The organism is Streptomyces scabiei 87.22 (assembly GCF_000091305.1).
In the GTDB taxonomy this organism is placed as follows: Bacteria; Actinomycetota; Actinomycetes; order Streptomycetales; family Streptomycetaceae; genus Streptomyces; species Streptomyces scabiei.
In genome coordinates this window covers 9,508,296-9,960,807 of sequence record NC_013929.1, presented here as the reverse complement: position 1 = coordinate 9,960,807, position 452,512 = coordinate 9,508,296, and the positions used below count along the sequence as shown (strand labels likewise).

The 452,512-nt window shown below is 72.1% G+C and carries 407 protein-coding genes and 3 pseudogenes (2 of these 410 only partly in view); 195 read left to right on the top strand and 215 right to left on the bottom strand.

Annotation, left to right across the window (positions count from 1 at the left end):
• The 6 genes from SCAB_RS42705 to SCAB_RS42680 form a co-directional block, all read left to right on the top strand.
• Positions 1-796: the 3' portion of a GMC family oxidoreductase gene (locus tag SCAB_RS42705; RefSeq protein WP_037729009.1), read on the top strand. 827 nt of this gene lie to the left of the window's left edge; 796 of the gene's 1,623 nt are visible here — the last part of the coding sequence; the start codon falls outside the window, past its left edge; the stop codon is at positions 794-796.
• Positions 793-1,287 (top strand): hypothetical protein, encoded by a 495-nt coding sequence (locus SCAB_RS42700; protein ID WP_037729007.1) that lies wholly within the window; start codon positions 793-795, stop codon positions 1,285-1,287. Before SCAB_RS42705 ends, SCAB_RS42700 begins: the two co-directional genes overlap by 4 nt.
• Positions 1,288-1,391: 104 nt before the next feature.
• Positions 1,392-2,426: a proline racemase family protein gene (locus tag SCAB_RS42695; protein WP_013006297.1), complete on the top strand. Its 1,035-nt coding sequence runs from the start codon at positions 1,392-1,394 to the stop codon at positions 2,424-2,426.
• Positions 2,427-2,452: 26 nt separating this feature from the next.
• Entirely contained in the window at positions 2,453-4,282 is a 1,830-nt protein-coding gene (locus SCAB_RS42690) for a putative nucleotidyltransferase substrate binding domain-containing protein (protein WP_013006296.1), read from the top strand.
• Positions 4,283-4,370: 88 nt separating this feature from the next.
• Positions 4,371-5,402, top strand: a complete 1,032-nt coding sequence (locus tag SCAB_RS42685) for a LacI family DNA-binding transcriptional regulator (RefSeq protein ID WP_013006295.1) — start codon at positions 4,371-4,373, stop codon at positions 5,400-5,402.
• Positions 5,403-5,485: 83 nt separating this feature from the next.
• Positions 5,486-5,866 carry a hypothetical protein gene (locus SCAB_RS42680; RefSeq protein WP_013006294.1) on the top strand — a complete coding sequence of 127 codons (381 nt, stop codon included), beginning with the start codon at positions 5,486-5,488 and terminating at the stop codon, positions 5,864-5,866.
• Positions 5,867-5,903: 37 nt separating this feature from the next.
• Here the strand turns inward: SCAB_RS42680 and SCAB_RS47605 are convergent, their stop codons facing one another.
• Positions 5,904-6,299: a hypothetical protein gene (locus tag SCAB_RS47605; protein ID WP_013006293.1), complete on the bottom strand. Its 396-nt coding sequence runs from the start codon at positions 6,297-6,299 to the stop codon at positions 5,904-5,906.
• A 189-nt stretch (positions 6,300-6,488) separates the two neighbouring features.
• Here SCAB_RS47605 and SCAB_RS42670 point away from each other — a divergent pair, with 189 nt between their 5' ends.
• The 4 genes from SCAB_RS42670 to SCAB_RS42655 all read left to right on the top strand — a co-directional run bounded on the left by SCAB_RS42670 (position 6,489) and on the right by SCAB_RS42655 (position 9,826).
• The gene (locus tag SCAB_RS42670; protein ID WP_231885202.1) at positions 6,489-6,914 is read left to right on the top strand and encodes a PepSY domain-containing protein; all 426 of its coding nucleotides are present in this window, start codon (positions 6,489-6,491) and stop codon (positions 6,912-6,914) included.
• Between the two features lie 197 nt (positions 6,915-7,111).
• Positions 7,112-7,891 carry a response regulator transcription factor gene (locus SCAB_RS42665; protein WP_041670219.1) on the top strand — a complete coding sequence of 260 codons (780 nt, stop codon included), beginning with the start codon at positions 7,112-7,114 and terminating at the stop codon, positions 7,889-7,891.
• Positions 7,888-9,387, top strand: coding sequence for a sensor histidine kinase (locus SCAB_RS42660; protein WP_013006290.1), 1,500 nt, complete (start codon positions 7,888-7,890; stop codon positions 9,385-9,387). The genes SCAB_RS42665 and SCAB_RS42660 overlap by 4 nt, the downstream gene beginning before the upstream one ends.
• A 103-nt stretch (positions 9,388-9,490) precedes the next feature.
• A complete protein-coding gene (locus tag SCAB_RS42655) occupies positions 9,491-9,826 on the top strand; it encodes a YnfA family protein (protein WP_013006289.1) in 336 nt (111 codons plus the stop codon).
• Between the two features lie 80 nt (positions 9,827-9,906).
• Here the strand turns inward: SCAB_RS42655 and SCAB_RS42650 are convergent, their stop codons facing one another.
• Complete coding sequence (locus tag SCAB_RS42650; RefSeq protein ID WP_013006288.1) at positions 9,907-10,704, bottom strand: FadR/GntR family transcriptional regulator; 798 nt, start codon at positions 10,702-10,704, stop codon at positions 9,907-9,909.
• 378 nt (positions 10,705-11,082) lie between these two features.
• Between SCAB_RS42650 and SCAB_RS42645 the strand changes: the two genes are divergently transcribed.
• The 11 genes from SCAB_RS42645 (at position 11,083) to SCAB_RS42595 (ending at position 25,917) form a co-directional block, all read left to right on the top strand.
• Positions 11,083-12,447, top strand: coding sequence for an ABC transporter substrate-binding protein (locus SCAB_RS42645; protein ID WP_037728998.1), 1,365 nt, complete (start codon positions 11,083-11,085; stop codon positions 12,445-12,447).
• A complete protein-coding gene (locus SCAB_RS42640; protein ID WP_013006286.1) occupies positions 12,444-13,358 on the top strand; it encodes a carbohydrate ABC transporter permease in 915 nt (304 codons plus the stop codon). Before SCAB_RS42645 ends, SCAB_RS42640 begins: the two co-directional genes overlap by 4 nt.
• 52 nt (positions 13,359-13,410) lie before the next feature.
• Positions 13,411-14,319 (top strand): carbohydrate ABC transporter permease, encoded by a 909-nt coding sequence (locus tag SCAB_RS42635; protein ID WP_231885201.1) that lies wholly within the window; start codon positions 13,411-13,413, stop codon positions 14,317-14,319.
• 74 nt (positions 14,320-14,393) lie between these two features.
• A complete protein-coding gene (locus SCAB_RS42630) occupies positions 14,394-16,391 on the top strand; it encodes a hypothetical protein (protein WP_013006284.1) in 1,998 nt (665 codons plus the stop codon).
• Positions 16,388-16,735, top strand: a complete 348-nt coding sequence (locus tag SCAB_RS42625; RefSeq protein WP_013006283.1) for an L-rhamnose mutarotase — start codon at positions 16,388-16,390, stop codon at positions 16,733-16,735. Before SCAB_RS42630 ends, SCAB_RS42625 begins: the two co-directional genes overlap by 4 nt.
• Before the next feature lie 46 nt (positions 16,736-16,781).
• Positions 16,782-17,678 carry an amidohydrolase family protein gene (locus SCAB_RS42620; protein WP_041670218.1) on the top strand — a complete coding sequence of 299 codons (897 nt, stop codon included), beginning with the start codon at positions 16,782-16,784 and terminating at the stop codon, positions 17,676-17,678.
• Positions 17,675-18,748: a zinc-dependent alcohol dehydrogenase gene (locus tag SCAB_RS42615; RefSeq protein WP_013006281.1), complete on the top strand. Its 1,074-nt coding sequence runs from the start codon at positions 17,675-17,677 to the stop codon at positions 18,746-18,748. Before SCAB_RS42620 ends, SCAB_RS42615 begins: the two co-directional genes overlap by 4 nt.
• On the top strand, positions 18,745-19,506 hold the full coding sequence (locus SCAB_RS42610; RefSeq protein ID WP_013006280.1) for an SDR family oxidoreductase: 762 nt from the start codon (positions 18,745-18,747) through the stop codon (positions 19,504-19,506). Before SCAB_RS42615 ends, SCAB_RS42610 begins: the two co-directional genes overlap by 4 nt.
• Positions 19,503-20,528, top strand: coding sequence for an aldo/keto reductase (locus tag SCAB_RS42605; RefSeq protein ID WP_013006279.1), 1,026 nt, complete (start codon positions 19,503-19,505; stop codon positions 20,526-20,528). The genes SCAB_RS42610 and SCAB_RS42605 overlap by 4 nt, the downstream gene beginning before the upstream one ends.
• A gap of 344 nt (positions 20,529-20,872) precedes the next feature.
• Positions 20,873-23,935 (top strand): RICIN domain-containing protein, encoded by a 3,063-nt coding sequence (locus SCAB_RS42600; RefSeq protein WP_231885200.1) that lies wholly within the window; start codon positions 20,873-20,875, stop codon positions 23,933-23,935.
• Between the two features lie 287 nt (positions 23,936-24,222).
• A complete protein-coding gene (locus SCAB_RS42595) occupies positions 24,223-25,917 on the top strand; it encodes a TROVE domain-containing protein (protein ID WP_013006277.1) in 1,695 nt (564 codons plus the stop codon).
• A gap of 77 nt (positions 25,918-25,994) precedes the next feature.
• Here SCAB_RS42595 and SCAB_RS42590 read toward each other — a convergent pair whose 3' ends face one another.
• The 4 genes from SCAB_RS42590 to hisD form a co-directional block, all read right to left on the bottom strand.
• Positions 25,995-27,782, bottom strand: coding sequence for a thiamine pyrophosphate-binding protein (locus tag SCAB_RS42590; RefSeq protein WP_013006276.1), 1,788 nt, complete (start codon positions 27,780-27,782; stop codon positions 25,995-25,997).
• A 36-nt stretch (positions 27,783-27,818) separates the two neighbouring features.
• Positions 27,819-28,487: a ThuA domain-containing protein gene (locus SCAB_RS42585; RefSeq protein ID WP_013006275.1), complete on the bottom strand. Its 669-nt coding sequence runs from the start codon at positions 28,485-28,487 to the stop codon at positions 27,819-27,821.
• Positions 28,484-30,094 (bottom strand): APC family permease, encoded by a 1,611-nt coding sequence (locus SCAB_RS42580; RefSeq protein ID WP_041670217.1) that lies wholly within the window; start codon positions 30,092-30,094, stop codon positions 28,484-28,486. The genes SCAB_RS42585 and SCAB_RS42580 overlap by 4 nt, the downstream gene beginning before the upstream one ends.
• A 95-nt stretch (positions 30,095-30,189) precedes the next feature.
• Positions 30,190-31,515 carry a histidinol dehydrogenase gene (hisD, locus tag SCAB_RS42575; RefSeq protein ID WP_013006273.1) on the bottom strand — a complete coding sequence of 442 codons (1,326 nt, stop codon included), beginning with the start codon at positions 31,513-31,515 and terminating at the stop codon, positions 30,190-30,192.
• 127 nt (positions 31,516-31,642) lie between these two features.
• Here hisD and SCAB_RS42570 point away from each other — a divergent pair, with 127 nt between their 5' ends.
• Entirely contained in the window at positions 31,643-33,250 is a 1,608-nt protein-coding gene (locus tag SCAB_RS42570; protein WP_013006272.1) for a PucR family transcriptional regulator, read from the top strand.
• An 83-nt stretch (positions 33,251-33,333) separates the two neighbouring features.
• Here the strand turns inward: SCAB_RS42570 and SCAB_RS42565 are convergent, their stop codons facing one another.
• A complete protein-coding gene (locus SCAB_RS42565) occupies positions 33,334-34,917 on the bottom strand; it encodes a GMC oxidoreductase (protein ID WP_013006271.1) in 1,584 nt (527 codons plus the stop codon).
• A gap of 369 nt (positions 34,918-35,286) precedes the next feature.
• Between SCAB_RS42565 and SCAB_RS42560 the strand changes: the two genes are divergently transcribed.
• A complete protein-coding gene (locus SCAB_RS42560; RefSeq protein ID WP_013006270.1) occupies positions 35,287-36,867 on the top strand; it encodes a GMC family oxidoreductase in 1,581 nt (526 codons plus the stop codon).
• Positions 36,868-36,950: 83 nt separating this feature from the next.
• On the opposite strand, the gene SCAB_RS42555 is transcribed toward SCAB_RS42560, so the two are convergent.
• On the bottom strand, positions 36,951-37,712 hold the full coding sequence (locus SCAB_RS42555) for a DeoR/GlpR family DNA-binding transcription regulator (RefSeq protein ID WP_041670216.1): 762 nt from the start codon (positions 37,710-37,712) through the stop codon (positions 36,951-36,953).
• A gap of 81 nt (positions 37,713-37,793) precedes the next feature.
• Between SCAB_RS42555 and SCAB_RS42550 the strand changes: the two genes are divergently transcribed.
• The 3 genes from SCAB_RS42550 to SCAB_RS42540 all read left to right on the top strand — a co-directional run bounded on the left by SCAB_RS42550 (position 37,794) and on the right by SCAB_RS42540 (position 40,797).
• Positions 37,794-39,041, top strand: a complete 1,248-nt coding sequence (locus SCAB_RS42550; protein ID WP_041670215.1) for an MFS transporter — start codon at positions 37,794-37,796, stop codon at positions 39,039-39,041.
• A 105-nt stretch (positions 39,042-39,146) separates the two neighbouring features.
• The gene (locus SCAB_RS42545; protein WP_013006267.1) at positions 39,147-40,136 is read left to right on the top strand and encodes an LLM class flavin-dependent oxidoreductase; all 990 of its coding nucleotides are present in this window, start codon (positions 39,147-39,149) and stop codon (positions 40,134-40,136) included.
• Between the two features lie 37 nt (positions 40,137-40,173).
• Complete coding sequence (locus SCAB_RS42540) at positions 40,174-40,797, top strand: HAD family hydrolase (protein ID WP_013006266.1); 624 nt, start codon at positions 40,174-40,176, stop codon at positions 40,795-40,797.
• A gap of 42 nt (positions 40,798-40,839) precedes the next feature.
• Here the strand turns inward: SCAB_RS42540 and SCAB_RS42535 are convergent, their stop codons facing one another.
• Positions 40,840-41,736, bottom strand: coding sequence for a LysR family transcriptional regulator (locus SCAB_RS42535; protein ID WP_013006265.1), 897 nt, complete (start codon positions 41,734-41,736; stop codon positions 40,840-40,842).
• 284 nt (positions 41,737-42,020) lie between these two features.
• Here SCAB_RS42535 and SCAB_RS42530 point away from each other — a divergent pair, with 284 nt between their 5' ends.
• The 5 genes from SCAB_RS42530 to SCAB_RS42510 all read left to right on the top strand — a co-directional run bounded on the left by SCAB_RS42530 (position 42,021) and on the right by SCAB_RS42510 (position 47,878).
• Positions 42,021-43,241, top strand: coding sequence for an FAD-dependent oxidoreductase (locus tag SCAB_RS42530; RefSeq protein ID WP_013006264.1), 1,221 nt, complete (start codon positions 42,021-42,023; stop codon positions 43,239-43,241).
• A gap of 112 nt (positions 43,242-43,353) precedes the next feature.
• Positions 43,354-44,676 carry an MFS transporter gene (locus SCAB_RS42525; protein WP_013006263.1) on the top strand — a complete coding sequence of 441 codons (1,323 nt, stop codon included), beginning with the start codon at positions 43,354-43,356 and terminating at the stop codon, positions 44,674-44,676.
• Positions 44,677-44,784: 108 nt separating this feature from the next.
• Positions 44,785-45,696 carry a fumarylacetoacetate hydrolase family protein gene (locus tag SCAB_RS42520; protein ID WP_013006262.1) on the top strand — a complete coding sequence of 304 codons (912 nt, stop codon included), beginning with the start codon at positions 44,785-44,787 and terminating at the stop codon, positions 45,694-45,696.
• The gene (locus tag SCAB_RS42515) at positions 45,693-46,601 is read left to right on the top strand and encodes an alpha/beta hydrolase (RefSeq protein WP_013006261.1); all 909 of its coding nucleotides are present in this window, start codon (positions 45,693-45,695) and stop codon (positions 46,599-46,601) included. The genes SCAB_RS42520 and SCAB_RS42515 overlap by 4 nt, the downstream gene beginning before the upstream one ends.
• Positions 46,598-47,878 carry an amidohydrolase family protein gene (locus SCAB_RS42510; RefSeq protein ID WP_013006260.1) on the top strand — a complete coding sequence of 427 codons (1,281 nt, stop codon included), beginning with the start codon at positions 46,598-46,600 and terminating at the stop codon, positions 47,876-47,878. Before SCAB_RS42515 ends, SCAB_RS42510 begins: the two co-directional genes overlap by 4 nt.
• Positions 47,879-48,126: 248 nt before the next feature.
• Here the strand turns inward: SCAB_RS42510 and SCAB_RS42505 are convergent, their stop codons facing one another.
• Complete coding sequence (locus SCAB_RS42505) at positions 48,127-49,164, bottom strand: LacI family DNA-binding transcriptional regulator (RefSeq protein ID WP_037728962.1); 1,038 nt, start codon at positions 49,162-49,164, stop codon at positions 48,127-48,129.
• Between the two features lie 522 nt (positions 49,165-49,686).
• Between SCAB_RS42505 and SCAB_RS42500 the strand changes: the two genes are divergently transcribed.
• The 5 genes from SCAB_RS42500 to SCAB_RS42480 all read left to right on the top strand — a co-directional run bounded on the left by SCAB_RS42500 (position 49,687) and on the right by SCAB_RS42480 (position 56,184).
• Positions 49,687-50,583 (top strand): aminoglycoside phosphotransferase family protein, encoded by an 897-nt coding sequence (locus tag SCAB_RS42500; RefSeq protein ID WP_013006258.1) that lies wholly within the window; start codon positions 49,687-49,689, stop codon positions 50,581-50,583.
• Positions 50,584-50,655: 72 nt separating this feature from the next.
• Positions 50,656-52,206 carry a fused MFS/spermidine synthase gene (locus SCAB_RS42495; protein ID WP_049875822.1) on the top strand — a complete coding sequence of 517 codons (1,551 nt, stop codon included), beginning with the start codon at positions 50,656-50,658 and terminating at the stop codon, positions 52,204-52,206.
• 238 nt (positions 52,207-52,444) lie between these two features.
• Positions 52,445-53,728, top strand: coding sequence for a 4-hydroxybenzoate 3-monooxygenase (locus SCAB_RS42490; protein ID WP_013006256.1), 1,284 nt, complete (start codon positions 52,445-52,447; stop codon positions 53,726-53,728).
• Positions 53,729-53,828: 100 nt separating this feature from the next.
• Positions 53,829-55,532, top strand: coding sequence for a methyltransferase (locus tag SCAB_RS42485; RefSeq protein ID WP_013006255.1), 1,704 nt, complete (start codon positions 53,829-53,831; stop codon positions 55,530-55,532).
• Between the two features lie 235 nt (positions 55,533-55,767).
• Entirely contained in the window at positions 55,768-56,184 is a 417-nt protein-coding gene (locus tag SCAB_RS42480; protein ID WP_037728955.1) for a hypothetical protein, read from the top strand.
• Positions 56,185-56,240: 56 nt separating this feature from the next.
• Here SCAB_RS42480 and SCAB_RS42475 read toward each other — a convergent pair whose 3' ends face one another.
• From SCAB_RS42475 to SCAB_RS42440, 9 genes are all read right to left on the bottom strand, one after another.
• Entirely contained in the window at positions 56,241-57,482 is a 1,242-nt protein-coding gene (locus SCAB_RS42475) for an acyltransferase family protein (RefSeq protein ID WP_013006253.1), read from the bottom strand.
• Positions 57,469-58,662, bottom strand: a complete 1,194-nt coding sequence (locus tag SCAB_RS42470) for an alpha/beta hydrolase (protein WP_041670212.1) — start codon at positions 58,660-58,662, stop codon at positions 57,469-57,471. Before SCAB_RS42470 ends, SCAB_RS42475 begins: the two co-directional genes overlap by 14 nt.
• 130 nt (positions 58,663-58,792) lie before the next feature.
• Positions 58,793-59,584 (bottom strand): class I SAM-dependent methyltransferase, encoded by a 792-nt coding sequence (locus SCAB_RS42465; protein ID WP_013006251.1) that lies wholly within the window; start codon positions 59,582-59,584, stop codon positions 58,793-58,795.
• A gap of 125 nt (positions 59,585-59,709) precedes the next feature.
• Positions 59,710-60,405, bottom strand: coding sequence for a response regulator (locus SCAB_RS42460; RefSeq protein WP_013006250.1), 696 nt, complete (start codon positions 60,403-60,405; stop codon positions 59,710-59,712).
• A gap of 40 nt (positions 60,406-60,445) precedes the next feature.
• Positions 60,446-60,571, bottom strand: coding sequence for a hypothetical protein (locus SCAB_RS49155; RefSeq protein WP_013006249.1), 126 nt, complete (start codon positions 60,569-60,571; stop codon positions 60,446-60,448).
• Between the two features lie 442 nt (positions 60,572-61,013).
• Positions 61,014-61,601 carry a 3'-5' exonuclease gene (locus SCAB_RS42455; RefSeq protein WP_013006248.1) on the bottom strand — a complete coding sequence of 196 codons (588 nt, stop codon included), beginning with the start codon at positions 61,599-61,601 and terminating at the stop codon, positions 61,014-61,016.
• Positions 61,602-61,868: 267 nt separating this feature from the next.
• On the bottom strand, positions 61,869-62,270 hold the full coding sequence (locus tag SCAB_RS42450) for a hypothetical protein (protein WP_231885199.1): 402 nt from the start codon (positions 62,268-62,270) through the stop codon (positions 61,869-61,871).
• 239 nt (positions 62,271-62,509) lie between these two features.
• On the bottom strand, positions 62,510-63,628 hold the full coding sequence (locus SCAB_RS42445; RefSeq protein ID WP_013006246.1) for a TolB-like translocation protein: 1,119 nt from the start codon (positions 63,626-63,628) through the stop codon (positions 62,510-62,512).
• A gap of 133 nt (positions 63,629-63,761) precedes the next feature.
• On the bottom strand, positions 63,762-64,904 hold the full coding sequence (locus SCAB_RS42440) for an FAD-dependent oxidoreductase (protein WP_013006245.1): 1,143 nt from the start codon (positions 64,902-64,904) through the stop codon (positions 63,762-63,764).
• Between the two features lie 53 nt (positions 64,905-64,957).
• Here SCAB_RS42440 and SCAB_RS42435 point away from each other — a divergent pair, with 53 nt between their 5' ends.
• On the top strand, positions 64,958-65,650 hold the full coding sequence (locus SCAB_RS42435; protein ID WP_041670211.1) for a TetR/AcrR family transcriptional regulator: 693 nt from the start codon (positions 64,958-64,960) through the stop codon (positions 65,648-65,650).
• A 100-nt stretch (positions 65,651-65,750) separates the two neighbouring features.
• On the opposite strand, the gene SCAB_RS42430 is transcribed toward SCAB_RS42435, so the two are convergent.
• The 9 genes from SCAB_RS42430 to SCAB_RS42395 form a co-directional block, all read right to left on the bottom strand.
• Positions 65,751-66,815 carry an aldehyde dehydrogenase family protein gene (locus tag SCAB_RS42430; RefSeq protein ID WP_267892940.1) on the bottom strand — a complete coding sequence of 355 codons (1,065 nt, stop codon included), beginning with the start codon at positions 66,813-66,815 and terminating at the stop codon, positions 65,751-65,753.
• Complete coding sequence (locus SCAB_RS49150; protein WP_013006242.1) at positions 66,764-67,138, bottom strand: aldehyde dehydrogenase family protein; 375 nt, start codon at positions 67,136-67,138, stop codon at positions 66,764-66,766. Before SCAB_RS49150 ends, SCAB_RS42430 begins: the two co-directional genes overlap by 52 nt.
• Entirely contained in the window at positions 67,135-67,569 is a 435-nt protein-coding gene (locus tag SCAB_RS42425; RefSeq protein ID WP_013006241.1) for a cupin domain-containing protein, read from the bottom strand. Before SCAB_RS42425 ends, SCAB_RS49150 begins: the two co-directional genes overlap by 4 nt.
• Positions 67,570-67,613: 44 nt before the next feature.
• On the bottom strand, positions 67,614-67,916 hold the full coding sequence (locus SCAB_RS42420; RefSeq protein ID WP_013006240.1) for a putative quinol monooxygenase: 303 nt from the start codon (positions 67,914-67,916) through the stop codon (positions 67,614-67,616).
• Positions 67,913-68,983: an Ldh family oxidoreductase gene (locus SCAB_RS42415; protein ID WP_013006239.1), complete on the bottom strand. Its 1,071-nt coding sequence runs from the start codon at positions 68,981-68,983 to the stop codon at positions 67,913-67,915. Before SCAB_RS42415 ends, SCAB_RS42420 begins: the two co-directional genes overlap by 4 nt.
• A gap of 109 nt (positions 68,984-69,092) precedes the next feature.
• Entirely contained in the window at positions 69,093-69,821 is a 729-nt protein-coding gene (locus tag SCAB_RS42410; RefSeq protein WP_013006238.1) for a GntR family transcriptional regulator, read from the bottom strand.
• 75 nt (positions 69,822-69,896) lie between these two features.
• Complete coding sequence (locus SCAB_RS42405; RefSeq protein ID WP_013006237.1) at positions 69,897-70,520, bottom strand: hypothetical protein; 624 nt, start codon at positions 70,518-70,520, stop codon at positions 69,897-69,899.
• A gap of 205 nt (positions 70,521-70,725) precedes the next feature.
• Positions 70,726-71,352, bottom strand: a complete 627-nt coding sequence (locus SCAB_RS42400; RefSeq protein ID WP_037728944.1) for a TetR family transcriptional regulator — start codon at positions 71,350-71,352, stop codon at positions 70,726-70,728.
• A gap of 104 nt (positions 71,353-71,456) precedes the next feature.
• Positions 71,457-72,281 carry an SDR family oxidoreductase gene (locus SCAB_RS42395; RefSeq protein ID WP_197696217.1) on the bottom strand — a complete coding sequence of 275 codons (825 nt, stop codon included), beginning with the start codon at positions 72,279-72,281 and terminating at the stop codon, positions 71,457-71,459.
• Between the two features lie 140 nt (positions 72,282-72,421).
• Here SCAB_RS42395 and SCAB_RS42390 point away from each other — a divergent pair, with 140 nt between their 5' ends.
• Entirely contained in the window at positions 72,422-73,309 is an 888-nt protein-coding gene (locus SCAB_RS42390) for a helix-turn-helix domain-containing protein (protein WP_013006234.1), read from the top strand.
• A 344-nt stretch (positions 73,310-73,653) separates the two neighbouring features.
• Here the strand turns inward: SCAB_RS42390 and SCAB_RS42385 are convergent, their stop codons facing one another.
• The 4 genes from SCAB_RS42385 to SCAB_RS42370 form a co-directional block, all read right to left on the bottom strand.
• A complete protein-coding gene (locus SCAB_RS42385; protein WP_041670210.1) occupies positions 73,654-75,867 on the bottom strand; it encodes a xanthine dehydrogenase family protein molybdopterin-binding subunit in 2,214 nt (737 codons plus the stop codon).
• A complete protein-coding gene (locus SCAB_RS42380) occupies positions 75,864-76,844 on the bottom strand; it encodes an FAD binding domain-containing protein (protein ID WP_013006232.1) in 981 nt (326 codons plus the stop codon). The genes SCAB_RS42385 and SCAB_RS42380 overlap by 4 nt, the downstream gene beginning before the upstream one ends.
• Positions 76,845-76,850: 6 nt before the next feature.
• Positions 76,851-77,504, bottom strand: coding sequence for a (2Fe-2S)-binding protein (locus SCAB_RS42375; protein ID WP_041670209.1), 654 nt, complete (start codon positions 77,502-77,504; stop codon positions 76,851-76,853).
• Between the two features lie 61 nt (positions 77,505-77,565).
• Positions 77,566-78,174, bottom strand: a complete 609-nt coding sequence (locus tag SCAB_RS42370; protein ID WP_013006230.1) for a flavodoxin family protein — start codon at positions 78,172-78,174, stop codon at positions 77,566-77,568.
• 437 nt (positions 78,175-78,611) lie between these two features.
• Between SCAB_RS42370 and SCAB_RS42365 the strand changes: the two genes are divergently transcribed.
• On the top strand, positions 78,612-79,163 hold the full coding sequence (locus SCAB_RS42365) for a snapalysin family zinc-dependent metalloprotease (protein ID WP_041670208.1): 552 nt from the start codon (positions 78,612-78,614) through the stop codon (positions 79,161-79,163).
• 64 nt (positions 79,164-79,227) lie between these two features.
• Here the strand turns inward: SCAB_RS42365 and SCAB_RS42360 are convergent.
• Positions 79,228-79,956, bottom strand: a pseudogene (locus tag SCAB_RS42360) (alpha/beta fold hydrolase); the annotation flags it as partial.
• A 163-nt stretch (positions 79,957-80,119) separates the two neighbouring features.
• On the opposite strand from SCAB_RS42360, the gene SCAB_RS42355 reads away from it, so the two are divergent.
• From SCAB_RS42355 to SCAB_RS42330, 6 genes are all read left to right on the top strand, one after another.
• Positions 80,120-80,653: a VOC family protein gene (locus tag SCAB_RS42355; protein WP_013006228.1), complete on the top strand. Its 534-nt coding sequence runs from the start codon at positions 80,120-80,122 to the stop codon at positions 80,651-80,653.
• A 273-nt stretch (positions 80,654-80,926) separates the two neighbouring features.
• Positions 80,927-83,122 carry an MMPL family transporter gene (locus SCAB_RS42350; protein ID WP_013006227.1) on the top strand — a complete coding sequence of 732 codons (2,196 nt, stop codon included), beginning with the start codon at positions 80,927-80,929 and terminating at the stop codon, positions 83,120-83,122.
• Between the two features lie 90 nt (positions 83,123-83,212).
• A complete protein-coding gene (locus SCAB_RS42345) occupies positions 83,213-84,391 on the top strand; it encodes a sensor histidine kinase (RefSeq protein ID WP_013006226.1) in 1,179 nt (392 codons plus the stop codon).
• Positions 84,392-84,413: 22 nt separating this feature from the next.
• Positions 84,414-85,100 (top strand): response regulator, encoded by a 687-nt coding sequence (locus SCAB_RS42340; protein WP_013006225.1) that lies wholly within the window; start codon positions 84,414-84,416, stop codon positions 85,098-85,100.
• A 220-nt stretch (positions 85,101-85,320) separates the two neighbouring features.
• Positions 85,321-86,517, top strand: a complete 1,197-nt coding sequence (locus SCAB_RS42335; RefSeq protein ID WP_013006224.1) for a sensor histidine kinase — start codon at positions 85,321-85,323, stop codon at positions 86,515-86,517.
• Entirely contained in the window at positions 86,514-87,173 is a 660-nt protein-coding gene (locus SCAB_RS42330; RefSeq protein WP_013006223.1) for a response regulator, read from the top strand. Before SCAB_RS42335 ends, SCAB_RS42330 begins: the two co-directional genes overlap by 4 nt.
• Before the next feature lie 26 nt (positions 87,174-87,199).
• Here the strand turns inward: SCAB_RS42330 and SCAB_RS48080 are convergent, their stop codons facing one another.
• The 10 genes from SCAB_RS48080 to SCAB_RS42275 form a co-directional block, all read right to left on the bottom strand.
• Positions 87,200-88,633 carry a polysaccharide deacetylase family protein gene (locus SCAB_RS48080; protein WP_013006222.1) on the bottom strand — a complete coding sequence of 478 codons (1,434 nt, stop codon included), beginning with the start codon at positions 88,631-88,633 and terminating at the stop codon, positions 87,200-87,202.
• Between the two features lie 175 nt (positions 88,634-88,808).
• Complete coding sequence (locus tag SCAB_RS42320) at positions 88,809-92,564, bottom strand: nSTAND1 domain-containing NTPase (RefSeq protein WP_013006221.1); 3,756 nt, start codon at positions 92,562-92,564, stop codon at positions 88,809-88,811.
• Between the two features lie 109 nt (positions 92,565-92,673).
• Positions 92,674-94,365 (bottom strand): rhamnogalacturonan lyase B N-terminal domain-containing protein, encoded by a 1,692-nt coding sequence (locus SCAB_RS42315; RefSeq protein ID WP_041670207.1) that lies wholly within the window; start codon positions 94,363-94,365, stop codon positions 92,674-92,676.
• A 377-nt stretch (positions 94,366-94,742) separates the two neighbouring features.
• The gene (locus tag SCAB_RS42310; RefSeq protein ID WP_013006218.1) at positions 94,743-95,111 is read right to left on the bottom strand and encodes a hypothetical protein; all 369 of its coding nucleotides are present in this window, start codon (positions 95,109-95,111) and stop codon (positions 94,743-94,745) included.
• 181 nt (positions 95,112-95,292) lie between these two features.
• The gene (locus SCAB_RS42305; RefSeq protein WP_013006217.1) at positions 95,293-95,685 is read right to left on the bottom strand and encodes a VOC family protein; all 393 of its coding nucleotides are present in this window, start codon (positions 95,683-95,685) and stop codon (positions 95,293-95,295) included.
• A 172-nt stretch (positions 95,686-95,857) separates the two neighbouring features.
• Positions 95,858-97,288 carry a Re/Si-specific NAD(P)(+) transhydrogenase subunit beta gene (gene pntB, locus SCAB_RS42300; protein WP_013006216.1) on the bottom strand — a complete coding sequence of 477 codons (1,431 nt, stop codon included), beginning with the start codon at positions 97,286-97,288 and terminating at the stop codon, positions 95,858-95,860.
• Between the two features lie 6 nt (positions 97,289-97,294).
• A complete protein-coding gene (locus SCAB_RS42295; RefSeq protein ID WP_013006215.1) occupies positions 97,295-98,857 on the bottom strand; it encodes a Re/Si-specific NAD(P)(+) transhydrogenase subunit alpha in 1,563 nt (520 codons plus the stop codon).
• A 222-nt stretch (positions 98,858-99,079) separates the two neighbouring features.
• Complete coding sequence (locus SCAB_RS42290; RefSeq protein WP_158512278.1) at positions 99,080-101,203, bottom strand: M48 family metalloprotease; 2,124 nt, start codon at positions 101,201-101,203, stop codon at positions 99,080-99,082.
• Positions 101,196-101,663, bottom strand: coding sequence for a hypothetical protein (locus SCAB_RS47185; RefSeq protein WP_148274252.1), 468 nt, complete (start codon positions 101,661-101,663; stop codon positions 101,196-101,198). The genes SCAB_RS42290 and SCAB_RS47185 overlap by 8 nt, the downstream gene beginning before the upstream one ends.
• Before the next feature lie 356 nt (positions 101,664-102,019).
• Positions 102,020-103,732 carry an IlvD/Edd family dehydratase gene (locus SCAB_RS42275; protein WP_013006211.1) on the bottom strand — a complete coding sequence of 571 codons (1,713 nt, stop codon included), beginning with the start codon at positions 103,730-103,732 and terminating at the stop codon, positions 102,020-102,022.
• 50 nt (positions 103,733-103,782) lie between these two features.
• Between SCAB_RS42275 and SCAB_RS42270 the strand changes: the two genes are divergently transcribed.
• From SCAB_RS42270 to SCAB_RS42255, 4 genes are all read left to right on the top strand, one after another.
• Complete coding sequence (locus tag SCAB_RS42270) at positions 103,783-104,643, top strand: IclR family transcriptional regulator (RefSeq protein ID WP_013006210.1); 861 nt, start codon at positions 103,783-103,785, stop codon at positions 104,641-104,643.
• A gap of 71 nt (positions 104,644-104,714) precedes the next feature.
• Positions 104,715-105,575: a fumarylacetoacetate hydrolase family protein gene (locus SCAB_RS42265; protein WP_013006209.1), complete on the top strand. Its 861-nt coding sequence runs from the start codon at positions 104,715-104,717 to the stop codon at positions 105,573-105,575.
• A complete protein-coding gene (locus SCAB_RS42260) occupies positions 105,572-106,621 on the top strand; it encodes a zinc-dependent alcohol dehydrogenase (protein ID WP_013006208.1) in 1,050 nt (349 codons plus the stop codon). Before SCAB_RS42265 ends, SCAB_RS42260 begins: the two co-directional genes overlap by 4 nt.
• The gene (locus tag SCAB_RS42255) at positions 106,618-107,187 is read left to right on the top strand and encodes a GNAT family N-acetyltransferase (RefSeq protein WP_013006207.1); all 570 of its coding nucleotides are present in this window, start codon (positions 106,618-106,620) and stop codon (positions 107,185-107,187) included. The genes SCAB_RS42260 and SCAB_RS42255 overlap by 4 nt, the downstream gene beginning before the upstream one ends.
• Positions 107,188-107,218: 31 nt before the next feature.
• Here SCAB_RS42255 and SCAB_RS42250 read toward each other — a convergent pair whose 3' ends face one another.
• Positions 107,219-107,815 (bottom strand): TetR/AcrR family transcriptional regulator, encoded by a 597-nt coding sequence (locus SCAB_RS42250; RefSeq protein WP_037728923.1) that lies wholly within the window; start codon positions 107,813-107,815, stop codon positions 107,219-107,221.
• Between the two features lie 75 nt (positions 107,816-107,890).
• Between SCAB_RS42250 and SCAB_RS42245 the strand changes: the two genes are divergently transcribed.
• Entirely contained in the window at positions 107,891-108,412 is a 522-nt protein-coding gene (locus SCAB_RS42245) for a GNAT family N-acetyltransferase (RefSeq protein WP_037728921.1), read from the top strand.
• A gap of 65 nt (positions 108,413-108,477) precedes the next feature.
• On the opposite strand, the gene SCAB_RS42240 is transcribed toward SCAB_RS42245, so the two are convergent.
• Positions 108,478-108,732: a hypothetical protein gene (locus SCAB_RS42240; protein WP_013006204.1), complete on the bottom strand. Its 255-nt coding sequence runs from the start codon at positions 108,730-108,732 to the stop codon at positions 108,478-108,480.
• Between the two features lie 154 nt (positions 108,733-108,886).
• Positions 108,887-111,652, bottom strand: a complete 2,766-nt coding sequence (locus SCAB_RS42235; protein ID WP_231885198.1) for an alpha/beta hydrolase — start codon at positions 111,650-111,652, stop codon at positions 108,887-108,889.
• A 383-nt stretch (positions 111,653-112,035) separates the two neighbouring features.
• Here SCAB_RS42235 and SCAB_RS42230 point away from each other — a divergent pair, with 383 nt between their 5' ends.
• A complete protein-coding gene (locus tag SCAB_RS42230) occupies positions 112,036-114,312 on the top strand; it encodes a serine/threonine-protein kinase (RefSeq protein ID WP_041670205.1) in 2,277 nt (758 codons plus the stop codon).
• Between the two features lie 23 nt (positions 114,313-114,335).
• On the opposite strand, the gene SCAB_RS42225 is transcribed toward SCAB_RS42230, so the two are convergent.
• Positions 114,336-115,490, bottom strand: a complete 1,155-nt coding sequence (locus tag SCAB_RS42225) for a hypothetical protein (protein WP_013006201.1) — start codon at positions 115,488-115,490, stop codon at positions 114,336-114,338.
• A gap of 38 nt (positions 115,491-115,528) precedes the next feature.
• Complete coding sequence (locus tag SCAB_RS42220; RefSeq protein ID WP_231885197.1) at positions 115,529-116,341, bottom strand: class I SAM-dependent methyltransferase; 813 nt, start codon at positions 116,339-116,341, stop codon at positions 115,529-115,531.
• Positions 116,342-116,486: 145 nt separating this feature from the next.
• Between SCAB_RS42220 and SCAB_RS42215 the strand changes: the two genes are divergently transcribed.
• From SCAB_RS42215 to SCAB_RS42185, 7 genes are all read left to right on the top strand, one after another.
• Positions 116,487-118,637, top strand: coding sequence for a xanthine dehydrogenase family protein molybdopterin-binding subunit (locus SCAB_RS42215; RefSeq protein ID WP_162471723.1), 2,151 nt, complete (start codon positions 116,487-116,489; stop codon positions 118,635-118,637).
• A 22-nt stretch (positions 118,638-118,659) separates the two neighbouring features.
• Positions 118,660-119,115, top strand: a complete 456-nt coding sequence (locus tag SCAB_RS42210) for a (2Fe-2S)-binding protein (protein ID WP_013006198.1) — start codon at positions 118,660-118,662, stop codon at positions 119,113-119,115.
• Positions 119,116-119,371: 256 nt separating this feature from the next.
• Positions 119,372-120,205 (top strand): PIG-L family deacetylase, encoded by an 834-nt coding sequence (locus SCAB_RS42205; protein WP_013006197.1) that lies wholly within the window; start codon positions 119,372-119,374, stop codon positions 120,203-120,205.
• A 113-nt stretch (positions 120,206-120,318) separates the two neighbouring features.
• Positions 120,319-120,819 carry a GNAT family N-acetyltransferase gene (locus SCAB_RS42200; protein WP_013006196.1) on the top strand — a complete coding sequence of 167 codons (501 nt, stop codon included), beginning with the start codon at positions 120,319-120,321 and terminating at the stop codon, positions 120,817-120,819.
• 203 nt (positions 120,820-121,022) lie between these two features.
• On the top strand, positions 121,023-121,814 hold the full coding sequence (locus SCAB_RS42195; protein WP_013006195.1) for a GNAT family N-acetyltransferase: 792 nt from the start codon (positions 121,023-121,025) through the stop codon (positions 121,812-121,814).
• Positions 121,811-122,035: a translation initiation factor IF-1 gene (gene infA / locus SCAB_RS42190; protein ID WP_013006194.1), complete on the top strand. Its 225-nt coding sequence runs from the start codon at positions 121,811-121,813 to the stop codon at positions 122,033-122,035. The genes SCAB_RS42195 and infA overlap by 4 nt, the downstream gene beginning before the upstream one ends.
• 334 nt (positions 122,036-122,369) lie before the next feature.
• The gene (locus SCAB_RS42185; RefSeq protein ID WP_158512277.1) at positions 122,370-123,227 is read left to right on the top strand and encodes a ribosome-inactivating family protein; all 858 of its coding nucleotides are present in this window, start codon (positions 122,370-122,372) and stop codon (positions 123,225-123,227) included.
• Between the two features lie 49 nt (positions 123,228-123,276).
• Here the strand turns inward: SCAB_RS42185 and SCAB_RS42180 are convergent, their stop codons facing one another.
• Positions 123,277-124,275 (bottom strand): endonuclease/exonuclease/phosphatase family protein, encoded by a 999-nt coding sequence (locus SCAB_RS42180; RefSeq protein WP_013006192.1) that lies wholly within the window; start codon positions 124,273-124,275, stop codon positions 123,277-123,279.
• Positions 124,276-124,787: 512 nt separating this feature from the next.
• Between SCAB_RS42180 and SCAB_RS42175 the strand changes: the two genes are divergently transcribed.
• Positions 124,788-125,246, top strand: a complete 459-nt coding sequence (locus tag SCAB_RS42175) for a hypothetical protein (RefSeq protein ID WP_013006191.1) — start codon at positions 124,788-124,790, stop codon at positions 125,244-125,246.
• Positions 125,247-125,297: 51 nt separating this feature from the next.
• Here SCAB_RS42175 and SCAB_RS42170 read toward each other — a convergent pair whose 3' ends face one another.
• The 3 genes from SCAB_RS42170 to SCAB_RS42160 form a co-directional block, all read right to left on the bottom strand.
• On the bottom strand, positions 125,298-127,313 hold the full coding sequence (locus SCAB_RS42170) for an FtsX-like permease family protein (protein ID WP_013006190.1): 2,016 nt from the start codon (positions 127,311-127,313) through the stop codon (positions 125,298-125,300).
• A gap of 19 nt (positions 127,314-127,332) precedes the next feature.
• Positions 127,333-128,016, bottom strand: coding sequence for an ABC transporter ATP-binding protein (locus SCAB_RS42165; RefSeq protein ID WP_013006189.1), 684 nt, complete (start codon positions 128,014-128,016; stop codon positions 127,333-127,335).
• Between the two features lie 383 nt (positions 128,017-128,399).
• Positions 128,400-128,849 carry a VOC family protein gene (locus SCAB_RS42160; RefSeq protein WP_308061322.1) on the bottom strand — a complete coding sequence of 150 codons (450 nt, stop codon included), beginning with the start codon at positions 128,847-128,849 and terminating at the stop codon, positions 128,400-128,402.
• A 401-nt stretch (positions 128,850-129,250) separates the two neighbouring features.
• On the opposite strand from SCAB_RS42160, the gene SCAB_RS42150 reads away from it, so the two are divergent.
• Both SCAB_RS42150 and SCAB_RS42145 read left to right on the top strand, forming a co-directional pair.
• Positions 129,251-129,916, top strand: a complete 666-nt coding sequence (locus SCAB_RS42150; RefSeq protein WP_013006187.1) for a response regulator — start codon at positions 129,251-129,253, stop codon at positions 129,914-129,916.
• On the top strand, positions 129,913-131,040 hold the full coding sequence (locus tag SCAB_RS42145) for a sensor histidine kinase (RefSeq protein ID WP_041670202.1): 1,128 nt from the start codon (positions 129,913-129,915) through the stop codon (positions 131,038-131,040). The genes SCAB_RS42150 and SCAB_RS42145 overlap by 4 nt, the downstream gene beginning before the upstream one ends.
• Positions 131,041-131,119: 79 nt before the next feature.
• Here the strand turns inward: SCAB_RS42145 and SCAB_RS42140 are convergent, their stop codons facing one another.
• The 3 genes from SCAB_RS42140 to SCAB_RS42130 form a co-directional block, all read right to left on the bottom strand.
• Positions 131,120-131,689: a hypothetical protein gene (locus SCAB_RS42140; protein WP_013006185.1), complete on the bottom strand. Its 570-nt coding sequence runs from the start codon at positions 131,687-131,689 to the stop codon at positions 131,120-131,122.
• Positions 131,690-132,154: 465 nt separating this feature from the next.
• Positions 132,155-133,027, bottom strand: a complete 873-nt coding sequence (locus SCAB_RS42135; protein ID WP_041670201.1) for a class I SAM-dependent methyltransferase — start codon at positions 133,025-133,027, stop codon at positions 132,155-132,157.
• Between the two features lie 252 nt (positions 133,028-133,279).
• Entirely contained in the window at positions 133,280-133,672 is a 393-nt protein-coding gene (locus SCAB_RS42130; protein WP_013006183.1) for a nuclear transport factor 2 family protein, read from the bottom strand.
• Positions 133,673-133,843: 171 nt separating this feature from the next.
• Here SCAB_RS42130 and SCAB_RS42125 point away from each other — a divergent pair, with 171 nt between their 5' ends.
• Positions 133,844-134,419 (top strand): PadR family transcriptional regulator, encoded by a 576-nt coding sequence (locus SCAB_RS42125; RefSeq protein ID WP_013006182.1) that lies wholly within the window; start codon positions 133,844-133,846, stop codon positions 134,417-134,419.
• An 82-nt stretch (positions 134,420-134,501) separates the two neighbouring features.
• On the opposite strand, the gene SCAB_RS42120 is transcribed toward SCAB_RS42125, so the two are convergent.
• From SCAB_RS42120 to SCAB_RS42090, 7 genes are all read right to left on the bottom strand, one after another.
• A complete protein-coding gene (locus SCAB_RS42120) occupies positions 134,502-135,062 on the bottom strand; it encodes a DUF4291 domain-containing protein (protein WP_013006181.1) in 561 nt (186 codons plus the stop codon).
• A gap of 106 nt (positions 135,063-135,168) precedes the next feature.
• Positions 135,169-137,085: a hypothetical protein gene (locus SCAB_RS42115; RefSeq protein ID WP_013006180.1), complete on the bottom strand. Its 1,917-nt coding sequence runs from the start codon at positions 137,083-137,085 to the stop codon at positions 135,169-135,171.
• 129 nt (positions 137,086-137,214) lie between these two features.
• Positions 137,215-138,159: a 5'-nucleotidase gene (locus tag SCAB_RS42110; protein WP_013006179.1), complete on the bottom strand. Its 945-nt coding sequence runs from the start codon at positions 138,157-138,159 to the stop codon at positions 137,215-137,217.
• Between the two features lie 198 nt (positions 138,160-138,357).
• Positions 138,358-139,551, bottom strand: a complete 1,194-nt coding sequence (locus SCAB_RS42105) for a non-reducing end alpha-L-arabinofuranosidase family hydrolase (protein ID WP_013006178.1) — start codon at positions 139,549-139,551, stop codon at positions 138,358-138,360.
• A 428-nt stretch (positions 139,552-139,979) separates the two neighbouring features.
• Positions 139,980-140,450 carry a hypothetical protein gene (locus SCAB_RS42100; protein WP_041670200.1) on the bottom strand — a complete coding sequence of 157 codons (471 nt, stop codon included), beginning with the start codon at positions 140,448-140,450 and terminating at the stop codon, positions 139,980-139,982.
• 467 nt (positions 140,451-140,917) lie between these two features.
• Positions 140,918-141,493 (bottom strand): DUF4232 domain-containing protein, encoded by a 576-nt coding sequence (locus tag SCAB_RS42095; protein ID WP_013006175.1) that lies wholly within the window; start codon positions 141,491-141,493, stop codon positions 140,918-140,920.
• A 397-nt stretch (positions 141,494-141,890) separates the two neighbouring features.
• Positions 141,891-142,700: an IclR family transcriptional regulator domain-containing protein gene (locus SCAB_RS42090; protein WP_013006174.1), complete on the bottom strand. Its 810-nt coding sequence runs from the start codon at positions 142,698-142,700 to the stop codon at positions 141,891-141,893.
• A 242-nt stretch (positions 142,701-142,942) separates the two neighbouring features.
• On the opposite strand from SCAB_RS42090, the pseudogene SCAB_RS45755 reads away from it, so the two are divergent.
• A pseudogene (locus SCAB_RS45755) lies at positions 142,943-143,098 on the top strand (lyase family protein); the annotation flags it as partial.
• A 5-nt stretch (positions 143,099-143,103) separates the two neighbouring features.
• Here SCAB_RS45755 and SCAB_RS42085 read toward each other — a convergent pair.
• From SCAB_RS42085 to SCAB_RS42070, 4 genes are all read right to left on the bottom strand, one after another.
• Entirely contained in the window at positions 143,104-143,547 is a 444-nt protein-coding gene (locus tag SCAB_RS42085) for an Lrp/AsnC family transcriptional regulator (RefSeq protein WP_013006173.1), read from the bottom strand.
• 81 nt (positions 143,548-143,628) lie between these two features.
• The gene (locus tag SCAB_RS42080) at positions 143,629-144,399 is read right to left on the bottom strand and encodes a cyclase family protein (protein WP_013006172.1); all 771 of its coding nucleotides are present in this window, start codon (positions 144,397-144,399) and stop codon (positions 143,629-143,631) included.
• A 127-nt stretch (positions 144,400-144,526) separates the two neighbouring features.
• Complete coding sequence (locus tag SCAB_RS42075) at positions 144,527-145,990, bottom strand: amino acid permease (RefSeq protein ID WP_013006171.1); 1,464 nt, start codon at positions 145,988-145,990, stop codon at positions 144,527-144,529.
• 152 nt (positions 145,991-146,142) lie between these two features.
• Complete coding sequence (locus SCAB_RS42070; protein WP_231885193.1) at positions 146,143-146,685, bottom strand: hypothetical protein; 543 nt, start codon at positions 146,683-146,685, stop codon at positions 146,143-146,145.
• A 198-nt stretch (positions 146,686-146,883) separates the two neighbouring features.
• Between SCAB_RS42070 and SCAB_RS42065 the strand changes: the two genes are divergently transcribed.
• The 3 genes from SCAB_RS42065 (at position 146,884) to SCAB_RS42055 (ending at position 149,968) form a co-directional block, all read left to right on the top strand.
• A complete protein-coding gene (locus tag SCAB_RS42065) occupies positions 146,884-147,636 on the top strand; it encodes an IclR family transcriptional regulator (RefSeq protein ID WP_231885191.1) in 753 nt (250 codons plus the stop codon).
• A gap of 197 nt (positions 147,637-147,833) precedes the next feature.
• The gene (locus tag SCAB_RS42060) at positions 147,834-149,333 is read left to right on the top strand and encodes a helix-turn-helix domain-containing protein (RefSeq protein WP_049875820.1); all 1,500 of its coding nucleotides are present in this window, start codon (positions 147,834-147,836) and stop codon (positions 149,331-149,333) included.
• Positions 149,334-149,683: 350 nt separating this feature from the next.
• Positions 149,684-149,968, top strand: a complete 285-nt coding sequence (locus SCAB_RS42055; protein ID WP_013006167.1) for a GlsB/YeaQ/YmgE family stress response membrane protein — start codon at positions 149,684-149,686, stop codon at positions 149,966-149,968.
• A 262-nt stretch (positions 149,969-150,230) separates the two neighbouring features.
• Here the strand turns inward: SCAB_RS42055 and SCAB_RS42050 are convergent, their stop codons facing one another.
• The 3 genes from SCAB_RS42050 to SCAB_RS42040 all read right to left on the bottom strand — a co-directional run bounded on the left by SCAB_RS42050 (position 150,231) and on the right by SCAB_RS42040 (position 153,705).
• Complete coding sequence (locus SCAB_RS42050) at positions 150,231-151,745, bottom strand: carboxylesterase/lipase family protein (protein WP_013006166.1); 1,515 nt, start codon at positions 151,743-151,745, stop codon at positions 150,231-150,233.
• Positions 151,746-152,099: 354 nt separating this feature from the next.
• The gene (locus SCAB_RS42045; protein WP_013006165.1) at positions 152,100-152,978 is read right to left on the bottom strand and encodes an alpha/beta fold hydrolase; all 879 of its coding nucleotides are present in this window, start codon (positions 152,976-152,978) and stop codon (positions 152,100-152,102) included.
• A 25-nt stretch (positions 152,979-153,003) separates the two neighbouring features.
• The gene (locus tag SCAB_RS42040) at positions 153,004-153,705 is read right to left on the bottom strand and encodes an SDR family oxidoreductase (RefSeq protein WP_013006164.1); all 702 of its coding nucleotides are present in this window, start codon (positions 153,703-153,705) and stop codon (positions 153,004-153,006) included.
• Between the two features lie 222 nt (positions 153,706-153,927).
• Between SCAB_RS42040 and SCAB_RS42035 the strand changes: the two genes are divergently transcribed.
• The 3 genes from SCAB_RS42035 to SCAB_RS42025 all read left to right on the top strand — a co-directional run bounded on the left by SCAB_RS42035 (position 153,928) and on the right by SCAB_RS42025 (position 157,619).
• Positions 153,928-154,482 (top strand): hypothetical protein, encoded by a 555-nt coding sequence (locus tag SCAB_RS42035; RefSeq protein ID WP_013006163.1) that lies wholly within the window; start codon positions 153,928-153,930, stop codon positions 154,480-154,482.
• Between the two features lie 185 nt (positions 154,483-154,667).
• Positions 154,668-155,708 (top strand): vWA domain-containing protein, encoded by a 1,041-nt coding sequence (locus SCAB_RS42030; protein ID WP_013006162.1) that lies wholly within the window; start codon positions 154,668-154,670, stop codon positions 155,706-155,708.
• Between the two features lie 270 nt (positions 155,709-155,978).
• Positions 155,979-157,619, top strand: coding sequence for a M4 family metallopeptidase (locus tag SCAB_RS42025; RefSeq protein WP_013006161.1), 1,641 nt, complete (start codon positions 155,979-155,981; stop codon positions 157,617-157,619).
• 181 nt (positions 157,620-157,800) lie between these two features.
• Here the strand turns inward: SCAB_RS42025 and SCAB_RS42020 are convergent, their stop codons facing one another.
• A complete protein-coding gene (locus SCAB_RS42020; RefSeq protein ID WP_013006160.1) occupies positions 157,801-158,235 on the bottom strand; it encodes a RidA family protein in 435 nt (144 codons plus the stop codon).
• Positions 158,236-158,369: 134 nt separating this feature from the next.
• Between SCAB_RS42020 and SCAB_RS42015 the strand changes: the two genes are divergently transcribed.
• The 7 genes from SCAB_RS42015 to SCAB_RS41985 all read left to right on the top strand — a co-directional run bounded on the left by SCAB_RS42015 (position 158,370) and on the right by SCAB_RS41985 (position 166,181).
• Complete coding sequence (locus SCAB_RS42015; protein ID WP_013006159.1) at positions 158,370-159,185, top strand: fumarylacetoacetate hydrolase family protein; 816 nt, start codon at positions 158,370-158,372, stop codon at positions 159,183-159,185.
• Positions 159,186-159,367: 182 nt separating this feature from the next.
• On the top strand, positions 159,368-159,853 hold the full coding sequence (locus SCAB_RS42010) for a cupin (RefSeq protein ID WP_013006158.1): 486 nt from the start codon (positions 159,368-159,370) through the stop codon (positions 159,851-159,853).
• Entirely contained in the window at positions 159,853-160,812 is a 960-nt protein-coding gene (locus SCAB_RS42005; RefSeq protein WP_013006157.1) for an acyl-CoA thioesterase, read from the top strand. The genes SCAB_RS42010 and SCAB_RS42005 overlap by 1 nt, the downstream gene beginning before the upstream one ends.
• On the top strand, positions 160,809-162,443 hold the full coding sequence (locus SCAB_RS42000) for an AMP-binding protein (protein ID WP_013006156.1): 1,635 nt from the start codon (positions 160,809-160,811) through the stop codon (positions 162,441-162,443). The genes SCAB_RS42005 and SCAB_RS42000 overlap by 4 nt, the downstream gene beginning before the upstream one ends.
• Positions 162,440-164,815, top strand: coding sequence for a bifunctional salicylyl-CoA 5-hydroxylase/oxidoreductase (locus SCAB_RS41995; protein WP_013006155.1), 2,376 nt, complete (start codon positions 162,440-162,442; stop codon positions 164,813-164,815). Before SCAB_RS42000 ends, SCAB_RS41995 begins: the two co-directional genes overlap by 4 nt.
• A complete protein-coding gene (locus SCAB_RS41990) occupies positions 164,812-165,285 on the top strand; it encodes an acyl-CoA thioesterase (protein ID WP_013006154.1) in 474 nt (157 codons plus the stop codon). The genes SCAB_RS41995 and SCAB_RS41990 overlap by 4 nt, the downstream gene beginning before the upstream one ends.
• On the top strand, positions 165,282-166,181 hold the full coding sequence (locus SCAB_RS41985) for a PaaX family transcriptional regulator (protein ID WP_231885190.1): 900 nt from the start codon (positions 165,282-165,284) through the stop codon (positions 166,179-166,181). The genes SCAB_RS41990 and SCAB_RS41985 overlap by 4 nt, the downstream gene beginning before the upstream one ends.
• An 11-nt stretch (positions 166,182-166,192) precedes the next feature.
• On the opposite strand, the gene SCAB_RS41980 is transcribed toward SCAB_RS41985, so the two are convergent.
• From SCAB_RS41980 to pdhA, 7 genes are all read right to left on the bottom strand, one after another.
• Positions 166,193-167,677 (bottom strand): FAD-dependent monooxygenase, encoded by a 1,485-nt coding sequence (locus SCAB_RS41980; RefSeq protein WP_013006152.1) that lies wholly within the window; start codon positions 167,675-167,677, stop codon positions 166,193-166,195.
• A gap of 200 nt (positions 167,678-167,877) precedes the next feature.
• Complete coding sequence (locus tag SCAB_RS41975) at positions 167,878-168,720, bottom strand: 3-hydroxyacyl-CoA dehydrogenase family protein (RefSeq protein ID WP_013006151.1); 843 nt, start codon at positions 168,718-168,720, stop codon at positions 167,878-167,880.
• Positions 168,717-169,484, bottom strand: a complete 768-nt coding sequence (locus SCAB_RS41970; protein WP_013006150.1) for an enoyl-CoA hydratase/isomerase family protein — start codon at positions 169,482-169,484, stop codon at positions 168,717-168,719. The genes SCAB_RS41975 and SCAB_RS41970 overlap by 4 nt, the downstream gene beginning before the upstream one ends.
• On the bottom strand, positions 169,481-170,662 hold the full coding sequence (locus SCAB_RS41965) for a thiolase family protein (protein ID WP_013006149.1): 1,182 nt from the start codon (positions 170,660-170,662) through the stop codon (positions 169,481-169,483). The genes SCAB_RS41970 and SCAB_RS41965 overlap by 4 nt, the downstream gene beginning before the upstream one ends.
• A gap of 61 nt (positions 170,663-170,723) precedes the next feature.
• Positions 170,724-172,364: a dihydrolipoamide acetyltransferase family protein gene (locus SCAB_RS41960; RefSeq protein ID WP_013006148.1), complete on the bottom strand. Its 1,641-nt coding sequence runs from the start codon at positions 172,362-172,364 to the stop codon at positions 170,724-170,726.
• A complete protein-coding gene (locus SCAB_RS41955) occupies positions 172,361-173,380 on the bottom strand; it encodes an alpha-ketoacid dehydrogenase subunit beta (protein WP_013006147.1) in 1,020 nt (339 codons plus the stop codon). Before SCAB_RS41955 ends, SCAB_RS41960 begins: the two co-directional genes overlap by 4 nt.
• A 6-nt stretch (positions 173,381-173,386) precedes the next feature.
• Positions 173,387-174,541, bottom strand: a complete 1,155-nt coding sequence (gene pdhA, locus SCAB_RS41950; protein ID WP_013006146.1) for a pyruvate dehydrogenase (acetyl-transferring) E1 component subunit alpha — start codon at positions 174,539-174,541, stop codon at positions 173,387-173,389.
• 120 nt (positions 174,542-174,661) lie between these two features.
• Between pdhA and SCAB_RS41945 the strand changes: the two genes are divergently transcribed.
• Positions 174,662-175,168 (top strand): Lrp/AsnC family transcriptional regulator, encoded by a 507-nt coding sequence (locus SCAB_RS41945; RefSeq protein ID WP_013006145.1) that lies wholly within the window; start codon positions 174,662-174,664, stop codon positions 175,166-175,168.
• A gap of 9 nt (positions 175,169-175,177) precedes the next feature.
• Here the strand turns inward: SCAB_RS41945 and SCAB_RS41940 are convergent, their stop codons facing one another.
• From SCAB_RS41940 to SCAB_RS41925, 4 genes are all read right to left on the bottom strand, one after another.
• Positions 175,178-176,839 (bottom strand): aldehyde dehydrogenase family protein, encoded by a 1,662-nt coding sequence (locus SCAB_RS41940; RefSeq protein ID WP_013006144.1) that lies wholly within the window; start codon positions 176,837-176,839, stop codon positions 175,178-175,180.
• Positions 176,827-177,873, bottom strand: coding sequence for a histidinol-phosphate transaminase (locus SCAB_RS41935; RefSeq protein ID WP_013006143.1), 1,047 nt, complete (start codon positions 177,871-177,873; stop codon positions 176,827-176,829). The genes SCAB_RS41940 and SCAB_RS41935 overlap by 13 nt, the downstream gene beginning before the upstream one ends.
• Before the next feature lie 400 nt (positions 177,874-178,273).
• Positions 178,274-178,693, bottom strand: coding sequence for an ANTAR domain-containing protein (locus SCAB_RS41930; RefSeq protein WP_013006142.1), 420 nt, complete (start codon positions 178,691-178,693; stop codon positions 178,274-178,276).
• Between the two features lie 305 nt (positions 178,694-178,998).
• Entirely contained in the window at positions 178,999-179,553 is a 555-nt protein-coding gene (locus tag SCAB_RS41925; RefSeq protein ID WP_013006141.1) for a hypothetical protein, read from the bottom strand.
• A gap of 235 nt (positions 179,554-179,788) precedes the next feature.
• On the opposite strand from SCAB_RS41925, the gene SCAB_RS41920 reads away from it, so the two are divergent.
• Positions 179,789-180,847: an AraC family transcriptional regulator gene (locus SCAB_RS41920; protein ID WP_013006140.1), complete on the top strand. Its 1,059-nt coding sequence runs from the start codon at positions 179,789-179,791 to the stop codon at positions 180,845-180,847.
• A 12-nt stretch (positions 180,848-180,859) separates the two neighbouring features.
• On the opposite strand, the gene SCAB_RS41915 is transcribed toward SCAB_RS41920, so the two are convergent.
• From SCAB_RS41915 to SCAB_RS41905, 3 genes are read right to left on the bottom strand one after another with little or no spacing between them, the layout of a single operon-like run.
• Positions 180,860-182,290, bottom strand: a complete 1,431-nt coding sequence (locus SCAB_RS41915) for an aldehyde dehydrogenase family protein (protein WP_013006139.1) — start codon at positions 182,288-182,290, stop codon at positions 180,860-180,862.
• Entirely contained in the window at positions 182,287-183,165 is an 879-nt protein-coding gene (locus SCAB_RS41910; RefSeq protein WP_013006138.1) for an SDR family NAD(P)-dependent oxidoreductase, read from the bottom strand. The genes SCAB_RS41915 and SCAB_RS41910 overlap by 4 nt, the downstream gene beginning before the upstream one ends.
• Entirely contained in the window at positions 183,162-184,508 is a 1,347-nt protein-coding gene (locus SCAB_RS41905; protein WP_173402952.1) for a flavin-containing monooxygenase, read from the bottom strand. Before SCAB_RS41905 ends, SCAB_RS41910 begins: the two co-directional genes overlap by 4 nt.
• A gap of 243 nt (positions 184,509-184,751) precedes the next feature.
• Here SCAB_RS41905 and SCAB_RS41900 point away from each other — a divergent pair, with 243 nt between their 5' ends.
• Positions 184,752-186,437 (top strand): ribonuclease J, encoded by a 1,686-nt coding sequence (locus SCAB_RS41900; RefSeq protein ID WP_013006136.1) that lies wholly within the window; start codon positions 184,752-184,754, stop codon positions 186,435-186,437.
• A 112-nt stretch (positions 186,438-186,549) separates the two neighbouring features.
• Here SCAB_RS41900 and SCAB_RS41895 read toward each other — a convergent pair whose 3' ends face one another.
• The 6 genes from SCAB_RS41895 to SCAB_RS41870 all read right to left on the bottom strand — a co-directional run bounded on the left by SCAB_RS41895 (position 186,550) and on the right by SCAB_RS41870 (position 191,397).
• Positions 186,550-186,753, bottom strand: coding sequence for a cold-shock protein (locus tag SCAB_RS41895; protein ID WP_030242128.1), 204 nt, complete (start codon positions 186,751-186,753; stop codon positions 186,550-186,552).
• A gap of 1,065 nt (positions 186,754-187,818) precedes the next feature.
• On the bottom strand, positions 187,819-188,130 hold the full coding sequence (locus SCAB_RS41890; RefSeq protein WP_013006134.1) for an SCO5918 family protein: 312 nt from the start codon (positions 188,128-188,130) through the stop codon (positions 187,819-187,821).
• Between the two features lie 49 nt (positions 188,131-188,179).
• Positions 188,180-188,569, bottom strand: a complete 390-nt coding sequence (locus SCAB_RS41885) for a CBS domain-containing protein (protein WP_013006133.1) — start codon at positions 188,567-188,569, stop codon at positions 188,180-188,182.
• Positions 188,570-188,630: 61 nt separating this feature from the next.
• The gene (locus SCAB_RS41880) at positions 188,631-190,124 is read right to left on the bottom strand and encodes a DEAD/DEAH box helicase (RefSeq protein ID WP_013006132.1); all 1,494 of its coding nucleotides are present in this window, start codon (positions 190,122-190,124) and stop codon (positions 188,631-188,633) included.
• Positions 190,125-190,385: 261 nt separating this feature from the next.
• The gene (locus tag SCAB_RS41875; RefSeq protein ID WP_037728877.1) at positions 190,386-190,589 is read right to left on the bottom strand and encodes a cold-shock protein; all 204 of its coding nucleotides are present in this window, start codon (positions 190,587-190,589) and stop codon (positions 190,386-190,388) included.
• Between the two features lie 328 nt (positions 190,590-190,917).
• Positions 190,918-191,397: an Lrp/AsnC family transcriptional regulator gene (locus SCAB_RS41870; protein ID WP_197696216.1), complete on the bottom strand. Its 480-nt coding sequence runs from the start codon at positions 191,395-191,397 to the stop codon at positions 190,918-190,920.
• Between the two features lie 101 nt (positions 191,398-191,498).
• On the opposite strand from SCAB_RS41870, the gene SCAB_RS41865 reads away from it, so the two are divergent.
• A complete protein-coding gene (locus tag SCAB_RS41865) occupies positions 191,499-192,890 on the top strand; it encodes a pyridoxal phosphate-dependent decarboxylase family protein (RefSeq protein WP_013006129.1) in 1,392 nt (463 codons plus the stop codon).
• Here SCAB_RS41865 and SCAB_RS41860 read toward each other — a convergent pair.
• The 6 genes from SCAB_RS41860 to SCAB_RS41835 all read right to left on the bottom strand — a co-directional run bounded on the left by SCAB_RS41860 (position 192,887) and on the right by SCAB_RS41835 (position 198,171).
• On the bottom strand, positions 192,887-193,780 hold the full coding sequence (locus tag SCAB_RS41860) for an SMP-30/gluconolactonase/LRE family protein (RefSeq protein WP_013006128.1): 894 nt from the start codon (positions 193,778-193,780) through the stop codon (positions 192,887-192,889). The two genes, SCAB_RS41865 and SCAB_RS41860, sit on opposite strands and share 4 nt — an antisense overlap.
• Before the next feature lie 14 nt (positions 193,781-193,794).
• Positions 193,795-194,769 carry a sugar kinase gene (locus SCAB_RS41855; RefSeq protein WP_013006127.1) on the bottom strand — a complete coding sequence of 325 codons (975 nt, stop codon included), beginning with the start codon at positions 194,767-194,769 and terminating at the stop codon, positions 193,795-193,797.
• The gene (locus SCAB_RS41850; RefSeq protein ID WP_013006126.1) at positions 194,766-195,386 is read right to left on the bottom strand and encodes a bifunctional 4-hydroxy-2-oxoglutarate aldolase/2-dehydro-3-deoxy-phosphogluconate aldolase; all 621 of its coding nucleotides are present in this window, start codon (positions 195,384-195,386) and stop codon (positions 194,766-194,768) included. Before SCAB_RS41850 ends, SCAB_RS41855 begins: the two co-directional genes overlap by 4 nt.
• A 46-nt stretch (positions 195,387-195,432) precedes the next feature.
• Complete coding sequence (gene dgoD / locus SCAB_RS41845; RefSeq protein ID WP_013006125.1) at positions 195,433-196,578, bottom strand: galactonate dehydratase; 1,146 nt, start codon at positions 196,576-196,578, stop codon at positions 195,433-195,435.
• Positions 196,575-197,324, bottom strand: a complete 750-nt coding sequence (locus SCAB_RS41840) for a FadR/GntR family transcriptional regulator (protein ID WP_013006124.1) — start codon at positions 197,322-197,324, stop codon at positions 196,575-196,577. Before SCAB_RS41840 ends, dgoD begins: the two co-directional genes overlap by 4 nt.
• 85 nt (positions 197,325-197,409) lie before the next feature.
• Positions 197,410-198,171, bottom strand: a complete 762-nt coding sequence (locus SCAB_RS41835) for an SDR family NAD(P)-dependent oxidoreductase (protein ID WP_061335687.1) — start codon at positions 198,169-198,171, stop codon at positions 197,410-197,412.
• Between the two features lie 147 nt (positions 198,172-198,318).
• Here SCAB_RS41835 and SCAB_RS41830 point away from each other — a divergent pair, with 147 nt between their 5' ends.
• From SCAB_RS41830 to SCAB_RS41820, 3 genes are all read left to right on the top strand, one after another.
• Positions 198,319-199,668 carry an ABC transporter substrate-binding protein gene (locus SCAB_RS41830; RefSeq protein ID WP_041670198.1) on the top strand — a complete coding sequence of 450 codons (1,350 nt, stop codon included), beginning with the start codon at positions 198,319-198,321 and terminating at the stop codon, positions 199,666-199,668.
• Positions 199,669-199,732: 64 nt separating this feature from the next.
• Positions 199,733-200,638, top strand: a complete 906-nt coding sequence (locus tag SCAB_RS41825; RefSeq protein ID WP_013006121.1) for a carbohydrate ABC transporter permease — start codon at positions 199,733-199,735, stop codon at positions 200,636-200,638.
• A complete protein-coding gene (locus SCAB_RS41820) occupies positions 200,635-201,564 on the top strand; it encodes a carbohydrate ABC transporter permease (RefSeq protein ID WP_013006120.1) in 930 nt (309 codons plus the stop codon). The genes SCAB_RS41825 and SCAB_RS41820 overlap by 4 nt, the downstream gene beginning before the upstream one ends.
• Before the next feature lie 98 nt (positions 201,565-201,662).
• Here SCAB_RS41820 and SCAB_RS41815 read toward each other — a convergent pair whose 3' ends face one another.
• Entirely contained in the window at positions 201,663-203,711 is a 2,049-nt protein-coding gene (locus tag SCAB_RS41815; RefSeq protein WP_013006119.1) for a glycoside hydrolase family 2 protein, read from the bottom strand.
• A gap of 76 nt (positions 203,712-203,787) precedes the next feature.
• Here SCAB_RS41815 and SCAB_RS41810 point away from each other — a divergent pair, with 76 nt between their 5' ends.
• The 4 genes from SCAB_RS41810 to SCAB_RS45750 all read left to right on the top strand — a co-directional run bounded on the left by SCAB_RS41810 (position 203,788) and on the right by SCAB_RS45750 (position 206,181).
• Positions 203,788-205,050, top strand: coding sequence for a cellulase-like family protein (locus SCAB_RS41810; RefSeq protein WP_013006118.1), 1,263 nt, complete (start codon positions 203,788-203,790; stop codon positions 205,048-205,050).
• 94 nt (positions 205,051-205,144) lie between these two features.
• On the top strand, positions 205,145-205,636 hold the full coding sequence (locus tag SCAB_RS41805) for a DUF2975 domain-containing protein (protein WP_037728872.1): 492 nt from the start codon (positions 205,145-205,147) through the stop codon (positions 205,634-205,636).
• The gene (locus tag SCAB_RS41800) at positions 205,636-205,857 is read left to right on the top strand and encodes a helix-turn-helix domain-containing protein (protein ID WP_013006116.1); all 222 of its coding nucleotides are present in this window, start codon (positions 205,636-205,638) and stop codon (positions 205,855-205,857) included. The genes SCAB_RS41805 and SCAB_RS41800 overlap by 1 nt, the downstream gene beginning before the upstream one ends.
• A 150-nt stretch (positions 205,858-206,007) precedes the next feature.
• Positions 206,008-206,181, top strand: a complete 174-nt coding sequence (locus SCAB_RS45750; RefSeq protein ID WP_013006115.1) for a CsbD family protein — start codon at positions 206,008-206,010, stop codon at positions 206,179-206,181.
• 58 nt (positions 206,182-206,239) lie between these two features.
• On the opposite strand, the gene SCAB_RS41795 is transcribed toward SCAB_RS45750, so the two are convergent.
• Positions 206,240-206,617 (bottom strand): hypothetical protein, encoded by a 378-nt coding sequence (locus SCAB_RS41795; protein ID WP_013006114.1) that lies wholly within the window; start codon positions 206,615-206,617, stop codon positions 206,240-206,242.
• Positions 206,617-206,856, bottom strand: a complete 240-nt coding sequence (locus SCAB_RS41790; RefSeq protein ID WP_013006113.1) for a hypothetical protein — start codon at positions 206,854-206,856, stop codon at positions 206,617-206,619. Before SCAB_RS41790 ends, SCAB_RS41795 begins: the two co-directional genes overlap by 1 nt.
• Positions 206,857-207,080: 224 nt before the next feature.
• Between SCAB_RS41790 and SCAB_RS41785 the strand changes: the two genes are divergently transcribed.
• From SCAB_RS41785 to SCAB_RS41775, 3 genes are all read left to right on the top strand, one after another.
• On the top strand, positions 207,081-207,527 hold the full coding sequence (locus tag SCAB_RS41785) for a hypothetical protein (protein ID WP_041670196.1): 447 nt from the start codon (positions 207,081-207,083) through the stop codon (positions 207,525-207,527).
• A gap of 34 nt (positions 207,528-207,561) precedes the next feature.
• Positions 207,562-208,125, top strand: a complete 564-nt coding sequence (locus SCAB_RS41780) for a hypothetical protein (protein ID WP_013006111.1) — start codon at positions 207,562-207,564, stop codon at positions 208,123-208,125.
• A gap of 100 nt (positions 208,126-208,225) precedes the next feature.
• Complete coding sequence (locus SCAB_RS41775) at positions 208,226-208,453, top strand: hypothetical protein (RefSeq protein WP_013006110.1); 228 nt, start codon at positions 208,226-208,228, stop codon at positions 208,451-208,453.
• A gap of 60 nt (positions 208,454-208,513) precedes the next feature.
• Here SCAB_RS41775 and SCAB_RS41770 read toward each other — a convergent pair whose 3' ends face one another.
• Together SCAB_RS41770 and SCAB_RS41765 are read right to left on the bottom strand one after the other, a co-directional pair.
• Positions 208,514-209,209, bottom strand: coding sequence for a 2-phosphosulfolactate phosphatase (locus tag SCAB_RS41770; protein WP_013006109.1), 696 nt, complete (start codon positions 209,207-209,209; stop codon positions 208,514-208,516).
• Positions 209,210-209,334: 125 nt separating this feature from the next.
• The gene (locus SCAB_RS41765; RefSeq protein ID WP_037729286.1) at positions 209,335-209,775 is read right to left on the bottom strand and encodes a MarR family winged helix-turn-helix transcriptional regulator; all 441 of its coding nucleotides are present in this window, start codon (positions 209,773-209,775) and stop codon (positions 209,335-209,337) included.
• 103 nt (positions 209,776-209,878) lie between these two features.
• Between SCAB_RS41765 and SCAB_RS41760 the strand changes: the two genes are divergently transcribed.
• On the top strand, positions 209,879-210,532 hold the full coding sequence (locus SCAB_RS41760) for a maleylpyruvate isomerase family mycothiol-dependent enzyme (protein WP_013006107.1): 654 nt from the start codon (positions 209,879-209,881) through the stop codon (positions 210,530-210,532).
• A gap of 88 nt (positions 210,533-210,620) precedes the next feature.
• Here SCAB_RS41760 and SCAB_RS41755 read toward each other — a convergent pair whose 3' ends face one another.
• The 7 genes from SCAB_RS41755 to SCAB_RS41725 all read right to left on the bottom strand — a co-directional run bounded on the left by SCAB_RS41755 (position 210,621) and on the right by SCAB_RS41725 (position 216,227).
• Positions 210,621-210,920, bottom strand: a complete 300-nt coding sequence (locus tag SCAB_RS41755; protein WP_013006106.1) for a hypothetical protein — start codon at positions 210,918-210,920, stop codon at positions 210,621-210,623.
• Positions 210,921-211,084: 164 nt separating this feature from the next.
• Entirely contained in the window at positions 211,085-211,255 is a 171-nt protein-coding gene (locus tag SCAB_RS47915; RefSeq protein ID WP_013006105.1) for a hypothetical protein, read from the bottom strand.
• A gap of 137 nt (positions 211,256-211,392) precedes the next feature.
• Positions 211,393-212,220, bottom strand: coding sequence for an aminoglycoside phosphotransferase family protein (locus tag SCAB_RS41750; RefSeq protein ID WP_013006104.1), 828 nt, complete (start codon positions 212,218-212,220; stop codon positions 211,393-211,395).
• Between the two features lie 66 nt (positions 212,221-212,286).
• Positions 212,287-213,161 (bottom strand): IS5 family transposase gene (locus SCAB_RS45745; protein WP_231884914.1). Its coding sequence is split into 2 segments (ribosomal slippage): positions 212,287-212,769 and positions 212,772-213,161, totalling 873 coding nucleotides; the frame shifts between segments, so codons are not numbered across the junction.
• 209 nt (positions 213,162-213,370) lie between these two features.
• On the bottom strand, positions 213,371-213,598 hold the full coding sequence (locus tag SCAB_RS41735) for a hypothetical protein (protein ID WP_013006103.1): 228 nt from the start codon (positions 213,596-213,598) through the stop codon (positions 213,371-213,373).
• A 46-nt stretch (positions 213,599-213,644) separates the two neighbouring features.
• Positions 213,645-214,664: a trypsin-like serine peptidase gene (locus SCAB_RS41730; RefSeq protein ID WP_037728861.1), complete on the bottom strand. Its 1,020-nt coding sequence runs from the start codon at positions 214,662-214,664 to the stop codon at positions 213,645-213,647.
• Between the two features lie 693 nt (positions 214,665-215,357).
• On the bottom strand, positions 215,358-216,227 hold the full coding sequence (locus SCAB_RS41725) for an endonuclease/exonuclease/phosphatase family protein (protein ID WP_013006101.1): 870 nt from the start codon (positions 216,225-216,227) through the stop codon (positions 215,358-215,360).
• Positions 216,228-216,348: 121 nt separating this feature from the next.
• Here SCAB_RS41725 and SCAB_RS41720 point away from each other — a divergent pair, with 121 nt between their 5' ends.
• The gene (locus SCAB_RS41720; protein ID WP_013006100.1) at positions 216,349-216,636 is read left to right on the top strand and encodes a DUF6959 family protein; all 288 of its coding nucleotides are present in this window, start codon (positions 216,349-216,351) and stop codon (positions 216,634-216,636) included.
• A gap of 24 nt (positions 216,637-216,660) precedes the next feature.
• Here SCAB_RS41720 and SCAB_RS41715 read toward each other — a convergent pair whose 3' ends face one another.
• On the bottom strand, positions 216,661-217,287 hold the full coding sequence (locus tag SCAB_RS41715; RefSeq protein WP_013006099.1) for a class I SAM-dependent methyltransferase: 627 nt from the start codon (positions 217,285-217,287) through the stop codon (positions 216,661-216,663).
• A 441-nt stretch (positions 217,288-217,728) separates the two neighbouring features.
• On the opposite strand from SCAB_RS41715, the gene SCAB_RS41710 reads away from it, so the two are divergent.
• Together SCAB_RS41710 and SCAB_RS41705 are read left to right on the top strand one after the other, a co-directional pair.
• Positions 217,729-218,862 carry a hypothetical protein gene (locus SCAB_RS41710; protein ID WP_013006098.1) on the top strand — a complete coding sequence of 378 codons (1,134 nt, stop codon included), beginning with the start codon at positions 217,729-217,731 and terminating at the stop codon, positions 218,860-218,862.
• 101 nt (positions 218,863-218,963) lie between these two features.
• Positions 218,964-220,049, top strand: coding sequence for an IS630 family transposase (locus tag SCAB_RS41705; protein WP_041669729.1), 1,086 nt, complete (start codon positions 218,964-218,966; stop codon positions 220,047-220,049).
• Positions 220,050-220,131: 82 nt separating this feature from the next.
• On the opposite strand, the gene SCAB_RS41700 is transcribed toward SCAB_RS41705, so the two are convergent.
• Together SCAB_RS41700 and SCAB_RS41695 are read right to left on the bottom strand one after the other, a co-directional pair.
• Entirely contained in the window at positions 220,132-220,995 is an 864-nt protein-coding gene (locus SCAB_RS41700) for an LLM class flavin-dependent oxidoreductase (RefSeq protein WP_013006097.1), read from the bottom strand.
• Positions 220,996-221,145: 150 nt separating this feature from the next.
• Positions 221,146-221,637, bottom strand: a complete 492-nt coding sequence (locus tag SCAB_RS41695; protein ID WP_013006096.1) for a MarR family winged helix-turn-helix transcriptional regulator — start codon at positions 221,635-221,637, stop codon at positions 221,146-221,148.
• A 191-nt stretch (positions 221,638-221,828) separates the two neighbouring features.
• Here SCAB_RS41695 and SCAB_RS41690 point away from each other — a divergent pair, with 191 nt between their 5' ends.
• Positions 221,829-223,196: a pyridoxal phosphate-dependent decarboxylase family protein gene (locus SCAB_RS41690; RefSeq protein WP_013006094.1), complete on the top strand. Its 1,368-nt coding sequence runs from the start codon at positions 221,829-221,831 to the stop codon at positions 223,194-223,196.
• A gap of 98 nt (positions 223,197-223,294) precedes the next feature.
• Here the strand turns inward: SCAB_RS41690 and SCAB_RS41685 are convergent, their stop codons facing one another.
• Positions 223,295-223,939, bottom strand: coding sequence for a hypothetical protein (locus SCAB_RS41685; RefSeq protein WP_013006093.1), 645 nt, complete (start codon positions 223,937-223,939; stop codon positions 223,295-223,297).
• A 187-nt stretch (positions 223,940-224,126) separates the two neighbouring features.
• Here SCAB_RS41685 and SCAB_RS41680 point away from each other — a divergent pair, with 187 nt between their 5' ends.
• Entirely contained in the window at positions 224,127-224,936 is an 810-nt protein-coding gene (locus tag SCAB_RS41680; protein ID WP_013006091.1) for a restriction endonuclease, read from the top strand.
• A gap of 11 nt (positions 224,937-224,947) precedes the next feature.
• Here SCAB_RS41680 and SCAB_RS41675 read toward each other — a convergent pair whose 3' ends face one another.
• Genes SCAB_RS41675 through SCAB_RS41665 form a run of 3 tightly spaced genes read right to left on the bottom strand, consistent with a single transcriptional unit; the run spans position 224,948 to position 226,596 of the window.
• Positions 224,948-225,376 carry a VOC family protein gene (locus tag SCAB_RS41675; protein WP_013006090.1) on the bottom strand — a complete coding sequence of 143 codons (429 nt, stop codon included), beginning with the start codon at positions 225,374-225,376 and terminating at the stop codon, positions 224,948-224,950.
• Between the two features lie 51 nt (positions 225,377-225,427).
• A complete protein-coding gene (locus SCAB_RS41670) occupies positions 225,428-226,357 on the bottom strand; it encodes a sensor histidine kinase (protein WP_013006089.1) in 930 nt (309 codons plus the stop codon).
• A complete protein-coding gene (locus SCAB_RS41665; RefSeq protein WP_308054677.1) occupies positions 226,354-226,596 on the bottom strand; it encodes a hypothetical protein in 243 nt (80 codons plus the stop codon). The genes SCAB_RS41670 and SCAB_RS41665 overlap by 4 nt, the downstream gene beginning before the upstream one ends.
• A gap of 311 nt (positions 226,597-226,907) precedes the next feature.
• Between SCAB_RS41665 and SCAB_RS41660 the strand changes: the two genes are divergently transcribed.
• Positions 226,908-227,759, top strand: coding sequence for an RNA polymerase sigma factor SigF (locus SCAB_RS41660; RefSeq protein ID WP_013006087.1), 852 nt, complete (start codon positions 226,908-226,910; stop codon positions 227,757-227,759).
• Positions 227,760-227,803: 44 nt separating this feature from the next.
• On the opposite strand, the gene SCAB_RS41655 is transcribed toward SCAB_RS41660, so the two are convergent.
• The 3 genes from SCAB_RS41655 to SCAB_RS41645 all read right to left on the bottom strand — a co-directional run bounded on the left by SCAB_RS41655 (position 227,804) and on the right by SCAB_RS41645 (position 235,277).
• Positions 227,804-228,208 carry an ATP-binding protein gene (locus SCAB_RS41655; protein ID WP_013006086.1) on the bottom strand — a complete coding sequence of 135 codons (405 nt, stop codon included), beginning with the start codon at positions 228,206-228,208 and terminating at the stop codon, positions 227,804-227,806.
• Positions 228,209-228,382: 174 nt separating this feature from the next.
• Complete coding sequence (locus SCAB_RS41650) at positions 228,383-230,932, bottom strand: SpoIIE family protein phosphatase (RefSeq protein WP_013006085.1); 2,550 nt, start codon at positions 230,930-230,932, stop codon at positions 228,383-228,385.
• Between the two features lie 76 nt (positions 230,933-231,008).
• Complete coding sequence (locus SCAB_RS41645) at positions 231,009-235,277, bottom strand: HAMP domain-containing protein (RefSeq protein ID WP_037728847.1); 4,269 nt, start codon at positions 235,275-235,277, stop codon at positions 231,009-231,011.
• Positions 235,278-235,733: 456 nt separating this feature from the next.
• Between SCAB_RS41645 and SCAB_RS41640 the strand changes: the two genes are divergently transcribed.
• From SCAB_RS41640 to SCAB_RS41630, 3 genes are all read left to right on the top strand, one after another.
• Positions 235,734-236,141 carry a YciI family protein gene (locus SCAB_RS41640; protein ID WP_013006083.1) on the top strand — a complete coding sequence of 136 codons (408 nt, stop codon included), beginning with the start codon at positions 235,734-235,736 and terminating at the stop codon, positions 236,139-236,141.
• 8 nt (positions 236,142-236,149) lie between these two features.
• Positions 236,150-237,295: an RNA polymerase sigma factor gene (locus tag SCAB_RS41635; RefSeq protein WP_037728846.1), complete on the top strand. Its 1,146-nt coding sequence runs from the start codon at positions 236,150-236,152 to the stop codon at positions 237,293-237,295.
• 239 nt (positions 237,296-237,534) lie between these two features.
• Positions 237,535-237,822: a hypothetical protein gene (locus SCAB_RS41630; RefSeq protein WP_013006081.1), complete on the top strand. Its 288-nt coding sequence runs from the start codon at positions 237,535-237,537 to the stop codon at positions 237,820-237,822.
• Positions 237,823-237,881: 59 nt separating this feature from the next.
• Here SCAB_RS41630 and hypE read toward each other — a convergent pair whose 3' ends face one another.
• The 19 genes from hypE to SCAB_RS41540 form a co-directional block, all read right to left on the bottom strand.
• Entirely contained in the window at positions 237,882-238,964 is a 1,083-nt protein-coding gene (gene hypE / locus SCAB_RS41625; RefSeq protein WP_013006080.1) for a hydrogenase expression/formation protein HypE, read from the bottom strand.
• Positions 238,957-240,087, bottom strand: a complete 1,131-nt coding sequence (hypD, locus tag SCAB_RS41620; protein ID WP_013006079.1) for a hydrogenase formation protein HypD — start codon at positions 240,085-240,087, stop codon at positions 238,957-238,959. Before hypD ends, hypE begins: the two co-directional genes overlap by 8 nt.
• Complete coding sequence (locus tag SCAB_RS41615) at positions 240,084-240,389, bottom strand: HypC/HybG/HupF family hydrogenase formation chaperone (RefSeq protein ID WP_078580274.1); 306 nt, start codon at positions 240,387-240,389, stop codon at positions 240,084-240,086. The genes hypD and SCAB_RS41615 overlap by 4 nt, the downstream gene beginning before the upstream one ends.
• A 31-nt stretch (positions 240,390-240,420) precedes the next feature.
• The gene (hypF, locus tag SCAB_RS41610; protein ID WP_013006077.1) at positions 240,421-242,814 is read right to left on the bottom strand and encodes a carbamoyltransferase HypF; all 2,394 of its coding nucleotides are present in this window, start codon (positions 242,812-242,814) and stop codon (positions 240,421-240,423) included.
• On the bottom strand, positions 242,811-243,602 hold the full coding sequence (hypB, locus tag SCAB_RS41605; protein WP_013006076.1) for a hydrogenase nickel incorporation protein HypB: 792 nt from the start codon (positions 243,600-243,602) through the stop codon (positions 242,811-242,813). Before hypB ends, hypF begins: the two co-directional genes overlap by 4 nt.
• Before the next feature lie 3 nt (positions 243,603-243,605).
• On the bottom strand, positions 243,606-244,004 hold the full coding sequence (locus tag SCAB_RS41600) for a hydrogenase maturation nickel metallochaperone HypA/HybF (protein WP_013006075.1): 399 nt from the start codon (positions 244,002-244,004) through the stop codon (positions 243,606-243,608).
• 147 nt (positions 244,005-244,151) lie between these two features.
• Positions 244,152-244,256 (bottom strand): DUF6893 family small protein, encoded by a 105-nt coding sequence (locus tag SCAB_RS49505; protein ID WP_020114735.1) that lies wholly within the window; start codon positions 244,254-244,256, stop codon positions 244,152-244,154.
• An 11-nt stretch (positions 244,257-244,267) separates the two neighbouring features.
• Positions 244,268-244,813, bottom strand: a complete 546-nt coding sequence (locus SCAB_RS41595; RefSeq protein WP_013006074.1) for a hydrogenase maturation protease — start codon at positions 244,811-244,813, stop codon at positions 244,268-244,270.
• The gene (locus SCAB_RS41590; RefSeq protein ID WP_013006073.1) at positions 244,810-246,240 is read right to left on the bottom strand and encodes a hypothetical protein; all 1,431 of its coding nucleotides are present in this window, start codon (positions 246,238-246,240) and stop codon (positions 244,810-244,812) included. The genes SCAB_RS41595 and SCAB_RS41590 overlap by 4 nt, the downstream gene beginning before the upstream one ends.
• Entirely contained in the window at positions 246,237-246,926 is a 690-nt protein-coding gene (locus tag SCAB_RS41585; RefSeq protein WP_013006072.1) for a DUF6084 family protein, read from the bottom strand. The genes SCAB_RS41590 and SCAB_RS41585 overlap by 4 nt, the downstream gene beginning before the upstream one ends.
• Positions 246,923-247,594, bottom strand: coding sequence for a DUF5947 family protein (locus SCAB_RS41580; RefSeq protein WP_013006071.1), 672 nt, complete (start codon positions 247,592-247,594; stop codon positions 246,923-246,925). Before SCAB_RS41580 ends, SCAB_RS41585 begins: the two co-directional genes overlap by 4 nt.
• Positions 247,591-248,124, bottom strand: a complete 534-nt coding sequence (locus SCAB_RS41575; RefSeq protein ID WP_013006070.1) for a hypothetical protein — start codon at positions 248,122-248,124, stop codon at positions 247,591-247,593. The genes SCAB_RS41580 and SCAB_RS41575 overlap by 4 nt, the downstream gene beginning before the upstream one ends.
• On the bottom strand, positions 248,121-249,905 hold the full coding sequence (locus tag SCAB_RS41570) for a nickel-dependent hydrogenase large subunit (RefSeq protein WP_013006069.1): 1,785 nt from the start codon (positions 249,903-249,905) through the stop codon (positions 248,121-248,123). Before SCAB_RS41570 ends, SCAB_RS41575 begins: the two co-directional genes overlap by 4 nt.
• An 83-nt stretch (positions 249,906-249,988) precedes the next feature.
• Complete coding sequence (locus SCAB_RS41565) at positions 249,989-251,077, bottom strand: NADH-quinone oxidoreductase subunit B family protein (protein ID WP_013006068.1); 1,089 nt, start codon at positions 251,075-251,077, stop codon at positions 249,989-249,991.
• 312 nt (positions 251,078-251,389) lie between these two features.
• Positions 251,390-253,114: a hydrogenase maturation protein gene (locus SCAB_RS41560; protein WP_013006067.1), complete on the bottom strand. Its 1,725-nt coding sequence runs from the start codon at positions 253,112-253,114 to the stop codon at positions 251,390-251,392.
• Between the two features lie 195 nt (positions 253,115-253,309).
• Positions 253,310-253,567: a hypothetical protein gene (locus SCAB_RS41555; RefSeq protein ID WP_041671240.1), complete on the bottom strand. Its 258-nt coding sequence runs from the start codon at positions 253,565-253,567 to the stop codon at positions 253,310-253,312.
• Entirely contained in the window at positions 253,554-253,868 is a 315-nt protein-coding gene (locus tag SCAB_RS41550) for a DUF6400 family protein (RefSeq protein WP_013006065.1), read from the bottom strand. Before SCAB_RS41550 ends, SCAB_RS41555 begins: the two co-directional genes overlap by 14 nt.
• 53 nt (positions 253,869-253,921) lie before the next feature.
• Complete coding sequence (locus SCAB_RS41545; RefSeq protein WP_041670195.1) at positions 253,922-254,539, bottom strand: TOPRIM nucleotidyl transferase/hydrolase domain-containing protein; 618 nt, start codon at positions 254,537-254,539, stop codon at positions 253,922-253,924.
• A gap of 226 nt (positions 254,540-254,765) precedes the next feature.
• A complete protein-coding gene (locus SCAB_RS41540; protein WP_037728840.1) occupies positions 254,766-255,215 on the bottom strand; it encodes a hypothetical protein in 450 nt (149 codons plus the stop codon).
• 187 nt (positions 255,216-255,402) lie between these two features.
• On the opposite strand from SCAB_RS41540, the gene SCAB_RS41535 reads away from it, so the two are divergent.
• The 9 genes from SCAB_RS41535 (at position 255,403) to SCAB_RS41495 (ending at position 265,136) form a co-directional block, all read left to right on the top strand.
• A complete protein-coding gene (locus SCAB_RS41535) occupies positions 255,403-256,608 on the top strand; it encodes an MFS transporter (protein WP_013006062.1) in 1,206 nt (401 codons plus the stop codon).
• Between the two features lie 266 nt (positions 256,609-256,874).
• On the top strand, positions 256,875-257,390 hold the full coding sequence (locus tag SCAB_RS41530) for a toxin-antitoxin system HicB family antitoxin (protein WP_013006061.1): 516 nt from the start codon (positions 256,875-256,877) through the stop codon (positions 257,388-257,390).
• 94 nt (positions 257,391-257,484) lie between these two features.
• Complete coding sequence (locus SCAB_RS41525) at positions 257,485-258,339, top strand: DUF4097 family beta strand repeat-containing protein (RefSeq protein WP_013006060.1); 855 nt, start codon at positions 257,485-257,487, stop codon at positions 258,337-258,339.
• A gap of 81 nt (positions 258,340-258,420) precedes the next feature.
• Complete coding sequence (locus SCAB_RS41520) at positions 258,421-259,419, top strand: daunorubicin resistance protein DrrA family ABC transporter ATP-binding protein (protein WP_013006059.1); 999 nt, start codon at positions 258,421-258,423, stop codon at positions 259,417-259,419.
• The gene (locus SCAB_RS41515) at positions 259,416-260,201 is read left to right on the top strand and encodes an ABC transporter permease (RefSeq protein ID WP_013006058.1); all 786 of its coding nucleotides are present in this window, start codon (positions 259,416-259,418) and stop codon (positions 260,199-260,201) included. Before SCAB_RS41520 ends, SCAB_RS41515 begins: the two co-directional genes overlap by 4 nt.
• A 196-nt stretch (positions 260,202-260,397) precedes the next feature.
• Positions 260,398-261,261, top strand: coding sequence for a class I SAM-dependent methyltransferase (locus SCAB_RS41510; RefSeq protein WP_013006057.1), 864 nt, complete (start codon positions 260,398-260,400; stop codon positions 261,259-261,261).
• Positions 261,262-261,763: 502 nt separating this feature from the next.
• Positions 261,764-263,125 (top strand): bifunctional o-acetylhomoserine/o-acetylserine sulfhydrylase, encoded by a 1,362-nt coding sequence (locus SCAB_RS41505; RefSeq protein ID WP_078580273.1) that lies wholly within the window; start codon positions 261,764-261,766, stop codon positions 263,123-263,125.
• A 5-nt stretch (positions 263,126-263,130) separates the two neighbouring features.
• Positions 263,131-264,315, top strand: a complete 1,185-nt coding sequence (gene metX / locus SCAB_RS41500; RefSeq protein WP_078580272.1) for a homoserine O-acetyltransferase MetX — start codon at positions 263,131-263,133, stop codon at positions 264,313-264,315.
• A complete protein-coding gene (locus tag SCAB_RS41495) occupies positions 264,312-265,136 on the top strand; it encodes a DUF1684 domain-containing protein (RefSeq protein ID WP_013006054.1) in 825 nt (274 codons plus the stop codon). Before metX ends, SCAB_RS41495 begins: the two co-directional genes overlap by 4 nt.
• Positions 265,137-265,176: 40 nt before the next feature.
• Here SCAB_RS41495 and SCAB_RS41490 read toward each other — a convergent pair whose 3' ends face one another.
• Positions 265,177-265,848, bottom strand: coding sequence for a hypothetical protein (locus tag SCAB_RS41490; protein ID WP_013006053.1), 672 nt, complete (start codon positions 265,846-265,848; stop codon positions 265,177-265,179).
• Positions 265,849-266,080: 232 nt separating this feature from the next.
• Here SCAB_RS41490 and SCAB_RS41485 point away from each other — a divergent pair, with 232 nt between their 5' ends.
• Positions 266,081-266,875 (top strand): hypothetical protein, encoded by a 795-nt coding sequence (locus SCAB_RS41485; RefSeq protein ID WP_013006052.1) that lies wholly within the window; start codon positions 266,081-266,083, stop codon positions 266,873-266,875.
• Positions 266,876-266,889: 14 nt separating this feature from the next.
• On the opposite strand, the gene SCAB_RS41480 is transcribed toward SCAB_RS41485, so the two are convergent.
• The 7 genes and pseudogenes from SCAB_RS41480 to SCAB_RS41455 form a co-directional block, all read right to left on the bottom strand.
• On the bottom strand, positions 266,890-267,294 hold the full coding sequence (locus tag SCAB_RS41480) for a GntR family transcriptional regulator (RefSeq protein WP_231885313.1): 405 nt from the start codon (positions 267,292-267,294) through the stop codon (positions 266,890-266,892).
• Between the two features lie 103 nt (positions 267,295-267,397).
• Positions 267,398-267,445, bottom strand: a pseudogene (locus SCAB_RS48880) (hypothetical protein); the annotation flags it as partial.
• A 70-nt stretch (positions 267,446-267,515) separates the two neighbouring features.
• Positions 267,516-270,581 (bottom strand): alpha-L-rhamnosidase, encoded by a 3,066-nt coding sequence (locus SCAB_RS41475; protein ID WP_013006050.1) that lies wholly within the window; start codon positions 270,579-270,581, stop codon positions 267,516-267,518.
• Positions 270,582-270,610: 29 nt separating this feature from the next.
• Positions 270,611-273,748 (bottom strand): alpha-L-rhamnosidase, encoded by a 3,138-nt coding sequence (locus SCAB_RS41470; RefSeq protein WP_013006049.1) that lies wholly within the window; start codon positions 273,746-273,748, stop codon positions 270,611-270,613.
• Positions 273,749-273,851: 103 nt separating this feature from the next.
• Complete coding sequence (locus SCAB_RS41465) at positions 273,852-275,132, bottom strand: ABC transporter substrate-binding protein (RefSeq protein ID WP_013006048.1); 1,281 nt, start codon at positions 275,130-275,132, stop codon at positions 273,852-273,854.
• A 55-nt stretch (positions 275,133-275,187) separates the two neighbouring features.
• Positions 275,188-276,009 carry a carbohydrate ABC transporter permease gene (locus SCAB_RS41460; RefSeq protein ID WP_013006047.1) on the bottom strand — a complete coding sequence of 274 codons (822 nt, stop codon included), beginning with the start codon at positions 276,007-276,009 and terminating at the stop codon, positions 275,188-275,190.
• Positions 276,006-276,953, bottom strand: coding sequence for a carbohydrate ABC transporter permease (locus tag SCAB_RS41455; protein ID WP_013006046.1), 948 nt, complete (start codon positions 276,951-276,953; stop codon positions 276,006-276,008). The genes SCAB_RS41460 and SCAB_RS41455 overlap by 4 nt, the downstream gene beginning before the upstream one ends.
• A gap of 343 nt (positions 276,954-277,296) precedes the next feature.
• On the opposite strand from SCAB_RS41455, the gene SCAB_RS41450 reads away from it, so the two are divergent.
• The 6 genes from SCAB_RS41450 (at position 277,297) to SCAB_RS41425 (ending at position 282,438) form a co-directional block, all read left to right on the top strand.
• On the top strand, positions 277,297-278,340 hold the full coding sequence (locus tag SCAB_RS41450) for a LacI family DNA-binding transcriptional regulator (protein ID WP_013006045.1): 1,044 nt from the start codon (positions 277,297-277,299) through the stop codon (positions 278,338-278,340).
• Positions 278,341-278,513: 173 nt separating this feature from the next.
• Positions 278,514-279,665, top strand: a complete 1,152-nt coding sequence (locus SCAB_RS41445) for an ABC transporter substrate-binding protein (RefSeq protein WP_013006044.1) — start codon at positions 278,514-278,516, stop codon at positions 279,663-279,665.
• A 162-nt stretch (positions 279,666-279,827) separates the two neighbouring features.
• Positions 279,828-280,322, top strand: coding sequence for a MarR family winged helix-turn-helix transcriptional regulator (locus SCAB_RS41440; RefSeq protein ID WP_013006043.1), 495 nt, complete (start codon positions 279,828-279,830; stop codon positions 280,320-280,322).
• 233 nt (positions 280,323-280,555) lie between these two features.
• The gene (locus tag SCAB_RS41435) at positions 280,556-281,182 is read left to right on the top strand and encodes a DsbA family protein (RefSeq protein WP_037728825.1); all 627 of its coding nucleotides are present in this window, start codon (positions 280,556-280,558) and stop codon (positions 281,180-281,182) included.
• Positions 281,183-281,218: 36 nt separating this feature from the next.
• Positions 281,219-282,025 carry an MBL fold metallo-hydrolase gene (locus tag SCAB_RS41430; RefSeq protein WP_013006041.1) on the top strand — a complete coding sequence of 269 codons (807 nt, stop codon included), beginning with the start codon at positions 281,219-281,221 and terminating at the stop codon, positions 282,023-282,025.
• Positions 282,026-282,027: 2 nt separating this feature from the next.
• Positions 282,028-282,438 (top strand): nuclear transport factor 2 family protein, encoded by a 411-nt coding sequence (locus SCAB_RS41425; RefSeq protein WP_173402951.1) that lies wholly within the window; start codon positions 282,028-282,030, stop codon positions 282,436-282,438.
• Between the two features lie 124 nt (positions 282,439-282,562).
• Here SCAB_RS41425 and SCAB_RS41420 read toward each other — a convergent pair whose 3' ends face one another.
• Both SCAB_RS41420 and SCAB_RS41415 read right to left on the bottom strand, forming a co-directional pair.
• Positions 282,563-283,531 carry an alpha/beta hydrolase gene (locus SCAB_RS41420; RefSeq protein WP_013006039.1) on the bottom strand — a complete coding sequence of 323 codons (969 nt, stop codon included), beginning with the start codon at positions 283,529-283,531 and terminating at the stop codon, positions 282,563-282,565.
• Positions 283,532-284,026: 495 nt separating this feature from the next.
• Positions 284,027-285,037 (bottom strand): LacI family DNA-binding transcriptional regulator, encoded by a 1,011-nt coding sequence (locus tag SCAB_RS41415; protein ID WP_013006038.1) that lies wholly within the window; start codon positions 285,035-285,037, stop codon positions 284,027-284,029.
• A gap of 212 nt (positions 285,038-285,249) precedes the next feature.
• Here SCAB_RS41415 and SCAB_RS41410 point away from each other — a divergent pair, with 212 nt between their 5' ends.
• Genes SCAB_RS41410 through SCAB_RS41400 form a run of 3 tightly spaced genes read left to right on the top strand, consistent with a single transcriptional unit; the run spans position 285,250 to position 290,026 of the window.
• Positions 285,250-286,614, top strand: a complete 1,365-nt coding sequence (locus SCAB_RS41410; RefSeq protein WP_013006037.1) for an MFS transporter — start codon at positions 285,250-285,252, stop codon at positions 286,612-286,614.
• Entirely contained in the window at positions 286,611-287,387 is a 777-nt protein-coding gene (locus SCAB_RS41405) for an alpha/beta hydrolase (protein WP_013006036.1), read from the top strand. The genes SCAB_RS41410 and SCAB_RS41405 overlap by 4 nt, the downstream gene beginning before the upstream one ends.
• Entirely contained in the window at positions 287,384-290,026 is a 2,643-nt protein-coding gene (locus tag SCAB_RS41400; protein ID WP_013006035.1) for an alpha-L-rhamnosidase, read from the top strand. Before SCAB_RS41405 ends, SCAB_RS41400 begins: the two co-directional genes overlap by 4 nt.
• On the opposite strand, the gene SCAB_RS41395 is transcribed toward SCAB_RS41400, so the two are convergent.
• Both SCAB_RS41395 and SCAB_RS41390 read right to left on the bottom strand, forming a co-directional pair.
• Positions 290,013-291,092, bottom strand: coding sequence for an alpha/beta hydrolase fold domain-containing protein (locus SCAB_RS41395; RefSeq protein ID WP_013006034.1), 1,080 nt, complete (start codon positions 291,090-291,092; stop codon positions 290,013-290,015). The genes SCAB_RS41400 and SCAB_RS41395 overlap by 14 nt on opposite strands.
• Positions 291,093-291,369: 277 nt before the next feature.
• Complete coding sequence (locus SCAB_RS41390) at positions 291,370-292,374, bottom strand: LacI family DNA-binding transcriptional regulator (protein WP_037728820.1); 1,005 nt, start codon at positions 292,372-292,374, stop codon at positions 291,370-291,372.
• Between the two features lie 380 nt (positions 292,375-292,754).
• Between SCAB_RS41390 and SCAB_RS41385 the strand changes: the two genes are divergently transcribed.
• Genes SCAB_RS41385 through SCAB_RS41370 form a run of 4 tightly spaced genes read left to right on the top strand, consistent with a single transcriptional unit; the run spans position 292,755 to position 297,843 of the window.
• Positions 292,755-294,314 carry an ABC transporter substrate-binding protein gene (locus SCAB_RS41385; protein WP_013006032.1) on the top strand — a complete coding sequence of 520 codons (1,560 nt, stop codon included), beginning with the start codon at positions 292,755-292,757 and terminating at the stop codon, positions 294,312-294,314.
• A 9-nt stretch (positions 294,315-294,323) separates the two neighbouring features.
• Entirely contained in the window at positions 294,324-295,265 is a 942-nt protein-coding gene (locus SCAB_RS41380) for an ABC transporter permease (RefSeq protein ID WP_013006031.1), read from the top strand.
• Entirely contained in the window at positions 295,262-297,010 is a 1,749-nt protein-coding gene (locus SCAB_RS41375; RefSeq protein WP_041670194.1) for a dipeptide/oligopeptide/nickel ABC transporter permease/ATP-binding protein, read from the top strand. Before SCAB_RS41380 ends, SCAB_RS41375 begins: the two co-directional genes overlap by 4 nt.
• Positions 297,007-297,843 carry an ABC transporter ATP-binding protein gene (locus SCAB_RS41370; protein WP_013006029.1) on the top strand — a complete coding sequence of 279 codons (837 nt, stop codon included), beginning with the start codon at positions 297,007-297,009 and terminating at the stop codon, positions 297,841-297,843. The genes SCAB_RS41375 and SCAB_RS41370 overlap by 4 nt, the downstream gene beginning before the upstream one ends.
• A 22-nt stretch (positions 297,844-297,865) precedes the next feature.
• Here the strand turns inward: SCAB_RS41370 and SCAB_RS41365 are convergent, their stop codons facing one another.
• Complete coding sequence (locus SCAB_RS41365; RefSeq protein ID WP_231885187.1) at positions 297,866-299,383, bottom strand: glycoside hydrolase family 43 protein; 1,518 nt, start codon at positions 299,381-299,383, stop codon at positions 297,866-297,868.
• Between the two features lie 104 nt (positions 299,384-299,487).
• Positions 299,488-300,573 carry a LacI family DNA-binding transcriptional regulator gene (locus SCAB_RS41360; RefSeq protein WP_013006027.1) on the bottom strand — a complete coding sequence of 362 codons (1,086 nt, stop codon included), beginning with the start codon at positions 300,571-300,573 and terminating at the stop codon, positions 299,488-299,490.
• Between the two features lie 204 nt (positions 300,574-300,777).
• Here SCAB_RS41360 and SCAB_RS41355 point away from each other — a divergent pair, with 204 nt between their 5' ends.
• Complete coding sequence (locus SCAB_RS41355) at positions 300,778-302,520, top strand: cellulase family glycosylhydrolase (RefSeq protein ID WP_049875817.1); 1,743 nt, start codon at positions 300,778-300,780, stop codon at positions 302,518-302,520.
• A gap of 77 nt (positions 302,521-302,597) precedes the next feature.
• On the opposite strand, the gene SCAB_RS41350 is transcribed toward SCAB_RS41355, so the two are convergent.
• The 3 genes from SCAB_RS41350 to SCAB_RS41340 all read right to left on the bottom strand — a co-directional run bounded on the left by SCAB_RS41350 (position 302,598) and on the right by SCAB_RS41340 (position 304,319).
• Positions 302,598-302,990 (bottom strand): VOC family protein, encoded by a 393-nt coding sequence (locus SCAB_RS41350; protein ID WP_013006025.1) that lies wholly within the window; start codon positions 302,988-302,990, stop codon positions 302,598-302,600.
• Complete coding sequence (locus SCAB_RS41345) at positions 302,987-303,289, bottom strand: ArsR/SmtB family transcription factor (protein WP_013006024.1); 303 nt, start codon at positions 303,287-303,289, stop codon at positions 302,987-302,989. The genes SCAB_RS41350 and SCAB_RS41345 overlap by 4 nt, the downstream gene beginning before the upstream one ends.
• Positions 303,290-303,413: 124 nt before the next feature.
• Positions 303,414-304,319, bottom strand: a complete 906-nt coding sequence (locus tag SCAB_RS41340) for an amidohydrolase family protein (RefSeq protein WP_037729267.1) — start codon at positions 304,317-304,319, stop codon at positions 303,414-303,416.
• A 183-nt stretch (positions 304,320-304,502) separates the two neighbouring features.
• Here SCAB_RS41340 and SCAB_RS41335 point away from each other — a divergent pair, with 183 nt between their 5' ends.
• From SCAB_RS41335 to SCAB_RS41310, 6 genes are all read left to right on the top strand, one after another.
• A complete protein-coding gene (locus tag SCAB_RS41335; RefSeq protein ID WP_013006022.1) occupies positions 304,503-305,906 on the top strand; it encodes an eCIS core domain-containing protein in 1,404 nt (467 codons plus the stop codon).
• A 151-nt stretch (positions 305,907-306,057) separates the two neighbouring features.
• Positions 306,058-306,591 carry an SRPBCC family protein gene (locus tag SCAB_RS41330; RefSeq protein WP_013006021.1) on the top strand — a complete coding sequence of 178 codons (534 nt, stop codon included), beginning with the start codon at positions 306,058-306,060 and terminating at the stop codon, positions 306,589-306,591.
• Positions 306,584-308,227: a phytoene desaturase family protein gene (locus SCAB_RS41325; RefSeq protein ID WP_037728816.1), complete on the top strand. Its 1,644-nt coding sequence runs from the start codon at positions 306,584-306,586 to the stop codon at positions 308,225-308,227. Before SCAB_RS41330 ends, SCAB_RS41325 begins: the two co-directional genes overlap by 8 nt.
• On the top strand, positions 308,224-309,090 hold the full coding sequence (locus SCAB_RS41320; RefSeq protein WP_013006019.1) for an SDR family oxidoreductase: 867 nt from the start codon (positions 308,224-308,226) through the stop codon (positions 309,088-309,090). Before SCAB_RS41325 ends, SCAB_RS41320 begins: the two co-directional genes overlap by 4 nt.
• 81 nt (positions 309,091-309,171) lie before the next feature.
• Positions 309,172-309,852 carry a nucleoside deaminase gene (locus tag SCAB_RS41315; RefSeq protein WP_013006018.1) on the top strand — a complete coding sequence of 227 codons (681 nt, stop codon included), beginning with the start codon at positions 309,172-309,174 and terminating at the stop codon, positions 309,850-309,852.
• On the top strand, positions 309,842-310,816 hold the full coding sequence (locus SCAB_RS41310; protein ID WP_041670193.1) for a hypothetical protein: 975 nt from the start codon (positions 309,842-309,844) through the stop codon (positions 310,814-310,816). The genes SCAB_RS41315 and SCAB_RS41310 overlap by 11 nt, the downstream gene beginning before the upstream one ends.
• A gap of 67 nt (positions 310,817-310,883) precedes the next feature.
• On the opposite strand, the gene SCAB_RS41305 is transcribed toward SCAB_RS41310, so the two are convergent.
• Positions 310,884-311,732: an NAD(P)H-binding protein gene (locus tag SCAB_RS41305; protein WP_013006016.1), complete on the bottom strand. Its 849-nt coding sequence runs from the start codon at positions 311,730-311,732 to the stop codon at positions 310,884-310,886.
• A 153-nt stretch (positions 311,733-311,885) separates the two neighbouring features.
• Between SCAB_RS41305 and SCAB_RS41300 the strand changes: the two genes are divergently transcribed.
• The 4 genes from SCAB_RS41300 to SCAB_RS41285 all read left to right on the top strand — a co-directional run bounded on the left by SCAB_RS41300 (position 311,886) and on the right by SCAB_RS41285 (position 315,281).
• Entirely contained in the window at positions 311,886-312,326 is a 441-nt protein-coding gene (locus tag SCAB_RS41300) for an RrF2 family transcriptional regulator (RefSeq protein ID WP_037728811.1), read from the top strand.
• A gap of 153 nt (positions 312,327-312,479) precedes the next feature.
• Positions 312,480-313,685 carry a globin domain-containing protein gene (locus SCAB_RS41295; RefSeq protein WP_037728810.1) on the top strand — a complete coding sequence of 402 codons (1,206 nt, stop codon included), beginning with the start codon at positions 312,480-312,482 and terminating at the stop codon, positions 313,683-313,685.
• An 8-nt stretch (positions 313,686-313,693) separates the two neighbouring features.
• Positions 313,694-314,179: a group III truncated hemoglobin gene (locus SCAB_RS41290; RefSeq protein ID WP_013006013.1), complete on the top strand. Its 486-nt coding sequence runs from the start codon at positions 313,694-313,696 to the stop codon at positions 314,177-314,179.
• A 199-nt stretch (positions 314,180-314,378) separates the two neighbouring features.
• Positions 314,379-315,281 (top strand): UTP--glucose-1-phosphate uridylyltransferase, encoded by a 903-nt coding sequence (locus tag SCAB_RS41285; RefSeq protein WP_037729265.1) that lies wholly within the window; start codon positions 314,379-314,381, stop codon positions 315,279-315,281.
• Between the two features lie 58 nt (positions 315,282-315,339).
• On the opposite strand, the gene SCAB_RS41280 is transcribed toward SCAB_RS41285, so the two are convergent.
• Positions 315,340-316,155, bottom strand: a complete 816-nt coding sequence (locus SCAB_RS41280; protein WP_013006011.1) for a hypothetical protein — start codon at positions 316,153-316,155, stop codon at positions 315,340-315,342.
• A gap of 192 nt (positions 316,156-316,347) precedes the next feature.
• Between SCAB_RS41280 and SCAB_RS41275 the strand changes: the two genes are divergently transcribed.
• Entirely contained in the window at positions 316,348-317,385 is a 1,038-nt protein-coding gene (locus tag SCAB_RS41275) for a glycoside hydrolase family 5 protein (RefSeq protein WP_013006010.1), read from the top strand.
• Between the two features lie 224 nt (positions 317,386-317,609).
• Here SCAB_RS41275 and SCAB_RS41270 read toward each other — a convergent pair whose 3' ends face one another.
• The gene (locus SCAB_RS41270; RefSeq protein WP_231885186.1) at positions 317,610-319,208 is read right to left on the bottom strand and encodes an AMP-binding protein; all 1,599 of its coding nucleotides are present in this window, start codon (positions 319,206-319,208) and stop codon (positions 317,610-317,612) included.
• Positions 319,209-319,702: 494 nt separating this feature from the next.
• Between SCAB_RS41270 and SCAB_RS41265 the strand changes: the two genes are divergently transcribed.
• Positions 319,703-320,959 (top strand): LmeA family phospholipid-binding protein, encoded by a 1,257-nt coding sequence (locus SCAB_RS41265; protein ID WP_041670192.1) that lies wholly within the window; start codon positions 319,703-319,705, stop codon positions 320,957-320,959.
• A gap of 135 nt (positions 320,960-321,094) precedes the next feature.
• Entirely contained in the window at positions 321,095-322,135 is a 1,041-nt protein-coding gene (locus SCAB_RS41260) for a glycoside hydrolase family 5 protein (protein WP_013006007.1), read from the top strand.
• Between the two features lie 75 nt (positions 322,136-322,210).
• Here SCAB_RS41260 and SCAB_RS41255 read toward each other — a convergent pair whose 3' ends face one another.
• Positions 322,211-323,077, bottom strand: a complete 867-nt coding sequence (locus tag SCAB_RS41255) for a LuxR C-terminal-related transcriptional regulator (RefSeq protein ID WP_013006006.1) — start codon at positions 323,075-323,077, stop codon at positions 322,211-322,213.
• 451 nt (positions 323,078-323,528) lie between these two features.
• Here SCAB_RS41255 and SCAB_RS41250 point away from each other — a divergent pair, with 451 nt between their 5' ends.
• Positions 323,529-324,398, top strand: coding sequence for a helix-turn-helix transcriptional regulator (locus tag SCAB_RS41250; protein WP_013006005.1), 870 nt, complete (start codon positions 323,529-323,531; stop codon positions 324,396-324,398).
• A gap of 90 nt (positions 324,399-324,488) precedes the next feature.
• Here the strand turns inward: SCAB_RS41250 and SCAB_RS41245 are convergent, their stop codons facing one another.
• The 3 genes from SCAB_RS41245 to SCAB_RS41235 form a co-directional block, all read right to left on the bottom strand.
• On the bottom strand, positions 324,489-325,532 hold the full coding sequence (locus tag SCAB_RS41245; RefSeq protein ID WP_013006004.1) for a 2OG-Fe(II) oxygenase family protein: 1,044 nt from the start codon (positions 325,530-325,532) through the stop codon (positions 324,489-324,491).
• Between the two features lie 77 nt (positions 325,533-325,609).
• The gene (locus tag SCAB_RS41240) at positions 325,610-326,269 is read right to left on the bottom strand and encodes a response regulator transcription factor (RefSeq protein ID WP_013006003.1); all 660 of its coding nucleotides are present in this window, start codon (positions 326,267-326,269) and stop codon (positions 325,610-325,612) included.
• Complete coding sequence (locus SCAB_RS41235) at positions 326,266-327,363, bottom strand: HAMP domain-containing sensor histidine kinase (protein ID WP_013006002.1); 1,098 nt, start codon at positions 327,361-327,363, stop codon at positions 326,266-326,268. The genes SCAB_RS41240 and SCAB_RS41235 overlap by 4 nt, the downstream gene beginning before the upstream one ends.
• A gap of 342 nt (positions 327,364-327,705) precedes the next feature.
• Between SCAB_RS41235 and SCAB_RS41230 the strand changes: the two genes are divergently transcribed.
• The gene (locus SCAB_RS41230) at positions 327,706-328,176 is read left to right on the top strand and encodes a cation:proton antiporter regulatory subunit (protein ID WP_013006001.1); all 471 of its coding nucleotides are present in this window, start codon (positions 327,706-327,708) and stop codon (positions 328,174-328,176) included.
• Positions 328,177-328,183: 7 nt separating this feature from the next.
• Positions 328,184-329,545, top strand: a complete 1,362-nt coding sequence (locus SCAB_RS41225; RefSeq protein WP_013006000.1) for a cation:proton antiporter — start codon at positions 328,184-328,186, stop codon at positions 329,543-329,545.
• Positions 329,546-329,551: 6 nt separating this feature from the next.
• Here SCAB_RS41225 and SCAB_RS41220 read toward each other — a convergent pair whose 3' ends face one another.
• Both SCAB_RS41220 and SCAB_RS41215 read right to left on the bottom strand, forming a co-directional pair.
• Complete coding sequence (locus SCAB_RS41220) at positions 329,552-330,007, bottom strand: SRPBCC family protein (protein ID WP_013005999.1); 456 nt, start codon at positions 330,005-330,007, stop codon at positions 329,552-329,554.
• A gap of 9 nt (positions 330,008-330,016) precedes the next feature.
• Entirely contained in the window at positions 330,017-331,003 is a 987-nt protein-coding gene (locus SCAB_RS41215) for a helix-turn-helix transcriptional regulator (RefSeq protein WP_037728808.1), read from the bottom strand.
• A 168-nt stretch (positions 331,004-331,171) separates the two neighbouring features.
• Between SCAB_RS41215 and SCAB_RS41210 the strand changes: the two genes are divergently transcribed.
• From SCAB_RS41210 to SCAB_RS41165, 10 genes are all read left to right on the top strand, one after another.
• Positions 331,172-332,212, top strand: a complete 1,041-nt coding sequence (locus SCAB_RS41210) for a squalene/phytoene synthase family protein (RefSeq protein WP_013005997.1) — start codon at positions 331,172-331,174, stop codon at positions 332,210-332,212.
• Positions 332,213-332,274: 62 nt separating this feature from the next.
• The gene (locus SCAB_RS41205) at positions 332,275-333,204 is read left to right on the top strand and encodes an ATP-binding cassette domain-containing protein (RefSeq protein ID WP_013005996.1); all 930 of its coding nucleotides are present in this window, start codon (positions 332,275-332,277) and stop codon (positions 333,202-333,204) included.
• On the top strand, positions 333,204-334,034 hold the full coding sequence (locus SCAB_RS41200; protein ID WP_013005995.1) for an ABC transporter permease: 831 nt from the start codon (positions 333,204-333,206) through the stop codon (positions 334,032-334,034). Before SCAB_RS41205 ends, SCAB_RS41200 begins: the two co-directional genes overlap by 1 nt.
• Positions 334,035-334,108: 74 nt before the next feature.
• Positions 334,109-335,491, top strand: coding sequence for a sensor histidine kinase (locus tag SCAB_RS41195; RefSeq protein WP_013005994.1), 1,383 nt, complete (start codon positions 334,109-334,111; stop codon positions 335,489-335,491).
• Positions 335,488-336,156 (top strand): response regulator, encoded by a 669-nt coding sequence (locus SCAB_RS41190; protein WP_013005993.1) that lies wholly within the window; start codon positions 335,488-335,490, stop codon positions 336,154-336,156. Before SCAB_RS41195 ends, SCAB_RS41190 begins: the two co-directional genes overlap by 4 nt.
• A gap of 31 nt (positions 336,157-336,187) precedes the next feature.
• Positions 336,188-336,748 carry a GNAT family N-acetyltransferase gene (locus SCAB_RS41185; protein WP_013005992.1) on the top strand — a complete coding sequence of 187 codons (561 nt, stop codon included), beginning with the start codon at positions 336,188-336,190 and terminating at the stop codon, positions 336,746-336,748.
• 190 nt (positions 336,749-336,938) lie between these two features.
• Positions 336,939-338,408, top strand: coding sequence for a type III PLP-dependent enzyme domain-containing protein (locus SCAB_RS41180; RefSeq protein WP_013005991.1), 1,470 nt, complete (start codon positions 336,939-336,941; stop codon positions 338,406-338,408).
• A complete protein-coding gene (locus SCAB_RS41175; RefSeq protein ID WP_013005990.1) occupies positions 338,405-339,724 on the top strand; it encodes a pyridoxal-phosphate dependent enzyme in 1,320 nt (439 codons plus the stop codon). Before SCAB_RS41180 ends, SCAB_RS41175 begins: the two co-directional genes overlap by 4 nt.
• 1 nt (position 339,725) lies before the next feature.
• Entirely contained in the window at positions 339,726-340,934 is a 1,209-nt protein-coding gene (locus SCAB_RS41170) for an aminotransferase class V-fold PLP-dependent enzyme (RefSeq protein ID WP_013005989.1), read from the top strand.
• A gap of 45 nt (positions 340,935-340,979) precedes the next feature.
• The gene (locus SCAB_RS41165) at positions 340,980-341,735 is read left to right on the top strand and encodes a class I SAM-dependent methyltransferase (RefSeq protein WP_013005988.1); all 756 of its coding nucleotides are present in this window, start codon (positions 340,980-340,982) and stop codon (positions 341,733-341,735) included.
• 16 nt (positions 341,736-341,751) lie between these two features.
• On the opposite strand, the gene SCAB_RS41160 is transcribed toward SCAB_RS41165, so the two are convergent.
• From SCAB_RS41160 to SCAB_RS41150, 3 genes are all read right to left on the bottom strand, one after another.
• Positions 341,752-342,402 (bottom strand): GNAT family N-acetyltransferase, encoded by a 651-nt coding sequence (locus SCAB_RS41160; RefSeq protein ID WP_013005987.1) that lies wholly within the window; start codon positions 342,400-342,402, stop codon positions 341,752-341,754.
• Positions 342,403-342,511: 109 nt separating this feature from the next.
• Positions 342,512-343,939, bottom strand: a complete 1,428-nt coding sequence (gene rox, locus SCAB_RS41155; RefSeq protein ID WP_013005986.1) for a rifampin monooxygenase — start codon at positions 343,937-343,939, stop codon at positions 342,512-342,514.
• Between the two features lie 327 nt (positions 343,940-344,266).
• Positions 344,267-344,449: a hypothetical protein gene (locus SCAB_RS41150; protein WP_013005985.1), complete on the bottom strand. Its 183-nt coding sequence runs from the start codon at positions 344,447-344,449 to the stop codon at positions 344,267-344,269.
• A 90-nt stretch (positions 344,450-344,539) separates the two neighbouring features.
• On the opposite strand from SCAB_RS41150, the gene SCAB_RS41145 reads away from it, so the two are divergent.
• From SCAB_RS41145 to SCAB_RS41135, 3 genes are all read left to right on the top strand, one after another.
• Positions 344,540-345,628: a glutamate--cysteine ligase 2 gene (locus tag SCAB_RS41145; RefSeq protein WP_041670191.1), complete on the top strand. Its 1,089-nt coding sequence runs from the start codon at positions 344,540-344,542 to the stop codon at positions 345,626-345,628.
• A gap of 164 nt (positions 345,629-345,792) precedes the next feature.
• Complete coding sequence (locus tag SCAB_RS41140) at positions 345,793-347,517, top strand: SpoIIE family protein phosphatase (RefSeq protein ID WP_013005983.1); 1,725 nt, start codon at positions 345,793-345,795, stop codon at positions 347,515-347,517.
• Positions 347,518-347,681: 164 nt separating this feature from the next.
• Entirely contained in the window at positions 347,682-348,116 is a 435-nt protein-coding gene (locus SCAB_RS41135; RefSeq protein WP_013005982.1) for an ATP-binding protein, read from the top strand.
• 42 nt (positions 348,117-348,158) lie between these two features.
• Here SCAB_RS41135 and SCAB_RS41130 read toward each other — a convergent pair whose 3' ends face one another.
• The 3 genes from SCAB_RS41130 to SCAB_RS41120 form a co-directional block, all read right to left on the bottom strand.
• Entirely contained in the window at positions 348,159-348,626 is a 468-nt protein-coding gene (locus SCAB_RS41130; protein WP_013005981.1) for an ATP-binding protein, read from the bottom strand.
• A gap of 39 nt (positions 348,627-348,665) precedes the next feature.
• Entirely contained in the window at positions 348,666-348,968 is a 303-nt protein-coding gene (locus SCAB_RS41125) for a DUF5133 domain-containing protein (protein ID WP_013005980.1), read from the bottom strand.
• Positions 348,969-349,029: 61 nt separating this feature from the next.
• Entirely contained in the window at positions 349,030-349,872 is an 843-nt protein-coding gene (locus tag SCAB_RS41120; protein ID WP_013005979.1) for a SigB/SigF/SigG family RNA polymerase sigma factor, read from the bottom strand.
• Between the two features lie 385 nt (positions 349,873-350,257).
• On the opposite strand from SCAB_RS41120, the gene SCAB_RS41115 reads away from it, so the two are divergent.
• Both SCAB_RS41115 and SCAB_RS41110 read left to right on the top strand, forming a co-directional pair.
• Positions 350,258-351,085, top strand: coding sequence for an RNA polymerase sigma factor SigF (locus SCAB_RS41115; RefSeq protein ID WP_013005978.1), 828 nt, complete (start codon positions 350,258-350,260; stop codon positions 351,083-351,085).
• 116 nt (positions 351,086-351,201) lie between these two features.
• Positions 351,202-351,606: an STAS domain-containing protein gene (locus SCAB_RS41110; RefSeq protein ID WP_013005977.1), complete on the top strand. Its 405-nt coding sequence runs from the start codon at positions 351,202-351,204 to the stop codon at positions 351,604-351,606.
• Between the two features lie 183 nt (positions 351,607-351,789).
• Here the strand turns inward: SCAB_RS41110 and SCAB_RS41105 are convergent, their stop codons facing one another.
• The gene (locus tag SCAB_RS41105; protein ID WP_013005976.1) at positions 351,790-352,263 is read right to left on the bottom strand and encodes a MarR family winged helix-turn-helix transcriptional regulator; all 474 of its coding nucleotides are present in this window, start codon (positions 352,261-352,263) and stop codon (positions 351,790-351,792) included.
• Positions 352,264-352,326: 63 nt separating this feature from the next.
• On the opposite strand from SCAB_RS41105, the gene SCAB_RS41100 reads away from it, so the two are divergent.
• Genes SCAB_RS41100 through SCAB_RS41075 form a run of 6 tightly spaced genes read left to right on the top strand, consistent with a single transcriptional unit; the run spans position 352,327 to position 358,162 of the window.
• A complete protein-coding gene (locus tag SCAB_RS41100) occupies positions 352,327-353,514 on the top strand; it encodes a PP2C family protein-serine/threonine phosphatase (protein ID WP_013005975.1) in 1,188 nt (395 codons plus the stop codon).
• 59 nt (positions 353,515-353,573) lie between these two features.
• Entirely contained in the window at positions 353,574-354,473 is a 900-nt protein-coding gene (locus tag SCAB_RS41095) for an STAS domain-containing protein (RefSeq protein WP_013005974.1), read from the top strand.
• Positions 354,470-354,910: an STAS domain-containing protein gene (locus SCAB_RS41090; protein WP_013005973.1), complete on the top strand. Its 441-nt coding sequence runs from the start codon at positions 354,470-354,472 to the stop codon at positions 354,908-354,910. Before SCAB_RS41095 ends, SCAB_RS41090 begins: the two co-directional genes overlap by 4 nt.
• Positions 354,910-355,350, top strand: coding sequence for an anti-sigma regulatory factor (locus SCAB_RS41085; RefSeq protein ID WP_013005972.1), 441 nt, complete (start codon positions 354,910-354,912; stop codon positions 355,348-355,350). Before SCAB_RS41090 ends, SCAB_RS41085 begins: the two co-directional genes overlap by 1 nt.
• The gene (locus tag SCAB_RS41080) at positions 355,350-356,420 is read left to right on the top strand and encodes a SpoIIE family protein phosphatase (protein WP_037728801.1); all 1,071 of its coding nucleotides are present in this window, start codon (positions 355,350-355,352) and stop codon (positions 356,418-356,420) included. The genes SCAB_RS41085 and SCAB_RS41080 overlap by 1 nt, the downstream gene beginning before the upstream one ends.
• On the top strand, positions 356,417-358,162 hold the full coding sequence (locus SCAB_RS41075) for a PP2C family protein-serine/threonine phosphatase (protein ID WP_013005970.1): 1,746 nt from the start codon (positions 356,417-356,419) through the stop codon (positions 358,160-358,162). The genes SCAB_RS41080 and SCAB_RS41075 overlap by 4 nt, the downstream gene beginning before the upstream one ends.
• Here SCAB_RS41075 and SCAB_RS41070 read toward each other — a convergent pair.
• The 5 genes from SCAB_RS41070 to SCAB_RS41050 all read right to left on the bottom strand — a co-directional run bounded on the left by SCAB_RS41070 (position 358,155) and on the right by SCAB_RS41050 (position 361,360).
• Positions 358,155-358,580 carry a MarR family winged helix-turn-helix transcriptional regulator gene (locus SCAB_RS41070; RefSeq protein WP_013005969.1) on the bottom strand — a complete coding sequence of 142 codons (426 nt, stop codon included), beginning with the start codon at positions 358,578-358,580 and terminating at the stop codon, positions 358,155-358,157. The two genes, SCAB_RS41075 and SCAB_RS41070, sit on opposite strands and share 8 nt — an antisense overlap.
• 89 nt (positions 358,581-358,669) lie before the next feature.
• On the bottom strand, positions 358,670-359,479 hold the full coding sequence (locus SCAB_RS41065) for an SAM-dependent methyltransferase (RefSeq protein ID WP_013005968.1): 810 nt from the start codon (positions 359,477-359,479) through the stop codon (positions 358,670-358,672).
• Between the two features lie 35 nt (positions 359,480-359,514).
• Positions 359,515-360,009 carry a hypothetical protein gene (locus SCAB_RS41060; protein WP_013005967.1) on the bottom strand — a complete coding sequence of 165 codons (495 nt, stop codon included), beginning with the start codon at positions 360,007-360,009 and terminating at the stop codon, positions 359,515-359,517.
• A gap of 275 nt (positions 360,010-360,284) precedes the next feature.
• Positions 360,285-360,536, bottom strand: coding sequence for a DUF397 domain-containing protein (locus tag SCAB_RS41055; protein WP_037728796.1), 252 nt, complete (start codon positions 360,534-360,536; stop codon positions 360,285-360,287).
• A 2-nt stretch (positions 360,537-360,538) separates the two neighbouring features.
• On the bottom strand, positions 360,539-361,360 hold the full coding sequence (locus SCAB_RS41050; RefSeq protein WP_013005965.1) for a helix-turn-helix domain-containing protein: 822 nt from the start codon (positions 361,358-361,360) through the stop codon (positions 360,539-360,541).
• Positions 361,361-361,664: 304 nt separating this feature from the next.
• Here SCAB_RS41050 and SCAB_RS41045 point away from each other — a divergent pair, with 304 nt between their 5' ends.
• Together SCAB_RS41045 and SCAB_RS41040 are read left to right on the top strand one after the other, a co-directional pair.
• Positions 361,665-363,086 (top strand): tetratricopeptide repeat protein, encoded by a 1,422-nt coding sequence (locus SCAB_RS41045; RefSeq protein ID WP_013005964.1) that lies wholly within the window; start codon positions 361,665-361,667, stop codon positions 363,084-363,086.
• Between the two features lie 313 nt (positions 363,087-363,399).
• Positions 363,400-363,966: a DUF6624 domain-containing protein gene (locus SCAB_RS41040; protein WP_106437474.1), complete on the top strand. Its 567-nt coding sequence runs from the start codon at positions 363,400-363,402 to the stop codon at positions 363,964-363,966.
• Positions 363,967-364,088: 122 nt separating this feature from the next.
• Here SCAB_RS41040 and mraY read toward each other — a convergent pair whose 3' ends face one another.
• Entirely contained in the window at positions 364,089-365,156 is a 1,068-nt protein-coding gene (gene mraY / locus SCAB_RS41035; protein ID WP_013005962.1) for a phospho-N-acetylmuramoyl-pentapeptide-transferase, read from the bottom strand.
• A 368-nt stretch (positions 365,157-365,524) separates the two neighbouring features.
• Between mraY and SCAB_RS41030 the strand changes: the two genes are divergently transcribed.
• A complete protein-coding gene (locus SCAB_RS41030) occupies positions 365,525-366,025 on the top strand; it encodes a hypothetical protein (RefSeq protein ID WP_041670190.1) in 501 nt (166 codons plus the stop codon).
• 48 nt (positions 366,026-366,073) lie between these two features.
• On the opposite strand, the gene SCAB_RS41025 is transcribed toward SCAB_RS41030, so the two are convergent.
• The 3 genes from SCAB_RS41025 to SCAB_RS41015 form a co-directional block, all read right to left on the bottom strand.
• A complete protein-coding gene (locus tag SCAB_RS41025; RefSeq protein WP_013005960.1) occupies positions 366,074-367,042 on the bottom strand; it encodes an aldo/keto reductase in 969 nt (322 codons plus the stop codon).
• 77 nt (positions 367,043-367,119) lie between these two features.
• Positions 367,120-368,427, bottom strand: coding sequence for an MFS transporter (locus tag SCAB_RS41020; protein ID WP_086022915.1), 1,308 nt, complete (start codon positions 368,425-368,427; stop codon positions 367,120-367,122).
• 164 nt (positions 368,428-368,591) lie between these two features.
• Complete coding sequence (locus tag SCAB_RS41015; protein WP_013005958.1) at positions 368,592-369,197, bottom strand: LysE/ArgO family amino acid transporter; 606 nt, start codon at positions 369,195-369,197, stop codon at positions 368,592-368,594.
• A 79-nt stretch (positions 369,198-369,276) separates the two neighbouring features.
• Here SCAB_RS41015 and SCAB_RS41010 point away from each other — a divergent pair, with 79 nt between their 5' ends.
• Positions 369,277-370,185: a LysR family transcriptional regulator ArgP gene (locus SCAB_RS41010; RefSeq protein ID WP_013005957.1), complete on the top strand. Its 909-nt coding sequence runs from the start codon at positions 369,277-369,279 to the stop codon at positions 370,183-370,185.
• A gap of 6 nt (positions 370,186-370,191) precedes the next feature.
• Here the strand turns inward: SCAB_RS41010 and SCAB_RS41005 are convergent, their stop codons facing one another.
• Positions 370,192-370,875, bottom strand: coding sequence for an NUDIX domain-containing protein (locus SCAB_RS41005; protein ID WP_013005956.1), 684 nt, complete (start codon positions 370,873-370,875; stop codon positions 370,192-370,194).
• A 103-nt stretch (positions 370,876-370,978) separates the two neighbouring features.
• Between SCAB_RS41005 and SCAB_RS41000 the strand changes: the two genes are divergently transcribed.
• Both SCAB_RS41000 and SCAB_RS40995 read left to right on the top strand, forming a co-directional pair.
• Entirely contained in the window at positions 370,979-371,656 is a 678-nt protein-coding gene (locus SCAB_RS41000; RefSeq protein WP_013005955.1) for an AIM24 family protein, read from the top strand.
• 97 nt (positions 371,657-371,753) lie between these two features.
• Positions 371,754-372,380 carry an alpha-ketoglutarate-dependent dioxygenase AlkB gene (locus SCAB_RS40995; RefSeq protein ID WP_013005954.1) on the top strand — a complete coding sequence of 209 codons (627 nt, stop codon included), beginning with the start codon at positions 371,754-371,756 and terminating at the stop codon, positions 372,378-372,380.
• A gap of 32 nt (positions 372,381-372,412) precedes the next feature.
• Here the strand turns inward: SCAB_RS40995 and SCAB_RS40990 are convergent, their stop codons facing one another.
• The gene (locus SCAB_RS40990) at positions 372,413-373,630 is read right to left on the bottom strand and encodes an FAD-dependent monooxygenase (protein ID WP_013005953.1); all 1,218 of its coding nucleotides are present in this window, start codon (positions 373,628-373,630) and stop codon (positions 372,413-372,415) included.
• A 337-nt stretch (positions 373,631-373,967) separates the two neighbouring features.
• Between SCAB_RS40990 and melC1 the strand changes: the two genes are divergently transcribed.
• The 3 genes from melC1 to SCAB_RS40975 all read left to right on the top strand — a co-directional run bounded on the left by melC1 (position 373,968) and on the right by SCAB_RS40975 (position 375,756).
• Entirely contained in the window at positions 373,968-374,330 is a 363-nt protein-coding gene (gene melC1, locus SCAB_RS40985; protein WP_013005952.1) for an apotyrosinase chaperone MelC1, read from the top strand.
• Between the two features lie 53 nt (positions 374,331-374,383).
• Complete coding sequence (gene melC2, locus SCAB_RS40980; protein WP_013005951.1) at positions 374,384-375,208, top strand: tyrosinase MelC2; 825 nt, start codon at positions 374,384-374,386, stop codon at positions 375,206-375,208.
• 95 nt (positions 375,209-375,303) lie between these two features.
• Complete coding sequence (locus SCAB_RS40975) at positions 375,304-375,756, top strand: SRPBCC family protein (protein ID WP_013005950.1); 453 nt, start codon at positions 375,304-375,306, stop codon at positions 375,754-375,756.
• Positions 375,757-375,788: 32 nt separating this feature from the next.
• On the opposite strand, the gene SCAB_RS40970 is transcribed toward SCAB_RS40975, so the two are convergent.
• The gene (locus SCAB_RS40970; RefSeq protein ID WP_078580269.1) at positions 375,789-376,526 is read right to left on the bottom strand and encodes a ribonuclease H family protein; all 738 of its coding nucleotides are present in this window, start codon (positions 376,524-376,526) and stop codon (positions 375,789-375,791) included.
• A gap of 72 nt (positions 376,527-376,598) precedes the next feature.
• The gene (locus SCAB_RS40965; RefSeq protein ID WP_037728785.1) at positions 376,599-377,408 is read right to left on the bottom strand and encodes a VOC family protein; all 810 of its coding nucleotides are present in this window, start codon (positions 377,406-377,408) and stop codon (positions 376,599-376,601) included.
• Between the two features lie 196 nt (positions 377,409-377,604).
• Between SCAB_RS40965 and SCAB_RS40960 the strand changes: the two genes are divergently transcribed.
• The 3 genes from SCAB_RS40960 to SCAB_RS40950 all read left to right on the top strand — a co-directional run bounded on the left by SCAB_RS40960 (position 377,605) and on the right by SCAB_RS40950 (position 380,388).
• Positions 377,605-378,027, top strand: coding sequence for a DUF6153 family protein (locus SCAB_RS40960; protein ID WP_013005947.1), 423 nt, complete (start codon positions 377,605-377,607; stop codon positions 378,025-378,027).
• A 144-nt stretch (positions 378,028-378,171) separates the two neighbouring features.
• Positions 378,172-378,861: a DUF3105 domain-containing protein gene (locus SCAB_RS40955; protein WP_013005946.1), complete on the top strand. Its 690-nt coding sequence runs from the start codon at positions 378,172-378,174 to the stop codon at positions 378,859-378,861.
• 606 nt (positions 378,862-379,467) lie between these two features.
• Positions 379,468-380,388 (top strand): hypothetical protein, encoded by a 921-nt coding sequence (locus SCAB_RS40950; protein WP_013005945.1) that lies wholly within the window; start codon positions 379,468-379,470, stop codon positions 380,386-380,388.
• Between the two features lie 100 nt (positions 380,389-380,488).
• Here SCAB_RS40950 and SCAB_RS40945 read toward each other — a convergent pair whose 3' ends face one another.
• Positions 380,489-381,505, bottom strand: coding sequence for a TerC family protein (locus tag SCAB_RS40945; RefSeq protein ID WP_037728780.1), 1,017 nt, complete (start codon positions 381,503-381,505; stop codon positions 380,489-380,491).
• Between the two features lie 156 nt (positions 381,506-381,661).
• The gene (locus SCAB_RS40940; protein ID WP_013005943.1) at positions 381,662-382,141 is read right to left on the bottom strand and encodes a VOC family protein; all 480 of its coding nucleotides are present in this window, start codon (positions 382,139-382,141) and stop codon (positions 381,662-381,664) included.
• Between the two features lie 234 nt (positions 382,142-382,375).
• Between SCAB_RS40940 and SCAB_RS40935 the strand changes: the two genes are divergently transcribed.
• Together SCAB_RS40935 and SCAB_RS40930 are read left to right on the top strand one after the other, a co-directional pair.
• Positions 382,376-383,032: an ATP-dependent Clp protease proteolytic subunit gene (locus tag SCAB_RS40935; RefSeq protein ID WP_013005942.1), complete on the top strand. Its 657-nt coding sequence runs from the start codon at positions 382,376-382,378 to the stop codon at positions 383,030-383,032.
• Positions 383,032-383,634, top strand: coding sequence for a ClpP family protease (locus SCAB_RS40930; protein ID WP_037728779.1), 603 nt, complete (start codon positions 383,032-383,034; stop codon positions 383,632-383,634). Before SCAB_RS40935 ends, SCAB_RS40930 begins: the two co-directional genes overlap by 1 nt.
• 79 nt (positions 383,635-383,713) lie before the next feature.
• On the opposite strand, the gene SCAB_RS40925 is transcribed toward SCAB_RS40930, so the two are convergent.
• Positions 383,714-384,142: a helix-turn-helix domain-containing protein gene (locus SCAB_RS40925; RefSeq protein WP_037728777.1), complete on the bottom strand. Its 429-nt coding sequence runs from the start codon at positions 384,140-384,142 to the stop codon at positions 383,714-383,716.
• A 106-nt stretch (positions 384,143-384,248) separates the two neighbouring features.
• Positions 384,249-384,842 (bottom strand): DinB family protein, encoded by a 594-nt coding sequence (locus tag SCAB_RS40920; protein ID WP_037729256.1) that lies wholly within the window; start codon positions 384,840-384,842, stop codon positions 384,249-384,251.
• Positions 384,843-385,096: 254 nt separating this feature from the next.
• Here SCAB_RS40920 and SCAB_RS40915 point away from each other — a divergent pair, with 254 nt between their 5' ends.
• The gene (locus tag SCAB_RS40915; RefSeq protein ID WP_013005938.1) at positions 385,097-386,566 is read left to right on the top strand and encodes an FG-GAP-like repeat-containing protein; all 1,470 of its coding nucleotides are present in this window, start codon (positions 385,097-385,099) and stop codon (positions 386,564-386,566) included.
• A gap of 33 nt (positions 386,567-386,599) precedes the next feature.
• Here the strand turns inward: SCAB_RS40915 and SCAB_RS40910 are convergent, their stop codons facing one another.
• The gene (locus SCAB_RS40910; protein WP_013005937.1) at positions 386,600-387,919 is read right to left on the bottom strand and encodes a DUF6777 domain-containing protein; all 1,320 of its coding nucleotides are present in this window, start codon (positions 387,917-387,919) and stop codon (positions 386,600-386,602) included.
• Positions 387,920-388,108: 189 nt separating this feature from the next.
• On the opposite strand from SCAB_RS40910, the gene SCAB_RS40905 reads away from it, so the two are divergent.
• A complete protein-coding gene (locus SCAB_RS40905; RefSeq protein WP_013005936.1) occupies positions 388,109-389,395 on the top strand; it encodes a streptophobe family protein in 1,287 nt (428 codons plus the stop codon).
• 106 nt (positions 389,396-389,501) lie between these two features.
• On the opposite strand, the gene SCAB_RS40900 is transcribed toward SCAB_RS40905, so the two are convergent.
• Positions 389,502-390,854, bottom strand: a complete 1,353-nt coding sequence (locus SCAB_RS40900; RefSeq protein ID WP_049875816.1) for a lysine N(6)-hydroxylase/L-ornithine N(5)-oxygenase family protein — start codon at positions 390,852-390,854, stop codon at positions 389,502-389,504.
• 106 nt (positions 390,855-390,960) lie between these two features.
• On the opposite strand from SCAB_RS40900, the gene SCAB_RS40895 reads away from it, so the two are divergent.
• On the top strand, positions 390,961-391,908 hold the full coding sequence (locus SCAB_RS40895; RefSeq protein ID WP_013005934.1) for a methionyl-tRNA formyltransferase: 948 nt from the start codon (positions 390,961-390,963) through the stop codon (positions 391,906-391,908).
• A gap of 43 nt (positions 391,909-391,951) precedes the next feature.
• Here SCAB_RS40895 and SCAB_RS40890 read toward each other — a convergent pair whose 3' ends face one another.
• From SCAB_RS40890 to SCAB_RS40880, 3 genes are all read right to left on the bottom strand, one after another.
• Positions 391,952-392,866: an ABC transporter ATP-binding protein gene (locus SCAB_RS40890; RefSeq protein ID WP_013005933.1), complete on the bottom strand. Its 915-nt coding sequence runs from the start codon at positions 392,864-392,866 to the stop codon at positions 391,952-391,954.
• A gap of 4 nt (positions 392,867-392,870) precedes the next feature.
• Entirely contained in the window at positions 392,871-393,980 is a 1,110-nt protein-coding gene (locus tag SCAB_RS40885; RefSeq protein WP_013005932.1) for a FecCD family ABC transporter permease, read from the bottom strand.
• Positions 393,981-394,262: 282 nt separating this feature from the next.
• Complete coding sequence (locus SCAB_RS40880; RefSeq protein WP_013005931.1) at positions 394,263-395,303, bottom strand: FecCD family ABC transporter permease; 1,041 nt, start codon at positions 395,301-395,303, stop codon at positions 394,263-394,265.
• Between the two features lie 196 nt (positions 395,304-395,499).
• On the opposite strand from SCAB_RS40880, the gene SCAB_RS40875 reads away from it, so the two are divergent.
• Positions 395,500-414,558 carry a non-ribosomal peptide synthetase gene (locus tag SCAB_RS40875; protein ID WP_013005930.1) on the top strand — a complete coding sequence of 6,353 codons (19,059 nt, stop codon included), beginning with the start codon at positions 395,500-395,502 and terminating at the stop codon, positions 414,556-414,558.
• A 14-nt stretch (positions 414,559-414,572) separates the two neighbouring features.
• Positions 414,573-414,782: an MbtH family protein gene (locus SCAB_RS40870; RefSeq protein ID WP_013005929.1), complete on the top strand. Its 210-nt coding sequence runs from the start codon at positions 414,573-414,575 to the stop codon at positions 414,780-414,782.
• Positions 414,783-414,852: 70 nt separating this feature from the next.
• Here the strand turns inward: SCAB_RS40870 and SCAB_RS40865 are convergent, their stop codons facing one another.
• Genes SCAB_RS40865 through SCAB_RS40855 form a run of 3 tightly spaced genes read right to left on the bottom strand, consistent with a single transcriptional unit; the run spans position 414,853 to position 419,521 of the window.
• Positions 414,853-415,923, bottom strand: coding sequence for an iron-siderophore ABC transporter substrate-binding protein (locus SCAB_RS40865; protein ID WP_037728771.1), 1,071 nt, complete (start codon positions 415,921-415,923; stop codon positions 414,853-414,855).
• Positions 415,923-417,791 carry an ABC transporter ATP-binding protein gene (locus SCAB_RS40860; RefSeq protein ID WP_013005927.1) on the bottom strand — a complete coding sequence of 623 codons (1,869 nt, stop codon included), beginning with the start codon at positions 417,789-417,791 and terminating at the stop codon, positions 415,923-415,925. Before SCAB_RS40860 ends, SCAB_RS40865 begins: the two co-directional genes overlap by 1 nt.
• Positions 417,788-419,521 carry an ABC transporter ATP-binding protein gene (locus SCAB_RS40855; protein ID WP_013005926.1) on the bottom strand — a complete coding sequence of 578 codons (1,734 nt, stop codon included), beginning with the start codon at positions 419,519-419,521 and terminating at the stop codon, positions 417,788-417,790. Before SCAB_RS40855 ends, SCAB_RS40860 begins: the two co-directional genes overlap by 4 nt.
• A gap of 271 nt (positions 419,522-419,792) precedes the next feature.
• Here SCAB_RS40855 and SCAB_RS40850 point away from each other — a divergent pair, with 271 nt between their 5' ends.
• Positions 419,793-420,497 (top strand): hypothetical protein, encoded by a 705-nt coding sequence (locus SCAB_RS40850; protein WP_013005925.1) that lies wholly within the window; start codon positions 419,793-419,795, stop codon positions 420,495-420,497.
• Here the strand turns inward: SCAB_RS40850 and SCAB_RS40845 are convergent.
• Together SCAB_RS40845 and SCAB_RS40840 are read right to left on the bottom strand one after the other, a co-directional pair.
• Positions 420,479-420,970 (bottom strand): SRPBCC family protein, encoded by a 492-nt coding sequence (locus SCAB_RS40845; protein WP_013005924.1) that lies wholly within the window; start codon positions 420,968-420,970, stop codon positions 420,479-420,481. The genes SCAB_RS40850 and SCAB_RS40845 overlap by 19 nt on opposite strands.
• On the bottom strand, positions 420,967-421,359 hold the full coding sequence (locus tag SCAB_RS40840; protein WP_013005923.1) for a metalloregulator ArsR/SmtB family transcription factor: 393 nt from the start codon (positions 421,357-421,359) through the stop codon (positions 420,967-420,969). The genes SCAB_RS40845 and SCAB_RS40840 overlap by 4 nt, the downstream gene beginning before the upstream one ends.
• Before the next feature lie 67 nt (positions 421,360-421,426).
• On the opposite strand from SCAB_RS40840, the gene SCAB_RS40835 reads away from it, so the two are divergent.
• Entirely contained in the window at positions 421,427-421,891 is a 465-nt protein-coding gene (locus SCAB_RS40835) for an RpiB/LacA/LacB family sugar-phosphate isomerase (protein WP_013005922.1), read from the top strand.
• On the opposite strand, the gene SCAB_RS40830 is transcribed toward SCAB_RS40835, so the two are convergent.
• The 4 genes from SCAB_RS40830 to SCAB_RS40815 form a co-directional block, all read right to left on the bottom strand.
• A complete protein-coding gene (locus SCAB_RS40830; RefSeq protein ID WP_013005921.1) occupies positions 421,863-422,867 on the bottom strand; it encodes a serine/threonine-protein kinase in 1,005 nt (334 codons plus the stop codon). The genes SCAB_RS40835 and SCAB_RS40830 overlap by 29 nt on opposite strands.
• Entirely contained in the window at positions 422,860-423,543 is a 684-nt protein-coding gene (locus SCAB_RS40825) for a hypothetical protein (RefSeq protein WP_013005920.1), read from the bottom strand. Before SCAB_RS40825 ends, SCAB_RS40830 begins: the two co-directional genes overlap by 8 nt.
• A 5-nt stretch (positions 423,544-423,548) precedes the next feature.
• A complete protein-coding gene (locus SCAB_RS40820; RefSeq protein WP_013005919.1) occupies positions 423,549-425,876 on the bottom strand; it encodes an FHA domain-containing protein in 2,328 nt (775 codons plus the stop codon).
• 122 nt (positions 425,877-425,998) lie between these two features.
• Positions 425,999-426,409: a hypothetical protein gene (locus SCAB_RS40815; protein WP_013005918.1), complete on the bottom strand. Its 411-nt coding sequence runs from the start codon at positions 426,407-426,409 to the stop codon at positions 425,999-426,001.
• A 426-nt stretch (positions 426,410-426,835) separates the two neighbouring features.
• Between SCAB_RS40815 and SCAB_RS40810 the strand changes: the two genes are divergently transcribed.
• Positions 426,836-427,225 (top strand): nuclear transport factor 2 family protein, encoded by a 390-nt coding sequence (locus SCAB_RS40810; protein ID WP_037728764.1) that lies wholly within the window; start codon positions 426,836-426,838, stop codon positions 427,223-427,225.
• A 118-nt stretch (positions 427,226-427,343) separates the two neighbouring features.
• Positions 427,344-427,622, top strand: coding sequence for a DUF1905 domain-containing protein (locus SCAB_RS40805; RefSeq protein ID WP_013005916.1), 279 nt, complete (start codon positions 427,344-427,346; stop codon positions 427,620-427,622).
• 13 nt (positions 427,623-427,635) lie between these two features.
• On the opposite strand, the gene mgrA is transcribed toward SCAB_RS40805, so the two are convergent.
• On the bottom strand, positions 427,636-428,634 hold the full coding sequence (gene mgrA, locus SCAB_RS40800) for an L-glyceraldehyde 3-phosphate reductase (protein ID WP_013005915.1): 999 nt from the start codon (positions 428,632-428,634) through the stop codon (positions 427,636-427,638).
• Between the two features lie 125 nt (positions 428,635-428,759).
• On the opposite strand from mgrA, the gene SCAB_RS40795 reads away from it, so the two are divergent.
• Positions 428,760-429,665: a LysR family transcriptional regulator gene (locus tag SCAB_RS40795; protein ID WP_013005914.1), complete on the top strand. Its 906-nt coding sequence runs from the start codon at positions 428,760-428,762 to the stop codon at positions 429,663-429,665.
• On the opposite strand, the gene SCAB_RS40790 is transcribed toward SCAB_RS40795, so the two are convergent.
• Positions 429,655-431,256, bottom strand: a complete 1,602-nt coding sequence (locus SCAB_RS40790; RefSeq protein WP_013005913.1) for a transcriptional regulator — start codon at positions 431,254-431,256, stop codon at positions 429,655-429,657. The genes SCAB_RS40795 and SCAB_RS40790 overlap by 11 nt on opposite strands.
• 244 nt (positions 431,257-431,500) lie before the next feature.
• Between SCAB_RS40790 and SCAB_RS40785 the strand changes: the two genes are divergently transcribed.
• Together SCAB_RS40785 and SCAB_RS40780 are read left to right on the top strand one after the other, a co-directional pair.
• Positions 431,501-432,121 (top strand): hypothetical protein, encoded by a 621-nt coding sequence (locus tag SCAB_RS40785; protein WP_013005912.1) that lies wholly within the window; start codon positions 431,501-431,503, stop codon positions 432,119-432,121.
• A 119-nt stretch (positions 432,122-432,240) separates the two neighbouring features.
• Entirely contained in the window at positions 432,241-432,756 is a 516-nt protein-coding gene (locus SCAB_RS40780) for a mycothiol transferase (RefSeq protein ID WP_013005911.1), read from the top strand.
• 28 nt (positions 432,757-432,784) lie between these two features.
• Here SCAB_RS40780 and SCAB_RS40775 read toward each other — a convergent pair whose 3' ends face one another.
• The 3 genes from SCAB_RS40775 to SCAB_RS40765 form a co-directional block, all read right to left on the bottom strand.
• Positions 432,785-433,855, bottom strand: a complete 1,071-nt coding sequence (locus tag SCAB_RS40775) for an adenosine deaminase (protein ID WP_013005910.1) — start codon at positions 433,853-433,855, stop codon at positions 432,785-432,787.
• 98 nt (positions 433,856-433,953) lie between these two features.
• Positions 433,954-434,352 carry a VOC family protein gene (locus SCAB_RS40770; RefSeq protein ID WP_013005909.1) on the bottom strand — a complete coding sequence of 133 codons (399 nt, stop codon included), beginning with the start codon at positions 434,350-434,352 and terminating at the stop codon, positions 433,954-433,956.
• A 240-nt stretch (positions 434,353-434,592) separates the two neighbouring features.
• Entirely contained in the window at positions 434,593-435,867 is a 1,275-nt protein-coding gene (locus tag SCAB_RS40765) for a hypothetical protein (protein WP_013005908.1), read from the bottom strand.
• A gap of 370 nt (positions 435,868-436,237) precedes the next feature.
• On the opposite strand from SCAB_RS40765, the gene SCAB_RS40760 reads away from it, so the two are divergent.
• Positions 436,238-436,771, top strand: coding sequence for an allene oxide cyclase barrel-like domain-containing protein (locus tag SCAB_RS40760; RefSeq protein WP_013005907.1), 534 nt, complete (start codon positions 436,238-436,240; stop codon positions 436,769-436,771).
• A 104-nt stretch (positions 436,772-436,875) separates the two neighbouring features.
• Here the strand turns inward: SCAB_RS40760 and SCAB_RS40755 are convergent, their stop codons facing one another.
• Both SCAB_RS40755 and SCAB_RS40750 read right to left on the bottom strand, forming a co-directional pair.
• Positions 436,876-437,763, bottom strand: a complete 888-nt coding sequence (locus tag SCAB_RS40755; RefSeq protein ID WP_013005906.1) for a glycoside hydrolase family 19 protein — start codon at positions 437,761-437,763, stop codon at positions 436,876-436,878.
• A gap of 265 nt (positions 437,764-438,028) precedes the next feature.
• On the bottom strand, positions 438,029-438,532 hold the full coding sequence (locus SCAB_RS40750) for a MarR family winged helix-turn-helix transcriptional regulator (RefSeq protein ID WP_013005905.1): 504 nt from the start codon (positions 438,530-438,532) through the stop codon (positions 438,029-438,031).
• A 104-nt stretch (positions 438,533-438,636) separates the two neighbouring features.
• Between SCAB_RS40750 and SCAB_RS40745 the strand changes: the two genes are divergently transcribed.
• Together SCAB_RS40745 and SCAB_RS40740 are read left to right on the top strand one after the other, a co-directional pair.
• Entirely contained in the window at positions 438,637-439,680 is a 1,044-nt protein-coding gene (locus tag SCAB_RS40745) for an acyl-CoA dehydrogenase family protein (RefSeq protein ID WP_013005904.1), read from the top strand.
• Positions 439,681-439,736: 56 nt separating this feature from the next.
• Positions 439,737-440,237: a GNAT family N-acetyltransferase gene (locus tag SCAB_RS40740; RefSeq protein ID WP_013005903.1), complete on the top strand. Its 501-nt coding sequence runs from the start codon at positions 439,737-439,739 to the stop codon at positions 440,235-440,237.
• A gap of 10 nt (positions 440,238-440,247) precedes the next feature.
• Here the strand turns inward: SCAB_RS40740 and SCAB_RS40735 are convergent, their stop codons facing one another.
• From SCAB_RS40735 to SCAB_RS40720, 5 genes are all read right to left on the bottom strand, one after another.
• Complete coding sequence (locus tag SCAB_RS40735; RefSeq protein WP_013005902.1) at positions 440,248-441,399, bottom strand: LLM class flavin-dependent oxidoreductase; 1,152 nt, start codon at positions 441,397-441,399, stop codon at positions 440,248-440,250.
• An 80-nt stretch (positions 441,400-441,479) separates the two neighbouring features.
• Positions 441,480-442,034, bottom strand: a complete 555-nt coding sequence (gene ssuE / locus SCAB_RS40730) for an NADPH-dependent FMN reductase (RefSeq protein WP_013005901.1) — start codon at positions 442,032-442,034, stop codon at positions 441,480-441,482.
• 341 nt (positions 442,035-442,375) lie between these two features.
• Positions 442,376-442,453, bottom strand: a complete 78-nt coding sequence (locus SCAB_RS49500; RefSeq protein ID WP_352234107.1) for a putative leader peptide — start codon at positions 442,451-442,453, stop codon at positions 442,376-442,378.
• 272 nt (positions 442,454-442,725) lie between these two features.
• Positions 442,726-444,810 carry an MMPL family transporter gene (locus SCAB_RS40725; protein WP_013005900.1) on the bottom strand — a complete coding sequence of 695 codons (2,085 nt, stop codon included), beginning with the start codon at positions 444,808-444,810 and terminating at the stop codon, positions 442,726-442,728.
• A gap of 194 nt (positions 444,811-445,004) precedes the next feature.
• A complete protein-coding gene (locus SCAB_RS40720) occupies positions 445,005-445,511 on the bottom strand; it encodes a MarR family winged helix-turn-helix transcriptional regulator (protein ID WP_037728757.1) in 507 nt (168 codons plus the stop codon).
• Positions 445,512-445,636: 125 nt separating this feature from the next.
• Here SCAB_RS40720 and SCAB_RS40715 point away from each other — a divergent pair, with 125 nt between their 5' ends.
• Complete coding sequence (locus SCAB_RS40715) at positions 445,637-447,166, top strand: SDR family oxidoreductase (protein WP_037728755.1); 1,530 nt, start codon at positions 445,637-445,639, stop codon at positions 447,164-447,166.
• A gap of 139 nt (positions 447,167-447,305) precedes the next feature.
• Entirely contained in the window at positions 447,306-448,667 is a 1,362-nt protein-coding gene (locus SCAB_RS40710) for a cryptochrome/photolyase family protein (RefSeq protein WP_013005897.1), read from the top strand.
• Here the strand turns inward: SCAB_RS40710 and SCAB_RS40705 are convergent.
• Positions 448,601-449,671 carry a MerR family transcriptional regulator gene (locus SCAB_RS40705; RefSeq protein WP_041670186.1) on the bottom strand — a complete coding sequence of 357 codons (1,071 nt, stop codon included), beginning with the start codon at positions 449,669-449,671 and terminating at the stop codon, positions 448,601-448,603. The two genes, SCAB_RS40710 and SCAB_RS40705, sit on opposite strands and share 67 nt — an antisense overlap.
• A gap of 100 nt (positions 449,672-449,771) precedes the next feature.
• Between SCAB_RS40705 and SCAB_RS40700 the strand changes: the two genes are divergently transcribed.
• From SCAB_RS40700 to SCAB_RS40690, 3 genes are all read left to right on the top strand, one after another.
• Positions 449,772-450,383, top strand: coding sequence for an RNA polymerase sigma factor (locus tag SCAB_RS40700; protein WP_046774117.1), 612 nt, complete (start codon positions 449,772-449,774; stop codon positions 450,381-450,383).
• Between the two features lie 274 nt (positions 450,384-450,657).
• Positions 450,658-451,113 (top strand): SPW repeat protein, encoded by a 456-nt coding sequence (locus SCAB_RS40695; RefSeq protein WP_013005894.1) that lies wholly within the window; start codon positions 450,658-450,660, stop codon positions 451,111-451,113.
• Positions 451,114-451,574: 461 nt separating this feature from the next.
• On the top strand, positions 451,575-452,447 hold the full coding sequence (locus SCAB_RS40690; RefSeq protein WP_013005893.1) for a GNAT family N-acetyltransferase: 873 nt from the start codon (positions 451,575-451,577) through the stop codon (positions 452,445-452,447).
• 30 nt (positions 452,448-452,477) lie between these two features.
• Here the strand turns inward: SCAB_RS40690 and SCAB_RS40685 are convergent, their stop codons facing one another.
• On the bottom strand, positions 452,478-452,512 hold the final stretch of the coding sequence (locus tag SCAB_RS40685; protein ID WP_013005892.1) for a GNAT family N-acetyltransferase. 760 nt of this gene lie beyond the right edge of the window; the window shows 35 of its 795 coding nt (coding positions 761-795); the start codon falls outside the window, past its right edge; it ends in the stop codon at positions 452,478-452,480.

The window sequence follows — 452,512 nt, the reverse complement described above, 5'->3', positions numbered from 1 at the left end:
CAACGGCATCGGCACCCCGCGCCTGCTCCTGCTCTCCGCCTCCGCCCAGCACCCCGACGGCCTGGCCAACTCCTCCGGCCTCGTCGGCAAGAACCTGATGCTGCACCCCAACTGCTCCGTCACGGGCTTCTACGACGAGGACCTGGAGAGCTGGCGCGGACCCGCCGGGCAGCTCATCCACTCGATGGAGTTCTACGACACCAACCCCAAGCACGACTTCGTCCGGGGCAGCAAGATGCACGCGCTGCCCACCCCCGGGCCGCTCACCGCCCTGGAGACCCAACGCTCGCTGCCGTACGACGAGTTGTGGGGTCCGGCGATCCACCGCATGGCGCGCTCCCATGCCGGGGGCATCCTGTGGGCCGCCAACACCGAGGACCTGCCGGACGAGGCCAACCAGGTCACCCTCTCCCCCGACCGGACCGACGCGCACGGAATCCCCGCGCCGAAGATCAACTACCGGATCAGCGAGAACACCCGCAAGATCCTCAAGTTCTCGGTCGCCCGCATGGAGGAGGCCCACGCGGCGTCCGGGGCCGAGCGGACCTTCGCCGTCGAACTCTGGGTCGACCAGCCGGGGCACCTGCTCGGCACGGCGCGCATGGGCAACGACCCGGCCACCTCGGTCGTCGACTCCCACGGCCGCGCTCACGACGTACCGAACCTCTTCCTCGCGGACGGCAGCATCTTCGTCACGAGCGGCTCGGCGAACCCGACCTGCACGATCGCGGCACTCGCCCTCCGCGTGGCCGAGAACATCGCCGACACCGCCTCCGATCAGAAGGTGACGCTGTGACTCCTCCGACCTCCTCACCACAGCCCCCGCGCCTGTCCGTCCCGGCGAGGTTCCGGGCTCCACGGCCGGTCACGGACGTGGAGCTGGCCACCCTGCGCGCCGTGGCCGACGTACTGATCCCGGAGACCGACACCGACCCCGCCGCCACCCGGGCCGCGGAGTACGACGTCTGGCTGCACCGCGCCGTGGACGCCCGGGCGGACTCCTTCGACCTGCTCACGGGGACGGTCGCCGCGCTGGAGGGCCTGCCCCCGGCCCTCCTCGACGCCGCCCTGCGCCGCCTGCACGCCGAGGAACCGCCGGTGTTCGCCGTGCTGTCGGCCGTCGTCGCCGGCGCCTGGCTGATGGTCCCCGAGGTGAAGGCCGCCGTCGGCTATCCCGGCCAGAAGCGTGACGTGCCCCGTCTGGAGGAGGCCGTCGACCAGATCTCCGACGGCATCCTCGACCCGGTTCTCGAACGCGGCCACTTCTACACGCCGGCTCCCGGGTGACCCGCCCCTGGAGTCCCACCCGGTGGACCCCGTTCACCGTCCTCCACACCTCCCCGAACGCCAACGAAGCACGACGCGGCCACCGCGCCGCGTGAGGAGTCCCCATGCGCTGGAGCAAGGTCCTGAACGTGGTCGAATGCCACGCCGCCGGTGAGATCGGCAAGGTCGTCACAGGGGGCGTCGGCGACGTCCCGGGCGAGACCATGTTCGACAAGAAGCGCTACCTCGAGGAGCACCTCGACGACATCCGCAAACTGCTCCTCTTCGAACCCCGAGGCGGCGTCGTGCACAGCGCGAACATCGTGCTGCCGTCCAACCACCCCGAGGCCCAACTCGGTTATGTGATCGCCGAGTCCACCGAGTATCCGGCCATGTCGGGCAGCAACACCATCTGTACGGCGACCGTGCTGCTGGAGACCGGCATGCTCCCCATGCGGGAGCCGTACACCGACGTGGTCCTGGAGTCGCCGGCCGGTCTCATCCGGCTGCGCTGCGCGTGCAAGGACGGCAAGGTCACCGGCGTCCGCTTCACCAACCAGCCCGCCTTCGTGTACCACCTCGACGCGAAGGTGGAGGTGCCCGGCCTGGGCACCCTGACCGTCGACGTGGCCTGGGGCGGCATGGCCTACGTCATCGCCGACGCGCCGTCACTCGGCTTCGGGCTCACCCCGGACGAGGGCCGCGACCTCTGCGTCACCGGCCAGAAGATCAAGGAGGCAGCGGCCGAACAGCTCCCGGCCGTCCACCCCGAGCACCCGGAGTACGCCGGCATCACCCAGACCGAGTTCGCGGGACCCCTGCGCCATGAGGACGACGTCCTCACCTCACGCAACGCCGTGGTGGTCTCGCCGGGCCGCCTCGACCGATCCCCGTGCGGCACCGGGACCAGCGCACGGCTGGCCGTCATGCACCGGCGCGGCCAGATCAGGGCCGGGGAGACCTTCGTCCACGAGTCGGTCATCGGCACCCGCTTCTCCAGCAGGATCGAAGAACTCACCCGGGTCGGCGACGTCCCGGCGGTCGTCCCGAGCGTGACGGGACAGGCGTGGATCACCGAACTGTGCCAGGTCGGCTACGACCCGAGCGACCCGTTCCCCGCCGGCTACACCCTGTCCGACACCTGGCTCACCACCCTCTGACGCGCGCCCGATCCTGAGAGACCCCCATGCAGGAGTTCACCGATTTCCTCGGAGCCCAGGCCCCGTTCGACGATCTCGACGCCAAGGACCTGGCGGCACTCGCACGCAGCATCCAGGTCGAGTACTTCTCCGAGGGCACGATGATCGTGGCCGAGGGCGCCCCGGCGCTGGACCACGTCTACGTGGTGCGCAGCGGCGCGGTGGAGGTCCTCGACCGGGGCCGGACCGTCGACCTGCTCGGCACCGGCGACACCTTCGGTCACATCTCGGTGCTGACCGGACTGTCCCCGGCCCTGTCGGTCCGGGCCGCCGAGGACACGCTCTGCTACCGCATCCCCGACCCCAGGACCCTGGTCTCCCAGCCCGAACGACTGCGGTTCGCCCACTTCGGGACCATGATCTCCCGGCAACGGCTCACCCGCGACGGTCTGCTCGGCCAGAGCCGGGCACCGGTCAGCCAGTTCATGCGGCCCGTCGTCTGGTGCAGCCACAGCACACCGGTCCGGGACGTGGCCGTCGCCATCAGCGACGCCGACCAGTCCTGCGCCCTCGTACGGCTGCACGAGGGACTGGGCATCATCACCGACCAGGACTTCCGCAGGAAGGTGGCCACCGGGCTCCTCACGACCGGCGCACCCGCCCGTGAGCTCGCCACGCGTCCGGTGGTCATGGTGGACGCGCGGACCCCGCTCGCCACGGCCTTCGTCCAGATGGTGGAGTCCGGCGTCCACCATCTCGTCGTCACCGACGACAACGGGCGCCCCGCCGGCGTCGTCCGAGCCATCGACCTCGCGTCGGTGGAGGTTCGCGATCCGCTCGTCATCCGTTCGGCGATCGAGTCGGCGACGACCATCCCCGAACTCGCCGAGGCGTGTTCCCTCATCCCCGCCACCGCAGTCGAACTGCACGACAACAACGTCCCCGCCGCCCACATCGGCGCGCTCCTCGCCGCCGTCACCGACGCCGTACTGCACCGTCTGCTGGCCCTGACCGCCACCGACGCCTTTCCCGTCGCGGGTGGGACGTCCTGGCTGGTGCTGGGCTCCTCGGCCCGTCGCGAACCACTGCCGGGCTCGGACGTGGACACCGGTCTGATGTGGGACACCCTGCTCCTGCCCACCGAGGACCCGCCCTCGTCCGCCGCCATCCGCGCGCAGGCGGCCAAGGTCCTGGACGCGATGGAAGTCTGCGGACTGCGGCGGTGCCCGGACGGCGCGAACGCGGACAACCCGCTGTTCAGCCGGTCCCGCGCCTCCTGGACCAAGGCCGCGCAGGGATGGATCACCCATCCCACCCAGGAGGGCGCGCTCCTGCTCTCCTCCATGGTCGCCGACAGCCGGCCGATCACCGCCATCACGCTCGGCCGCAGCGTCACGGACACGATCCGCCGGACCACCCGCAGCACCGAGTTCCTCAGTGCCCTGCTGCGCTTCACCCTCGCCACAAAGCCTCCCACCGGGTTCGTGCGCGACTTCGTCGTCGAGTCCTCGGGGGAGCACCGCGGCGGACTCGACCTGAAGGCCGGCGGGCTTCGACCCGTCACGTCACTGGCCCGCTGGCTCGCCATGGTCAGCGGCGACGTCCACGGCACCACGCCCGACCGGCTGCGCCGCGGTGCCGCGAACGGCATGCTGACCGACGAAGAGGCCGAGACCCTGATCGGTGCGTTCACCGACATCTACGAGCTTGCCATCGAGCGAGAGGTCGCCGCCATCCGCGGCGGCGGCACCGCGTCGACCTGGATCGCTCCCAAGGAACTGGACACGCTCACCCGCCGCCATCTGCGGGAGTCCTTCCGGGTGATCGCCTCGGTGCAGAACCGCGTCGACGGCGAGTGGAAGTCCCGTCTGCGATGAGGGTCCGCCGTGACGGTGACCTCTCCCCCTGACCTACGTCATGCCCCCCACACCACGCACCCTTGGTCAACCCAGTACGGATCGGCTCGTGATCGAAGACCCGCAGACCCAGCCACTACGCAGGCCGACCCTGGAGTCGGTCGCCACACTCGCCGGAGTCGGCAGAGGAACGGCCTCGCGCGTGATCAACGGCTCCGGCAACGTCAGCCCGGCCGCCCGCACCGCCGTCATGGAGGCCGTCCGTGAGCTGGGCTACGTACCCAACCAGGCCGCCCGCGCCCTGGTCCGGCGGCGCACCGACACCTGTGCGTTCGTGGTGTCGTCGACGGAGGGCCTCCGGTCCTGGGAGGACCCGTTCTCCGCACTGCTGGTGCAAGGGGCCACGGCCGAACTGGCCGCAGGCGGGATCCAGCTGCTGTCGGCCGTCGCCCGGTCCGAGCGGGAGCACGCGCGACTCGGGACCTTTCTCACGGCGGGTCACATCGACGGTGTCCTCCTTGCCTCGCCGCGCGGTGACGACCCGCTGCCCGGTCGGCTGGAAGCGGTGGGCGTTCCCACCGTGGCGATCGCGGCGCCGGCCGACTCCGCAGCCCGGTACTCGGTGGGCTTCGACGACGAGGGCGGGGGCCGGTGCGCTGCCGAGCACCTGCTGCGGCGTGGCCGCAGAGACTTCGCCGTCATCACGGGACCCTTGGGTCTGCGGGCCGACACGGTCCGCCGAAGAGGCTTCGACGCCGTCCTGGCCGAAGCGGGCCATGCGCATGCCGAGATTGCCCACGGCGGCCTCACCCGGGACTCCGGAGCCGCCGCGATGCGGGAACTCCTGGCTCGCGGCGGGGACATCGACGCCGTGTTCGCCACCGGCGACGCGATCTCGGCCGGTGCGCTGGCTGCCCTGGGTGCCGCGGGACTCAAGGTTCCGGACGACGTCGCGCTCATCGGCTTCCGCGACCACGGGGAGAGCCCGGAGACCGAACCTCGACTCACCGCGGTCCATCGGCCCGTCGAGGACATGGGCCGCCGCGCCGCCCGCCTCCTGCTCGCCCAGCTCCACGGTGTCGCCGTTCCCGAGCGCAAGGTGACCCTGGGCGCGCACCTGGTCGTCCGTGACTCGACGTGAGGGCAGCACGGCCGGTGACAACCGTGGTCCCGGCCACCGGGGCAAGGCGACCCCGACGCCGTACCCGATGGCATGATCCCGGCATGACAGCAGCGCTACCACGGACGATCCGGGCCATCGACACCGAGCGGCTCCTGCTGCTGGAAGAGGAAGCGGCGCGGGCGGAGTTCAGCCAGCGACTGCCGGTCGACTGGCTGCGGGAACACACCGGGGCCGCGGCGGTGCACTACCTGTTCCCGATGATGGAGCATCGGCTCTCTCACCGGCCGGAGGTGTCACCGCAATGGAGGTGCCGGCTGTTGCTCACGGTCCGCACCGGCGAGGAGGTGTTGAGCCTGCTCGACGTGCTGCCCGCCACGTTCCACGCGCTGTCGGAGACCCTGGACGCGGCAGCGAAAACGGACATCGCCTCCCGCATGGAGACCGCTCCCGCCGTACGGGAATGGATCGAGCGGGTGCGGTGACCTTCCGAAGCTCACCCAGCCGGAAACCGACCTGTCGTCAGAGTTCGTAGGGGTGGAGCGCGACGTTGTTGCGGTCGATGAAGAGTTCGACCCAGGAACCGGCAACACCGTCGGGCAGCGGCTCGACGAGGTCCAACAACACCGTGGAGCCGTCCAGGTCCAGCAGAGCGGCACCGTCCTCCTTGAGCATCAACCGCCCTCGTAACACGACGCAGTGCCCGCCGGTCCGGAGCCCGGGACCGACACCGGCGGCCGGCTTGGCGTTCCGCCCCCAGACGATGTCCTCGTCGATGCTCCACTCGACGTGGTACGCGCCGGGTTCCGCTGCCCGGTCCCCACACCAGCGAACTCCGGTGTGCCCGAAACCGGTTCGGACCTGGGCCAGCAACGGCGTGCCCGGAAACGTCGCGACCTTCACCAGTTCGATCAGCATGCATCGATCATTCCGCATCACCGGCCCTTGAAGGTTGGTCGTTTCCTGTCGGTTTCCTGGCCGCTCTCTGGCCTCCTGCTTGCCTGCCTGTTCCTAGGGTCGTTGACGTCCCCGAATCGGCCGGGACCCGCGGTCTTCCGCCGCTGTCCTTGCCGTACGACGTCCCCGACTCCTCTGGAGAACCCCGTCATGAACGCTTCCCGGCGTGCCCTGGCCACCGCCGTTTCCGTCGCCGCCCTGATGGTGGGGCTGGTCGCCTGCGGCGGCTCGGACTCCGGCGATTCCGCCACGACCTCCAACAGCGCGGCCGCCGGCCAGGCCGGCAGCGACACCCAGGCCGCAGGGGGCGATGCGCAGGCCGAGCAGGAGGAGGGCGGGGACGAGGTCGAGACCCCTCTGTCCGGGGAGGCCAAGCAGAAGGCCGAGGCCGCGGCGCTGGCCGCCTTCCCCGGCACGGTGGTCAAGTCCGAGGAGGACGCCGAGAATCCGGGCCTGTACGCGGTGGAGATCAAGAAGGCCGACGGCAGCGAGGTGGAGGTCTACCTGGACCCGAAGACGTACGAGGTCGTCAAGACCAAGGACGAGGGCGCGGACGAGGACGGGGACGAGGGCTGACCCTGCCGGTGGGTCAGGGCCGGGCGCGCCGACGCGGTGACGCGGTGACGCGGTGACGCGGAAGTCTGCGGCGGACGGGTCCGGCCCGCCCGTCGTTGAGCGGGCCTCTCCCCGGACGCGTACCAAGGGCTGTCCGGAAGACGGGACGGGTTGGTGTGATCATGACTGCGGAGCGGTGGGGGTGTGAGCCGGACGCCATGCGGGTGCTGCTCATCGAAGACGACGAACGGATCGCCGGTCCGCTGGCCGAGGGCCTGGCCCGCTACGGGTACACCGTCGAGCGGGCACGCACCGGCTCGGCGGCGCTGGTCGCGGCCGAGCCGGAGATGGTGCTGCTCGACCTGGGCCTGCCGGACATGGACGGCATCGACGTGTGCCGGGCCCTGCGCCTGCGCTCGGACGTACCCATCATCATGATCACGGCCCGGGGCGAGGAGGTCGACCGGGTGCTGGGCCTGGAACTGGGCGCGGACGACTACATGGCCAAGCCGTTCGGCGTCCGCGAGCTGGTCGCCCGCATCCGGGCGGTCACCCGCCGGGCCCGCCCCCGGACCGCGACGGGTGCCGACGGTACCGGCGGGGCGGCCGAAGCGGGTCGGCCCGGTGAGCCGCCCGGTGGCACGGACTCCCGGCCCGCGGACGCACCGCAGGCGGTGGGGCCGCTGGTCATCGACCGCCGCACCCGCCAGGTCCACCTCCAGGAGGCTCCCATCGCCCTGGCACCGAAGGAATTCGACCTGCTGGCCCATCTCGCCCTGGACCCGGGGGCGGTCTGCTCACGCCAGCAGATCGTCGACCAGGTGTGGGACCCGCACTTCTTCGGCCCCACCAAGACGCTGGACGTGCATGTGGCCGCCCTGCGCCGGAAGCTGGGCGATCCTGCCTGGATCGAGACCGTGCGCCGGGTCGGCTTCCGCCTCCATGTCCCGGACGCCTCGACGCCGCCCGGCAGTGCGTGCCGGGAGGTCCTGACATGACCCGGCGCCTGCTGGCCGGATATCTCGGTCTGGTGCTGCTCGTCCTGCTGGGCCTGGAGATCCCCTTCGGCCTGCTGTTCGTACGCGCCGAGACGTCCCGCCTGTCCAACGGCATCGAGCGGGACGCGGGAATGCTCGCCGAACTCGCCGAGGAACGCATCGAGGAGAACGACACCGACGAACTGCCCGAGCTGGCCGCCGACTACGCGGAGCGGACCGGGGCCCGGGTGGTCATCGTGGACCGCACCGGCGCCGTCCTGACCGACTCCGCCTCCCTCACCCCCGTCGGCACCGATCTGTCCGCGCGGCCGGACATCGCCACCGCCCTGCGCAACCGGACCACCGTCGGCACCGCGCCCGACCCGGACAGTGGCACCGAGACCCGCTATGTCACCGTCCCCGGCGCCTCCGGTGAGACCATCCGCGGTGCCCTGCGGCTCAGTCACCCCACCGACGTCCTGGCCGGGCGGGTCCGCGACATCTGTCTCACGCTCGCCCTGACCGGCCTGGGCGTGCTGGCGGTCGCGACCCTGATCGCCCTGGCGCTGGCCCGCTGGATCATCCGGCCCGTCCACGCTCTCGAACGGGCCACCACCCAGCTCGCCGACGGCACGCTGACCGACCCGCCCGCAACCCACCTGGGCCCGCCCGAACTCCGCCGCCTGGCAGCCTCGTTCACCCACACGGCCACCCGTCTGCAGCATCTCCTGGCCTCCCAGCGCGCCTTCGCCGCAGAAGCCTCCCACCAGCTCAAGACACCCCTGACCGCTCTGCGGATCCGGCTGGAGAACTTCGAGCCCCACCTCGACCCCGCCGTCCACGACAGCCTGGACGAGGCCATCGACGAAACCGAACGACTCGCCCGCATGATCCAAGGTCTTCTCTCCCTCGCACGCCTGGAATCCACCGCCACCACCCCGGAGACCACCGACCTCGACGCCGTCATCGCCGACCGGGCCGCCACCTGGACCGCGTTCGCCGCCGAACACCGCGTCCACATCATCACCACCGGCCACCCGGCCGGCCACGTCTGGGCGATCCCCGGAGCACCCGAACAGATCATCGACAACCTGCTCGCCAACGCACTGCGCGTCTCGCCGCCCGGCACCACGATCACCCTGGCCACCCGCCCCGGGCCCGAGGGCGTCGAACTGCATGTCATCGACCAGGGGCCCGGCATGAGCGAGGCCGAACGCAGCCGCGCGTTCGACCGCTTCTGGCGTGCCTCCGACGCCCACCACGACGGCACCGGCCTCGGCCTGCCCATCGTCGAACAACTCACCCTGGCGAGCGGCGGCCGCATCACCCTGGAAGCGGCCCCGCGCGGGGGCCTCGACGCCGTCGTGCTGCTCCGCCCGGCGCGCACCACCCCACCCACGGAGCGCACCGCACGGGTCCCTCACCGCCGGGGCCCGCTCCCGACCGCTCCCGGCGACCCCCTCGGCGCTCGCACCCCGGTCGCCACGACCGCCGCGTCGCCGGCCCGTCACCGGTGAGGACGGGTGCGGCTGCACGGCGTGCGGCGCCCCGCTGAGCATCGGCGGCGTCCGGCGCCCCGCTGAAGATCGGCGGCGCGGGTCGCCGGTAGGGTCCCGCGGTATGACCGTCGCTCGCTCCTTCGCCCTGTTCGCCGTCGCCGCCCTCTTCGAGATCGGTGGCGCCTGGCTGGTGTGGCAGGGCATCCGCGAGCACAAGGGCTGGATCTGGATCGGCGCCGGCGTCATCGCCCTCGGCCTGTACGGGGTGGTGGCCACCTGGCAGACCGACGACAACTTCGGACGCGTCCTCGCCGCGTACGGCGGGGTCTTCGTAGCCGGGTCCCTCGCCTGGGGCATGATCGCCGACGGCTACCGCCCCGACCGGTACGACGTCATCGGGGCCCTGGTCTGCCTCGCGGGGATGGCCGTGATCATGTACGCGCCCCGCAGCCACTGAGCCCGGTCCGCTCTGCCGAGGGGTGACCTTTCGGGCTCAGCCGTGCGTGCGTCGGACGAGAGGCGCGGCTTCGCCACCGATCACCCGAACACGCGCCGCTGGATCTCCCGCCGGTAGTCCTCCAGCGTCCTGTCGAGGTGGGCGGCCGTGGCCCGGGCCGCCTCGTCGGGCAGGCCGTCACGAATCGCCCGGTAGATCGCCTCGTGCTCCTCGACGGCGGACCGCGTGTTCTCCCCGAAGGAGTCGTGGATCCCGATCGCGCTGGACTGCCGCTGCAGTCGCCGGGCATCGCGTACGGCGTTGACCAGGAAGGTGTTGTGCGAGGCAGCGGCCACTGCCGCGTGGAAGTCCTCGTCCGCCTTGTTGAAGACGTCGACCTGGCCGTCGAGGAACCCCTGTCGGCCTTCCTGCATGGCGAGTTCGATCGCACGCAGTTCGGCGGGCGTGGCGCGGGTGGCCGCGAGGCTGCTGGCGGACATCTCCTGGACCCTGCGGAATTCGAACAGCATCAGGACGTGGTCGAGGTCGACCGGCCGGAAGAAGCCGCCCCAGCGACTGGTGCTGAGCATGCCCTCGTCGTCCGCGACGAACAGTCCGCGGCCCTTGTGCGCCCGCACACGGCCCAGAGCCGAAAGGATCTTCACAGCCTCGCGGACGACGGCCCTGCTGGTCTCCAGCCGTTGGGCGAGATCGATCTCCGTGGGCATCCGGTCGCCCGGCACCAGCCGCTCCTCGGCGATGAACTCGAGGATGCGCTCGGCCACGACCTCGTAACCGGGACGGTAGTCACGCTGCCCGTCCGAGTCCTTCGCCGCGGCTGTCGGGGCGGGAGATGCCTGTACAGGCGGGGCCGCCGCGAGCGCGGGCGTGTCGTTCATCTGTCCAGCCTCCGGGAGTGACGGCGAGGAGTGCGGCTGACCGCTGTGGAGCCTCGCTCATCGTACACCAGAAGTTCGATGAGTCGTACTTATCAAGCCCAAGAGGCTCACGATGAGCCATCTATCGCGCCCTCAATGTCCCTATTTACAGGCATTCGTGAGGATTACCTTCACGATCACTGCTGCACATTCACCACAAGAATGCCGACTCAACCCCTTGACGCAGCCCTCGATAAGGCGGCTAATTTCTACCGCGACGGCAGCCGCACAGCCGTCCTCACCCATCCGACGCCGGACCGGGACTGCCCGGCGTCGCCCTCTCGCACGCGCCGCACTCCCGAGCGATTCGGGGCGCCAGCACACCCAGTGGAGTCGTTCATGACTGTCAACAAGCCTTCAGCCGACGGGGGAAGAGTGTTCGGCAAGAGAAGCTCGGCGCTGCTCGCCGGCTGCGCGGCCACCGTGGTGCTGACCGTGACCGCCTGTGGCGGCGGAGGCACCACCGGCACGACCGCCGAGGACGGCTTCAACCAGGCGCCCCAGAAGGACGGCGCGTTGACCGTCTGGGTGGACGCGACCCGCATGGACGCCGCGAAGCTGTACCAGAAGCTGCACCCCGAGGTGAAGCTCGACATCGTCAGCTATGACGGCAACGCCAACGGCTCGAACTACCTACAGACCAAGGTGCAGCTGTTCAACCGCACCGGCAAGGGCTGGCCCGACGTCGTCTTCAGCTCCCAGAACAACGAGGTGACGTGGGCCGTCGACGCGGGCTTCGCCGCGCCGCTCGACAAGGGGCTGATACCGCAGTCGACGCTGGGGCGGTTCGCCAAGGGTGCCAACGACGTCTGCACGGTGAAGGGCACCCTGTACTGCCTGCGCAACGACCTCTCCCAGGCGGTGCTCTGGTACAACGCGCCGCTGCTGAAGAAGTTCGGCTACGCCGTCCCCACGACCTGGGAGGAGTACCAGGAGATCGGCAAGAAGGTCGCCAAGGACCACCCGGGCTACCTGGTCGGCGACGCAGGGGACTCCTTCACCCCCGAGATCTACCTGTGGGCGAGCAAGTGCGGTGCGAACGACATCACGGGCCCCAAGTCCGTGTCGGTGAACACCACCAGTGAGAACTGCACCAAGATGGCGAAGCTCATGGACGTCCTGATCAGGAACAAGTCCATGTCCGTCACCGGGGTGTTCAGCACCGACTTCGCCAAGAACAAGGCCGACAAGGTCCTGCTGATGCCCGGCCCGGCCTGGTTCGGCGGCGCGGTGTTCAAGGACGGCCTGAAGACACCGGCGGGACAGATCGCGGCGGCGCCCATCCCCCAGTGGCAGGGTGACTCCTCGCCGTCCACGGGCAACGTCGGCGGCGGCACCTGGCTGCTGTCACAGCACTCCGCCCACATCAAGGCGGCCACCGACTTCCTGAAGTGGGTCACCACCGACAACGCCTACCAGGGCGAGAAGGCACCCGGCTTCCCGGCCTACGCGCCGGCGGCCGAGACCTGGCTCAAGGGCCAGGACTCCTCCGGGTACTACGCCACCGACCTCGGCGCCCTGGCGTCCGCCTCCTCCCAGGTGTGGCCGGGCTGGGGCTCGGGCCAGTTCAGCCAGGAGGCGATCTGGGCCGCCACGGTCAAGCCGGGCCTGACCCAGGGCAAGAGCATCGTCTCGATGTTGCCGGCCTGGCAGGACTCCATCGTCAAGTACGCCAAGTCCAACGGATACAAGGTCTCCGAGTGACCCTCACCCGCACCATAGCGGCCGGAGCCCGAGGGCGCCGGCGCGGCGCCCTCGGGCAGAGCCGGGCCGGCATGGCCTTCGTCGCCGCCTATGTGCTGCTGCTGATCGCCTTCGGCATCCTACCCACCGGGTACGCCGTCTACTTCGCGTTCACCGACGCCGGCGGGCGGTTCACCGGCTTCACCAACTTCCTCACCACGGCCCAGGACTTCCGCTTCGCCGACGCCGTCGGCCACGTCGCGGTGTACCTCGTCCTCTGGCTCGTCTCGCTGGTGGTGTTCGTGGTCGGCCTCGCACTGCTGCTGCACCGTATGGCCTCCGGCCCGGCCGGCCAGGCACTCCGGTTCCTCTACTACATCCCCGGAGCACTCGCCGGGGCCGCGAGCGTGCTGGTGTGGCTGTTCATGCTCGACCCGACGGTGAGTCCGGTCAGTTCACTGCTGGCCCTGCTGGGGTTCGACACCTTCGGCGAGGTCATCGCCCCCGGAAACCTGGCCCTGCTGTTCACTGTCATCGCGTTCTGGACCGGGGCGGGCGGCTGGATCGTCGTCATGTACGGCGCGCTCAACAACATCCCCAGGGACGTGATGGAAGCCGCGCACATCGACGGCGCCGGGGCCTGGCAGACCGCCTGGCACGTCCAGATCCCCATGCTCCGCAAGTGGATCGTGTACATGGTCATCCTGGCCTTCGCGGGCGGCGCACAGCTCTTCGTCGAGCCGCAGCTGCTCTCGCTCGCCAGCGTGGGCGTGGCCGGACGCGACTACTCGCTCAACCAGCTGACGTACGACTTCGCCTTCCAGATGAACAACGTCAACGGCGCCGCCGCGGTCTCGGTGGAGCTCCTGGTCGTCAGTGTGTCGGCCGCCGCCCTGTTCGTCGCACGGTCTGGATTCTTCGATGCCGACTGAGACCTTCACCGGCCCCGTCGCCCGACCCCGCACGGAACGGGAGCACAGCGCCATGAGCCCGACCCCACACCGTGCCACCGGGCAGCGGCGTCGGCCCGCACGCCACCTGCCGTCCCGGTTGCTGGCCGGCTCCGTCCTGGCCGTGTTCGTGGTGTTCTTCGTCCTGCCGGTGCTGTGGCTCGTCCTCGCGGCGACCAAGACCGACCAGCAACTGGTTCACGGTCACCCGCTCTCCGTCGGCTCCTGGCACACGCTCAAGGCCAACTGGGACGCGCTGACGGCCTTCCAGGACAACGCCGTTCTGCTCTGGCTGCGCAACTCCGCGCTCTACGCGGTGATCTCGCTGGTCATCACGCTCTGCGTGGCCGTCCCCGCGGGATACGCGCTGGCGATGACCGAGTTCCGGGGCAGGCGCACCCTGCTGCTCTCCACGCTCGTCGTGATGCTCATGCCGAACGCCACGCTGGTGGTCCCGCTGTTCCTGGAGATCAACGCGGTCGGTCTGATCGGCACGATGTGGTCGATCATCCTGCCGTACTCGTTCTACCCGTTCGGGGTGTACCTGACGTACATCTACTTCACGACCGCCGTACCGAAGGATCTGCTGGCGGCCGCGCGGATGGACGGCTGCTCGGAGTTCGAGGTCTTCCGCCTGGTGGCGTTGCCGCTGGCGACCCCGGTGATCGCGCTCGTCGGCTTCTTCAGCTTCGTCGCCAACTGGACCAACTACTTCCTGCCGTACGTGATGCTCCCCGCGAGCGACCAGATGCCCATCCAGGTGGGCGTCGGCAACCTCCTCAGCAGCGTTCCGTCGTTCAACCCGACCGTCGGCTCGCTCGCGATCGAGCGTCCGCAACTGGCGCTCGCGACGCTGGTGGCCATCACCCCCGTCCTGGTGGTCTTCCTGTTCGCGCAGCGCTTCCTGGTCAGCGGGATGCTCGCCGGCGCCACCAAGGAATGACGCCCTGCGCGGCAGCCGCCACCGACCCCCTCCCCGACAGCACACCGAGCCACCCCCGAACGGAGATCCCTCCCATGCCCTCCAGCTCCGCCGACCACACCGGTGAGGACGCCACGGCCTCCTCGCCCGGCATCCGGGCCGGGGTGCCGCTGCTCGAACCGCCCGGCTGGGCCGTGGCCCAGCGGGCCCTGTTCGACCTCCTCGACCATGCCTGGCGCCGCTTCGCCCGCGACTTCACCGGCCCGGACGGACGCCTGAACTACACCGGCGGGCTGACCACCCGCGACGGGGTGGACGACTTCTACGAGGTGTTCTTCAACTGGCCCCAGCTCTACCTCCTCGGCGGCGCCGACGACCTGCTCCCCGCCAGCGAGAAGCACTGGGAGGGCGTCACCCGTCAGCTCACCGAGATGGACATGGTCCGCGACGAGTACGAGCGCGGCTACGACTGGTTCCACCAGGGCGAGAGCCTGCTGCTGCTCTACTTCCTGTGCATGGCCGCCCCCGACCGCTGGAGCGAGCGCGCGCTGCGCTTCGCCGACCTGTACGTCGACCCGGCCAAGGGCAACTACGACCCCGAGCACCACGTCATCACCCGCCCCCACAACGGCAGCGACCCGGACCGCCGGGGCCTGTTCGACGGCGACGTCTACCCCTGGCTGGCGAAGGAGGCGGAGACGTACGGTTACCCGCTCGACTGGCTCCCCGAGGCTCAGGACGGCCCGTACCCGCTCTCCGCCGACCCGCGCCTCGGCGCGCAGATGCGCGACCGGATGGGTGTCGGCGACACCGCGGTCAACCTCGCCGCGGCCGGACTGGTCCTCAACGCCTGGATCCTGTCCGGCGAGGACCGCTATCGCGACTGGATCGTCGCGTACGTGGGCGCGTGGCGCGAGCGTACGCGGGCCAACGACGGTCTGATCCCGGACAACGCCGGCCCGGACGGGAGCGTCGGCAGCCTGCTGGAGGGACGCTGGTACGGCGGTCACTACGGCTGGTCCTGGCCGCACGGCTGGCACAGCGTGGGCCACGCGGCCTGTGTGGCGGCGCTGGCGGCGGCGACGGTCACCGGGGACGACGACTACCTCTCGATGGTCGCGACCTCGCTCGACACCCTCATCGGCCACGCCAAGGTGATGCCCCACACCGAGGCGGACTCCAGCCTGCCCTCCAAGTGGGCCGTCGAACTCGGCCCGGACATCCACACCCCCACCCCGCACCTGCCGTTCCGGCACAACGACTCGGGCTGGTTCGACTACAACCCGCTCACTCCGCCCGTACCGGTGGCCCTGTGGCACCACACGGCCTCCGTCACCGACCGGTCCCGGCTGGAGCGGCTGCGGGAGGCCGACGCCATCGACTGGCGTACCGTCAGGCCGTTCCGTGCCAAGGAGGAGTCCGGGCACGAGAAGGCGTGGTTCGCCTTCCTCGCCGGCGACGACCCCGGCTACCCGGAGCGGATCCTGGCCGCGGCCCAGGCCCAGGTCCGCCACCGCCTGCGGCGCGTCGACCGCTACCGGGACCTGGACGTGCCCGAGGCCGACATCCACGTGTGGCAGCTGTGCAACCCGGTGGCCACCGAAGCGCTCGTCCAGCTCACCTGGGGCGGCCCGCAGGTGCTGTACAACGGCGGTCTGCAACAGGCCCGGCTGCGCTACCACGACGCCGACGCCCGCCGCCCCGGCCTGCCGCCGGAGGTGGCGGCCCTCGTCACCTCCATCGACCCCGAGGCGACCACCGTCGAGCTGGTGAACCTCTCCCCCGGCACCGATCGCACGGTGATCGTCCAGGCGGGCGCCTTCGCCGAGCACGCCATCACCGCCGTCCGGTACACGACCTGCGAGGACGACGGCTGGATCGGGGACATGTACGACTACGGCCACACGGAGCCCGTGGTCGGTGAGGCCGAGCAGTCCTGCGACAGCAGTTTCCTGACCGTCGAGCTGCCCGCGTCGACCCGCATTCGGCTGACTCTGCGCCTCCGGCTGCGCGCCCGCACTCCCCGTTACGGCACACCGTTCGACACTCAGGGCCACACGTCCGGCCCGGACACCGAAGGGGAGACCTCATGAAGCGCATCGCCCAGACCATCCGGCTCCGGCCCGAGCGACGCGAGGAGTACCTCGCGCTGCACGCCGCCGTCTGGCCCGGAGTCGAAGCCTCCCTGCTCCGGGCGCACATCCGCAACTACAGCATCTTCCTCCACGGCGACGCGCTGTTCGCCTACTTCGAGTACCACGGCGAGGACTTCGACGCCGACATCGCCGAACTCGAAGCCGACCCCGAGACCCAGGAGTGGTGGAAGCTCACCGACCCCTGCCAGGAGCCCTGGCCCGACCGGGGCGACTCGCGCCAGTGGACGGAACTCACCGAGATCTGGCACCTCGGCGCACCCGACGACACCGACACACCCTGACACGGCCGCACCCGGACCGTCCCGACTTGGATCCCCAGTGACCTCAGTGACTCGCACGTCCGCACTCGTCGACGCCCACCACCTGTGGGACCTCGACCAGCGCCCACAGCCCTGGCTCGACGACCCCTCCGTGGCATCGATCCGCCGCACCTTCACCCCTGACGATCTGCGCTCCACCGCCACCCAGCCCGTCGCGGGCCGTCGGCTGCACAGCACGGTGGTCGTGCAGTGCGTGGCGGACGTCCCCGAGACCGAGGACCTGCTCGCCCTCGCGGCACGGGAACCGCTGATCGGGGCCGTGGTCGGCTGGGCGGACCTGACGTCCCCCGCGATCGGTGACGTGCTCGACCGGCTGCTCGCCGGGCCGGGCGGCACGTATCTGCGATCACTGCGCCACCTCGTCCAGAGCGAGACGGATCCCGGCTGGCTGCAGCGCCCCGAGGTCGAACGCGGTCTGGCGGCGGCCCGGGACCGCGGGTTGCGCTACGACGTACTCGTCCGTGACCACCAGCTCGACCAGGCGATCCGGCTGGCCGAACGCATCCCGGACCTGCCCCAGGTGCTCGATCACGCGGGCAAGCCGTCGATCGCCCGAGGTGAACTGGCCGACTGGGAACGGCAGATCCACCTGTTGGCCGCACACTCCCAGGTGGTCTGCAAGGTCTCGGGACTGATCACCGAGGCCGACCACGACACCTGGACCACCGCCGACATCCGCCCGGTCTGGGACGTCCTGCTCAGCGCGTTCGGCCCGGACCGGCTGATGTTCGGCTCGGACTGGCCGGTCGCCAACCTGGCCGGCGGCTGGAACCGCTGGGCCGCGACCGTCGACGAGCTGCTCACCGACTGCTCCGCGAACGACATCCAGGCGCTCCTCGCCGACACCGCGACCACCTTCTACGGCCTTGCCCACGACGCCGAAGGGACCCTGACCCCGCGATGACACTCGCCGTCCGATACACATCCGCCCGCACCCTGGACACCGCCCCCGTCCAGTGCGCGCCGCCCGGCCCCGGTGAGGTCGAAATCGCCCCCGCCTACGTCGGTATCTGCGGCACCGACCTGCACATCTTCCACGGCGACATGGACGCCCGGGTGTCCGCTCCGGCCGTCCTGGGACACGAGATGTCCGGCCGGATAGTCCGCGTCGGCGAGGGCGTCGAGGGCTGGGCGCCCGGGGACGCGGTCACCGTGATGCCACTGCGCTGGGACGGCACCTGCCCCGCCTGCCGTGCCGGCCACCAGCACATCTGCCACAACCTCGACTTCATCGGCATCGACTCCCCCGGCGCCATGCAGCAACGCTGGACCGTCCCCGCCACGACCCTGATCCGGCTCCCGGACGCGCTCGCCCTGGACCGGGCCGCGCTCGTCGAGCCCACCGCCGTCGCCGTCCACGACGTCGGCCGCGTCGGCGTGGCCGAGGGCGAGAAGGTCGTCGTGGTCGGCGGCGGCCCGGTCGGCATCCTCATCGCACTGGTCGCGCGGGCCGCGGGCGCCGAGGTGCGTGTGGTGGAACTGAGCGCGCACCGGCGGGCACTCGCCGAGGAGCTGGGCCTGATCACCTGGGACCCGGCCGTCGAGGACGTGCCCGCACGGATCGGTGAGTGGACCGGTGGTGCGGGGGCGGAGGTCGCCTTCGAGGTGTCCGGCGCCGCCGGCGGCGTCGACACCGCCGTCGACGTCCTCGGCGTGCGGGGCCGGCTGTGCCTGGTCGCCATCCACCCCCGGCCCCGCGAGATCAATCTGCACCGCTTCTTCTGGCGCGAACTCACCCTCGTGGGCGCCCGGCTCTACGACCGCGCCGACTTCGAGAAGGCAGTGGCACTGGTCGCCGCCGGCACCGTCCCCGCCGACCGGCTCATCAGCAAGGTCGTGCCCCTCACCCAGGCACCGGCCGCCTTCGAAGCCCTCGAAGCAGGCGGAGACGTGATGAAGATCCTCGTCGACTGCACCACCACCGACGCACCCACTCACCTCACCGACAACGCCGCCCGGGGGACTGCCATATGAACGCCTTCGACCTCACCGGAAAGCTCGCCGTCGTCACCGGCGCCCGCCGCGGCATCGGCCGGGCCATGGCCCGCGCCCTCGCCGAAGCCGGCGCCGACATCATCGGCGTCAGCGCCACCCTCGAAGAAACCGGCAGCGACATCGAAAAAGACGTCCACGCCACCGGCCGCACCTTCGAAGCCCTCCGCACCGACTTCGCCGACCCCGACGCCGTCCACTCCCTCGCCACCGACCTCGCCGGACGCGAGCGGCCCGTCGACATCCTCGTCAACAACGCCGGCACCATCCGCCGCGCACCCGCCGCCCACCACCCCGACACCGACTGGGACCTGGTCCTCCAGGTCAACCTCACCGCCCAGTTCACCCTCACCCGCGCCATCGGCGCGACCATGGTGGCCCGCGGCCACGGCAAAATCATCTTCACCGCCTCCCTCCTCAGCCACCAGGGCGGCATCACCGTCCCCGGCTACACCGCCGCCAAACACGGCATCGCCGGACTCACCAAAGCCCTCGCCAACGAATGGGCACCCCACGGCGTCAACGTCAACGCCCTCGCCCCCGGCTACATCGCCACCGACAACACCCAGGCCCTCCAGGACGACCCCACCCGCAGCAGAGCCATCCTCGACCGCATCCCCGCCGGACGCTGGGGCAACCCCGACGACCTCGCCGGCGCCACCGTCTTCCTCGCCTCCGACGCCGCCGCCTACATCCACGGCACCACCCTCCCCGTCGACGGCGGCTGGCTCGGCCGATGACCACCCGGGAGCCCGCCTTGCACCACCGGAAGATCCAGCGGACCTCGGTCGCCGTCACCGAGCTCGGCTTCGGGGCCTCGGTGATCGGCAACCTCTACCGCGAGACTTCCGCCGACGACGCGTCGGCCGCCGTCGACGCCGCCTGGGACGCGGGCATCCGCTACTTCGACACCGCCCCGCACTACGGTCTCGGCCTCTCCGAGCGGCGCCTCGGCGCTGCCCTGCGGGACCGTCCGCGCGGCGAGTACGTCGTCTCCTCCAAGGTCGGCCGCCTCCTCGTCCCCAACGAGGCGCCCCGGGGCGTGGACTCCGAGGGCTTCGTCGTCCGGGACGACCTGCGCCGGCAGTGGGACTTCAGCCGCGACGGCGTCCTCCGGTCCATCGAGGAGACCCTGGACCGCACGGGCCTGGACCGGCTCGACATCGTCTACCTCCACGACCCCGACGACCACTGGCAGCAGGCGGCCGACGAGGCCATGCCCACCCTCGCCGACCTCCGCGACCAGGGCGTGATCGGCGCCATAGGCGCCGGCATGAACCAGTCCGCCATGCTCGCCCGCTTCCTGCGCGAGACCCCCGCCGACATCGTCATGCTCGCCGGCCGCTACACCCTCCTCGACCAGACCGCCCTCGACGACGTCCTGCCCGCCGCACACGAACACGGCAAGAGCGTCGTCGCCGTCGGCGTCTTCAACTCCGGTCTCCTCTCCCGCGACCGGCCCACCCAAGGCATGAAGTACGACTACCAGGACGCCCCCACCACCCTCGTCGACCGGGCCCGCGCCATCGCCGACGTCTGCGCGGACCACGGAACGACCCTCCCCGCGGCCGCCATCGCCTTCCCGTACACGCATCCCGGCGTCGTGAACGTCACGCTCGGTATGCGGACGGAGCGGCAGGTGCGGCGGAACGTGGAACTCCACCGCAGTGTCGTCCCCCAAGCCCTCTGGGATGACCTCCGGGGCCAGGGGCTGATCAGGCCGGACGTCCCCTCCGCCGCGCACGGTGACGCCACCCCGTGACCCCGCCCCCTGAATCCGCGCACCGAGAGAGTGCCCGTCATGCCTGACCGCCGCGCCAGAACGGTCCACCACCGCCCACACGACCGATTACGGCCCCGCTCCGTCTCCGTCGGAGCCGCACACATCGCGCCGACGTCGTGAACCCGTCCCCCGACGAGGGGCTGTGCCGGTCACCGACGTGCTTAGGCCCCCGAGCCACAGAGGACCGGGCGTATCGAAGATCCGCGTCAACCGCATCGAGAAGCACCCAGGAGCCGCCGCATGAACGCTTGCTCGACCGTCCGAACCAGCAGGAGGGGAAGACGATGAACCACGTCACCTCTCCCGTCCGCAGCTTGTCAGCCGTGCTGGCGATATCACTCTCCGCCGCGCTGCTGACCTCCCTGGCGACACCCACCCCGGCCGCCGCCGCGACCCAGGCGACCTACTACGTCTCCCCCGACGGCAACGACTCCGACTCCGGAACGATCTCGGCGCCGTTCAAGACCCTGCAGCACGCCCGGGACGTCGTGCGCACGGTCAACGACGACATGACCGGTGACATCAACGTCTATCTCCGCGGCGGCACCTACCCGGTGACCAGCACGATCAACTTCACCTCGGCCGACTCCGGGACCAACGGCAACCGTGTCGTGTACGCCGCCTACCCGGGCGAGAAGCCGGTCCTGGAGGGAGGTGTACCGGTGACCGGCTGGACCCAGCACAGCGGGAACATCTGGAAGGCCACCCTCGACCGCGACAACAAGCTCCGCGCGCTCTACGTCGACGGCAAGCGCGCCCGGATGGCCTCGAAGACGATCAGCTCGGCCGGATGCTACGGGGCGAACTACAAGGTCGAGGCCCCCTTGCCTTCCTGGGCCTGGGAGACGGGTCAGACATGTGACGCCTCCAAGTACGGTCTCTCCGACCTCCCCGCCATCGCGTCCAACCAGGACGACGTGGAGATCAGGTCGGCGACGACCTGGACCTCGGCGATCGTGGGCGTCAGGGAGGTGACCACGAGCTCGGACGGCGCCCAACGCGTGGCGAAGTTCCAGGAGCCGGGCGCGGCGATAGCCCAGGGCGCGTACAACGGCAACTTCCAGGCCGGCGGCACCCAGACGTTCATGAACGCGTACGAATTCCTGGACCAGGCGGGCGAGTTCTACTTCAACAAGACCAGCCACACGCTGTACTACTACAAGTCCGGCTCCGAGGACATGACGACGGCGAAGGTCTTCGCGCCGAACAACGTCTCCACCATCCTCAAGATCGCCGGCACGTCCAGGACCGACCATGCACGCGACATCACGTTCTCCGGGCTCACGGTCGAACACTCCGACTGGAACCTGGTCAAGGTGGGGGACTCCGTCTTCCGGCAGGGCCAGCAGGGCAACGTCACCGCGACCGTGTACGCGAGGAAGAACTTCCACGCCTACACGTACCGCAACGTCGACCTGCAGCCGGCGATGATCCAGGTCGAGAGCGCCGACGGGATCAACCTGCAGCGCAACACGGTGCAGCACACCGGTGCCGACGCCATCACCCTGGCGAACGACGTGACCGATTCCCAGGTGACCGGCAACTACGTCAATGACACGGCCGGGTCCGCGATCACCGTGGGACACCCCCAGCACGTGTACATCGGGGACTACGCCCAGGACCCCCGCGAAAAATACCCGGTGAACGTCGAGGGCGTCTGCAAGGACATCACCGTCAGGAACAACTACCTCTACGACAGCGCGGTGTTGTTCGAGGGCTCCAACCCCGTGTCGGCGTACTTCGTCGACACTCTGGCCGTGGAGCACAACCGGATCGAGAAGTCCCCGTGGGCGGGCATCTCGCTCGGCTGGGGCTGGTGGAACTTCAACGGAGACTCGGACGCGGTCGTGCCCGGCACACCGACCACCACCGCGAAGAACAACTCCGTCAGGTACAACGAGATCATCGACACGATGCAGACGCTCGCCGACGCCGGCCCCGTCTACACACTGGGCAGGCAGCCGGGAACGGAGGTCAGCGGCAACTACATGCAGGGTGTTCCGGCCGGCCACAAGTACGGCATCCACCCCGATGAGGGCTCCGCCGGCATCAGCTTCCACGACAACGTGCTCGACGTGGACCCCGGTGTCACGTCCACCATCCACTCCGGCGAATGGGGCCGCCAGAAGGACCTGTCGATCACCAACACCTACGGCACCGTCAACAAGATCTTCGACCAGACCGTCACGTCCAGCACCATCCAGGACGTGCGCGCGTACGCGGACAACGTGTGGCCGTCCGAGGCGTACGACATCGCTCTCGACGCGGGCCTGGAGGACGCCTACAAGGACCTCGTCCCCCGGAGCAGGGTGGCACTGCAGGACTACGTGCTGCCCGCCGCCACGTTCGCCGGCAAGGGCGTGTCCTCCGTTCCCGTCCGCGGCACCGGTGACGCGGCCAAGACCCTCTGGCTCGCTCCGTCCGGTACGACGACGTTCGCCGTCGGTCCCACGATGACCAAGGCGAGCGGAACCGCGACGGCCATCGCCGTTCCTCCGTCGGCCGGTGACTACCGCCTCTACGTCGTGGACGCCCAGGGCGACGCGTCCGCCGCGTCGAAGGCTCTGGTGCGACAGCGCTGGGCCTACGCCGACGACAAGGCCGCGAGCGTCACCTACTCCTCCGGCTGGTCGAACTGGAACGACACGAAGGACGTCAACGGGTCCGAGAAGTTCACGAGCGCGTCGGGCAACTACGCCGAGTACTCCTTCACCGGCACGGGCATCCGCTATCTCGGCATGAAGCAGCCGAACATGGGCAAGGTGGACGTCTACCTCGACGGCACCCTCGCGCAGTCGGGCATCGACGCCTACGCCTCGACGGTGACGAAGCAGGTACCGCTGTTCGAGAAGACAGATCTCGCCGCCGGCCCCCACACGATCAAGATCGTGTGCACCGGGACGAAGAACGCCTCCTCCTCCAACACCGTCTGCGCACTGGACGCGTTCGCCCACATCGCGTTCCCCGCCAAGAACGGCTTCTACAAGATGCTCAACAAGGGCAGTGGCAAGGCGGTCGACATCTCCGGCGGATCCGACGCCGACGGAGCGAGCATCATCCACTGGACCGACGGCGGAGCGCAGAACCAGCGCTGGCGGTACGTCCCGGTGGGTGACGGGAGTTACGAGATCGTCAGCCAGGACACCGGCAAGCTCGTGGACGTCAAGGACGGGCTCACCACGGACGGCGCGGGCATCGTCCAGTGGTCCGACAACAACGGTGCGAACCAGCACTGGACCCTGGTCGCCACCGGAAACGGCTACTACAAGATCAAGAACGTGAAGAGCGACAAGTTGCTGGCGCTCGCCCCGTCGGGCTCCCAGCTCGTGCAGACGACCGACACGAACGCCGACGGCCAACTCTGGAAGATCGTGAACGTGGACTGATCAGGTCCGCCGGCCACGAACAGCACGACCCGCCCGTGGGGCGGTGCCGACGACACGAGCCGGCACCGCCCCACGCGAACACGGCAAGGCAGGAGGAGCGTGGGGAGGGCGGCGATAAATGGGGTGCGGCCGCTCACCGACATCGATTAGCGTGCGTGCTCGACGCCTTCCGATGCGCTGTGCCCCGGTTACTTCCTGTCTGAGATCGCAACACCACCCCGGTGCCACTACTGATCTCGGGAGGCGTCTCTCCTTCTTCCAGGAACGTCTCCCAAGGGACCTTCTGCATGCCCCATTTCAACCGTCAGCGAGCCAAGTCCGAAGCCAGGAACGAGATCCAGGCGGAAATACCGGGCCTGACCGCCGGCGGAGCGACGTCGTCGCTCTCCACCCACGGCCGGTGGCTGCTCCCGCCGTCCGGCCCGGCAGCGGGCCTGCGCCGGCCCTCCGCGCGCCGACTCCACCGCCTCACCCACCAGGGTGGGCCCGCGTACACCCGCACGCCCAAGGGGGAACTCTTCCTGTTGGCCGTGGCCAACATGGTCGGCCATCACACCTTCTACGAGGACGCCGCCGCCCGCGACGAGCGCTACGAGCAGCTGGTGCGCACGCTCGCCGTCAGCGATCCGGAGTGGACTCTCGGTCTGCTGGGCTGGCTGCGCACCGAGGCCCATATGCGCACCGGGTCCCTCGTGGGCGCCGCCGAGTTCGTGCGGGCCAGGCTGGAGGCGGGGGCCGTCGGCTTCTCCCGGCAGGCCGTGTCCGCCGTCCTCCAACGGGCCGACGAGCCGGGTGAGTTGCTGGCGTACTGGATCTCACGGCACGGCCGCGCACTCCCGCAGCCGCTCAAGCGCGGAGTCGCCGACGCCGTCCGGCGTCTGTACACCGGTCGCGCACTCCTCAAGTACGACACCGCCTCACGCCCCTACCGCTTCGCCGATGTCATCGAACTCACCCACCCCTCCCCCGCCCCCGGACGTCCATGGCAGGGGCCCCTGTTCACGTACGCGATCGACCGCCGTCACCGTCCGGACCGTGTGCTTCCCCCGGCCGGCGAGACACTGCTCACCGCACACCGGGAGCTGATGGCCGTGCCGGTCGGGGAACGGCGTGCCCTGGTCACCGCGCCGGGTGGCGCCGAACGGCTGAGCGCGGCCGGGATGACCTGGGAGTCGGTGGCAGGCTGGCTGCAGGGGCCGCTCGACGCGGCGGTGTGGGAGGCGGTGATCCCCTCGATGGGGGCGATGGCCCTCGTACGCAACCTGCGCAACCTCGACCTCGCCGGCGTGAGCGACCGGGTGGCCGCCGAGGTCGCCGCGCGGATCTCCTCCCCGGACGAGGTGCGCGGATCCCGGCAGTTCCCGTTCCGGTATCTGGCCGCCCATCGCAACGCGCCGTCGCCCCGCTGGGCGGAGGCTCTGGAGACGGCCCTCGGCCACTCCCTCGCCAACGTCCCCGAACTGCCCGGCCGCACCCTGATCCTGGTGGACCGGTCGGGCTCGATGTTCGACACGCCCGGTGAGCACACCCAGCTCAACCGGGCGGATTCGGCGGCCATTTTCGGTACGTCGCTGGCGCTGCGGGCCGAGTGCGCCGATCTGGTGGAGTTCGGGTCGGACAGCCGTCGCGTGGAACTCGCCCCGGGTGAGTCCGTACTGCGCGCCCTGGATCGCTTCCACGACCTCGGCGGCACCCATACGGCCGCGGCGCTCAGGCGGCACTACGCCCGTCACGACCGGGTGGTCGTCGTGACCGACGAACAGACCGGGCCCGCTCAGTGGTCCAGCCCGTTGCGGGCGATCCCGTCGCGCGTCCCCGTCTACACCTGGAATCTGGCCGGCTACGCCCCGGCCCACGCCCCGTCCGGCCCGCACCACCACACCTTCGGCGGCCTGAGCGACGCCGCGTTCCGGCTGATCCCGCTGATCGAAGCGGGCCGGGACTCCGCGTGGCCCTGGGAAGCGGGTTCGCGCGAGGGATGAGTCCCGGCACGCGGACCGCCCGCGCGGCCGGGTCTCGGCCGCACGGGCGGTGGTCGGTACGGTGGCGCGGGGCCGTCTCAGAGGTGCTGCTCCGTGGCCCTGATGCGGTCGTACTCGTCCTGGCGCTCGTCCTTGATGTACGCCGGGATCGGGAAGTCCCACCAGCCGGGGACCCAGGGGCCGGCGGCGTCGCGGTCCGTGGGGACCTCGATCACGGCGGGGGCGCCGGACTGGACCGCCTTCCGCAGCGTCGGCTCCAGGGACTCGGCGTCGTTGACCTTGTGCGACTCGATACCGAAGGCCCGGCCCATGGCCGCGAAGTCCGGGCTGTACGGCGAGCCGTCCGGGTGCGAGAACTCGACGCCGATGTGCCGCGAGGTCTGCTTGCGCTGACCGCCCCGGATCGACATGTAGCCCGCGTTGTTCTGGACCACGAAGATCACCGGTGCGCCGGCGGTGACGCTCAGGGCGATCTCCTGGGAGGTCATGAGGAAGTCGCCGTCGCCGAGGACGCACACGACCGGGCTGTCCGGCCGGGCGAGCTTGGCGCCGACGGCGGCCGGGATGGCCCAGCCCATGGAGGAGAAGCCGCCGGAGGTGAGGTGGGTGCGCGGGTTGTAGACCGGGAAGGTCTGCTTGACCGCGCCCTGGGTGTTGCCCGAGCCGGCGACGATGATCGCGTCGCGCGGGAGCACGTTGCGCAGGGCACCGAGCGGGCGCTGCGAGGTGAACGGGAAACGGTCGCTGTCGCGGCGGCCGACGAGCTTCTCCTCCCAGTCCTGCTTGAGCTGGGCGAGTTCGGCGAGGTATTCGGAGCGGTCGACGCCCTTGGCCGGGAGGGAGTCGACGATGGCGGCCACGGCGCGCTGGGCGTCCGCGACGATGCCCACCTCGGCGGGGTAGTTCTTGCCGATCTCGTGCGGGTCGATGTCGATGTGGATGAGCTTCGCGGGCGGGATCGAGAAGCTGATGCCCTTGGCGTAGCTGGAGGCGGACCAGTCGGTGAAGCGGCAGCCGACCGAGATGACGACGTCGGCGGAGCTGGCGATCGCGTTGCCGGTCATCGTGCCGGTCTGGCCGACGCTACCGGCGAACAGCTCGTGGTCCTCGGGGAAGGCACTCTTGCCGTTCCACGTGGTGACGACCGGGATCTGCCAGCGCTCGGCGAGCGCGAGGACCTCGTCGGACGCCTCGGAGGTGATCGCACCGCCGCCGACGACGATGACCGGGCGGGTGGCCGCCCGCAGTACGTCGACCGCGCGGTCCACGGCTTCCGGGTCGGGGTGCTGGCGGCCGACGGGGATGCGCCGCTCCAGGTCGTGGAGCTCGACGTTCGCGGCCTCGGCCTGGACGTCCATGGGGATTTCGAGGTGCACCGGGCCCGGGCGGCCGGTCAGCATGGAGTTGAAACAGCGGTGCAGGACGAAGGGGAGTTCCTCGACACGGGTGACGACCCAGTGCCGCTTGCTGACGGCCTCGGCCACCTTGGGGAAGTCGTTGGCCGTGTAGCGGTCGAGCTCCTGCAGCAGTCCGTGGCCGCGCATGTGGGTCGGCGGGCCGCCCGTGACCACGAGGACGCTGGTGGAGTCCGTGAAGGCGGTGCCCATGCCGATGACGGTGTTGCTGGCGCCGGCGCCGATGGAGGTCACGGCGGCCTGCGGGCGGCCGGTGACGCGGTAGTAGCCGTCGGCGAGGTGGACGGCGCTCTGCTCGTGGAAGGTCTGGATGAAGGGGATCCTGGACTCGTCGTCGAGGAAGGCGTCGGTCAGTGACCAGATGCCGTGGCCGGGGATGCCGGCGACGACGTCGACCCCGTAGTTGCGCAGGGTCCGCGCGACGATCTGGCCTCCGGTGAGGACAGGCATGGTGTGCTCCCAATCGGCTTGGGTCGGACGGAGGAATCAGGCGTGGTGACGGGCGGCCCAGGCGAAGCCCTGGGTGCACAGGCGGGTGACGTCCGGGTTCTGGAGGTCGTCGAGGTCGTGTCCGACCGCGCTGTAGAAGACGCGGCCCCCGCCCCAGGTCCTGGTCCATGCCTGGGGGATCGTCTTCCCCTCCAGCCAGGGCAGGTGCTCGCCGGTGAAGGTGGACTCGGCCAGGACGTGGTTGTTGGGGTCGACGGACATGTAGTACTGCTCCGAGGCGACCCGGAAGTCCCGCACCCCGGCGGTGATGGGGTGGTCGGTGTCCGTGATCGTGACCTCGTACGGGTACTTCACGCCTTCGCCCGCGGGGTGTTCGAGGAAGCTGCCGCCGAGGAGCCAGTGGTACTTGAGGCTGGTGCGGAACGCGGCGGCCGCGCCGTGCCAGGCGGCGATCCCGGTGCCGCTCTCCACCGCGCCCAGCAGGTTCGACTCCTGGGCGGCGGTCAGTCCCTCGGACAGCAGGGCGTTGTTCCAGTTGAGGGCGATGAGGTCGTAGCCGGTGAGGTCGGCGTCGAGCGCGAAGATGTCGTTGGTCTCGTCGACGTCGAACCCGAGGTTCTTGAAGATCGGGAGGGCCCATTCCTCGGCCACCTGGTAGGGCTTGTGCCCCGGCCAGCCTCCGTACAGATACAGGACGCGGGTCATGCGTTGCTTCCTCCGCTCGTGCCGGCGAGGGCCGCGGCGCGGCTGCGCAGACGCTCGGCCACCTCGATCGCGTCGCCTTCCGGCGCGGTCGACTTGCGCTCCGGCTTGGCGGTCAGCAGATACACCAGGCCCACGGCCGAGACGATGAGGAAGCCGACGAGTGCGATCCACTGGTCCAGCAGCGGGGTTCCCGGGCCGCCGGTGGGCATGGCGAGAAGGACCATTCCGAACACTCCGTAGACCAGAGCCGCCACGTTGACCACCATGCCCCAGCGGCCGAGGGTCCAGGCTCCGGCGGGCCGCCACCCCTTCAGGCGCATCCGCAGCGCGGCCAGTACGACCATCATGAACGCCGCGTATCCGGCCAGCATCTGGAACGCCGCGATCTTGGTGAGGGAGTCGGGCGAGTAGTAGACGAACACGAAGATCACCAGCGGGAGGACGTTCACGGCCAGCAGCGCGTTCAGCGGAACGCGGTGCTTGCGGGAGATCTTCGAGAAGACGCGGGATCCCGGGAACATGTCGTCACGGGCGAAGGAGAAGACGATCCGGCTCGCGGCGGCCTGCTGGCTCATCACACCCGCGATGAAGGACGTGATGATGACCGCGAGCACCGCCTTGGTGCCCACCGTGCCGAGCGAGTTCTGCAGGATCGAGGGGATGGGGTTGGTGTCCTTGCCCTCGAGGATCGAGGCGAGGTCCGGGGCCGCGAGGGCGTAGCCGACGAAGGCGAGCAGTGCCGCCACGCCGCCGACGGCCACGGTCAGCTGCATGGCCCGCGGGATGCTGCGGGAGGGGTTGGGGACCTCTTCCGCGATCTCGCCGCACGCCTCGAAGCCGTAGAAGAGGAAGAGGCCGACGAGGGAGGCGGCGATGAAGGCCACGACGTAGCTGTCGTGGTTGGAGCTGCTGGCCTCGAAGAAGATCGAGACGGAGTTGTGCCGCTCGAAGATCAGCAGGTAGAGGCCCACGATGACGATGCCGATCAGTTCCGCGGCGAGTCCGATCTTCGAGATCAGGGCCAGGGTCCTGGTGCCGAAGCAGTTGCAGATCAGGCAGACGACCGTCATGGCGACGGCGATCCACAGCCGCTGGGCGGGGGTGGAGCTGATGGCGGGCTCGGCGGCGGTTCCGGCGAAGAGGCTGGCCGCGAAGTCCGAGCTGAAGAGCGCGGTGCTGGTGATGCCGATGGTGATGCAGCAGATGTACGTCCACGCGTTGAACCAGGCATAGCGCCCGTTCCACAAGCGTCTGACCCACTGGTACAGGCCGCCCGCGAGCGGGAACTGCGAGACGATCTCACCGAAGGTCAGTGCGACCAGGAACTGCCCGGCCCCGACGATGCCGATCCAGAAGATGGACGGTCCGCCCGCGGTCGCCAGGCCGACGGCGAACAGGGCCACGACGCCCACGAGGGGCGAGAGGTACACGAAGCCCAGGGCGAAGTTGCCCCACAGGCTGACCTTGCGGTCGAACTTCTGCTCATAGCCGAGGACGGCGAGCATGTCGGCGTCCTCGGCGGACGAGATGGGGGTGGCCGCCCCGCCCGGGGAGCCGGCGGGGGTGGGTCTGGGCGCCGTGTGCGCCTCGTTGTCCGTAGCTGACATGACGATCTCCGTGGGTCGAGGGGGAAATGCTCCTTGTCGAACGGCTGCCGTACCGCGACGGCGGCCCGGCATAAAACGTGATCCGTCATCGCGGATCAGCTCTGCTCGAAGGTGTGGTCGGACCAGGCCAGCCGGGCCGATCCGTAGCGCGCGGCGCGGACGTCTCCCGAGCGCGCGTGCCCCTCGAAGTTCTCGATGCGTGAGGCCCTGCCGCAGATCTCGCCGAGCCGGGCGCTGGACCCGGCGTCCCCGATCTCCTGGTAGGTCACGGTCTTGAGGTACTTGCCGACCCAGAGACCGCCGGTGTAGCGGGCCGCCCCCAGAGTGGGCAGGACGTGGTTGGTGCCGATGACCTTGTCGCCGTACGCGACGCAGGTCTTGTCCCCGAGGAAGAGGGCGCCGTAGTTGCGCATCCGGTGCAGGGCCTCGCGGGGCTCGGCGGTCAGGATCTGGACGTGCTCGCTGGCGTACTCGTCGGCGAGTGCGTAGGCGGCGTCCAGGTCGGGGACCACGATCACCTCCGCGTGGTCGCGCCAGGCGCGCCCGGCGACCTCTCCGGTGGACAGGTCCGGCAGCAGCTTGTCCACCCAGGCGATGGTCCCGTTGGCCACGTCGTGCGAGGTGGTGATGAGCACGACCGGGGAGTCGGGCCCGTGCTCGGCCTGGGACAGCAGGTCCGTCGCGACCACGAACGGGTCGGCGGTCCCGTCCGCGACGATCAGCACCTCCGTCGGCCCGGCGAAGAGGTCGATCCCGACCTCGCCGAAGAGCTGGCGCTTGGCCTCCGCCACGTAGGCGTTGCCGGGTCCTGCGAGCATGTCGACCGGGTCGATCGTCTCGGTGCCCAGGGCCAGCGCGGCCACGGCCTGGACGCCGCCCATGACGTAGATCTCGTCGGCCCCGGCCAGGTGCATCGCGGCGATGCTGACGGGCGGCGGCGCGCCCCGGTCGGGCGGGGTCGTCGCGGCGACCCGTCCGACGCCCGCGACCTTGGCGGTCAGGACGGTCATGTGGGCCGAGGCGGTGAGGGGGTAGCGGCCGCCGGGCACGTAGGCGCCGGCCGCGCCGATGGGGATGTTGCGCTGCCCCAGGAACACTCCGGGCAGTGTCTCCACCTCGAAGTCGGTGAGGGAGTCGCGCTGCGCCTGGGCGAAGCCGCGGACCTGCGTCTGGACGAAGCGCAGGTCGTCGAGGACCGTCTCGGGGACGGAGGAGACGACGGAGGCGATCTGGTCGGGCCCGAGCCGATAGGACTCCGGGCCCCAGTCGTCGAACTTCTGCGACCAGCGACGCACGGCGGCGTCGCCGTTGGCCCGTACGTCGGCGATCACGTCCGCGACGGTCTCGATGATTTCCGGCCGACTGGTCCGCGGGGTCTTCGCGGCGGCGGGAGCCTTGATGGTCTGGTGTGTTGCTGACACTCTGCACTCCTTGCAGGGGTCTTGCCTGCGGGCTTGACCTGAAGTCTGGGGAAACGGGCGGGTGGGACGACAGGCACAGGGTGTGCAATATTGGGCGTGGATCCTGCACACACCGAGGTAATGGCTCATGGCTGAAGTCCTGACTGTCCGCGCCGTTCTGGAGTTGGAGGTGTTCACGCGCACCACGGTGCGGGTGTACGCCGGGGAGAGGAATCTGGACCGCCCCGTGCGCTGGGTGCACACCGGCGAGATCCCGGACATCCACCGCTTCCTCACCGGGCAGGAGATGCTCCTGACGGCCGGCCTCGGCATGGGCGTGACCCACCATGAGCAGCGCGCCTTCGTCCGGCGGCTCGCGGACGCCCACGCGGCCGTCCTCGTGGTGGAACTGGCCGGGCGTATGTTCGACTCCATGCCGGAGGCGGCGATCGAGGAGGCCGAGGCGGTCGGCCTGCCCCTGGTGGGACTCACCGACGAGATTCCCTTCGTCGAGACGTCGGCCCAGGTCCACGAGGTGCTCGTCGGCATGCGCGTCAAGCAGCTGATCGCCGAGGAGGCCACCAGCCAGGCGTTCATGGATCTGCTGCTGGCGGACGAGGATTACGTCGGGGTGGTCAGGGAGCTGGCCCGCCGCACGGGGCACCCCGTCGTGCTGGAGGACGTCGCCCACCAGATGCTGGCGTACGGCGGCGCGACGCCGGAAGCCGACCGGGTGGTGGACGAGTGGAGCGCGCACTCCCGGGCGATCCATGAACGCCACCCCACGGTCTCGGCGCAGAGGCCCGGGGTGCCGACCGCGCCGGCGGCGTCGTTCCGCGAGGTCGCGCCGTGTGCCCGCCAGCCGGTGGTGCTGCGGGGCGAGTCATGGGGGTGGCTCCACCTGCTGCACGGCGGTGCACGGCCGAGCCCGCCCGAACTCCGCACGCTGGAGCGGGCCGCCGCGGCCATCGCGATCTCGCTGCTGAGCGAGCGGGAGAGCGGCGCCCGCGCCTCCCAGCGCCAGACGGCCCTGCTCAACCGGCTGCTGCTCGGCGACATCACGGGAGAGCGGTTCGTGACCCTCGCACTGGCGCTCGGCCAGGATCTGCGCGGGCGGGAGCTGGTCGTCGTCACGGCGTGGGCGGGGGACGAGGAGCCCACCAAGGACCACCTCCTCGCGCGCCTGCTGCAGGAGGCGGGCTGGCCGGCCGTCGTGGGCGACACCGGGGACTTCGACGTGGCGGTCGTGGGCCTGCCCACCCGCGCCGACGCCGGCCATGTGCGCACACTGCTGGCCGATCACGGGGTACGGGGCGGCATCAGCCGGATCGTGGAGCCGCCGGTACTGCCCCTGGCGCTGCGCCAGAGCCGCAGCGCGGCGTCCGTCGCGGCCGCGGCCTCGACGGCGGAGGTGCGCCACTTCGACGATCTGGGGGCGCTGCGCCTCCTCGTCGCCCTCTCCGAGGGGCCCGAGCTCCGACGGTACGTGGAGGACGAACTCGGGTCGCTCCTGGAGCACGACGCGCTGGCGAAGAACCCTCTGCTGCCCACCCTGCGGACGTTCCTCGACTGCGGTGGCAACAAGGCGCGGGCCGCGGAGGAGCTCTTCATCCAGCGGCGCACCCTCTACCACCGCCTCGACAGGCTCTCCGAGATCCTCGGCCTGGACCTCTCGCAGGTCAGCAATCAGCAGCGGCTGCAACTGGCGGTCCGCGGACACGACCTCCTGCGCAAGCCGACACTGCGGCGCACCTGACCGGCGGGACGGACCCGGCCCGCGGGACCGGCCGCCGGGCCTGCGGGACGGGTTTGTCCCGCAGGCCCGGCCGCCACGATGGGTCAGCCCTTCGTCGCCCGGGCCAGGGAGGGGGCGATGCGCAGGGCGTTCGCCCCGATCGTCAGTGCCGGATTGAGCGCCGCGGAGGACGGGAAGAACGACGAGTCGGCCAGCCAGAGGTTGTCGATGTCGTGGCTGCGGCACAGGGGATCGAGCACGCTCTCGGCCGGGTCGTGACCCGCCACGGCCGTTCCGCACATGTGGGAGTTGGTCTCGATCCCCATGCGCTGGGTGAAGATCAGCGGATAGCCGGCCTTGCGGACGGCCCGGGTCACCCGGCGCACGAGTTCGTGATGGGGCGCGAGGTTGGTCGGCTTCCAGTCGATGAGGATGCGGTCGCCGTCCACGCGTACCCGGTTGTTGCGGGACGGCAGGTCCTCGGTGGTCAGGTAGATGTCGAGACTTCTGGCCGCCATGAGTTCCAGGGCCCACGTCGGCGCCCACGGACGCGCGGGCTTGAGCATGGGGGCCTGCAGCTTGCCCAGCATCTGGAGGTTCCCGAGCGGGAAGCGGGTACCCGGTCCGGCCTCGTAGAAGTCGTTCAGGCCGAGCGTCTTCTGCCACTTGGTGGGATTGGTCCGCAAGGGGTTCACCCCGACGAAGAAGGTGCTGTTGTGGACCATGTAGTTGCGGCCGAGCAGTCCCGAGGAGTTGGCCAGTCCCTGGGGGTGCGCGTCGTCGGCCGAACGGAGCAGCAGGGCGGCCGAGTTGACGGCGCCGCCGGCGAGGGCGAAGGACTTGGCGTTGATCCGGAGGGTCCGGCCCTCGTGCCGTGCCTCGGCGGCGACGATGCGCCGGCCGTCGGACGAGGTGATCAGACGGGTGATCTCCGCGCCGGTGAGGATCCGCGCGCCGTCGCGCAGCGCGGGGAGCAGGATCCGGTTCTCGGCGTCGGACTTCATGCCCGTCTCGTCCGGGCAGCCGTCGGCGGTGGTCACGGCGGCACGGTCGGCCTGCGTCTCGATGTTCAGGGCGTTCGGGGTGTGGAACGGGTGCAGCCCCTGCCGGCGCAGCGACCGGGCGAACCGCTCGATCTCCGGCTCGTGCTGGAGCGCCGGGTACGGGTAGGGCTTGGAGCGGGGCGGCTCCGTCGGGTCCTCGCCGGTCTGCCCGTGCACCTGGAGCAGGTCCTCCATCGCGGTGTAGAAGGGCTCCAGGTCGTCGTAGTCGAAGGGCCAGGCCCGCGAGACGCCTTCGTGGTGTTCCACCTCGGTGAAGTCGCTGCGGCGGAAGCGGGGCAGCATGGCGCCGTAGAAGCGCGTGTTTCCGCCCACCCAGTAGTACACGCCGGGAGCGAACGGCTCGCCGTTGCTGCCGTCGTACCAGTAGCCGGCGTTCTTGTACCGGCCCTTCATGTACATCTCGGCGGGCTGCGAGTTCTCGGGTTCCCGGGGAAGGAAGCGGCCCCGTTCCACGACGAGGACGTCGAGTCCGGAGTCCTTCAACGCCCAGGCCAGCGAGGATCCGCCCATGCCGGAGCCGACGATCAGGACGTCGGTGCTGATCTCTGCTGCGGTGCCGGGTGAGACGAGGGCTTCGGGCCGGAGCTCCGGGGGCGTGTAATCCTGACGGACCGGGTCGGACATGAGTCGGCATCCCCTTGGACGTTCGGGTACGGGCTCGGGAGGCGAGAAATCGAGCTCCTGTCGCCATGGTTCCCCGTGAGCCTAAGCAGCGGCAGGGATTCGTCCCATGCACGAGATGGGTAATGACGGCCGACCGAGCCACACAGTATGTGCACCACCCGGGCCCCTGGACTCCACTCGATCCCGAGAGTCACGGAAGCCGGCTCCCGGAGCACCAGATCGGCCCGCCCCCGTAGCGGCAGCGACCATGGTGTGTATTCGCCTGGCCGAATCTTGCTCACCTCGTGCATGTCCTGAGCGTCCCCGGCGTCTCTAGCGTCTCCAGGAGCCACGGTGCCGATCAGGGCCGCCGGACTCTATGGAGGCGCAATGGACAGCGAATCGTATGACTACATCGTCGTCGGAGCCGGATCGTCCGGCTGTGCCGTCGCGGCCCGGCTGTCCGAGAATCCGGACGTCACGGTCGCCCTGATCGAGGCGGGGCCGCCGGCCCGGGGCCGCCTCTTCGAGATCCCCGCGCTGTTCTCGCAACAGCTGAAGACGGCGTACGACTGGGACTTCGAGACGGACCCCGAGCCGCAGCTCGGCGGGCGCCGTGCCTACCTGCCCCGCGGCCGGGTGGTCGGCGGCACCAGCTCGATGAACACGATGCTCTACGTGCGCGGTCACCGCTACGACTACGACACCTGGGAGCGGCTCGGCAACCCGGGCTGGGGGTACGACGACGTCCTGCCGTTCTTCAAGAAGTCCGAGGACAACGAGCGCGGGGCGGACGACTTCCACGGTGTAGGCGGCCCCCTCTCCGTCAGCAACCCCAACTCCGTCCACCCGCTGCTGACGGCATGGGTCGAGGCGGCCCAGGACGCGGGCCACAAGTACAACGCGGACTTCAACGGAGCCGAGCAGGAGGGCGTCGGCTACCACCAGGTCACCCAGCGGAACGGTCTGCGCTGCAGCAGCGCGCGGGCGTTCCTGGAGCCGGCCGCCGGGCGCCCGAACCTCACCGTCCTTCCCTCGACGACCGCTCTGCGCCTGGGCTTCGACGGCTCACGGGCCACCGGCCTGGAGGTCGACCACCTCGGCACCGTCCGGACGATCCGGGTCGAGCGTGAGATCGTGCTGTCCCTCGGGGCGTACAACTCGCCCCACCTGCTCCTCCAGTCCGGTGTCGGACCGGCCGACGAGCTGACCGAGGGAGGGATCACCCCGCTGCACGACCTGCCCGACGTGGGCCGGAACATGCAGGACCACACCGGGTGCTTCATCAGCTTCTTCAGCGAGACGGAACCGCTGCTCGGCCCCGACACCTCGCGAGAGGAGGAACTCCTGCGCCGGGAGGGCATCGGCCCGATGGCCTGGAACGAGACCGGCGGCTTCTTCAGCTCCAGCGACGACGTCCCCGCGCCCGACATCCAGGTGCACGCCGCCCTGGGCATCGTCCGTGACGAGGGGCTGGCCGCCCCGCTGGAGCCCGGAATGTCGTTCGGTCCGTACGTGGCGCGGCCCGCGAGCCGCGGCGCGGTGCGGCTGCGGCACTCCCACCCCTACGCCAAGCCGCGCATCTTCCACAACTACCTCGCCGACCCCGACGACCGCCGGCGGCTGCGGGAGGGCGTCCGGCTGTGTATGCGCATCGCGCGCGAGCAGCGGCTGACGTCCCTGCTGCAGGCGGACCTGCGTGCGGCCGCCGACGCCGGACTCGCCCCCGTCTCGGACGGCGACCAGGACATCGACGACTTCATTCGCACGCAGTCGTTCTCGTTCTACCACCCGTCGGGCACCTGCATGATGGGCAAGGTCGTCGACCACGAACTCCGCGTGCGAGGGCTCGAGAACGTCCGCGTGGCGGACACGTCGATCATGCCGACCCTCGTCACCGGCAACACCAACGCCCCCGCCATCATGATCGGGGAGCGGGCCGCCGCGTTCATCCGGGCGTCGGCGGGGTGAACCAGGCTCTCCCGCTCGCCCCGGCCACCGTCGCCGGACCGGTACGAGGCACGGAAGGCCGCCCGGCGGTGTGCGCGAGTCCGTCACACGGTCCGGACGACGGTGCCGCCGGCTTCCAGTGCGGCGACTTCGCCGGCGTCCGCCGCGGTGTCGGTGACGAGGGTGTGCAGGAGGGCCGCCGGGCCGACGTGGGCGTGGGCGGTGTGGCCGAGTTTGCCGGAGTCCGAGGCGGCGATCACGCGGCGGGCGGAGGCGATGCTCGCCTTCTTCACCGCCGCGTCGTCGAGGTCGTACGCGGTGAGGCCGTCCGCCGCGGTCAGCCCGCAGCAGCCGATGACGGCGGTGTCGAAGCGCAGGGCGGCCAGGGAGGCGAGGGTCAGGGGGCCGGTCAGGGCGCCCTCGGCCGCGCGGGGCTGTCCGCCGGGTACGACCAGGGTGGCCGGGCCGGGTGTCTCGCCGAGCAGCTGAATGGCCTGCAGGGACAGCGGCATCACGGTGACGGGCCGCTCACGCAGGAAGCGGGCGACCTCCAGGCAGGTGGTGCCGCTGTCCAGCAGGACGGTCTCACCGTCGGCGACGAGTGCGCAGACCTCGGCGGCGATCCGGCGTTTCACCTCCACCCCTTCGTGGGCGCGCAGCGCGAAGGGGGGCTCCTCGCCCCGGAGCAGCAGGGTGCGCGCTCCTCCGCGGACGCGTTCGAGGACGCCCTGGGCGGCGAGGGTGTCGAGGTCGCGCCGGATCGTCATCTCCGAGGCGCCGGTCAGATCCGCGAGTTCCTGGACCGTGGCCCCTCCGGAGTCCCTGACGGTCTTCGCGATCAACCCGTGCCGGTCTGTGTTGCTCATGCCGTGATTGAACACCACCTGCAGATGAACAACCAACGTGTGAGTTATTGCCATTTTCGAACACGCCAAATGTTCGTTACGATGGGCGGCATGGAACACCCCCTGCGATCCGCCCGAGTGGCGACCTACGCCTACTTCGTCCTGTACGGCACCCTGCTGGGCACCTGGGTGGTGCACATCCCGGCCGTCGAGGAGCGGGTGGGCATCAGCCACGCCGAGCTCGGCGGCCTGCTGGTGGTGCTCGGCGTCGGGGCCTTCGCGGGGATGCGGGTGGCGGGCCCCCTGACCGACCGCCTCGGTACCCGTGTGGTGGTGCCCGTCGGCGGCGTGCTCTGCGGCACGACCCTGTTCCTGCCCGGTCTCGCCCACGACGCGTGGTCGCTGGCCGGCGCGCTGCTGGTCTTCGGCTTCTGCAACGGCTGCCTGGACGTGAGCATGAACGCCCACGCCGTGCACGTGGAGAAGGCGTACGGTCGCCCCGTGATGTCCGGCTTCCACGCCACGTTCTCCCTCGGCGGTGTCCTCGCCGCGCTCGCCGGAGCGGGTACGGCGAGCACGGGCCTGAACCCGGCCGTGGGCATGGCCGCCGTGGGAGCCGTGGGCATCGTGACCGCCCTGGTCGCGGCCCGCGGCCTGCTGCCCGCTGCTCCCGCCGCCGGGAGCCCTGCTTCCGCGAAGGAGACAGGGACGTCACCGGCCGCCGGGCGCGCCAGCACGGGCCGGGTCTGGCTGCTGGCCGTCCTGGCGCTGATGGTCATGCTGTGCGAGGGCGCCGCCAACGACTGGAGCGCCCTGCACCTCAAGGACGCCCTCGGCGCGTCGGCGGGCACGGCGGCCTTCGCCTACGGCACGTTCGCCGCGGCCATGACCGTCGGCCGGCTGCTCGCGGACCGCGTCGTCGTGCGGTTCGGTTCCCCCGCGATCCTGCGGTACGGCGCGGCCGCGGCCGCCGTCGGCATCACCCTCGTGATCCTCGGTCCGTCGATACCGGTCGTGTTCGCCGGCTGGGCGCTGTTCGGCCTGGGCCTGTCCGGCTGCGTTCCCCAGCTGTTCAGCGCGGCCGGACACGCCGACCCCTCCGCCGCCGGGGCGAACATGTCCCGCGTCGCCGGGCTCGGCTACGTCGGGATGCTCGCGGGCCCCGCCGTGATCGGCTGGCTGACCCACCTCGTCGCCCTCGACCACGCCTTCGTGCTGCTGGCCCTGCTGTGCCTGACCACCGCCGTGGGCGCCCGCGTGCTGCGCACCGGCCCCGTCGTCGTCCGCCGCGGCGAGAGCGCGGCCGACCCCGCGCGGGCAGAGCGCGACCTGGTAACCCACCCCCACTGACCGCTTGTGCGGCACGGTCCCTGACACCCGTGCCGCACAAGCTCTCCTCTCCCCCGGTCACCACGGCCGGTCCACGAGCCCTCAGCCGACCGAAGGAGCCCTCCGATGTCCCAGTCCCCCGCACGTCCCGCCCGCGGCGCGGTCGGTGTCATGCTGCCCCTGGACCTCCCGGTCGCCCAGGTGCTGCCCTATGTCCGGCGTGCCGAGGAGCTGGGGTTCGACCAGGTCTGGGTGGTGGAGGACCTCGGATGGCGCGGCGGTGTCGCCCAGGCCGCCACCGTCCTGGCCTCCACCACGAAGCTGACGGTCGGGATCGGCATCATGCCCGCCGGCGCCCGCAACGTGTGCTTCGCGGCGATGGAGCTGGCCACGCTCGCGCAGCTCCACCCCGGCCGGCTCATCGCGGGGATCGGCCACGGCATGCCCGGCTGGATGCGGCAGGCCGGGTCCTGGCCCGCCAGCCCTCTGACGTTGATCAAGGAGTACGCGCGGGCGCTGCGCCTGCTCGTCGCCGGTGAGCCGGGCCCCGAGAACGGCCGGTACGTGCGCTGTGAGGGCGTGGTCATCACCGAGGTCCCGGACGTCGTGCCCCCGGTGATCCTGGGGGTGCGCGGCCCCAAGTCGCAGGCGGTCGCGGGCGAGGTCGCCGACGGACTCCTCCTGGCCGAACCCGCCGCACCCGGCTACATCACCGCCTCCCTGCGCCACCTGGGTCCCGCCGCGGCGCACTCCCCGGAGATCGTGGTCTACGACGCCGCCGCCGTGGACGACGACGAGGAGGCCGCCCTGGCCCGTGTCCGCACCGTCCTGGAATCGGTCGGCGAACCGCAGTGGGCCGCGCACGTCGATCCCCTGCCCTTCGCCGCCGAGCTGCGCGCACACCGTGCCGCCTGCTCCGACGGACGGCAGTTCGCCCGGACCATGCCCGCCGAGTGGGTCCGTGCGCTGAGCATCTCCGGCACCCCCGCCCAGGCCCGCGCCGCGATCGACGCCCGTCACGCGGCCGGCGCGACCAGCGTCGTCCTCGCCCCGGCGGGCCCCGATCCCCTGGCCGCGCTCGACGCACTCGCCCGCGCCCTGCCCCCGCGGCACTGAACCGGACCACACCGAAAGCCCGAGGGAAGGGACCCCCATGTCCATCGACCGTCGCCGTGTCGTGCTCTTCGACCTCTTCGGGGTCATCGCCCGCCATCAGCGCCCGGGCGCCCTGGAGACGATGGCGGCCCGCTGCCACGCCTCGCCCGACGCGTTCACCACGGCCTACTGGGCCCACCGCCCGCCGTACGACGCCGGCCGGCACTCCGCTTCGGCGTACTGGACGGACGTACTGCAGTCGTTGTTCCGGCCCGCCGACCCCGAGACGGCCGAGGAGCTGCGGCTCGCCGACATCGACAGCTGGTCCCGCGTCGACGACGGCATGGTGACCTATGTGCACGGCCTCCGCGGCCGTGCCCGGGTCGCCCTGCTGTCCAACATCCCCGCGGACCACGCGGACGCCTTCCTCGCCGCCCAGCCCTGGCTGCACGACCTGGACCACGTCGCCTTCTCCGGCAAGATCGGTACGGCCAAGCCCGACCCGGCCGCCTTCCTGCACTGCGTCGACGCACTGCGCACCTCACCCGCCGACTTCCTCTTCGTCGACGACCGTGAGGAGAACGTCCTCGCGGCCGAGGCGGTCGGCATGCACGGCCATCTGTTCCAAGGGCAGGAAGAACTCGCGGCCGTCCTCGACACCTGGCTGCCGACGGCCGGCTGAACCGGGGACCGGATCGGTCCCGCCCGTGCCCTGCCGCGGTACTCACAGGGCATGGACCAACCGCCCCGCCTCCGAGGCCATCTGACGCAGCCACATGTGCGCGGGTTCACGCTCGTGCAGCGGATGCCACCACAGGGACTCCACCAGGGGCCCCGCCTCGAACGGCAGGTCGACGACGACCGTGCCGGTGTCCGCGAGGAAGAGACGGGCGGCGCGTTCCGGCACCACCCCCACCCGGTCGGTGCCGGCGACCAGGTGGGGCACGGTCAGGAAGCTCTCGCTGGTCAGTTCCAGCCGCGGCTCCAGTCCGCGGGCCCGCAGCCAGTGCAGCGGAGGAAGGGCGAACCAGGGGGAGTTGTACGGCATCACCCAGGGACGCTCCGCCAGCTCCGTGGGGCTCGTCGGCAGCGGGGCGTCGGACGCCAGGACGCAGACCCAGCGGTCGTCGTAGAGGTCGATCGACGGAACCGTGGCCAGCAGCCCCTGAGGGAGCAGGATGCCGTCGACGGTGCGCAGGTCCTCCTGAGCACGCCGCACGATCTGCGAGGTGAGGTGCTGGAAGTGCACCCGCACCCCCGGCGCGACCTCGCGCATCAGTCCGGTCAGCGCCCGGCCGAAGAGGGCCAGATGGGCGTCGGTGCCCACCAGGGTGAACTGGTGATCGGCACGGGCGGGATCGAAGTCGGGGCCGGTCTGGAAGACCCGGTCGGCCAGGGCGAGCGCCTGTGCCGTGTTCTCGGACAGGCGCTCGGCCAGCGGCGTCAGCTCGTACGAGTTCCCGACCCGGGTGAGCAGGTCGTCGCCGTAGTGGCGGCGCAGCCGGGCCAGTGCGGCGCTCAGCGTCGGCTGGCTCAGACCGAGCCGGAGGGCCGCCCGGGTCACACTGCGCTCCTGCAGCAGGGCGTTGAGCGACATCAGCAGGTTCAGGTCCAGACTCATGGCGTCGAGCCTCCGCGGGGTTATCGGTCCGACCGATGAGCACCATCGGCGATTGCATGTTCCCCGATACCCCTGTCCACGGCTAGAACTGTGCCTGAAGCCGCTGAGAAACCACTGCACCGCACGCCGAACCGCACGTTGCGGACCGAACCCCTTCGTCACGCAGCCGCCGTTCCGGTCTGTTCGGGCTGTTCCTGTCCGTCCGGGTTCCCCGCGTCCTGAGGACGCGCGGGCCGACCGGTCGGCCGACCCGGTGCGGTCCACCCATCTGCCGAGGAGCCGTCATGCCGTCGTTCCATGTCATCGTCGCCGGAGGCGGCATCGGTGGGCTGTGCCTGGCCCAGGGCCTGCGCAAAGCCGGTGTCGGCTGTGCCGTGTACGAGAGCGCTCCGGACATCGTGCGGACCGGGTACCGCCTGCACATGAACGGTGACGGCGGACGGGCCCTGCAGCGATGCCTGCCCGACCCGCTGTTCGAGCTGTACGCCCAGACCTCACGGGTCGCCCCGCGCCGCGCCCTCATGGTCCACCTCGACCACCTGGGCAACGAACTGGGCACCCGCCCCCACATCGATCCGCCCAACGACCCGGTGCGCCCGCACACGGCGGTCAACCGGCGCACCCTGCGCCAGATCATGGCCGTCGGCCTGGAGGACGTGCTCCACTTCGGCCACACCGTCAGCGGATTCGAGGCCGACGAGGACGGCGTACGGCTGTTGTTCGAGGACGGCTCCTCCGCCACCGGGGACGTGCTCGTGGCCGCCGACGGCATCAACTCCGTCGTCCGCGGACAACTGCTTCCCGAGGTACCGGTCGTGGACACCGGTCTGCGCGGCCTGTACGCGGTCGCCCCGCTCACCGACGCGCTGGCGGCGGCCCTGCCCGCCGGAGTGTTCGACGGGTTCTCCATGGCCTCCGCCCCGAACGGGGCCGTGCTCGTGGCCGGCGTCTACCAGCCCCGCCGGCCGATCGCCGAGGCCGTGGCCGAGCTGGTGCCGGGCGCCGCCGTGGACCCTGTCGGACCGTATGTGATGGCGGGGCTGTTCGCCCCGCCGCACGGCGGTCTCTTCCCCGGCGACGAGGAACTGCGCCGGGCCACGAGCGAGGCCCGCCACGCGGTGATGTGCGAGGTCGTGAAGGACTGGCATCCCGGCCTGTCCGCCCTGGTGGAGCGCGCCGACCGGTCGACCGTCTTCCCCGTGGCGGTACGCCACCTGCAGCCGGCCGACCCCTGGCCCGCCAGCCGGGTCACCCTGCTCGGCGACGCCATCCACGGCATGCCGCCCTCCTACGGCACCGGTGCCAACACCACCCTGCGCGACGCCGCCGCCCTCACCGAGGCCCTGAGCCGGGTCGCCCGTGGCGAGGTCCCGCTGCTGGAGGCGATCGCCGCGTACGAGGAGGAGATGCGGGCGGAGGTCTTCCCGATCCTGCGTGCCGCGTCCGATCCGCGGGCGCAGGAGCCCGAGTTCGTGCCGGAGGACCTTCCGGTGGCGAAGGTCTGAGCCGCTGTTCCCGACGGCTGTCCCCCGTCCGCGGTGACAGCCGCCACCGAGCGACCCCCACGGATCAGCCCCCCACTGCCCCGCCCGTGACATCACAAGGAGGTGTGTCCTCATGACCGACGCCATCGACCGTGACCGGCCGCAGACCGAGCTGTCGCCGACCTCGACGGACCAGGCGACCGCAGCGGACCAGGCGACCGCAGCGGATGAGACGGTCCCCACGCCGGCCGGACGCGCGGCGGGCCATGCCCAGCTGGCGCTGCTCCTGACGGGGATCTGCATGCCGGTACTCGGCACCGCCCTGATCGCGCCCGTACTGCCGCAGATGCAACGGCACTTCGCCGACACCCCGGGCAGCGATGTCCTGGTGCCCATGGTGCTCGCCCTGCCGGGACTGCTGCTCGCCCTGTCCGCCCCGCTCGCCGGATTCTTCGCCGACCGGACCAACCGCAAGATGCTCCTGCTGATCGCCATGGGCCTCTATGCCGTGGTCGGCAGCGCCCCGCTCTACCTGGGCTCGCTGACGGCGATCGCCGTCAGCAGGGTCCTGCTGGGGGCCTGCGAAGGCGTGATCATGACCTGTTGCACGACGCTGATCGGCGACTACTGGTCCGGAGCGCGGCGGGCGAAGTACCTCTCCCTGTCGACGCTGGTGACGGCACTCGCCGCGACGGTCTTCCTGGCCATCGGCGGAGTCCTCGGGGTGTCGGGGTGGCGGACCCCGTTCTGGATGTACGTGCTGCCGCTGCTGTTGCTGGTGCCGATGGCCGGACTGCTGTGGCAGCCGCCCCGCGCGGGCGCCCCGGGCGTCAGAACGCCCCTGGAGCCGCTGCCGCGCCGCCAGGTCGCGGTGTCGAGTCTGGTCACGCTGTTCGGCGGGGTGTTCTTCTTCGTCCTGGTCGTCGAACTGCCCTTCATCCTCGACGGGATCGGCATCCGCTCCACCGCCACCGTCGGTCTCGTCTCCGCCGTCATGGCGCTGGCCACGGCCGCCGGTTCGGCCCTCTTCCCCCGCCTGTCCGGGCACCCGGCGCGCGTACTCGTGCCCGTCGAGTTCGTCGGTGTGGCCCTCGGTCTCGCCACCGTCTTCGCGACCGGAGCGCTGCCCGTCGTCGTGGCCGGCTCGATGATCACCGGGTTCAGCACCGGACTGCTGCTGCCGACGCTGCTGGTGTGGGCGGTCCATCGGCTGAGCTACGCCCAGCGCGGCCGGGGCACCGGCTGGTGGGGCGGTTCCCTGACCCTCGGGCAGTTCTTCTGCCCTCTGATCGTCGCCGCCCTGAGCGCCGCGGCGGGCGGTCTCCGGCCGGCCCTGGCCGCGCTGACGGCAGTGGCGGTCCTCCTCGCCGCAGCCGTGCTGTGGGGCCTGCGCCGCCAGAGCGACCCGCTGATACCGCCCGCCGCCGAGCCGGTCGCCTCCCCCGTCGCCCACTGACCCCTTCGCGACGGACCCGTGGCCTCCGTCGCGGCACCACGCCGACCGGAGGCCCGCCGCCTTCCCGTACCCCGCCACAGCCCCCGAGCACCGAAGGACCCCACGCACATGAAGTTCGCCAACATCGGCGGGCGCGCGCACCTGATCGCCGCCGGACTCTGCTTCGACCTCGAACAGGCCGGTGCCGGCCGCTTCTCCTCGGACCCGCAGGCCGTGTACGCCCGCTGGGACGAGTTGACCGACTGGGCCGCCGCACACGACCTGCGCGGCGGACGGCCGTACCGGACCGAGGAGTTGCTGACCCCGGTCCCCCGTCCCCACCAGATCTTCGCCATCGGTCTCAACTACCGGGCGCATGCGGACGAGGCGGACGTGGTGCCGCCGAAGGAACCGATGGTCTTCACCAAGTACGCCTCCAGCCTCACCGGCCCGACCGGCCCCGTCGCCCTGACCGGCACCTCGGTGGACTGGGAGGTCGAACTGGTCGTGGTGATCGGACGCACCGCCCGCTGCGTTCCGGCGGAGCGGGCCTGGGAGTACGTGGCCGGCCTGACGGTGGGCCAGGACCTGTCCGACCGGGAACGCCAGTTCACGGACTCGCCGCCCCAGTTCAGTCTGGCCAAGTCGGCACCGGGATTCAGCCCGGTGGGACCGTACGTCGTCACCACGGACGAGGTACCCGATCCCGACGATCTCGCTCTGGAGTGCTCCGTCAACGGCGAGCTGATGCAGCGGGACCGCACCTCCTCGATGCTGTTCGGCGTCGGAGAACTCGTCGCCCGCCTCTCGCGCGTGCTGCCGCTGCTGCCCGGCGACCTGCTGTTCACCGGAACGCCGGCGGGCGTCGGCCTCGGCCGTACCCCGCGCCGCTTCCTGCACGGCGGTGACCGGCTCGTCAGCCGTATCGAAGGGCTCGGCGAGATGTCCCACGTCATGACGGACACCGTCACGACCGACGGTGCCGCACCGGAGCGGGCGGTCGGCGCGGGCGCCTCTCACCCGCTGGGAGGCAGCTCGTGATCACTCCGGCGCTGCTGGCGGCACTGCGTGAGGCCGTCCAGCCCGACCCGCTCGGCCAGCCCCTCCCGGCCGCGCGGACGCTGTACCCGGGAGTGCGCTCCTACTGCGACATCGAGTTCGCGGCCGAGGAGGGCTACCGGCCGCTGCTGCTGGACGTGCACCGTCCCGCTCCCCCGGGCCGCGCCGGCCTCCTCGTCTTTGTGCACGGAGGCGGGTGGATGCGGGGCTCACGGCGCCGGCACTCCCTGCCGGTGGCGGAGATCACCGCGTCCGGATTCGCGGTCGCGTGCCTGGACTATCGACTGAGCGGCGAGGCCGTCTTCCCCGCCCAGCTCGCCGACGTCCACGCCGGACTGCGCTGGCTCGCCGCCCGTGGCGAGGACCCGGAACTCGACCTCGACATGGCCGGTGTCGTGCTCTGGGGCGAGTCGGCGGGCGCCCACCTCGCGGCCCTGGCGGGCCTGGGCGCGCCCGCCGGACGGGATGCTCCCGCCGACGCTCCGGGGCCGGTGATCGTCGGTGTCGTCGACTGGTTCGGCCCGGCCGATCTGCTCACGACGGGCGATCCGGCCGATCCGCGCACACGGGAGGCCCGGCTGCTGGGCGGTCCGCCGGCCGAGCGGTCCGCCGAGGCCCGCGCGGCCGGCCCGGTCACCCATGTCCGCCCGGACGCCCCGCCGTTCCTCATCATGCACGGCACCGAGGATTCCCTGGTGCCCTTCGAGCAGAGCCGGGAGCTGGCCGAGGCGCTGATCCGGGCGGGAGCCGCGGCCGAACTGATCGCCGTGCCCGGCGGCGAGCACGGGTGGTTCGGGATGGACGACACCGGGCCGCTCGTCGCCACCGTTCTCGAGTTCGCCGGACGGCACCTGTACGCCGGCACACCTTCAGGAGGAAACCGATGACCACCGTGTTCACCGACGCGCGGATCTTCGACGGCAGCGGAAGCGATCCCTTCGAAGGGGAAGTGCGCGTCGAGGGCGACCGGATCACCCAACTGGCCGCGGGCCGGGAACGGGTCAGCCGGGAGGGCGCCGATGTCGTCGACGCCGCGGGGAAGACCCTGCTGCCGGGTCTCGTCGAGGCGCACGCGCACATCTCCTGGCCCTCGGCGGTGGACCGGCCGATCCCCACCATGGAACTGCCCGTGGAGGAGCATCTGCTGATCACCGCACGCAACGCCAGGGTCCTGCTGGACGCCGGGTTCACCAGCGCGTACTCCGCCGGTTCGCTCGGAGCGCGGTTCGAGATCGCGCTGCGTGCGGAGATCGACGGCGGGTGGCTCCCGGGGCCGAGGCTGCGCGCCTCGTGCATCGAGCGGGCGCCGGAGGGCGACACCGCGGTTCCGGACGTGCACGACGCCGACGACCACCGCCGCGGCCCCGAGGCCGTACGCGAGTTCGTCCGCAAGTGGGCCGCGAACGGCGTGGACACCATCAAGTTCCTGCTGTCCAGCGACGACGCGTTCGTTCCCGGCGGCTCGAAGCAACTCCTCTACACCGACGACGAGGTCGAGGCGGCCGGGGAGCAGGCCAGGGAGTCGGGCGTGTGGCTCGCCTGCCACGCACACGCCGCCGGCTCGATCAAGCAGGCCGTGAACAACGGCTTCCGCATCATCTACCACTGCACGCACGCCGACGAGGAGGCCCTGGACCTGCTGGAGGAGGCCAAGGACCGGGTCTTCGTGGCACCGGCGGTCGGTGTGATCTACACCGGCGCCCACGAGGCACAGCGGTTCGGCGTGACGCAGGAGGCCGCCGCCGAGAAGGGGCTGCTGGAGACCCTCGAACGCTGGAGCAAGGTCATTCCCGAGATGCGGCGCCGGGGCATCCGCGTCCTGCCCGGCGGCGACTACGGCTTCCTGTGGAACCCCAACGGCGCCAACGCGCGCGACCTGCAGTACTTCGTCGAGCTGTACGGCTTCACCCCTGCCGAGGCGCTCCGCGCGGCCACCATGTACGGCGGGCAGCTGATGGGCATGGGCGACGAGCTCGGTCTGGTCCGTGAGGGATACCTCGCCGACCTGCTGCTGGTCGACGGCGACCCGCTCCAGGACATCTCGCTCCTGCGCGACCGCGACCGGATCACCCACATCATGCAGGGCGGCCGCTTCCACAAGCGCCCCCGGCGCGAGGAGTACGAGCGCCTGTTCACACCGGCAGGGCAGGCGTCCTCCGTCTGACCGCCGGCGCGGGGGCGGCACGCCCCTCCGACTCCTTTCCGGGACCGGCGACTGTCCGGCCCCGGGAAGGAGACGAACGGCCGCGGTGAACGGCGGAGTCCGAGGTGGGCCGTCCGAGGACGGCCCGTCCGGCATGCGCGGACGCGCCCCCGGGCCACTGGGCCCCCGGGCCACTGGGCCACTGGGCCACTGGGCCACTGGGCCACTGGGCGGTCGTACCCCGCTGCCGGATCAAGTCCGGGGCGGCGTCACGTCGTGCCGCGGACGTTCAGGGTCGGTGTCAGGACGATCGGGGGTGGCAGTTCACCCGCGAGCAGCCGGTCGACCTGGTGGACGGCCAGTTCGCCCAGCCGTCGTTTGTCGAGATGGAGGGTGGTCAGCGGGGGGTCGACGAGATCGACGACACTCAGCCCGTCGTAGCCGACCAGGGCACAGTCGTCCGGTACCCGCACGCCGAGCCGGCGGGTGGCCCGGAGCGCGCCGAGCGCTACCAGGTCGTTGAAGGCGACCACCGCGGTGAGATCCGGGTGCGCGGCATGCAGCGCCTCGAACGCGGCGGCGCCGCCGGCCGGTGACTGCTCCCCCATCACGATCCAGTCCTCGTCGACGGGCAGCCCCTGCTCTCCGACGACGTCCAGGAAGGTGCGGCGCCGGACCATCGGGGCGGTCACGCACTCGCAGTCGATCATGCCGATCCGGCGGTGCCCCCGGTCGACGAGGTGCTGCAGGCCGGCCCGGATTCCGGCCTCGGTGTCGATGTGGACCAGCGCGTGCTTCGACGAGTCCAGCCCGCGATCGACCAGAACCAGCGGCACCGTTCCCACCTGCGGCTCCAGCTCCGCGTCGGATCGGCTGAGGTAGCCGACGAGAGCGTCCACCTGCCGGCCGAGCGACCGGACCAGGGACAGCTCCCGGGACCGGTCGTTCTCGGTGCTGGCCACGAGCACCTGCCAGTCGCGTTCGTCCGCGGCGGCGATCACTCCCGCCACGAACTCCGGGAAGAAGGGGTTGACCACGTCGGGGACGATGAGGCCGACCGAGACGACATCCTGCTGGACGAGCCCCCGGCCGAACCGGCTGGGCCGGTACCGCAGTTCGCGGGCGACATCGAGCACGCGCTGCTGGGTCTTCGGGTCGATCTCCCCCTTGCCGTTGATCGCCCGGGAGACGGTCTGATGGGACACGCCCGCCGCCTGCGCGACGTCGCGGAGTGTGACGCGCTTGACGGTTCCCGCACCCCGCGCCCGCTGGTCTTCCGTTTCCCGCCGTCCGGCCACGCTGCCCACTCACTTCTCGTCCTGTGCCGCCCTGTGCGCCAGTCAATCAGGTTCACCGGCCTGGCGCGTCATCGCCGGCCGGGCGCGGGCGTTGACGGAGTCCGCCCGCCTGAGCAACAATCCCGTTAACGGTCACGTTAACGTTCACGGCACGATGAGGAGAGCATGATGACGGCTTCGAAGGGGCCTGTACCGCACGAGCCCCACGCGATGTTCCGGAGCGTGTTCCGCGGCTGGCACGCGAGGGCCGACGTCTTTTCGGCTCTGCCGGACGCCCCTGTACAGCCGGACGATCCGCCCCCCTGGTGGCACCGGCTGAGGGTGCGACGGCGACAGAGGCCGCGCAGCGGTGCCCCCTCGCCCGGCCGGTCCACGGCACCCGCCCGCTGCGGCTGCCCCGCCCCCAGCGGGGGCGGCCGCACTTGACCCCGGCGAGCGCGTACCTGCTGTCCTCCCGGTCGGTCCGATCCGCTTCCGGCTCCGATCCGCTTCCGGCGTCGCGCATCGGACCAGGGGACGGGACCGCGGGAGATGGCCATGCACGATGACCAGGTGGAGGTGACCACCGACACCGTCGCGGCCCTGGTCCGGGAACAGTTCCCTCAGTGGAGCGGCGAGAGGATCCGCCCCCTGGCGTCGACCGGGACGGTCAACGCCGTCTTCCGCATCGGGGACCGCCTCTCCGCACGTTTCCCGCTCCGCCGGTCCGATGCCGCCGAGGCGCTGGCGACCCTGGAACGGGAGGCGGAGGCAAGCACGGAGCTGGCACAGGTGTCCCCGTTCCCCGCGCCCGAACCGGTCGCCCTGGGAAAGCCCGGCGCGGGTTGCCCCATGCCCTGGTCGGTCCAGACATGGCTGCCGGGAACGGTCGCCGTCGATGCCGACGCCAGCGGGTCGGACGCCTTCGCCGAGGACCTCGCGGCCTTCGTCTCAGCGCTGCGGGAAGCCGATACACGGGGGCGCTCGTTCGACGGCGACCATCGCGGCGGCGGCCTCACTCGCCATGACGCCTGGATGGAGACGTGCTTCGCGCAGAGCGAGGGACTGCTCGACGTGCCCCGTCTGCGCCGGGCGTGGAGCCGCTTCCGGGTGTTGCCACGCCGGGGCGCCGACGTGATGAGCCATGGTGACCTGATCCCCGGCAATGTCCTGGTCGCGGGCGACCGGCTCGGCGGCGTACTCGACACCGGTGGCTTCGGACCGGCCGACCCGGCGCTGGACCTGGTCAGCGCCTGGCACCTGTTGCGGCCGGGCCCCCGGGACGTGCTCCGGCGGGCACTGCGCTGCGACGATCTGGAGTGGGAGCGCGGCAAGGCATGGGCGTTCGAACAGGCAGTGGGTCTGGTCTGGTACTACGTCGAGAGCAATCCCGCGATGAGCGGATTGGGACGCCGGACACTCGACCGCGTCATGAAGTCGACGGGGTGAAGCCGCTGCGCGTCCGCGAGGGGCCGCGTGCGGCCCGTGCGAGGGGACATGCGCGAGGGGGCCCGTGCGAGGATGGCGGCCGTGAGCGGATCGTCGTCCTTACCTGTCGCTGAAGGCAACCCGCGGGGTCGCGGCCTGGGTTCACGGGCCGCTGCCGCGTTGGTGTTCGGTTCCTCGGCGGCGGTGCTGGTGGTCGAGATCGTCGCTCTGCGGCTGCTGGCCCCCTATCTCGGCCTCACGCTGGAGACCAGCACCATGGTGATCGGGATCGCCCTCACGGCGATCGCCGTCGGCTCCTGGCTCGGCGGGCGCGTGGCCGACCAGTTCGATCCCCGGCGGCTCCTGGGCCCCTCCCTCGGGGTGTCCGGAGTGGTCGTGGCACTCACCCCCGCCGTGCTGCGCAGCACCGCGGAATGGGCGCCCGCGCTGCTGCTGTTGATCGCGTCGCTGACCATCCTGGTGCCGGGGGCACTGCTCTCCGCGGTGACGCCGGTCGTGACGAAGTTGCGTCTCACCAGCCTCGCCGACACCGGGACGGTCGTCGGCGGGCTGTCCGGCGTCGGCACGTTCGGCGCCATCGTCGGCACTGTTCTCACCGGCTTCGTCCTGGTGGCGCGGCTGCCGGTCAGCGGCATCCTGATCGGTCTGGGCACGCTGCTGGTGGCGGGCGCGGCGCTGGTCGAGTGGCGCACGCGCGGGTGGACCGGGACCCCTGCCCTGACGGCCGTGGTCGTCGCCGGCGGCCTCGCCACCACCGTGGCGCCCGGCGGCTGCGACGCGGAGACCCGGTACCACTGCGCGCAGGTCGTCACGGACCCCGACCGGGACGGTGGCCGCACGCTGCTGCTGGACGGCGTGCGGCACTCCTACGTCGACCTCGGCGATCCGACCTTCCTGGAGTTCACCTACGTGCGCGCCCTCGCGTCGGTGGCCGACTCCGCCTTCCCCGAGGGCGAGCCCCTCACCGCCCATCATCTGGGCGGTGGCGGGCTCACCTTCCCCCGCTATCTCGCCGCCACGCGGCCCGGGACGCGCAGTGTCGTGTCGGAGATCGACGGCGGGGTCGTGCGCATCGACCGTGAGCGCCTCGGTCTCTCGTCGGGAGCCGCTTCCGGGATCGACGTACGGGTCGAGGACGGCAGGCTCGGCCTGCGGCGGCTGGAGGACGGCAGTCGGGACCTCGTCGTCGGCGACGCCTTCGGGGGTGTGAGCGTGCCGTGGCACCTGACCACGGTGGAGGCGATGACCGACGTACGGCGGGTGCTCGACGAGGACGGCGTGTACCTAGCCAACCTGATCGACCACGGGGACCTGGACTTCGCACGTGCCGCAGTGGCCACCCTCGGCGAGATGTTCGAGCACATCGCCCTCGTCGGTGCCCCGGTCGACATCGGCCTCGACCCGACGGCCGCCCCCGAGGGCGGCAACCTGGTGGTGCTCGCCTCCGACCGGCCCGTCGACCTGGGCGCGGCACAGAAGGCGCTCGACGCCCGGCGAACCGGCTGGAAGATCACCGCCGGCGACGCGCTCACCGCCTGGATCGACGACGCCCGACCGCTCACCGACGACTACGCGCCCGTCGACCAACTTCTCCAGCCGTCCCGTACGCGACACGACCGGTGACGCGACACCCCTGACGCCCCGGCGCTCGGCCCCGACTCGTCTGCGCCGGCGTCCAGTTCGATGTCCAGTTCGGCGTCACGCGCTCCCCCGCGCGGTCGCGACGTACTCCCGTGGCCGCGTGCGCCCGGCCGGAGGGCGCGTCCCCTCGCGGCGCGCGCCCCGCCTCACTGCTACGGCCCTTCCCATTCAGGTGATTTATGTCAAGTAAGTCACTTCATGGGACCTACCATCCCCTTTCGTGACAGACAAACAAACCCGGAATGCGACCGATGTGATCATCCTCGGAGCCGGACCGGCCGGGCTCGTGCTCGGAAATCTGCTGCAGAACAGCGGGGTCGACTGTGTCGTCCTGGAGCGCGCCGAACAGGCGTACGTGCGGACGCGGGCGCGTGCCGGGTTCCTGGCGGCCCACACCGTGCGCATCCTGGAACGGCACGGGCTGGCGGACGGCTTGCGGCAGCGCGGGCAGGCGCACAGCGTGTGCGAGTTCCGCAGCGCGGACGGCCGGTTCCGGCTGGACTACGGCGGGCTCGGACGCGGTGAGCGGCACACCGTGTATCCCCAACAACTGCTGGTCACCGACCTGTTGACACGGTTCGTCGCCTCCGGCGGACGGGTCGGCTTCGGCACCGAGGCGGTGGCCGTCCTCGACGCCGACACCGATCGGCCCTCCGTGGCCGTACGGAACGCGGACGGGCGGCCCGGCCGATGGCAGGGACGGTACGTGGCCGGGTGCGACGGACGGCACGGCGCGGCACGGCGGTCGCTGCCGGCCGATGCGGTGCGCCGGTACCACTGCGACCACGGCGTGACCTGGCTGGGGCTTCTCGCCGAGGCGCCGCCGAGCATGGACGCCGTCGGGTACGCGGTGCACGAGCGGGGCTTCGCCGGGCACATGGCGCGGACTCCCGAGATCACGCGCTACTACCTGCAGTGCGAGCGCGGGACGTCGGCCGACGCCTGGTCCGAGGAACGGATCTGGGACGAGCTGGAACTGCGCATGCGCGGGAGGGAGTTCGGCCCCCTCAACCGTGGCCGTGTCGTGCAGCGGAGCGTCGTCGACCTGGAGTCCGACGTGCTCGAACCACTGCGACACGGCTCGCTGTTCCTGGCCGGCGACGCCGCGGGCCTCGTCAGCCCCTCCGCGGCCAAGGGCGCCAATCTCGCGGTCCTGGAGGCGGAGATCCTCGCCGAGGCTCTCGTCTCCGACCTCGTCCACGGCGATTCCGCGGGGCTCGATGCCTACTCCGCGCGGTGCCTGGCGTACATCTGGCGTGCGCAGGAGTTCTCGCACTGGATGATCCGGTTGCTGCACGGGACGAACCGCCCGGCGGACAGCACGTCGGACGGCACCCACTCGGGTCACAGCGCGTCGGGCGCCGGCATGGCGGACGGCGGAGCGCTCGGAGCAGGGTGCGGCACGTCACTGTTCCACGACTCCCTGCGGCGTTCCCGCATCGCTTCGCTGCGGACCTCGCGCAGCCACCAGGACTGGTTCGCCGAGCACTACGTGGGCGTCTGAGGCTCCTCCGCCACATCCTTCACATCCTTCGATTCCTTCGCCCTGCCTCTCCGATCTTTCGTCTTGCCTTTCCCCCATGTACCGAATGAGGTTCCCCATCATGATCACGACGTTGCCGGACGACACGTCACGGCTGCTCGCGACGGTCGACTTCGTCAAGGAGCAGGACACCGCCGCCCTGCTTCCGCTGCTGTTTCCCGGGCTGGACGGTCCGGAGCTGCGCACGCTCGTGGAGCACTGCCGTTTCTCCCATGCCGCCCTGCTCGTCTTCCCTGCGGACGAGGCCGAGTTGCGGGCCCTGCTCTCCGGCTGCGGCCTCGACGCGGTCGCTCCGCCGCGGCCGAGCGTGGTCGTACGCGAGCGGCTCGCCGTACGGCATCGGCGGCCGGCCGCCGACCTGGACGTCGGCATCCTGCGCCCCCGAGTGCTCGGCTCGGACGGGGAACGCCGTACCGTCGAGGTCTTCGCACTGACCGTGGCACCGGGATCGGGGCTCGACGCGATGGCCGCCCATGAGCGGGCACACGAGCACGAGACACATGTCGCCTTCGACGTCGCCTCGCCCAGCTCACTGGTGTTGCGCGGCCTGTGCGCGACCTTCGCGCGCTACGGAGCGACCCCGGACGGCGGTGGCTACAACCCGCACGAGAACGGCACCGTCTTCTACTTCGGCGCCGCCGCGGAGGCCAAGGTCGGGTACCGGCGCGTGGAGCTGTACGTGCCCGGCGACCACCGGGACGTGCTCGCCGCGCATCTCGACGAGCATCGCGCCCGGCAGCCTGCCGAAACGCTCCTGCGCCTGATGACCGGGGCGTGGACGACCCAGGCACTGGCCGTCTTCGCCCAGCTCGGGGTACCCGACGCGATGGAGACCGAGCGCGGCACCCACGTCGAGGAGCTGGCGGAGGAGGTCGGCGCGAGGCCGCGGAACCTGGCGACGCTGCTGCGCTATCTGGCGATGCTGGGCGCGGTGACGGAAGGCCGCGACGGCTTCCGTCTCACGGAGGTGGGCGCACTGCTGCGGGCCGGCGCGCCGGGGTCGATGCGGGCACTGGCGCTGATGTACGGCGGCCCGTTCTACGAGTCGTTCGCCGCACTCGGCCACACCGTGCGCACGGGCCGGGTCGGCTTCGAGCATCGCTTCGGCGAGAACCACTTCGACCACTTCGCCCGCGACCCCCACCTTGCCGAACTCTTCGACCGGTCCATGGCCGCCGGGGCCGCGATGTTCGACCCGGTGCCCACGCACCCGGCGCTCACCGTCGCCGCCGAGGCGTCCAACGGGGCCACGGTGGTCGATGTGGCGGGAGGCAACGGGGAGTTGCTCGGCCGTGTCCTCGCCGCGCACCCCCGGCTGAGCGGGGTGCTGCTGGAGCGTCCGCACGCGGTCGAGGCCGCTCGCCTGCGGCTGGAGAAGGCCGGTCTCGGCGGTCGATGCGCCTTCCTGGCGGGCGACTTCGCGGACGTTCCCGCGGGCGGTGACGTCTACCTGCTGTCCCGCGTCCTGCACGACTGGGACGACGAGCGCTGCCGCGAGATCCTGCGCCACTGTGCCCGTGCGATGCCCGATCACGCCGATCTGCTCGTTGTCGAACGCGTACTGCCGTCCGACGGCTCCGCCTCGCTGGCGATCGCCTGGGACCTGCACATGATGTGCAACGTCGGCGGGCGCGAGCGGCAGATCGGCCACTACGGCGACCTGTTCGCCGACGCCGGCCTCACTCTGGTGGACCGGACACCACTGCCCCTGGACGGCCATGTGCTGCACGTCAGGAAGGCCGGCGCGGATCCGGATCCGATGTGACACAGGGCGCCCGGCGTTCATTCAGCAGGGGTGGACTCGTCGGCGACTGAGTTGTCCACTGACAGACGACGACAAGGCGCAGTGCGGCTCCGCCGACGGTCTGGCGTAGCCGACGCGACCGCCGGCGGAACACGACCACGCGCCCGGCCCCTCAGGGCCGGGCGCGTCCGTCCGCGCGCCGCGCCTTCGGCGGCTTCTGTAGCCTGGCAGCGCTGTGCGTCGGGGGGAGTTGACCGTGGAGAACGTCCTGTCCGTGGGCATCGGGGCCGCCATCGGCCTCATAGGGGCGGTGTTCGGTGTGTGGTTCACCGCGCGCCGGCAGGACCGCATGTGGCTCCGCGAGCAGAAACTCAAAGCGGGGATCGGCTTCAACACGGCCGTGGTTCAGCTGCTGGACCATCTGAAGGAAACACGACTGGGTGACGACGGGCCGGGCGCCAACGAGTTGGCGAACCAGCTGCAGGAAGCACGCTCGGCCCTCTACCTGCTCTGTGCCGACGACACCGTCGCTCTCGCCGATGCTCTCGCGCGCCGGGTCTGGACCACCCGGCCCACCGACGGCCGGGACGACCGCCGGGCCGAGTTCCGGGAGACCCTGGACCTCCTTCGCCGCTTCACCCAGCAGCTCCGGCTGGAGATCACCCGGTCGTAGGCACCCTCCGGGACGTCGACCGTGCGCTGCCGGCCGTCGGCGACCGCCGTGACGGATCAGACGACCGTCAGGGCGTAGCAGGCGAAGGCTCCGGCCAGTACCGCGACCGCCGCTCGGCGGGGCCCTCGGACACCGGTCCAGGGTGCTTCGAAGCGGTGAGTGAGGCGGCCCAGGGCGATCAGTACGGCGGCGACGAGGGGCAGCCAGGCGAGCCGGGCGAGTATCCAGGCGATGCTGTCCGGGGGTGTGGTGAGTCCGGGTATCGGGGTACCGAGGAGCGAGCCGGGAATCGCCAGGGTGAGCAGGGCCGTCTGATGCCAGCAGAAGATGGTCATCGCACAGAGGTTGACGGTCACGACCGCCGCCCACAGCGAGCGGCGGCGCCGCAGGAGCCCGTCGAGCCGGTTCCGCAGCAGGATCGCCGCTCCGCACTGGACGGAGGCCAGCGCGAGCACGAGCAGGGACGGGGGGTGGGAGTTGGTGCGGTCCGTGCCCGGCACGCCGACCATGCTCGCCGGGTAGTGGAAGGCGAGGAGCAGCACGGCGAACAGCGCGCCGCCGCCGAACAGCATCAGCCGGGCACCGCGCCGCCCGAGTCGCCCCTCGCCCCAGCAGACGCCCAGCTGGTACGCGAACAGCCAGCCGGGGCCGAGGTTGAGCAGGCCCAGCCAGGAGGGCATGGCGTCCGCCCAGGGGCCGTAGCGCAGCAGGTCGACGACGGCGACCGAGCCGAGCAGGGGTACGGCGGCCCACGCGCCCCAGGACCGCGCGGCGCGCACGCACCACGGCGTCAGGGCCGTCACCAGCACGTAGATGCCGACGAACCAGAGCGGCTGGACGACCAGTACCGCCCCGGTGCGCAGGGTCGCGGCCGGCACCCCGGCGGCGTACAGCACCGGCAGGAGGACGGCCCACACCGCGGCGACGCCCAGGACGGGGCGGCCGAGACGGGCCAGCCGCCCGCGCAGCCACGCGCCCGTCGGCACTCCGCGTGCGGCGGAGCGGCGCAGGGACAGCGTGGAGGCGCAACCGCCGACCAGGAAGAAGATGCCGAGCATCTGCAGCACCCAGCTGACCGGGGCGAGGTAGCCGAACGCAGTCAGCGGGCTCGCGTTGTGCAGCGCACCCTCGGGGCCGAGGCTGAGGCCGCCGAGCATCCAGTGGCCCACGGGGACGGCGAGCAGGGCGAGGGCGCGCAGTCCGTCGAGGGCGCGGTCGCGGTGGGCGGGTGTACGCGCTTCGATGCGCGCGGCGGCCGCGGAGAGGACGGTGGGGGCGGAGAGGTCAGCGAAGGCCATGGCGGCAGTCCTTCGTGGGGGTGCCGGCGGTCGGGTGGGCGCAGGTGACGGCCGCGTAGTCGCCGAGGGCGATGGCGGCGTAGTTGGTCAGGGAGGCGGTGCCGGGGGTGAAGTAGCCGGCGTGGCCCTCGGCCCGGTCGGAGGAGACGACTCGGGCCCCGAAGGCCGGGTCGGCAGGGTCCGCGCCGTGGCCGAGGCCGAGGAGTTCGACAGGGGGAACCCGGTGGATCCAGTCGGTCGCGTTCCGGGCCGTCGCCCACAGGTGGGCCCTCTTCCCGACCGCGACCTGGCCCGCGTGGTCGAGTCGCATCCCGGGCGATGCCACGGCGACGAGGTCGGATCCCTGTCGCCCGGTCATCCGGTGGGCGGCGGCGCCGCACAGCACGGAGCCGTAGCTGTGGCAGAACACCGCGGGCGGGGCGGCCGGGTGGGTGGTCGCGGCCAGTCCGTCGAGGAAGCGGAGCAGCCGGGGAGCGCCCTCTTCGGCCAGGTGTCCGGTGGCGGCGTCCCAGCCGACGCCGACCGGGGTGGTGTAGCCGACCCACACGATCACCGCGGGGCGGTCCGCCGGGGAGAGCCGGGTCATCTCGGCGCGCAGGTTGCGGGCCATGCCGACCGCGGCGTCGTACGAGGCCAGGTCCGTGTCGGAGCCGGGCACGAGCACCGCCACCCGGCGTGCGGTCAGCAGATCCCCGTACACCTCGGCGACCTGCCCCCGGCCCCGAGGGTCGAGGGCGAGGATGTGACGCCCGGGTGCCAGGAGTTCGTCGTACGCCGCCGCCCGCGCCCAGGCCTCGCGGCGGGCGCCGTCGGGCTGCTCGGGGTCCGCGGCGCGGGCCAGTGCCCGGTCGCGTCCGGTGATGAGTGCGCGGGCATTGGCGGCGTACCGGAGTTCGGGCGGGGCGCCGTCGAGGCCGCCGACGACGAGGGGGTGCCGCTCGGCCAGCGCCGTCCGCCGGGCCGCCGTCAGGCCGGCGAAGAACCGTGCGACCTGGTCGGGTGTGGCCGATGCGGGGTCCGGCAGTGGTGTGCCGAGCATCCGGTCGGCCGTCCACGCCTTCGTGCCGGGGGGCGGGCCGGTGACGGCGGTCTGGATGTCGCCCGCCGCCCAGCCCGCCGTCCCCGCGACCGACGCGAGCGCCAGTGCGCAGGCGACGAGCCCTCGTCCGAACCGTCTCATGGTGTGTCTCCCCGCTTCCCCGTCGTGCGTCCTTGTGGTGGGCGGAAGGTAGGGATCGGGGTGTCCGGTGAGCGTCACACCGGGGAGCCAACCTGTGACTAGCACCCTGGTAGGGGATGTCGGCCGGACCTCAGCGCAGAGCGAAGAAGATCATCGGATTGTCGGTGCTCTCCCGGACGGGGTGCGCCAGCGCGAGGGAGCGCTTGATGTCCTTCAGACGGTCGTGGATCTCGGGGGCGCGCGCCCGGGACGCGGTGAAGGGCACGTTGTCCCGTTCCGCGAGCCAGCGCAGGACCACCGCCCCCTCCGTGAACGGCAGCGCGCGGCGGCCGTGGAACACGTCGTGGACGCAGACCGGTATGCCGGCCCGCAGCAGCGGGAACAGCTCGGCGAGGTACCAGCGGGCGAAGCTCGCGGAGTGCGCGGCGTCGATGAACAGGAAGTCGGCGCCGGCGGCGGGGATCTTCGCCAGGTTCTCCCGCGCGTCGCCCTGGGTGAAGGTCCAGCGGCCGGCGGAGAGGCTGTCGGGGACCTCCCGTACGACGTGGTCGACGATGTCGTACGAGTACAGGTGACCGGTGCCGTTGTCGCGCAGGGCACGCAGGATCCAGGTGGTGGACCAGCCGTGGAAGGTGCCGATCTCCACCACCGTCTCGGGCCGTGCCTCGCGCAGCAGGAGATACGTGATCTCCGCCTCGATGTCGTCGAGTTGGGCCTTCATCGAGTGGGGCGGCGCGAGCAGGGTGCGCTGACGTTCACGGGCCCGGTCGAGGTCCTCGGCGAACGTGCGGTAGAGGCGGCTGATGTGGTCGAGGTCGACGGTCCGCCCGGCGAGGGGTCGTCCTTCCGCGGACCTGTCGACGGGCCCGCCGTCGTTCGTGGGGCCGCCGTCGTTTGTGGGGTGGCCGATGGGCTGGTTCATGCCGCACGCTCCTGCGAAACCGTTTCCTTGATCGGGACCCGGTGATGCTGGAACGGGGGCCGGGGGCCGCACATCACACCCAGGTGCCAAACCTCCTGTCACCCCCGGGTATGACGCGCGGCCGGTCAGGCGGTGGGCTCCCCCGGCACGACGAGCCCCGACTCGTAGGCGAACACGACGAGTTGGGCCCGGTCACGCGCGCCGAGCTTGGCGAGCAGGCGCGTCATGTGCGTCTTGACGGTCTGCTCGGCCACCACCAGGCGCGCCGCGATCTCGGTGTTCGACTGCCCCTGCGCCACCAGCGACAGGACCTCCGCCTCCCGGGGTGTGAGGCCGTTGAGACGGAGCCGGGCGGCCCCGGGCGGGGCGGGGCGGCGTCGGGCCATGTCCTCGATGAGGCGACGGGTGACGGAGGGTGCGAGCAGCGCGTCCCCCGCGGCGATGACGCGTACCGCCTGAACGAGTTCGGCGACCGGTGCGTCCTTGAGCAGGAAGCCACTGGCACCCGCGTGCAGCGCCTCGTAGACGTAGTCGTCGATGTCGAAGGTGGTCAACATGAGCACCCGAGGCCGGTGCACCACACCGCGCGGTGGGTCCAGGAGCCGGCGGGTGGCTTCCAGCCCGTCCATCTCGGGCATCCGGATGTCCATCAGCACGACGTCGGGGTGCGTGCGCCGGCTGACCTCGACACCGACCCGGCCGTTCGGTGCCTCGCCCACGACGTCGATGTCGCTCTGCGCGGACAGCAGCGCGGCGAACCCCGAACGCACCATGTCCTGGTCGTCGACGACGACCACCCGAATTGCCGTACCGCCTGTCATGCCGCCCCTGCCTTCTTGAGTACGCGCCGGTCCGTCATGGTCAGAGGGCGCCGTGGCCCGTCACCGAGGCGAGCCACTGCGTGCCGATCAGCACGGAGACGGCCAGCGTGGTGACCCGCGCCAGGTGCCGGTTCGTCCGTGTGCCACGCGATCCTGCCTTCGCCATCTCCGACTCCCTCGCCGCGCCCCTGCCGGCCCGCGCACTGCCGCGGGGCCCGGCGGTCCAATCTGCCGCCCCGGGGGACGGCGTCGCCTCGGCCGAACGGCCAGGAGCGGGGGCCCGGAACCGCCGCCGCACCGGCCGAATGGTGGAGGAGGGGGCTCACATCGGGTCGGAGCCGCCGGCATCGGCACGGCGGGGGCATGGCACGGGGGGCGCCGCGGCAGGGCACCGGGGGGACGCGGGGTGCGGCACCAGGAGGACGCGGCGGTGCGGCACCGGGGGACACGGCGCGTTGCGGCACATGGTCCGGCGAAGGTCCGGCGCACCCCCGCCACCCGGGGGGGGTGCGACCCCCACCGAACGGTGGGCCCATCCGTCCAGGACCGGTCATGGTCGCCCGCACGACGGAAAGGCCCGGGTACGAGTGCGGAGACTCCGGTGCGAGCTAGAGGGCCATGGTCCCGGCCGGCCATGCCCCACGGCCCGCCAGGTCGAGGACGAGTGCGGCGATGTTCCACGCGTCGTCCTCGCCGCGGTGATGGCGTCCCTCCAGCGGCAGTCCGGCGATCTGGAGAGCGTGGGCCATACCGGGTTTCCTGCGCAGTCCGTACGCCTCGGTGAAAACGGCCTTGGCATTGGTGTGGGTGCGCTCCGTGGGATGGCCGAACGGGTACGCCACCGCGTCGGCCTGACTCTGCCGGGCGAACTGCCGGCGGTCGTACTCGCCCCAGCTCGCCCAGGGGCGCTCCCCGGCCTCGTACTCCTCGACGAGGATCCGGCAGGCCTCGGCGAAGGTGACGCCCTGTTCCACCTCGGCCTGCGTGAGACCGGTCAGTTCCGTGCAGAAGTCGCTCACGGTCGACCGGACGGGGCGGACCAGGAGGCGATGCCGGGAGACGCGGCGCCCGGCGGACACGTCCACGACCGTGAGACCGATCTCGATGATCTCGTTCACGGAGCCGGGCGGCGGCTGTCCGTCCCAGCACGTGGCTTCCACATCGATGACGTTGAGCAGGGAGGATTCGTGGCGCATGGGCCGAGGTTAGAGAAGCGCTCCGGACTCCGGCACCTCATTTTCCGCCCGGCGGCGGCCGACTCGGCGCATCGGGGCAGGACTTCGGCCGGGCCCGCTCCGCCGTCCCGCGACGGCCGTAAGCCTTCGCGGGACGGCGGCTCGGTCCGCGTCCATCAAGGGAGTGGTACGACGAGGCCGTCGACGACCTCGCCCCGGCCTTCCCCGGTCCGCGCACCTGCGCCCGCTCCAGTCAGCGACGGGTCAACAGCGCTCGGATTCCTTGTGTCATGACACCCTTTCACCATGCCCCGCCGTCGCCCCGCCACTGGAAACGGCCTGATGGGCCCGTCCGTCGGCCGCAGGCGGCTCCGCCGGGGAGCCCTGCAGTTCCCATTGCTTGGCTGCCAGGGCCCTCGCCAGCACCTTCGCCCGGTAGGGGTTCGCCCCGTCGAGGGCACTCGCCACCCGCACCGCTTCCTCCAACAGGGCCGAGCGCCGCTCAGGCATCTCCCGCAGCAGAGGCGACCTGCTGATCTCTACCAGGACGTACGCCAGCTTCGACCCGTATGTCTCCGGCTCGACCTGGGTGAGCAGACGGTAGATCCACAGCCCTTCGGCACCCCGCACCACCCGCCGGTTGGCGCCCAGCAGCCTGACCCTCGCCAGCACGACCATGTCCTGATCCATGGATCCCCCCTCGTCGGCCACTCCCGGCCCGTGCACGTCACACGGTGAGACAGCACGGCGACCGCGCCGACAGCCGGGAACGGCTGCCGACACGGGGGCCGGAGAGTGGATGACGACGAGTCTGACGCGCGGTACCCACTGCCACAAGAAAAAGCGGGCGTGCTCTGCGTCCTACCGAAATGTGCCCGCGAACAGGCATGATGGACCTGACACTCACTCAAGACCTAGAAGACGCGACGCTAGAAGAAGCGGCGCAGGAAGACGTCCGACTTCCCGTTGGTGTCTCCCGGCACGATGTCGTCGGCCGTGGAATGGAAGACCACGTCGCGCCCGCCGGAGCTGACCGCGTCGGTCCCTGCCGTGGCGGGCTGCGTCGAGACGACCTCGTCGGAACCCGTCTCCAGGTCGCGGAGCACGAGCGACGGTCCGCTCGTGTCGTGGGGCGCGTACAGCAGATAGCGGCCGGTCGGGTCGATGGCCACGCCGCGCACGGTCGGCACCAGTTGCTCGGTGCCGGAGCTTTCGTCGTGGACGTAGGTGTCGGAGCCCGAGAGGTAGACGGCGTTCCTCCCGTCCTTGCTGAGCTGGACCAGGGTCGCCGCCCTGGCTGGGCCCTCGATCGGACCGGAGGAGGTGTCGTCGGTCCGGTCCCACACGAAGACGTCCTCCGCCCGGCCGTCCTGGTAGGCGACGAAGCGGCCGTCGCCGCTGACGGACGGCCGTGCCGAGACGGTGTGACCGAGCTCGGCAACGGTCCGCGCGGTGTCGGTCCGCCAGTCCCGTACCTCGATGCGCTGCCGGGCCGGCGGACGGCTGAAGGTGGCCACGTGGGCCATGTAGCGGCCGTCCGTACTCAGCGACGGCTGACTGCAGCTGAGGCCAGGGCAGTTGACGCCGATGGTGCTTCCCGAACTCACCTGGGACAGGAAGGTCTTCGTGTCCCTGAACAGCATGCCCCACAGGGCGACGTACTGCCCGTCACCGCTGATCACCGGCCGCTGCATCGGAGAGGTGATCGTGGTCATCTGCTTGTTCAGGCCGGTCCGTCGGTCACGCACGAACACCCGCTCCGCCGAAGAAGGGTCGGAGGTGAGGTTCTTCGCGAACGACGAGAAGGCGATGCGCCGGCCGTCCGCGGTGATCGTGGCACCGGCGGAATCGCCGTCGCCCTCGGTACCGTCGGCGGCGACACTGACCCGCTCGACTCCGGCTCCGCCGTCGTTCGCGACGGCCGGTACGGACCTGGGCTCGGCCGAAGCGGCTCCGGGCAGCACCGTCATGACCGTGCAGACCACGGCCGTGGCTCCTAAGAGGGCGCGCGCACGCCGGGTGGCGCCCCGTTTCGCGGTTTCTCTCATTTCTTCCCCCTGATCGCTGGACGCGACTCTTCTCCCCGGCTCCCCACCGGAGGACCACCAGCATGCAACCGCGAGGGTGGTACGGGGTCAATGCGTCGTCCGGCTGTCGAGGCAGAATCCGTCGTGCCGGCGGTCAGGATGGCTGAAGCTCGTCGAAGAGGGCGAGGGCCCGCTCGGGGTGCGGGCTCACGAGGCGTTCCAGACCGGCCGTCGTGATCTCCGCCCATCGGGCGGCCCGGGCCCACATCCGCTCCTCGAAGTCGCGGACGGCCTCGTCCAGCTCCCCGGAGCCGGAGCCGGAGCCGGAGCCGGACACGGTCGCGATCGCCTCGGCGAGTTCGGCGCCGTCCAGCATGGCGAGGTTCGCGCCCGCCCCCAGCGGGGGCATCAGATGGGCGGCGTCGCCCAGGAGGGTCACCCCGGGGACGTGGGTCCAGGTGTGGGAGACGGGCAGGGTGTGGAGGGGGCGGCTGCTGAAGACGGTGCCGTGCCGCAGGAGGTCGAGTACGGGAGGGGCCCAGCCGTCGAACAGGGCCAGCAGGCTCGATCGTGTGGCTTCGGCATCGGCCCGGCCCAGTTCCGTGCACCGGTCCAGCGGCGCACGGAACTGGGCGTACACCTTGACGTGTCCGCCGCTGTTGCGCTGGGCGACGAGAGCGCGGTTCACCCCGTACACCGCCAGGGAACCGTCCCCGATCAGCCGGGCGAGGTCCGGGTGGCGAGTGTCGACGTCGTCCAGGGAGGTCTCGACCGAGGCGACACCGGTGTAGTGCGGCGTCACCGGTGAGAGGGCCGGGCGGACCCGGGACCAGGCGCCGTCCGCGCCGACCACGAGGTCGAAGGTCTCGTGGCGCCCGTCCGCGAAGTGGACCACCGTGCCGTCGCCGGTCCCGGGGGCCACGCCGGTCACGCCCCGACCCCAGCGGACGTCGAGGGAGCCGAGCAGCAGGTCACGGAGCTGTCCGCGGTCGATCTCGGGATTGGCCCGGTCCTCCGGACGGGGTCGCCAGTCGCGCAGGGTCGTCCCGGCCGGGTCCAGAATGCGCAGGGCCTGCCCCTCGGGACGGGACAGCGTCCGGAACTCCGGCAGCAATCCTGCCTTGTCCAGGGCGAGTTGGCCCAGCCCTTCGTGCAGGTCGAGGGTGCCGCCCGGCGGTCGGGCGTCAGGGCCGGGGTCGCGTTCGAAGAGGGCGACGGGACAGCCGTGGCGGTGCAGGACACGGGCGAAGGTCAGACCGGCCGGGCCGCTTCCGACTACGGCGATGCGATGTCTCATGTCGATACACTGTATTGACTCGGTACATCGTCTTGCAACAGTACGATGTGGCCATGACTGTGTGGGACCGACCGGAGCGACCCGCCCGCCCCGTGCCGCTCGACCGGCAGCGGATCGTCGACGCGGCTATCGCCCTGGCGGACGAGGGCGGGCTGGAGGCGGTTTCGCTGCGCAAGGTCGCCGCCCGCCTGGACGCCGGCCCCATGCGGCTGTACGGGTTCATCTCCACCAAGGAGGAGCTGTTCGACCTCATGGTGGACGAGGTCCAGGCCGAGATCCTCCCGGAGTCGCGGCCCCGTGACTGGCGGGAGGCGCTGAGCACCCTCGCCCACCGCACCCGGGAAACCGCACTGCGCCATGAATGGCTGGCCGACCTGTTGGGTGGCCGTCCGGCCCTCGGCCCGAACGGTCTCGCCGTGACGGAGACCACGCTGGCTGCCCTCGACGGCCACACCGACATCGACACCGTGATGCGCGCCGTGGAGACCGTCAGCGCCTACGCCACCGGCGCGATCAGGCGCGAGATCGCGAACCTGCGGGCCGAACGCGCCTCGGGCCTGTCCAAGCACGACTGGCAGCGCGCCAACGGCCCGCACGTGACGAGGATGCTGGCCACCGGCCGCTTCCCGGCACTGGCCAAGGCCGTGCACGACGGCACGGACGTGGACGCCGAGACGTCCTTCGCGACGGGCCTGGACTGGGTCCTCGACGCCGTGGCCGCCAAGCTCCCCCGGCGCACCGGATGAAGCCCGGCGCGGCAGATGTCGGCGCTCCCGAAGCCTGGTGTTCGGATCACGCCTGGGCCCGAACCGCAGGCCCTGGCCCTGGCCGTCCGCCGTGCTGCGGTCAGGTGCGGGCAACCCAGTACGTGCGTGTGGTGGTGAACTCGAGGATGCCTGCCGCCGCCAGTTCGCGGCCGTAGCCGCTGCGCTTGGTGCCGCCGAAGGGCAGGCGTGGATCGGAGGCGACGATCGCGTTGACGAAGGCCGCGCCGCTGGTGATCCGGCGGGCGAGGGCGACGCCGCGGCCGGGGTCGGCCGTCCAGATGCTCACCCCGAGTCCGTAGGCGGTGGCGTTCGCGAGCCGTACGGCGTCCTCGTCATCCCGGGCGACGGTGAGCGCGGCGAGTGGGCCGAACGTCTCCTCGTCGAAGGCGGGCATGCCCGGGCCGGTGTCCGCCAGGACGGTCGGCCGGTAGAAGTAGCCGTCGCCCGGGAGCGGTTCGCCTCCGGTCAGCAGGCGGGCGCCGACGGCGACGGACTCCTCGACCTGCCGCTGGATCCCCGCTCGCAGGTCGTCGCGGGCGAGTGGGCCGACCTGCGTGGCCCGTTCGCGCGGGTCGCCGACCCGCAGGGCTTCGACGGCCGCCACGAACGCGGTGGTGAAGGCGGCCGCCACCGGCGCGGCGACGACGAACCGCTTCGCGCACACGCAACTCTGCCCGCAGTTGGTGAAACGCGCCTTCACCGCGCTCGCCGCGGCCGCTTCGGCATCGGCGTCGTCCAGGACCACGAAGGCGTCCGAACCGCCCAGTTCCAGTACGGACTTCTTCGCCGCGCGCCCTGCCGCCGATCCGACGGCCGCGCCCGCCCGGTTGCTCCCGGTCAGGGTGACGGCGGCGACGCGGTCGTCCTCGATGAGCCGTGCGGTGACCTCGGGTACGTCCGTCTCGGCGATCAGCAGTGTGGTCACCAGATGCTCGGGAAAGCCGGCGTCGGCGAAGAGATTCTGCAGGGCGAGCGCGATGCCGGTGACGTTGGGGGCGTGCTTGAGCAGGATCCCGTTGCCCCCCATCAGGGAGGGGACGGCGAAGCGCATGACCTGCCAGACGGGGAAGTTCCACGGCATGACGGCCAGGATCAGACCGGCCGGTTCGTGGGCGATCCAGGCTTCGGCTCCGTCGATGTCCACGCGTTCGTCGGCGAGGATGCGGGGCCGTGCTCGGCGTAGTACTCGGCGGTCAGCGCGGACTTGCTCACCTCGGCCTCCGCCTCGACGACCGGCTTGCCCATCTCGGTGACGGCCAGCCGGGCCAGCTTCTCCCGGTGTTCGCGCAGAACAGTCGCCAAGTGCCCGACGCGCGTGGCTCGTTCGGACACGGGGACGAGGGCCCAGGCGCTGGCCGCGGCCCGGCCGCGCTCCACGGCCCCGTCGATGCGCGCCGCATCCCAGGCGTCGTACGCGGCGATCGGCCGGCCCGTGGCGGGGTCGGTCGTGCGCAGTGTGGCGCTCATACGGTGGGTGCCCCGCCCTTGTCGTGCGCGGAGAGGTGCTCGAAGGTCTCGCCGGTGGCGGTGATGGTGCGGGTGACGTCCCGGCCGCCGTAGACCCAGTAGATCCGCAGGACGCCCTCTCCCCGGTTGAGGAACCGGTGCGGGACACCCGCCGGTACCCAGGTCGCCTGGCCGGCCTCCAGGTCGAAGAACTCGCCGTCGATCTCGGCGGTCGCCTCACCGTCGAGGACCAGGACCGACTCCTCGACGTTGTGGCTGTGCAGGGGCAGTCCGGTGCCGGGCTGGAACACGGTCTGCCCGGTGGTGACGGTGGCCGTCCCGGAGTTCCACCTGCCGACGTAGGGAAGGGTGGTCACTCCGCCGCCCCGGTCGAAGCGTTCGACGCGGTCGGGGTGGATGAGCAGGTTCGGCGGGGTGGGATCCGTGCACATGCGGCGGCTCCGATCGAGAGGTCGGGGGGCAGGGGGTCAGGGGGTCAGGAGTGGTGGAACAGGCGGCGCGAGAGCGTGTTCACCTGGCTGCCGGGGACGACGTACTGCGCCGCGGCCTCCCGCCAGACCCGGAAGTGGGGTGCGGCGCGGTGGGCCTCGACGGCGGCCTCGTCGTCGTAGATCTCGTGGAAGACGAAGTGGTGGTCGTCCGCCAGGTCGCAGACGACGTCGAAGTAGCGGCAGCCCGGCTCGTCGGTGAAGGAACGCTCGGCGTTCTCCGCGATGGCCGCGAGGAAGGCGTCACGGCAGCCGGGGACGACCTGGAGGGACACGGTCAGCGCGATCATGCGGACAGCTCCTGAGAAGTGACGGGGGCGGGCAGGGGGACGGCGGTGGCGTCGGCGATACGGCCGAGGGAGGTCCAGGTGTCGTCGGTGAGGGTGATTCCCTCACTGCGCAGGCGCTCTGCGGTGCGGGCCTCCGGCTCACCGGGGACGAAGATCTCGGCCGTGCCCGGTGCGGCGGGGACGGCTTTGGTCTCCTCGATCAGAGCCTCCATGCGCGTCTCGAACTCGGCCGGGTCGGCCATCGCCGCGATGTCGACGCAGATCAGCAGGTGGCCGACACCGCTGCGGCCGGTGGGCTGGTAGGGGCCGACGACGGCCGTGCCGAAGGCACTGCCGGTCAGCACGCCCGCCAGCACGTCGAACATGAAGGAGATGGCGTAGCCCTTGTGGCCGGCCATCGGCAGGATCAGGCCCTCGATCGCGCGGCGTGGGTCGTTGGTGGGCACACCGCCCGCGTCCGCCGCCCAGCCGTCGGGGATGGCCTCGCCGCGTTCCCGGGCGTGGTAGATCTTGCCGCGCGCCACGGCGGTGTTGGCGATGTCCATCACGACCGTGCCGTGGCGGCCGCCCGGTGCGGCGATCGACCACGGGTTGGTGCCGACGCTCTTCTCCCGGCCGCCCCAAGGGGCCATCGCCGGGCTGGCGTTGGTGGCCAGCAGTGCCACGCAGCCCTGTTCGGCGGCCTTGCGGGTGAAGTACGCGGCCGTTCCGAAGTGGCCGGAGTTCCGGACCGCGACCGCGCTGATCCCGTGCCGGCGGGCACGCTCCACCCCCCATGTCACCGCACGGCTGGTGAGTACCTGGCCGAGACCGTCGCACCCGTCCACGACCAGGACGGCGCCGCTGTCGGTCACGGTCACGGGAGCGGCGACGGCGGTGGTCGCGCCGCTCGCCAGACGGTCGAGATACCAGGGCAGGCGCAGCATCCCGTGGGACGGGTGACCCCACAGCTCCGCGGTCACCAGGGTGTCCGCGAGCAGACGCGCGTCCACGGCCGGAACCCCGTGGGCTTCGGCGGTGGCGGCGGCGAAATTCAGCAGGTCGGCGGAGCCGACGGTATGCGGCATGGGACGGCCCCCTTATCGAGTGCAGTGCTGTATCCATCTGTGTATACAGCACTGCACCCGGAGAAGCCACCGTCATCGCGGCTCCCCGGGACCGGTGAGGACGGGTGCGCTAGCGGTGGGTGACATCCAGGTGGACGTCGGCGCCGACCACGAGGCCCTGGCCGGTGAGGCTCTCGATGAGCGCCTGGAGGGTCTGCGCGAGATGGTGCCGGCCGGCCGCCTCCGCAGCCTGCGCGTCCCCCTGCACGATCGCCTTCAGCATCGCGCGATGCTCCTCCACGGAGGTGAGCATGCGGCGCGGCCCGCTGTGCGACAGATGCCGCAGCCGTGCGGTCTCGCTGCGCAGGTCGCGGATCGTGCGGGCGAGGTAGGGGTTGCGGCAGGCGACGATGACGGCCTGGTCGAAGGCTTCGGTCACCTCGTAGAACTCCTCGTACGAACGCGCCTGCGCGGCGGAGTCCCGCGCACGGAAGGATGCGTCGAACTCCTCCAGCCGCTCCAGCAGTTCATGGAACGGCGCCCGTACGCGCTCGTCGGCCGCCCCCGCCGTCGCGACCGACGCGGCCGCACGGGGCTCCAGCAGCATCCGGAAGTCGAACAGGGCCCGCACGCCGCCCAGCGAGATCGCGGCCACCCGGGCCACCTCCCCCGGCACGAAATCGACCAGCCCCTCGCGGGCCAGACGCCGGATCGCCTCCCGCACCGGCGTCCGCGAAGCGCCGAGGTCCTCGCCCAGTTGGACCTCGCCGAGCTTGGCTCCCGGCCGCAGCCGCAGCGACTCGATGTCGCTCTTCAGGCGCTCGTAGACCGCCTCGCTCTTACCGGTCGCCCGGGCCATGGGACTCCTCATCGATTCTGCGCACAGTCGTGTATACAGCCTAGCGAGGTCGTCCGCCGGAGTACGCCGATCAGCTCACCGAGGGCGCGGTCCGGTGCCGAACTCGGGGCGGGCCGTCCGTCCCACACCCAGCGGACGAGGGTCGCGCAGCCTGGCCACCCACCGCCGGTACGCCCACGCCTCGGGCGTGTCTTCCTCGACCGCGGCGAGCGGGTCGGGGAACATCACGCCTCCGGCGTGCGCCGGGGCCCGCGTCCCGAACCGGTTGCCCTGCAGGCGGCCGGTGACCAGCCGGCCCCGGTTCCGGGCCGACCGGGACCGCCCGTTCGCCAGGCGCCCTCCGGTACCCCCGCGGAGCCGTTCCGAGCGGTGGCTGCCGACCTGGAACCAGACCTCGCGGCCGTTGCCGAACCGCACGACGCTCTCCCGCAGGTCCCGCACGTCGGTGAACACGCCGAAGTCCCAGTCACCCGGCGCCTCTGCCAGGGTGTGGTGTCCACGAAGGTGGTGCATGAAGCGGCTCAGGTCGACCGGCGCGCCGAACGGGATCAGCGCGTCGGCACAGGGCTCACCGGCGACGAAGTGAAGTCTGAACTCCAGCCCGTACAGCCGTCCGCGCACCTTCTTCCTGACGGCGAGGGAGGAGGTGTGGGCGTCGCCGGAGCTGGAGCGATGTGCGGCGCGGCGCGGCGCGGACATGACGGCTCAGATGCTGGAACGACAGCGTCTCGCGGTCGACCGGCAGGCCGGGAATCCGTTCGAGCGAGCCGTGCAGCAGATACAGGCACATCAGGTCCACCGGATGCGAGTCGTGCGCCGGCCGCGTGAGGAATCCAGCGGAAAAACCGTCCCGCACAGGCATCTCCACAGCCGTGCTGCCGTCCCGCCCGGGGAGCGGGCACGGTCACTCCGTGAACGCGCCCATCGCCCGGTCGAGGAGGACGGACAGGGGGACGGTGCCGTCACACGCCACCCACGCCGTGGAGGCCACGTCCAGGCAGGCGAGCGCGGCGGCGGCCAGCGCCCCCGGCCTCGTGTCCTCGGGCCGGTCGGGGTCGGCGCCCAGCCGCCGGGCGACCTCCGGCACGAGCCCGCCCTGCCAGCCCAGTTGCTTCTCGTGGTGCCGGGCGCGCAGGGACGGGGTCTCCTGAAGCATGCGCAGATAGCTGAGCACCTGCTCGCGCGGCGCCGCCTCGTTGGTCCGCATGAGCACGTCGAAGGCACGGCGCAGCGACTCCCAGGGATGTTCGTCGTCGGGCCGGGCGGCGAGCTCCGCCGCGATCTGGCGGCCGGAATCCTCCAGGCGCCCCAGGACGATGTCTTCCTTGGTGCCGAAGTACCGGAACAGGCTGGCGCGTGAGAGGCCCACCTCGGCGGCGATCTGGTCGACTGTGGTCCGGTCGAACCCCTGCTCGGTGAAGAGCCGGTGTGCCACCTCGACGACTTCCGCCTGAACCGTCGCGCGCATGCGTTCGCGCAGGCCGGGCGGCTTGCGTGCGGACGGGGTGGCGCCACGAGCGGTTTCAGACATGACCGAAGGGTACTGCAAGGGCTCAGTTTGATACCGAGTATCAGGCACGGCCCTGACGCCGCGCTCCGCGAGCAGCCCGGGCCGGCGCCGTGGACGACGGAGTGTTACGCGGCGCCGCCCTGGGCCTCGGTGGCGACGTCGGCCCACTCCTCCCAGGTCTTGAGCCGTTCGGCGTAGACCTGCGGGACGAGTTGGAGCGGGGAGGTGCCGAAGAAGACCCGCAGGGGCGGGTTGTCGGCGTCCACGACCTTCAGCAGGGCGGCACCGGTGGCAGCCGGGTCGCCGGGCCGGAAGGTGCTCCAGTAGGCGGCGAGGGCCGTGCGCAGGTCGTCGTAGGCGGGCAGTTGGTCGGCGAAGGTGCCCGAGGAGCCGCCCCAGTCGGTGGCGAAGCCGCCGGGCTCCACGAGGGTGACCTTGATGCCGAATCCGGCGACCTCCTGGGCGAGACCCTCGCTCATGGCCTCCAGGGCCCACTTGGAGGCGTTGTAGATGCCGAGGTTCGGGAAGGCCGTGACACCGCCGACGCTGGAGATCTGCACGATGTGCCCGCCACCCTGGGCCCGCAGGAGGGGCAGGACGGCCTGGGTGACCCACAGGGCGCCGAAGAAGTTGGTCTCCATCTGGTCGCGGACCTGCCGCTCCGTGGATTCCTCGACCGTGCCGAACAGTCCGTACCCGGCGTTGTTGACGACGACGTCCAGGCGGCCGAAGTGCGCGTGCGCCCGCTCCACGGCCGCGGTGACGGCCGCCCTGTCGGTGACGTCCAGCGACAGGGGCAGGATCGCATCGCCGTGCGCGGCCACCAGGTCCGCCAGGGAGTCGGTGTCGCGGGCGGTGGCCGCGACCTTGTCCCCGCGCTCCAGGGCCGCGGTGACGAACTCGCGGCCGAAGCCGCGCGAGGAACCGGTGATGAACCAGATCTTGCTCACGAGAAACACTCCCGTTCGAGATGAAGTCTTATGCAGAGACTCTACATCGTAGTGATACTGAGTCTCAATAAGATTCGCGGAGTCGATGTTGTACGCTGCTGCGCACCAGCGAGGCACGTGTGACAAACCGGAGGGCAGAGATGTCTTCAGATGTGGCGCCCGGTGACCGAGGGGCGTCCGGACTCGACCGGCGTACCGAACTGAGGGACTTCCTGCGCTCACGCAGAGCCCGGATCAAGCCCGAGGACGTCAGCCTCCCCTCGTACGGCCGACGGCGGGTCCCCGGGCTGCGACGCGAGGAGTTGGCGCAGCTGGCGGGGGTGTCGTACGCCTACTACGCACGCCTGGAGCAGGGGTACGGCGAGACCATGTCGGCCGAGGTGCTGGACGCGATCGCCCGCGCCCTTCGCCTCGACGAGGAGGAGCGGGAGCATCTGGTCCGGCTGGCCCAGCCCGAGCGGCAGAGCGAACCGCAGGCCGGGCCCTCGCCCCGGGGAGTACGGCCCAGCGTGCAGCACCTGCTCGACGCGCTCGGGGTCCCGGCCTACGTCGTCGACAGAGGCCTGAACATCCTGGCGTGGAACCGCCTCGCCACCGCCGTCTTCGGCGACTGGGGCCTGCTGCCGCTGGAGGAACGCAACACGGCCCGCCTGGCCTTCCTCTCGTCCGAGGCGCGCAAGAGGTTCGCCGATCCCGAGGGCACCGCTCCGAGGATCGCGCGGGCGTTACGCATGAACGCGGGCAAGAGCCCCGGGGATCCGCAACTCTCCGCGCTGATCGCGGAGTTGTCGCAGAAGAGCGAGGAGTTCCGGCGGCTGTGGGCGCGGCACGAGGTGAGCTGCGGAACGGTCGGCGAGACCGTGCGGATGCGGCACCCGCTGGTGGGAGAGTTCGACCTCGTCCACGAGCCCATGGCCCTGCCCGGGGGCGCCCCGATGCGGCTGGTCACCTACCACGCCGTGCCCGGCTCCCCCTCGGAGGAAGCACTGCGGACGCTGGCCGGTTGGGAGAGGGAGCCGCTGCGCTGACAGCGGGTGACGCGCGGCCGCCTCGGCCATGGCGTCGATGAGCGCGTGGACCTCATACGGCCAGGATCCCGGACGACGGCGCCTGGGCCTTGGGGGGCACGACCGTGGATCGGACCGGCGACGCGGGACAGGGGCAGGCCGGCGCCTCGGTTGGTGTCGACGCGTGCGGTCCGGCCCGCACGCAGCAGCGCGCGCACCCGGTCGGCCACCGTACGGTCCGTCCGCCCGCTGCCCAATGCCCCGCCGCCGCGCCGGCAGGGGGGAGTGGGGCGCGGCGGCGGGCGTTTGGGTGGGCGGTTCTCAGGACCCCGCACATGTGGCCGGAGGTCCCGTCGCCGCCGGGGTCACAGCAGGGCCTCGGCGGTGAGGGGCAGTTCGCGGACACGCTTCCCGGTGGCGTGGAAGACCGCGTTGGCGATGGCGGGGGCGACCCCGACCTTCACGATCTCGCCCAGGCCCTTGACGCCGAGGGGGTCGGCGTGGCGGTCCTCCCCGTCCAGGAACATCGCCTTGAGGTCGGGGACGTCGGCGTTGACGGGGACGAGGTAGGCGGCGAGGTCGGCGTTGACGACACGGCCGTCGCGGTGGTCGACGGCCGTGTGTTCCAGCAGCGCCTGCCCGATGCCGCCCACCATGGCGCCGAGGGCCTGACTGTCGGCCAGCTTGGGGCTGATGATCCGTCCGACGTCGTAGACGCCGAGCATCCTGCGCATCCGCACCAGGCCCAGCCGCCGGTCGACGGCCACTTCGGCGAAGACCGCGCTGTAGGCGTACATGGAGAACCGGTCGTCCCCGGTCGGAGTGAAGGTCCCGGTCACTTCCAGGTGGGTGCGGCCGTTGCGGGCCAGCAGCTGTCGGTAGGTCTCGCCGCGTGCGGTGTCGCCCTTCACGTACATCCGGCCTGCGCGCACCACGACATCGTCGGCGTCGACGCCGTGCAGCGGTGAGCGCTCGTCGCCGACGGCCAGCCCGATCGCCTGCCGGCGCAGCGTGTCGCAGCCGTCCTGGACGGCCGAGCCGACGCCGGCCATGGTCTGCGAGCCGCCGTGCGGCGGTGACGCGGGGAAGTCGGAGTCGCCGAGTTCGAAGCGGACCGTGCGCATCGTCAGGCCGAGGGCATCGGCGGCGACCTGGGTGATCGAGGTGTAGGTGCCGGGGCCCATGTCGCTGGTCGACGCCTGGACCAGGGCCGTGCCGTCGGCGTCCAGCCTGACGCGGGCGGCGGACTGCATGCGCAGGGTGTCGTAGACGCCTCCGGCCATGCCCGTGCCGATCAGCCAGTCTCCTTCCTGCCGGGAGCGCGGCTCGGGGTTGCGTCCGCTCCAGCGGAACGCGCGGGCTCCGGCCCGCAGGCACTCGCGCAGCCGCCGGGTGGAGAACGGCAGCCCGTTGGAAGGGTCCTCCTGTGGTTCGTTGCGCAGCCGCAGCTCGATCGGGTCGATACCGAGCTCGTGGGCGAGTTCGTCCAGACAGGACTCGAGGGCGAAGGCGGCGGTGGAGTAGCCGGGGCCCCGCATGAACGTCGGCGTGTTCACGTCCAGCGGCACCGTCCGGTACGTCTGGCGGACGTGCGGCGTGGCGTAGAACATCTGCCCCGGGGTCATCACGCCCTCGCCGTAGTTCTCGTACGAGGACGTCTCGGCCCGTATGTGGTGGACCGCGGCGGTCAGCCGGCCGCCCCGGGTGCTGCCCAGACCCAGCCCGTACTCGTAGGCGGGCCGGTAGCCCACCCCGTAGTACAGCTGTCGGCGGGTGAGGACCAGTTTGACCGGGCGGCGGATCCGGCGGGCGGCGAGGGCCGCGATGGTGACGTGCGGCCAGGTGCGCAGTGCGTTGCCGAACGCGCCGCCGACGAACGGCGAGATGACGCGCACGTCGCCGACGGGGATGCCGAACACGGCGGCCAGTTCGTCCCGGGCGCCCAATGTCCACTGGGTCTTGTCCCAGACGGTGAGCTTCGCGCCGTTCCAGCGGGCGATGGTGGCGTGAGGTTCCATCGCGTTGTGGTGGTTGCGGGCGAGCCGGTAGGTGCTCTCCACCTTCACCTCGGCCGAGGCCAAGGCGTCGTCGGGGTCGCCGCGCCGGTAGGTCTGCCGGGGCAGGGGGTCGTTCTCCTCGGCGTCGGGCGCCGTCATGTCGGTCGACGGCTGCTCGGCCTCGTAGGAGACGTTCACCAGGTCGGCGGCGTGCTGGGCGATCTCCAGGGTGTGGGCGACGACCACGGCCACGGGCTGCCCGAAGAAGCGGACCGTGTCGTCCTGGAAGACATGCAGCCGTTCGCCGACGAGCGGGTCCAGCCAGGCGCCCGGGTTGTCGCGGTAGACCAGCTCGGGTCTGTCGAGGTGACTGATGACGCCGAGGACTCCGGGCTGGGCGTCGGCGGCGCGGGTGTCGATGCCGGTGACGCGGCCCCGCGCGACGGTGCTGTCGACGACGACGGCGTGGACGACGCCGTGGAGGGCGTGATCGGCGGCGTATTTGGCCTGACCGGTCACCTTCAGCCGCCCGTCCACCCGGGACAGGGGCGCCCCGACGGCTGCCTGAGGCTGCCCACTCACTTGCCACCTCCCACGACGCGCAGCTGACGTTCGACGGTCCGTTTCAGCAGCTCGACCTTGAAACGGTTGTACCGGAGGGGTCTGGCCCCCTCCGTCGCCCGGTCGGCGGCCCTCCTCCACAGTGCCTCGGACGGCCGCCGCCCGATGAGCGCCTGTTCGACGGCGGGCAGCTTCCACGGCACGGTGCCCACTCCCCCGGCGGCCACCTTGGCCTCGCGGACCACTCCGCCGCGGATGTACAGCGCGACGGCCGCCGAGGTCAGCGCGAACTCGTACGACTGCCGGTCGCGCACTTTCAGATAGCCCGACCTGAGCGGCCGCGGAAAGGCCGGGATCTCGACCGCGGTGATCAACTCGCCCTTGCCCAGTGTCTGTTCGCGGTTCGGGGTGCTGCCGGGCTTGTGCAGGAAGTCGGCGAAGGGCACGCTGCGTTCCGCCGCCGGGCCGAGCAGGTGCACCGTCGCCTCCAGTGCGGAGAACGCCACGGCGAGGTCGGAGGGGTGGGTGGCCACGCAGTCGTCGGAGGTGCCGAGGATCGCGTGGGTGCGGTTGACGCCGTGCAGGGCCGCGCAACCCGATCCAGGCTCACGCTTGTTGCAGGCGGCGGTCACGTCACGGAAGTAGGTGCAGCGGGTGCGTTGCATGATGTTGCCGCCGATGGTCGCCATGTTGCGCAATTGCGCCGACGCGCTCAGTTCCAGCGCCTGCGAGATCACCGGATACAGCGCGCGTACGCCCCGGTGGGCGGCGGCCTCGGACATCCGCACCAGCGCGCCGATGCGCAGGCCCCCGCGCCGGGTGACCATGATGTCGCGCAGCGGCAGACCACTGATGTCGACGATCGTGCTCGGGCGTTCCACGGTCTCGCGCATCAGGTCGACCAGGGTCGTCCCGCCGGCGATGTAACGTCCGCCGGCACGGCCCGCGTCGAGAGCCTGGCGGGTGGTCGCCGCCTTCGTGAAGGAGAAGGGATGCATCGGTCCTCACTTCCGGTCGGCGGTCTGTCCGATGGCCCGCACGATCTTCACGTAGCAGCCGCAGCGGCAGATGTTCCCGCTCATGAACTCCCGGATCTCCTCCGGCGAGTCGGCGTGCCCCTCCGCGATGCAGCCGACGCCGGACATGATCTGGCCCGGGGTGCAGTAGCCGCACTGGAAGGCGTCCTGGTCGATGAACGCCTGCTGCAGCGGGTGCAGTCGCTCCCCCTTCGCCAGGCCCTCGATGGTGGTGACCTCGGCACCGTCGAGCCGGACGGCGAGGGTCAGGCAGCCGTTGACGCGGCGGCCGTCGACCAGGACCGTGCACGCGCCGCAGGCACCCGCGTCGCAGCCCTTCTTGGAACCGGTCAGGCCGAGGCGTTCGCGCAGCAGATCCAGCAGCGAGGTCCGGTTGTCGACCGTGAGGGTGTGGCGCCTGCCGTTGACGGTCACCGTCACGCGGCTGGTGGGCGGCGCCTTCGGGGCCGCCGCGGGCTCCGCCCCGAACACGGACGGCCCGGTGGTCAGGCCGCCCGCGACGACCGCGCCGCCGGCGACCGTGGTGGTCGCCATGAACGTACGGCGGGAGGGGGCGGGCGAAGTGACGGCGACAGACCCCTCGGGTGGGGCGACAGTCGGCTCGGGGGGTTCGGTGGGCATGACGGATGACTCTCTCGGTCGGCGGAGGGCGGGTGCCGGTATCCCGGGGTGCCGCGAGCGGTCAGGCGGCGGATCCCCTGTCGGGCTCGGGCCGCGCGAAGCTGTGGGGGAAGCGGGCGGGCGGCGCGTGCTGGGCGAAGAACGTCCCTGCGTGCGCCAGCGCGTCGGCGTCCTTCAGGACGTCACCCGGTGCCGTGCCGGTGCCGTGCAGGACACCGCCGAAGTTCATCTGCAGGTACGCGGCCAGGTTGTTGAGGGTGCCGACCAGCGGTTCGGCGACCCTGCTCGAGGCGCCCGCGGAGGCGGTGACGGCCCACAGGGTGCGCCCGGCCATGGCCGCGCCGAAGTCGACTTCCGGGGCGTACAGCCAGGCCGTCCAGTGGTCGAGGTAGCGCTTGGTGCGCGAGGAGAGCGAGAACCAGTACACCGGTGAGGCGATGACGATGTCCGTCGCCGCGTACGTGGCCTCGAAGAGCCGCGCGAGATCGCTGCCCTCCTCCGGCCGCGTGGTGTGCCGCAGGTCGTCGTAGTCGGGAAGCGGGTGCTCGGCGAGCGAGATCCACTCCTGCTCGCAGTCGGCGGGCAGCCGCGCGGCGGCCCGGCGCGCGAGCAACTCGGTGTTCCCGTTGCTGCGGTGGCTGCCGAGGACGAAGAGGAATCGGCGGGACAAGAGCGATCTCCTTGGTGGGGGGCGTGGCGACTGCCGGTGTGAGGCAGTCCTGCCAGGAGGCGTCGTGGCTGCCGCGGTGCCGGTCGGGCCGGCCTCGGGACACGGTTCGGGCCGCGGCGGGCGAGGCCGCCCGTCGGCCCGGGCGGAGTGCGGCGGCCGATGGGGAGTCGGCAGCCGCCTCACCGGGCCGTCGGTGCGGTTCAGCTCCACTGTGGGGCACGGGCCGTGATCCAACGAGCGAGCGGTTTTGGGACGACGCGGGGATGTACCACTGCCGTTGGTACGTCTGGGAGTAGCACCTTGAGTGGCCCCGGCGGCCGGACCTGCGGACGCCCTCGCGCGCATGTCTCGGCCACCCTTCGAACAGGCGCAAAGGTGCGTTGAGAGCCTCATGGGGTGTCCCTAGCCTCGTTCCACAACAGAATGGAGGCACATCCGTGGCCCGAACATGGAAGTTCTTGTCGACAGCGGCCCTGGCGTGCGGCGCCCTGCTGGGCGGTGTCACACCGGCCGGCGCCGCCGATCCGGTACCGGAGGTCATCCCCGTCGACCTCCTGCTGGCCGGCTCCTACACGGAGGCGTCCCGCGAGGCCATCGCCATCTGGAACAAGGCCGTCCCGACCATCAGGTTCGTCGAGCAGGACACCCCGGCGGCACTACGGGTGATGGAGTACAAGACGGCCAAGGGCGTCCAGTCCCACGTCAACATCAAGGGAGCGGGCCGGGGTTGGGTGTACCTGGAGGTCGGGGACGCCCAGCTGTACAAGCCCTCGCGCATCGTCGTCCACGAGCTGGGACACATCCTCTCGCTTCCCGACATCGGCCCCGGCAGCCCGTGCTCGAAGGTGATGTCCGGGGCCTGGGCGGGCTCGGAGTGCGCCAACGACCAGCCGGATGCCGCGGAGACCGCCGCCGTCAAGGATTTCTTCGCCGTCAACGACGTCGGCGATCGGGTCCCGTGGTGGGGGTCGGGTGCCGCCGCGCGGTAGAGAGCGCCGCACCGGACACCGTTCGCCCCGGCACGGTCACGGCGGCCCCTGAACTGCCGTGTCGGCCAAGGTGCCGGGCGAAGAACCGCAGCGTGCTGTCTCGCTCGAAAGCCGGCACCTCACCGTGCTTGCCGGGGTTGGCGTGCAGTGTCTTCTCGGTGGAGGCGAAGGCGTCGAACAGGGCCAGGCCCTGGGGCCGCGGCACTCGTTCGTCGTCCCACTGCATGAGGAACTCCACCGGAACGGTCACCCGCGCGGCGGCCTCGGCCGAGACCTCGGCACCGCCCAGCCCCAGCACCGCCGCCCGCACCCGCGGCTCGGCGGCGATGAGCGGGACGCCGATCACGCAGCCCAGCGACAGACCCCAGTAGCCGACGGGCCCGGTACCGACATGACCGAGCTTCTGGACCGCGTCGAGGACCGCCCGCCACTCCGGCACGATCCGGCGGACGACGAGCGCCTGGAAAGCCGCGATGAGCGGGGCCAGTTCCTCACCGGTGCCGAGCCGGGCCTCGTACTCCGTCGCGATCCGGGTGAACTCCTCATGATCCGGGCGGTCACCGTGGCTGGGCGCGTCGACCGCCACCACGGCAAAGCCGCACTCGGCCACGAAACGGCGAGCACGGTCCACGAGGTCAGGGACCTTCTTGTGCTGGCCGCCGCCATGCCCCAGGGCGATCAGGGGGCGCGTCCCGACGGCACCCTGGGGAGTCCACAGCACGCCGGGAAGGTCGCCGAGGAGGAAGACCTGTTCGAAGACGCCGTCGGACGACTCCTCGGAGATGAAGCGCAAGGCCCGCCACTCCTCGTCGTCGTCCCTCGCCCGGACTCGCACACGTTCAGCCACATGAGCATTGTGGCCGCCCGGCACCGGCGAGCGCGGCAAGTAGGACAATATTCGGCCTACTTCGCGCCTAACGTCGGTCCTGACAGCCGACATCCTCGAAGGGACCGCGATGCCCGAGCAGACCAGCGCCGCACCGGAGGGTTACACCACCGTCGCCCCCTGGGTCGTCACCGACGACACGGGAGCCTTCCTCGACTTCGTCACCCAGGTGTTCGAAGGCGAGGAACTCCGGCGGGTGTCGACCGAGGACGGCTCGATCGGGCACGGTGAGATTCGCGTCGGCGACACCGTCGTGCTGGCCTTCGACCGGCACGCGGACTGGCCCGCCCTGCCGAGCCTGCTCCGTGTGTACGTCGCCGACGCGGACCGTGCGTTCTCCCGCGCCCTCACCGTCGGCGCGCAGATCGTCACCGCCCTGGCCGACGACGCCTTCGGACAGCGCGGGGGGCGTATCAAGGACCCGTTCGGCAACATCTGGTGGGTGGTCAGCCGCGTGGAGGACGTACCCGAGGCCGAGATGTGGCGGAGGCTGCAGGACCCGGTCCACGCCGAGGCCATGCGCGTGGCCCAGGAGACGCTCGACGCCGAGCTGGGCTCCCGCGACCACGGGCGCGGCAGCGCACCCGTGAGGACGACCGGCTGACCGACGCGTCCGGGCGCCGACTCCAGGGGTTGCCGGAGCCGGTTCGGCTGCGGCGACTCGGCCGGGTCCGTCCTGCCCTCGCGGCCCACCGACGCGGCCTCGGCGCGGCATCCGCAGCGTGCGCACCGTCACCGGCCACAGACGCCTGCTGCGTTCGCAGTACGCGGAAGTGTCTGCGGACGGCCAACGACGTGAGGCCCGGGAACTGCGAGCGTGAGAGTGGGCCGTGATCGTCGGCCCGATCACCCCGCAGTCCCCTGGAAAGGCACGTCCATGTCCTCTCTCGCCCGCTGGTGCCATAGGCACCGGCTCGCCGTCGTCCTGGTCTGGGTCGGGCTGTTGCTCGTCCTGGGCGCCGGCGTCGGTGCGGCCGGCAGCGCCTTCGGCAACAGCCCGATCTCGCAGGACACCGACTCGGCCCGGGCCACGGCCCTGCTGCAGAAGGCGTCCGACAGCGCGGCGGGCAAGAGCGGCAGGGTGGTCTGGCAGCTGAACGGCGGCAAGGTCACCGAGCCTGCGGCCGAGCGGACGATGACCTCCGCACTGAAGGACATCGCCGACGCGCCGGGCGTCGCCGCGGTGACCAGCCCGTACACATCCGCGGGCAAGGGGCAGATCAGCGAGGACGGCAGGACGGCCTACGCCACGGTCGCCTTCGACGAGGACGTCCCGGACGCCCGGATCGACCACGTGAAGGACCTGGCCACCGAAGCGGGCACGGACAGCCTGCACATCGCCCTCAACGGGCAGGCGTTCACCGTCAACCCGGAGCCGAACGCCGTCGCCGACGCGATGGGGATCATCCTGGCCTTCATCGTCCTGCTGTTCGTCTTCCGGGCGGTGTGGGTGGCGGCACTGCCGATCATCACGGCCGTCGTCGGCGTGGGTACGTCGGCGGTCACGGTCATCCTGCTCAGCCATGTCATCACCCTCTCCGACACCACGCTGACGCTCGGCTCGCTGATCGGCCTGGGGGTGGGCATCGACTACGCCCTCTTCATCGTCAACCGGCACCGGGGCAACCTGATGTCCGGCATGAGCGTGGCCGACTCGGTGGCCAAGTCCCTCAACACCTCAGGCCGTGCCGTGGTGTTCGCCGGGCTCACCGTCGTCGTCGCGCTGCTCGGCATGCTCACCCTGAACGTCGGCATCATCAACGGCATGGCGATCGGCGCGGCCGTCACCGTGGTCCTGACCGTCCTGGCCGCCCTCACCCTGCTGCCGGCCATGCTCGGCCTGATCGGTCCGCGGGTCCTGAGCCGCAGGGAGCGCGGCACGGCAGCCGGACGGACGCGGACCCGTTCCGCGGGACGGGCCGGGGTGTGGGGCCGGTGGGCCGAGCGCGTCCAGGCCCGCCCGCGGGCGCTGGGTCTCGTCGCCCTGGCCGTACTGACGGCGCTCGCGTTCCCGGCCCTCTCCCTGCGGCTGGGCGCGTCCGACGACGGCAACCTCCCCACGGCCTCGACGAACCGCCAGGCCTACGACATGATCGCGGACGGTTTCGGGCCCGGTTTCAACGGACCGCTCGTACTGGCCGTCCAGGCCCCCGCCCCCACCGACAAGGCCGCCGCGGCACGGCTGGTCACCGCGCTCGGCGAGGCCGACGGCGTGGCCGGTGTCGCCGCCGCGCCCATGAAGGACGGACAGAGCGTCGGTGTGGTCTCCGTGGTCCCGACGACCTCCCCGCAGTCCGCGGCGACGTCCGACCTGATCCACCACCTGCGTGACGACGTGATCCCGCGCGCCGAGCGGGGCACGTCGATGACGGTCTACGTCGGCGGTGTCACGGCGAGCAACGACGACTTCGCCTCGGTGCTGATGGGCAAGCTCCCCCTCTTCGTCCTGGTGATCGCCGCGCTCGGCTTCCTGCTGCTGGCGGTCGCCTTCCGCAGCCTGCTCGTCCCGGCGGTCGGCGCGCTGCTGAACATCCTCAGCATCGGCGTGGCCTTCGGCGCGATCGTGGTCGTCTTCCAGTACGGCTACGGCGCCGGGCTCCTGGGACTCGGGTCCGCCGGTCCGATCGAGTCGTTCGTGCCGATCCTGGTCGTCGGCATCATGTTCGGTCTGTCCATGGACTACCAGGTCTTCCTGGTCAGCCGGATGCGTGAGGAGTGGGCCCACACCGGGGACAGCGCCCGCGCGGTCCGGGTCGGGCAGGCGGAGACCGGCAAGGTCATCGCCGTGGCCGCCACCATCATGGTCTGTGTCTTCGGTTCCTTCGTGTTCGGCGGGATGCGGGTGATCTCCGAGTTCGGGGTCAGTCTCGCGGTCGCGGTCGCGGCGGACGCCCTGCTGATCCGCATGATCGTCGTGCCCGCGCTCATGCACCTGTGCGGGAAGGCGAACTGGTGGCTGCCCCGACGGCTGGACAGGGCGCTGCCGAACATCTCCGTCGAAGGCCCCGCCGACGAGCCGGCCCCTCCGCTGCACCCGGTGCGTGAACGGGAGACCGCCGGCCAGGCCAACTGACCGACCACACGACGGACCGACCTGGCGCACGGGTCGGCGGAGCACGGGCCCTCCCGCTTCCGCCGGCCCCGCGCTGCCTAGAGTGAGGGGATGGAACTGCCCATGGTGTGGCGACAGTGGCTGGCCGGCCATGACCGGATCAAGGACGTGCTGCCCGCGGTTCCCCTGATCCTGATCGCCACCGCGGCGACCGCCGTCGGGGACTCCGGCTGGCACGAGCCCCGCTGGGACGAGGTGGTGTGGACGGCACTGTCGTGCGTGCCGCTGGCCTTCCGCAGCCGCTGGCCCCTGGGGGTGGCCCTCTTCACCCTGGCGGGCGACCTCACGCTGATGGCCGTCGCCTCGCACATCTCACCGACCCCGGCGGCGACCCTGGTCGCCCTGTACACGCTCGCCCTCCACGGCAGTCGGCGCACCGCATGGATCGTCGGCTCCACCGCGGCCGTGGCGGTCACGAGCGTCTACGCGGCCACGCACATGGAGTCCCTGGTGGGCGGAGCCGGCCTGCTGCGCTTCGACGCCGTGATCGCGGCCACCGGGATCGGCCGCGCCGTCCTCGGCCGCCGTCAGAACCTCGCGGCGGCCAGGGAGCGCGCGGAACACGCCGAGCGCACGCGCGAGGCGGAGGCCCGCCGCCGGGTGACCGAGGAGCGTGTACGCATCGCGCGGGACCTGCACGACGTGGTCGCCCACCACATCACCCTGGTCAACGCCCAGGCGGGCGTGGCCCACCACCTCATGCGCGCCAACCCGGAGCAGGCCTACGAGGCACTGGCCCACATCAAGGACAACAGCCGTGCCGCGCTGGACGAACTGCGGGCCACCGTCGGTTTGTTGCGGCAGTACGACGACGCGCCGGACTCGCGCGCCCCCCTTCCCCGCCTGGCCGATCTCGAAGCCCTCGCGAGCGGGTTCCGGGCGAGCGGACTGTCCGTGCGGGTGACCCGTACCGGCGATCCGTCGCCTCTGGCGTCCGCGACCGAACTGACCGCCTACCGGATCGTCCAGGAAGCACTCACCAACACCCACAAGCACGCCTCGGCGACCCGGACCACGGTGGTTCTGGACTACGGGGTCCACGCGCTCCGGGTCACCGTCACCGACGACGGACCGCCTGGCGCGCCGAAGGGGCCGGGAACCGGCCATGGACTCATGGGCATGCACGAACGGGCCACCGCCATCGGCGGTACCGTGACGGCCGGGCCGCGCCCGGAAGGGGGCTTCCAAGTGGTCGCCGACCTGCCGCTCTCGCTCCCCACCACCGTCTGACACCCGTGAGAGAAGACCGTCCATGACCGTGCGCGTCCTGCTCGCCGACGACCAGGCCCTGCTCCGGGGCACGTTCCGCCTTCTCATCGACGCACAGCCCGACATGGAGGTCGTCGGGGAGGCCGCCAACGGGCGGGAGGCCGTACTGCTGGCCCGCTCGGAGCGTGCCGAGGTCGTGGTGATGGACATCCGCATGCCCGAGGTCGACGGTATCGAGGCCACCCGGCTGATCGGTCAGGACGAGGACCTGGCCGGGGTCAAGGTCCTCGTGCTGACCACGTTCGAGGAGGACGAACTCGTCGTCGAGGCCCTCCGGGCCGGCGCGAGCGGTTTCCTGGGCAAGGGGGTCGAACCGGCGCACCTGCTCGACGCCGTCCGGCTCGTGGCGGCCGGCGAGGCGTTGCTGTCCCCGGCCGCCACCAAGGGTCTCATCGCCCGTGTCCTGGCCGCTCCCTCTCCCGGCGACCTGGTCGACCCCCGGAGGCTGGCGACGCTGACTCCGCGGGAGCGGGAGGTGCTGACGCTGGTGGGATCCGGCCTGTCCAACGACGAGATCGCCGAACGCCTCTTCGTCACCCCGGTCACGGTCAAGACCCACGCCAACCGGGCCATGACGAAGCTCGGTGCCCGCGACCGGGCGCAGCTGGTCGTCATCGCCTACGAGACCGGTCTGGTGCGCACGGGAGAACGACAGGGCCGACCGGCCTGACGCCCGGGACCGCCCCGCGCCGGGACCGGAGGGCTCGGACGGGCCGGAGCCCGTCGGCAGAGCGGAGGCGGTGTCCGGAGGCGGTGTTCACCGGATGCGTGCAGTGCACCTTTCGGGCGTGAGCGTCAGGCCGTCTCGGCCGGACGGCCGGTGGTGACGGCCGGACATCGGCCGTTCGGCCGAGTCCGTCGGGAGACACCGCTTCCGTATCCTGCCGAGCGTGAACTCCGAGACTTCGCCGCGCCGCCGAGCGCCGGCTGCCGCCGGCTGGATCCTCCTCGGCCTGCTGGGGCTGCTCGACGTGTTCGCCAACGGAGTGCCCGACCACCGCTGGACGAGCCTGCTGCCGATGGTGTCCGGCCCCCTCGTCTGCCTGGCGCTGCTGCGGCCCGCCCACCGGCCGAGCGTGCGGGTACGCGGCGCGCTCGTCGCGGGCGGCTCGCTGGTCTGCACGATCGTGATCGCCCTCTGGGCGAGCCCGAATCTGAACGGGACGTTCGGAGGGCTGGAGAGTGTCGCTGCCCTGGTGCTGCTCTCCCGAGTGGCGGGGGCGGTGCCACGTTCGAGGACGGGGGCGGCCGTGGCGGCCGCACTGGCTGTGGCGATCATCGCGATCCCGCAGCGCTTCCTGCAGACGGACCTGTATTACGGCGTCGACAGCTCCGTCACGGGGTCCCTGGTGATGGCGCTCGGCGTCGGCCTGGCGCTCGCCTGGGGCCTGCGCGGACGACTGCTGGAAGAGCAACGGGCCCGCGACGTCGCCGCCGTCCGTCAGCGTCAGCGCCTGGAACTCGCCCACGACCTGCACGACTTCGTCGCCCACCACGTCACCGGCATCATCGTCCAGGCCAACGCCGCCCTGGCCCTCCAGCACAGCGCACCGGAACAGATCACGCCGCTGCTGGAGAACATCAGCCGCTCCGGATCGGAGACCCTGGACTCCATGCGCCGCCTGGTACGGGTCCTGCGCGAGGACGACCGCGCGGGCATCCGGCCCGGTCAGCTCTGGTCGGAACTCGGCCGGCTGGTCTCCACGTACTCCGACGACGAGGCGAACACCCGGTTGCACATCGCCGCGACGGCCCGCGACGTGCGGCTCGCCCCCGAGGTGGAGACGTCCGTGCACCGAGTGGTCCAGGAAGCGCTGACCAATGTGCGCCGGCACGCGCCCGGCGCCGCGGTCGCCGTACGGATCGACACCGACGGGCACCGGCTGCGGGTCGAGGTGCACAACTCGGCACCGGACGCGCACCAGCCTGGCCCGGTCGGCGGACGCGGTGGCCTGGGGCTCGTCGGCCTGAGCGAACGGGTCGAGGCGGTGGAGGGCACGCTGACCGCCGTCCCCACCGACGACGGCGGCTGGCGGGTCACCGCCGCCTTCCCCACACTCGCCGCTGAGGCAGGATCACCGGCGTGAGCGACACGGCGATCCGCGTACTGATCGCGGACGACCAGGAACTGGTCCGTATGGGCTTCCGCCTGATCCTCGGCGCCCAGCCCGACATCGAGATCGTCGGCGAGGCCGCCGACGGCGCCGGCTGCGTGGAACTGGCCCGCCGGCTCCGCCCCGACGTCTGCCTCGTCGACATCCGCATGCCCCGGCTGGACGGCCTGGACGTCACCCGCGCCCTGGCGGGCCCTGGCGTCCGCGCCCCGCTGCGCGTCGTGGTGATCACCACCTTCGACCAGGACGACTACGTCCACACCGCCCTGCGCAACGGGGCCTGTGGCTTCCTCCTCAAGGACGCCCCGCCCAGCCTGCTGATCGAAGCGGTACGCGCCGCCGCCCGCGGCGACGCGCTGGTCTCCCCCGCCGTCACCGTCCGACTCCTCAAGCACCTCTCCCCCACTCGCCCCGACCCGGACGTCGGCAGTGTCCTCACCGAACGGGAACGGGACGTCGCCCGGCTCGTCGCGGTGGGCCGCACCAACCAGGAGATCTGCGACCGGCTCGTGGTGTCCCTGTCCACCGTCAAGACACACCTGGCCAACATCCAGCAGAAGATCGACGCCCGTAACCGCGTCGAGATCGCCGCCTGGGCCTGGGAACAGGGCGTGGTCCGCGAGCGATAGACGGCCGCGACCCACGCCACGACGGATCACAGCGTGGCCCGCAGATGGCTGACGGTGACGAAGTGGTAGCCGCGGGCGCTCAGCGTCCGCAGGATCTCGGGGACGGCCGCGACCGAGGTGGGGTGGATGTCGTGCAGGAGGACGACATCGTTGGGCTGGGCCTTGTCGATGACGGTCCGGGCCACCCGGGCGGGGTCGCGGTACTTCCAGTCCTCGGTGTCGACGTCCCACAGGACCGGCGAGAGGGTCGTCACGGACTTGACCGTGTGGTTGATGGCGCCGTAGGGCGGGCGGACGAGGGTGGGCGCCCTGCCGGTGGCCGCCTTGATGGCGGCGCTGGTGCGGTGGAGCTGGGAGGCGACCTGGCGTGGGCTGAGCCTAGTGAGGTCGGGGTGGTTCCAGGAGTGGTTGCCGATCTCGTGGCCTGCCCGGGCCTCGGCGCGGACGAGGTCGGGGTGGGCGGCGACGTTCTGTCCGACGGTGAAGAACGTGACGCGGGCCCGGTACCGGGCGAGGTGGGTCAGCAGGTTCGCGGTCTCGGGGGCGGCGGGTCCGTCGTCGAAGGTCAGGGCGATGCACTTGACCTTCCTGCAGTCGGTGTCGTCGTCGCCGGAGGCGGTGTGGGTGGGGACGGCCGGGGCGGGCTCATGGGACGCGCCGAGGTCGAGTGAGCGGCCGGGGCGCATGGTCTGCCGCTGGGCGCGCTCGCCGAACCCGGACAGCCACGGGGTGACCGTCTTGCTGGGCAGGACCACCGACAGGCGGCCGGCGGCCGGGACGCCCACCTCGCCGCGGTCGAAGGTGACGCGCAGCCCGCCGTCGGCCGTGAAGTCCATGTCGTTCAGGACGGCGGCGCGGGAAGCCGCGTCGGAGAAGGTGTCGTCCAGGGTGCCGGCGTTCACGCCCTCCCGTCCTTCGAGCCGGTCCTGCAGAGCGGTGGTGAAGGCGTCCCGGGAGCCTTCGGCGACGAGCGCGAGGGGTGTGCGGTAGGCGCCGGCCCTGCCGTCGTACCAGTAGACCGTGTCGGACCGTCCGTCCCCGACGGAGCTGTGGTCCTGGGTGGTGAGGCGGACACCGAGCACGTCCCCGGAAGCGACCAGGAACTGGTGGCTGATGTTGAGGTCGCGGCTCTCCGCGCCGTCGGCATCCGACTCGCACGCCCCGGAGCGGAAGCCCGCCAGGCGCTGCTCCACGTCCTTCTTCATCGCGGCCGTCATCGCCTCCGCTCCCGGGACGTCCGGGTAGCTGGTCGCGAAGGGGCAGGAGCTGTTCTCGCTGCTGTCGCCGACGATCCGCAGGCCCTTGATCTTCGAGGGGTCGACGGTTCGCGCCGGGGCGGGCGACGATCCGGGCCGGGCGGCGTCGGATGCCGTGGCCGGCGGGTCGGACGTGCCGTGCGCGCAGGCCGCGGTGAGCGAGCCGAGCAGCAGGAGGGCGGGGAGCAGGGTGCGAGGGCGCATGTGACCAGAACCTGAGGAAGAGGGGACCTTCCGCGCGTCACGGACCGGACGCCCGGCGGCCGCCGCGTACGGGGACGCGGACGGCCGTTGTGGTCTCCGATCGTGCTGGTCAGGGGTGTTTTTCAGCGAGACCCGGGGTCGCTGTGAACAATTCCGCGGCCGGCTCCGAGGGCGCTCAGTCCTCTCGTGGCCGGTGCGCCGGTGGGCAGATCCGCCGGTACGGCGCGTCGGGGACGTACTGCTGCCACAGGGCCCGGGTCAGTCCGCCGCCCGCCCGTGCGCAGATGGCGCGGACGGCCGCCTCGGGGGCGATGCGGTGGCGTCGGAGCAGCATGTTCGGGCCGGCGGCGTAGAGGGTGCCGTCGTCGTGGCCGAAGGCGAGCGAGCGGATCTCGTCCCCCGGCGTGGGCAGGTCCCCGCCGAGGATCCGCTGGCCGGCGGTGTCCCACAGCCGGAGGGTGCCCTCCGAGCCTCCGACGGCGAGGGTGCGGCCGTCGGAGGAGAAGGCCAGCGCGCCCACGGCCTCGGTCGGGCCGCTGGGGACCGTGTCGGCGGTACCGGTCAGGACGCCTGTGGTGCGCCGCAGGTCCCGGTCCCAGAGGGTCACGTGCCCGGTGCTGTCACCGACGGCGAGTCGGGCGCCGTCGGGGGTGAAGGCCAGGGCGGTGACCTGGCGGCCGTCGGCGAGTGCCCGCCCGGTGACCTTGCCGGTGGGGAGGCCGGCGTACTGGTCGCCCGAGTCGACGAGCAGCCGTCCGTCCGGTCGTACGGCCAGCGCCGGACCGGACACGCCGTGCAGGGTGCCGGACCTGCGGTGCGTCCGCGTGTCCCAGACCTCCGCCCCACTGTCGTCGCTGGCGGAGCGTGCGGCCAGCAGTGTGCGCCCGGCGGGTCCCAGGGCGATCGCGGAGACGGGGCGGTCGGCGGCTCCGGAGGTGGTGAGGACCGTGCGGACCGTGTGGTCGCGGGCGTTCCACAGGGTGAAGCGCTGTCTCAGCGAGCCGCCCGAGGACGTGGTGTCGGCGACGGCGAGGGTGCGGCCGTCCGGGCTGAACGCGAGAAGAGGCGTCTCGTCGCGGGTGGCACTGGGCAGGGGGCCGAGGGTGCGCCGGACGGGGTGCGCGGGGGTGTCGGTGGAGCGCAGCTCGAAGCGGTAGCCCTTGCCGGCGCGGGTGACGGTGGCGAGGGTGGTGCCGTCCGGGCCGAGGAGCGTGGCGTCGGCCGGGGGGTTCTGCCGGGCGGTGGTGAGGCGGTCGGTCAGGTCGAGGCTGCGGACGGTGGCACGGTCCAGGTAGCGCAGGGTGCGCCGGCCATGGTCCGGGACCCAGGTCAGGTCGCTGGCCTCCGCGCCGGCCAGCGGCCGGTGGAAGGCCAGCCCGCCGCCCGAGGCGAGCCCCCAGACGGCGATCTCGTGGTCGTCGACCGTGGCGAGGAACTCCCCGTCGGGGGAGAGATCGGCCTGCGTGAAGCCGGTGGTGCCGCCGCTGGCGAAGTCGGCGACGCTCCTTCCACCGCGGACGTCCCAGACGGTCACCGTGGTGCCGTGGACGGCGGCCAGCCGTCTGCCGTCCGGGCTGAGGCGCAGCAGGCGCTCCCCGCTGTCCGCTCCCGAGCCGGTGCCGCAGACGGTGCCGTCCGCGTTGTCCCAGTCGCCGGGCAGCTGCTTGCCGTGCACGACGTCCCACACCTGCGGCGGGCCGTCGGCGGAGCAGAACGCGGCCAGGCGTCCGCCCGGGCCGAGGGCGGTCGTGGTGAGGGCACGGGCGACGTCGGTGCCGAAGAGGACGTGACCGTCGTCCGTCCGGCGGACCTCCACGCGGCCGGGGCGGTCGAACGGCCGGGTGAGGTACGCGGTGCCGTCGGGCGCGGCAGTCGCGTACTCCGCGTCGCCCAGGTCGGCGGCGGAGCGCGCCTCGGGAAGGTTCCACAGCATGTCGCTGTCGGCGTCGGCGGAGTTCAGCAGCAGGAACCGGGCGTCGGGGCCGATGTCGTACGCCTCGGTGCCGCCCGGCAGGTGGTAGCTGCCGGTGCGGCGGTGCTCCGCCACGCTCCACCTGGTGACCTGGCTGCCGTCGGCCCTGAGCAGGGTGCGGCCCTGGTCGGTGAGGAAGCGTCGGACGTCCCGGCCGGTCTGCGGGTCGGTGAAGGCGTCCCGTTCCGGCTGCGCGAGCGCGCCCAGCAGGGCCGAGCGGGACTCGGTGAGCGGGGCGATCCGCCACGCGGCGGCGCCGAGCAGGGACGCGGTACGGGGGTCGGTGGAGCGCAGACTCTCGGCGACGGTGGCCAGGCGACGGGCGGCGGCCTTGGCGGCCTCCTCCTCGCTGAGCCGGTCGCGTTGCCAGGCGACCAGCCCCGCGGTCAGCGCGAGGACGAGGAACACGCAGACACCGACGGCGAGAGCACGGGTGCGCCGGGCGGCGCGCGCGCCGGCGTCCCGCTCGGTGTCACGGGCCACGGCGGACGCGGTCAGGAAGGCCCGCTCCGGCCCGGTGAGGTCGTCGTCGTCCTCCGTCTCCGGTCGCGCGCCGAACAGCTCCTCGGCGCGGGCCAGCCGTGCGCCCCGGTACAGCGCGCCGGTGTCACGGTGCAGTTCCTCCCAGGCGCGGGCGGCCTCACCGAGGAGCCGCTGGGCACGCAGCCGCTCCCGGCTCTCCTCGATCCAGCCCGCGAGGCGGGGCCAGCCGGTGATCAATGCCTCGTGGGCGAGTTCGACGGTGTCGCCGTCCAGCGTGACCAGGCGGGCGGCGGCCAGTCGTTCCAGGACGTCCGGCGCACCAGGGCCCAGCTCGGAGCGGGACGCCGGGCGGCGCGTGTCGGCGGTGCGGTCGCCCGGGGCGATCAGCCGGAGCAGGATGCGCCGGGCCCTGCGGGCCTGTTCCTCGTCCAGGTCGCCGTAGACCTGCTCGGCGGTGGCAGCGATCGCTCCGCGGACACCGCCCGACTCCTCGTAACCGGCCAGCGTCAGCGTGCGGCCCCGTCGACGGCGCCAGGTCTCCAGCAGCGCGTGGGAGAGCATCGGCAGCGCCCCTGGCCGGTCGCCTGCCTCCTCGACGATCCGTGCGGTCAGCACCCGTTCCACATTGAGCCCCGCCGTGGCGGCGGGGCCGGTGACGACCTCGCGGAGCTCGTCCGCGCTCATCGGCCCGACCAGCAGACTCGCGTGTCCGACCGCCTCCGCGAGCTCCCGGTGCTCGGCGCAGTGGCCGTAGAAGTCGCCGCGCACCGCGACGACCACCCGCAGCCGGCTCTCCGGACGGCGCGCGACGAGCAGCGCGTCCAGGAAGCGGTCCCGTTCCTCCCGGTCGTGGCAGAGGGTGAACAGTTCCTCGAACTGGTCGACGATCACCCAGGTGTCCAGCTCGCCGTCCTTCGGGACGAGCGCCTCCCGGTGCGTGTGGGCGGGGCGTGCCCCCGGGGTGAGGACCCGGATCACCGCCGGGCGTCCGTCGCCCTTGCCCTCCCGCAGCAGCGGGACGAGACCGGCGCGCAGCAGCGAGGACTTGCCGCTGCCGGAGGGCCCGAACACCGCCGCGAAGCGGTGCGCGCGGGCCAGGTCCAGCAGGTCCCCGATCAGAGCCTGCCGGCCGAAGAAGAGGTCGCTGTCGGCCGGTTCGAAGCGTGCCAGACCCCGGAACGGCGCCCGTTCGTCGGCCGCGGGGGCACGCAGTTCGGTGTCCGCCTCCCGCCAGCGGGCCTCCCACTCGTCGGGGTCCGCGTCGAGTGCCTCCGCGTAGGCGCGCACCACCGCCAGGGTCGGCAGCTGGTCACCGCCGGCCGCGGCCTGCGACAGCGCGGTCGTGGAGTAGCCGGCTCGCTGGGCCATCTCCCGGTACGGCGGTTTCCCGGCCTTCTCCCTCAGCAGGCGCAGCTCGTGCGCGAGGCGCTGCACCGGACCGGCGTCGGGGTCCACCGGCTTCTCGCGACGACCCACCAGCCGACACCCTTCGAATCTCGAACACAAGAACGGGCGCTCAACCTATGTTTTTCGCCCATCCGGCGGCAATCCCGGCCCGGCCGATGAGTCCCGGGCCACATACGGCTCAGGGCACCAGCTCGACGACGTCGTACGACACTCCGGGGCTGAGGAAGGCGGTGCCGCCGGAGCCGCTGACGATGTCGATCGTCAGCTCCTGGTGGGCGTCCGCCGACCTCACCCAGGCACTCGCGGGGATCGCGTAGCTGTAGGTGTGGTTGTTTCCCCGGTAGGAGCCGACGGTGAGGGAGCGGGTCGTGGGTTCCTCGGCGGGCACGGGCACGGTCGAGACCCAGTCGTTGACCCTGATCCGGGGCCTGCCCTTGGCGAACGCGGTGGTGATACCGATGTTGAGTGTGTGGCCGGACGCCAGTTGCTCCCGTGTGAGCCGGAAACGGATCTTCCGGCCGTTGTCGACGTCCGCCCACTGGTAGCAGGGGAAGTCCGCCGCGGACGAGGAGCCTATGGTGTGGACACCCTGCGTCCACGGTCTGGCCCGGGCGTCGGAGGGGTGCATCGTCGTCATCAGGGAGGCGTTGGCGAAGCCGCGCGGTGTGCCGGACCAGTCGCCGATGCGCCAGATCGCGGGCCGCTGTCCCGGATCCGCGGTGATCTTCAAGGTGTGCAGGGCCGTCGTGCGCCCGGCCGTCACGGTGACGGACGTCGTGTGCACGGCGAGTTCGTCCTTGTAAACGGTGAGCTCGTACGCGCCCGGCAGCATGTACGGCGACTGGAAACGGCCGGTGGCCGGGTCGGCCTTCGCCCAGTACTGGGCGTCGGGGTTGGCGAAGCCGACCGTGTAGGCGGTGCCCTCGGCGCGGCCGCCGATGCCGACACCGGCGACCCGCCCGCGGCCACGGCGGCCGACCCAGCCGACCAGGCCCAGACCGTCCGCCCACGAGGTGTCGATGGCGTCGTGGGCCAGCGCGCGGGCGGGCGCACCGCCGTCGGTGAAGGCGAGGACGTACGGGCCCTGGAGGCCGAAGCGCATCGGCTCGGTCTGGTTCTCGCCGTAGTAGAGGATCTCGTACAGGCCGGCGCCGTCCTCGTAGTGGTGACGCATGAGCGAGCGGTAGAACGGTCCGCCGGACGCCTTCTCGTGATTGCTGCGGACCATCCACATACCGACCTTGCCGTCGCTCCAGCCGACGTGGCTGTAGTCGATGACGCGCTGGTTGGAGTAGTGCTTGGAGCGGGTGGTGCCGTTGGGCCGGCGGCGGATGTCCTGTGCCTCGATCAGGGTGTCGGTGCGGGCGTCCCAGGAGTCGGGGTCGTCGTTGGGGAACAGGCCGGGCCGCACGCGGACGATGTAGCGGGTGGCGGTGATGGAGGCGTCCGCCTTGTTCGTCCACATGTAGACGTTGTTCTCGCCCCGGCGGGCGGCGTAGTAGTGGTGCATGGTGCCGTGGACGACGGTGACCAGGACGGTGTCGGCGGTCCCGCGGATGCTCACCGACGAGGCGCCCAGACCGGTTTCGACGTGCGAGTTGCGGTTGCCGTAGCCCTGGTACTCGGTGCCCCCGTATACCAGGGAGGTCAGGTCGCCGGTGCGGTGGTCGACCTTGAACACGAGGCCGGCGCCGGTGTCGATGACGTGGGCGCGCCCGTCGTCGCGGTGTCCGAAGGTGCTTCCCGCCGCGTCGGCGGTGGAGAGCAACGGGCCGCAGACCGCGGCGCCACCGCCGAGGACGAGTCCGCCGGCGGCGGTTCTGAGCAGGACATCGCGGCGGGTCGGACGCCGACGACCGTGTGCGGACATGGTGGTTCCGTTCATGTGCGAGGAGCTGAGGGAGCGGTGGTGCGTCAGGCGGTGGCGGCAGGGCCACCACCGTCGGGGGCTGCCCTCAGGGAGACGGTCCCGGGCTGCTCCGGGTTGGTAAGGGAGAGGTAAGGCTTGCCGCTCGCCATGCCGTGCACGGCGACCGCCTTCCGGATCCGTCCGCCGCCGTACGACACCTGCACCGAAGGGCGACCCCGAGCCACCGGGGGGACGGGGACCGGGGCCGCCTGCCAGGGAGCCGATGGCACGGGGGGCGTGCCATCGGCCGGAACCGATTCTGCAGGGTCGGGGAGTTGTTCAGCAGGCCCCGACCAGCACTGAAAAACACGGAGGCGGCCCTGCCGTTCCGATCGCGGTCAGGCCCGCTCGAACTTCCAGGTGATGCTGGTGGCGTCGGCCTCGACGACGGTGACCGGGATGGACAGGTCCTTGCCGTCGCCGTCCCTCGCGAGGCACCTCACCTCGGTGCCGGCCACCGCCTTGAGGGCGGGGCACTTCACGATGTCCGTGCCGGCGCCGATCCACGGCAGCGGACTGTACTTCGACGCGGTGCGGCCGGTGACGATCCGCCCGCTGAGCGCCTTCTGGCCGTCCACGGTCACCGTCGTGAACTCGTCGAGCCCGGTGGTCGACTCCGTACCGCTCATCGCGTAGGTGAGGGCTCCGCCGCCGACGGCCAGCGCGGCCACCACGCCGGCGGTGATGACGAGGGGCTTGCGTGCCATGAGGTGCTCCTGGTGCAGAGGGTGGGTTGCGGTACCCAACCTCTCCCGTCGGCACGGGCCCGCGCCTCGGCCGAACGGCCGGGCTTCCGGTCCGGCCGGACGCGTTCCCTCGGCCGTACGGCCGATACGGGCCCGCCCGGCCCGTAGGCCAACCGCCCTCGTGCCGCCGTCACCTCCTGCGTCACTGCTCCTGGAGTACCGAGAGGACGTTCCCGGCCGGGTCGGTGAACCACGCGATCGCCGCGGGGCCGTCGCCGCCGGCCCGGACGACGCCCTTCTCGTCGTGGTCGAACCCGGGGTAGCGCTCAAGGCTCACGCCGCGCCGCTCCAGTTCGCCGACCGCCGACTCGATGTCGTCCACGGGGAAGTTGAGGATCGTGAACGTCGCGGGGGTGTGCGTCTGCTTCGGGTAGACGAAGACGCGTGCGCCGCTGCCGAGGGTGAGGATCAGCATGCGCATCTCCCCCTGCCCGCTCTCCTCCACCCGTAGCCCCAGCGTCTCCCCGTAGAACCCGCGGGCCGCGTCGAGGTCGTCGACCGCGAAGCCGCTGAACGCCTGTGCCTGTCCGAACATGCCGTGTGTCTCCTTCTCGCGTGAGCGCCCCGAGGACCTCAGCGGACACCACGCACCCCCGGGCCGACGGCACGCCACACGGACGACGTCCGGATGGTGGCGCGCTCTTCACCCGCACGAAGCCGCGTGTCCCGGACGGAATACCGTCCGGGACACGCGTCGCACCCGCCATTCAGCGTGACGTGCCGGCCATCTCCGGGACGGTGGTGTCGAGGGCGTCGAGGCCGCGCAGGATGTCCTCGACCCGCTGCTTGGCATCACCGAAGAGCATCTGGGTGTTCTCACGGAAGAACAGCGGGTTCTGCACACCCGCGTAGCCGACGGCCATGGACCGCTTGAAGACCACCACGTTCGCGGCCTCCCACACGTGCAGCACGGGCATCCCGGCGATGGGGCTGGCCGGGTCGTCGATGGCGGCCGGGTTGACGGTGTCGTTGGCGCCGATGACGAGGACGACCGAGGTGGCGGGGAAGTCGTCGTTGATCTCGTCCATCTCGAGGACGATGTCGTAGGGCACATGGGCCTCGGCGAGCAGCACGTTCATGTGGCCGGGCAGCCGGCCGGCGACGGGGTGGATGCCGAAGCGCACCTCGACACCCCGCTCGCGCAGCCTGCGCGCCAGTTCGGCCACCGGGTACTGGGCCTGGGCGACCGCCATGCCGTAGCCGGGCGTGATGATCACCGACGAGGCGTCGTGCAGCAGCTGCGCGGTCTCCTCGGCGTCGATCTCGCGGTGCTCGCCCTGCTCGCCGTCGGCCACCGCCGCCGGGGTGCCGAAGCCGCCCGCGATCACCGAGAGGAAGGAGCGGTTCATCGCCTTGCACATGATGTACGAGAGGTAGGCGCCGGAGGAGCCGACGAGCGCGCCGGTGACGATGAGCAGGTTGTTGGCGAGGAGGAAACCGGAGGCCGCCGCGGCCCAGCCGGAATAGCTGTTGAGCATGGAGACGACCACCGGCATGTCACCGCCGCCGATGGAGGCGACCAGGTGCGCGCCGAGGGCGAGCGCGATCACGGTGACGGCGATGAGCAGGCCGATGCCGGGGCGGGCCACGAAGGCGACGGTGAGCACGACGAAGGCGACCAGGGCGCTCACGTTGAGGACGTGCTTGCCGGGCAGGGTGAGGGGCCGGGAGTCGATGCGCGCCGACAGCTTCAGGTACGCGACGACCGAGCCGGTGAAGGTGACGGCGCCGATGAACACGCCGATGAACACCTCGGCGTGGTGGATGCCCAGCAGCGCCCCGGTGAGGCCGGCCTCCACGTCGAGGTAGCCGTTCCAGCCGACGAACGCGGCGGCGAGGCCGACGAGGCTGTGCATGATGGCGATCAGCTCGGGCATGCCGGTCATCTCCACCACCCGGGCCCGCCACAGTCCGATACCGGCGCCGAGGGCCGTGGCGACGGCGATCAGCACGAGACCGGTGGCCTGGATGTTCCGGGACGCGAGTGCGACGGTGGCGGCCAGGGCGACGACCATGCCCGTGATGCCCCAGACGACTCCCGAGCGGGAGGTCCGGTGCTGGGAGAGCCCCGCGAGGCTGAGGATGAACAGCAGCGCGGCGACGACGTAGGCGGCTTCTGCGGCCGTGACAATGGTCAACGCTGATCAGCCCTTCGAGAACATGCCGAGCATGCGGCGGGTGACGGCGAATCCGCCGAAGACGTTGATGCTCGCCAGCAGGATCGCGGCGAACGACAGCACGGTGACGGCGGTGTCGCCGTGCCCGATCTGCAGCAGTGCGCCGACCACGACGATCCCGGAGATGGCGTTGGTGACCGACATCAACGGGGTGTGCAGCGCGTGGTGCACCTGGCCGATGACGTAGAAGCCGATGACGATGGCCAGCACGAACACCGTGAAGTGGCCGATGAGTTCGCTCGGCGAGAAGGCGGTCACCAGGAACAGGGCGAGCGCTCCGGCGCCGACGAGGGCGTAGGCGGACCGGGCCGGGCGTGCGGGCCTCGCCGCCGCCGTCCCGGAGGAGACCGGCGTCGCGGGGTCCGGGGGCGCGTCGGGGGCGGGCACGGCGGACACCTGCACCGGGGGCGGGGGCCAGGTCTTCTCGCCGTCGCGGACCACGGTCATCGAGCGCTGCACGACGTCGTCGAGGTCGAGGACGAGCCGGCCGTCCTTGCCGGGGGTGAGCAGCTTCATCAGGTGGACGAGGTTGGTGCCGTAGAGCTGGGATGCCTGGGCGGGGAGCCGGCCGGGCAGGTCGGTGTAGCCGATGATCGTCACGTCGTTGTCGGTGACGACGGCCTTGCCTGCGACCGTCCCCTCGACGTTGCCGCCCTGGGCGGCCGCCATGTCGACGATGACGCTGCCGGGCTTCATGCGCGCGACGTCCTCGGCGGTGATGAGCCGGGGTGCCGGACGGCCCGGGACGAGCGCGGTGGTGATGACGATGTCGACGTCGGCCGTCTGCTCGGCGTACAGCCGCGCGGCGAGCCGGTTGTAGTCGTCCGAGGTGGCCCGGGCGTAGCCGTCGGTGCCGACGTCCTGCGCGGCGGAGACGGTGAGGAACTCGCCGCCCAGCGAGCGGACCTGTTCGGCCACCTCGGGCCGGGGGTCGGTGGCGCGGACCACGGCGCCGAGACTGCGGGCCGCGCCGATCGCCGCGAGTCCGGCGACCCCGGCGCCGGCCACCAGGACCTTGGCGGGCGGCACCTTGCCCGCGGCGGTCACCTGGCCGGTGAAGAAGCGTCCGAAGGCGTGCGCGGCCTCGACGACGGCCCGGTACCCGGCGATGTTCGCCATCGAGCTGAGGACGTCCAGCGACTGGGCGCGCGAGATGCGGGGCACGGCGTCCATGGCGAGGACGGTGACGGGGCGCCGGGCCAGTTCGTCGACCAGCTCCGCGTGGTGGGCCGGGCCGATCAGCGCGATCAGGGTCGCCCCGTCGCGCAGCCGGCCGGTCTCCTCGGTGGAGGGGCCGTTCACCTTGAGCACGATCTCCGCCGCCCACGGGTCGCCGAGCCGGGCGCCGGCCTCCTCGTAGGCCGCGTCGGAGAAGCGGGACGAGGCCCCCGCCCCCGGTTCGACCACCACGTGGTACCCGAGCGCGACAAGTCTGCGCACGGTGACCGGTGTCGCGGCCACCCGGGTCTCGCCCGGGGTGGACTCGGCCGGGACGCCGATGCTCTGGGGTTCGGGTTCCGCTTGGACCATCCTCTGTCCCTCTTCCCGTGGACGTCGTGGTGCCGGACGTCTCCGCCCGGCGCTTGGCGTGCTCGTCCGTTCCTCGGTGCTCGTGCCCGGGCACTCACGCCTGGGGCTCCTGTGTCCGCTTGTGGACCCACTTGTTGACCCATGCCCCGTGAGTGCGGGGTGGATACGGGGCGGACGCACTCAATCGCCGCGCGAGGGGGAAGGGTGGACGGTCACCGCCGGTCATCCGAGGGAAAGAAGGACGCGGTACTCCAGCAGACCCGAGTGGTCGATCAGCAGGGAGGTCAGGGCCGCGGCGATCCCGGCCGACAGCGGGGGAAGCAGATACAGGACCGTGCGATGCGGTGGCCGGGCTCGGGACGACAGCAGGGGGACGCACACGGCGAGAAGGAGGAGGGACACAGCCAGCACCGCGAGCGGAATCACCAGGAAGCGCCGGGCGGTTTCGACGGGGTCGCTCCACGTGGTCGCCCATCGGAGGTAGATCGCCACGAAGGTGAGCGCGGTGGCCGGTGGCGCCGCGCGCAGCATGTCGGGCACGGTTCCGGCTCCGGCGATGAGGAGGGCCAGGAGCACGGCCACTCCGGCCGCGGACGCCGACCACATGTCGAGCAGTTGGACCGCGGCCTTCTCGTCCGCCTCGACGGGCGCCACCGTTCGCAGACGCACCGTGCAGGCCGCCGCGGCCGCGGCGCCGGCGGAGAGCAGGACGATCAGGGGTGGGATGCGCGGTACGACGGGCTCCGGCACCACGGTCACCGACATGGCGGTGCCCGTCTCCGCGGCGCTCTGGAGACGCCACGCGAACGCACAGCCCAGGGCGGCGAAGACCGCGAGGGACCCGGCCCAGGGCGCGTTGGCCACGAGGATCAGATAGTGCGACGGTCGGAACAACCACACGAAGACCGACGAGGTGGTGCCTATCCAGAACGCGAGGCCGTACAGGATCGTGGTCACCAGGAGTGGCACCATCAAGCCGCCCACGCGATCGGCACGCCACCACACCCGGGCCAGGGACACACAGATCACGGTCGCCCCGGCCGTCGCCAGGGACAGGGTGAGCAGCACCCACCAGCTGCCGTACGGGCCGTCTCCCGTGGCGCCGGTGCGATTGACCCCGATGTACAGCCCGACCGGAACGGCCGACGGGACCGCCAGACATGCGCCCGCACGGTGCCACCAGGGCGCCCGCGCGTCCGGGGGCGGCTGATGCCACCAGGCAGGACCGCACGCCACCGCCAGCAGCGCGCCGGCCAGAAGGGAGTCGATCGCCAGGGTCCAGCCGCCCACCGGCGTGGCGGTGAACGCCGGCGTCGTCACCTGGTAGGAGGTCGTGAGTACGGTCACCGCCAGGACTCCGGCGACCAACTCGTCGAGGCGGCCGAGTACGGCCGGTGGTGTCCGGTTGCCCAGGCGGGTTAGTCGTTGCCGGGGAGTGGGGTGTGTCCCGGCCAGACGCTCACGCAGCCGGCGGGGACCGGCCTCGGCCCGCTCCAGCAGGGCGGTCAGGCCGGGGCCCGCGCCGTCGGCCGCCGCTACGGAGTCCGCCTCGTGTTCCCGGGCTCGGCCGACGCGGGCGCCGATGATCCACGCGGCCACCGCCAGCAGGACGACCCGGGCCACGTAGTCCAGCCAGACCCATCTGAACAAAGAGCCGAGCACCGAACGGTCTGGTTCGGCGAGAGCCGCGACCGTGGTCACGAGCACCGGAAGCACGGCGACGATCGGCAGGGCCCGTCGCAGCCCGCGCACCAGCCACGCCAGACGTACGTCACCGGCGGCGACGTGCGCGCACTCGTGCCGCAACGCCGCCGCGACCTCGGCCGCGGGCAGACGCCTCGCGCCGCGCGGCATCACGATGTGCGGTGCGCCGAGGTGCTGCACCGTGAACGGCTCGATCAGATCGGGCCCGCCGAGCCGCACGGGCGGGCCCGGGAACGGCCAGTGCGGCGGAGGGGCGGTCAATGGTCCGATCCGGCGGATCAGCCGACGGGGCAGCCACCAGGTCAGCGTCAGTCCGAGCGCGACGACGGCCGCGCCGCCCGCCAGCCCGGCCGCGGCCCGCTGCCGCTCCGCGGGGGCGGCACAGGACAGGTTCTCGATCTGGAGTCGCAGCTCTTCCCGTGGATCACTGTGCAAGGGCCCGACCGACTCCGCGCAGGCTAGCTGCGCCCGGCCCCACGCCGTACCGTGCACCTCGTTGAAGATCAGCGCGCCGGCGGTGATTCCGGCGACCGCCAGGACGACCATCAGCAGCAGGTAGTGCCCGCGGGTCGGTGAGGTGAGCTGGGCCGGGCGTGCCGGGACGGCGGCTGCCCTCGCATCCGCCAATGACGTCTCAGTCACGCAGGCCACCGGCGCCGCCATTGCCACCGTTGCCGCTGTTGCGCAGGCGCAACGCACCGACCACGGCCAGCCCCAGCGTGTCGGCCTCCTCGGGGGTGACCTTCCCCTTGAGCATGAGGACGACCGCGGCGCGGACCTCCTCCTCCTGCTCGGGGGCCAAGGGGTCGAAGGTGTGGTGCGGTTCGCCGCGCAGCCTCGCCAGTCCCGCCCGGGTCTTCTCGCTCAGCACCGTGGCGGTCTGCTCCGCCAGAGCGCCGCCCACCGCGCCGAAGAGAGCCGCCACCGCCGGAAGCAGGTGGTCGGCCAGCGGCAGCATGTCGACACCCATGCCGACCGGCGGCCGCGCCCGGGAACGGCCCTGGCGCTCCAACCGTTCCAGGGCCGCGTCGAGATCCTCGGTCTCCTCGGGATAGGACGACAGCAATGCCTGCCGGGTGATGTCCATGACTGCGGGATCCACGAGAACTCCTCACGCTCGATGTCGGACGCACCCGGAGGAGCTGCCCTCACATCCGTGGCGTCCGGAGCATCCGTATTCCGCGGCTCATTAAATGTGGTCATCACGTCAGCGTCGGCGGGGAGTTCGTCGATGTTCACCCGGACGGGCCGAAGTCGATGACACCGCTTGACAATCTCGAGCGAGGCCATCGGCGACCGAAGGGCGGCAGCCACGTGGTGCACGCAGAGAACTGCAGGTCCGGTTCGGGGGACGCCTCCAACGCCCTGCCGAGCCGGTCCGGTTCACCGGTGACACGTTCGTGGGCACGGTGGACGGTCTCGGACCAGAACGCCTCGACATCCATCATGTCGGCGCCGTCAGTGCGACTCGCGGGTCACCTCCGAGCCGCTGGAGCCGACCAGGAAGTCCAGGTCGGCTCCGGTGTCGGCCTGCAGGACGTGGTCGACGTACAGGCGTTCCCAGCCGCGCCGGGGGGCGGCGTAGGCGTCGACGGTGGCCGGGTCGGGCCTGCGGGCGGCGAGTTCGGCGGCGGGGACGTCGACGTCGATGCGGCGGGCCTCGACGTCGAGGGTGATGACGTCGCCGGTGCGGACGAGTGCGAGCGGGCCGCCGGCGGCAGCTTCCGGGGCGACGTGCAGGACGACCGTGCCGTACGCCGTCCCGCTCATCCGGCCGTCGCAGACGCGGACCATGTCACGGACGCCCTGTTCGAGGAGTTTCTTCGGCAGGGGCATGTTGGAGACCTCGGGCATGCCCGGGTAGCCCTTGGGGCCGCAGCCGCGCAGCACCAGGACGGAGTCGGCGTCCACGTCGAGGTCCGGGTCGTCGACGCGGGCGTGGAAGTCCTCGATGGAGTCGAACACGACGGCCCTCCCCCGGTGCCGGAGCAGGTGCGGGGACGCTGCGGCCGGCTTGATCAGCGCACCGTCGGGGGCGAGGTTGCCGCGCAGGACGGCGATGCCGCCCTCGGCGACCAGCGGTTCGGCGCGGGTGCGGATGACCTCGGGGTCCCAGATCGGGGCGTCGTCGAGGAAGTCGACCAGCGGGGTGCCGGTGACGGTCAGCGCGCCGGGGTCGAGGAGGTCGCGTACTTCGCGCAGGACGGCGAGCAGGCCGCCGGCGCGGTGGAAGTCCTCCATGAGGAAGCGGCCGGCGGGCTGGAGGTCCACCAGGACCGGCACGCGGGAGCCGATGCGGTCGAAGTCGTCCAGGGTGAGCGGGATGCCGAGCCGGCCGGCGATGGCCAGGAGGTGGACGACGGCGTTGGTGGAGCCGCCGACGGCGGCGAGCGCGACGATCGCGTTGTGGAAGGACGCCTCGGTCAGGAAGGTGCCCGGCCGCCGGTCACCGGCGACCATGTCGACGGCCAGCCGGCCGGTGTGGTGCGCGGCCTCCAGCAGCCGGCTGTCGGGTGCGGGGGTCCCGGCGACGCCGGGGATCACCGTGCCCAGCGCCTCCGCGACCAGGGCCATCGTCGAGGCGGTGCCCATGGTGTTGCAGTGGCCGCGGCTGCGGATCATCGAGGACTCGGAGCGTACGAACTGCTCCTGCGAGAGCGTGCCCGCGCGGACCTCCTCCGACAGCTGCCACACCCCGGTGCCGCAGCCCAGCAGGCCGCCGCGGAAGGTGCCGTTGAGCATCGGTCCGCCGGGGACGACGACCGCGGGCAGATCGACCGACGCGGCGGCCATCAGCAGCGAGGGAATGGTCTTGTCGCAGCCGCCCAGCAGCACCACGCCGTCGATGGGGTTCGCCCGCAGCATCTCCTCCGTGGCCATCGCGGCCATGTTGCGCCACAGCATGGCCGTGGGCCGCACGTTCGTCTCCCCCAGCGACACCACCGGGAGGTCCAGCGGGATGCCGCCCGCCTCGTACACGCCGTTGCGGACGGAGGCCGCGACCTCGTCGAGGTGGGCGTTGCAGGGGGTCAGGTCGGAGGCGGTGTTGGCGATGGCGATCTGGGGCCGGCCGGTGAAGGCGTCGTCCGGCACGCCCCGCCGCATCCACGCGCGGTGGATGTAGGCGTTGCGGTCCTGGCCCGCGTACCACTGTGCGCTGCGTAGAGGCATCCCGGCACCGCTTCCAATTATCGGTATGACGATCTAAATTTTGGAACGCCATGAAGCATATGCAGACATCCGAGGGATCGACAGACCCCGGCGGCTCGGCAGACCCCGGCAGGCCGGCAGACCTTGGCGAGGACGGCGCGGCCGGCGCCGACGGCGGCCGGCTCGTCGGCTCGGACCGGGTACTCGCCGTCCTCAAGGAGCTCGCGCGCCACCCCGACGGGGTGGGTCTGGACGAGCTGACCCGCGCTATCGGCAGCCCGAAACCGACCGTGCACCGCGCGCTCGGCGCCCTGCGCCGGGCGGGCCTCGCCGATCAGGACGCGGGCAGCCGCTATGTGCTCGGGGACGAGTTCCTGCGCATGGCGTTCGCCCACCACGAGGCGCGCCCCGACCACGTCCGGGTGCGCCCGGCGCTGGAGGCGCTGGCGGAGCGGTTCGGCGAGACGGCGCACTACGCGGTCCTGGACGGCCGGGAGGTCGTCTACCGCGCCAAGGTCGACCCGCCCTCCGGCGCCGCGAAGCTGACCTCGACCATCGGCGGCCGCAACGCGGCCCACACCACGGCGGTCGGCAAACTGCTGCTGTCCGGCGAACTGACGACCCTGGAGGCGGTCGAGACCTGGGCCGGCGGCCTCCCGCTGGAGCGCCGCACTCCCCGGTCGCTGTGCACGGCCGCCGAACTGCACCGCGCGCTGGAGGCGGCGGCCGCACAGGGCTACGCCTGCGACGACCAGGAGAACGAGACCGGCGTCAACTGCCTCGCCGTGCCCGTGTACCTCACCTCGCCCACGACCCCCTCCGGGGCGGTGAGCGTCAGCGCGCTCGCCTACCGGACCCCGCTGTCCGACCTGGTGAACGGGTTCGAGGAGATCCGCGCCCTGCTCGGCCCGCTCGCGGCACCCCACACCTGACGCACCGCCACCTCCCGCACCTCACCCTCATCCCCGCTCACCCGTCCCGCACCACCCTTGGAGACAGCCCCGTGTACCTCATGCGCATCGGCGCCCCTGGCGCAGAGAAGCCCGTCGCCCGGATCGACGACCGGACCTACGTCGACCTTTCCGACGTCGTCACGGACTTCGACGAGCAGTTCTTCGGATCGGGCGGCATCGACCGGGTCCGTCCCGTCGTGGCCGAGCGGACGGCCGCGGGGCAGGTGGCACGGTTCGCCGGGGAGCGCGTCGGCGCCCCGTTCGCACGCCCTCACCAGATCCTGTGCATCGGCCTCAACTACCGTGACCACGCGGCCGAGAGCGGTATGCCCGTGCCCGACGAGCCGATCCTGTTCACCAAGTCGCCCAACACCCTGATCGGCCCCCACGACGACGTGCGTATCCCGCGCGGCTCCACGAAGACCGACTGGGAGGTGGAGCTGGGCATCGTCATCGGCCGTCGCACCGCCTACCTCGACTCGGTGGAGGCGGCCCGGGACGCCATCGCCGGGTACGTCGTCGTCAACGACGTCAGTGAGCGCGCCTTCCAGCTGGAGCGCGGCGGCCAGTGGGCCAAGGGCAAGTCCGCCGAGACCTTCAACCCGGCCGGCCCCTGGCTCGCCACCGCCGACGAGATCGACGACGTCCTCGACCTCGGCATGTGGCTGGACGTCAACGGGGTGCGCCGGCAGACCGGCAGCACCAGGACGATGGTCTTCGATCCGTACGTCATCGTGCACTACCTCAGCCAGTTCCTCGTCCTGGAGCCCGGCGACCTCATCAACACCGGCACCCCGCCGGGCGTCGGCCTGGGCCTCACGCCGCCCGTCTACCTCCAGCCGGGCGACGTGATGGAGCTGGGCATCGACCGTCTCGGCACCCAGCGCCAGCACGTGCTGGCCCCCCGGTGAGCACTGCCCTCGTACGCGCCTTCGTCCTGACCGGCCCCGGAACGTACGAGGTGCGGGAGCTGCCCGCGCCGGCGGCCGGGCCCGGCGAGGTCGTGGTCGACGTGGCGCGGGTCGGCGTGTGCGGCACAGACCTGGAGTTCTTCAGCGGCGAGATGGCCTATCTGCGTCAGGGGCACGCCGCCTATCCGATGCGGCTGGGCCACGAATGGTCCGGCCGGGTCGTGTCCGTCGGCGAGCAGGTCGACCCCGGCTGGGTCGGGCGCCGGGTCATGGGCGACACCATGCTCGGCTGCGGTGCCTGCCGCCGCTGTCTGCGCGGCCGTCAGCACGTGTGCGAACAGCGTCAGGAGGTCGGCATCCGCGGCGGCCGGGCCGGTGCGCTGGCCGAGCGACTCGCCGTGCCGGCCTCCTCGTTGCACGCCCTGCCCGACGCGGTCGACGACGCCCTCGGCGCGCTCGTGGAACCCGGCGGCAACGCGCTGCGCGCCGCGCGGGCCGCCGCGCTGGGCCCGGGCGACCGTGCCCTGGTCCTGGGCCCGGGCACGATCGGCCTGCTGGTGGCCCTGTTCCTGCGCGCCGCCGGAGCCGAGGTCCATCTGATGGGCGCCACCGGGGCCTCCCTCGCCTTCGCCCGGCGGCTGGGCTTCGAGCACGGCTGGACGGAGGACTCGGTCCCCGGCCTGCCCTTCGACGCGATCGTCGACGCCACCAACGCCGCCCCGCTGCCCGCCCGAGCGCTGGACCTCGTCGAGCCGGGCGGGCGGCTCGTGTACATCGGGCTGGCCGCCGAGCCCAGTCGCATCGACACCCGCACCCTCGTCCTCAAGGACGTCACCGCGGTCGGCATCCTGTCCGCCTCCCCCGGGCTCGACGCCACCATCCGCGCGTACGCCGACGGGACGGTCGACCCCAGGCCGCTCGTCGCGGCCACCGTGGGCCTCGACGACGTCGGCCCCGTACTCGCCGGCCGCCGCCCGGCGGACGCGGGATCCGGCCCCAAGATCCATGTCGACCCGCGCTCCGGTGCGGCGGGGGCGGTCCCGTGAGCGGCTCCGAGGACGCCGGACCTCTGAGACTGCGGCCCCTGACCGAGGCCGGGGCGCACCAGATCGAGCACTGGTTCGATCACCCCGAGGTTCGGACGCGTCTGGGCGGCCGGTCCTGGATCCACAGTCAGTTACGGCTGATCAGCCAGGATTCCGGCGCCACCTTCCGCGGCGCGACCGTGCTGCGCTCCCACGGGTGGATCGGCCTGGACGAGGCCGGGGCTCCGGTCGCCTTCGTCTGCGGCGACGTCTACGACCGCTGGGTCCGCTACCACGGCGAGGGCCCCGACGGCCCCGTTCTGTCCGACATCGACCCCCGCCCCGCCCTGGGGCTGGCCTATCTGGTCGCCCCCGACCGGTGGCGGCAGGGCTACGGCCGCTCCGCCCTCCGGGCCGTTCTCTCCCACCCCGATGCCGACGACGTCCGGACGTTCTTCTGCGGCATCGACGCCGACAACCACGCCAGTCGCCGGTGCGTCGCATCGGCGGGCTTCACCCTCGTCGACCACGCGCCGGACCACGAGGGGATGCTCTACTACCGCCACCGCCGACCGACGGTGGGGTGACACCGGACGGCGTGCGCCACGGGCCCGGTGATCAGGTGCCGGATGTCTCGTCGTGGTGCAACAGGGCCAGCTGGTGGTGGACGGCGGCCGTCACCCGGCCTTCGTCGTCGGTGGCGAGAAGGTCGAGCAGCGCACCGCGCAGCACCGCCAGCGTGAGCGTGCGGAGGACGGCGCCGTCCTCGCTCTCCCTGTCCGGACGTGCCTGACAGGCGGCCAGCACATCGAGCCAGTCCTCCACGGTGGACCTGGCGAACCCGGCCCAGGGGCCGTCCGGTTCGACGAGGGAGCGGGCGTACGCCTCGGCCCACAGGCGCAGCAGCGGGCGGTGTTCTTCGGCGGCGAGCCATGACCACACCTGTTCGGCCGCAGCGCCCAGGCCGACCGGCCGGTCGGGCCGGCGCAGGTGCGCCAGCAGCGTCAGCTCCTCGGTACGGGCCCGCTCCAGCAGCGCCCGCACCAGCCCGTCCTTGTTGCCGAACAGGAACATCAGCACCCGGGTGCTGGAGCCGATCGCCTCGGCCAGCGGGCGCAGCGACAGATCGGCCAGACCATGAGCGAGCACGTACTCGTGAGCGGCCTCGAGCAGTTCTCTCTGACGGGCGGACGGGATTGCGGTCTTCGGAGGCATGCGCCTAGCCTAGAGCCTTCACTGACACGACCGTGTCAGTAACGGTGAGATGTCATGTGTGACGGAGCGTGCGTGATGGTGAAGGAAGATCGTCGGCGGCAGGTCGTGATCCGCCGCGCCGACCACCCCGGCGACCTGGGCTGGGTGGTGATGGCCCACGGCGAGCTGTACGCCCGGCAGTTCGGTTTCACCAGCGACTTCGAGGCGATCGTGGCCAAGATCGTCGCCGACTACGCGGCCAAGGGCTCCCCGGCCACGGAGGCGGCCTGGATCGCCGAGGTCGACGGCGAGCGCGCGGGGTGCGTGTTGCTGGTCGCCGCCGACCAGCCGGGAGTGGCGAAGCTGCGCGTCCTGCTCGTCACCCCGGCCGCCCGGGGCCTGGGGCTCGGCACCCGCCTGGTGGAGCAGTCCCTCGCCTTCGCCCGCGAGGCCGGCTACCGACGCGTGACCCTGTGGACCACCGACAAGCAGGTGTCCGCCCGCAGGATCTACGAGCACTTCGGGTTCACGCTCACCGACGAAGCTCCCCACCACGGCTTCGGCCAGGATCTCGTCAGCGAGACCTGGGATCTCGACCTCGGCGACACCGCCGGCTGAGCACGCGGGGCCCGGCCGTTCGGCGAACTCCCCGCACCGGCGTCCGGGTTGGTGCGCTTCAGGACTCAGTTCGCCTCGCCGACGACCGTCCGAGCGGTACTCGTGGTCACGATCTCGGCGGCCGTGTGCAGCGGTGTCTCCGCCCAGCCGAGCAGCGCCCGGGTGATGGCGATCGCCTCGATGAGGCCCGCGCCGCGCTCGGCCAGCAGGTGTTGCACGGCCTCCATCCCGTCGTCGGCAAGCACGGGCACGCACTCCTCGGCGAGCGCGGTCCATCGAGCGGCTTGTCCGGGCCGCAGCCCGCCGATGTGGTCGAACATGGGTCGATCCTCCCTGACGTGGCAGGGCGCGAGAACGGCACCCGGTGGAGCCCGCCCCTGCGTCACCCGGCCCGGGAGAGCCTAGGCCGTGGGCACCTGTGCGGGGTCCGGCAGTGCCGGACCCCGCACACAAGGCCCCCTCACAGGGGCGTGCCTACGGTGTGTCGAGCACCGTCCCCGTCAGTACGGGCCTGTCGGGCAGGGGTTCGGCGTGCCGGTCGGTCAGCGCGATCCGCATCGACTCGGTCGGCTCGGCCACCTGGTCGCGGACGGTGGGTACGCTGAAGTCCACTCCGGGGCTGCCCGGCGGGATGTGCACCCACACCCACAGAGCCGCGGCGGACAGCGGCCGCTCGGGGTCCGCCTCGTCACCGGACTGTTCCATGAGCCACCGCGGGTCCACGTCCTTGGTGGACAACTCGGCGCCCCCGGTGGCCGGCAGCACCCGCACCGGCTCCCAGAGGTCCGACGCCGCGGGCACGTCCACGGCCAGCCGCCAGGTCAATGACTTTCCCTCGGTCACCCGGTCCGCGACCGGCGACAGGGTGATCTTGGGCGCGGAGTCGTCGTTCCGCACGGTGAGTCCGCCCCGGTGCTTGCCGACGACGGCCCCTCGGACGGCCTTGACGGCGATGTCGTGCTCCACGTCGTCGCTGTAGACCTTGTCGCCCTTCACCTTGACCGGCACGTCGATCGCGTCGCTGCCCGGCCGCACGGTCACGAGGCGTGTGCTGGTCCGGCCGCCGTCCGGGTCGAGGACGTACACGCGGACCTGTCCGCTGCCGCGCCCGGAGATCTGGACCGGGATCCGGTAGGTGCGGGTGCCCGAGTCGCCCTCATCGACCAGCGTGCGGCCCACGTCGACCCGCGGCAGCGCCGTCGCCTTCACCGCCGGCGTGCCGGGCGCCCAGCCCCAGGCGTCCATCAGCCAGGCCCGGCCGGACCGCGAACGAGGCGTCAGCTCCAGGGAGGTGATGTGCTTGAGGTCGAGCCCGGCCCGCTTCGCCGCCGACAGCGGGACGCGCAGTTCCTGCGCCCAGTAGGAGGAGGTGTCCGCGGAGCCCGGGAGCCCGTCCACCCGGATCCGGCCCAGCGTCACACGGCGGTGGGAGGAGTCGGTGACGGACACGTCGATCTTCGTGCCGGTCGTGTTCGGCGGTACGAAGACCCGCAGCGCGAGCTTCTGGGAGCCTCGAAGGGAGACCGGCTCGGCCGGGGTGACACGGGCGGCGCGGCCCGGCGTGGACCACTTCAGGTCGACCGCGCCGCGGCCGGTCTCCCGTCCCGTCTCCCACGACGCGAAGTGCGGTGACGATCCGCGCGTCCTCGGGGGCAGACAGGCCACGGCGGGATCGGGGTGGACCGCCGAACACAGCCGGGCGCCCTTGACCTTCGCCCCGGCGTCCGGCAGGAAACCACCGCCGCGCCGGGCGCCGACCGCGTGGGTCAGTACCCGGGCCGGGTCCGCGGAGGGGGCCCGCTTGCCCGAGCCGTCGAGGAGCGGACGCACCCGGTCGTCCCCCGCGACGAAGAGCCGCGCCGCGGCGGCGATGTAGGTGGCTCCCGCCCTGTGCTGCTGTGCGGCGCTCAGCCGCGTCGCGGCACCCGGGGAGCACACCCGGTCCGGGTGCTCCGGGTCGGTCGGGAAGTCGTCCTCGGCCGGTGCGACGGCCTCGCCAGGGGTCCATTCGCTGTTGAAGTAGTTGTGGTTGGCGCCGACCATGTAGACCGCGCTGTGCAGGGCCTTGCCCTTGCCGGTGCCGCGCGTCCCGTCGACGAAGTTCTCACCCTGCAGGTCGGACACGTCGCCGTCACAGCCGGGCAGCAGCGTCACGGACGGCACGTCGGCGACCGGGTTCTGGCCGAAGATCGTCGGTGCGATGAGCACGGTTCCCCGTATCTTCCAGCGCACCGGGCCGTGGTACCCGTCCTCGGCGGCCGGCGGCGGATAGAGGCTGTCCATGGCGGCCCGGTTGACGCCCTCGCCACCGCGCGAGTGGCCGACCAGCAGGACCCGGGACAGGTCGGCCTTCGGCGCCTGGCGTACGACGGCCGGGGCGGTGGACCGCCGGGCGCTCCACGCGGCCCAGCGGGCGAGGTGCTGCCGTACGAGCGAGGAACGCGCCTGCGCGCCGGAGTCCTCGATGTCCCCGTCCTGGCCGTTGATGCCGTTCGCCGAGATCGACACCGTCACATAGCCCTGGGAGGCCAGCAGCCGCTGGTCCCGCAGATAGCCCGAGTGGCTCGGGACGGGTCTGTGGCCGTCCGCACAGGGCCAGTCGAGGGTCACGTCGTCCTCGGTGCCCGGCTTGTAGCAGGTCACGTGACGGCCGTGCAGGAACAGGGCCAGCGGCCGGCTGCCCTTGGCGTCCTTGGGTGCCACCACCCGGGCGGTCATCTCCACCGGGGCGGCGTAGCCGGGCAGACGCACCGGGTCGAGGTCATAGGTCCCGGTGACCGTGCGGTACGGGCCCGGCCTGCCCGGATCGACGCCGTTCGCCGCAAGCTGCGCGGGAACCCGTACCGCGCCCGGTACGGGCCCGCGCGTGTCGTCGGCCGCCGCGTCCAAACGGCGCCCCGCGGCGGTCACTTGCAGATCCGTCAGCTGCTCGGGCCGTGCCCGGCCGAGGTCGAGCCGGAAGGTCCGCCCGTCGCTCGCCGGTTCCGGCACCCCGAGCAGCCGGTCCCCGGTACGGAACTCGACCCGGGCGTCCCCCGCGGGCACGGCCGTCGGCGCCCGCCAGACCAGCTCGTGCGCCCCGCCCTTCCTGTCGATCCGCCATCCCGGCGGAAGCGGGCCGTCGTCCGTCACGCCCAACGACCGTGACGGGTGCGGCTGTTCTGCCAGCGCCGGTCCGCACGAGCCGGTCAGGGCCGCCAGCACCACCACGGCGGTCACACCTATTCGCCGGGCACGCATCAATGGTCCTCTCCTCAAACCCCCGTATCGCAGACGTCCGGTCGGTCCCAGGCGTCTCACGCGTCACGTAGGACGAGAAGAGACGTCGGCGGGTTGACCCGCTCCCGGTGTTTCCCGGACGCGGCGGCACCCGGGGAGGGCGGCGGCATCGGACGTCCCGGCGCCGGACGTGCGCACCGGAGACGGACGGGGGCACCGCGCCTCACCTCTGGGCCCGTACCGGTGCGCACGCATGTGTCCCGTTTCGTGGGGGACGGTTTCCGCGGCCGCCGGTTCATCCGCCGTGAGCGGGCCCACGGGGGCATTACGATCGCCCGCGTGTCCTGCGCGGCCCGGTGCCGCGAAGGGGGGTCTGCGGGGTCTTCGGTGGTTGAGGGAGCGTCATGGCGGGGCGAATGCTGGCGGGTCGCTACGAGTTGGAGGTGCTGCTGGGACGCGGGGGGATGGGCGAGGTCTGGGTCGCGCATGACACCCGTATCCGGCGGCGGGTGGCGGTCAAGCTCCTGCAGCCGCATCTGGAGGGCGGTGAGGGGACTCGGCTGTTCTTCCGCGAGGCGCGTACGGCCGGCGGTCTGAACCACCCCGGGATCGTCACCGTCCACGATCTGGGCGAGGACACGGACGGCACGCTCTTCCTGGTCATGGAGATGCTCTCGGGGCGGGACCTGTCGACCGTGCTCCGCAAGGAAGGACCTCCGCCCGTCGCGGACGCGCTGGACTGGACCGCCCAGGCGGCGGACGCCCTGGCCGCCGCCCATGCCGCGGGGATCGTGCACCGCGACCTCAAGCCGGCGAACCTGATGCTCACCGACACCGGCCTGCTCAAGATCCTCGACTTCGGCATCGCGCGCTACGCGGCCACGACCACGGCGAGCAGCGCGGTGGTGGGGACCGTGGCCTACATGCCGCCGGAGCGGCTGTCCGGGCAGGCGGGCGACGGCCGGGCCGATCTGTACGCGCTGGGCTGCGTGCTGTACGAACTCCTCACCGGTGAGCGCCTGTTCGGGGACCTGGAGACCGCCGCGCTGCTGGTGGCCCATCTGCAGCAGGTCCCGTCGGCTCCCAGCCGGGTGCGTCCGGGTCCGGGGCCGGCGGTGGACGCGCTGGTGCTGGAGATGCTGGCGAAGGACCCCGGGGACCGCCCCGCCACTGCGGACGAGGTCCGTGACCGGCTGCGGGCCGCCCTGCCGGCCCCCTCACAGCCCGGGCGTGCTGCCGCGACGGTGCCCGCCGGCCCGGCGGCGGTGACACAGCCGGCCGCTCCCGCGGGACCCCGCCGACCGGGTCCACCGCCCGGAGCGCCGGACGGCTCGGCCGCCGGCGGCCCGGCGATCGGCGAAGACGCGCCCACAGCCGTCGTCACTACGTTCGCACCGACCGCGCCCGACTCCCCGGCATGGGCCACTCCGGCCGAGGGGCGCACCAGGGCCCACTCCCTGCCGTTCGGCGCTCCGGCATGGGCCACGCAGACCGCCCCGGGCTCTCCCCCGCCGACCGGTGGCGGCCCCTTCACGGACCCGTTGTCCGTGTCGGTCACCGTCGGGCCGGGTGTGCGCCGTGCGCGCCCCTGGGCCGCGGTCCTGGGAGGCGGCCTGGCGGCCGCTGTCGTGGTCGCGGGTCTCGCCGTCGGAGGGATGGCACTCATGTCCAGCCTGTCCCACCTGTACGACGGCATCGACGGCGAGGACTCCCCCACGGGCGGCAACCGGTGGACGTTCGCCACCACGGGGGCCGTCAAGTCGGCGCCCGTGGTCTCGGACGGCACCGTCTACGTGACCAGCAACGACCGCAAGGTGTACGCGCTGGACGCGGCCACCGGCGACAGGAAGTGGGCCTACCGCACCGGGGAGGCGATCGAGGCCTCGCCGTTCGTGTCGGGCGGCACGGTCTACGTCGGCAGCCGCGACGGCAAGGTGTACGCCCTGGACGCGGCCACCGGGGACAAGAAGTGGGCGTACACCACCGGGGCCGGCGTCGAGTCCACACCGGTCGAGGCCGGCGGCACGGTGTACGTCGGCAGCGGTGACACCCAGGTGTACGCGCTCGACGCACGGACGGGCGCCCGGAAGTGGTCCCACCGCACCGAGGGTGCCGTCGAGACCCGCCCCGTGGTCTCGGACGGCACCGTCTACGTCGGCAGCGGTGACAGCAAGGTGTACGCCCTGGACACGGCCACGGGCGACGAGAAGTGGACGTATCCCACCCGTGACTGGATCGAGTCGGCACCCGTCCTGTCGGGTGACACGCTCTACGTCGGCAGCCGGGACGAGACGCTCTACGCCCTGGACGCGGCGACCGGCGCGGAGAAGTGGTCCGTGGCCAGCGGCGACTGGCAGGGCTCCGCGCCCGCGGTGGTCGGCGACACGGTCTACGCCTCCGGCGAGGGCGAGCTGATGGCCCTGCACGCGACGACCGGCCGCCGCAAGTGGCGGAGCACCTCCGTCGGTTACGGAACCCCCTACGCCCCGGTGGTGTCGAAGGGCGTCGTGTACGTGGTCAGCGGCGACCACGTGTACGCGGTCGACGCGGGCACGGGCGACACGAAGTGGAACGCGACCACGACCGCCATGGCCGGCTCCGCGCCGGCCGTGGCCGACGGCACGGTCTATGTGGGCGACGCCGAGGGCAAGGTGTACGCGATCAGCGAGGACGGCGACTGAGCCCGGCGCCGGGCTGCCGTGCGTCAGGGTTTCGGCCTGGCCCGTGGCCCCAGCAGGTTCTCGTACAGGGCACGTCGTGCCGGGGAGCCGTCCTCGGTCTCCGCCGGCGCGGCGTCCCACTGCTTCTTGATCTCGTCCAGGAAGGTGCGCCAGTCGCCGCTGGAATGGGCCGCCCCCATCTCCGCCAGTTCGACCAGCCGTTCGTTCTTTCCGAGGCCGCCCGAGCCGATCTTGTCGCCCTTGTGACCGTGCAGGACCGATTCCGGGTTCGCGGTGGCCTCGGTGGAGCGGAAGCCGTGCTCGTACCCCACCGGGCTGGTGGCATGCGGCGCGAGGGTCTCGATCCCGATCTGCAGCGAACCGTCCTTCCTGGTGGTCGGCCGGTGGTGGACAAGCAGCATGTGGCCGTGCGTCCCGTCCGACAGGACGACGTCGCCGTTCCAGTCCTTGGAGCCGAGGCCGCCGCCGGAGAGGTTCTGGCCCCACAGATCCGGACGGTCGGCGCCGACGGAGACCATGTTGGTGACCGACGCCAGGGGGCCGCCCTTCTCCTTGAACGCGCCCGGTTTCCCCTCCTTGTTGGCGGTGATCGAGGTGCGGTGCGTGGCGAAACCGCGGTCGATGACGTCTCCCGCCCGGGTGTTCGTCCGGTCGTCCTGGATCACGCCCAGGAACTCCGGCAGGGAGAAGGCCGGTTCGTCCGCGGATCTCAGGGCGGGGATGCGGAGGTTGACCCCCCGCCGTGGGCGAGGGCCCGGATGACGTCCTTGTCGTAGTCGGCCACGTGGGTCTCCGCCTTCGGGTCGTACAGCTTCAGCCCGTTCCGCAGGATGAGCAGGACCTTGGTGAGCATCTCGCGGGCCCCGGGCGTCCTTCGCCGCGAAGTCCGAGGCCGTGCTCCGGCCCTTGCCCTTGGCCGTCGTGGGGCCCGTGTCGGGGATGCCGTCCGGGTGCAGGCGCTCGGGTGCTATGCCGGCCGGGTGCAGGGTGTCGACGGCGGTCTCCCGGATCTGCCGGTCACGCTCCCGCTCCAGGCCCTCCTTCTCCTGCGGAGAGGTGCCCGGGGCCTGGGTGATCATGAACCGGCCGAGTGTGTAGTCCGGGGAGACGGGCGTGCCCCGGCCCGGGGCGCGCGCGTCCGGGTGGCCGGCGCGGACGGCCAGGGTGGCCGTGAGCACGCGCTTGCCGGCGTTCAGGCCGCGGTTCCGTGCCGTGTTCAGGCCGCGGCCCGGAAGACGTACGCCGTCATCGGGGCGGTGACCGGGCCCGGGCCCAGACGGGCCGTCATCTCCTCGACGACGGTGGCCCGGACAGCCTCGGAGTCGCCGCGCCCGGCGACGGCCGCGCACACCGGGGTCCCGGTGAGGTACCCGGTGGCGAGGTCGGCGACCGACTCGGCCCGTCCCTGCAGCGTCAGCTCCTGCTTCTCCTCGACGGTGAACCCCGCGGCCACCAGATCGGCGACCACGACAGCAGGGTCGGCGTAGCCGTGCGGAACCGTCGGGAAGAAGCGCGGAGGGTCGGCCGGAAGGGCCCGCTCCAGCCCTGCCTGCAGCGCGACCTCGAAGGTGTGCGTGGCGAGCGGGCCCCAGGTGTTGAACAGGAACCGGCCACCCGGGGCCAGCACACGCCGGATCTCCGTGTAGGCCGCGACCCGGTCCGGGAAGAACATCACGCCGAACTGGCAGACGACCAGGTCGAAGTCGTCGTCCGGGAACGGCAACCGCTGCGCGTCGGCCTGCCGCCACACGGCGCCCGGAGCGCGGGCGGACCCGAGAGCGACCATGGCCTCGTTCAGGTCGGTGGCCGTCACGTCGGCCGACGGCACCGCCGCGAGCAGTCGTGAGGTCAACACGCCTGTCCCGGCGGCGAGTTCGAGAACATGCCGCAGGTTTCGCCGGGAGTGGAGTGCCGCCGCCCTCCCGGTCAGGTCCTCGGCGAACGGCCGGAAGACCACCGGCACCAGGTGCCGCTCGTAGGCCGCCGGCATGGACGCGGACCACCGGTGGTCGGCATGCATTCCCGTCATCCCACGACGGTAGCGCCGCGCCCGGAGACCTCCGCCCCGGCTCGCCGCGGCACACTTTCGGCCAGTTCTGCTCCCGGAGGCAACCCCGGAGGGCCCCGGCCCCTCAGACCAGTCGAAGCACGGGGTAATCGGAGAGGGGCGTTCGTTGGCGCGTCAGTTGTCCCGCCGGAAGTTCGTCGTCTACACGCTCGCGGCGTCCACCTTGACCGTGGCCGCGCCGCTGGGCTGTGACGCGGCGCCGGCGGAAGGAGCCGAGCCCTCCGCCGACGTCGCGCGCCGCCCGTCCGACGTCCTGGTGACCGGCGCCGACGAGGAGATGCTGGTTCTCGAGGTCACCAAGGCCAACAAGGTCGTCGTCCGGCTGCCCCGCGTCGAGGTCGGCCAGGGGGTCACCACCGCGGTCGCCATGATGATCGCCGAAGAGCTCGACGCCCGGCTCACCGACGTCGAGATCCCGCTCGCCGACGCCCGTGCGCGGGGCAACCAGTTCACCGGCGGTTCGAGTTCGGTGAGTTCGCTCTACGGCCCGGCCCGCGAGGTGGCCGCCCTGGCGCGCGCCAAGCTGGTGACCGCGGCGGCCAGGCGCTGGAAGGTGCCCGCGCGGACCCTGAGGACGCGGAACACGGAGGTCGTCGCACCGGACGGACGCAAGGCCACCTTCGGCTCACTGACCGCGAGTGCCGCGGGGATCGGCCGGCCGGCCGTGTCCGCCACACCCAAGCCGGCCTCCCGGCACCGGGTGATCGGAAAGGCGACGACCCGGATCGACGCCCGGGACATCGTGACCGGCAAGGCCGACTACACCGGAGACCTGACCGTGGCCGGGGCCAGGCCGACGGTGGTGGCCCGGCCGCCGACGCTCGGCGGGAAGGCCCTCTCCGTCGACTCCAAGGCCGCGCGGGGCATGCCCGGCGTCCACGCGGTCGTCGAGATCGCGGGCGGGGTCGCCGTGGTGGCGGAGACGTTCCATCACGCCTTCGAGGCGAGGGACGCCCTGCGGATCACCTGGGCCCCGGGCCCGCTCGTGCCGCTCTCCGACGCCGCGATCCGCTCACGGCTTCGCGCCGCCGTCCCGCGGCTCGGCACCCCGCCGCGCGGCTCGGCGCAGACCGAGGCCGAGTTCGAGTTCGCCTTCGTCGGCCACGCCCCGATGGAGGTGCTGACCGCGGTGGCGGACGTACGCGCGACCCGGGCCGAGATCTGGTTCTCCTCCCAGTCACCGATGGACGCGCGGGACACCATCGCCTCGGAGGTCGGACTGTCCCCGTCGAAGGTGAAGGTCCACGTCGTACGGGGCGGCGGCTCCTTCGGGCGGAGGCTCAACCACGACGCCGCGATCGAGGCCGCGCTCATCTCCAAGGCGGCGCGCCTGCCGGTCAAACTGATGTGGAGCCGGGCGGACGACCTCCGGCACGGCAGGATGCGCCCGGCCAGCCACCACCGGATCCGGGCCAGCCACGCACGGGGCAGGGTGGTGGCGTTCGCCCACACGATGGCCTCGGTGAGCGAGGCGTACGAGGAGCAGGGGCTCTCCGGCCAGGGAGGTGCCCGGGGGCCCGTCCAGGGCCGGGTGAACCGGGCGGTCGCCCGCGCCGCCGGTCCGCTGCCCAGCGACAGCGGTCTGTACAACTTCGGCCGTGTCACCGGGGATTCGGGGTCGGTCGACCTGGCGATCCCGCTCGGCGCCTGGCGGTCGGTGGATTCCGGGACGATGCGGACGGCGGAGGAGATCGTCGTCGACGAGGTCGCGAGGAGCCTGGGCAAGGACCCGGTCGCCTTCCGGCGGGCCACGCTCCGGAGCAAGGCCGTCAAGGCCGTACTGGACAAGGTCGCCGACGCCGGGCGATGGGGCCGGGCCCTGCCCGACGGCCGGGCGCAGGGGGTCGCGGTCCACGAGGAGTACGGCTCGTGCGTGGCGTGCCTGGTCGAGATCGACGCCACCGACCCGAAGAACCCGCGGGTGACCAAGGCGGTGATGGCGGCCGACGTCGGAACGGCCGTCAATCCCCGGGGGCTCGAAGCCCAGCTCATGGGCACCGCGATCGACGGCATCTCCACCGTCCTGCACGCCGGACTGCACATCGACCGGGGCGCCGTCCGCGAGAGCAGCTACGAGGACTTCCGGTACGCCCGCCAGCGACACGCCCCGCTGCGCTTCGAGGCGCACATCATGCCCTCCCGACGGGAGCCGGGCGGGGCGGGTGAACTCGGTGTCCCCGCGGCGGCGGGCGCCGTGGCCAACGCCTACGCCCGGGCGACCGGCACCAAGCCCCGCCGCTTCCCGCTCGACTTCTGAGCCGATCTCCGAAAAGGTACCGATGCCCTCCTACTCCTTCGTCCTCAACGGGAAGCCGGTCACGGTCGACGCACCGGCCGACATGCCGCTGCTCTGGGTGTTGCGGGACATGCTGAACGTCACCGGCCCCAAGTACGGCTGCGGTGTCGGCGTCTGCCGCGCCTGCACGAGCCATCTCGACGGCGGGGAGATCCAGCCCTGCATGGTTCCGGTCGCCGACTGCGCGGACCGTGAGGTCACCACGATCGAGGGGCTGGCCGACGGCGACGAGCTGCACCCCGTGCAGCAGGCGTGGCTCGACCGCGACGTGGCGCAGTGCGGTTTCTGCCAGCCGGGCCAGATCATGGCCGCGGTGGCACTGCTGAAGAAGACGTCCCACCCGACCGACGCGGACATCGACCGCATCGAGAACGTCTGCCGCTGCGGGACGTACTGCCGGATCCGCGAAGCGATCAAGAAGGCCGCGGCGAGCGGCTGACTGCCACCCGGGGCGCCCGGCGGCACGGCTCAGCGCCCGCCTCCGCGGAAGGAGGCGGGCGCTGAGCCGTGCCCTGCTCGGGCCCCTGCGGGCCCCGGGCATGGGCCGGGCCGGACGAGGCCGGGACGCTGCCGCCACAAACAAGCGGCCGTGCCGGGAACAGCCGGTACGGCCGTCACGGTTAGACCGACGGAGAGCCGGGGCATGCCCGCCGCGCGCTCGGACCGACACGTATGTCCGCTGGAGGACTCCTTTCATGAGCGACCGTCCCTTGACGCTGATGGCCGTGCACGCCCACCCCGACGACGAGGCCACCGGAACCGGAGGGGTCCTCGCGCGGTACGCGGCGGAGGGTGTCCGGACGGTGCTCGTGACGTGTACCGACGGCGGATGCGGTGACGGTCCGGGCGGCGTCAAGCCCGGCGATCCCGGGCACGACCCCGCGGCCGTCGCCTCGATGCGCCGCCGGGAACTGGAGGCGAGCTGCGAGGTCCTGAAGATCAGCGATCTGGAGACGCTGGACTACGCCGACTCCGGAATGATGGGCTGGCCGAGCAACGACGCCCCCGGATCCTTCTGGCAGACCCCGGTGCGGGAGGGCGCGGCCCGGCTCGCGGAACTCATGCGGCACTACCGCCCCGATGTGGTCGTCACCTACGACGAGAACGGCTTCTACGGCCACCCCGACCACATCCAGGCCCATCGCATCACGATGGCGGCACTGGAGATGACGGAGCTGACACCGAAGGTGTACTGGACCACGATGCCCCGCTCCATGATGCAGCGGTTCGGCGAGATCATGCGCGAGTTCCATCCGGAGATGCCGGAGCCGGACCCCGCCGAGGTCGCCGCGATGGCCAAGATCGGCCTGCCGGACGACGAGATCAGCACCTGGGTGGACACCACGGCGTTCAGCGACCAGAAGTTCGACTCGCTGGCCGCGCACGCCAGTCAGGGCGAGAACATCTTCTTCCTCAAGATGGGCAAGGAGCGGTTCGGCGAGTTCATGGGCGTGGAGACCTTCGTACGCGTCCAGGACCCCACCGGCGCGGCCCTGCCCGAGGACGACCTCTTCGCGGGACTGCGCTGATCCTCCGCTCTCATGCCCACCGGGAGAAAGCTGCCCGGTGACGGTCGTGCCTCCCGGCCGTCACCGGCGATAAATCAGGCAGGCCCGCCAAGCGGTCCCGCTAGGGTCGGGGTATGCCTGAGCTGAAGCGGCTGCACCTTCGTCACGCCCCGGCGGTCCTGGCCTTCGAGCGTGCGAACCGTGACTACTTCGCCGCCTCGGTCCCCGACCGTGGTGACGATTTCTTCGACCGGTTCGCCGACCGCTACAACGCCCTTCTGGCCGAGCAGGAGGCCGGCATCTGCGCCTTCCATGTGCTGCTCGCCGAGGACGGTTCGGTCCTGGGCAGGTTCAACCTGGTCGACATCGAGGACGGCGGTGCGGTACTGGGCTACCGGGTCGCGCAGCACGTCACCGGCCGCGGGGTGGCGACCGCGACGGTGCGGCAGTTGTGCCTGCTCGCGGCGTCACGGCACGGGCTGCGGACGCTCCGGGCCGCGACCGCCCACGAGAACCTCGCGTCCCAAAGGGTGCTGGTCAAGGCCGGGTTCGTGAGGACGGGCCCGGCCGAACCGGCCGATCTGGGCGGAAAGTCGGGGACTTGGTACCGACGGGATCTGCCGCGCCGGCCGTAGATCACGTCCGCTTCCGCAAAAGGCTTTGAGCGCGAGGGTGTCCGGCTGTTACCGTCACGGCGGACCGTGAAGTCGTCGTAGGAGGTGAGTCCCCGTGAACACAGTTACCCGTGGGTGCTCCCTCGATCCGTCACGGTCCGGCGGCTGACGTTCGGTGTCGCCAGGAGCGCCTGAGACCGAGGCACTCCTGGAGGGAGACTCCGATGAACACACAGCCTTTCCCATCCGGCCTGAGCGAGCATGCGGTGCAGATCACGCGTGTCGCGGACGGGCAATGGCATGCGCTGGACGACGACCTGGTGGTCGGGCGGGGGCATGCGCAACACCGGGCAGACGGGCGTCTGTTCGTCAGCATCGACGCCTGGCACGACGCCGCTTTCCACCGGCTCGCGCAAGCGATGCTGGGGCGGCTGCCGGGGCCGCTGCACACGGTGGTCGACGAAGCGGACGTCGAGCTGACGGCTCGCTGGCGGGGGGCCGGTTTCACGCTCCGGCGCCGGGAGTGGGAGTACGCCGTACCGACCGACCCGCACGTCACCGGGCTGCACACGGTCCGGCCGCCGTCCGGCGTGCGTATCGTGCCTGCCGGGCAGGCGGACGAGCGACTGTTGCGAGCGGTGGACCGTGCCGTCCGTGACGAGGTCGAGGCGGGTGCCGGGTGGCAGTCGATGCCCGCGGAGGTGATTCCGTTTCCGGACGGCGACAGCATCGTCGACCCGTCGAAGTACGCGGTGGCCTCGGCACCGGACCGCTACCTGGGGCTGATCCGGGTGGTGATCCCGATCCGGCCGCGCATCGGGCTGCTCGCGGTCCGGGCCGGCGAGCAGCGCCGCGGTATCGCACGGGCGCTGCTCGCCCACGCGCTGGGGGCACTCCACGCATCCGGGTTCGCGGCGGCCTGGACCGAGGTGCAGGAGTCCAACCGGGCGGCGAGGGCGCTGTTCGAGGGCATCGGTGCCCGGCCCATGAGCAGCAACCTGGAGCTGGTGCGATGACGAGGAACAGGAACGTCATCGAGGTCGAGGGCAAGGTCGTCGAGTGCCTGCGCAGCGCCATGTTCACGGTGGAGCTGGAGAACGGCCACCAGGTACTGGCGCACATCAGCGGGAAGATCCGCAAGAACTACATCAAGATCATGCTGGAGGACCGGGTGCTGGTGGAGCTGCCGCCGTATGACCTGGCGCGCGGCCGGATCGTGTTCCGGTACCGGAACTAGGGTCGCGAGCGCCTTGCCCGACAGCTGATCGTGAGCCCCGGGTCGCGGTGTTTCCGCGTCCCGGGGCGTCGGCGGGAGTGGCCGGCCCCGCACCGGGGGTCGCTCCGGGTGATCGTTCGCCCACTGTGCGCTGTGAGGCAAGGGTCGGGGCACCGACAGTCGATCCGGGCGGGCTGCCCGGCCCTAGCGTCGAGGAGACCCGCCCCGCGAGGGGCCCGCTTCTCGGTCGTCGGTGGGCGTCGGCCGACTCGCCACGTGAAGGAAGACACCTGTCATGCTCCCTCTGAAATTTCTCGCACGAGCGGGACAACGCGCAGTAGGCGCCCTGGTGGCGTTGGCGTTATCGATCGGCCTGGTGGGCCTCTCCGCTCCGGCGGCGTCCGCCGATCCCGATCGGATCCTGACCGTGCACGACTGGGTCATCGACGACCTGGTGAACGGGGGCCAGGACCCCCACCAGCAGTACTGGAACATGGTCGCGGCGATGCATCGTGTCACCGGCCACGACTTCTTCCGCGACACCCTCGACGAAACCACCACCAACGGCAACGCGCTCTTCCAGGTCAGCGTGCACCGGTACGGCACCTACGTGGGCGCCCTGTACTTCTGGACCAACGACCTGTACCTGGCCGGCTTCTACCAGGCCGGGGAGGGCGGCGGCCACTACGCCTTCAACGAGCCCCGGCGCGCCAGGTTCAACGAGTTGCTCCGCATCCAGTCCACGGCCCTCCCGTGGAACGGCAGTTACACCGACTTCTCCGGCAACGCAGGTGACCAGGGCAGCCGCAGCAACCTCCAGATCAACGGCCCGCGCCTCGACAACGCCCTGCAGCAGCTGGGCAGGGCCGGCTCGCACCTGCAGAGCCAGAACGGCAGGGCGGTGCTGAGCCAGGCCCTCGTCATGATCATTCAGGCCACGTCCGAAGCCGCCCGCTTCGGCCGGATCTTCGACAACATCCGGACCAACATCCGGGACTACCACACCGGCGGCGCCCAGATGGGCGCGGAGAACGTCAACCTGCAGCAGAACTGGGGAACCATCTCCAACTGGATCTACCGGGTGCTCCAGAACGCGGGTACTCCTCCCCTGACCATCGGCATACGCGACCTCCAGCGGACGTTCGCCACATTCCAGCAATTGATCGCCTACGTGTTCTACATGGAGCTGGCCAGCGGATCACGCCCCCGCTGACCCGGCGCCGTCGGCGCCGGGTCGACTCTTGTGTCGCCGCCGCGTGGCGTCAGTCGAAGTCGAAGGTGGCCACGACGGGGGCGTGGTCGGACTCCGGGTACTTGACGTCGGTGGCGAAGGCGATGGAGTCGTCGTGGAGGATCTCGTTGTGGATCTCCGAGCCGCGGTAGTGGGCGAGGAGATTCCGGGTGACGAGCATGTGGTCGATCATCTGGCCCCGGCCGTGATGGAAGAGGGTGTAGCGGGCCTCGTTGGGGATCGTGTGCTCGATGGGGACCAGGACCCGGGTGGCGAGTTCGCCGTTGTTGGTGTCCTCGACGTTGCCGCAGATGGCCAGGACCGGGACCTCCTCGGGCTCCGCGTTGAAGTCCCCGGCGACGACGATGCGCGCGTCCGGGTCGTCGTGGAGGATCTGGTCGACGAGCCGCCTGACTTCGAGGGCCTGGCTCATACGTTTCATGGACGACAGGAAACTCCCCTCGGCCCAGCCGTCGGCGCTGAGCCAGACGTCCCCGTGCTTGCCGCCGAGTTGCCCCGGGATGTTGCTGGGCAGCTTGGACTTGAGATGCACGGTGATGATGTGCAGCAGACGGCCCGGCGCCCCGTGGTCGACGTCGATCTGCGCGTGCAGGATCGGGCGCTCGATGCCGATCGTGACCGGTGCGGCGTCAGCGGGGTTCGCGGTGAGCCGTTGGTAGCGCGGCTCTTTGACCAGGTCGTTCTTCAGCTGCTGGTGCTTGATGACGGGCAGGTGGGTGGCGATGACCAGGTTGCGCAGGTCGAAGACCGCGTCGTCGGCGGGTTTGGTGCTGGTCAGGGACGCGCCGTCGAGGTTGGTCCCGGCCAGCAGCTCTTTCAGCGCGAGCAGGTCACGCGGCTGGCCGGGACGTTCCTGACCGTGCACTTCCTGGAAACAGGCGATGTCCGCCCGCAGCCGCGTGATCTGCGGCTTCATCAGCGCGATCCGGTCGGCCAGCGAAGGGGGATCCTCCGGGGCCGGCTCGTCGAAGTTCTCCAGATTGAAGGTGGCTATCCGTATCTGTGCCACAGGTGCCTACGGTTGTGGTGGCGTGGTCTGCGCCTCAGGGGTGGGCCGGGTCGAGGTCCGGGGGCGCGGTGAGGGTGATCTCGCCGATGCACCGGGCCACGTTCCCGGGCAGGGGGTCGGCACTGAGGGCGCACGGATGCCGCAGAGCCGCCGGCGGCGCGGGCGTACGGTGCTCAGCGGTCCTCGCTCGGGGCCGCGCGTCGTACGCCGCACACTGCGGATCCGATTCGCCCCCACAAAGCACTAATGTCGCACAAAAGCAACTGATTCACCTTTGAAGGTCTTCTGGAAGCGAGGGCACCCGTCCCCCTCTGCCCGAGAACACGAGCCGCGGTCCGTCGCGCGTCGGCTCGGGCCGGTCGCCGCCGGCGTCGCGGCCCGTCCCTCTGGTCGGGCCCGAGCCTCGCGTCCCTTGCTCGGGGGTTGTCTGTTCGGGCCCGGTGTCCGAAGGTGAAGGACGGTCGACCGCCTTGCGTGGAAGGCGAGTTGACGCCAGAGAGAGGGAACTTCCCATGACAGTACGCAAGCCGGCAGCGACGATGTTAGCGGCTGCGGCGATCGTGACCTCGACGCTCGGGCTCAACGGAACGGCGGCCGCCGACAGCGGCGTCCGGGGGACGAACGGCATCCTGAGGTCCGAGGACGCCCGTCAGCCGTCCCTGTCGGCGGCCCAGATGAGGAACGCCGTCGTACCCGACGAGGCCCGGGCGAGCACGCTCGCCGCTCCGCTGAACTGCGCCTACTACTACGTGTGCGGCAAGGGCGGGAACGGCAACAGATTCGACTACACCGTGTGCGGCACGACGTACACGCTGCCCAACCTCGTGGGCTGGGGATCCCTTCACAACAACCAGACTCCGGGCACCAGGGCGCACTTCTACGACGCGAACGGCGCCTGGATGTTCTCCATCGACGCTCCCGCCAAGAACGACGTCTTCTGGACCCCGGTCTGGTACGTCATCGCCTGCTGAGCCTCGGGCCCCGGGCCGCCTCGTGGGGAGGACGGGCTTCTCGGGCCGGGATCAGTCCGCCGTCTGTACGGGGCCCGCCGTCACCTTCCGCAGCAGCGGCCTGCTGCCGGCGATCGCGGCGATCACGGCCAGCGCTCCGACTGCGCCACAGACGACAAGCTGAAGGGCACCGGAGATGTTCATCGTCGTGCCCGCGGCCTTGTTGAGCTGCATGGCTCCGAAGGCACCCATCGCCGTGGTACCGCCGGCCAGTACGGCCAACGGGATGACCGTCTCCCGGACCCGCGCGCTGTCCAGCACCTTCAGCGGGGTCCCGGCGAGCCTCAGCAAGCCGTAGACCCGACGCCGGTCCAGGACGTTCGCGGCCGAGGTGAGACCCGCCGAGGCGGCTGCGACGAGGAAGCTCAGGACCAGGGTCGCGGTACTGACCGTGGCGACACGGGCGGTGATGGTGTCGTCGGCAGCGGACACGTACTCCTGCGTGAGCGGATACCTGCCCGATCCGAGGGGCGTCAGCGCGGTCACGGCGGTGTCGATGTGTGCCTGCCCGCCGGAGACCTGGGCGGTCACGCCGTCCATGCCGCCGAGCAGACTGTCGTACGCGTCCTCGCTCGTCACGGTGACGTTCGCCCTCACTCCCGCCTTCCGCAGGAGCGCCCGGGCCTCGCGCGCGGCGTGCCGGGCCTCGGCGGCGTTCGCGGTGATCACGGCCACCTGCCCCTGATGACTCGTGCTCTGTGCGCCCAGCGTGCTGATGGAGAAGAACCCGGCCACGAACCCCGCCAGCACCAACCCGCTGACGGTGCGCCAGGCCGCGCGCGGGTCGTCGCTGAGGCGGCGCGCCGCAAGCAGCGTCGCGGGGCGCTTGGCGCGACGGCCCACCCACCGGCCCAGCCGGTCCACGACCCACGGGCCGAACAGCCAGAAGGCGCCGTAGAAGAGGACCAGCAGGGCGATCAGCTGCCGGGCGCTCAGCTGACCGCTGTCGCCCGTGGACATCCAGATATAGGCGAGGACGGCGAGGAAGAGCACCAGCCGGATCGCGCGGGTGCGGCGCGGATTCGCCTGCTGGGCGACGCCCAGGGGGGAGGTGGCCACCTGGCGGAGCATCGTCACCGCGCTCAGCGTGATCAGCGCGGTGACGGCGAGCACGACCAGCGTCAGCCAGGGCAGCCCCACCCACAACTGCCCGGTGTACCAGGCGCCGACACCGTAGGGGAGTTCGGCGAGGGCGGGCAGCAGCAGCGTGTAGGCGAGCGCGCCGGCCAGGGCACCTGCCGCGCCGACCCCCGCCGCCTCGACGGCGGTCATGGCGAGGATCTGCCGCGGTGTCGCCCCGGCCAGGCGCAGTGCGGCGAGCCGCTGTTCGCGCCTGGCCGCGCCCAGCCGGCCGGCGGCCGAGGCCAGCACCACGACCGGCATGACGAGAAGGACCACCCCCAGCAGGACGGTTCCCTGGTCGCTGCCGGTGAACAGGTCGGCCTTGGTACCGGTGAACCCGGAGATCCGGGCGCGCCCCGTCAGCCCCTCGTCGTAGTAGTTCAGCAGGTCGTCATGCGGGGCGACGGCCGCGGCGGCGGGAGCCCGGCCGACCACCGCGACCAGTTCGTCGGGCGAGGCCAGACCGGCGGCGCCGATCGTGCCGTAGGACGTCAACGGGGCGAAGCGGTCCGCGAGTTGGTTCGCGGGGAGATCGTGGAGCATCGCTGCCAGGGCGGGTGAGACATACACCTCGCCGTCCTTCGGGAAGTGCGTGAGTCCGGGTGGCGCGGGCGTCCGCTGCCGGCCGGGCAACTGGGCCAGGCTGACGACGGTGACGGGTTCGTGGCGTACGTACGTCACGGTCGTCGCCTGGACGGCCGTCGCCCGCTTCGCCGGTACGGAGTCGGGGGTACGCCAGGCCGTTTGATCGGCCCGGGCGCCCGCGCCGAGAGCGGCGGCGGTCATCACCAGCAGCAGGAACGCGCCGACCGCGGCGGCGCCGGCCGCGAGCAGTTGGGCCTGGAGGCCGCGGCGGCCGGAGGACCTGGCGAGGTGCCAGGTCAGGGGCAGGACGGGGGAAGGCATGGGAGGTGCTCCTGCGGGATCAGGCGACGGTGTACTGGGTGTGGCCGCTGATGCGGCCGTCACGGACCTGGAGGACCCGGTCGCAGTGGGCGGCGACGTCCGCGTCGTGGGTGACCATGACCAGGGCGGCACCGGTCTGCCGGGTCGCGAACGTCAGCAGCTGGACCACCTCCGTGCTGGTGCGCTGGTCCAGGGCGCCGGTCGGTTCGTCGGCGAAGACCACGTCCGGTTCGACGGCCAGGGCGCGCGCGATGGCGACCCGTTGAGCCTGCCCGCCGGAGAGCTGACCGGGCCGACGGCCTTCCAGACCCTCCAGACCGAGGGGCATGAACCACCGCCGGGCCCGGGCGACGGCCTCGGCGCGCGGTACACCCTCCAGCATCAGCGGCAGGGCTGCGTTCTCCTCGGCGGGCAGTTCGGGCAGCAACTGGCCGAACTGAAAGACGAACCCGAACCGCTTGCGGCGCAGGGCACTGAGCCTGTTCTCACCGAGATTGTCGATGCGGTCGCCGCCCAGCAGCACCTGGCCGGCGTCGGGTCGGACGATCCCGGCGAGGGTGTGCAGCAGGGTCGACTTGCCGGATCCCGACGGGCCCATGATCGCCAGTGAGTCGCGCTCACGGATCTCCACGTCCACGCCGGCGAGGGCGCGGGTGGAACCGTACTTTTTCACGAGGCCGTGTCCGGCCAGTACCGTGTTCATGGGGCGTCGTGGCTCCTTCTCCGTGCTCTGACTTCCGGGTGACGCGCGTGGCGCGGGCCTTGGCCGCACGCCCCGGGATGCCGGCGGCGGCGCTGTCGCTCCGGGCGCCGGTGCGGACGAGGGCGACTCCGGCTACGGCCACGGCTCCGAGCCGAGTCGGGCAGAACCTGGTGCGCCGCATCGCGTGCTCCGGATGTCCGTGGTGGGGATACGGCTCCAATCTCGCCCACGCGCCCGGACGCCCGCCTCGGCCGAACGGTCAGGATCGGGGACCCGCCCCCACCGTTCCCTCGACCATTCGGCCGATTCGGCTGCCTCTGCCTCTGCCTCTGCTGAAGACCGCCGGTCGCCCCGCGCCGACGAGAGGGCGGGCCCGGCGCTGCTCAGGTGGAGTGGACGTCGACGGTGCGGCCGTCGGGGTCGGTGAGCAGATGGCGCCCCGAGGAGAGCGGTGGAGTGGATTTCGTGCCGTCGACCCGCAGGCCCAGGCGCAGTGCGTCGGTCTGCCGGCCCGGGCGCGCCGGATAGAGCTCGAAGACCACTCCGTCGTCCAGGACGGCGGCATGGTGCGCGGGCCCCTGGCCATGCCGCTCCGCCGCGAAGCTCAGGCCGAGCCCCTGGTAGAAGCGCAGGCATTCCTCGAGCCGGGGCGAGTACAGCACCAGCAGGGTGACGCGGGCCGAGTGCGCGGGGGTCATGGGCTCCTGGCCTCCGACGGGGACGATGATCAACGGTAACGCGACGACGAGCGGCAGCGCCGCGCGGCTCGGTACGGTCGCCCGGGCCGGGCGTGTGACGTCCGGCGGGTCGGGAGCGAGCGACAGGGTGCTCACCGGAGGGTCGCAGCGGGCCGTATGCGGGATCCTCGCTCGCGCAGACGACGGGCAGGTCGTCGGGGACACGCAGACCGAGCCGCGCGGCGCTCGCCAGCACGCGGCGGCCGCAGTGGTCGTAGAGCCCGAAGGCGGCGTCAGGGCGGCCAGGAGAGATGAGAAGGGCGCGTCGAGGGGCCGGTCGGGGTAGCGCTGGTGAGTGCTCCCCCGCCCGGCGAGCTCACTGCTCGGCTCCCAGCCGGCCGGCGGAGTCAGCACCTTCTCGGGTGGCGGGAGTATCCGTGCCCTCCGTTCCCGCCGGCGATTCCCGTTCTACGGTCGATCCTGTGACAATCAGCAGCGACGTACGGCCCGTGAGGTACGCACAACTACGACGAGGCGGAGCGCACTTGATCCGGGTCATGGTGGTCGACGACGAGGCGCTGGTGCGCTCGGGCTTCCGGCTCATCCTGAACGCAGCCCCCGACATCGACGTCGTCGCGACCGCGGTCGGTGCCGAGGCGGTCGACACCGTACGGCGGGAAGCTCCCGACGTCGTGCTGCTGGACATCAGGATGCCGGACGTGGACGGGCTGACCGTGCTGGCCCAGCTGTGTGCTCTCCCGGACCCGCCGGTGGTGGCCATGCTGACGACGTTCGACGCCGACGAGTACATCCTCACCGCGCTGCGCTCGGGTGCGGCCGGCTTCCTGCTCAAGGACACCGAGCCCGACCAACTCGCCCAGGTCGTACGCACCCTGGCCGCGGGCGGGGTCGTGATGTCACCGAAGGCGTCCCGCGCGGTATGGCAGAGCCATCCCCGCGCCGCGACCGTCGACGACGACGAGCACGTCGCCCGCTTCGGCCTGCTGACCGAACGGGAGCGCCAGGTCCTCGTGCTGGTGGCGGAGGGACTGTCCAACGCCGAGATCGGTACGGTCGTCCATCTCAGCGAGGGCACCGTCAAGGACCATGTCAGCGCGATCCTCGGCAAGCTGGGGGTCGCCGGCAGGGTGCGGGCGGCCCTGCTCGCCCAGCGGGCCGGGCTGCTCGACGGTCGGCAGCGGCCTGCGGAGGCGGGGCGATGACCGCGCCGCGAGCCTGGTGGGCGCGGATCCCGGATCGGGTGCTCGACCTCGTGGTCGTCACCATCGCCTTCGTGGACGTCCTGTTCTGCCTCGAGGACTCCACCCCCGCCTCCCAGGGCATGGCCGCGCTGGCGTGCGCCGCCCTCGTGGTGCGACGGCGCTTCCCTCTGCCGGTCTTCCTTCTGACCCTTCCCGCCACCCTCATGCTGGACATCGTGTTCGCGCCGTTCGCCGCCCTGTTCACGCTGGCCGAACGCTCCCGCAACCGCCGACTGCTCGTCTCCTGCGCCGTGATGTTCGCGCTCGCCTCCGCCACCCCGTGGCCGCTGAACGACCTCAGCGCACACGACCGAGCCTGGACCCTGGTCTATTTCTTCTACACGCTCGCCACCGCCGCGGCCCCGGTCCTGCTCGGCCAGCTCGTGCAGGCCCGCCGGGACCTGGCCCGCCGCATCGTCGAGATCGAGGAGGCGCGTGAGCACGAGCGCCTGCTGCACTCCCAGGCCGTGCTCGCGCACGAACGCGCCCAGCTCGCCCGTGAGATGCATGACGTCGTCTCCCACCAGGTCAGCCTGATCGCCGTGCAGGCCGGTGCCCTCCAGGTCGCCGCCATCGACCCCGCGTTCAAGGAGGGGGCGCGCACCATCCGTTCCCTTAGCGTCGACACGCTCGACGAACTGCGGCACATGGTCACCCTGTTGCGCGCCTCCGGGGGCAGGGCCACCGAACTCACTCCGCAGCCCACCCTCGCCGACCTGCACAAACTCGTCCGGAGCAGCGGCATCGACGCCGAGCTGACCGGCGAACTCCCGCCGGAGGTGAGCACCACCGCACAACGGACCGTCTACCGCACCGTCCAGGAAGCCCTCACCAACGTCCGCAAACACGCCCCGGGTGCCCGGGCGACCGTACGGCTCTGGAGCACCGACGACCGTGCCACCTTCGGCGTGACCATCACGAACACACCCCCCACCCGCCCCTCACTGCCCCTCCCCGGCTCCCGGCAGGGCCTCATCGGCCTCGGAGAACGCGCCGAACTCCTCGACGGCACCTTCCGCTCCGGGCCCACCCCGGACGGCGGCTACGAGGTGAGCCTGCGGATTCCGGCCGACCGGGATTCCTGACGGAAAGCGAATCGCCCCGCCGAGTGAACAGCGGGGCGAATCAAGGGGCGAGGTGCGCGTTCACCCGGCCCGCACGTGTCTACCTGGCGACAGCCTTCTTCGCGCCCGAGAATGCGGCGAAGGCGCCGATGCCGAGGAACAGGAAGGTCATCGGGTCGGCCGTCTCGCTCCACCCGTCGGTCAGCACGTCGAAGTGGTCGACGAACAGGGAGGTCGCGGAGACACCGATCTCGTCGGCGCCGATCATCGCGATACCGATGAGCTGGCCGAGGTAGACGGCGCCCACCGACAGCAGTGCGCTGACCACCGGCAGCACCGGACTGGCGCCGCCGATCCTGCCCGCCGCGAAGCCGATGAGGAAGCCGACGCCGACAGCCGCGTAGCCGATCTCGTACTCGGTCGCGCCGACTATCGCGCCGTAGACACCAGCGGTGACCAGAGCCGTGACGACGGCGGCCACTAGGCCCATGAGGAGGCTGCTGTCGAACGAAGCAGCCGGGGGCGCGTAGGGGGCCGGAGGCGGCACAGCGGCACCGGGCTGCTGGGCGAACGGGTTGCCGTCGGTGGGCTGCTGCGCGTACGGATTGGCGTCGGCAGGCTGCTGGGCGAACGGGTTACCGCTCGACGGCGATGGCGATGACTCGGACATGACAGTATTCCCCCGTGAGACAGATGCGACGAATGGCGTGATGCATGCGCACGAGTGTGCGACAAGACGCCGAAGACTAGCAGGCACGCGGAGGCTCTTCACCAGAGTTTGCCCGAAGGATTCCCAGGGCAGAACGGTCGGCGCATCCATGCCGGCGAACCGTGGGAATCCCTGGACGAGCCCACCCGACATCCCAGTGGCAGCAAGCAATCCGAGTACCGGCGTGCGGCGAACGCGAGTCGGCCGGCCCGGCGCTCGACACCCCACGAGCGCTTCGAGCCCAGGTAAGCGGCTCCCGTCCTGAACGGCCGCTCCGGGTCTGCCTGTTCGCCGCCGAGACCGTTACCGAGGCACTGTTTCCAGTCACGTCGGAGGCGACCTTCACGGCACAGCGAGCAGATCCCGACGGGCGCCGCGACAGACCCCGGTCGGGCGCGGCGCCCGTTCTCGCGTGCTGTCAGGCGGTCACACCGTGCGGGCGGTGAACAGCAGGTACTCCCACTCCATCGCCGTGCTGCCCGCTCCCCGGTCGTGCCGCTGGGCGAGTTCGGCGAGATCCCGGTCCAGCCCGGCCGTGCGGTCGGGGTCGTCGGCCACGGCCCGGTAGGCCGCGATGGTGGGGCCGTAGCGTGCCTTGAAGTAGTCGCGGAACTCCTCGGGGCTCTTGAAACGGTCGACGAGGACCGTCTGCTTGCGTGCCTCGACGTTCGTGACCCGGTCCCCGAGCAGGGCGCGGACATGCGCCTCGTCCCCCCACAGGGGCGGGGGCTGCGCACCGGGCGGCGGGGGCGGCAGATACGGCTTCATGGTGGCGAGCATCTGGCCCAGGAAGCCCTCGGGCGTCCAGCTGAGCAGGCCGATCGTGCCTCCGGGGCGGCAGACGCGGACCAGTTCGTCGGCGGCGGCCTGGTGATGCGGGGCGAACATGACCCCGACGCAGGACAGCACCGTGTCGAACTCGTCGTCCTGGAACGGCAGCGCCTCGGCGTCGGCCTGTCGCCACTCCACCTCGACGCCCCGGTCCGCCGCGAGCCGCCGTCCGGCCTCGAACAGCTCCGGGGTCAGGTCGCTCGCCACCACGCTCGCGCCGGCCAGCGCCGCGGGGATCGCCGCGTTGCCGGAACCGGCCGCCACGTCCAGCAGCCGGACCGGCCGCCCTGCCGCGCCGGAAGCCCCTTGGCCGCCCCCGCCGCGCAGCCCGCACGCCTCGACCAGGATCGGGCCCAGTTCGGGGATGATCTCGGCGGCCACGGCCGGGTAGTCACCCTGCGCCCACATCGCCCTGTGCTTGGCCTTGAGGGCACGGTCGGCCTCGACCGGGTCGGGAAGTTCGCTCACGACGGTTCTCCTTCTGCGCGCACGCGGGACCGGGGCGAGGGTGACGGAGCGAGTGAACGCGCCGCCCGCCACGGAACGAAACGGTACAGAACTGAACAGACTCCAGGAACGGGGTACACCGTCCCGTAGTACCAGATCTGTGCCGGAGCGTCAGCATGCGGCGCCGTCAGGCGGCCACCGGGCCGGTCCTTCCGGCCATGGCCGTCTCACCCGTTCGGCGCGGTGTCCCGTACGACCCACCCGGCCCGCGCGTCACTCGCCGGCCGCCTCCTTGGCGATCCGGTCGAACTGGGCACCCATCGCTTCGGACAGCGCCATCGCGGCCGAGAGCGGACGCACCATCACCGTGAACTCGTCGATCCGGCCGTGTTCGTCGAAGTGCAGGAAGTCGCAGCCCTGGAGCTTCTTGCCGGCGACGGTGGCGGTGAAGACGAGGGCGTGGTCGCGACCGTCGGGGTTGGCGATCTCGCGGACGTACGTGAAGTCCTCGAAGACGCGGGCGACCGCGCGCAGGATCGCGGCGGTGATCGGTTTGCCCGCGTACGGCTGGAAGGCGACCGGACTGGTGAAGACGACGTCGTCGGCCAGCAGCGCGGCCACCGCGTCCATGTCGTCGCTCTCGACCGCCTTGCGGAAGGGATGCATGAAATCGACCTCTCTTCTATACAATTAATTGAATAGTTGTGAGGGAGGCTAGAGGCTGGACCCGCGCTCTGTCCATGGGCAAAAGCATGAACAGGGGCCCAGGCATGGACATGGGCGTGGGGAGACAGCACTCACCTCGTTGATTAGTCACTCTGCTGTTAGCGTGTGCCCATGGCACTGCGGAACGCGGTCATGGCCGCGCTGTTGGAGGGCGAGGCGTCCGGGTACGACCTCGCAAAGGCGTTCGACGCGACGGTCGCCAACTTCTGGATGTCGACACCTCAGCAGCTCTATCGAGAGCTGGACCGCATGGAGTCGGACGGGCTGGTCACCGCCCGTGTGGTCGAGCAGGAACGCCGTCCCAACAAACGGCTCTTCTCGCTGACCGAGGCGGGCCGGGAGGCCGTCCGCGCCTACACCTCCGAACCCCTGGGCAAACCGGCGGTGATCCGGGACGAGTTGCTGGTCAAGGTGCAGTGTCTGGACGCGGGCGACCTCGACGCCGTACGGGCCGCCGTCACCGAGCGCATGGACTGGGCCACCGCCAAGCTCGCCCGCTACGAGCGGCTCCGCCTGCGTCTCCTCGACGGGCGCTCGGAGGAGGCGTACTTCGCCGAGGCCGACCGCATCGGCCCCTACCTCACCCTGCTGCGCGGGATGTCCTTCGAACGGGACAACCTGCAGTGGGGGGACATGGCGCTGCGCAGACTCGATCAGCGCGCGGCCGTGGAGCAGACGGGCGAGTAGGGGCGTCGGGCCGGGCCGGGAGCCCCGGCGGCGGACGTGAGGACGGCGGCTCCCGCGCCGGTCCGGCGTCGTCCGCCCGGGGTCAGGAGGTCAGGAGGCGTTCCAGATGCGGTGGCAGGGGATACACCCGCTCCGCCGGGAACAGCCGCTGGGCCTGGGCGGCGTGCCCTGTCTGTGTCAGTGTCGCGGCCTTGCGGACCTGGGGGGTGAGGTCCGTGAGGCTGACGATCCACTCGTCGGTGAAGGTGCGGATGAGATCGCGGCCGATGCCGACCTGGATGCTGTAGTGGTTCAGTGCGGCTCCGCGCGACGAGCGTTCCGGATCCCACTGGACGTGCACCGCCGCCCGGGCGACCGCTGCCGGATCCTCGGTGGTGAGCACGGCCCGGGACAGGGCCTCCTCCCAGCCGTGCCGGGACATCCGCACGGCGAGCACGCGCTGCTGGCCGGGTTTGCGGGCCCAGTTGCTGCGGTGCATCAGCCACGGGAACGAAGGCTTGATCCATGTCATCCTGCGGAACGAGAACGGCGCGACGAAGCGGCCCGCTCGCAGCGCCGCGTCGGCCATGGCAGGCGCGTAGGCCTGATAGACGACGATCGTGTCGGCGTCGTAGTCCGCTCGGATCTGGTACGGGGGAGCCATGGGCCGCACCCTGTCATCCGGTCCTCCGACGTCGCGACCCGTTTTCCCGCCCGGGCCGGTGTGCCGGGTGTCCTGCCATGGACTCCCCCACCGCACGTCCGTCGGATCAGAGCGCTGCCACGGCTCCCGAGGCCGCGGCCAGGATGCGATACAGGACGGGGACCGGGATCGCCGGGTTGGTGACCGCCACGGATGCCGTGTCGCGGTCGTGCAGGAGCCCGGCCAGGACACGGGCCGGCAGCCTGGGACTGCGTGTCGCCGCGTGACGGACGAAGGACTCCGGGTCGTCCAGCAGCCGTACGGCGTCGGCCGGTGACAGCCGGGGGTCCTCGGCCGCGCGGCGGCGTACCTCGGGTTCGGGATCGTGGACCAGGCGTGCGACGTCGGCCGGTGTCGACTCCGGGTCGTCCAGGACCAGGCGGCGCATCCGCCCGCTGGGGTCGTCCGCATGGCGCAGCAGGCCCGTACGGGGGAAGTTCGGGTGGCTGCGCGGGCGGCCGGGGTGGGTGAAGCTGCCGTCCCACCAGCGCCAGACCTCCAGCAGCAGGTCGTCCGGCGCGTCGTCGCACGATTCGGCGAGGAACAGGCGAACGGCCCGGTCCTCGTCCCGGGCCAGAAGCTCCACGACGTCCGGCGGAAGGTGCCGGGCTCGCGCCACACTGCGGCGGACCAGCGGGTGGGACGACGCGGCGAGGCGGCGCATGGCGTCGGCATCACCGTGCAGGTCGCGCACCCAGGGCAGGGTGCGGGACATCAGCTGGGGGTCGAAGTCGTGGCGTACGGTGGCGCGTCGCTCCTCGGTGAGGTCGGGGCGCAGCGCCACCGCCGAGCGAACGCCTGCCTGGGGATCCTCCGCCAGCACGGCGACGCCGTCGGCGCTCAGGCCAGGATTGGCGGCCAGCGCACGGCGTACCCCGGCGTCCCCGTCCCGGACCAGCTCCGCCTCCAGCTCGGGCGCGAGGCGGCATCGTTCGAGCGCCGGCGACGGGTCGGGCAGGGCGGCGAAGACGTCGCGCGGCATGGGGACGCCGGCGTGGTGGGCGAGCAGCGCGGCCGTACGGACGCTGTCGTCGGTGTCGGCCAGCAGCCGCTCCCGCGGTGACGCGGTGAGGTCGTCCCACCGAGCGCAGGCAGCCTCCCTCACCCCGGGATCGGCGTCGGCCGCGAGGTCCGGGAGACGGTCGGCGGGAAGCCCGGGGAACCGGGCGGCCAGGTCGCGGGACGGGCCGGCGAGGAATTCGTCGTACAGGTCCTCGGGAAGGTAGACGCCCCACACGCAGGCCTGCTCCGCCCAGAGCACGCGCCGGCTCGGTGAGGGTTCGGCGCGGACGAGACGTATCCACTGATCGGGCGTGAGCTTGGGACGGAAGGTGTCGGCCGGCCTCGCGCGCACCCGTGGATCGGGGTGCGCGACGGCGGCGTCGAGAACGGCGGGCCGCTCGCAGCCGTGCAGGAAGCCGCCCGCGACATCCAGCAGTTCGATCAGCAGTTCGTCCGGCGCGGCCGGATTCGAGCCGATGCCCTCCGCCCAGCGCAGAGGCCACGCGGGCCGGCCGGGCACCGCTGCCCACGCCTCGTCGCGCTCGGCCGCCGTCTCGCGCGCGGCGGCCGCGGCGGCCTCCTCCAGCCGTTCCGGCAGCCGGTCCACCGCGGTCACCCGGGTGCCGTCCTCGCCGGGCACCTCGGCGAGCAGCACCTGCCCGTCGAGGGAGAGCGCCACGAACCCGGGGTCCCCGGTCAGCCCCGGTACACCGGCTCCGTCGTATCGGACGCGGGTCCACCAGGCGTCGTTGCCGCCGATCCTGTGTCCGAGGACGGCCACCAGGAATTCACCGTCGGCGTCCACGAGACGGCGCCACCACGCGGCGTCGAGCGCTTCCCGCACGGCACCGTCCGGTGCCGCGACGCCTCGTGCGATGCGCCAGCCGGCTTCCGGCGGGAACAGGTCCCCTGGACGTACGTCCTCGACAAGCGTGAGTCCGGCGCACGGGAGCAGTTCGTGGAGTTTCTCTCGGGGATGCACGCGATCATGATCCCCGTCGGCTCGGCAGTCGGACAAGGGCATCGGGCAGGGGCGTGGGACAGGGGTGTGGAGGCAGGGGTGTGGAGGCAGGGGTGTGGGACAAGGCCGTCAGCCTGGGCGTCGGGTCCGTCAGGGCGTCGGCGCGTCCGGTGCGTTGATCTTCCCGAAGGGCACATGCACGCTGGGCGTGCTGCGGGCGGTGCCGGTCAGATGCCCCACCTGATCGTCGAAGAAGATATGGGGCCTGAGCACTTCCATGATCGTGCTCTTGTCTATGCCGCCGAGGAAGAAGGCGTTGTTGACGGTCACGCCCCAGTTCTTCAGGCTGCGCACCGACCGTTCGTGGGCGGGCGCGTCGCGGGCCGTGACGAGGGAGACGTGGACGCGGCTGGTGTAGTCGGCGTCTCCGGCCCGTCGCTCCTCCTCCCGCCGCTGGAGCATGTTCACGCCTGCGAGGAAGTCGCGCAGCGGGCCCGGATCGTGCGGGGTGGCCGCGTTCGCCGTCTCGTGGAAGCGGAAGCCCTCGATGCCGTCGGCCTGGTAGACCTGTTCCGAGGCGTCGTCGGCAAGGACTCCGTCGAAGTCGAAGGCGATCCGCAGATCCTGGTCGTCGCCCACGTCCGCCACGGCCGGACCGATCACGCGCCCGGCGGGCAGCCCCAGCGCGACGGCCTCGCGGACGTCGTCCTCGTTCGCGGACAGAAACAGGGACATGTTCAGGGCGGGCATGAAGTGGTACGGCGAGCGGCCCTGCATGAAGATCGCCCGGCTGATCGGCAGGTTGTGGGTCTGGATCGACCGCATGACCCGCAGACCGGTGTCGGGGTCGTTGCGGGACAGGATGATGACCTCGACCAAGGGGTCGTCGGGCGAGAGGTCGTTCAGGGACAACAGCCTGCGGATGAAGGGGAACGCGACCCCTTTCCCCAGAGTGTCGTCGACGTGGTCCTCCTGGTACGCGCGATAGGCGTCCTCACCTTGGTCGCGGAAGACGGCGTCCGCCTCGGCCAGGTCGAACAGTGCGCTGGAGGCGACACCGACGACCAGACGGTTCCTCAGCTCGTAGACGGCCACGACATCCTCCCCCGCACTGCTGCGCCCACACGCCCCCACATCGTAGATCGGCGCGCGCCACGGGGGTGGGCGGCGCCGGGGGCGCACTGGGGGCCGGACGACCGCCACGACCGCCACGACACCGACCGTACGAGAGAGTGCCTGACGGGAAAGCAGTCCTGTCAGGCACTCGTTCATCGGCGTCCTGGACGTGCCAGGTCAGCGCTGCAGGGTCAGGACGCCCGGCCGCCAGGGCAGTTGGTTGTACGGACCGCTCGCCGAGGGGGACTTGCCCTGGTAGAGGAACTGCAGGTTGCAGGGGTCGATGGTCATGGTCTGGTCGGGGTTGTTGCGGACCAGGTCGCCGTGGCTGATGTCGTTGGTCCACCCGGCACCGCTGTTGGCCTTGCCCGCGAAGGGATTGTTCTCGCTGGTGGCCTGTGGCGTCCACGAACCGCCCAGGCTGCTGGCCGTGAACGAGCGGAAGTAGCGCCGCTCGCTCGCGCCCCGAGCCTCGACGATCATGAGGTACTGGTTCGCACCCTGGACCTTGTAGACCTGCGGAGCCTCGAACAGGTTCTTCTCGGTGTCGCTCATGATCGTCGTGTACGACGAACCGAAGCTGCCCGGGAAGTTCCCGATCGGCATGCTCGCCCGGTAGATCTTGCCGTTGTCACCGGCGAAGAACAGGTACATGTTCTGGCCGTCGGCGATCAGCGTCTGGTCGATCGGACCGGTGCCCGAGCCCGAGATGCTGCCGGTGAACAGTGGCTTCGGCGCGGACCAGCCGTTGGGATTGGTGGGGTCGCTCGACGTGCGGTAGATGAAGGGCCACGAACCCCACTGGTACGCCAGCACCCAGACGTTCTTGGGTGCGAAGTAGAACAGGGTCGGTGCCACCGCGGCCTGGTTCATGCCGGCCTGGCCGGCCGAGGCCATGTCCGACCAGTTCGTGAAGGGGCTGAACCGCATCGAGCCGTAGGACGATCCCGCCACGTTCGACGCGTAGACCAGGTGCTTTCCGTTGTACGTCACGGTGGTGAAGTCCTTCACCGAGGCCCACCCGTTCGCCGGCTGCGCCAGCGCGCCCGTCGATGTCCAGCGGTACGTCGACGGAAGGGCGCACGCGGCGGTTGCCGCCTGCGCCGGGTTGGCGACGAGTGACGCCGCCGTCGAGACCAGGGCCGCGACCGTGGCGGCCAGACCCAGGGACAGACGCTTTCGGGTGAAGTTCGCTTTGCGCATGACGACCTCTCGATTCTTGGGTGAGGGGCTGGGGCTACGGACGGCGTGGCCGGTCCGCCCGCCGTCCGTGATCAGCCGGAGTCCGGCAGGGCCGCGGTCTCGAATCAGGTCCGGCAGTGACGCGTGCATGACATCGACATGAGTGACGTACTCCCTGCGGCTCGGCATTGCGTGGGCTCGACCGGAACCGCCTCGCTCTGCGGGCGGGCAGGTCCGGCGTGTGCGTGATATCGAACGAGGGGCGAAGTGTCGACCAATCGGATCATAGGGAAGCGACAGGCGACGTCAATACTTCACGCAAGATTCGCCATGGGCGCCGAATTTTTCGAATTGCCTCGCGAGGCGGACGGGAGAGCGGTGCGGGCGGAGCGGCCCGGCCCGGTCGCGCGCGCAGCCGATCGCCGTGCCGCCGGTGGCGCCGCTGACCGCGTCAAGTCACTGGAAGGAGGTTCGGTCAGGCCCCAGCCCTGGGGGGGCGCAGTGGCGGCGGTGCGCCTTGCATCAGCGAAGAGCAGCCCGGTAACACCGCACACCGCGCCGCGCCGCCCGCCGCGCCGAAGAGCGGGCCGCAGATGTGCCGCCGCCCGCCCTCCGGGTCAGCGCGGCAGCGTCACCCTCTCGAACAGGTACATACCGACGATCTTCCCCTTGATCGCCACGCGCTGCCCCGACGACAACCACTTGTCGCGCGACTCCTCGCCCAGCTGCACGTAGAGGTACTGAGCGGTATGCAGCTTCCAGCCGACGTCCTCGATGCGCGAGAGAAGGTCGCCGCGCGGCGAGGGAGGCGCTTCAGGGCGGTCCGCCTTGATCCTGCCCACCACGGCCGGCGAGCCGAGGTCCATCCCCGTGTTGCCATAGGGGTTCAGACTGCCTGAGCTGCGCTGGTCGATCTCGGTCTCGAACCAGCCGTCACCACGTTCGAACGCCAGGCGCGCCTGTTCGAGGATGGGGCCCTGGAGCCGTTCCACGAAGTCGTCCCATTGATCGGCAGCGGCGTCCTCTCGGACTTCCGCCCGAGCCGCGAGCTCTTCCTGTCTGCTCTGCCACCGCTCCTGGAACCCCATCGGCATCTCCTCACATCGGCCGGCCGTCGAGTGCGGCGGCCCGTTCAGTCCGCTGCTTACACCGGGCGGCTCGAAAGCGGCAAGGTCAGGGGCACGTTGCGGGACACCTGCACAGGACTCCGCTCGATGGATGTCCCGAAACTTTCGCCGAGCCCCCGTCAGGGACAGGAGGTGGTGGACCGCCTGCGGACGTAGGCGGTGCCGAGGTTCTCGGCCTCGACGTGGACGGGGGTGGCGCTGCCTCGCCGATCGCGGGTCTGTCCGTCGGCCACGCGGGTGGGTGGGTGACGCGCTGCGCCCACCTGCCGTACCCATGCCCTGGACTTGAGGACATGAGTGTCCCAGGGATGGGCGTAGGGCAAGTGGGCGCGCGTGGAGCTGTCGTGTCATCGGCCGGTGTTGAGCCAGCGATCAGCGGAACCCTGAGGGCCGGTCAATCGCCGGGAAGCGGTGCCGGTCCGGGTCCATCACTGCGACATGATGAAACGCAGGGCGAGACCGGATGCGGTCGTCCAGTAGGTGACCCGCTGGAAGTCGTTGGCGTACAGCGTCGGGACGGGCATGGGGACATCGATCGGCTTGCCCGCGGTGCTGCCGGACTGGCTGCCCTGGAGGCTGAGGGTGATGCTCTTGGCCTCGTACACGTCCATGGGGCCGTTGACGAGCAGAGCGGCATACGCCTCCTGCCCTGGAGCGAGGGTGACGGGCACGCCCGGGGTGGCGTCGCTCTCCTTGATCACGGGGGCCGTGGTCCGGCCGGCGCCGAGCCGTACGAGGGGGTAGCGGTAGAGGTTGCACTTCTTGTCGCCGGCGTTCTGGACGGTCAGGAGAAGGTGCCGGGCGTCCTTGCTGTCCGCGGGCTCCTTCGTGGCGGAGACCCCGAGGACCTTCTGGGAGCAGGCGGCGATGGTGGCCTTGGCGGCCTTGGCGTTGGCCGTCTGCGGCCCGATGGCGGACGCCTGTGCCGACACACCGCATCCGAGAGCCAGGACGAGCCCTGCGGCCACGGCCACTCGGCGGACGGAGAGGGGCTTCGTGTTCATGTGTGTGTTCCTCTTCTGATCGGTGTATGGGCGTATCGGTGTATCGGTGTATCGGCTCAACCGGCTATCGGCATGTCGGCATGTTGATATGCGAGTGAGCGAAGACGTTCGGACGCTTGCCTGCACGTTCGCGCCCCGTACCCGGACGAGTCGGGGTGTGAGCCGCGGTGTCGCGGCGCCGCCGTCGGGTCGGCCGCTCAGCCGGTGCGACAGACATAGCGTCGGACGCCTCGCGGGCCGGGAGCAATGCCTGCCCCCAAGATGCAACGGTGGGGTGATCCCACCCCCGGTGAACTGCAGAAACGCGGCAGCCTGGGATGCCCGTCCGAGATGCGGAGCCCGGCAGGGAACGCTGTCGTTCGCAAGGAGACGAAGACGTACGAGGGTGGGGCAGGCCCTAGCGGTCGGTCGCGTCGTCGTCGATGGATTCCGCCAGTGCGGCGGCGGCCGTGGTGAGGGCGCTGTGCAGCGTGCGCTCGCGGGAGAGCAGCTCCTGCTGTCTGCCGACGACCGACACGGCAGCGCGGATGTGTCCGCCGGTGTCGCGCACGGGCACGGCGTACTCGGTGACGCCGTGTTCGAACTCGCCGTGCGCCGCGATGATGCCGCGCAGGCGGTCACGGTCGTTGGCGGCGGTCAGTTCCGCGGCGGAGTGGGCGGCGTTGGGGCCGCCGACGCCGATCAGCTCGTAGTCGTCGAGCAGGGTGGAGATCTCCTCGGCGGTGTGGTCGAGAAGGAGCGCACGACCCGCGCCGGTGCACCAGCACGGGGTGACGAGACCGGCCCGGCCCGGCCATTCCTGGACGAAGTCCGCGGCGGACTCGGCACGCAGCAGCCGGACCTGGACGCCGTCGCGGACGGACAGGCGTGCGCCGACGCCGTGTTCGACGGCGATACGGCGCAGGAGCGGGCGGCTGCGGCGCAGCAGCCCCGGGTGCAGGGAGGCGGCGGCGGCGAAGAAGGCGTTGCCGACGCGCAGGGTCGAGTCGTCGCGACGTTCGAGGAAGCCCTTGTCGCACAGGTCCTGGGTGGTGCGTGACGCCTTGCTGCGCTCGACACCGACCTCGTCGGCGAGCCTGCTCACATTGAAGCCGGTCCGGCCGGAGGCTTCGCGGTCCAGCACGGTGTTGACCATGCGCAGGGCCATCCGCAGCGAGGAGGCCGCTCCCGGGCCCGGCTGCCCGGATGAGGGACCGTTGGTCGTCACCCGGGCACTATATCGGGCCGATGATCCACGGCTCGGGGTGGCGGCGGAGCCTGCATGGCTGGAAACGACCTCGCGCTCAGCGGCTTCGACGGAGTGAGCCGTGCTCAGGGCACCGGGTTCCGGATCGAGAGCGACGCGCTGGGGGGGAGACGGTGGTGTCCGTGGAGGCGTACTGGGGCGTGCACACGGCATGGGCCCTGGCCCAGGTGAAGCATGCCGCGGCTCTGCCCAACGGCGAGATCGGTGTGCTGGAGCGGACGGCGGTGAAACTTTCGAAGGTGTGCAGCGACCTGCGGCTGCTCGGCAGCGGACCGCGCGCGGGTCTGGCGGAGATCAACCTCCGGCCACGACAGACCGGTTCGTCGGTCATGCCGGGCAAGGTGAACCCGGGGATCCCTGCGGATCATGAGCGGCGCGGTCGGCTGACGACCCGGGACAGCGCCAGCGCTGTCACCGTGTCCCGTACACCGGGCATCTGGGCGATCTGTTCCCAGATGCCCTGTACGCGTTCCAGGGAGGCGGCCTCCACACTGACCAGCAGGTCGAACTGGCCGCTGAGGACGTCGCAGGAGACCACCTCGGGGATGCGTTTGAGCGCGGCGAGGACGTCCCCGCCGCGCATCCGGTCCTCCCGGTAGACCAGGACGTGCGCCGCGACCGTGGTCCGGTCCGGCCCGCACGAGGGACGGACGATCGTGTAGCCGCCGATGTGTCCCTGACGTTCCAGACGCTCGACGCGCTGGCGTACGGCGTTGCGGGACAGCCGTACGCGCTGGCCCAGTTCGGCGTGGGAGATCCGGGCGTTGCGGGTGAGTTCGGTGATGATCTGCTCGTCGATGGAGTCCATGGCGGTGTCCGTCTCCTGACTGGCCGAAGGCTCCGGTGGCCTGAGGCCACCGGAGCCGTGTGTGTGCGGGTACGCCCGGGTTCAGTCCTGGTGGTGCAGGGCGAAGACGCGGGCGGGGAAGCCCGAACCGCCCTGGGGCTTGGGCCAGGTGGCGACGATCAGCGCGCCCGCCTCGGGAACCCGGTCGAGGCCGGCCATCAGCTCGATCTGCCAGCGGTCCCGTTCCAGGACGTAGCTCTCCAGGCTGAAGTCGCCCGCCGAGGTGGCCAGTCCGGGGTCCGTGTCGGTCTGCTCGTGACCTATCGCGGTGACGCCGGCCTCCTCGAAGAGGTACCGCAGGACGTCCGCCGACCAGCCGGGGTAGTGGCTGACGCCCGCCTCGTCCTTGTTGGCCATGGCGTCCGGGTCGGGCCAGCGGCGGCCCCAGCCGGTGCGCAGGGCGACGAACGACCCCTGCGGGACACGGCCGTTGCGGGACTCCCAGGCCGCGACGTCGTCGAGCGTGGGTACCGCGTCGGGATCGGCGGCGACGCGGTCGGAGATGTCGAGGACGACGAGCGGGAGGATCATCTCGTCGACGGGGATCTCATCCAGGGTCCGGGCTCCGGCGACGAAGTGCACGGGCGGGTCGACGTGGGTGCCCCACTGTCCGACGATCGTGTAGAGGTGCACGTTGAAACCGTCGCCGCGGGACATGTCGAAGGGCATCTCGCGCTTCTCGTCCGGGAAGGCGGGGAAGTGCGGCTGGCCGGGGTGGAAGGCGTGCGTGAGGTCGGTGCGGACCGTCTTGCCCATCAGCTCCCGGTGCAGGGCCCACAGGGGCGGTACGGCGGTGGCGGTGGCGGGTGTCATACGTGCTCGTCCTCTGTCTCGGTGATCATGCCTGGCTCTGCCGGCGCTGTCGGATCTGGTTGTCTGCCGCTGTGCCTGCCGACTCGGTGTGGTGCGGCAGGGCTTCATGCGTGGCCGGGGTGCGGCGTCACGCGACCGTCCCTGAGGCGCCTGAGGTGCCCGAGGTGCGGTGTCGGCCGTGCCGCAGCCAGTGGTAGAGGTAGCAGCCCGCGACGAAGGGGACGCCGAAGTACAGGGCGGTCGCCTGGGCCGGGTCCAGCGCGATACCGGCCAGCGAGGCGAGGCACAGGACGAAGGCGAGGACGGGCACCACCGGATAGAACGGCGTCCGGTAGGGCAGGGTGCGCGGGTCCCCTCCCTCGCGGACGAAGGCCCGCCGGTGGAAGAACTGTGCGGCGACGATGGACATCCAGACCCCCACCGCGGCGAATCCGGCGATCGACACCAGCACCAGGTAGACCGTCTCCGGCGCCGCGACACTGCTGACCAGGGAGGCCAGACCGCCGAGCATGCTGAGCGACAGCGCGGTCAGGGGGATGCCGCGGCGGGTGAGCCGGCGCAGCGCCTGCGGCGCCTGCTTCTCCTGCGCGAGGGAGAACAGCATGCGGGCGCAGGAGTACAGACCGCTGTTGCCGGCCGACAGCAGCGCCGTGATGATCACGAAGTTCATGACGTCGGCGGCGTAGGGGATGCCGATGGAGGAGAAGACGGTGACGAACGGGCTCTCGTCCAGGCCGACCTCGTCGTACGGGATGGTCGCGGCGATCACCGTGATCGCGCCGACGAAGAAGACCAGCAGCCGGATGACCGTGACGCGCAGCGCCTTGGGCACGGCCTGGGCCGGGTCCTCGGTCTCACCGGCGGCGACGCCGATCAGCTCGGATCCGGAGAAGGCGTAGAACGCGGCGAGCACGGTGACCAGGACGCCGGAGAAGCCGTGCGGGAACAGGCCGTCCTCGGTGCTGAAGTTCTCCAGCAGGAACGGATGGGAACCGCCCTCGGCGAGGGGGTGGAAACCGGCCAGCGCCGCGCCCCCGAGGACGATGAGGGCGACCACGGCGACGACCTTCACCAGCGAGAACCAGTACTCGGTCTCACCGAAGACGCGGGCCGAGAAGGCGTTCACCCCGAAGACGACGGCGGCGAAGACCACGCACCAGATCCAGACGTCGACGCCGGGGAACCATCTCTGCATCAGCAGCCCGCACGCCGTGAACTCGGAGCCGAGGGCGACGGCCCAGGTCAGCCAGTACAGCCAGGCGGTGGCGAAGCCCGTGGCCGGGCCGATCGAGCGGCTGGCGTAGACGTGGAACGCACCGGAGACGGGGTAGGTGACGGCGAGTTCGCCGAGGCAGGCCATCACCAGCCAGACGACGAACGCCCCCACGAGGTAGGCGAGGACGGCACCGAGCGGGCCGGCCTGGGAGACGGTGAATCCGGAGCTGAGGAAGAGCCCGGAGCCGATGACTCCCCCCATGGCGATCATGACGAGGTGCCGGGAGCGCATGGTGCGGCGCAGGCCGTCGCCGGGCGGCTCGGGAGCGGAGTCGGCGGTGGCCGGAGCGTTCTCCGGTACGGCTGAGACGGACATGGCGGTCTCCTCTGCGGAGCTGAGCGGAAGGGGCGGGGTGGGGGGGTGATCGGCACGGCATGGCTGTGGGGTGTGGCCACTTTCGACGGGTGGGGGTGCGCGTCGGGGTGTTCGCGCACAACCGAAGAGGTTGAGCGGGCTGAGGGGGTGGATCAGGCCCGGGACACGAGGTCCAGCGGGGCGGAGAGCTCGATCACCGGGATCTCCCAGGGGTGGGCGTCGGCGAGGCGGGCGAGCACCCGGGCCAGGTCGTCGTCGTCCGCCTCGGCGTCGACGTACGTCGTGACGGCGAGGGTGGAGGAGAGGAACCGTCCGCCGACCGAGCCGAGGGACGGGCGGGCGCCGGGCCGGACGGTGAAGCCCTCCGCACCAAAGGCGACCTCGAAGACGTCGCCGTAGACACCGAAGTCCCCCAGTTCTGGTGATGCCTCCAGGACCCGCAGGAGCGAGGCGAAGGACTCGTCGGCGCGCAGTGCTTCGAGGTCGCCTTCAGCGCACGCGGCGAGGGTGGCCGGACCGACGGGCCAGTACACCTTGACCGTCCGGACCGTCCGCCGCCGGACGGAGACGAGGGCGGCACTCCGCTCGGCTTCGGCCTCGGCTCCGGCTTCGGCTTCGGCTTCGGCTTCGGCTTCGGCTTCGGCTTCGGCTTCGGCTTCGGCTTCGGCTTCCGGTGTGATCGTCGTCGTGGCCATGCGCATGCGTCCCTCGGCTTTCGGGCGGTGGCTGATGGAGGGATGCTAGGCCGTGCATTAAATGCACGACAAGATGCAGATGCTGCACAATTTTGGGCAGTGCGCGAGGGCGGCGCTACAGTGCGGACCGACAGTCACGCGGCCGGCACCCCGGCGCAGGCACACGTCGGCACGGCGGAGGAGCACGTGGACTCAAGCGTGACGAAGGGCCTTGACGCCCTGTCGGCGCTCGCCCGAGGTACGGCCGGAGGGCCCCGGCCCGGTCCCGCCCCGTCCGTCTCGGAGCTGGCCCGGCAGATGGGCCGCGACCGCAGTCAGCTGTCCCGCATGCTCACCGCCATGGCCTCGGAGGAGTTCGTCGTCCGCGACGACGTGTCGGGAGGCGTCACGCCGCACTGGCGGCTCTACATGGCGGCACGCGACCTCACGGCCCACCGGCTGCGCACGGACGGGCTCACCGCCCTGGAAGGCATGGCGACCGAGACCGGCGAGAGCTGTTATCTCGGTGTCCTGGCAGGCGACACCACCGTGACCATCGCGGAGCGGGTGCCCCCCGGCAGCCGGCAGCTCGGCTCGTGGATCGGCCGTCCCTACCCGGCCTACTGCAGCGACTGCGGCCAGGCCCTGCTGAGCGACGCCGACGACGACGAGGTGGCCGCGGTCTTCAGCCGCACCGAGTTCGTCCGCCACGGCCCCAACACACCCACCGACCTGGACGACTTCCTGCGCCGCCTGGAGTTGACCCGGCGGCGCGGCTACTCCGTCGTCGACGAGGAGGCCGAGCCGGGCCTGTACTCGGTCGCCGTCCCGGTCCGTGACTTCACCGGCGAGGTCGTCGCCGCCGTGCAGGTCGTGGGGCCGCGGCGACGCCTGGAACCCAAGACCCGGGAGTGCGTGGCCGCCGCCCTGCGCTGGGGCCGCCACCTGGAGACCGCCCTGGTCGGCGCCTGACCGAACACCGCCGGACGTGACCGGGGAGTCCGGCACGGCTCCAACACGGCGGCGGGTGAGGGTGGTTGTGACGACAAGGCGGGCAGACGCATGCAACCGTCCCGGGCGCCAGGGCGTACAGGTAGGAGAGCGCCCGGATGCGGTCCCGGACCAGGACACGTGGGCCCGGGCACACGGATGGATGCGAGTACGACCACATGGATGCAATCCACGACGACGTTGTGGAGCTGGCGCTTCTGCTGACGCGTCTGAAGGAGCGGACGGACCGCAGCTACGCGGCCCTGGCCAAGCGGCTGGGCATGCATGCCTCCACGCTGCACCGCTACTGCGCGGGTGAGGCTGTTCCCGCGGACTTCAACGGGATAGAGCGGTTCGCCGCGCTCTGCGGAGCCTCTTCGGAGGAGCGCGTGGAGTTGCACCGCCGGTGGATCCTGGCCGTCGCGGCCCGGCAACGCTCACGCGCGTCCGAAGCGCGGCGGGCTCCCACGCGGTCTGCCCCGCGCAAGGCGGCCGCGGCGGTGCCCGCGCCCCACGACACCGGAACGGCGGCCTCTGCCGCAGCCGCGCCCACGGCAGGGAGCGGTTCCGCTGCCTCCGCCGGGCCCACGCCCGACGGCATCGCCAGCGTCACCGCCGCCCCAGCCCCGTCCACGCCCCCCGGCGACTCGGTGGAGAAGACCCCCGGGCCTGCCACACCGGCCGGGCGGCAGGCCGGTGCCAGGCGTCTTGGGCGATGGCCCGTGCGGTCGCTGGCGCTGGCGGCCTCGTTGGCCCTCGCGCTCGCCGGTCTCACCTCGTCCGCTGCCGGGCGCCCTTCCGGTGACGGCGAGTCGTCGGCTTCCGCCCGCACCGCACCGAGGTCCTCCGTGTCGGCCCCGCACTGGGATGGCGGCCCGCGCTCCGTTGCCGCGCCTCCCTCCCGTGATCCCGAGTCGCCGTCCCCCGCCCGCACCACCCCGGAACCCTCGGAACCCGCCCCGCAGAGCGACGGCGGTTCGCGGGAGACGCGGGCGAGTGCAGACGCGGATTCACCGAAGGTCCCGCTCACCTGGACGGCCGACTCGCAGCTCTGGCAGCACGAGTGCGCCCATGACTACGTCATCGCCAAGCCGCCGGGGCAGGTCCCACCGCCGCCGTCCCCGACGGACGCGGCGGTGTGGGCGGCGTCCCAGGGCGCCGTACACGGGCGCACCACGGATCTGAGGATCTCGGTGCAGGGGCGCGGCTCCGCCGCCGTCGTACTGGAGGCCCTGCGGGTACGCATGGTCGACCGCGGTGTCCCCGCCGCCGACCGGGGCATCGCCTACTCCACGTACGAGGGCTGCGGAGCCATCCTCGTCCCTCGCCACTTCGCCGTGGACCTCGACGCGCGCCGTCCGCTGGCCCGTTCGGTACCCAGCAACGCCCCGGACAGGCCGGGTCCGGCGATCGACCTCCCCTATCAGGTGTCCCTGCGGAAACCCGAGATCCTGCTGGTCTCGGCCCAGACCAGGTCCTGCACCTGCGACTGGTACCTCGAACTCGACTGGTCCTCCGGGGGCCGCTCCGGAACGGTGCGCATCGACGACCACGGCCGCCCGTTCCGCACCACCAGCATCGAGGGGCTCAAGGAGTACTGGTACCGGAAATCCGACGGCTGGATTCCCATGACCCCGGCCTCGGAGGTGGCGGAGACCGGCTCGCCGGAAAATCCTTGATCGGCCTATCGGTCCGGTCGGCGAGCACCGTCAACGGGATCCGCGTATCCCCCGAAAGATGACTTCCATGCGAGCAGGACGAAGTGGCGTGAAATCCCCGGCGGAGCGTTTCAAATGATTCGGCCGATTCGGCTGATTCGACTGATTCGATGAAATGGAAGGCTCGACAGGGCGAGGAAGACGGGCGATCATCGTGCTCGGCCGCCTCCCCTCCAGTTCCCGACCCGCTCCCGACCGGCTCCCGACCCGCTCCCGGGTGACGCGTCCGAGGAACTGTCGCCGACTTCTGTTTGACGGCGTCTCTCTTGGAAACACGTCTGGCGAATCGAACGCAAGGGAGAATCGCTGCCATGAGCATCATCGCGTGGATAGCTATCGGTCTGCTCGCCGGGGCCATTGCCAAGGCGCTCATGCCGGGCAAGGACCCGGGCGGAATTATCGTCACCATGCTCATCGGTATCGCCGGAGGACTGCTCGGAGGATTCCTCGGCAAGGTGATATTCGGGGTCGACTCGATCGACGGATTCTTCGATCTCTCCACCTGGATCGCGGCCATCATCGGCTCCGTCATCCTCCTCGCGCTGTACCGGCTGTTCACGAACCGCGGACACCGGCGCGGGCACGCTCACGCCTGACGGGCCGATCAGGCGAAGCGTGAGGGGCGCGGCCCCGAGAAGTGAGGCAAGTGGGACAAGGGAAGTAAGCGAGTGCCCCCGTCGACAGACGGGGGCGCTCGCTGTCGTCCGCCTGGAGCCGATCGCCCGACGCGCCGGACGGACGGTCCGACTCCGGCAACGGACGTCAAGGCCCGCCGGCGCAGCGCCGCACGCAGGCCCTGTGCGATCCACCCGAGCGGAAGGACGACGACCCCTGCTGGTGAGCAGGGCGGTGACCAGGTCACGGACACAGGACGGGAAACTCGGCCTGGGCCCAGAGGGCGCGGACGGCAAGGTGCCCGTCGTCGGCGTGCCCGTCGTCGCCGGTGGTGGTGTCCGTGCTCCAGGTTCTGTGATGACCGGAGTGGTCGACGGAGGGCCATCCCGGATCACCGGTGGTGGCGAAATCGGCCCACGCGCGAACCATGCGCCGTGAGAGTCCGTGGTCAGCCGGGGTGGGTGCTCCGCCGATGAGGAAGGACAGGTGCTCATCGTCGAGGTTGCCGAAGGCGAAGGGGATGTCGGCGCAGTGCCAGGCCCGTACGACCCGGTCCTGTCCGGCACGACGGCGGTCGAAGCGCGACAGGAAGGCCCGGCCGCCGGCCCGGGCGTGCAGCTCGGCGAGCCGTTTGCCGTACTCGACGAACCTCAGGTCTCCGCACACGCGGAGATAGACATCCAGCACCGAGTCGTGGGGCATGGCGGCGCGATAGCCGGCCACCAGTCCCTCGGGGAGACGGTAGTCGTGGGCGAACCGGGCGAGCTGTTCGTCCGTGGTGACCTGAGCGCTGCTGCCGACGGCGTCGAACAGCCAGTACTCCTCCGTGGTGTGGCAGACCAGCAGGTCCACTTCCCGGGTCGCACCGGCCGCCATTCCGGTGAGGGGGTCGCTGGACACGACGTCGCCGTCGAGGACGGGCGCGTAGAGCACCGGGTCGTAGTGACGGGATCCGGAGGCGGGGTCGCGCCGGTAGCCGTCGACCACTCTGTCCGAGGCCATGACGAGCGTGTGCGGCGTCGCCGATGCCAGGCCCTCGGCCGTGGCACGACAACCCGCCGCGGCGGCGATCTCACGGGTGGTCGCGGCAGCGACTCGGTGCGGGTGGCAGGGGCTGGCGGGACTGTGGGCTATGGCTCGGTGGAACAGCCCCCGGGCGCGTTGCATCACCATCAGGAAGGCGACTGAGGCGGCCCCGGAGGACTGGCCGGCGATCGTGACGTTGCCGGGGTCGCCACCGAAGACGGCGATGTTCTCCCGCACCCAGCGCAGGGCCGCGACCTGGTCGAGCAGGCCACGGTTGTCCGGGCAGACAGGCGCCACGGCGTCAGGCACGTGGCCGAAGCCTTCGAAGCCGATGCGGTAGTTGAGGGTGACCACGACGAGACCGGAGCGGGCCAACGCGGTGCCGTCGAAGTCTGGTTGGGCCGAAGACCCGAAGGTGTACGCGCCACCGTGGATCCAGACCAGGACAGGCAGGCGGCCGCCCTCGGCCGCCGGGGTCCAGATGTTGACGGTGAGGATGTCCTCGTCGCCCGGCGACCACACGGGAGCCCCGGGCAGCCGCGCCGACTGCGGCGCGATCGGGCCGAACGCGGTGCAGTCCCGTATCCCGGTCCACTCCGCCGCGGGGACCGGCTCGCGGAACCGGTTGACGCCGAAGGGCGGGGCGGCGTAAGGGATGCCGAGGACGGCAACGACGTCGGCACAGGCCCGGAAGCCGCGCACCGCACCGCTCTTCGTCCTGAAGACACGCATGGGAGATCCGCCTCTCGCTTCCCGCAGCCGGAACGTCCGGGTGGGGCTTCAGCCTTGCATCACGAGGCGGCCGAGGACGGACGGCAGGTGCTGGGCGGCTTCGGGCGGTGGCTTCGGGCGGTGGCTTCGGGCGGTGGCTTCGGGCGGTGGCTTCGGGCGGTGGCTTCGGGCGGTGGCTTCGGGCGGTGGCTTCGGGCGGTGGCTTCGGGCGGTGGCTTCGGGCGGTGGCTTCGGGCGGTGGCTTCGGGCGGTGGCTTCGGGCGGTGGCTTCGGGCGGTGGCTTCGGGCGGTGGCTTCGGGCGGTGGCGCCCCTGCCTGGGCGGCAGGGGCGCCACCAGAACAGGTGCCCCCGTGTCACACTCCCGCGTTCAGCAGGTCGGCCAGGACCTCGGGCCGTTCCAGGGAGATGAAGTGGCCCGCCGACGGCACGTGGGTGAAGGCGGCGTCCGGCAGCAGCCGCCTGTTCGCTTCCCGGTCCGAGGGCCGGGACCAGTCGTGCTCGCCGTAGACGAGGTGCACGGGGGCCTTGACCTCGGGGTAGCGCGAGCGGGCCGCGATCAGGGTGGGCAGGGCCTGGTACACGGCTCGCGCGACGGCCGGGTAACCGGGGCGGCCGCCCACCTGGAGGAGTTCGTCCACGTAGTCCTCGCGCAGCGCGCTCCGGTCGCCCAGGCCGCCGCGAAGGATTCTGGCGAGGGCGGGCCTGGGCTCCACCCCCGCGATCACCGGGCCCACCCCCGGCGTGAGCACCCCGCCGACCACCACACGGGCGAGGAGGCCGGAGCGGGCGATCCCGCCACGGAAGTCGTAGGTGTTGACCGCGACGACGCGCCGCACCCGCTCCGGGAGATCGGCCGCGGTGGTGAGGGCGAGCACCGCCCCCATGGACTCCCCCGCCAGTGTCACGTCGTGGAGGTCGAGTGCGGTGAGGAGCCGGTGGACGCCCGCGCGCATGGCCGGTTCGTCGTAGGAGGCGCCGGGCACGATCTCGGAGTGGCCCATCCCCGGCAGGTCGAGGGCGTACACGGTGTGGTGGTCCGCGATCAGCGGGATGAGGTGGCGGAAGTGCTCCGCCTGGGTGCGCACGGTGTGCAGCAGGACCAGCGGAGCGCCGGTGCCCGCCTTGAGGTAGCGCAGCCGCCCCTCGTGGCCGTGTCCTCCCGCGCGCGGGGCGAGGGTGTGGCTGGTGGTCCCGGGGATCGTGATGGTGGGGCGTGACCCGTGGTGGGGCATCTCGTCGACTCCTCGTGCCTGCGGGTTACTTCGCCAACTGGGGGTACAGCCCGGCCAGTTCGCCGGCCAGGCCTGCCTTGACCTGCCGCGAGATGTCGTCGGCGAGCACCTCGTGGGCATCGGCCTCGACGCCGTCGAGGGCGAGGGCGGCGATGGCGCGGGGGTCGGACTTGGGCGCGTCGACGCCGGCGGCGAGGTCGGTGTCCACGTAGCCGACGTGCAGTCCGGTGACGGCGATGCCGCGCGGGCGCAGCTCCAGGCGCAGGGAGTTGGTCTGTGACCACAGGGCGGCCTTGGAGGCGCTGTAGGAGCCGCCGAGGGCGAGCCAGGAGAGCACGGAGTGCACGTTGAGGAGGTGGCCGCCGCCATTGCGCTCGATCACCGGCACCAGGGCCCGGGTGACCAGGAGCGGGCCGTAGAAGTTGGTCTCGAACTCCCGGCGGACGTCCTCCACCGAGGAGTCGAGGAAGGACGCGCCGACCGAGGCGCCGGCGTTGTTGATCAGCACGGTGATGTCCTGCGCCTGCGCGGCGGCCGCCGCCACGGACTCCGGGTCGGTGACCTCCAGAGACAGGGGGACCGCGTCGGGGTGCGTCACGTCGCGCGGGTCGCGGGCCGTGGCGTAGACCTTGCCGGCGCCGCGCGCGTAGAGCTCCTCCACCAGGGCCTTGCCGATGCCCCGGCTGCCGCCGGTGACGAGGACGTGTGCGCCCTTCAATGCGGTCATGCTTGCCTCCACAACAGGAAACCGATCGGTTTCCACCAAGGTAAACCGATCGGTTTCCTCACGCAAGCTCGACGGGCGCCCCGTCACGCCCTGTCACCCCCGTCCCGCACAAACCCGCAAGAGGTGAGGCGATCGGCGGAGTAAGGTCCTCGCCGGGTCACCAGGACACCGGGTCACCGCGTCGCTCATCCACGCCGGACACACCACATCGAGGAACCGTCTTTGACACCGCATTCCCTGGCGTTCTACGTGGACGTCGTCACCACCGGCACCGTGCTCGGGGCGGGTCCCGCGGACTCCCCCGCACGGGTGGCCGAGATCCTGGGGCCCGCCTTCGTCGAGGACACCTTCGGCGACCACAGCATGTGCCGCGACTACGGGCTCACCGAGTTCTACTGGGACCGTGACCGCGCCGACCGTCCCTGGTCGGGCCACCACTTCACCGTGCAGGTGCACCGGCTCGCGCACCGGAACCGCGCCCTCGCCGACGACACGCTCCGCACGCGGTACGGACGGTTCGCCCGCAGGCTGCGGTTCGAGAAGCTGCACCGCCTGCTGGTGCGCCGCGGGGTCCACCTGAAGGAGGTCCCGGCGACGCCCGCGTCCGCCCCGCACTTCCGGACCTTCTGGCAGCCCGGCTCGAACGTCGCCGTCACGTTCGTGAGCTCCTACGGCGAGTACGACACACCGGACGGTCTGCGGGTGGGCGACCTGTACAGCCTGCACGCCCCGATGACGGCCGAGGAAGTGGAGTGGCGGCGGACGCAGGCCGGTTGAACGGGCAGCGGAGGCAGCGCTCCGCCGACTCCGGTCGGCCTCCCGGACGTCCGCTCCCCCATGGAGTTCCGGCCTCCCGGACGTTCGCCCACCCCACTGCGTTCATGATCGATTGTCAGTGGTGGGTGAGAAGGTGGATGCATCAGGTCGGGAAGCCAACAGGCCGCGAAATTGGGGGATTTTCCATGTCCGGAAGCCAGAACTACATCAACCACGTCGCTCTCGTGCTGGATGCCAGTTCGTCCATGTCGCACCTGAGCCGCAAGGTCGTGGAGGTCGCCGACCAGCAGATCGCCTACCTCGCCCGCCGGTCGGGGGAACTGGACCAGGAGACCCGGGTGACCGTGTACGTCTTCTCGGACAAGGTGGAGTGCGTCATCTACGACAAGGACGTGCTGCGGATGCCGTCCTTGAAGCAGCTGTACCGTGCCGGGGGAATGACCGCTCTGCTGGCGGCGGCGCTGAAGTCGCAGCGGGAACTGGCGCAGACGGCTCAACTGTACGGCGACCACAGCTTCCTGACGTTCGTGCTGACCGACGGACAGGAGAACGCGAGCCACCGCTGCCCGGACGCCCCGGCCAGGAACCAGCGTGAACTGGTCAAGGCCGTGGCCGAGATGATCGCGACCCAGGACGACAACTGGACGCTGGCCGTCCTGGTGCCGGACCAGATGGGCAAGCGCGAAGCCATGCAGTGCGGTTTCCCGAAGGACAACATCGCCATCTGGGACGCCACGAGCACCCAGGGCCTGGAGGAGGCCGGTCAGGTCATCCGGCAGGCCACCGAGAACTTCATGGTGGGCCGCACCCAGGGCATCAGGGGATCGCGGGCGGTGTTCTCCACCGGCGCGGAGGCCGTCAACAAGGAGACCATCGCGGCGGCCGGCCTCACCCCGGTGGAGGCGTCGAAGTACCAGCTCATCCCGGTGGCCCGGGACGCGGCGATCCGGGAATGGGTCGTCGAGTGCGGGCACACCTACCGCACCGGTTGCGCCTTCTACCAGCTGAGCAAGTCGGAGAAGGTCCAGTCGCGCAAGCAGATAGCGGTGCTGGAGAAGAAGACGGACCGTGTGTACACCGGGCCCGAGGCCCGAGCCTTGCTCGGCCTGCCGAACACGGAGATCCGCGTCAAGCCGGACCACAACGACGACTTCACGATCTTCGTGCAGAGCACCAGCGTGAACCGCAAGCTCGTACCGAACACCCGACTGCTGCTGATGCTCTGACGTTCGCCCGTCCCCTCGGGCCGCGGAGGCCGCGCCCTCCCAGCGGCCCACCGGCCAGGGAGACCGACGGGGCGGAAGGTGCCGTACGGGGAACGGCGACGGGGAACGGCTGTGCGGGTATGGACATGACAGGGCTGCGGCCTCTTGAATGCCAGGACAAGATCAGCGCTGCCATCGGCGCCGCTCTCAGCGTCCTCCCTACGCGCCTCTCCGGCGCGCCCCCCACACGCGCCCGAACCGGCGCCTTTCTCCAGGAGACAGAGAACCGCGATGAGTTGGATACGGCAGCACGCCCGGGCCTCCCGTCTCGCCACCGCCGGCCTCACCACCACCGCCACGCTGCTGGCCGGGTTACTCTCCCCGGCCGCCGACGCGGCCGACGGGCCCGCCCGTTCCATCGCCCTCGACAACGCGGCGGCGGCCCTCGTCGACCGGGCCGAGGCCCTGGGCCTCACCTCCGCACAGGACACCTCCGTGACGGACGTGGTCGTGGACGAGGACGGCGCCCAGCACGTTCGTTACGACCGCACGTACCGTCAACTCCCCGTGCTGGGCGGCGATTTCGTCGTGCACTTGAACCCCGACGGGACCTTCCGCAACGCCGACCGGGCTACGAGCGCGGCGATCTCCCTTCCGAGCACCACCCCGAGGGTGCCGGCCGCGAAGGCGGCCCGTGTCGCCGTGAACGCCCTGCGCGCCGCGCACCCTGGGGAGGCGCTGCAGCAGGCCGGGGCCGAGCCCCGGCTCGTCGTCGACGCCCTGCACGGCGCCCCGAGACTGGCCTGGCGCACGGAAGCCGCCGGGCTGGACTCGCTCGGCAACCCGGCCGCCCGTACGGTACTGACCGATGCCCGCACCGGTGCCCGGATCGATGCCTGGGACACCATGGAGACCGTCACCGGTGAGGGCAAGTCCCTGTACAGCGGCACGGTCCCGCTGGAGACGACCCTCTCCGGTGCGGCGTACCAGCTCAAGGACGCCACGCGCGGCCACACCCACACCATCGACGCGGCCGACAGGACCGACACATGCACCGCCGGTACCTGCGGCGGCGTCCCCACCACCCCCATCACCGACGACGACAACCGCTGGGGCACGGGCACGACCGCCGACCGTTCGACGGCCGCCGTCGACGCGCAGTACGGCAGCGACATGACCTGGGACTACTACAAGGACGTCCATGGCCGCAACGGGATCGCCGACGACGGCAGGGGCTCCTTCAACCGCGTCCACTACGGCAAGAACCTCTCCAACGCCTTCTGGAGCGACAATTGCTTCTGCATGACCTACGGAGACGGTAACGGCACCCATTTCGGGCCGCTGGTCGGACTGGACGTCGCCGCGCACGAGATGTCGCACGGCGTGACCTCCAGAACGGCCAAGCTGGTCTACTCGGGCGAGTCCGGCGGGCTGAACGAGGCCACGTCCGACATATTCGCCATGCTGGTCGAGTTCTACGCGGGGAACGCGCAGGACCCCGGGGACTACCTGATCGGCGAGAAGGTCGTCCGCCCCGGCTTGGGACGAGCCGCCCTGCGCTTCATGGACAAGCCGAGCAAGGACGGCGGCTCGGCCGACCACTGGAGCAGTGCGGTCGCCCGGCTCGACGTCCACTCCTCGTCGGGCGTCGCCAACCACTTCGCGTATCTCCTCGCGGAGGGCAGCGGCAGCAAAACCATCAACGGCGTCACCTACCACTCGGAGACGTACAACGGCTCGACCGTCACCGGCATCGGCCGCGCCGGGCTCGGCGCGATCTGGTACCGCGCCCTGACCGTCTACATGACGTCCTCGACGAACTACGCCGGAGCACGGACGGCCACCCTCAACGCGGCCCGCGACCTCTACGGCGCGGACAGCACCGAGTACGCCGCGGTGGCGGCGGCCTGGAGCGCGGTCAACGTGAACTGAGCGCCGCCCGCGCCGGAGATGTCACACGGCCGCTCCGATCCCGGATCCGGGATCGGAGCGGCCGGCCGCCTTTGCGGGCCGCCTCGGAGAACGGCACCCCCGGCGGCTACGGCGGCCGTCACTCCGCCGCGGCCTTGTCGCACCCGCGCTACGGGACCAAGTGACCATGTGCCGGGGGTACTTACGCGGCCCCGGGCCGCACCAGCCGCTCATCGGGGATGACCGCGACTCCCACGATCTCGATCAGAGCCTCGGGCTGCCACAGTGCCGTGGTGCCGATGCCGGCCATCGCGGGATAGACCGGGCCCGCCAGTTCGCGCCACACCTTGCCGATCTCCCTGCCGTGCGCCTGGTAGTCGGGAATGTCGGTCAGGTAGATCGTGATGCTCACCAGGTCCCCGGGGATGCCGCCCGCTTCCGTCAGCGTGGCGAGGATGTTGGTGAAAGCCTGCCGGAACTGCTCCACGATGCCGCCGGGCACGATCCGCATGTTCCGGTCGAGGGCGGTCTGGCCGCCCAGGTGGAGCGTGTTGCCGCTGAGTGTCCCGTGCGAGTAGCCGCTGGGCTCGGGCAGGGACGCGGGGTTGATCGGAACCGGGGCCGAGTGGGTCGCCATAGAAAGCTCCTGCGGAACGTTGCCGTGGCTGGCTGCCTGCCGCCTCACCGTAGCATCTATTGACACGACACTGACGGTCGTAGACATAATGAAATACCCCGAGGGTCGGAACACGGCCCGGAGAGGGATCACTCATGCGTCTTTCGACCGTCTCCCACACGGCGGGTACGAGCGCCGCGGTCCTCCACGGAGGCACGTGGCGAGCGCTCCCCGCCCCCGACCTGTCGGCGCTGCTGACCACCACGCCACCGCAACGGTTCGCGGACCTGGCCGGCGACGTGCTCGACGATGCCGTTCCCGTGCTTCCGCTCCCCGCCCCCACCAAGGTGATCTGCTGCGGACTGAACTACGCCGACCACATCCGGGAGACGGGCCGGGAGCTTCCGGCCCACCCCACGCTCTTTCCCAAGTACGCCGACACCCTCACCGGCCCCGATGCCGACATCGTCCTGCCGGGCGGCCTCCAGGTCGACTGGGAGGCCGAACTCGCCGTCGTGGTGGGCGCGACCCTGCGGCGCGCGGACCGGGAGACCGCGCTCGCCGGAATCGCCGGCTACACGGTGGCGAACGACCTGTCCGTGCGCGACTGGCAGTACCGCACCCTGGAGTGGTTCCAGGGCAAGGCGTGGGACGCGTCCACTCCCCTGGGTCCCGTGGTCGTCACACCGGAGGAGATCGACCCCGCCGCCGGCCTCGACGTGGTCTGCCGCGTCAACGGTGAGCAGGTCCAGCGCGACACCACCCGGACGCTGGTGTTCGACGCCGCCGACCTCCTCGCGTACATCTCCACCTTCACCGTGCTGCGGCCCGGCGACCTCGTGCTGACGGGTACGCCCGGCGGCGTCGGAGCGGCCCGGACGCCCCCGCGCTACCTCCGCGACGGAGATGTCGTGGAGACCGAGATCGCCGGCATCGGCACCCTGCGCAACACCGTGCGCTTCACCGACTGACGTCCCCCCGTTTTCCCCTCCTTCTCCCGCTTCCCCCTCCTTCTCCTCCTTCTCCTCCTGCCCGACCCTCTCCGCCTCTTGCCCGTCGCGACCGACCAGGAGACCGCGTGAACCCCGATCCCGATCGATTCGTCCCGGGTCATTCCCTCCCGGATCCTTCCCTCCCCGGTCATGCCCTTCCGGTGCGGCCCGACCCCGGGCCCTACGTCCTCGACGGCGACAACTCGATGTACGCCGGCCCGAGCGGCCTGGTCGTACCGGTCGTGACGCGGGCCGGTGCGGAGCCCGGGGACACCGGGCAGTCCGCCGGCGCCACCCGGATCTCGGGGGTCAGCATCCAGCACACCCCGGCGACCAGGATCTGGTTCGGCAAGGTCCACAACGACGGCGGCTACCGCTCCGTACCCCATCACCACGGTGAGGCGGAGACCGGCGGCTACGTGCTCTCCGGCCGGGCGCGGATCTACTTCGGCGCCCGGTTCGAGGACTACATCGACATGGCGGAGGGCGACTGGGTCTTCGTCCCGCCGTTCCTGCCCCACGTCGAGTGCAACCTTGACCGCAACAGGCCGCTGACCTGGATGACGACCCGGACTCCGGAGAACATCGTGGTCAACCTCCCCCAGGTCGAGGACACGGACCTGCGCGACTGGACGGACCGCCCCTGATGACCGACACCACCTCGGACGTCTTCACCGCCGCCGTCACCCTGACCCCGGTGGAGGCCGAGCGCTTCGACCTCGCCTTCACCGCGGTCACCCAGCCCTGCCCCTGGCCGAAGGCGTACGGCGGCGACCTGGTCGCGCAGGCCGCGGCGGCGGCCATGAGGTCCGTCGACGACGGCAAGACGCTGCACTCCATGCACTCCTACTTCATGCGCCCCGCCGACATCGGCGCCGACGTGCGCTACGAGGTGGAGCTGCTGCGGGACGGCCGCGGCTACGCGACCCGGCAGGTGCGCGGCTACCAGAACGGCAAGCCGCTCTACGTCTGCCTGGCGAACTTCGCGGCGGGCGAGCCCGGCGGAACACACACCGGCGCCGTTCCCGACTGGCTGGGCACGGAGCTGCCCGATCCCGAGGAACTGCCCAGCACCGCGGAGTACCTCGCGGGACGGACCGGGGGCACGATGACCGCCGAGTCGCAGCGCTACTGGGCGGAGGGCCGGGGCTTCGACATGCGCCATGTGCCGGGTCCGGTCTACCTCGACGTCGAGGGCGCCCGGGAGCCGCACCAGGCGGTCTGGGTCAAGCCGTTCGACGCCCTGCGGCCGGTGGACGGACTCACCGACGCACAGCGTGACGCGGCCGCCCTCGCGTACGTCTGCGACTACACCGTCCTGGAGCCCGTCCTGCGGGTCCTCGGCCTGCCCTGGGCCCTGGAGGACCTGGTCACCGCCAGCCTCGACCACGCGATGTGGTTCCACCGCGCTCCCCGCGCGGGGGTGACGGACGGCTGGCTGCTGTACACGCAGGAGGCGGTCGCCGCCGACGGCGGACGCGGGCTCGGCTCCGGCCGGTTCTTCACCCCGGACGGCACCCACCTGGCGACCGTCGCCCAGGAGGGAATGATCCGGGCGGCAGGCCTCCGCGCCTCGCGCCCCCTGTCCGAGGGAGGACCGGCATGACCCTGTCGCCCTCGGGCCACCTCGACACCTTCGCCCGGGACCATCTCCCCGGGGCCGGGGACTGGCCGGTGCTGGAGTTCACCACCGACCAGCTGCGGTACCCCGAACGCCTCAACGCGGCCGTCGAGTTGATCGACCGTCCGACCGCCGCCCTCGGCCCCGACCGGCCCGCGCTGCGCACGCCCGACGGTGAGGTCTGGAGCTACGGCGAGCTGCGGCGGCGCTCCGCGCAGATCGCCGAGGTGCTCACCGAGGATCTCGGTCTGGTGCCCGGCAACCGGGTGCTACTGCGCTCCCCCAACACGCCCTGGGCCGTGGCCGCCTGGCTGGGCGTGCTCCGGGCCGGCGGCATAGCCGTCGCCGTCATGACCGCGCTGCGGGCCCGCGAGCTGGCACCGATCGTGACGAAGACGCGGCCCGCCGTGGCGCTGGTGGACCACCGTTTCCTGGACGAGGTGCTCGCGGTGCGGGACACGGTCGCACCGGAGCTGACCGTGGTGCCGTGCGGCGGCGCCGGGGCCGACGACCTCAGCGTCCTGGCCGGGCGGAAGCCGGGCCGCTTCGCGGCGGTCGACACCGCCGCGGACGACGTCGCGCTGTTCGGGCCTACCTCGGGCACCACCGGCGTCCCCAAGATCACCACCCATTTCCACCGCGACCTCCTGTCGATCGACAACACCTTCGGCAGGAACACGCTCGGGCTGCGGTCCGACGACCTGGTCGCCTGCACCGCGCCGCTCGCCTTCACCTTCGGCCTCGGCATGCTGGTCGTCTTCACCCTGCGGGCGGGCGCCTGCGCGTTCCTCACCGAACCCGTGCCGCCCCCGCGGCTCGCCGACCTGGTGGCCGAGCACGGGGTGAGCGTCCTGGCCACCGCCCCGACGGCCTACCGGCAGATCCTCAACGCGGGGAAGGTGTCGCGATTGGCCGGACTGCGCCGGGCGGTCAGTGCCGGCGAGCACATCCCGCAGGGCCTGTGGGAGGAACTGCGCGACCGGCTCGGCATCCGGGTCATCGACGGGATCGGCGCCACGGAGATGCTGCACATCTTCATCTCGGCCGCCGGTGACGACATCCGCCCCGGGGCGACCGGCAGACCCGTACCGGGCTACCGCGCGGCGATCCTCGGGCCGGACGGCGAGGAACTCGGCCCGGGAACCGAGGGCCTGCTCGGGGTGATCGGCCCGGTCGGCTGCCGTTACCTCGACGACGAGCGGCAGGCCGGCTACGTCGTCAACGGCTGGAACATCACCGGTGACACCTTCCTCCGGGACGAGGACGGCTACTTCTGGTACCGGGCGCGCAACGACAGCCTGATCGTGTCGTCCGGCTACAACATCGCCGGGCCCGAGGTGGAGGCCGCCATCGACACGCACCCGGACGTCGTCGAGGCGGCCGTCGTCGGCGCGCCGGACGCCGAACGCGGCGCGATCGTCTGCGCGTTCGTCGTCCTGCGGGACGGGGTGGCGGGTGACGCCGTGCGGGCGAAGGACATCCAGGATCACGTGAAACAGCAGATCGCGCCGTACAAGTACCCGCGCGAGGTGCGTTTCGTGGAGGCCCTGCCACGCAATCCCAGCGGCAAACTGCAGCATTTCAAGCTCCGTCGGCTCCTGGAGGAGCGAGCATGAGGATCGCTATCGTCGGCGGCGGCCCGGGCGGGCTGTACTTCGCGGCCCTGATGAAGCAACTGGACCCGGCGCACGAACTCACCGTCTGGGAGCGCAACGCGCCCGACGACACCTTCGGGTTCGGAGTCGTCTTCTCCGACGAGACCCTGGGCGGCATCGACAACGCCGACGACACGGTGCACGCCGCGATGGAGAGCCGCTTCGCCCGCTGGACGGACATAGACGTCGAGTTCGGCGGCAGCCGCTTCACCGTCGGCGGTCAGGGCTTCGCGGCGATGAGCCGCAAGGAGCTGTTGCAGATCCTGCAGCGGAGGGCCGCGGACCTCGGCGTCACCGTCCACTACCGGACCGAGGCACCGGACGTGGACGAACTGCGGACCTCCCACGACCTGGTGCTGGCCGCCGACGGCCTCAACTCGGCCGTCCGCACGAAGTACGCGGACGTCTTCGGACCATCCTTGGACGTCCGGCGCAACAAGTACATCTGGCTGGGCACCGACCTGGTCTTCGAGGCGTTCCAGTTCTTCGTCAAGCAGACGCGGTGGGGCACCATGCAGATCCATGGCTACCCCTACTCCGCCACGGGTTCGACCTTCATCGTCGAGATGCACGAGGACGTCTGGCGGCGGGCCGGCTTCGACCGGACGACGGACGAGGTGTTCCCGCCGGGTGTCTCCGACGCGCACGCGGTCGCGCGGATCGGGGAGATCTTCGCCGACGAGCTGAAGGGCCACCGGATCCTCACCAACAACTCCAAGTGGCTGAACTTCACGACGGTCCGCAACGAGCGCTGGTACGACGGCAATGTGGTCCTGCTCGGCGACGCCGCCCACACCGCCCACTTCTCGATCGGCTCGGGCACCAAGCTGGCCATGGAGGACGCTCTCGCCCTGGCGGCCTGCCTGCACGAGCATCCGACGGTGGCCGACGCTCTCGCCGCCTACCAGAGCGAGCGCAGGCCCGTCGTCGAGTCGACCCAGCGGGCGGCGCAGGCGTCGCTGGAGTGGTTCGAGAACATCGGGATGTACGCCGGTCAGGAGCCTGCGCAGTTCGTCTTCAACCTGCTCACCCGCTCGCGCCGCATCACCTTCGACAGTCTCAGGGAGCGTGACGGCGAGTTCGCCGCGCTGATGGAGGCGGAGTTCGCCCGGAGCCAGCGGGCGCCCGGGGTGGCCCCGGCGATGTTCCAGCCGGTCCGGATCGGTCCGCTCGCGCTGGAGAACCGGGTCGTCGTCTCCCCGATGGACATGTACTCCTGCGACTCCGGCGTCCCCGGTGACTTCCATCTGGTGCACCTGGGCTCCAAGGCGCTGGGCGGGGCCGGGCTGGTGATGAGCGAGATGGTCTGCGTGTCCCCGGAGGGGCGGATCACCCCGGGCTGCCCGGGGCTGTGGTCCGACGAGCAGCGCGACGCCTGGCGCCGGGTCACCGGGTTCGTGCACGAGCGCACGAGCGGGAAGATCGGTCTCCAGCTCGGCCACTCGGGCCGCAAGGGCTCGACCAAGCTGATGTGGGAGGGCATCGACGAGCCGCTGGAGGACGGCAACTGGGAGGTGATCGGCCCCTCGGCGCTGCCGTACGGCGCCGGGTGCCATGTCCCCCGTGAGGCCACCCGTGCGGACCTGGACCAGGTGGTCGCGGACTTCGCCCGTGCCGCCCGGCGCGGGGTGGAGGCCGGTTTCGATCTCATCGAGGTGCACGCCGCCCACGGGTACCTGCTCTCGTCCTTCCTCTCCCCCGTCGCCAACCGGCGCGCGGACGCGTACGGCGGCCCCCTGGAGAACCGGCTGCGGTTCCCCCTGGAGGTCTTCGACGCGGTGCGCCGGGCCGTCCCGTCCTCCGTCCCGGTCACCGTCCGTATCTCGGCGACCGACTGGATGCCGGACGGCAACACCGGGGACGACGCCGTGGACATCGCCCGCGCGTTCATCGAGCACGGCGCGGCCGCCATCGACGTCTCCGCCGGGCAGGTCGCCCAGGACGAACAGCCCGCCTACGGCCGCTCCTACCAGACGCCGTTCGCCGACCTGATCCGGCACAAGGTGGCCGGTCCCGCCGGGGTGCCGGTGATCGCCGTCGGGGCCATCTCCTCCTACGACGACGTGAACTCGATCCTGCTGGCCGGGCGGGCCGACCTGTGCGCGCTGGGGCGTACCCATCTGTACAACCCGCAGTGGACGCTGCAGGCGGCGGCGGAGCAGGAGTACCGCGGGCCCGGCGCGCGGTGGCCGGTGCAGTGGTCGGCGGGCCGCCGCAAGCCGCCCTCCGCCCGCACCGACAAGGTCGCGCCCCGTCTGTCGCTGCTGCGCGAGGGGGCCGCCGCCGATGTGCACCTGCGCTGGACCCCCGCTTCCGGCACGGTGCCCGCGTGAGCACCTCGCTCCGGGCCGGCGGTCCGGTCGGTGTGCACCGGACACGGATCGAGTGGATCGACACCGACGCGGCCGGGATCTACCACAACGGCACGGTCGTGCGCTTCGTGGAGGCCGCGGAGGCGTCGCTCATGCACGGGCTCGGCCTGCACGACTACTTCCCGGTCGCTCCCCGCGTGCGCTACGAGGTCGACTTCGAGGCGCCGCTCTTCTTCGGCCAGGACGTGTGCGCGGTGGTGGAACCGGTACGGATCGGCACCACGTCGATGACCTTCGACTTCGAGGTCTGGGGCGAGGAGTTCCGCGGCCGCCCGCGCCGCCGGGCCGCGCACGGCCGCTATGTGACCGTCCACATCGGCGGGGACCACCACGGTGGTGCCGCGAGCGCTCCGTGGCCGACGGAGTGGGTCGCCGCGCTGACCGGGCCGGTCGGGTCACCGCAGGACCGTCCGGCATACTCACTGGAATGAGTACGATCAAAGGCGACCGGCCCTCACCGGCCGCCCGGCGTTCCCGGACAGTGCTCGTGAGCTTCCTCGGCGCCGTCGTCCGCAAGATGGGCAACTGGATGCCCATCGCCGGCACGGTCGAGCTGCTGACCGATCTGGGGCTGGACGCGCCGAGCGTCCGCACGGCGGTCTTCCGGCTCAAGAAACGCGGCTGGCTGGTCTCGGAGAGCCGTGCGGGCATGCGGGGCTACACCCTGACCCCGGCCGCCCTGGAGGCGCTCGTCGCCGGTGACGAGGTCATCTGGCACGCCCGGCAGCCCGCCGATCTCGGCGACGGCTGGTGCTTCGTGAACTTCTCCGTACCCGAGTCCGCTCGTGCCCTGCGGCACCGGCTCACCGCACACCTCACCTCGCTCGGCTTCGGCAACATCGGATCGGCGGTCTGGATCGCCCCGGCGCGGATGCTCCCGGCCGCCCAGCGCGCCATCGCCGAACTGGACCTCACCGCGCAGTGCGCCGTCTTCGTCGGCGACTACGTCGCCGGACAGGACCTGACGGCCATGGTCCGCGGCGGCTGGGACCTGGACGAGATCGACCGCCGCTACCGGGAGTTCATCGACCAGTACGAGGAGGAGGCCGACCGGCTCGGCGAGGCCGCCGTCATCGACGGCGACCACGCCTTCGTCACCTACCTCGCGGTCGTCGACCACTGGCGCAAGCTGCCGTTCCGCGACCCCGGGCTGCCGCGCGAGGTGCTGGCCGAGGACTGGAGCGGCCCGGACGCCGTCCGCCTCTTCGAGCGGATGGTCACGCTGCTGGAGGGCCGCGCGCTGGCCCACGCCGCCGCCTACTGGCCGGCGCAGCCGAGGACGGCCGGCCGCACGGACGACACCAGAGCGCTGCAGCGCAGTTCCTGACCGTCCTGGAGCTACGGCCGTCGGACCGGCGTACGGGTGCCCGCGCCGAACCAGCGGGCGAGGTGTTCGTCGAGGTCCCGCTGGTCGTCGCCGATCCAGGCGACGTGGCCGTCGGGGCGCAGCAGGACACACGGCTCGTCCAGCGCCGCGGAGGGATCGGCGAGGTGGTCGACCCGGTCCGACCAGGCTCCCGGGGTCAGGCGTCCGGTGCGGTCCAGCAGCAACCCCCGGCCGCGGTGCAGCAGACCGTAGAGGCTGCCGCCCCGAACCTCGATGTCGCGCAGGCGGCGGCCGAGCAGGTCGGGGCCCTCGCCGAAGTCGTAGCGGACGGCGATGCCGGTGATCTTCTCGGTGAGGCGGCGGTTCACCTCGTCGATGCCCATCAGTTCGGTGAGCAGCCTGCGCAGCGCCCGCGGGCCGGGTTCGGTGGAGTGCAGTTCCATCTGGGCGCGGGTGTTGTCCAGCACGTCGGCCGCGACCGGGCGGCGTTCGGCCTCGTAGGTGTCCAGCAGTGGTTCCGGCGCCCGGCCGCGGATCCGCGCGGCCAGTTTCCAGCCGAGGTTGAACGCGTCCTGCACCCCCAGGTTGAGGCCCTGGCCGCCGGTGGGCGGATGGATGTGTGCCGCGTCCCCGGCCAGCAGTACGCGCCCGACCCGGTACCGTTCGGCCAGCCGGGTGGCGTCCCCGAAGCGGGACAGCCAGCGCGGGGAGTGCACGCCGAAGTCCGTTCCGGCCACGGCCCGCAGCTGTCGGCGGACGTCGTCGAGGGTGGGCGGCTGCGCCCGATCGGTGACGCCCTCGGCGGGGACGACGACGCTGTACGCCCTGTCGCCGAAGGGCCTGAGCCGGAGCCGCCCGCCGGTGTCACCGAGCGCGGCCAGCCTGGCGGCGACCTCCTCCCGCGGCACACCCACTTCCATCTCGCCCATCAGCGTCTCGCTCCGCGTGGGCTCGCCGGGGAAGCCGACGCCGAGCTGTTTGCGCACCGTACTGCGGGCGCCGTCGCAGCCGACGAGGTAGCGCGTGCGCAGCCGTTCGCCGTCGGCCAGTTCGACGGTCGCCCCTTCGTCGTCCTGCTGAAGGCCGGTCACCGCACAGCCGTGCCGGACCGTCGCGCCCAGCGCGGTCGCGTGTTCTTCGAGGAGGCGGACGACGACCGGTTGTGGGATGCCCAGCAGATAGGCGTGCGCGGAATCCAGGTTCTGGGGTGCTGGTGCGGCGATGCCGGCGAAGAATCCGCCGGCCGGGCGCTGTCGGCCGTGTGCGCGTACGCGGTCCAGCAGCCCGCGCATGGCCAGCAGTTCGAGACTGCGGATGTGCAGACCGACGATGCGGACGAACGACGCGGGCTCGGTCTCCTTCTCCAGAACGAGTACCCGTACGTCGTGCAGCCGCAGTTCGGCGGCCAGCGTCGCGCCGGTCGGCCCGCACCCGGCGATGATCACGTCGTACGCGTGGGGCGGGGAGGGCTCGGGGGTGAACTGCTCGGAGTCCATGGGTGTGGCCTTTCGGGAGTGACCAGTGGTCGAGGCACTCCCGGCGACACCTACTTCGTTCGCCCGACCATGACGGCACGGGGGAGCACCCACAGCGATACGGCGTTCATGGGTCTCACCTCCTCGGGCGGCGTCACGGCCGACCGAAAGCTACAAGCCCGCGCCCCGACCCGTCCAACCCTTTTTCAGCGGGGTGCCGGTCACGGCCACGCGTAGAACCCCAGTCCGCTCTTGCGGCCGAGTTCACCGCGGGCGACCTTCTCCCGCAGCAGCCGGGGCGGCGCGAAACGCTCGCCGAGGGTGGCGTGCAGGTGTTCGGCGATGGCGAGGCGTACGTCGAGACCGACGAGGTCGGTCAGGCGCAGTGGTCCGGTGGGGTGCTTGTAGCCCAGGGACATGGCGGTGTCGATGGCGTCCGGGGTGGCGATACCTTCCTCCACCATGCGGATCGCCTCCAGGCCGAGGGCGAGTCCCAGGCGGCTGCTGGCGAAGCCGGGTGAATCACCGACGACCACCTCCTGTTTGCCGAGGGCCCTGGTCCAACGGACGGCGGACTCCAGGGTGTCTCCGGTGGTGTCGGGTGCCGTGACCAGTTCGATCAGGGCGGAGACCGGTACGGGGTTGAAGAAGTGCATGCCCAGGAACCGTCCGGGGTGCCGCAGGGCCGCCGCGAGGTCGGTGACCGAGAGGGAGCTGGTGTTGCTGGCGAGTACGCACCCCTCCCCCACGCTCCGTTCGGCGGCGGCGAGCAGGCGTGCCTTGAGTGCCGCGTTCTCCGGGACCGCCTCGACGACGAGGTCGGCGTCGCGCGGCAGTTCGGTCACCGAGGCGACCGCGGTGACCCGGGGCACGGCCTCCTCGGCCCCGGCCCGCCGCAGACCGGCCGCGATGCGCGCCAGGGCGGCGTCCGTGGCATCGGCGTCCTGTTCCACGATCACCACCGCCGACCCGGCGGCGGCGAAGGACTGGGCGATCCCGGCGCCCATACGCCCGCCGCCGATCACCCCTACGACGGCGGGTGCCGCCGATGCTGCCGAGGTCATGCCCGGCCTCCCTTCTTCTCCAGGAAGCGCGTCATGCGTTCCTGCTTGTCCCGGCCCTCGAACAGCACGGCCTGGGCGAGGTCGTCGGCGACCGGGTGGCCGCCGGGGGCGTCCGTCACGAGCTTGGTCAGCCGCAGGGCGAGCGCGGAGGCGCGGGCCATGCGGTCGAGCAGGGCGTGTGCCTCGGCGGCCAGCCGCTCGGCCGGTACGACGTCCATGACCAGCCCGCAGGCGAGTGCGGCGGGCGCGTCGAGGGTCCGGCCGGCGAGCAGCACCTGCTTGGCCACCGACTCGCCGACCAGTTCCCTGAGCCGCCAGCAGGCGCCGGCGGCGGCGAGGATGCCCAGGCCCGGTTCGGGGTTGCCGAAGACCGCGTCGAGGCCGGCGATCCGCAGGTCGCAGGCGTAGGCCAGTTCCGCGCCCCCGCCGAGCGCCCAGCCGTCGACGGCGGCGACGGTGGGCAGGGGCAGTCTGCGGACCCGTTCGAAGAGGCGGCTGTTGATGCCCTGGAGGGCCTCGTCGCGGCCCCGTTCGCGCAGTTCGGCGATGTCGGCACCGCCGGCGAAGACTCCCCCGTGCCCGGTGAGCAGCAGCAGACGCGGGTGGCGCTCCAACTCCTCACAGAGACGGTGGAGTTCGGCGATCATGTGGGCGTCGATGGCATTGCGGGCCTCGGGCCGGTGCAGGGTGACCACGACCCTGTCCGCGCGTTCCTCGACGAGGAGTGTGTCGTACGCGTACGAGTCTGCCGTCGTGGTGCTCATACGCGCTCCACCAGCAGCGACACACCCAGTCCGACGCCCACGCACATGGTCGCCAGACCGCGGCGGCCGTCCTCGCGCTCCAGCCGGCCGAGCAGGGTGAGCACGATCCGGGTGCCGGAGCAGCCGAGCGGGTGCCCGAGGGCGATCGCGCCGCCGTCGGCGTTGACCCGGTCCTCGTCGACCTTCAGGCGGCGCACCACCGCCAGTACCTGGGCGGCGAACGCCTCGTTCACCTCGACGGCGTCCAGATCGCCGATGCCCCAGCCGGCCCGGTCCAGTGCCTTGGCGGTGGCGGGCACCGGGCCGAGCCCCATGAGACGGGGCTCGACCCCGGCCGAGGCGGCGGTGACGACACGGGCCCGTGGCGTGAGGCCGTACCGTTCGACCGCCGCCCCGCTCGCCACCACCACAGCGGCCGCCCCGTCGGACAGTGGCGAGGAGTTGCCCGCGGTGACGATGCCGTCGCCGCGGAAGGAGGGGCGCAGCCCGCTCAGCCGCTCCAGTGAGGTGGACGGCCGGGGGCCTTCGTCCCGGGTGACCTCGCCGTCCGGCACCGGCACGGGCACGATCTCCCGGTCGAGCCGGCCGGCATGCTGGGCGGCGACGGCCCGGCGGTGGCTGCGCAGCGCGAACGCGTCCGCCTCGGCTCGGGTGATGCCGTCCAGGGCGGCGAGCTCCTCGGCGGTCTCGCCCATCGACAGGGTGGTGTCGGCGGGGAAACGCGGGTTGGTGAAGCGCCAGCCGAGCGGGGTGTCGTGCACCTCGCCGGGCCGGGACCAGGGCGTGCCGGGCTTGGCCATCACCCAGGGGGCGCGGGTCATCGACTCCACTCCGCCCGCCACGACCAGGTCGGCCTCGCCCGCCCGGACGGTCTGGGCGGCGGACGCCACCGCCGTCAGGCCGGACGCGCAGAGCCGGTTGACGGTGTATCCGGGCACGGAGTGGGGCAGCCCGGCCAGCAGGGCTGCCATCCGGGCCACGTTGCGGTTGTCCTCGCCGGCCTGGTTGGCGGCGCCGAGGATCACCTCGTCGACGGCCTCGGCCGGGATCGCGGAGCGCCGTACCGCCTCGCGGACGACGAGCGCGGCCAGGTCGTCGGGACGGACGGAGGCCAGGGCTCCACGATGGCGGCCCAGCGGGGTGCGGGCACCGTCGATCAGATAGACCTCGTCGGGCATGGGCGGACTCCTTCACGGAGGGGTGGCGGCGGGTGGCAGAGGGAGGGAGAGGACGGGTCCGTCAGAGGTCGGCGAGCAGGGTCGACGGGCGTTCCACACAGTCGGCGACGTACCGCAGGAAGCCGCCGGCCACGCCGCCGTCGCAGACGCGGTGGTCGAAGCTGAGCGACAGCTGCGTGACCTTGCGGACGGTCAGCTCTCCGTCCACGACCCACGGCTTGTCGACGATGCGGCCCACGCCGAGGAGGGCCGCCTCCGGGTGGTTGATGATGGGTGTCGAGCCGTCGACGCCGAACACCCCGTAGTTGTTGAGGGTGAACGTGCCGCCGGTCAGCGCCGCCGGCAGGAGGTTGCCGCTTCGGGCGAGGTCCGTCAACCGGGCCAGCTCCGCCGCCAGTTGGACCGTGGTCAGACGGTGGGCGTCACGGACGACGGGCACCATCAGGCCGCGGTCGGTCTGGGCGGCGAAGCCCAGGTGCACCTCGTCGTAGCGGACGATCTCGCGGCGCTCGGTGTCGACGGTGGAGTTCAGCTCCGGGTAGCGGGCCAGTCCGGCGACGCAGACGCGGGCCAGCAGGGCGAGCAGCCCGATGCCGCCGCCCGGGCGGGCCGCGCCCAGTTCCCTTTTCGCCCGCAGCAGTCCGGTGGCGTCCACGTCGACCCAAGTGGTGGCGTCGGGGATCTCGGTACGGCTGCGGGACAGCTTGTCGGCGACCGCACGGCGCAGCCCGCGCAGGGGGATGCGTTCGGGGCCCGCCGGTGCGGGATTCCTCCGCGGCTCGGGGGCCGGTACGGGCTCGGGGCGCGGCGCGGGCCGCCGGGACGACTCGACGGCCCGCTCCACGTCACGGCGCAGCACGATCCCGGCCGGGCCGGAGGGCGTCAGCGCCGTCAGGTCGATCCCGTGGTCCCGGGCCAACCTGCGGACGAGGGGTGAGATGGCGCGGGGCGCGGCCCGGTGCGGGGCGGGCACTCCGCCACCTGTCAGGACGGCCGCGGACGTCGGGCGATGGACGGTCGTATCGCCGTCCCCGGGAAGCCCGGCACGCGCGGCGAGCAAAGCCCCGGCGGCCGAGGCGCCGGCGGCGGAGGCTCCGGGCGCCGAGGCGCCGGCGGCTGAGGCCCGGGCGGCCTCGACCCCGGCGGCCGGCGACGGGACCGGGCGCCTGCGTCGGCGGCGAGGGGCCGGGCCGTGGCCGGTGCCGTAGCCGATCAGCACGTTGCCGGAGCCCGCCTGCTCCTCCTCGCGGTACCGCTCCGCCGCGGTGACGTCCGGCCGCCCCGCTTCCGCCCGGGCCCCTTCCTCCCGGGTGTCCGGCCGGGCGGCGGCCGTCGCGCCCCGCTCCCCCGCCCCGTTCGCCGGGCCGGGCACGGCGGTCTCCGGGGCGGGTCCGGCCGCGGACCGGCCGTCCGGGCCCGGGCCGCGACCGCCGTTCCCGCCGGGGGCCGCCGCGCCCACCGTGATCAGCGGCTCCCCCACCGCCAGGGGCGTGCCCGCCTCCGCGTGCAGGCGCAGCACCCTGCCCGCGTACGGGACCGGTACCTCCACCGCCGCCTTGGCGGTCTCGACCTCGACCACGATCTGGTCGATCGTCACGGTGTCGCCGACCGCGACCTTCCACTCGACGATCTCGGCGTCGGTGAGACCCTCACCGAGGTCAGGGAGCCTGAACAGCTGTTCGGTGTGTGTCGTGGTGGTCACGCGGCCGCTCCCTTCGGCAGGTGCCGGACGTCCGGGTCGTCGGCGAACTGGAGGCGGTCGACGGCGTCGAGGATCCGGTCGACGCCGGGCAGGTGGGCGTGCTCCAGCTTGGGCGGCGGGTAGGGGATGTCGAAGCCGGTCACCCGCAGGACGGGCGCGGCCAGGGAGTGGAAGCAACGCTCCTGCACGCGTGCGGCGATCTCCGCTCCGACGCCGGCGAAACCCTGGGCCTCCTGGACGACCAGGCAGCGCCCGGTGCGGCGTACGGAGGCCGTGACCGTCTCGTCGTCGAAGGGGACGAGGGTGCGCAGGTCGACGACCTCCAGGTCGATGCCCTCGGCCGCCGCCGCCTCGGCCGCGGCCAGGGCGACCGGGACGGACGGGCCGTAGGCGACGAGCGTGGCGTCGCGGCCCTCCCGCCGGATCGCCGCCCGGCCGAAGGGCAGGGCCTCGCGGTGCCGGAGGTCGGTCTCCTCCTTCGACCAGTACAGCTTCTTCGGCTCCAGGAAGATCACCGGGTCGGGGTCGGCGACGGCGTCCCGCAGCAGCCAGTACGCGTCCTCGGCCGTCGCCGGGGTGACGACCTTCAGCCCGGGGGTGTGCGCGTAGTACGCCTCACTGGAGTCGCAGTGGTGTTCGACTCCGCCGATGCCGCCCGCGTAGGGGATGCGGATGACCATCGGCAGGGTGAGCCGTCCCCGGGTGCGGTTGCGCAGCTTGGCGACGTGCGAGGCGATCTGTTCGAACGCCGGGTAGGCGAAGGCGTCGAACTGCATCTCGACGACGGGCCGGAAGCCGCCCATCGCCATGCCCACGGCCAGGCCCACGATGCCCGCCTCGGCGAGCGGGGTGTCGAAGCAGCGTTCCTCGCCGAAGTCACGGGTCAGCCCGTCGGTGATCCGGAAGACACCGCCGAGCGGGCCGACGTCCTCACCGAAGATCAGCACCCGCTCGTCCTCGCTCAGCGCGTCGCGCAGTGCGGTGTTCAGCGCATGCGCCATCGTCACTTTGGTCATGGTGGGTCAGTCCTCCTGGGCGTACGGCGTGGCGATCTCGGCGAGCGCCGCGGACTCGGCTGTCTCGGCCAGTTCGGCCGCCAGCAGGGCGCGCTGTTCGCGCAGTTGCGGGGTCAACTCGGCGTAGACGTGGTCGAACAGCTCCAGCGGGTCGCCGACGGTCTCGGCGTTCATCCCCGCGCGCAGCTCCGCTGCCAGTTCCTCCGCCTCCTCCCCCACGGCCGCGATGTCCTGGTCGGTGAGCGCGCCGCGCGCCCGCAGGTACGTCTCCAGGCGGATGAGCGGGTCGGCGGCCCGCCACCGCTCGACCTCGTCGGCGTCCCGGTAGCGGGTGGCGTCGTCGGCGTTGGTGTGGGCGTCCATGCGGTAGGTGTGCGCCTCGACGAGGAAGGGCCCGTGGCCGGCGCGGGCGTGGGCGACGGCCTCGGTCAGTACGGCCAGGACGGCGACCGGGTCGTTGCCGTCGACCTGTTCGGAGCGCATCCCGTGGCCGACGCCCTTGTAGGCGAGGGCGGGCGCGGCGGTCTGCCGGGCCAGCGGGACGGAGATCGCGTACTTGTTGTTCTGGACGAGGAAGACGACCGGCGCGCGGAAGACCGCCGCGAAGTTCAGCGCCTCGTGGAAGTCGCCCTCACTGGTGGCGCCGTCGCCGACGAGCGCCATCGCCACGCCGTCCTCGCCCTTGCGGCGCAGGGACTCCGCCATGCCGGTGGCGTGCAGGACCTGGGTGGCCAGCGGGGTGCACTGGGGCGCCGTACGGGTGGCGGCGGGGTCGTAGCCGCAGTGCCATTCGCCGCGCAGCAGGGTCAGCACCTCGACGGGGTCGATGCCGCGGGTGACCAGGGCGACGGAGTCCCGGTAGGTCGGGAAGAGCCAGTCGTCCGGGCGCAGCGCGAGCGCGGCGCCGACCTGGCAGGCCTCCTGCCCCCGGCTGGAGGGGTAGACGGCGAGCCGCCCCTGCTTGGTGAGCGCGGTCGCCTGGGTGTCGAACCGCCGCCCCAGCACCATCCGCCGGTGGGCCTCGCGCAGAATCTCGACCGGGGGCTCCGCGTAAGCGGCCGGCGGCCTGGCCACCGGCGTGCCGTCCTCGGCCACGAACCGCACCGGGGTGAGCGACGGCAGGAGGCCCTGGACCGTCTGTCGGAGGCTCTTCACGGACATGGAGGGCGCTCGCTTTCTCTGGACACTTGACGGGAGAATGGTGGCTACTGCGGAATATGTGTTCAATACTTCGGCGGAACCGGCGATGAACTGCCGGATCCAGCGTTCCGGGAGAGCAATGTGTCCGAGGAATTCCCCGCGCCGGTCCAGGAGACCGGACGAACTGCCGCCCCCGTCCCGCTCGACGCCGTCGACCGGCAGATCCTGGCCCGGCTGCTGAAGGACGGCCGGGTGTCGGTCCGCGCCCTCGCCGACCAGGTGCACATCTCACGCGCCAACGCCTACACGCGGATCGGCAGGCTGCTGGCGGACGAGGTCGTCACCGGCTTCACCGCCCAGCTGAACCCGCAGCGGGCGGGGCTCGGCACCAGCGCGTACGTCACGATGTCGATCGAGCAGAACGCGTGGCGGGACATCGCACGCGAGCTGCGCGAGATCCCCTACATCGAGCATGTCGCCCTCGTCACCGGGGACTTCGACGTCCTCGCCCTCGTCCGCACGCCCGACAACGCGCTGCTGCGCCGGATCGTGCTGGAGAACATCCAGGCGATCGCGGGAGTGCGGTCGACCCGCACCTGGCTGGTCTTCGACGAGGTGCGGGGGCGCGGGGCGGACTGGGGCGCCTGACCGCGCCGGTCACGCCGCCGCGGCCACGTGCCGCCGGGAGCGGACGACCCGGAACCGGCCGGTGACGAAGTGGGCGCCCGCGGCCGGGAGGTCCGAACCGCCCGAGGAGGGGTCGGCGGGGAGGTCGTCCGCGAGGTTCTGCACCAGATGCGCTCCGGCGTCCAGCGCCGCCGACTCGGCGACCGCCAGCACCAGTGGATCGGTCGAGTGCACCGCCGCGTACAGCGCGCCGTGCCGGCCCACGGTGCGCCGGAACACCTCCAGGCTGTGCGCGGTGGAGTCGGTGCCCACCAGGAAGGCCACCGGCCCCGGCCACTCCCGTCCGTAGACCCGTTCGTCGCGCGCCTGCAGCCGGACGAGCAGTGGGCTGCGGACATCGGCGTGCGGATGGTCGGGATGGCGCAGCGCCCGCGCGGCGTGGACGACCGTGCCGTACCGTGCGGCGCGCTCCACCTCCGCCGCGACCGTGTCGTCGGCGATCGCCCCGACCAGCCTCGCCACCCGCGCGGGATGCCCGAGCAGCCGGTCCACCGCCTCGCCGAGGTCGGCTCCGAGGTCCCGCAGACTCTTGGGTCCCTCGTCGGTCGCGATGCCCGCCGCCGGCGCCAGGAGGTTCTGCGGAGTGGTGCGGACCCTGCCGTTGCAGCGGCACAGGGAGGACGCGAGCCCGCGCACGAGGGAGCGGTAGTCGTGGGTGGAGTCGATGACGACCGTGTTCGGGCCGGTCCGCTGCGCGAACACGACGGCCTGGCGGGCGTACTGCTCCAGCCAGTCGGCGAACCGCGCCGACCCGGTGAAGTCGATGATGCGCACCGCCGGGTCCGTGGCCAGCCGCCGGTGCAGCCGTTCCTCCGGCGGGGCCACCGCGAGCGTCACGATGTCCGGGGAATGACCGGCCTCCGCCAGCACCTGCCGGGCGACGCGCACGGTGATCGCCAGCGGCAGCACGGCCCTGGGATGCGGGGCCACGATCACGGGATTGCCGGTCACCAGGCTGGCGAAGAGGCCCGGGTAGCCGTTCCAGAGCGGATAGTCGGCGCAGCCGACGAGCAGGGACACCCCGCGGGGCACCAGCGTGCAGGTGCCGCGCATCTCCAGCGGCCGCCCCCGGACGCTCTCCCAGCGCAGGTCGGCGGGGACTCGTTCGGACTCGGCGAAGGCCTGGGCCACCGCCTCCAGCGCGCGGTCCTGGGCACGCGGCCCGGCGGCCCGGAACGCGGCCCCCGGCGGCTGACCGGTGGTGTGGTGCACCGCGAGGGCCAGTTCATGGCTGCGGGTGTTGAGCCGGCGCAGTATCTCCACGGCCAGACCGGCGCGTTCGGCCGGGCCCGCGGCGCGCCAGCCGGCGGTCGCGCGCGAGGCCGCCGCCACCAGGGCCGCGGGATCACAGTGCGGATAACGGATGTCCATGGCGATCCCGTACGGGGAGAACTCCGTGGCCACCCGGCCCAGTTCGCCCTGCTGGTCGAGGTCGAAGGGCCGTCCCAGGAGGGAGGCGAAGACCTTCGCGGCCGTCCGGGTCGAGCGCATGCCCGCGTCCGCGGCGTCCTGTCCGGTCGCCGCCGTGAAGGGCAGGCGGCACTCCCCGGCCGCCATGGCGCGTACGACGTCGTGGAGCAGCGACCGGTGCCGCTCGTAGGCGGTGGGGCCCACGGCCGTCAGCCTCTCCACGCCGCGGCGAGGGCGAGGAGGGCGTCGTTCTCCTCCGGGAGCCCGATCGTCACGCGGACGCCCTCCCCCGGGAACGGGCGGACCACGACCCGCCCGTCCAGACAGTGCAGGGCGAAGTCGGCGCTGTCGTCGGCGAGCGGCAGCCACACGAAGTTGGCCTGGGAATCGGGGACTTCGAAGCCGAGGCCGCGCAGCCGGACGGTGACCCGCCCCCGTTCGGCGGCGGTCAGCGCGGCGCGGCGGGAGACCTCGGCCCGCTCCCCGAGGGCGACGACGGCCGCTTCCTGCGCGAGAGCGCTGACACTGAACGGCACCTGGGTCTTGCGCACATGGGCCGCGATCTCCGCCGGCGCGACGCAGTACCCGGCGCGCAGGCCCGCCAGGCCGTAGGCCTTGGAGAAGGTGCGCAGCACCACGACGTTGGGACGGTCGCCGAAGAGGGCCAGCGCGTCGGGCACCAGGGCCGGGTCGGCGTACTCCCGGTACGCCTCGTCGACGACCACCAGGACGTCCTCGGGCACGCGGTCGACGAAGTCGCGCAGCACCCGCTCACCGACCGCGGTGGAGGTCGGATTGTTGGGGTTGCAGACGAAGACCAGCCGGGTCCGGGAGGTGAGGGCCGCCGCCATGGCGTCGAGGTCGAGCGCGTGGTCGCGCAGCGGCACCTGCACGGCCGTACCGCCGGCCACGGCCGTGAGGATCGGGTACGCCTCGAAGGACCGCCAGCCGAAGACGGCCTCGTCGCCCGGGCCGAGGACCGCGTGCAGCAGCTGGCCGCAGACCTCCGAGGAGCCCGCGCCGACCGCGATCCGCTCGGGGTCGACCCCGTGGTGGTCGGCGACGGCCCGCACGAGGCGGGTGGCGCTCAGGTCGGGATAGCGGGACACCCCGCCCGCCAGTTCGGCGAGCCGTCCGGCTACGCCCGGCAGCAGTCCGTACGGGGTCTCGTTGCTGGCCAGCACCACCGCGCCGGGCAGTTTGCGGCCCGGTACGTAGGAGGGCAGCTCCGCCAGGGAGGAACGGACACGCACCATGCTCGACTCGCTTCCGCGGTGGTGAGGCCCGGGATCGTGCCTCCGGGCACCTGTGACAGGGAAATGGTGGAGACAGGGCGACACACGCTCAACCTTTCGGCGAATTCGACGACACATCGCCGGGGGCAGCCGGTCCGGGCGGCCAACCGTCTTCGTACCGGCGGGTACCGGATGCCTCCGCGAGACGGACGGCGGGGCGTCCGCCGCGCGCAACCACGAGTTTTCGGGCCGCCCGGCGTGGTCGAGGCCGCGGAGGCGCGGGCGACCACGCAGGGCGTAGCGTGGAAGGCGTGAGGACGGGGAACGTGACGGCCCCCGCCCTCACCCACGCGGTGCGGGATCCCGCCGGTGCGCGCCGTGCTTTCGCGACCGCCCCGCCGGGACCGGCATGCCCTCGGGGTCAGGCGGCGGGCGGGCCGTCGTCCGCCGTCCGCTCGCCCTCGTCGGTGGTCGCGTCCCTCGGGTCCGTGTGTGCGGCGGCGGACTGCGCCCGGGTCAGCGCGACGTCGAGCGCCCTGTGGACCTCGTCGGACAGCTGCCGGGTGAGCGCCCAGTCGACGACGAGACCGGCGATCTCGCGCAGTTTGATGTTGGTGTGCTGGGAGACGTCCCTGAGCACGTCGAATCCCTGCTGCGGCCGCAGTCCCCCGAGAGCGATGATCACCCCGATCGCCTGGTCGATCACGGCATGTGACGTGAGGGCCGTTTGCAGGTGGTCGTTGTCCCGCTGCAGGTCGCTGATCCTGGTGGCGGGATCGTCCGGCTCCTGCGGATGGCGCACTTCAGCCGGTTCGGGACGGCTGCTGTGCGGGACATCCATCGTTGTCACGCTCCCCTGGCGGCTTCGGTCCCCGTCCGAACGGCTGCCTTCGGGACGGGGCAGGACGACAACTCCACTCTTACCCGCAAACCCCGCGTGCTCGCATCTCCCGGTCACTTGTATCTCTGCGCCACCCCCGGGGCAGGAGTAGCCTCGCTGGTACGCGGAGGTCGGTTCCCGGGAGCCCATCAGCGCGAGGCTCCCTCCGTTCGGCAGTTGAGCTGAGGGAGCCATCCTGCTTGCCTTCTCGGCGAATTCGTCCCCGTGACCACGGGGACGTGGAGTGCCGCCACGGCTGTGGTCCCTCAGGCTCCGCCGGACTCCGCCCGCCCCGCCTCCTGTTCGGCGGCGGACGCCGTCCCCGCGACGGTCCAGGCCGCAGTGGCCCACAGCGAGAACGCTGAGGCGAGGCCCACCACGAGCCGTACGTTCTCGTCCGGACCGTCCGCGAGCCAGACCGTCGTGCCCGCGGCCCCGGAAGCGACCAACAAGGCCGCGGGTACGCGGAGTCGGGGTTGTTCGAACACCGCCGCCAAGGGCAGGAAGTGGAGCCCGACGACCACGGCGACCAGCGGAGGGACGAGCACCGGCACCCCCGCCTGACGGCAGACCACGACGATGGCGATGATCAGCAGCCACTGCAGCCCGTTGATCTGGTTGAACCGCCGCCGTCGGTCGGCGGGGAACGGCCCCCCTGCCGACGCCGGAAGGAAACGGCGCGCGGCGAGCATCAGCCCCACCGCGACGACACAGCCGACGCCGATCAGAACCGGCCGCACCACCCCCGCGAACGCGCTCGATCCCAGCAGCCACCAGCCGAGCCCGAACAGCGCGAGAAAACCCACCCCTGACTTGAACATGATCAAAAGCCTAGACGGGAGCCGAGCGGGGCGTCCAAGGTTTCAGGGCTCGGGTCCGGGTCCGGGTCCGGGTCCGGGCCGGGGCTGCGCCCGACCGCCCTCCCGAACCCGCCCGACCGCCCTCCCTGACCCGCCCGGCGGCCCGCCTGCCCGCCTGCCCGCCTGCCCGCGGGGCATCGAGGGAGAACCTCTCTACTGTGTGCACAGCGAGCGACACCCGGTCCCAAGGAACGCCATGCCTCCCAGCCCCACCCCGGCGCAGTCACCGGGCACCAGCCGCAGCACCTCCGCGACCATTCCGCCGAACATCCTGCGCTGCCTCACCCCGGTCACCGACGGGTACGGGGTCGATCTGCGGCCCGAGCTGACCCGGGTCGGGCTGGACGAGGAGATGATGCGGTCGGCGGCGCTGCGGGTCTCCTACCGGCAGGGCAGTGCCGTCATCCGGCGGGCGCTGGAACTCACCGGTGACGCTCATCTGGGGCTGAGGGTGGGAGCCGCGCAGCATCTGACCTCCTGGGGACTGCTGGGCTTCGCGCAGATGGCCGCCGACACGCTGCGGGACGCCATCGAGACCGGCGTGCGGTTCCAGAACCTGTCCGGGGCGATGGTGGTCTGGTCGGCCGAGGCGGAGGAGCCCGGCTATGTGCTGCGGGCCGAACTGCCCGACCCCGCGCTCGATCCGCCCGTCGCGGTCTTCCTCGCCGAGGAGGCCTTCGCCAGCGTCGTCGCCCTCACACGGCTGAGTTCCGGGGCGGAATTCGCGCCGCGGAGTGTGGAGTTCGCCTTCCCCGCCCCGCCCGACACCGGCCCCTTCACCGAGTTGTTCCGCTGTCCGCTGCGGTTCGGCGCGGCGGGGAACCGTCTGGTGTTCCCCGCCGCCTGGGCCGCGCGGCCGATGCCGGGCCGCGACCGGGCCACCTACACCGCCGTCGTGGAGCTGCTGGGAGAGCAGGTGGCGGCCCGGCGCGATCAGCAGGAGCTGCTGGAAGTGCTGGAGATCTCGATCGCGCAGAGCCTGCCCGAGGTGCCGTCCTTCGTCGAGCAGGCCCGGCGGCACGCCTCCAGCGAGCGCACGCTGCGCCGTCGGCTGGCCGAGTGCGGCACGACGTACGAGGCGGTCGTCGACGGGGTGCGCCGGGAGCGGGTGGAGCAGTTGCTGCGCCGCCCCGAACTCACCCTGCGGGACGTCGCCCGGCGGGCCGGGTTCTCCGATGTGCGCGCGCTGCGGCGGGCGGTGCACCGCTGGCACGGAGTGACCCCGGCCCGGCTGCGCGAGGCGTCGCGGCCATAGGGCCCCGGCGCGTCAGCGCGTACGGATCCAGACGGTCTTCTCCCTGGTCCACTGCGCGAACGCGTCGGTGGACTTCTCCGCGCCGCCGAACCCGGACTGCTTCCAGCCGCCGAAGGGCGTGGTGATGTCGCCCTCGCTGTAGGCGTTGACGGAAACCACACCGGCCTCGATCCGCCGGGCGAACCGGAGCGCGGTGTCGAGGTCACGGGTCCACACCGAGGCCGCGAGTCCGTACTCGGTGGCGTTGGCGAGCCCCACCGCCTCGTCCTCGGTGGTGAAGGTCTGGACGGTGACGACCGGCCCGAACAGCTCCTCGGTGAGGACCGCACTGCCCGCCGGGGCCCGGCTGACCACGGTGGGCGGGTAGTACGCGCCGTGCGGCGGCAGACCGTGCGGGAGGCCGCCGGTGTGGATGCGGGCTCCGGCCGAACGGGCCGCGTCCACGGCCGCCGCGACCCGGTAGAGGGCGGCCCGGCTGATGAGCGGACCCATCCGGGTGCGGGGGTCGGCGGGGTCGCCGACGGTGAGGCTGCGCGCGGCGGCGGTGAACCGGTCCAGCACCTCCTCGGCGATGCTGTGGTGCACCAGGACACGGGAGCCGGCGGTGCAGTTCTGTCCCATGGTCAGGAACGCGGCCTCGGTCATGTGGTCGATCAGTTCGTCGCCGAAGTCGAGCGCGTCCGGCAGGAGGATCTGGGGGCTCTTGCCGCCCATCTCCAGGGAGACGCGCTTGAAGTTGGTCTCGGCCGCGTCGGCCAGGACGCGCCGCCCGGTGGCGGTGGATCCGGTGAACGACAGGGCGCGCACCAGCGGGTCGCGGGCGAGCGCCCTGCCGGTGACGGAGCCGTGGCCGGTCAGCACGGTGAGTACGTCGTCGGGCAGGCCGGCCTCGGCCGCCAGGGCGGCCAGGCGCAGGGTGGAGCGCGGGGTGGCCTCGGCGGGCTTGAGCAGCAGCGAGTTGCCCGCGGCGAGCGCGGGGCCGACCTTCCAGGCGGCCATGGCCAGCGGATAGTTCCAGGGCAGGATCGCGGCGCCCACCCCGACCGGTTCCCGGCTCACCAGGCCGAGGCTCGCGGCACCGGTGGGAGCGACGCGGCCGAAGACCTTGTCGGCTGCCTCGGCGAACCAGCGGATCGACTCGATCGCCGAGGGCACGTCGCCCGTACGGCACTCGGTGATCGGTTTGCCCGCGTCCTCGCAGTCCAGGCGGGCCAGGACTTCGGCGTCGCGCTCCATGAGGTCGGCCAGGCGCAGGAGGACGGCGGCCCGCTCCCGGGGGGAGCGGCCGGACCAGACGCCGCTCGCGAACGCCCGGTGCGCCCGCTCGGCCGCCCGTACGACGTCCTGCTCGCTCGCCGCGGGCACGGTCGTGATGCGTTCGCCCGTCGTGGGGCTGACGATGTCGAGGCCGGCCTCGACGACGGTGGTCCGCGGGCCGCTCATGCCTCCTCCACCAGTTCCCAGCGGCCGCCGGCGGCCTGGCGGGCCAGCCCTCGACGGCGCAGGTCCTCCAGATAGCGGGCCATGCCCCGCTCGCCCCGCTTGCGGAACAGCGGGAAGAGCCTCGGCAGCAGGTTCGGCGCCAGCATCGCGAACCGCACCAGCCGGGACTCGCCCGTTCTGACGTAGGACTCCAGGCGGGGCCTGTCCAGCAGGCTCACGACCGCCCTGACGACGTCGGCGGGCTGCTGGGGGGCGTCCTGGAACTGCATCGAGTTCCCGCCGTCGACGGCCTCCTGCCGGAGCATCCGTGTGTCGGTCGCCGACGGGAGCACCGAACCGGCCTGGATGCCCTTGCCCCGCAGGTCCAGCCCGATGGCGAGCATCGCGCCGCGCAGCCCGAACTTGGAGGCGGTGTAGATCGGTGTCTCGCCCAGCGGGAAGATCCCGCCCAGGGAGACGGTGGTGACCACCCGGGGGTCGGCGGACGCCCGCAGCAGCGGAACGGCGAGCCGGGTCGTGACGAGCGGGGCGACCAGGTTGACGTCGATCTCCCGCTCGATGCTCTCGACGCTGCGCACGTCGAACCGTTCGGCGCTGGTCATGCCCAGGTTGTTCACTAGGACGTCGACCCGGCCGTGGGTGGTCGCGACGCCGTCGAGGAGTCGCCGTACGGCCGTGGCGTCCAGCAGGTCGCAGCCCAGCCCGGCATGACCGGTGCCGGGCAGTTCGGCGGCGGTCCGCTCGGCCCGCTCCCGGTCGATGTCGACGACGAGGAGGCTCGCCCCGCCCGCCGCGAAGCGGTGGCACAGGGCGCTGCCGATGCCGCCTGCGCCGCCCGTCACGAGGATGACCTTGTCGTGGAAGTCGTACGTCATGACGCCACCGCTTCCTGTCGGGCGGAGGCGGCCCGGGGCGGGCGGCCCGCGGTGCGCCAGCCCATGTCCGCGGCCACCTTGCCGAGGTACTTCACGAAGGCCTCGCTGTGGACGTAGCCGGTGTGGCGGGGCGAGTCGACGAACCTCAGTCCGCCGGACAGGTCGGGCCGGTCGGCGCGGATCCTGCGGGCGAACCGCTCGGCGGTCGGCAGTCCGGCGCGAGTGTCGCGGATGAAGGAGGCGATGAGCTGGGCCTGGCTGTCGAAGAGCTGGTAGGCCCCGGAGTTGGTCTCCACGAAGCCGACGCCGAACAGGCCCTCGTGCTCGCGGGAGAAGGAGGACAGGTAGAGGTCGGGGTGCTGCTCGTCGCCGAAGTACTTCTGTGCGACCGGCACCCGGTGGACGTATCCCGTGGCCAGCAGGACCAGGTCGAACTCGTCGCTGGTGCCGTCGGTGAAGCGGACCGTGCGGCCCTCGGTGTCCGCGATGCCGGGCCGGGCGGTGATGTCGCCGTGCTGGAGGTGGTGGATCAGCTGCGAGTTGAGGGCCGGGTGGGTCTCGAACAGCTTGTGGTCCGGCTTCTGCAGACCGAGCCTGCGCGGGTCGCCGTTGAGGAGTCGCAGCAGGCCGCCGAACAGCTTCTGCTGCAGCCACATCGGCAGATGGGGTCCGCCCGCGGCGATGGTGTCCACCGGCCGGCCGAACAGGTGCTTGGGGATGAACCAGTAGCCGCGGCGCATACTGATCGCCGCGTGGTCGGCGGAGCGCGCCGCGTCGCAGGCGATGTCCAGTCCGGAGTTCCCCGCGCCGACCACGAGCACCCGTTTGCCCCGCAGTTCGACGCTGCCGCGGTAGGTGACCGTGTGCCGGATCTCGCCGCTGAAGCGGCCGGGAATCTCGGGGACGTTGGGGTGCCACTGGGCCCCCGTGCAGACGACGACGTGTCGGTGCGTGCTGGTCCGGCCGTCGGTCCGGGTGACGGTCCAGCGGCCGTCCGCGGTCTTGTCGACGCCCCGGACCTCGGTGCCGAACTCGATGCGGTCACGCAGTCCGTAGGCGTCGGCGAACGAGGTCAGGTAGGACAGGATCTGCCGGTGCGGCGGGTAGTCGGCGAAGTGGTCCGGCATCGGATAGCCGCCGAAGCCGGACAGGGTCCGGCTGGAGATGAAGTGGGCCGACTCGTACATCGGGCTGCCCGGGTTGTCGATGTCCCACAGCCCGCCGGGTCCCGTGTGGCGCTCGATGTGGGTGTACGGCAGGTCCCGCTCGGCCAGCGCCCTCGCGACCGCCAGTCCCGCGGGTCCCGCACCGATCACGCATGTGTCGTCCTGGTGCTCAGTCACCGGTCCGCTCCCTTCTCCGCTGCTTCTGGAACGGGAACCTACGCAGCGCCGGGCGGCCGGGAACTGACCGCTGCGGCCAGGGAGGGGACCACAGCGGCCACGGGCGGGCCGCTGCCGCCATGCCCGGCGCGCCCTCTGCGGGAATCGCCGTGTCCTGGGTGTGTCCCGTTCCCCGCTCCCCCGGAAGCAGAGATCGCACGGGCAGTGGATCAACCGCGTCCCGCTCTCCGGTAACGTCGGGGCATGAGTCATCCACATCCCGGCCTGAAAGCTGCCCCGCCCCTTCCCGAAGGAGGGCTCAGGGTCACCGCCCTGGGCGGCCTGGGTGAGATCGGCCGCAACATGACCGTCTTCGAGCACGCCGGCAAACTGCTCATCGTCGACTGCGGCGTGCTGTTCCCCGAGGAGAACCAGCCCGGCGTGGACGTGATCCTGCCGGACTTCACCTCGATCAGGGACCGGCTCGACGACATCGTGGCCCTGGTGCTCACCCATGGACACGAGGACCACATCGGCGCCGTGCCGTACCTGCTGCGCGAGCGGTCCGACATTCCCGTCGTCGGATCCAAGCTGACGCTGGCGTTCCTGGAGGCCAAGCTCAAGGAGCACGGCATCCGGCCGCGCACGGTGCGGGTGCGGGAGGCCGACCGGCGCCGCTTCGGGCCCTTCGACTGCGAGTTCGTGGCGGTGAACCACTCCATCCCCGACAGTCTCGCGGTGGCGATCCGGACCGGTGCCGGCATGGTGCTGCACACCGGCGACTTCAAGATGGACCAGTTCCCTCTCGACGACCGCATCACGGATCTGCGCGCCTTCGCCCGGCTCGGCGAGGAGGGCGTGGACCTGTTCCTGACCGACTCCACCAACGCCGAAGTGCCCGGCTTCACCACCTCCGAGCGTGAGCTGAACCCGGCGATCGAGCAGGTGATGCGCACCGCGCCGCGCCGCGTCATCGTCTCCAGCTTCGCCAGTCATGTGCACCGCATCCAGCAGGTCCTGGACGCCGCCCATCAGCACGGACGCAAGGTCGCCTTCGTGGGCCGCTCCATGGTCCGCAACATGGCCATCGCCCGTGACCTGGGCTATCTGAAGGTCCCGTCCGGCCTGGTGGTGAGCACGAAGGAGCTGGAGAAGCTCCCGGACCACAAGATCACTCTGGTGTGCACCGGCTCCCAGGGGGAACCGATGGCCGCACTGTCACGGATGGCCAACCGCGATCACGTGATCCGTATCGGCGAGGGCGACACCGTCCTGCTCGCCAGCTCCCTCATCCCCGGCAACGAGAACGCCATCTACCGGGTGATCAACGGGCTCACCCGATGGGGCGCACACGTGGTCCACAAGGGCAACGCCAAGGTGCATGTCTCCGGGCACGCCAGTGCCGGTGAACTCGTCTACTGCTACAACATCGTCAAGCCCCGGCATGTCATGCCCGTACACGGCGAATGGCGTCATCTGCGGGCCAACGGCGACCTCGCCATCCGTACCGGCGTCGCCCCCGACCGGGTCGTCATCGCCGAGGACGGCGTCGTCGTCGACCTCGTCGACGGGCGCGCGTCCATCACCGGCAAGGTGCCCGCCGGCAACGTCTACGTGGACGGTATGGAAGTCGGCGGCGCCACCGAGGCGTCCCTCAAGGACCGTCTCACGCTCTCGGAGGAAGGCGTGGTCACCGTGGTGGCGATCGTCGACGCGGACACCGGTGCTCTCGCCGAGGCCCCCGACTTCCTGGCGCGCGGCTTCGTCCACGACGACACCACCTTCGAGCCGGTCGTCCCCGTGATCGAGAAGACCCTGGCCGCCGCGGCCGAGGAGGGCGTCGGGGACGCGCGTCAACTCGAACAGCTCCTCGCCCGTGCCGTGGCGAACTGGGCGTTCCGCACCCATCGCCGCAAGCCTCTCATCATCCCCGTCATCATCGACGCCTGAGCGACAGCCCGGTGGCTCGGTCCTCAAGGCCGGGCCGGGCCGGGCTCTGCTCAACCCCCGGCTCGACAGATCGGGGCCGCGCAGCCATGGCTGCGCGGCCCCGATCCCGTACTCAGGCCGGGGTGATGTTCTCGGCCTGGGGGCCCTTCTGGCCCTGGGTGACGTCGAACGTCACGGCCTGGCCCTCCTGGAGCTCACGGAAGCCCGAGGAGTTGATCGCGGAGTAGTGCGCGAAGACGTCCGGGCCGCCGCCGTCCTGGGCGATGAAGCCGAAGCCCTTCTCCGCGTTGAACCACTTCACAGTTCCCGTTGCCATGTCTGATGCCTTCCGGTCGATGAACGCCTCCCACTCCATGTGGAAGGCGGAGGTGATCGCCCTGGTCCCTGCGGCACAGCACAGCAAAACGCCCACACCGAAAAGGCGCGGGCAGAGGGGAATTCCGAACCACGACAGCTGACGCTGACGCTACACGTCCGCACGCCGAGTGACCATGGGAAGCGATCACGCCACCGCCCGGGACCACGCGCCCGCTACTCCCGGAAGCGGACGGACACGCCCATTTCACGTTGCCGCGGTCGGGATCCCCCATGGGGCCGCCGCGCCACGGTGGGCGGCATGAATGCCCTGGGCCTCCTGAAGCCGGTCACCTCTCCGGGACCTGCGTGGAGGGGCCCTGATGCCAACTGGCATCAGGGCCCCGAAGGAACTGCTACACCATCTGCCGGTCCTGATACGCCGGCTCTCTGTTTCCGCGGACCCGACCTGTAAGACGCCGGGGGCGCGGGGATCGCGGTTGCCTGACCGAAGACCACCTCACTGTCGATGTCCTGCGGTACCCGGGTTTGGTACGTCCTCCCGGGCGATCCTGATGGCGTGGGGCTCCTCCGTTCTTCCCTCTTGATCAACTACTCACATACGGGAACTACCAACTGCTGGTGCCGCGAACTGCTGATGGCGGCCCCTGATCACCGCGGGCCACCCGGTGCGGCCGTCAGTCCCGTCGCCGTCCTGCAAACGCCCTGGCTTCGACACTCCACCACCGCACCGTCCTGTGCACTGCAACTTCCGTACTGCGACCTGGCAGTTCATATCTGCCGGGCCTTGCTCGATCTCGGCTACGAGAGAAACCTTAACCACATCGGCACCCAAAGTCTACTGTGACCGACATAGATTTCGGCGCACCTGGAGATGAGGTTCCGTTCCGCCAGGAGCTGGGCATCGGGACCACTCCTCCACCCGCTCCGGCACCCACGCGCATGTTCCGATCGCCGAGCGGTCACCGCGACAGGGAGGACCCACCACACGCACGTGTGGGCCCGACCAGCGCGCTGGTCGGGCCCACACTGCCGGTCGGGTGCCGGCTCACACATGCTTGCGCTGTCAGACCCCGACGACGGGGGCACCCAGCATCGCGGAGGCGTGCTCCAGCGGGCTCAGCGTGCGCTCGGGCGTGGTCTCGGGGAGGACACTGCAGGTGAAGCCGAGCTGTGTCATGGCCCGCAGGACTTCGCCGGCGCTGAAGTCACGGCGGTCCTGGCGGGTGATGACCTGGCCGACCTGCTTGATCGGGTAGTGGCGGCGGCCGATGAGCACGGATTCACCGGTGCCCGGTTCGGGCTTGATGCCCTTCATCGATTCCAGCACGCCGCTCTTGGTGAGTTCGAAGGGGAAGCGGGCGATGACGCAGCGCATGTGACCTCACGGGGAGAGGGGGAGACGGTCCGACCGGGGAGGGGGCGGTTCAGCGGGAGTGGGCGACGAGGCCCGGGGCGCCGCCTCGCCCGTCGGTCACCGGTGCGGCACCGAGCCGGAGGGAGCGCATCGCGTGTCCGGCTTCCGCCTCGGGAGGCATGGGTGAGGCGAGGGTGCCATGGCCACCGAGGATGTCGCGCAGCCGGACGCGGTCCGCGGAGGCGAGACTGCCGCGGACGGCGAGAAGTTCGGTCCGGGTGACCGTGCCGGTCCACTGGTCGTCCTGGTCGCAGACCACGAGGCGGCCCGTGCGCGCGGCGGCCATGACGGCCAGCGCCACCTCGACACTCATGTCGTCGCAGACCTGCGGTCCGCCCGCGTCCATGATCTCCACCCCCGCCCTGCGCGCGGGGCGGGTGTCGGTCGGGCAGGGCTGCATCCCAACGAGCGTCAAAAGGTACCTCCTGCAGAGATGGGTCGGCCTCCTGATCACGGAGGTCCTAGGCTGCCGCGTCGCGAACGGCCCGGCGGGCCGGCGAGCGCCGGGTCGCCGAAGCGGGGCGGCGTCGGCCCCGGGAGGAAGGAGCGCGCTTGGGACGTTCGACCACCGGTGCGGTGATGACGACCGGGACGCCGGACGGGGCTTGGGCGCCGGTGATCCGGCTCAGGCTTTCGTCGCCCGAGCGGATCTGGGTGCTCTGCGGCCGGATTCCGGCGGCCGCCATGAGACGGTCCATGCTGCGGCGCTGATTGGGTGTGACGAGGGTGACGACGCTGCCGGACTCTCCGGCGCGAGCGGTACGGCCACCGCGGTGCAGGTAGTCCTTGTGGTCCGTCGGCGGGTCGACGTTGACGACGAGGTCGAGGTTGTCGACGTGGATGCCGCGCGCGGCGACGTTGGTCGCCACCAGCACCGTGACATGCCCGGTCTTGAACTGCGCGAGCGTACGCGTGCGCTGCGGCTGCGACTTGCCGCCGTGCAGCGCGGCGGCCCGTACCCCGCTGTTGAGCAGGTCCTGGGCCAGTCGGTCGACGGCGTGCTTGGTGTCCAGGAACATGATCACGCGGCCGTCGCGGGCGGCGATCTCGATCGTGGCGGCATGCTTGTCGGCGCCGTGGACGTGCAGGAGGTGGTGCTCCATCGTCGTGACCGCGCCGGCCGAGGGGTCGACCGAGTGCACGACGGGGTCGCTCAGATAGCGGCGCACCAGCAGGTCGACGTTACGGTCCAGAGTGGCGGAGAACAGCATCCGCTGCCCCTCGGGGCGCACCTGGTCGAGCAGCGCGGTGACCTGCGGCATGAAGCCCATGTCGGCCATCTGGTCGGCCTCGTCCAGCACCGTGATGCCCACCTGGTTGAGCCGGCACTCACCGCGCTCGATGAGGTCCTTGAGCCGGCCCGGGGTCGCGACGACGACCTCGGCCCCGGCGCGCAGCATGCCGGCCTGCCTGCCGATGGACATCCCGCCCACCACCGTGGCCAGTCGCAGGCCGACCGAGCGGGCGTACGGCGTCAGCGCGTCGGTCACCTGCTGCGCCAGCTCACGTGTCGGTACGAGGACCAGCCCCAGCGGATGCCGGGGCTCGGCGCGCTGTCCAGCGGTGCGGGCGAGCAGCGCGAGGCCGAAGGCGAGGGTCTTCCCGGATCCGGTGCGCCCACGGCCGAGGACGTCACGGCCGGCCAGGGAGTTGGGCAGCGTCGCGCCCTGGATCGGGAACGGCACGGTCACCCCCTGCCTGTGGAGTTCGGCCAGGAGCTGCCTGGGCATGTCGAGATCGTCGAAGGCCTCGACGGCGGGCAGTGCGGGAGTGATCGTCCTGGGCAGCGCGAACTCGCCCTGCACTGTGGCGGGCCTGCGGCCGGAGCCGCCGGAGCGGACCGGTCCGGCCGAACGGCGCGGCGCCTGCGAGCCGAAGCGGCTTCCGCCCTTTCCGGCGTAGGCACGGCTGTTCCGGGTGCGAGCGGAGCGGTCGTTCGTACGGGTTCGGTTCATGGGGAACCTTCCTCGATGTGTGGCACATATCAAGGAATTCCCGCAGCGATGAACGGCGTGAAGAATCACAAGTATGAACCGGTGGCAAATAAAAGCAGACCTGGCGGGCAGAGCTTTCGGGGGACGCAACACCAGAGGGTGTCGCGACGGGACCCCGATTCCGCCAATTCGTCCCGTGGGGGAATCCGCCAGAGAAAACGCGCGTAGCTGGGGCCCGCACCCCGAAGGATGCGGGCCCCAGCTACGTGTGGCGCGTCAGCGTCAGACCAGAACGATGTTCTCGGCCGTCGGGCCCTTCTGGCCCTGCGCGATGTCGAAGTTGACCTTCTGACCCTCGAGCAGCTCACGGAAGCCCTGGGCAGAAATGTTCGAGTAGTGGGCGAACACGTCCGCGCCGCCACCGTCCTGCTCGATGAAGCCGAAGCCCTTTTCTGCGTTGAACCACTTGACGGTACCAGAAGCCATGTCATATCTCCTTGTGGGGCAGTGCATCAGATCCGCGGTGCGCGGACCGAGCGTGGCCGCAATGATTGCCCGCCGGAACATGACCGGAAATAAAGAAGCGCTCCAGCCGGCGGGAGCCGGGTTGGGGCCGCTTGAAGTTCGGGAACCACAACTGCAACTGAGAAGGACAGTAGCATGCCGAAACCGCGTACCCGGCTCACCTAATTCGGTCCCGTCTCCGACGGTAAAAACCCTTACCGCATCGACCGTCAAACTCTCATGTCGCGGGAACAGATATGCGTCCACTCGGTGAGCAATGTTTCTGAGAGAGCGGTGTCACCGGGGGAGGTCAGTGGCCGGCGTGTCGCCGTAGCAGGGAACGGACGCTGTACGGCTGTACCTCCAGCAGGACGATGGTGGTGTTGGAGCGGACGACGCCGGGCGCTTCGAGCACCAGGTTCGTGATGCGGTGCAGATCCTCGGTGTCGCGGGCCACCACCCGGGCGAGCAGGTCGCCGTCACCGGTGGTGACGAGCAGCTCGACCACCTCGGGGATGCGCAGGATCGCCTCCCTGGTGGGCGCGCCCACGCGCTGGCTGATCGACATCGTGATCAGCGCCAGCAGCGGATAGCCGAGAGCCGCGGGGTCCACGCGGCGGCTGGGCTCCTTGAGCACGCCGCTCTCCTCCAGCCGCTTCAGCCGGGCGTGCACGGTGTTGCGGGCCAGACCCAGCCGGTCGGCCAGGGCCAGCGTGGTGGCGCGTGGATCCGCGTCGAGCGCCAGGAGGATCCGGGCGTCCAGGGCATCGAGGGTGTCGGCATGTCGCATGATGCCCATGGTCACACATCACTTTCGAGCCACATTGAGCATTGTGCTCAATCTTCATGTCGCATATTGCGCATTCCGGGGGCCGTTTCTAGGTTCTCGCCATGCAAAAAGCTCAGAGTGAAAGCATCCCGCCGCGCGTGGTGGCCCTGGACGGCAACCGGTTGTGGGGCGATGAGGACGAGGTCGTGGCGACCGCCATGGGGTACGCCTGGCGGCGCATCATGCAGGCTCCCGACCAGGTGGCGAGCGCCCGCCCCGCCCGGGACCTGGCCGACGCGGCGGGCCCGGCCATCACCCCGCGGGGCATGGGCGGCTCCGCGGTGCTCAGACTGTTCGACCGGGTCCTGTCGCCCGCCACCCGCGCCCAGAACGGGCCGACGAACCTCGCGTACATCCCGGCGGCGCCCACGCGTGCCGCGCTCGCCTTCGAGGCGGTCACCGGAGCGGCGAACATCTTCGCGGGGACCTGGGAGTCCGGAGCGGGCGCGATCCACGCCGAGAACGAGGCACTGCACTGGCTCACCCGGCTCCTCGGTTGGCCGGACACCGCGGCCGGATGCTTCGTCAGCGGCGGCACCCTGGGCAATCTTTCCGCCCTCATCACGGCCCGCGCCGCCGCCGGCGCCGCACGGGGCCGGCCGGCCGACGGATGGAGGATCGTGTGCGCGGAGAGCGCCCACTCCTCCGTCGCCTCAGCCGCCCGCGCGATGGACGTGGACCTCGTCACCGCGCCCGTGGACGCACAGGGCCGTCTCACCGGATCCGCCGTGAACGCGGTCCTGGAGTCCACCACCGGCGTCTTCGCCGTGGTGGCGACCGCCGGGACCACCAACGCCGGCCTGATCGACGACCTCGACGGCATCGCGGACGCCTGCGAACGCCACCAGGTGTGGCTGCACGTGGACGGCGCCTACGGCGGGGCCGGCCTGGCGGCGCCCAGCGTGCGGCATCTCTACACCGGCATCGAGCGGGCCGACAGCTTCATCGTCGATCCACACAAGTGGCTGTTCGCGCCCTACGACTGCTGCGCGCTGCTCTACCGGGACCCGGCCGCGGCCCGCGCCGCGCACCGCCAGTCGGCGAGCTATCTGGACGCCATCGACCGCGATGTCCACAACCCGGCGGACCTGGCCCTGCACCTGAGCCGCCGTGCCCGTGGGCTGCCGTTCTGGTTCAGCCTGGCCGTCCACGGAACCGACCGCTACACACACGCCGTGGAACGGACGCTCACCACCAGCCGCCTGGTCGCCGACGCGATACGTGCCGCCGACCACCTGCGGCTGATCATCGAGCCCGAGCTGTCCGTCCTCCTCTTCGACCGGCCGGGCTGGAGTCCGGGCGACTACGCGGCCTGGTCCGCCCGGGCCGCCGAGACGGGCACCATCCTGTGCGTGCCGACGCTGTGGAACGGCGCCACGGTGCTGCGCCTGGCCTTCGTCAACCCGGACACCGACGCGGAGGACGTCATCCGCACGCTCAGCACCCTCCGCTAGCCGGCCCGCCAGGAGCAGGCCGCTGTTCCCCCGACCGCCACGGGGAGGACGAGCACCGCGCCGGAGGCCGCGGTCGGGTTCGTCACGCCGTACCGGGCCGTGGTGACGAAGAGGCGGCCGCCGTCCGGGTGCAGGCACACGGATGTGGGGTGCGGGGCGGGGAGGGTCAGGGTGTGCAGCAGGCGGCCGTCGGGGTGGTAGCGGCGGACCGTCCCGGCGCCCCACAGCGCGACCCAGAGGCACCCCTCCTCGTCGACGGTCATCCCGTCGGGGCTGCCCTCGCCCTTGCGCAGGTGCGCGAAGGTCTCCGGAGCGCCGCGCAGGTCGCCCGAGACGGGGTCGACCCGGCAGCGCAGGACGGTGCCGACGGCCGTGTCGGCTAGGTACATGACGGTGCCGTCGGCGGTGAACGCCGGACCGTTGGCGATGGTCAGACCGTCGAGGACGCGTACGACGGTGCCGTCGGCGTCCGTGCGGTACAGCGACCCCGCCCCGGGGGTGGCGTCGTAGGCCATGCTGCCCGCCCAGAAGCGCCCCGCGGGATCGGCGACGCCGTCGTTCATCCTGCTGGGGGCGGGGGTACGGTCCTCGGGGCGGTCCAGCCATTCCAGGGCGCCGTCGGGCGTGAGCAGCGCGATGCCGGTGCCCGCGGCGGCGATCCAGGTGCCCGGGCGGCCGTGGACCGGCGCGACGGCGCCCAGAGGCACGTCAAGATGGGCGAGTTGGGCGGGGGCGGTGTCGGTGCGGCCCTCGCGGTCGTCGCGCAGTTCGAAGAGCCGGCCGCTGAGGATGTCGACGTACACGTACCGTCCGTCGAACCAGCGTCCTCCTTCGGCGAGTTCGTACGCTCCGTCCACGACGAGGGTCGCCGGCGCTTCCGTCGAGGTCATGTGTCGTCTCCTGGTCAGCGGACGGTGGTGCCGTCGGGCCGGTCGAGCAGGCCGAGTTCGTCCCGGGTGGGGAGGCCCTCCCAGTCGCCGCGGGTGGCGACGGCGAAGGCCGCGGTGGTGACGGCCCGGTGCAGCCGGGCCGTGATGTCCGCGCCGTCGAGCAGGCCGGAGAGGTAGCCGGCCACGAAGGCGTCGCCCGCGCCGACCAGGTCGACGGCGTCGACCTGTCGAGCCGGCCGGTCGGCCGACCCCTCGGCGGTGAAGCCGGTCGCGCCGCGGGCGCCGCGCTTGACGACCACCTCGGACACGCCGGCGGCCAGGATGTCGCGCACGGCCTCGGACTCGTCCGCGTCGGACCGCTCCAGCATCAGGGGCAGTTCGTCCTCGGAGGCGATGAGCAGGTCGGTGCGGGCCAGCAACGGCCGGAGCACGGTGCGGGCACGGTCGGCGGTCCACAGCCGGGAGCGGTGGTTGACGTCGAGGCACACGGTGATGCCGGCGTCGCGGGCGGCGCCGGCGGCGGCCAGGACCGTCTCGGCCGCCGAGGGGCCGAGCGCCGGGGTGATGCCGGTCAGGTGCAGGATGCGGGAACCCGGAGTCAGCGCGGGCAGGACCTCGGCCGGGGTGAGGGCCGACCCTGCGGAACCGGCACGGTAGTAGTCGACCCGGGTGAGCGTGCCGAGGCGGGGTTCGGTGATCAGCAGTCCCGTCGGGCGGCCGGTGTCGTCGGTGCTCGCGTGGCCGGTGTCGACGCCCTCGGCGCGCAGGGTGCGCAGGACGAGCGCGCCCAGCTCGTCGGCGCCGACCCGGCCGGCCCAGCTCACCCGGTGTCCGAGCCGGGCGAGGCCGATGGCGACGTTGGACTCGGCTCCCGCGACGGACAGTCCGAGGGTGCCGCCGAGGCGCAGGGGGCCGTGGGCGCGGAACGCCGCCATGGTCTCGCCGAAGGTCACGACCTCGGGCGGGTTCCGCTCTGTCGGTGTCGTCACGGTGCCTCTCCCCCGGTCACCTCGCGGAACTGGGCCGCGCGGGCGCGGAGCCGCTCCAGGTCGCCGCCGTCGGCCGCGTCCCCGACCAGGGGTGAGCCGACACCGACGGCGAGGGCGCCGCGGTCCAGGTAGTCGCGGGCGGCCTGTGCGTCGACTCCGCCGACGGGCACGAACGGCACCTCGGGGAAGGGATCGCGCAGGGCCCGCAGATAGGCGGGGCCGCCCAGCGTGCCGGGGAAGAGTTTGATCGCGGCGGCGCCCCGGGCGAGGGCGCCTTCGATCTCGGTCGGTGTGAGGGCACCCATCAGCACGGGCACGCCGTAGGGCGCCAGCCCGTCGACGAGGGCGGGGGTGACGAGGTAGGACGCGCCGGCGTCCACGGCGCGGGCCGCGTCCGCCGCCGAGCGTACGGTTCCGGCGCCGAGGAGTGCTTCGGGCCCCAGGTCCGCGCGGGCCTGCCTGATGACGCCCAGGGCGTCGGCGGTGGTCAGGGAGACCTCGATCGCCGCGATCCCCTCCTCGGCGAGGGTGCGGACGGTACGCAGGGCCGCGGCGGGATCCTTGCCCCGTACGATCGCCAGCAGGCGGTGGGTTCGCAGGGATTCCACCAGATTCATGGGAGCGGGCTCTCCTTGGGTTCGGGGTGTGGGGGCCTGATGGTGCTCACCATTCGGTGAACGCCCCGTCGGCGCCCCGCCAGACGGGGTTGCGCCAGCGGTGTCCGGTCTCGGCGGCCCGGCGGACCGCCTTCTCGTCGATGTCGACGCCGAGGCCGGGGCGGGTGGAGGCGACGGCGTACCCGTCCCGGAAGCGGAAGGGTTCGGGGTCCATCACGTACTCCAGCAGGTCGCACTGCTGGTTGTAGTGGATGCCCATGCTCTGTTCCTGGATGAGGAAGTTCGGCACGGAGAAGGCGATCTGCAGGCTCGCGGCGAGGGCGATGGGGCCGAGCGGGCAGTGCGGGGCCATGGCGACGTCGTAGGTCTCGGCCATGGCGGCGATGCGGCGGACCTCGGAGATGCCGCCGGCGTGCGACAGGTCGGGCTGGGCGACGGCGATGCCGCTGGCGAGGACCTCGCGGAAGTCCCAGCGGGAGTAGAGGCGTTCGCCGGTGGCGAGCGGGATGTTCGTGGACTCCACCAGGCTGCGCAGGTGGTGCGAGTGTTCCGGTGCTACGGGTTCCTCGACGAACAGCGGGTGCAGGGGTTCGAGCAGGGGCAGCAGTCTGCGGGACATGGCGGTGGAGGCCCGGCCGTGGAAGTCGACGGCGATGTCCCGCTCGTCGCCGAGGACGTCACGGACGGCCGCGACGCGTGCGACGACCTCGGCGGTGCGTGCCGGGGTGTCGATGGGAGCGAGTTCGGCCGAGGCGTTCATCTTGACGGCGGTGAAGCCCGCCTTCATCTGTTCCTCGGCCAGTTCGGCCACGTCCTCCGGCCGGTCCCCGCCGATCCAGGCGTACATGCGGACGCGGTCGCGGACGGGTCCGCCGAGGAGGCGGTGCACGGGGACGCCGTAGGTCTTGCCGGCGATGTCCCACAGGGCCTGGTCGATGCCGGCGACGGCGCTGGAGAGGATGGGGCCGCCGCGGTAGAAGCCGCCCTTGGTGAGCACCTGCCAGTGGTCCTCGATGCGCAGCGGGTCCCGGCCGACGAGGTGGTCGGCCAGTTCGTGGACGGCCGCGCGCACGGTCTCGGCGCGGCCCTCGATCACGGGCTCGCCCCAGCCGGTCACGCCCTCGTCGGTGGTGACGCGCAGGAACAGCCAGCGCGGGGCGACCAGGAAGGTCTCAAGTCCGGTTATCTTCAAGGAGTTTCCTCGGGAAGCGGGTCGGTCGCGACCGCGCCGTCGCGGTGTTCCTCGGCCTGGACGGCGGCCAGGTCGTGGGACGCCTGCGCGAGCAGGGACTCGACGGCGGCCACCGCCGCGTCCGGGTCACCCGCCTCGACGGCCGTCAGCAGGTCCTGGTGCACGGGGATGGAGTCGGAGAAGTGCAGGGCGCCGTGCACGATGCGGTCGCGGACGCGCAGGCCGGCCTCGATGACGACCTCCATCCGGCTCAGCAGTTCGTTGTGCGCGGCCTCCAGCAGGGCGCGGTGGAAGGCCAGGTCCGCCTCGACCATCGCCTCCGCGTCCGTGCCGGCCGCCGCCATCGCGTCGAGCGCCCGGCGCAGTGCGTCGAGGTCGGCGGGGGTCCGGCGGGTCGCGGCGAGGCGTGCTCCGGCGGGCTCGACGATGGCGCGGACCTCGGCGAGGTCCTCCAGGAAGCCGTCGGTGGGGGCGCTGCTGCCCTGCCAGCGCAGCAGGTCGCTGTCGAGCAGGTTCCAGTCGGCGCGGGGACGGATGGTCGTCCCGCGTTTCTGCTTCGATTCGAGCAGGCCCTTGGACGCCAGTACGCGCAGTGCCTCGCGCACCACGGTCTTGCTGACGCCGAGTTCGGTCTCGAACTTGACCGGGTCCACCACGGAGCCCGGAGGGTAGTCGCCGCGGATGATGCGTCGGCCCAGTTCCTCCACCGCCTGGCCGTGCAGCCCCCTGCCGGGATGGGTCACCACGTTCTCCGTTTCCGTACCGGTCCTGTGCGGGGCGGCCTGGCACCCACCGTCGGGGAGGTGATACCCACCGTCGGGGACGTGCCGCTCACGAGGACTCCTTCATGACGCTCCATCCTCCATCAACCACGAGGCTGGCTCCGGTCACGTAGGAGGCGTCCGGGGATGCCAGGAAGGCGACGGCGGCGGCCACCTCTTCCGGCTGCCCGAACCGCCTCGCGGCCGTGGCCGCCACGCTGCGTGCCCGGTCCGCCTCCGGGATCCCGTCCCACGCGGCGGTGAGGATGGGGCCGGGCAGAACGGTGTTGACCCGGATGTCCGGTCCGTACTCGACGGCCAGCTGCCGCCCCAGTGAGCACAGCGCGCCCTTCGCGGCGGCGTAGGCGGCATGGCCCGGCAGGCCCATGACCGCGTGGACCGAGGAGGTGAGGACCACGCACCCCTCGGCCTCGCGCAGCCGGGACGCGAAGGTCTTCATCCCGCGCCAGGCAGGCTTCAGCAGGACGGCCATCTGGCCGTCCCACTCGGCCTCGCTCAACTCGTGTGCCGCCTTGTTGAGTTGAGCGAAGGCGTTGCTGTGCAGGACGTCCAGCCGGCCGTGGTGCTCGTCGATGTGCCGGGCCAGGTTCTCCCAGTCGGCGGCCGAGGTCACGTCGCAGCGGACGTACTCCGCCCGTCCGCCACCCTCCTCGATACCGGCGGCCAGGGCCTTGCCCGCGGCGTCGTCCACGTCCGTGAGCACGACGGTCGCGCCCTCGTCGGCGAGTCTTCGGGCGGTGGCCGCCCCGATCCCGTGCGCGGCGCCGGTGATCACCGCCACGCGTCCCGCCATCCTGCGGCACTGCGTCATCGTGTCCGTCTCCTGTCTCGCTGCTGCACCCACCATAGCTGTTTCAATTAATTATGAATATATCTTGACGGCGTGGTGATGTCGCTCCAACACTGACCGGCAGGCAACAGGCGCCTCCCGCACGAAGCCAGGAAGGACCTCACCCCGATGAGCCGCACCACACACCTCCGCAGAAAGAGCCGGGCCGCACTCGCAGTGACCCTCGCCGCCACCGCCCTGCTGATCTCCGCCTGCGGGGGTTCCAGCGGTTCGAAGGACCCCGCCCTGCAGGAACCCGCCAAGCCCGGCGAGAAGGTCGACCTGCGCTTCTGGTCGTGGGTTCCCGGCGTGGACAAGGCCGTCGACAAGTGGAACGCCACCCACCCCGACATCCACGTCAAGCTGGAGAAGATCCCGGCGGGGAGCAGCGGCGGCTACGCGAAGATGCGCGCCGCGCTCAAGAGCGGCAACGCACCCGACCTGGCCCAGGTGGAGTACCAGGAGATCCCGTCGTTCCTGCTGGACAAGGGCCTGGTGAACCTGTCCCCGTACGGCGCGGACAAGGCCCGGTCGAAGTTCGTGGACTGGCAGTGGCAGCAGGGAGTCTTCGGCTCGGCCGTCTACGCGATCCCCCAGGCGTCCGGTCCGATGGGCCTGTTCTACCGTGCCGACCTGTTCAAGAAGTGGGGCATCGAACCGCCGGCCACCTGGGACGAGTTCGCCCAGGCCGCGCAGAAGGTCCACGACGCCGACCCGAAGGCGTACATCAGCACCTTTCCCCCCGGCAACTCCGCCTGGTTCACCGCGCTCGCCTGGCAGGCCGGCGCGAAGTGGTTCGGCGTGAACGGTGACACCTGGTCGGTGAACATCGACTCCCCGCAGACCCTCAAGGTCGCCGCCTTCTGGGACGACCTGCGCACCAAGAAAGTGATCAAGACCGAACCCGACTTCGCCAACGGCTGGTACAAGGACCTGCAGTCCGGCGGCATCACCTCATGGGTCAGTGCCCAGTGGGGCGACGCCATCATCAGCGGAAACGCTCCCAAGACCAGCGGCAAGTGGGCGGTCGCACCCATGCCGCAGTGGACGAAGGGCGCGAACGTCTCCGCGAACTGGGGAGGTTCCTCCACCGCCGTCCTCAAGGGCGCCCAGCACATCCCCGAGGCCCTGAAGTTCGCCGAGTGGCTCAACACCGACCCCGCGAGCGTCGACCTGCTGCTCCAGGGCGGATACGGCTGGCCCGCCTCGGCCGACGGGTACAAGGGCTCCTCGCTCGACAAGCCGTCGCCGTTCTTCGGGGGCCAGAAGTACAACGAGGTCTTCGCGCAGGCGGACAAGAGCATCGACAACTCGTGGAAGTGGATCCCCACGATCGACGCCACCTACCAGCACCTCAACGACGGCTTCCAGGCCGCCCTGGCCGGCAAGGGCTCCTTCGTCTCCGCGGTCAAGCAGGCACAGCAGCAGACCGTCGAGGACCTCAAGCAGAAGGGACTGAAGGTCTCCACCGGCAAGTGACCGTCTCCGGAGGGCACGACACGGCCGCCGTCGTCGTGCCCTCCGGACTCCAGAAAGAACCCAGATGACCACCCGAGCGACCCGCCGCCGCAGAAACCTGGCGCCCTTCGCCTTCGTCGCGCCGTTCCTCTTGCTCTTCCTCCTGGCCTTCGCCCTCCCCATCGGCTACGCCGTCCACCAGAGCGTCATGGACGTCGAGTACACCGGAGCCCTGGGCCTCGGCGGCAGCCACAGCGTCTTCGTGGGGCTGACCAACTACTCCGACGCGCTGTCCGACCACGCCTTCCTGCGCAGCATCGGCCGCGTCCTGCTGTTCGCGGCCGTCCAGGTGCCGGTGATGGTCGCGCTGTCCGCCGGACTCGCGCTGCTGCTGGACAGCGCCTCGGCCCGGGGCGTGCGGTTCTTCCGCGCCGCCTACTTCCTGCCCTACGGCGTTCCCGGCGTCATCGCGTCCATCCTGTGGGGCTTCCTGTACGTACCGGGAGTCAGCCCGCTCGTGGACGGCATGCGCCATCTGGGGATCTCGGTCGACCTGCTCGGCGGAGACACGGTGCTGTGGTCCATCGCGAACATCGTCACCTGGGAGTTCGCCGGCTACAACGTCCTCGTTCTCGTCGCCCAGTTGCGCACGATCCCCGCGGAGCTGTACGAGGCCGCCCGCATCGACGGCGCCGGTGCCTGGGCGACGGTCCGGCACGTCAAACTGCCGCTGCTGCGCCCGGCACTGATCCTCACCACGGTCTTCACCATCATCGGCACGCTGCAGCTGTTCGCGGAACCACTGGTGCTCAAGCCCGTCTCGTCGAGCATCGACAGCGCCTACACCCCCAACCTCAGCGCCTACAACGAGGCGTTCACCAACGACAACTACCATCTCGCCGCCGCCGAGGCGGTGCTGCTCGCCCTCGCCGCGTTCGTGCTCTCCTTCGGATTCCTGCGGCTGATCAACAAGAGAGGAGGGGACGCGTGAGCCTCCGGACACCGGCCCGCACGGTCCCGCCGACGGACGAGACGCCGGCCTCCGACGACGGCCCCACACCGCGCGGCGGCATCACCGGGGTCACCACGCGCAGCCGCATCCTGGTCACCGGCCTGCTCGTGGCGGCCGCCGGATACTTCCTGCTCCCGGTGTACTGGCTGGTCGTGGCGTCCACCAAGTCCACCGGCGATCTGTTCGGCACCTTCGGGCTGTGGTTCGCCCGTCCGCAGTTCCTGAGCAACCTGCACCAGGTGGTCACCTACGACGACGCGATCTACCTGCGCTGGGCCGCCAACAGCGTGCTGTACGCGGGCGTCGGCGCGGGTGTGGCGACACTGCTGGCCGCGATGTGCGGGTACGCGCTGGCCAAGTTCTCCTTCACCGGCCGCGACACGCTCTTCAACATCGTGCTGGGCGGCGTCCTGATCCCCGCCACGGCACTGGCCCTGCCCATGTACCTGCTGTTCAGCAAGGCGGGCCTGGCCAACACCTACTGGGCCGTGCTGCTGCCGAGCTTCGTCAGTCCCTTCGGCGTGTACCTGTGCCGGATCTACGCCGCGGCCTCCATACCGGACGAGCTGCTGGAGGCCGCCCGCATCGACGGCGCGGGAGAAGCGCGCATCTTCAGGGTCGTGGGACTGCGCATCATGACCCCCGCCCTGGTGACGATCTTCCTCTTCCAGTTCGTCGGCATCTGGAACAACTACTTCCTGCCGCTGGTCATGCTGTCCGACTCCAAGCTGTATCCCATCACCCTCGGTCTGACGTCGTGGCAGTCCTTCGCCGACCGCCAGCCGCAGCTCTATCAGCTGACGGTGGGAGGCGCCTTCGTCTCCGTCGTCCCGCTGATGATCGCCATGGTCGCCCTGCAGCGCTTCTGGCGCAGCGGCCTGACCGAGGGCAGCGTCAAGGGCTGACCCCACCGGAACGTACGCGTGCGTGAGGGTGGGGAGGGCACGACAAGGGGAGGGGCGGATCGCCCCTCCCCTGCTCGTACGGCCGTCGGCCTCGAAGGTCACCGCCCCTTCGGAACAGCAGCCTTCCGGAACGCCTCGTGGACCAGTTTGGGGCGCTCCTCGCCGAAGGTGAGCAGGCCCATGACCGAGATGCCGTTGTAGTCCTGGTTGTATCCGGCACGCTGCTTGTAGTCCTTGAGCACCCAGTAGGTGAACCCGGCGACGAACTCGCTGCGCGCGGTCACCTGCTCCCAGTGGGCGGTGAAGCTCGCCGCCTGCCACTCCTCCGTGCCCTGCGTGGTGGCGGGGCCGTGGGTGCCGGCCACGGACCAGGTGCCGTTCTCGGTGATCAGGATCGGCTTGTCGGGATACTTCGCGTGCACCGCGTCCAGGGTGGGTCCGAGGTCGGCGTCCTTGCCGTAGAAGTAGCCGAAGTACTCGTTGAAGCCGATGACGTCGGCGAGGTCGAACGCGGGGTCGTTGCTGGTGTTGGAGGCCCAGGTCACCGGGCGGGCGGTGAGGTCGACGGACTTGACGGCCGCCTTCAGGTCGGCGAGCCAGGCCCGGTAGACCGGGGCGCCGCCGGTGTCGATCTCCGACTCGTTCTGCAGTCCCCACAGGATCACCGAGGGGTGGTTGTGCTGGTTCCACGCCATGGTCAGGGCCAGGGCGCGGGCGAGGCCGTAGCGCTCGGTCTGGAGCTTCTCCTGGGCGGTGTTGAGCCACATGGTGTCGATGTCGTCCATGACCAGCACGCCGTGTTCGTCCGCCCAGTCGTAGACGTACGGGTGGCGGTTGTAGACGCAGTTGCGGAGGAAGTTGGCGCCCACCGCCTTGGCGTGGCCCAGTTCCCGGTCGTACTCGGCCGGCGTCATCGCCCTGCCGTGCGCGGCCGTCTCCTCGTGCCAGTTGAGGCCCTTGAGGAACAGCGGCCTGCCGTTCAGTCGCACCTGGGCGTCGGCGACCGTGAGTTCGCGGACGCCGTACCGGGTGGACAGCGTGTCCACCCGCGGGCCCGCGTGCCTACCGGCGGTCAGGGTGGCGCGGGCGGTGAGCGTGCGGGGCGCGGCCGGGCTCCAGCGGGGTGCGCCGGGTATACGGACGGCGACCCGTACGACGCCCGCCGACCGGGCGGGGATCCGGGCCGCGACGACGGTGAGCCGGCCGCCGCTGCCGCGGCCGGGGTCGAGGGTGAGCCGGCCGTCGAAGTCGGCGGCGCCGTGGTTCTCGACGACCGCGTGGGCCTCCAGGCGTCCGTTCTCGGTGGACACGAGCAGTTTGGCGAGGGTGACCTTCGGGACCGCCTCGATCCAGACCGACCGGGTGAGTCCCGCGTAGGGCCAGTAGTCGACGGGCTTGTAGGGCAGTTCGTGGTCGTCGGTGACGGGCTGCGGCGTCGCGGAGGTGTAGTCGGTGTAGCTCGCGCGGCGGAAGACCCGTACGGCGATCGTCTGGCGGGTCCCCGGCCGCAGGGCACCGGCGACCGGGAGCGCGAAGGGCGAGTTGGCGCCCTCGTGCTTGCCGAGGTGTCTGCCGTCGAGCCAGACCTCGGCGCTGTAACCGGCGGCCAGGAAGGCGATGCGGACGTGCCGGGCCCGCCAGGACGCGGGCACGTCGACGGTGGTGCGGTACCAGGCGTAGCCGTCCTTGAACGCCGTGCCCTTGCCGAAGGGGGCGGACTCCGAGCCGAAGCCGGGGGTGTCCAGCAGGTCCCAGGCCGACGGGACGTCGATACGGGCCCAGCCCCGGTCGTCGTGGCGCGGGGACTGCCAGCCCCGGTCCAGTCCCTCGTCGGCGGGGTCGAAGCGGAACCGCCATCGCTTGTCGAGGGACAGGTACTCGCGCGTGGGCTCGTGGGTGCGCCGGCCGTCGAAGGCGGGGAGCACCGTGCCGTACTGGAAGACGACGTGGGTGCCGCCGATGTCGCGCACATGGGTGCCGGAGGGTTCCGTGGCCGGGTGGGAGTCGAGCACCGGGCCGTTGGCGGGGGCGGAGGCGGAGCCGTCCGCGGCGTGTGCCGTCTCCGGCCAGGCCGGCAGGGCGACGGCGGCGGCCACGCCGAGCGCCGTGACGACGGTGCGCCGGGACGGGTGGATGGGTTCGGTCATGGCACATGAGCCTGGGCAGTCCCGACACCCCTGTCAAGCATTATTCATAATTAATGAATTGAGCTACCGTGCCCCCATGACGACACAGCAGCAAGCGATGACCATCACCCTGTGGGACTTCAGCTGGTACACCCAGGCTGGACCCGGTGAGCCGTTCGCCGACCTCGACCGCGCCTTCGCCGAGGCGGGGGACCGGGGCTTCAACACCGTGCGTGTCTGCGCGATGCCCTTCCTGCTGTTCTCCGGGCGCGTGAAGGATCCGGAGTCGATCCAGGTCCGCGGCCTGGGCGAGGAGTTCGGCCAGCGCACCCGCTGGTACGACGTGCGCGGCGGCTACCCTCTGGACGGCCGCCGGCGGCTCGTCGAGCTGTTCGAGGCGGCCGCCCGCCACGACTGCAAGGTGATCGTGTCGTCCTGGGAGTACCAGCAGTCCCCCAGCTTCGCCGACACCGACGCCTGGTACCGCGCCCTGGCCGAGGTGCCCGGCCCGGACCGCGCGGAGGCCGTGGCCGAGTCGCTCGCCGGGCTCCTCGACTTCCTCACCGAGCGCGGACTGGCCGAACAGGTCGCCTACGTCGAGGTGCACAACGAGGTCGACAACTGCTCCCTGGTCCCGCGCGACGGTGTCACCCACTACGCCTACCTGCACGGCCCCCTCGACCGCGCCGTGAAGCTGCTGCGGGCCCGCCACCCCGGCGTCACGGTCACCTACTCGCTGGGCGAGCCCTGGCCGAGCGAGATCGACGACCTGCCGGAGGGGGCGCAGGTCGCCCACTTCCACTTCTACGTCTACGGCGTGCTCGGTGCCCTCTACGAGGCGGTCGGACTCGGCCACGGAACCGAGGCCGCCCCCGAGACGGCCGCCTGGCCGACCCCCGAGCTGGCGGCCATGCTGCGCCCCGACGCACCCGCCTTCGCCGACTACCAGCCGGACGAGCCCTGGCGTCTGGCGGCCACCGGCATCCCGCGCGAACTGTTCTACGCGCACGACTGGGTCGACCCCGACCGCTGGGACCTATGGCTCTACGAGAACTACGCCGCCCACCGGCAGACCATGCGGGAGACGCTGGCCTCGTGGGTCGACTCCGTCGCCGCGTTCGCCGCCCGCCGGGGCATCCCGGCCGTCCTCGGCGAGGGCGCCGTGGGGTACACGCCGCTGCTGACCCGCTTCGAGGAGGACGCGGTCGGCAAGGACATCGCCGAGTTCGTCGTCGACCGCTGTCTCGCCGCGGGCTTCCGGGGCGTGGTCCTGACGTCCAACGCCGCCCCGCACCACCCCATGTGGCACACCGACCGGGACTGGATGCGACGGGTCAACGCCCGCGTCACCACCCCCTGACGGCGTGGCATCCACCTGGGCCCCTTCTCCCACCCTTGCCTAACTCTATCGAGATTCGATAGATTCCCATCGCAACTCGATGGAAGGACAGGTCATGGGAAAGCTGACCGTGGGTGCGTTGCGCGCCGTGCTCGTGGTGGTGCTCGTCGGCACCGTGTTCGTTCAGGTGTCGATGGTGTGGACGCTGGTCAGCGGCAACGACCCGGAGGACGGCTCGCTCCCGCTGACCCCGCTGCGCGTGATCACGGCCCTGGGCATGGTGGCGGCCCAGGTCGTCCTGGTCTGTGTCTGGCGGCTGGTGACGATGGTGCGCCGCGGGACCGTGTTCTCCCACGCCGCCTTCCGGTACGTGGACTACGTGATCGGAGCAATCGTGGCCGCCTCGCTCCTGTGGTTCGCGGTCACCGCCCTGAACGCGCCGGGGCAGCGGGACGACCCGGGCGTCACCGTGATCATGGCCGGTGTCGGCGTGGCCATCCTCGGGGTCGCGCTCCTCGTGCTCGTCCTGCGGATGCTGCTCGCCCAGGCCGTCGCGCGCGATGTCGCGGCGACGCGGATGCGGGCCGAGCTGGACGAGGTGATCTGATGCCCATCACCGTCGACATCGACGTGATGCTGGCCAGGCGGAAGATGTCCGTGGGAGAGCTGGCCGATCGCGTGGGAATCACCCCGGCCAACCTGGCGGTGCTCAAGAACGGCCGCGCCAAGGCGGTCCGCTTCGCGACGCTCGCCGCGCTGTGCGAGGTGCTCGACTGCCAGCCGGGCGACCTGCTGCGCTGGGAGGCCGAGGACACCACGGGCGGGTGAGGCGGGCCGTACGGGCTCCGTCGGGGAGCCCGGCACGGATCTGCGGGCACCGCTGAGGCACAGCGCGCCCGCCGTGGGCGTTTGGCTGCCGCACTGAGGGCTACTTGCCGTAGTGACACCGAGGTCAGACCTGTCAGGGAGTGATGAACGGTGGCACGAGAGCAGAAGGCCAAGGCGAAGAAGGAAACGATCAAGGGCAGGGCCAAGGAGGCTACGGGCCGCGTGCTGGGCAACGAGCAGATGGAGGCCGAGGGCCGCGGCAGCCAGGCGAAGGGCGACGCCCGTCAGGCCAAGGAGAAGACGAAGGACGTCTTCCGGCACTGACGATCCACACCCTCGACGAACCCCCGACGAACGGCGGGGGTCCGTCGGCTGCTCCGCCTCAGCCGGCCGCCGGCCAGGTCCGCAGCAGGGCGGCGATCCTCCCGGCCGTGCAGGCGGGGTCGAGGAGCAGATCCTTGAGGGCGACGGCGTCCTCGCGCGCGGGCTTGACGGATATCCCCGCCGCTTCGAGGTACATGACGCCGGTGGCCGCGGCGACCGCCATGTTGGACCGCTCCAGCCAGCGGCACCGGCCGAGAGTGTGGACCAGGGCGGCGGCCTTGGCGTAGCGGCCGTCGTAGACGGGCTGCTCGAACAGTTCGGCAGAGTGGCGGGCGACCGCCGAGAGGGGGACGCCGTAGTCGTCGGGCGCCGGATCGTTCGCCCCGGCGACCTCGGCGACCTGCAGGATCCAGGGGACGTCGATGTGCAGATCCATCAGGCGGCGCGCGCTCCCCCAGGGGTCCGCACCGCTTCTTCGGCCTCGTCGAAGACGGACTGGTGCTCGGCCAGGAAGCGGGCCGCGGCCTCCACCCCACGGGCGCGCAGGCCGCTGGCGTCCTCCTGCACCAGCCGGGCCAGATAGTCCCCGATGCTCAGCCCCAGGTCGGCGGCGCGCCGCTTCGCGAGGTCCGCCACATCCTCGTCCACGCGGGCGCCCAGCTGTTTCTTCGCCATGAAGGCATGGTAACAGCCGTTACCATGCCTCGGACAGGTTCGGGCGGCGCGGGCGTCCAATTTCGGCAGCGCGCCCCTTCGACACCGGCCCCCGACAGCAACTCGCGCGCACGCAAGGTCCCTTGGGGGCACCCGTCCCTGCGGAACCGTTTCACCCCCGGGCTCGTGTCCACCTGCACAAAGGTGGTTCCACACCGTTGGAGCACCGGTGAAGGGGGAGGGCCATGGGGCAGATACGCGAGGGAGCCCGGTGGGGGGCGTGGGCCGTGGGCGGGGTCGTCGGCCTGGCGGTGCTGTACATGATCGGCGCGTTCGCCTTCGGCGGCGCGGCCTGGATCACCGCCCCGTTCCGGGGAGCGGCGGAGGAGCGCGAGAACACCGTCGGCTCGGGCGAGTTCCGGCAGAGCACGTACGAGGAGTTCTTCCAGCTCTGCGAGGCCGCACAGAACGCCGAGGGGACGATCAAGGCGCTCAAGGAGGAGCGCGAGTCCGCCTCGAAGACGCGCACGGCACAGATCGACCAGTCGATCACCGCGCTGAAGGCCACTCGGATCGAGTCGGTCAACGACTACAACTCCAAGGCCGCCCAGGAGCATCGCGCGCCCTTCCGCGACCAGGATCTGCCCTACCGGCTGGATGCCGACGCCGAGCGCACGACGTGCACCAACTGATCCGCGTCCCGACCCCGGAAGAGGGCAGCACCGTATGAAGAAGTTCGCACGCCTGGCCCAGGCCGCCGTCGTGACGCTCGTCGTGGGCCTCGCCCTGACGTCCTGCACGGAGTCCAGCCAGGACAAGGAGAACGACGCCAAGCAGCAGAACTACGACCACCTCGTCGCCCAGCAGCCGGCCGGCCGCATGGAGTACTCGCCGACCCGCGAGGCGATCAACCAGTGGATCAAGACCTGGGGGAAGCGGGGCAAGCTCTCGTACGTCTACATCCAGAACGCCAAGGGCGATTACGGGTACTTCATCATGAAGGGCCTGCCGGTGCCGCGCTGCAAGATGCTCACGCCGACGGAGAAGGTGGAGTCCTCCTCCGAGGGCATCGCGGTACTCGCCCAGCCCGGCATGGACGGCACGTACACCTCGGGTTCCACCTGCAACGCCTACTACGGTTTCGACGCCACGACGGGCGCGTACATGGAGTTCACGGTCGGCACGAACCAGTCGTTCTTCCTGTTCGACAAGCCCATGACGATGCCGGAGTACGCCAGCGCCAAGCAGTTGGGCCCGACGTCGGTGAAGGATGTCGCGAAGGGGTCCTGAGCGGCCGGGAGACGGCACCGCCGCCCCCGCACGGCCATCCGGCCCTGCGGGGGCCCTTCGCCGTGCCATGCTGTGGCCGGTTCCGAATGGGGAGGATGCGATGACCGATACGCCGTTGACGTACAAGGAGGCGCTGGCCGGGGTGATTCAGGCGCTCGGGGGCGAGTGGGACACGCGGCGCGCCGCGCTGGCTCTGCGGGTCGCCGGCCATGAGCCGAAGGACCGGGAGGCGGCGGAGAAGGCGGCCCGCACGCATCTGCGCGCTCTGGCCGAGGACGGGGTCATCGTCCGACCCGATCCGGACGAGGCGGTGTACCGGCTGCCGTGACCGTGGCGGTGTGCCACACCGGGTCCGGTTCCCGTCCGGGAGCTCCCCAGTACCTCCGCTTCAGCGGGTGTCGCGGGCGGGCGGCACCTCGACGGGCCGGACCACCGTGAGGTGCCCCTCCCGGCCGGCCACCATCGCGAAGGAGAACCGGTCGACGTCCAGGCAGAGTTCGACGTCGTCCGGGTGCCAGCCACTGCGCAGACCGGCGGCGAGGTCGGCCGCGGCACGGGAGTTCCTCGCGCGGTGAAGGTAGGGGTGCGGTGCGACGTCGTCTCCGGCCGTCCGGCGCCCGATGTATTCGGCACAGGCCAGGTCCTCGTCGGCCCGGCCGTCCTCGCCGGTGACGACGAACGTCACCGGCCCCGCGTCCCTGTCCCGCAGCAACCGGGCGGTCGGGCCCGCCACGACGAAGCTCGCGCACAGCACCAGCGGTGCGTCGGCGACGGCCAGCGCGCCCACGGTCCCCGCCGTCGTCTTCTGCACCAGCGTGCGGCCGGCGAAGTCGCGGGTCCTGAGCAGGCCGGGCGAGTTCACCGCGTCGAAGCCCTCCGCCGGTGCCCCGTCCTTCAACGCCAGCCAGCCCGGGTGGCGTTGCTTCAGGTCGAGCGCCTCGCTCTCGGTCGAGGCCAGGACGATCTTCTCCACGCCGCGCGAGAAGGCCCAGGCGGCCACGGTGAAGGCCCGCATGACGTCGATGACGACCGCGACCCGCGGAACGCCGGCCACCTCCGGTATGCCGACGAAGTGATGATCCATCGCACGATTCTAGGGCCGCCGGACGGCCACACCCAGGGCTGCCGTCGGGGGTCGAACCGGCTTCGGGTCACGTCACTGATGACCGCCGGTGCGCGGCGGCCCAGGCGCGATCCGTACGACAGGCCCTAACGCCACGGGTCCGTGATCTCCCTCAGCAGGAGCAGGGCTTCCCGCAGCTGCCTCGACCGCCGCTTGCCGAGGTGTTCCTCCCACTCGTTCTCCACCTCGGCGACCACCGCGTCGGCGACCTCCTTGGCCGCCCACGCCTTGGCCGCGCCGCACACCAGCCGGGCACGCTTGTCGGTCGGATCGGCGACCCGGGTGACGTAGCCCGCCTTCTCCAGCTGGTCGACGAGGAAACCGGCCGTCTGTTTGGTGATCTGGGCCTGTTCCGCGAGTTCGGTGAGGCGGGTGCCGTGCGGGCCGATGCGCTGCATGACCCGGGCCTGGGCCGGCGTGAAGTCGTCGAACCCGGCCTCGGCGAGCGCGGCGAAGACCCGGTTCTCCAGGGCCCGGTACGGCAGGAACAGCAGGACGCCCGTGCTGGGTTCGTCGGCCGTCACCATCGCCGGACCCCCTCTCGCGGCATCGTCGACACCCACCCTCCCCTCCTTGACATTGGTCAGATACTCTGACTACTTTGGTCAGAGAATCTTACCACTTGAGTGGGTGATCACCGTGGGTGCAGCACTGGACCTCGACGAGCTCTGGCGCATCGTCGACGAGGAGCGCACGAACCTGGCCGATCTGCTGGCGGGCCTGAGCCCCGAGGAGTGGGAGACACGCACCGGGTGCGGGGACTGGCGGGTGCGGGACGTGGCCGCGCACCTGACCGTCGCGGCGCGCTTCTCGTACGGGCAGGTGCTGCGCGAGATGATCCGGGCCCGCGGGAACTGGAACCGTCTCATCCACGACTCGGCCGTCCGCGAGGCCGCGCTGCCCGTGACCGAGATCGTCGGGAACCTGCGCTCGACCGTCGGATCCCGTCGTCTGGCACCCACCACCACGCCCCGCGAGCCGCTGATCGACCTGCTCGTGCACGGCCAGGACATCTCGCTCGCGCTCGGCAGGACCCGCACGATGCCGCCGGCGGCCGCCCGTGACGCCGCCGACCGTGTGTGGACCATGCGCATGCCGCCCCGCCCCTGGCCCCTGCCGAAGGCCCGGCTCGTCGCCACCGACATCGCGTGGACGCGCGGCGACGGCGAGGAGGTCCGCGGTCCGATCACCGCCCATCTCCTGCTGCTCACCGGTCGCCCGGAGGCGGCCCGGGCATGGGCCGAGCGCGCCGGAGAGCCGTGGAAGGGGGTCACGGCTCCCTGATCGACCGTCGTCGGCTCACAGGGCGCGGAGTACGGCACGGCAGTGAGCGAATGTGCAACTCCCCCACCCCGCCGGGGACTACGGGGCCTCAGGCGGCTCCCCGCGCGGGAGCTATCCGCCGCGGAGCACCACGACGCGCGGGCGCGCCCGCGGCAGCGGTGACGGCGGTCCGGTGACGCCACAACCACAGCGATGTCACGGAGAACAGCCCGGTGAAGACCACGAGCAGGAGTGCCGCCACCCACAGGGGCCGGCTGCCGGGATGCTGCCACCCCTCCCAGACGGCCAGGGCCGCCCACACGGACGCGGCCGTCGCGTAGAACGCGCGGATCCGGCGCAGCTGTCGCACGGCCCGCGAGGGCAGGAGGTGATCATTTGTCGGTGGCATGCCGCCCGTGTACCCCCATCCCTCGCGGAATCACCGGCCCCGCAGACCTGAAATCCCGGCGCCCTCGGCCTCTCGCCGTGAACACCCGCATCACCTGGCGGGACAGGCGTCGGGGTGGGTGCGGGACGCCGTCACGTCCGCACCCACCCCGGGTTCACACTCCGTCAGCGTCTGCGGCCGGACCAGCCGCTTCCGATGCCCGCGACATGCAGGGCCAGGACCATCAGGCCGAGGAGCATGACGTTCGTGGAGGAGAAGACGTCGTTCGTCGAGATCTCGGCTGCGTTGATCAGGAAGGCGATGAAGAACAGTACTGCCGCGGCTATACCCAGCATGGAGCGGTTCCTTTCGTACGGGTGACGTCCGTGTGCCCCCGTATCGCCGTGACAGACCTCCGGTCGCCGGTGGCGCTTCGACGTCATCTGCCGTCCCGCTCGCCGGAGTCCGGGACGCCGGCCCCTGATCCGACGGCTCAGGCCGACGCGGTGAGGCGCAGCAGTGCGGCATGGGCGGGCGGGCCCCAGGTGGCCTTTCCCCCGGGACGGCCGTGGACGCCGGCATGTCCGATGTGGATGCCGCCGAGGGCGCGCAGCACCGCCCAGCCGCGGGCGCGGCGCAGGGTCGCGGCGTCCGGGATGGGCCGGTAGGTGCGGTGGAAGAGGTCGACCTCGCCGTCCGGCAGCAGGGTCCAGGCGGCGGCGAGGTCGCAGGCCGGGTCGCCGGCGCAGAGGTCGCCGAAGTCGATCACTCCGCAGAAGGTGCCTTCCCTGGTCAGGATGTTGGCCGCGTGCAGGTCGCCGTGGAGCCAGAGCCGCGGGCCCGTCCATGCGGGGGCGGCCGCCGCGTCCTCCCACACCGCACGGACGGCGTCCGGGTTCTGGATCAGCCCCAGCTCGGTGGCCGAGGCGAGTCCCCGGGTGAGGTGCTCGGCGGTGTCGGCCAGCGGGCCACCGCGGTCCCGGCCGGCGGGTGCTCCGGCGGGGGCGGGGCGGTGGAGGGCGGTGAGGAAGGCGGCCAGGGTGACCGCGGCGTCCGGGGTGCGCGTGGCGGGGGCGCGGTCGGCGGGCTCGCCCGGGACCCAGGTGGTGACGAGCCAGGGGCGCGGGAACCGCTCGGACGGCTCACCGAGGCGCTGCGGAACGGGTACGGGCAGAGGAAGGTGCGGAGCGAGGCCGGGCAGCCACGCGTGTTCCTTGTGGAGCAGCGCGTCCGCGGTCTCCGTCGCCCAGGGCAGCCGGACGGCGAGGTCGTCGCCGAGCCGCCACACCTGGTTGTCCCAGCCGAGCGCTCCCAACTTCACGGGGAGATGCGCCAGTTCGGGGCACTGCTCGCGCAGCAGTTCTAGGGTGCGTTTTGAAAGTGCTGGTCATAGCCACTCGTTGATGGCTGCGACCAGCACCGTCGCTTCGTAGCGGACGGCGAGCTTGTCGTATCTCGTGGCGACCGCACGGTGCCGTTTCAGGCGATTGATTCCGCACTCCACTGCGTGGCGCTGCTTGTAGTCGTCCTTGTCGAACTTGGGCGGGCGGCCGCCGTGGGAACCGCGTTTCTTGCGGTTGGCAATCTGGTCGCGCTTCTCCGGGATCGTGCAGCGGATGCCACGTTTGCGCAGGTAGTCGCGGTTCGCGCGGGAGCCGTACGCCTTGTCGGCACGCACCTTGTCCGGCCGGGTGCGCGGGCGGCCCTGCCCGAGCCGGGGCACCCGGATACGGCCCAGGACCACCTGGAACTGCGGCGAGTCACCACGCTGTCCAGCCGTGATGACCAGCGCCATCGGCTTCTGGGCCTGCTCGACCGCCAGGTGCAGCTTGGTGGTCAGCCCACCCCGGGATCGTCCGAGCCCGTGGTCATCGGGCTCGATGAACACGCCACCTGGCGGCTCGATCTGCAGATCCCCTTTTTGCGGGCACCGGCCGCATGCTGGTGGGCGCGGGCGATGGTGGAGTCCACCGAGACGTCCCAGGTGATCAGCCCCTCGGCGTCGGCCCGGGCCTGCAGCTGCTCGAAGATGCGGTGCCAGGTGCCGTCCCGCTGCCAGCGCCGGAACAGACCGTAGACCGTCTCCCACGGGCCATACCGCTCGGGCACGTCCCGCCACGGAGCACCGGCGCGGGTGCGCCAGCGTATGCCGTCTATCAACTGCCGCTTGGTGTGCACCGGTGGCCGTCCGGGCTTCTTGCCGGCCGGGAGCAAGGGCTCCAGCTTCGCCCATTGTGCATTCGTCAGATCATGCCGTCCCACGAAGTGGATCTTGACACATCAAGATCCACTTCTGAAACGCACCCTAGGATCAGGTCCTCGGTGATGTCCGACTCGGTGACTGTCATGAGGGGAAACGGTAACCGGGATCGCGGGGAGATGAGGTCGCCCTCGCCTCCCCCGCGATCCCGGTGCCGTGCTCCTTGCGGACCCGCGTGCGCTGGTGCCGTGCCCGGCGCGACCGCCCGTCCTCAGTCGCGCTTCGGCATGGGCGCGTCCTCTGCTTCGCGCATGCGCTCAGGCGTCCAGTAGTCCCTGAGCCGCTCCGGGTCCTGCCGTACGTCGTGGACCGTGCTTCCCGGTTCCGGCTGTGGCTCGGATTCCGTGGCGGCGGCCGCGGTGCGCCAGGCCGCCACCGCGACGACGGCGGCGACGAGGGCGGCGGCCACCGCCCAGCGGCTCAGGTTGCTGCGGCGCATGGAAGGGGCTCCTTGTCCGTTGTGCGGGGCCGGTGGTGCGGGTCCGTCAGGTGACGTTGCCCTGGGCGTCGAACATGGCCTTGACCGCGTCGTCGAAGTAGGCGGCCTCGTTCCAGCCGGTCGAAGTGACGGTGCTCATCACGCCGTTGACGGATCCGAGACCGTTGGAGTCGTTGAACTCCCGCATCCACGGTCCACCACTGGAGCCGCCGCCGAAGTTGCACTGGAGCTCGATGCCGTTGTCACTGGCCGCGCGTGTGGTACCCGTGCACGCCCACTGGACTTCACCGCTGCCGAAGTTACCGGGGTAGCCCAGGATGGTGATGGGCTGCTGACGCGAGAAGTTCCAGCTCATCCCGTGTCCGCCGGTGACGTTGACGACCTTGTTGTTGTTGAGCGGCCACGTCGTCACCATGGCGACGTCCCGCCTGAGGTCGCTGCTGTTGATCCAGGCGTTGAACGTACGCATCTGCTTGGCGGCGAAGGTGCCGAACGGGCGGGCCCCGGAGCGGTAGCGCGGCACATAGACCCAGTTTGTCATCCACGTGCCGCCACTGCCGCCGTGGACACAGTGCCCCGCGGTGACGACCATCTGTTTCGAACCGCTGTTGAGCGCACTCGCCGAACACGCGTACGTGCCGCCGTTGCTGGGGTTGGTGAAGAACACCTTGCCCACCGCGGCGGATTCGTTGATGCGTATGGACGAGCTCTTGGAGCGGGCGGGCGCGGACGGTACGGTTCCGGGTGCCCCGGTCGGCCCGACCGGCTTGGAGAGGCCCTTGCGCGAAGTGGTGGCCACCTTGTCGAGCGAGATGGCCTTCGCCATGCGTTCCGGCGTCCAGTAACGCGCCAGTGCCGCCGCGTCCTTCGCCGAGTCGACCGCGGCCCCGTTGGACAGGCGTGCGGTCCGGTCGACGCTGGTCGTGTCGTTCGCGGCGGCGGTGAGGGTGCCGGCCCCGGTTCGGGCTTCGACCGGGGCGGGGACCGCCTCTGCCGTGGTGGCACCGATCAGCGCCAGCACGGTGGCCGCGGCGAGCGGAAGTATCGAGAGTCTGAGACTGCGCACGAGTTTTCTCCTTCGGTTGTCGTCGGAGTGCGTGTTTCTGACGGAATGACCGATCAGTGTGCGGAGCACAGCGAACCTAGGCGGGGCGGGAACGCGTGAAACAGCCTCAGATCAGCCGCTCTGTTCCGCTGAGAGCGGGGGCCTTCTTTTCGGCCGGTCCGGTTTACCGCTTGCTTCTCTGACGGTGCGTCATATGTGCCTGGCGTCGCGTCTGTCGCGCACGCCGCCCTCACGCCCGGCCAGGGTTGCGGAACGGCTTCGTTCCGAGGCCGGGCCGCTGTCGGCGGGTGAGACGTGCGTCACTCGCCCAGCCGTCGCGAACAGGCCGGTCGAGCGGTCGCGCCGACGGAACCACGCCGGGCATATCTGGCGGGTCCATGCCATTGCTGGGGGCGACTGAAGCACCGGGGGCCACACTTGTTCGGCTGTCGGAACGCCGGAAACAGCCCGGGGAGCGGCCCCGCGGGCGGCCCCTCCCGACACTTCAGCACCGTTCGGTCACTCCGGCCGGTGGCACGCCAGGTCCCGCATGGCATCCGCAGCGCCAACTCGCCTATATACGGCCGGAGTTGCTGCAGAGACCGAACTCGGCGGTGTCGGTCATCTGCGGGCCGGCCGCGGCCTGATGCCGACGTTGGGGGACGGCCGCCCGCGCCCGCTTCCCTCGGAAGCCCAACGGCCCTCACACCCGGTTCAGGTCAGGTCCACGTCCGCGTACACCAGGTTGTGGTCCGAGGACTCGGAGAGCCGCACCCGCTGGGCCAGCGGGGAGACGCCCCGCAGGAAGACGTAGTCGAACTTGCTCTGCCAGTCGGTGGTCAGCCCGCAGGCACCTTCGGACGGGGGACGGCACGCGGTGTCCGCGTCCTTGGCCACCTTCCACATCGGGGCCAGCTCGGCCGAGTCCGGCACGGCGTTGAAGTCACCGACGACGATCGCACGGTCGTGGCGGGCGACCTCCTCGGCGAGCACATCGACCTGGTCCGCCCGGATCGCCTCCTGGCGCCGCTGGGCGAGGTGCGTGTTGAAGATCCTCACCGGCTGACCGCCCACCGTGGCGGTGACCGCCATGTACCCACGGTCCTCCGAGCCGCCCTCCGGGTACTCCGCGCCTACCCGGTCCGTCAACGGCCCCGCCGAGAGAATGGCCTGCCCGAAGCCTCCCGGCTTCCACGGCGCTCCCCCGCACCGGCTCCAACTCCCGAGGACCGAGCCGTACTCGACGTGATACACGAGCCCGTGGAAGGTCTCCAGATACTCCCGGATCCTCTCCACGTCACGCACACACGCCTCCTGCAGTCCGATGACCTGGGGAGCCACCGCGGCGATCTCCGCGGCCCGGTCGACGTTGCTCTCGTCGCAGGGGTTGCAGATGTTCCACGTCATGACGCGGCCGGGGTGGACCTTCTTGACGGCGTCCGCGGGAAGCGACCTGGCGAAGACGCCGTCGCCGGGGGTGCTGGGACCCACGAGCGCCAGGCAGGCCACGGCCACGGCCCCCGCGACCACCCACGTGCCCCTTCCGAACACCGCCGCCTCCTCGATGCGCGTCCCCGGTGGCATCCCACGTCACCGTCCTCACGCTTGAGGGTAGGGGACGAAGCTGTGACCCTTCCGGAGGGCTGCCGGCCACCGGCACAGACACGGGTGCCGGTGGCCCGACAGACTGAGGTTGAATGAGCGGATGGAACGCATCGAGGCCGAGCTGCTCACGGACCCCGGGAACGACGCGGTCGTCCGTCTTCCCCCGCGTCGTTTCCCGGGCGTGCTGATCCAGGGCGACTCCCTGTCGATCATTCGATCCGACGTCGCCGACATAGTGGATGCCTGCGACCGGGGCGATGTCGGCGAAGCCCGCGAGACGGCAGCCATCCTCCTGTCCGGCATCGACGAGCTGCTGGCCCGCTACACCGAGGCCCTCCAGGCGCACGACATCCCCGTTCCGTTCATAGTCCCCAGCCAGACCCCCTGATCGCCTGGCGCCACTGCCGCCGACTCAGGCGATGGGGCGGGCGTGCACGCTCACCGCGTAGCCGCAGCCGTCGGCGTAGGGTTCGGCGCCCCAGGTGGCGAAGCGCTGTTCGAGGGTGAGACCGGCCTGGGCGCACCAGTGGTCGAAGTCCTCCAGTGTCAGGGGCGGTTCGGGCAGCGGCAGGTGCGCCGCGTCGAGGCCCATACCCGTGACCAGCAGTCCGCCGGGCCGCAGTGCCGCCGCCAACTGCCGGACCACGGCCGGTTCGGTGCCGGGAGCGAGCAGGGGAACGACGTTCCCGGCGGCGACGACCAGGTCGAAGACCGGCTCCAGGCCGAGGGCGTCGAGATGGGCCAGGTCGGCCAGGAGCCATTCCTGTGCGGGGGCGGTGCGACGGGCGACGGCGAGCATCGACGGGTCGACGTCCACGCCGGTGCACTCGTGGCCCAGTTCGGCGAGGCGGATCGCGACCCTGCCGGTGCCGCAGCCGGCGTCCAGTACCCGGGCGGGGGCTTCCAGCAGTGCGGCACAGAAGGCCGCTTCACCGTGGACGTCCTGGCCGGACTCGGCGAGCCGGGCGAAACGCCTGGCGTACTCCTCTCCGGCCTGTCCGCCGGTCAGTTCCGCCCAGCGGTCGCGTTGCCCGGTCATGTACAGCGTGCCTTCCGGTCGGCGTCAGCCTCGCCCGGCAGGGACGAGGACGGTGCCCTCGCACCCTACGCGGGAGTGCGGAGATCGCGCGGCCCGCCGTGCGGATGGCAGGCGCCGACCCATCGTCGACCGGCCGCACAGGCCGCCGTCAACCCGGGGGACGCGCCCCACCCTGGCGGACACGACGAACTGGCGGACGAAACGGCCCCGGGCGACGGAGGTCCCGAAGGCGCGCGTCCCTGGTCGGAGCACGCGTCCGGCAGGGGGTGCGGGCGGCCGTGGCCGTCGCGGGGGAAGACCGCGCGGCACGGGTGGGCGGCCGGGCGGGACCCCGGGTGATCCTCCACGGGCCGCGGCGACGATACTGGTGGACGCACATGGCCCCTGCTCCCCGATGGACTCATGCCGACTTCCCCAGCTCGTCCCACGACTCCTCCGACGGTGTGGCCGGCTCGCGGCCGCCATGTCGGGCCCGACGCGGAGGACGTACTCCGCCGCACCCTGCACCGGCTCAAGGACAGTGAAGTCGTCGACGACTTCATGGAGGTGCCCGACACCGACGGCGACGCGCCGGAACGGGTCTTCGAGGCCCGATGGCGGGTGGCCGACGAGGTGACCGTCCGGGCCCGGCTCGGGCTCGCGGCCGATCTCGGCGGCGGGCGGGAGTGGACCCTGCTCGCCGAGGCGGAACAGCCGTGGGACCCGGCATGGCCGTCCCCCGTCACCCGGTTCTGGCCGGAGTACGGCGACTGGGACCACGACGCCGCGACGGGCCTGTCGCTGAGCAGGATCAACGCCCTGCCCGAGGACGACAAGGACGTACGCCGCGTGCTCAGGGACGCCGGGCGCAGCGGCTGGGGCGTGCATGTCGTCGTCCACGAGGCCATGACCACGGACGAGCGCGGCCGGCTGCCTCTGTCACGGTGGCTGCCGCCCACCCTGCGGCACCGGATCATCGAGCACCGGGCCGCGCCGCAGCAGCTGCGGGTCGTGAACTGGGCGCTGCGGGAGTTCGGCGTGGAGGTGCCGCGCGGCGGCGCGGCCGTGCTGCCCGGGTCCCCGGCCCCGGCCGGGTACGACGCGGAGGACTTCACCGTACGGACGGTCTTCCTGGACGGTTCCGAGCCGGCCGACCTCGTCGCGGCGGTGACGCGGTTCGACTCCCTTCTCCGGCCGCTGCCGGACGGGGCCGGTGACGCCCTCACCGCGCTGCGCAAGGACTGGCACGTCCTCACCCTGGAGGAGGAGCTGGTGCGGGAACGGCAGCGGGTGGCGCAGTACGCCGAGGCGTTGAAGGCCATGACGGAGTCCCGTGACCTGTACCGGGAGGCGACCGAGCGTGCCCATGAGGCGCTCGCCGCCTACCGGGAGGCCGCCGAGGCCGCTCCGGCCCCGCAACGACAGTCCGGGGCCCCGGCGATGTCCGCGTTCCAGCAGCTCACACGCACCCTGGAGCGGTTCAAGGGCGGCGCCAAGATTCCGCGCCCCGCCGCCGAGCCCCCGGGCGGGGAGAGCCGCGACCAGGAGAACGCCCCGGGCCGGGACGACCCCGACTCCCCTCCGGCCGCCCCCTAGTGAGCCGGTTTTGAGTTCTTCCGTCGCCACTTGAGTCGTGTTCCGTTTCGGATCGCGGCTTGGGCGGTGACGGGGCTGGTGGTTTGCGGTCTGCTGTGGGGATGGGCGACAGCAGGCTTGCGCCGTTGGTGTTATCCGATACCGAGCGGCGGACGTTGCAGGGATGGGCCCGGCGCCGGACGACCGCGCAGGGCCTGGCGTTACGGGCACGGATCGTGCTGGCCTGCGCGGACGGCGGCAGCAATATCGCGGTCGCCGCGCGGCTGGGCGTCAACCGGGGCACCGTGACCAAGTGGCGGGCGGGATTCCTGCGCGCCCGGCTGGACGGGCTCAGCGACGAACCGCGCCCGGGAGTGCCACGAACCATCACCGACGCCCAGGTCGAAGAGGTGGTGGTGCGCACGCTGGAGCAGACGCCTCCGGGTGGGACGCACTGGTCGAAGCGGGAGCTGGCCAAGGTCGTGGGGATCTCCCCGGCGAGCGTGCTGCGTATCTGGCACGCCTTCGGCCTGCAGCCATGGCGGACCGAGACCTTCAAGATCTCTCCGGACCCGCTCCTGATCGACAAGATCCGCGATGTCGTCGGCCTCTACCTCGCCCCGCCGGCCAACGCCGCGGTGTTCGCGGTGGACGAGAAACCGCAGATCCAGGCCCTGGAACGAACCGCGCCGGTCCTGCCGATGCTGCCCGGAGTGCCCGAACGGCGCAGCTTCGACTACGTCCGGCACGGCACCGTCGATCTGTTCGCCGCCCTGAACACCGCGACGGGCAAGGTGATCTCGAAGCTGTCCGCGCAGCACCGGGCCGTGGACTTCCGTGACTTCCTCGACGAGATCGACCGCCAGACCGAGCCCGGCCTGGCAGTCCACGTGATCTGCGACAACCTCTCCGCCCACAAGGCGCCGGTGGTGCACAGGTGGCTGCTCACGCATCCCCGCTTCCACCTCCACTTCACGCCCACCTACTCGTCATGGATCAATCAGGTCGAGCGGTGGTTCGCCGAGTTGGAACGGCGCTGCCTCGAACGCGGGGTGTTCTGCTCCCTCGACGACCTCAAGGCCGCACTCGAGGACTGGATCAAGGTCTGGAACGACCAGGCCAGACCCTTCAAATGGACCAAGACCGCCGACCAGATCCTCGACCGAATCTGCCGCTACTGCTCACGCATCTCCGAACCAGCTCACTAGCGCCGCACCGTCGGCGCCGGAGGGCCGGCCCAACAAGTCGGTCCGGCCCCCTCGCGACGAAGCGAAGCGGGGCCGGGGAGGGTCACCGGGCCGCCAGTACGGCCTCCAGCTGTCCGAGCGGGTCCTCGCCCACGAGGCGCAGGACGACCGTGTCCGCTCCGGCCTCCGCGAGTGCGCGGATACCGGCCGCGGCCCCGGCGGCGTCGCCGGAGACCGTGAAGACCTCGTCCTGGGGCCGGCCCAGCCAGGCACCGTGGCCCTCGGTGTGGGGGTGGAGGGTGCGGGCCACCGCGTCGGGGTCGTCCCCTACGCAGGCGAAGGCGAAGACCGTCAGCGTGTGGTCGCCTGCGGCGCCCTTGGCGGTCAGCTCGCGGATGCGTGCGAGGTCGTGCGGACCGTGGCCCTCGGCGATCAGGGTGCCGTCGGCGACCCGGCCGGACAGTTCGAGGGAGCGGGCGCGCACGACGCCCGCGACGACCGGCGGCACCTCGGCCGGCGGGTGCACCAACTTCACCCCGTCCAGCCGCACTTCACGACCTGCCAGGTCGACCTGCTCACCGCGCAGCAGCGCGCGCACGGAGGTGATCGTCTCCTCCAGCAGGGCGAGCGGGGAGCGGGGTGCGACGCCGACCTGAGCCATCCACTCCCGCACACCGTGCCCGATCCCGGCGACCAGTCGCCCGGGGAACACCCGGGCCAGCGTGGCCAGTTCCATCGCCAGCAGCGCCGGGCTGCGCAGCGGGGCCGGGGCGATGCCGATGCCCACCCGCAGGCGCTGCGTCGCTCCCAGTGCCACGGCCGCCGCGGACACACCGCCGTTCCAGCCGAGGTCCTCCACCACCCACAGGTCGTCCACGCCGAGTGCCTCGGCCCGCCGGGCGAACTCGGGCAGCCCTTCCGGGGCCCAGTCGCGGTCGTGCATCACACCGATCCGTACGTTCGTCATACGAGCGAACCTATGCGGCGGACGACGAGTGGATCAACGGCGTCCTCCGGCTGCGGGGCACCGGTCCGAGGACGGCGCTGTCGTCCCGAGCGTGCCTAGCCGTACCCGACGCCGTGCCGCCCCCGTCGCCACCGGTCCTCGCCCCCGGTCTCAGCCGTCGCCCTCGCGCAGCGCCCGGTCGATCTCGCCCAGGGCGCCGGTCAGCCTGGTGTAGTCCGCGGCGGCGAGCGGTCGGACGAAGAACTCCTCCACCACACGGGCGTGGACGTCGGCGGCCCGGAGGAAGGTGGTACGGCCCTCGGCGGTCGGCTCCACCAGGGCGACCCGCCGGTCCCCGGGGGAGGGCGCGCGGCGGACCAGGCCGGCCTCCTCCATCCGGTCGATCAACCGGGTCGTGCCGCTGCTGGTGAGGGTGAGGTCGTCGGCCAGCTGCCGCTGCGAGACCTCCTCGCCGGGCCGGCGGCACAGCCGGATGAACACCTCCAGCATGGTGTGGCTGATGCCGCACTCGCGGCGCAGCGCGGCATCGATCCGCTGTTCCATACGGGTCGCGGACTTGATCAGCAGACCGAAGTCCCGGACGAGCCCGCTGTTGGCGGCGCGGGCGGCCGCCGCCGCGTTCGGCTCGGGTGTGTCGTTCATCGTCGCGAGTCTACTGATCACCTACTGCTTGGTCATCTACTGCCCGGGCACCTACTGCCAGGTCACCTACTGCCAGGTCACCTACTGCTAAATCAATTGCTGACTAGTCAATCACTGAGGAGTCAATTACATTCTCTTCGCACACCCCGAAAGCGACCGCTACCGACCGCTACCGACCGAGAGGGACGTCGATGGACCTGCAGCACTGGCTCGGCCGAGCCACCCGGGCGATACAGGACTGGGCCGACACCTTCGGCCCCTACCAGCCCCACCCGTCCCTCCAGGTGGACGAGGAGCGCTTCGCCGAGACCTTCGCCCTGTTCACCGGACGGCTGAAGGACAACTACCCCTTCTTCCACCCGCACTACGCGGGCCAGATGCTCAAGCCTCCGCACCCCGCGGCCGTGGTCGGCTACCTCACGGCGATGCTGATCAACCCCAACAACCACGCCCTGGACGGCGGCCCGGCCACCGCGGCGATGGAACGGGAGGTCGTCGGACAGCTGGCGGCCATGTTCGGCTACGAGACGCACCTGGGCCACCTCACCACCAGCGGCACGATCGCCAACCTCGAAGCGCTGTTCGTGGCCCGCGAACTCCATCCCGGCCAGGGTGTCGCGTACAGCGCGGACGCCCACTACACGCACAGCCGCATGTGCCACGTCCTCGGCATACAGGGCCACCCCGTGCCCACCGACGAGCGGGGCCGGATGGACCTCGGCGCGCTGGAGGACGTCCTGCGTACCGGGCGGATCGGCACCGTCGTCGTCACCACCGGCACCACCGGACTGGGAGCCGTCGACCCCGTCCACGAGATCCTGCCCCTGGCCCGACGCCACGGCATCCGGGTCCATGTCGACGCCGCGTACGGCGGGTTCTTCACGCTCCTGGCCGGCGCCGAGGACCCCGCGGGACTGCCTCCCGAGCCCTGGCGGGCCATCGCCCGGGCCGACTCCCTCGTGGTCGACCCCCACAAACACGGACTCCAGCCCTACGGCTGCGGGGCCGTCCTCTTCCGCGATCCCGACGTGGGCCGCTTCTACCTCCACGACTCGCCCTACACCTACTTCACGTCGGCCGACCTCCACCTCGGGGAGATCAGTCTGGAGTGCTCACGCGCGGGCGCCTCGGCCGCCGCTCTCTGGCTCACCCTCCAATTGCTCCCGCCCACCCCCGCGGGCCTCGGACAGGTCCTGGCGGCCGGCCGGCGCGCGGCGCTGAACTGGGCGCGGCTCATCGAGGAGTCCGAGCACCTGGCGCTCTACCAACGGCCCGAGCTGGACATCGTCAGCTACTTCCCGACCGTGGAACCGGCCACTCTGACCGCCGTCGACACCGCTTCCGCCCGCATCCTCACCGACGGCATGACCGGCCCCGACCCCGTCTTCCTCAGCACCTTCAGGGCCGACCGGGACGCCTTCACCGCACGGCACCCCAAGATCACCGCGGACGGCGACGGCGCCCGCATCCTGCGCAGCGTACTGATGAAGCCGGAGTCGGAGCACCACGTCGAGGAACTGCACGACCGGGTCGAAGGGCTCGCCCGTAACCTCGGCTGACCTCGGCGCGCGCCCGTGGAACCGGCCCTGGCCACCTCCCCTGTTCGAGCCGGCGCGTGCGCGGACCGCGGGTCTACGGGCGGTGCAGGCCCGCGGGTCTACGGGCGGTGCAGGCCCGCCGCCTCCAGCGCCCTGAGCATCGCGGGCCGGTCCTGTTCGACGGAGCCGGGCCCGGTGACGAGGGCGAGCAGGACGTCCGGCGTCAGCCGGTAGGTCTCGGCGTGTTCCAGCAGGGTCTCGGCGTCATGGGCCGGCATGGCGCCGTGGTCCTCGTCGGCGATCACCCGCAGGACGTCCTTCCTGTCGACGAAGCGGCTCATTCCGCAGTCGAGCCCGTCGTCGTCCAGCGTGGAGGGGTACGGGGCACGGGCCCAGGTGCTGTTCTCGTACCAGTAGACACAGCCCAGTTCGCACCCTTCCAGCAGATCCCGCAGGTGCTCGTGCGGGAGCCATTCGGGGGCGCCGACGAGCATGTCGACCGGCGGTCTGTGCCACTTGACCGCACTCGACTCGTCCTCGCCGAAGAGCACGTACCGGCCCTCGCCCCGCCGTGCGCAACCCCACCAGGTACAGCCGGCGTCGTCCAGATGGAGCCCTTCGCCGTCCACCCAGGTTCCCGTCCGATGGACGCCCGCCCGCTCGTTCGCCGTACGGGCCTCCAGTACGGCGACGAGCGCCCAGCGCGCCCACAGAATCTCCGCCGACGGCAGATCCCCGGGCAGCCCCGGCCGGTTCACGGTCATTTCCCACTCCGGGCTCGACGACGATCATGATCAGGGCAAGGCTCTCATAGGGGGCGCGCCTCGACCGATTCCACGAGACCGGCGTCACCGTCCTTGCGGGGAAACGGAGTTGAGCGGCACGGTGAACTTCTCGATCTTGGGCACACGGTGAGTTGATCTTCCCACCGGTCCTACGAGGGGGCATGCCGTGACCACATCCACGCGACGCACACCGTCTGCGAACCGCCGACGAGGGTTCGACCTTCGCTCCACCGCTCTGTTCTTCGTCTTTCTCGCCGTGGTCGTCGGCATGGCGGGCTTCGCGGTCCACACGGTGGCCGGCGCTCTGGAGCGGCGCCCCGCCTGGGTGTTCGTCCTGGTCGTCGTGGCGGTCGCGGGTGTCGCGGCTTCCCTGCGTCTGCGGCGGCGGTGGCATGTGGCGAGCGCGGCGCGCCGAGCGGCGGCGGCACTCGACCGGGCGGCGAGGGAGGCCGCCGCCTGCCTGGAGGCCGAGGTCGAAGCCCGGGCCGAAGCCGCGCCCGACGCTCCGGCGGTCCCCCGTCCACGTCCGGCGGCCGACGACGCCGTCGATGTCGTCGATGCCGCCGTTGCCGACTACGACGCCCTGACACCCGAGGAGTTCGAAGAGGCGATCGCCGCCCTCTGCGCACACCACGGCTGCACCGCCGTCGAGGTGGTGGGAGGGGCCGGAGACCTCGGCGCCGATGTCGTCGCCACCGCGCCCGACGGCAGCAGGGTCGTCATCCAGTGCAAGCAGTACGGCGCGTCACACCGGGTCGGCTCCCAGGATCTCCAGCGCTTCGGCGGAACCTGCTTCACCGTCCACGAGGCCGACGTGGCCGTACTGGTCACCACCAGCGACTTCACCGCGCCCGCACTGGAGTACGCCGATCAGTGCGGGATCGTCTGCGTGGACGGGGAAGCCCTGCGGGCATGGACGGACGGCACCGGCCCCCGCCCCTGGGAGGCTCCCCTCGTGGAAGAGGTGACCGGGTAGGCGGGACGGACTCAGTCGAGACAGAACTCGTTGCCCTCGATGTCCTGCATCACGATGCACGCGTCGGTGCCGTCGTACAGGAGCTCCACACGGACCGCGCCCAGCGCGAGCAGGCGCGTGCATTCGGCCTCCAGCGTGGCCAGGCGCTCCTCACCCACGAGCCCGGTACCGACCCGCACATCGAGATGGACCCGGTTCTTGGCCGTCTTGCCCTCGGGAACACGCTGGAAATACAGGCGCGGGCCGACACCCGAGGGATCGCCGCAGGCGAACCAGGAGCCCCGGTCCTCCGGGGACTGCGAGCGGTGGAAGTCGTCCCAGGTGCCGAACCCCTGCGGCGGCGGCGGTACTTCGTACCCGAGCACCTCGCACCAGAAGCGAGCCAGACGCTCGGGCTCCGCGCAGTCGAAGGTGACCTGGAACTGTCTGATCGGTGACATCGGCGCACCCTATCCCGTCCGGCGCGAGCGAGGCGGACGGGGCGGGGGTCGTCAGCCGTCGAGGTGGAAGCGGACGGTCGTGCCGTCCGGCGCGGTGTGGAGGCGGACGAGGTCGGTGACGTAGTGGACCAGCATCAGTCCTCGCCCGCCCACCTGGTCACGGGCCGGAGGCCGGCGGCCGGCCAGCGGATCGGTCAGCCGGCCCCGGTCGTGGACCTCGCAGACGATCCGGTGACCGTCCGCCCAGATCCGCAGGGTGCCCGTGCCACCGCCGTGCACCACGCTGTTGGTGGTCAGTTCCGCCACCGCCAGCATCAGATCCTGCCGCCGGTCCTCGGCGAGGCCCAGTCGGCCGGCCTCGCGGACCGCGAAGGAGCGGGCCTCGGGGAGCGCGTCGGCGTCGAACGACAGGGACGCGGCGCCGGGCGGATGGGCGAGCGGCTGGTTGTAGCGGGCGACGACGCGGTCGGGATCGTAGGCGTCGCTGGCCCGTTCGACTCCGGTGTCGATGACGACGGGATGGGTGGCGTGGGCGTCGGCGAGCACCTCCGGCTTCAGGGCGTCCGCGTCGTACGGGCAGAGGATCGTCACCTCACGGCCCTGGAAGGCCGCGTTGATGAGTGCCTCGTGCTGGACGCACGCCGGGTACTCGTCCGCCGAGCGACCGGCCCAGATCGGCTCTCCGACGATCCGTACCCGGCGCGTCGGGTGGGCGTCGGCGAAGGCGCGCAGGACACCGGGGATGATCCGTCCCGGGTTGCGGCCCACCCGGGTCATGTCGAGGAACTCGACCTCGGCGGCGCCCGCTCCCAGACCGGCCCTGACCCGTTCGAGCTGAGGGCCGGGAACGGCCACCGCGACGGCTTCTCCGGCGGCCAGCCCCTCCGCCAGGAACGGCACCGTGCCCGCCACGTACTGCTCCGGGCCCCGGTAGAACAACGCGGGGTGCACGAAGCGTTCGCCAGGGGTGGCCGTACTCATCGTGCCGCCACCTCGATCCTCGTATGGCCGGGCCAGAAGATGTGCAGGATGCGCTCCAGCTCCGGCGGCGGACGGTCCACCACGATGCGGCCGCTGTCCAGGCGCTGCGCGGTGACCGCCAGCGCCGCCGCGCCGCCCACGTCGATGGACATCAGGTCGGACAGTTCCACGAACGAGACGTCGGTGTGGACGCTCGCCAGGTCCTCCAGTCCTTGTTCCCAGGACGCTCGGGTGATCACGTTGACTTCTCCAGCAGCACGAATACCAGGACGACCGGGCAGAGAGCGGATCTCCAGCACCGCGCCGCCGCGCGACGGCCCGGGCATCGTCCTGTCCGCGCCATGAGAGACGTCCACGTTCTCTCCCCCTGCCTCAGGCTGCCCCCGCGGGCCACGGACACGTCATCGTATAACTCGTGCCCTTGCCTGTCGGATGCCCGGAATCGCGCGTGAAATACCCAGGCATGACCGCGGGCGGACGGGGTAGGCGCCTCGCCGGCGGCCGAGTCCACGGACGGAGGCCGGCTGACCAGTGAGAGAGGAAAGCAAGGATGACGGCGACAACGACTGTGGGGACGAGTGTCGGTCGCACCACCGCTCGGCTGCCGGAAGTCTCCGATCCGCTGAAGGTGGCGCCCAAGGACGCGCGCTCGTTGTCCAAACTCTTCTTCGAGCAGCTGACCGTCCTCGAAGAGGGAACCCGCGAGTACCAGTACGCGCGCAACACCTTGATCGAGATGAACATCTCCCTCGTCCGCTACGCGGCCGGCCGGTTCCGCAGCCGGGGCGCGGACGAGATGGAGGACATCGTCCAGGTCGGCATGATCGGTCTGATCAAGGCCATCGACCGGTTCGAACTGTCGCGCGAGGTGGAGTTCACCACCTTCGCCGTCCCCTACATCGTCGGGGAGATCAGGCGGTTCTTCCGCGACACCTCCTGGGCCGTGCACGTGCCCCGGCGGCTGAAGGAGGCCCGCGTCGAACTCGCGCGGGCCACCGACGAGCTCAGCAGCCGCCTGGGCCGCAGCCCGACGGTCAAGGAGCTGGCCGAGCTGATGAATCTCTCCGAGGACGAGGTCATCGAAGCGCGCCTGGCCGCCAACGGCTACAACTCCTCCTCCCTCGACGCCGCCATCGGCGGAGACGAGACCGGGGAGGCGGCGCTCGCGGACTTCATCGGCAGCGAGGACGCCGGCATGGAGCTGGTCGAGGACTTCCACGCCCTGGCTCCGCTCCTCTCCGAACTGGGCGACCGGGACCGGCGGATCATCCACATGCGGTTCGTCGAGGAACTCACGCAGGCCCAGATCGCCGAACACCTCGGCTGCTCGCAGATGCATGTGTCCCGCCTGCTCTCACGCACCCTCGCCCGCCTGCGCCGGGGCATGCTGACCACGAACTGAACCGGTCGCCCAGCCCCGTTCCGCCCTCGTCATCCGTCCGGCCGCTACCGTCCGCCGGCGGCCGGACGGAAGCATGCCGAGACGGTCTTGCCGTGCCGCTGGCACTTCATCTCCAGCTCGTCGGCGAGCATCCGTACGATGCCCACGCCACGGCCGGAGACCTCACCGGCCTCCGGATGGCGCTGGCGCGGGAGAGTGGGGTCCTCGTCGTGGACGCTCACCTGGAGGCACTCACCGTCCCAGGTGAGGATGAGATGTGCGTCGCTGTGGGCGTGCACATGGGCGTTGGTGAGCAGTTCGGACACCGCCAGGACGATGGCGTCCACCGTCTGCGGCTCGTCGGCGGTCCACGGCAGGGATTCCAGCTTCCTCCGTGTCCATCGCCGGCCGGCCCGCACTCCCCCGGAGACGGGAAACGAATGTGCCCAGCCCTTCGCCTTGATCGTCACCGGCTTCCCCGTTCTGTCCTCGAACCGTCCTCGAAACCGTCGTCGTACAGTCCGTGTGCCCGTCTCTCGCGTTCACAGACGTCCCGTCGAGCGGAGAGGTCGTGAACGTCCGGATCCGGGCCGTCGCCCGGGCGCGTGCGCCCGGGCACGGGCGACGGTCGGCAGAGGGCCCGGTCAGGCCACCTGGACGCCCACGATGCAGGTGTCGTCGTCCGTGTCGGACCTGCTGTGGGTGAGCAGGCGGTCCAGCTGCTGGTCGAGCGTCGGCGGGACCGTGCGCGCGGCCGTGAGCAGCTGGGCCAGAGACTCCTCGACGGACCGGTCCCGGCGCTCGATCAGACCGTCCGTGTACATCAGCAGGGTGTCGTCGACGGCCAGTTGGGCCTCGTGCTCCTCGTAGACGGCCTCCGGCAGCGCGCCGAGCAGCAGGCCCTTGACCAGGGGCAGCGGTGTCGCTTCGCCCTCGCGTACCAGGACGGGCGGCAGATGGCCCGCCCTGGCCCAGCGCAGGGTGTGGTGGTCGGGGTCGTACAGGCCGCAGACGGCCGTGGCGGTGACGGCACCGGTGAGATGGTGGGCGACCATGTTGAGCCAGGACAGCAGCTGGCCCGGTCCCGCGCCGGTCACGGCGAGTCCGCGCAGGGCGTTGCGCAGGACGACCATGCTGGTGGCGGCCTCTATGCCGTGTCCGGCTACGTCTCCCACGCACAGCAGGACCAGTCCGGACGGCAGCACCACCGCGTCGTACCAGTCGCCGCCCACCAGGTTCTGGGTCTCGGCGGGCCGGTAGCGCACGGCCACGCGCAGCCCGGGCGCCTCCAGCGGTGCCTGCGCCGGCGGCATGATCGCGTGCTGGAGCTGGAGGGTGAGGCGGTCGCGTTCGCTCGCCTGCTGCTCGGAGTGGGCGAGCTGGTCGCGGGTGGCGGCGAGGGCGACCTCCGTCCAGTGGTGGGCGGAGATGTCCTGGTAGGCGCCGCGGACCACAAACAGGCGGCCGTCGGAGTCGAGGACCGGTTCGGCCACGACGCGGATGTGCCGGGTGACGCCGTCGGGCCGCTGGAGCCGGAAGGCCGCGGAGGCGGGTCGGCGGTGGTGGAGCAGGGTGCGCAGGAACCTGCCGATGGCGACGGCGTCGTCGGGGTGGGCGTGGGCGGGCAGGTCCTCCAGAGGGACCGGGCCGCTGATGGACGGCTTGCCGTAGAGGCTGTAGAGCTGGCCGTTCCAGGTGATCTCGCCGGTGAGGAGGTTCTCCTCGAAGCCGCCGATGCGGCCGAGGCGCTGGGCGTGCTGCAGCAGGCTCGCCAGCCGGGCGGTCTCGTCCTCCACGCGCCAGATGAGCAGCACGCTGCCGCCGTGGCGGCTGATGTTGATGTCGGCGACCGCGGCCAGCGGGACCTCGTCCACCAGGGACGTCAGGCGCATACGGCGGGCCCGGAACGGTTCGCCGGTGGCGTAGACCCGCTCGACCTGCCCGAACAGCTCGCTCTCGCCGGCGGCCATCGGATAGGTCTCCAGCAGCAGGGCCCCGTTGACGACCCCGCGCGGCCGGCCGGCCGGGTCGAGGAAGCGGCTGTTGACGTGCTGGATACGGAAGTCGACGAGTTCCCCGGTGGCGTCCAGGTACGGGACGAGCACCAGCGCGGGGTCGTGCAGACCGTCGGCCAGATGGATCAGTTCGGCGACGTCCGGCTGGGTCTCGGTCCGGGCGCCACCGTCGGCGGGCGACGGGACGAAGGTCTCCAGGGCGTGCGCGCACAGCTCGGCCAGCGCCTCGATCTGGCGGACGATCTGCGGGGACTGGGCAGGCTGCGGTGTGGGCCAGACGATCTCCAGCACGCCGTGGATGCGGCCGCCGACGCCCGCGGGTACGGCGGCCCGGCCGCCGTCGGGGTGGTGGTGCCTGCCGATGGAGGGCAGGCCGGTCTCCGAGAGACAGCCGATCCAGTGGCCCCGTCGCTCGCCGAGGCCGTGGCGGGCGACCGTGGCGACCCCCGGCGGGACGTACCGCCAGCGGGCCGCCTCCGCCGCCGGGAAGCCGGCACTGCCCGCCAGGGTGAGGGAGCCGTCGGCGCCCAGCGCCCAGATGGCCACCGCTTCGGCGCCGAGCGGGGTCAGCGCGTGTTCCAGCAGGGAGTCGGCCACGGCCTGGGCGTCGTGGGCGGCCAGCGCGCCGCTCTCGGCGGTCCGCAGCCGTACGGCCGGGGAGTCGGCCACCGACGTGTCGGGGGCGTCCTCGCGGCCCTCCGTGATCGCGAGGAAGGTGGTGGTGACCTCGGAGAGCCGGTCGCGCGCGGCCTGGTTGATGACGTCCACGGCGAATTCGAGGGGGGTCACGCCCGCCTGTTCGGTCAGCTCGGTGAGCTGGCGTGCCGCCTGCGAGGGCCCGCAGCCCAGCCGCTCGACGAGGATGCCCTTGGCCAGTTCGATCAGGGCCCGTCCGTCGGCCTCCGCCTGGGCCTCCTGCACCTCGCGGCGCAACCGATCCACGGTCGCCGCGAGCCGGCCCACCGGGGAGGAGGGCCCTGTGCCGTCCGCCTCACTCCCCTCTTCTTCCGTCGCGCCTTCCTTCCGGGGCGCCCTGGCCGGGAGGTCGTCGCGGGCGACGGACAGCATGTCGAAGGGGTCGTCGGACAGCAGGCCGACGTCCGCCGCCGGGTCGGCAGCGGCCGGTCCGTCCGGCGTGCCGGTGTCCTGCGGCTCGGCCGGCTGATGGGGAGTGCTCACGTTCGACCTGTTCCTCGGCTCGGGTGTCCGTGGACACCACGGGGTCGGCTGGTGCGCGGGGCGGCGGGTGTCCTCGTCATACGGACAGCCAGCGTCGGACGCGGCCGATGAGGTCGTTGGTGTCGACCGGCTTGGTGACGTAGTCGTTCGCGCCCGAGGCGAGACTCTTCTCCTGGTCGCCGGGCATGGCCTTGGCGGTGACGGCGATGATGGGCAGTTCGGCGTACTGGGGCATGGAGCGGATTTCCGAGGTGGCCGAGTACCCGTCCATCTCGGGCATCATCACGTCCATCAGGACCAGCGAGATGTCCGGGTGGGCGAGCAGCATCTCGATCCCCCTGCGGCCGTTGTCGGCGTGCAGGACCTGGAAGCCGTGGAGCTCCAGCATCCCGCTCAGGGCGAAGAGGTTGCGCGCGTCGTCGTCGACCACGAGCACCGTCCGGCCGAGGAAGGCGCCGTCGACGACCTGGGCGGCGGGGCGCTGGGATTCGTCGGCGCGGACCAGGGAGAGTACGTCGCCCGGCTCCTCGGCGGACAGGTGCAGCGTGATCCGCTCGCGCAGTTCGTCCAGGCTGGAGAGGAAGTCCAGCGGGCGGCCCTCGGCGCGGGTCCGCAGGGTCTGCTCCTGGGCCAGGTCCACGCGGTGACCGGTGTGCACGAGGACGGGCACGCTGGCGAGCGCCGAGTCGCCCTCCATGGCCTCCAGCAGGCGGGCGCCCTCGCCGTCGGGCATGCCCAGTTCGAGGACCACGCAGTGGCAGGGTTCGGCGGCCAGCATGCTCGCCGCCTCCTGGGCGCCGATCGCGGTGATGATGTCGATCGCCCCGGGCGGATCGTCACCGGGTGCGAGGTCCGCGACCGCGCGTTCGGCGACGAGGGTCAGCAGCCCGCGCGGGCGGTCCTCCACGACCAGCAGACGGCGGCGGCGCTGCTCGTGCGCCGCGGGGGAAGCCGTCTCCGGGCGGTCCGCCGGCGGCAGTTCCCGGCCGTCGGTGTGCGGGGTGTCCGTCAAGGCGCCGCCGCCGTCGAGCACTTCCGCGAAGTCCGCGCGGGCCACGGGCAGGTAGAGGGTGAAGGTGCTGCCCTGGCCGGGCGTGCTGTCGACGGTGACGGCGCCGCCGAGCAGATGGGCGATCTCCCGGGTGATGGACAGGCCGAGGCCGGTGCCGCCGTACTTGCGGCTGGTGGTGCCGTCCGCCTGCTGGAAGGCTCCGAAGATCGTCTCCAGTTGCTGCTGGGGGATGCCGATGCCGGTGTCCTTCACCCGGAAGGCCACGACGGCACCGCCGCGCAGGACGCCGGTGGGCACCTCGCGGTCGGCGGCGGGCTCGATACTCAGGACGACACCGCCGTGCTCGGTGAACTTCACGGCGTTCGACAGCAGGTTGCGCAGGATCTGCCGCAGCCGGGAATCGTCGGTGAGGAGGTCCGCGGGGGTGCCCGGCGCGGTGGCCACCGTGAAGTCCAGGCTCTTCTGCGTCGTCATCGGGCGGAACGTCGCCTCGACGTACTCCAGCAGCTTGCGCAGCGGCACCCGTTCGGGGGTGACGTCCATCTTGCCCGCCTCGACCTTGGACAGGTCGAGGATGTCGTTGATCAGTTGCAGCAGGTCCGAGCCCGCCGAGTGGATGATGCCCGCGTACTCGACCTGTTTGGGCGTCAGGTTGCGGGAGGGGTTCTGGGCCAGCAACTGGGCGAGGATCAGCAGGCTGTTGAGCGGTGTGCGCAGTTCGTGGCTCATGTTCGCCAGGAACTCGGACTTGTACTTGGACGCCAGCGCCAGCTGCTGTGCGCGGGTCTCCAGTTCCTGCCGGGCCTGTTCGATCTCCAGGTTCTTGGCCTCGATGTCGCTGTTCTGCGAGGCCAGGAGGGATGCCTTCTCCTCCAGTTCGGCGTTGGAGCGCTGCAGTTCGTCCTGCTGGACCTGCAACTCCTCGGAGCGGGCCTGGAGTTCGGCGGTCAGCCGCTGGGACTCCCCCAGCAGTTCGTCGGTGCGGGCGTTGGCCACGATGGTGTTGAGGTTGACACCGATGGTGGGCATCAGCTGGGAGAGGAAGTCCTGGTGGATCTGGGTGAAGGGGGTGACGGAGCCCAGTTCGATGACACCGAGGACCTGGTCCTCGACCACGATGGGCAGCACCACCAGGGCGCTGGGGACGGCCTCGCCGAGACCGGAGGAGATGGTCACGTAGTTCGGGGGCAGTTCCTCGACGCTGATGGGGCGGCGGTTGCGGGCGGCCTGCCCCACCAGGGAACGTCCGACGGGGATGCGCTCGGGCCGGTCGGTGTCGTCGGGGTAGCCGTAGGAGCCCACCAGCCGCAGTTCGTGACCGCGCTCGGTGTCCTCGGCGAGGTAGAAGGCGCCGTACTGGGCGGAGGCGAGCGGCGCGAGCTCGTCCATGATGAGTTCGGCGACGACGGGCAGCTCGCGGTGGCCCTGCATCAGGCCGGAGATCCGGGCGAGGTTGGTCTTCAGCCAGTCCTGTTCCTGGTTGGCCCGGGTGGTCTCCCGCAGTGACTCCACCATGGAGTTGATGTTGTCCTTGAGGTCGGCGACCTCGCCCGACGCCTCCACGGTGATGGAGCGGGTCAGATCGCCCTCGGCGACGGCGCTGGTCACCTCGGCGATCGCGCGGACCTGACGGGTGAGGTTCCCGGCGAGTTCGTTGACGTTCTCGGTGAGGCGCTTCCAGGTGCCCTCGACGCCCTCGACCTCGGCCTGTCCGCCGAGCCGCCCCTCACTGCCGACCTCGCGGGCGACACGGGTGACCTCGGCGGCGAACGACGACAGCTGGTCGACCATCGTGTTGATGGTGGTCTTCAGCTCCAGGATCTCGCCACGGGCGTCGACGTCGATCTTCTTCGAGAGGTCGCCGCCGGCCACGGCCGTCGTCACCAGGGCGATGTTGCGGACCTGGCCGGTGAGGTTGTTGGCCATGGAGTTGACGTTGTCGGTGAGGTCCTTCCACGTGCCCGCGACGTTGGGTACGTGGGCCTGGCCGCCGAGGCGCCCCTCGGTGCCGACCTCACGGGCGACGCGGGTGACCTCGTCGGCGAACGCGGACAGCGTGTCGACCATGGTGTTGATGACGTCCGCGAGGGCCGCGACCTCGCCCTTTGCCTCGACGGTGATCTTCTGGGAGAGGTCGCCGCGGGCGACGGCGGTGGCGACCTGGGCGATCGAGCGGACCTGTCCGGTCAGGTTCGACGCCATCACATTGACGTTGTCCGTCAGGTCCTTCCAGGTCCCCGAGGCGCCCCGGACGATGGCCTGTCCGCCGAGGTTGCCCTCGGTGCCGACCTCGCGGGCGACGCGCGTGACCTCGTCGGCGAAACCGGACAGCTGATCCACCATCGTGTTGATGGTGTTCTTCAACTCCAGGATCTCACCCCGCGCGTCCACGGTGATCTTCTGCGACAGATCGCCCTGCGCCACCGCCGTGGCCACCTGGGCGACGTTGCGGACCTGCGCGGTGAGGTTGCCCGCCATGAAGTTCACGGAGTCCGTGAGGTCGCGCCAGGTGCCCTTGACGCCCTGGACGTCCGCCTGACCGCCGAGCCGTCCCTCGGTGCCGACCTCACGGGCGACGCGCGTGACCTCGTCGGCGAAACCGGACAGCTGATCCACCATCGTGTTGATGGTGTTCTTCAACTCCAGGATCTCGCCCCGCGCGTCCACGGTGATCTTCTGCGACAGATCGCCCTGCGCCACCGCCGTGGTCACCTGCGCGACGTTGCGGACCTGGGAAGTGAGGTTGCCCGCCATGAAGTTGACCGAATCGGTCAGGTCGCGCCAGACGCCGCCGACGCCCGGCACCTGCGCCTGACCCCCGAGCCGTCCCTCGCTGCCGACCTCACGGGCGACGCGCGTGACCTCGTCGGCGAACGCGGACAGCTGGTCGACCATCGTGTTGACGGTCTCCTTGAGCTGCAGGATCTCGCCGCGCGCGGGCACGTCGATCTTCTGCGACAGATCACCCTTGGCGACGGCGGTCGCCACCTGCGCGATGTCACGCACCTGGGTGGTCAGATTGCCCGCCATGGCGTTGACCGAGTCGGTCAGGTCGGCCCAGGTGCCGGAGACGCCCGGCACCTCGGCCTGGCCGCCGAGCGTGCCCTCGGTGCCGACCTCCCGCGCCACGCGCGTCACTTCCGACGTGAACACGGACAACTGGTCCACCATGCCGTTGAAGACCGTGGCGATGTCGCCGAGCAGGCCCTCGCCGTCGGACGGCAGCCGGGTACCGAAGTCGCCGTCCCGGACGGCGGTCAGCCCGGCCAGGAGCTGACGAAGCTCCTGCTCGCCGGGCGCCCGGTCGGCGGCCTCGATCGTCTTGCTGCTCATGCGCACCCTCGTTCCGCTCCCCAAGAGCCCTCGCGCCGAGGACTCGGAACCCGCGCCGGGCCCTGGCAGGCCCGCTCATCACCCACGTTTCCGCAGTTCACGAATCCGCCCGATGAGAAAATTCGGTGAAGGTTAACTCAGTTGTCGTCCGACAACCAAAGCCTGATTCGGGGATCCGGACCACCCCGAAAAGATACCGCCCGAGGTGGCATGCATACCCGCGGGTGGGGCACTCGTCGGGGTTCGACGAAGCCCCGAGCGAAGCCCCAGGCGGAGCCCCGGACGAAGTCCCCGATGAAGCCCGGCGGAGCCCGTGCGGGTGCCCGCTGAGCCCCTCACAGCCCCCATCAGAAGATTCCGGAAAAAAATGGCCGGTGATGTCGAGAACCCGCATCCGGCTCCGTCCCCGGTGCGAACGCGGCCACAATGGCCGCACCAGTACCGAGGAGAACCACGATGGCCAAGTACCTGCTGCTCAAGCACTACCGCGGCGCACCGGCCGCGGTGAACGACGTGCGGATGGACCAGTGGACACCGGAGGAGATCTCGGCACACATCCAGTACATGAACGACTTCGCGGCCCGGCTGGAGAAGACCGGCGAGTTCGTGGACGGCCAGGCGCTCGCCCCCGAGGGGACCTGGGTCCGGTACGACGGCGAGGGCCGTCCGCCGGTCACCGACGGCCCGTTCGCCGAGACCAAGGACCTCATCGCCGGCTGGATGGTGATCGACGTCGACAGCCACGAACGCGCCGTCGAGCTGGCCGGGGAGCTGTCGGCCGCCCCCGGGGCCGGCGGGAAGCCGATCCACGAGTGGCTGGAGCTGCGCCCCTTCCTGTCCGCGCCGCCCACCATCACGGAGTGACCCCGTCGATGGACGAGGCCCTGCTGCGCGGCCTCACCCCCGGTGTGCTCGCCGTCCTCGTCCGCCGCGGAGCCGACTTCGCGGCGGCCGAGGACGCGGTGCAGGACGCGCTGCTGGAGGCGCTCCGCGTCTGGCCGGGCGACCCGCCGCGGGACGCGAAGGGCTGGCTGGTCACCGTGGCCTGGCGCCGGTTCCTCGACGCGACCCGCGCGGACGCCGCCCGGCGCCGGCGCGAGGACCTCGTCGAGGAGGAGCCGTCGCCCGGGCCCGCGCCCGGCACGGACGACACGCTCCGGCTCTACTTCCTGTGCGCCCATCCCTCGCTCACCCCGTCGTCGGCGGTCGCGCTCACGCTGCGCGCCGTCGGCGGGCTGACCACCCGCCAGATCGCGCGGGCGTATCTGGTGCCCGAGGCGACCATGGCGCAGCGCATCAGCCGGGCCAAGCGCACGGTCTCCGGCGTGCGCCTCGACCGGCCGGGCGACGTCGCCACCGTGCTGCGCGTCCTGTACCTGGTCTTCAACGAGGGGTACTCGGGGGACGTCGACCTCGCCGCCGAGGCCGTCCGGCTCACCCGGCAGCTGGCGGCCGCGATCGACCATCCCGAGGTGGCGGGACTGCTCGCCCTCATGCTGCTGCACCATGCCCGGCGGGCAGCCCGTACCGCGCCCGACGGCAGCCTGGTGCCGCTCGCCGAGCAGGACCGGGGCCGGTGGGACACCGCGTCCATCGCCGAGGGCATCGGCATCCTGCAGCAGGCGCTCGCCCGTGACCGGCTGGGCGAGTTCCAGGCCCAGGCCGCCATCGCCGCGCTGCACGCGGACGCTCCCACGGCCGAGGAGACCGACTGGGTGCAGATCGTCGAGTGGTACGACGAACTCGCGCGGCTGACCGACAGTCCGGTCGTGCGGCTCAACCGCGCGGTGGCCGTGGGCGAGGCCGACGGCCCCCGCGCCGGGCTGGCGGCGCTCGCGCTCGTACCGGACTCGACCCCTCGGCACACGGCGGTGGCGGCGTATCTCCATGAGCGCGACGGCGATCCGGCGACGGCGGCACGCCTGTACGCCGAGGCGGCGCGCACGGCGCCCAACCTCGCCGAGCGCGACCACCTGACCCGCCAGGCGGCCCGGCTCAACGCCCACCGGCACGGCTGAAGCCCGACGCCCGGCCTGGCTCGGCATGTCGCATCCTCTCGCGTCCCGATATGTGGCGATATGACGTTAATCCTGCGAGAAGGGGTACTCCGTCCAGCGCGACGACGCCACGACCGGCGTCCCCTCGACCAGGAACAGGCAGGTCGGCCCATGTCGAAGCACACACGATCGTCCGAGCCCTCGCACGGGAGGGCCCGAGCCGTCACGAGGGCACCGGGCAGCACGGCTGGTCGCCCGATGTGGACGAGACGCGTCAGCAGGACAACCCGAGCGCCCCCCGCTCGTTCCGCACGGCCCAGCACGCCGAGGAGAGGGGCCGGGGCCGCACGAAGTCGGCGCAGGAGACGAAGCCCGTCCCGGGCGACACGGCGAAGAGCCATGGAACACGCGGCGAGGAGTACGGCGACGCGGACGAGAAGGGCCGTCGCGACACCGGCCGCCGGGGCCGCTCCCAGCGCCCCAGCGGCAGCAGGGACGCCTCCTCCTCGACCGGCGTGGACCCCCAGGACCGGGGCGGTCACCGGTAGGCGGCGCCCGCCGGTGTCCGACCGCCGGCCCCGCTCGGCGGGCGGGGCCGTCGGCGGGGTCAGCAGATCCGCGGCAGCTGCTCGCCGATCGGCTGATCGACCACCCGTGTCCCGCCCAGTCCGGTACGGGCGACGACCATGCCGGGATGCGCCTCGACGGCCTCCCCGATGATCACGGATTCGGCGCCGAGGGGGTGGGCTCGCATCGCCTCCAGGACGGCGTCGGCGTGCTCGCGCGGGACGAACGCCACGAGCTTGCCCTCGTTGGCGATGTACATCGGGTCCAGCCCGAGAATGGCGCAGGCGTTGGCCACGGGCTCCGGAACCGGCACCGCGCGTTCCCGGACGACGACCCCGGTGCCGGAGGCCGCCGCGATCTCGTTGAGGGCGGCCGCCAGGCCCCCTCGGGTGGGATCGCGCAGGACGTGCAGGTCGGGGGTGACGGCGAGCATGGCCTCGACGAGACCGCCGAGAGCCGCGCAGTCGCTCGTGATCTCCACGCCGAACTCCAGGCCCTCGCGCACACTCATGATCGCGACCCCGTGGACGCCGATGGCACCGCTGACGATCACCACGTCGCCGGGGACGACCCGCTGCGGCCGCAGATCGACGCCCGCCGGTACGAGGCCGATGCCCGCCGTGTTGATGAAGATCCCGTCGCCGTGGCCGGCCTCCACCACCTTGGTGTCACCGGTGGCCACCTCCACACCGGCGGTGCGCGCGGCCGCGCCCAGCGCCCGGGAGACGCGGGTGACCGTCTCCAGCTCGACGCCCTCCTCCAGGATGAATCCGCAGGAGAGGTAGGCGGCACGGGCGCCGCTCATGGCCAGGTCGTTGACGGTTCCGTTGACCGCCAGGTCGCCGATGCTGCCGCCGGGGAAGAACAGCGGGCGCACGACGTAGGAGTCGGTGGAGAACGCCAGCCGTGCGCCGCCCAGGGAGACGACGGCCGCGTCGCCCAGCTGGGCCAGCGCCTCGCCCCCGTAGGCGGGCGTGAAGATCTGCTGGACCAGTTCGGCGGAGAGGACTCCGCCGCCGCCGTGGCCCATGACGACCCGGGGGCGGTCCCGTACGGGTGCGGGGCAGGTCCACGCATCGATGTCGAGCACGGCGGGGGCGGGGAGATCGGTGATGTCAGACAACGGGGCTCGCCTCCCGGGCCTCGGTCGCGGCGGGCATGTCCAGGCGCCGGTAGAGGTAGTACGCGGCGCAGGCGCCCTCGCTGGAGACCATGGTGGCTCCCAGGGGGGTGCGCGGGGTGCACAGGGTGCCGAAGGCCTCGCACTCGTGCGGCTTGAGGAGCCCCTGGAGGACTTCTCCGCTGCGGCACGCCTCGGGTTCGGCCGTGCGGATGTCCCCGACGGAGAAGCGGTGTTCGGCGTCGTGGTCCCGGTACTTCGGCGCCAGCCGCCAGCCGCTGTCCGGGATCACACCGATCCCGCGCCAGGCCCGGTCGGTGACCTCGAAGACGTCCTCCAGCATGGCCCGGGCGGCCGCGTTGCCCTCCGGCCGCACGGCACGGGCGTAGGCGTTGTCGACCCCGTGCTCGCCGCGCTCCAGCCGGTGGACGGCCCGGCGTACGCCTTCGAGGATGTCCAGCGGCTCGAATCCCGTCACCACGATCGGTACGCGGAAGCGCTCCGCCAGCTCGGGGTACTCCCCCACGCCCATCACGCTGCAGACGTGCCCGGCGGCGAGGAAGCCCTGCACCCGGCAGCTCGGCGAGGACATGATCGCCTCGATCGCCGGGGGCACGCGGACGTGCGACACCAGCATGCTGAAGTTCTTGATCCCCTGTTTGCGGGCCTGATGGACCGTCATCGCGTTGGGGGGTGCCGTCGTCTCGAAGCCGATGCCGAAGAACACCACCTCGCGGTCAGGGTTCTGCCGTGCGATCCGCAGCGCGTCGAGCGGCGAGTAGACGACCCGTACGTCACCGCCCTCGCCGCGGACCTGGAACAGGTCACGGCCGGTGCCGGGCACGCGCAGCATGTCCCCGAAGGAGCAGAAGATCACCTCCGGCCGGGAGGCGATCTCCAGCGCCTTGTCGATGACCTCCAGCGGGGTCACACACACGGGGCAGCCCGGTCCGTGGATCAACTCGACCTTTTCCGGCAGGAGTTGGTCGATGCCGTGCCGGATGATGCTGTGCGTCTGTCCTCCGCACACCTCCATCAGCGCCCAGGGCCTGGTCACCGTCGCGTGGATGTCGTCGAGGAGCCGCCGTGCCAGCTCCGGGTCCTGGAACTCGTCGATGTACTTCACGGGTTGCGCACCTCTTCCACCGGGTCCATGCCCGCCTCCGCCGCCGCCATCTCCCAGGGGTCGCCGAACTCCTCCTGCAGCATGCCGAGTTCGGCGAAGAGTTCGAGCGTCTGGCGGGCCGACTCCTCGTCCAGCCGCTGCAGGGCGAACCCGACGTGGACGATGGCGTACTCGCCGACCTGGAGGTCGGGCAGATACTCCAGGCACACCTCCTTGACCACCCCGCCGAAGTCGACGGTGGCCATCCGGGTGCCCTCCCGTTCCTCGATGTCCAGCACTCTGCCGGGTACCGCCAGGCACATGAGCCTCTCCTCGCTGTGGGTCGCGCGTCGGTCAGTCGGCGGACGCGGGGGCGACGGCCGTGGTGCGGGCGGCCACCATCAACTGCCCCAGCGCCAGGCCGCCGTCGTTGGGTGGCACCAGGTGGTGCCGCAGGACCGTGAAGCCGTCCTCGCGCAGGCCGGCGGCACAGGCCGAGGAGAGCAGCGTGTTGGCGAACACGCCTCCCGTCAGGGCGACCGTGTCCAGGCCGTGCCGCTCGCGCGCCCGCCCGCACATCGCGCGCACCAGGGCGGCCACACCCCGGTGGAAACGGGCCGCGATCAGGGTCGGTTCGATGCCCGCACGCAGGTCGTCGACGACCGCCGCGAGCACGGGCGCCGGATCGGCCCGTACGGCCTCGGCCCCGCCATCCCGGACCGCGTGGACGGCGAAGACGTACGCCTCGGTGTCCCCGGCCGGTGCGTGCAGGGCCGCGCCCTCCAGTTCGACGGCGGCCTGCGCCTCGTATCCGGAGCGGTGGCACACGCCGGCGAGCGAGGACACCGCGTCGAACAGCCGGCCCATGCTGGAGGTGGGAACACAGTTCAGGTTCCGCTCCACCTGCGTGTCCAGGAGCCCGAGTTCGTCGGGAGGGCAGGCGATCACGCAGGGAAGGTCGGCGGACCAGGCGAGTCCGGCCGCCCGCAGATGGGCCAGCGCCATTCGGTACGGCCGGCGCACCGCGGTGTCGCCGCCGGGCAGCGGCACGTGGGCGAGGTGCCCGAACCGGGTGTAGCGGTCGTAGTCGGCGAGCAGGAACTCCCCGCCCCAGACGGCTCCGTCGTCGCCGTGTCCCGTGCCGTCGAACGCGACGCCGATCACCGGCCGGGTGCCGTCCAGCCCGTGTTCGGCCATCGCGGCGGCGATGTGCGCGTGATGATGCTGGACGCGGGCGACGGGCCGGTGTGCCGCGTTCCGCTCGGCCCAGTGCGCGGAGCGGTAGCCGGGATGCCGGTCGGACACCAGCATCTCGGGCCGGACCCCGGTGATGGACTCCAGCTGTGCCGCCGCGCGCTCGAAGGCCCGCTGTGTGGAGACGTCGTCCATGTCGCCGATGTGCGCGGACAGCCAGGCGCGACGGCCCGAGCCCAGGCAGAACGTGTTCTTCAGGTCTCCGCCGACCGCGAGGGCGGGCCGCACGGGCAGCGGCAGGGGGATCGGGAGCGGGGCGTAGCCGCGCGAGCGGCGGATCACCAGGGGCTGCCCGTCGCAGACCCGGACCACGGAGTCGTCGCACGGGACGTGGATCGGCCGGTCGTGGGTGAGCCAGGCGTCGGCCAGGTGAGCGAGCCGTTCCAGCGCCTCGGTGTCGTCGGTGACGATCGGCTCGCCGGAGACGTTGCCGCTGGTCATGACCAGGAGGCGGGGTCCGTCCGGGTCACCGGGCAGGCCGAGCAGCAGATGATGCAGGGGTGTGTACGGCAGCATCAGGCCGAGGTCGGGGCTGCCGGGCGCGACGGCCTCGGCCGGCCGGGGCTCCCCGGGAGTGTCCGGGAGACGCCTGACCAGAACGACCGGCCTCGCCGCGTCTTCGAGCAGCCCGCGCTCCTCGGCACTCAGCCGGACGAGGTGCCGGACGTCGTCCGTCGTCCGTGCCATGACGGCGAACGGCTTGTCGCCGCGCGCCTTCCTGCGCCGCAGCAGGGCGACGGCGGCCGGGTTCGTGGCGTCGCATGCCAGGTGGTAGCCGCCCAGGCCCTTCACGGCGAGGATCGCGCCCCGCGCGAGCAGGGCGCGCGCGTCCCCGACCGGGTCCGTGCCGTCGGACTCGTCGAGCCCCGGCCGGGGTCCGGCGATCAGTCGCAGTCGCGGACCGCAGGCCGGGCAGGCCACGGGCTGGGCGTGGAAGCGCCGGTCGGCCGGGTCCGCGTACTCGCGGGCGCAGTCGGCGCACATCGGGAAACCGGCCATGGTGGTGGCGGCCCGGTCGTAGGGCACACCGGTGACGATCGTGAAGCGCGGGCCGCAGTGGGTGCAGTTGACGAACGGGTGGCGGTGGCGCCGGTCCGCCGGGTCGGCCAGTTCGGTGAGGCAGTCCGCGCAGGTGGCGGAGTCCGGGGAGACCAGGGTGCGGGCCGGGCCGCCGCCGCGGGAGGCGAGGATGGTGAACGCTGTGTCGTCGCCGAGGGCGGGCATCTCGCGGTGCTCGACGGACTCGACACGGGCCAGCGGCGGCGCCTGCGCGGCGATCCGGTCGCAGAACCGGGCCACGGCCGAGGCGGCGCCCTCGACCTCCGCGACCACGCCCTCCTCGGTGTTGGTCACGTGTCCGGCCAGGGCGAGTTCGGTGGCGAGCCCGTACAGATAGGGGCGGAAGCCCACGCCCTGGACCACGCCCCGCACGACGACCCGGCGGCGCAGGGGGGCGGACCCGGCGACGACGGACGGGGCCTGCGGAGCGCTCACGGGTGGGTGCGGGCCAGGGCACCGTCGGCCTCCGGACGCGCGTGGGCGTGAGCGTCGTCGTGGGCGTGCTCGTGGGTGTGGACGTGCCCGTGGTGGTGGGGCTGTCCGGCCATGACCGGCGTGTGGACGGGGGCGCCGTCCGCCGCCGCCAGCGCCCGGTCGAGCAGAGCGCCGACCCCCCGCCCCCGGCGTGCCGAGGTCATGAGGATCTCGACTCCCGGGTTGACCTGCTCCACGTGCGCGCGGAAGGCGACCTCGTCGAACTCGACCGCGTCCGCGAGGTCGATCTTGGTGACCACGACCAGGTGCGCGAGGCCGAAGGCGGTGGGGTACTTCAGGGGCTTGTCCTCGCCCTCCGTCACGGAGGCGAGGGCGACCCTCAGGGTCTCCCCCAGGTCGTAGCCGGCGGGGCAGACCAGGTTGCCGACGTTCTCCACGAACAGCAGCCGTGTGCCGTCGGGCAGCCATCCGTCCAGATGCCCGGCGAGCATGTCCGCCTCCAGGTGGCACAGTCCGTCGGTGAGCACCTGCTTGACCGGGACGCCCGAACGCGCCAGACGGACCGCGTCGTTCTCGGTGGCGAGATCGGCGCTCAGTGCCGCGACGGGGACCGACCGCTCACGTGCCCGCAGCAGTTCCTGTTCCAGCAGCGCGGTCTTGCCGCTGCCCGGGCTGGACAGCAGGTTGACGACCGCCGTGCCCCGGGCGGCGAGGCACGAGCGCAGTTCGCGGGCGCTCGCGTCGTTCTTCGCCAGGACGGCCCGGCGCAGGTCGGCGACACGACACATGGTTCAGCGCTCCTCGGAGATGGGTTCGCGGGTGGGCGGGTGCGCGGTGCCGTCGTTCAACCAGCGCACGTCGACGATCTGCAGTTCCCGGCCCGCGAGCAGGTCGGTCCGCGTTCCGCAGCAGGCGGGGCAGGTCAGCCGGGGCGGCATGCCGACCGCCCATTCGTGGGCGCAGGGCGTGCAGCGGGCCCGCCCCGGCACCGCTTCGGTGACCAGTTCAGCGCCTTCCAACAGGGTTCCGGCGCAGGCCAGTTCGAAGCTGAAGGCGAGTGCGTCGGGTACGACGCCGGCGAGTTCGCCCACCCGGAGCCGTACGGCTCGTACCGCCGTAACGTCCCCGGCCCGGTCGGCAGCCTCGGCGACCTGGTCGACGACGGCCAGCGCGACGGACATCTCGTGCATGGGCTTGCGTCCTTCCGCCGGCTGCCTGGCTCGCACCGGGGTTCATTAGAGGGGGCGGAGCCGGGTCGAACGGCCCGGCACGCCGTGACCGCTCGGCGGGTACACCGTTCGACCCAACCGCACGGGAGCCCGTGCTCCTCGCGCCCGTCACATGCGGCGGATCCGCAGATAGCGCCTGACGTCCGGCAGCACCTCGGCGGCGAGGACGACCACGGCGGCCAGGGCCGCTCCGCCGATGACGATCTTCTTCATCCCGTCTCTCCTCATGTCGCGGCCTCAGCGGTTGAGGCCCGTGCCGCGGACGGCTCACCGTCCCGCAGCAGCTCTTCGATCAGCCGGACCGCCCGCGGTACGGCGTCGGACACCGGCACGCTCAGGCCGATGCCCTCCTCCAGCGAGGCCGGTTCGCATCCGACGACCAGGACGCGGCGCGGTGGCTCGCCGCCGGTGCCGGCGCACAGGGTCGCCAGCAGGGCCAGGACGGTGTCGGGGGTCATCCGGTGGCCGTCCAGGGCGGGGGCCGGCGGCTCGGCACCCTGGCCCGCGGTCTCGTGTTCGATGACGTACAGCGTGCCGGGGGCCCCGCCCCGCGCCGTGGCGTCCACGAGGACGAGGGTGTCGTAGGCGTCGAGCAGCTGGTAGGCGAGGTGGACGCCCCGCACCCCGATGTCCACGGTCTCCACGTGGGCGGGCGGTCCGAGCGCGGCGAGCCGCCGTACGGTCTCGACACCGAAGCCGTCGTCGCCGAGGAAGATGTTGCCGATGCCGGCGACCAGGGTTCTGGGGCCGGGCTGCGCGGAGGAGTTCATGTGCCGTCCTCCAGCGGTGTGACCTCGTCGGGCTGGAAGTACAGGAAGCGGCCCTGTTCGCGGCGGATGTCGGCGCCGGGGTCGCCGTCCACGGTGACCGCCAGGTGCACGCCGCCGTCGACGTCGTGCAGCACCGCCTCGACGGTGGCGGTGCTGCCGCGCAGGAAGATGTCCTGTGCGTCGGTGCGCCGCAGGCCCGGGTGGAGTTCGACCCGGCTGCCCCGGCCCACCTGGCGGCCGTCCACGACCACGTGGTCCCGTGCCGGATCGAAGCCCGCGTCGCTCGCCGGGTCCCACCAGGGGGTGTCGGGCCGCTGCACCCCGAACTCGTCGGGGAAGCCGACTCCGGCGTCGGCGAGGCCGGGGCCGGTCACCTCCCGCAGAGTGCGCACCGCTCCGTGCAGCCGCTCCAGCACCTCGGGCGGCATCGATTCCGCCAGCTCGATCACGGCCGCCGCCCGTTCGTCGGTGCCCCGGGCCTCGCGCTTCTCCTCGTCGGTGAGGGCGGCGGTACGCAGCGCGAGGATCTCGTCGATCTCGGTGGCGTCGTAGAGCGCGCCGGGGCTCTCCGGAGCGATGGCCGGATGGTCCTCCAGGATGATCGGCGAGGACAGCACCAGGTCGGCCCGGCCGGGTTCGCCGGCGAGCACGGGCCAGGTGTGCAGGTTGCGGCAGGCGGCGACCGCGCCCTTCGCCCACTCGGGGGGATCGGTCATCGACAGGAACGAACCGGCGCTGAGGGCCATGAGCAGATGGGTGGCCACCAGGGAGTGCGGCAGGGCCGCGTCCCGGTCGGCGGCGCGGCCGTCGGGCGGCGTCCAGTCGCTGGTGTTCTCGACGACGGCGGTCAGCCGCAGGGTCCGGTAGGGGCCGTCGAGTTCGCGGGCGGACAGGCGCACCGTCCCGCTGACCGCCTCGCTCCGCCGCAGCAGCCGGCCGACGGTACGGCCGGCGGCGTCGAGGACGGGTACGGTGTCCTCCCTCTCCGGGAGCCGGAAGGGGTGGGTGACGCCGTCGCCGAGGAGGGCGTCCACCGGCGCGATCACCTCGACGCGTTCCTCGAACCCCTCGTCCCAGGGCACCAGCACCCGGTCGTCCAGGTCGAGTTCGGTGACGGTGTCGAAGCCGCCGTCCGGGCGCGCGCGCTGCACCGTGCGCCGCCGGGCGTGCAGGAAACGCACCTCGACGGAGAGGGTCGCGCCCGCCCTGGGTTCCATCAGGCACTCGGTGTGCTGGAAGTCGTGCTCCTCGCACTCGGCGCCCCAGGCGGGCGGTACGAGCACCCCGAACTGCCAGCGCAGCCGGTTCTTGGCCGACGAGGCGCGGTACGGGTAGAGGACATAGCCCTCGAAGAGGACGGCGTCGGCCACCTGCCGCGCGAGGGCGAACCGCTCCTCGGTCTCGGCGGCGAACGCGGTCAGGGTCACGGTTCGGTCCTTCCGGTGCCGGTGAGGGCGCGCAGCGGGTCGTGCGCGGGGGGCTCGGCGGCGGCGCGGCCGTCGAGCAGGTCCTCGAGGGTCGCCTCCCAGGAGGGGAGCGCGTGCCGTGAGCGGTGGGCGAGGAGGGCGTCCATGGTGTCGCGGGGCAGGCGGATCCAGCCGCACCCGGGGAAGTGCTGCTCGACCATCTCCCGCCAGACGGTGACCGGCATCCGGAAGGCCGCCTCCTGGTCCCAGGGGACCGGTTCCACGCGGAAGCCGCCGGCTCCGGTGAACGCCGTGCCGGAGAAGAGCATCAGCAGGGGGACCTCGCCGTCGGTGAGGGCGGTGAGGTAGCGGGTGGCGGCGATCTCCATGTCGTAGGTGCAGGGCACGACGACGTCGGTCTCGATCTCTCCGGTGAAGCTCGGGACCATGACGGACACCTGGGCGAACTGCACCGGCTGGAGGGTGCTGCCCCAGCGGGAGCGGTCGCCGAAGAGGTCGGTCAGGCCGGCGGCCTCGGCGGGTTCGTAGCCGCGGCGGGCGGGTTCGATGCGGATCTGGCAGCGCAGGGCGACCGCGTGCACGGGCGCGTTGCCCGCGGCGGTGACGCGCAGCCGGAAGACGAGGGTGGGTCCGGCGGCGTAGCGGTCGGCGCGAACGCCGGTGCAGGCGAAGGAGAACTCGGTCACGGCCGCACCGCCGTCCGTGCCGGACGCGGCGGCTCGTGGGCCGCGCCGCGTGTGTCGTCCACGGGCCGGGCGCGGCGGGTGACGTCCGCGAAGAACGCGTCCAGGGCGGTGCGGGCCTCGGCCCCGCCGTCGAAGCCCTGCCACGACAGGCGCATGCGGCCGACGAGTTCGTAGCAGATGTCGATCGGGACGAGGTGGGTCTCGCAGCGGCCGTCGGTGCGGTGCAGCAGCAGGGCCTCCACGTCGGGTTCGAGGAGTGCGGCGAGCCGGCTGTCGCCGAGGACGGCTGCCCAGGTGTCCGGGTCGAGTTCGCTCTCGGTGGCGCCGGCCGGGCTGGGGTAGAGGGCGACCAGCCGGTCGAGTGCGGCGTTGCGGAAGAGGAAGGCGACGCCGACGGGGATCTGCAGCGCCTCCCACGCGGTGTCGTCCAGCCGGTGGCCGGGGTCGGTGAGGTAGCGGTCCGGGACCGTGCGGAAGCGGCCCGCGGCGGCGCCCGGCTGTTCCATCAGCAGTGCGCAGGGGGCGCAGGCACACACGAGGGCGCGTTTGTCGGTGTCGACGAGGTGGCGGTGGTCGCCGGGGACCGCCGCCGCGCACAGTTCGCACCGCTCGGGCCGGGGCGGGCGTGCCGTCAGGAACCTCCTCAGCCCGCTGGCGGTCGCGGTCATCGGGCCCCCGTGGGTGCCGTGCTGATCTGCAGGAGTGTGGGCCCGGCGGGTGCGGTCTCGACCTCGACGGCCTTCACTTCGGGGGCGAAGCAGGCCAGAGCCGCCTCGGCCGCCTGCCGGGCGTCCGCGCCGGAGCCGCAGCCGCAGCCGCCGCTCTCCCGGGCGCGGACCCGTAGCGTGCCGCTGTCCTCGTCGAAGTCCACGACGTCCAGGGAGTGTTCGCGGACGCTGCCGAGGGCGCGGGCGATGCGGGTGTCGCGGTCCTCGGGGTGCAGGTCGTGCAGGACGAGCAGGCTCGCGACCACCTCGTCGCCGAGGAGTCCCTTCGACGGTTCACCGGGCGCGGAGGACAGCAGGTGGAGGATGCGGGCCAGACCGGCTCCGTAGAAGTCCATGAGGGAGCGCACGAGTTCCTCGGCCGCCTCGGCGGCGGCGGGGTCGCCGCTCGCGGTGAGCCGGTCGAGTACCTCCTCGACGCGGCGTCCGGTCTGTTCGGCGTCGACGGGGCGGGCCGTCGTCGGCGCGCTCATCCGCCCAGTCCGCTCAGGCCGGTGGGCACGTGCATCGACTTCACGGTCTTGCCGCCGCCGACGTACATGTGGACGCCGCAGGGCAGACAGGGGTCGAAGCTGCGGACGGCGCGCATGATGTCGATGCCCTTGAAGTTCTCCGGGGTGTTCTCCTCGAAGATGGGCGTGTTCTGCACGGCGTCCTCGTACGGGCCGGGGGTGCCGAAGGTGTCGCGGGTGCTGGCGTTCCACGGGGTCGGCGGGTACGGGTGGTAGTTGGCGATCTTGCCGTCGCGGATGACCATGTGGTGGGAGAGGACACCGCGGACGGCCTCGGTGAAGCCGACGCCGATGCCCTCGTCCGGGACCTCGAACTTCTCCCAGGTCTGGGTGCGTCCGGCGCGGACCTCCGCGAGGCCCTTCTCCGCGCAGTGCAGGGCGACGGCGGCGGCGTACGCCTGGAAGTAGGTGCGGGCGCGGTTGCGTTCCAGGGCGTTGGACCACTTCGGGATCTTCCACTCGAAGGTGGTCTCCGGCTTGGTCATGGTGCGGGGCAGGTTGATGACGACGCTGTGGCCGGTGGCCTTGATGTAGCCGATGTCGACGAGCCCGGACAGGGCGGTGGACCACAGGCGGGCGATGGGGCCGCCGCCGGTGTCCAGGGCGAGGTGGTCCTTGCCGTCGAACCAGCGCGGGGACATGACCCAGCTGTACTTGTCGTCGAAGTTCCGCTTCTGCGGGGCGGGGATGGTGTGCTGGTTCCACGGGTGGCGCGGGTCGACCGGGTTGCCGAGCGGGTCGTGGGTGACGAACTGCTCCTGGCCCTGCCAGTCCTCGTAGTAAGAGCTGCCGAGCAGGATGCGGATGCCGAGGTTGATCTCGGTCAGGTCGTTGGTGACCAGCTTGCCGTCCACGACCACGCCCGGGGTGACGAACATCTTCCGTCCCCAGTCGGTCATGTTGGCGTAGGTGAAGTCGCAGTACTCGGGGTCGTTGAGCGCGCCCCAGCAGCCGAGCATGACGCGGCGGCGGCCCACTTCCTCGTAGCCGGGCAGAGCCTCGTAGAAGAAGTCGAACAGGTCGTCGTGCAGGGGCACGACGCGCTTCATGAACTCCACGTACCGCATGAGGCGGCTCATGTAGTCCGTGAAGAGCTGCACGGAGGCGATGGTGCCGACGCCTCCGGGGTAGAGCGTGGAGGGGTGCACGTGGCGGCCCTCCATCAGGCAGAACATCTCGCGCGTGTAGCGGCTCACTTGGAGCGCCTCGCGGTAGAACTCGCCCTCCAGGGGGTTGAGCGAGCGCATGATGTCGGCGATCGTGCGGTAGCCGTGCTCGGCGGCGTGCGGGGCCTCGGTGCGTTCGGCGAGTTCGAGGACGCCGGGGTTGGTCTCCTTGACCATCTTCTCGCAGTAGTCGACCCCGACCAGGTTCTCCTGGAAGATGTTGTGGTCGAACATGTACTCCGCGGACTCGCCGAGGTTGATGATCCACTCGCCGAGGTGCGGGGGCTTCACGCCGTACGCCATGTTCTGCGCGTACACCGAGCAGGTGGCGTGGTTGTCGCCGCAGATGCCGCAGATGCGGCTGGTGATGAAGTGGGCGTCGCGGGGGTCCTTGCCGCGCATGAAGACGCTGTAGCCGCGGAAGACCGACGACGTGCTGTAGCACTCCGCGACCCGCTTCTGCTTGAAGTCGATCTTCGTGTGGATGCCGAGGGAGCCCACGATCCGGGTGATCGGGTCCCAGGCCATCTCCACCAGGCCACTGCCGTCGCCGGCCGTCGTCGTCTTCGGTGCCATCAGTGTGCGTGCCCTTCGTTGCGTCACTGCGCGGGAGGTTGGGGTGGGGGTGCGGAAAGCGGGGGCGGGCTAGGTGCCGCGGCTCACCAAGGTGGCCGGTATCCGGTGGTGATCTTGTCTCCGGTACGGCGCCACTTGGGCTCCTTGTCCACCGTCCTGGCGGTGATGGACCGCAGTTTGCGGACGACGGCGCCGTACGCCCCGCTGGCGCCGCTCGACACCTTGGCGCCGGGGGGTTCGTCCATGAACGGCATGAACTTGTCGGGGAAGCCGGGCATCGTGCAGGCGATGCAGATGCCGCCGACGTTGGGGCAGCCGCCGATCCCGTTCATCCAGCCGCGTTTGGGCACGTTGCACTTGACGACGGGACCCCAGCAGCCGAGCTTGACCAGGCAGGTGGGCGAGTCGTACGAGAGGGCGAACTGGCCCTGTTCGTAGTAGCCCGCGCGGTCGCAGCCCTCGTGCACGGTGGCGCCGAACAGCCAGGTGGGACGCAGTTTGTCGTCCAGCGGGATCATCGGGGCGGAGCCGGCGGCCTGGTAGAGCAGATAGGTGAGCGTCTCGGAGAAGTTGTCCGGCTGGATGGGGCAGCCGGGGACGCACACGATGGGGATGCCGGCGTGGGACTTCCAGTCCCAGCCGAGGTAGTCCGGCACGCCCATCGCGCCGGTCGGGTTGCCGGCCATGGCGTGGATGCCGCCGTAGGTGGCGCAGGTGCCGATGGCGACGACCGCCAGTGCCTTCGGGGCGAGCCGGTCGATCCACTCGCTGGTGGTGATCGGCTGACCGGTCTCCGGATTGTCGCCGAAGCCGCACCAGTAGCCCTCGGGCTTGATCGCCTCGTTGGGGATGGAGCCCTCGACGACCAGGACGAACGGGTCGATCTCGCCCCGCTCCCCCTTGAAGAACCATTCGATGAACGTGTCCGAGCCGCCGATCGGGCCGCACTCGAAGTCGATGAGCGGCCAGTGCACGGCGATCTTCGGCAGCCCCGGCAGCACACCGAGCACGATCTCCTCGATGCTGGGCTGCATGGCCGCCGTCAGCGCGACGGAGTCGCCGTCGCAGCTCAGGCCCGCGTTGATCCAGAGAATGTGGATCGTGGGGGCCTCGTCGGCGGGCGCGCCGCCCGCGTTCGCGGCATCGACCGTTCCCGGTGTCGCCTCAGTCATGGGGACCGCCTCCTGGGGAGGTAAGGGATGAAAGCCTCTCTTTCGGCCTTCGCTTTTCTTCGTAGCAGCCCTGCGGCCGGGGTGGGACGCCGACGGGGGCCGTTCCGGTGACGCCGGCGCCTCCGCCCACCGGGCCGGTTCACGCAACCGGGGCGGGGCCAGGGCCCTGCTGACGGGTCTCCGTGGGAGAAGGAGCGGCGTTCGGTGCGTGCTCTCGGTGTGCCGGGCGGAGGACCTCGTACTGGACGTACTCGGTCTTTCGCCCGGTGCGGCGAGAGGGCGTGCCGGGCGTCGCGACGCCACGGAGATCCGTCAGAAGGGCCCGAGGTGCGGCGGGGTGCGGACCGGCCGCTCCTTGCGGACGAAGGCGCGGCGCAGCGCGTGGTACGGGGCCTGGGGGTCGTCGAAGGTACGGCGCATGCGGGCCAGCTCCCCGGCGCGGAACCCGGCCAGGGGTGTCGTGCTCTCCAGCCGGTCCCGTTCCGTCTTCTTCGCCGCGATCCGGGTCTGCGTCGCCGGGAGCGAGGCCAGGCGCCCCGCCAGCGCCGCCGCCTCCCGCGCGAACCCGTCGGGAGCGGTGTCGACGACGCGGTCGACCAGGCCGAGGCTCAGTGCGCTCGCCGAGCTGACCGGCAGGGCCTCGCGCATGAGCCGCCGGGCCGCGTCGGCGCCGACCCGGCGCGGCAGTGTGTACGTCCAGTACTCCGAGCCGTACAGGCCCATCAGGCGGTAGTGCGGGTTCAGCACGGCTCCCGACCGGCACCAGACCTCGTCGGCCGCCAGGGCGAGCATCACGCCCCCGGCCGCCGTGTTGCCCGCGAGCGCGGCGACGACCAGGCGGTCCGTCGTCGTCAGGACCGCCTCGACCAGATCGTCGATGGCGTTGATGTTCGCCCAGGACTCGGCGGCGGGGTCGGGGGCGGCCTCGATGACGCCCAGGTGGATCCCGTTGGAGAAGAAGTCGCGTTCGCCGCCCAGCACCAGCACCGAAGTGGGCCGCGCGCACGCCTCCCGGTAGGCGGCCAGCAGGCGGCGGCACTGCTCCGTGCTCATGGCGCCGCCGGGGAAGGAGAACGAGAGGAACCCGACGTGCCCGTCCTCCCGGTAGCGGATGTCCGACCAGGCCGGTTCCCCTGCCCAGGGGAGCCGGGGCGGGGCGTGTTCGGGCAGCGGGGGCAGCCGGTCGCCGAGGGCCCGTACGGCGGGCAGTTTGAAGGTCGGCGGCCGGCCCGGTCCGCGCCGGGGCCTCAGTTCGGGGATCCACACCGCGCCGTCCCGGGTGGCCCGGCAGACCGCCCCGGCGCGGGTCGCCAGCAGCTCGCCCGGCCGTCCGCGCAGCACGCCCTCGCGGTGGCCGCCGTGCAGGTACCACTCTCCCCCGAGCAGTTCGTCCAGCACACCGGGCTGCGAGTCGGCCGCGCGCAGCTTGCGCAGGACGTCCTCGGTGGAGTCGTGGGCCCAGTCGATCCGCCGGACGCCCTGGTCGAGGTACGGACGCGTGCGCGGGCGGGGGCGGGCGTCGGATCCGCCGGAGGGGACGGCGGTCCCGTCGGTCGTGTCCTGCTCGCGCGGTGTGTAGGTGCCCGAGGCGAAGCGTTCCACCGCGAGCAGGACGGCCTCGCTCGCCGCGTCGGCGATCTCGCCCCGGTACAGCTCGCTCTTGGACACCCGCGTGATCCGGCACGCGACGTGGGCCCACACGGCTCCGGCGTCCATCTCCTCCTCGGCCTGCAGGACCGTGACGCCCCACTCGCCGGCGCCGTCGTGGATCGCCCAGTCCAGGGAGGACGGTCCACGGTCGCCCACGGGGCCGGGGTGGACGATCAGACAGGTGTGAGCCCTCCACACCTCCTCGGGGATCGCCGTTCTCAGCATGGGCGCGACGACGAGTTCCGGTGCGTGCCGTCGCACGAGATCCGGCAACGGGCTGTCGGGCAGGGCGAGTTCGACGGCCACGGTGTGGCCTCGGTCGCGCAGTTCGGCGTGGGTGCGCTGGGTGAGACTGTTGAACGCGCTGGCTAGGAGCAGGATGTGCACGGCTGCCTCCGGGCGGACGAGGCAGGCAGGGATGTCCGCCGACCGAGATCCTCGGCCCCGGCGGCCCGCCGCTCCCGGCGACAGACGGTGAGGTCATCCGAAAGCGAGCGCCCATCGGCCGTCCGGCCTCACCGGCCGGCGCCCGCCACGGCCGCGTCGGCCGGGCTCACCGGGCCGGCCGCCGCACGCGCCCGGTCAGCGTCGCCGCAGACCGCTGGTGATGCGCTCCCAGGGGGTGCGGGTGGCGCCGAAATGGGTCTCGTGGGTCCAGATGTGGGTGCACGAGCGGCACTGCAGGTGGAGCAGGCTGCCGACGTTGGAGAGCAGATAGCGCCAGTGCTCGGAGCAGGTGCGGCCCTGTGCGCAGGTGTCGCATCCGCGCCGGTCGTCACAGTTCGGGCAGGCCACCCAGGCGCGGCGCCCGACGTCGGCCTGCGGATCAAGCGGAAGCACGGCCACCACCTCCCCTCGGCAGCACACCGGCCGCGACCAGCTCGTCGTACACACGCTGCTGCTCCGCGTCGAGACCGGAGTACAGCAGTTCGTACGCCGCCTCCTCGCCTTGCAGCGCGGCCACGGGGTCCCAGTCGGCGCCGAGGGCGTCCAGGACGTGCGCGCGCCGGAGGAGTTCGTGGGCACTCAGGTCGAGGACCAGTTCGGTCGTCGGGGAGGCGCCCGGACGTTCGGCGGCGTGATCGCTCGCGGTGGCGGGTTCGTCCGGTTCGCCGGGAAGGGCGTGGCCGTGGTGGGACATGCGACCGAACGTAGGTAAGCGTTCCCGGCCCCGGCAAGAGCGGGTGGGAGAAGTCACAGGTCGGCGAAGAGATCGTCCAGGGGCGCGGGCACCTGCTCGGGGGTGAGGGCCTCGACCAGGAGGCGGCCGTAGCGGATCTTGCGGCCCTTCTTCGTGCCGAGGAAGCGGCGCAGCTGCTGGTGGCGCGGGCGGCCGAGCTGAGCGGGCTGCCGTACGAAGGTCTGCCAGGCACGCAGTTCGCCCGCGTCCTGGACGATCTCCTCGACGCGTGCCGTGCCCAGCGCGCGGATCAGCTCGTCCTCCAGGTCCGCCGCGCAGACATGGACGCTCGGGCGGGGTGTCCAGGACGGGTCGAGGCCCCGGTCGAAGTAGGGCTTCTCCCGCTCGTCGCACAGGCCGATCAGGCGCAGGCCGAGGCCCGGCGCTCCGAGGATCCCCGCGTGGCGTCCGACACTCATCGCCCCGCCCATCGACAGGGCGCACACGCCCTCGCCCGCCAGGTCACGCTCCCGCCGAGCGGCCAGTGCCTCCACGGCGGCGAGGTCGCTCAGCCCTTCCAGCAGGATCACTGTGCGGACGCCCAGGAGTCCGGCCAGCTCCCCCGCCTGCCGGCCGGAGCCGCCCGCCGCCCAGCTCGCGACCTCGTCCCGGAACATGCCCATGTCGACCATGCCAGGGAGTCTCCCTCGTACGCCGACGGCCGCGCACCCGATATTCGGCCGCGGACCGGAGGCCGGCCGGCGGTGCGACGCGGGGCCCGGCAGGGCCCGCACGCCCGACGGCGGGTCGTGCACCTCCGGGAGAACCCGCACCGCCTGCGGCTCCGAACACCTCCCGGGAGACGTCGGACCACGGGAAGCGGCGGTGTGGGAACTCTCGGAGGGTCGATCAGCAGGATCAGCGGACCTCGGTGGTCCGGGTCTCCTTCAGGGACGCGCAGTTGGAGTTCTCCACGTTCACGTACACGTTGGCGATGTTGCCGCCCCAGCTCACGCAGTAGCCCTTGCCGTAGACGTAGGCCGGTCCGGCGAACGACGTGTAGCTGCCGAAGTCCTCGTCGAACTCGTCGGTGGCGGGGACGTAGATGTACGTGGACATGTTCTTGGCCGTGCCCGGGTTGGTGCGGATCGTCGCGACGCAGTTCTTGCCGTTCTTGGCGTTGTACGTCAGGTAGACGGTGCCCAGCGTTCCGACGGGCGCGGAGTTGACCGTCTTGTAGCCACTGCCGCAGACGCCCTGCGGGGTGACGTTGGGGGCGGCGGAGGCGGTCGTGGCGAACGCCGTCCCGGCACCCACCGCGAGTGCCGCTAAGGCACCGGCAGTCGCGACATTGCGGATCTTTCGCATATTTCCCCCTTGGGTCATTGAGAGCGCTTTGCTCGCACTTGATGTGACCCTCGGGCGGGACGGATGGTTGCCCCCGGTTCGCGAGAAATCTTCCGGTGGCGGCGCACGGCAGCTCCGGCCCTGGTGAGGGCCGGGCCGCCCGGCCCTCGGGGCGCGGGCGGGCGGGGGCGAGGTTACCTTCGGCGGTATGGACGGTGATCTTGGACGCTGGCGCCGGTGCCTGCTCGGCGGCGCGGTGTTCGCCGTGTGCATGGCCGGCACGACCCTGCCGACCCCTCTCTACGGCCTCTACCAGGAGAAGTTCGGCTTCTCCGAGCTGACGGTCACCGTGGTCTACGCCGTCTACGCGTTCGGGGTCATCGGGGTGCTCCTGCTGGCGGGGAACGCCTCGGACTCGGTGGGCAGGCGTCCCGTGCTGTGGTGGGGCCTGGGCTTCGCCGCCGCCAGCGCCGTCTGCTTCCTGTGCGCGACCGCGCTGGGCTGGCTGTACGCGGGGCGGCTGCTGTCGGGGCTGTCCGCCGGCCTGTTCACCGGAGCCGCCACGGCGTACGTGATGGAGCTGGCGCCGCCCGGCGGTGCCTCGCGGGCCACGTTCGTGGCCACCGCCGCGAACATGGGCGGGCTGGGCTGCGGCCCGCTGCTCGCCGGGGTGCTCGCCCAGTACGCCGCCCGGCCGCTGCACCTGCCCTTCGCCGTCCATCTCGCCCTGGTCGCCTGCTCGGCCCTCGTCCTGCTGAAGCTCTCGGAGACCGTTCGGGAGCGCCGGCCGCTGGGGACCGTACGGCCGCAGCGGCCCAGCCTGCCCCCTCGGGTGCGGGCCGTGTTCGGGCCCGCTGCCGCGGCCTCCTTCGCCGGGTTCGCGCTGTTCGGGGTCTTCACCTCGGTCAGCCCGGCCTTCCTCGCCCAGTCCCTGGACGTCCACGACCACGCCGTGAGCGGCCTGGTCGTCGCGCTGGCGTTCTTCGCCTCGACGGCGGGGCAGCTGGCCGTCGGCCGGGTCGGCGTGCGCCGGTCGCTGCCCTTGGGGTGCGCGGGGCTCCTCGCCGGGCTGGCCCTGCTGGCCGGCGCCCTGCGGTGGGACCTGCTCGCCCTGGTGGTGCCGAGTGCCGTCGTCGGCGGGGTGGGGCAGGGGCTCGCCTTCCGCGGAGCGCTCTCCGCCGTGGCGGCGGCGTCCGAGGCGGACCGGCGGGCGGCCGTGATCTCGGCGCTGTTCGTGGTGGCCTACACGGGTATCTCGGTGCCGGTCATCGGCGTGGGTCTCCTGGCGGAACCGCTCGGCCTGGAGGGCGCCGGGCTGGTGTTCATCGCGTGCATGGCCCTTCTGGTGTCGGCCGCGGGCGCCTACCTGCTGCGGCGCCCGGTTCCGGCCGCGGAGGCGGACGGTGCGCGATGACCTCCATGCATCGAAGGGACAGCGCGAAGTGACCTGCATGGCACCGGGCACGGCACCACATGGCGCCATGTGACGCCACGCCGAGCCACATGGCGCCAGCGAGGACACAGGAAGCCGCACACCGGCCCCTTCCGGCGCGTTGACCACCGGAACGCCACCGTGGCGCCAGCACGTTTCCGCAGGCCAGAGGGGTGAGCTTGCCGTCGGTCGCTAAGAAGTCCCGGAGCGGCTTGCATTTGGAGCCACTTTGGCGCCATGATGGCGTCATGGACCTCACGCCGTATGTCGACACCCTCCGCCGCGAACTCGCGGTGGCCGCCCAAGCCGGCGGCGAAGAAGCCCGCGAGCTGGCCGAGCGGCTCACCGCTCCCCTGGAGTCGGCGACCCGTCTGACCCTGCTGAACGTGCTCTCCGCCGCGATGGACGAGATCACCCGTGAACTCGCCCCCGGCTCGGTCGACGTGCGGTTGCGCGGGCTCGACCCCGACTTCGTCGTGACACCGCCTCCCGTGTACGGCACCGCGAACGCGGAACCGGTCGCCCCCGTCGAATCGCCCGCCCTCTACACTTCCGACGGCGACGAGGGCGGCACCGCTCGCGTCAACCTCCGGCTGCCGACCCAGCTCAAGGCCCGCGCCGAGGAGGCCGCGAACCGCGAGGGCCTGTCGGTCAACGCGTGGCTGGTGCGTACCGTCTCCGCCGCCGTCGACGGCGGCACCCGGCCGCGCACGGCGGAGAGGGCCCAGACCGTCGGCCAGAGCTTCACGGGCTGGGTGCGCTGACCGCACCCCGCGCCCGCACCCTTCCACTTCACACCCACCCACACCACGTCCCACCAGCAGGGACGGATCAAGAACCCACGAGGACGGGACAGTCATGCCTTCTTTCAACACCCCCGAACCGATCTCGGCCACAGCTCACGTGGAGGCCGGATCCATCCAGTTCACCGCGGGCGACCGCCTCGACACGGTCGTCGAGGTACGGCCCCGCGACCCGAAGAAGGACCTGGACGTGCGCACCGCCGACCAGACCGAGGCCACGTACGCGAGTGGCGTCCTGACCGTCAGGACGCCCAAGCCCAGCCTGCTCGGCCTCAACATCGGCCGTACCGGGACGGTCGACGTGACGGTCGAACTGCCCACGGGCTCGCGCCTCGACGTGACCGGCGCGTGGGTCCAGGTGCTCGGCGAGGGGCGGCTCGGAGAGGTCCGTGTGAAGACGTCGTCCGGCGACGCCCGCTTCGACACGACCGGCCCGCTGCATCTGACCGCGTCGCACGGCTCGATCACCGTGGACCGGGTCGAGGGCAGGGCCGAGATCACCACCAGCTCCGGCAGCATGCGCGTCGGCCTCGTCGACGGCCCCGCCGTCCTGAAGAACTCGCACGGCACCACGACCATCGGAGCCGCGACCGGCGAACTGCGGGTGCGCGGCGCCAACGGCGACATCGACATCGCGCGCGCCGAGGACTCCGTGACCGCCGTCACCGCCCACGGCACCCTGCGCGTGGGCGAAGTGGCCCGCGGCACGGTCCAGTTGGAGACCTCCTACGGCGCCATCGAGGTCGGGGTCCGCGAGGGGACGGCCGCCTGGCTCGACGTCAGCTCGAACTCCGGCCAGGTGCGCAACACCCTGACCCCCTCCGAGACCCCGGACGAGACCGGGGACACCGTCGAGGTCCGCGCCCGCACCAAGCACGGCAACATCGACATCCGCCGCTCCAGGGCCTGACCGACCGGCTCCGGCCGCACCTCGCCCACTCCCCCGCTCACCTCAGCCTTCGCCCAGGAGGGCACCATGCCTGCATCTGTCATGTCCACATCCAACAGAGGTTCCGGCGTCCCGTCGCCCGACGCCATCTCGGCCATCGGTCTGCGCAAGTCCTTCGGCGACAAGACCGTCCTGGACGGCGTCGATCTGCGCGTCCCGGCCGGCTCCGTGTTCGCGCTGCTCGGGCCGAACGGTGCCGGCAAGACCACCGTCGTGAAGATCCTCTCCACCCTCATCGGCGCCGACGCCGGCCAGGCCCGGGTCGGTGGTCACGACCTCGCGGTGGACCCGCAGGCGGCCCGTGCCGCGATCGGTGTCACCGGGCAGTTCTCCGCCGTCGACGGCCTGATCACCGGCGAGGAGAACATGCTCCTCATGGCCGACCTGCACCACCTGCCCAGGAGCGAGGGACGCCGGGTCGCCGCCGAGCTCCTGGAACGCTTCGACCTCACCGAGGCCGCCAGGAAGCCCGCCTCCACCTACTCCGGCGGCATGAAACGCCGCCTCGACATCGCCATGACCCTCGTCGGCGACCCCCGCATCATCTTCCTCGACGAACCCACCACCGGCCTCGACCCCCGCTCCCGCCACACCATGTGGCAGATCATCCGCGAACTCGTCACCACCGGCGTCACCGTCCTGCTCACCACCCAGTACCTCGAAGAAGCCGACCAGCTCGCCGACCGCATCGCCGTCCTCCACGACGGGAAGATCGCCGCCGAAGGCACCCCCGAGGAACTGAAACGCCTGGTCCCCGGCGGACACGTCCGCCTCCGCTTCACCGACCCCACCGCCTACCGCCGCGCCGCCACCGCCCTGCCCGACGCCACCCGCGACGACGACAACCTCACCCTCCAGCACCCCAGCGACGGCACCCAGCGCGACCTGCGCACGCTGCTCGACCACCTGCAGGCGGCGGACATCGACGCCGACGAACTCACCGTCCACACCCCCGACCTCGACGACGTCTTCTTCGCCCTCACCAACACCGCAGGCACGCTCCCCCACCAGCCCAGCCAGTCCGAGGAGACCGTCCGATGAGTGCCCTGTCCCTGGCCGTGCGCGACTCGTCCACGATGCTGCGCCGCAACCTCCTGCACGTGCGCCGCTACCCCTCCCTCACCCTCAACGTGCTGCTCACCCCGATCATGCTGCTCCTGCTCTTCGTCTACATCTTCGGAGACGTGATGAGCGCCGGCATCGGCGGCGCCGACCGCTCCGACTACATCGCCTACCTCGTCCCGGGCGTGCTGTTGATGACCCTCGGGAGCAGCACGATCGGCACCGCGGTCTCCGTGTCCATGGACATGACGGAGGGCATCATCGCCCGCTTCCGCACCATGGCGATCCACCGCGGCTCCTTCCTCGTCGGACACGTTCTCGGCAGCGTGCTGCAGTCCCTGGCGAGCGTGGCTCTCGTGGGTGGGGTGGGCGTGGCCATCGGCTTCCGGTCCACCGACGCGACGCCCCTGGAGTGGCTGGCGGCGTTCGGACTCCTCGCGCTGTTCGGCGTGGCCCTCACCTGGATCGCGGTCGGGATGGGTCTGTCCAGCCCGAACGTCGAGGCGGCCAGCAACAACGCGCTGCCGCTGATCTTCCTGCCGCTGATCTCCAGCACCTTCGTGCCGATCGACGCGATGCCGGGCTGGTTCCAGCCGATCGCCGAGTACCAGCCCTTCACCCCGGCCATCGAGACCGTACGCGGGCTGCTGCTCGGCAGCGAGATCGGCCACAACGGGTGGCTGGCGGTCGCCTGGTGCCTGGGCCTCTCCGCACTCGGCTACTTCTGGTCGAAGTCGGTCTTCGACCGCGACCCGAAGTAGCCGGAAGGCCCGCGAACACCTGCCTCCCGCGATCCGTCCCACCCGAGGGCGGCGTACACCGACACACGGTCGGTGGACGCCGCCCCGCCGGCGTTCGTCCCGCCGCGCGGGCCGGACGCGGCAGGAGGAGGATCGGTCGTGTCGCGGTCCTGGAAGGGCCGCCCGGCACTGCCCCACCGTGTGAAGAGGTCCGGCGATGACAGCGTTCCACGACCCGATGTTCCCGCCCCCTGCCGACCGGTCAGCGGGGCACGACGGGGGCCGCTACGGCGAGGCCGTGTTCCGTCCCGAACAGGCGGGTGAGGGCGAGCGCATCGACTTCGGCGCGCTCGCCTACGACGACGTCACCATGGCACGGCTGCGGGCCCTCGGGGCCGGTCCCGGGTGGCACTGCCTCGACGTGGGCGCCGGCACGGGCACCGTCTCCCGGCGGCTGCTGGACGAGGCCGGCGTGACGAGCGTGCTCGCCGTGGACCGGGACGTACGCTTCCTCGGCGCGCGGCCCGTACCCGGGCTGGAGGTACGGGAGGCCGACGTCACCGCCCCGGACTTCGCCCCCGGCCGATTCCGGCTCGTCCACGCGCGGTTCGTGCTGATGCACCTGCCCGAGCGCGACCGTGTGATCGCGGCGCTGGCCGAACTCGTCGCGCCCGGCGGTGTGCTGGTGCTCAGCGACGCGGTCGATCCGACGAACGACCGGACTCCGCCGACGCCGTACACCACGGTCATGCGCGCGATGTGGGAGGGGCTGCGGGCGACCATCGGGACCGATGTCTCCTGGGTGCCGTCCTACCCGCACCTGCTCCGTGCGGTGGGCCTCACGTCCGTCGCCGCCGAGATCCATGTTCCGCCCCTGCTGCCGGGCAGTGCCATCAGCCGCTTCTGGGCGGACACATGGGAGCGGAGCAGAGGAGCCATGCTCGCCACCGGGCTGGTCGACGACACGGCCGTCGACGCGGCCGTGCGGTACCTGGGCTCGGACGAGTGCGCCGCGCTGTCGGCCGGCATGCTCACCGTCTGGGGACGGAAACCGGAAGGCCACGACGGCCCGTCGGCCTGACGATCGGGCGGCGGCGATCCGGGATTCGGGGATTCGGCGGTTCGGCGGTTCGGCGGTTCACGCGCAACTCCGTTGCAGAGGAGGGTGTTCCGGTCGGCGTGCGGAAGGACTCCGTTCCAGAGAGTGGACGCCCCTTGGTGCGGAACCGCGGGCTGCGGTAGAAAAGGCCCATGAACCCCGAGCCCTTGGTGCGACGCCTGGTCATCGACCTGTGCCGACGCCCGGCCTCGTGTTGTTGCTGACCTAGCGTTCCTCGACGCCCCGCCCGGCGAAACTCCCGGCGAGGGCGGTTCCGACGCCTTGTCACAGGGCGCGCCCTCTCCACTCGGTCCACCCCGCTCCCGCGCGGGGCCTTCGGCCACCCCTGTCCGTCGACGACGGCCACTCATGTCCCGGCACGCCCTGGCCCATGGTCCCCGCGACGTCGCCTCGTGGTGGCATCCGCCACCCCTCTCCGTCCCTCACGCACCCCGCACACCCGTACGTCCACCCAAGGAGAACCATGAGCCAGCCCGTCGACTCCGTTACCGCCGGCCACACCCCCGAGGACGGGACAGCCGGCCCCGACACGTCGGCCTGGTCGTTCGAGACCAAGCAGATCCACGCCGGTGCCACGCCGGACCCGACGACCGGCGCCCGGGCGACACCGATCTACCAGACGACCTCGTTCGTCTTCCGGGACACCCGGCACGCCGCCGACCTGTTCGCCCTCGCCGAGCCGGGCAACATCTACACCCGCATCCACAACCCGACCCAGGACGTCTTCGAACAGCGGATCGCCGCCCTCGAAGGCGGCGTCGCCGCGGTGGCCCTGGCCTCCGGGCAGGCCGCGGAGACCCTCGCCGTCCTGACCCTGGCGAGCGCGGGCGACCACATCGTCTCCAGCACCTCCCTGTACGGCGGCACGTACAACCTGTTCCGCCACACCCTGCCCAAGTTCGGCATCGAGGTGTCCTTCGTCGACGACCCGGACGACGTGGAGGCGTGGCGGGCCGCGGTCCGGCCGAACACGAAGGCCCTGTTCGCCGAGACCCTCGGCAACCCGCGCGGCAACGTGCTCGACGTACGGGCGGTGGCCGACGTCGCGCACGAGGCGGGTGTGCCGCTGATCGTGGACAACACCGTGCCGACGCCGTACCTGTTGCGCCCCCTCGAACACGGCGCCGACATCGTCGTCCACTCCGCGACCAAGTTCCTCGGCGGCCACGGCACCACCATCGCCGGTGTCGTCGTCGACGGCGGCACCTTCGACTTCGGCGCGCACGCCGAGCGGTTCCCGGACTTCAGCGAGCCGGACCCCAGCTACCACGGTCTGCGGTACTGGCCCGCGCTCGGCCCCGGCGCCTTCGCCGTCAAGCTGCGCGTGCAGCTGCTGCGGGACATCGGCCCGGCGCTCTCCCCGCACTCGGCGTTCCTGCTTCTCCAGGGCGTGGAGACGCTCAGCCTGCGTATCGAACGGCACTCGGCCAACGCCCAGGCGCTCGCCGAATGGCTGGAGCAGCGCGACGAGGTCGCCGCCGTCCACTACCCGGGCCTGGAGTCCAACCGCTGGTACGAGGCGGGCCGGCGCTATCTGCCGCGCGGCGCCGGAGCGATCCTGGCCTTCGAACTGCGGGACGGGGTCGAGGCCGGCAAGCGGTTCGTCGACGCCGTCGAACTGTTCAGCCATCTCGCCAACATCGGTGACGTACGCAGCCTCATCATCCACCCGGCGTCCACGACCCACAGTCAGCTGGACGAGGCCCAGCTGGCGGCGACCGGCACCTCGCCGGGCCTGGTCCGTCTGTCGGTCGGCATCGAGAACCTCGCCGATCTGAAGGCGGACCTGGAGGCCGGCTTCCGCGCCGCGAAGGCCGCGTCCTGAACACCATGGCGACGACCGCCGGGATCCCTCTCCCGCCGGCCTCCGGGGCCTGGCGGGAGGGGGACCCTCCCGGGCGCCGCCAGTGGCATGCGCGGGAGCGGGCGCTGCCGTTGGAGAGCGGGGGCGAACTGCCCGGTGTGCGGCTCGCGTTCGAGACCTGGGGACGGCTCGCGCCGGACCGCTCCAACGCCGTTCTCGTGCTCCACGCGCTCACCGGCGACAGCCATGTCGCCGGGCCGGCCGGGCCCGGTCACCCCACACCCGGCTGGTGGGACGGAGTCGTCGGGCCCGGTCTGGCCCTGGACACGGACCGCTGGTTCGTCGTCGCGCCCAATGTGCTGGGCGGCTGCCAGGGCAGCACCGGGCCGTCCTCGGCACGTCCCGACGGGCGGCCCTGGGGCGGCGCTTTCCCCTCACTCACCCAGCGCGACCAGGTCGCCGCGGAGGCGGGGCTCGCGGACGCGCTCGGCATCGGCCGCTGGGCGCTGGTGGTGGGCGGCTCCATGGGCGGGATGCGCGCCGTGGAGTGGGCCGTGGCGTATCCGGAGCGTACGGAGGCGCTCCTGCTGCTGGCCACCACGGCGGCGGCGAGCGCGGAGCAGATCGCCTGGGCCGGCGTGCAACTGCACGCCGTCCGGGGCGATCCGCACTGGCGGGGCGGCGACTATCACGGCACGGGCCGGGGACCGGACACGGGGCTCGGCCTGGCCCGCCGCATCGCGCACATCACCTACCGATCCGAGCCGGAGCTGCGGGTCCGCTTCGGCCGCGCACCTCAGGAGGCGGAGGACCCCCACGACGGCGGCCGGTACCAGGTGGAGTCGTATCTCGATCATCACGCGGACAAACTGGTGCGCCGCTTCGACGCGGGCAGCTACGTCGTGCTGGCGGATGCCATGAACACGCACGACGTCGGCCGCGGGCGCGGTGGCACACGTGCCGCCCTGCGCCGTGTGACCGCGCGGACGCTGGTCGCCGGAGTGGCCTCGGACCGCCTCTATCCCCTGGCTCAGCAGGCGGAACTGGCCGCCGGGATCACGTCGGCGGAGTACGCCCGCGTGATCGAATCCCCCCACGGTCACGACGGTTTCCTCATCGAGGTGGAGCAGGTGGCCGCCCTCGTGCGCGAACTCCTGCGCTCCTCCGCACGACCGTCCGCACCCACGACCGAGAAAGCAGGGCACCCATGACCGTGCAGGACACCACAGCGGACCTGGCCGCGTTCACCCGCGACTGGCAGGCGTGGCACACGAGGCAGGAGGCCCGGCTCGCCGACCCCCACGGTTTCCTCGCCGTGACCGGCCTGCACTGGCTCGATGACGAGCCGCAGCGCTTCCCGGACGCACCGGGCGCGTGGTCGACCGGCTCCGACGGGGTCGTCGTGGTCCTCGACGACGGTGAGGAACTGATCGTGGACGGCACCCCGGTCCAGGGCGAGCACCGCTTCGGGGTGCTCCCGGAGCGCGGCGGGGTCGAGGCGGTCCGGGGCGACGCCGTGATCGAGGTGGCCCGGCGCGGTGGACACGACATCGTCCGCCCCCGGCACCCGGACGCACCGCTGCTCACCGCGTTCGCCGGCACGCCCGCCTACGCCCCGCATCCCCGGTGGGCGGTGACCGGCCGTTACACCGCCTTCGACGCGCCCCGGCCGACGACCGTGGGCGCGGCGGTCGAGGGCCTTGAGCATGTGTACGACGCCCCGGGCCGGGTCGCGTTCGAGCTGGACGGGCACCGGCTGTCGCTCACCGCGTTCCCCGGCCACGGTGCGGGCGACCTGCTGGTGCTGTTCACCGACGCCACGTCCGGGATCACCACCTACGCGGCCAACCGGGCCCTCGCTCTCGGCGCACCCGCCGAGGACGGCACGGTGGTCCTGGACTTCAACCGGGCGACGAACCTGCCGTGCGCCTACACCGACCTGGCCACCTGCCCGCTGCCGCCGGCCGAGAACCGGCTCCCCGTGGCGATCGAGGCGGGGCAGAAGATCCCCCGGGAGCGCGGCGGGTCCTGAGGACGGGGCGCCGCCGTGACGACACCGACCGGCGGTCGCCTCATCTCCCCGGGCGTCTGAAGTGGGCATAGGGCGGATACGGTTTGAAGCAGACCAGCACCTCAAGGGGGTGCCCGCCGCCGGATGGCTGGACCAGCTCGGTGAGCCCCGTCATGAAGGCCGAGTGCCCCTCGGCGACGCCTTTCCGGCGCGGGCCCCAACCCGCCGCATGGGCCAGGGACATGGCGGCCGAGGCGAACACGTCCCGGCCGCCGAACAGGAAGAACGTCCGGGCGTGGGTGGCGTGCCGCACCTCGTCGCGGACGTCGGTCCGTGCGTACCGTTCGCGCCACGCGGTGGAGTCCCGGTGCGTGCGTGCCTCGTCGGTGCGGACGGTCAGGGGAGTGCCGCCGACCAGCTTGCGGCGCAGCTCCGGCCACCGGCTGGGCCGCAGTCCGAGCGTGTCGTGGGCGAGGACGAGGTCGACCGGCTCGCCCACGCCCTCGTCGGGCGGCACGCTGTCGCGCAGGGGGACATGGACGATCGTGTGCCGGGAGTAGGCGGCGAAGGAGAACAGTCCCGCCAGACGGTTCAGCCCGTCGTGGTCCCCGAGCAACGTGCCGATGGGCTCGGGAGCGCGCAGTGACGTGTGGCGCAGGGGCTGTCGGGGCTGGACGACACGGTGCTCGTGGGGCCCGTTGCGGGGCCGGAACTGACGCAGCCTCAGCTGCATGCGCGGTACCTCATGTGCTCAGCATCGCGGTGGGCGAGGCTCCTCGGCAACGGGGATTCGGCCCGTGTGCCGGGGAACCTGTCCGCGGGCATGTCGTGACGGCCGTCGGCCGGCACACATGGCAGGCCCGGCACCCCCTCTTCGTGGGAATCCGTGCGGACACATGGGTGGCGGACAGGAAAGGGTGAGTAACATCCGCACACAGCACATCCATTTGTCGGGAGGGACTGCCATGACCGAAACGCCTTCGGAGACGACGGATCTCAAGGCGCAGTACACCGCCCAGGTCGCCGCCGACCTCGAACGGAACGCCAAGGAACAGGAGCGTCTCCACGGAGAGATCGAGTCACTGCAGGAGCAGCTCCGCAACCTGCAGCAGGACCACAGTGTGTTGGCGAACGTGCAGCAGGCACTCGGCTTCGTGGCACCGGAGCCCGCTCCCGTGACCGAGGAGGTCGTCGCCGCTCCGGTTCCCCGGCAGAAGTCCGCCGCCGGGCCGCAGACCGCCAAGCGGACGCGTGCGAAGAAGGCGCAGCAGACCGCTCCCCCGCAGAACGCCAAGCAGACGAAGAAGCCCGCCGCCGCCAAGACCGCCACGGCCAAGCCCGCCGTGGCCAAGACGGCGGCAGCCAAGACGGCGGCGCCGAAGTCGGCCGCCACCAAGACGGCCACCAAGACCGCCGGCGGCAAGACCGCGGCTCCCAGGACCGCCGCCACCAAGTCATCGGCCCCGAAGTCCTCCGCCCCGAAGAAGGACCAGCCCACCCTGGTGGAGCTGATCCGCCTGCACCTCACCGAGCAGAGCGAACCGCGTTCCGCCGCCGAGGTCGCCGCCGCGCTCACCCAGGCGCACCCCGACCGCCGTATCCAGACCAATGTCGTCCGCACCACGCTCGAAGGTCTCGTCGCCAAGAGCAACGCCCAGCGCAGCCGGCAGGGGTCGTCCGTCTACTACACCGCTCCCGACGCGCCGGAGCCGGTCGTGCCGTCGCAGACCGAGGCGGAGCCCGTGCCGGCGAACGGCTGAGCGCTCGACGAGGGTCAGTCGGCGAGACGGCGGCCGGTGCCCCGGTCGGTGGCCGCCTCGGCGAACTGATCGGTGTCGAAGAGCTGGTTGACGTGTCCGCCCAGTTCGGAGCAGTGGCGTCCGGAGAGTTCGGCGGCGGAACGGGCGTCCCCCTCCGCACAGACCTCGATGAGTTCGTCGTGGTGTTCGATGGTGTTGCGACCGGCGAGCAGGGTGGAGAACTTGCGGTGGAGAATGCGGTGGATCTGCGGGTGAAGCCGCTCGACGATCCGGCTGAGGACGGGGTTGTCCGCGGCTGCGATGGGGACGGCATGGAAGCGGTCGTCCGCGTCCAGCGCGGCACCGGTGTCGTTGGCGGCCACGGCCCGTTCGAAGTCGCGGTTCGCCTCGCGCATGCGCCGGAAGTCGTGCCCGGTCATGACCGGAACGGCCGTCTCGAGGGCGAGCCGGCCGAGCGACCGCAGGACCGCGCCGGGCGAGCGCCTCGCGCACCGGGGTGCGGCGGAGGCCGAGGCGCTCGGCGAGTTCACCGTCCCTGACCTTCTCCCCGGGGACCAGTTCGCCGCGCACGATCCGGTGGGGGCCAAGGGAGTCGGCGGCGGTGAGCCGTGTTCACGAGATCCGGAGCGCCCGGCCCCCGTCAGCGCAGGTCGGCGCTCAGGCGGTACCGGCCGGACGGCAGAAGGTACGAGGACACCCCCTCCGTGTGTCCGAGGAAGCGCACGCCGGCCACATCCGCCAGGGGGGTCCCGCCCTCACGGACCGAGTCCGCCGAGACGGCCGGGACGCGCAGGGTGGCCTCGCTGTTGGCGGGTACGGCCACGTCGTACGCCAGGCGCCGGCCGCCGCTGCCAACCTCCCACGCGCTGAGGATCTCCCCGTACGGCGACTCGTGGGTGGCGCGGACCCGGGTGATCCGGCCCGTGGGATCGAGGTGGGGCTGGAGCAGGAAGCGCTTGAAGCCGGGCGCGTCCGGGTCGCGGGCGATGCCTGCCATGTAGGCGTACATCCACTCCATGATCGCGCCGTAGGCGTAGTGGTTGAAGGAGTTCATGCCGACCGGGCCGAACCCGGCGTCCTCGGCCCAGGAGTTCCAGCGTTCCCAGACGGTGGTGGCACCGTTCTTCACCGAGAACAGCCAGGACGGCAGCGCGTCCTGGTGCAGCAGCTCGTACGCCAGGTCCGCGCGCCCCTCGTCGGTGAGGACGGGGGCGAGGATGTTGACGCCGAGGAAGCCGACGGACAGCGTGTTCTCGGGGTACCGGACGCGGACACTGTCCGGGTGCGCCTCCTTGTGGGCCGCGTCGTTGCGGATGTCGTCCGCCAGGAGCGCGACCAGGGCGCGACGCTGCGCCTCGTTCTCGTAGAAGCCGAGTTTGAGGACCCACAGCAGGGCGCTCTGGCTGTTGTCCTCCGTCTTCTCGTTCGGGTCGGAGCCCGGTTCGATCGGGGAGGCGTCCCCCAGTCCGGACCGGACGGTGACCCGGCCGCCCTCGGTGCTCAGGTACCTGGCGATGAACGCCTGTCTGATCCGTCCGAAGAGCCGTTCGTACGTCGCCGCCTCCTCGGCGCGACCGATCGCGCGGGCCATGCGTGCCATCAGGTGTGCGGAGTAGCCGTAGTAGGCGTCGCTCATGAGCTGGGCGCTGGTCTTCTGCGGGGCGAGCCAGTCGCCGGTGAGGGATCCCTGCCCGGCGTAGGTGTCGCCGGTCTGCCGCCGGATCCAGTCCAGATAGCGGACCATCGAGGGCCAGTTGTCCTCGACGACGGTGGTGTCGCCGGTCATCTGCCACAGGGTCCACGGCAGGACGACCCCGCAGTCGGCCCAACCGCTGCCGCCGCCGGGGAAGTTGTAGCGGCCGCCGGGGGCCACGCCGGTGTACTGCGCCCCGTCCGCTCCGTAGATGGCCTGGGAGTCGACGACGGTGTCCTGGAAGTGGCTGAGGAAGGTGTAGGCGTCCGCGTTGTAGAGGCCGGTGACGGCGAAGACCTGGGTGTCGCCGGTCCAGCCGAGCCGTTCGTCGCGCTGCGGGCAGTCGGTGGGCACCCAGAGGTAGTTGCCGCGCTGCCCCCAGCGGATGTTGCTCGCCAGCTTGTCGACGTGCGGGTCGTTCGTCGTGACGGTCCCGGTCTCGCGGACGGCGGAGGTGGCGACCCTGCCCGTCAGCCCGGTGACGGTGACGGTCTCCGACGCCGTGACGGACACATGGCGGAAGCCGTAGAAGGTCAGGGAGTCCTGGTGGGTCTCCCCCTCCGGGTCGCCCTTGAGGATGTAGGTGCTGGTGGCCTTCGCGCTGCGGAGGTTGGCCCGGTAGAGCGAACCCTCGGGACCGTCGGCGCCGGCGCTGTCGTCGTTGAGGATCTCGGCGAACCGGAACTCGACCCTGGCACCGGCCGGGCCGCGCACGCCGTAGCGGGGCACACCGACCATGTTCTGGCCGAGGTCGAAGACGGCGGTCTCGCCGGCGGCGAGGGTGACCTGGGCGGTGGCCGCCTTCGCCGGGTCGGTGACCGTACGGGCCGGGTCCACGACGACCCGTCCCCGGCCGTGCGGGCTTCCATCCTGTCCGGTCACTCCCGTGATGACGGTGACGGACTGCGGCCGCCGGTCCCAGCGGTCGACGAAACGCGCGCTCTCCCCCGGGTACGCCCGCAGACGCACGCCCGGATACCTGTCCTCGAAGGCGATGTGTTCCACGTCCGACCACGCGGTGTCGTCGAATCCGGGCGCGGTCCAGCCCGGCAGTTCCCGTCGGGCGTCGTACGTCTGGCCGTCGTAGAGGTCGTCGGCGCGGAACGGGCCGGTGTCGGTGGCCTTCCAGCCGCCCGAGGTCCCCGTGACGACCGACCGGGTCGTCCCGTCCGTGTACCGGATCAACAGCTTCGCCTTGACCGCGAGGGCGTTGCCGGACTGCGTGTGGTACGTGCTGCCTTCGGAGACACGGCCGTTGTACCAGCCGTTGCCCAGGACGACGGCGAGCGTGACCTCGGGCCCGTCCGCCAGGAGTACGGTGACGTCGTAGGTCAGGTAGTCGACGCGGGCGTCGTAGTTCGTCCAGCCCGGCGGCAGGAGTTCGAGGGTGCGCTCACCGTCCTGCCGGACGGTCACCCGCTCTCCGTTGACGTGGGCCTCGTACACGCCGAGGGCGGAGATGTACAACCGCGCGTCACCGACCGTTCGGCCGTCGCCGCACCCGAGCGTCTCCCGGGTCCGCAGCAGGGGAGCGCCGGGCGAGCCGGGGACCTTCCCCTTCATGCCGATCCACCGCGCCCCGTCCCAGCCGCCCACGCCGTCGGTGCTCATCAGACCGGTCTCGAAGACGGCGGGCGAGGCGGTGCCGGCCGCCCGGCCCTCGGTGTTCCAGACACGGACGGTCCAGTGGTAGCGGGTCGAGGCCCGCAGGGGGACGCCCGCGTAGCGGACGGCCACCGAGTCCGCCGAGCGCACCCGCCCGCTGTCCCAGACGTCGGCGCTCGCGGGGGTGAGCAGCTCCGGGGAGGTGGCGACGAGGATCTGGTACGACCCCTGCCGCCAGCCCCGGCTCGCGGACCGCGTACGCCATCCGAAGCGCGGGCGGTCGGCGTCCACGCCGAGGGGATCGGTGCGGTGCTCGACCGTCAGCCCGTGGACGGGGCTTTCGTGCGGGCGGTGCGCTGTCCGCGCCGCCGCGCTCGTTCCTTCTGCGGTGGCACGTTCGTGGCTCATGCCGTCGGATCCTCTCGGTGGGGAAGGGGTCACTGGTCGCGGGAGGTGAACGTGTGCCGGCCGGAGCCGACCACGTGGGTGGCGCGGTCGCCGGTGGGCATCCGGATCTCCGCCGTGGTGTTCGGCGGCAGCTCCACGTGAAGCCGGAACCGGCCGTCGCGGCTGGTCCACCGCACGGACACCACTCCGTACGGGGTGCGGTAGCCGCCCTCGGCACGGGTGAGGTCGCCGACCGGACGGGGGTCGACGACCAGCTCGCGGTAGCCGGCCCCGCCGCGGGCCTGGCGGATGCCCACCACACCGCTGTGGAACCACTCCTCGATCTGCAGCAGGATCATGTGGTTCTTGGAGTTGCCCATGTCCCAGTCCTCGGGGACGGTCGTCAGCCCTTGCGGATTGGCGGTGGTGGGTGCCATGAAGTACCCGTAGCCCGGGCGGGTGTCCTCCCGCAGCACGTCCCACAGGAGGTCGTCGTGGCCGCCCTCGTGCAGGGCCCGGACGATCGGGGCGAGGCCGATGGTGCCGCCGCTGAGATGCGGGCCGCCCCCGAACGGCCGGTAGCCTCGGACCAGTTCCACCAGCGCGTCGAGGACCTTGCCGCGTTCGGTCTCCGGGACCAGTCCCTCGTCGAGCGCGAGCGCCTGCGCGGCCTGGGTCGCTCCGGCGGGGCCGCGGTCGCCCTCGGCGGTGTACCGGCCGAGAGCCGCGTTGTAGAAGGCGTTGTTGAAGGCGTCCTTGATGTCGGCCGCGAGACCGCGGTACTCGGCCGCGTCGGCGTCGCGGCCGAGCAGGGCCGCCATCCGGGCCATGCGGTCCGCGATCTGGTGGTACCCCCAGGTTCCGGTGATGCGGCCCGAGGTGTTCTCGGCGGCGATCCAGTCGGCCAGGGCCGCGTCCACGAGATGGGCGTCCGCGCCGGTGCCGGCCTTCCTGGTCCTGATGTAGTCCAGGAAGGCACGCATCTGCGGATAGGTGCGGGCCATCGTCCGGGTGTCGCCGTACGTCTCGTACAGCAGCCAGGGCACCAGGACGATGCCGTTGCCCCAGTTGATCTCGTCGCCGAACCGGCCGGTGTACCCCCAGTCGTACACCGGTGCCTTGAGCGCCACGTTGCCGAGGTCCGCCCCGCCCCGGGACTGGCCTTCGACCAGGTGGCGCTGCATGGTGCGCAGGTAGGCCGCGTAGCCGAAGGTGCGGTGCAGGGAGCCGAAGGGCTGGACGTAGTCGGCGGGGTAGGCGAGCTTCTCGCGCCCGGGGCAGTCGGTGAAGGTGGACATGACGTTGCTCATGATCGAGTAACGGGCCATCCGGTGGATCCGGTTGATGCGGTCGTCGGAGGTGCGCAGGGAACCGGCGACCGGCACGTCCGCGTGGATCTGCAGGCCGGTCACCGTGTCGAGCGTCGGCACCAGACCCTCGGGCAGGCCGGTCACCTGGAGCCACTGCATCCCGAAGTAGTGGAAGCGCGGATGCCACTGCTCGCCTCCCTCGGCGCCGTACGTCGTGTAGGTGGCGAACACCTGGGTGCCGCGGGCGGGGCCCCCGCCCATGATCGACGCCTGGTCGACGGTGCCGTCGGCGTTCAGCGACTCGGCGGGGCGCAGCGTGACCGTCGCGCCGGCCGGGAGCGGGCCGTCGAGCCGCAGCAGGGGCCAGCCGGCGAAGTTCTGCCCGAAGTCGAAGACCCACACTCCCTGGCGCGGCTGCGTCAGGGAGACCGGGCGGATCCGGTCGACCACCTTCAGCGGCTCGGCCACGCGCCACACCAGCTCGGTGGTCAGATTGGGCGGCGGGGCGACACCGGCGTCGGTCCATCCCATGGCGGTGCCGTCCCGGCGCCGCGCCGTCTCGCCGAGGTCGGCGCCGGGGGCGGTCCAGGCCGGCTGTTCGCGGCGGGCGTCGTGGTCGGAGCCGGAGTACCAGTTCGCGGTGACGGTGGGGCCGAGCGCCGTCCTCCAGGTGCGGTCGCTGACGACGGTCTCGACCGTGCCGTCGGCCCTGGTGAGTTCCAGCCGGGCGATCAGGCGCGGAGTGACCGCGGCGCCCGCGCTCGGATCGGTGCTCGCGAGGGGGTTCCCGGATCCGGTGACGGCGGCGCCCTCGGCATGCGCGGAGGTCAGGCCGGGCTCGAAGGTGATACCGGTCCCGCCGGCGCCCGCGGTGCCGATCGCGGTGACGGTCCGGCACTCCAGCCGCTCGCCGCCGTCGCCGGCGTCGATGTTGACGGTGCCACCTACGTGATGGTCGGCCACACTGCTCACCTTGACGGTGGTGGCGCCCCGGGCGGCGGGGGCGACGAGCGTGCCGCTGCCCTTGAACCGGCTCTGCCACCAGCTGTACGGGGCGGTGCGACCGGCGGCGGGGTTCGTGACGGACCGGGTCACCAGGGCCGTGCCGTGGCCGAGTTCGACGCCCAGGGTGTTGGCGCCGGAGCGGACGAGCCCCGTGACGTCGTACACGCGGTACTCGGTGGAGAGCTGGTAGTTGGAGTTGCCCGGGGCGAGCACCTCGTCGGTGACGGGCTCGTCGTTGAGCCGGGCCTCGTGCAGTCCGACGCCGGAGAGGTACAACCTGGCCTCGACCACCCTGCCGTCCACCCGGAAGGCGCGGGCGAACAACGGCAGGGGCTGGTCGACGGCGCGGCCCGGGTGCTCGATCCACTTGGCCTCGCCCCAGTCGGTGCGGTGGAGCAGCCCCGTCTCCCAGCTGCCCGGCCGGCTCCACGGGGTCGCGCGGCCGTCCGCGCCCCAGACCCGGACCTGCCAGACCACGCGGTCGCGCGAGGCCGGCGCGGGCCCCTGCCAGGGGATGTCGGTCTGGGCCGCGGAGAGGGTCCGGCCGGTGTCCCACAGCAGACGGCCGCGGTCGAGGTCCTTCCCGGAGCGTGCCGCGCGGATGCGGTAGGCGGCCTGGGTCCATCCCGCGTCGGCCCCGCGCACCCGCCAGCTCAGGCGTGGCGCCGGGTCGTCGACGCCGAGCGGGCCGTCCTCGCGGCCGTCCACGGCCAGGCCGGTGACCCGGGCCCCGTGTCCGCCGTCCTCGGCCTCGGCGTGGGCCGCCGTCGCGGCCGGTCCGGGGACGACGGGCGCGGCCAGGCTCGCCGCGGAGACGGCCATGGCGCCGACGACCCTGCGCCGGCTGAACGTCTCACTGGGCACCTCGGGCATACCGAACCTCCGGTCGATCGTGCGTACGGGGGGGGGATTAAAACGTTTCATCACGCGGTCGGAAGAAGCCGTCGGCCACTCGTCGTGGCCGACGGCTCGGCGGTCAGCTCCCGGACTTGTAGTCGGCGTCCATCTCGCCGAGGACCTTGCCGGGCGTGGACTGTCCGCTGAAGATCTCCTGCAGCCCGCTGAGCATGGTCTGCTGGACCTTGGGGTTGGGCCAGAGCTGGTCCATGAAGGGCACCGTGCGGTCGGACTCGATGAACTTCGAGAGTTCGGCGAGCGACGGGTCGGCGGCGAAGCCGGTGTCGGTGAGGGAGGGCAGCCCGCCCTGCTTGGCGACGAAGAGGTTCATGCCTTTGGGCGACATCACGAAGTCCACGAACTTCAGGGCCAGTTTCTCGTTCTTCGCCTTGGCGTTGACGGCGTAGCCCGCTCCCGCGGCGGCGGGGATGAGGGTCTTGGACGCGTCGTCGGTGGCCGGCAGGGCCTTGAGCGTGAACGTGCCTTTCGGGTTCTTCCCCTTGAGCAGGGCGATCACCCAGTTGCCCTGCACGATGCCGAGGGTCTTGCCGGAGGCGGCGAGCTGCTGGCTGGCCTCGTAGTTGGTGCCCAGCGGGTTCTTCTGGAAGCAGCCGGTCTTCTCCATCGTCAGGTACTTGTCCAGAGCGGTGGTCCAGGGCGACTTCGCGAAGGTCGCCTCACCGGCCTGCATCTTCTTGTCGAAGTCCGGGTCCTCGCCGTACACGGTGGTGGCGACCAGCGCGTACAGCACGAGCTGGGTCACCCAGTTGTCCTGGTTGCCGAGGGCGAAGGCCGGGGTTCCCTCGGCCTTCGCGGCCTTGCAGAAGTCGAGCAGGTCCGACCAGGTGTCCGGCGCGATGAGCCCGGCCTTCTTCAGGGCCTGCTCGTTGTAGACCGCTCCGATGCCGTTCTGGCCGAAGACCGCGGTGTAGGTCTTGCCCTCGTACCGGGCGACGGACTTCATCGCGTCCGGCAGCTTCGCCGCCCACGGGCGGTCCGACAGGTCGCGCAGGTAGCCGGGCTTGGCGAGGGTGTGGGTGGCGGCCGGGTTGCCGTTGCCGGGCCAGACCGACATCACGTCGGGGGCGGTGCCCGAGGACAGCTGGGTGCGGATCTGCTGCTGGTACTGGTCGGCGCCGCTGGTGGTGTAGCGGACCTTGACGCCGGGGTTGGCCTTCTCGAACGCCTTGACGACGTCCTGGATCGAGCCCTGGTCGACCGAGGACAGGGTCAGCGTTCCGCCGCCCGAGTCGCCGGACGAGTTGCCGCCGGAGCCGGCGTTGGTGCCGCCGCTGCACGCGGCCAGGAGGGCCGTGGACGTGATCGCAGCGATCAGGACGGGGAGTGTGCGTGTCTTCATGAGGTCCCCCTCGGGGAGTGAGCCACCGTGGTTGAGGGTCGGCCGGGTGCCGGGGTCATCCCCGCAGTCCGCCCGCGAAGCCGTTGATGATGCTGCGCTGCAGCAGGAAGTAGACGAGCAGGACGGGCAGGATGCTGATCACCAGTGCGGCGAAGATGAGGTTCCAGTCGGTGACGTACTGGCCGACGAAACCGGAGACGGCGACCGGCAGGGTCTGCTGGGCGCTGCCGCTGAGGTACAGCAGTGGGGTGAAGAAGTCGTTCCAGACGGCGACGGTGTTGAGCACGAGGGCGGTCACCGTGACCGGCTTGAGCATGGGCAGGATCACGTGACGGAAGCCCTGCAGCGGGGTGCAGCCGTCGATGAGCGCCGCGTTCTCGAAGTCGCGCGGCAGGGCTCGGAGGAAGCCGACGTAGAGGAAGACCGTGAACGGCACCTGCAGGCCCGAGTAGAACAGGACCAGCGCCCAGGGGGTGCCGAGCAGGCCCAGGTCCCGCATGGTCTGGTACAGCGGCAGGGAGGCGAGCTGGAAGGGCAGGGCGAGGCCGAGGAGGAAGGTCAGGTACGCACCCCGGGACCAGCGGGCCGTGGCGCGGGCCAGCGGGTACGCCGCGAGTGCGGACACCGTGAGCACGACGACGACACTGCACGCCGTCACCAGCAGGCTGTTGGCCAGCGCGCCGCCCAGCGCCCCCTGCTGCCATGCCTCGCCGAAGTTGTCCAGGGTGGGCGACCGTGTCGGGCTGATCGGGGAGGAGGTGTCGGACGCGGGCCGCACCGCCAGGTTGACCAGGACGTACACCGGGAAGGCGACGAACAGGGCGGCGGCGATCATCGTCAGTTCCAGCGCGAAGGTGCGGCGGCCGTAGCGGTTCATGAGGCGGCCCTCTCGTTGCGGGACAGGGCGAGGTACTGCCCGGACGAGACGACCGCCACGATGATCGTGAGGACGACCGCGAGCGCGATGCTGTAGCCGAACTCGCCCAGGGTGAAGGCGTCCTTGTAGATCAGCGTCGAGATGGTGTCGGTGGCGTGTCCCGGCCCACCGCCCGTCAGGGCCCACACCTGGTCGAAGAGTTTGATCCCGCCGATGATCGACAGCATCAGGTTGATGGTCAGGGCCGGGGCCAGCAGTGGCCGGGTGACCGACCAGAAGCGCCGCACGGGGCCGGCCCCGTCCATGGCCGCCGCCTCGTGGACCTCCTTGGGCACCGACTGGAGTCCGGCGAGGAAGATGACCATGGAGTAGCCGGCGAACTGCCAGACGATCACGCCGACCACCGACCACAGCGCCAGGGTCGGGCTGCCCAGCCAGTCCTGCCGCCATCCGCCGAGGCCGACCGCGCCGAGCAGGCTGTTGACCGCGCCGTCCGGTCCGAGGAGGTTGCGCCAGAGGAAGGCGGTGACGACCGGGGTGATGACCGCCGGGGCGAACAGGAACACCCGGAGCACGTTGCGGGACTTGATGACCGAGTTGACCCCGAGGGCCAGCAGCAGACCCACCGCGTTCTGCGCGATCGTGATGGACACGGCGATCAGCAGGGTGTGCCCGATGGCCCGGGTCGCGTCCTCGTCCCGGAGCATCTCGGTGAAGTTGTCCGGGCCGACGAAGGAGAAGTCCGGGGAGAGACCGTCCCAGTCGGTGAAGGCGTAGTACACACCGCGCACGCTCGGGACCAGGACGACGAAGACGAACAGCAGCATCGCGGGGAGGGCGAACCACCAGGGCGCGGTGGTCGGCGCGCGCCGGCGCCGTGGAGCCGGCCGCGCGCCCGGAGGCCGGCCGCCGTCCGGAAGTCGCTGGTGCGGGGTGACGGTCACCTGCGAACCTCATTTCTTGAAACGATTCAGATCATGTGCCCGGATGGCCTGCTCCGCTCCGCGCCCGCCGGGGCAAAGCCGTTGCCACTTCGTCCTGGAATCCGACGACGGAGCGGCGGCAAGCACCGACTGCCGGACCGTGGAGGGCCGGAACGTTTTGGGTAACGTTTCCCAAAGGGTGTGGCCAGACCCTAAGGAGCGTCCTGCGGGACGTCAAGATGTTCCGCACACACTTCGGTGGTGTGACGACGGCGGCACATCCGCGTTCGGGGGCACCTCCCTGAGCTGCGGAATCCGGCCTTAGACTCGGCCGCCCGACGCCACCAGAGAGGCAAGGACCCGGATGGAGCCGACAGCACCACGTCGCAGGATCACCATCGTCGACGTCGCGCGACACGCCCGGGTCTCCGTCACGTCCGTGTCCAAGGTGCTGCGCAACGCCTACGGGGCGAGCCCCGAGATGCAGGCCAAAGTGCGCCGCGCCATAGAGGAGTTGGGCTACCGTCCGCACGCGGGCGCCCGGGCCCTGCGGGGGCAGACGTACACGATCGGCGTGATGCTGCCCGACATCCGCAACCCGTTCTTCCCCGAGATCCTCGACGGCGTCACCGAATCGCTGGAGGAGACCGACTACCAGGTGTTCCTGGGGCCGGGCTGCAACGGCGAGAAGGCGGAGGCCAGGGTCACCGAGGCGATGATCGACCGCGGGATGGACGGCCTCATCCTGGTCGCGCCGGTCTCCTCCCGTGCCCATCTGGAGCACGTCGCCGCCGCGGTGCCCACCGTCGTCGTCGGCCGCCACGGCTCCTCCGCCCTGTACGACACCGTGGCCGACGACGACGCCGAGGGCGCGGCCCTCGTCGTGCGCCACCTCGCCGGCCTCGGCCACCACCGGATCGCCCACGTCGAGCATCACGAGACCGACACCGCGCGGCTCGCGGAGATGCCCAACGCCCGTCGCGCGGACGGATACCGGCAGGCCATGAGGGTGCAGGGGCTGGCGGAGCAGATCGACGTGATCTCCACCAGCTACAGCCAGGAGGGCGGCCACCGGGCGGCGCAGGAGCTGCTGGCCCGGCCCCCGGCCGCCCGGCCGACCGCCCTCTTCGCCGGGGCGGACGTCGTCGCCATGGGGGTGCTGGAAGCGCTCGCCGACGCCGGACTGTCGGTTCCCGGCGACCTCTCGGTGGCCGGTTACGACAACACCACGTTCGCCGCGTTCGGCCCGGTCTCGCTCACCAGCGTCGACCAGGCCGGCCGGGAGATGGGCCGCAACGCCGTACGGCTCCTGCTGGACCGGATCGCCGACCACGGCCGCCCGTCGGCCAAGGTGACCCTCTCCCCCACGCTGGTGACGCGCCGGTCCACCGCCCGCTTGGCGGAGTGACCCGACCCCTGCGAGCGACACCCGGACGTTCAATCGTTCGGTTGAATGGGCGATCGAATGTTTGAGAAACGTTGCCCAAAGGAGAGCGGTGGCGTGAGGATGAGTGACGCCCGACGTCGTGGCGGAGCCAGGCGCCGGGTCTCACCCGTCCCCCACCGAGAGGTCTCCCACGTATGTCCAGGTTCAGCAGGCGACATGTCCTCGCCACCGGCGCCGGAGCAGCCGTCGGCATCGGCGCGTTCGGTGCTTCGACCGGCACGGCCACGGCCTCTCCGACGGCTTCCTCTCCGACGGCTTCCTCACGGACCGGCGGACGCGAGGAGACCCGTACGCTCGACGAGCTGTACCGGGCGGCGCTCGCGGAGGGCGGCAGGCTGGTCGTCTACGCGGGCGGCGACACCCCGACCCAGCAGGACGGCACCAAGGCCGCCTTCCGGGACCGCTTCCCCGAGATCGACCTGACGCTGATCGTCGACTACAGCAAGTACCACGACGTGCGGCTCGACAACCAGTTCGCCACCGACACCGTGGTGCCGGACGTCGTCTCCTTCCAGACCCTGCACGACTTCGACCGCTGGAAGCAGCAGGTCCGTCTGCTGCCCTACAGGCCGGCCGGTTTCTCCCAGGTGTACGACGCCTTCAAGGACCCGCAGGGCACGTGGGTGGCCACCGGCGCGATCGCCTTCAGCTTCCTGTACGACACCGCGGCCGTCGGCTCCAGGAAGCCGCTGACCCCGCGCGACCTGGTCGACCCGAAGTGGAAGGGCCGGATCGCCTCGTCGTTCCCGCACGACGACGACGCGGTGCTCTACCTGTTCGCGCTGTACGCCCGTGCCTACGGCTGGGACTGGGTGGCCGACTTCGCCGCCCAGGACGTGCGGTTCGCCCGGGGCAGCAATTCGCCGGGCGACGCCGTCTTCGGGGGTGAGAAGACGATCGGCGTCGGGACGGCGGGATCCGCGGTCGGCTCCTCCCCCGTGACGTTCGCGATCGAGGCCGGACACCCGTTCATGGCCTGGGGTCAGCGCACCGCGATCCTCAGGTCGGCGAAGAACTCCACGGCCGCCAAGCTCTTCCTCAACTGGCAGCTGTCCAAGGAGATGCAGAACGGCTCCTTCAACGGCTGGTCCGTCCGCACCGACGTCACTCCCCCGGCCGGCCTGAAGCCCATCTGGAAGTACCCGCAGGCCAACGTGGACGGCTTCCCCCGCTTCATGGCCGACCGCGCCGCGGTCGAGCGCTGGAAGCAGACCTTCGCGCTGTACTTCGGCGAGGTCCAGGGCGCCCCGACGCCCGGTTGGCTCGGACTGCACCCGGGCGCCTGACGGCCCGTCGCCGCGGCCGACCGCTGTTCCGGGCGGCCGGCGGCGACGACAGCGGCATCGTCGGGCGGCCCCTGCGTACGCGGTCCGGCCGACCGCCGACTCCCCGCACCGGGGCAAGATCGGTACGGTGGCGGGCGGAACCAGGCGAGGGGCGGAGCGGCCGTGAATGAGCAGGCAGGCATCAGTACGGCCAAGGAGGCCGCCGACCACGAGCTCGTGCTGGCGTTCGGGCGGCTGCAGGGGGCGGCCAACCGGCTGGAGTACATCCTCGGGCGGGCGCTGGAGGTGGAGTGCGGTGTCAGCCATCTGATGTTCGAGGTGCTGCTGATCCTCGGACGGGCGGGCGAGCCGGGACTGTCCATGCGGGCCATCGCCCAGGAGCAGGTGCTCACCTCCGGCGGGGCCACCCGCCTGGTGGACCGCATGGAGGCGGCCGGGCTCGTGACCCGCCAGGAGTCCCCCACCGACCGGCGCGGAAAGCTGGTCCGGCTGACCGTACTGGGCGAGGACACGACGGTGCGCGCCGCCCGGGTCCATGTCGAGAACATCAAGGCGCACTTCCTCGGCCCTCTCCCGGAGGCGGACCGCGAGCGGTTCACCGAGGACCTGCGCATCCTCAGCCACACGGCCAGGGACACCCTGCCCCGACTTCCCTGACCTGCGCGCAACGCCTCCGGCACCAGCTCCGCGTGCCGCCTTGCCGGGGTCATCTCCAGGTGCCGCCCTCGGGCCGATGCCCGACATCGACGCCTCGGCTCGACGCTCGCACCGGAAGGCAAGCTTGCGTGACCCACGTCACATGAGCCTGCCGAAATACCTGACACGTCAGCTACTGTTCTGTCAGGTGATCGCCCGTGCCGGGCGAGCGTCACACGCCTGTTGAGGTCATGATGAAGCTGGTCTACGTTTTCGACGCCTACTGCGGCTGGTCCCACGGGTTCTCCGCGACCCTGCGCGAAGTGGCATCACGCCACCCCGAACTGCCGGTGGACGTGGTCTCCGGCGGCCTGTTCACCGGATCGCGCCGGGTGCCGATCCGTGAGTTCGGCTACGTCCAGGGCGCGAACGCGCAGATCACCGAGCTGACCGGCGCCGAGTTCGGCGAGGGGTACCAGCGGCTGATCGCCGACGGTTCGTTCGTCATGGACTCCGAGGCGGCCGCCCGTGGCGTCGCCGCGCTGCGGCAGGCCGCCCCCGACCGGGCCGCCGCCCTGGCCACGGAGGTGCAGCACGCCTTCTACACCGACGGCCACAGCCTGTCGGACCCGGACACCTACCGTGCGATCGCCCAGGCCGCCGGGCTGGACGCCGACACCGTCGTGGCCGCGTTCGCATCGCCCGACGCACGGGCCGCCGCCCAGGCCGACTTCCGCCGCGCGGCGGAGCTGGGCGTCACCGGCTTCCCCACCCTGCTCGCCGTCGAGGGCGACTCCGTCGCACCTCTGGCCTACGGACGCGCCTCCGCGGACGAGATCGACCGGCGCCTCGCGTCCTACGCCGCCACCCTCGCCTCCTGACCTTCCCCGTCCCCGCCCCACGCAAGGAGTCCTCTCATGAGCACCCTCGACTTCAAGGTCCTGGACCTCGACTTCCCGGCCGGCAGCAAGAACAAGACCGCCACACTCGTCACCGGTGAGAGCGAGGCGCTGCTGGTGGACGCCGGGTTCACCCGGGCCGACGGGCACCGCCTGGTCGCCGAGGTCCTCGACTCCGGCAAGACGCTGACCACCGTGTTCGTCTCCCACGGCGACCCCGACTTCTACTTCGGCGCCGAGGTCGTCGCCGACGCCTTCCCGGACGCGCTCTTCGTCGCTACCCCGATCGTCATCGAGCACATCCGGCACTCCTACGAGGGCAAGCTCAAGGCCTGGGCCGCACTCGGCCCCAACCTGCCCACCCGCCTGGTCGACCTCACCCCGCTGACCGGCGACCTCACCCTGGAGGGCCACCGCTTCGAGCTCAAGGGCGGCCCCGCCGGACTGCCCGACCGCCACTACCTCTGGCAGGCCGAGTCCCGCGCCCTCCTGGGCGGCGTCCTGCTCTTCCAGCAGGAGCACGTCTGGGTCGCCGACACCCCCACCCCCGAGGACCGCGCCGTCTGGACCGCTCTCCTGGACGAGATGGCCGCCCTCGACCCCCGGCTCGTCGTCCCCGGCCACCGCCTGCCCGGCACCGCCGCCGACGCCTCCGCCATCACCGCCACCCGCGACTACCTCGCAGCGTTCGAGGAGGAACTCGCCCAGGCGGCCGACGGCGCCGCGCTGACCGAGACACTCGTCAAGCGCCACCCCGACCACGGCATGCTCATCGCCGCCCAGATCGGCGCGAAGGTCGCCAAGGGCGAGATGAAGTGGGGCTGACCATGACCGAGTTCGCGACCTCCACCGCACCCGCCGATGTCGTACGGCGCCAGTACCTGGCCTCCGCCGCCGGCGACCTCGAAGCCCTGCGCGCCACCCTCGCCCCCGACGTGGAGTGGACGGAGATGGCCGGCTTCCCCCTCGCCGGCACCTACCGCACCCCGCACGGCGTCACCTCGAACGTGATGGAAGAGCTCGGCAAGGACTGGGACGGCTGGGCCGCCCACGACGACACCTACGTCGTCGACGGCGAGAACGTCGTCGTCCTGGCCCGCTACACCGCCACCCACAAGGACACCGGCAAGAACATCGACGCCCGGGTCGCCCACCACTTCATCGTCCGCGGCGGCCTCATCGTCCGCTTCGAGCAGTTCGTCGACACCGCGCTCGTCCGCGACGCGGCGACGCCCTGAGCGGACCCCGCCGAGGCTCTTCCGGCCCGGCAGGACCGGATCGGCCGTGCCCCGCTCCTCCCGACGTACCCACCCGCCCCGCGGCCGCGCCGGGCGGGTGGTCGGCATGGTCCGGTGCCTCCCGTCATTCCCCCAGCAGCCGTCGCAGCCACCGCAGCCGGGCCTCCCGGGCGTCCACCGACACGGCCGCCCCGGGCACGAGGCCGTCGAAGCCGTGGAATCCGCCCGGCCAGACGTGCAGTTCGGCGCTTCCCCCGGCCTGCCAGATCCTGGTGGCGTAGGAGACGTCCTCGTCCCGGAAGGTCTCCGCGGAGCCGACGTCGATGAAGGCCGGAGGCAGACCGGAGAGGTCGGCCGCGCGGGCCGGGGCCGCGTACGGCTCGACGGCGTCCGTTCCACGCCGCTCCCCCAGCAGCGCGTTCCACCCCGTTTCGTTCGCGGTGCGGTCCCACACTCCGAGCCCCGCCATCTGGTGGGCGGAGAAGGTGTCGTTGCGGTCGTCCAGCATCGGGCACATCAGCAGCTGACCGAGGAGGCGTGGGCCCTTGCGGTCCCGGGCGAGGAGGGCCAGGGCCGCGGCGAGTCCACCACCCGCGCTGCCCCCGGCGAGGACGAGACGGTCCGGGTCACCGCCGATCTCCTCGGCGTGCGCGACCGTCCACACCAGGCCCGCATAGCAGTCCTCGACCGGTGCCGGGTGCGGATGCTCGGGGGCGAGCCGGTACTCCACCGACACGACGACCAGGCCCAGTTCCTCCGCCCAGTCCAGGGGCAGCCCCAGACGGTTGGTGCCCACGATCATGCCGCCAGGGTGGGTGAAGTAGACGATCGGGCGAGGGCCGGGCACGGAGGTCGGCCGGCAGATCAGCAGCGAGACGTCGGGGGCGCCCGGCGGGCCGGGCACCGTCCGCTCCCGCACCTCGAAGAGTCCGCCGCAGCTCAGTTCGTCGTTCGTCGGCAGGGGGACCTCGGCGCGCAGCCGCTCCCGCGCCGCGGGGATGTCGTCCGGGGTAGCGGTGGTCGGTGCCTGGTCGCCCAGGTCGGCGAGCACGGCCGCCAGCTCCGGGTCGAACGGCGGAGGGGGCGTGGTCATCTGGACCTCCTGAAGGCTGATGGTCGATGGCGTCCGGCTCTGACGGGAAGGGCCCTCGGCCGGGGCGGAGCCGTGCCGTGGGGGTGCGCGCCCGACGGGCGTGGGCGTGTCCGCGGGGATCCGTGGAAGGGCGTCGCAGGGAACGGCGCCGAGGCCCTGGCCCTCACGGTCGGACGGGACCGGCGCGTGCGCCCGTCTCTGCCGGGCCCTGCGCGGAGGTATCTCCCGCGAACAGCGGGACTCGGCAACGTGGTTCGGCCCGGGTGTCGCGCGAGCCCCCGCACCGGGGCGGACGGGCGGAACCGTAACCGGACGCCCCGCCCGCCGTCCACCCTCCTCACGGAGAGCGACCGTTCCGGGAGCCGGTGGGCGACTCCGGTCGCGTCGCACGGTCCCGTACGGCGGTGGTTCGTCCGGGCCGGGCGCGTACGGACCCGGCACCGGTGCGGTCGTGGTCCCGGGGCCCGGGGCGGGCCCGGCCCGTCGCGCGTCCCCTCAGGCGGAGTCCCGCGCCTCGATCCGCAGCGGGTCCTCGACGGGGCCTGCCGGGGACTCCTTCCCTTCGAGCGCGTCCACGACGCGGCGTGCCAGTCCGCGCGCGAGGGTGTCGGTGTCGCGGACGACCGTGGTCAGCGCCGGCCGCAGCAGCGCCGAGCCGGGGATGTCGTCGACGCCGATCACGGCGAGGTCCTGCGGGGCGCGGAGTCCGAGGGACTGCAGGGCCAGCAGCACGGCCATGGCGATGTCGTCGTTGAACGCGCAGACGCCCGTCACCGGGGGATCGGCGGCGAGCCATCCCTTCACCACGTCCGCGGCACCGTTCAGCTCCAGCGGGACGGCGCGGACGTCGGGCTCCGGAAGACCGCGCTCGGCGCAGACCCGGCGGACGCCGTCCAGCCGCGGCTGGGCCAGGACGTCGAGTCGTGGCAGGTCCGGATAGGCGTACCCGAGCCGCTGGTGGGAGCCGGCGAGGTGCCGGGCCTGCAGCGCGCCGATCGGTTCCTCGGACACCAGCGGGGACCGGGGGGCGCCCGGTGCCGAGCCGTGCAGGGTCATGACGACCTCGATGCCCACCGCGCGCATGGCCTCGGCCTCGGTCTCGGGGAACTCGCTCAGGGCCAGGACCGCGGCGGGTGTGAGGGCCCGCCAGATCTCCCGCAGGGGCCGGGCCGGCCGGGCCGACGAGTGCACGAGGAAGGTGAACTCGTGTTCGGCGAAGGCATTGGTCAGCTGCTGGATGAGGCGGCCGAGCACATGCTGGATCGGCCAGTCGGGCAGCACGCCGAGCACGATGTCGGAGCGCCCGGTCCGCAGGGTGCGCGCGGCGGCCGAGGGCGCGTAGCCGAGGCGGGCGGCGGCCTCCCACACCCGTCGGCGGGTGGCCTCGGCGATCTTCTGGTGCGGGGTGTCGTTGAGAACGTAGCTGACCGTCGCCCGCGAGACTCCGGCCTCCCGCGCGACGTCCCCGCTGGTGACCCGTCGTCTGCCCTTGGACGTCCCGGCCATGCGCCCCCACCCTCCGACAGCTCCGACAGACCTCTTGCCAAACCGCGTGATCGCGGGCTAGCTTACCCGCTCAGTCAACCTACACGTTTAAGTGGCGCGTTTAAGTAACGTTCCGTAGCGAAACCCGCCGACGGGTTCCGGCACCGCTCCCGGCGCCCCACCCCCTCCAGGTCCCCACCGTCCCCGCCCCCGGTACTCAGCGAAGAGGACCCATGCCCGGCCCCACAAGCTCACGCAGCGCCCCCTGGAAGACCGCGACCCTCGCCGGCATGGCCTCCTACCTGGACGCCGCCGCCCTGGTGACGTCCGGCATCGCCATCGGCGGCTACTACGCCGCGCCCCTCCGGCTGAGCCCCGAGACCATCGGCTCCCTCCTGGGACTGCAGACCCTGGCGTTCGCCGCCGGTGCGCTCTTCGGCGGCCGGCTGGGCGACCGCCTGGGCCGTCGCGCGGTCTTCACCGTCTCCCTCGTCCTGTACGCGGCGGGCGTCCTGCTGCTCCTCGTGGCCGCGAGCCCCGCCCTGCTGTTCGCGGGGGTCGTGACCACCGGCCTGGCCATCGGCGCGGACCTGCCCGTGTCGCTCGCCCTCGTGAACGAGGAGGCGCCGCCCGGCAGGAAGGGCACCATGGTGGTGTTCTCCGGCATGCTCTGGCTCGCCGGCATCGTGGCCGTCCTGCTGCTCAGCTCCTTCATGGGGGCGCGGGGCATGCTCGGCGGCCGGATCCTCTTCGCCCATCTGCTGATCGTGGCCGTCGTCGTCCTGCTCCTGCGCCTCACCCTCAGTGAGTCCGCCGAGTGGGCGGCCGCACGCCGGGCCGCCGACGCACGCCCCGCCGCGCCCGGCGAAGCGGGTGCGGCCATCGAGTTCGGCCGTGTCAGGGACCTCTTCCGGGCGCCGACCGTCGGCGCCCTGCTCGCCACCGGCCTCTACTACGCCACCTGGAACCTCGGCGCGAACACCCTCGGCCAGTTCGGCACCTTCCTGTGGACCGCCCTGGCCGAGGGGGAGGTCGCGGAGTACTCACGGCTGACCCTGCTCGGGCTGCCGGTGGGTTTCGTCGCCGGTCTGCTGTTCATGCGCGTGGTCGACCGGCCCGCCCGTCGCGTCTGGTTCGCCGCGGGCACCGCCCTGATCGTCGTCGCCTGGGCCCTGCCCGCCCTGCTCGGACCGGGCAGGTTCACCCTGGTCGCCGTCATGCTCGTCTCCGGCCTCGGCAACTCCTTCGCCGGTGAGTCCGTCTACAAGATCTGGTCCCAGGAACTCTTCCCCACCCTGCTGCGGGCCACCGCGACCGGCGTGACCATGGCCTTCACCCGGGCTCTCGCCGGACTGGCCGCACTGGGCACGCCGGCCTTCGCCCTCGGCCACACCCGGCTCTTCTTCGGCCTGCTCCTCGGCGTCACCGCCGTCTCGGCGGTCATCGGTCTCGTCTGGGTGCCGCGCCTGCCCGCGGTCTCCCCGGCCGGCCCCGCCGGCCCACCGCACCCCGAGTTCCTCGCCGCCGCCCACCCCGAGGCGCCCGCCTCCCCGGGCGGCACTCCCACCTCCGTCACGACCGTAAAGGCTGTGCCTTGATCCGCCACCACGACTTCCGTCACCACGACCTGACGCTGCGCTCGACGCTGCACATCCCCGAGGGACCGGCGGACACCCGCCGCCCCACCGTGGTCTTCGTCCACGGCTTCAGCTCCAACCGCCTCGAACTGCCGAACTTCGTCGCGATGTCCCGGCTGCTGGCGGACCACGGCATCGCCTCGGTCCGCTTCGATCTCTCCGGCCACGGCGAGAGCGACGGCGACTTCTTCGGCGTGACCATCACCGGCGAGATAGCCGAGACCCGCGCCATCCTGCGTACGGTCCGGACCTTCGACTTCGTCGACCCCGAGCGCATCGGTCTGGTCGGCATGAGCATGGGCGGCGTGGTCGCCGGCATCACGGCGGCCGAGGAGACCGGCATCGGCGCGCTGTGCCTGTGGTCCCCCGCCGCCGTGGCCCCGTTCGAGCTGGCAAAGGGCTATCTCAAGGGCCGCGCGCTCGCGGCGGAGATCGAGGCGAAGGGATACTTCGACGCCGACGGCCACCGGATGAGCCAGGCACTCGTCGACGACATCGTCGGCCTCGACGTGTACGGGCGGTCCGGGACGTACACCGGACCGGTGCGCATCCTGCACGGCGACAAGGACGACATCGCTCCCCTGGAGTACGCGCGCCGCTACCTGGACCACTACGACGGCAACGCCGAACTGGAGGTCGTGGAAGGCGCGGACCACGCCTGGGGCACCGTCCCCCATCGCGCCACGCTGCACGGCTTGACGCTGGGCTTCTTCCGGAAACACCTCAAGCCATGAACCCGACGGCACCCGCCGAACAGACCCCCACGGACATCACGGTCTCGGTCACCGGACTGCGCACCGCCGACGACTCCGGCCTCGTCGCCACCGCGCACGCCATGCCCCGCCTCTCGTGGTCACTGACCGGAACGCGACCGGGCATCCTCCAGCACGCCTACGAGATCCAGGTGTCCGGCGCCCCCTCCTTCGACGACACCACCTCCAGCGGTCAGGTCGAGTCCGGCACGGTGACCGACCACCCGTGGCCGGCCCAGCCGCTGAGCAGCCGCGAGACCCGTCACTGGCGCGTCCGGGTCCGGACCGATCGCGGATGGACGCGGTGGAGCGACCCCGCCCGTGTGGAGGGCGCGCTGCTCGACGCCGTGGACTGGGCTGCCCGGCCCGTCCATGTGCCCAGTGACCGGGGCCGCCCCTCCCCCGGCCCCGTGCCGTTGCTCCGCCGGGAGTTCCACCTCCCGGCGGAGCCGGTGTCGGCCCGTCTGTACGTGACCTCGCTCGGCGTCCACCGCACCACCCTCAACGGCCGGCCCGTCTCCGCCGACCTGCTGGAACCGGGCTGGACCAGCTACCCCGACCGGCTGCTCTACGCCACCTACGACGTCACCGGCCTGCTCCGCCCCGGCCCGAACGCCCTCGCCGCCGCCGTCGGCGACGGCTGGTTCCGGGGCCACCTCACCTGGCACAAGAACCGTGACGTCTACGGTGACACGACGGGCCTGCTCGCCCAACTCGAAGTCGACCTCACCGACGGCACGCGGGTCACGGTCATCACCGACGGCCGCTGGAAGGGCGGTTACGGGGACCTGCTGTCGGCGGACCTGTACGACGGCTGCGAACGCGACCTCCGCGCCGAGCCCCACGGCTGGCAGCTGCCGGGGTTCGCCGACGACGGCTGGGAACCCGTCGCCGTCCTGCCCCTGCCCGAAGGGCTGGGGCAGCGGGCCCATCCACCCGTGCGCGTCGTCCGGACCGTCCGGCCGCGGCTGCGAACCCTCGCGGACGGCACCATCGCCGTCGACGCGGGCGAGAACGTGACCGGTCGGCTGAGGATCCGCGCCGACGGACGGCCGGGCGGCACCGTCACCGTCCGGCACGCCGAGGTCCTCGACGGCGACGGCCGCCTGCTGACGAGCATCCTGCGCGGCGCCCGGGCCACGGACCGGTACACCCTGGCCGAGGGCCCGGCCGACCTGACCCCGGAGTTCACCTTCCACGGCTTCCGGTACGCCGAGATCGACGCCTCCCCCGATGTGTCCGTGGAGGCGGTCGAGGTCGAGGTCGTCGCCGGCGACCTACGCCGGATCGGGGAGTTCCACTGCTCCGACGAACGCGTCAACACGCTGTACGCCAACGTCGTACGCTCCCAGCGCGGCAACTTCCTCGCCGTGCCCACGGACTGCCCCCAGCGCGACGAACGGCTCGGCTGGACCGGCGACATCATGGCCTTCGCTCCGACGGCGTGCGCCACCTTCGACAGTGCCTCCTTCCTCGACAGCCGGCTCACCGACCTCCGCATCCAGCAACGCCCCGACGGGGCGGTGCCGATGGTGGTCCCGGACGTTCCGCTCGGTGAACTCCCGCCCGCCGAGCTGCCGTTCGCCGGGGCCGCCGCGGGCTGGGGCGACGCCGCCACGGTCGTACCGGCCGCCCTCTTCGAGGCGTACGGCCAACCGCACCTGCTGGAACGCCACTACACGGCGATGCGCGCGTGGGTCGAGTTCACCGTCGCGCACCTGGACGAGGACGGCACCTGGAGCGGCAACGCACAGCTCGGCGACTGGCTCGACCCCGCTGCCCCGCCGGAGAACCCGGCGGCGGCCACCACCGACTCCGGGTACGTCGCCACCGCCTTCGTCGCGCACAGCGCCCGGCTGCTCGCCGACGCGGCCCGTGAACTGGGCTTCCCCGAGGACGCCGACCGGTACACGGCCCTGCACCGGCGTACCGCCGAGGCCGCCTGGCGGAAGTGGGGCGACCACGCCCGCACCACCCAGACGGGCTGCGCCCTCGCCCTGGAGTTCGGCATCGCGCCGGCCGGCGAGCGCGCCGAGGTGGGCAAGGCCCTGGCGAGCCTGGTGCGGGCGAACGGAGGCCGTATCGCCACCGGTTTCCTGGGCACACCCTTCGTGCTGCCCGCCCTCGGCGACACGGGCCATGTGGCCGAGGCGTACGAACTGCTGCTCAACCCCGAGTGTCCCGGCTGGCTCCACCAGGTCTCCCGCGGTGCCACGACCATGTGGGAGCGGTGGGACGCCATCGGTCCCGACGGCACCGTCGACGTCGAGAACGCCGGCACCATGCTGTCGTTCAACCACTACGCCTACGGCGCGGTCGCCTCCTGGCTCTACCGCTCCGTGGCAGGTCTGCGCCCCGCCTCGCCCGGGTACCGCACCCTCGACATCGCCCCGCGCCCCGGCGCCACGCTCACCTCCGCCGAGGCCGCGGTCGACACTCCCTACGGCACCGCGTCCGTCGCCTGGTCGATCGGCGACGGTTCCCTCACGGTGCGGGCCGTCCTGCCGCCCGGCACCACCGGACGGTTCAGCGCGCCCGAGGGCTGGACCTGTACGGAGCCCGTCGACGCGCTCGCCTCCGGCAGCCACGTCCTGTCCCTGCGTCCGCTCACCCGTCCCTGACCGTCCCCCACCACCGGAGCCCGTCCCTACCGGCTCCTTCCCGCCCGGTCCGAGGACCGGGCCCACAGACGGCGGCCCGCTGCTCCCTGACACGCGGCGGGCCGCCTTCGCACGGGCCGCCCCGTACGGCCAGGGGTGTGCGTCGGCGCAGCGCGTCGGCGAAGAGGTCGAGTGACCGGCCGACCTCGGCGAGGGCCGGGGTCCGGTTGAGGTGGCCGTGCGGCATACCGGCGGCCAGACTGCTCCTGACCTCGACCTCGGAGGCGGTCAGCTGCCGAACGAGGAGTTCGGCCGAGGGTCGCAGGTCGTCGTACTCGCAGACCAGCACATGCACGGGAGGCAGGCCCCGCAGCGCGGCCGCGCCCGGCAGCGCGTCGCGCGGGAGGTCGGTGAGCCGGCCGACGTAGTTCTCCACCATGAACTCGATGTCCCGGGTGGTGAACCGCATCGTCGGCGGCAGTGCCGCCATCTCGGCCGCCGTCGCGCTGTCCAGTGCGGGGACGGGGAAGTGCGCGAACGGGTAGGCGAGCAGCAGGAGATCGGCCGGCCGCAGGGCTTCGTCCCGGTCCCGCAGCGCCGTGGCGAGCGCCAGCGCCGCGCCCGCGCTCGCTCCGCCGAGGGCCACGACGTCGGCGTCGGGGGCCAGTTCGGTCCTGAGCCACCTCCAGGCGGCGCACACGTCGTCCAGCGGGACGGGGTACCGGACGCCGCCGACCGCCAGCCGGTAGTCGACGGAGACCACCACGGCCCCCGCCCGCGCCGCGAGTTCGGCCGCGACGACGTGCGCCTCGGGCATGTCGAGGTCGCCTCCGAGGAAGCCGCCGCCGTGCGCCCACAGCACGGCGGCGGAGCCGGGGCGCCCCGGAACGTACGACCGCACGGGCACGGGGCCGTGCGGACCGGGTATCTCGCGGTCCTCGACCACGACGTCGGCGGGGCGGGTCCACTCCGAGGGGTCCCGCATGAACTCGGCGAACCGGGCCTGCGCGTCCGGGTCGGCGAGATCGGGGAACGTGAGACCGGCGAGAAGGTGCAGTCTCTCGGCGAGATGCGGGTCGAGGGGCATGGGGACCGCCTTCCGTGGCGTCAGGACGGGGACAGGGGAAGAGAGGAGCGAGAGGCCGTGCGCGCCGGGAGGGTACGGAGCACACGGCTGCGGCGGTGCACACCGAAGCCGGACCGTCCCCTGGGTTTCACCACGGCCTCGGCCCTGACCTGACCTGACCTGAACAGCCAAGGTCGGCTCGGATCAGGTCAGGTCAGGTCAGGTCAGGTCAGGTCAGGTCAGGTCAGGTCAGGTCAGGTCAGGTCAGCGGGAGCCCTCTCCTCGCCGGTCCGAACCCTCACGCCGACTCGCGGACCGCCAGCCGGATGTTCGGCTCCACCGTGCTCGCGGGGGCCGCCGTGCCGTCGAGTGCGGACCGGACCGAGTTCGCGTACAGCTCGGCGATCCCGGGGAGGTCCTGGACGACGCTGGTGAGCGGTGGCCAGGAGACCGCCGCCGCGGGGGTGTCGTCGACGCCGATCACCGCCATGTCCCGGGGCGCTTCGAGGCCGAGGTGCCGCAGCCCGGCCAGCACGCTCATCGCCACGTCGTCGTTGAACGCGCAGACCCCGGTCACCTGGGGATCGGCGGCGAGCCAGGACCGGACCGCGTCGGTGGCGGCGCCCGGCTCCAGGGGGATCGTCCGGACGTCGGGGGCCGGCAGTCCCAGCTCGGCGCAGACCCTGCGGACCCCGTCCAGGCGCGGCCGGGCGAAGACGGCGACGCGCTCGTCGTCGGGGTAGGCGTAGCCCAGCCGGCGGTGGGACGCGGCGGCGAGATGGCGGGCCTGCGCCGCGCCGATCGCGTTCGCGTTCGTGACGCCCTCGTCCGAGCCGAGGCCCCCGTCGTCGTACAGGGCGGCGATCACCTCGATCCCGGCGGCCCGCATCGCTGTCGCGTCGGCGTCGGAGAACGGCTCGAAGGAGAGGACGGCGGCCGGAGTGAGGGCCTTCCAGATCTCGCCGAGCGAGCGGGCGCCCCGGATGCCGGAGTGGACGACGAAGGTCAGGTTCCGCTTCGCGAACGCAAGCGTCAGCTCCTGGATGAGCAGGCCGGTCGCGTAGCCGAGCGGCCAGTCGGGCAGCAGCCCGAGGACCACGTCGGAGCGGCCGTATCGGAGGGTGCGCGCCGCGGCCGACGGCGCGTAGCCGAGCCGCTGGGCCGCGTCCAGCACGCGCTGCCGGGTCGCGTCGGTGATCTTCTGATGGGCCGTGTTGTTGAGGACGAAGCTCACCGTAGCCCGCGACACACCGGCCTCGCGGGCCACGTCCGCACTCGTCACTCTCCCGCTTCGCGAAGCCATAGACGACCACCTTCCACGAACCTCTTGCGCGACGCAGGAGACACAGTTAGTTTACGGACACCCACTTTAACGTGTTAGCGACACGTTAAAGCAACGGCACGTAGCCATGAAGCGAGGTTGCGCGAGGGGATGGTCTGTCGACTCATCCGATCGCCGACATTGAAGCAGACGGTCCGCGGCACCCACGAGACGGAGTGATCCTCCGGGTACGTCGCACCGGGCCCGGTCCGTTCGCGCCCTCACCGTCGCCCTCCGCCTCCGGCGGTCCCCGCCGACGAACCGCACATCGACATCACGCATCCGGCCCCCGGGCGGTCCGCCCCGGTGGCACTCCCTGGCGACCTCCTCATCGGACCCGCCTCGTCCTTCGGAGACCCTCAATGAAGAGAAGAACCGCACTCCAGGCCTCCATCGGCGTCGTGGTCACCCTCACGCTCGCCGCCTGCGGCGGCGGACAGAGCGACAGCAAGGGCGCCGGCGCAGGCCCGGTGGACCTCACCATCGCCCTGTCCTCCGCGCCCAACAGCCTGGATCCCTCGGCAGTCGCCGTCGGGCCCTTCCTGAACTACATGGACCCCGCCTACGCGACCCTGCTGACCCGCAGGCCCGACGGCAGCCTCGGCGCCGGCCTGGCCGACAAGTGGGGCTACGTCGGCAAGAAGAACACCACGTTCGAGCTGCGGCTGCGCAAGGGCGCCAAGTTCGCCGACGGCACCCCGGTCACCGCCACCGACGTCGTCAACTCCTTCACGTACTTCCAGAAGGGCAGCGGCCCCGCCGCCGCCTGGTTCCGGCCCCTGACGTTCGCGACGTCCGGCAGCTCGACCGTGGTGATCACCAGTCCCACGCCCAACCCCGACATGGGCACCCTGTTCACACCCCCTTACATGGGCGGCGCCATCATCAGCCCGGCCGGGCTCAGGACGCCGAAGAAGCTGGCCTCCTCGACCTTCGGCGCCGGACCGTACGTGTACAGCGCCCAGCAGTCGGTCTCCGGCGACCACTACGTCTACGTCCCGAACAAGAACTTCTACGACCAGTCCGCGATCCACTTCAAGAAGATCACCGTCCGGGTGATGCCGAACGTCAACTCCCAGGTGCAGGCCCTGAAGTCGGGCCAGATCGACCTCATGTACGGCACCCCAGACGTGGCGCCGACCGTGAAGGGCGACAAGGCGATCACCACGCTCCAGAAGCCCACCACCTGGGCGGGCCTGTTCCTCCTGGACCGTGAGGGCACCGTCGTCAAGGGCCTCGGCGACGTGCGGGTGCGCCAGGCGCTGAACTTCGCCGTCGACCGGGCCGCGATCACCAAGGCGGTCTACGGGGACTACGGCACTCCGGTCTCCCAGCCGCAGATGCCCGGCTACGACGGCTACAGCCCCGAGGCCGCGAAGATGTACCCCTACGACCCGGCCAAGGCCAAGAAGCTGCTGAAGGCGGCGGGTTACGGGAGCGGACTGACGATCCCGGTGAACTACGGGTCGTTCGACCCCTCGACGGCCAAGATGGTCCAGGCCGTGCAGCAGCAACTCGCCCAGGTGGGCGTCAAGCTGAAGCTGCGGGCCGCCACGAACTTCGGCGGCTGGATCAACGACCTGCTGACGAAGAAGTACGCGGCCACCGTGCTCTCGCCCGGCACGGGCGGCGAGGCCAACTTCTACGCGCAGCAGCCGCCCTTCAGCAAGACGGGCATCATGAACGTCTTCGGGGCGGACGACCCGGACGTCGACGCCGCGTACGCCCGGCTCGCGTCGGCGGACGCGAAGGCCGGCGCGCAGGCGTCCGTGGACCTCACCGACGTGATCGTGCGCAAGGCACTCGCCCTGCCCATCTCCGGTACCGACACCATCGCCATGTACAACAGCGAGCTGCGCGGGGTGAAGTTCCCGCCGGGCGGCGCACAGCTGACCTCGAACACCCTGTGGACCACTCGCTGACGAGGGCCGATGCTTCCCATCATTCTCCGCAGGCTGGCGCTGTCCGTCCCGCTTCTCCTCATCGTCTCCGCCATCACCTTCCTCCTGGAGTCGTTCGTGCCGGGTGACCCGGCACGCACGGTGCTCGGCATCAACGCGACGCCGGAACAGTACGACGCGCTGCGGGCCGCCATGCATCTCGACCAGCCGGTCGTCGTGCAGTACTGGCTCTATCTGCGCGACCTCCTGCGCGGTGATCTCGGCAGCTCGCTGTTCTCCGGTGAATCCGTGCTGGGGCTGGTCGGGCAGCGGCTGCCGGTCACCCTGGCGCTGGTGATCGGGGGAACCGTGCTCGCGACCCTGGTCGGCGTCCTGCTCGGGGTCCACAGCGCGACACGCGGCCGGGTCGGCCGCCGGCTGTTCGACATCGTGTCGCTGCTGGGCAGCGCGGTGCCCAACTTCTGGATCGCCCTGGTGCTGGTCGCCGTGTTCGCCGTGAAGTTCGGGTTCTTCCCCGCCACCGGATACACCCCGTTCGCCGAGTCGCCGGGGCAGTGGGCGTCCGGTCTGGTGCTGCCCGTGATCTCGCTCGCGATCGGCGGCATCGCGTTCATCTCCAAGGTCACCCGGGACGCCATGCTGACCACCCTCGGCCTCGACCACATCAGAACGCTGCGAGCCTCCGGCATCCGGCCCGCGTCGATCATCTGGAAGCACGCCCTGCGCGGCTGCGGGCTGCCGGTGGTGACCACGATCGGTCTGATGATGATCACCTTCATCCCCGGCACGATCCTCATCGAGAACGTCTTCACCCTGCCCGGTCTCGGCACCACGGTCGTGGACGCGACCAACCAGCACGACCTCCCGGTCGTCCAGGGCCTCACCATCACCTTCATGGTCATGGTCATCGTGGTGAACCTGCTCGTGGACGTCCTCTACAGCCTCCTCAACCCGAAGGTACGTACGGAATGACCACTGTCGAGGCGCCCCCCAGGGCGCGATCACGGGCGAGGACCAACCCCTTCGCCGGGATAGGGCGCCGTCCCGTCGCCGCCACGGCCCTGGTCGTGGTCCTCGGGATCACCGTCGCCGTGATCCTCGCCCCGCTCCTGGCGCCGCACCCCCCGCTCGCGCAGGACCTGCTGCACACCCTGTCCGGTCCGTCGGCGAACCACCCCCTGGGCACCGACGTCCTCGGCCGCGACGTGCTGAGCCGACTGCTCTACGGAGGACGGCCGACCCTGGTCGGGGTGGCGGCGGCCGTCCTCGTGTACGCCGTCACCGGCATGACCCTGGGCGTGCTGGCCGGCTATCTGCGGGGCTGGACCGACCGGGTCATCGTCGCCGTGCTGGACGTCATGCTCTCGGTCCCGGCGGTCATCATCACGCTCGCCGTCCTCGCGATCTTCTACCAGAGCAATGTCGCCGCCATGCTCACGCTCGGCTTCTTCGCCTCCGCGGGACTCGCGAGGATCATCCGCAGCACCTGTCTGGCACTGCGTGAGGAGCTGTTCGTGGACGCCGCGAGGGTGTCCGGGCTCGGTCCGGTCCGGATCATGGCCCGGCACATCCTCCCGCGCCTGACCGGGCAGCTGCTGGTGCCGGTCTTCCTCTTCTCCGGCAACGCCCTCGCCATCCAGACCGGCCTCGGTTTCCTCGGCCTCGCCACTCCGGCGCCCGCCCCGAGCTGGGGCGGCATGGTCGGGGAGGCCGCGCAGATCATGCAGCAGAACCCCTATCCGCTGTTCGTCTCCGGTGGTGTGATCGGCCTGATGTCGTTGTCGTTCGGCCTCGTCGGCGACGGGCTGCGCGATCTCGAACAGGACCGCCGGCAGGCCACCGGCGGCCGGCTGCGGCGCCCCGCTCCCGCGGCGGTCGCCCAGGACACCGCCAAGGCGCCGGCCGGCGCGGTGCTCGCCGTGCGCGACTACTCCGTCGCCTTCGCCACCGCGCAGGGGCCGCGTACCGTCGTCGACTCCATCGGTTTCACCGTCCGCCCCGGGGAGATCTTCGGTCTCGTGGGCGAGTCCGGCAGCGGAAAGACGGTGACGGGGCTGTCCCTGCTCGGACTCCTGCCTCCCAACGGCACGGTGACGAGCGGCACCGCGTGGCTGGACGGCACCCGCGTCAGCGGCCTGTCCGAGCGTGAGCTGCAGCGCCTCCGGGGCAGCGAGATCGCCCTGGTGTCGCAGGAGCCCATGGTGGCCCTCGACCCGTACTTCACCATCGGCTCCCAGCTGGCCGAGGTCATCCGGCGCACCGGCGGCACACCGGGCGGCAAGGACGCCGTACGGCAGCGCATCCGCGATCTGCTGACCAGCGTGCACCTGCGCGACCCGGACGACGTCGCGCGCCGGCATCCGCACGAGCTGTCCGGCGGCATGCTCCAGCGCGTCGTCATCGCCATGGCACTGGCCGGATCGCCGAAGGTGCTGATCGCCGACGAACCCACCACGGCCCTGGACGTGACCGTGCAGGCGGGCATCCTCGATCTGCTGCGGTCGCTGCGCGACGAGCGCGGCATGGCGATCATCCTGATCACCCACGACCTGGGGGTGGTGGCCGACAGCTGCGACCGCGCGATCGTGATGGAACAGGGCCGGATCGTGGAGGAGGGCTCGGTGGAGGACATCTTCTACCGGCCCCGGCACCCGTACACGAAGAAGCTCATCGAGAGCACCCCCAGCATCGCTCGGACCGAGGGCAGGATCGCGTGACCGGAACACCTGTACTCCAGATCGACCGCCTCGCGGTCCGCTACCCGGGGCGCGGCTTCCGCAAGCCCCCGACGACGGTCATCGAGGACGTGTCGTTCGAGGTGGGACATGCCGAGACGGTCGCGCTCGTCGGTGAGTCCGGCTCGGGCAAGACCACCATCGGCCGCGCGGTCCTCGGCCTCACCCCGGTCGGCGGGGGACGGGTCCTGCTCGACGGGCGGGACATCACCCGGCTCGCCGGACGGGCCCGGCGGCTGCTCGCCTCCGACCTCCAGGCGATCTTCCAGAACCCGTACGGGTCGCTCAACCCCGCGCTGCCCGTGGGCCGGACGCTGGCCGAACCGCTGCTCGCCGGTTCGTCCCGCTCGCCCGAAGAGGTCCGCGACGACATCGCCGGACTGCTGCGCCGCGTCGGTCTGCCGGAGGACGCGGCGGACCGGTACCCGGCGCAGTTCAGCGGAGGTCAGCGCCAGCGCATCGCCATCGCCCGGGCGGTCGCCCGCAGGCCCCGGCTCATCATCTGCGACGAACCGACCAGCGCCCTCGACGTCACCACCCAGGCGGCGGCGCTGGCCCTCCTCACCGAACTCCAGGACACCCTCGGGTGCGCGTACCTGTTCATCACCCATGACCTCGCGGTCGTCAAGGAGTTCGCCGCCCGCACCCTGGTCCTGCAGCACGGGCGGATCGTGGAGGAGGGATCGAGCGTCGACGTCTGCGACCGGCCGGAGCACGAGTACACCCGCAGGCTGGTCGCGGCCGCCCCCGTCCCCGACCCGGAGCTGCAACGCGTGCGGCGGCAGCGGCGGTTGGAGGTGAGGGCGACCGCGTGAGACCTGGTGCGGGCCCGGTTCCTCAGTCCTCCAGCGGCTCGTGGTCGAACCAGTCGAAGTGCACGGCTCCGGCGGTGGCGAACAGACCGAGGACCCGGCCCGTGAAGCCGCCGGCGACCTCCGTGGAGAGATAACGGCCGTCCAGCGAGGCCAGTTCGACGAAGGTGCCGTCCGGCTCCTCGAAGCCGAGCGAGACGAAGTCGGGTCCGGTGCGCGCGTCGGTCATGGTGCGCACCGGCGTGGTCTCCACGCGGAGCACCACGGGCCCCGGCGGCACCGGCCGGGATGCCACCACGGTGTGCAATGGGCCGATGCGGGCCCGCACCCGCACCTGCCCGGACGCGACCTCGACGGAGTAGTGGTGGCTCTCGTCGAGGCGGACGGCCAGTCCTCCGGCCTGCCCCTCCCCCACGTCGGCCAGGGTGCGCACCCGGCACGCCCGGTGCTGCTGGCGCCGGCCCAGGAACGTCACCTCGGCGTCGTCGAGGGACGTGCCGCGGGCGCGCAGGGTCAGCCAGCCGGACCGTTCCTTCGTGGTGCAGTCCTCCGGGGGGCGCCGGCGCAGCGAGATCCACTGCGGGGCGAGGTCGGTGACGTCGAAGTCGTCCCGACGCTCCGGCGGGGCGGCGGCGGGTTCCAGGGGCCAGGGCGGTGCGGGCAGGTCGGTCGACAGTTCACCCACGACGGGCCAGCCGTCGACCCACTCGACCGGGGCGAGGTAGGTCTCCCTGCCGAGCACGTGCCAGCCGGGAGTGCCGCCGCCCGGCCGTACGCCGAGCAGCACCATCCACCAGGAGCCGTCGGGTCCCTGGACCAGGTCGGCGTGGCCGGTGTTCTGGATGGGGTGGTCGGTGCCGCGGTGGGTCAGGATCGGGTTGGCCGGGCACGGTTCGAAGGGGCCGGTGGGCGCGCTGCCGCGGGCGACCGAGACACCGTGGCCGCGCTCGGTGCCGCCCTCGGCGATGAGCAGGTACCAGTGGTCACCCACGTGGTAGAGGTGCGGTGCTTCGGGGGCCTTGGCGCCGGGCGCGCCGGACCACAGCGGGCGGCGCTCGCCGAACGTCTGTCCGGTGTGGGGGTCGAGGCGGATCTGGCCGACTCCGGCGGTGGTGCACCAGCAGGTGCCGTCCTCGTCCCAGGCGAGGTCGGGGTCGATGCCGTGCACACCGGGCAGCGGGATCGGGTCGGACCAGGGTCCGGCCGGGTCGGTGGCCGTGAACAGCAGATTGCCGTCGGCGCTGACGTTGGTGACGATCAGCCAGAACCGGCCGTCGTGGTGACGCAGGGTGGGCGCGTAGAGCCCCCCGGAGGAGGCCGTGGCCGGCGGCAGACGCAGTTGGCCCGGGCGGTCGAGCGCGTTGCCGATCTGGGTCCAGTGCACCAGGTCGCGGCTGTGGAAGAGGGGGATGCCGGGGAAGTACTCGAAGCTGGAGCACGCGAGGTAGTAGTCGTCGCCCGCCCGGCAGATGGACGGGTCGGGGTGGAAGCCGGGGATCACCGGGTTGCTGATGGTGCGTCCCGTCTCGGACACGCTCGTCACCCTGATCGGATCCTTTCGCTGTCTCGAAAGTTTCTCCAACGCAGACAGATACTTTCTCGATCAGGCTAGCCAGGGGGTGTCCTGACGGTCAATGAGGCCGTGCGTCAGCCCCGGGGCGGAGCGGTGCTGGAGCGGATCGTCAGGGTCGTCGCGATCTCCAGGCCGGCCTGGGGCGCGGGCTCGCCCCGGCCGAGGGTGAGCGCCAGTTCGGTGGCGGCCACGGCCATCTCGGTCAGGGGCTGGTGAACGGTGGTCAGGGGCGGGTCCACCCAGGCCACGACCGGCAGGTCGTCGAAGCCGACGACGCTCAGGTCGCCGGGGATGCGCAGACCGGCCTCGCGGGCGGCCTGGTAGACACCGAGCGCCTGGAGGTCGTTGGCGGCGAAGACGGCGGTCGGGCGCTGCGGCAGTTCCAGCAGGGTGCGTGCCGCCTCGTAGCCGTCCGCGCTGGTGAGCGGTGCGTACACGATGAGTTCGGGCTCGACCGGCAGACCGGCCGAGCCCAGCGCGGAGCGGTAGCCGTCCAGCCGGGCGCTGCAGTACAGCTGGTCGGGCGGGCCGCTGATCATGGCGATGCGGCGGTGTCCGAGCTGGGTGAGGTGGCGGGTCGCGGCCCGGCCGCCGGACCAGTTGGTGGCCCCGACGAACGGGACGTCGTCCGGGAGTTCGGTCGCCGGGTCGACGACGACGAAGGGGATGCCCTTCGCCCGCAGCTGCTCCCGCTCGGCCTCGGAGAGCTGGGCCACCGACAGGACGCAGTTCGGCCGCCGGGAGACGGTGTCGTCCCAGCTGAGCGGGTCCGTGTCATGCAGTCCGAACTCGGACACCATGACGCCGACGCGGTGCCTGCGGGCCACCCGCTCGACCCCGCGGATGATCTCGACGGCCCACATGTGCTTCAGCTCGCGGAAGACCAGCTCCACCACGTTGCTCCGGTTGGCGCCGGACGGCTTGCGGTAGCCGTAGCGGTTGACCAGTTCCTCGACGCGGGCGCGGGTGTCGGCGGAGACACCGGACTTGCCGTTGATCACCTTGGACACGGTGGGCACCGAGACCCCCGCCGACTCGGCGATGAACGCGATCGTGACCGGCCGGGAGGTGTCCTCCCCCGCGCCGTTGCCGTCCGCGGGCCCGTCGGCCGCTTCGGTCGCGAGGCCTGCTTCGGCCGCTTCGGTCGCGTCGTACCCCAAGGCAGTCCGCCCCTCTCGTGGATGTGCGCGCGCGTCCATTCTGGCATCCCGATACCGCCGCACCTGTGGCCTCTGACACGTCCTCATGTTAATTTCTCCGCCGCACAGAACGAAACTTTCTCCGTCCGAGTTGTATCTCTGTCGGTCATCGGCCGGCTCCACGGCTCCACGTGTCGCACACCCCCCAACCCGAAGGTGCGCATGATGAAGAGAAGACTCGCAAGGTTTCCGTTCCGGCGACAGCGGCCGTCGCACCCCCCACGCAGACTGACGGCACTGGTCCTGGCGCTCGTCCTGCTCCCCCTGCTGCCCGCCACCGCGCGGGCCGCCGATCCGCCCGTGCCCCCGGCCAGTTCCCCGGCGGCCCGCAGCGCGGTCGCCGCCATGCAGCCCGGATGGAACCTGGGCAACACCTACGACGCCATCCCGGACGAGACGTCCTGGGGCAACCCGACGGTGACCCGTGCCCTGTTCCAGAAGGTCAGGTCACAGGGCTTCAAGAGCATTCGGCTGCCCGTCACCTGGGGCATCCACCAGGGCGCCGCCCCGCAGTACACGATCGATCCGGCGTGGATGGCGAAGGTGCGCCAGGTCGTCGACCTGGCGCTGGACGAGAACCTGTACGTCCTGCTGAACATGCACCACGACTCCTGGATGTGGGTCAACAACCTCTCCACCGACCACGACACCGTCCTCGCCCGCTACCGCGCCACCTGGACCCAGATAGCGGCGGAGTTCCGGGACAGGTCGCCCAGGCTGGCGCTGGAGAGCATCAACGAGCCCAAGTTCGACGGCACTTCCGGTGACGACGAGAACTACCGGCTGCTCGCCGAACTCAACAAGGTCTTCCACCGGATCGTCCGCGACTCGGGCGGCGGCAACACCGACCGGCTCCTCGTCCTGCCCACGCTGTACACCAACGCCGACCAGGGCCGCCTGGACGCGCTGGCCACCGAACTGGCGGACCTGCGCGACCCCATGGTGGCCACGACGGTCCACTTCTACGGCTGGTGGCCCTTCAGCGTGAACATCGCCGGGTACACCCGGTTCGACGCCACCTCCGAGCAGGATCTGACCGCGACCTTCGACCGCGTCCACAACGCGTTCACCGCGCGCGGGATACCGGTCGTCATCGGCGAGTACGCCCTGCTGGCCTACGACCACAACCGCCCCGGCATCATCGAACGGGGCGAGCAGCGCAAGTACTTCGAGTTCCTGGGCGACTACGCGCGCCGGCGCAACCTCACCACCATGCTCTGGGACGCGGGGCAGTTCCTGAACCGCACCACCCTCCAGTGGCGCGATCCGGAGCTGTTCGCCCAGATCAGGTCCAGCTGGACCACCCGCTCCGGGACCGCCTCCAGCGACCTGGTGTTCCTCCCGAAGTCGGGCGCCCTCACCGCCCAGGACCTCACGCTGAACTTGAACGGCACCGACTTCCAGGGACTGCGGCACGGCTCCCGCACTCTCGTGAAGGGCAGGGACTACACCGTCAGCGGCAGCCGGCTCACTCTGACGGCCGCCGCGCTGACCGCGCTGGCCGGCGACCGGGCGTACGGGGTGAACGCGACGCTGGAGGCCAGGTTCTCCCGCGGTGTGCCGTGGCGGATCGACGTGGTCACCTACGACACTCCGGTCCTGTCGAGCGCCTCGGGCGGTACCGGGGGCCTGTCCGTCCCCACCCGGTTCCGGGGCGACAGGCTCGCGACCATGGAGGCGCGCTACGACGACGGGAGCAACGCGGGCCCGGCGAGCTGGACCCCGTTCCAGCAGTGGGACACCGCGTTCACGGCGTACACCGACGACGCCGTCAAGCTGACCGGTGAGTTCCTCGCCTCCCTGAAGGACGGCTCCCGGGTGACGCTCACCTTCCACTTCTGGAGCGGCACCAAGGTGACCTATCACGTCACCAGGTCGGGCGGCTCCGTGACCGGTTCGCCCGCCTGAGGTCCACCGCCGCGCGGCCGGGGCCCGGCCGCGCGGCGACAGGCGGGGTGGCTCCGGGGCTCGTACCCCGCCGGCCCCTACTGCGGCTGGGTGGCGATCTGGATCAGGTTGCCGCAGGTGTCGTCGAGGACGGCGGTGGTGACGGGGCCCATCTCCAGGGGCTCCTGGGTGAAGCGCACCCCGAGGCCGCGCAGACGCTCGTACTCCGCGCGTACGTCGTCGACGGCGAACTGGGCGAGCGGGATGCCGTCGGCGACGAGCGCGTCGCGGTAGGGCTGCACGGCCGGATGGCCGGCGGGCTCCAGGAGGAGTTCGGTGCCGTCGGGCTCGTCCCGCGAGACGACGGTCAGCCAGCGGTCCTTCTCGCCCAGCGGGACGTCGTGCTTCTTCACGAAGCCGAGGATCTCGGTGTAGAAGTGTTCGGCCTTGGCCTGGTCGTCGACGAAGACACTGGTCAGACGGATCTTCATGAGGTGCTCTCCTGCGGTCCGGACGGGTCGGGCACGAGCCATCGCTCGGTGATCTGCCGCAGCGGGGCCGTGTTCAGGTCATGGAATTTGTAGCGGCCCTCCCTCCGGGTCTCGACGAGCCCGGCCGCCTCCAGCACGGCGAGGTGCTGGGAGACGGCCTGGCGCGAGATGCCGAGCTGGTGCTTCATGGTCAGCCGCGCGCAGATCTCGAACAGTGTCTGTCCTGACTGCTCGGCCAGCTCGTCGAGGATGGTCCGGCGGGTGGGGTCGGCGAGGGCTTTGAACAGGTCGTCGGCCACACCTCCACCATAGGCAAGCAACCACTTGCCTATCAAGCCCGGACGGGACCCGATCCGAACGAACCCGTCCCGCACGGACCCGTCCCGCACGGACCCGATCCGCACGGCCCCGCCACGCCGCGGGTCACAGCCCGAACAGCTCCGCCCCGTTGTCGTGGCACACCGCCCGCAGCCACTCCTCCCCCAGCCCCAGACGCTCCAGGGCATGGAGCTGGTGGAGGTAGGGGTAGGGGATGTTGGGGAAGTCGGAGCCGAGGAGGACCCGGTCGCCGAGGGCGGCCAGTCGCGGCAGGGCCCGGCGCGGGAACGGCATGAACCCCTCGCTGAAGTCGGTGAAGGCCATCGTCGTGTCGAACCACACCTCCCCGTACCGCTCGGCGAGACCGAAGAACTCCTCGTACTCGGGCATGCCCATGTGCGCGACGACGAGCCGCAGCCGGGGATGACGCGCCAGCACCCGTGCGATCGGCTCGGGCCCGGTGTGCTTGCCGGGCGCGGGCCCGGAGCCGCAGTGGACGACCACGGGGACGCCGGCCTCGGCCAGCAGCCCCCATGCCGGGTCGAGGAGTTCGTCCGCCGGGTCGTACGCCCCCACCTGTACGTGCGCCTTGAAGACGCGCGCGCCCTCCTCCACGGCCTCCCTGACGTACGCCGTGACATCCGGCTCGGGGTAGAGCGTGGCGGTGTGCAGACAGCCGGGGGTGCGGCGGGCGAAGTCCACCGCCCAGGCGTTCAGCCAGCGGGCCATGCCCGGTTTGTGCGGGTAGAGCATCGAGGTGAACGCACGCACACCGAAGTCCCGGAGCAGGTCCGCCCGTTCCGCCTCCTCCTGGCGGTACGTGATCGGCCATTCCATGCCGCCGGTCAGCGGTCCGAGCGCGTCGAAGTACGCCCACACCTTGCGCAGGACGCGCTCGGGCATGAAGTGCGTGTGGACGTCGACCAGGCCGGGCAGACCGAGCGCTTGCGAGAAACGGCGGATCTCTCCGGCCTCCTCGCCCACGGGTACCTCACGGGGATGATCGTTCATGCCGTCCACGATCGGCTCGGGGGCGGTGATGGTCCACCACCGCGCGCAAGGGATCGATGAGGGATCCGTCACCCGCCGCTGCCCTTCGGGACACGCCAAGTCTGCCCCCGCGCCTCTGGGAACGTGGCCTCCACCGTGCCATCCTGCATGATCGGTTCGCCTGTGAGTGTCGGAGGATGACGGATGTCGAAGGCTCAGGCCGAGAACGCCACGACACGGAAGGAGCAGGAGAAGCGCCGGGCGCGGGCGACTCGCGCTCCCGCCCTGCCGCCGCTGCTCTCCCTCCAGCGGAGCGTCGGAAACGCGGCGGTCGTCCAGATGCTGCGGCAGGCCGGGCACGTGGCGGCGCAGGACCGGCACGAGCACGACGCCGGATGCGGGCACCAGCCGGTACAGCGCTCCTCGGACGACGCCCTCGTCGCGCGTGCCGTGGCAGAGGACGAGCAGGTGGAGGACACCGGCCCGGAGAGGCAGAGCGCCCTGCTGGACGCCGCGCTGAAGTCACCGAGTCAGGCGCTGCCCTCGTCGGTGGTGGCGAAGGCGGGGGCGTTCTTCCAGAACGACCGGCTGTCCGCCACCCGCGTCCACCGCGGCGAGGTGGCGCAACGGGCCACGACGGCGATGGGGGCCGAGGCCATGACCATCGGCCACCACGTCTTCCTCTCCGCCACGGCGGCGGCCGACGAGCGGCTGATGGGCCACGAGCTCAGTCACGTCGACAAGAACCTCAAGGGTGTGCGGGAGACGGGCCACAACAACGGCGCGGGAGTCTCCGTCACCGATCCGGGGCAGAGCTCGGAACGGGCGGCCGAGGCCGACGGCCACGCCTACGCGTCGGGCATGACGACCGCACCCTCGGCCACCGTCCACCGCAGCGCCGTGAGCGCGGCGGGCGGGCCGGTGCAGCGCATGCTGCAGGACGGGGAGGACGGGCCGGGCTGGGGACGGGTCGCTCTCGAGGAGAAGCCTCCCGGATCGAGCGAGGAGGACCACATCGCGGGGCTTGCGGCGGACAGCGAGGAGGAAGTCCTCCTGAAGCGTGGCGTGACGCCCACGCAGAAGAAGCACATGGTGCAGGAATTCATGCGGCATAGCTTCGTCAGCTTCTCCAAAATGCTCCAGGTGCCCGACGAGAATTCCACGGCGCCCGATCCGGAACACATTCACAGTTACACGAGCGGGCACCGAAATGACGATTCCGCCAAACTGGTCGAGTTCTCCTCCAATCCCGCAATAGCCTCCATCTTCGGCTCGGAAGCCCGTTTCGGGTACGTCATCACGGTGAAGATCAAGCGGAAATATCTCGGCAAGGGGTCCAGCGGTTCCGAGAAGGGCTGGATCGCCCAGCAGGGCGCGCCCTTCAGCATCGTCGCGGTCGAGGAGAAGGACAGTGTCAAGGGCGGCGACGCGGTCCCGCTGACCGACGCGGAGTTCCGCGAGGTGGTCAAGAAGGAGGAGATGGCCGAGTTCCTGCTCAATTTCGCCAATCCGGACTTCATGAAGGAGCACATGACGAAATTCGCGGGCGTGGAAAAATTGACAGAGGCCAAGAGGATCGCCGAGATGAAGAAGAAGTTCCAGGACTGACCGTTCCAGGACGACCTCCCTTCTTCGGTGAAGTCCGGCCGTCCAGCGGCCCGGCGGTTCGCCCGGAACATCCCTCCCCGTCCGCCCGGTGTGGATCTCGTCCGGCCGGGCACTCGCCCCTCGACCGGGGTGGACCGGCTGGAGGTGTGGCATGGCGGTACGGCATCGTCTGATCAAGGTGAGTCCGCAGGCCGTGTGGGCCGTCCTGGCGGACGGCACCCGGTACGCGGAGTGGGTGGTGGGCACGTCGTCCTCCGAGCCGGTGCGCGGGCTGTGGCCGCAGGTGGGCTCGGCCATCGAGTACGAGATCCGGCTGGGACCGCTGCGGCTGAGCAACGAGACCGTGGTCCGTTACTGCGAGGAGGGCTCCGAGCTGGGGCTGGAGGCGCGGGCCGGGGTGCTGGGCACGGCGCGGATCTCCGTCCGGCTCCGCCCCTGGGGGCCGTACTGCCTGGTCGTCGTGGACGAGCACCCGCTGCAGGGCGTGGGCGGGGCGCTCCACAACGTGGGCGTGGAGGCGCTGATCCAGCTCCGGCACCGCGCGATGCTCGCCCGGCTCGCCGGACTCTGCGAGGCGCGGGCCGAGGAGGGCGCCGAGGCCGAGGCACGCACCGAGGCGGAGCGGCCCACGAGGCTCCACGGGCGGCGCAGGGCCGCGGGCCACGGCACCGGCGGCCATGCCTGACGCGGTGGTGATCGGAGCCGGTCCGAACGGGCTGGTGGCCGCCAACCTGCTCGCCGACGCCGGATGGAGCGTGGAGGTCCTGGAGGAACAATCCGTGCCCGGCGGCGCGGTGCGTCACGACAGGGGCGTCGACCCCGACTTCGCGAGCGACCTCTTCAGCTCCTTCTACCCCCTCGCCGCCGCGTCCTCGGTACTGGCCCGGCTCGGCCTGGAGAAGTACGGCCTGCGCTGGAGCCACGCCCCGGACGTGCTGGCCCATCCGCTCGGCGACGGCAGATGCGCGGTCCTGTCGCGGGACATCGACACCACCGCCGCCTCGCTCGACGCCTTCCACCCGGGCGACGGGGACGCCTGGCGGCGCCTGCACCGGACCTGGGAGGACCTCGGCCCGGACATCGTCGACGCGCTGTTCACCCCCTTCCCGCCGGTACGCGCCACCGCCCGCCTCGCCGTCAGGCTGAGGGCGGCCGGGGGGCTGCGGATGGCGCGCACCCTGGTCGCGCCGGTCCGCCGCATGGGGGACGAGGAGTTCCGGGGCGAGGGCGGCAAGCTGCTGCTGGCCGGGAACGCCCTGCACGCCGACCTCGCGCCGGAGGCCGCGGGCAGCGGCGGCTACGGCTGGCTGCTGTGCATGCTCGGGCAGACGTACGGCTTCCCCGTGCCGGCCGGCGGCTCGGGCGCCCTCACGGAGGCGCTCGTGAACCGGCTGCGGGCGCGGGGCGGGACCGTACGCTGCGGCCGGCGGGTCACCCGCGTCCTGGTGCGCGGCGGCCGGGCCGCCGGGGTCCTCACCTCCGACGGCGAGAAGGTGGCCGCCCGCCGCGCCGTACTGGCGGACGTGTCCGCGCCGTCCCTCTACGGCGAACTCGTCGACGCCGAGCACCTCCCGCCCCAGCTGACGGCCGACCTGAAGCGGTTCCAGTGGGACTTCGCCACGTTCAAGGTCGACTGGGCCTGCGACGGTCCCGTGCCCTGGCGGGCCGAGGCGGCGGCACGGGCGGGCACGGTCCACCTCGCCGACGGCGTCGACGAACTCACCCGCTGCGCCGCCCAGATCGCCATGGGACAGGTGCCCGACCGTCCCTTCGCCCTGTTCGGACAGATGACGACCGCGGATCCCTCCCGCTCCCCCCGGGGCACCGAGGCCGCCTGGGCTTACACACACGTGCCCCACGTCATCAAGTCCGACGCCGGCGACGACGGTCTGACGGGCCGCTGGGACCGTACGGAGCAGGAGGTGATGGCCGACCGCGTCGAACGCCAGGTGGAGCGGTTCGCGCCGGGGTTCCGTTCACGCATCCGCGCCCGCCGCGTGCTGGCCCCGCCCACCCTTCAGGCACTCGACCGCAATCTGCACGGCGGTGCCATCAACGGCGGCACGGCGGCCCTGCACCAGCAGCTCTTCTTCCGGCCCGCCCCCGGCACCGGCCGCCCCGAGACCCCCGTGGACGGCCTCTACCTCGCCTCCGCCTCCGCGCATCCGGGCGGCGGGGTGCACGGCGCCCCCGGCGCCAACGCCGCCCGTGCGGCACTGCGCCGGCACCGGCTGCCCGGGCTCACCCGCGCCCAGCGCGTCCTGGCCCACCGGGACAGCACCGGACGGGCCCAGAGCCGGCCGGGAAGGGAGCGGTCGTGAAGGACAGCCCGCTGCGGGGCCGTACGGTCGTGGTGACGGGAGCGGCCCGCGGCATCGGAGCGGCCCTGGCGGACGCGTTCGCCCGGCGGGGTGCGCGGCTGGCCCTCCTCGACCACGACGAAGCGGCGCTGAGCGCGACCGCCGCCGTCCTCCCGTGCACGGTGCTGGCCCTCGGCACCGACGTCTGCGACGACGCCGCCCTCGACGAGGCGGCCGAGACCGTCCGCGCCCGCCTGGGGCCGCCCTCGGTCGTCGTGGCGAACGCGGGCGTCGCCGAGGGCGGCCCCTTCGCCCGGTCGGACCCCGGCACCTGGCGCCGGGTGATCGACGTCAACCTGATCGGCAGCGCCCAGACCGCCCGGGCCTTCCTGCCCGACCTGGTGCGGACCGCCGGCTACCACCTGCAGATCGCCTCGCTGGCCTCGATCGGCGCCGCCCCGATGATGAGCGCGTACTGCGCCTCCAAGTCCGGTGTGGAGGCGTTCGCCCACACATTGCGCGCCGAGACGGCCCAGCACGGTGTGGCGGTGGGCATCGCCTACCTCGGCTGGACCGACACCGAGCTGATCCGCGACGCCGACCGCTACGTGACCCTGCGGGAGCTGCGCGCCCACATGCCGCCACCGGCCCGGCGCGTCCAGCCCACCGGGATCGTCGCCGCCCGCCTCGCCGACGCGGTGGAACGGCGACGGACCGCCGTCTACGTCCCCCGGTGGCTGCGCCTGACCCAGCTGACCCGGGCCGCGATCCCACCGGTGGTGCTGCGCGCGACCCGTCGCACCCTCCCCCGCCTCGAGGCGGAACAGCCTCTCCACCCGACCGGTCTACTCGGGCCGGGCGGCCACCCGCGCGCGGGCGCCTGACGAAGGCACCGCGACCCTGTGTGACGCATCAGATACTCTGCGCAACAGGCGGCGGGTGCGGAATCGGGCGAGGAGACGCGTATGGACGCGGGCAGGCGGCGCTTTCTCGAGAGGTGGGGGACGGTCGCGACGGGGATCGCCACGCCGCTCGCCCTGCCGCGGCATCCGCTCCGGGAGAGCCGGGCCCGCACGGACGGCGGCGCCGATGAGCACACCGCGGCGAAGTGCCGGAGCACCACCGGAGCCGAGAACGGCTCCGGGGACCGTACCGGCCATGAGCGGTTCATGCGGCTCGCGGTCGAGCAGGCCCGGAGGAATCCCGCGTGGCCGTTCGGCGCGGTGATCGTCGCCACCCGTACCGGCCGGGTGCCGGGGAGCGGGGTCAACAGCGGCGCGGACAGCCCGCTGCTGCACGGCGAGGCCGTCGCCATGAACGACTACGTACGCCGGCACGGCAACCGGGGCTGGGCCGCCACGACCCTCTACACGACCGGGGAGCCCTGCTCGATGTGCATGAGCGCGCTGGTCTGGGCGAACGTGCGACGCGTGGTGTGGGCCGGCTCGATCGACGAGATCCGCCGCACCGGCATCGTCCAGATCGCCCTGTCCGCCCACGAGGTGGCCGCCGCCGCACGGACCTTCTACACCCCGGAACTGCTCCTGGGCGGCGTGCTGTCCGACCGCACGGACCTCCTCTTCCAGGAGGCCCGGCGGCTGCGCGAGGTGCGCGCCGCCGCGCACTCCGGTGATCATGCCGCGTAAGGGCGCGCGCGGCGGCGGCGCGGACCGTGACGTGGAGACCGCGCTCGACGAGCTCTACGCCACGCCACCGCCCTCGTTCGTCGCCCGCCGCGAGGAACTGACGGCCGAGGCCAGAGCCGACGGACGGGTGGAGGATGCGCGTCGGATCCGTGCCGCGCGGCGCCCCTCGCTCGCCGCCTGGACGGCGAATCTGCTGCTGCGCTCGGAGCCCGAGGAGAGCCGGCGGTTCCTGGAGCTGGGGCGGGCGCTGCGGGAGGCGTACCGGAGTCTGGACGCCGGCGGGATCAAGGAGCTGTCGGAGCAGCGCAGGAGCATCGTCGCCGTCCTGTCCCGGCAGGCCGCCGGGCTGGCCGCCGAGGCCGGTCACCGGCTGTCGGAGCCGGTGCGGCGGGAGGTCGAGGCCACCCTGCGCGCCGTGCTCGCCGACGAGGAGGCGGCCGGCCGATGGGCCACCGGGCATCTGGAGAGCGCCCTCACCCCGCCGACCGACCTCCCCGGCGACACGGCCGGGGCCGCGCCGTCCGCCGCCCCCCTTGCCCCCGCCCGATCGACGGCCGCGCCGTCCGCCGCGTCGCGCTCCCGAGCGAAGGACGAGGTGGCCGAGCGGCGCCGGCAGAAGCAGAAGCAGAAGCAGGAACGAGAGCAGAAGCAGGAACAGCTGGCCCGGGCCCGCGAGGCGGCCCGGGCCGCCGACCGACGGGTGCGTGACCTGCGGGCCGCCCGCACGGACGCCCAAGCCGTACGGCAACGTGCGCGTGACCGGTACGACACGGCGGAGAACGACGTGTCCGAGGCCGAGCGCCTGCTGCGCCGGGCGCGGGAGGAGCTCCGAGGGGCGGACCGCGACCGGCAGCGGGCGGAGAAGGAGTGCGCGGCGGCGGCCGAGGCCGTCTCCGGGGCCGAGCGGACGGCCCGTGAGGCCGCCCGGGACGTCAGCCGCCTGTCGGGACGGTCCGCCGACTAGGCCCCCCGGCCGGCCCCGCCGCCGCGCGCCTGCCGGGTCACGCGGACGGGTCACATCCCCTGTGCGCTCACGTCGACGCAGGCGCCGTGAACACCTCCGCGTGCCGCGCGGCCCACTGGGCGAAGGTGCGGGCGGGGTTGCCGGTGACCCTCTCCACCGTGTCGACGACCGTTCGGCCCACCTCCGGGGTGTTTCCGTACGCCTCGACCAGGAAGCCGATCACGTCGTCGGGGTGGCCCGCGGCCCGCCACCGCGCGACGGCCTGCTCCTCGGTGAGTTCGGTCAGGGTGATCTCGCGGCCCCGGGCGGCGGCGATCGCGGCCACCTTGTCGCCGACGGTCAGCAGTTCGGGGCCGGTGATCACGTACTCCTGACCGGCGTGGCCCTTCTCCGTGAGGGCCACCGCGGCGACGGCGCCGATGTCGCCCTCGTGGACCATGGCGCTCAGCCGGGAGACGAAGGGCTCGTGGACCTCGTCCGAGGACCGGATCCCGTCCGCCCATTCCAGGGCGTTCGCCATGAACTCGACCGGCATGAGCACGGTCCAGTCCACGGCGTCGTCGGCACGCACCGCGTCCTCCAGCGGGGTCGGGCCCCCGCCGTGCAACACGGTGATCCGGCGTACGCCGGCGGCGCGGGCCAGCTCCAGGATCCTCGGGCCGGTCTCCAGCGGGGCGAAGTAGGCCCCGCCGAAGGTGATCAGATGGAGGCCGGTGACGCCGTCGAGGGCCGGGACCAGGGTGTCCGGTGCGGACAGGTCGCCCTCGACGACCTCGACCTCGGAGGGGAAGGCCGCCCGGGACGCGTCCCGGGTGAGGGCGCGGACCGCGTGGCCGCGGGCCAGGAGCTCGGTGACGACCTGACGGCCGACGGTTCCGGTGGCACCGGCGACAAGGATCTTCTGCGTCTGTGTCATGACACGACCATAGGGAGACTTGCGGTCAACTTCTGTCCGCAAGAAGCGAGTTCGGGCCTCCGGGCACTCAGCGGGAGACCGGCCGCGCCCGAGGAGACGCAGACCACTCCCTCAAAATAAGTATCTGAGATGCAATATTGCTAGGCTGCTGCCGTGAGGCTGACCAGGTACACGGATCTCGCACTACGGGCAGTGATGCGCCTCGCCGTCGTGGACGGCGCGGAGTTGCTGACCACGAGGCAGATCGCCGACTCCATGAACGTCCCCTACACCCACATGGCGAAGGCGATCGCGCAGTTGCAGCACCTCGGGGTGATCGAGGCGCGGAGGGGACGCAACGGCGGTCTGACGCTCACCGACGCGGGCCGCGCCGCCCCGGTGGGCAACCTGGTCAGGACGCTGGAGCAGGACCGCGAAGCCGTGGTGTGCGAGGGCGACACCCCCTGCCCCCTGTCGGGCGCCTGCCGGCTGCGGCGGGCGCTGCGCGAGGCGCAGGAGGCGTTCTACTCCTCGCTCGACAAGGTGACCGTCGGCGATCTGGTGGCATCGCCGACAGGGCCGGTACTGCTGGCCCTCGGCGCCCCGCCGGGCTGACCGGAGGCCCTCGTCCACGCTCCCCCATCACCGCCCACCACGATCGGCCGCGATCCCCGAACGAGACCTCACGACCAAAGAACCTCACGCCCAAAAATACGCATCCCGCATACCAATTCGATCGAACGACCAATCAGTCCAGGAGTGTGTCTGATGCTTTCCGCGCAGTCGGCCCCCGTCGTCAGGGCGACGCTTCCCGTGGTGGGGGCCTCCCTGACCACCATCACGGAGCGGTTCTACCAGCGGATGTTCGAGGAGCGTCCGGAGCTGCTGCGGCAGCTGTTCAACCGGACCAACCAGGCCACCGGCGCCCAGCGCGAGGCGCTGGCCGGCTCGGTGGCGGCCTTCGCCACCCTGCTGGTCGAGCGGCCCGGAGAACGCCCGGACGCCGTCCTCGCGCGCATCGCCCACAAGCACGTCTCGCTCGGTGTCACCGCCGACCAGTACCCGCTGGTCGGACGCCACCTGCTCGGCGCGGTCGCCGAGGTCCTCGGTGACGCCGTCACACCCGAGGTCGGCGCGGCCTGGGAAGAGGTCTACTGGCTGATGGCGAACGCCCTGATCGCCCTCGAGGCACGGCTGTACGCCGAGGCCGGCGTGGCGGACGGGGACGTGTGGCAGCGCCTGGAGATCGCCGAGAGGCACCAGGAATCCCCCGACGCCGCCTCCCTGGTCCTGCGCCGGACCGACGGACGCCCCACGCTCCCGTTCCGCCCGGGGCAGTACGTCAGTGTCCGCGTGGAACTGCCCGACGGTGCCCGCCAGATCCGCCAGTACAGCCTCTCCACCGCACCCGACCACAAGACCTGGCGCATCACCGTCAAGCGCGAGAGGTCCGCCGACGGTTCGGTGCCCGACGGCGAGGTCTCGTCGTGGCTGCACGCGCATGCGCAGGCGGGTGACCTCCTGGACGTCTCGCTGCCGGCCGGTGACCTCGTCCTGCCCGAGGGCGACACCCCCCTCTTCCTCGCCTCCGCGGGCATCGGCATCACTCCCATGCTGTCGATGCTCGACCATCTCGCCCTCACCTCGGCCACGCGCCCGGTCACCGTCGTCCACGCCGACCGCACCCCGGCCGACCACGTCCACCGCGACGAGCAGGCGGATCTCGTCAGCCGTCTGCCCGGCGCCGACCTGCACCTGTGGTACGAGAACGACGCCCACGGTTCCCCCGGCGCCCACGTCCTGGCCGGCCGTGCCTCGATCGGCCACCTCGCCCTGCCCGCCGACACCACCGCCTACCTCTGCGGCCCACTGCCCTTCATGCGTCTGATGCGGGGCGAACTGCTGGCCAAGGGGCTGCACCCGTCCGCCGTCCACTACGAGGTGTTCGGCCCCGACCTCTGGCTCGGCAGGTAGGCACCGCCATGACCCACGACGACGACCGGAGGCCGCCGCCCCACGGCCCGGAGCGGCTGCCCGACATCCACGGCCGCGAGGACGTGGCGCGCCTGGTACGGGCGTTCTACGACGCGGTCCTCGACGATCCGCTGATCGGGCGGCTCTTCACCGAGGTGGCCCGTATCGACCTGGCCACCCATCTGCCCGTGATGGCCGACTTCTGGGAGAGTGTCCTGCTCACGCCGGGCGTCTACCGCCGCAACGCCCTGCGCGCCCACCGCGACCTGCACGCCCGGAGTCCGCTGCGCGCCGAGCACTTCGACCGCTGGCTGGAGTTGTGGACCGGCACCGTACGCGGGCGTCACGCGGGGCCCCTGGCCGACCGGGCGGTCGCCAGGGCGCAGGTCGTGGCCAGGGCGCTGCTGCACCACACGGCGGGGGACGGACGGCCTCGTACGGTGCGCGCTCCGGTCCCCGTCGACGTCGACGTCACCTTCGGGCCCCCGGCGTGAGGCAACGGTCCGCACCGAGGCCGGGCGGCCGCTCCGGGACCGGCGGGCCGGGGCACCCGTCTCGCCCGGGCGGGCGGGGGGACGGGCACGTGGCGCCCGGGAAGGGCCTGGGTAGGCTTTCACCCGGGGTCGCGCGACCGTGTGCGGCCGGGTCCACATGCCAACCGGTACGGTGTGCCGCTCGACCGAGAGAGACATGATGTCCCCGACGATCCGCAGGGCTGTGATCCCCGCAGCCGGCCTCGGCTCCCGCCTGCTGCCGCTGACGAAGGCGACACCCAAGGAGATGCTCCCCGTCGGCGACAAGCCGGTCATCGAGCACACGGTCCGCGAGCTGGTCGACTCCGGCATCACCGACATCACCATCGTCGTCTCCGGCGGCAAGAGCCTCATCCAGGACCACTTCCGCCCCAACCCCGCCCTGGTCGAGCAGTTGCGCGCGGACGGCAAGACCGCCTACGCGGACGCGGTGGAGGAGGTCGCGGAGCTGGCCCGGCGCGGTCACATCACCTACCTCGACCAGTACGGCCCCTACGGCAACGGCACCCCGGTCCTCAACGCCGCCCGGGCCTTCGGCGACGAGCCGGTGCTGGTGCTCTGGCCCGACGACGTCTTCGTGGCCGAGACACCCCGTGCCCAGCAGCTGATCCGCGCCTACGAACAGACCGGCTGTCCGGTGCTGGCCCTGCTGCCGATGGACCCCACCGAGTCCCAGCGCTACGGCGTACCCATAGTCAAGGAGGACCTGGGCGACGGTCAGCTGCGCATCACCGGCCTGGTCGAGAAGCCCGAGCCCGCCGCCGCCCCCTCCGCGTACGCGGCCATCGGCGGCTACGTCGTCACCCCCGGCATCATCGACGAACTGCGTGAGCAGACCCGCCGCTGGTACGAGCACCGCACCGGCGAGGTCTACCTCACCGACGCCATCAACGCCTACGCCGCCACCCGGGCGGTGTACGGGCAGGTCATCAAGGGCCGCTGGTACGACACCGGCAACCCCGCCGACTACCTGGTCGCCCAGATGGCCTTCGCCCTCTCTCATCCGGAGTACGGCCCCCTGCTGCGCGGCCTGGTCGACGGTCTCGACGCCGAGACCGCGTAGGCCCCGGCGTCGCCTCGCCGTCCGCCCGGCCCCGGCGGCCCGCCTCCGTCCGCCCGGGTCAGCGGATGCGGCCGCCCTCCGAGACCAGCCACGCGCCGGTCTCCCAGTCGGACGGGCCGCCTTCCGTGCGGTAGGAGAGATCGAATCTGAGGTCCAGCTCCGGCCAGGGGCTGCGGACCGGTACGACGCGGAAGACGTCCGCGAGTTCGGGGAACGTCAGTCCTTCGGGCTCGGGAAACATCCGCTCCAGTTGCGGGCGGGTCAGGTCGGTCCCGAGCGCGAACTGCCATTGCGGCCGTGTCAGCCACTGGTCGTAGACCAGTTCGAACCTGGGCTCGCGGCCGACGACGGCGTCCCGTATGTCGTCCCGCAGCTCGTCCGCCGTCGACGGAAGGACGAACGGCCAGTCCTCGCCGGTCGGATAGCGGTACATGGTGGCCGTCGAGGCGAGGGCGCCCACGAGTTCGTGCCACCGCTCGGGCGGGTTGGCGCAGGCGGGCACGTTCACGCCCGTGTGATCGACACGCCGGACGTGACCTGCGAGCCGGCGGACGAGGTCCGCCGGCTCCACGTGGGCCGGCAGCACCCGGGGCTCGCGCGTTCCGTCGGCGGCCCGTGCGCCGACGGAACGGCCCGCGCCGAGTGCGACATCGGGCACGGAGACGTCGGCGATCTCGAAGGCCGTGACGGGGCGGGCGCCGACAGGCTGCGGCGGAGTGAGGGTCAGACGGTCACCGACCCCGTCGGCCGTGTGCGCGGACCGGGTGAGCCGGGCGTACGCCACCTGGGCGAACAGGGTGCGCAGTTCGTCCAGGAAACGATGCGACTCCGGCGCGTCGGGCAGCAGGAAGGTGATCTCGGCCAGGCGTTCCATGCGCCCGACCGTAGCGAATTCACGTATCCCATCGGAGGCGATCCGCGGAGGGCGGTCCTGCCGGATCCCTTGCAAAGGTCCGGACCAACTGGTAATTCCCTTTCTGTTAGGAAAGTTTCCTACTAGTTCTGTTTCCCCGACCGACCGATCGCGACCGTTCGATCGGTTCCCCACCGACCGCGGGAGTCCCCCATGAGACCGGCCCGACACGCCCCGCTCGTCGCCGTGCTGCTGCTTCTCGGCCTCGTCCTGACCCCGAACGCCGCACAGGCCGGCCCCACGGCCCCGGCCCCGGCCGTCACCCCCGTCGCCGCCAACGGACAGCTCAAGGTGTGCGGCACCAAGCTCTGCAACCAGCAAGGAAAAACGATCCAGCTCCGCGGGATGAGCACGCACGGCCTGCAGTGGTACAGCCAGTGCGTCACCGGCGGCTCGCTCGACGCACTCGCCGGAGACTGGCGCGCGGACGTCCTGCGCATCTCCATGTACGTCCAGGAGGACGGCTACGAGACCGATCCGCGCCGCTTCACCGACCTCGTCCACGCCACCATCGAACAGGCCACCGCCCGCGGCATGTACGCCATCGTCGACTGGCACATGCTCGACCCCGGCGACCCGCACCACAACCTCGCACGCGCCAAGACGTTCTTCTCGGAGATCGCCCAGCGTCACCGCGACAAGAACAACGTGCTCTACGAGATCGCGAACGAGCCCAGCGGCGTGAGCTGGCCCCGCATCAAGAGCTACGCCGAGCAGCTCATCCCCGTCATCCGCGCCAAGGACCCGAACACTCCGATCCTGGTCGGCACCCGTGCCTGGTCCTCGCTCGGTGTGTCGGACGGCGCGAACGAGTCCGAGGTGGTCGGCAACCCGGTGAACGCGGCCAACATCATGTACACGTTCCACTTCTATGCGGACTCGCACCGCGACGAGTACCTGCGGACCCTCTCCCGCGCGGCCGACCGCATACCGGTCTTCGTCACGGAGTTCGGCACCCAGAACTACGCGGGCGAGGGCGCGAACGACTTCGCCATGTCGCAGCGCTACCTCGATCTGATGGCGGCCAGGAAGATCAGCTGGGTCAACTGGAACTACTCCGACGACGAACGCTCCGGCGCCGTCTTCAAGCAGGGCACGTGCACCCGCGGCGGCCCGTGGACCGGCACCTCCTCCCTCAAGCCCGCGGGCGTCTGGATCCGTGAACGCGTCAGGACACCGGACGACTTCTGACCGGTGCCGAGGGAGATGACGGGAGCCGGCCAGGCGCACGACGGGCCGGCTCCCACCGTGTCGCGCGAGGCGAAGCCGGGCCCGTGGGGCACGTCGGCGGCATGCCTTCCCGGCTGCACAACGGCCCGCACGGCTATGAGATCGTCATCGGACCCTCCACTGGGCGGTGTTCGCGGCCATCGCCGCACAGTTCGCCGTGGCGGGACCGGGTCCGCTCCGCGTCGTCAGTGCTCCTCGTCCAGCAGTCGCCTGACGCCGGCCCGGTCCAGCTTTCCGGAGGCGTTCCTCGGGACGGCCCGCACGATGGTCAGGTGCTGGGGCAGCTTGTAGCGGGCCAGCGTCTCCTCCGCGTACGCGTGGACGGCCTCCAGGGTGACGTCCGCCGTGCCGTCCACGCTCATGACGGCCCGTACGCTCTCGCCCCACTCCTCGTCGGGTACGCCGACGACCGCGACGTCGACCACACCCGGCATCGGGGCCAGCGCCCGCTCCACCTCGGCCGGGTAGATGTTCTCCCCGCCGCTGATGATCATGTCCTTGAGCCGGTCGACGATGTACAGGCAGCCGTCCTCGTCGAAGTGGCCGATGTCGCCCGAGTGGAACCAGCCCGCGTCGTCGAAGGCGGCCCGGTCGGCCTCCGGGTCGTTCCAGTAGCCGGGGGTGACGTTGGGTCCGCGGACGACGATCTCACCCGGCTCGCCCGGCTCCAGCGGGGTGCGGGTCACGATGTCGACGACCCTGACCTCGGTGAACGGCATGGGGATGCCGGCGGAGCCGAGCTTGTCCCGGGTCCACTCGGCCGGCAGATGGGTGGCGAAGGGCGCGGTCTCGGTCAGGCCCCACGCCTGCTGGAGCAGGACTCCGTGGCCGGCGTACAGCTCGATGAGCGAGGGCGGCACCGGGGCCCCCGCGACCACCACCGACCGCAGCCGGCTGAGGTCCTGGTCGAACAGGCCGGGCTCTCTGGCGAGGGCCGCGAACATCTGGGGGACGGCGAACATGGAGTTGACCCGGTGGGTGACCAGGTCCTCGCGGCACGTCCCCGGGTCGAAGCCGCGTCGGACGACCACCGTGCCCCCGCGCACCAGGGTGCGGAGCACGAAGCTGTTCAGGGTGCCGATGTGGAACAGCGGGGCGGCGGCGTACGTGACGTCGCCGCGGCGGGTGTCGAGTCTCAGGTCGACGTTCACCGCGTTCCAGAAGATGTTGCCGTGGGTGAGGACGACACCCTTCGGGGTGCCCGTGGTGCCGGAGGTGAACATGAGGATCGCCGGGTCGTCGGCGTACTTGGGGGCGACGGAGGAGGCGGGTACGGCGGCGGCGAGCAGGGGCGCCCACTGCTCCCACCCCGTCGCGCCGCCGGCCGGCACCTCGGGGTCGTCGTCCACCAGGAGGAAGCGTGCGAGGGGGGTCCGGTCGCGTACGGCGTCGACGCTCTCCCGGTGCCCCTCCTCGCAGACGAGGGCGGTGGCGCCGCTGCGGACGAGGACACTCTCCAACTCGGCGGTCGCGAGGCGGAAGTTGACCGGTACGTAGACAGCCCCGAGCCGGTGGGCGGCCAGCAGGACCACGATGAAGGCGGCACTGTTGAGGCCGAGGTAGGCGACGCGGTCGCCGTCGCCGACGCCGCCGTCGGCCAGGACGGTGGCCAGCCGGGCGGCCCTGTCGTCGAGTCCGGCGTAGGTGAGGTCGCCGCCCGGGTAGCGGACGACGACGGAGTCGCCCTGGTGGCGGGCGAGGTGGGTGACCGCCGCGGCCGGATTGAGGTCGACCCTCAGGCCCGAGTTGTGCGGGTGCGGTCTCATCGCTTCAGGGGTGGTCACGAGCGGCTCCTCGTCGAGCGTCGGGGTCGGGCGCCGAGGCGGCCGCCCGCCGGCGGCACCGGCACGTCCGCGTCCGCGTCGCGGGGTGCCGGCGCGCCGCTCGACGGGCGACGCCCGGAGCGCGCGGCCCGAGCACCCGGGCCCCGCGGATCGGTGTTCATGCCGCCGCAGGCTACGCCGTCGCCCAGGACCCACGGCACGCGTTCGCGGGCGCGTCCGCGCGCCGGATCCGCAGGGGCGCCCCAACAGCCGATCGCCGTCCGTCACCTCACCGCGTGTGGGAGCGGTGGACCCGGGTAGGCGGCGCCGCCGGGCGTGGCGTGGCGGACGAAGGCCGCGCCCTCGGTGCCGCGACGGCTCTGTCTGCCGGCAACACTCCGACGAGTGCCCGGGGGCCGCCGCGGGCCCCCGGCGACGCGTCGCGATCGTGAACTGCATCGCATACGCGGGGTTCGGGTTGCGGGCGGGGGTGGTGCACGTGGTCGGATGAGGTGATGCGCTCCCCCCACCGCACAGATCCGTACGAACCCGCCCCCGACCACGGCGACGCACCCCCCAACCCGTACGACGAACTCGCCGCCCTCGACGACGGCCCGCTGGAAGTGACCTCGCTGGAGGACTTCTTCGACGAGGACGCCACCGGGCGGGACGGCCCCGAGGAGGACGAGCGGGAGCCCGAGTGGGCACCGCCCGTGCACCGGCGCGGCGGCCGGCGGCGGCGCGGGCGTCGGACCGGGCTGCCCCGCGCGGTGAAGGCGGTGGCGGGTGTGGCCGTCCTCGCCTGCCTGGTGACCCTGGCCGACCGGTGGGCGGTGCTGTACGCCGAGCACCGGACGGCGGACGTCCTGGAGGACCGCCTGGACCTGGCCGCGGCACCCGAGGTGGAGATCGGCGGGTTCCCCTTCCTCACCCAACTCGCGGACAGGCGGCTGGACTCGGTCCGGGTGACCGTGCCGGACGTGGCGGCCGACCGGGTGTCGCTGGCGAAGGTGTCGGCGACGGCGCACGACGTACGGCTGGAGGGCGAGGGCCTCACCTCCGTGGGCGGCGCCCGCGTGCCGCGCCTCGACGGCGACGTCCTGCTGTCGTTCGCCGACCTCAATCGTGAACTCGGCGCGTCCCAGGTCACGTTCACCGGTGAAGGCCGCGACCGGGTCCGGGCGCGGGGCACCCTGCCGGTGGCCGGACGTGAGCTGCGGCTGCGCGCCGAGGCCACCATCCGGCGAGACGGCGAGCGGGGCATCGCCACCCGGATCGGCGCCATGCGCCTGGACATCGGGGACGTGGCCACCTACCGCCCCGGCACCGGCGCCTCGGACGGTCTGCATCTGACGCCCCGGGCGGCAGCCGACCTCTCCCGGGAGACCCGCAGGGCGAAGGCGCTGCTGTCCGTCCCGGCGATCGCGAAGCGGCTCGGGCTGTCCGACGCGGCCGCCCGCGCGGCCCTGGGCGACGACGGCGAGCTCGCCGAACTCACCGGCTCCCCGGGGTTCGCCCGCGAGGCCCGGAACCTCAACCTCGTCGACCTGGCACTGGACCACCCCGCCGTACTGCGCGCCCTGGGCCTCGACCCCGGCCTCCTGGACGCCCTGTCCCGGCTCACCCGGCCGGTCCTCGCCGACCGGCTGTCCCTGTCCTTCGCACTGCCGGAGCCGGAGCGCGGGAGCATGCGGCTGCGGGACGTGCGCGTGGAGGAGGACGGCATCCGGGTGCGTCTCAGCGGGTCGGAACTGGCCGTGGGCGGCTCTTAGTTCTGTGTTCTTGATGAAATTTGGTGTGCAGATGTGTTGACCTCTGTTCGAGATCTCTTCTAGTTTGCGGGAGTTACAGAGCCGCCGACCTGCACCTCCAGGTTTCGCGGACGCAACTGTCCAGAAAGGGATCTGGTGCCCCTAAAGAACCATCGCGGGACGGCCTGCCTCGCGGCGTCGCTGGCCGGCGTCACGGCATTCGGCGGACTCGTCGCCTCCCCCGCGTCCGCCGCTCCCGCAGCCGCCGCCCGTCACGCCTCGCCGCCGCCCGTCAGCGCCTTCCGCGGCGTCAACTGGGCCGACCCGCGCGACAACTACGCCGACGACGCGGTGGTGCCGTCGGGCCTGTCCACCACGGACGGCTACGCCACGACCTACGCCAAGTCCAAGGCGATCATCAAGGGGTTCTCCAAGCTCGGCGCCAACACGGTCCGCCTGCCGGTCAACCCCACCTCGGTGAACGGCCCCTTCTGGAAGTCGTACCGGGCCGCGATCGACGCCGCCACCGCCAAGGGCTTCAAGGTCGTCCTGGGCTACTGGGAGGCCGACAACGCCAAGGACGGCAAGATCGACGACCAGGCCACCTGGGACCGGATGTGGCGGCGGATCACCTCCGGCTACGGCCACAACTCGAAGGTGTACTTCGAGCCGATGAACGAGCCGTTCGGCTACACCTCCCAGGAGTGGCGCGACGTGGCGGCCCGCTGGCTGGCGGACCACCGCTCCGTCCCCCGCGACCGGGTGCTCATCGGCGGCTACAAGTACAGCGAGGACGTCAAGCCGGTCTGCGCCGACAAGCGGCTCGACGGCACCCGGATCGCCCTGCACAACTACGGCTTCTGGCACACCGACTGGACCAGCGTCGACCAGTGGAAGGCGGACTTCAAGGAGCGCATCGGCACCTGCGCCTCGCGTACGATCCTCGACGAGTTCGGCGCCTCCATGACGACCGGCCTGGACTACAACGGCCCGGTCAACGGCTCCAACGAGGTCGCCTACATCCAGGCCGCCACCGACGTCATCAGGGAGCTGCGCCTCGGCTCGGTCTACTGGCCCGGCCTGCGCAACGGTGACACCTACTCCCTGACGACCCTCCAGGGCACGGGCACCCGCCTCAGCCTGAAGGTCAACAACCAGAGCGGACTCGACCGTCTGCACTGGGCGTGGAGGAAGTAGCGGCGGCATCTCGGCCCCGCTGAACGCAGGCCGGGTCCTGGCACCCCGGGGTGCCAGGACCCGGCCTGCGTTCGATCATGGCAGCAGCCCCGCGCGGCGTGCCGCGGTGACGGCCTCGAACCGGGTGGTGGTGCCCAGTTTGCGCATGGCCGAGCGCAGATAGCCCTTCACCGTCTCCAGGCCGATGTCGAGCCGGCCGGAGATGTCGAGGTTGGTGCAGCCCGCGGCGACCGCGGCGAGGACATCGAGTTCGCGGGGCGACAGCCTCGTCGGCCTCCGCGGTGGCGACGCCTCGGGTTCCTCGGCGCAGCAGCCCTGTTCCAGCAGGCGGCACACCTCGTCGAAGTGCTCCCTGAGACGCGGATCGCCGAGTGTCGCGGTGAACTGCAAAAGCTCGGTGTGGGCCTCGTGGACGCGTTCCCGGGCGGGGCCGCCGCGGGGCGTGGTGCCGACGCCCCCGGCGCGGGCCTCCGACAGCAGCCGGGGGACCTGTTCCCGGCATGCGAGGAACTGCTCCAGATCCCGCGCCGCCCGCGTCACCGCCGTCAGCACCCGGTCGCCGAGACGGGCCACGTCGCGCGATCCCACGAAGAGCACGGCCCGCACGGCACTCCCCACGATCACGGGTGCCGCCGCCATCGCCCGCACGCCCTCGGCCACGACGAAGGAGTCGTACTCGTGGCTGATCCGCTGCGCCGAGCGGTAGTCGCTCACCGCCGCCGGGCGGCCGGTCGTGAGCACCTTGCCGATGAGCCCGGCCCCCGCGGGCACCGACAGCCCTCGGCGGTCCCGTGACCTCACTCCGCTCGTCTCGCTGATCCGGAGCTGCCCGGGACCGACGGCCCAGGCCGCCCCGGCGACGGCCATCCCGCTCTCCCTGCGCAGAGCCAGGACCGCGGCACGGGCGGCCGCCGCCTCTTCGCTGTCTTCCGCCGGTAGCACGACCGGGTCGACTCCTTAGGTGACCGACATGGGGAACGCGCCGACTCCCCCGTCGTCAGGAGAACAGTTCTGCAGACGGCTCGGCCGAGTCAAGTGCCTACGACAGAACGGAATATGACGATCCATCGGCCGTTCCCGGGGTGACACGTGCACACCCCCGCGAGGCCGCCGCCGCGGTGTCGAACCACGACGGCCACGGCTCCGTATCGACCAGAAATGCGGCGTTATGACGCCCGTGTTCCACCCTCACCCGGGGGTAGCTGGACGGCCCCGATCTCCCTCATGGTGACTCAAGGCCCCACGGACGCGGGGCCGTTGCCCGCCCCGGTGCCCGCACCGCGCCGGGGACGGGCCCACCGCAGTCGCCCCACCGCACCACTCCCGCACGAGGCCCGCGCACGATCCGGGCAGGGGGCGCCTCTCTGCCCCCGGGCAGAACGAGGTAGCCGCAATGACAGTGACAGCATCCCCCGTCCCGGACGACGACCGTCAGGTCAAACGCGGTGTCCAGGCGTTACGGGACACCGCCGGAGTGGACCTCGCCTTCGGCGGTGCGGTCGTCCGGGGCCGGCACGCCCAGCTCACCGAGTTCACGGGCCACCGCACCAACGCCCTGCACGGGCTGACCCTCGGATTCGGGATGGGGCTCGGCGGCAGGGTGGTCGCCCTGCACCGCCCCATCGCCGTCAACGACTACGCGAACTCCCGGCAGATCAGCCACCACTACGACCTGATGGTCGCCGCGGAGGGCATCCACGCCGTCGTGGCGGCGCCGGTGGTGGTGAACCGGACGGTCCGCGCGGTCATGTACGGCGCGGTCCGCGGGTCCCTGGCCCTGGGCGACCGGACCGTCGACTCGGTCATGCGGGCCGCCCGCGATCTGGAACAGAGCCTGGCGGTGCGGGACGAGGTGCGGCGCCGTCTCGACAGTCTGCGGGAGCCCTCGCAGTCCACCGACCGGACCGGGCGCCCCACGTCGCCCCGGTGGGAGACGATCCGTGAGGCGTACGCGGAACTGCGCGTTCTCGCCCAGCGGCTGCCGGACGACGAGTCCCGCGACCGGGTCGCGGGAGTGTGCGAGAAGCTGGCGGGCGCCGGCATCGGAACCCCCGCCTCCCACCCGCTCAGCGCTCTTTCCTCCCGCGAACTGGACGTGCTGTCGTGCGTCGCGCTGGGCCGCACCAACGCCGACGTGGCGGAGGAACTCGGCCTCAGCGCCGAGACGGTGAAGAGTTATCTGCGCAGCGCGATGCGCCGGCTCGGCTGTCACACCCGGATGGAGACGGTCGCGACGGCACGCCGCCTGGGCCTGCTGCCCTGACACACGGATCCGGCAGATGGCGAGAGCCGCCCGGTGGTCGCCGGGCGGCTCTCGGCACGCGGTGCTCGGCCTGCGGCTCTCGCACGCACCTCAGGAGGTGAGGGCCTCCTTGCGGAGGCGCTCCAGGACCGCGAGCCGGTCCTCGTTCTCGATGCGCACGGTGGTGGTGCGGTCGGGATAGCACCGCATGAACATGTGGGTGAAGTGGGTGCCGTAGTGGATGAACTCCTCCGGCCCGCCCCCTTCCAGGGGCCGCGCGACGGCCTGGAAGGCCGGCTCGTGGAAGTACGCGATGGTGTACCGCTCGCGGTCGGCCAGACGCACCTTGTGCGGGGTGGAGAGGAGGATGCCGCCGGTGATGAACTGCATGATGTCACCGGGGAAGACGGTGAACACCGAGGGGACCGGGGTGACGTAGGTCCAGGGCTCCTCGTTCTCGTACCGCCCGGCCATGGACTCCTCCGGCAGCCAGTTGCGGCCGCGGGCCTCGCCCGGTACCGGGGGCCGGATGTGGAGGCCGCCCACGTCGTCCTGGACCGCGATGACCAGCAGACCGTAGTCGGTGTGCGAGCCGATGCCCCGCTCGGAGGTGGCGTCCGCCCGCGGGAACCGCAGGACCCGCATGTGGTGCCAGCCGTCCCGGGTGAGCTTGGTGAAGTGCTCCATGTCGTCCAGGCCGAGTCCCAGGGCGACCAGGCGGAGCAGTCTCTCGCCGATGTCGCCCACGGCGCCCATGTAGGTCTTCATGGCTTCGGCGTACTGCCGCGAGGGCCAGGGGGCGGGGCCGTGACAGGGCCACCGGTCGACGACACGGGCGTCCTCCTCGGCCATGTCGGGGCAGACGGTGAAGATCTCCGAGCCGTCCTTCTCCCCGGCCGTCTCCTCCTCACCGGACGCGACGTACCCGCTGTAGGTGAGGTCGGACACGTGCCCGGCCTTCTCCTCGAAGGGGCGGCCGAAGAAGCCGCGGGAGGCTTCGAGGGCCTGCTCGGTGGCGGCCTCCTGTTCCGGTGTCGCCTGGATCTGGAAGATGCCGTCCGCCTGCCAGGCGGCGATCAGCGCCTCGCCCAGTGCCCTGTCCACGTCACTGCCGTCAACCACCGGAGGCAGTACGAAGGTCTGCAGTTCTGTCATGCCCTCACCCTGAACCGGACCCTCCTCGTCCACTACCCCCGTCTGAGGGGACCACCGGGCACGTCCCCCGCCCCGGATCAGGGTTCGGTCAGACCCGTGCGGATGGCGTAGCGGGTGAGGTCGAGGCGGTCGCGCAGGCCGAGTTTGTGGAGCAGGTTGGCCCGGTGCCGTTCGACGGTCTTGACGCTGATGACCAGGAGGCGGGCGATCTCCCGGGAGCTGTGGCCCTCGGCGACGAGCTTGAGGATCTCCTCCTCCCGCTCGGTGATGGGGCGTTCGGGGAGCCGGTCCCCGGCGCGGGCGCGGTCGAGGTAGGTGCGGATGAGGGTGGTCTCGGTGCCGGGGTAGATGAAGGGCTCGTCGCGCAGGGCGGCCCGGCAGGCTTCGACGAGATCACGGTCGGCGACGGACTTGGGGACGTAACCGGAGGCGCCCGCTTTTAGGGCTTCGAAGAAGTACTGCTCGTTGTCGTACATCGTCAGCATCAGCGTGCGCGGCTCGGGCCGCAGCCGGGCCATGTCACGGGCTGCCTGCAGACCGGTCCGGTGGGGCATGGCGATGTCCAGGACGGCCAGGTCGATGTCCCCCTCGCGGGCCCGTGCGACGGCTTCGACGCCGTCGGCCGCCTCGGCCACGACCGTCAGGTCCGGCTGGGCGTCGAGGATGAGGCGCACGCCCTGTCGTACGAGCGCGTGGTCGTCGGCGAGGAGGATGCGTGCCGGGGACGGCCGGGTCATCGTGCGGTCTCCCTGGGGCGGTCGGGGCCGTACGGGGGTGCCGCTCCCGGCGCCGACGTCCCGCCGGGTGTGCCGCCCCCGCCGGAGTCGCCGCCGTCCGTGAGTTCCGCGTGCGTCCGGCCGCCGGGCGCGGGGCCACCCGTCTCGGGCGCGGGCCCGCCCGGCAGGACGTACAGGGCCGTCTCCGTGCCGCCGTTCGGGCCGGGGCCGATGTGCAGGTCGGCTCCGACGAGAAGGGCCCGTTCACGCATGCCGCTGATGCCGGCGCCTTCCGGTGCGCGGCCGATGCCGCAGCCGTCGTCCCGTACCAGCAGGGCCGTCCGGGCGTCGGGCAGGGCACGCAGGTGGACCTCCGCCCGGGTGGCACCGGCGTGCCGTGCGGTGTTGGTGAGGCTCTCCTGGGCGACGCGGTAGAGGACCAGTTCGGTGTCCGGGTCCAGGCGGGGCAGGCCCGGGGTGAGGTGGACGGTGACCCACAGACCGGGGGTGGTGAACTCCGTGGCCAGGGCGCGCAGGGCGCTGTGCAGGCCGAGTTCCTCCAGGACGCCGGGACGCAGCCGGCGGGCGATGCGGCGTATCTCCTCCAGACCCGCGCGGGTGGTCTCCTGGGCCTGGCGCAGGTCGCCGGCGATGCCCCGCGGGGCGAGGTCGGCGGTGTGTCCGAGCTGGAGCAGTACGGCGGTCAGCGTCTGTCCGACCTCGTCGTGGAGTTCGCGGGCCAGCCGCCGGCGCTCGTCCTCCTGTGCGCGCAGGGCGCGCCCCGAGCTGGCGGCGCGTTCGGCTTCGAGCCGGGCGAGCATGGCGTTGAAGGTGCGGGTCAGTCCGGCGATCTCGGCGGGCCCCGTGACGGTCGTACGGCTGCCGGGCCTCAGCAGGTCGGCGGTGGCCATGGCCCGGGTCAGCCGCGCCAGCGGGGCCAGACCGACGCGCAGCAGGACGGCGTTCGTGATCAACATCACCACCAGTCCGGCGAGCAGCACGAGGGCCTCGCCGAACAGGACGGGGGTCGACACGGTCACCGGGCCGAGCAGCAGCAGGACGGCGGCCATCAGCACGGCCGCGTTGGAGAGGAAGATCCGCCCGTACAGCGACATGATCCTCTGCTCCCTTCGCGCCGTCTGTTCTCCCCCACTGTCTCTCACGCGCCAGGAGAGCCCCCGCGCAGGGCCCCGGAGCGGCTTCCCGCGCGGGCCCGGGGCCGGTGACGGGCCCGGCACCCCGCGTGCGCCGGGCCGACGAGGGACGCACCACCCCGCGCCACCCTCTCCGCCCCCGCCCGGCGCTGTCCATCCGTGCTGACACCCATATGCCCTGCCTCCGCGCGGATGGCACCATGAGCCCTCGTCACGCCCGGCCGACCGTTCGGCGCGGGGCGGACGCGGTACCGCTGTCACAGAGTTCTACGAGAAGGGGGAGGGGTTGTGCCTGCCGGCCGGATGAGCACCACACCCTTGCCGGGGATCGGTGTCCAGTACGACCTGACCACGCGGGAGCACCGGCATCTGTCGGTGATCGCGCACCGCGACGGCACCCGGACGGTGAACGTCTACCGGGCCGACGACCCGGACGCCTGCGCCCAGGCCCTCCACCTCACCGAGCCGGAGACCGCCCTCCTGATGGACGCGCTCGCGCCCGGTCACCACAGCCCCAACCTGCTGTCCACGACCGACCTGGGCCTGGTGGCGGAGCGGATCGAGCTGGCGTCGGCGTCCCACTGGAACGGACGGGTTCTCGGCGACACCCGGATGCGGACCGAGACGGGCGCCTCCATCGTGGCCGTACTGCGCCGGGCGCAGGCGATCCCCTCCCCCACCCCGGACTTCCGGCTCGCGGGCGGGGACACCCTCATCGTGATCGGCACCCGCGAGGGTGTGGAGACGGCCGCCGCGATACTCGGGCGGGAGTGAACCGGCCATGCACCTCGCCGCACACCTCCCCGCCCAGCCCGTCGTGCACCTCGCCACGCAGTCGGAGTCGGGCGCGCACTCCTCCGCCGTCTTCCTGATCGAGTTCGGCGCGATCATCCTCGGGCTCGGGCTGCTGGGGCGTCTCGCCGGACGTCTGCAGTTCTCGCCCATCCCGCTGTATCTGCTGGCCGGGCTGGCCTTCGGCGAGGGCGGGCTGCTGCCGCTGGGGACCAGTGAGGAGTTCGTGGCGATCGGCGCCGAGATCGGCGTGATCCTGCTGCTGCTCATGCTCGGCCTGGAGTACACCGCCAGCGACCTCGTCTCCAACCTCAAGACCCAGTACCCCGCCGGGCTCGTCGACGCCTGCCTGAACGCCCTCCCCGGGGCCGCCATGGCCCTCCTCCTCGGCTGGGGGCCCGTCGCCGCCGTCGTCCTCGCCGGGGTCACCTGGATCTCCTCCTCCGGCGTCATCGCCAAGGTGCTCGGCGACCTCGGACGCCTCGGCAACCGTGAGACGCCGGTCATCCTCAGCATCCTGGTCCTGGAAGACCTCTCCATGGCCGTCTACCTGCCGATCCTCACCGCGCTGGTCGCCGGCACGAGCCTCGCCGCCGGCAGTGTCACGCTGGCGATCGCCCTCTCGGTCGCCGGGCTCGTCCTCCTCGTCGCCGTCCGCTACGGCCGGCACATCTCCCGCTTCGTCTCCAGCGACGACCCCGAGAAGCTGCTGCTCGTCGTACTCGGTCTGACGCTGCTGGTCGCCGGAGTCGCCCAGCAGCTGCAGGTGTCCGCCGCCGTCGGGGCGTTCCTCGTCGGCATCGCGCTCTCCGGTGAGGTCGCCGAGGGCGCGCACGGCCTGCTCGCGCCGCTGCGGGACCTGTTCGCGGCCGTGTTCTTCGTCTTCTTCGGCCTGCACACCGACCCCGCCAGCATTCCGCCGGTGCTGCTGCCCGCGCTGGCGCTGGCCGTCGTCACCGCGGCCACGAAGATCGCCACCGGGTACTGGGCGGCGAAGCGGGCGGGCGTGGGGACGAAGGGGCGCTGGCGGGCGGGCGGCACACTGGTCGCCCGCGGCGAGTTCTCCATCGTCATCGCCGGCCTCGCCGTCACCGCCGGCATCGAGCCCTCGCTGGGCCCGCTCGCCACGGCCTACGTCCTCATCCTGGTCGTTCTCGGCCCGCTCACCGCGCGCTACACCGAGCCGGTCGCCGCCTGGTTCCTCCGGCGCCGCGCCCCGCGCCCGCCCTCCGCCGAACCCCTCACCGCATCGCCCGCGGCCGAGGACCGTACGGGGGCGGCGGAGCCCGCCGCGCCGCAGGAGGCGGGGCGGTCGGCCCGGCCTGCGGCGGGCGACCAGTCGTCCGCCTGAGGGGGCTCAGCGCTCGACGAGCCGGGCCAGGTTCGCCAGGGCCATGCGGGTGCCCGTCTCGTTGTCGGCGGCCGGCACGGCGTCGGGGATCCCTTCGTGCACGACGAGGACGTCGGTACCGCCGTCCGCGTCGGTGAGCCGGGTGGTCATCGTCATCGTGCCGCCCATCGCGGGGTCGTCCGTCTCGAACCGGAGGACCTCGACCACCTCCTCGTCGGGCACGAGCCGCGCGAAGTGGCCGCGGTAGGTGTCGGTGCGGGACGAGGACTTGCCGGTGCCGGTCGGCGCGTCGTAGGTGAGGGAGACCCGGAACCTGCCTCCTTCACGGGCGTCGAACTCGTGCACCTCGCCGCTCATCCCGTCCGGTACCCGCCAGCGGGCGATCGCTTCCGCGTCCAGCAGCGCGCGGTACACCTCCGCGCGCGGGGCGTTCACATGGCGGGAGACCCTCGTCGCGTACATGGGCCCAACCTAGGGCTGTCCGGTCAACGCCCGCAGCCGGAACTCACGGGGTGCGAGTCCGTGGGCGGCGCGGAAGGCGCGGGTGAAGTCGGAGGCGCGGGGCATGCCCCAGCGGGCGGCGATGACATGGATCGGCGTGACGCTCAGGGAGGGGTCCGCCAGATCGCGGCGCGCGCCCTCCAGGCGCCGGGCCCGGATCCAGGCGGCCACGGTCTCGCCGCCCGTCTGCTGCTGGAAGACGCGGTGCAGATAGCTGAGCGAGATGTGGTGGGCGGCGGCGACCACCGGAGGTGTCAGTTCCGGATCGTGCAGGTTCTGCCGGATGAACGCCTGGATGCGCTGCGTCAGCGCACGCACCCGCGTCTCGGGCGACAGGGCGGCCTCGGCCTCCAGCGCGTGGGCGAACCAGGCCGACAGCAGATCGAGCACGACCGTGCCCAGCCGTGGCGCGTCGGCCGGCTGCAGGCGATCGGCCTGCCGCTCCAGCCCGACGAGGAAGTCCGTCAGCAGCGCGCCCAGGCCCTCGCGCCCCGACAGCCCCCGGCCCAGCAACTGGCGGACCTGGTGCGGCGGCAGCGGGAACAGCGCCTTGGGAAAGTCGACGCCCACCCCCCGGACGACCCCGGTCCGCCCGCCGTCCGCCGAGCGGATGTCGTACGGCCGTGAGCTGTCGACCAGATGCAGGTCACGCGGGCCGAACGTGTCGCACCGGTCGGCGTGGTCGAGTGCCAGGTCACCGTCGAGCAGCAGCGTCAGGTGGTACAGCTCGGGGTCGGACTGGCGCACCATCCGCTGGTTGCGCCGGTAGCGCGTCGGCAGGAACGACGCCGGCCACACGATCACCGGCCCCAGCTCCATCAGCCGCAACTGCGCCCAGAAGTCGGCGGAGTGCGTGCTGATCGCCTCGCTCGTACGGGTCGCGCCGAGCAGTTCACGCCAGTGCTCGAATCTGTCCTCCGCAGGAACGTCCTCGCTGCGGAACACGGTCCCGATCAATGCGTCCCATCTCCGATGTGTCGTGTACCTGTTCCCCCGGGTCTCGCGCCCGACATCCTCGCACGTGCGGACGGCCGCACCCGCGCCGCGTCCGCTCCGGCGCAAGGGCCGAAGAGGCAGGTCGCGGGGCATCGGAGGTGCCTGGGCGCACCCCTCTACGATCGACGCATGAGCGCCTGGAGCCAGAGCCTGGACGCCGCGGGTGTGCGGGAGCCGCGGCTGCGGAGGGACTACGACCGCCAGCGGGACCTCGTGGCAGGGGCCCGGCGCACCTCGTATCTCGCGGCCCGACTGCTGTTGCCGCGGCCGATGTTGCCCCATGTCGTGACGGCGACAGCGGTGATGCACCACGGGGACGACCTGCTGGACACCGGCCCGAGGCCGCGGCGGGTCTCGGCCTGGGCCTCGTGGGAGGGCGAGGTGCGCGCAGCGCTGGACACGGGCCGGAGCGACGATCCGCTGGTCCGCGCCCTGCTGCACACCACGGCCGCGCACCCCCGGCTGCGGGTGGCCGTCGAGGAGTACCTGGCCACCGCCGCCGCCGAGTTGGATTTCACCGGCTTCGCAACCGAGGCCGACTACCAGGACTACCTGGACGCCTATTCGCTGCCCGCGTTCATGCTGGTGGCATCCCTGCTGGGCCCGGAGGACGACGACGGGCGGTTTCGCGCGGCCTGCCGGACCCTGATCGACGGCAGTCAGCGGCTGGACTTCGTCAACGACCTGGCCGAGGACCTGCCGGAAGGACGCCTGGGGATCCCGGCCCGGACACTGGAACGCTTCTCGGTCACGGCGGAGGACCTTGCCGAGGGCCGGAGGCGGGTGGCCGTACGGGAGTTGGTCGAGGATCAGGTCGAGGCGTCCCGCGTCTGTCTGCGGGCGGCCGGGAGACTGCCCGTCCTCACGGCGGGTCCCGGCGGGGTGTTGCTGCGGGCGGTCGTCGACATCGAGCTGCTGACCGCGGACGCGGCGTACGCGCGGGGTGCGGGGTTGCTGCGGGGTGCGGCGTCCCCGCCGCCGCTGGGCACGGCGCGGGTCCTGCTGGGCGCGCGCCGGAGGGCCCGCGGGCACCGGCGCCGAACCGTCACGGCACAGCGGCGCGCGGCGACCGGGCGCTGGCAGGCCGCCGCCCGCGAGTGGTACCGCGGTACCACCGGGGCGCCGAAGTGTCCCCCTCGGTCCCACGGTCGCGGGCGGCCGGGCTCATAGGTTCGCAGACGGAGGTCGCGGGCGGATCGCGGCCCGGTCCGAGGCGAGGAAGGCCCGCTGCCATGATCGAAGCACGAGAGCTGACGAAGCGGTACGGGGACAAGACGGTGGTCGACCGCCTGAGTTTCACCGTCAGGGCCGGCGAGGTGACCGGCTTCCTGGGCCCCAACGGCGCGGGCAAGTCCACGACCATGCGCATGATCATCGGGCTGGACTCCCCCACGGGGGGCTCGGTCACCGTCAACGGGCGGTCCTACGCCCGGCACGCCGCGCCGCTGCACGAGATCGGCTCCCTGCTGGAGGCGAGGTCGGTCCACCCGGGGCGGACCGCGTTCCACCATCTGATGGCGCTCGCGCACACCCACGGCATCTCCCGGGCCCGGGTGGACGAGGTGATCGACCTGGCCGGTCTGACCAGCGTCGCCGGCAAACGGGTGGGCGCCTTCTCCCTCGGCATGGGGCAGCGGCTCGGGATCGCCGCCGCCCTGCTCGGCGACCCGGCGATCGTGATGCTCGACGAGCCGGTCAACGGCCTCGATCCGGAGGGTGTGCTGTGGGTGCGCACCCTCCTGCGGCGGCTGGCCGACGAGGGCCGGGCCGTGATGCTCTCCTCGCACCTGATGAGCGAGACCGCGCTGATCGCCGACCATCTGGTGATCATCGGGCGAGGGCGGATGCTGGCGGACACCACCGTCGACGAGTTCGTCCGGGACGCGGGCGGCGGGGGCGTGAAGGTCGCCACCACCGAGCCGTTGAAGCTGCGCTCGCTGCTGGCCGGTCCGGATGTCACGATCAGCTCCTCCGCCGCCGAGGAACTGATCGTCGCGGGGCGGGACGCCCGGGAGATCGGGGTGATCGCCGCCCGGCACGGGGTGCCGTTGTACGAACTCACCCCCCAGGCGGTCTCCCTGGAGGAGGCCTTCATGCAACTCACCGCCGACGCCGTCGAATACCAGAGCGCTCCCGCCGAGCCCGCGCGAAAGGCCGCCTGATGACCGCCACCGATCTCACCGTGGTCCCCGGCCGCACCCGTGTGCACAAGGTGACCGGCCGCCGGGTGCTGCGCTCGGAGTGGGCCAAGTTCTGGTCGCTGCGCTCCAGTTGGATCACCCTCGGGGTGGCCCTGGTGCTGCTGGTCCTCTTCGGGGCCGTCGCCGCCTACACCTACAGCCCCGGGGCCGCCGCCGACGGGCCGCCCGGACCGGGCGCCGGCCCCGGTGACGCGGTCAGTCTGGCGCTGACCGGCGTGACCTTCGCGTCCCTGGCCGTGGGCGTGCTCGGGGTGCTGCTCTCGGCCGGCGAGTACAGCACCGGGATGATCCGGTCCACGCTGGCCGCCGTGCCGCGCCGGCTGCCGGTGCTGTGGTCCAAGAGCGCCGTGATCGGGGTGATCGCGCTGGTCCTCACCACCGTCGGCGCGCTGGCCGCCTTCCTGCTGGGCGCACCCGGCCTGGACGGGGAGAAGATCTCCCTCTCCCTGGGCGACGACGGGGTGCTGCGCGCGCTGGCCGGCGCCGGTGTCTACCTCGCTCTGGTCGCTGTCTTCGGGGTCGCCCTCGGCGTGGTGCTGCGCTCCTCCGCGGGGGCCATCGCGGCCCTGGTCGGCATCCTGCTCATCCTCCCGGGCCTGGCCACGCTGCTGCCGGACTCCTGGTACGACACGATCACCCCGTACCTGCCCAGCAACGCCGGGTCGGCCGTCTACGCGCTCACCGGCTCCGCCGACGCACTCTCGCCCGGACAGGGGCTCGCGGTCTTCGCCGGCTGGGTGGCCCTGGCCCTCGCGGGGGCGGCGTACCGGCTGGTCCGTACGGACGTCTGACCGGCGAGCGGCGGCGGGACACGGCCGGGGCGGCCACGGGCGCCCGGTCTCCGAGACCGAGGAGAATGAGGACCATGCGTCCGCATCGCGCGACACCCGCCGCGGCGACCGCCCCGGACACGGCACCGCCGCCCCAGGGGTTCGACCCGCGCGACCCAGGGCTGGACGCCGCCTGGCACCCGGTCCTGGGCCGCATGCTGCGGGGACAGTACCGACGGCAACTGCTGGACCGGCGGCGTCCCTGGCTGCTGGACACCGCGGTGGTGCTGGTCGTGGCCCTGCTCAGCCTGCCCGATCTGCTCACCGGCGGCCACGGCGGCCCCTTCGGGGAGACGGCTCCCCGGACCGACCTCCCCGCCGCCGTCCCGTTCGTCCTGGCGGCCGCGCTGATCACCCCGTTGTGGTGGCGGCGCCGGGCCCCTGCCGTCACCTACGGCGTGATCGCGGCGGTCTCCCTCGTCCAGTGGTCGCTGGACGTGTGGCAGCAGGCCGGTGTCAGCATGCTCGTGGCCCTCTACAGCCTGGCCCTGCACGGGTCGCTGCGGGTGCTGGGCTGGGCCGTCGCGGTGACCGCCGGTCAACTCTGCCTCGCGGTCTGGCTGCTGTCCCGGGTCGAACATCCGCTGCTCGGCCTCTTCTTCCTGCTGGGCACGACGATGGCGGCCGTCACCCTCGGACTCACCCTCCGCATCCGCCGGATGTACCTGGCGGCCCTGCAGGACCGGGCCACCCGCCTGGAGGTCGAACGCGACCAGCGGGTCCGGCTCACCGCCGCCGCGGAACGCTCCCGGGTCGCCCGCGAGATGCACGACATCGTCGGCCACAACCTGTCCGTCATGGTCAGCGTCGCCGACGGTGCCGCGGTGCTCGCCGCGAGCCGGGGCGAGCGGTCCGCCGACGCCCTGCGCATCCTCGGCGACACCGGGCGGCAGGCTATGGGCGAACTCCGCCGTGTGCTGGGCGTCCTGCGCGAGGGCCAGGACGACGAGCGGCCGCTCGGCCCGCAGCCGGGCATCCGTGACCTGGACCCCCTGCTCGCGCGGGTCCGCGCGGCGGGTCTTCCGGTCACCTACCGGACCATGGGTGATCTCGACGCACTGGGCAGCGGGGTGCAGCTCACCGTGTACCGGATCGTCCAGGAGGCCCTGACCAACACCCTCAAGCACGCCGGGGCGGGCGCGGCGGCGGAGGTCACGGTGACCACGGAGGCCGGGCGCGTACGCGCCCGGGTCGCCGACACGGGCGTGGCGGCGGGGGCACCCGGCCGTCCGGAGCCGGGGCCGGGGGCCGAGCCTCCGGGGCACGGCCTGGTCGGCATCCGGCAGCGGGCCGCGATGTACGGCGGCACCGTCACCATCGGCCCCCGGGACACCGGACACGGCTGGATCGTGGACGTCACGCTCGACGCACCCCCCGGCCCCGCGCCCCTGCCGGCGTCAGGAGATCATCAGCCATGACCACCGTGCTGATCGCCGACGACCAGCCCCTGCAGCGGCTCGGCTTCCGCATGCTCCTCGAGGGCACCCCCGGCCTCACCCCCGTCGGCGAGGCCGAGCACGGCGGCGAGGCCGTCCGCCTCGCCGCGCAACTGCGCCCCGACGTGGTCCTCATGGACATCCGCATGCCCGGCATGGACGGCCTGGAGGCGACCCGCCGCATCGTCGCCGCCGGCGGCCGCACCCGCGTCCTCATCGTGACCACCTTCGACCTCGACGAGTACGCGTACGACGGGCTGCGGGCCGGCGCGAGCGGTTTCCTCCTCAAGGACGCCCGCCCCGAGGAACTCGTCGCCGGTATCCACGCGGTCGCCACCGGCGACGCCGTGGTGGCCCCCAGCCTCACCCGGCGGCTCCTGGACGCCTACGCCCATCAGGTGCTCGCCCCCTCCGGCACCGCTCCCGCGGCCGACCCCCGGCTGGAGAGCCTCAGCGAGCGCGAACACGAGGTGCTGGTCGCCATCGGCCAGGGCTGGACCAACGCGGAGATCGCCGAACGGCTCGTCCTCACCGAGTCCACCGTGAAGAAGCACGTCGGCCGTGTCCTCGCCAAGATCGGGGCCCGCGACCGCATCCAGGCCGTCATCACGGCGTACGACGCCGGGCTGGTCAGGGCGAAGCCCTAGCCGGCGGGCCGGATGTGCGAGGCTGACCGGCATGACGGTGCATCAAGTCTCGGAGTTCCTGCAGCTGACGAGCCCCGGGGAGGTCCCCCCGAGGCTCAGACAGGAGATCGCCCGCTGCTGGGAGCTGGTGGCGAACGCCGGTGGGGCGGTCCTCGCCACCGAGTTCCCGCCCCTGCCGGTGAGTGTGCACGACGTCGGTCCCGTGGTGGACGCGCTCGTCGGGGAACTGCACCCCCGGCACGGCAGACTGCTCGTCGCCACCGTCGGCGGCTCGCTGGCCGGCTGGCTGGTCCTCCGCCGGGAGCGGCATCCGCTCGGCGCGCACTGCGGCACCGTCAACCACGTCCAGACGCATCCGCGATTCCGCGGGCTGGGGATCGGCTCCGCCCTGATGCACCACGTCCATGACGTCGCCCGGGACGAGATGGGCCTGGAGCGGCTCCAGCTGTCCACCCGGGGCGGGGTCGGCCTGGAGGAGTTCTACCGCAAGGTCGGCTGGGCGGAGGTCGGCCGCTGGCCCGGCGCGCTGCGGATCGCGCCCGGCGACGACCGGGACGCGATCCTGATGAGCCTCGCCCTGCGCACCGGCTGACCCTGCCCGACCCACCCCCGCTCCCCGCTCGGGTACGCCTCCGACCGTCCCGTTTCGGCCGTCGGCCCTCGGGATACAGCCCCTCCGCCGCCGCGCCCGGTTCCGCGCGGCCCGGCGGGGGGAGGGATACGGTCGTTATGGCCGTTTGCCGACACCGGAACGTCTTCCTCGGTGGGGAGGAACATCTGGGATGAGCGACGACGACCCGTTGTACCTGGAACCCCGGCTGGAGCCGCGCACCGCGGCGCTGCTGGACTCGGCACCCCTGCTGCACACCCTGGTGGACGCCCTCGGCTCCCCGCTGAACGTCCTCCTGCCGGACCAGATCGCCGACAACGTCCGGCGCTTCCGTGCGGTTCTCGACCGCCATCGGCTCGCCGGCAGGATCTGCTTCGCCCACAAGGCGAACCGTGCGGGCTCGCTCGTGCGCCGGCTCACCACGACGGAGGCGGCCCTGGACGCCGCGTCGCTCGGCGAGCTGCGGCACGCGCTCGGTTCGGGGTTCACGGGGTCCCGGATCATGGCGACCGGCCCCAAGGACCCGAGGTTCCTGTGGCTCGCCGCGCGCAGCGGGGCGTGTCTGAACGCCGACGGTCCCGCCGAGCTGGAGGGGGCGGCGAGTCTCGTGCGCGCGCACGGACTGCCGCGTGTCCGTGTCCTGTTGCGGCTCTCCGGCTTCGAGGCGCCGGGAACCAGGACGCTCTCGCGCAGGAGCCGCTTCGGTACGCCCGTGAAGTCCCTGCACCTGCTGCTGGACGTCCTCGACCGGCACCGGGAGGAGCTGGAGCCGATCGGCGTCGGCTACCACCTCGACACCACGAGCGTCGACGAGAAGGCAGTGGCCCTCGAAGGCTGCCTCCGGGCCATGGAGGAGCTGCGCGTCCGCGGGTTCCGGCCGCGCGTCATCGACGTCGGCGGCGGCTTCGGCGTGAACTACCTGGCGCACGCGGCCCAGTGGGAGCGGTACACCACCGAGCTGACGGCCGCCGTCATGGGCGTCCGGCCGCCGCTGACCTGGGGCGGCCACGGATACGGTCTGCGGGTCGAGAACGGCACCCTCAAGGGCGCCCTGAGCCTGTACCCGGCCCATCGGCCCACGGCCGGCGCCGCGTACCTCGACGAGCTGCTCTCCCGCCCTGCGCCGACCCTGGGCCGTCCCCTGGGCACCCTCCTGCTGGAGAGCCTCTACGACCTCTGTGTCGAGCCCGGCCGGGCCCTGGTGGACCAGTGCGGGCTCACTCTCGGCAAGGTCCTGGAGGTGCGGCCCACGGACGGCGGGGAGCCCATGGTGCGTCTCGCGATGAACGCGGGTGACGTGGGTCTGGAGGACCACGGTGTGCTGATGGACCCCGTGGTCCTGCCGCGCGACCCCGCCCCGCGCGGCCGGGCCGGCCCGGTGGGAGTCCATCTCCTGGGCAACCTCTGCCTGGAGGCGGACCTCCTGACCCGTCGCACGGTGTTCCTGCCCCGGCTGCCGCGCCCCGGCGATGTCCTCGCCTTCGTCAACACGGCGGGATACTGCATGGACTTCGCCGCCACCCACGCCCAACAGCAGCCCCTGGCACGCAAGGTGGCCGTCCACGAGGAGAACGGCCGGCTGCGGTGGTGTCTGGACGAGGAGTACTGGCCGCTCGACCGTACGGGGGACCCGCAGGGATGAGGTACGACACGATCACCGACGCCATCGGCGACACGCCACTGGTCCGTATCGACCCGGCCGTGCACGGCCTGCGCAACATCGACCTCTACGCCAAGCTGGAGATGCTCAACCCCTTCGGCTCACTGAAGGACCGGGCCGCGTGGGGCATGACCCGCCGGGAGCTCGCCGGCGCCAAGGAACGCGGCGAGACGATCGTGGAGCTGTCCAGCGGGAACACCGCCAAGGCCCTGGCGCTCATCGCCGGTCTGCACGGGCTGCCGTTCAAGAGTGTCACCAACCGGATGCGCGTCCCCGAGATCAAGGATCTGCTCCTGCTGCTGGGCGCCGAGATCGAGGAACTGCCCGGCCGGACCGAATGCCTGGACCCGACCGACACCGACGATCCGCTGACCGTCTTCCACCAGCGGCTGAACGGCCCCGGCGGAGCACATCTGCACACGGACCAGTACTTCAACGCCCTCAACGCCGAGGCGCACGCCACCGGGACGGGCCCGGAGATCATCGCCGACCTGGACGGCAGGGCGCCCGACTGGTTCATCGCCTGCGTGGGCACGGCCGGTTCCTCCACCGGCGTGGCCCGGGCCCTGCGCGCGCACGACCCGGCGGTGCGGGTCGTCGGACTGGTCGGGCAGAAGGGGGACTTCATCCCCGGCATCCGTACCGTCGACGAGGTGCGGGAGGTCGGTCTCTTCGACCCGGCCACCTACGACACCCTGGAGGCGGTGGGCTCCGACGAGGCCATCGAGGGGATGCTCACCCTGCTCCGCCGCTGCGGCCTGCTCGCCGGGCCCACCGGAGGGGCTGCCTACTTCGGCGGCGTCCGCCATCTCCGTTCCCTGGACGCCGGGTTGACGGAACGCAGAACGGCCGTCTTCATCGTCTGCGACCGGGTGGAGAGCTATCTCGACTACGTTCGCCGGCGCCGCCCGGACCTGCTGGGCCGGCCTCCCGTGCTGAACTCGGTCGCCACGCTCACCGACACCGAGATCCGTGCGGCGGCCGTCGTCGACGTCGAGGACGCGCAGAAGTGGATCGCCGCGCAGCGCCCCCTCGTCGTCGACCTGCGGGGTCCCTTCGCGTACGCGGCGCTCCACATCGACGGCTCGATCAACATCGTGGACGAGCTGTTCGACGAACTCCTGCGGGGCGGGCTGCCCTTCGGCACCCGGCAGCCGGTGCTGCTCGCCTGCCCGGTCGGCGAGAAGTCCGCCCGGTACGCGGCCCTGCTCACCCGCATGGGCCACACGGACGTCCGCAGCCTGGCCGGCGGCATCATCGCCTGGCGGGACGCCGGTGCGCCGCTGGTGCGTGACTGACATGGCCGGTCCCGGCACACGGCCGGCGGACCTGCGGGACCTGGCCTCGTGGCAGGAGCCCTTGCGCGCCCAGTTCCCGATCGTCGTCGGGCACCCGGACCTCGCCTACCTGGACAGCGCGGCCACCAGCCAGAAACCCCGGCCCGTCCTGGACGCCGTACAGAGGTATCTGACGACGTCGAACGCCAACGCCGGGCGGGGCTCGTACCCGTGGGCCAACTCCACGACGGCGCTGGTGGAGAACGCGCGGGACCGGATCAAGGCGTTCCTGGCCGATCCCGACCCGGGGCGGTCGTCGGTCCACTTCACCAGTGGGACCTCCGAAGGGCTGCGCGGTGTCGCCCGGGACTGGCTGCCGGGGCTCCTCGGCGACGGCGACGAGATCGTCGTCCCCTTCGCCGACCACCAGGCGAACCTGTCGCCGTGGCTGGAGGCCCGGGAGCTGCTGGCCCGGCGCGGGGTGCGCATCCGTGTGCGCCCGCTGCCGTACCAGGAGAGTTCGGGTGACTACGATCCCCGGGCGCTCGCCGGGATCGTCGGTCCCCGCACCCGCTTCGTGGCCGCGACCCACGTCCACCACGTCCATGGCGTCGACATGAACGTGCACCGTCTGCGGCAGGCCGTCGGGCCCGACGTGCCGATCTGCCTGGACGCGGCGCAGAGCGTCGGCCATCTGCCGCTGTCGACGGCCGCCCTGGACGTCGACCTGCTGGTGTTCTCCGGTCACAAGACGATGGCGCTGCCCGGTACCGGTGCCGTCTGGTCCCGGAACCTCCGCGGACCGCGGTACCGGCCCGGCGGCTGGAGCGGTACGCCCAACACGGTCGGCATCGCCTCCCTGACAGCGGCGCTCGACTGGCTGGACGCCGCCGGAACCGACCGGATCGAACGCTGGACGGTGGCCCTGACCTCGCGGCTCACGGACGGGCTGGCCCGGATGGACGCCTACGAGGTGCTCGGCTGCCGCTCCAGCCTCACGGCCGACACCCGGGTGCAGCGGCGCCGGAGCCTGGTCACCTTCCGGCATCGCGGGATCGACTCACGGGACCTCGGCTTCATCCTGTTCAGCCGGGGGTTCATGGTGCGCACCGACGGCCACTGCCAGGCGGGCCGGGAGGCGGAGGAGGGGTCGGTCCGGGTGAGCCTGCATGTGCACAACACCCCCGAGGAGATCGACGCGTTGCTCTCCACCCTCGCCAGTCTGCAATGATTTCCATGAGCAGAAGCGGGACGGGACGGAGGCAGTGCGACCGGCATGGATGTGAGCACGGCGACGGCGGCGCGCTGGGTGGAACGCTGGGAACGTCAGCAGCAGCTGTACGCGGTCGACCGCGAGGAGCGGTTCGAGGTCATCGCGGACCTGGTCGAGCAGGTGACACGGGACTGCCCCGCCCCCCTGGTCGTCGACCTCGGCAGCGGCCCCGGGTGCCTGGCCGCACGGCTCGTCGGCCGGCTGCCCACGGCCGAGGTGCTCGCCGTGGACGCGGACCCGCTCCTGCTGGGCCTCGGCAGCGCCCACTACGGCAGCGCCCTGCGGTACGTCAGGACCCTGATCGGCGCACCCGGCTGGCTCGACGCGCTCGGCCTGGTCCGTCCCGTGGACGCGGTGGTGTCGACCACCGCCCTGCACTACCTGGGCGCGGGCACCCTGCGGCGGGTCTACGGGGAGCTGGCCGGTCTGCTGCGGCCCGGCGGCATCCTGGTCAACGGAGACCACATCAGTCCGGACTCGGCGAAGGTCTGCGAACTGGCGATCGACCTCGGCCGACGCAGGGCCGCCCGGAGCACCTCCTCCCCGGCCGAGGACTGGGACACCTGGTGGGCGGGCGCGGCCACCGATCCGGAGCTGGCCCCGTTCCTCGCCCGCGCGGACGAGGGCGGACGCCCCCGGTGCGAGGGCAACGACCTGACCCTGTCCGGCCATGTGGCGCTGTTGCGCGAGGCGGGCTTCGAGCACGTCGGAGCGGTCTGGCAGGTGGGTCCCAGCCATGTCCTCGCCGCCGTCCGCTGAGCCGTGTCCGGGCAGGTCAGGAGGCCGCCCCGGCCGGCGGCCCACCGCTCTCGCGCGTCGCGCGCCCCAGGTAGGTCACCGGGCCGGGGTCCGGGACCCGTATCTCGTGGAAGCCCATGCGGTCGTAGAAGGCACGGGCCGGGGTGTTGGCGGTGACCATGCAGAGGTGGACGGCCGCCGTCCCCGCGGTGTGCAGGGCCCGCAGGAAGGCGCGCATCAGGGCCCGGCCGTACCCCCGGCCCTGCCAGGCGGGAAGCAGGTCGATGTGCAAGTGGGCCGGATACGAGGCGAGTTCGGGCACCAGCATGCGTTCGGGGTGGTGCAGGAGCCCGGCGATCTCCTCGTCGGGGGTGGCCGGTGGGCCGAGGGGCGCCGGGTAGCGCTCCGCGACCAGGGGGAGCCATCGCGCGCGGAAGGCGTCGACGAAGGCGGGGGTGTCCGCGGTGCCGAGGACGTAGCCGACGGCCCGTCCGCGGCCGTCGTCCAGGACGAAGGTCAGTTCCGGCTCCAGATGGGCGTACGGCGCGGCGAAGGCCGCGGGGAACACGCCGGGGTCGGTGTAGAAGGGTGTGCTGTCACCGCCGTTGTGGGCGGTGCGGACGCAGATCTCGTGGAGGTCGTCATGGTCCCCGGGGCGGTACGGGCGTACTGCGGGAGGCGAGGTCATCGCAGCATCCTGCGCGGTGCCTCGCCCTTCCGGCAACCGTCCGGGAGCGAGCGGTCACTCCCGTCCCTACGACGGAGCGCACGGCAACACCCCGCCCCGGGGGCCGCGCTCAGCCGGTGGCGGTCCCGAACCACCGCGTGAGACGGTCGAGAAGGTCCCGCCGGTCCTCGCCGGCCCACGCCACGTGGCCGTCGGGGCGCAGCAGCACCGCGGGCAGGTCCACGTCCTGCGGGGTGTCGACGACGTGGTCGACTCGGTCCGCCCAGCCCTCGACGGACAGCGTGCCGGCCGGGTCGAGCAGCAGGCCGCGGCCGGCGTGCGTCAGCTCGTAGAGCCGGCCCCGCTTGAGCCGTACGTCCCGCATGCGGCGGCCGAGGAGGTCATGGCCCTCGCCGAGGTCGTGGCGGACGTCGACCGCGGTGATCATCCCGGTGATGTACCGGTTCACCTCCTCGAAGTCCATCAGTTCCGAGAACAGTCCCCGCAGCGCGACCGCACCCGCACCGGAGCCCAGCAGGGCCATCTGCGCCCGGGTGTTGGCCAGCACCCGGGCGGCCACCGGGTGCCGCTCGGCGTGATAGCTGTCCAGCAGTCCCTCGGGCGCCCAGCCGTTCACGGCGGCGGCCAGCTTCCAGCCGAGGTTGAAGGCGTCCTGCACCCCGAGGTTGAGGCTCTGTCCCCCGGTCGGCGGGTGGATGTGCGCCGCGTCCCCGGCCAGCAGCACCCGGCCCACCCGGTAGCGCTCGGCCTGCCGGGTGGCGTCGCCGAAGCGGGACAGCCGGCGCGGGGAGTGCACGCCGAAGTCGGTGCCCGCGAAGGCCCGCAGCCGCTTCCTGAAATCGTCGAGGGTCGGCGCCGCGGCCCGGTCCTCGGTCACTCCCTCGGCGGGCACGACGACGCGGTAGGTCCCGCCCTCCAGCGGAGCGATGCCGAACCTCAGCTCGGTCTCGCGGACCTTCGCGACGGCGGCGGCGATCGTCGCCGGGTCCGCGGTCGCCGCCATGTCCCCCAGCAGCGTCTCGACCGTGGCCGGCTCCCCCGGGAAGGCGACGCCGAGGAGCCCCCGCACCGGGCTGCGCCCGCCGTCGCAGCCGACGAGGTAGCGGGCACGCAGGTGTGTGCCGTCCGCCAGCCCGGCGGTCACGCCGTCCGCGTCCTGGCTCAGCCCGGTCAGCTCCCGGCCGCGCCGGACGTCGGCGCCGAGTTCGACGGCCCGCTCGTGCAGCAGGCGCTCGGTGACCGGCTGCGGAGTGGCCACGCCGTACGCGTGCGCCGTGTCCAGGGTGTCCGGCCAGGGCTTCATGATCCCGCCGAAGAGGCCGCCCGCCCGGAACGTCTCGCTGACCGCCAGGAACCGGTCCAGCAGACCGCGCTGGTCCATGATCTCGACGCTGCGCGCGTGCAGCCCCTGTCCTCGGGACTCGCCGGTCGGCTCGGTCAGCTTCTCCAGTACGACCACGCCCACGCCGGCCAGCCGCAGTTCGCCCGCCAGCATCAGCCCCGTCGGCCCGCCGCCGACGACGATGACGTCGATCATCCCCTACCCCCTGTGCGCGGATTCCCGGTTCGGTCGGCGATTGTGCGGCAGGGGCGGGGGGCTTGCCGCAAGCCCCCCGGCGCGCTATAAGTTGAGAGTGGCAAGGAGTGACGGACTCCTTGCCTTTGTCGTTCCCGGCGCCTGCTTCCGCGTCCCGGAACGTCCCGGAGCCCGTGTCGTCGGACCGCGCCCATGTCGTCGGAACGATCCGTTCCCGGCACCACCGCTCCGGCCGGTTCGCGCGACGGCCCGGGCCGTGCCCACAATGGCGCATGCCGGGAACGGAGTGTCCGACGTTCTTCCGGACCGCCGACGGCCCGGGTCGCGTCAGTCGCTCAGGCGGCGGTGCAGGAGCTGCTTGCCGAGGTCGGCGCCCTTGCGGCTGTCGGCCTGTGCCTTGCGGAACAGCTCGGCCACCTCCGTGTCCTTCTCCCGCTCCGCGTCCTCGATGTACGTCTCCAGGCGCAGCGCGCTGTCCGCCCGGGAACCCGGGGCCGTCGCCGTGTACACGGATCGGGCCCGGGCTTCGGCCGGTGAGGTGTCCTGGCGCCGTCCTTGGGCACACGGCTGTCACCACCTAGCGCGAAAGGGCCTGATGACGTGCGTACCGTCGGAGTGGAAGAGGAACTCCTGCTGGTCGATCCCGAGACCGGCGAGCCGCGGGCACAGGCCGCGGCGGTGCTCGCGCGGGCCGCGCAGGAGGGCGCCGGCCAGGACGTGTTCGAGAAGGAGCTGCACGACGAGCAGGTGGAGTTCGCCACCCATCCGCAGTCCTCGATGGCCGACCTGGGGGCGGAGATCGTCCGCTGCCGCAAGGACGCGGCACGCCACGCGGAGGGCCTGGGCAGCGCGGTCGTGGCACTGGCCACGTCGCCGCTGCCGGTGAGCCCGACGATCACCATGAACGGCAGGTACCTGTGGATGGCGCGCGAGTTCGGGCTGCCCACGCAGGTGCAGCTCGTCTGCGGCTGCCACGTCCATGTGTCCGTGGAGTCCGACGAGGAGGGCGTCGCCGTCCTGGACCGCATACGGCCGTGGCTGTCGGTCCTGACGGCCCTGAGCGCGAACTCGCCGTTCTGGCAGGGCCGCGACAGCAGGTACGCCAGCTACCGCACACAGGTGTGGGACATGTGGCCGATGGCCGGGCCGACCGACGTCTTCGGTTCGGCGGAGCGGTACCACCAGTGCGTCGCGGATCTGATCTCCACGGAGGTCGTACGCGACCAGGGGATGATCTACTTCGACGCGCGGCTGTCCCAGCGGTATCCGACCGTCGAGATCCGGGTCGCGGACGTCTGTCTGCACCCCGACACCGCGGTCCTGATCGCCACCCTCGCCCGGGGGCTCGTGGAGACCGCGGCCCGGGAGTGGCGGGCGGGTCTGGACCCGCTGCCGCACCGTACGGGGCTGGTGCGGCTGGCCGCCTGGCGGGCCGCCCGCTCCGGTATGTCGGAGACCCTCCTGGACCCGGCGACGATGCGGCCCCGGCCCGCCGCCGAAGTGATCCACGCGCTGCTCGACCACGTCGAGGAGGCCCTCGCCGACCACGGTGACGTCGAGCTCGCCCGCGCGTCCGTCGCCGAGCTGATGGAACGCGGCAACGGGGCCCGGGTGCAGCGCGAGGTGATGGAACGCACCGGGAGCCTGCGCGAGGTCGTCGCGGCGTGCGTACGGCACACTCAGCGCTGAGCCCGGCGGCCCCGCCGGCTCCCCGGGGCGGACTCCGCGCCCCTGTCGCGGACCCGCGCGCGTAGGCGGCCCTCGACCGGGGTACTGCGTGAGGCACGTGGGGCGGAGAGGTCCGCCGTGCGCACCGCGGTCCCGTCCGCGAGCGGAGCAGGAGGAACCCGACCATGAGCGCGTGGAGTCCGGACGACCTGGATCGGCCACCGGGCCCTGCCGTCCGGCTGCCGGACGGGCTGCCCGATCTCCGGCACGCGGGCATGTACCTGGTGCGGGACACCGGCGTCATCACCTCGGTGAACGCCCGCGCGGCGGAACTGCTCGGCCGTCCGGCCGGTGAACTCCTCGGCCGCGACGCCCACGACCTGCTGCACCGCGACCATCTCGGGCAGGCGATGCCCCGGTCGTCGTGCACGATGATGCGGGTGTTCCTCAGCGGCCGTACGGGCGGCGGGGACCGCGAGTGGTTCGCGTGCGGCGACGGCACGCTGCTGCCGGTGACCTGGCTGGTCACCCCCTGCGGGCTGGAGGACGGCACGACGGGCGCCGCCGTCCTGTTCTACGAGAGCGCCGCGGGCAACGAGGTGCTGCGGCCCACCGAGCCGACCGCGCTGTCGCAGCTGGACCGGCTGGCCCTGCTCGCCGAGACGACGACCCGGCTGACGTCCACGCTGGACGCCGACGAGGCCGTCGCCCGCCTGGTCCGGCTGGTCGTGCCGCGCCTGGCGGACTGGGCCGTGGTGGACCTGATCACCGAGAGCGACGACGTCTGGCGGACCACGGTGGCGACCCACCACAACGGAGCCGTGGTGCGGCGCGAGGAGCTGGAGGGACCGCTGCCGCCGGTGCACGAGGAGTCGCTCATGCCGCTGTCCCGGGCCCTGCGCGGGGCGGCGTCGACCCTGGCCGGGCCGGAGACCTATCAGGGGCCGCCCGATTCGGGGATCACGGTCGCACAGCAGAAGCTGTTCCGGGAGACCGGCCTGCGCTCGGCGGCGATCGCGCCCATCCGTGGGCCGCGCGCGGTGCTCGGTGCCCTCACCCTCGGTCTCAGCGACCGGCCCGGCACCTTCACCGAAGCCGAGCTGTCCCTGCTGGAGGACATCGCCCGCCGGGCCGGGCTGGCGCTGGAGAACGCGCGGCTGTACCAGCGTCAGCGGCACATCGCGGAGACCATGCAGCGCCATCTGCTGCCCCAGATGCCGGAGGTGCCGGGTCTGCGGATGGCCGCGCGCTACGAATCGGCGTCGGAGTCCTCGCAGGTCGGCGGCGACTGGTACGACGTGTTCCCGCTGTCCGACGGTGCCACTGCGGTGGCGATCGGCGACGTCGTCGGGCACAACATCGACGCGGCGGCGGGCATGGCGCAGGTCCGCAACATGCTCCGGGCCTACGCCTGGGCCCTGCGGGAGCCGCCGAGCGTCATCGTGGAACGGCTGGACCAGGCCGTGGTGAACGTGGCCGAGGCGTCCATGGCCACCCTGATCTTCGGCCGGGTGGAGCGGAGCGACGAGGGCTGGACCCTGCAGTGGACCAACGCCGGGCATCCGCCGCCGCTGCTGATCACGCGTGACGGCCGGTCGCGGTTCCTGGACGAGGAACACGACCATCTGCTCGGCACCGGCCTGACGCGAGCGCGGTCGGACACCCTCACCGCGCTGCCGCCGCTGTCCACGCTCGTGCTGTACACGGACGGTCTGATCGAGTCGCCGGGCCAGACGCTGGACCGGGGCATGGCCCGGCTGCGGCAGCACGCCGCGGCGCTCGCCCACCGGCCCCTGCACGTCTTCTGCGACCTGCTGCTGGAGCGTGCCCGTCCCGTGGACAACGACGACGACGTGGCGCTGCTGGTCTTCCGGACCCCGGCCCTGGACGGTGAGCCGGATGCGCTCTGACACGCCGACGCCGATCAGGGGCACCGGAGAGGCACTCTCTTCCCCAAGGCCCCACACATCCCTACGCTTTCGCACGCGTAGCAGCTCCGCTCACGGGAAACACGAGCGTCGGAGGGGGACACGACATCGCGTCCGCCTCAGGAACCCGAGCGGGGGAACACAAGTTGGCAACAGAGCCACGTAGGGACGAGAAACTGCCTGCCGAGGAGATCTACGACGGTCACGCCGCCTTCGACGGAGAACTGGGCGACGTGACAGGGGCGCGCACGGCCGCCGAGGGATTCCTCGGTGTCCTCTCGCGCACCTCGCCGCCGGCGGCGGTCGAGCACTGGGACGACATCCTGCTGGTGGTCACGGAGCTGGCCGCCAACGCGGTCCAGTACGCTCCGGGGCGCTTCGAGCTGACGCTGCGGCGCACCATCGACGGGGTCCATGTGACGCTGGGGGACACGAGCACGACGTCACCGGCGCCGCGTCCCTTCAGTCCCAGCAAGGGCGGCGGCGGGATCGGCTGGTATCTGATCCACACGCTGTGCGACGAGGTGAGCGTGGTGGTGCACGAGAACGGCAAGGACGTGCACGTGTTCCTGCCCTGGTGAGGCAGGGGCGCGGGGAGGGACAGAAGGTACCGGGGTGCCGCGTCAGGTCAGCGGCACCAGCACGGTGATCGTCTTGCCGCCGGCCGCGTGGTGCACGACGCGGACCTCGCGGGACAGCCGGTTGATCAGCGGCCATCCGTATCCGTTGCCCTCGTGGGCACGCGGAGACGCGCCGTGCCCGTGGAGGTCCACGGGCACGGCGGCGTTGTGGTCGCGCACGCTCAGCCGCACCCCCGCCGGGGTGAGGCCGACGTCGAAGGCGGCGAGGCCGCCGCCGTGCCGGATCGCGTTGGTGACGAGTTCGGACACGACGAGCAGCAGATCGATCACGGCCTCCTCGGCCGCCGGCCCGGCCGGAGAGCGCCACCGCTCCCCCACGAGCGTGCGCACACGCCGACGGGCCGCCGCCGCGGTGGTGATCGCGAGCGGCGGCCGGGCCGGCCGGGCGGGCCCCTGCCGCGCGGGAGGGGTGGCGTGGTCGGTGAGGCGGTGGCGTTCCGTCGACGTCACGGGACGTGCGGGCTGGGCGCCCCGGGACGACGCGGCCGGTCAGTGTTCATGGAGCGCCGCATACCCACTCGACCGCGAAGCATGGCCGTCGGTCTCCGAGGCGAGGATCACACGCTTCCCGCACAGCTCCGCGGTCGCGGTGGCCTGGGCCGCGGCGAGCTGGCCCCGTGCCGCTTCCAGGGCCTGACGTATGTCACGGGTGCCTGTGGACACGCAGAGCGTGTAGGCCAGGTCCTGCACGCGCCGGGTGGTCTGGGGATCGCTCTGCTCACCCTCGTGGGCCACGAGTGACTCGTACTCCTCGACGAGCCTGCGCAGGGTCGCGGGGTGGGGCATCAGCATCTGTTTTCGCTCCTGGGGTGGTCCGGTGACGGCAGTGGGAGAGAGGTGGGGCGGTGGAGGGTCAGGAGGGGGGTGCGGTGCGGCCGAGGGCCTCCTCGCGGACGCGGGCGCAGCTGCGGCTGATGAGGCGGGAGACGTGCATCTGGGAGATGCCCAGACGGTCGGCGATCCGGTTCTGGGTCATGTCCTCGAAGAAACGCATGTAGAGGATGGCCCGCTCGCGCTCGGGCAGGCGGCTCAGCCCCTGCTTCACCGACTCGCGGTCGACCACCACGTCGTAGGCGGCGTCGGGTGCGCCGAGGGTGTCGGCGAGGTTGTAGCCGTCGTCCCCGGAGGCCATCTCGGCGTCCAGCGACAGGGCGCTGAAGCTGTCGAGCGCCTCCATGCCGGCGTGCACCTCCTCCTCCGTGAGTCCGGCGAGGGCGGCGATGTCGGCGACCGAGGGCTCGGCGGAGCCGCCGGAGGTCTGGCTGAGTTCCCGGCGCGCCACCCGCACCTTGTTACGGAGGTCCTGGACCCGCCGGGGGACGCGCAGCGTCCACATCCGGTCGCGGAAGTGCCTCTTGATCTCACCGGTGATGGTGGGTACGGCGTAGCTCTCGAACGCCCCCCGCTCCGGCTCGAAGCGGTCCACCGCCTTGACCAGGCCCATCGCGGCGACCTGCCGCAGATCCTCCAGCGACTCGCCGCGGTTGCGGAAGCGGCTCGCGATGCGGTGCGCCATGGGCAGCCAGGCGCGGACGAGTTCGTCGCGGACGTGGTCGCGTTCGGGGCCCGGGTCCATCGCGGCGAGCCGGGCGAAGGCGGTGGCGGTGTCGGGGGCGTCGTCGTGCGTCCTCCTGCTCTCGGGCGTACCGGGACGTGCGGAGGTGACGGGACCGTTCGCGGACACATTGACCAGCATGGGAAATCGCTCCTGAACGACGCTTTCAGGGACTTGCGGCAGGAAACGGTGGAGGGCGACCTGGTCCTTGCGCGGACACTCCGCTTCCGCCGACCACCTCCGATCCGGAGGCGTGGGACACCGATTGCCCCCCGATTCCGCGGGCAAACAACCGTCTGCGCATTCGCGGTGACTCATGTGCCGGGCCCGGCACCGGCTGTCCGCGGAGCCGGCGGCGACTTCCGGCCAGAGTGGTGAGCGACACGGCCTCTTTCGTGTTCCAGGGGGACTGAGTCGCCCGTTCCGGGGCAAGCGTGGGGTGGCAACGAGGCTCTGGGCGAGAGGGGTGGACAGCATGGCAGCCGTGACGGCACGTACGACTACGGCCACGGCACGGGGGAGGGTCATGACGGAGGCGGGGGACCTCCCGCTGATCGAGGACCCGTCACAGGTCAGGCCCAAGGACGCGCGAGCGATGTCTCGGCAGTTCTTCGACCGGCTGGCTGTGCTGGACGAGGGCACGCACACCTACCAGTACGTGCGCAACACGCTGATCGAGATGAACCTGTCGCTCGTGCGGTACGCGGCCTCGCGCTTCCGGGGGCGTGAGGACTCCCTGGAGGACATCGTCCAGGTCGGGACGATCGGGCTGATCAAGGCCATCGACCGGTTCGAGCTGTCCCGGGAGGTGGAGTTCACCACGTTCGCCGTGCCGTACATCGTCGGCGAGATCAAGCGGTTCTTCCGCGACACGAGCTGGGCGGTGCACGTGCCGCGACGGCTGCAGGAGGCGCGGGTGGAGCTGGCCCGCGCGACGGACGAGCTGCAGTCCCGGCTGGGCCGGATGCCGACGACGCGTGAGCTGTCCGAGCTGATGTCGCTGTCGGAGGAGGAGGTCATCGAGGCGCGCAAGGCGTCCAACGGCTACAACACCTCCTCCCTCGACGCGGCCCTCACCTCCGACGGCGGCGACGACGGCGACGCCGTGCTCGGCGACCTCATCGGCGAGGAGGACCACGCGCTGCAGCTCGTCGAGGACTTCCACTCCCTGGCGCCGCTGATCGCCCAGCTCGACGACCGGGAGCGGCGCATCATCCATCTGCGGTTCGTCGAGGAGTGGACCCAGTCGCAGATCGCCGAGGAGCTGGGCGTGTCGCAGATGCATGTGTCCCGGCTGATCAGCCGGATCATCAAGCGGCTGCGCACGGGGCTGCTGGAACCCGGTGTCGCCTGATCGGACCGGTGTGTCCGGACGATTCGCGGGTATGCGCACGGGCGCATCGCCGGGCGATGCGTCGAATTCCGTGCATTGGGGCACCCGTCCCGATCGGTAGCGCCTTGGAGGCTCTTGTGTCCGTTGCCCACAACCCGCTGTCGATCAAGGTCGACCTGCCCAGGGACGACGCCGTGCTGCTCACGATCGAAGGGGAACTGGACATCGACACGGCGACCGAGCTGCAGCACCATCTGGCGAACCAGCTGCGCCACGGCCGGCGGCACTTCCTGCTGGACGTGTCGGCCGTTCCCTTCATGGACTCGTCGGGCATGAACATCATCCTGCGGACCTACCAGGAGGTGCGGCGGATCCCGGGCGGTGTCTATGTCATCGCCCCGACGGCGGCGGTGCGGCGCATACTCGACCTCACCGGGGTCAGTCTCACCGTCGCCACGGTGGACAGCGTGGACGAGGCGCTGGCGGCCGTGGACTCCGGGCAGGTCGCCTCGCTCCCGGACGAACGCCCGGCGGAGGAATAGCCGTTGACGACGCGTCGACGCACCGGCGGGCCGTGGCGTTCGGCCCTTTCCGCCGGTGCGTCAGGGCGTAGCCATGGCCAACAGTTGTTGTTTGACAACTATGGCCGGAAGGCAACAGAGTGAACCGGGGGCCAAGAGTGTGGGAAAGGTTGGGATGATGCTGTCGGACCAGGTCGGCGGCGGTCAGGCGCTCCGGGCGTCGTCGGTGTCCGACTCGTGGATCTGCGCCGCCGCGGTCGCGCAGAACGCCTCCAGGCCCTCCAGCAGCGCGGTCCGCTTCGCGGCGGGCATCTGCTCCAGCACGGACCGCAGGGCCCGTTCGCGACGATCGCGCAGGTCCACCAGGAAGGTCTGTCCGCGCCGGCTCAGCCGCAGACACAGCTCGCGCCTGCTCGCCGCACTGACATGGCGCTCGACGAAGCCCACCGCTTCCAGGCGGTCGCAGAGCCGACTGGTGGAGGGCGGTGTGGAGCCGAGCGCGTCGGCGAGCATCCGCAGGTTGATGCCGTCGTTGTGCTCCAGGATGAAGAGCACGCGGAGCTGGGAGGCGGACACCGGAGCCGTCGAGGCGCGCCCCCACAGGACCTCCAGCAGCTCGCCCGCCTCGGAGGTCACACGAGCCACCTCGTCCGGCCGCGGGTTGGAGGAGGAAGTCACGGGCCCACTCTTCCAGGCATCTCGAACACTGTCAGCTCTGGAAAGAATGGCGTATCCGACATCGTGAACAGATTCGTGGCAGCCGAACGGGCACTTCGCTCCGCTGCTCCGCACCACCTGCTGGACGCCCTGCGCGAGGTACTGGACGGCGACGCCTGGTCCGCGCGGGAGGTCGAGCTGTACCTGGCCGACTACTCGCTCACCGCGCTGCGACCGGTCTCCACGCGTCCCGACCCGCCGGAGCCCCTGCCCATGCACGGCGGCCCGACCGGCCGGGCGTTCGGGGCGCAGGAACCGTATCTGGAGAAACGCGGCGACGGCCGGGTGCGGGCGCATCTGCCGGTCACCGTGCGCGGTGACCGGCTGGGCGTGCTGCGGCTGACGCTGCCGTCCGCCGCGCACGCCGAGGAGGCCCTGACCGAACTGACCGAGCTGGCGGGGGTCCTGGCGCACGAGCTGGTCGTCGCGGAGCGCGACACCGACCTGTACGTCCGGGCACGTCGCGCCAGCCGGCTGACCCTGGCGGCGGAGATGCAGTGGCAGCTGCTGCCGGCCCGCTCCTCCACCACCGCGGAGTACGCGCTCGGCGGCCAGCTGGAACCCGCCTACGCGATCTTCGGCGACAACTTCGACTGGTCCGCCGACGCCGACCGTCTGTTGCTGTACGTCACCAACGGCATGGGCGAGGGCATCGAGGCCGCCCTGCTGACCAACCTGGGGATCAACGCACTGCGCAACGCCCGGCGGGCCGGCGTCCCCATCGCCGACCAGGCGGCCCTGGCCGACCAGGCCCTGCACGCCCAGTACGGCGGGGCCCAGCACCTGTCGGTGCTGCTGCTCGACCTGGACCTGACCACCGGTCGGCTGGGGATCGTCGACGCGGGCTCCCCGCGGATGCTGCTGCTGCGCGAGGGGAACGTCTCCTCCATCGCCCTGGACGCGCAGCTGCCGCTGGGCATGTTCGAGGAGACGCAGTACACCTCCCAGGAGCTGACCATCGAACCCGGGGACCGGCTCGTCTTCGTCAGCGACGGGGTGTACTCCGTCGCCACGCCCGGCGGGGAGGAGTACGGCGAACGCGCGCTGGCCCGCGCGATCAACGCCACGCGGCTGCTGCCCGCCGCCGACGTCCCCGGCGCGGTGCTCCGGGAGCTCTCCGGCCACCGCGGCACGCCCGTGGCGGACGACGACGCGCTCGTGGTCTGTCTCGACTGGTTCGGCCGGGGGGAGTCCGCCCGAACCCCCCGATGAGTTCGCCCGACAGTCGTCTCCCGCACCGGGGAGGCGCACCAGTGAGTGAGGAGACATCCGTGCCGGAACAGGACACGGCAGACCGGCGGTTGACACCGGCGCAGGAGGTGGCGGAGTTCCTGCGCCGCCGCCAGGAACAGATCGCGCAGCGCTGGGCCGACGCGGCGCTGTTCCGCACCGTCTTCACCCACTCGCGGGACGAGGCGGTCGAGGCGGGCCGGGCCGTCGCGGACGCGCTCGCCGCGGTGGCCGCCGCGGAGAGCGTCGAGGACGCGGAGGCCGGCGGCTTCCAGGTCGTGCGCGAACAGCTCGCGCGTACGGCCGCCTCCAGGGCGCGGGCCGGCTCCACCGTCACCCAGATCTCCACCGAGGTGGACGCGCTGCGGCCGCCCGTCACCGAGCTGCTGGTCGCCGAGCTGGCCGCGGCGCCGACGCCCCACGTGCGCGAATGCGCCACGACGCTGACGGTCCTGATGGGCACCCTGCGTCTGGTGGTGCTGGAGACGGCGCTCAGCGAGGGCGAGGAGCTCATCCACCGGCAGCGTCTGCAGCTGCTGGAGGTCGCCACTCCGGTGATCAGCCTGTGGGAGGGCATCGTCGCCGTCCCGCTGATCGGCACGCTGGACAGCGCCCGCAGCCAGGTGGTGATGGAGCGGCTCCTCGACTCGATCGTCGAGCAGCACGCCCGGTTCGCCATCCTGGACATCACCGGCGTCCCGACCGTGGACTCGCTGGTGGCCCAGCACCTCATGAAGACCGTGGCCGCCGCGCGGCTGATGGGAGCCGAGTGCATCGTCTCCGGCATCCGGCCGCCGATCGCGCAGACCATCGTCCACCTGGGCATCGACCTCAGCTCGGTGCTCACCCGCACCAGCCTCGCGGACGCCCTGGCCTACGCGCTGCGGGAGCTGGGCACGGACATCGTGTCCCGCGGCGCGGCCGGTTCGGGGCACAGGTGAGCGGCGAGCTCTTCGCCGCGTACGGCGGTCCGTCCTCGTACGGGGCGCCCGTACCCGTGCTCAAGCTGGGCAACGTGCTCCTGGTGTCGCTCCAGGGCGATCTGCACGACGGCGCGGCGGAGCAGCTCCAGCAGGACATCAGTTCCACCGTGGCGCGCAGCGGTGCCACGGGCGTGGTGATCGACCTGTCCGGGGTGGAGATGGTGGACTCGTTCCTGGGCCGGGTGCTCGGTGACATCGCCGCCCAGACCAGCCTGCTCGCCGCCGGGACCGTGGTGGCGGGCATGCGTCCGGCCGTCGCGATCACGCTGGTGGAGCTGGGGCTCACGCTGCCGGGACTGCGTACCGCGCTCAGCACCGAGGACGCGTTCCGTCTCCTCGGCGAACAGGATCCGGCCCTTCCCCGCCGAGGACACGCACGCCAGGAGAGTCCGTGATGCAGACCGTCGGCGGCATCTCCGCCTGCCTGCCGATCCACTCGGACCTCGATCTGGTGTGGGTACGTCAGCATGTGCGGCAGGCGGCCGCCCAGCTCGGCTTCGGTCTGGTCGAGCAGACCAAACTCGTCACCGCGGCCAGCGAACTGGCCCGCAACACCCTGGTCCACGGCGGCGGGGGGCAGATGGAGTGCGAGCCCGTGGACAAGGGCGGCGCGCGTGGGCTGCGGCTGGTCTTCAGCGACGAGGGCCCCGGCATCCCTGACCTCGACCAGGCCCTCGTCGACGGCTACACCTCCGGCGAGGGTCTGGGCATGGGCCTCGGCGGCGCCCGGCGGCTGGTCCACGAGTTCGCGATCGACAGCCGTCCCGGCTCGGGAACCGCGGTCACGGTGACCTCCTGGACGGCGGGTGCGCCCCGCCCGCGCGAGGAGCGGTGATGCCACGCGTCTGGGAGGTTCCGGTGCACGACTCGACCCGGGTGCGCGACGCCCGGGTGGCCGCCGAGGCCGCGGCGGCGCGGGCCGGCCTGGGCGCGGACCGGGCCGCCGGCTGCGCGCTGGTGGCCACCGAGCTGGCGACCAACCTGCTCAAGCACGCCGGCGGCGGGCTGATACTGCTGGACGTCGTCTCGCGGCCCGCGCCGGAGCGTGCGGACGGCGCGGCGCCCCTGGTGCAGATCGTGGCGATCGACCACGGCCCGGGGGTACGGGACGTGGCCGGAGCGCTGCGCGACGGCTACTCCACGACGTCCTCGCTCGGTGCGGGCCTCGGCACCTGCCGCCGGGTCGCCGACGACTTCGACCTGCACAGCACGGTCGGCCGGGGGACCATCGCGCTGGCCCGGCTCGGCGCCCGCGCCGCGCGCCGGGGCGGCCCGGCCCCCTCCCCCGCCGCGGACGTGCGCGCCGGGGGCGTCAACGTGCCGTTCGCCGGGGCCGAGTTCTCCGGCGACGCGTGGGCATGGGTCCGCGAGGGCGACCTCACCACGCTGATGCTCGCCGACGGTCTGGGCCACGGCGTGGCGGCTGCCCGTGCCTCCTCGGCGGCGGTGGAGCAGCTGTACCGCGCGCCCCGACTGGCCCCCGCCCAGCTGCTGCGGCGGCTGGAGGGCGCGCTGCGCGACACCCGGGGCGCGGCCGTCGCCGTCGCCCAGCTCGACTCCGCCGCGGGCAGGCTGCGGTTCTCCGGCATCGGCAACATCGGGGCGCGGCTGCGCACCGGCGCACAGTGGCAGCCACTGCTGTCACGGCCCGGCATAGTCGGCGCCCACCGGGCGGCCCACCTGCCGGAGCACACGGCGCCCTGGGGCAAGGACTGTCTGCTCGTGCTGCACAGCGACGGTCTGCCCAGCCGCTGGAGCCCCGGGCCCGCCGCCCACAGTCCCTCACTCGACCCCGCTGTGATCGCCGCCGTGATCGTGCGCGACGCGAGCAGCCCCGCCCGGCCGGTCCGTGACGACACCACCGTCGCCGTACTGAGCCCCTCCCCGCCGGACCGCTTCCCATGACCCGTACCTGGCATGTCTGCTCCGTCGTCGACGCCGCCCGGGCCCGTATCGCCACCGCGCGGCTGGCGGCCGCGCACGGCGTCTCCGCGACCGACCGGGCGCGGCTGGTGTCCGTTCTCTCCGCGCAACTGCGGCAGTGCCTCACCAAAGGGGGAGAGTGGCTGCTGACCGCGCGGGCCACGACGGCGGGGCCCGGCGGCGGCCGGTTCCTGGTCGAGGTGACGTCGGCGAACCGGCGGCCGGGCGAGTTCCGTCAGCCGTGGCGGATCACGGTCGCCTGCTCCGCGGAGGGGCGCCTGCCGGACAGCGGGCATGTGCCCGGTGATCCGGAGACGCTCGCGGAGGCCCTGTTCGGGGCCGACGAGGACGCCGCGCTGCTGCTGGAGAAACTCGACGGGCAGGAGGCGCTGGTCGCGTTCCACCGCGAGGAGCTGCACCAGACCAACCAGGGTGTCCTCGCGCTGCACGCCGAGCTGGACGCGGCCGGACGCGCTCAGCGCGACCTCTTCGCCGCCGAGCAGAAGGCCCGCGAGGAGGCCGAGAACGCGCGTGGCAGGCTCACCTTCCTCGCCGACTCCAGCGCCGCCCTGACCGCCTCCCTCAACCCCGACGCGATCGTGCGGCTGCTGCCCACCCTCCTGGTGCCCCGGTACGCGCACACCGCGGACGTATGGCTGTTCGACGGGGAGGGCGACCTGGCCCGCAGCGGCCCGCGCCCGGCCGCCGCCGTGCTCGCGGCCCGCCGCGGGCGCCCCCAGTACGCCGCCGACCACCCGGGCGGGCTGCCCGGCGTCGACGACCAGCCGCCCTCGGCGCTCGACCCGGCCCGGCCCCTGCTGTGCGTGCCGCTGATGACCCGGGGCGCGCCGCAGGGTGTGCTGACGCTGTCCCCGCCCGACGACCAGCGCTGGGACGCCGACGACGCCGTGATGGTGATCGAACTGGCCCGTCGCGCCGGGGTCGCCCTGGAGCACGCCCGGCGCTTCGAGCACAACCGCGACATCGCCGAGACCCTCCAACGGGCCCTGCTCACCGAGCTGCCCACCACGCCGGGGCTGGGCCTGGCGGCCCGCTATCTGCCCGCCACCCGGGGTCTGAACATCGGCGGCGACTGGTACGACGCCTTCCGCCAGCCCGACGGCAGCCTCATCACCGTCATCGGCGACGTCACCGGGCACGGTCTGCGCGCGGCGGTGATGATGAGCCAGTTGCGGACCGCGCTGCGCGCCTACGCCGTGGACGGGGAGACACCCGGCCGGCTCCTCACCCGGCTGCATCTGTTCCTGCACCATCTGCAGCCCGATCTGTACGCCACCGCCGTCATCGCGCGGTTCCATCCGCGCGAGCCCACCCTCACCTGGGCCGCCGCGGGGCACCCGCCGCCGGTGCTGCGCTCACCGGACGGAGGGGTGACGGTGCTGGACGCCAAGCCGGGCGCCATGCTCGGCATCCCGCTCCACCAGGAGATCCCCGACCACACCGTCCCGCTGCCGCCGGGCTCCACCCTGGCCCTCTACACCGACGGGCTGGTCGAGCGCCGGGCCCAGGGCATCGACCCGGGCATCGAACGGCTGGCGACCGCGCTGGCGGGGCTCGAACCGGCCACGCTCGACGGCGATCTGGAGGTCTCGGCCGACCGGCTCCTCCAGCCGCTGCTGGACGAGGAGCACGAGGACGACGTGTGCCTGCTGCTCTGCCATGTGCGCGGCGAGGGCGGGCGGTCCTCGGCGCGGCTCAGCTGACGGAGCCGCGCAGGATCCGCAGTGCCTGCTCGACCCGGGCGCGCTCGGCCGCCGGCATCGCCGTCAGGGCGTCGGTCAGTCGCGCCGACAGCCGCTCGGTGATGTCCGTCAGGAACGCGACTCCGCGCTCGGTGACCACCAGGAGCACCTCGCGGCGGTCGCCGTGGCGGACGCGCCGCTGGAGCAGGCCGGCCGCCTCCAGCCGGTCGCACAGCCGGCTGGCCGTGGGCAGCCCCACCCGCAGGCTCTCGGCCAGGGCGGTCAGGTTCAGCTCGGGCCGCCGGCGCACCGCGCGCAGCGCCAGTATCTGTCTGGGGGACAGCCGCGGGGTCACGTCCTCGACCGCCGAGAACCACAGCGGCACCAGATTCTCCACGGCGTCGAGAAGCTGCCGGTCGATGTCGCGGGGGCCCGTCATGCGGGGGGCCTACCCGAAGCGCCCCGGAGTACTCTGCCGTCCCCGGAAGCGGCCCCTTCCCCGGATCGCCGCGCGCCGGTCCGGCGTCGCTACGCCTTGTGGGCCACTCCCCCGTAGACGTCGGTGGGCCGCGGGTCCGTGCCCGGCTCCGGACGCCACAACGGGCAGGACACGATGCCGGGCTCCAGCAGCTCCAGGCCCTCGTAGTACGCGTGCAGCTGCCGGGGGCTGCGCAGCACGTAGGGGACGGCACCGGTGTCGTCGTAACCGTCCTGGGCGCGCTTGAGCTCGGCGTCGGTGTCGGTGCTGTCGTAGTGGACGAAGTAGCTGCCCGGCGGCAGGGCGGCCTGCAGGCGGCGGACGATGTCCTTTGCCTCGTCGTAGTCCTGGATGTGGCCGAGGATGCCCATCAGCATCAGTGCCACCGGTTTGTCGAAGTCGAGGATTTTCCCGGCGGCTTCGAGGATGGTGTCCGGGTCGCGCAGGTCCGCGTCGACGTAGTCGGTGACACCCTCGGGAGTGCTGGTGAGCAGGGCCTGGGCGTGCCGCAGGACCAGCGGGTCGTTGTCGACGTAGACGATGCGGGACTCCGGGGCGGCCTTCTGGGCGACCTGGTGGGTGTTGTCGTACGTCGGCAGGCCCGTGCCGATGTCCAGGAACTGGCGGATGCCGCGCTCCCGGGCCACGAAGGTGACCGTGCGGATGAGGTACACACGGGAGGCGCGGGCCATCGTCTCGATGTTGGGGGCGATCTGGCGGTAGGCGTCGCCCGCCTCGCGGTCGACCGCGTAGTTGTCCTTGCCGCCCATCCAGTAGTTCCAGATGCGGGCCGAGTGCGGCACCGTGGTGTCGATCTTCGACAGCGCTTCCTGGTCGGGGGTGGGGTGGCTGTCTGCCATGGGTGGTCTCCTGCCTCACATCGCGTGGTCGTACGTCAACCTATCGTCAACTGTCCGGCGTTTTGCGAGAGTTGGGACGAACGAGCAGCGGGTGCACGGATGGGACCGCCCGGCTCGCCGGTGTCGAGGGTGACCACGGGTACGTGCTGGGCGAGGGTGCGGAAGACCCGGGCGTAGGCGGTGGCGGCCTCCGTGTCCTCGGCCGTGGTCAGGTGGAGCATGGCGCCGTCGCGTTCGGCCACGGCGTCCGCGAGGTCCAGGGCCTGCATCCAGGTCACCCGGGAGCGGCCCCGGCGCAGAGGTCCGTGCACGAGTTCCGCGATGAGGTTCCCGTCGACGGCCAGCCGGCCGGGCCCGTCGAGGAGTTCGCGGTACGGCAGGGCCGGGTCCAGGTGGTGCAGGGCGGGCGGCATGCGCCGGACCTCGAAGCCGAGATCCGCCAGCGCGCCGACGAGACGGTCCCGGCCTGGTCCGACGTGCCCCTCGACGACGAGGGTCCGGTACCGGGTGAGCGCGGACGGCGGGATCATCCCCGCCCCGCCCCGGCGGCCTGCGGGGTTCGGCCGGGAACACGCGTCGGCACGACCATGCCGCTCCCTTCGGGTGGTGCGCGGCGGGCATCGCCCTCACGATCCCGTGCGCGGCCTGGCGAGCCCTCAGTCTGGCCACGACCGGCGGACGGGGGCAGTGCGCGCACGGGTTGTCCGGTTGTGAACCCGTAGTGCCCGCACGCCCCCGGCGGCGGAGCGAAGAACGGGCCACCCCGCCCGTGGGCCGGGAGCCGATGAGCGGAGACCGTCAGGCGTCAGGCGATGAGGAAATCGGCTTCGCCGGCCTTGGCGCCCTTCAGGAACGCCGTCATCTCCTCCCGGGTGTAGACGAGGGCGGGGCCGTCCGGGTCGGTGGACTGGCGGAAGGCCACGCGGCCGTCGGGGAGGCGCTTGGCCTCGACGCAGGAACCGCCGTTCGTGCCGCTCCAGGGCTTGCGCCAGCCCTCGACGCCGAGTTCGGGAGCGGGCATACCGCTGTGGACGGGACTGTCGGGTGTCGTTGCCATGGTCACAACTCCTTGCGTAGTTCCGCCAGGATGTCCCTGGTCCGTGCGACCGGTTCCGCCTGCACGGACATCCGGTCCAGTACCTCCAGATAGGTCACGACGTCCGCGGGCTGGTCGACGTACTGGGCGCCCGCGAGGCCCTCGGTGTAGACGATGTCGGGGAGTTCGGAGAAGCCGAAGCGGAAGTAGTGGAAGGGGCCGAACGCCCCCGGGTGGGGTCCTGCCGCGAAGCGCATGATCTGGATCCGGACCTTGGGGCGGTCCGTCGCCTCGACGAGTCGGTCGATCTGGGCCCGCATCACCTCGGGGCCGCCCACCGGCCGGCGCAGCACGGTCTCGTCGAGGACGGCCCAGACGGCCGGCGCCTCCGGTTTGGCCAGCAGGTCCTGGCGTCTGAGGCGCAGGGCGACCCGGCGGTCGACGTCCTCGGGGCTCGCGTTCGGGAAGCCGACCCGCATCAGCGCGGCGGCGTAGTCGTGGGTCTGCAGCAGACCGGGGACGTACTGGGGTTCGTAGAGACGGATGACGGCGGCTTCGCTCTCCAGGCTCACGTACGCGCTGAACCACTCCGGCAGCACGTCACGGAACTTGTGCCACCAGCCGGGCTGGTTGGCCTCGCGGGCGAGGGCGAGGAAGCCCTCGATCTCGCCGCCCGGGACCCCGTAGGTGCGCAGCAGCTCCTTCACGTAGGGGATACGGAGACCGACCTCGGCCTTCTCCATGCGGCGGACCGTCAGCGCGGTGACCTCGATGGCGCGGGCGGCGTCGTCGAAGGAGACTCCGGCCTGCTCCCGCAACTGGCGGAGCCGCTTGCCGAGGACCATGCGCAGGACAGTGGGCGCCGCGGGAGCGCTCCCTCCGACGCGGGTCTCGCTCACGTGCAACCTCCCGGGGCGGGATTCACAGCGTGCAGTGTGCCACGCGATCCGTTGACACGGACAGGTCTTCGCGGTTCATTCTGAAATTATCAGAACGCAGGTTGCGAGCTGTGTTGTTCGGCCACCATAGTGACCGAGTGACCTGCCGCACACACACCGGCAGCGTCCTCGAACTCCTCCGGCCCGCCCAGGAGTTGGCGCCACGGCGGGCACGGGTCGAACCGCGCGCCGACTCGATGCGACAACCTGGATGGCCGCCGTGACGAACGGATCACACGGATTACCGAGGAACCCGGCCAAAGCGGCCGGCGGGCCCAACAAGCCGCTGGCGGCGGCCCTGAAGGAGGCCGGCTGCTCGTACGCCTCCCTCGCGCTCCGGGTCAACGACCTGGGCCGCTGTCAGGGCGCGGACACCAACTACGACAAGGCGTCCGTCACCCGCTGGCTCCAGGGCCAGCAACCACGGGGCACCACACCGGAGTTGATCGCGGCGGTCCTCGGCGAGCGGCTGGGCCGCGCGCTCACCCCGGCCGACCTCGGCTTCCCGCTCGACCGGGGACGGCCGGTGACGGGGCGGGCGCTGCTCTACACCGAGAACGTGGCGGAGACCCTGCACACCCTGGCGGAGCTGGGCTCCACCGACGTCTCCCGGCGCAGCCTGCTGGGCTCGGTGCCCTTCGTGCCGGGAGCCCTGGCGAACCCCCAGCGGGCCTGGCTGCTGTGGCTGGTGGAGAGCCGTGACACCCCGAGGCTCGCACCGGTGTCGGGCGGCGGTCCGGTGGAACAGGTCCACGCGATGCTCCGCATGTTCGACGAGATGGACAACCAGTACGGGGGCGGCGGCATCCGCACCAGCGTCGTGCAGTACCTCACCACCGAGGTCGTCCCGCTGCTCCAGCAGCGCGGTCTGCCGCCGCACCACCGGCGCGAGCTGTTCGCCGCCGCCGCCCGGCTGGCCGCGATGGCCGGCTGGAGCTCGTACGACGCCGGGGAGTACGGCCTGGCCCAGCGGTACATGACGCAGGGACTCAGGCTCTGCGCGGAGGGCCGCGACCATGTGCTCGGCGGACAGATCCTGGCGGGGCTGTCCCATCTGGCGACCAGCCTGGGCCGCCCCGACGAGGGTGTGGCCCTGGCCCGGGCCGGGGTGGCCACCGCCAAGGACTCCGGCAGCCCGCTCGGCCTGATGCGCCTGCACGCCATGTCCGCTCGCGGACACGCCGCGCAGGGCCGCCCCCGCGAGACCGCCGAGGCGTTGCGCGCCGCCGAGAAGCAGCTGGACGCCAGCCGGGGCGCCGCCCAGGAGTCGCCCTGGGTGCGGTTCCTCGACCACCACTACCTCCAGGCCGAGTCCGCCGTCTGCTTCCGCGACCTGGGCCTCGCCGCGCAGGCCGAGCACACGGCCGGCGAGTCGGTGCGTGCCCACGCGGACCGCCGCCGGCGTCAGGCCATCAGCCGGTCCGTCCTCGCGACGGCCCACCTCCAGCAGAACCGCCTGGACGAGGCGATCGCCACCGCCACCGTCGCGCTCGAAGCGCTCGGCGGTGTGCACAGCGAACGGTCCATCCAGGCCCTCCGCGACTTCCGGGGCCGGCTGGCGTCCCGCCGCGACGAACCTCTCGTACAGGACTTCGAACGCCGGTCGCGTGTGGTGCTGGGGGCGGCGGCTTGAGGCGCGCGAGCCACTACCCGCCCGCACCCGCACACCCCCTCCACCACCTGGCTTTTCCCGCGCTCGGTGCTGTTGTCTGCGACAACAGCACCGGCGGCACGAGGAGACGGAGAGAGACGATGACGGCAGTCAGGGCCGGCGTGCCCCGGCCGACGGATCCCCGCCGCGGCAGCACCCGCCCCCGGCCGGAGCTCGAAGGACACACGGTACGGCGGGGCGGGACGCCCGACGGACACGGTGAGGCGGCCTTGATGGCCCGCGAGGCGCGGCTCCCGTCAGCCGTCCGGGAGCCGGTATGAGGGGCGCCCCGGCCATGGACCCCACGTCCGAATCCTCGTCCGGACGCGCGTCCGGCGCGGCGCCACCGCCGCGCGGGCGGGTGCTCGCCGCCGAGCTGGTCCGCAGGGCCGAGGACGGACGGCGGCTGGCCGACGAGGCCCGGTCCGCGCCCACCGCGCGGGCCCGCGACCGCATCGCCGAGTGCCACGCCGGCAACGGTGACGCCCTCCGCGCGATCGTCACCCGCCACGGCTGGCCCACCGCCGACTCGGTCGGTGAAACCGCCTCCACCGCGGCCCTGATGCTCCTGCTGCACGCGCCGGATCTGGGTTTCCAGCTCAGCTGCCGCGATCTGATCGCCGAGGCGGTCGCGGACGGCCGCTGCCCGGCCGTCCACCACGCCTACATCGCCGACCACTGCGCGGTCGCCCTGAGCCAGCCCCAGTTCTACGGCACCCGCATCAATCCCGGCACGCTCTTCCCGTACCCCATCCGCCACCCCGAGACGGTCGACGAACGCCGCCACGACGTCGGTCTCGGCCCGCTGGCCGAACACCTGCGGGCGGTGCGGTACGGACTGGGGGCGAGCGGCGGACTGTAGGGACCAGGGGCGGTCGAGGTGCGTGCCACGGGCGAGTTCGTCGGATTCGCCGGCGGCCCGGGTCTCCTGGCCCGCGGGGTCGGGGGCGCCGACGGACGCCCCGGACCCGTCGCCCGGCCCTCTCAGCCCGCGGCCCACGCCGTGTAGAACAGGCCGAGCCCGGCGATCACACAGATGCCCTGGATGGTCCAGAAACGGACCACGACCAGGACCTCGGACCAGCCCTTGAGTTCGAAGTGGTGCTGGAGCGGGGCCATCCGGAAGACCCGCTTGCCGGTCAGCTTGAACGAACCGACCTGGATGACCACCGAGAAGGTGATCAGGACGAACAGTCCGCCGAGGACGGCGAGCAGCAGTTCGGTGCGGGAGCAGATCGCGAGACCGGCGAGCGCGCCGCCGAGGGCGAGGGAGCCGGTGTCCCCCATGAAGATCTTGGCCGGCGAGGTGTTCCACCACAGGAACCCGAAGCAGGCGCCCATCAGCGCGGCCGCGACGACGGCGAGGTCGAGCGGATCGCGCACCTCTATGCAGGAGGCGGGATCGGTGAGTTCCATGGCGTTGGCGCAGGAGTTCTGGAACTGCCACAGGCCTATGAAGGTGTAGCCGCCGAAGACCATCACCGACGCCCCGGTGGCCAGACCGTCCAGCCCGTCGGTCAGGTTCACCCCGTTCGACATGGCCAGGATCATGAACAGAGCCCATACGACGAACAGCACCGGCCCGATCGTCCAGCCGAAGTCGGTGACGAACGACACCTTCAGGGAGGCCGGCGTCTGGCCCCGCTCGTCCGCGAACCGGATGGCGAGCAGGGCGAACACGATGCCCACGATCAGCTGACCGGCCATCTTCGCCCCGGCCCGCAGTCCCAGCGAACGCCGCTTCACGATCTTGATGTAGTCGTCGAGGAACCCGACCAGGCCCATGCCCCCCATCAGGAACAGCACCAGGAAACCGGGGTACGTCGGGCTCTCCCCGGTGATCACCTTGGTCGCGCCATAGGCGACGAGGGTGGCCAGGATGAAGGCGATACCGCCCATCGTGGGGGTGCCGCGCTTGCCGGCGTGGCCGCGCGGGCCGTCGTCACGGATGTACTGCCCGTACCCCTTCCGGGCCAGCAGCTTGATCAGCAGCGGTGTGCCGATCAGCGTCAGGAACAGGCCGATGGCCCCGGCAAACAGGATCTGGTTCATCGGACGGCGGTCTCCCCCTCGGTCGCGCTCTGGTACGCGACGGCCTCACCGGTGTCGCTGGTTCTCACGGGCCCCACCCTATGCAGACACCTGATCTTCGTACGGCGGCGGGTAGTTGACGACGGAACGGGGGTGGTCCGGCGGCTTCGTACACGGCAGTCTCCCCGGTCGCTCCGGCCGGGAGGGCCGCTCCCCGGTCACTCGAAACGGTGCTCGCGGCGCGGCCGGTCCATCAGCCGCTGCCCAGGTCCCGCTGCGGTGCGCGCCCGCCGTCCGGGCGCCGGCCGAGCCGCCGGCACGGTACGCGCCACCCCTCCCCCACCGGGCCCCCGCTCCGCCCGCCGCCCCGGGCTGAGACACTGCACGTCATGGCCACCTTCACTCCCGCGCGTGCCCTGCTCATGCTCACCACCGGGCTGACCTGTCTGCTGATGGCGGTCGGCGCCCTCATAGGCGCGCTGATCGGCGGCGGTCCCGTCGCCCTGGGGGCGGCCGTGTGCGCCGGGCTCGTCGGCATGGTGGGCTCGCTCATCGTGCGGCGTCGGGCCATGGCCCACTTCGCCCTGGCCCAGCGGCAGGCCGGGCAGCGGGGCTACGCCGAGGGCATCGCGCACGGCGTGCTCATCCATGTCACCGCCTACGAGGCCGCCGTCTTCCCCCGTACCGGGCCGCACGGCGTCAGCTCCGAGGAGCGCGAGGCCCGCCGTACCATCGCCTACCGCATGGCCGCCCTGGACGAGGTGCCGCAGCGGGTCCGGGTGGCCGCCGCGGACGCCCTCGCCCTGCTGGACCGGACCGACCGTGAGGGCGCCGAGGAGGCCCTGGCCCGCCTCGCCACCACCGTGCGTCTGGAGTACGCCCGGCTGTGAGACCCGTACGGCGGGCGCCCGCCTCTCACGAGCCGGGCGCCGCGCGGCTCAGTGGCCGCTGATCGCGCGGGGCGTGTAGGGCCGCTCCAGTTCCTCGGTCTCCTTCTCCGTCAGGGTGACGTCGAGCGCGGCGACGGCGTCGTCGAGGTGGTGCGGCCGGGTCGCGCCGACGATGGGCGCCGTCACGGTGGGACGGCTCAGCAGCCACGCGAGGGCGACCCGGGCGCGGGGCACCTCGCGCTCCCCGGCGATCCGGGTGACGGCGTCCACGATCTCGCGGTCGCCCTCCTGGTAGAGGGTCTTGCCGAAATTGTCGCTCTCGGCACGTGCGGTGACGGTGTCCCAGTCACGGGTGAGCCGGCCGCGGGCGAGCGGGCTCCAGGGCAGGGTGGCGACGGCCTGGTCCTCGCACAGCGGCAGCATCTCGCGCTCCTCCTCGCGGTAGAGGAGGTTGTAGTGGTTCTGCATGGACACGAACCGCGTCCAGCCGTGCAGGCGCGCGGTGTGCTGCATCTTCGCGAACTGCCAGGCGTACATCGAACTGGCCCCGATGTAGCGGGCCTTGCCAGCCTTCACGACGTCGTGCAGCGCCTCCATGGTCTCCTCCACCGGGGTGCGCGCGTCGAAACGGTGGATCTGGTAGAGGTCCACGTAGTCGGTGCCGAGGCGCCGCAGGCTGGCGTCGATCTCCGTCATGATCGCCTTGCGGGACAGGCCCAGGGCGTTGGGGCCCTGGTGCATGGCGCCGTTCACCTTGGTCGCGAGGACGATCTCCTCGCGCCGCGCGAACTCCGCCAGCGCCCGGCCGACGATCTCCTCGCTGGTGCCGTCGGAGTAGACGTTCGCCGTGTCGAAGAAGTTGATCCCGGCGTCCAGCGCCCGCCGGATCAGCGGGCGCGACGCCTCCTCGTCCAGGGTCCACTCGTGGGGGCCACGGTCGGGAAGCCCGAAACTCATGCATCCCACGCAGATCCGGGACACGTCCAGACCGGTCGAGCCGAGCTTCACGTACTGCATCGTTGCGACTCCTGCCTGTGGGGTGTGCGGCTGCCCAGCGTACGGAACGACACCGGATGGACGGGTGTGCCGTTCGGTCAGATCCGGTAGCGCCTCAGGGCCGGTGTCGCGGTCGCCAGGAGCAGCATCGAGGCGATGACGAGCAGGCCGCCGCCGACCACGGCCGTACGGGCGCCGAAGGCCGCGCCGGCCGTGCCGTGCAGGACGTCGGCGAGGCGGGGGCCGCCGGCGACGACCACGGTGAAGACGCCCTGCATCCGGCCGCGCATCTCGTCGGTGGCGGCGGACAGCAGGATGGCACCGCGGAAGATCATGGAGACCATGTCGGCGACCCCCGCGGCGGCGAGGAACAGCACCGCGAACCAGAGACTGGTGCTGAGTCCGAAGCCCGTGACGGCCGCGCCCCAGGCCATGACGGCCGCGATGACCATGAGTCCGTGCCGGTGGGAGCGGGAGAAGGTGCCCGACAGCAGACCGCCGACCACCGCGCCGACAGGGACGGCGGCGAACAGCAGGCCGAGCGCGAGACCTTCGCCGTAGGGCGCGTACGTGGTGTCGGCGAGCTGGGGGAAGAGAGCACGGGGCATGCCGAGGACCATCGCGATGATGTCGGCCAGGAAGGACAGCAGGAGCACCTTGTGCAGGGCGATGTAGCGGAAGCCCGCGACGACCTCCCGCCAGCCGGCGCGGCGGGTCGTCGTGGTGTCCAGCGGAGGCAGGGAGGGCAGCCTGTGGACCGCCCAGAGGGTGACGCACAGCGCCAGCGCGTCGATCAGGTACAACTCGGCCAGACCGATGACCGGGATGAGGGCGCCGGCCAGCAACGGGCCCGCCACCAGACCCAGTTGCATCACGGTCGAGCCGAGCGCGGCGGCCGCCGCCAGTTCGTCGGCGGGGACCAGTCGGGCCACGGAGGCGTTGCGGGCGGGTGAGTTGAGGCCGAAGAACGCCTGTTGGAGGGCGAGCAGGGCCATCAGCGCCCACACCGATTCCAGCCCGGTGACGGCCTGCACCCAGAACAGCACCGAGGTGACGGCGATGCCGGTGTTGGTGACGAGCAGCAGGGTGCGGCGGTCCACGCTGTCGGCTACCGCGCCGCCCCACAGGGCGAACACCACCAGGGGCAACAGTCCGGCGAGGCTCGCCCAGCCGACCCAGGCGGAGGAGCCGGTGATGTCGTAGATCTGCTTGGGTACGGCGACGGCGGTCAGCTGGCTGCCGACGGCCGTCACGATGGTGGAGGACCACAGGCGCCGGTAGGCGGGGCGGCGCAGGGGGCGGGTGTCCATCGCCCAGCGGCGCCGGCCCCGGCGGGGCGGTGCCGGGGTGTCGTCCTCCGGTGCGGTGTCGTCGCCGGCGCTGCTCTGGGTGGTGTCCACGGGCATCCTGATGCTCGATACATCTTTCGATTCGGGCACCACTATCGCGGAGATCACCGCCGCCGGGACAGGCCGTCGGACGGCCGTCTCACATGCTGTCGCCCCTGTGCCCCGCCGGGAAGGAGTCCTGTGCCACGTCGGGGCCGGTCCCCATGCCCCGCCGAGGAGAATCACGCCCCGGCGATCAGCATCCCGCCGAGCGCGAGCATCGTCACCGCGACCAGGCCGTCGAGGACCCGCCAGGCCGACGGGCGGGCCAGGAAACGGCCGAGCAGGCGGGCGCCGAAGCCGAGCGCGGCGAACCAGCAGAGGCTGGCGAGGCCGGCGCCGAGGCCGAAGGTCCAGCGCAGCGGGCCGCGGTCGGAGGCGATGGAGCCGAGCAGGAACACGGTGTCGAGGTAGACGTGGGGGTTGAGCCAGGTCAGGGCCAGGCAGGTCAGGACGGCCCGCCGCCGCGAGCCCGCCGACCCGCTGTCCGCGCGCAGGGCGTCGTCGCCCGGCCACAGGACGCGGCGGGCGGCCAGGGCACCGTAGACCAGGAGGAAGCCGCCGCCGACCAGGGCGACTGCCTTCAGGGCGCCGGGCCAGGCGACGACGACCGCGCCGACCCCGGCGACGCCGAGGGCGATGAGCACCGCGTCGGAGAGGGCGCAGATGGCCACGACGGGGAGCACGGCGTCGCGGTGCAGTCCCTGGCGCAGGACGAAGGCGTTCTGGGCGCCGATGGCGACGATGAGGGAGAGGCCGGTGCCGAATCCGGCCGCGAGGGCGGTCATTTCGCTGAACACACCCTTGACGCTAGGAAACGCACCACCCATGCGTACAGCTAAAGATTCTTACGTATCATTAGCGTTCGTGATGTCCCAGCTTCCGGTCGACCTGGTGCGCACCCTCCTCACGGTGGTGGACGAGGGTACGTTCGACGCGGCGGCCGCCGCCCTGCACGTGACGCCGTCGGCGGTCAGCCAGCGGGTCAAGGCCCTGGAGCAGCGGGTCGGCCGGGTCCTGCTGGTCCGCGCCAAGCCGGTGCGGACGACCGAGTCCGGTGAGGTGATCGTCCGGTTCGCGCGCCAGCTGGCCCGCCTCGAACACGACGCGCACACCGCGCTCGGCACGACCGGCGCCGGCGAGACCACACGGGTGTCCATCGCGGTGAACGCCGACTCGCTGGCCACCTGGTTCCTGCCCGCCCTCACCCGCGTGCCGGAGGAACTGCGCCCCTGCTACGAACTGCTGCGCGAGGACGAGCAGCACACGGCCCGGCTGCTGCGCGAGGGCCTGGTGACGGCCGCGGTCACCTCGGCTCCGGACGCCGTGGCCGGGTGCTCGGTCCGGCCGCTCGGCCGGATGCGGTACCTGCCGTGCGCCTCGCCGGGCTTCGCCGAGCGATGGCTCGGCGCCGGATCCGAGGTGCCGCTCGGGGACGTGATCACGGACGCGCCGGTCGTGTTCTTCGACCGGCGCGACGACTTCCAGAACGTCTTCGTCCGCCGGCTGACGCACGGCCGCCCGGCCGGGGGGCGCCGGCACTACGTGCCGACGTCCGAGGGTTTCGCCGACGCCGTGGCCGCCGGGATGGGCTGGGGCATGGTGCCCGCCGCGCAGGCCGAGCCGTTGCTCGCCGCCGGACGGCTCGTCGACCTGGCGCCGGAGCGGCCCGTGGACACCCCGCTGTTCTGGCAGCAGTGGAAGCTCGACTCGCCCACGCTGACGGCCGTCGCGGACGCGGTCGCCGCGGAGGCCGCCGAGGCGCTCGACCCGTGAGGCCCCCTACGCCCCGCCTCCGGCGGCGAACGGCCCTTCCAGCGCCGCCCACTGCAGCAGCATGATGGTCTTGGCGTCGGCGATCTCGCCGCTGCGGATCATCTCCAGGGCCCTGCGGAAGGGCAGTTCGACGAGTTCGATGTCCTCGCCCTCCTCGTCGAGGCCCCCACCTTCGTGGGTGCGGGTCGACGGGCCGTACGAGGCGGCGTAGAAGCTCACGCGTTCGGTCACCGAGCCGGGGCTCATGTAGATGTCGAAGACGTGCCGGACCTCGCCGATGGTGTGGCCGGTCTCCTCGATCACCTCACGGCGTACGGCGACCTCGGGGTGCTCGTCCTCCTCGTCCAGCAGACCGCCGGGGGTCTCGATCAGCATGCCGTCGGGGTGCCCGTTGACGTACACCGGGTAGCGGAACTGCCGGGTGAGCAGGACGGTTTCGCGCTCGGTGTCGTAGAGGAGGACGGTGGCGCCGTTGCCCCGGTCGTGCGTCTCGCGCTCCTGGGTGCTCCAGGTGCCGTCGGCGCGCTGGAAGTCGAAGGTGGTGGTGCGCTCCACGTACCAGTGGCTGGACAGCAGTCGCACGTCCCGGACCTTCACGCGCGGGTTGCCGGTCAGGTCACGGCCGGTGCGGTCGAGTCCGGTGCGGCCCCGGCGGTCCGGGAGGTCGACACCGGCGGTCTTGTCGGTCATGTGTCCGCTTCTACCACCCCGGTCGCGGCGTTGTCAGGCTCCTCAATTCGCGTGCCCCGCGCGTCGCTTGGCGGAATCGGACACTCCGGGACAGCATGCCGGTATGAAGAGTGATCTTTTCTCCCACGAGAACATGGTGCAGCCGGCCCACGCGCCCGGGATGACCGTCCAGAACGCCAAGTCCATCAAGTACGCGGTCAACGGCGAGATGCTCGCCCGGCAGGGCGCGATGATCGCCTTCCGGGGGAACCTGCAGTTCGAACGCAAGGGCCAGGGCGTGGGCGGCATGCTCAAGCGCGCGGTCACCGGGGAGGGGCTGCCGCTGATGGCGGTGCGCGGCCAGGGCGAGGCATGGTTCGCGCACGAGGCGCAGAACTGTTTCATCGTCGACGTCGAGCCGGGTGATGTGTTCACCGTCAACGGCCGCAACGTGCTCTGCTTCGACGCCTCGCTGTCCTACGAGATCAAGACCGTGAAGGGCGCCGGCATGACCGGCGGCGGTCTGTTCAACAGCGTGTTCACCGGGCAGGGCAGGCTCGGGCTGGTGTGTGACGGCAATCCGCTGGTCATCCCCGTCTCCCCGCAGCTGCCCGTGTTCGTCGACACGGACGCGGTGGTGGGCTGGACGGCGCATCTGAACACCTCGCTGCACCGCTCGCAGTCCTTCGGCTCGATGATCCGGGGCGGCTCCGGTGAGGCCGTGCAGCTGAAGCTGGAGGGCGAGGGCTTCGTGGTCGTACGGCCGAGCGAGGTGACGCAGCAGAAGGCCCAGCAGCACTGACCGTGCGGCGAACGAGGGAGCCCCTCGCGCGACCGGGCCTCGACGGACCCGGCACATCTAGCGAACATTCTTTCGAATCCGGGAGTACGCTGGCCGTATGGCCACGCACCTCCAGGGCTCCCTCTTCGACCAGTCCGACGACCTCCGCCTCGGCCCTCTCGACGGGCTGCGCCGACGCGAGCTGGGCGCCGGGGCCTGGATCGACCTGTTGCCCGGCTGGGTCACCGGCGCCGACGCCCTCTTCACCCGGCTCGCCGAGGAGGTGCCCTGGAAGGCGGAGCGGCGGCAGATGTACGAGCAGGTGGTGGACGTGCCCCGGCTGCTCGCTCATTTCGGCGCAGAGGACCCCCTTCCGCACCCCGTCCTGGACGAGGCCCGGGCGGCGCTGTCCGCGCACTACGGTTCCGAGCTGGGCGAACCGTTCGCCACGGCGGGGCTGTGCTTCTACCGCGACGGCCGCGACAGCGTGGCCTGGCACGGTGACCGGATCGGGCGGGGCGCCCGGGAGGACACGATGGTGGCCATCCTGTCCGTGGGCGACCCCCGCGACCTCGCCCTGCGGCCGCACGGAGGCGGTCGGACCCTGCGGTTTCCGCAGGGGCACGGCGACCTGATCGTGATGGGCGGCTCCTGCCAGCGGACCTGGGACCACGCGGTCCCGAAGTCGACACGGGCGGTCGGGCCGCGCATCAGCATCCAGTTCCGGCCCCAGGGCGTGCGCTAGCCGGGGCGCGTGCACCTGCCGGCCCGCGTGCGCTACGACCGGTCGGCGTCGGCCAGGGCCCGTGCCTGCGAGGACCGGGCCAGCCTCGGGCCCAGCCAGCGCTTGAGGCGGCGCAGGGCCTCCAGACGGCCGGCCGCGCGGTCGAGACGGTAATAGAGCTGCGGCGGCACGTAGGGCAGCAGCGGGGAGTGCCGCTGGCCGAGCAGCGCGAACATCTGTTCCGGGGGCAGGTCGATGTACCGGTGGATGTTCTCGTACCACTGCGCGCTGTGGCGGGCCGCGCTCTGCAGACGCAGCAGCTCCGACTTGCGCCGCCCCTCGTAGGCGGCGAGTGCCGCCTCCGTGTCCGGGTGGGCGCCGAGGGACTCGGCCAGACAGATCGCGTCCTCCAGGGCCAGGGTGGTGCCGGCGCCGATGGAGTAGTGGGTGGTGTGGGCGGCGTCGCCCAGCAGGACGACGTTGCCGTGGTGCCAGGCACGGTTGGTCAGCGTGCGGAAGGTGAGCCACTGGGCGGTGCCGTCGTCCTGGGCCCGCCCGAGGAGGGGGTGTCCGTCCAGGATGCCGGCGAAGAGCTTCTCCAGCAGGGCCAGCCCTTCGGCCTCGCCGAGGCGGTCCAGGCCCAGGCCGCTGAGCGTCCGGGGGGAGCACTCGATGACGCAGGTGCTCTGCTCGTCGCTGAACGGATAGGCGTAGGCCCAGATCCACCCGTGGTCGGTCTCCTGGAAGGAGAAGGTGAAGGCGTCGTGGACCTTGCTGGTGCCCAGCCAGATGTAGGCGTTGCGGCCGAGCGTGATGTCACTGCCGAAGCGGTCGGCGTACCGCTCGCGCACGGTGCTGTTGACCCCGTCGCCCGCGACGACGAGATCGGCGTCCGGCAGATCGTCGGCCGTGATGCCGTCCTCGTACGCGACGCGGACGCCCAGTTCCCGCGCCCGTTCGGCGAGCAGCTCCAGCATGCGGCGCCGGCCGATGCCGAAGCCCCGGTCCCCGGGCTGGACCGTCGTACGGTCGCGGACATGGGCGACGCCGCGGTTCCAGGTGACGGAGTTCTCGCTGATGGCCCGGGCCGTCTCGGGATCCTTCTCGCGGAGCTTGTCCAGCAGCTCGGCCCAGTAGGTGACGCCCCAGCCGTAGGTCGATCCCGCCGGGTTCCGTTCATGGACGGTGATGTCGTGGGACGGGTCCTGCCGCTTCATCAGGATCGAGAAGTACAGGCCTGCGGGTCCGCCGCCGACGCACGCGATCTTCACGCACACTCCCATTTCGCTGCGCAAAGCGATCAATTGACCACGAAGAGTAGCAGTGCGGAGGCGGCCCGGATTCGCGTCACTTTGCGCGCGTGACAGCGGTCACCCGATCCACGCACCCTCCGCAAGATCATCGGCCACACCCCGCACCTCGGGCGGAATCTCTCCCTCCACCCGTGCGCGAAGATCCACGACAGCAAGATCATCTTTGTTCAACCTTGCACGACATATACGTGATTGTCCTGATCGCAGCCAACCGGCTTCCGGGGATTTCCCCCGTTCCCCACCTGATCGATAGGCATGACGGGTCATCAATCACCCCTTGTCAGAAGGTTCTCGCATGCCCGACATCACCCGCCGCCACGCCCTCGGGGCGGCGGCCGCCCTCGCCGCGACCGTCGGCGCCCCGCTCACCGCCGCCGCGGACGAGGGCCACGCCCACCAGGGCCACCAGGGCCCTTCCGCCTTCGACGAGGTGTACCGGGGCCGCCGCATACAGGGCCGCGCGGCCGACGGCGGCGGTCACCATCACGGCGCCGGGTTCGCCGTGTTCGTCGACGGGGCCGAGCTGCACGTCATGCGCAACGCCGACGGCAGCTGGATCAGCGTCGTCAGCCACTACTCCCCCGTGCCGACCCCGCGTGCCGCCGCCCGCGCCGCGGTCGACGAACTCCAGGGCGCCCGTCTCGTCCCGTTCGCCTGACCAGCCCCCGCAGCACCGGAACCACCCGAACCACCGCAAGGAGCCGCAGAGCCATGACCATACGCAAGAACCAGGCGACCCTGAGCGCCGACGAGAAGCGGCGCCTTGTCGACGCCCTGATCGCGCTGAAGCGCTCCGGCCGCTACGACGAGTTCGTCACGACGCACAACGCCTTCATCCTCGGCGACACCGACAACGGCGAACGCACCGGCCACCGTTCACCGTCGTTCCTCCCCTGGCACCGCAGATTCCTGCTGGAGTTCGAGCGGGCCCTGCAGTCCGTCGACCCGGCCGTCGCGCTGCCGTACTGGGACTGGACCGCCGACCGCACCACCCGGTCCTCCCTCTGGGCCCCGGACTTCCTCGGCGGCACCGGGCGCAGCCGCGACGGACAGGTGATGGACGGGCCGTTCGCGGCCGCCACCGGCAACTGGCCGGTCACCGTGCGCGTCGACGGCCGCACCTACCTGCGCCGCTCCCTCGGCACCGCGGTGCGGCAGTTGCCGACCCGGGCCGAGGTGGACTCGGTGCTCGCGATGTCCACGTACGACATGGCGCCCTGGAACAGTGCCTCGGACGGCTTCCGCAACCACCTGGAGGGCTGGCGGGGCGTCAACCTGCACAACCGGGTGCACGTCTGGGTCGGCGGCCAGATGGGCACCGGGGTCTCCCCCAACGACCCGGTGTTCTGGCTGCACCACGCCTTCGTCGACAAGCTGTGGGCGGACTGGCAGCGTCTGCACCCCGGTTCGGCGTACCTGCCGGCGGCCGGGACGCCGAACGTGGTCGATCTGAACGAGCCGATGAGGCCCTGGAACGACACGACTCCGGCGGCGCTGCTGGACCACACCGCGCACTACACCTTCGACGCCGCCTGACCCACGTTGGTCCCCGGGAGACCTGGGTACCCGCCCCGGACGCGCCGGGGCGACCCGGCCGTGACCGACACGCAACCGATGTGAGGAGGCGACCGATGACCCAGATCGAGGAGTCCGTCGAGGTCCACGTCCCCGTCCGGACCGCCTACAACCAGTGGACGCAGTTCGAGACCTTTCCCGAGTTCATGAGCGGGGTCGAGCGGATCGAGCAGCGTTCGGACACACTCACGCACTGGGTGACCAAGGTGGACGGCGTGCGGCGGGAGTTCGACGCGGAGATCACCGAGCAGATCCCGGACGAGCGGGTGGCGTGGACGACCGTCGGCGGCGAGGCCCGGCAGGCCGGTGTCGTCACCTTCCACCACCTGTCCGAGGAGCGCACGAAGGTCATGCTGCAGATGGACTTCGAGCCCACGGGCGCCGCCGAGAAGGCGGCCGACAAGCTGGGGGTCGTGAAGCGGCAGACCAAGGGCGACCTGGAGCGCTTCAAGACCTTCATCGAGAAGCGTGGCCGGGAGAGCGGGGAGTGGCGCGGCGCCGTCGTGTGACGCCGGCCCCCGCGCGCGGTGCCGTGCGGCGGCTATTCGGCTCCGGCCGACGCCGCCGTACGGCACTCCGGGTGTCCCCAGCCCTGGTCGTTCTTGGCGATGGGCTCCCCCGCGGCGTACGCACGGCCGCACAGACAGCGGCCGGGGAACTTCGCCTTGATCGTGCGGGACGACGCCGAGGACGAGGACGACGATCCGGCACGGGCGCCGGACCTGGCCGACTTCCCGGACTTCTTGGCCGCGCTCCAGCGGGACGGGGCGGTGTCGGGCGCGGCCGGCGGTTCCGGCGAGCCGAGGTCGGTGCCGGCCGGTTCCTGGACGACGGCCGCCTGGCTCGCCGCACGGTCGGCGAAGTCGTTGAGGGGATCACCGTCGACCTGGTGCGCGGGCACGTAGCGGAAGTCCACGGTACGGCCGGTGAGCAGTTCGTCGATACGGACCACGAGCTCCCGGTTGGCGACCGGCTTGCCGGCGGCCGTGCGCCAGCCGTTGCGCTTCCAGCCGGGCAGCCAGGTGGTGACCGCCTTCATCGCGTACTGGGAGTCCATCCGGATCTCGATCGGGACGGCCGGGTCGGTGGCCGCCAGCAGCCGCTCCAGCGCGGTCAGTTCGGCGATGTTGTTGGTGGCCCTGCCCAGCGGGCCCGCCTCCCAGCGGGAGGGGATCTCGGCGTCCTCGGCGACCACCCAGGCCCAGCCCGCTGGTCCGGGGTTTCCCTTGGACGCTCCGTCACAGGCGGCCACAACACGTTCCGGCATGCACTCGATCATGCCATGCGCGGGGGCGTGGGACCGCCCACGGGTCCCCCGCCCCCGCGCATCTCGCGCATCCCGCGCGTCCGCTCAGTCGACGTCCGTGAGCGTCGGCGTCTCGCCCTGCGTCCTGCCGAGGTCGATGACCGAGAAGGACGCGCCCTGCGGGTCGCTGAGCGCCGCGAAACGGCCGAAGGGGGTGTCCATCGGGCCGAAGCGCAGGACGCCGCCGCGCGCGGTGGCCCGGGCGACCGCCTCGTCGCAGTCCGGGACGGCGAAGTACACGTTGATGTACGAGGGCACCTCGGGCGGGAAGTCCTCCGCGGTCATCGTCATCCGGCCGAGCAGCGGATTCTCCCCCAGGTCGAAGACCCGGAAGTCCATCTCCGGGTTGCCGGGGTCGTCCATCCGCTTGGACCGGAAGGAGAAGACGGCCGGGAAGAACGCGTCCGACTTCTCGGGCTCCCGGGTGAAGACCTCGGCCCAGGCGTACGCGCCGGGCACCCCCATGGCCTCGAAGCCCTCGTGGACGCCCGGCTGCCAGACACCGAAGACGACCGAGTCCGGGGAGCGGCCCAGCAGCATGGAGCCGAAGTCGCCGACCTGCATCGGCTCCATCAGCACCTCGCCCCCGTTCTCACGGATCCTGGCCGCGGTGGCGTGCACGTCGGACGAGGCGAAGTACAGGCACCAGGCGGACTGGCCCTCCTGGCCGGGCATGGGCGGGACGACCGCGGCCACCGCCTTGCCGTCCGCGTACGCCTGGGTGTAGTTGCCGTACTCGGACGACGACTCGCCGAACGTCCAGCCCAGTACGTCACCGTAGAAACTCTTCGCCCCCTCGACGTCGCTGAACATCGCGTCGACCCAACAGGGCGTTCCGTCGGGATGTGCGGCCATCGCGCCACTCTCCTCGGTTCGACAGGGTGGTTTCCCCGGCTCTCACGCTAGCCACGGGCGTTGCCGGACGCGCGCCGAAGGGGACGGATCGCGTGAAACCGGCGCGGGATCCGCGGGGCGGGACCACGGCTGTGCGACGTCTGATAATTTCAGCGGCGCTCGCACTCCCGTTCGCCTCGACCCGTGAGGTGGCTCCATGCCCGGCCGGCCGTTCCGACGTACGGCACTGCCGTGCGTCCGGGGCCGGTCGGCGCGCCTGCTGCTCGTGATCGTGTCGGCCGTGACCACGTTCCTGTTGTCCTGTGCGGGCTCGCCTCCCGGGGAGGCCCCGGCGCAGCGCCCGCACACCGTCTCGGCGGAGCCGCGCACGCAGGTGCCGCTCGCCGTGCGGGCGGGCCAGGTGGACCGCGACCCCTGTGAGCACCGTCCCGGCGGACACGACTGCCACTCCCCCGACCCGGCCGCGGTGCTCGTCCAGGTGCCGTCGCCCGGCGCCGACCACACCGCCGCGTCCTGGCAGCCGGCGACGGCCGCGGCGCGGGTGGCGTCCGCCGGCGCCCGCGAGCCGGGGCGGGCCCGCCCTCCCGATCTCCACGAACTGCAGTTGCTCCGCGTCTAGGCCCCGCCCGCGCGGGGAGCCCCGTGGACATCGCGGAGATCCCTCGGCAGGGCGTCGCCCGGGCACCGGCCCGCGCGACGGATTCGTGGACGACCAGCAGCACCGCCCGGCCCGTACGCGGCCCGGCGGGGAGAAGGACACCCCATGGCTTCATCCAAGGCGAAGGCCAACAACGGCGGCCCGAAGGGCAGGAACAACAGCCCCAAGGCCAGGGAGGCGGCGCGGCGCGCCCGCGTGGAGGAGATACGCAAGGCCGAGCAGGCGCGTGAGCGGCGGACTCGGGTGCTCATGATCGGTGTCACCACCGCCATCCTCGCCGGACTCGTCGGCGGCGGCTGGTACCTCATCGACTCCGCGCGGGAGAAGGAGGCGGCCGAGGCCGCGGCCAAGGCCGCGCCGGTCGACGGAGTGAAGAGCTGGTCCAAGCTCACCCAGAACCACGTCACCGAGCCCGTCGAGTACAAGATGAGCCCGCCGGTGGGCGGCGACCACCACCAGGTCTGGGTCAACTGCGACAAGCAGGTGTACACCAAGGCCGTGCCGAACGAGAACGCGGTGCACGGGCTGGAGCACGGCGCGGTCTGGATCACGTACAACGACAAGGCGGCCGAAGCCGACGTCAAGGCGCTGACCGGGCTGGTGAAGAAGACGACGTACTCCTTCATGAGTCCCTACGAGGACCAGTCCTCCCCCATCGTGCTGAGTGCCTGGGAGCACCAGCTGAAGGTGGACGAGGCGTCCGACCCGCGGGTGCGGAAGTTCCTGAACAAGTACGTCCAGGGCGAGCAGACGCCGGAGCCAGGGGCCGCGTGCAGCGGCGGCATGACTCCGTGACCTGACCCCACGCGGGCGCCCGCCGGACCGGGCGCCCCCTTGGGGCCGCGCGGGCGCGATCTCCTAGGCTCCGCCGCCCGACCGGGTGCGGTGCGGGGAGCCGCCGAGGACGCGGAGGGGGCGGCAGCAGCACCTCCGCCGCAGGCCGGCGGGAGCACGCAGGGCCGGCCGGCTGCGGGCCGGTACCCGCGCCGTGGTGGCGGCTCAGGGGATCCGGGTGTCACCCACGGAGGGCTTCTCGGCGGCCGTCCAGGGCCGACATCGCGCCCTGGACGGGCGGCGGCCCGCCGCCCGGGCCCGACTTCGCGCCCCGGCGTCCCCGCCCAGGCCCCTCGTGGGGCCGCGCGGGCGCAATCTCCTCGGCTCCGCCGCCCAGCCGGCCGCGGCGCGGCCAGGGGCCCGCCGGTACGTCGGCCGAGGGGGCGGCTCGGGCGGCCTGGAGTCGCGCCACGGAGGGGGCTCGACGGCCGTACACGACTTCGCCCCCGGCGCCCTCGACCGCGCACGTCCGCCCGGCCCCGTCGTGGCCGACACACGTCTTCCGTCCCGCCCCGGGCCGTGCTTGCCTGGGAAACCGTTTTTCGATGGCCGGGGCCGGAGTCGCGTATGCGCAGGGCGTGGATCGTGGGAGTGGCCGGGGCGGTGCTCGCCGCGCTGTCCCTGGGCGCGTGCGGGGATCCGGAGTCGGCGCCGGGCGAGGCCCCGCCCTCGGCCGCGGCGCACGATCCGTCGCCGACCACCCGTTCCCGGGTCACCACCGCGCCCCGGGACGGCGAGCGCCCGAAGCCGGCGCCCGAGGTGCTCTACCTCGGGGACTCTCTCGCCGTGGAGAACCAGCGTGTCCTCGGCACTCTGCTGCGGGACGGCCTCGGCGCCCGCTACACGAGCGTGCCGTACGGGGGCACCACCCTGTGCGACTACCTGGAGGGCACGGCCGACCGGTCGCTCGTCCCGCCGGGGGACAAGGCGGCCGCGCTGGTGCGCCGGCTGCGTCCGGACTATGTGGTCCTGCAGTTCTGGGGCAACTCGTGGGACTACACGCCCTGCATGGACGGCATCACCTACGGCAGGAACCGGGCGGAGTACTTCCGGCGGTACGAGGCCGCGGCAGCCGGGCTCACCGAACAGATCGCGAACGCGGGCGGCACGCACCGGCCGACGATCGTCTGGGTGCTCCAGGGCCCGGACCCGATGACCCCGGACCGGGTCCGCCGCGTGAACGCCCTGTACGCGAGGCAGGCCAAGGACTCCGGTGACCTCACCGCCGACGCCGGCCGGGCCGTGAGCCCGGCCTCCGGCCGCTACACGTGGACCCAGTACCTGCCGTGCACCGCGTACGAACGGGAGCACAAGGGTTACTGCACCCAGCCGGACCGGGCCCGTACCGCCCTCCACCACGACAAGGACCTCCTGCACTTCTGCCTGGCCCCGACGACGTCCAGGCCGCGGCCGTGCCCCGTGGTGTCGCCCGGCATCACGCGGATGGCCCGCGCGATCACGCGGGCCGTCGCCGACGCGGTCTCCTAGGGCCCTTCTGACGGATTCTCCGCGGCGTCGCGACGCCCGGCACGCCGAGAACACGCACCGAACGCCGCTCCTTCTCCCACGGAGATCCGTCAGAAGGACCCTAGGCCGGCTGCGAGGTCTGCTCGTCGTCCCCCGCCACCGCGGTCTCCCGCCGGTCCGGCTCCGGCTCGCGCTCCCGCTGTCGTCCGGAGGCCCAGAGGCTGGTGGCGGTGGTGACGGCGAGGACGAGGACGATGAAGCCGAGGGAGAAGGGGATGGTGATCTCGGGGACGTGGACGCCGGACTCGTGCAGGGCGTGCAGGACGAGTTTGACGCCGATGAAACCGAGGATGATCGACAGGCCGTAGGAGAGGTGGACGAGCTTCTTCAGCAGGCCGCCGATGAGGAAGTACAGCTGGCGCAGGCCCATCAGGGCGAAGGCGTTGGCGGTGAAGACGATGTACGGGTCCTGGGTCAGGCCGTAGATCGCGGGGATGGAGTCCAGGGCGAACAGGACGTCGGTGGAACCGATGGCGAGCATCACCACCAGCATCGGCGTCATCACGCGCCGGCCGTTCTCCTCCACCCACAGCCGGGTGCCGTGGTAGCGGTCGGCCACCCCGAAGCGCTTCTCCACCGCCTTGAGGAGCTTGTTCTCCTCGTACTCCTCCTCGTGACCGCTCTTGCGGGCGTCCTGCACCAGTTTCCAGGCGGTGTAGACCAGGAACGCGCCGAAGAGGTAGAACACCCACGAGAAACTGGAGATGATCGCCGCACCGGCGGCGATGAAGACCGCGCGCAGCACCAGGGCCATCAGGACGCCGACCATCAGCACGCGCTGCTGGTACTGCGAGGGCACCGAGAACTTCGCCATGATCAGCACGAAGACGAAGAGGTTGTCGACGCTGAGGGACTTCTCGGTGACGAACCCCGCGAAGAACTCCCCCGCCGGCCCGCCGCCGCCGAACGCCAGCACACCGAGGCCGAACGCGACCGCCAGGGCGATCCACACGGCCGACCAGATCCCGGCCTCCTTCACCGACACATCGTGCGGCTTGCGCCCGATGAAGAAGTCCACGGCGACCAGCAGCCCCAGGACCACGATCGTGAGCAGCCAGATGTTCAACGAGACGTTCAAGGTTCCTCCGGGTAACGGGTGGCGCACGGGCAAGCCTCACCGGAGTCCTTTGCTGCCGCTACCCGTCCCGGGTAAAGAATCACCGAAATCCCGGTACCCGCCTGGTGGGAGGCCCTGTCGGCAGGGCCGCCCACCGGGAGGAGGGCGTGCGGACCGCTATGCGCCCGCGTACGCCTTCTCCAGCGCGGCGAGGTCCAGTTTGCCCATCGACATCATCGCCGCGGTCGCGCGGGCCGCCTTCTGCGCGTCCGGGTCACTGATCATCTCGATGAGGGCGGTGGGCACGACCTGCCAGGACACGCCGAACCTGTCCTTGAGCCAGCCGCAGGGGCCGGGCTCGCCCCCGTCGGTGAGGCTGTTCCAGTAGTAGTCGATCTCGTCCTGGTCGGCGCAGAGGATCTGGAAGGAGACGGCCTCGGTGAACGTGAACTGCGGGCCGCCGTTGAGGGCGACGAACCGCTGGCCGTTGGCCTCGAAGTCCACGGTGAGCACCGTGCCGGCCGGCTGGTACGCACCCTCGCCGTAGTGGGTGACCCGGCCGAGCCGGGAGTCCTTGAAGACCGAGACGTAGTGGGCGGCCGCCTCCTCGGCCTGGCCGTCGAACCACAGGCAGATGGTGAATCCGTCGCCGGACATGAGCTCCTCCTCGGGGCGGGGGTGTGTCGTCCCTGTATCGACCGCACCCGCCTCCGAAACTCATCGGTGGCCGGGTCATCCGATGGGGTGATCACCGTGAGGGGATCACGGTGAAGGGACACGCTCTGCTGTCGGCGAATCTGCCGTGGGCAGAGAAAGTGCAGGTGAGAGGCTTCTCCTGGGGACAGTGGAGCCAGCGGCCACCGCGGTCGCGTCCACCCGAGGGAGGAAGAAGTGGCTCCATCGACCACCGGCCGGTCCCCCGCGTTCGCCCCGCGCGCCGAGGACGGCGACACCCCGGCGTCACGCTTCGACGACCATCTCGCCGCGCAGCTCCTCGCACAGCGGATCGTCTTCCTGGGCACCCAGGTCGACGAGGTCTCCGCCAACCGCGTCTGCGCCCAGTTGCTGTTGCTGTCGGCGGAGGACCCGCGCACCGACATCAGCCTCTGCATCAACAGCCCCGGTGGTTCGGTCACCGCGGGCCTCGCCATCCACGACACCATGCGGCTGATCCCGAACGACGTCTCGACGCTGGCGATGGGCTTCGCGGCGAGCATGGGCCAGTTCCTGCTGAGCGTGGGCGCCCGCGGCAAGCGGTACGCGCTGCCCAACGCGCGGATCATGATGCACCAGCCGTCGGCGGGCATCGGCGGAACCACCGCCGACATCGAGATCCAGGCGGAGAACCTGGAGTTCACCAAGCGGGCCATCGAGCGGATCACCGCCGAGCACACCGGCCAGACCGTGGAGACGATCTCCCGGGACGGCGACCGCGACCGCTGGTTCACGGCCGAACAGGCCAGGGAGTACGGAATGGTCGACCGGGTCGTCGAGACGCTCGACGACGTACGGCCGGCCTCGTCGCGCCGACGGATGGGGCTGCAGTGATGGGGAGCTACACGATTCCGAACGTGGTCGAGCGGACCGCGCAGGGCGAGCGGTCGTACGACGTGTTCAGCCGGCTGCTGTCCGAGCGGATCATCTTCCTCGGCACCGAGATCGACGACGGAGTGGCCAACGTCGTCATCGCACAGCTGCTCCACCTGGAGTCCTCGGCGCCGGAGAGCGAGATCGCGATCTACATCAACTCGCCCGGCGGATCGTTCACTTCACTGATGGCGATCTACGACACGATGTCCTACGTGCGCGCGCCGGTCTCGACGTTCTGCGTCGGGCAGGCGGCCTCCACCGCGGCGGTGCTGCTGGCGGGCGGGGACGCCGGGCGGCGGTTCGTGCTGGAGCACGCGCGGGTGCTGCTGGGGCAGCCGGCCAGCGGGGGCCGTCAGGGCACAGTCTCCGATCTCGCCCTGCAGGCCAAGGAGATGGTGCGGATCCGGTCCCAGGTCGAGGAGGTGCTCGCGCGTCACACGGGCCGCGCGACCGCGGAACTGCGGGCCGACATGGACCGGGACAAGGTGTTCACGGCTCAGGAGGCGGTGGCCTACGGGCTGGCGGACGAGGTGTTGAACCGGCGGCTGGTGGGGGTCTGACGGACGGCCCACCGGGTCGCCCTTCCCAGGGCGGAAGGACTCGGAGTCCGCGCCCCGGCCAGGGGCGCGGACGCGGAGGTCAGGCCACGAGGCACAGGCCGTCGTAGGGGGCCGCGGGTGCCCTGCGGGTGGTGTGACGGCGGGTCAGCTCCCTCTGTGCCAGGGACAACAGGTCCCCGAGGCCCAGGCCGAGGGCCTGGGCGGCTGCCGCGAGGACCTCCGAGGAGGCTTCCTTGCGGCCCCGTTCCACCTCGGAGAGGTACGGCATCGAGATGCGGGCCTCGTCGGCGACGTCCTTCAGGGTGCGTTCCTGGGCCAGCCGTTCGCGGCGCAGCACGTCGCCGACCAGGTCACGCCACAGGGGTTCCCTGGGAGGCGCAGCCGGTGGTGCTGCCGGGCCGACCGGACGGACCGGACGGACCGGACGGACCGGGCGGGTCGCCGCCGGGCTCGCCGTCGCTGGGCGCAGCGGGATGACTCGGGCTTCGTTCGGGACGTGTCGGCTCACCTCTCCAGCCTAGGAACTCCGGCCGGGAGGGGAAGGGGGCGGCGTTCCGCCCTCAGGGGAATCGCCGGGGGACGGCTCGGGAGTGTCGCTCGCAGGCTCGGGGGTGTCACTCGCCGATGCGGCCGTCGATGCGTTCGCGCAGGAGGTCGGCATGGCCGTTGTGACGGGCGTACTCCTCGATCAGGTGCACCAGGACTTCGCGCAGGGCGATGGGCTCGTCGTCGTGGCGTCCGGTGACGGCGAGGTCGGGGGCGGCCGCGACGAAGCGCTCGGCGAAGGCGACCTCGCCGCGCCAGGTCCGCCAGGCGTCGGCCACGGCGTCCGGGTCGGCGACGGCGTCGTTGAAGTCCCCGTCGGGGTCGCCCCCGGCGCGATAGTGGCGCGGCGACGGGGGCTCCCCCGCCAGGACCTGGCGGAACCAGTACTGTTCGACGCCCGCCAGGTGGCGCACGAGGCCGAGCAGGGACAGGTTCGACGGCGGCACCGAACGGCGGGCCAGGGCCTCGGCGTCCAGGTCCGCGCACTTCAGCTCCAGGGTGAGCCGCTGGTTGCGCAGGTATCCGACCAGCGTGGCCCGCTCGCCCTCGAAGCCTCCGTCGCCGCGCGGGTCCGCTTCGGGGCCGACGAACCGGTCACCCCAGCCGGGTGTCCGCTCGGGCAGGGGCAGTTCGTCGGGCCGGATCGCGCCATGGTCACTCATACGGAGGAGCATCGACGGTCCCGGTGCCGCCGCGCCACCCCATTTCCGCCGGTCACGCCGATTCCCTCGGGGCGAACGCCCTCCCCCGCGGCGAGGGCCGGGTCCGCGCCCGGAGGGCGAGCTTCGTGAACCGGCCGTGTCGTCCCGTACAACCCTTGCTCACCACGGGGTGTCGAACAGGGCGCCGGACGAGGAACGGGCCCTTTCCGGACACCCCCGCGCTGCCCGGCCGTTCTCACCACCAGGAGCCGAACATGCGCAAGAACCGTTCGGCAGCGCTCGCCGCTGCCACCTTTCTTCTCGTCTCGGGCACGGCGATGGCCGCCGCTCCGTCCGCCTACGCCGGCGCGCCCGGCAGCACCCGGGCCGGTGACCGCAACAGCGACTTCAACGGCGACGGTTACGAGGACATCCTGGTCGGCGCGCCCGGTGCCACCGTGAGCGGCAAGAAGGGCGCGGGTCTGGTGACCGTGCAGTACGGCTCGTCCAAGGGCATCGGGACGAGCAACGCCGCCCGTTTCAGCCAGTCGACGTCGGGGGTCGCGGGCGCGGCCGAGACGGGAGACGGGTTCGGCCGGGCGGTCGCCACGGGCGACCTGGACGGCGACGGGTACGACGACGCCGTGGTGGGCATCCCCGGCGAGGACATCGGCACGCTGAAGGACGCGGGCGGCGTGACCGTGCTGTGGGGCTCGAAGGCCGGGCTCAAGGGTGCCGCGAGCGACTGGCTGGAGACCGAGGAGCCCGCCGCGAGCGAGCAGTTCGGCACCGGTCTGGCCGCGGGCCGCTTCACCGCCGAGACGGACGGCGACCTCCTCGCCGTGCTCGACCCGTACGGCGTGGAGCTGTTCGCGTACGACGCCGCGGCGCGCAGCTCAATGCGCCGGGAGTCGGCCCGGAGCTTCGGCGCGCAGGCCGAGGCCCGCGACATCCGGCCCATGTCCATGACCACCGGTGACTACGACAAGAACGGCTTCGCCGACCTCGTCGTGTCGGGGCTGAGCCTGGGGGACGAGCCCGGGCACGGGTGGTCCGCGTATCTGTCGGGCAACGCGGACGGACTGCGGTACGAGCGGGATCTGCGCGGCGGTCCGGTCGCGGCGTCCGGGGACATCAACAACGACGGGTACGACGACCTGGTGACCGGCGAGCCGAACTCGCCGGACGACCAGCCGGGCGAGACCCGGACGGGCGGGGTGGTCGGCGTGCGCCTCGGCGGCCCGGACGGCCCGGCGGCGGACCCGGACTGGTGGGTGCAGGACTCCGACGGCGTGCCCGGTGTGGCCGAGGCCGGGGACGGCTGGGGCTCGGACCTGTCGGTCGCGGACACCGACGGGGACGGGTACGCGGACGTGGCGATCGGGGCCGCGGGCGAGGACATCGGCACGGTGAGGGACGCCGGCGCCGTATGGGTGCTGCGCGGCTCGGCAACCGGGCTGACCGCGGCCGGCGCCCGGTCCTGGGACCAGAACTCCACGGACGTGCCGGGCGCCGCGGAGAAGGGCGACAAGTGGGGCGCCCAGGTCCGGCTGACCGACCCGAACGGCGACGGCCGCTTCGGTCTGCTGGCCGCCGCGCCGGGCGAGAACGCCGGCGACGGTCACATCTGGGTGCTCTCGGCGGGCTCGGGCGGCGTCACGGCGGCCGGGTCGTGGACGTACGGCGCCGCCTCCCTCGGGGCGCCCGCCACGGGCGCCCTGTTCGGGTCGGCGATCGACGAGTGAGGCGGCGCGGCCCCGTACGGCCGCGCGGGCGGGTCAGGAATCCGGGCCGGCCGGATCCGGGCCACCGTCGAGGGACGCCGACCCGGAGGTCGTGGTGTCGCCCGGCGTACCGGCCGTCTCGGGGCTCTTCGGCGGTGTCGTGGGCCCGGTGGTCGGCGTCTCCGGCGACGACGGGGGCGAGGTGGACGGAGTGGTCACCGAGGACGAGGAGGGGCAGGGGCTGGAGCTGCCGTCGGCGTGCCCGCCCTTCGGGGTCTTCGTCCCGCCGCCCGGGGACGAGGGGCACGGCTTGGGCGACTTCGAGGGCGGTTCCTCGGAGAACGACGTCGACACCGAGGGGGAGGGCTGGTTGACGGGCGGGGTGGTCTTCTTGTCCTTCCCGCCCGTGTCGCCGGTGTGGCGGGTGAACCAGTCGTCGTGCTCGGGGTCGTAGAGGACGAAGACGTCGATGACCACGGTCGAGCGCTCGATGACCACGACGTTCTGCGGCCGGTACGACGGCCAGGAGTCGCCCTTGGGCTCCGGCGTGGTCTTCAGCGCGACCGGCGGCTTCAGCGGGTTGCCGCAGGCGCAGCGGACCCGGGGGACGCCCCGGTCGTCGACGAGGACGGCGGTGCCGGACTGCAGGACGGCCTGGTAGCTGGTGGCGGCGCCGTCGCGGTAGCCGTGGTTGGTCACGCGGGTGTCCATGCGCAGCTGTACCGGGGTGAGTGAACGCAGGTAGGCGGGTACGCCGGAGGGGTCGACGCCGGCGACGGAGGCGAACGCGTCGTTCTTGGCGGGGTTCGCGCCGAGCACCTTGATCTGTTTCTCCACGTCGCAGCTGGAGACGTTGCGGGTGCCGCCGTAGAGGCCGGGGGACGAACCGTCCACGGCGCGCGTCACGTTGGCGGTTTCCGCACTGCTCGGTGTGGCCGTGGGGGTCTCGGGCACGGTGGAGCTGTCCGTGGCCGTGGACTCGGTGAACGGGTCGGGGCCCGCCTTGCCGGCGGCCTGGAGGAAGACCTCGCCGTCGGCCGAGCCGCCGGAGTCGTCGGAGCGGGTGAGGACGACGATCAGGACCACCGCGACCACGGCGGCGGCGACCATGAGGGCGATCCGGGGAGCGGACCGCCACCACGGGTGTCCGGGGCTTCCGGGACCTCCGGTGCCACCCGTGCCGCCGGGCCCGCCCCCGGAGCCGCCGTTGTCGCCCGGACCCCCGGTGCCCCCGGGCCGGGAGGTGTCGTCCGGCGGCACCGGTGCGTTCGGCCGCGTCGGGCCGGACGGGGTGGGGCCGGGCTGCTGCGGCCCGGACAGGGGGCCGGAGGGGGGTCCTGTGGGGCGGCCGGAGGACGGCTGTTCGGAACTCACGGGTCTTCTCCCGGCGTAGGGAATCGCTGCACATGCCATCAATGACAGTCGATGCACATGTTTAGCCGTTTTATGACTCTTTTCTCCTCAACAGGGCCATTGTGTGCTCTGGTCCGGCGCCACCCGCAAGCCGAACGAGCCGTGCGCCCCGGCGCGCGGAGTGTCACCGTCGTGCTTAGCGTGGCAAGAGTGAGCCCTCGGACCCTGTCGCCCCGGCAGACCGCCGCACCCGAGCGTGCGGTCGCCCGCCACGGCTGGCTCCAGGCCCTCGCGACCGTGCTGGCCGGACTGATCGCGATGATCGTGACGGCCTCTCTCGGCCTGTGGGCGGCCGGCGCGGCGGACCTCCCCGACGGCGCGTTCCCCCGGGTCGTCGCGGCCACCGTCGTCACGGCGGTCGGCGGCACGATCGAGCTGTCCGGCGGCGCGGGGTTCTTCGCCGAGACCCGGGCGGGCCTGACCGTGATGCCGCTGTCGGTGACCGTCGTGGGCGCGCTGGTGGTCGCCGCCGGGTTCCTGCGGCCCCTACGCCATCGGGCGGTGGCGGGGGCGGCCGAACTCGCCGGCTGGGCCGCCCGGATCGCCGTCCTGTGGCTGGCGGCGCTGCTCGGCCTGGCGCTCTTCGCCCGGCAGACCTTCGACGTCCCGCTCGGCGACGTGGGCGACTTCCTCGGCACCTCCGCCGACGTGGGGTTCGAGACGGCCGTGGCGCCGACCCTGTTTCTCGGACTGGTGTGGCTCGCCGGGGTTCTCGTCCTGGCCCTGCTGGTCTCGCGCGGGGCACCGCTGCCCGCGCGGCTGCTGCGGTTCCAGGAGTCGGTGCGCCCGGCGGCGTACGCGATGGTCGGTCTGCTGCTGGCGTGCCTGGGCATCGGGCTGGTGATCGCGGCCGTGGTGGCGCTGACCCGCGGGCATGCCGCCCAGACGGCCGCGCTGGTCCTGCTGGGCCTGCCGAACGTGGTGTGGCCCGCCTTCACGATCGGCCTGGGCGCCACCTGGGACAGCCAGGTGGAGGGGCCCTTCGGACTGCCGATGCCGAAGATCCTGGACGAGGTGGTGCGCGGGCCCGACGTGTCCACCCTGAACCTGGGCTCGCTCGCCGACTACGACGGGCGGGTGTGGTGGCTGCCCGCCGTGAACGCCGTGCTGCTGGTCCTGGCCTCGTTCGTGATGGCGGCCCGCTCCCCCGCCCGGGTACGGCTGTGGCAGCACGCCGTGCACATGGCGGCCGGGCTCGCCGCGACCGTCCTGATGATCTGCCTCGTGGGCCGGATCTCCGCGCACTACGGGCTGTCGGTCCTCGGCATCGGTGACCTCGGCGGCGACCTGGGCGGGGAACTGTTCCTGCGGCCCCACCTGTGGAGCGCGCTCGGCCTGGCCGTGCTGTGGGGACTCGTGACCGGGTTCCTGGGCGCGGCGCTGGCCAGGAGAGTAGGGCGTCGGGGCGAGGTCGAGGAGGGCGCGAGCCGCCGTTAGGCGGGGCGCGGGCGCCGCCGCCGACGCCCTCCGCGGAGGGCGCTCGCACGGCGCGCGGCGCGCGGCGCCCCCCGGTGTCAGCCGCTCACGCCCTCGGAGCCGCCGCTCACGCCTCCGCCGGCGCCAGGTCCGCCGCGCGGCGGGCGAGGAGGGAGGCGCAGATCTCCCCGGCCCGGACGGCGGTGGTGGAGAGCAGCGTCGAGGTGAGGCCGTGGGTGTGCTCGGTGCCGCCCTGGAGGTAGATGTCCGCGCTGACGTCGGGGGCGGTGGCCACGCGGTGGTCGCGGCCCACCTGGAGGGCGTCCTCCTCGTCGCGCAGGCAGAGTTTGCCGATCTCGCCGAGGTTGTCGCCGATCCCGCGCGGCCGGTAGCCGGTGGCGTGGACAAGGAGGTCCGCGCCGAGGGTCTCGCGCTCCCCCGTCGGCAGGAACTCCACGGTCACCCGGACGCCGTCCGTGCCCTCCTCCACCTCGCGCAGCCGGGAGACGTTCATCATCCGCAGCCGTTCCCGGCCCTGCACCTTCTCCTGGTACATGGTCCGCGACAGCGACTCGATCAGATCCATGTCCACGACGGAGTAGTTGGTGCTGCGGTGGTAGTCGAACAGCGACTGCTTCACCTCACGGGGCGAGCCGTAGTACAGGTCGACGGCCTCGGGATCGAAGATCTTGTTGGCGAAGGGGCTGTCATCGGCGGGCGTGTAGCCGTACTTGGCGAAGACGGAGCAGATCTCGGCCTCGGGGAAGCTGCGGTGGAGGTAGTCCACGGCCTCCGCCGCGCTCTGTCCGGCGCCCAGGACGACGGCGCGGCGTATCGGCCGGCCGGTGCGCCGGGCCTCCTCGACGCGGGGCAGCAGCTCGCTGGTGTGCCACACACGGTCGGACAGGACGGCGTCCGGCGGGAGGTGCGGCTCCAGTCCGGCGGCGACGCAGATGCTGCGGGTGCGGCGGACGGTGAACCGGTCCGGGTCGCCGGGGGTACGGCTGGTGACGTCGAAGTAGCGGACCTCTCCGTCCCGGCTGACGGGGCGTACGGAGACGACCTCGGCGGAGTACTCGACGAGGTGGGAGACGCGGGCGGCGGCCCACGCGAAGTAGTCGTGGAACTCGATGCGCAGCGGGAAGAGGGTCTTCAGGTTGAGGAAGTCGACCAGCCGGCCCTGGTCGCGCAGGTAGCACAGGAAGCTGAAGTCGCTGGTGGGGTCACGCATCGTCACCAGGTCCTTGAGGAAGGACACTTGCATGGTGGCGTCGTCGATGAGCATGCCGCGGTGCCATCCGAAGCGGGGCTGTCTCTCCAGGAATCCGACCCGCGGTCCGTTCTCCGCGCCGGCCCGTGCGGAGTGCTCGTGGAGCGCGATGGCGAGCGCGAGATTCGACGGGCCGAATCCGATCCCCAGTACGTCGTAGATGGAATCCGGCCCGGTGTGCAGCATCGTCACCGCGTCATCGCCTTTCATCGAGAAAAGGGGTCCACACAGTCGCCCCGGCAGGAACACCGCCTCCCCCAGCACGGACATGTTAGATAAGGTAAGCCTTACCTAGCAACGGTTGAGGAGGGCTCATATGCGGATCGCCATGTTCGGATACCAGACGTGGGGACACCGGACGCTGCGTGCGCTGCTGGATTCCGGACACGAGGTGGTACTCGTCGTCACCCATCCCCAGAGCGATCACGCGTACGAGAAGATCTGGAACGACTCGGTCGCCGACCTCGCCGAACAGCACGGTGTGCCGGTGCTGTTGCGCAACCGGCCGGGCGACGAGGAGCTGCTGCGCGCGCTCAAGGAGGCGGACCCGGACCTCATCGTGGCCAACAACTGGCGCACCTGGCTGCCGCCCGAGATCTTCGACCTGCCGCCGCACGGCACCCTCAACATCCACGACTCGCTGCTTCCGGCGTACGCGGGGTTCTCCCCGCTGATCTGGGCGCTCATCAACGGCGAGCCGGAGGTCGGTGTCACCGCCCACCGCATGGACGGCGAACTCGACATGGGTGACGTGCTGTTGCAGCGTTCGGTGCCGGTCGGGCCGAAGGACACGGCGACGGACCTGTTCCACCGCACGGTCGACCTGATCGGTCCGCTGGTCACCGATTCCCTCGAACTCATCGACTCCGGCCGGGCCGTGTGGACGCCGCAGGACCGCTCCCGGTCGAGTTTCTTCCACAAGCGGTCCCTGGAGGACAGCCGGATCGACTGGACCTGGCCCGCCGAGGACCTGGAGCGCTTCGTACGGGCCCAGTCCGACCCGTACCCCAACGCCTTCACCCACCACCGGGGCGAGCGGATCCGGATCGTCGCGGCCTCCGTCTCCGAGGGGCGGTACGGCGGCACGCCGGGGCGCATCTTCATCCGGGAGGGCGACGGGGTGGTGATCGTGGCGGGCGCCGGGGCCCGCTCGGGACGGCTGCCGGGGCTGGTGGTCGAGCGGGTACGGACGGAGGACGGCACGGAACTCGCCGCGACGGACTACTTCCGCACGATGGGGGGTTATCTGACCCCCCGTCCGTGACGGAACGGACGGCACGGTCCCACCGGGCGCCGGCGGCCGCCGGTCAGCCGGTGGCGCCCGACACGGACACCGCGGCCTGCGCCGCGTCCACGCCGGTTCCCTCGTGATGACGGCCCATCGGGATGACCAGGGGGGTACGGCTGACCGGGTCCTCGCCGACGACGCAGCGCAGTCCGAAGACGTCCTCGACCGTCTCGGCGGTGATGACGTCGGCGGGGGCGCCCTCGCCCACGATGCGCCCGCCCTTCATGGCGATGATGTGGTCGGCGTACCGGCAGGCCTGGTTGAGGTCGTGCAGGACCATGACGACGGTGCGGCCGCCGTGCCGGTTGAGGTCGGTGACCAGGTCGAGGACGTCGATCTGGTGGGCGAGGTCGAGGTACGTCGTCGGCTCGTCCAGCAGCATCACGGGGGTGCCCTGGGCGACGGCCATGGCGATCCAGGCGCGTTGGCGCTGTCCGCCGGAGAGTTCGTCGACGGGCCGGTGCGCGAGATCGGTCGTCCCGGTCGCCCGCAGCGCCTCGTGCACGGCCTCCTCGTCGCTGCGCGACCACTGCCGCCACCAGGTCTGGTGCGGTGTACGCCCCCGTCCGACCAGGTCGACGACCGTCAGCCCCTCGGGGGCGACGGGCGTCTGCGGAAGGATGCCGAGTTTCTGGGCGAGGGTCCGGGCCGGGATGGTGTGCACCGCACGGCCGTCGAGGTGCACGGCACCGGCCTTGGGCGTGAGCAGCCGGGCGAGGGCGCGCAACAGGGTCGACTTGCCGCAGGCGTTGGCGCCGACGATGGCGGTGACCCGGCCGGTGGGGACGATCAGGTCGAGGCCGTCGACGACGATCCGGTCGTCGTAGGCCAGGCGCAGGCCCTCGGCGCGCAATTCGGGGCCGGCGGCACGGCCGTCGGCGGGAGCGTCCGCGCGGGTGGCGCGCTCCGCGTCCGGTTCGTACGTCGATGACACGTCTTCAGCCTCCTGAACCGGCGCGGTTGGCGCGGATGAGCAGCCACAGCAGGACGGGGGCGCCGAGCACCCCGGTGACGATCCCGACCGGGAGTTCGGTGTCGGGGATCAGCTTCCGGGCGGCGAGGTCGGACACGAGCACCATCACGGCGCCGCTGAGCCCCGCCGCTAGAGGAGGCGGGAACGGGGTGCCGGCCAGGCGTTGGGCGACCTGGGGCGCGGCGAGGGCAACGAAGGCGATGGGTCCGGCGGTCGCGGTGCCGAAGGCGACGAGCCCGACCGAGACGAGCAGGACGGCCACCCGGACGAGGTGGACCCGGGTGCCGAGGCCCTTGGCGACGTCGTCCCCGAGTTGCAGGACACGGATCTGCCGGCCGAGCAGGACGGCCGGGGGCACGAGCACGGCCAGGGTGAGGGCGAGCGGGCCGATCTGGTCCCAGGTGCGGCCGTTGAGATTGCCGACCAGCCAGCCGAGGGCGGCCTGTGCCTGGAAGCGCTGGCCGCGGGCCAGCAGGTAGTCGGTGATGCTGGTGCAGATCCAGGCGACGCCGATGCCGACGAGGACGATGCGGTAGCCGGTGGTGCCGCGCTTCCAGGCCAGCACGTACACCAGCAGCCCGGCGGCCGACGCGCCCAGCAGGCCCAGGGCCTGGGTGCCGAGGCCGCCGTCCCAGCCGAGGACGATTCCCGCGACGACCACCGCGCCGGCGCCCTGGGTGATGCCGATCATGTCGGGGCTGGCCAGCGGGTTGAGCGTCACGGTCTGCAGCAGGGCCCCGGAGATGCCGAACGCGATGCCGACGAGCAGCCCGGCCAGGGCGCGGGGCAGCCGCAGTTCGTGGACGATCAGTTCGGTGCCGGGGTCGCCCGCGCCCACGAGGGCCTTGAGCACATCGGCGAGCGGCAGGTCGATGTCCCCCACGGAGGTCTCCACCGCGAACGCCAGGAACGCGGCACCGGCGAGCAGCAGGGACACGGCCAGCAGCCGGGGCCGTACGACGCCGGAGACGGGGGGCACGTGAAGGCGGAAGGCGAGACGGTCGGCCGTGCGCAGCCGGACAGCCGCCTTCGCGGCACTCCTCGCGGGCGGAACGGGCACGAGGTCGGTCGTCATCGGCTCACCCCTGCGCGGTGGTGGTCTGCATGGGGCGTCGTCACCAGGGCTTCGGGGGCGAGGAGTCGGTGAGGTGAGGGGTCGGTGATCGGAGGTCGGCGAAGCGAGAGTGCGGCCGTCGCGGGCCGGCGGAGCGAGAGTGTCGCGGGCCGGCGGAGCGAGAGTGTCGCGGGTCGGCGGAGCGAGGGGTCGGAGTCGGTGGACCGGCGGGATTCCCGTGACCCGGCGGTCATGGGCCGGGTGTCCGCCCGCAGTCGGCGTCTCCCCCGTCGAAACGTCATGTCACAGCTCCGCGAGGCGTCGGCGGCGTACCAGGGCGATGAAGAAGGGGCCGCCGAGGAAGGCGACCAGGATGCCCGCCTGGATCTCGGTCGGGCGGGCGATCAGCCGGCCGGCGATGTCGGCGGCCAGGAGGAGACAGGGGGCGAGTACGGCCGACAGGGGCAGCAGCCAGCGGTGGTCCGGGCCGATACCGGCCAGTTGGGCGAGGACGCGGGCGATGTGCGGGACGACCAGGCCGACGAAGACGACGGGCCCGATGACGGCGACCGCTCCGCCGGTGAGGAGGGTGACGGCGACGACCCCCTGGACGCGGACCAGGCCGAGCTTGAGGCCGAGCGACTTCGCCACGTCGTCGCCGAGGGCGAGGCTGTTCAGGGCCGGGGCGCAGGCGAGGGCGAGGAGTGCGCCGACGGCCAGGAACGGCAGGACGCGCAGCAGGACGCCCTCGTCCTGGTCCGCGAGCGAGCCGGCGCTCCAGAACCGGTACCGGTTCAGGGCGTCGGGGTCGGTGAGCGCGATGGCGCTGGTCAGCGAGAACAGCAGGGAGGTCACGGCGACCCCGGCCAGCGCGAGCTTGACCGGGGTGGAGCCGGACCGGCCGAGACCGCCCAGGAGGTACACCAGGACGCTGGCGGCGAACGCGCCGCCGAAGGCGAACCAGATGTAGCCGTACAGCGACGAGATGCCGAGTGCGCCGACGGAGAGGACCACCGCGAAGGCTGCGCCCGCGCTGACGCCGAGGATGCCGGGGTCGGCGAGCGGGTTGCGGGTCAGCGCCTGCATCAGGGCGCCCGAGAGACCGAGGGCGGCGCCGGTGGCGAGCCCGAGGGCGGTGCGGGGCAGGCGTACGGACCAGATGACGGTGTCGACCCGGGCGTCGGGGGCGTCGCCGAGCAGGGTGTGCCACACCTGGTCGAGAGGGACGCCGAGCGCGCCGAACGCCATGGACAGGGTGCACAGGGTGAGCAGGGCCGCGCCCGAGAGCGTCAGCAGCAGTGCCGCGCGGGGGCCTTTCGCCGCCCGGACCGAGGAGGTCCCCACGTCTTCAACTTTCTTTGATGAGGCTTGCCTTAACTGTAGGGCGAGTGCGGGTCGAACTACAGGTCCTCCGTGGATTGCCGTCCCGCCCTCGGGGCAACCCTCACAAGGAGACCCTGTGAATTAGGTAACCCTTACCTTAGTATGTCGGCGACCCGGCTCAGAACCGGACCCCGACCTGGTGGGAAGGCTCACTGCTGTGTGCGGTACCGAGGAAGTCCTGGCCTACTGGCGGCGGCTGCTGACACCGCTGCCGCTCGAGATCTCACTGCCCGCCGACCGGCCTCACCCGCCACAGCCCCTGCTCGCACGCGACACCCTCACCCGGGCGGACGTACCGGACGCCCCCGACGCCGTGCACCTGGCCGCCTTCGTCGCCCTGCTGCACCGCTACACCGGGGCCACGGACCTGACGGTCGGCCATGACGGGCTCCCGCTGCGGGTGTCCGTCGAGCACGAACCCTCGTTCGCCGAGCTGGTACGGCGGGTGACGCAGGCCCACGATGAGGCGCAGACCCACCGGGTGCCGGTCGGACTCCTGATCGAGGAACTGCGGCCCCGGCCGACGCGCGGCGGCGGCCTGTTCTTCAACACGGCCCTCGCCACGGCCGCGCGGCCCGCCGGTGACCTGCCCGCCCCGGTGGACGTCCTGCTGGAGGTCGGCGGGGGCTCGGCCCGGGCCGCCTACCATCCCGGTGTCTTCGACGCCACGACGATCGAACGGCTCCTCGGCCACTACCGCACGCTCCTCGCCGACGCGCTCGCCCGGCCCGACACCCCGGTCGCGCGGCTGGAGCTGATGAGCCCCGAGGAGTACCGCCGGGTCGTCGTCGACTGGAACGACACCGCGCACACGGTGCCGGCGGACACCTGGCCGGCGATGTTCGCCGAGCAGGTCCGGCAGCGCCCGGACGCCGTGGCGCTGGTCTTCGAGGACCAGGAACTCACCTACGCGGAGCTGGACTCACGGGCCAACCGCCTGGCGCACGCGCTGCTGGCGCGGGGCGCCGGCCCCGAGCGGATCGTCGCCCTGGCCCTGCCGCGCTCGGCCGAGCTGTTCGTGGCGGAGGTGGCCGTCCTGAAGTCGGGCGCCGCCTATCTGCCGATCGACCACGACTACCCGGCGGACCGCATCGCGTACATGCTGGGCGACGCGCGGCCCGTGTGCATGGTGACGACCGCGCAGACCGCCCGGGAACTCCCCGGCCCGGACGACGGCATGACCGTCCTGGAACTGGACGCACCCGCCACGGCCGCCGAGTTGGCCGGGCGGCCCGACCACGATCCCGGCGAGGCGGACCGCGGAGGGCCCCTCACCGTCCTGAACTCCGCCTACGTGATCTACACCTCGGGCTCGACCGGCCGCCCCAAGGGCGTCGCCCTCTCGCACGGCGGTGTGGCGAAGCTGGTGGCCACGCAGAGCGAGCGGTTCGGCATCGGCCCGCACAGCCGGGTGCTGCAGTTCGCCTCCCCGAGCTTCGACGTCGCCTTCTGGGACCTGTGCCTCGGGCTCTTGTCCGGCGGCCGGCTCGTCGTCGTACCCGCGGAACTGCGGGTGCCCGGAGCGCCGCTCGCCGACTACGCCGACGCGCACGGCGTCACCTTCATGATCCTGCCGCCCGCCCTGCTCGCCGCCATGCCCGAGGACGTGCGACTGCCGCCGACCGCGACGCTGTTGGCGGGCACCGAGCGGGTCTCCCCCGAGCTGGTGGGGCGGTACGCGCGCGGGCGGATGATGTTCAACGCGTACGGCCCGACCGAGGCCACCACCAACTCCACGCTGGGCCTGTGCGATCCGGACATCCCGGCCGGGGCGATCGTCCCCATCGGTGTCCCCGACCCGGGCACCCGCGCGTACGTCCTGGACGCGTACCTGCGGCCGGTCCCCGCCGGGGTCACGGGCGAGCTGTATCTCGGCGGTGCGGGTCTGGCCCGGGGCTATCTCGGGCGGCCGGACCTGACCGCCGAGCGGTTCGTCGCGGACCCGTTCGGGGAGCCCGGGGAGCGGCTCTACCGAACCGGTGACCTGGTGCGTTGGCAGGCCGACGGGCGGCTGGAGTTCCTCGGGCGCGCCGACGCCCAGGTGAAGATCCGCGGGTTCCGCATCGAGCCGGGCGAGATCGAGTCGGTGCTGCGCGGTCACCCGGCCGTCGACCAGGTCACCGTGGTCGTCCGCGAGGACCGCCCCGGCGACCGCCGCCTCGCCGCCTATGTCGTCCCCGCCCTCGACGCGGGGCGCGACGCGGACCCGGACGAACGCGTCGAGGAGTGGAAGGAGCTGCACGATCTCCTCTACGGGGCGGCCGGTTCCGAGGACTCGGGCGGCCGAGACACCGACGGCTCCGGCGACTCCGGCGACTCCGACAGGGCAGGCACGGTCGACGGCTCCGGTTTCCGTGAGAACTTCGCGGGCTGGAACAGCATGTACGACGGCACACCGATCCCCGTCGAGGAGATGCGCGAGTGGCGGACCGCGACCGTCGAGCGCATCCGCGAACTCGGCACCGGACAGAAGGTGCTGGAGATCGGGGTCGGCAGCGGGCTGATCCTGTCCCGGATCGCGCCCGAGTCCGAGGCGTACTGGGGTACCGACCTCTCCGCGGCTGCCGTCGCGGCGCTGCGCGCCCAGGTCGACAGCGATCCGGAACTGGCAGCGAAGGTCGAACTGCGGACCCGGCCGGCCCACGACACCGAGGGCCTGCCCGAGGGGTACTTCGACACGGTCGTCATCAACTCCGTCGCCCAGTACTTCCCCAGCGGGGAGTACCTCGCCGACGTGCTGCGTCAGGTGGCGGGGCTGCTGGCCCCCGGCGGCCGTATCTTCGTCGGTGACGTCCGGAATCTGCGGCTGCTGCGCACGCTGCGCGCCGCCGTGGAGACCCGTCGGGCGACCGGCGGCGACGAGACGGACAAGAGCGCGCTGCGGACGGCCGTCGAGCAGTCGGTGCGCTGGGAGGGCGAACTCCTGCTCGACCCGGACTTCTTCGCCGCCCTCGACGGCTTCGACGCGGACATCCGCGTCAAGCGGGCCGCGCACCACAACGAGCTGAGCCGCTACCGGTACGACGTCGTCCTGCGCTCGGGGGCCCCGACGGCAGCCCGGGACCTGCCGGAGCTGGACTGGGCGGCTGCCGGCGGGCTCGCCGGACTGGCCGGGCTGCTGACCGACCGGACGGACGGGCTTCGCGTCACCGGTGTGCCCAACGCACGCCTCGCGGACGACCTGGCGGACCTGCGGCGGCTGGAGGGCAGCAGCCGGGAGGCGGCGTCCGGCGCCGACCCCGAGGACCTGTACGCGCTGGCGGCCGAGCACGGCTACCGGGCCGCACTCACCTGGAACGGGAACGCCGACGACGGCGCGCTCGACGCCGTGTTCGTCCTCGACGGGCCCTTCGGGGCCCTGTACCGGACGACCGGCACCGCTCCGCACGCCAACCGGCCGGCGCCCTTCCGGGACGTGACCGCGCTGATGCGGACCCTGCGCGGACACGCGGCCGAGTGGCTGCCCGACTACATGGTCCCCTCGGCCTTCGTCCCGCTGCACGCCCTGCCGGTCACGCCCAGTGGCAAGATCGACGCGCGCGCCCTGCCCGCCCCGGACTACGCGGGCATGAGCTCCGGCCGGGCCCCGCGCACCCCCCGCGAGAAGCTGCTCTGCTCGCTGTACGCCGAGGTGCTGGGGCTGGACTCCGTGACGGCCGAGGACGACTTCCTCGCGCTCGGCGGCGACAGCATCAGCGCCATCCACCTCCTCATCCGCGCCCGGGAGTCGGGCCTCGGACTGACCACCAGAGAGGTGTTCCGGCACCGTACCGTCGAGGCGCTGGCGCAGGCCGCGGTCGAGCGGGTCGCCGCGCGCACCGCAGACGAGCCGCTGGTGGAGGCCGACGAGGCCGAACTCGCGGAGCTCCAGGGCGCGCACCCGCTGCCGGTGGATGAACTGCTGCCGCTCACCCCGCTCCAGCAGGGCTTCTTCTTCCACGCCCTCACCGGGGGCGACGGGGACACCTATGTCGTCCAGCAGGTGCTGGACCTCGCCGGACCCGTGGACGCCTCCCTGCTGCGCCGGGCCGCGCAACAGCTCCTGGACCGGCACTCCCCGCTGCGGGCCGCGTTCCGGCAGCGCCCGGACGGCACCCCGGTGCAGATCATCACGCGGAACGCCGAACTGCCCTGGCGGGAGGTCGACCTGTCCGCGCAGGACGGCGGGATCCGGGAGTCGCTCGGCGACGCGGTGGCCGCCGACGAGCGCGCCCGGGGCTTCGACCTGGCCGCGCCGCCCCTGCTGCGCTGCGCCCTGATCCGTCTCGGCGAGGAGCGCAGCCGCCTCGTGCTGACGTTCCATCACATCGTGGCGGACGGCTGGTCCCTGCCGGTGCTGCACCGCGAACTGATGGCGTTCTACGGCACCGACGCGCCCACGCTCCCCGCCGTCGCCCCCTATCGCGGCTTCCTGCGCCGCCTGGCCGAGCAGGACGGGGACGCGGCCCGCGCCGCCTGGGCCGACGCGCTCGCCGGGCTGGACGAGCCGACCCGCCTGGTCGGCGATCCGGCCGACACGGCGCCCGTGCGCCCGGAACACGTCCGGGTGGAGCTGTCCGAGCGCACCACCGCGCGGCTCGCCGAGCGGGCCCGCGCGTACGGGATCACCCTCGGGACGATCGTCCAGGGCGCCTGGGGGCTGCTGCTCGGCAGGCTGACCGGCCGGGACGACCTCGTGTTCGGCACCACGGTCTCCGGGCGCGACGGCGAGGTCGAGGGCATCGCCTCCATGGTGGGCCTGTTCATCAACACCCTGCCGACACGGTTCCGTTGGACCCCGCGAGAGTCTCTGGGAACGCTGCTGGTCCGGCTCCAGGAGGAGCAGGCGCGGCTGCTGGACCACCAGCACCTCGGTCTCGCCGAGATCCAGCGGCTCTCCGGGCACGCGGGCTCCGGCGAACTCTTCGACACCCTCGTGGTGTTCGAGAACTACCCGGCCGAGAACGGCCTGCGGGACGCCTCGGGCACCGTGCGCATCACCGGTGACGCCTTCCACGACGCCGTGCACTACCCCCTCGCCCTCGTCGTGAAGCCCGGCCGGCGGCTCGACCTGCGGCTCAAGCACCACGCGGAACGCCTCGACGGCGACACCGCGCGCATGCTGGGCGGCCGGCTGGCCCGGGTCCTGGAGGCCGTCGCCGAGTCACCGGACCGTGCGGCAGCCTCCGTCGACCTGCTCTCCCCCGACGAGGCCCTGCGCGCCCATCCCGCGGGCGAGGAGCAGGCCCTGCCGGGGACCACCCTGGCGGAGGGGTTCGCGGCGCAGGTCGCCCGGACGCCCGACGCGCCCGCCGTGGTGTTCGGGGGCGAGCGGCTGAGCTACGCCGAACTGGACGCACGCGCCGAGGAGTTGGCGATACGGCTGCGCCGCCGGGGTGCCCGGCCGGGCACCTTCGTGGCGGTCGCCGTGCCGCGTTCGGCGGAGCTGATGGTGGCGCTGCTGGGTGTCCTGAAGTCGGGGGCCGCCTATCTGCCGGTGGACCTGGACTATCCGGCGGACCGGGTCACCCACATGCTCACCGACTCGGGCGCCACGACCGTGGTGACCCTGTCGGCCACGGCCGATCGCCTGCCCGGGCAGGCCCTGCCTTCGGTACTGCTGCTCGACACCCCCGACACTCCCGACACCCACGACGCCTCTGACACCCACGACGGCCTCGACGACCTGGACGGCCTCGGCGGCGAGCCGCCCGCCGGGCGATCCGCCGACCCCGCGCGCCCCGACGACCCCGCCTACCTCATCTACACCTCCGGCTCGACCGGTGTGCCCAAGGGCGTGGTCGTCACCCACCGCGCCATCGTGAACCGGCTGGCCTGGATGCAGGCCGCCTACGGGCTCGCCTCCGACGACCGGGTGCTGCAGAAGACGCCGTCCAGCTTCGACGTCTCCGTGTGGGAGTTCTTCTGGCCCCTCCTGGAAGGCGCGAGCGTGGTGCTCGCCCGCCCGGACGGCCACCGCGACCCCGCCTATCTGGCCGGTCTCGTCCGGGAGCAGGCCGTCACGACGATGCACTTCGTGCCGTCGATGCTGGAGGCGTTCCTCGGCCACGACGAGGTCACCGGCGACCCCGCCTGGTCGGCGTCGCTGCGCCGGGTGCTCAGCAGCGGCGAGGCGCTTCCCGCCACCGCCGCGAGCCGCTGGCACGCGCTGACGGGCGTACCCCTGCACAACCTGTACGGCCCGACCGAGGCGGCCGTCGACGTCACGTACCACCCGTACGCCCCCGACGAGGACCGGGGCACCGCGGTGCCGATCGGGCGTCCCGTGTGGAACACCGGGCTGCGGGTCCTGGACGCCTGTCTGCGGCCCGTCCCCGACGGTGTCCCCGGTGAGCTGTACCTGACCGGTGTCCAGCTCGCCCGTGGCTATCACGCGCGCCCGGCGCTGACCGCCGAGCGGTTCACCGCCGACCCGTACGGGCGGCCGGGCAGCCGGATGTACCGCACCGGTGACCTGGTCAGACGGCGGGCGGACGGGGTGATCGAGTACCTGGGCCGTACGGACCGGCAGGTGAAGCTGCGCGGCAACCGGATCGAACTCGGCGAGGTCGAGGCGGCGCTGGTCCGGCTGCCGGAGGTCGCGCAGGCCGCGGTGACGGTACGCGACGACGCGCTCGTCGCCTACGTCGTCCCCGCCCCGGGCGCAGCCGCCGAGGCGGATGACCTCCGCGAGAGCGTCACCGGCTCGCTCCCCGCCCCCATGGTGCCGAGCGCCTGGGTGGTCCTCGACGCCCTGCCGCTCACGCCGAGCGGCAAGCTGGACCGGACCGCGCTGCCCGCCCCGCAGGCCGTCCGCGGCACCGTCACCCGTGCGCCGGGCACCCCCCGGGAGCAGCTGCTCGTCGAGATCTTCGCAGCCGTGCTGAAGCTGGACGAGGTCGGCGTCGACGACGACTTCTTCCTGCTCGGCGGGGACAGCATCAGCTCGATCGCCGTCTCCAGCCGGGCCCGCCGCGCGGGTCTGGCCATCGGCCCGCGCGAGGTGTTCGAGCACCGCACCCCGGCGGCGCTCGCGGCGACGGCCACCCTCGACGAGAGGGACGCCGGCGACACCCTCGCCGCGTCCGCGTTCACCCTGACCGAGGAGGAACGGGAGCACGTCGAGCGGCTCGCCCCGGGCCGGATCGAGGACGTGTGGCCGCTCGCCCCGCTCCAGGAGGGCCTGTTCTTCCACTCGAACTTCGACGCCGGATCCCTGGACGTCTACACGGTCCACGAGTCCTTCGACTTCGCCGACCGTGTCGACGCCGAGCGGCTGACGGCGGCCGTGCGCACCCTGCTGGACCGCAACCCCTCCCTGCGGGCCGGGTTCACCAGTGAGGGGCTGCGGCGGCCGGCGCAGTTCATCGTGCGGGACGCCGCGATCCCGCTGACCGAGGTGGATCTGGCCGGGCTTCCGGCGGCCGAACAGGACGCCCGGATGCGGGAGTTGCTGGAGGAGTCGCGTGCCCGGCGCTTCGACCTCGCCCGTCCCCTCCTCTTCCGCATGCTGCTCGTCCGGCTCGGCGAGGAGCGCGGCGACCGGCTGATCGTCGGCCGCCACCTGATCCTGTGGGACGGCTGGTCCGCCTGGCTGTTCCTGGACCAGCTGTTCGCGCTGTACGAGAGCGGCGGCGACCCGGCGGGCCTGGCCCGCCCCGGCTCGTACCGCGACTACCTGACCTGGCTGGAACGGCAGGACGACACCGAGGCCACCCGTGCCTGGCGCGCGGCCCTGTCCGGCTTCGAGGAGCCCACCCTGCTGGTGCCGGCCGCCTCGGAGCGGGGCCAGGAGCCGGTGATCCCGGCGCAGCTGGACGCCGTACTGGACGCGCCCGTCGCCGAGCGGCTGCGCGACCTCGCGCGGAGCCAGGGGCTGACCCTCAACACCGTGCTGAACGCGGCCTGGGGTCTGGTCCTGGCCGGTGCGACCGGGCGGACCGACGTCGCGTTCGGTACGACGGTCGCCGGGCGGCCCAGCGAGGTGCCGGACGTCGAGCACGTCATCGGCATGTTCCTGAACACCGTGCCCGCGCGCATCGCCTTCGACCCGCGCGAGCCGGTCCTCGGTCTGCTGCGCCGTATCCAGGGCGAACGTCTGGAGGTCATGCCGTACGAGCACCTGGGCCTGGGTGTGCTGCAGGCCGAGTCGGGCCACCGACGGCTGTTCGACACCCTGTTCGTGCTGCGCAACGCCGACACCGACGAGCGGCTGGCCGACCTGCGCGAGCGGCACGGCGCGACGGCCGTGGCCAACGTGGACGCCACGCACTACCCGGCCAACCTGGTCGTCACTCCGGGCGAGCGGGTCAGGGCGACGCTCGCCTACCGGCCCGACCTGCTGGACGGCGCGTACGCGCGGAGCCTGCTGGACCGGTTCGTGCTGCTGGTCTCCCGACTGGTGGCCGACCCGCACGCCCCCGTCGGCTCGCTGGACCCCCTGCTGCCGGCCGAGGCCGCCGCGCTCGCCCGCGAGGAGGCCGAGCAGCGGCAGCCCGTGCCGCACGAGACGGTCGCGGACATGCTCGCCGCGCAGGCCGCCCGGACCCCGGACGAGACCGCCCTCGTCTTCGGCGCGCAGACCCTCACCTACGCCGAACTCGACGCCCGCTGCGACCGCATGGCCCGGCTGCTGATCGCGCGGGGCGCCGGACCCGAGCAGGTGATCGCACTCGGTCTGCCCCGCTCGATCGACATGGTGGTGGCGCTGTTCGCGGTGCTGCGCACGGGGTCGGCGTATCTGCCGCTGGAGCTGGACCACCCGGCCGACCGGCTGTCGCTGATGCTGGCGGACGCCCGCCCGCTGCTCCTGCTCTCCACGGCGGGCGTATCGGCGACGCTGACCGGCGACACGCCGCGTGTGCTGCTCGACGACCCGGCGGTGGCGGCCGAGCTGGCCTCCTTCCCGACGGGTCCGGTGTCGGTGTCCTTCAGCCTGGACCACCCGGCGTACGTCATCTACACCTCCGGGTCGACCGGTCGCCCCAAGGGTGTCGTCACGCCGTACCTCGGCCTCACGAACATGCAGCTCAACCACCAGAAGGAGATCTTCGCCCCGGCGATCGCGTCGGCCGGCGGACGGCGACTGCGGATCGCGCACACCGTGTCGTTCGCGTTCGACATGTCCTGGGAGGAGCTGCTGTGGCTCGTCGAGGGGCATGAAGTGCACGTCTGCGACGAGGAGTTGCGGAGGGACGCGACCGCGCTGGTGGCGTACTGCGAGGAGCACCGCGTCGACGTGGTGAACGTGACGCCGACGTACGCCCATCTCCTGCTGGAGGAGGGCCTGTTGGAGGGGCACCGGCCGCCGCTGGTGCTGCTCGGCGGCGAGGCCGTCACCGAGACGGTGTGGAACACGCTGCGGGACACGGAGGGGACGTACGGCTACAACCTGTACGGCCCGACCGAGTACACGATCAACACGCTCGGCGGCGGTACGGAGGACAGTGCCACCCCGACCGTCGGCAGGCCCATCCGGGCCACCCGCGCCCGTGTCCTCGACACCTGGCTGCGGCCGGTGCCGGACGGGGTGGCGGGTGAGCTGTACATCGCGGGTGTCGGTCTGGCGCGCGGCTACCTCGACCGGCCCGGTCTGACGGCCGAGCGGTTCGTGGCGGACCCGTACGGGCGGCCGGGCGAGCGGATGTACCGCACCGGTGACCTCGTACGCCGCCGCCCGGACGGCAACCTGGACTTCCTGGGCCGTACCGACGACCAGGTGAAGATCCGGGGCCACCGGGTGGAGCTGGGCGAGATCGAGACCGCGCTCGGGCAGCACCCCGAGGTGTCCCGGGCCGCCGTCGTCGCGCGCGACGACACCGCCGCGCCCGGCACCAAGCGGCTGGTCGGCTACGTCGTCCCGGCCGAACCCGACGCCGAGGCACGGGAGTCGGCCGAGCGGGAGCAGATCGGTGAGTGGCGGGAGATCTACTCCGCCGAGTACACCGAGATCGGCACCGCCCTGTTCACCGAGGACTTCGCGGGCTGGGACAGCTCCTACGACGGCGACCCCATCCCCGTGGAGCACATGCGGGAGTGGCGTGAGGCCACCGTGGAGCGCATCCGTGAGCTGCGGCCCCGCCGCATCCTGGAGATCGGCGTCGGCTCGGGCCTGCTGCTGTCGAGGCTCGCACCGGACGCGGAGGCGTACTGGGCGACCGACTTCGCCGCACCCGTGATCCGCAAGCTCACCGAGGGCGTGAAGGGCGACCCCGTGCTGGCGGGGAAGGTCGAACTGCGCTGCCTGCCGGCCGAGGTGACCGACGGGCTGCCCACCGGCTACTTCGACACGGTCGTCATCAACTCCGTCGTCCAGTACTTCCCGAGTCTGGACCACCTCCGCCAGGTGATCCGGGGCGCGCTGGACCTGCTCGCGCCCGGCGGTTCGCTGTTCCTCGGTGACATCCGCGACCTGCGACAGGCCCGGGTGTTCCAGGCCGGCATCCAGGCCGCCCGCGCCGACGCGCACACCGAGCCCGACGGTCTGCGCCGGGCCGTGGAGCGGGGTCTCGCCCTGGAGAAGGAACTCCTCGTCGACCCGGACTGGTTCACCACCCTCGGCGTCGGCGTCGACCTGCGCACGAAGGCGGGCCGCCACCACAACGAACTGACCCGCTACCGGTACGACGTGGTGCTCCACAAGGGGGACGCCGGACTCTCGCTGGACGGTGTGCCGGCGGTCGCCTGGACCGGACGGGAGGCGCTCCTCGCCCGGCTCGACGGCTCGGGACCGCTCCGGGTGCGGGCCGTCCCGGACGCCCGCACCGCCGGCGACCTGGCCGTGCTGCGCGCCCTGGACTCCGGACGGCCGACGCCGGTCGCCGCCACGGGCGTGGAGCCGGAGGACCTGCGCGAGACCGCCGAGGCGCACGGCCACCGGCTGCTCACCACCTGGTCCGCCGAACCAGGCTTCTACGAGGCCGTGTTCGTGCCCGACGCCCAGATGCCCGGCACCGGCACCGGCACGCCCCGTACGGCGGGCCTGTACCGGCCGCGCGCCGACCGGGCCGACGACGCCCCGTACGCCAACACCCCGGCCGCCGGCCGCGGTCACACCACGCTGATCCGGCGCCTGCGCGACGACCTCGGGCAGCGGCTGCCCGGCTACATGGTGCCCGCCGCCTTCGTGGTCCTGCCCGGACTGCCGATGAACGACAACGGCAAGCTGGACGTCCGCGCCCTGCCGGACGCCGAGCCGGCGGTCGCCCTGTCGGCCGGACGCGGCCCGCGCACCCCGGTCGAGGAGGTGCTGTGCCGACTGTTCGCCGAGGTGCTGGGGCTGCCCCGCACCGGCGCCGAGGACAACTTCTTCGACCTGGGCGGCCATTCGCTGCTCGCCACCCGGCTGATCAGCCGGGCCCGCACCGAGCTGGGCGCCGAACTGGCCATCCGTGACCTGTTCGAGGCGCCCACCCCGGAGACGCTGGCCCAGCGGGCGGCCGCCGGGCAGCCGGCCCGGCCCGTGCTGGAGCCCGCCGCCCAACGGCCCGCCCGTATACCGCTGTCGGCCGCCCAGCGGCGGCTGTGGCTCGTGGAGCGGATCACCGGGGACGGGGTCGCGTACAACTTCCCGCTCGTGTTCCGGCTCCGGGGCACCCTGGACCTGGACGCCCTCCGCGCCGCCCTGCGTGATGTGACGGTCCGTCACGAGGCTCTGCGGACGCGGTTCGTGGAGGCGGACGGGGAGCCGTACCAGTGGATCGCGGCTCCCGGTGAGGCCGAGCCGGAGTTCCGGCTGACCGAGGCGGACGAGAGCCGGATCGCGCAGTGGATCGAGGAGGCCCAGCGCCGTCCGTTCGACCTGGGCACCGAACTCCCGGTCCGCACCGAGGTGTTGAGGCTGGCGGCCGACGACCACGTGGTGGCCGTCGTGCTGCACCACATCACCACCGACGAGTGGTCCGACCGGCCGTTCCTCGCCGACCTGCACCGCGCGTACGCGGCCCGCGCCGCGGGCGCCGCACCCGACTGGGCTCCCCTGCCGGTGCAGTACGCCGACCACACCCTGTGGCAGGAGCGTCTGCTCACCGAGGTGGAGGACGACCAACTCGCTTACTGGACAGGGGCCCTGAGCGGGCTCCCGGCGGAGATCCCGCTGCCGCTGGACCGGCCGGGGGCGCCCCGCGCCACCGGACGCGGGGCCGTGGTCCGCGCCACCCTCCCGGGCGCCACCGGGGACGCGCTGCGCGACCTCGCCGGCACCCACCAGGTCAGTATGTTCATGCTGTTCCAGGCCGCCACGGCGGCGCTGCTGCACCGCCTCGGGGCCGGGGACGACATCCCGCTCGGTGCGCCCATCGCGGGCCGTACCGACAGCGCGGTGGACGACCTGGTCGGCTTCTTCGTCAACACGCTGGTGCTGCGCACCGATCTGTCCGGCGCCCCGTCCTTCGAGGCGCTCCTCGGCCGGGTGCGGGAGGCGGCGCTGGCGGCGTTCGAGCACCAGGACGTGCCGTTCGACCGGGTCGTCGAGGCGGTCAACCCGGTGCGGACCGCCGACCGCAACCCGCTCTTCCAGGTCATGCTCGGCTACCACCACCGCCCCGACGGCGACCCGGAGCTGTTCGGGCTGCCCACCGAGTGGTTCGACATGGACAACGGCATGGCCAAGTTCGACCTGGACTTCACCTTCGTCGACCACGGCCCCGGCCGGGATCTGGCCCTGCTGCTGGAGTACGCCACCGACCTCGCCGACGAGGAGACCGCCGTCTCGCTCGCCGGGCGGCTGCTGGGGCTGCTGGAGCGGGTCGTCGCGGAGCCGGGCCGTCCGCTGCGGTCCTTCGACCTCCGCACCGAGGTGGAGAGGACGGCCGTCTGGAACGACACCGCCCGTCCCCTGGAGACCCGGTCCGTCCCGGAGATCCTGGACGACGTCGTCCGCTCCCGGCCCGACGCGCCCGCCCTCACCACGGGGGTCTCCCGGCTCACCTTCCGGGAACTGGGCGAGCGGGTGGACGCCGTGGCCCGGCTGCTGCTCCGGCGGGGCGCCGCACCCGAGCGCGTGGTCGGCCTCGCCCTGCCCCGGCACCTGATGGTTCCGGCACTCCTGGGCGTCCTGAAGTCCGGTGCCGCCTGTCTGCCGCTCGACCCCGAACACCCCACCGAACGAATGGAGTTCATGCTCCGTGACGCGGCACCGCTGTGCGTGCTCAGCACGGCGGAGCTGGCGGCGAAGCTGCCGGAAGGGGCCCCGGTCGTCCTGATCGACGACCTGGTCCCGGACGAGGGGGAAGCACCGGCCGTGGTGCCTCCCGCACCCTCCGGCACCGCGTACGTCATCTTCACCTCGGGCTCCACGGGCACCCCCAAGGGTGTCGTCGGCACCCACCGCGGCCTGAGCAACCTCTTCGCCGCCCACCGGGACGATCTGATCCGGCCCGCCGAGCGATCCCTCGGCCGGGACCGGCTCCGGGCCGTGCACGCGGCCTCCTTCAGCTTCGACGGCTCCTGGGAGCCGCTGCTCTGGCTGCTCGCCGGACACGAGGTGCAGGTCGTCGAGGAGGCCGTGATGGCCGACCCGGCCGCGCTGCTTGCCCACCTCTGCCGGGAGGACATCGACTTCCTCGACGTCACCCCGACCTACCTCCGCGAGCTGATCCACCACGGCTTCCTGGAGCCCGGCACCCCGCTCCCCGGTGTGATCGCCGTGGGCGGCGAGGCGACCCCGGCCCCGCTGTGGGAGCGGCTGTGCGCCCTGCCCGGCGTCCAGGTCCACGACCTGTACGGGCCGACCGAGAGCGCGGTCGACGCCTACGGCTGGCACAGTGACGCCACCGGCCGCTGGGCCGCGCCGCTGGACAACATCCGCGCCCATGTCCTGGACGAGCTGCTGCGGCCCGTCCCCGCGGGCGTCACAGGTGAGCTGTACCTCGCCGGTGAGGGCCTGGCGCGGGGCTACCTCAACCGGCCGGGCCTGACCGCCGAGCGGTTCACGGCCGACCCGTTCGGCGCGCCCGGCTCCCGGATGTACCGCACGGGCGACCTGGTCCGGCGCCGCCGCGACGGCTCGCTGGAGTTCCTGGGCCGCGCCGACGGCCAGGTCAAACTGCGCGGTTTCCGTATCGAGCCCGGCGAGATCGAGGCGCTGCTCGCCCGCCACCCCGACGTGGCCACGGCCGCCGTGGTGGTCCGCGAGGACACGCCCGGGGTACGCCGGCTCGTCGCGTACGTCCTGCCGGCCGCCGGGCGCACCCCGGACCCGGCGGAGCTGCGCGGCCACACGGCCGGGGCGCTGCCCGCGCACATGGTGCCGAGCGCCTTCGTCACCGTGCCGGCGCTGCCGCGCACGGTCGCGGGCAAGCTCGACACGCAGGCGCTGCCCGCGCCCGACCTCGGCGCGTCCGTCTCCGGCCGCAGGCCGCGCACCCCGCGCGAGGACCTGCTGTGCGAGGCGTTCGCCGCCGTCCTCGGTGTGCCCGAGGCCGGCGTCGACGACGACTTCTTCGCGCTCGGCGGCCACTCCCTGCTCGCGATGCGCCTGACCGCGCGGGTCCGGGCCGCGCTCGGCGCCGAGGTGTCGCTGCGCACCGTCTTCGACGCCCCGACACCGGCCCGTCTCGCCCGGCACCTGGCGGGCGGCGTCGACACGGCGGGCACGACCCGTCCGGCCTTGACGGTCCGGGAGCGGCCCGCGCGACTGCCGCTGTCCTCCGCCCAGCAGCGCCTGTGGGTGCTGTACCAGGTGGAGGGTCCCAGTGCCACGTACAACATCCCCTCGGCCTGGCGGCTGACGGGCGCGCTGGACGTGGCGGCGCTGCGGGCGGCCGTGCACGACGTGGTGCTCCGGCACGAGACGCTGCGCACGGTCTTCCCCGACGACGGGGGCCGGGCCCGTCAGCTGGTGCTGGCGCCCGACGAGGTGCGCGTCCCGTTCGAGGTCGTCGACACCGAGGAGGAGCTGCTGCCGGAGCTGCTGGCGGAGGCGGGCGCGTACGGCTTCGCGCTGGAGCGTGAACTCCCGCTGCGCGTCCAGGTGTTCCGTACCGGTGAGGAGGAGTGGACCGTTCTGCTGCTCCTGCACCACATCGCCGGGGACGAGTGGTCGGAGGGGCCGCTGCACCGGGACCTCGCGCTCGCCTACGGCGCCCGTACGTCCGGACGAGCCCCCGAGTGGGAACCGCTGCCGGTGCAGTACTCCGACTACACGCTGTGGCAGCGGGACGTCCTCGGGGACGAGAAGGACGAGGACAGCCTCGCGGCGCGGCAACTCGCGTACTGGAAGCGGACGCTGGCCGGGCTGCCGGAGGAGCTGGCGCTGCCGGTCGACCGGGCCCGACCGCTGGAGTCCACCTACCGCGGCGGCTCCGCCGACCTGTCGCTGGACGCCGAACTCGCCGCCGCCCTGCACGTGTTGGCCCGTGACAACGGGGTCAGTGTGTTCATGGTGCTCCAGGCCGCCGTGGCCGGCCTGCTGTCCCGGCTCGGGGCGGGCCACGACATCCCGGTCGGCAGCCCGATCTCCGGGCGCACCGACGCCGCGCTGGACGACCTGGTCGGGTTCTTCCTCAACACGCTGGTGCTGCGCACCGACACCTCGGGGAACCCGACGTTCCGGGAGCTGCTCGGCCGGGTCAGGGAGACCGACCTGGCCGCGTTCGACCACCAGGACGTGCCCTTCGAGCGGCTGGTGGAGGTGGTCAACCCGGCCCGGTCGCTCGCCCGTCACCCGCTGTTCCAGGTGATGGTCGTGTACCTGGCGTCGGGCGGTGACGACACCGTGCTGTCGGGACTGGACACCCGCCGGGACGACGTGGCGCAGACGACCGCCAAGTTCGACCTGTCCTTCGACTTCGTCGAACGGGGTGACGGCAGCGGGGTGGACGGCGTCCTGGAGTACAGCGCCGACCTGTTCGACCACGCCACCGCCCAGTCGTTCGCGGACCGGCTGCGGCGGGTCCTGCGTGCCGTGACCGCCGACCCGGACACGGCACTCGCCGACGTCGACATCCTCGGCGCGGACGAGCGGGCCCGTCTCGTCGGCGGCTGGCACAGCAGGCCCGCCGCCGGGGCGCCGACCACCGTTCCCGCCCTGTTCGAGGAGCAGGTGCGCCTGCACGGCGAGAGGCCCGCCGCCGCGTCCGACGGGATCGAGCTGACGTTCGCCGAACTCGACGCGGACGCCAACCGGCTGGCCCGGCTGCTGGTGGCGGCCGGGGCCGGTCCGGAGCGGTTCGTGGCGCTCGCGCTGCCGCGCACCGCGCACTTCCTCACGGCCGTCCTCGCGGTCCACAAGGCGGGCGCGGCCTATCTGCCGCTCGACCCGGACGCCCCGCCGGAGCGCACGGCCGCTGTCCTGGCCGACGCCCGCCCGGTGCTGACCCTGACCACCCGCGACCTGGCCGCCACCCTGCCGCCCGGCACCGCTCCCCTGGTGCTGGACGACGGGGACACGGTGGCACGGCTCGCGGAACAGGACGGCGCCGGCCTCACCGACGCCGACCGCACGGCCCCGCTGACGCCCCGGCACCCGGCGTACGTCATCTACACCTCGGGCTCCACCGGCCGCCCCAAGGGTGTGGTGATCACCCACGAGACGCTCGGCAACCTGTTCCACAGCCACCGCGAGACGCTGTACGCGCCCGCGGCCGAGGCGGCGGGGCGGCGGCATCTGCGGGTCGGGCACGCCTGGTCGTTCTTCTTCGACGCGTCCTGGCAGCCCCAGCTGTGGCTGCTGGACGGGCACTGCGTGCACGTGCTGTCGGAGGAGGTCCGGCGCGACCCCGAGCTGGTCACCGAGGCGGTGCTGCGGCACCGGTTCGACTTCCTGGAGGTCACCCCGTCGTTCTTCACGCAGATGGCCGACAGCGGTCTGCTGCGGGGCGGGGACTGCCCGCTCGCGGTCGTCGGCGTGGGCGGCGAGGCCGTCCCCGTCGCCCTGTGGAAGCGGCTGGCGGAGCTGCCCGGCACGGAGGCGTTCAACCTGTACGGGCCGACCGAGTCGACCGTGGACGCGCTCGTGGGACGCGTCGGCGACAGCGAACGGCCGCTCGTGGGACGGCCGGTGGCCGGCACCCGGGCGTACGTCCTCGACGACCGCCTGCAGCCGTTGCCGCCCGGTGTCCCGGGCGAGCTGTACCTCGCCGGCGGCGGTCTCGCCCGCGGCTACCTGGGCGGTCCCGCCCTGACGGCCGAGCGGTTCGTGGCCGACCCGTTCGGTCCGGCCGGGTCACGGCTGTACCGCACGGGTGACCTGGCCCGGTGGACCGCCGACGGGCGGATCGACTACCTGGGCCGCGCCGACGACCAGGTGAAGATCCGCGGGTTCCGCATCGAGCCCGCCGAGATCGAGGCCGCGCTCACCTCCCACCCGGAGGTCGGGCAGGCCCTGGTGACCGTCCACCAGGACGGCCCGCGCAAGCTGCTGGTGGCCCATGTCGTCCCGGCCCCGGACACGGCGCCCGACCCGGCGCGGCTGCGCGCCCATGTCGGCGGGCGGCTCCCGGACCACATGGTCCCGGCGGCCGTGGTCACGCTGGAGCGGTTCCCGCGGCTGGCCAACGGCAAGCTGGACCGGTCCGCGCTGCCCGCACCCGACTTCGCCGCCCTGTCCTCCGGACGGGCCCCCGCCACGCCCGTGGAGGAGCTGCTCTGCACGGTCTTCGCGGAGGTGCTGGGCCTGAGCCGGGTCGGCGTCGACGACGACTTCTTCGCGCTGGGCGGGGACAGCATCGTCGCCATGCAGCTCGTGGGCCGGGCCCGTGCGGCGGGCCTGCGGATCAGCCCCCGGCTGGTGTTCCGCCACCGTACGGTCGCCGCGCTGGGCACGGTCGCCGAGGCGGCCGACGTCTCCGTGCCGCGCCCGGTGGACGACGGTACCGGCAGCGTGCCGCTCACCCCGGTCATGCAGTGGCTGCGCGAACTCGGCGGCCCCTTCGCCTCGTACCACCAGGCGGCCCTGGTGCGCACCCCGGCGGCGCTGGACCTGCCCGGTCTGACTGCCGTGCTCCAGGCGCTCGCCGACCGGCACGACCTGCTGCGGGCCACCCTGGTCCGGCCCTCGCGCGAGGACACCGAGGAGTGGTCGCTGCACGTACCGCCGGCCGGTACGGTCGACGCGGCGGGCTGGATCGAGCGGGTCGACGTGTCCGGGCTGGACGCGGCGGCGCTGGGCGAGACCGTACGCGCACACACGGCTGTGGCACGGGCGTCGCTCGACCCGGACGCGGGGGTCGTGGTCCGGGCGGTGTGGTTCGACGCGGGCGACGCGCCGGGCCGGCTGCTGCTGATGGGCCACCACCTCGTCGTGGACGGTGTGTCCTGGCGGGTGCTGCTGCCCGACCTCGAAGCGGCCTGGCGGGACGTGTCCGCCGGTCGGCCGGTCGCCCTGCTGCCCGTCGAGACGTCGTTCGCGCGCTGGTCGCGGCTGCTCACCGAGCTGGCACAGGCGCCGGAAGGGGAGGCCGAACTCCCGCTGTGGGAGGCGATCCTGGACGGCGGCGCGCAGTCCCTGCCCCTCACCCGGGCGCGGGACGCGGACCGCGACACCGCCGCCACCCGGCGCGAGGTCGTGCTCCGGCTGCCCGCCGAGCGGACCGGGCCGTTGCTGTCCGCCGTGCCCGCCGCGTTCGGCGCCGGCGTCAACGACGTGCTGCTCGCCGGACTGGCCCTCGCCTTCGCCGACCTGCGGAAGCGGAACGGCGGGACGGACACCTCCCTCCTCGTCGACCTCGAAGGCCACGGCCGCGAGGAGGAGCTGGGCGGCGACGGGGTCGATCTCTCCCGGACGGTCGGCTGGTTCACCAGCGTCTACCCGGTCCGGCTCGACCCGGGGCCGGCCGACCCCGCCGACGCCTTCGCCGGGGGTCCTGCCGCCGAGGAGGCCGTACGGCGGGTGCGCGCGCACCTGGCGGCGCTGCCCGCGAACGGCGTCGGGTACGGGCTGCTGCGGCACCTCAACCCCCGTACCCGTGAGGTGCTGGCGGCCTATGAGCCGCCGCGCGTGGAGTTCAACTACCTGGGCCGGTTCGGCGTCCCGGAGGAGACGGACTGGTCGTACGCGCCGGAGGAGGACGCGGCGGACATCGGGTCGGAGGGCTCGACGCGGGAGGGCCACGCCCTAGAGATCAACGTGGTGACCGAGGACCGCGCGGACGGGCCGGTCCTGGCCGCGCACTGGTCCTACCTGGAAGGACTGCTGCCGCGCGACACGGTCCGGGATCTCGCCGAGACCTGGTTCCGGGCCCTGGAGGGGCTCGTCGCACGGGCGGAGCGGAACACCGACGCGAGCGACGCGAAGTGAGAGAGAGGAACGACATGAGCAACCCGTTCGAGGACCCCGAGGGCACCTACCTGGTGCTGGTCAACGACGAGAACCAGCACAGCCTGTGGCCGGACTTCGTGGAGGTGCCCGCCGGCTGGCGGGTGGTGCACGGCCCCGGCTCGCGGCAGTCCTGCCTGGACCACGTCGAGACCCACTGGACCGACATGCGGCCGCGCAGCCTGGCCGAGTCGATGGACGGCTGACCCGGGCACACGGGCACACGCAAGGGGGGCCGGTCGGTGACCGGCCCCCTTCGTCGTACTCCCCGCCGCGTCAGGAGGCGGGCTGCTCCACCTTCGTGTCCGTCCTGCCGTCGACGGCCGCCGCCAGCTGCGGGGCCAGCCGCTCGACCACGTAGGGCAGGCTGAGGACGGAGACGAAGGACGTGGCGTTGCCGTAGTCGCTGCTCTCGTTCACGAAGACCTCGCGGCCCTCCTTGACGACCCCCAGGTCCTTGTAGGAGGCGTCCTTGTGCAGCTTCGCGGCGTCCTTGGCCGGGTCGCCGACGATCCACACGAGGGCGTCCTGGTCCAGCAGGTCGGTGCGCTCCTTGCTGATGTTCGCCCCGAACTGGTCGCCGATCGCCTTGTCCAGGTCCTTCGGCAGGGAGAACCCGAGGCCCGTCAGCAGGCGGGAGCGGGCGTCCTGGCTGCCGAAGACGAACATGCCCTCGTACGGGGTGGCCATGGCGGCCGTGGAGCCCTTGAACGCCGGGTACTCGTCGGCCGCGGCCTTGATGTTCGCCTCGGTGGCGGCGACCGCGTCGGCGGCCTCCTTCTCCTTGCCGAGCGCCTTGCCGATCGTCTCGGTCTGCTCCTGCCACGGCACGCCGTAGTCGTTGTACGCCTTCGGCTGGGCGACCACGGGCGCGAACTTGGACAGCGACTCGTACTGCTCCTTGGTGAGTCCGCCGTACACCGCGAGGATCAGGTCGGGCTTGAGAGCGGCGATCTTCTCGATCTGCGGCCCGGTGCCCGTGTCCTTGAGGACGGTCGGCACCTTTCCGGAGCCGAGCTTGTCCTCGGCCCAGGGGCCGATGGCGCCCTGGTAGCCGCCGAGCCACTCGGTGGTGCCGACGGGGACCTTGCCGAGGGCGAGGACCGCGTCCTGGTCGGTGAGGCCGACGGTGACGATCCGTTCGGGCTCGGCCTCGATGGTCGTGCTGCCGTACTTGTGGGCGAGGGAGACCGGGAAGGCGGACTCGCCGGAGGCGCCCGCCTTGCCGTCGGAGCCCGACGCGTCGGAGGCGTCGTCCGAGGAGCCGCCACCGCACGCGGTGGCGAGGAGCAGGGTGGCGGAGGCCAGCACGACGGCGAGCCGTGGCGCTCTGCGGGAGCGGAACATCACAGGTCCTTCGGTTCGGGGTTCTGCGGAGCGGTGCGTGTGGGGGTCTCGGGGGCCGGCCGGGTGCCGGTGTCGCGCGCGTCGGACCAGGCCGACCAGAGGGCGGCGTAGGGGCCCCGCGCGGCCTGGAGTTCGTCGTGGGTGCCGCTCTCGACCACGCGGCCGTCCTCCATGACGACGACGCGGTCGGCGGTGGCCGCCTGGCTGAGGCGGTGGGCGACGATCAGCGCGGTCCGCCCGTCCACGGCGCGGGCGACCGCCTTCTCCAGGGTCCGCGCTCCGGCGCTGCCGGCCTCTGCGGTTGCCTCGTCGAGGATCACCAGCGGCGGGTCGGCGAGGATCAGCCGGGCCAGCGCGAGGGCCTGGGTGCGTTCGCCGCTGAGCCGGTGTCCGCCGTCGCCGACGACGGTGGCGAGGCCGTCGGGCAGGGCCTCGGCCCAGGCGAGGGCGTCGACGCGGTCGAGGGCGGCGCGCAGTTCGTCGTCGCCGGCGTCGGGCTTGGCGAGCCGCAGGTCGTCGGCGAGGGGGCCCGCGAAGACATGGGTCTCCTGGGTGATCAGGGCGATCGTGCGGGAGGCCGCGGGGCCGAGTTCGGTGGGCGGGATCCCGCCCACCAGGACGCTGCCGGTGGTGGGCGCCTGGATGCCCGCGACGAGCTTGGCCAGCGTGGTCTTGCCGGCTCCGCTGGCGCCGACCAGGGCCACGCGTTCGCCGTGGCGGATCGTCAGGTCGATGTCGTGCAGGACGGGACGGCCTGGCCGGTAGGCGTGGCCGAGGCCGCGCACGGTGACGTCGGCGCCGTCGGCCCGCACGGGGTGCTCCGGCGCTGGGGGCACGGGCTCGTCGGTGACGCCGACGAGCCGGGCGAGCCCGGCGGTGGCCGACTGGGCGTCGTCGAGGAGGGCGAGGGCGGCGTTGACGGGGCCGAACAGGCCGTGGAAGTACAGGGCGGCGGCGGTCGCCGTACCGATGCCGGCCGAGCCCTCGCGGACCAGCCAGTAGCCGGTGACCAGGACGGCGGCGAGCCCGATGTACTCGGCGATGTGCAGGCGGCTGTAGAAACCGAGGACGAGCCGTACGCCCCGCATGGTCAGCGTCACCACGGACCAGGAGCGTTCGGTGACCCGTTCGGTGTGCTCCCGGCCCAGCCGGAAGGCGCGCACGGTGGAGCCGCCGCCGATGGTGTCGAGCATCTGCTGCTGCTGGGCACCGGCGGCCACCCGCTGCTCGGCGTAGAGCGGGACGGCGCGTCGGACGTACCAGCGTGCGGTGGCGGCCTGGACGGGGACGGCGAGCAGCGCGGCCAGCAGGAACCGCCAGTCGAGCAGGGCCATGGCCCCGAGCGTGAGGACGATGGTCAGCACGGAACTCGCCAGCGCGGGCAGCGCGTTGCGGACGGCGTCGGCGATGAGGGAGACGTCGGCGGTGACCCGGGCGGTCAGGTCGCCGGCGCCGGCCTTCTCCACGCGCTCCAGCGGGAGTGCGAGGGCGCGTGCGACGAAGCGTTCGCGCAGCCGGGCCAGGGTCGTCTCGCCCAGGCGTGCGATCTGCGAGAGACCGAACCCGGCGGTCACGCTCTGGGCCACGGCGACGGCCACCAGCAGGACCGCCGTGACGGTGATGGCGTCGGCGGACCCGCGGTCGGCGGCCAGGTCGACGATCCGGCCCAGCAGCGGCTGCACGAGCAGGCCGACGGCGGTGGAGGCGACCATCACGGTGAGGGCGGACAGCGCCAGCCGCCGCTGTGGGCGGAGCAGTTCGGCGACGGCGGCCCGGGTGCGGGCGGGCGTGGCGACGGGCAGCAGGTCGGGTCCGGTGCGGTCGTCGCCGCAGGGAGCGGCGTCGACGGCGTCGGCTCGCTCGGTCATGTGAGGACCGCCGTACGGTAGTCGGCGCACGCGTGGACGAGGCGCTCGTGGTCGCCGGCCGCGGTGATCCGGCCGTCGTGGAGGAGGACCGCGCGGTCGGTGACGGCGAGCAGGGCCGGGCTGTTGGTCACCAGGACCGTGGTGCGTCCGCCGCGGACGTCCCTGACGCCTGCGGCGATCCGGGTCTCGGTGACGGCGTCCACGGCGGTCGCGGGCTCGTGCACGACGAGGACCGGCGCGTCGGCGGCCAGGGCGCGGGCCAGGGCGACGCGCTGGCGCTGTCCGCCGGAGAGCGAACGGCCGCGTGCGGTGACGGCCGTGTCGACGCCGTGGGGCAGCGCCCGGGCGACCTCGTCGGTGCCGGAGGCGGCCATCGCGGCCGTGACCCACGCCGGCAGGGGTGGTGGGGTGGCGGGGAGTGCCGCCGTGACGTTGTCCAGGACGGTTCCCTCGAACAGGTCCGCGTCGTGCTCGGCGACGAGGATCGCCGCGCGGACGTCGGTCAGGTCCAGCGCGGTCAGGGCCGTGCCGTCGAGTTCGACGGCGCCCTCGTCGGGGTCGGCGCGGCGGCCGAGGACGCGGAGCAGGGCGGAGGCGTCGGCGGGATCGGTGACGGCGATGCCGACCGTCTCGCCGGGGGCGATGTCGAGGTCGAGGCCGCGCAGGGTGCCGCAGGTGACGGACCGCAGGGTCAGCCGCCCCTCGACGGCGTCCGGGGTCAGGACGTCCGGGGGCAGGGTGTCCGCGGAGGGTGTCCCGGGCACGTCGCCGGGGGCGTCCAGCACCTCCGCGATCCGGGTGGCGGAGGCGCGGCCCTGGGCCAGTTCGGCGTTGATCCAGGCGAACTCGCCGAGCGGGCCGACGAGGAACAGGGCGAGCCCGACGGAGGAGACGAGTTCGCCGAGGCCGATGTCGCCGCGGGCGGCGAGGTGTCCGCCGACGAGGGCGACCAGGGCGATGAGGGCGCCGGTGAGGAGGGTGACCACGCCGTGCTGCCACGCTTCGGCGCGGGCGGCGCGCAGGGTGGAGGCGAGGGAGTCCTGGCTGACGCGGCGGTAGCGGGCGACGGCGGCCCGCTCGGCGCCGATGCCCTTGAGGACGCGTAGTCCGGCCACCAGGTCGGCGGCGACGCCGGACGCCTGTGCGGCGCGTTCCTGCTCGGTCCCGCTGCGGCGTTCCAGGGGTTTGCTCAGCAGGTGTCCCAGCCCCAGCAGCAGGGGGGTGCCGAGGAGGACGAGCAGGCCCAGGGCGAGGGAGACCCGCAGCAGCGCGACGGCGCCGACGACGAGACCCGCGGTGGCCGCGAAGGCGACGATGAGGGCCATGGCGACGGCGCCGACCCGTTTGGCGTCCTCGGTGGCGATGTTCGTCAGCTCGCCCGGCAGTCTTCCCTCCTCGGCGCCGCCCTCGGGTGCGAGGACGCGGGCGACGAGTTCGGTCCTGAGCCGGTGGGCTGCGGTGACGGCGGCGCGCTCGCCGGCCTTCGCGCTGAAGCGGAAGCTGACGGAGAGTCCGACGTACACGGCGGCCAGGACGCCGAGCCACAGCAGGAGTCCGGGGACGTCGCCGTCCACGACCCCGCGGTCGATGGCCAGTCCGATGAGCACCGGCACCAGCGCCTCGCCCGTCTGGTGTCCCATCCCGAGGACCGCGCCCACCACGACGTCCCTACGCTGTCCGCCGACCGCACGCCACAGGACCTTCCGTCCCGGCGGGTCCGCCTTCCTCACGTGTCCCTCCGGACGGGTTCACCTACAGAGAAGTACAGGAAACTTAGGTAAGGCTAACCACATGCGCCGTCCCATGACCAGTCCCGAGACGTCTTCGAGACCTGACCGGGCCTCCCGGACGCCGGGACACCGGCCCACGGCGCTCTCGACCGGCCCACCGACCCGGCAACTGCCCTCACGGCAAAGGCCGTCGGCGAACCCGGGTCCACGTTGTGTACGGCGAGGGCCCGACGCCCAATACTGTGCCCAGACGTCGTCAGGGGGGCACTCGATGAAGTGGTTTCAGCGCGAGCGTGCCGGCCGACGGGCCGTCGTGGCACCGCCGTCCGGGCCCGGCGAGAGCGACGCACCGCCGCCGCAGGCACCGCCCGCGCCGCTCACCACGGGCGCACCGGCCCTGCAGCGGATCGGCGGCCACCGCGACCAGGTCACCCGGCTGACCACCGGGACGGACCCGGTCATCCTCGACATCACCCATACCGGGACCGGACACTTCGCCGTGGACGCGCTGGACGGGCGGCTGCACTCCCAGAGCCAACTCGTCTACACCGGCGGCCCCTTCTCGTGCCGGACCCTGGTGAACGCCGACGGCCGGGAGGTGCGGGCGCTGCGGATCCAGGCGGCCGGTCCCTGGACCGTCGACGTGAGCCCGGTGTCGAGCGCGCTCGCCTGCGAGGGACACGCCCGGCGTCCCGCCTCGGACGTCCTGCGGCACACCGGGGGTCCCGGAATCGCGTCCCTCCGGTACGAGGGCGATCCGCGGTCCGACGACGGCGGCTACTTCCTCGTCGACGCCTTCGAACCGGACGGCGCCGCCTTCCTCGGCCGGCTGGCCGACCATGTGGGCCCCTGGCAGGGCGAGGCCCCTCTCACCGGCCCCTGCCTCGTCCACGTCCGTTCCGACGGGCCGTGGTCGATCACCGTGCGGCCGCGGGATGCCGCGGCGCCTTCGACGTCTCAGGCCTGGGACTCGTAGTACGCCTTCTGGGCCGGGTAGTAGTCCTCGAACTCGGGCCGGGGGCCGCCCTCACGTGCCGCGGTGAGCATGTCCAGGTAGTACTCCCAGCCGGGGCCGATCGAGCCGAGAGCGTCCGGGGGGACGCGATGGTGGACCAGCCGGAGTTCGGTCACCCCCTCGGACTCGGTCAGCAGCAGCTCCAGCGACCAGGAACCCGCCTCGTCCTGCGTCGAGACGGCGAGGCGGTGCGGCGGCTCACAGGCGTCGATCCGCATCGGGGACCACGGGGCCGACTCCTCGAACGTCATCCGTACCTCGACGGTGCGGCCCGGCGCGGCCTCGCCGCGCCAGGGGCCGAACCAGCGGGCGGTGCGTTCCGGCTCGGTGACGCTCGCCCAGACGTCGGACGCGGGGGCGGCGTAGGTACGGGTGAGGACGAGGTCGTGTCCGGACGGCGTGGACAGGAGCTGTCCGGTGGGTTCGGGCGTCATGCCGTGTCCTTCCTGGGGTGGGGAGCGTCGGCCGAGGTCCGGTCAGGCGCGGCTCGTTCCCGGTCCCTGCGGGTGCGGTGGACCTCGGTCTCCAGCGCGGCGAGCCGCTGCGACCAGTCGGTCCTGCGGGTGTCGAACAGGGCGAGCCAGGTGGCGAGGTGGGTGAGCGGGGTGGGCACGAGCGAGTAGCTGCGGTGGCGTCCGAGCTGCTCGTCGGCGACCAGGCCGGCCTCGCGCAGCACGCGCAGATGGCGGCTCACGGCGGGCCGGCTGATGGGGAACCGGCCCGCGATCTCCCCGGCCGCCAGCGGCCCGTGACGCAGCATGAGCAGGATCTCCCGGCGCACCGGATCGGCGATGGCCTCGGCCACCTCGCTGAGGTCGTCCACCCCGAAAGCGTAACCCATCGGTTACGCGTCTGTCAGGGCCTCCGGCGCGCCGGGTAGCCTCGGAGGTATGCGGATCTCCGTCTCCTCGGACATGGACGAGCCCGTCGCGCGTCTCCTGCTCACGGAGCTGCGCGACCGGGGCCACGAGGTGCTGGCCCATGGCGCGCTGCGCGAGGGCGACGATCCCCGGTGGGCGGTCTGCTCGGAGGCGGCGGCGCGCGATGTCGCCGCCGGGAGGGCGGACCAGGCCGTCGTGTGCTGCTGGACGGGCACCGGCGCGTCCATCGCCGCGAACAAGGTGCCCGGGGTACGGGCCGCCCTGTGCGCGGACGCGTACACGGCCGACGGCGCCCGACGCTGGAACCACGCCAACGTCCTGGCGATCGGGCTGCGGCTGACCTCCGGGCCGCTGCTCAAGGAGATCCTCGACGCCTGGTTCGCCGCCGAGGACGGCCGGGACGCCGACGACCGGGAGAACGTGGCCCACGTCGACCGGCTCGACGTCAGCCGGGGGCACGGCCGGGCCGGATGAAGACGGGCGCGGCCCACGGCGGCGGGCCCGGCGGCGCCTCGGGCGGCCCGGACGCCTTCGGTGTGGACACCCTCGGCGGCATCGGCCCCTGCGGGAGGCCGCCGGCGACGTCGGCGGCCCTGAGGGCGGCCACGAAGGACAGACAGGAGTCGTACCGGTCGTCCGGTGACTTGGCCAGCGCCGTCGCCAGCACCCCGTCGACGGCCGGCGGCAGATCGGGGCGCCCCTCGGTCAGCGGGGGCGGCTGGTCGTACTGATGGGCCCACAACAGGGCCATGTCGTCGTCCCGCTGGAAGGGCGGCCGGCCCGCGAGCGTCTCGTGGACGACGCACGCGAGGCTGTAGACGTCGCAGCGGCCGTCGACGGGCTTGCCGGAGATCTGCTCCGGAGCCACGTAGTCGAGGGTGCCCACGAACTGGCCCACGCTGGTGAAGCCGGTCAGGGAGAGCGACTTCTTCGTCAGGCCGAAGTCGGTGAGGTAGACGTGTTCGGGGTGGTCGCTGTCGGTGCCCTGCGCGACCAGGATGTTGCCGGGCTTGACGTCCCGGTGCACCAGACCGTGGTCGTGCGCCGCGTCGAGCGCGGAGGCGACCTGGGCGGCGATCCGGGTGGCGGCCCGCACCGGCAACGGGCCCTCCCGGTCGAGGAGATGCCGCAGATCGCTGCCCGCGACGTACCGCATGGCGATGTAGAGGACCCCGTCCGTCTCGCCCGCCTCGAAGACCGGGACGATGTGCGGGTGGTCGATCGCGGCGGCCACCCGTGACTCGTGGGTGAAGCGCCGCCGGAAGGTGTCGTTGCGGGCGAGTTCCGGGGCGAGCAGCTTGAGCGCGACCGTCCGTTCCAGACGCAGGTCCAGTGCCTGGTAGACGACGGCCATACCGCCCCGGCCGATCTCGCGTTCGATGCGGTAGCCCGCGATCTGCCGTCCGACCAGTTCGGAGGGGCGTCCCGCGTACGGCTGCGTCTCACTCATCGCGGGTCACCGGCGGGACCAGGCGGGTCGGTTCGTGGTCGCGCGGCCCGGGGTCCGCCGGCCGACGACCGGCCGGGGCGTCGGTGGTGCGGTCCCGCGCGGGTTCGGGGCCGGGTTCCGCCACGACGCGCGTCGCCTCGGGAGCCGGGACCGCGGCGGCGGGCGGGTGAGGCGGGGCGGCCGGGGTCGCGCGCGGGGGGTCTCCGACGGCGAAGGCGCTCAGCCGGGTCCCGTCGCAGTACACCCACCGCTCGTGCGCGGCGTCGAACAGCCACAGCGACTCGCCGTCGACGACCACCCCGATCCGCAGCCCCTTCGTACGGTCGTGGAAGGACTCCCCGTCGCGGTGCCCCGCGGCCAGGGCCTCCGCCTCGGTGCGGTAGCGCGACAGTGCCTCCTCGGCGCGGGCCAGCAGCGGCCGCGGGTCGGCGGTCCGCGCAGCGTCCGCGCCGGCAGCGGGCGGGTCCCGGGGTACGGCGACGAGGAGCCGGGCGTCGACCCACGCGGACCAGCCGTTGGCGCACAGGGCGTGCCCCCAGTCACCGCGCCGTTCCAGGAGCTGGACGGGCAGCAACGCGTCGAGCGCCACCGTGGGCCGGGAGGGGTCGGGAAGCTCCCAGGCGGGCAGTCCGCCCGGCGGGACGACATGCGTGGGGAGGAAACCGGGGGTCGTCATCGCGGCTACTTCCGCATCACCGCGGGCTCACGGCGCCGCAGCAGCCGGGCGACGAGCCAGCCGCAGAGCAGCGACAGGACGACGAGCATCCCCATGTCGAGCAGCCACACGCCCGCCGAGTGCGCGAACAGCGGGTCCGACGTGTCGGGGACGATCTGTTCGAGGTCGATCGTGCCGGCCATCGCGGCGAACGCCCATCGCGAGGGCACCAGCCACGCCAGCTGTTCCAGGACGATCGTGCCGCTGACGTCCAGCAGCGCGCCGCAGAACACGACCTGGACGATCGCGAGGAGCACCAGCAGCGGCATGGTGACCTCCTCCTTGCGCACCAGCGCGGAGACCAGCAGGCCGAGCATCATCGCGGTGAAGGCGAGGAGCGCCACGGCGCAGGTGATCTCGACCAGGGGCGGCATCAGCACGCCTTCCCCGTCCGGGGCGCCCAGGTCGACGCCGAGCAGGGCGACCAGGGTGAGGACGACAGCCTGGAGGACGGTGATCGTGCCGAGGACGACGACCTTGGACATCAGGTAGGCGGATCTGGACAGGCCGACGGCCCGTTCGCGCCGGTAGATCACCCGTTCCTTGACCAGTTCGCGCACGGCGTTGGCCGCACCCGTCAACACTCCGCCCACGCACAGGATGAGCAGCGCGTTCATGGCGGTCTCCCGGTCCAGCGCGCTCCCCGCGAGCGCCCTCGCCATCGCGCCCATCACGAACGGCAGCGCGATCATGATGGCGAGGAAGGTGCGGTCGGCGCCGAGCGCGGCCGCGTACCGGCGCACCAGTGTGCCGAGTTGGGCGCCCCAGCTCTGCGGTGTGGGCGGCGGTGCCACGGCGAGCGGCTGGGGGTCCTCGGGCAGGTACGGCCGGCCCAGGGAGGCGGTGACGTACTGCCGGCGGAAGGGCGAGTCGCGGTACTCCCCCGCCCAGTCCCGCTCCCGGTCCCGTTCGAACGCCTCGAAGGCCTCCGGCCACTGGGTGAACCCGAAGAAGGCGAGGGTGTCGTCCGGCGGTCCGTAGTAGGCGACCCTGCCGCCGGGCGCGAGGACGAGGAGCCGGTCGCAGACGTCGAGGCTGAGGACGCTGTGGGTGACGACGATGACGGTGCGGCCGTCGTCGGCGAGGCCGCGCAGCATGTGCATCACCGAGCGGTCCATGCCCGGGTCGAGTCCGGAGGTCGGTTCGTCCAGGAACAGCAGGGAGGGCTTGGTCAGCAGTTCCAGGGCGACGCTGACGCGTTTGCGCTGGCCGCCGGAGAGGCTGTGGATGGGCTGGCCGGCACGCTGTTCGAGGCCCAGTTCGCGGATCACCTCGTCGACCCTGGCCTGCCGCTCGGCCTTCGCGGTGTCCTGGGGGAAGCGGAGTTCGGCGGCGTAGGAGAGGGCTCTGCGGACGGTCAGTTGCGCGTGCAGGATGTCGTCCTGCGGGACCAGGCCGATGCGCTGGCGCAGTTCGGCGTAGTCGCGGTAGAGGTCGCGTCCGTCGTAGAGGACCGTGCCGCTGTCGGCGGGGCGCTGCCCGGTCAGGGCGTTCAGAAGGGTGGACTTGCCGGCGCCGCTGGGGCCGACGACGGCGAGGAGGCATTTCTCGCCGACCGGAAACGAGACGTCGTCCAGCAGCGTCCTGCGGCCGCGGTCGACGGCGACGGTGAGTTCCTGGACATCGAGGGAGACCTCGCCGGTGTCGACGTACTCCTGCAGCTGGTCGCCGACCAGGCAGAACGCGGAGTGTCCGATGCCGACGATGTCACCGGCGGTGACGGGGGCCCGGTCGACGGGGGTGCCGTTGAGGAAGGTGCCGTTGTGGCTGCCGAGGTCGACGATCTCGTAGGTGCCCTCCGGTCGCGCCCGCAGTTCGGCGTGCCGGCGGGAGACGACAAGGTCGTCGACGACCAGGTCGTTGTCGGCGGCGCGGCCGATCCGGACGGTCCGTTCGGGCAGCGGGCGGACGCTGGTGGGCCGGCGGAACGTGCCCGTTGAGGCGGGACGGAAGATGCCGGAGGGGCGCTCCGGGGCGAGGCCGGTGAGCACCGCCCGGGGGCCGTCGGGGAGGCTCCCGAAGTGGATGACCGTGCCGGGGCCGACGTCCCGCTCGTGGATACGCCGTCCGTCGGCGTACGTGCCGTTGGTGCTGTGCTCGTCCTCGATCGTCCAGTGACCGGCCTCGGCCCGCAGTACGGCGTGGTGCCACGAGACCCGGTCGTCGTCGAGGACGACGTCGCTGAGCGGGTCGCGCCCCACGTGGTACGTGTGGCTCGGGGTCATCACCGTGGAGCCCGACTCGGTTTCCAGCACGAGTTCGGGCGCGGTCGATGCGAGGGACCGCTCTGCCATGCAGAAAATTCTACCGATTCACCCCGGTATGCGCCCGGTCGCCCTGGCGAGGCCGCACGAAGCGCGGCGAAGGCGGACCCGAGGCGTGATCACCGGGGCGGCCCGGGAGCCGGGCCTCGCGGTCAGGCGGCAGGGGCGGCGATGCGCTGGGCGATCCGCTGCATACGGACGGCGTCGACGGACTCCGCGAGCAGCTCGTACTCCGTGGTGTCGTCGTTGGTGGCGATGCGGACCAAGTTTCCGGCGGCCAACTCGTCGGCCACCAGGCCCTGTTGCACTTCGTCGGTGGACCAGGCGCGCAGCTGGGCCGGCACGTCCGGCACGGTGTCGGCGACCGGGACGACCGCGTTCGGGGGGAAGTGGGGGTTCTCGGGGTACGGGTCGAGGCGTTCGGCGATCCATAACGCGCGGTCGCGCATCCACCACAGGGCCAGCGCCAGCGTGGGTGCGCGATAGGTCCCGAGGGGCACGCCGACGCGCCGGCCGTCGCACCATCCGTACGCGGTGACATGGCACAGGAATTCGTCGTGCACGCTTCGCTCCCCCGATCGCACCGCCGTCCCGCCCGGCCTCGCTCGCCGCGCGGACTTGCTCTCGCCTCACAGATTTGCTGGTCGTACACATCCGGCGACCCGATAGTCACGCACAGTGACGCGATCGACGCACACGGGTGCGCGATGGTTCATGACTCAATCGCCCTGTCAGTCGAGTATCGCCACGGCTGACACTCTGTCACCATGCTGATTCGGCCAGTCTCCTGGCATATGCGAGCACGCGAATGGCCGAAACGATGCGGCAGGCCCTGCGACCGGGCCTTCCTCGGAATGACCTCCGAGGTAATCGACGCCCTCCGGCGGGTGCGGGCATCGTGTGCGGTGCCGGATCACGAGGACGCCGCTGACGGTTCCGGATCCGTGCCCCGTCCCATACGCACGTCCCCGATGGAGGGTTCAACGATCATGCCCACGAATCAAGAGCGCCGAGACCGCTACGAGACCGCCGTCGCCCGTTACTTCGAGGCGTGGAACGCGACCGGTGAGGACGAGAGGGCCGAAGCGGTCGCCGCCGCCTGGGCCGCCGACGGCGGCTACACCGATCCGCTGGCCGACGTGCGCGGCCATGAGGAGATCGCCGCGCTGATCACGACGGCCCGGAAGCAGTTCCCCGGCCTCGCCTTCCGCCTGGCCACGGCCGTGGACGGCCACCACGACACCGCCCGCTTCGGCTGGGAACTGGTGGACGAGGCCGACGGCGCGGCACCGGTCGCCGGGTTCGACGTGATCACGCTCGACGCGCAGGACCGCATCCGGAGCGTGTACGGCTTCCTGGACCGGGTGCCGGCGGCGTAGCGCCCTTCTGACGGATTTCGGCGGCGGCGCGGGGGCAGGTTGGCCTCCCGGCGATGAGTTCTCCCGCTCCCGGAGGTCTCCCCTGCGTAGCGGACCACCGGAAGCGGAGGACGACATCATGAGCACGCTCGACGAGCAGTTCACGGCGGAGCTGCGCAGGAGCCCCGCCGAAGGCGGCTGGACCTACCTCGTATGGCCCCGGTCCGCCGCCTTCTTCGGCACGCGCGGCCTGGTCAAGGTCCGCGGCACCATCGACGGGCACCCCTTCCGCAGCTCCTTCATGGCCCTCGGTGACGGCACCCACAAGCTGCCCGTCAAGGCCGAGGTGCGCAGGGCGATCGGGAAGGAGGCGGGTCAGTCGGTGACCGTCCGGCTGGAGGAGCGGATCGACCGCTGACCGGCGCCGGAGGTCAGCTCTTGCCCTCGATGATCGCGTCGATCCGGGCCAGCTCGTCCGCCTCGAAGTCGAGGTTGGCGATGGCTCCGACGCTGTCCTCGATCTGCCGGGCGCTGCTCGCGCCGACGAGGGCGGAGGTGACCCGGCCGCCGCGCAGCGTCCAGGCCAGGGCGAGCTGGGCGAGCGTCTGGTTCCGGGACTTGGCGACCTCGTCCAGCGCGCGCAGCCTGCCCACCAGGTCCTCGGTGACGGCGTCGGACTTCAGGAACGGGCTGTCGCTCGCCGCGCGGGAGCCCTCCGGGATGCCGTCGAGGTAGCGGGAGGTCAGCAGGCCCTGCTCCAGCGGGGAGAAGACGATGGAGCCGACCTGCAGCTCGTCGAGCGCGTCGAGCAGTCCCTCGGTCTCCGGGCGCCGGTCGAGCATCGAGTAGCGCGGCTGGTGGATGAGGAGCGGGGTGCCCAGCTCGCCCAGGATGCGGGCGGCCTCCCGGGTCTGCTCGGCCGAGTAGTTCGAGACGCCGACGTACAGCGCCTTGCCCTGCTGGACCGCCGAGTGCAGCGCGCCCATCGTCTCCTCCAGCGGAGTCTCCGGGTCGGGGCGGTGCGAGTAGAAGATGTCGACGTAGTCCAAACCCATGCGCTGCAGGCTCTGGTCGAGCGAGGAGAGCACGTACTTCCGGGAGCCCCACTCGCCGTACGGACCGGGCCACATCAGGTAGCCGGCCTTGGTGGAGATGACCAGCTCGTCGCGGTACGGGGCGAAGTCGGCCTTCAGTGCCTCGCCGAGGGCGGACTCGGCGGAGCCGGGGGGCGGGCCGTAGTTGTTGGCCAGGTCGAAGTGGGTGACACCCAGGTCGAAGGCGCGGCGCAGGATCGAGCGCTGCGTCTCCACGGAACGGTCGGGGCCGAAGTTGTGCCACAGGCCGAGCGAGAGCGCGGGAAGCTTCAGACCACTGCGTCCGGTGCGCCGGTAGGGCATGTCCGCGTAACGGTCGGGGTGTGCGGTGTACAACGCGACTCCAGAGGTTGGCACGGGGGGACCGGGGTCCCTGGGAACCCGTGTCCACTCTTTCGCGACCTGGGGGCATTGGTCCAACAGAAGAATCCGATGGGATTCAGCACCTACGCTTCTCAGTCATGGAACTCCGCCACCTCCAGCACTTCGTCGCGGTCGCCGAGGAGGAACACTTCACCCGGGCCGCCGAACGGCTGCTCGTCTCCCAGTCCGGCCTGTCCGCCTCCGTACGGGCGCTGGAGCGCGAGCTGCAGACGCCGCTGTTCGTCCGGACCACCCGCCGGGTGACGCTCACGCCGGCGGGACGGGCGCTGCTGACCGAGGCGGAGCGGATCCTGGCGCAGGTGCGGTCGGCCCGGGAGGCGGTGGCCGCCGTGCAGGGGGTGCTGCGCGGCATGCTGGCGATCGGGTCCGAGCAGTGTCTGGCCGGGCTGCACGTGGCGGGGCTGCTCGCCTCGTTCCGGCGGCTGCACCCCGACGTGGAGATCTGTCTGCGGCAGGCGGGCTCGGGCGCGCTCGCGGAGGAGGTGGCGAGCGGGCGCCTGGACCTGGCGTTCGCCGTGCGGACCGCGCAGGAGGACACCGACCAGCTGCGGGTCGTCCCGCTGTCCAGCGAGCCGATGACCGTCCTGTGCCATCCCGGTCACCGTCTCGCGGCCGCCGGCGCCGCCGTGACCCCGCAGGAGCTGGGCGGCGAGGTCTTCGTCGACTTCCACCCGGACTGGGGCCCGCGCCGCACCACCGACTCGGTGTTCGCCGCCGCCGGTGTCCGCCGGTCGGTCGCCCTGGAGGTCAACGACGTGCACAGCCTCCTCGACCTCGTCGACGAGGATCTCGGCGTCGCCGTCGTCCCGCGCCACTTCCGGCACAAGCGCGACTCGCTCGTCGCCCTGCCCGTCAAGGACGCCGGCGGGACCGTGTACGAGACGGTGGCCCTGCTTCCTCCCCCGCAGGCCACGAGCCCGGCGGCCCGGGCCCTGCTGGACCTGCTGGAACCGCCGGTCGGCCGGGGCGGGATCATTCCGTGAAGGGCGTCCACCGGTGGCTCTCGGTGGCGTACGAGTAGCGCGGCAGCCCCTTGATCCCGGTCGTGCGGAACGGGCGGCCGCCGTCGTCGATCCGGACCGTGCCGGTGCGGCCCTCGGAGGACCACTCCAGCTCCAGGTACCACTGGCAGTCGCAGCTCTCGGTGTCGGCGCTGACGCTCAGGACCGCCGGGTCCCCGGCCGCCACGCTGTACGGAAAGCGCACGGCCGGGATCGGGGTGTCCAGGTCGGCGCCGTCGACCGGGCGGGCGATCGGCCGGTTCTTGTCCAGGTCGACGTCGAAGTACGAGGGCGTGACCCGCCCTCCGCAGCCCTGGTCCATCGTGTAGGCGCTGCCCGTGGCGGGTGCGGTGCGTCCGACGACGCGCACGCGCAACGCCGTCAGGACGACGGCCGCCGACGTGCGGCCGTGCACCGTGACCTCCACGATCGTGTTCCGCCCGTGCACGGCGCCCTGGGTCGCGGCCCAGGCGCCCGCGTCCTGCGGCGGCGGGGGCGGGGGCACCTCCTTCGGCTGCTTGGCGATGACGTAGTCGTGCCCGCAGCCGAGGTTCCAGATCTGTGAGTTCGCCGTCCAGGTGATCGGCACACCGGTGGCCCGGGGCCGCGGCTCGTCGGCCGCACCGCCCTTCGTGGCCTTGTCCCGTGGCTCGTCGGGCGGGGGCGAGGCCGTGTCCGAAGGGGTGCTGGTCACGTCCGGTGAGGGCGACGGGCTCGTGGGCCCGGTCGACGGGCGCTGGGCGCCCGCGGTCGTCCGGAAGGGTGCCGGGACGTCGCCCCGGGCGGAGCGATCCGCCGGAGTGTCCCCGGACGGCAGGGCGGCGATGCCGCCCAGGCTGGCGAGGAGCACCGCGACGACGGCCGCGCTGACGAGCGTACGGCGGCGACGGTGCCAGGGGCGGCGGCCTGCGGCCGGGGCCGAGACCAGGTCCGACTCGGGTGCCGTCCGCTCGCCGGCCCGGGTCGCGGCGTCCGGCCCGGAGGCTCGCGGCGCCCCGGCCGGACCGGCTCCCGCGACGGCCTCGGACGCGCCGGCGGCTGCGGCCCGACCGGCTGATGTGGGAGCAGTGGCTTCGGACGGACCGGCTGATGCGGACGGACCGGCGGCTTCGGAGGACCCTGCGGATTCGGGTGCCCCGGCAGGCTCCGGCACCCCCGCGGGGGTGCTCGCCCCCGCCGCCCGGCCGCGCCCGGTGGCCGCGCCCGATCCGCCGGTGCCGTCGGCAGACTCCGCGGTCGCGGGCGACGGGCCCGGTGCCGCGGCAGGCGGGCCGGTGGGCTCGCTACCGGCCGCCTCCGGCCCGGCGCCCCGCACCCGCTGGCGTGCCGCCATCGCCGACAGCCACAGGCGGTGGAGCTCCAGCCGCTCCTCCCCCGTCGCCCCGCACAGCACGGCGAAGCGCTCGACGGGTGCGAAGTCGAGCGGCACCGTGCCGCCCGCGCAGTAGCGGTGCAGCGTCGAGGTGTTCATGTTGAGGCGCCGGGCCAGCTGCCCGTAACTGCGGTCCGTGCGCTCCTTGAGACGCGTGAGCGACGCCGCGAACCGCTGGACGTCGTCCCCTGCTGCCGACACTGTTCCCCCGAGTCCTCATCGGCCCGGGACGGTATCCCAGGCACTCCCTGTATGTGCACGTCAGAGGGGCTGGGATGGTTCCAGGGGCGCGGACCGGACGTCGGGCGTTGCGCCCTCGCCCCGGGACGGTCGATGCTCTTGGTGTCGCCCCGACCAGGGCCGGACCGACCATCCGGCCGTCGGCGCGACGGCAACGCCCACTCATCCACGTACCTGTCGAGGTACTCGTTCACGGGGGACACCCATGCCCAAGCGCACCCGAGCGACCCTGCTCACCTCACTCGTCGTCGCGGGTCTCACCGCGGGCTCCGCACTCGCCGCCGGCGCCGCACCGGCGGTTGCGGCGAAGGCGAGCACCGCACCGAAGTACCTGTCGGCGTCCCAGCTCCCGCCGCACCCCTCGTCCACCTGGACGGCGGGCGGGATCGAGGACGGCGTCCCCGAGGAGCTGCAGTACTGCCTGGGCGACGCGTTCCTGGCCTACGACGTCAACCACCGCTCCTACCGGACGGACCTGGAGACCAGCGCCAGGCAGGTCGTCGTCGTCACCGGCAGCGACAGCAAGGCCAAGGCGCTGGCCGCGCGGCTGAACAAGGACTTCCGGGACTGCGTCAGCGAGTCCTCCGACCCGGACGTCGAGGTCGACTACCGGGACCTCGGCACCCTGCCCGTCGAGGAGGGCGCCCGCGTCCACGGCGTCGCGAGCGTCACGTCCTGGGGGGCCATGGACATCCGGCTCCTGTCGGTGGGCCGGGACGGCCGGACCGTCACCGTCGTGGACTGGGGCCAGATGGGCGGCTTCAAGGACGCGCCGGTCAAGGCGTTCAAGAAGACGACCACCACCGCCGTCAACAAGCTCTACTGACGGCACCGCATGCCCCATCGGCACGCAGGGGCGGCCGGCAGCCGGCGGGGCCGTGGAGGGGCGCCTCGGGGCCGTCGGAGGGCGGTGCGGGTCCGGCCGGGATGCCCGATGGTGGACGTATGGATGTGAAGGACGTTCTCATCGACGCGTTCGGCCGGATCAAGGAGGAGGTCCACGCCGCCGTGGACGGACTCTCCCCGGCGGACCTCCACGCCCGGCCCGCCCCGGACGCCAACTCCGTGGCCTGGCTGGTGTGGCACCTCACCCGGATCCAGGACGACCATGTGGCCGACGCGGCCGGACTGGAACAGGTCTGGCTGTCCCAGGGCTGGGAGCAGCGTTTCGGGCTGGCCCTGCCGGCCCGGGACACGGGGTACGGGCACAGCCCGGAGCAGGTCGAGCGGGTGCGGGTCGACTCGGGTGACCTGCTCACCGGATACTTCGACGCCGTGCACGAACGGACGGGGGAGTTCGTGCGCGGCGTCGATGCCGACGGTCTCGACGGGGTCGTGGACGAGCGGTGGACGCCTGCCGTCACCCTCGGCGTGCGCCTGGTCAGTGTCCTGGCCGACGACCTTCAGCATGTCGGCCAGGCGGCGTACGTGCGGGGGCTGGTGCTGCGCGAGGACCGCTAGCGGACCGCCCGGGTCACCGCCGGGACGATCACCGGGCGGCGGCGTAGCCCGGCAGGACGACGTTCTCGATGAGGGCGTTGCGCTCGTCGAACGGGATGAAGGCGCTCTTGAGGGCGTTGACGGTGACCGTGCGCAGGTCGTCGAGGGTCCAGCCGGCGTCCTCGACGAGCAGGGTCATCTCCCGGGTCATGGTGGTGCCCGAGACCAGGCGGTTGTCGGTGTTGAGGGTGACGCGGAAGCCGAGGTCCTTCAGCTCCGTGATCGGGTGCTCGGCGATCGAGGTGGCGCATCCGGTCTGCAGGTTGGAGGTCGGGCACATCTCCAGCGCGACCCGGCGGTCGCGGACCCAGGACGCGAGGCGGCCGAGCTTGCCGTCGACGATGTCTTCGGTGATGCGGACGCCGTGGCCGATGCGCTGGGCGCCGCAGACCTGGAGGGCCTGGTGGATGCTGGGCAGCCCGTGGGCCTCACCGGCGTGGATGGTGAAGGGGACGCTCTCGCGGCGCAGGTGCTCGAACGCGGCCAGGTGGTCGGCGGGCGGGAAACCGTCCTCGGCGCCCGCGATGTCGAAGCCGACGACGCCGGCGTCCCGGAAGACCACCGCCAGCTCGGCGGCCTCGCCGACCCGGTCGAACATGCGCATCCCGCACAAGATCGTGCCGACGCGGACCGGCGTGCCCTGGGCCGCGGCCTTGGCCATACCGGCGGCCAGGCCCTCCTGGACGGTCTCGACGACCTCGCTCATGGTGAGCCCGCCCGCCGTGTTCAGCTCGGGGGCGTAGCGCACCTCGCCGTAGACGACACCGTCGGCGGCCAGGTCGAGCACGTACTCCTCGGCGGTGCGCAGCAGGCCCTCTCGGGTCTGCAGCACCGCGAGGGTGTGCTCGAAGGTGGCTATGTAGCGCACCAGGTCACCGGAGTTGGCGGCCTCGTAGAACCAGGCGGCGAGCGCCTCCGGATCGGTCTCCGGCAGGGGGTGGCCGACCTCGGCCGCGAGCTCCACGAGTGTGGCGGGGCGCAGACCGCCGTCGAGGTGGTCGTGCAGGACGGCCTTGGGGAGGCGGCGGATGGTGTCGGCGTCGATGCGGGGCTCGGTCATGGCGTTCGTTCCTCGGCAGGTGGTGCGGGGGCGGGTCGGAGCGGGTGACCGAGGTGCTCGGTCGGCGGCGGGGCCCGGGGACGGCTCGGGCGGCCCGGTCAGTCGGCGGCGGGCTGGAGGAGGTCCCAGCGGTTGCCGTACAGGTCTTCGAAGACGGCGACCGAGCCGTAGGACTCGTGGCGCGGTTCCTCCAGGAACGTGACGCCCGCGGCCCGCATCCGGGCGTGGTCGCGGGCGAAGTCGTCGGTGTGCAGGAAGAAACCCACGCGTCCGCCGGTCTGGTCGCCGATCCGGGCGCGCTGGGCCTCACCCGCGGCCTTCGCGAGCAGGAGCCCGCCGCTCTGCCCGTCGCCTCCGGGTTCGACGACGACCCAGCGGCCGCCACCGGGCCTCGGCTCGTCCTCGGCGAGCCGGAACCCGAGCGCCTCGGTGTAGAAGCGGATCGCCTCGTCGTAGTCGTCGACCACGAGGGTGACCAGGGCGATGCGTCGTCTCATCGGGGCCTTTCGGGTGGGGCGCGGACCGGGCGGAGATCGCGCGGGATCGTGCGTCGGCGGTCCGTGGGCCGCTCGGGGTTCCCGGGAGGTTATACGTAACACGCACCGAACGGCAAATAGCATTTCTCCCAGGTCGCGTGAGGGGGCTCACGTGGTTCCGGCGAGCGGGGTCCCGGCGGCACGACCGAGGCCCCCTGCGCGGCAGGGGGCCTCGGTGACGGGGAGGGCCGGAGCCCGGGATCACTCGCCCGGCGACGCCTTGCGCAGGGCGGCGATGCAGGTGTTCAGGGCCTGCTGGAGGTCCTCCAGGCGCTGGAGCATGTCGTCCTCGTAGATGGCGTCGAGGTCGACGGCGTCGTCCAGGGTCAGCTCCTCGAAGACCTTCGTCGCCTTCTGGAGGCTGCTGTAGAACTTCGTCCGACGCTCCTGGACTCGCAGCTCGGGGTCCGCCTCGACGGTCTGCACGACGAGTTCCTTGACGGTGTCGTACGCCTCCGACGCCCACTCGCCGGTGTCCTCGTAGTCGTCCAGCTCGTCGATGAGGGACAGATGCCGCTCCGCCTCGGCGCGCAGCTCGGCGGTGGCGTCGATCACCTGGCCGGCCGGCGTCTTGACCTGGCCGTTCTCCACGATCTGCCGGACATACCCGATGCGGGTGGCCGCCTGGGTCTCGTTCGCGACGGCCTTCTTCAGCTCGTCGGTGCGGGCGATGTCGCGGGCCAGTTCCGTCTGGAGGGAGGGGTCCTCCTTCAGACGGTCGAGGAGCGCGGTGCGGGCCGCTTGGGCGGTGGACGGGTCGGCGAGGATCGCGGCGCGCAGCGCGGTGGGGTTCTCCGCGACCTCCAGGGCCTTGGTAGGACGGATGCCCTCGGCCTCGGCCGCCGCCGTGATGGCGGTGCCGCGGTCGGAGGTCGCGCTGGAGCGGGAGCTGTAGTACGTCAGCCACACATCGGAGTCCGGGAGGTCGATCTCCTCGCCGGGGGCCAGCGCCTCGAAGTGCGGGACCATGCCGTCGTCGGCCGCCCTGTCCCACGCCTTGTAGTAGCGCATGACCCGCTCAGGGGAGCACCCGGCCAGGTCGGCGAACCGCTTCGCCGACACCTTCGCCGTCTCCCCCGCCGTCTCGCCGCCGGGCCGCACGCTCCGCGCCACCTTCAGCGCGAAGGCCCAGCCGCCGGTGCGCGCGTACACCCCGAACTCCCGGGCGTCCCGGGCGACCTGCTCGTCCACGGCGTCCGCGGAGGAGTCGTCGTCGGAGGTGCCGTCGCCAGTGGTTGCGTCGCCGGAGACGTCGGCGTCGGCGTCGGCGTCGGAGACAGGGGTGTCGGACACCTGATCGCCGGACGACTGCGCCGGCACCCCGGCTCCGGTCGCGGCGGTCTGCTCCCCGGCCGCGACGGGCTCGACCCAGAAGCCCTCGTCCTGCGCGGGCGCCGCCTCGGCGGCGTCCGGCGTCGCGGGCGTCTCGTCGGCGGGCGGTACGGCCGATGCGGAGTGGGCGGTGGCTACGCTCACGGGTGACTCTCCCGGGTGGTGACGAACGGCAGGGACAGAACAGGCAGCCTATATGAACCCGTTGATGCCTCTTTGCCCCTGACACCGTGCCCGGTGTGCGGCGTCGGGCGGGGCCGGTTTCCGTCGGCGACCCGGACGGCGCCGACGCCGATGCTATCGGCCCGACCCGGCGGAGCGCTCGGCGCGACCGAGGAACGGAGCCTGGGGCGAACGGGTCGCAGAGCTAGGGCGAACGGGTCGCGGAGCCGGGGCGAACGCGGAGCAGAACCGGGGCCTCTCACACCCTCCCGGTCGTCCGATCGGTCGGACTTTCCCGTGGTCACGCCGGGCGCGACGGAGCCGGGGACATGAATACGACACAGAACCACCCGTGATCGCCAACCTCAGGAGCCATGTGATGCGCCCCCTCGGAGCAACCTGCCTCGGCTCGGCCACCGCGCTGGTCGCCCTTCTCGCCTGCGCCCCCGTCGCGGGCGCCGCCGCGACGCACGCGGATTCGGCCCACGCCGGGGAGAAGAACAAGGTCATCACCCTCATCGGCCGGCTCGCGCAGCAGACGCGCTTCCCGGTGAACCCCGGCGGCAGTCCCGCCCAGGGTGATCGGACGGTCTTCCGCTCGACCCTGTTCGACGAGAAGGACAACCAGGTCGGCGAAACGGGCGGCACCTGCGACACCACCCGGGTCGACAACGGCGGAGCGGAGGTGTGCGTCGTGACCTACACGCTCCCCGGCGGCCAGCTCTCCGTGCAGGGAATGGTCTTCGGCATCCTCAACCCGGGCCCTCCCCCGCCGTTCGACAACGCGATCACCGGCGGGACCGGGGTGTACGACCGGGCTCGCGGCTCGGTCCACGCCGAGACGATCGCTCCGGGCACGAGGCGTTTCACCATCGACCTCGACTGACGGTGCCCACCTCGCCGGGCGGCCACAGCCCGGGGCTCGGCCGTACGCGGCCGGACCCCGAGCCATGGTCAGGTGCATGACATATCAAGATCGATGCGGGCGGGTCAGCAGTAGAGGTTGCCGCCCGCCGAGGTGCCGAGGATCTGGACGAACCGCTGGTACGCACTCACCCTGCTCTGCACCTGTGCGGGGTTCTTTCCGTCGCACTCCAGCGAGCCGTTGATGCTGCGGATCGTGTGGCCGAAGCCCGCGCCGGTGACCATCGCGTTGTGACCGGTCATCGAGCCGGGGCCCTTCTGGGTGTTCCAGTACCACAGCGCGGTCTTCCAGGCGACGGCCGAGTCGTTCTGCACCAGCCAGGGGTTGCCCAGGAGGTTCAGGCCGAGCGCGTCCCCGGCCGCCTTGTAGTTGAAGTTCCAGCTGAGCTGGATGGGACCGCGCCCGTAGTAGGCCGCCTGTCCGGCCGGGCAGCCGTAGGACTGGCTCCAGTCGCAGTACGTGGGGTAGTTGGCGGTGTTCTGCTCGACGATGTGGACGAGCCCGCCCGTCTCGTGGTTGACGTTGGCGAGGAAGGCGGCGGCCTCCTGCTTCTTCACCGTGTCGCTGCCGGTGGTGGCGAAGGCCGGGAAGGCGCTCATGGCCGCCCGCAGCCCGCTGTAGGAGTAGAACGAGTTCCGGTTCGGGAACATCTGGTTGAACTGCGCCTCGCTCACCACGAATCCGGAGGGGTTGCCCGGCCCGTTCTCGCAGGCGTACGGCTCCCAGTACCAGGTGCTGATGGTGGGGTCGTACCCCGGGTTGTCGTGTTCGGCGATGTACGCCTTGCCGTCGGTGTAGCGCACGATGTTGCCGGTGACGTAGGACTTGCCGGCCACCCAGTTCGCGTAACTGGAACAGGGCGCGGCGGACGCGCTCTGGGCGGGCAGCAACAGCGGTGTGGCGCCGCCGATGACCAGGGCGGTCAGGACGGCGGAGATACGGCGCCTCGACACAGGACCAACTCCTTCGTGGAGCACGGCCGCACCCGGGCGGGAGCCCGGTGGGACGGCAGGGACGGACCTCGCGCGCACGCGCCGGCGGCACCGGTCACGGCGTGGGCGCGGCCGTGGTGGGGGGTGTGGGGCACACTCAACCGCCTTGGTCTGTACCAGTCAAGGGTGTAGACCAGTCAACTCGCATGACACCTGGTCAGGTACCGCACGACGTCGAAGTCCGCCTTCGATCCGATAGCGACCGCGCGTCGAGCCGACGCCGTCGTCAGCCGGCGGGGCGGGGGTCCACGGCCGTCTCCGCGTGGTCGACGAAGTCGTCGGCCAGCCGGCCGAAGAGGCGGGCGAGTCGCCGCCGGTCCTCCGTCGACCAGTCGCTCAGGGCCTCCTCGATGCCCCGGCGGCCGGCCTCCCTGACGCACTCGAAGGCGGCGAGCCCGGCGCCGGTGATCCGGACGCGCTGCGCCCGGCGGTCGTCCGGGTCGGGGATGCGCCGCACATATCCGGCGCCCTCCAACTGCCGCAGCTGTCGGGTGACATGAGAGGCCTCCACGGACAGCCGCACCGCGAGCACCCCCGGGCGCGACGGCTCGCTCTCGGCGATGTGCCGCAGGATCGCCACGGAGACCCGGTCCAGGGACAGCCCGCTGTCGGACATCGGGGGCCCGTACCGGCGGGCCCGCCCGGACACATACGCGATGCGGGCGAGCAGCCGCTCGATCTCGGTCACGTCCGCGAGGGCGGCCGCTGCGGCGGGGCGCGGTGGGGACATGCGGCCACCGTAACAGGAATTTGCCTAAGTCAAGCAATATAGAGGGCGTACGCTCCGGCCCGGAAGAGGTGATCTCCGGGGTCCGAGCCGGGGAGAATCACCCCATGACCACGTCACCGCATCCCCTCGTCGTCCAGGCGCACCGACTCGCCGCCGAGGTGCTCGCACCTCGGGCCGAGCGTGTCGACCAGGAGGGGGTGCCCGCCGACAGCATCGAGGCGATCAGGCGGTCGGGGCTGCTCGGGGTGAGCGCGCCGGTGGCGTACGGCGGGTCGGGGGCCCCGAACTCCGTGGCGCGGGAGACCGCCGAGATCCTCGCCGGGGCCTGCTGCTCGACCTGGTTCGTGCAGACCCAGCACCACACGCCCGTGCTGACCCTGGTGAAGAGCGAACTGCCGGCCCGTGAACGCCTGCTGGGGAGACTGGCCACCGGTGAACTGCTGTCCGGCGTCGCGTACGCGCATCTGCGCAGATATCCGCAGGTGCCGGTCCGGGCGGTGCCGAAGCGGGGTGGCTGGCTGTTCCACGGCACGGTGCCCTGGTACACGGGGTGGGGCCTCAACGACGTGATGCTGCTGGCCGGGGTGACGGACGCGGACGAGGTGGTGTTCGCCTTCGCCGAGGCCCGGGAGCAGTCCGGACTGCGGGCCTCCGCACCCCTGCGGCTCGCGGCGCTCACGGCGGCCCGTACGGTCTCGCTCCACCTCGACGGACTGTGGATCTCCGACGACGCGGTGGCCCTGCACTCCCCCTACGAGTCCTGGGCCGCGAGCGACCGCCCCAAGCCGGCCAACGCCTCGCCGGCGGTGTTCGGGGTCGCCGAGTCCGCCCTCTCCCTGCTGGACCAGGACGATCCGCGGACCAAGGGGCTGCGGCTGCGGGTGGACAAGGTGCGGCGGCAGGCGTACGCCCTCGCCGACCACCCCGCGCCCCACGAGCACATGGAGGAGCGGCTCGCCCTCAAGACCAAGGCGTTCGACCTCATGCGCACGGCGACCACCGCCGCGGTCGTCGCCGGCGGCGGACGGGCCCTGACCCTGGACAGCCGGGCGCAGCGCCTGGCCCGCGAGGCCCTGTTCCTGCTCGTCCAGGGCCAGACCGACGAAGTGCGCCGGGCCCACCTCGGCTCCCTGTCGGACGCGTACTGAACCGGGGCGCCCGGGGCCCGTGCACGGCCCGGCCGGTGAGCTGCGATGCTGGCGTCATGACTGCTCAGCACGAGGTCCGGGTCGTCCGGTGGCCGAACCGCACGGTCTGCACCGGCGACGGTCCGGCCCCGCTGCTGACGGCGTACCACCTGCGGACGGAGGCCGAGAAGGGAGTCCCCGTCGCCGACGCGGCCCAGCTCCCGGACCGCTACCGGGCCGAGATCTCCGACCCCGGGTCCGCGTTCGCCGGCGACGTCGTACTGCTGGCCCTGAGCGAGGACACGGCGGTGGGCTGCGTGGTGGTGACGGGCCCCGCCGACGGGCACGCCGAGATCAAGAGACTCTGGACGGACCCGGCGTTCCGCGGCCGGGGCGTTGCCTCCGCCCTCCTCACCGCCGCACTCGCCCACGCCGCCGATCGCGGCGCGGACACCGTACGACTGTCGGTGTGGCGGTGGCGGACCGCCGCCGTCGCCCTGTACGAGCGGCTCGGCTTCCGCGTCACCGGATCGTGGGACGCGCGGGAGCACCTGGTCTGCATGGAACGCGCGGTGTGACGTCCGCGGCCTACGACGGCACGCTCGCGAACGGCACCTGCGCCGGGGCGGCAGGCGGCACGGTGAACGGGTGCTGCCACAGGCCCCGGGCGGCGAGGCGCGGGAGGACGTTCTCCCCGAACCAGTACGCCTCCTCCAGATGGGGGTGGCCGGAGAGCACGAACTCGTCGATGCCGAGGGCGTGATACTCCACGATCCGGTCGGCGACCTCGTCGTGGCTGCCGACCAGTGCGGTGCCCGCGCCGCCGCGCACGAGACCGACGCCGGCCCAGAGGTTGGGGTGGATCTCCAGGCTGTCGCGGCGGCCGCCGTGCAGGGCGAGCATGCGCCGCTGGCCCTCCGACTCGCTGCGGGCCAGTCCGGCCTGCACGGCCCGTACGGTCTCGGCGTCGAAGCCGTCGAGCAGCCGGTTCGCCTCCGCCCACGCCTGCTCGGCCGTGTCGCGGGTGATGACGTGCAGTCTGATCCCGAAACGGAGGGTGCGGCCCTCCTTCTCCGCCAGCCCCCTGATCCAGGCGATCTTCTCGGCCACCCTGGCCGGTGGTTCGCCCCAGGTCAGGTAGACGTCGGCGTGCCGGGCGGCGACCTCCCCGGCCACGGGTGAGGAGCCGCCGAAGTACACCTCGGGCACGGGGTCGGGCAGCCGGGCGAGCCTCGCGTCCTCGACCCGGAGGTGCTCGCCGTCCAGGTCGACGGTCCTGCCCTCCCACAACTCCCTGACGACGTGCAGGAACTCACCGGTACGGCGATACCGGGCGTCCTTGTCGAGGAAGTCGCCGTAGGCGCGCTGCTCGTGGCTCTCGCCGCCGGTGACGACGTTGAGGAGGAGCCGCCCGCCGGTGTGCCGCTGGAAGGTGGAGGCCATCTGGGCGGCGAGGGTGGGCGAGACGAAGCCGGGGCGGAAGGCGACCAGGAACTTGAGGCGTTCGGTGTGCCGGCTGACCATCGCGGTGGTGAGCCAGGCGTCCTCGCACCAGGCACCGGTGGGGGTGAGCGCGCCGACGAAGCCCAGGTCCTCGGCGGCGCGGGCGATCTGGCCCAGATAGGCCACCGTCGGCGGCCGGTCCCGGCCGGACGCGGTGGCGGGGGTGCCGTGGCCGCCGCCGACGACGTGGCGGCTGTCGCCGTTGGTGGGGAGGAACCAGTGGAAGGTGAGGGACACGCGGGGTCTCCGATCAGGGAGGTGCCGGGCGACGGGTCTTCGGCGTCGTCCGCCGGCTCGTCCGGCGCCGAAGGTCCGGGTCAGCTCGCGGCGGCGAGAACCGGTGCGGGGCCGAGGGCGGTGAGGAACTGGTCGACGACCTGGCCGAGGGCCTCGGCCGTGGCCGGGGCGACCGTGACCTTGCCGTCCTCCCCGACGGCGATGTCCTTGTCGAGGGTGAACCAGCCGGGGACGATGTGCCGGGCGCCCATGGAGCTGAGGACCGGCCGCAGCGCGTAGTCGATGGCGAGGACGTGGGCGGTGGTGCCGCCGGTGGCCAGGGGCAGCACGGTCTTGCCGGTGAGGGCGTACTGCGGGAGCAGGTCGAGCAGGGCTTTGAGCACGCCGGAGTAGGCGGCCTTGTAGACGGGGGTGGCGATGACGATCCCGTCGGCCCGGTCGAAGAGTTCGGCGGCCTCGACGACGGCAGGATGCCTGAAGTCCGCTCCGAGCAGGGCCTCGGCGGGGATCGTCCGGATGTCGAGCGGGACGACCTCGTGGCCCCGGGCGGCCAGGCGCGCGTCGAGGTGGCGTACGAGCTTTGCCGTACGGGAGGAGACGGAGGGGCTGCCGGAGACGGACAGGACGGTGGCCATGGGCCCTCTTTCTGGGAGCCGGTGGTGCCCGAGCGGACGGGCACCCCGGACGGGAGTGGCTGGAAGTGCGGAGTGCGCAGGCGTAGTTGGCCTTCGCCGCGGCTCTTTCGCGGAACGTCACGCGGCAGCACCGGACTTCGCGGAAATTCTCCCGGCGTACCGAATCGGGCGCGCGGACTCGGGCACGCGGAATCGGGCACACCGAATTCGAGGTCGGAGTCCGGGATACGGAGTCGGGATGCAGGCGCGCGTTCGTGGAGAACGCGTTCACCTCGACGCGTGCGCGGCCGCGGAGAATTCGGGCGGAAAAAGGAAACGCGCGGCGGATCGGAGAGAGGTGATCAGGCCGCGGAGCGACAGGAGGCGCTGGAGACGCGCGCGAGGTCGACGTGGCGTCGCCGCGTGAGATCCAGTCGCATGTTCATGCCGTCGATCGTGACAGCCGCCGCCGACGACCGTCAAGAAGAAGGGGATCGGGTCTCGTATAGCGGACCGTCACCTTTCGCGCCGGACGGCCGCCGGCCCTTGTACGGGTGGGGAATTCGGCGCGCATTCCGCACCCGTGCGAACGGAATGGACCCGGGGACGACGGCTCGATGACACGGTGCCCGGGGCGCTTCCGCCCCGGGCACCGCACGGTCACCCGGCACCCGTCACAGGCCGTCAATCACCGGGTGCCCGTCATCGGGTGTCAGGCACCCGTCCCGTCCTCGTCGGAACGTACGCTCCCCGGCCACCAGGCGCGCTCGCCGAGGTCCCGGACCAGTGCCGGCACCAGGAGCGAGCGCACCACGAGGGTGTCGAGGAGGACCCCGAAGGCCACGATGAAGGCGATCTGCGCGAGGAAGGCGAGCGGGATGACGCCCAGCGCCGCGAACGTCGCGGCGAGCACCACGCCGGCGGAGGTGATCACGCCGCCCGTGCTGACCAGGCCGCGCAGCACACCCTCGCGTGCGCCGTGCCGCAGTGACTCCTCGCGGACCCGGGACATCAGGAAGATGTTGTAGTCGACGCCCAGCGCGACCAGGAAGACGAACCCGTAGAGGGGCACGGACGGGTCGGTGCCGGTGAACCCGAGGACGTGCCGGAAGACGAGCGCGGAGACGCCCAGCGTGGCCAGGAAGTTCAGGGCGACCGTGGCGACCAGCAGGACGGGCAGCAGCAGGGAGCGCAGCAGGCCGGTCAGGATGAGCAGGATGAGGACGAGGACGACGGGGACGATCAGGGTTCGGTCGCGTTCGGCGGTGCGCAGGGTGTCGTACTGCTGGGCGGTGTAGCCGCCGACGAGGGCGTCGGCTCCGGGCACGGCGTGCAGGGCGGTCCGCAGGCGGGCCACCGTCCGCTTCGCGGCGTCGCTGTCGGCGGCGGCGTCCAGGGTGACGTCGACCCGTACGCGTCCGTCGACGACCAGGGGCTCGCCGCCGGGGCGTCCGGTCCTGTCGACGGCGGCCGCCGTCGCGACGCCGTCGGTGTCCCGGGCAGCGGCCAGCACCCGCTCCAGCCGGTCCGCGTCCGCGACGACGACGGCGGGGTTGCCCGAGCCGCCCGGGAAGTGGTCGCCGAGGGTCTGCTGAGCGGCGACGGAGGGCGCGTCGTTCACGAAGGTCTCGTCCAGGGGCACGCCCTTGGAGGTGAGCGTGGGCGCGAAGGCGGCCCCGGCGAGCAGCAGGGCCAGGGTCAGCGCCCACACCCGGCGCGGCGCCCGGTCGACGAGGCCCGCGACGCGCCGCCACACGCCCTCACCCCTGCCCGGGGCGTCCGACGGACCGCCGGGCCGGGCGGGCCAGTAGGCGGCGCGCCCGAGGGCGACGAGGACGGCGGGCAGGAACGTGAGGGTGGCGAGGACCGCGCAGGCGATGCCTATGGCGCCCACCGGCCCGAGCGCGCGGTTGTTGGTGAGGTCGCTCAGCAGCAGGGCGAGCAGGCCGAGGGCGACGGTCGCGGCGCTGGCCACGATGGCGCCCCAGGACTGGCGCAGCGCGGCCCGCATGGCCGCGAAGCGGTCGGCGTGCGCGCCGAGTTCCTCGCGGAACCGGGCGGTGAGCAGCAGGGCGTAGTCGGTGGCGGCGCCGATGACGAGGATCGACAGGATGCCCTGGACCTGCCCGTCGACCCGGACGACGCCCTGGTCGGCGAGCGCGTACACGACCGCGCAGGCGAGGCCGAGGGCGAACACCGCGCCCAGGATGATCACCAGGGGGAGCAGGACGCTGCGGTAGACGAGGAGCAGGATCACCAGCACGGTGAGGAGTGCGACGGCGAGCAGCAGGCCGTCGATCCCGGCGAAGGCGTCGGAGAGGTCCGCCTGGCTCGCGGCGGGGCCCGCGAGCTGGACGGTGGTGCCGGGGACCCGTTCGGCGGCGGCCCGCACCCGGTCCAGGGTGCCGGGCAGGGCGTCGCCGAGGTCGGGTCGCAGCGGGACGACCCCGCGGAGTGCTTCGCGGTCCTCGGAGAGCAGGGCGGGCGAGACCTGTCCCGCCACGCCGGGAGTGCCGTCGAGGGAGGCGAGGGCCCGGTCGGCCGCGGTGCGCCGGCCGGCGAGGCCCTCTCCGGTCCAGACGACGATCGCCACGAGCGTCTCGTCCTGACGGAAGGCCCGCTGGGCGGTGACGACCTCGGTGGATTCGGCGCTGCGCGGCAGGAACGCGGCCTGGTCGTTGGTGGCGACCTCGCCGAGGCGTCCGGCGTAGGGGCCGAGAACCCCTCCGACGACGAGCCAGACGGCGATCAGCAGCAGGGGAACGAGCCGGCGGGCGCGTCGGGGGATGGTGGGCATGGTGCTCCAGGCTCAGGGGCGGACGGATCTCACGGTCTCGATCACGGCCTCGATCACTGTCTCAATGAAAAACAATCTCAATGATTGAGTTTGTTTGCCGGCGGCGATCATAGACGGCACCGCTTCTTCCGCCCGCACCCGGCCCCTGGATGCACCCCGGCCCGCCCGGTCGGCATGTCCCGTCGCCGGGCCGGTCAGCGGGCGCGGTCGGCGCTCGCGCCCAGTTCCTCGTTCATCGCGGCGAGGAAGCGCACCACCACGGCCAGTTCGTCCCCGGTGAACCGTGCGCGCGCGGCGTCCGTGGCCTCCGCGAGCGGCCGGAAGTAGGTACGGGCGGCCGCGCGGGCGTCGGCCGCGTAGTACAGGTGGACCACCCGGCGGTCGGCGCTCTCCCGGACCCGGCGGACGTGCCCGGCGCGCTCCAGCCGGTCCACGCAGGCGGTGACGGCGCCGGAGGTGAGTCCGAGGTGTTCGCGCAGGCGTTTCGGGGTCATGGGGGCGTCAGCGTCCAGGATCGCCGCGAGGGCCTGGACGTCCGTCGCGTGCAGTCCGTGGTCGCCCGCGAACGCGTGCACCAAGCGGTTGATCTCGCCGTTCATCCGGCGCAGCGCGACGGCGAAGGCGTGCAGATCGGTCGCTGCCGCGGGGCCGCCGGACCCGTCCTCGCCCGCCCGGCGCCCGGGGTCGTTCACTGTGGCCACGCGGTCAGCGTAGCCGTCCTGCCGATCACCCGATCGCGCGGCGGTGGCCCTCCGGCGCATCCACGACCGCGCTCGCGGTGGAAGGGATGACGAGGGGGACGCCGACGCGAGGAACCGAGGAACCCATGACGGGAGACGTACGCGACAGCGGACCGCTCTGCCTGGTGACCGGCGCGACCGGGTACATCGGCGGGCGGCTCGTCCCGGAGCTGCTGGAGGCGGGCCTGCGGGTGCGCTGTCTGGTCCGTTCGCCGGAGCGGCTGCGCGACCATCCGTGGGCCGGCTCCGTCGAGGTGGTCCGCGGCGACGTCACCGACGCGGAGTCCGTGGCGCGGGCGATGCGGGGTGTCGACGTCGGCTACTACCTGGTGCACGCGCTCGGGACCGGCACGGACTTCGAGGAGACGGACCGGCGGGCGGCCCGGATCTTCGGGGAGCGCGCCCGGGCCGCCGGGGTGCGCCGGCTCGTGTACCTGGGCGGGCTCACCCCGTACGGCGTGCCGGAGCGGGAACTGTCGCCGCATCTGCGCTCGCGCGCCGAGGTCGGCCGGATCCTGCTGGATTCCGGGGTGCCCACGGCGGTGCTGCGGGCGGCGGTGGTGATCGGCTCGGGGTCGGCCTCCTTCGAGATGCTGCGCTATCTCACCGAGCGGCTGCCGGTGATGGTCACCCCCAGCTGGGTGCACACCCGCATCCAGCCGGTGGCCGTGCGGGACGTGCTGCGGGCGCTCGTCGGCTCGGCCGGGCTGCCGGACGACGTCAGCCGGACCTTCGACATCGGCGGGCCGGACGTGCTGACGTACCGCGAGATGATGCGGCGCTACGCCGTCGTCGCCGGGCTGCCGCACCGGCTCATCCTGCCGGTGCCGATGCTCTCCCCCGGACTGTCCAGCCACTGGGTCGGGCTGGTGACGCCGGTACCGGCCTCGATCGCCCGGCCGCTCACCGAGTCGCTGCGGCACGAGGTGGTCTGCCGGGAGCACGACATCGCGCGGTACGTGCCGGACCCGCCCGGTCACCCGGTCGGCTTCGACGAGGCGGTACGGCTCGCGCTGCGGCGGGTGCGCGAGGCCAAGGTCGCCACCCGCTGGTCGTCCGCCTCGCTGCCCGGCGCGCCGAGCGACCCGCTGCCCACGGACCCCGACTGGGCCGGCGGCAGCCTCTACACCGACCACCGCGAGCTGTGCGTGGACGCCCCGCGCGCGTCCCTGTGGCGGGTCATCGAGGGCATCGGCGGCGACAACGGCTGGTACTCCTTCCCCCTCGCCTGGGCCGTACGCGGCTGGCTGGACCGGCTCGCGGGCGGGGTGGGCCTGCGCCGGGGCCGCCGGGACGCCGCGCGCCTGCGGGTGGGCGACTCGCTGGACTTCTGGCGCGTCGAGGAGATCGAGCCGGGACGGCTGCTGCGGCTGCGCGCGGAGATGCGGCTGCCGGGCCTGGCCTGGCTGGAGATGCACGCGGACACCGACGGCACGGGACGCACCCTCTTCCGTCAGCGGGCCCTGTTCCACCCGCACGGCCTGCTCGGTCACGCCTACTGGTGGAGCGTGGCCCCCTTCCACTCCGTGGTGTTCGGCGGCATGGCCCGCAACATCGCGCGGGCGGCGACGGCGGACGCGGCCGCCCGGGCGCGGGAGGAGGCGCCCCTGCCCTGACGTGCGCCCGGCGCCCGCGCCCGGCCCGTTCCGGGCGCCCCGCGCCACCGTGCTCCCGCCCCGCCGCCGGTCCGTGCATCCGCCGGGTGCCCGCGGCCGGAAGCAGCCGACGCCCCTCCCTCTTCTCCCCGGAGCCGACATGAACGTCTCGGTCGTCCTGTTCACCTGCGATCTGCGGCTGCACGACCATCCGCCGCTGCGTGCCGCGCTCGACGGATCGCGGCAGGTGGTCCCGTTGTTCGTGCGCGACCGGGACGTGACCGGTGCCGGGTTCGCGGCGCCCAACCGTCTGGCGTTCCTCGCCGACTGTCTGCGCGACCTGGACACCGGGCTGCGCGAGCGGGGCGGCCGGCTCGTGGTCCGCTCCGGGGACGTGGTGGAGGAGGTGTGCAAGGTGGCCGCCGAGGCGGACGCCGACGAGGTGCACCTCGCGGCCGACGTCAGCGCGTACGCCCAGCGCCGCGAGGAGCGGCTGCGGCGCGCGCTGGAGGCCGAGGGCGTGCGCCTGCACGTCCACGCCACGGTGACGTCCGCGGTGGACCCCGGCGCGGTGCTGCCGGCCTCCACGGACCACTTCGCGGTCTTCACCCCGTACTTCGGCCACTGGTCGCGGCAGCGGCTGCGGGAGGCGTCGGCCGCCCCGCGGGCCGTGCACGTGCCGGACGGCGTCGGCTCGGAGGAACTCCCCTCCCGGGCGGGGCTGTCCGGCGTCTCCCCCGGTCTGGCGTCGGGCGGCGAGATCGAGGGCCGCAGCCGGTTCTCGGCCTGGCTGCGGTCGGGCATCGAGGCGTACGAGGACCGGCACGACGACCTGGCCGGCGACGCCACCTCCCGCCTCTCGCCCCATCTGCACTTCGGCACCCTCTCCCCCGTCGAACTCGTGCACCGGTCCCGCCGGGCGGGCGGTCCTGGCGCCGAGGCGTTCGTCCGGCAGCTGGCCTGGCGGGACTTCAACCGCCAGGTGCTGGCCGCCCGTCCGGCGGCGGCGAAGGCCGACTACCGCGCCAAGCACGACCGTTGGCGTACCGTGCCCGACGAGGCCGAGGCGTGGCGGGCGGGCCGTACGGGCTACCCGGTGGTGGACGCGGCCATGCGCCAGCTCCGCCACGAGGGCTGGATGCACAACCGGGGCCGGCTGCTGACGGCGAGCTTCCTCGCCAAGACGCTGTACATCGACTGGCGCGTGGGCGCGCGGCACTTCCTGGACCTGCTGGTCGACGGGGACGTGGCCAACAACCAGCTCAACTGGCAGTGGATGGCCGGCACCGGCACCGACACCCGCCCCAACCGGATCCTCAACCCGGTCACCCAGGCCAAGCGGTACGACCCGGACGGGGAGTACGTACGGCGCTGGGTGCCCGAGCTGGCGGACCTCGCGGCGCCCGCGGTGCACGAGCCCTGGAAGCTGCGGGGACTGGACCGTGCCGCGCTCGACTATCCGGAACCGGTCGTCGAACTGGCCGAGGGACGGGAGCGGTTCCTGCGCGGGCGCAGTACCTGATCCGGCCGGCCCGCCCGCCCGTACAGTCCGGCCAGCGCCTCCACCGCCTCCGCCAGCGAGGACGGCCGGACCGTACCCGGAGCGGGGCGTCCGTGCCAGCCGGGGCCGCCGAGCACGACGAGCGGCTGCCGGCGGGCACCCTTCACCCCCCAGCGCATGGCGGCGACGTGGCCGGCCAGCGGCGGACTCGCCGTGGAGCGGGCCTGGGCCCACAGCACGACGGCCACCGGGCCGAGCCGCTCGACCGCCGCGGTGAGCGCCTCGGCGGGGACGGCCGCGCCGAACATCCGGGCGGGTACGCCGAGTTCGCCGAGCGCCGCGCCGAGCGCCTCCAGCGGCAGGCTGTGCTGTTCGCCGGGCACGCAGGCCAGGACGACGGGGCCGGGGGCGGTGGCGTCGTGACCGGGCGCGGGTGCCCGGGTATGGCGGCGCAGGGCGGTGGAGACGTGCCAGGACAGCAGGTGTTCCACCTCCACGTAACGGTCGCCGGACGAGGCCCACTTGCGGCCCACCGCGTGCAGGGTCGGCACCATCACGTCCTGCCAGGCCGCCGTCAGCCCGTGCCGCTCGACGGCCCCGGCCAGCAGGTCCTCCACGGCCGGGGCGTCGAGGCGTACGGCGGCGCGGGCGAGGCCCCGGCACTCCTCGCGGGTGCCCCCCGGGGACGACGGCCGGGCGGGCCCGGGGCGGCCCCCGTCGGGCAGCGGCGCTCCCCCGGTTCGCTCCTCCGCCTCGCTCTCCGCCGGGGTCGCGGTCCCCGCACGTGCCACGCGTGCCGCCTCGCCCGGGGGCAGTCCGGCGGACGTCAGCCGGCACATCTCCTCCAGCACCGCCACGTCCCGCGGGCTCCAGCGCCGGTGCCGGCCGTCTCCGCGGACCTCGGGCCCGATGCCGTAGCGGCGGTCCCAGGACCGCAGCGTGGTGGGTGACACGCCCAGCCGCCGGGCCAGGGCACCGCTGGTCAGTCCCGGATCGGCGGGGCTCTCCTCCCCGTTCGCAGCCATGCGGCGATCATACGATGCAGAAGCGATGCGATTTGAAGCCCCGCCTCACGGGCTCGCACGATGGCGCCATGCGCACCGCCCGGCGTGAGGAGCCGCCCTCGTGAGTCCTGTGGGTCCGACCGCCGTGCTCGCGGACGAGGAACTGGCGCGGGGCCTGGTGGCGGGCGACGACGACTGCCTGGCCGCCGCGTACCACCGCTGGTCGGCGCTGGTCCACGCGCTCGCCCAGCGCAGTCTCGGGGACAGCGGTGAGGCCGAGGACGTCACCCAGCAGGTGTTCCTGGGGGTGTGGCGGGGGCGGCACGGCTATCGCTCCGAGCGCGGTGCGATGGGGGCCTGGATCGTCGGGATCGCCCGGCGCCGGATCGCCGACGCCCTGTCCGCGCGGACCCGTCGTGCGGATCTGGTCACCTCGGCGGGCGCCGCGCTCACGCACGTCGGCGGGCACGACCGCGCGAGCCCCGAGGCCGTGCTCGACCGGATGCTGATCCGCGCCGAACTCGCCGGGCTTCCGGCGCCCCAGAGGCTGGTCCTGCACCTGGCCTTCTACGAGGACCTCACCCAGCTCCAGATCGCGGAGCGTACGGGCCTGCCCCTCGGCACCGTCAAGAGCCACACCCGGCGAGGTCTACGGCGGCTGCAGAGCCGTCTGGGCGGCGGTACCGGGACACCCGAGGCGCAAGGAGATTCGACGCACAAACGTTTCATGTGATCCGAGAGCGGTCCGCGCATCCGTGCGCCGGCCGGTCACGGAAGGAGCAGGCGCGGGGCCGACGACCGGGGCGCTTCCGGTCGAGGGCGCGGCCCCCGCCAGGACCCGCCTCCGAGGAGCGGTCGGCGCTCTTCGGGGGCGGGTCCACCCTCCCGGACCCTCGACTCCGACGACTACACATAAGGGAAAAATAAGAGCAGAATGAACGTACGCGGCGCCAACCGCCCACTCGTCGGACGCGGTCGGGCCTGCGGAGTTCAAAGGAGTTCGAGTCATGGCCAACGTCTCACACAGGAGTGACATCACCAGCCACCCCGACGCACCCGAAATGCAGGCCCGGTTCGCCCGCATGCTGGGTGGTCGTGATGTGGCACTCGTGGACGGACCGGTGTTCCTCCTCGGTCTGTACTGCGCCGTGTCCCCGTGGATACTCCACTACTCGACGAGCCAGCCGGCGCTCGCGTCCCACAACCTCGTCGTGGGTATCGCCATCGGCCTGCTGGCCCTCGGCTTCACGGCCGCACCGGACCGGATGTACGGGCTGAGCTGGGCCATGTGCGCGCTGGGCGTGTGGATGATCGTCGCGGCGTGGATCGTCGGGGACAGCCCGGACGCCGGTGTCGTGGTCAACAACATCATCATCGGCTGCCTGGCGCTGCTGCTGGGGCTGATGTGCGCCGGCGCGGCTGCGAGGGGCACTCCGCGTGCGGGCCGCGCGCCGCAGGTGTAGAACAGGACGCCCGCGAGGGGTAACGGCGGCCGGCTCGCTTCCGCGGGCCGGCCGCCGTCCTCGGGACCGCCGTACGTGTCCGGGCCGACGCCTGCTGGAGCCACGTCCCGTCGAGCGATCCCGCCCGCACGCCCGCGCCGGCCGAGCCCCCGGCCCACCTCTCGTACGCCCTGCGCCACCAGGAGTTCCTCGACGGCAGCGAGCCGTCCGAGCGGCCGTACCACGAGGGGGACCCCGCGTCGGTCGTCCGGCGGGCACTTCAGGCCGCCGCACACCCGAGCCGCCCGACCGTGCGGACGGTGCACCGGTCGGGCCGTGCCGAGACGCCGCCCCTGTGAAAGCCGAGGCCGGGGCACGGAGGACACCCCTGCGCGCCGGAATTGCGTTGCGGGACGTCCTGACCGGTGGCTAGCGTCTCCGGGCCCCGTCGTCCGCCTTCACCGACCAGTCCCGGAGCCCTCTTGCCCCCGCGCGTCACCCCGCTCGTCGATCCCGCCGCCGCCCCGTCCAGCCACCGCCTCGCCTGGCTGGCGTCCGCGCCGGACGGCAGCCCCCTCGGATCCGCCTTCCTGCGGCTGTTCACCAGGGACGGTCAGTCCCACCTGGCCGAGCTGGAGGGGGCCGTGCACCCCGCCGAGCGGCGGCAGGGCGTCGGGACCGCGCTCCTCGACGCCGCGGCCGGCTCGGCACGTGCCGACGGCCGGCGCGCGGTCGTCGCCCAGGCCGAGCGGGGCTCCCCGGGCGACGCCTTCCTGGCGGCACGCGGATTCCGCCCGGTGCTCACGCTGACGTACGCCCGGCTCGACCTCGCCACGGTCGACCCCGGCCACGTGAAGCACCTCCTCGACGCGCCCCGGCCGGGCTACCACCTGACCAGCTGGGCGGGCGTCGTACCGGACGGTCTCGCACAGAACTACGCCGCGTCGCGCCGCGCGATGGACGACATGCCGATGGGCGACACCGACTACGGGACGGTGGTCTGGGACGTGGAACGCGTCGTCGCCGCCGCCGAGGCGATCGCGAAGCGCGGCGACTCGCTGTACACCGTGGCCGCGGTGCACACGTCCAGCGGCACCGTCGTGGGTTTCTCGGAGCTCGTCCTGCCCGGCGACGGCCGGGGCGAGGGGCAGCACTACGGTACGGCCGTGCTGCCGGAGCACCGGGGCCACGGGCTGGGGCTCTGGATGAAGGCGAAGTCCGTGCTGCACGCCCACGGCCGGGCCTCCGCCCTGCTGACCGACACGGCCGCGGAGAACGTCCCGATGCGCCGGGTCAACGACGCGCTCGGCTACCGGCCCACGCACACGTCCATCGAGTACCAGCTCGACCTGTGACGCGAGGGGCGCCGCTCCCCGCCCGGCCGCTCAGGAGGACTCCGCGCTCCCCACGGCGTACTCGT

What these genes read in the sequence shown, in the direction of transcription:
- SCAB_RS42030 (WP_013006162.1), top strand. Translation starts at nt 154,668, where the DNA reads ATGTCCGGAAGCCAGAACTACATCAACCACGTCGCTCTCGTGCTGGAT.
- SCAB_RS42465 (WP_013006251.1), bottom strand. Translation starts at nt 59,584, where the DNA reads ATGAACCAGCCCATCGGCCACCCCACAAACGACGGCGGCCCCACGAAC.
- SCAB_RS40695 (WP_013005894.1), top strand. Translation starts at nt 450,658, where the DNA reads ATGGCCAACGTCTCACACAGGAGTGACATCACCAGCCACCCCGACGCA.
- SCAB_RS41115 (WP_013005978.1), top strand. Translation starts at nt 350,258, where the DNA reads ATGACGGAGGCGGGGGACCTCCCGCTGATCGAGGACCCGTCACAGGTC.
- SCAB_RS41780 (WP_013006111.1), top strand. Translation starts at nt 207,562, where the DNA reads ATGAAGAAGTTCGCACGCCTGGCCCAGGCCGCCGTCGTGACGCTCGTC.
- SCAB_RS42595 (WP_013006277.1), top strand. Translation starts at nt 24,223, where the DNA reads ATGCCCCATTTCAACCGTCAGCGAGCCAAGTCCGAAGCCAGGAACGAG.
- SCAB_RS42005 (WP_013006157.1), top strand. Translation starts at nt 159,853, where the DNA reads ATGACCGACACCACCTCGGACGTCTTCACCGCCGCCGTCACCCTGACC.
- SCAB_RS42460 (WP_013006250.1), bottom strand. Translation starts at nt 60,405, where the DNA reads ATGACAGGCGGTACGGCAATTCGGGTGGTCGTCGTCGACGACCAGGAC.
- SCAB_RS42100 (WP_041670200.1), bottom strand. Translation starts at nt 140,450, where the DNA reads ATGGGGTTCCAGGAGCGGTGGCAGAGCAGACAGGAAGAGCTCGCGGCT.
- SCAB_RS42455 (WP_013006248.1), bottom strand. Translation starts at nt 61,601, where the DNA reads ATGCGCCACGAATCCTCCCTGCTCAACGTCATCGATGTGGAAGCCACG.
- SCAB_RS40885 (WP_013005932.1), bottom strand. Translation starts at nt 393,980, where the DNA reads ATGACGACCGACCTCGTGCCCGTTCCGCCCGCGAGGAGTGCCGCGAAG.
- SCAB_RS41230 (WP_013006001.1), top strand. Translation starts at nt 327,706, where the DNA reads ATGAGCACCACACCCTTGCCGGGGATCGGTGTCCAGTACGACCTGACC.
- SCAB_RS41350 (WP_013006025.1), bottom strand. Translation starts at nt 302,990, where the DNA reads ATGAAGATCCGTCTGACCAGTGTCTTCGTCGACGACCAGGCCAAGGCC.
- SCAB_RS41325 (WP_037728816.1), top strand. Translation starts at nt 306,584, where the DNA reads ATGCCTGACGCGGTGGTGATCGGAGCCGGTCCGAACGGGCTGGTGGCC.
- SCAB_RS41000 (WP_013005955.1), top strand. Translation starts at nt 370,979, where the DNA reads ATGAAGAGTGATCTTTTCTCCCACGAGAACATGGTGCAGCCGGCCCAC.
- SCAB_RS42150 (WP_013006187.1), top strand. Translation starts at nt 129,251, where the DNA reads ATGGTGGTCGACGACGAGGCGCTGGTGCGCTCGGGCTTCCGGCTCATC.
- SCAB_RS42140 (WP_013006185.1), bottom strand. Translation starts at nt 131,689, where the DNA reads ATGTCCGAGTCATCGCCATCGCCGTCGAGCGGTAACCCGTTCGCCCAG.
- SCAB_RS41140 (WP_013005983.1), top strand. Translation starts at nt 345,793, where the DNA reads ATGAGCGCGTGGAGTCCGGACGACCTGGATCGGCCACCGGGCCCTGCC.
- SCAB_RS42660 (WP_013006290.1), top strand. Translation starts at nt 7,888, where the DNA reads ATGACCCGGCGCCTGCTGGCCGGATATCTCGGTCTGGTGCTGCTCGTC.
- SCAB_RS42295 (WP_013006215.1), bottom strand. Translation starts at nt 98,857, where the DNA reads ATGGTCCAAGCGGAACCCGAACCCCAGAGCATCGGCGTCCCGGCCGAG.
- SCAB_RS42125 (WP_013006182.1), top strand. Translation starts at nt 133,844, where the DNA reads ATGGCACTGCGGAACGCGGTCATGGCCGCGCTGTTGGAGGGCGAGGCG.
- SCAB_RS40920 (WP_037729256.1), bottom strand. Translation starts at nt 384,842, where the DNA reads ATGAGTGACCATGGCGCGATCCGGCCCGACGAACTGCCCCTGCCCGAG.
- SCAB_RS41120 (WP_013005979.1), bottom strand. Translation starts at nt 349,872, where the DNA reads ATGCTGGTCAATGTGTCCGCGAACGGTCCCGTCACCTCCGCACGTCCC.
- SCAB_RS41975 (WP_013006151.1), bottom strand. Translation starts at nt 168,720, where the DNA reads ATGACCTCGGCAGCATCGGCGGCACCCGCCGTCGTAGGGGTGATCGGC.
- SCAB_RS42580 (WP_041670217.1), bottom strand. Translation starts at nt 30,094, where the DNA reads ATGTCAGCTACGGACAACGAGGCGCACACGGCGCCCAGACCCACCCCC.
- SCAB_RS42205 (WP_013006197.1), top strand. Translation starts at nt 119,372, where the DNA reads ATGAGCGACCGTCCCTTGACGCTGATGGCCGTGCACGCCCACCCCGAC.
- SCAB_RS42475 (WP_013006253.1), bottom strand. Translation starts at nt 57,482, where the DNA reads ATGGCCTTCGCTGACCTCTCCGCCCCCACCGTCCTCTCCGCGGCCGCC.
- SCAB_RS41445 (WP_013006044.1), top strand. Translation starts at nt 278,514, where the DNA reads ATGTCCAGGTTCAGCAGGCGACATGTCCTCGCCACCGGCGCCGGAGCA.
- SCAB_RS41335 (WP_013006022.1), top strand. Translation starts at nt 304,503, where the DNA reads ATGTCGAAGGCTCAGGCCGAGAACGCCACGACACGGAAGGAGCAGGAG.
- SCAB_RS41800 (WP_013006116.1), top strand. Translation starts at nt 205,636, where the DNA reads ATGCCCATCACCGTCGACATCGACGTGATGCTGGCCAGGCGGAAGATG.
- SCAB_RS40865 (WP_037728771.1), bottom strand. Translation starts at nt 415,923, where the DNA reads ATGTTCCGCTCCCGCAGAGCGCCACGGCTCGCCGTCGTGCTGGCCTCC.
- SCAB_RS49150 (WP_013006242.1), bottom strand. Translation starts at nt 67,138, where the DNA reads ATGAGCGCCACACTGCGCACGACCGACCCCGCCACGGGCCGGCCGATC.
- SCAB_RS41055 (WP_037728796.1), bottom strand. Translation starts at nt 360,536, where the DNA reads ATGGCAACGACACCCGACAGTCCCGTCCACAGCGGTATGCCCGCTCCC.
- SCAB_RS41930 (WP_013006142.1), bottom strand. Translation starts at nt 178,693, where the DNA reads ATGGATGTCCCGCACAGCAGCCGTCCCGAACCGGCTGAAGTGCGCCAT.
- SCAB_RS42415 (WP_013006239.1), bottom strand. Translation starts at nt 68,983, where the DNA reads ATGCCGCATACCGTCGGCTCCGCCGACCTGCTGAATTTCGCCGCCGCC.
- SCAB_RS41200 (WP_013005995.1), top strand. Translation starts at nt 333,204, where the DNA reads ATGACCGCCACCGATCTCACCGTGGTCCCCGGCCGCACCCGTGTGCAC.
- SCAB_RS42085 (WP_013006173.1), bottom strand. Translation starts at nt 143,547, where the DNA reads ATGGACTCCATCGACGAGCAGATCATCACCGAACTCACCCGCAACGCC.
- SCAB_RS42220 (WP_231885197.1), bottom strand. Translation starts at nt 116,341, where the DNA reads ATGACGGGAATGCATGCCGACCACCGGTGGTCCGCGTCCATGCCGGCG.
- SCAB_RS41165 (WP_013005988.1), top strand. Translation starts at nt 340,980, where the DNA reads ATGGATGTGAGCACGGCGACGGCGGCGCGCTGGGTGGAACGCTGGGAA.
- SCAB_RS42350 (WP_013006227.1), top strand. Translation starts at nt 80,927, where the DNA reads ATGTCCTCTCTCGCCCGCTGGTGCCATAGGCACCGGCTCGCCGTCGTC.
- SCAB_RS42425 (WP_013006241.1), bottom strand. Translation starts at nt 67,569, where the DNA reads ATGTGCACGGATCCCACCCCGCCGAACCTGCTCATCCACCCCGACCGC.
- SCAB_RS41965 (WP_013006149.1), bottom strand. Translation starts at nt 170,662, where the DNA reads ATGCCCGACGAGGTCTATCTGATCGACGGTGCCCGCACCCCGCTGGGC.
- SCAB_RS41755 (WP_013006106.1), bottom strand. Translation starts at nt 210,920, where the DNA reads ATGCCACCGACAAATGATCACCTCCTGCCCTCGCGGGCCGTGCGACAG.
- SCAB_RS42500 (WP_013006258.1), top strand. Translation starts at nt 49,687, where the DNA reads ATGGCCATGCACGATGACCAGGTGGAGGTGACCACCGACACCGTCGCG.
- SCAB_RS41995 (WP_013006155.1), top strand. Translation starts at nt 162,440, where the DNA reads ATGAGGATCGCTATCGTCGGCGGCGGCCCGGGCGGGCTGTACTTCGCG.
- SCAB_RS42690 (WP_013006296.1), top strand. Translation starts at nt 2,453, where the DNA reads ATGCAGGAGTTCACCGATTTCCTCGGAGCCCAGGCCCCGTTCGACGAT.
- SCAB_RS41520 (WP_013006059.1), top strand. Translation starts at nt 258,421, where the DNA reads ATGTCCACATCCAACAGAGGTTCCGGCGTCCCGTCGCCCGACGCCATC.
- SCAB_RS42240 (WP_013006204.1), bottom strand. Translation starts at nt 108,732, where the DNA reads ATGTTCGACCACATCGGCGGGCTGCGGCCCGGACAAGCCGCTCGATGG.
- SCAB_RS41550 (WP_013006065.1), bottom strand. Translation starts at nt 253,868, where the DNA reads ATGTCCCACCACGGCCACGCCCTTCCCGGCGAACCGGACGAACCCGCC.
- SCAB_RS41470 (WP_013006049.1), bottom strand. Translation starts at nt 273,748, where the DNA reads ATGCCCGAGGTGCCCAGTGAGACGTTCAGCCGGCGCAGGGTCGTCGGC.
- SCAB_RS42040 (WP_013006164.1), bottom strand. Translation starts at nt 153,705, where the DNA reads ATGACCGCATTGAAGGGCGCACACGTCCTCGTCACCGGCGGCAGCCGG.
- SCAB_RS42560 (WP_013006270.1), top strand. Translation starts at nt 35,287, where the DNA reads ATGGACAGCGAATCGTATGACTACATCGTCGTCGGAGCCGGATCGTCC.
- SCAB_RS41050 (WP_013005965.1), bottom strand. Translation starts at nt 361,360, where the DNA reads ATGGTCCTCGGCAAGCGGCTCCGCCAGTTGCGGGAGCAGGCCGGAGTC.
- SCAB_RS41195 (WP_013005994.1), top strand. Translation starts at nt 334,109, where the DNA reads ATGCGTCCGCATCGCGCGACACCCGCCGCGGCGACCGCCCCGGACACG.
- SCAB_RS41490 (WP_013006053.1), bottom strand. Translation starts at nt 265,848, where the DNA reads ATGCAGCTGAGGCTGCGTCAGTTCCGGCCCCGCAACGGGCCCCACGAG.
- SCAB_RS42625 (WP_013006283.1), top strand. Translation starts at nt 16,388, where the DNA reads ATGAAGCGCATCGCCCAGACCATCCGGCTCCGGCCCGAGCGACGCGAG.
- infA (WP_013006194.1), top strand. Translation starts at nt 121,811, where the DNA reads ATGACGAGGAACAGGAACGTCATCGAGGTCGAGGGCAAGGTCGTCGAG.
- SCAB_RS41810 (WP_013006118.1), top strand. Translation starts at nt 203,788, where the DNA reads ATGACGACACAGCAGCAAGCGATGACCATCACCCTGTGGGACTTCAGC.
- SCAB_RS42270 (WP_013006210.1), top strand. Translation starts at nt 103,783, where the DNA reads ATGAAGCATATGCAGACATCCGAGGGATCGACAGACCCCGGCGGCTCG.
- SCAB_RS40870 (WP_013005929.1), top strand. Translation starts at nt 414,573, where the DNA reads ATGAGCAACCCGTTCGAGGACCCCGAGGGCACCTACCTGGTGCTGGTC.
- SCAB_RS41535 (WP_013006062.1), top strand. Translation starts at nt 255,403, where the DNA reads ATGGACGGTGATCTTGGACGCTGGCGCCGGTGCCTGCTCGGCGGCGCG.
- SCAB_RS42375 (WP_041670209.1), bottom strand. Translation starts at nt 77,504, where the DNA reads ATGCCCACCGAACCCCCCGAGCCGACTGTCGCCCCACCCGAGGGGTCT.
- SCAB_RS41355 (WP_049875817.1), top strand. Translation starts at nt 300,778, where the DNA reads ATGAAGAGAAGACTCGCAAGGTTTCCGTTCCGGCGACAGCGGCCGTCG.
- SCAB_RS41725 (WP_013006101.1), bottom strand. Translation starts at nt 216,227, where the DNA reads ATGCCACCGGGGACGCGCATCGAGGAGGCGGCGGTGTTCGGAAGGGGC.
- SCAB_RS40960 (WP_013005947.1), top strand. Translation starts at nt 377,605, where the DNA reads ATGCCCGGCCGGCCGTTCCGACGTACGGCACTGCCGTGCGTCCGGGGC.
- SCAB_RS41020 (WP_086022915.1), bottom strand. Translation starts at nt 368,427, where the DNA reads ATGCCCGTGGACACCACCCAGAGCAGCGCCGGCGACGACACCGCACCG.
- SCAB_RS41190 (WP_013005993.1), top strand. Translation starts at nt 335,488, where the DNA reads ATGACCACCGTGCTGATCGCCGACGACCAGCCCCTGCAGCGGCTCGGC.
- SCAB_RS42340 (WP_013006225.1), top strand. Translation starts at nt 84,414, where the DNA reads ATGACCGTGCGCGTCCTGCTCGCCGACGACCAGGCCCTGCTCCGGGGC.
- SCAB_RS41715 (WP_013006099.1), bottom strand. Translation starts at nt 217,287, where the DNA reads ATGACCGGGCAACGCGACCGCTGGGCGGAACTGACCGGCGGACAGGCC.
- SCAB_RS40850 (WP_013005925.1), top strand. Translation starts at nt 419,793, where the DNA reads ATGAAGTGGTTTCAGCGCGAGCGTGCCGGCCGACGGGCCGTCGTGGCA.
- SCAB_RS42015 (WP_013006159.1), top strand. Translation starts at nt 158,370, where the DNA reads ATGCGTCTTTCGACCGTCTCCCACACGGCGGGTACGAGCGCCGCGGTC.
- SCAB_RS40830 (WP_013005921.1), bottom strand. Translation starts at nt 422,867, where the DNA reads ATGAGTGAGACGCAGCCGTACGCGGGACGCCCCTCCGAACTGGTCGGA.
- SCAB_RS41870 (WP_197696216.1), bottom strand. Translation starts at nt 191,397, where the DNA reads ATGCGACATGCCGACACCCTCGATGCCCTGGACGCCCGGATCCTCCTG.
- SCAB_RS41645 (WP_037728847.1), bottom strand. Translation starts at nt 235,277, where the DNA reads ATGAGCAGCAAGACGATCGAGGCCGCCGACCGGGCGCCCGGCGAGCAG.
- melC1 (WP_013005952.1), top strand. Translation starts at nt 373,968, where the DNA reads ATGCCCGACATCACCCGCCGCCACGCCCTCGGGGCGGCGGCCGCCCTC.
- SCAB_RS41860 (WP_013006128.1), bottom strand. Translation starts at nt 193,780, where the DNA reads ATGACCTCGACGGAAGCGCCGGCGACCCTCGTCGTGGACGGAGCGTAC.
- SCAB_RS41435 (WP_037728825.1), top strand. Translation starts at nt 280,556, where the DNA reads ATGAAGCTGGTCTACGTTTTCGACGCCTACTGCGGCTGGTCCCACGGG.
- SCAB_RS42470 (WP_041670212.1), bottom strand. Translation starts at nt 58,662, where the DNA reads ATGAGACGGTTCGGACGAGGGCTCGTCGCCTGCGCACTGGCGCTCGCG.
- SCAB_RS42610 (WP_013006280.1), top strand. Translation starts at nt 18,745, where the DNA reads ATGAACGCCTTCGACCTCACCGGAAAGCTCGCCGTCGTCACCGGCGCC.
- SCAB_RS40845 (WP_013005924.1), bottom strand. Translation starts at nt 420,970, where the DNA reads ATGACGCCCGAACCCACCGGACAGCTCCTGTCCACGCCGTCCGGACAC.
- SCAB_RS41850 (WP_013006126.1), bottom strand. Translation starts at nt 195,386, where the DNA reads ATGAATCTGGTGGAATCCCTGCGAACCCACCGCCTGCTGGCGATCGTA.
- SCAB_RS42410 (WP_013006238.1), bottom strand. Translation starts at nt 69,821, where the DNA reads ATGGCCCGGGCGACCGGTAAGAGCGAGGCGGTCTACGAGCGCCTGAAG.
- SCAB_RS42665 (WP_041670219.1), top strand. Translation starts at nt 7,112, where the DNA reads ATGCGGGTGCTGCTCATCGAAGACGACGAACGGATCGCCGGTCCGCTG.
- SCAB_RS40715 (WP_037728755.1), top strand. Translation starts at nt 445,637, where the DNA reads ATGACGGGAGACGTACGCGACAGCGGACCGCTCTGCCTGGTGACCGGC.
- SCAB_RS42550 (WP_041670215.1), top strand. Translation starts at nt 37,794, where the DNA reads ATGGGCGGCATGGAACACCCCCTGCGATCCGCCCGAGTGGCGACCTAC.
- SCAB_RS41915 (WP_013006139.1), bottom strand. Translation starts at nt 182,290, where the DNA reads ATGAGCGGCCCGCGGACCACCGTCGTCGAGGCCGGCCTCGACATCGTC.
- SCAB_RS41265 (WP_041670192.1), top strand. Translation starts at nt 319,703, where the DNA reads ATGCGCTCCCCCCACCGCACAGATCCGTACGAACCCGCCCCCGACCAC.
- SCAB_RS41890 (WP_013006134.1), bottom strand. Translation starts at nt 188,130, where the DNA reads ATGCGCTGCGTCATCGCCCGCTTCCCCTTCGAACTCACCAAGAGCGGC.
- SCAB_RS41795 (WP_013006114.1), bottom strand. Translation starts at nt 206,617, where the DNA reads ATGGATCTGCACATCGACGTCCCCTGGATCCTGCAGGTCGCCGAGGTC.
- SCAB_RS42060 (WP_049875820.1), top strand. Translation starts at nt 147,834, where the DNA reads ATGGATGCAATCCACGACGACGTTGTGGAGCTGGCGCTTCTGCTGACG.
- SCAB_RS41955 (WP_013006147.1), bottom strand. Translation starts at nt 173,380, where the DNA reads ATGACCAAAGTGACGATGGCGCATGCGCTGAACACCGCACTGCGCGAC.
- SCAB_RS41240 (WP_013006003.1), bottom strand. Translation starts at nt 326,269, where the DNA reads ATGACCCGGCCGTCCCCGGCACGCATCCTCCTCGCCGACGACCACGCG.
- SCAB_RS42045 (WP_013006165.1), bottom strand. Translation starts at nt 152,978, where the DNA reads ATGCCCCACCACGGGTCACGCCCCACCATCACGATCCCCGGGACCACC.
- SCAB_RS40725 (WP_013005900.1), bottom strand. Translation starts at nt 444,810, where the DNA reads ATGCCCACCATCCCCCGACGCGCCCGCCGGCTCGTTCCCCTGCTGCTG.
- SCAB_RS42650 (WP_013006288.1), bottom strand. Translation starts at nt 10,704, where the DNA reads ATGAACGACACGCCCGCGCTCGCGGCGGCCCCGCCTGTACAGGCATCT.
- SCAB_RS42095 (WP_013006175.1), bottom strand. Translation starts at nt 141,493, where the DNA reads ATGAACACGAAGCCCCTCTCCGTCCGCCGAGTGGCCGTGGCCGCAGGG.
- SCAB_RS41305 (WP_013006016.1), bottom strand. Translation starts at nt 311,732, where the DNA reads ATGACACAGACGCAGAAGATCCTTGTCGCCGGTGCCACCGGAACCGTC.
- SCAB_RS42525 (WP_013006263.1), top strand. Translation starts at nt 43,354, where the DNA reads ATGACCGACGCCATCGACCGTGACCGGCCGCAGACCGAGCTGTCGCCG.
- SCAB_RS41390 (WP_037728820.1), bottom strand. Translation starts at nt 292,374, where the DNA reads ATGGCTTCGCGAAGCGGGAGAGTGACGAGTGCGGACGTGGCCCGCGAG.
- SCAB_RS41460 (WP_013006047.1), bottom strand. Translation starts at nt 276,009, where the DNA reads ATGAACCGCTACGGCCGCCGCACCTTCGCGCTGGAACTGACGATGATC.
- SCAB_RS41835 (WP_061335687.1), bottom strand. Translation starts at nt 198,171, where the DNA reads ATGACGCAGTGCCGCAGGATGGCGGGACGCGTGGCGGTGATCACCGGC.
- SCAB_RS41075 (WP_013005970.1), top strand. Translation starts at nt 356,417, where the DNA reads ATGACCCGTACCTGGCATGTCTGCTCCGTCGTCGACGCCGCCCGGGCC.
- SCAB_RS41785 (WP_041670196.1), top strand. Translation starts at nt 207,081, where the DNA reads ATGGGGCAGATACGCGAGGGAGCCCGGTGGGGGGCGTGGGCCGTGGGC.
- SCAB_RS40965 (WP_037728785.1), bottom strand. Translation starts at nt 377,408, where the DNA reads ATGGCCGCACATCCCGACGGAACGCCCTGTTGGGTCGACGCGATGTTC.
- SCAB_RS49155 (WP_013006249.1), bottom strand. Translation starts at nt 60,571, where the DNA reads ATGGCGAAGGCAGGATCGCGTGGCACACGGACGAACCGGCACCTGGCG.
- SCAB_RS41670 (WP_013006089.1), bottom strand. Translation starts at nt 226,357, where the DNA reads ATGAGTACGGCCACCCCTGGCGAACGCTTCGTGCACCCCGCGTTGTTC.
- SCAB_RS49500 (WP_352234107.1), bottom strand. Translation starts at nt 442,453, where the DNA reads ATGCGACTGGATCTCACGCGGCGACGCCACGTCGACCTCGCGCGCGTC.
- SCAB_RS40895 (WP_013005934.1), top strand. Translation starts at nt 390,961, where the DNA reads ATGCGGATCGCCATGTTCGGATACCAGACGTGGGGACACCGGACGCTG.
- SCAB_RS42585 (WP_013006275.1), bottom strand. Translation starts at nt 28,487, where the DNA reads ATGACCCGCGTCCTGTATCTGTACGGAGGCTGGCCGGGGCACAAGCCC.
- SCAB_RS42355 (WP_013006228.1), top strand. Translation starts at nt 80,120, where the DNA reads ATGCCCGAGCAGACCAGCGCCGCACCGGAGGGTTACACCACCGTCGCC.
- SCAB_RS41615 (WP_078580274.1), bottom strand. Translation starts at nt 240,389, where the DNA reads ATGTGCCTGGCGGTACCCGGCAGAGTGCTGGACATCGAGGAACGGGAG.
- SCAB_RS42380 (WP_013006232.1), bottom strand. Translation starts at nt 76,844, where the DNA reads ATGCATCCCTTCTCCTTCACGAAGGCGGCGACCACCCGCCAGGCTCTC.
- SCAB_RS42310 (WP_013006218.1), bottom strand. Translation starts at nt 95,111, where the DNA reads ATGGCACGCAAGCCCCTCGTCATCACCGCCGGCGTGGTGGCCGCGCTG.
- SCAB_RS41935 (WP_013006143.1), bottom strand. Translation starts at nt 177,873, where the DNA reads ATGGTGCGTGTCCGTTCCTCCCTGGCGGAGCTGCCCTCCTACGTACCG.
- SCAB_RS41575 (WP_013006070.1), bottom strand. Translation starts at nt 248,124, where the DNA reads ATGAGCGCGCCGACGACGGCCCGCCCCGTCGACGCCGAACAGACCGGA.
- pdhA (WP_013006146.1), bottom strand. Translation starts at nt 174,541, where the DNA reads ATGTCCGTGAAGAGCCTCCGACAGACGGTCCAGGGCCTCCTGCCGTCG.
- SCAB_RS42680 (WP_013006294.1), top strand. Translation starts at nt 5,486, where the DNA reads ATGACAGCAGCGCTACCACGGACGATCCGGGCCATCGACACCGAGCGG.
- SCAB_RS40705 (WP_041670186.1), bottom strand. Translation starts at nt 449,671, where the DNA reads ATGGCTGCGAACGGGGAGGAGAGCCCCGCCGATCCGGGACTGACCAGC.
- SCAB_RS41030 (WP_041670190.1), top strand. Translation starts at nt 365,525, where the DNA reads ATGGCCACCTTCACTCCCGCGCGTGCCCTGCTCATGCTCACCACCGGG.
- SCAB_RS40810 (WP_037728764.1), top strand. Translation starts at nt 426,836, where the DNA reads ATGCCCACGAATCAAGAGCGCCGAGACCGCTACGAGACCGCCGTCGCC.
- SCAB_RS40775 (WP_013005910.1), bottom strand. Translation starts at nt 433,855, where the DNA reads ATGACCGAGCCCCGCATCGACGCCGACACCATCCGCCGCCTCCCCAAG.
- SCAB_RS41285 (WP_037729265.1), top strand. Translation starts at nt 314,379, where the DNA reads ATGTCCCCGACGATCCGCAGGGCTGTGATCCCCGCAGCCGGCCTCGGC.
- SCAB_RS42405 (WP_013006237.1), bottom strand. Translation starts at nt 70,520, where the DNA reads ATGTCCGCGCCGCGCCGCGCCGCACATCGCTCCAGCTCCGGCGACGCC.
- SCAB_RS41250 (WP_013006005.1), top strand. Translation starts at nt 323,529, where the DNA reads ATGACAGTGACAGCATCCCCCGTCCCGGACGACGACCGTCAGGTCAAA.
- SCAB_RS41340 (WP_037729267.1), bottom strand. Translation starts at nt 304,319, where the DNA reads ATGAACGATCATCCCCGTGAGGTACCCGTGGGCGAGGAGGCCGGAGAG.
- SCAB_RS42105 (WP_013006178.1), bottom strand. Translation starts at nt 139,551, where the DNA reads ATGCCGAGCCGCAGGGAGTACGTCACTCATGTCGATGTCATGCACGCG.
- mraY (WP_013005962.1), bottom strand. Translation starts at nt 365,156, where the DNA reads ATGAACCAGATCCTGTTTGCCGGGGCCATCGGCCTGTTCCTGACGCTG.
- SCAB_RS42635 (WP_231885201.1), top strand. Translation starts at nt 13,411, where the DNA reads ATGAGCCCGACCCCACACCGTGCCACCGGGCAGCGGCGTCGGCCCGCA.
- SCAB_RS41985 (WP_231885190.1), top strand. Translation starts at nt 165,282, where the DNA reads ATGAGTACGATCAAAGGCGACCGGCCCTCACCGGCCGCCCGGCGTTCC.
- SCAB_RS42485 (WP_013006255.1), top strand. Translation starts at nt 53,829, where the DNA reads ATGATCACGACGTTGCCGGACGACACGTCACGGCTGCTCGCGACGGTC.
- SCAB_RS42420 (WP_013006240.1), bottom strand. Translation starts at nt 67,916, where the DNA reads ATGATCGCGCTGACCGTGTCCCTCCAGGTCGTCCCCGGCTGCCGTGAC.
- SCAB_RS41910 (WP_013006138.1), bottom strand. Translation starts at nt 183,165, where the DNA reads ATGACGTACGACTTCCACGACAAGGTCATCCTCGTGACGGGCGGCGCA.
- SCAB_RS41885 (WP_013006133.1), bottom strand. Translation starts at nt 188,569, where the DNA reads ATGCAGCCCTGCCCGACCGACACCCGCCCCGCGCGCAGGGCGGGGGTG.
- SCAB_RS42230 (WP_041670205.1), top strand. Translation starts at nt 112,036, where the DNA reads ATGGCGGGGCGAATGCTGGCGGGTCGCTACGAGTTGGAGGTGCTGCTG.
- SCAB_RS41530 (WP_013006061.1), top strand. Translation starts at nt 256,875, where the DNA reads ATGGACCTCACGCCGTATGTCGACACCCTCCGCCGCGAACTCGCGGTG.
- SCAB_RS41040 (WP_106437474.1), top strand. Translation starts at nt 363,400, where the DNA reads ATGGACCCCACGTCCGAATCCTCGTCCGGACGCGCGTCCGGCGCGGCG.
- SCAB_RS41465 (WP_013006048.1), bottom strand. Translation starts at nt 275,132, where the DNA reads ATGAAGACACGCACACTCCCCGTCCTGATCGCTGCGATCACGTCCACG.
- rox (WP_013005986.1), bottom strand. Translation starts at nt 343,939, where the DNA reads ATGATCGACGTCATCGTCGTCGGCGGCGGGCCGACGGGGCTGATGCTG.
- SCAB_RS42440 (WP_013006245.1), bottom strand. Translation starts at nt 64,904, where the DNA reads ATGAGACATCGCATCGCCGTAGTCGGAAGCGGCCCGGCCGGTCTGACC.
- SCAB_RS41415 (WP_013006038.1), bottom strand. Translation starts at nt 285,037, where the DNA reads ATGGCCGGGACGTCCAAGGGCAGACGACGGGTCACCAGCGGGGACGTC.
- SCAB_RS41485 (WP_013006052.1), top strand. Translation starts at nt 266,081, where the DNA reads ATGACCGAAACGCCTTCGGAGACGACGGATCTCAAGGCGCAGTACACC.
- SCAB_RS40780 (WP_013005911.1), top strand. Translation starts at nt 432,241, where the DNA reads ATGGATGTGAAGGACGTTCTCATCGACGCGTTCGGCCGGATCAAGGAG.
- SCAB_RS41515 (WP_013006058.1), top strand. Translation starts at nt 259,416, where the DNA reads ATGAGTGCCCTGTCCCTGGCCGTGCGCGACTCGTCCACGATGCTGCGC.
- SCAB_RS41225 (WP_013006000.1), top strand. Translation starts at nt 328,184, where the DNA reads ATGCACCTCGCCGCACACCTCCCCGCCCAGCCCGTCGTGCACCTCGCC.
- SCAB_RS41825 (WP_013006121.1), top strand. Translation starts at nt 199,733, where the DNA reads ATGACCACCCGAGCGACCCGCCGCCGCAGAAACCTGGCGCCCTTCGCC.
- SCAB_RS42445 (WP_013006246.1), bottom strand. Translation starts at nt 63,628, where the DNA reads ATGAGAGAAACCGCGAAACGGGGCGCCACCCGGCGTGCGCGCGCCCTC.
- ssuE (WP_013005901.1), bottom strand. Translation starts at nt 442,034, where the DNA reads ATGGCCACCGTCCTGTCCGTCTCCGGCAGCCCCTCCGTCTCCTCCCGT.
- SCAB_RS41060 (WP_013005967.1), bottom strand. Translation starts at nt 360,009, where the DNA reads ATGATCCCGCCGTCCGCGCTCACCCGGTACCGGACCCTCGTCGTCGAG.
- SCAB_RS40750 (WP_013005905.1), bottom strand. Translation starts at nt 438,532, where the DNA reads ATGTCCCCACCGCGCCCCGCCGCAGCGGCCGCCCTCGCGGACGTGACC.
- SCAB_RS42250 (WP_037728923.1), bottom strand. Translation starts at nt 107,815, where the DNA reads ATGCCTCCGAAGACCGCAATCCCGTCCGCCCGTCAGAGAGAACTGCTC.
- SCAB_RS41970 (WP_013006150.1), bottom strand. Translation starts at nt 169,484, where the DNA reads ATGAGCACCACGACGGCAGACTCGTACGCGTACGACACACTCCTCGTC.
- SCAB_RS41330 (WP_013006021.1), top strand. Translation starts at nt 306,058, where the DNA reads ATGGCGGTACGGCATCGTCTGATCAAGGTGAGTCCGCAGGCCGTGTGG.
- SCAB_RS41275 (WP_013006010.1), top strand. Translation starts at nt 316,348, where the DNA reads ATGAGACCGGCCCGACACGCCCCGCTCGTCGCCGTGCTGCTGCTTCTC.
- SCAB_RS41660 (WP_013006087.1), top strand. Translation starts at nt 226,908, where the DNA reads ATGACGGCGACAACGACTGTGGGGACGAGTGTCGGTCGCACCACCGCT.
- SCAB_RS41410 (WP_013006037.1), top strand. Translation starts at nt 285,250, where the DNA reads ATGCCCGGCCCCACAAGCTCACGCAGCGCCCCCTGGAAGACCGCGACC.
- SCAB_RS42630 (WP_013006284.1), top strand. Translation starts at nt 14,394, where the DNA reads ATGCCCTCCAGCTCCGCCGACCACACCGGTGAGGACGCCACGGCCTCC.
- SCAB_RS40825 (WP_013005920.1), bottom strand. Translation starts at nt 423,543, where the DNA reads ATGACGACCCCCGGTTTCCTCCCCACGCATGTCGTCCCGCCGGGCGGA.
- SCAB_RS41595 (WP_013006074.1), bottom strand. Translation starts at nt 244,813, where the DNA reads ATGAACTCCTCCGCGCAGCCCGGCCCCAGAACCCTGGTCGCCGGCATC.
- SCAB_RS41400 (WP_013006035.1), top strand. Translation starts at nt 287,384, where the DNA reads ATGAACCCGACGGCACCCGCCGAACAGACCCCCACGGACATCACGGTC.
- SCAB_RS41875 (WP_037728877.1), bottom strand. Translation starts at nt 190,589, where the DNA reads ATGGCTTCTGGTACCGTCAAGTGGTTCAACGCAGAAAAGGGCTTCGGC.
- SCAB_RS40740 (WP_013005903.1), top strand. Translation starts at nt 439,737, where the DNA reads ATGACTGCTCAGCACGAGGTCCGGGTCGTCCGGTGGCCGAACCGCACG.
- SCAB_RS40785 (WP_013005912.1), top strand. Translation starts at nt 431,501, where the DNA reads ATGCCCAAGCGCACCCGAGCGACCCTGCTCACCTCACTCGTCGTCGCG.
- SCAB_RS42235 (WP_231885198.1), bottom strand. Translation starts at nt 111,652, where the DNA reads ATGCGTGCCCGGCGAATAGGTGTGACCGCCGTGGTGGTGCTGGCGGCC.
- SCAB_RS41705 (WP_041669729.1), top strand. Translation starts at nt 218,964, where the DNA reads ATGGGCGACAGCAGGCTTGCGCCGTTGGTGTTATCCGATACCGAGCGG.
- SCAB_RS41175 (WP_013005990.1), top strand. Translation starts at nt 338,405, where the DNA reads ATGAGGTACGACACGATCACCGACGCCATCGGCGACACGCCACTGGTC.
- SCAB_RS42080 (WP_013006172.1), bottom strand. Translation starts at nt 144,399, where the DNA reads ATGACACCCGCCACCGCCACCGCCGTACCGCCCCTGTGGGCCCTGCAC.
- SCAB_RS40820 (WP_013005919.1), bottom strand. Translation starts at nt 425,876, where the DNA reads ATGGCAGAGCGGTCCCTCGCATCGACCGCGCCCGAACTCGTGCTGGAA.
- SCAB_RS42590 (WP_013006276.1), bottom strand. Translation starts at nt 27,782, where the DNA reads ATGCCTGTCCTCACCGGAGGCCAGATCGTCGCGCGGACCCTGCGCAAC.
- SCAB_RS41805 (WP_037728872.1), top strand. Translation starts at nt 205,145, where the DNA reads ATGGGAAAGCTGACCGTGGGTGCGTTGCGCGCCGTGCTCGTGGTGGTG.
- SCAB_RS42275 (WP_013006211.1), bottom strand. Translation starts at nt 103,732, where the DNA reads ATGCCTCTACGCAGCGCACAGTGGTACGCGGGCCAGGACCGCAACGCC.
- SCAB_RS41775 (WP_013006110.1), top strand. Translation starts at nt 208,226, where the DNA reads ATGACCGATACGCCGTTGACGTACAAGGAGGCGCTGGCCGGGGTGATT.
- SCAB_RS41015 (WP_013005958.1), bottom strand. Translation starts at nt 369,197, where the DNA reads ATGACCGCCCTCGCGGCCGGATTCGGCACCGGCCTCTCCCTCATCGTC.
- SCAB_RS40940 (WP_013005943.1), bottom strand. Translation starts at nt 382,141, where the DNA reads ATGTCCGGCGACGGATTCACCATCTGCCTGTGGTTCGACGGCCAGGCC.
- SCAB_RS41245 (WP_013006004.1), bottom strand. Translation starts at nt 325,532, where the DNA reads ATGACAGAACTGCAGACCTTCGTACTGCCTCCGGTGGTTGACGGCAGT.
- SCAB_RS42540 (WP_013006266.1), top strand. Translation starts at nt 40,174, where the DNA reads ATGTCCATCGACCGTCGCCGTGTCGTGCTCTTCGACCTCTTCGGGGTC.
- hypB (WP_013006076.1), bottom strand. Translation starts at nt 243,602, where the DNA reads ATGTGTCGTGTCGCCGACCTGCGCCGGGCCGTCCTGGCGAAGAACGAC.
- SCAB_RS41085 (WP_013005972.1), top strand. Translation starts at nt 354,910, where the DNA reads ATGCAGACCGTCGGCGGCATCTCCGCCTGCCTGCCGATCCACTCGGAC.
- SCAB_RS41210 (WP_013005997.1), top strand. Translation starts at nt 331,172, where the DNA reads ATGAGCGCCTGGAGCCAGAGCCTGGACGCCGCGGGTGTGCGGGAGCCG.
- SCAB_RS42315 (WP_041670207.1), bottom strand. Translation starts at nt 94,365, where the DNA reads ATGTCCGCACACGGTCGTCGGCGTCCGACCCGCCGCGATGTCCTGCTC.
- SCAB_RS40950 (WP_013005945.1), top strand. Translation starts at nt 379,468, where the DNA reads ATGCGCAGGGCGTGGATCGTGGGAGTGGCCGGGGCGGTGCTCGCCGCG.
- SCAB_RS41880 (WP_013006132.1), bottom strand. Translation starts at nt 190,124, where the DNA reads ATGAACCGAACCCGTACGAACGACCGCTCCGCTCGCACCCGGAACAGC.
- SCAB_RS47605 (WP_013006293.1), bottom strand. Translation starts at nt 6,299, where the DNA reads ATGCTGATCGAACTGGTGAAGGTCGCGACGTTTCCGGGCACGCCGTTG.
- SCAB_RS41280 (WP_013006011.1), bottom strand. Translation starts at nt 316,155, where the DNA reads ATGGAACGCCTGGCCGAGATCACCTTCCTGCTGCCCGACGCGCCGGAG.
- SCAB_RS40930 (WP_037728779.1), top strand. Translation starts at nt 383,032, where the DNA reads ATGGGGAGCTACACGATTCCGAACGTGGTCGAGCGGACCGCGCAGGGC.
- SCAB_RS41920 (WP_013006140.1), top strand. Translation starts at nt 179,789, where the DNA reads ATGCCTCCCAGCCCCACCCCGGCGCAGTCACCGGGCACCAGCCGCAGC.
- SCAB_RS40835 (WP_013005922.1), top strand. Translation starts at nt 421,427, where the DNA reads ATGCGGATCTCCGTCTCCTCGGACATGGACGAGCCCGTCGCGCGTCTC.
- SCAB_RS42120 (WP_013006181.1), bottom strand. Translation starts at nt 135,062, where the DNA reads ATGGCTCCCCCGTACCAGATCCGAGCGGACTACGACGCCGACACGATC.
- SCAB_RS47915 (WP_013006105.1), bottom strand. Translation starts at nt 211,255, where the DNA reads ATGCTGGGTATAGCCGCGGCAGTACTGTTCTTCATCGCCTTCCTGATC.
- SCAB_RS41525 (WP_013006060.1), top strand. Translation starts at nt 257,485, where the DNA reads ATGCCTTCTTTCAACACCCCCGAACCGATCTCGGCCACAGCTCACGTG.
- SCAB_RS40795 (WP_013005914.1), top strand. Translation starts at nt 428,760, where the DNA reads ATGGAACTCCGCCACCTCCAGCACTTCGTCGCGGTCGCCGAGGAGGAA.
- SCAB_RS40860 (WP_013005927.1), bottom strand. Translation starts at nt 417,791, where the DNA reads ATGACCGAGCGAGCCGACGCCGTCGACGCCGCTCCCTGCGGCGACGAC.
- SCAB_RS41695 (WP_013006096.1), bottom strand. Translation starts at nt 221,637, where the DNA reads ATGAACGACACACCCGAGCCGAACGCGGCGGCGGCCGCCCGCGCCGCC.
- SCAB_RS40900 (WP_049875816.1), bottom strand. Translation starts at nt 390,854, where the DNA reads ATGAAAGGCGATGACGCGGTGACGATGCTGCACACCGGGCCGGATTCC.
- SCAB_RS41450 (WP_013006045.1), top strand. Translation starts at nt 277,297, where the DNA reads ATGGAGCCGACAGCACCACGTCGCAGGATCACCATCGTCGACGTCGCG.
- SCAB_RS41160 (WP_013005987.1), bottom strand. Translation starts at nt 342,402, where the DNA reads ATGACCTCGCCTCCCGCAGTACGCCCGTACCGCCCCGGGGACCATGAC.
- melC2 (WP_013005951.1), top strand. Translation starts at nt 374,384, where the DNA reads ATGACCATACGCAAGAACCAGGCGACCCTGAGCGCCGACGAGAAGCGG.
- SCAB_RS40995 (WP_013005954.1), top strand. Translation starts at nt 371,754, where the DNA reads ATGGCCACGCACCTCCAGGGCTCCCTCTTCGACCAGTCCGACGACCTC.
- SCAB_RS41580 (WP_013006071.1), bottom strand. Translation starts at nt 247,594, where the DNA reads ATGACCGCGACCGCCAGCGGGCTGAGGAGGTTCCTGACGGCACGCCCG.
- SCAB_RS41720 (WP_013006100.1), top strand. Translation starts at nt 216,349, where the DNA reads ATGGAACGCATCGAGGCCGAGCTGCTCACGGACCCCGGGAACGACGCG.
- SCAB_RS42245 (WP_037728921.1), top strand. Translation starts at nt 107,891, where the DNA reads ATGGTGAAGGAAGATCGTCGGCGGCAGGTCGTGATCCGCCGCGCCGAC.
- SCAB_RS41925 (WP_013006141.1), bottom strand. Translation starts at nt 179,553, where the DNA reads ATGTTCAAGTCAGGGGTGGGTTTTCTCGCGCTGTTCGGGCTCGGCTGG.
- SCAB_RS41700 (WP_013006097.1), bottom strand. Translation starts at nt 220,995, where the DNA reads ATGACGAACGTACGGATCGGTGTGATGCACGACCGCGACTGGGCCCCG.
- SCAB_RS42510 (WP_013006260.1), top strand. Translation starts at nt 46,598, where the DNA reads ATGACCACCGTGTTCACCGACGCGCGGATCTTCGACGGCAGCGGAAGC.
- SCAB_RS40955 (WP_013005946.1), top strand. Translation starts at nt 378,172, where the DNA reads ATGGCTTCATCCAAGGCGAAGGCCAACAACGGCGGCCCGAAGGGCAGG.
- SCAB_RS41385 (WP_013006032.1), top strand. Translation starts at nt 292,755, where the DNA reads ATGAAGAGAAGAACCGCACTCCAGGCCTCCATCGGCGTCGTGGTCACC.
- SCAB_RS42390 (WP_013006234.1), top strand. Translation starts at nt 72,422, where the DNA reads ATGTCTTCAGATGTGGCGCCCGGTGACCGAGGGGCGTCCGGACTCGAC.
- SCAB_RS42165 (WP_013006189.1), bottom strand. Translation starts at nt 128,016, where the DNA reads ATGAACACGGTACTGGCCGGACACGGCCTCGTGAAAAAGTACGGTTCC.
- SCAB_RS41690 (WP_013006094.1), top strand. Translation starts at nt 221,829, where the DNA reads ATGGACCTGCAGCACTGGCTCGGCCGAGCCACCCGGGCGATACAGGAC.
- SCAB_RS42130 (WP_013006183.1), bottom strand. Translation starts at nt 133,672, where the DNA reads ATGCATCCCTTCCGCAAGGCGGTCGAGAGCGACGACATGGACGCGGTG.
- SCAB_RS41540 (WP_037728840.1), bottom strand. Translation starts at nt 255,215, where the DNA reads ATGCGAAAGATCCGCAATGTCGCGACTGCCGGTGCCTTAGCGGCACTC.
- SCAB_RS42450 (WP_231885199.1), bottom strand. Translation starts at nt 62,270, where the DNA reads ATGGATCAGGACATGGTCGTGCTGGCGAGGGTCAGGCTGCTGGGCGCC.
- SCAB_RS41675 (WP_013006090.1), bottom strand. Translation starts at nt 225,376, where the DNA reads ATGTCACCGATCAGACAGTTCCAGGTCACCTTCGACTGCGCGGAGCCC.
- SCAB_RS42645 (WP_037728998.1), top strand. Translation starts at nt 11,083, where the DNA reads ATGACTGTCAACAAGCCTTCAGCCGACGGGGGAAGAGTGTTCGGCAAG.
- SCAB_RS41790 (WP_013006113.1), bottom strand. Translation starts at nt 206,856, where the DNA reads ATGGCGAAGAAACAGCTGGGCGCCCGCGTGGACGAGGATGTGGCGGAC.
- SCAB_RS40975 (WP_013005950.1), top strand. Translation starts at nt 375,304, where the DNA reads ATGACCCAGATCGAGGAGTCCGTCGAGGTCCACGTCCCCGTCCGGACC.
- SCAB_RS42195 (WP_013006195.1), top strand. Translation starts at nt 121,023, where the DNA reads ATGAACACACAGCCTTTCCCATCCGGCCTGAGCGAGCATGCGGTGCAG.
- SCAB_RS42530 (WP_013006264.1), top strand. Translation starts at nt 42,021, where the DNA reads ATGCCGTCGTTCCATGTCATCGTCGCCGGAGGCGGCATCGGTGGGCTG.
- SCAB_RS41080 (WP_037728801.1), top strand. Translation starts at nt 355,350, where the DNA reads ATGCCACGCGTCTGGGAGGTTCCGGTGCACGACTCGACCCGGGTGCGC.
- SCAB_RS42200 (WP_013006196.1), top strand. Translation starts at nt 120,319, where the DNA reads ATGCCTGAGCTGAAGCGGCTGCACCTTCGTCACGCCCCGGCGGTCCTG.
- SCAB_RS42435 (WP_041670211.1), top strand. Translation starts at nt 64,958, where the DNA reads ATGACTGTGTGGGACCGACCGGAGCGACCCGCCCGCCCCGTGCCGCTC.
- SCAB_RS42565 (WP_013006271.1), bottom strand. Translation starts at nt 34,917, where the DNA reads ATGTCCGACCCGGTCCGTCAGGATTACACGCCCCCGGAGCTCCGGCCC.
- SCAB_RS41375 (WP_041670194.1), top strand. Translation starts at nt 295,262, where the DNA reads ATGACCACTGTCGAGGCGCCCCCCAGGGCGCGATCACGGGCGAGGACC.
- SCAB_RS42050 (WP_013006166.1), bottom strand. Translation starts at nt 151,745, where the DNA reads ATGCGTGTCTTCAGGACGAAGAGCGGTGCGGTGCGCGGCTTCCGGGCC.
- SCAB_RS49505 (WP_020114735.1), bottom strand. Translation starts at nt 244,256, where the DNA reads ATGAAGAAGATCGTCATCGGCGGAGCGGCCCTGGCCGCCGTGGTCGTC.
- SCAB_RS42605 (WP_013006279.1), top strand. Translation starts at nt 19,503, where the DNA reads ATGACCACCCGGGAGCCCGCCTTGCACCACCGGAAGATCCAGCGGACC.
- SCAB_RS40915 (WP_013005938.1), top strand. Translation starts at nt 385,097, where the DNA reads ATGCGCAAGAACCGTTCGGCAGCGCTCGCCGCTGCCACCTTTCTTCTC.
- SCAB_RS41425 (WP_173402951.1), top strand. Translation starts at nt 282,028, where the DNA reads ATGACCGAGTTCGCGACCTCCACCGCACCCGCCGATGTCGTACGGCGC.
- SCAB_RS41290 (WP_013006013.1), top strand. Translation starts at nt 313,694, where the DNA reads ATGACCCACGACGACGACCGGAGGCCGCCGCCCCACGGCCCGGAGCGG.
- SCAB_RS42070 (WP_231885193.1), bottom strand. Translation starts at nt 146,685, where the DNA reads ATGGCCACGACGACGATCACACCGGAAGCCGAAGCCGAAGCCGAAGCC.
- SCAB_RS42655 (WP_013006289.1), top strand. Translation starts at nt 9,491, where the DNA reads ATGACCGTCGCTCGCTCCTTCGCCCTGTTCGCCGTCGCCGCCCTCTTC.
- SCAB_RS42305 (WP_013006217.1), bottom strand. Translation starts at nt 95,685, where the DNA reads ATGTTCGGACAGGCACAGGCGTTCAGCGGCTTCGCGGTCGACGACCTC.
- SCAB_RS41420 (WP_013006039.1), bottom strand. Translation starts at nt 283,531, where the DNA reads ATGACCACGCCCCCTCCGCCGTTCGACCCGGAGCTGGCGGCCGTGCTC.
- SCAB_RS42695 (WP_013006297.1), top strand. Translation starts at nt 1,392, where the DNA reads ATGCGCTGGAGCAAGGTCCTGAACGTGGTCGAATGCCACGCCGCCGGT.
- SCAB_RS41865 (WP_013006129.1), top strand. Translation starts at nt 191,499, where the DNA reads ATGCAAAAAGCTCAGAGTGAAAGCATCCCGCCGCGCGTGGTGGCCCTG.
- SCAB_RS41430 (WP_013006041.1), top strand. Translation starts at nt 281,219, where the DNA reads ATGAGCACCCTCGACTTCAAGGTCCTGGACCTCGACTTCCCGGCCGGC.
- SCAB_RS41125 (WP_013005980.1), bottom strand. Translation starts at nt 348,968, where the DNA reads ATGCTGATGCCCCACCCCGCGACCCTGCGCAGGCTCGTCGAGGAGTAC.
- SCAB_RS42555 (WP_041670216.1), bottom strand. Translation starts at nt 37,712, where the DNA reads ATGAGCAACACAGACCGGCACGGGTTGATCGCGAAGACCGTCAGGGAC.
- SCAB_RS41235 (WP_013006002.1), bottom strand. Translation starts at nt 327,363, where the DNA reads ATGTCGCTGTACGGGCGGATCTTCCTCTCCAACGCGGCCGTGCTGATG.
- SCAB_RS41765 (WP_037729286.1), bottom strand. Translation starts at nt 209,775, where the DNA reads ATGGTGACGGCCGACGAACCCAGCACGGGCGTCCTGCTGTTCCTGCCG.
- SCAB_RS41815 (WP_013006119.1), bottom strand. Translation starts at nt 203,711, where the DNA reads ATGACCGAACCCATCCACCCGTCCCGGCGCACCGTCGTCACGGCGCTC.
- SCAB_RS48080 (WP_013006222.1), bottom strand. Translation starts at nt 88,633, where the DNA reads ATGCGCCCTCGCACCCTGCTCCCCGCCCTCCTGCTGCTCGGCTCGCTC.
- SCAB_RS41310 (WP_041670193.1), top strand. Translation starts at nt 309,842, where the DNA reads ATGCCGCGTAAGGGCGCGCGCGGCGGCGGCGCGGACCGTGACGTGGAG.
- SCAB_RS40970 (WP_078580269.1), bottom strand. Translation starts at nt 376,526, where the DNA reads ATGATCGAGTGCATGCCGGAACGTGTTGTGGCCGCCTGTGACGGAGCG.
- SCAB_RS41770 (WP_013006109.1), bottom strand. Translation starts at nt 209,209, where the DNA reads ATGGATCATCACTTCGTCGGCATACCGGAGGTGGCCGGCGTTCCGCGG.
- SCAB_RS42025 (WP_013006161.1), top strand. Translation starts at nt 155,979, where the DNA reads ATGAGTTGGATACGGCAGCACGCCCGGGCCTCCCGTCTCGCCACCGCC.
- SCAB_RS41070 (WP_013005969.1), bottom strand. Translation starts at nt 358,580, where the DNA reads ATGACGGGCCCCCGCGACATCGACCGGCAGCTTCTCGACGCCGTGGAG.
- SCAB_RS40805 (WP_013005916.1), top strand. Translation starts at nt 427,344, where the DNA reads ATGAGCACGCTCGACGAGCAGTTCACGGCGGAGCTGCGCAGGAGCCCC.
- SCAB_RS42400 (WP_037728944.1), bottom strand. Translation starts at nt 71,352, where the DNA reads ATGTCTGAAACCGCTCGTGGCGCCACCCCGTCCGCACGCAAGCCGCCC.
- SCAB_RS41045 (WP_013005964.1), top strand. Translation starts at nt 361,665, where the DNA reads ATGGCCGCCGTGACGAACGGATCACACGGATTACCGAGGAACCCGGCC.
- SCAB_RS41395 (WP_013006034.1), bottom strand. Translation starts at nt 291,092, where the DNA reads ATGCCCCTCGACCCGCATCTCGCCGAGAGACTGCACCTTCTCGCCGGT.
- SCAB_RS42075 (WP_013006171.1), bottom strand. Translation starts at nt 145,990, where the DNA reads ATGTCCGTCTCAGCCGTACCGGAGAACGCTCCGGCCACCGCCGACTCC.
- SCAB_RS41640 (WP_013006083.1), top strand. Translation starts at nt 235,734, where the DNA reads ATGGCCAAGTACCTGCTGCTCAAGCACTACCGCGGCGCACCGGCCGCG.
- SCAB_RS41980 (WP_013006152.1), bottom strand. Translation starts at nt 167,677, where the DNA reads ATGGACTCCGAGCAGTTCACCCCCGAGCCCTCCCCGCCCCACGCGTAC.
- SCAB_RS41220 (WP_013005999.1), bottom strand. Translation starts at nt 330,007, where the DNA reads ATGTACGCGACGAGGGTCTCCCGCCATGTGAACGCCCCGCGCGCGGAG.
- SCAB_RS41545 (WP_041670195.1), bottom strand. Translation starts at nt 254,539, where the DNA reads ATGGTCGACATGGGCATGTTCCGGGACGAGGTCGCGAGCTGGGCGGCG.
- SCAB_RS42000 (WP_013006156.1), top strand. Translation starts at nt 160,809, where the DNA reads ATGACCCTGTCGCCCTCGGGCCACCTCGACACCTTCGCCCGGGACCAT.
- SCAB_RS41295 (WP_037728810.1), top strand. Translation starts at nt 312,480, where the DNA reads ATGCTTTCCGCGCAGTCGGCCCCCGTCGTCAGGGCGACGCTTCCCGTG.
- SCAB_RS41830 (WP_041670198.1), top strand. Translation starts at nt 198,319, where the DNA reads ATGAGCCGCACCACACACCTCCGCAGAAAGAGCCGGGCCGCACTCGCA.
- SCAB_RS40770 (WP_013005909.1), bottom strand. Translation starts at nt 434,352, where the DNA reads ATGAGACGACGCATCGCCCTGGTCACCCTCGTGGTCGACGACTACGAC.
- SCAB_RS42570 (WP_013006272.1), top strand. Translation starts at nt 31,643, where the DNA reads ATGGCTGAAGTCCTGACTGTCCGCGCCGTTCTGGAGTTGGAGGTGTTC.
- SCAB_RS42345 (WP_013006226.1), top strand. Translation starts at nt 83,213, where the DNA reads ATGGAACTGCCCATGGTGTGGCGACAGTGGCTGGCCGGCCATGACCGG.
- SCAB_RS41185 (WP_013005992.1), top strand. Translation starts at nt 336,188, where the DNA reads ATGACGGTGCATCAAGTCTCGGAGTTCCTGCAGCTGACGAGCCCCGGG.
- SCAB_RS42055 (WP_013006167.1), top strand. Translation starts at nt 149,684, where the DNA reads ATGAGCATCATCGCGTGGATAGCTATCGGTCTGCTCGCCGGGGCCATT.
- SCAB_RS41570 (WP_013006069.1), bottom strand. Translation starts at nt 249,905, where the DNA reads ATGGCACCGAAGACGACGACGGCCGGCGACGGCAGTGGCCTGGTGGAG.
- SCAB_RS42210 (WP_013006198.1), top strand. Translation starts at nt 118,660, where the DNA reads ATGCCCTCCTACTCCTTCGTCCTCAACGGGAAGCCGGTCACGGTCGAC.
- SCAB_RS42170 (WP_013006190.1), bottom strand. Translation starts at nt 127,313, where the DNA reads ATGCCTTCCCCCGTCCTGCCCCTGACCTGGCACCTCGCCAGGTCCTCC.
- SCAB_RS41480 (WP_231885313.1), bottom strand. Translation starts at nt 267,294, where the DNA reads ATGACCGGGCACGACTTCCGGCGCATGCGCGAGGCGAACCGCGACTTC.
- SCAB_RS42545 (WP_013006267.1), top strand. Translation starts at nt 39,147, where the DNA reads ATGTCCCAGTCCCCCGCACGTCCCGCCCGCGGCGCGGTCGGTGTCATG.
- SCAB_RS40745 (WP_013005904.1), top strand. Translation starts at nt 438,637, where the DNA reads ATGACCACGTCACCGCATCCCCTCGTCGTCCAGGCGCACCGACTCGCC.
- SCAB_RS41005 (WP_013005956.1), bottom strand. Translation starts at nt 370,875, where the DNA reads ATGACCGACAAGACCGCCGGTGTCGACCTCCCGGACCGCCGGGGCCGC.
- SCAB_RS42495 (WP_049875822.1), top strand. Translation starts at nt 50,656, where the DNA reads ATGGCGGCCGTGAGCGGATCGTCGTCCTTACCTGTCGCTGAAGGCAAC.
- SCAB_RS41510 (WP_013006057.1), top strand. Translation starts at nt 260,398, where the DNA reads ATGACAGCGTTCCACGACCCGATGTTCCCGCCCCCTGCCGACCGGTCA.
- SCAB_RS42535 (WP_013006265.1), bottom strand. Translation starts at nt 41,736, where the DNA reads ATGAGTCTGGACCTGAACCTGCTGATGTCGCTCAACGCCCTGCTGCAG.
- SCAB_RS41180 (WP_013005991.1), top strand. Translation starts at nt 336,939, where the DNA reads ATGAGCGACGACGACCCGTTGTACCTGGAACCCCGGCTGGAGCCGCGC.
- SCAB_RS40710 (WP_013005897.1), top strand. Translation starts at nt 447,306, where the DNA reads ATGAACGTCTCGGTCGTCCTGTTCACCTGCGATCTGCGGCTGCACGAC.
- SCAB_RS42175 (WP_013006191.1), top strand. Translation starts at nt 124,788, where the DNA reads ATGACAGTACGCAAGCCGGCAGCGACGATGTTAGCGGCTGCGGCGATC.
- SCAB_RS41025 (WP_013005960.1), bottom strand. Translation starts at nt 367,042, where the DNA reads ATGCAGTACGTGAAGCTCGGCTCGACCGGTCTGGACGTGTCCCGGATC.
- SCAB_RS41170 (WP_013005989.1), top strand. Translation starts at nt 339,726, where the DNA reads ATGGCCGGTCCCGGCACACGGCCGGCGGACCTGCGGGACCTGGCCTCG.
- SCAB_RS41900 (WP_013006136.1), top strand. Translation starts at nt 184,752, where the DNA reads ATGAGTCATCCACATCCCGGCCTGAAAGCTGCCCCGCCCCTTCCCGAA.
- SCAB_RS41600 (WP_013006075.1), bottom strand. Translation starts at nt 244,004, where the DNA reads ATGCACGAGATGTCCGTCGCGCTGGCCGTCGTCGACCAGGTCGCCGAG.
- SCAB_RS42520 (WP_013006262.1), top strand. Translation starts at nt 44,785, where the DNA reads ATGAAGTTCGCCAACATCGGCGGGCGCGCGCACCTGATCGCCGCCGGA.
- SCAB_RS41475 (WP_013006050.1), bottom strand. Translation starts at nt 270,581, where the DNA reads ATGAGCCACGAACGTGCCACCGCAGAAGGAACGAGCGCGGCGGCGCGG.
- SCAB_RS42670 (WP_231885202.1), top strand. Translation starts at nt 6,489, where the DNA reads ATGAACGCTTCCCGGCGTGCCCTGGCCACCGCCGTTTCCGTCGCCGCC.
- SCAB_RS41380 (WP_013006031.1), top strand. Translation starts at nt 294,324, where the DNA reads ATGCTTCCCATCATTCTCCGCAGGCTGGCGCTGTCCGTCCCGCTTCTC.
- SCAB_RS42615 (WP_013006281.1), top strand. Translation starts at nt 17,675, where the DNA reads ATGACACTCGCCGTCCGATACACATCCGCCCGCACCCTGGACACCGCC.
- SCAB_RS42020 (WP_013006160.1), bottom strand. Translation starts at nt 158,235, where the DNA reads ATGGCGACCCACTCGGCCCCGGTTCCGATCAACCCCGCGTCCCTGCCC.
- SCAB_RS41895 (WP_030242128.1), bottom strand. Translation starts at nt 186,753, where the DNA reads ATGGCAACGGGAACTGTGAAGTGGTTCAACGCGGAGAAGGGCTTCGGC.
- metX (WP_078580272.1), top strand. Translation starts at nt 263,131, where the DNA reads ATGGCGACGACCGCCGGGATCCCTCTCCCGCCGGCCTCCGGGGCCTGG.
- SCAB_RS41505 (WP_078580273.1), top strand. Translation starts at nt 261,764, where the DNA reads ATGAGCCAGCCCGTCGACTCCGTTACCGCCGGCCACACCCCCGAGGAC.
- SCAB_RS41565 (WP_013006068.1), bottom strand. Translation starts at nt 251,077, where the DNA reads ATGACTGAGGCGACACCGGGAACGGTCGATGCCGCGAACGCGGGCGGC.
- SCAB_RS41315 (WP_013006018.1), top strand. Translation starts at nt 309,172, where the DNA reads ATGGACGCGGGCAGGCGGCGCTTTCTCGAGAGGTGGGGGACGGTCGCG.
- SCAB_RS41685 (WP_013006093.1), bottom strand. Translation starts at nt 223,939, where the DNA reads ATGACCGTGAACCGGCCGGGGCTGCCCGGGGATCTGCCGTCGGCGGAG.
- SCAB_RS41205 (WP_013005996.1), top strand. Translation starts at nt 332,275, where the DNA reads ATGATCGAAGCACGAGAGCTGACGAAGCGGTACGGGGACAAGACGGTG.
- SCAB_RS42145 (WP_041670202.1), top strand. Translation starts at nt 129,913, where the DNA reads ATGACCGCGCCGCGAGCCTGGTGGGCGCGGATCCCGGATCGGGTGCTC.
- SCAB_RS41495 (WP_013006054.1), top strand. Translation starts at nt 264,312, where the DNA reads ATGACCGTGCAGGACACCACAGCGGACCTGGCCGCGTTCACCCGCGAC.
- SCAB_RS41065 (WP_013005968.1), bottom strand. Translation starts at nt 359,479, where the DNA reads ATGGCAGACAGCCACCCCACCCCCGACCAGGAAGCGCTGTCGAAGATC.
- SCAB_RS41635 (WP_037728846.1), top strand. Translation starts at nt 236,150, where the DNA reads ATGGACGAGGCCCTGCTGCGCGGCCTCACCCCCGGTGTGCTCGCCGTC.
- SCAB_RS41735 (WP_013006103.1), bottom strand. Translation starts at nt 213,598, where the DNA reads ATGCGCCGCAGCAACCTGAGCCGCTGGGCGGTGGCCGCCGCCCTCGTC.